We start from the raw sequence: 441,742 nt of genomic DNA, 5'->3' as shown, positions 1-441,742 counted from the left end.
GGTCGCCGAGCCGCTCTCCCGCACCCCCCTGCTGCCCCTGCCCGGTGCCGCCGAACAGGTCGCCGAAGTCGAACGAGAAGCCCCCGGCCCCCGGCCGCTGGCCGCCCACCCCGGAGCCGAACAACGTCCGCGCCTCGTCGTACTCCTTGCGGCGCTTGGTGTCGGACAGGACGTCGTACGCCTCGGAGACCTCTTTGAACTTGGCCTCTTTGGCGGTGTCGCCCTGGTTGCTGTCGGGGTGGTACTGGCGGGCCAGCTTGCGGTAGGCCTTCTTGATCTCGTCAGCGGTCGCGGTCTTGGGCACACCAAGGACGGCGTAGTAGTCCTTCTCCAAGTAGTCCTTGGTGCTCATCTACGGCCCTTCGTCCTCGTCAGCTTTCGTCTTCGGATTCACCCTGGCCGCCCGCGGCGGGCTCCTGGGGCTCGGCGGGCTCGGCCACGGCCACCCGCGCCGGCCGCAGGACGCGCTCGCCCATGCGGTAGCCGGGCTGGAACACCTCGACCGCGGTGGCCTCGCTCACGTCCGCGGAGTAGCTGTGCATCAGCGCCTCGTGGACGGTCGGGTCGAAGGGGTCGCCCTTCTGCCCGTAGGCGGTGAGGCCCAGCTTGGTGAGCGTCGCCTCCAGCGACTCCGCCACCTTCGCGAAGCCGCCGGTGAGCTCGCCGTGCTCGCGGGCACGGCCGATGTCGTCGAGCACGGGCAGGAGCTCGGTCAGCGCGCCCGCCACCGCCTGCTCCCTGACCGCGGCGCGGTCGCGCTCGACGCGCTTGCGGTAGTTGACGTACTCGGCCTGGAGTCGCTGCAGGTCCGCGGTGCGCTCGGCGAGCTGGGTGGCCAGCTCGCCGTCGGCGGCGGGACCGGCGGCCGGGGCCTCGGCGGGCCGTTCGGCCGTCTCCTGGGCGGCGTCGGGCTCGCGAGGCAGCCCCGTCTCCGGGTCGATCTTGCGGTTGTCGCGGATCACCGGCTCCTCGTGCCCGTTGTCACGCGGCGGCATCACTTGTCCTTCTTCGGCTCGTCGTCGACGATCTCGGCCTCGACCACGTCCTCGTCGGCCTTCTGGCCCGCACCGGCCGAGGCGTCCTGCGGGGCGCCCTCGGGACCGCCCTGCTGACCCTGGCTGGCGGCGTAGATCGCCGAGCCCATCTTCTGGCTCACCGTGGCGAGCTTCTCCGCCGAGTTGCGGATGACGTCGGTGTCGGTGCCCTCCAGAGCCTTCTTCAGCTCGGCCAGGGCGTCGTTGACCTCGGTCTTGATGTCGCCGGGGACCTTGTCGTCGTTCTCGCGGAGGAACTTCTCCGTCTGGTAGGCGAGCCCGTCGGCGTTGTTGCGGACCTCGGCCTCCTCGCGGCGCTTCTTGTCCTCCTCGGCGTAGGACTCGGCCTCGCGCATCATGCGCTCGATGTCGTCCTTCGGCAGCGCCGAGCCGCCGGTGATCGTCATCGACTGCTCCTTGCCCGTGCCCAGGTCCTTCGCGCCGACGTTGACGATGCCGTTGGCGTCGATGTCGAAGGTGACCTCGATCTGCGGGATGCCGCGCGGGGCCGGCGCGATGCCGGTGAGCTCGAAGGTCGCGAGCTTCTTGTTGTAGGCGGCGATCTCGCGCTCGCCCTGGAAGACCTGGATCTGCACCGACGGCTGGTTGTCCTCGGCCGTGGTGAAGACCTCCGAACGCTTGGTCGGGATCGTCGTGTTGCGCTCGATGATCTTGGTGAAGATGCCGCCCTTGGTCTCGATGCCCAGCGACAGCGGGGTCACGTCGAGCAGCAGGACGTCCTTGACCTCACCCTTGAGCACGCCGGCCTGCAGGGCGGCGCCGATGGCGACGACCTCGTCCGGGTTGACGCCCTTGTTGGGCTCCTTACCGCCGGTCAGCTCCTTGACCAGGTCGGTCACGGCGGGCATCCGGGTCGAGCCGCCGACCAGCACCACGTGGCTGATGTCGGAGACCTTGATGCCGGCGTCCTTGATGACCTGGTGGAACGGGCCCTTGGTCCGCTCGAGCAGGTCGGCCGTCAGCCGCTGGAACTCCGAGCGCGTGAGCTTCTCGTCGAGGTGCAGCGGGCCCTCGGAGGAGGCCGTGATGTAGGGCAGGTTGATGCTGGTCTCGGACTGGCTGGACAGCTCGATCTTGGCCTTCTCCGCGGCCTCGCGCAGGCGCTGGAGAGCCATCTTGTCCTTGGACAGGTCGACGCCGTGGGCGTTCTGGAAGCGCTTGACGAGCTCGTCGACGACGCGCTGGTCCCAGTCGTCGCCGCCCAGGTGGTTGTCACCGGAGGTGGCCTTGACCTCGACGAAGCCGTGGCCGTCCTCGGAGCCGACGTCGAGCAGCGACACGTCGAAGGTGCCGCCACCGAGGTCGAAGACCAGGATCGTCTGGTCCTGCTCCTTGTCGAGGCCGTAGGCGAGGGCCGCGGCGGTCGGCTCGTTGATGATGCGGAGCACGTTGAGGCCCGCGATCGTGCCGGCCTCCTTGGTGGCCTGCCGCTGGGCGTCGTTGAAGTAGGCCGGGACGGTGATCACCGCGTCGGTGATCTTCTCGCCCAGGTAGGCTTCGGCGTCCTGCTTGAGCTTCTGCAGCACGAAGGCGCTGATCTGCTGCGGGGAAAACTTCTTGCCGTCGATCTCCTGGGACCAGTTGGTGCCCATCTCGCGCTTGACGGAGCGGATGGTGCGGTCCACGTTGGTGACGGCCTGCCGCTTGGCGACCTCACCGACCAGGACTTCGCCGTTCTTCGCGAAGGCGACCACGGACGGCGTGGTCCGCGAGCCCTGCGCGTTGGCGATGACGGTGGGCTCACCGCCCTCGAGGATCGAGACGACGGAGTTGGTCGTCCCAAGGTCGATACCTACCGCACGTGCCATGAGTACGTCCTTGTGGTGAAAGTTGAGTCGGTCGGACTCAAGCTACGGATGACGGTCGTGTTTGTCAAACGACTTGAGCCTACTCGACTCAACCCTTGTGAGCGCGCCTGCATTCCCGATCCTGCCCCAGAATTCTGCAGGATGGCGCGGACGCGAGGGATCAGCCGACCGGGGTGTTCAGGTCGGTCTGGATCTCGGTGGGGGTGAGGGCGCGGTTGTAGAGGCGGACCTCGTCGATGAGGCCGGCGAAGTACTCGCCCCACAGGCTGTTGCCACCGATGCGCAGGACGCCGTTGTCGGTACGGATGGCGCCGCTCTTGGCGGTTTGGGCGACTTGGGTGCCGTTGACGTAGAGGCGCAGGGTGGTGGCGTCGTAGGTCGCTGTGAGGTGGGTCCAGGTGTTGAGGGGGAGTTGGCTGGGGGCGCCGACGTCGGCGGGTGTGGTGGTGAAGATCGCCGTGTGCGGGCGGTTGCTGTCGCTGCCGGCGGTCAAGGTGTAGGCCTCGCCGCTGGCGTGCTGTTTCATGACGACGGTCCGCCAGCCGGTGACGCTGGTGGGGCGGACCCAGGCTTCCACGGTCATGCCGGTCGTGAGGCGGAGGCTCGGCGCGTCGGGGATGGTGATCCAGCTTGAGGTGCCGTTGAAGGAGAGCGCGCTGCCGTAGCGGCCGGAGGCCGTCCAGGTGGTGGAGGCGAGGGTGCCGGTGTGGCCTCCGCCGGAGGCGTCGGCGACCGTGGAGCCCGTGCCCTCGTCCATCCCGTACGCCGCCACCAGCCCCGGCACGGACGGCGGCTGCGTGACCGTCGCCGAGACCTCGGCCGAGGCGGGGCCGACGTTGTTCGCGCCGTCGAAGGCCCGCACCCGGTAGTAGTACGTGCCCGCCGCGAGCCCCGAGTCCGTGAACGACGTGCCGTCCGCCGAGCCCACCTGGTTGGCCCCCGACGGCGTGAAGCCGGGCGTGGCCGAACGGTGGACCAGGTAGCCCGTCACGCCCACGTTGTCCGTGGCGGCCGACCAGGAGAGCTGCGCCGAGCCCGGCCCGCCCGTCGCCGTGAGCCCGCCCGGGGCCGTCGGGGCCTGCGTGTCGGGTGGCAGCGGCTGTCCCACCGGGGTGTTCAGGTCGGTCTGGATCTCGGTGGGGGTGAGGGCGCGGTTGTAGAGGCGGACCTCGTCGATGAGGCCGGCGAAGTACTCGCCCCAGAGGCTGTTGCCGCCGATGCGCAGGGCGCCGTTGTCGGTGCGGATGGCGCCGGTCTTGGGGGTTTGGGCGACCTGGGTGCCGTTGACATAGAGGCGCAGGGTGGTCGCGTCGTAGGTCGCGGTGAGGTGGGACCAGGTGTTGAGCGGGAGCTGGCTGGGGCCGCCGACGTCGGCGGGGGTGCTCGTGAAGATCGCCGTGTGCGGGCGGTTGCTGTCGCTGCCGGCGGTCAGGGTGTAGGCCTCACCGCTCGCATGTTGTTTCATGACGACTGTCCGCCAGCCGGTGACGCTGGTGGGACGGACCCACGCCTCCACGGTCATGCCGGTGGTCAGACGGAGACTCGCGGCGTCCGGGATGGTGATCCAGCTTGAGCTGCCGTTGAAGGACAGTGCGCTGCCGTAGCGGCCGGAGGTGGTCCAGGTGGTGGAGGTGAGGGTGCCGGTGTGGCCTCCGCCGGAGGCGTCGGCGACCGTGGAGCCCGTGCCCTCGTCCATCGCGTACGCCGCCACCAGCCCAGGCACCGCCGCCGTCGGCTCGTACGTCGCCGTATAGGTCGTCGCGGTCGCCGGAGCCACGACCTGGTGGGTCGCCGCGCCCCCGTCCGACCACGACGCGAAGGAGTGGCTGCCGCCGCCCGCGGTCTGCGGCGAGGGGGCGGAGACCGAGTTGCCGGAGCCCACGATCACGGTCCTGGTGAACGGGGTGATCGTCTGCTCGCTGTTGAAGCCGAGCCGCAGGCCGGGCGGCGACGACTGGAAGGTCAGGTTCACCGTGCGCGGCTGGAGCAGCACGCTCTTGGTGTCGCTCAGCCCCTGGGCGTCGGTCACCGTGAGCCGCAGCTCCAAGTGGGACGGATAGTCGTGGTCGGGGGCCTGGAAGGACCCGCCCGCGCCGGTGAACGCGGTGATCTCGTGCTCGTGGCAGGTGCTCGGGCAGTGGTGCAGGATCAGCGCCCAGTGCATGCGCGAGCCGGGGATCGTGCCGTCCTGGGCGTCGCTGCCGCTGCCGGAGAAGGCGATCGTCTGGCCGACGGCCCAGGTGGTGGTGGCGGTCGGGGCGGCGATGGTCGCCGTGGGCGCGGTGTTGTCCACGTTGACGGTGACCGAGGCGTCGCCCTGGCCGCCCCTGCCGTCCTGGACGCGCAGGCGCACGGTGTAGGAGCCCGGCTGGGCGTAGGTGAACGACGGCGCGGCGGCGGTGGAGTCGTCGAGGTCGCCGTCGCCGTCGAGGTCCCAGGCGTAGGTGAGCGGGTCGCCGTCGGCGTCGCTGGAGGAGGCCCCGGAGAACGTCACGGCCAGCGGCGCGGCGCCGGAGGTGGCGCTCGCGCCGATCACCGCCGTGGGCGGGGTGTTGGCGTAGATGTAGCGGACCAGCGTCCCGTGGTCGTAGTCCACGGCGAACAGGTCGCCGCCGGGGCCCGTCTCCAGCTCGACCGTGGGCATGCCGGAGTCGAAGGTCTGGATCGTGGCCGGGTCGGGCAGGCCGTTCGCGCCCTTGGTCATCACCCAGACGCACTGGCGGCTGTAGTCGGAGAAGAACAGCGCGCCGTCGTAGGCCGCCGGGTAGCCGCCGCCGGTGTGGAAGGCGACGCCGCTGGCCGAGGAGCCGCCCGATGGGCAGGGGTCGTTCGGGGCGGGGCGGGCGTTGTGGTTCCAGGCGAAGTACGGCGCGGTGTGGGCGGAGGCGCCGGCGGCGTACAGGTTCTCGCAGAGCGTCAGGTCGAGGTTGTCGTAGCCGCCCTGGCGGCCGGGGCCCTCGTAGCAGGGCCAGCCGAAGTTGGTGACGCCGGCGGTGGGGCTGACGACCCGGTTGATCTCCTCGACGGTGTTCCAGCCGACCTCGCCGAGCCAGATCTCCGAGGTGCCGGGGCGCACGGTGATGCGGAACGGGTTGCGCAGGCCGTGGGCGACGATGCGGGCCGCGTTGGGGTCGGGGCCGGCGGCGTTGGGGTTGCCGGCGGCCGCCGCCCCCGTATCCGGATTTATCCGGATCAGTGAGCCGTCGAGGCCGGCCGGGTCGCCGTTCGTCCGCACGTCCTGCGAGCGCAGCGCCCCGCCCTCCGCCGACGGCGGCGACAGGGCCGTGCCGACCGGCGAGGGCGGGTCGCCGCACGGGTTGTCCGGCGTGACGTCGGAGCTGGTCAGGTTGTCCTGGCCGTAGTCGGCGAAGTTGAAGCTGGCGCCGTCGCCGGCCGAGGCGTACAGCATGCCGTCCGGGCCGAAGCGCAGGTCGCCGACCGAGTGGCTGGGATGCTGCTGGCACCAGTCGGTGATCAGCGGGGTCTCGGCCCCCGTGGGGGAGATGACCGACAGGCGGCCGGTGACCAGGCAGCCGTCACCGGTCGCGCCCGGCGGGGTCGGGCACGGGTCGTCGCTCGCGCCCGCGGTCCCCCAGCGCGGCGCGGCGCCGCCGGGGACGGCGTCGCGGCTGTAGAGGACGTACAGACGCGGGTCGGCGGGAAAATTCGGATGCAGGGCCATGCCGAGCAGGCCGCGGTCCCAGAAGTTGTGCACCTGCGTGCGCAGGTCGGCGTAGACCGTGGGCGTCGTGTCGGACAGCGAGTCGAAGACCTTGATCAGCCCGCTCTTCTCCGCCACGAACACCCGCCCGTCCGGCGCGAACTCCACGTTCGTCGGCCGGGTGAGCCCGCTCAGCACGGTCTGCCGCTGGAACGCCGGCGGCAGCGCCCGCGCGGGCGGGCTCGACAGCGCGAGCCAACCGGCGGGGAGGAGCAGGAGTGCGGCGAGCGCGCGGCCGAGTCGTCTCACGGGAACCCCCTGGGCTGAGCGACGTCACCCTCGACGCCCCCGCGCCTTCGGTGCCTGATCGATGTATCGCAAGTAACCGATCAGTTGTCAGCAGGGGTGTCCGCTGTTGGACACGCGGACCACTCGGCTCAGCGCTTGGCGCCGTCCACGAGCACACGCTTGCCCAGGGCCTTCTTGAGCTTGACGGTGGTGGTCTTCTCGATGGCGATCATGATGCAGGAGGTGTTCTTCGCCTTGGGCGAGGTGCCCTCGTACAGGGTGATCGTGACCTTCTTCGTCGTCTCCTTGACCTTGACGCGGTCCAGCACCGTGCACGGCTCGACGCCCGACCACCAGGTGAGCTGCACCTGCTTGCCCTTGGCGACCGGTTTGGCCTTGGTCCAGCGGACCTTGTGGACGTTGATCGCGTTCCCGGTCGGCTTGACCGGCTTGGGGCCTTCCGACGGCGCCGTCGGAGCGGTGGTGACCGGGGTCACCTCGACCGCCGGCGGCGGAGTGGGGGTGCGGGAGGAGGACGACGCGGCCGGTCGCGTGGCCGGCGCGGTGGCACAACTCGTCGCGAGAACCAGGGACCCGGCCAGAAGAGTCGCTTTCGTCATTGTGCGCATACCCTTACGACGGATCCCGGCGGCCCGCGGTTCAGCGCCCTCCGGGGGTTAGTGTGGTCTCCGTGCTCCGTCAGGCCATGCTCGCAGTCTCCCGAAGCGAACGCGCCGAGCGCGTCATCTCCACCTCGCCGCTGACCAGGGACGTGGTCAAGCGCTACGTCGCCGACGACATCGCCTCCGTGGTCGGCGACCTGACCCGCAGAGGGCTCCTCGTCACCGTCGACCACCTGGGCGAGGAGGTGACCGACCGGGAGCAGGCCGCCGCCGCCGTCGGCGAATACCTCAACCTGCTCGCCCTGCTGCCCACCGGCGCGGACGTGTCGGTCAAGCTCACCGCGCTCGGGCTGCGGCTGTCGGAGCAGCTCGCGTACGAGCACGCGGCCGACATCTGCCGGGCCGCCGCCGGGCGCGGCGTCACCGTGACGCTCGACGCCGAAGAGCGCGACACGATCCACGGGCTGCACGCCGTCCACGCCGCGCTGCGGCGCGACCACCCCGACGTGGGGGTGGTGGTGCAGGCTTACCTGCCGGACTCGCTGGAGCGGTGCGAGAAGCTCGGCGGGGCCCGCGTGCGGCTGTGCAAGGGCGCCTACACGGCGCCGGGGGCCTACACGTCGCCGGTCGAGATCGACCGGTCGTTCGTACGGTGCCTCAAGGTGCTCATGGCGGGGACGGCGTACCCGATGGTGGCCACGCACGACCCCCGGCTGCTGCGGATCGCCTCCACGCTCGCCGTGCTCGACGGCCGGGACGTCACCGGGTTCGAGTACCAGATGCTGTACGGCGTCCGCCCCGCCGAGCAGGCCAGGCTGGCGGGGCTGGGATCGCAGATGCGGGTCTACGTGCCGTACGGGGACGACTGGTACGCCTACCTCATGCGCCGCCTGGCCGAGCGCCCGCGCAACGTCGGGTTCTTCCTGCGGTCGCTGATGTCGCGCGGCTGACCGCTCTGAGCCGGTGAGTAGGCTCCAAGGATGATTGCGATTCTGGGCACGGGCAAGATGGGCGAGGCCCTGTTGTCCGGGCTGCTGCGGGCCGGGTTCAAGCCGGGCGACGTCCTCGCGACCACCCGCAGGGCCGAGCGGGCGCAGGCGCTCCACGACACGTACGGCGTGCGCACCGTCACCAACGCCGAGGCGGCGAAGGCGGCCGACACGCTGATCCTGGCCGTCAAGCCGCAGGACATGGCCACCCTCCTGGCCGAGATCGCCCCCTACGTCCCCGCCGACCGCCTGGTGATCACGGCTGCGGCCGGCATCACGACGGCGTTCGTGGAGCAGCGGCTCGGGGTGGACGTGCCGGTCGTGCGGGTGATGTCCAACACGCCGATCAGGTTCGACGAGGCGATGAGCGTCATCTCGGCGGGGGCGCACGCGGGCGAGGAGCACCTCAGGCTGACCGAGAACCTGCTGAAGCCGGTCGGCAAGGTGCTGCGCATCCCCGAGTCGCAGCAGGACGCGGCGACCGCGCTCTCCGGCAGCGGCCCCGCCTACTTCTTCTACCTGGTCGAGGCCATGGTGGACGCGGGCATCCTGCTCGGCATGCCGCGCGCCGCCGCGCTCGACATGGTCACGCAGTCGATCGTCGGCGCGGCCGTGATGCTGCGCGACTCGGGCGAGCACCCGGTGATCCTGCGCGAGGCGGTCACCTCGCCGGGCGGCACCACGATCGCGGCCATCGCCGAGCTGGAGCGGCACAGCGTGCGGGCGGCGTTCCTGGCCGCCATCGAGGCGGCCAGGGACCGCGGGCGGGAGCTCGCGGGAGGCTGAGCGGTCCGGCCCCTCGTCCGGAGAAGCCGGGCGGTCAGGCGTCGCGGCGGTGCAACAGGACGCCCGCCGCGACCGCGGTCACGGCGATCCACGCCAGGTAGACGCCGAACCCGCCCCACGGGCTCAGCGAGGAGGGCCCCCCGCCGTCGGTCATGATGAGCTGGCCCGCGTTGGTGGTGAAGTACTCCGCGATGGTCCTGCCCCACGTGCCGGGCAACTGGTGGACGACCGCGGGGAGCACCAGGATCAGCGCGATGGCCGTCACGAGCGCGCCCGCCGTGTGCCGGACGAGCGTGCCGAGCGCCAGCCCGAACAGCCCGCACGCGGTCAGGTAGAGCCCCGCGCCGACGGCGGACCGTACGACGTCGCCCGTCGTGACCCCGGAGGGCTGCGTGATCGCCAGGCCGGCGGCGAGCGCCCCCGCGGCGGCGATGGTGCAGACGACCAGCGCGGTCGCGGTGAAGACCACGGCCTTGCCGGCGAGCAGCTGGAGCCGCCGGGGCACGGCCAGGAGCGAGGTGCGGATGCCGCCGGTGCGGTATTCGCCGGAGATCACCAGTACGCCCAGCGCGGCGATCGACAGCGAGGCGAACATCGAGCCGGTCAGGCTCGTCATCAGCGCGTTCTGCACATCGACAGGCCCTTCGGCGTTCTCCTTGACCGCGAAGGAGAGCAGCGCGCCGAAGCCGATCATCATGGCGGCGGTGGCGGCCAGCGTCCAGACCGTCGAGCGGACCGAGCGGAGCTTGGTCCATTCCGACCTGACGATGTCGATCATGACGTGTACTCCAGACTGTCCTTGGTCAGCTCCATGTAGGCGGCTTCCAGCGAGGGCCGCACGTGCGTCAGCTCCTCCAGCGGGATCCCGGCCCGCGCGGTGACGGTGCCGATCTCCAGCGTGCTCATCGTGGTCACGCGCAGGTGGTCGGGATGCAGCTCGCCCGCGCCGATCAGGTCGGCGACCTCGGCCAGGCGGGGGGAGCGCACCCGTACGTAGCCCTGCGAGCTGCGCGCGATGAACTCGTCGACGCTCGTGTCGGCGATGAGCCGCCCCTTGCCGATCACGATGAGGTGGTCGGCGGTCTGGGCCATCTCGCTCATGAGGTGGCTGGAGACGAACACCGCGCGGCCCTCGGCGGCGAGCTCGCGCATGAACGTGCGGATCCACAGGATGCCGTCCGGGTCGAGCCCGTTGACGGGCTCGTCGAACAGCAGGATCTCCGGATCGCCGAGCAGCGCCGCGGCGATGCCGAGCCGCTGCGCCATGCCCAGGGAGAAGCCGCCGACGCGGCGTCTCGCGACCTCGCGCAGCCCCACGGTCTCCAGCACCTGCTCGACCCGGCTCGCGGGCAGCCCGTTGCTCTGGGCGATGGCCAGCAGGTGGTCACGGGCGCTGCGCCCGCCGTGCACGGCCTTCGCGTCGAGCAGCGCGCCCACCTTGCGCAGCGGGTGCCGCAGCTCGGCGTACGGCCGCCCGTCCACGAGCACCGAGCCGCCGGACGGCCGGTCGAGCCCGAGGATCATCCGCATCGTGGTGGACTTGCCGGCCCCGTTGGGTCCGAGGAACCCCGTCACCCGGCCGGGCTCGACGTCGAACGACAATTCCGCCACCGCGGCGGTGGCGCCGTAGCGTTTGCTCAGGTTCGTTGCCCTAATGGCTGTCATGATCCCAGCGTGGCGGCGCGGGCCGCCGGTTTCTTCCTGCCCGGGGACCGTCTCGCCGGGCGGGCTCTGGGACCAGGGTCCTACTCTCCGGGGCGGACGAGCCCCGCCTCGTAGGCGACGATGACGGCCTGGGCGCGGTCCCGTACGCCGAGCTTGGCGAACAGGCTCGTCACGTGGTTCTTGACGGTCGAGGGGGAGACGGCGAGGCCGGCGGCGATCTCCGCGTTCGAGCGGCCGCGGGCGATGAGGACGAGGATCTCCCGCTCCCGCTCGGTCAGCCCGGCGAGCCCGGCCTGGCGGGTGGGCGCGGGCGGGGTCCGCGAGGCGCGGACGAACGTGCCGATCAGCCGGGTCAGCAGGCGCGGCGCGACCGCCGACTCGCCCCGGTGCACCACGCGCACGCCCTCGATCAGCTCCTCGGGGGAGACGTCCTTCGGCAGGAAGCCGTCCGCGCCGGCGCGCAGCGCCGCGACCACGTTCTCGTCCAGGTCGAACGTGCTCAGCGCGAGCACCCGCACCTCCGGCAGCGCGACCGTGATCAGCTCGGTCGCGCGGACCCCGTCCAGGTTCGGCATGTGCAGGTCCATGAGCACGACGTCCGGCCGCAGCCGCCGGGCGAGGTCCACGGCCTCCGCGCCGTCGCCGGCCTCGCCCACCACGGACAGGTCGGGCTGGGCGTCGAGCATGAGCCTGAAGCCCGTGCGGACCAGCCCGTGGTCGTCGGCGAGCAGCACACGGATCACGGCGTCTCCAGGGGGATGCGGGCGTGTACGCGGAAGCCGCCGCCGGGGTGCGGGCCGGTCGTGAGGCGGCCGCCGCAGAGCGTCACCCGCTCGGCCATGCCGCCGAGCCCGAAGCCGGGCGTGCCCGAGCCCGTGGCGCGCCCGTCGTCCATGACCTCGACCTCGACCGCCTCCGGCTCGTACGCCAGCCGCACCCCGGCCCGCGCCCCGGCCGCGTGCTTGCGGGTGTTGGTCAGCGCCTCCTGGACGATCCGGTAGACCGCGAGGTCGACGGAGGCGGGCAGCGCGACGGGCGTGCCGGTCACGGTGAGGCTGGTGGGCAGCCCGGCCGACCTCGCCTCCTCGACGAGGGCGGGCAGCCGTTCCGCGCCCACGCCGGTCGCGGCGTCCGGTCCCGTGCCGGCCGCCCCGAGCAGGTCGCCGTCGCGGAGCACGTCGTCGGCCCTGAGCACGTCGAGCAGGCGGCGCATCTCCGTCATCGCCTCGCGGGCGGTCTGCTCGGCGCTCTTCAGCGCGTCCCTGGTGACCTGCTGCTCGGCGGGGAGGGTCGCCCGCGCGCCGCCGACCAGGGCGGTGATGACGGTGATGTGGTGCGCCACGATGTCGTGGAGCTCCCTCGCGATGCGCCGCCGCTCCTCGCGTACGGCGGCGTCGGCGGCCTCGCTCCTGGAACGCTCGTTGAGCTCCGCGCGCAGCCGGACGAGCTGGCCGACGCCCACGGCCGTCGCCACGGCGAACAGGTAGCCCACCCAGTTGCCCCGGCCGGGCCAGAAGATCTCTCCGGCCAGGGCGTAGACGGCGTAGAAGGCGAGCCCGGCCAGGGCGGTGACGCGGCCGGACGTGTGCCGGCCCACGCTGTAGAGCGCTATGGCCATGGGGAGGTCGGCGATCACGACGAGGTGCAGGGCGAAGCCGGCGACGTCCAGTGCCGTGATCAGCGCCGCGGTGAGGATCGGCCGGCGCCGGCGCGGCCACAGCAGCGCCGCGCCCACCAGGTAGTGGGCGGCTTCCGGCAGGACCTTGGCGTCGCCCTGCGCGATCGTGGCGACCAGCCCCAGTACCACGGGGGACGAGACGGCGATCACCAGGGCGGTGTCGGCGACCTTGGGACGCCGCAGGAATCGCACGGCTCTCCTGACCGTCAACCCCATGCGCACGCCCAAACCCTAAATCATGAGATGTCCGGTGCAGGCGGACATTTCCGCCCGGTGCCCGGGCTACAACGCGGAGTTCGCGCTGCGGTAACGTCGGCCCAAGGCGAGGCGGCACGTGGAGGGGTTGGCATGAGCCGGTCGGTACGGGTGATCTGGGACGACGCTCTCACCTCCTACGACTTCGGCCCCACCCATCCACTGGCGCCCGTCAGGGTGGAGCTGACGATGGCGCTGGCCCGCCATCTGGGCGTGCTCGACCGGGTCGAGCTGGCCGGCTGCGACCCGGCGAGCGACGACGAGCTGGCCATGGTCCACAAGCGCGACTACGTCGAGGCGGTCAAGCGGGTGTCCGTCTCCGGCGCGCCCGACCTCGGCTGCGGGCTCGGCACCATCGACAACCCGGCGTTCAAGGGCGTGCACGAGGCGTCGGCGCTGATCGCGGGCGCCTCGCTGGCAGCTGCCCGTACGATCTGGGAGGGCGCGGCCGAGCACGCCGTCAACATCGCCGGCGGGCTCCACCACGCCATGCCGGCCATGGCGAGCGGCTTCTGCGTCTACAACGACCCGGCGCTCGCCATCGCCTGGCTGCTGGAGCGCGGGGTGAGCCGGATCGGGTACGTCGACGTCGACGTCCACCACGGCGACGGCGTCCAGACGGTCTTCTACGACGACCCGCGGGTGCTGACAATCAGCCTGCACGAGAGCCCGCGCACGCTGTTCCCCGGCACCGGCTTCCCCGAGGAGACCGGCGCCGAGGGCACGGCGGTCAACGTGGCGCTGCCGGCCGGCTGCGGTGACGCGGGCTGGCTGCGGGCCTTCCACGCGGTCGTGCCGCCGCTGCTGCACGAGTTCCGGCCCGAGGTGCTGGTGACCCAGCACGGCTGCGACAGCCACGCGCTCGACCCGCTCGCCAACCTCATGCTGAGCGTCGACGGCCAGCGCGCCGCCTACGCCGCCCTGCACCGCCTGGCCCACGAGACGGCGGGCGGGCGCTGGATCGCGGTCGGGGGCGGCGGCTACGAGCTGGTCCAGGTCGTCCCGAGGGCGTGGACGCACCTGCTCGCCGAGGCGTCGGGCCATCCGGTGGATCCGGCCACGCCGACCAGCGAGGAGTGGCGCCGGTACGTCAGGGAGCGCACCGGCGAGACGCCCCCGCTGACCATGACCGACGGCCGAAACCCGGAATTTCGTGATATCTCGGCAGGTTATGACCCAGCGGACCCCATCGACCGTGCGGTCATGGCGACCCGCAAAGCGGTGTTCCCCCTGCACGGCCTCGACCCGATGCCCTGACCCCAGGCCCTGCCGCCGATGTTCTGCGAAGGAAAGCTGTGCTGAGCCGCGACCAACTCCGCGATCACCTCGTACGGACCCGCATCGCCGGTGACGTCGCGACCCCCCGTGAGAACAACCTCGACCACTACAGCTCCCTGGCCAACGGCGACCCCTACTACGCCCTCGGCCTGAGCTTCGACCACCCGTGGTCCTACCGGGACGTGCTCGCGCTCATGGCCAAGTCCGCGGGCGTCGTCTCCGACCCCGGGCACCGCTGGGGCCAGGACACCATCGACCCCGAGCTGACGATCGACGCCCTCGACGCCATGGCCGAGCGCATCGCGGCGGTGCTGGCCCGGCCCGAGCCGCGCATCCTGTTCGCGACCGGTCACCCCACCGGGCTGCTGGCGGTCCACCTGCCGCTCGCGGCGCTCTGCGAGCGGCACGGCGCGCGGCTGCTGACGCCCGGCGAGGGCTGGACGTACGCGGGCTCCGGCTTCGGCCGCCCGCGCCGCATCCGCTACCTCCAGGACATCGCGATGCTCGACGACCGGGGCAACTTCGTGCACAGCCACGACGCCGCGCCGATGCGTCACATGCTGCACGAGCTGGACGGCGACCTGCCCGACCTGGTGATCGCCGACCACGGCTGGGCGGGCGCGGCGGGCGAGGCCGGGGTGCCGACGGTCGCCTTCGCCGACAGCAACGACCCCGGCCTGTTCGTGGGTGAGGCCGAAGGAAAGATCGACGTGGTCGTGCCGTTGGACGACAACGTGCTACCGCGCTTTTACGCTCCGCTCACGGAACGATTGGTCACTCTGGTCTCATCAGCCCTGTGAGTTCAATTCGGTCAGCTCGATACCGTCTTTTCGCGCCCGCATTCCAAGGGGCTCGCCGTCCCTTTGCCAACTTTTGACAGGGCTCCGGCGACTCTTATGTGTGGCATCTTGGACAGTTCCAAGGTCCAGGCGAGGTGCTCGGCCCGCTGCTCACCAGCGATTTCTCTGGTTCGGCTGACAGACGGCTCCGTCAAGAGAGAAAATAGGGGGTTTGCGCACTCGGAGTCCCGACTTACGCTGACGGCAGTACACGTGCGTGAGCAATGGCACCAGTGGGGATAACCCGGAAACACGTGCGGAAGAGGCGTCCGATGGGTGCAGGCGAAAGACCTCTCAGCGAGGTGAAGTTCCTGACCGTGGCAGAAGTCGCGACGGTCATGAGGGTGTCCAAGATGACGGTGTACCGGCTCGTACACTCCGGCGAGCTCCCGGCCATCAGGGTAGGCCGGTCGTTCAGAGTGCCCGAGCAGGCGGTGCACGACTATCTGCGGGAGGCCTACATCGAGGCAGGTTGACGTAGCGACGTGATGGTCACGCCGTGAGTGCTGTCGCGGGAGAAGCCCGGCCGCTCGCCACGCGCGGCCGGGGCTCTCGCCCCCCGAGGGGCGATCTACCGTGGATCGCCGGTAGTCTGTGAGCCGGTGTGCGCTCGCACTCCGATTCAGACTTGCTATCAGTACCTGGGGGTCCCGTGGGCTCTGTGATCAAGAAGCGCCGCAAGCGGATGGCCAAGAAGAAGCACCGCAAGCTGCTCAAGAAGACGCGCATCCAGCGGCGTAACAAGAAGTAACCAACGCAGCTGCGAGGCGCTGATGACCCACACCGTGCTCGTCACCGGGGTCTCGCGCCACATCGGCGCCCGTGTGTCGAACATGCTGGCCGCCGACCCGGACATCGACCGGGTCATCGGAGTGGACACCGTGCCGCCCCCCTCGCTGACGCGGGACGGCGGTGTCTCCCTGGGCCGGACCGAGTTCGTCCGGGTCGACCTGCGCAGCCCCGACATCGCGCAGGTGATCGCGGCCGCGGACATCGACACCGTTGTGCACATGAGCCTGGTCAGCGCTCCCTCGCGGGGCGGTGGCAGGGCCGCCATGAAAGAGCACAACATCATCGGCACCATGCAGCTGCTCGGCGCCTGCCAGCGGTCGGCGACCGTGCGGCGGGTGGTGGTCCGTTCCACCACCGCCGTCTACGGCTCGTCACCGCGGGACCCGGCGGTCTTCACCGAGGACCTGGAGCCGCACGACGGCCCCAGCCACGGTTACGCGAAGGACGCGTGCGAGGTCGAGGGCTACGTGCGGGGCTTCGCGCGCCGCCGTCCCGACGTGACCGTGTCACTGCTGCGCTTCGCCAACTTCATGGGGCCGGGTGTCGACTCGCCCCTGACGCGTTACTTCACCCAGCCGGTGCTGCCGACCGTGCTCGGCTTCGACCCGCGGCTGCAGTTCGTCCACGAGGACGACGCGGTCGAGGTGCTGCGCCGGATGGCGACGGAGGACCACCCCGGCACGTTCAACGTGGCCGGGGCGGGCGTGCTGCTGCTGTCGCAGTGCGTGCGCAGGGCGGGCCGGCTGTCGATGCCGCTGTTCTCGCCCGCGTTCGAGGCGCTCGGCAACGCCGCGCGCCGGCTCGGGCTGGTCGAGTACTCACCCGAGCAGCTCAAGCTCATGTGTTACGGCCGCGCGGTCGAGACCTCCCGGCTGGAGGCCGAGCTCGGCTGGAAGCCGAAGTTCAGCACCGGGGCGGCCTTCGAGGACTTCCTGCGCTCGCGGGGCCTGCACCCGCTCGGAGGTGTGCCCAGTTGAGCGTCTCCCACGAGGACGACGACGGCCGTGTGATTCCCATCACAGCCGCGCCCTCCTACGAGCAGGCCGACGACCCCGACCCGCTCGCCGAGCTGCTGGCCTTCCTCCGGCGGCGGATCGACGGCGACTACGAGGTCGACGAGTTCGGCTACGACCCCGAGCTGACCGACAAGGTCTTTCTCGAGCTCGTCCGGCCCCTCTACAACCACTGGTTCCGGGTCGAGACGGTCGAGCTGCACAACGTGCCCGAGGAGGGCGGCGCGCTGGTCGTCGCCAACCACTCGGGCACGCTGCCGATCGACGCGCTCATGCTCCAGGTCGCCATGCACGACGACGTCCACCGGCCGCTGCGGCTGCTCGGCGCCGACCTCGTCTACCAGCTCCCGCTGCTCAGCCACCTGGCACGCAAGACCGGCCACACCCTCGCCTGCCGGGAGGACGCCGACCGGCTGCTGCGCAAGGGCGAGCTGGTCGGGGTGTTCCCCGAGGGCTTCAAGGGCGTGGGCAAGCCGTTCTCCGAGCGCTACAAGCTGCAGCGCTTCGGCCGCGGCGGCTTCGTGGCCTCGGCGATCCGCGCCGGGGTGCCCATCCTGCCCACGGCGATCGTCGGCGCCGAGGAGATCTACCCCAAGATCGGCGACGTGAAGTCGCTGGCCCGGCTGCTCGGGCTGCCCTACGTGCCGATCACGCCGTTCTTCCCGTTGCTCGGGCCGCTCGGGCTGGTGCCGCTGCCGTCCAAGTGGATGATCGAGTTCGGCGAGCCGATCCGCACCGACCACTACGAGCCCGACGCCGCCGACGACCCCATGCTCGTCTTCAACGTCACCGACCACGTGCGCGAGGTCATCCAGCAGATGCTCAACGAGCTGCGGCTGCGCCGCGGGCACGCGTTCCCGCCGTTCCTCTGACCGCGCGCCCGCCGTGAACCCCCGCGGCGGGTTGTGGCGATACATCTCCGACCGTTCCCCCAGAGAAGGGCGGAGATGATCCTGCAACCCGCCACCCGAGGCGCGGACGCGGAGCTCGTGAACGCCTCATGGACCGAACCCGAGGCGTTCGCCGAGCTGTTCGACCGCTACGCCGGAATGCTCTACCGCTACGTCTCCAAACGGCTCGGTCCCGAGCCCGCGGAGGATCTCGTCGGCGAGACCTTCCTGGTCGCCTTCTCCCGCAGGAGGAGCTACGACCTGGCCTATCCGGACGCCCGTCCCTGGCTGTTCGGCATCCTCACCAAGCTCATCTCCCGGCACCACCGCAGCGAGGCCGCCCGCTACCGCGCGCTGCTGCGCGCGCCGGTCGAGCACATGATCGAGTCGCCCGCCGACCGGGTGGCCGCAGGGGTCAGCGCCCAGGCGGTACGCGGCGAGCTGGCCGGCGCCCTCGCGTCCCTGTCCGCCAAGGACCGCGACGTGCTGCTGCTCATCGCCTGGGGCGATCTGACGTACGAGGAGGTCGCGCAGGCGCTCGGCATCCCCGTCGGCACCGTGCGCTCCCGCCTCAACAGGGGCAGGCGGAAGGTACGGGCCGCGCTCGGCGACACCAACCCGATGGCGGAGGAGGAGTGACGATGGACGACCTGAAGCTGCTCCGCGACTTCGGCGCGGAGCTGGAGCACGAGCCGCCCGCGACGCTCGTCCGCCAGCGCGAGCGCCTGCTGCGGGCCCGCCCCACCCGGCGGTGGTGGGCCACCTGGTGGACCGCCGGTCTCGTGGCCGTCGCGACGGCCGTCGCGGTCGTGGTGCCCACGATGCTGCTGGCCGGCGGACGGCCGGCCGCCGTGCCCCCCGCCGGAGCGCGGAACGTGGATGTCGGCGGCGCCATGAACATCCTGCTGGTCGGCTCGGACAGCGTCGAGGGCGAGAACGCGGCGTACGGGCCTTGGCGCGCCCGTCAGCCGGACGGCGGCGGGCGGCGCGCGGACAGCATCATCATCCTGCACGTGCCCGAGGACAGGGGAGCGGTGACGGCGGTCAGCGTCCCCCGCGACTCGATGGTGCGGATCCAGGGCTGTGCGGGCGGGCCGGCCCGCGTCGGCATGATCAACTCCGCGTACGACCAGGGCGGCGGCCTGACCTGCCTGCGCCAGACCCTGCAGAAGCTGACCGGGCTCACCTTCAAGCACGCGATCGAGGTGGACTTCACCGGGTTCAAGGGCGTGGTGGACGCGCTCGGCGGCGTGCAGCTCACCCTGAGCCGCCCGGTGGACGACCGGCGGGCGAAGCTCAAGCTGCCGGCCGGCAAGGTCACTCTGAACGGCGAGGCGGCGCTGGGGTGGATGCGCTCGCGGGCCCAGGGAGACGGCTCGGACATCGCCCGCATCAAGCGGCAGGCGCAGCTCCTGCGCGCGATGGCGAAGAAGGCCCAGAGCTCGGCCCTGGACCAGAACCGGCTCAAGGCCCTGCTGGCCGAGGTGCGCAAGTCGGTGCGTACCGATCTCGGCGTGGAGGAGATGGCCGCGCTGGCGGCGCAGCTGACGGAGGCGAAGATCAGCATGACCGTCGTGCCGTGGCAGCCCGCCAAGACCGACCCGAACCGCGTCGAGTGGCGGCAGCCCCAGGCCCGCGAGCTGTTCGAGACGCTGAAGTGACGGGAAGAGCGGGCGGCGGGTCAGACGCGGCGGTAGTGGCGGCGCAGGGCCAGGCCGGCCGCCACGCCGCCCGCGATCGCCCCGACGCCCGCCGCGATGGGCAGGGCCTTCAGCGTGGCCTTGCGGCCGGTGCGGAAGTCCCTGATGGGCCAGTCGTGCTTCCTCGCGTGCTCGCGCAGCTCGCTGTCGGGGTTGATGGCCACGGCGTGGCCGACCAGGGACAACATCGGCAGGTCGTTGGCGGAGTCGCTGTAGGCGGTGCAGCGGGTGAGGTCGAGGCCCTCGCGCCGGGCCAGCGCCCGCACGGCCTCGGCCTTGGCGGGGCCGTGCAGCAGGTCGCCGACCAGCCGGCCGGTGTAGATGCCGTTGCCGGTCTCGGCGACGGTGCCGAGCGCGCCGGTCAGCCCGAGCCGCTGCGCGATGACCCTGGCCAGCTCGACGGGCGTGGCGGTGACCAGCCAGACCCGCTGGCCGGCGTCGAGGTGGGACTGGGCGAGCGCGCGGGTGCCGCTCCAGATGCGGTCGGCCATGACCTCGTCGTAGATCTCCTCGCCGAGGCGGACGACGTCGTCGACCTTGGTGCCGGCCACGAACGCCAGCGCCGTCTCCCTCGCCACCGCGATGTGCTCGGGGTTCTCGCTGCCGCGCAGCCGGAAGGCCGCCTGGCCCACCGCGAACTTGAACAGGTCGGAGGTGGTGAACATGCCGCGCGTGGCGAGGCCCCTCGCGAAGTGGTAGATGGAGGCCCCGCGCATCATCGTGTTGTCCACGTCGAAGAAGGCCGCCGCCTCCAGGTCGGGCTCGACCGGCTGGGCCGGCGCGACGGTGACCGCCGCCCGGGCCGCCGCCTCGCCGGCAGCTTCGGGCTCGATCTGGTGTCGTCGTCCAAAAAGCCGCATGGGCCTCAGCTTAGCTACCTACTGTGGCGCGACCAGACCTTCGATGTAGTGCAGATAGCCCTCCGCCTGGGCCTGCTGGTCGCCGTTGAGCTGGGGAAGCATGGGGCTGACCATCTCTTTCTGGTCCCGTGCGAATTTCTTGATCTTCGGCGAGCGCGGCTCGGCCCGTTCGAGGCGGCTGATGCCCGATCGGGTGGAGTCCTCCATGTCCTTCAGGGTCTCGCCGACCAGCGGGCCGTCGTCGGCGGAGCCGAGCAGGCCGGCGACCTCCTTGGCGCGGGTCTTGGCGGAGTCCAGCTCGCGCTCGCCGCGTACGGCGTCGTCGGCGCTGAGCCGGACGAAGGTGCTCTCCGCGGCCCGCTTGAGCGGGTAGAGCGAGTCGCCTGGCACCGACTGGTACGTCGCGAACGCCGAGACCATCATCCCCGCCGCCAGCCCGAACGAGGCCAGATGGGACAGCATCGGCCGCCCGCGCGGGCGCCGCCGGGAGGCGCGGGGACGCGCGTGCCGGCCCGAGGAGAGGACCGGCATGCCGGAGGAGACGGACGGGAACGGGTGGGGCGACTGCTCGGCCTGGTGCCGGGAGAGCAGCTCGGCGCGCAGCCGCGCGCGGAAGGCCGGCTCCGGGGCCCCGCCGATGGGCAGGCTCCGCAGCTCCGTGAGGTGTTCGAGCACGCGCTCCCGCCGCCTGCGCGCCCTACCCATGACAGTCGCTCCCGTCTGGCCGTGACACCTGCCTAACGACGGGTGGATGGTGGAGGTTACGCCAGGTCGTGCTTGAGCGCTCGGGCCAGCGCGCGGATGGCCCGGAACTGCAGCGCTTTGATCGCTCCACTCTTCTTCCCCATGATCAACGCGGTTTCCGCGAGCGAGAGTCCGTGCAGGAAACGCAGGACGACCACTTCCTGCTGTTCGGGATTGAGCTCTCGTACGGCCCGCAGCACCCGGTCGTTGATGATGGCCGTGACCACGGCGTTCTCCGGGATGTGCGAGCCGTCGAGCGGAACGTCGATGATCTCCCCGGTAGGGATCTCCAGCCGATATCGCCCCGATTTGAAGTGATCCGTCACCAGGTTTCGGGCGATGGTCACGAGCCAGGCGCCGAAATCGCGGCCCTGCCAGGTGAAGTCGGCGATCCTGCGCAGCGCCCGCAGGAAGGTCTCGCTGGTCAGGTCCTCGGCGAGCTGATGGGATCCGACCCGGAAGTAGATGTAGCGGTAGACGAGGTCCACATAGCGGTCGTAGAGCGTGCCAAACGACTCCGTGCAGCCGTTCTTGGCGTGCAGCACGAGCGCCCGCACGTCCACGTCCGCGGCTGCGTCCACCTCGGGTTCCGGCACTTCTTCGCGCACGGCGAACTCGCCCGTCCGGGCAGGCGCAGCGAGCGCTGGCACCAGCAGCCCGGCGAACGGTGACGAGTCAGGCATCCGGTATCCCTAGGGGTAAGGGGTGCGGCGTGCTCGAACACTCTAGAAATCAACCGGAAATTCCACAATCCACAAGGTACTTGCATGACTTGGTGTAACCGCCGGATACCGTGAGGATCGACCTGTTCCCTCTTCGGCTACCGGCTGGGAGGCATCGTCCGGCAGCATTGGAGTCACCATGGAGATCCTTGTTGCTGTCCTCGGGTTCGCCGGTGCGCTCCTCGCCGCCTTCGCGACAGGCGCCCTGATCAAAAGGCTGCGTGACGAGCCCGAGGGCTGGCTGATCGGCTGGGCCGTCGCCGCAGCGGCGCTGTTCCTGTCGCTGGCGGTGGTCGGCATCGGCTGCCTGATCGGGTTCGGAGGGGTGACGTTCCGGATCTACCAGGTGACGGGGTCGCTGCTCGCGCCGCTGTGGCTGGCCGTCGGCATGATCCAGCTCCTCGCCGAGCGGGTGCCGCCGCGCTTCCTGGCGTGGCTGATGGGCATCGCGCTGACGATCGTCACCGGCGCCATCATGATCTTCGATCCGCTCAAGTCCGACGTGACGGGCAAGACCCCGCCCGCGGGGTCGGCTCTCTGGGGCATCTTCCCCGGCTACCTGCTGATCGGCGTGCACGTCGTCGCCGTGGTGATCATGCTGGCCATGCTGGTGGTCGCGGCGCTCAAATGGCGCAACGGCGACGAGTACGACACCGACAACCTGCACGCCTCCCTGGTGATCGCCCCGTCCGGGATCGCCCTGGTGGGCGCGATGCGCTTCACGGTGCCCCCGCTGTTCACCACGGCGCTGCTCGCCGTGGCCGCGGCGGCGATCTGGTACACCGTGCTGCGGCCGCTCGCGCCGTACGACGACGAGGACGACGACTTCGACGACCGCGACGCGCCCGCGAAGCGCGGCCAGGACACCCGGGTCGGCGCCCGCCATGGCCACGATGCCGCCGCGCGGCACGGCCACGATGCCGCCGCGCGGCACGGCCACGACGCCCCCGGGCGGCACGGAGGCGACCGTCGCGGGGCGCCGCCGGAGGACCACGACCGCACGGTCCCGCGCGGGCGGAGGGCCATGCCCGAGCCCGTGCCGGCCGCCGACCTGCCGCCCGCCGCGCCCCGCCGGCCCACCGGCCTCGGCGACCTGGTGGCGGAGTACCGCGCCGGCGAGCGCGACGTCGACTACGCCGCCCGCATGACGCCGCCCCCGCCCGAGGACGGCCCCGCGACCGGCTACATCATGAACAGCGGCCCCATGCCCGGCGGCCCCTCGGGCCCGCAGCACTTCGGCGGCCCCTCAGGCCCGCAGGCCATGCCGCAGCGCCCCGAGTACGCGATGCCGCCCACCCCGCCCCCGGCCGGCCCCGCCACCGGCATGCTCTTCTCCGGCGCCGACCTGTTCTCCCCGTCCGGGCCTCAGCAGCCGGGCCAGCAGCCTGGTCAGCAACCGGGCCGGCAACCCGGCCCGCAGCCCGCCGGGGGCCGCCTGTCGCCGAACATCTACGGCCTGCTCACCGTGTTCACGATCATGGACGGCGCGGGCGAGGCGTTCGACCGGCTGGCCGAGGCCACGGTCGAGGGCGTGCGCCGCGGCGAGCCCGACACGCTCGTCTACGCCTGCCACTCCGTCAAGTCGGCCCCGCTGCAGCGCATCGTCTACGAGCTCTACCGCGACGAGGTCGCCTACCGCGACCACCAGCGGCAGCCGCACGTCGAGCGGTTCGTCACCGAGCGGCAGTCGATGGTGCTGGCCACCAACGTCATCGAGCTCGACGTCAACGCCGCGAAGGTGGTGCCGCTCCCCACCGTCGCGTACTGAACCGTCACGTACTGAGTGCCGCCCGCAGGCGGGTCTCGTCGACCCGCCAGAAGTCGTGCTGCACGCCGTCGATGAGCGTGACCGGGATCATCTCCCAGTATTTCTCCCTCAGCTCCTCGGAGGAGTCGATGCTGATCTCCTCCCAGGGGACGCCCAGCTCGCCCGCCACCCGGGCGATGACCTCGCGCGCGTCCTCACACAAGTGACAGCCGGGCTTGCCGAGCAAGGTGATGCGGTGCATATGGCAACCGTACCGCCGCTACTTTGTGCATCGGTTCACAAAGGGATTAACCTGAAAGACGGTTCTAATCCATCTCCGCGGCTCCCCGCCGCCCGTCCCCTGGAGCTCCGGCGCGTGAAGAGCACGTCCCAGCCCCGTGACCGAGGCATCCCCGAGGCGACGGTCGCGCGGCTGCCGCTGTACCTGCGGGCGCTGCACGGCATGGCGGAGCGGGGCGTGGCGACGGTCAGCTCCGAGGACCTCGCCGTGGCCGCCGGGGTCAACTCCGCGAAGCTGCGCAAAGATCTGTCACACCTCGGCTCCTACGGCACCAGGGGCGTAGGCTATGACGTCGAGTACCTCGTCTACCAGATCTCCCGCGAGCTGGGCCTGACGCAGGACTGGGCGGTCGCCATCGTCGGCGTCGGCAACCTCGGCCGCGCGCTGGCGAACTACGGCGGGTTCGTCTCACGCGGTTTCCGGGTGGCGGCATTGATCGACGCCGACCCCGAAGTCGTGGGCGACACCATAGCGGGGTTGAATGTTGAGCACATCGACGAACTGGAAGCCGTCGTCAAACGGCGTGGAGTCTCGATCGTGGTTCTGGCGACACCGGCGGAAGCGGCGCAGGCGGTCTGCGATCGCGTGATCGCCGTGGGCGTGACCAGCATCCTCAACTTCGCCCCCGTGGTCCTCTCCGTTCCGGACACCGTCGATGTCCGTAAGGTCGATCTATCCATCGAACTGCAGATTCTCGCGTTCCACGAGCAACGCAAAGCTGGAGGGCCACTCATGGCGGTGGACAGTCAATGAGCATCCTGGCCATCGGACTCAGCCACCGCACCTCGCCGGTGGCGCTGCTTGAACGGGTCTCACTCACCGGCGACCGGCTGGTCAAGCTCCTGCACGACGTCCATCACGAGTCGTCCGTGGCCGAGGCCATGGTGGTGTCGACCTGCAACCGGGTGGAGATCTACGTCACGGTCGACCGGTTCCACGCCGCCCTCACGGCCGTGACCGGGCTCCTCGGCGTGCACACGGGCATCCCGGTCGAGGAGCTCACCCCGCACCTCTACGTGCACTACGAGGAGCGCGCGGTCGAGCACCTGTTCTCCGTGGTGTGCGGCCTCGACTCCATGGTGGTCGGCGAGGGCCAGATCCTCGGCCAGGTACGCCAGGCGCTCAAGCTCGGCCAGCGCCAGGGCACCGTCGGCGCCACGCTCAACGAGCTGGTGCAGCAGGCGCTGCGGGTCGGCAAGCGGGCGCACACCGACACCGGCATCGACCAGGCCGGCGCCTCCCTCGTCACGGCCGGGCTGACGCTGGCGGGCGAGATCGCGGGCCGGCGGGCGCTGGTCGTCGGCGCCGGCTCCATGAGCTCGCTGGCCGCCGTCACGCTCCAGCGCGCCGGGGTCAGCGACATCGTCGTGGCCAACCGCACGTACGAGCGGGGCGCCCGGCTGGCCGCCAACGTCGGCGGCCGGGCCGTCGAGTTCTCCGCCATGCCGGCCGAGCTGGCCGGTGCCGACATCGTGATCACCTGCACCGGAGCGGGCAGGCACATCATCACGCCGGATATGCTGGGCGGACCCACGTTCCTGCTGGACCTCGCGTTGCCGCACGACGTCGACCCGGCCGTGCGACGGGTGCCGGGGGTCCGGCTGGTCGACCTGGAGACGATTCAGGAGTCCGGCATCGGCTCGCGGGAGGTCGACGCGGTCGCGTCCGTGCGCGCCCTGGTCGTCGAGGAGCTTCGCGCCTACCTCGACGCCGAGCGCGCCGCCAAGGTCACCCCGACCGTGGTCGCGCTCCGCAGCAAGGCGGCGGGGGTGGTCGAGTCCGAGCTCGGCCGGCTCCTGATGCGCGTGCCCGACCTCGACGCCCGGGCGCGCGACGAGGTCGCGATGACCGTGCAGCGCGTCGTGGACAAGCTGCTCCACGAGCCCACTGTGCGTGTCAAGCAGCTCGCGACCTGCCCGGGAGGCGATCATTATGCGGAGGCGCTGCGTGAGCTGTTCAACCTGGACCCGAAGATGCCCGAGGCCGTGAGAGAGGTGGAGCTGTGACGCCCGAACCCCTCCGGCTGGGCACGCGCCGCAGTCAGCTGGCGACCGCCCAGTCCCAGATGGTGGCCGACGCCTACACCGAGCGCACCGGGCGAGCGATCGAGCTCGTCGGGGTGACCACGTTCGGCGACGTCACCAAGGCGCACCTCGCGCAGCTCGGCGGCACCGGCGTGTTCGTCAGCGCGCTGCGCGACAAGCTGCTCGACGGCGAGATCGACTTCGCCGTGCACTCGCTGAAGGACCTGCCCACCAAGCAGGACCCGCGCTTCGTCCTGGCCGCGCTCCCGGCCCGCCACGACCACCGTGACGCGCTGATCGCGCACGCCAAGTTCGCCGACCTGCCGTCCGGCGCGCGTGTCGGCACCGGCTCGCCGCGCCGCGTCGCCATGCTGAGCGCGCTCCGCCCCGACCTCGACTACGTCCCGATCCGCGGCAACGCCGACACGCGCATCGCCAAGGTCACCTCCGGCGAGCTCGACGCGGTCGTGCTGGCCACGGCCGGGCTCGACCGGCTCGGCCGCGGCGCCGAGATCGCCCAGATCTTCGAGATCGAGGAGCTGCTGCCGGCCCCCGGCCAGGGCGCGCTCGCGGTCGAGTGCCGCGCCGACCTCGCCGACCTCGTCGCCTTCCTCGGCGTGCTCGACGACCCGCGCACCCGTTCGGCGGTGGCCGCCGAACGCTCGGTCCTGTCCGCCCTGGAGGCGGGCTGCGCCGCGCCCGTGGGTGCGTACGCGGTCGATGACGGGCACACTCTGAACCTGACCGCCACGGTCGTCGCGCTCGACGGCCGCGAAGCGGTCCGCAAGTCCGCCGCCGGCTCTCCTTCTGAGGCTGTCAGCCTGGGCCGCCGCCTCGCGGCCGAGATGATCTCCGAAGGGGCCGACAGATTGATGGGGGAGCATTCCCATTGAGCTCCGATAGTCCAACCTCCGGTCTCGTCGCCTTCGTGGGCGCGGGTCCCGGCGACCCCAACCTGCTCACGCTCCGCGGCGCCGAGCTGCTCGGCAAGGCCGACGTCGTGGTGCTCGGCGAGGAGGCGCACCGCGCGCTGCTGCGTCATGCCCGCGAGGGCGTGCAGGTCGTCGAGGCCGACGACGCGCTGACGGGTCTCGTCAAGCGCGCCAAGGACGGCGGGCTCGTGGTGCGCCTGTGCCCCGGCGACCCCATGCTGTTCTCCTCGATCACGGAGGAGGCCGCGGCCTGCGCCGCGGCGGAGGTGGACTTCGAGGTCGTGCCCGGCGTCCCGCCCGCGACCGCCGTGCTCACCTACGCGGGCATCCCGCCGGCGACGGCCGTGCCCGAGTTCCGCGTCGTGGACGCCGCGCAGGAGCAGGACTGGTCCTCCCACGCCGCCTGCCCCGGCACGCTGGTCATCTACAACGGCATCGCCGAGGCCGTGTCCATCGGCAAGGCGCTCATCGCGGGCGGCAAGCCCGACACCACGCCCGTCGCGGTCAGCAGCGGCGGCACCACCACCGAGCAGTACACCGTCGTGTCCTCGCTCGGGCGGCTGCAGGCCGACCTCAAGCACGCCGGGTTCACCGAGCCCGCGCTGATCGTCGTCGGCGAGGCCGTGGGGCTGCGCGAGAAGCTGTCGTGGTTCGAGACCAAGCCGCTGTTCGGCTGGCGGGTGCTGGTGCCCCGCACCAAGGAGCAGTCGCGGAGCCTGTCGGAGCAGCTCGTCTCCTACGGCGCGGTGCCCGAGGAGGTGCCGACCATCTCGGTCGAGCCGCCGCGCACCCCGCAGCAGATGGACCGCGCCATCAAGGGCCTGGTCACCGGCCGCTACGAGTGGGTGGCCTTCACCAGCGCCAACGCCGTCAAGGCCGTGCGCGAGAAGTTCGAGGAATACGGCCTCGACGCCCGCGCCTTCGCCGGGCTCAAGGTGGCCGCCGTCGGCGAGGCGACCTCGCGTGCCCTGATCGAGTTCGGCGTCAGGCCCGACCTGCTGCCCTCTGGCGAGCAGTCGTCGGAGGGGCTGGTGGCCGAGTGGCCGCCGTACGACTCGATGCTCGACCCGATCAACCGGGTGCTGCTGCCGCGCGCCGACATCTCGACCGACACGCTGGTGGCCGGGCTGACCGAGCTGGGCTGGGAGTGCGACGACGTCACGGCCTACCGCACCGTGCGGGCCGCGCCGCCGCCCGCGCCGATCCGCGAGGCGATAAAGGGCGGCGGCTTCGACGCCGTGCTCTTCACCTCCTCCTCCACGGTGCGCAACCTCGTGGGCATCGCCGGCAAGCCGCACAACGTCACCGTGATCGCGGTCATCGGGCCGCAGACGGCCAAGACCGCCGAGGAGTTCGGGCTCCGGGTGGACGTCATGGCCGACAAGCCATCCGCCTCCGCGCTGGCCGCCGCCGTGGCCGAGTACGGAGCCAAGCAGCGCCAGGCGGCGCTGGCCGCGGGCGACACGCCGCGCAGGCCCTCACAGAACCGCCGTGGCGCGAGAAGGAGAGCCAGATGAGCGCACGCTTCCCCGTGGCGCGTCCCCGCAGGCTGCGCGGCACTCCCGCGCTGCGCCGGATGGTGGCGGGCACCAGGATCGACCCCGCCGACCTGATCCTGCCGGTGTTCGTCAAGGAGGGCATCGCCGAGCCGCAGCCGGTGGTCTCGATGCCGGGCGTGTTCCAGCACACCTCCGACTCGCTGCGCAAGGCGGCCCACGAGGCGGCCGAGGCGGGCGTGGGCGGGCTGATCCTGTTCGGCATCCCGGCGGTCAAGGACGCGCGCGGCTCGGCCGCCGACGACCCCGACGGCGTGCTCCAGAAGGCGCTGCGGGAGGTGAGCGCCGAGGTCGGCGACGCGCTCGTGGTCATGGCCGACACCTGCCTCGACGAGTTCACCGACCACGGGCACTGCGGCATCCTGACCCCGTCGGGCGACGTCGACAACGACGCCACGCTGGAGCGCTACGCCTCCGTCGCGGTGGCCCAGGCCGACGCGGGCGCCCAGATGATCGCGCCGAGCGGCATGATGGACGGCCAGGTGGGCGCCATCCGCGCCGCGCTCGACGGCGCCGGCCACGCGGGCGTGCCGATCCTCGCCTACTCCGCGAAGTACGCCTCCGCCTTCTACGGCCCGTTCCGCGACGCCGCCGAGTGCGCGCCGCAGTTCGGCGACCGCGCCACCCACCAGCAGGACCCCGCGGGGCCGCTGGACGAGGCGCTGCGCGAGGTCCGGCTCGACCTGGCCGAGGGCGCGGACGCCGTCATGGTCAAGCCCGCCCTGGCCTATCTCGACATCATCGCCGCCGTCCGCCGCGAGGTGGACGTGCCGGTCGCCGCCTACCAGGTGAGCGGCGAGTACGCGATGGTCGAGGCGGCCGCGGCCAACGGCTGGGTGGACCGCGAGCGGACGATCATGGAGTCGCTGGTCGCCATCAAGCGGGCCGGCGCCGACCTGATCCTGACCTACTGGGCCACCGAGGTGGCACGGAGGCTCTAACCAAGGGGTTTCCCGTCAACTCGTGGGGCCTGTGCGTTAGAGTGCGATGACAAGTGCTGGTGTGTCCCGCGTGAGCGAACGCCCGCCCGGAGCCGGGACCTCTTCAGGCGCGGGATTCGACGGGAGACACCAATGGTGGGGGTACCTCTGGCTCGGCGTACCAAAAAGCGGGCGCGGCCGACGCGCATCGCGACCGTGCTCGACTACGCCGCGATGGGCTGGCCCGTGGTGCCGGGCGCCTATCCGCTGCCCACCGGGCCGCGGGCGTGCTCCTGTGACCGGCTCGGCTGTCCCGACCCGGGCGCCCATCCGCTCTCGCCGGCCTGGCCGCTGCTCGCCACCACCGACCCCGCGCAGCTCTCCCGCTGGTGGCAGGCCGAGCCCGAGGCGGGTGTGATCCTGCCCACCGGCCGCGTCTTCGACGTCTTCGACGTACCGCTCGCCGTCGGCCTCATGGCGCTCACGAGGATCGACGAGGTGGGCGCCCACTCCGGCCCGGTCGCCGCTCAAGGCGACCGGGTCTTGTTCTACGTGGCCACCCGCGGCAACCCCGAGGACGAGGACGAGTGGTGGTCCTGCCACCTCGACTGCGACCCGGCCGCCATCGACGACACGCCGGGCCTGCGCTGGCACTGCCGCGACAGCTACGTGCTCGCGCCGCCCTCGCACCTGCCCTTCGGCCGGCAGGTCTCCTGGCTGCGGCCCCCGGACGGGCGGCCCCTGCCCGACCCGCTGCGCATCCTGGAGTGGCTCGCCGACTGAGCGGCCCCTCGCCCTGGGGCGGCCCCGGGCCCGACTAACCTGGTCGGGTGAGCCGCATAGAGAGATCCGAGGACCTGTTCGCCCGCGCCCGCCGGATCGTGCCGGGAGGCGTCAACTCCCCGGTGCGCGCGTTCGGCGCGGTCGGCGGCACCCCGCGCTTCATGGCCGCCGGCCAGGGCCCCTACATCACCGACGTCGACGGCAACCGCTACGTCGACCTGGTGTGCTCCTGGGGGCCGATGATCCTCGGCCACCGTCATCCCGCGGTCGTCGACGCGGTCTCCGAGGCGGTCGCCCATGGCTTCTCGTACGGCACCGCCACGCCCGGCGAGGTCGAGCTGGCCGAGGAGATCGTCTCCCGGGTGGCGCCGGTGGAGAAGGTGCGGCTGGTCAGTTCGGGCACCGAGGCCACGATGAGCGCGGTGCGGCTGGCGCGCGGGTTCACCGGGCGGTCCAAGGTGATCAAGTTCGCCGGGTGCTACCACGGGCACGTGGACGCCCTGCTGGCCTCGGCCGGGTCCGGTGTGGTGACCTTCGGGCTGCCGGACACGCCGGGCGTGACCGGGGCGTCGGCGGCGGACACGATCGTGCTCCCGTACAACGACGTGGCGGCCGTCGAGGACGCGTTCGCCCAGGCCGACATCGCGTGCGTGATCACCGAGGCGTGCCCGGCCAACATGGGCGTGGTGCCGCCGCGTGACGGCTTCAACCAGCGGCTGCGCGAGCTGTGCACGGCCCACGGCGCGCTGCTCATCGTGGACGAGGTGCTGACCGGCTTCCGCGTCTCGGCGGCCGGCTGGTACGGCCTCGACCCGGTCGAAGCCGACCTGATGACGTTCGGCAAGGTGATGGGCGGCGGGCTGCCGGCGGCGGCGTTCGGCGGCCGGGCCGAGGTGATGGCCTACCTCGCGCCGGAGGGGCCGGTCTACCAGGCGGGCACGCTGTCGGGCAATCCCTTGGCCTGCGCCGCGGGCCTGGCGACGCTGCGGGCGCTGGACGAGGCGGCGTACGCGCGGGTGGACGCCGCGGCGCTCGCGGTGGGCGACGCCGCCGCGCAGGCGCTGGGCAAGGCCGGGGTGCCGCACCGGCTCCAGCGGGCCGGCAGCCTGTTCTCGATCTTCTTCACCGATGCCGAGGTGACGAACTTCGCCGAGGCGAAGACCCAGGACACCGGCGCTTTCACCGCGTTCTTCCACGCGATGCTCGACCAGGGGGTCTACCTGCCGCCGTCGGCGTACGAGGCGTGGTTCCTGTCGGCCGCGCACGACGACGAGGCGATCGAGCGCGTCGTCGCGGCGCTGCCCGCCGCGGCCGAGGCCGCCGCGGCCGCGAAGTAGTCGCGGCCCTGGGCTTCGGAGGGCTGAGCCCGCCCGCGGACGCCGGAACCGGCGCTCAGCGGGCGGGCTTCTGGTAGCGGATGCGCTGCTCGCGAGCCTGCTCGGCGAGCTCCTTGAGGTACGAGGGAGTGGCGGGCTGCTGCTTCTTCGACTTGATGATTCGCATGCATCTATTTTCATCTGCTACACAATCAACCACAAGCGAGACTTTCTACGCTAAACCCTTTAGTCTGGCTTACATGTTGGACCTGAACCGCCTCAAGGCCCTGCACGCGGTGCACGTCTACGGCTCGGTCGGCGCGGCGGCGGACGCGCTCATGGTCACCCCCTCGGCCGTGTCACAGCAGATCGCCAAGCTGGAGCGCGAGACCGGCGCCCGGCTCATGGAGCGCAACGGCCGCGGCGTCCGGCTGACCGACGCGGCCGGGCTGCTCGCCGAGCACGCCGAACGCATCCTCGCCCTGGTCGAGACCGCCGAGGCGGACTTCGAGGCGCTGCGCGGCGAGGTCGTCGGCCGGCTCAACGTGGCCGCCTTCCCCACCGCCGCCCGCGGCCTCATGCCGCAGGCCCTGGTCGCGCTCCGCGGCCGCCATCCCGACCTGTGGATCCAGCTCAACGAGCGCGAGCCCGAGCGGGTCGTACGCGACGTCGCCAGGGGAGAGCTGGACCTCGGCATCGTCCAGGACTGGCTCAACCGGCCCATGGCGCTGCCCGACGGCCTGTCCAGGGCCACGCTGCTGGACGACGTCGCGGACGTGGCGATACCCGCGGGGCACCCGCTGGCCGGCTCGCGGGAGATCGAGCTGGCCGCCCTGCACGGCGAGCGCTGGATCAGCTCCACTCCCGGCACCGTGTGCCACGACTGGCTCGTGTACACGCTGCGCAACGCCTCGCTGGAGCCGGAGATCGCCTGCCTGGCCGACGAGTACCCGACCCAGCTCGCGCTGGTCGCCGCCGGGCTCGGCTGCGCGATCGTGCCGCGACTCGGCCGCTACGTGCCCGAGGGCGTCGCCATGGTGCCGATCAGGCCGCGGCAGGCCCGCCGCATCTACGCCGTCTGGCGTGCCGACGCGGCCCGCCGCCCGGCCATCAGGGCCCTGGTCGACACCCTGATGGAGGTCAGCAGGGAGCAGGAGAACGCCTGGGCCGTACGCTGAGCTCCCTCAGCTCAGGGCGATCGCCACGACGCCGCCCAGGATCACCCCCGACGCCAGCAGCCGGCGCGGAAGGTCGCCCTCGGCCAGCAGCCGCCCGCCCAGCACCACGGCGATCAGCACGCTGATCTCCCGCGCCGGCGCGACCACGGTCACCGGCGCCATCGTGAACGCGACCAGCACCAGCAGGTACGACACGAAGATCAGCACCGCCGCCCCGGCGATCCGCCACCGATGCTCCCGCCACACCGGCGCGACCAGCTCCCGCCGCGTGGCCAGCACGACCGGCGCCAGCACCAGCGCCCGCCCGACCTCGCCCAGGTAGATGAGCGTGAGCGGCGCCACCCCGAACGGCCCCACCACCTGCGAGTCCCACACCGTGTACCCGGCGATGAACAGCCCGACGACCAGGCCGGGCGCGACCGAGCGCAGATCGGCGCGGCCCGCGCCCCGGCCCAGCAGGAACACCCCCACGCCGACCAGCACGATCCCCGCCACGTTGGCGACGGACGGCCGCTCGCCCAGGAACAGCACCGCCACCAGGCTCGCCAGCATCGGCCCCGTGCCGCGCGCCACCGGGTAGACCATGGACAGGTCGCCGGTGCCGTACCCGCGCTGGAGCAGCAGGAAGTAGCTCATGTGCAGGGCCGTGCTGCCGCCGATCACCGCGAGGTCCGTCCAGGACGGCACGTCGCCCGTCACCACCAGGTATCCGGCGAACAGCGGCGCCCACAGCGCCGCGCCGGCCACCGCCACCAGCCAGACGAAGACCACCCCGTCGGCCTGGGAGGAGCGTTTGCTCAGCAGGTTCCAGGTGGCGTGGGCGAAGGCGGCGACGAGTACGAGGAGGAGGGCCCAGGGACTCACCCGGGGACCTTATCCCGAGGCGAGCGGATAGGCTGTGCCCACCATGGCTGAATCGACCGTCGTCCACCTTCTGCGCCACGGTGAGGTGCACAACCCGAAGGGCATCCTCTACGGCAGGCTGCCCGGCTACCACCTGTCCGAGACAGGTCACCTCATGGCCGAGACGGTCGCCAAGGCGGTCGGCGGCCGTGACATCGTCGCCCTCTACAGCTCGCCCCTGGAGCGCGCGCTGGAGACCGCGGCCCCCCTCGCCGCCAAGCTCGGGCTGGAGGTCCGGCAGGACGAGCGCCTCCTCGAAGCGGCCAACCTGCTGGAGGGCCGGCCCGTCGCGCAAGGGGTGGGGCTGTTCCGCGACTGGCGCAACTACCGCTACTTCTGGAACCCGATGCGCCCGTCCTGGGGCGAGCCCTACCCGGTGATCGTGCGGCGGATGAAATCGATGATCGACGACGCGCGGGCGGCGGCGCGCGGGCACGAGACCGTGCTCGTCAGCCACCAGTTGCCGATCTGGTCGATCAGGATGGCGGCCGAGGGCCGCCGGCTCTGGCACGACCCGCGCCGCAGGCAGTGCGCGCTGGCCAGCCTCACGACGTTCACCTTCGACGGTGACCGGCTCATCAGCATCGGCTACAGCGAGCCGGCCGGGTCGCTGGACACCGGGCCGTCCGTCCCGGGCGCCTGAGCCCGATGTCCGGATCGCCCGGACCCACCGGTAGAGTTGCAAGCTCTACCGGTTGTAGTACAAGGAGATCTTCCTCCGTGCGCGCCATGTCCCTCTCCCTCGCCCTCCTGGCCGTGCTGGCCGCGGGGTGCGCCGGCAATCAGAGCGGTCAGCCGGAGGCGGGCGACACCCGGTTCGTCGCCGGCGACGGGAAGATGCAGGTCTTCGCCGCCGGCGAACGCAAGCCGGCCCCGGCGGTCGAGGGCCCGACCCTCGACGGCGGCACCGCCTCGCTGGCCGCCCACAAGGGCAAGGTCGTGGTCATCAACTTCTGGGCGTCCTGGTGCGGGCCCTGCCGGGGCGAGGCGCCGGTGCTCAAGGAGGTCGCGGCCAAGACCAAGGGCACCGGCGTCGAGTTCGTCGGCGTCGACTTCAAGGACCGGCAGGCCGACGCGCTCGCCTTCGAGCGCACCGAGCAGCCCGGCTACCCGTCCATCTTCGACCAGCCGGGCAAGGTCGCGCTGGCCTTCCAGGGCACGGTGCCGCCCGCGGCCATCCCGTCCACGCTGATCATCGACAAGCAGGGCCGCATCGCCGCCCGCGCGCTCGGCGCCGTCAAGTACACCGACCTCATGGACACCGTCACCAAGGTCCGCGATGAATGACCTCGTCGCCTCGGGCTCGCTGCTGCTCGCCGTGCCGATCGCGGTGCTCGCGGGCGTGGTGTCGTTCCTGTCGCCGTGCGTGCTGCCGCTGGTGCCCGGCTACCTGTCGTACGTCACCGGCATGAGCGCCGACCCCAGGCGGGGGCGGCTGGTGCTCGGGGCGGCGCTGTTCGTGGCCGGGTTCGGGCTCGTGTTCGTGCTCAGCGGGGCGCTGTTCGGCGGGCTCGGCTCGGTCATGCTGGGCAACGCCGAGATCATCACGCGGGTGCTCGGGGTGCTGACCATCGTGCTCGGGCTGGCGTTCCTGGGCGTGATCCCGGGGCTCATGCGCGACGTGCGGATCCACCGGCTCCCCGCGGCGGGGCTGGCCGGGGCGCCGCTGCTCGGCGTGGTGTTCGGGCTCGGCTGGACGCCGTGCATCGGGCCGACGCTGGCCGTGGTGCTGACGCTCGGGCTCAACGAGGGCAGCGCCGGGCGCGGCGCCCTGCTGGCCGTCGCGTACGCGCTCGGCCTCGGACTGCCGTTCGTGGCGGCGGCGCTGGCCTACAGCAGGGCCCTGCGCACGTTCCGCGCCATCCGCAAGCACTCGCGCCTGATCACCAGGATCGGCGGCGGGATGATGGTGGCCGTCGGCGTGCTGCTGGTGACCGGTCTGTGGGGGGAGATGATCGCGGCCATGCAGGGTGTGATCGGCGCGTTCGAGCCGGTGATCTGATGAGCGTGCGGGAGCTGGAGCGCGAGCGGTCGCCCAAGCAGGCCGGGCTCGGCCCGGTGGGCTGGCTGCGGTGGGCGTGGCGCACGCTCACCTCGATGAAGACCGCGCTCATCCTGCTGTTCCTGCTGGCGCTCGGCTCGGTGCCCGGCTCGCTGATCCCGCAGCGCGGCGTCGACCCCGACAAGGTCGCCAGGCTCTACGACGAGAGCCCCGCCCTGGCCGAGTGGTACGACCGCCTCCAGCTCTTCGAGGTCTTCTCCTCCACCTGGTTCGCCGCGGTCTATCTGCTGCTGTTCACCTCGCTCATCGGCTGCATCATCCCGCGCACCCTGACCTACGTGCGCGAGCTGCGCCGCAAGCCGCCCGCCGCGCCGAAGAACGTCACCAAGCTGCCGCACGCGGCCGTCATCGAAGACGGGCCGAGCCTGGACGAGGCCGCCAGGCGGCTGCGCGGGCTGCGCTTCCGCGTGGTCACCGGCGACGGCTGGGTCTCGGCGGAGAAGGGCTACCTGCGCGAGACCGGCAACCTGTTCTTCCACGTCGCGCTGCTCGGCATCCTCTTCGCGATCGGCGTCGGCTCGCTCTTCGGCTACCGCGGCAACGTGCTCGTCGTCGAGGGCGACGGCTTCGCCAACACCGTGGCCGCCTACGACCGGTTCATGCCGGGCAACCAGGTGTCGGCCGAGTCGCTGGAGCCGTTCACACTGCGGCTCGACGACTTCACCGTCTCCTACCAGGTGGCCGGCGAGAAGCGGGGGCAGGCCCTCGACTACACCGCCCACCTCAAGGTCAACGACACGCCGGACGCGCCCGTCCGCGACGTCGAGCTCAAGGTCAACACGCCGCTGGAGATCGACGGCACGCAGACCTACCTCATCGGCAACGGCTACGCGCCGGTCTTCCGGGTCACCGACGGCAAGGGGCAGGTCGCCTTCGAGGGGCCGGTGCCCTGCCTGATCGAGGACAAGGCCACGATGACCTCGGGCTGCGTGGTCAAGGCCCCAGACGCGCAGCCGTCGCAGCTCGGCTTCCTGCTGCGGTTCCTGCCGACCAGCGTGCCGCTCACCGACGGCACCCACGCCTCCGCCTTCCCCGGCGAGCTCAACCCCGAGGTGCAGCTCCTCGGGGCGTTCTCCGGCGACCTCGGGCTGCGCAACGGGCAGCCGCAGTCGGTCTACGAGCTCGCCCCGCCGGAGACGCTGAAGAAGCTCAAGCCGCTGCTGATGGGCACCGCGGTGCCCAAGCCGCTCGCGGTCGGGCAGTCGGTCGAGCTGCCCGGCGGGGCGGGCAAGCTGGAGTTCACCGGCGTCAAGCAGTGGATGACGCTGCAGATCGCCTACGACCCGGGACGGCTGCCCGCGCTGCTGTTCGCCGGTCTCGCGGTCGTGTCCATCGCGGCGTCGCTGCTGATCAGGCGGCGGCGGGTGTTCGTCCGGGTCAAGGGCGAAACGGTCGAGGTCGGGGGCCTCACCCGCACCGAGGGCTCCGCGGCGGGCTTCGCCGAGGAGTTCGCCGACATCGTCAAGGTTCTATCAGCAGGAGAGAAAGATGTCCGCTGAGCAACTCGCCGAGCTGAGCGACCTTACCGTCGTCGCCGCGGTCCTGCTCTACGTCCTCGCGATGATCGCCTTCGCGACGGAGCTGGCCTTCGGCCGCTTCGTCGCGGGCAAGAAGAACGCGGCGAGGTCCGCCCGGCCCGTCAGGCAGACGGTCACGGTCGGCGCCGCCGCGGAGGGCGGCGCAGACGACGCCGCTTCGGAGCCCGTGGTGCCCGAGAGCCCCCCGCCGTCGCGGCTGGCGGCGCGGGCCGGGACGGTCGGGCTGGCGCTGGGCTGGCTGGGCTGGGCCGCCAACCTGGCCGCCATCGCGACCCGCGGCCTCGCCGTCGGCCGCTGGCCCTGGGGCAACATGTACGAGTTCGTCGTGGCGCTCTGCTTCGCCGCCGTCACGGCGTTCCTGCTCACCCAGCTCCGCCACAACGTGCGTTTCCTCGGCGCGTTCGTCATGGTCACGGCCGCGCTCGGGCTGGGCGCGGCGGTAAAGATCTTCTACACCGCCGCGGGGCCCGTGGTGCCGGCGCTGAACTCGTACTGGATCGCCATCCACGTCTCGGCGGCGATCATCGCCAGCGGGCTGTTCGCGCTGGCGGGCGTCGCGGGCGTGCTCTATCTGGTGCGCGGTGACGGGATGTCGCGCCTGCCCTCCCGTGAGGACCTGGAGCGGGTGGCGCACCGGGCGATCGTGTTCGCCTTCCCGCTGTGGACGTTCGCGGTGATCGCGGGCGCGCTGTGGGCCGACCGCGCATGGGGCCGCTACTGGGGCTGGGACCCCAAGGAGGTCTGGTCGTTCATCACGTGGGTGGCCTACGCGGCCTACCTGCACGCCCGCGTGACGGCCGGCTGGAGGGGGAAGGCGGCCACGGTCGTGCAGCTCGTGGCGTTCGCCTGCCTGCTGTTCAACCTGATCGGCGTCAACATCTTCGTCGGCGGGATGCACAGCTACGCCGACGTCTGAGCCGACCGACCGGCCCCGGCTCATCGAGCCGGGGCGGGGCCGCTCAGTGCTCATTGAGCCGGGGCCGCTCAGTGCTGCTCGTCGCCGCCGCGCATGCGCCGGTCGAGGTCGCGCAGGAAGTCGGGGTCGTCGTCGGGACCCTTCGGCATGCCGGGACCGGGGGAGACCGACCAGACCTGCCGCTCGACCCGCGGGCGGCCGCGTGCCATCCAGATGAGCCCGCCGACCAGCGGAATCAGCACGACGACCATGATCCACAGTGTTTTTGGTACGTTCCTGACCTCGTCTTCAGGGGTAGTGACGACGTCGAAGAGCGAGAAGAGCCAGAAGGCCAGCAGCGCCAGTCCGATGAGAACACCTGCCATGCCCGAACTGTAAGCCATCTGCGACGTGCTCGTGCTTCCCGATGTCCCATTTCGGGTGACTAGCAGAAGATCCCCGTCGTACGGTGGGAGCAGAGAACCGTGGAACCCACGGGGTTCCTCAGTCGTTGAGGGGTGCGATGGCCTTTTCTCAGGACAAGGGCCGGCATCGTCGCGGCCGCTGGTGGCGGCGGGGGTCGTACCTCTTCTCCCGTAAGGCCGAGGCGCCGAGCGGCGCGGACCGTTCATTCTGGTCCGGCGCGCGTGAGAGGCCCGGAGAGGCTCCGGAGGCCCGCGCCGAGGGCCGGAAGCCCGAGGAGACCCTGCGAAGCCGCAGGCCGGGCGCTGAGCGGCCGGAACGCCGCTCCTGGCCCGGCGCCGACCAGCCGCCCGACCAGCGGAGCTGGGACGGCTTCGCGGTCCGCGAGCGCCACGAGCGGTTGTCCGCCGCCGTCATCGAACGCCCCCGCTACACCTGGGACGACTTCGAGCTCGACGACCGCCCGCCGCGCGCCCAGCCGCACCGCCCCGAGGCCCCGTCGCTGGGCGACGGCCTGCGCCACTGCGGGAAGCTGGAGTCGATCCTGCACCGCCAGTGGGACGCCCGGCTCGGCCCGCCGCCGCCCGACGTCGTCCGGGCCGTCGAGAGCCTGGCGCGGCTGCCCGACCGGCTCAAGGAGAAGCTGGCGGCCGGCCTGGAGGGCATCTACGTCGGCCCCGGCGGCGTCCCCGACCTCGACGACATGGGCTACTTACGCGGCGCCCCGCTGCCCTCGGGCCGTGCCACCTGGGACATCTGCGCCGGCGCGTACGGCGACCGCAAGATCGTCGTCGGCGACCGCCCCTCGCCGACCCCCGACGTGATGATGCACGAGGTCGGCCACGCCATCGACGACGTCGACTCCGCCTACGGGGCCTGGGTGTCGGACTCGCCGGAGTTCGTCAGCCTCTACGACAAGGCCCGCCCCATGCTGGCCTCCGCCTTCCACCGGCAGGGCGGCGGGCTCGGCCGCAAGGAGTTCTTCGCCGACGCCTTCGCGGCCATCGCCTCCCGGCAGCGTCCCGCGCTGGTCGACATGCTCGGGGGTGACACGCGGATGGCGCTCGACGTCATGCTGTTCTTCAACCGGCGCTACGGAATCTAGGAGACTCGCTCATGTACGTCATCCGGCTCGCGGACGGCACCGTGCGCGTGCCGCAGAGCCTGGCCAGCGAGGACGGGCGGCTGATCGGCAACGCCTACGCGGAGCTGCGGCCCGGCGATCCGGACTACGAGCGGTGGCTGGCCGAGTCGCTGACGGAGGAGGAGCTGGAGACGCGCCGGGAGCGCTGGCGTCAGGAGAACGACGACCTGGAGCGCGAGTTCCTCGCGTTCAAGGCGCAGCAGGACGACGGCTGAGCCGAGGCCGCCCGCGTGGGGCCGCCGGACAGGCGCCAGCCACGGTCGGCGGTTGGCGCCGCCCCGTGCTTGCCGTACGGAAGTTGAGCCGGGAAGCACGCGAACTTCAGGTCCCGCGGGCGGTGACCCTGCAGGATCACAGGATCACCGTCGTGACGGAACGTCAGACGCGCGGGGACTCCCCCGCCGGCCTGTCGGCCGTGAGAACGTCCTCGCCTCGGAGAAGGGCGTGCACTTCCGACTCGCGGAAACGCCGGTGCCCTCCGGGGGTGCGGATACTGCTGATGCGGCCTGCCGCAGCCCAGCGCGTAACCGTCTTTGGGTCTACCCGGAAGAGGGCGGCAACCTCTCCTGGGGTCAGCAGACGCTCGCTGCTACTCTCCACCAATCTCTCCCCCTCGCATCCCGCTTCCTGCCAGCGGGCGGACAGGTAACCAGTGTGTCGAGCGAAGCCTGATTTATCCGTGGTTTTCGGAGAAGATCACGGGTTGTTATCAGCTGACTGCCCGATTGTTATATGATAGAGCCTCTTTGGGGCTCTCGTGGGTGTTTCTTTACGAAACTCCCTAACTGGGAACAGTAGCAGCGCTCGCGCCCGATGCGAAGAGCGACCGGGAGACAAGCCCGAGTAACCTCGAAGGCGTGCATCCCGTTGTCGTTTACACCGCCAGCCGCGTCCTGCTGTTCCTCGTCACGCTCGGCATCTTGAAGCTGCTCGGCCTGCAAAACCTGCTGGCACTCCTCGTGGCGTCGTTCTTGATCAGCGGAGTGGCCAGCTATGTCCTGCTGTCCAAGCAGCGTGACGCCATGAGCGCACGAATCAGCGACAGGCTCAACCGGCCGGAGCCGCAGGACGACTAGGGCAGGGGGAACATGCCAATCCGGGCATGGTACTCCCGTCCGAGTCTCGTTGTGTCACTACCGACAAGTAGTCCGGTGGGTTGCGCGGAAAACGCCTTCACGCCGATGCCGCGCTCCCGCGTGGGATTCCAGCCGAGCGCCATTCCAGTGCTCGGATGAATGGCGCCGATGCCCGGTCGCGCGACCGCGCCCGGGCCGGGCGTGTCGCGTCCCTGCGGATTGTTCAGCCAGCGCTGGTGCCCGCCGACGTACACCGCGGCCCCCGTCACCGCGACCGCGTAGAGCGAGTCGCCGCCCGTCGCGTTGACCCAGGTGGGACGGATGGCCGAGCCCTTGGCGAAGGTCTCGAAGCGGGCCGCCGTGTCGCAGATCCCGCCCTTCGGGCCGCCGGTGGTGACCACCACGAAATAGCTGCTGTCGGGGGAGAAGTCGAGGCCGCGCACGTACGAGGGGAACGTGTCGGCGCACTTGTGCGCGTAGGTGTCGGTCCGCCACGGCGCGACCCTGGCGACCGGGCCGGTCACGTCGATCAGCCCGAGCTGCGGCCGTGACTGCCCGTCGAGCGTGGTGAACGAGCCGTCCACCAGCAGCCGGCCGCGGGCGAGCGCCAGCGCGTGCACCTTCACCTTCGGCGTCAGCGGCCCGCCCGGCCTGATCGCGAAGCCGGGGTCGGCGGCGCCCGTGGTGGCGTCGAGCCGGGCCAGCGCCTGGCGCGGGCCGGTGAAGTCGCCGCCGACGTAGAGGCTGCCGCCCTGCCGGGCGAGGGTGTTCACCGTGCCGCCGACGAGGTTGGGCGCGAAGCCGGGCACCAGGGCGCCGTCGGAGAGCCGGACCCGGGCGAGGCCGCGGGCGCGGGCGTTGTTGAGGCTGTAGAACTCGCCGCCGACGTAGACGGTGCCGTCGTCGCCGGCCGCGAGGCCGTACACGGGGCCGGGGACCATCGGGGCGAAGGCCGCCAGGATGCGGCCGGTCGGCAGGTCGAAGGCGAACAGGTTGGCGCGCGCCACGACCACTTTGCGGGCGGCGTCGCTCACCTCGCTGAAGGAGCCGCCGACCACGACGGTGCGGCCGACGACGGCGATGGCGTTGACGATGCCGTCCAGGACATGAGGGGTGTGGTCGACCGGGTCGGCCGACACCACGCGGTCCTGGGCGACAGGACCGTGGGCGGCCGGGGCCGAAGCGATGATCGCCGCAAGGGCGACGCGGGCAAACATTCCTCAACAACTAGCAGACCCAGAGTAATGAGAGCGTCACTTTCCGTTGATTGTCCCGAAAGCCATAAGCTTTCCCGCATGACGCGCGCTCAGTTGGACAAGCAGCCGGACGAGGTCGCCGCGATGTTCGATCGCACCGCCCGGCGCTACGACCTCGTCAACGACGTGATCTCCCTCGGGCAGGTCAGGCTCTGGCGCAAGGCGGTGGCCGCCGCCGTGGACGCCGGCCCCGGCGAGGTCGTGCTCGACCTGGGCGCGGGCACCGGCACCTCCACCGACAGCTTCACCACGCTCGGCGCCCGCGCCATCGCCTGTGACTTCTCGTTCGGCATGCTGAGCACCGGCGTACGCCGCCACGGCGGCAACGCGCTGAGCGGGGAGGGAGTGCCGTTCATCGCGGGCGACGCGATGCGGCTGCCCTTCGCCGACGACACCTTCGACGCGGTGACGATCTCGGTGGCCCTGCGCAACGTCCACGACACCGAGCAGGCGCTGCGCGAGATGCTCCGGGTGACGAGGCCGGGCGGCCGGCTGGTGATCCTGGAGTTCTCGCACGTCACGGTGCCGGCGTTCGACCTGGTCTACCGCGAATATCTCATGCGGCTGCTGCCCAGGATGGCCAAGGTCGTCGGCTCCAACGACGACTCGTACGAATATCTCGCCGAGTCGATCCGCGCCTGGCCCGACCAGCCCACCCTCGCGGGCGTCATCGGGCGGGCCGGCTGGGAGCGGGTGGCCTGGCGCAATCTGACGATGGGCATCGTGGCGATGCACCGGGCTTACAAGGCGGTCTGACGCGCCGGCTGACACGAAATTTTCAGGAATAGTGCGGTCGATGGATTTCGTCCCCGTCCATGCCTCCCCGGTCACGCGTGACACGCCATCCCCGAGGATCACAGAACGGGTCCCCGACTGCCACTATGTACCCGAAAAGCAGTAGACTGCGGGCCGACAAGTTTGTGAAGGGGTTCACAAAGGAACGAAGGCGCCAAACCCCGAGCCTTCGCGTGTGTAGGACAGGACAGTCCAGTGACCGTGCCACCAGCCACACAGGCTGACGCCGACGTCATCGTCGTCGGCGCCGGTCCCGCCGGTTCCGCAACCGCCTTTTACCTCGCTCAGGCCGGTCTCGACGTGCTGCTCCTGGAGAAGACCAGGTTCCCGCGCGAGAAGGTCTGCGGCGACGGCCTGACCCCCAGGGCGGTCAAGCAGTTGCTGAACATGGGCGTCGACATCGACGCCCCCGGCTGGATCAGGAACAAGGGCCTGCGCGTCGTCGGCGGCGGCCACCGCTTCGAGCTCGACTGGCCACAGCTCGAGCGCTTCCCCGACTTCGGCCTCGTCCGCACCCGGCAGGACTTCGACGAGATCGTCGCCGCCAACGCGGTCAAGAACGGCGTACGCCTGATGGAGGGCGTCACCGTCACCGACCCCGTGCTCGACGACCGCAGCGGCCACATCGTCGGCGTGCGCACCAAGGACGGGCGCGTCTTCCGCAGCCGCGTGGTCGTCGCCGCCGACGGCAACAGCACCCGGCTCGCGCTCGGGATGGGCCTGCACAAGCGCGACGACCGCCCGATGGGCGTGGCCGTGCGCACCTACTTCCAGAGCCCCCGCCACGACGACGACTACCTGGAGATCTGGCTGGAGCTCTGGGACGAGGACACGCTGCTGCCCGGCTACGGCTGGATCTTCGGCGTCGGCGACGGCACCGCGAACGTCGGGCTCGGGCTGCTCAACACCAGCGCCCAGTTCAAGAACATCGACTACCGCGACCTGCTGCGCCGCTGGTGCAAGGCCATGCCGGCCGACTGGGAGTTCACCGAGGAGAACATGACGGCCCCGATCCGCGGCGCCGCGCTCCCGATGGCCTTCAACCGGCAGCCCCACTACACGCGCGGCCTGCTGCTCGTGGGCGACTCGGGCGGGTCGATCAACCCGTTCAACGGCGAGGGCATCGCCTACGCGATGGAGACCGGCGAGATCGCCGCCGAGGTCGTCGCCAAGTCGCTCAAGGGCACCACCCCCGCGCAGCAGGAGCGGACGCTGCGCACCTATCCTCAGACGCTGAAGGACGCCTACGGCGGATACTTCACGCTCGGCAGATGGTTCGTCGAGGCGATCGGGAAGCCGGGAGTTATGAGCTTCGGGACCAGGCACGGGCTGCCTCACCCGAGGCTGATGCGCTTCGCCATCAAACTCCTTGGTAATCTCACCGACCGGCGAGGCGATGCGTCAGACCAGATCATCAACGCTCTCTCGAAGGTCGCCCCACCAGCATGAATCCCGCAATCAACAGATCCGGCTGCGCGCCCGCGCGCGCGGCGACTCCAGAGGAGGCGTAGCGATGGACCTTTACGTGCCCATCCTGGTGCTCGCCGTTCTCGCGGGGGGCTTCGCGATCTTCTCGGTCGCCATCGCTCCCTTCACCGGCCCCAAGCGCTGGAACCGCGCCAAGCTTGACGCCTATGAATGCGGCATCGAGCCGACGCCCCAGCCCGTCGGTGGCGGACGGTTCCCGCTCAAGTACATGGTCACCGCGATGCTCTTCATCGTGTTCGACATCGAGATCATCTTCCTATACCCGTGGGCGGTCTCCTTCGCGCCGCTGCGCAACGACGCGGGCCAGGTGATCATGCCAGGGCTCGGGCTGTTCGCCCTGGTGGAGATGCTCCTGTTCATCGTCACCGTGCTCGTCGCCTACGCGTACGTGTGGCGCCGCAAGGGTCTGGACTGGGACTGAAAATGGGACTTGAAGAAAAACTCCCCAGCGGCTTCATCCTCAGCACCGTCGAGGCGGCCGCCGGATGGGCGCGCAAGAACTCCGTGTGGCCGGCCACCTTCGGCCTCGCCTGTTGCGCCATCGAGCTGATGGCCACCGGTGGCCCCCACTACGACCTGGCGCGCTTCGGCATGGAGCGCGCTTCGGCGTCTCCCCGGCAGGCCGACCTCATGATCGTCGCCGGCCGCGTCTCGCAGAAGATGGCGCCGGTGCTGCGGCAGATCTACGACCAGATGGCCGAGCCCAAGTGGGTCATCGCGATGGGCGTGTGCGCCTCCAGCGGCGGCATGTTCAACAACTACGCGATCGTCCAGGGCGTCGACCACGTCGTGCCGGTCGACATCTACCTGCCCGGCTGCCCGCCGCGGCCCGAGATGCTCATCGACGCCATCGTCAAGCTGCACGACAAGATCCAGAACATGAAGTTCGGCGCGCACCGCGCCAAGCAGATCGACGAGCTCGAACTGCAGGCGCTGCGTACGCTGCCGGTGATCGACCAGGGGGCAGCGAAGTGACCTCGCCCGACAACCTCCCCGAGGTCCCCGACGCGCAGGTGCCCGAGGTGCCGGCGGCCCAGGAGCCGCCGGTCGCCCGGCACGGCATGTTCGGCGCCCAGGACTCCGGTGACACCTCCGGCTACGGCGGCCTCGTCGTACGCCGGGCGCCGCAGCTGTCCACGCCCCGCCCGTACGGCGGCTACTTCGACGAGGTCGTCGACGCCCTGGCGCTCGACGACGCGATCGAGCGCGTGGTCGTCGACCGCGGCGAGCTGACCCTGCACGTCAAGCGCGAGCGCCTCGTCGAGGTGTGCAGGAAGATGCGCGACGAGCCGACGCTCCGCTTCGAGCTGTCGCTCGGCGTCTCCGGCGTCCACTACCCGCACCTCGCGGGCGAGGAGCTGCACGCCGTCTACCACCTGTGCTCGATCACCCACAACCGGCGGGTACGGCTGGAGGTCGCCTGCCCGGACGCCGACCCGCACATTCCATCCACGGTCAGCGTTTACCCTGGTCACGACTGGCACGAGCGGGAGACGTACGACTTCTTCGGCATCGTCTTCGACGGCCACCCCGGGCTCACCCGGATCATGATGCCGGACGACTGGGACGGCCACCCGCAGCGCAAGGACTATCCGCTGGGCGGCATCCCGGTGGAATACCGCGGCGCCACCATCCCCGCGCCGGACCGGAGGAGGTACTACTCGTGAGCACGTCTTACGACGAGGCGACCGAGGGCAAGGTCTACTCGGTCAACGGAGCCGACTGGGACCAGGTGGTCACCGGCGTCCGCGACTCCGAGGAAGAGCGGCTGGTCGTCAACATGGGCCCGCAGCACCCGTCCACGCACGGGGTGCTCCGCCTGGTCCTCACGCTCGACGGCGAGACGGTGACCGAGGCGCGCGGCGTCATCGGCTACCTTCACACCGGCATCGAGAAGAACATGGAATACCGGACGTGGACGCAGGGCACCACGTTCGTCACCCGCATGGACTACCTCTCGCCGATCTTCAACGAGACCGCCTACTGCCTGGGCGTCGAGAAGCTGCTCGGCATCACCGACCGCATCCCGCCGCGGGCGCAGGCCATCCGCGTGATGATGATGGAGCTCAACCGCATCGCCTCGCACCTGGTGGCGATGGGTACGTTCGGCATGGAGCTCGGCGCGACCACGCCGTTCCTGTTCGGCTACCGTGACCGCGAGATGGTCATGGACCTCTTCGAGTACATCACCGGCCTGCGCATGAACCACGCCTACGTCCGCCCCGGCGGCGTCAGCGTGGACCTGCCGGCCGGCGCGGTGGACAAGGTCGGCGAGTTCCTGAAGGAGATGCCCAAGCGGATCAAGGACATCCGCAAGCTCCTCGACGAGAACCCCGTCTACGTGCGCCGCACCAAGGACGTGGCCTACCTCGACCTGACCGGCTGCATGGCGCTCGGCGTCACCGGGCCCATCCTGCGGGCCGCCGGCCTCCCGTGGGACCTGCGCAAGTCGCAGCCCTACTGCGGTTACGAGACCTACGAGTTCGAGGTCGCCACCGAGCGCGGCTGCGACGTCTACTCGCGCTATCTCGTCCGCATGAAGGAGATGGAGGAGTCCCTCAAGATCATCGAGCAGGCGCTCGACCGGATCGCCGGCCCCGAGCTCAAGGGCCAGCCCGTGATGATCGAGGACAAGAAGATCGGCTGGCCGGCGCAGCTCGCGCTCGGCCCCGACGGGTTCGGCAACTCGCCCGACCACATCGCCCACATCATGGGCACCTCGATGGAGGCGCTCATCCACCACTTCAAGCTGGTCACCGAGGGCTTCCGGGTGCCGGCCGGGCAGGCGTACGCCAGCATCGAGTCGCCCAAGGGCGAGCTCGGCGCCCACGTGGTGAGCGACGGCGGCACCCGCCCCTACCGCGTGCACTTCCGCGAGCCGTCCTTCTGCAACCTGCAGAGCTTCCCCGCCATGGCGGAGGGCGGCCAGGTCGCCGACGTGATCGCCGCGGTGGCTTCTATCGACCCCGTCATGGGAGGTGTGGACCGGTGACGTACTCGCCGGACATCCGTGAGCGTCTCGAACGAGACGCCAAGGAGATCATCGGCCGCTACCCGAAGGCGCGGTCGGCCCTGCTGCCGCTGCTCCACCTCGTGCAGTCGGAGGACGGCTACGTCTCCGACGACGGCCAGGAGTTCTGCGCCGAGATGCTCGGCATCAGCAAGGCCGAGGTCACGGGCGTCGCGACCTTCTACACCATGTACAAGCGCAAGCCCGCGGGCGACTACCACGTCGGCGTGTGCATCAACGCGCTGTGCGCGGTCATGGGCGGCGACGAGATCTGGGAGCAGCTCTCCGAGCACGTCGGCGTGGGTCACGAGGAGACCACCGGCGACGGCAAGGTCTCCCTGGAGCGGCTGGAGTGCAACGCCGCCTGCGACTTCGCGCCCGTGATGATGGTCAACTGGGAGTTCTTCGACAACCAGACGCCCGAGTCGGCCAAGCAGCTCGTGGACGACCTGCGCGCCGGCAAGGACGTGGCGCCCACGCGCGGCCCGAAGAAGCTGTGCACCTTCAAGGAGGCCTCGCGGGTGCTCGCGGGCCTGCCCGACGACCTGGCGGGCGAGGGCCCGTCGGCCGCCGGCCCCTCCCTTGAGGGCCTGAAGGTGGCCAAGGCCAAAGGATGGAAGGCCCCGGAGGCATGACGACCACGCTGACCCCGGTCCTGACCGCTAACTGGGACCGCCCCGACTCCTACACCCTCGACGCCTACGGTGAATACGCGGCGGCCAAGAAGGCGCTCGGCATGGACCCCGACGCCGTCATCCAGGCCGTCAAGGACTCCGGCCTGCGCGGCCGCGGCGGCGCGGGCTTCCCCACCGGCATGAAGTGGGGCTTCATCCCGCAGGGCGACGGCAAGCCGCACTATCTCGTCGTCAACGCCGACGAGTCGGAGCCGGGCACCTGCAAGGACATCCCGCTCATGATGGCCAACCCGCACGCGCTGGTCGAGGGCATCATCATCACCTCGTACGCGATCCGGGCCAGCCACGCCTTCATCTACGTGCGGGGCGAGGTGCTGCACGTCATCCGGCGGCTGCACGCGGCCGTGCGGGAGGCGTACGAGAAGGGCTATCTCGGCACCGACATCTTCGGCTCCGGCTTCGACCTGGAGCTGGTGGTGCACAGCGGCGCGGGCGCGTACATCTGCGGCGAGGAGACGGCGCTGCTGGACTCGCTGGAGGGCTTCAGAGGTCAACCTCGGCTCAAGCCCCCGTTCCCCGCCGTGGCGGGCCTCTACGCCTCGCCTACCGTGGTCAACAACGTCGAGTCGATCGCGTCTGTTCCCTCGATCATCGCCAACGGCGCCGACTGGTTCGCCGGCATGGGCACCGAGAAGTCCAAGGGCTTCGGCATCTTCTCGCTCAGCGGCCACGTGACCAGGCCCGGCCAGTACGAGGCCCCGCTCGGCATCACGCTGCGCGAGCTGCTCGACATGGCGGGCGGCATCAGGGCCGGGCACCAGATCAAGTTCTGGACGCCCGGCGGCTCCTCCACGCCGATCTTCACCGACGAGCACCTCGACGTCCCGCTCGACTTCGAAGCGGTCGGCGCGAAGGGCTCGATGCTCGGCACCCGGGCCCTGCAGATCTTCGACGAGACGACCTGCGTGGTCCGCACCGTGCTGCGGTGGACGGAGTTCTACGCGCACGAGTCGTGCGGCAAGTGCACGCCGTGCCGCGAGGGCACCTACTGGCTCAAGCAGGTGCTGAAGCGCCTGGAGAAGGGCCAGGGCACCGAGGAGGACCTGACCACGATCACCGACATCGCGGACAACATCCTGGGCCGTTCGTTCTGCGCCCTCGGCGACGGCGCGACCAGCCCGATCCACTCCTCGGTGAAGTACTTCCGCGAGGAGTACCTCAAGCACTTCGAGATCGGCGGCTGCCCGTTCGACCCGAAGAAGTCCACTCTCTGGGGTGAGCAGTGACCGTCGTAGAGACCGAAACGAACCTGGTGACCCTGACCATCGACGGGTTCCAGGTCAGTGTCCCCAAGGGCACTCTGATCATCAGGGCCGCCGAGCTGCTGGGCATCCAGATCCCGAGGTTCTGCGACCACCCGCTCCTCGACCCGGCGGCCAACTGCCGCCAGTGCCTGGTCGACATCCCCGACGCGGGCAACGGCCGCGGCTTCCCCAAGCCGCAGCCGTCGTGCGCGATCGAGGTCGCCGAGGGCATGGTCGTGCAGACCCAGCTCACCTCGCCGGTCGCCGAGAAGGCGCAGCGCGCGGCGATGGAGTTCCTGCTCCTCAACCACCCGCTCGACTGCCCGGTCTGCGACAAGGGCGGCGAGTGCCCCCTGCAGAACCAGGCGATGTCCAACGGCCGCGGCGAGTCCCGCTTCCAGGAGCAGAAGCGGACCTTCCCCAAGCCGCTGCCGCTGTCCACGCAGGTCCTGCTGGACCGCGAGCGCTGCGTCCAGTGCGCGCGCTGTATCCGCTTCTCCGACCAGATCGCCGGCGACCCGCTCATCGAGTTCTTCGAGCGCGGGGCCAAGGAGCAGGTCCGTACGGCCGACGGCAAGCCGTTCAACTCCTACTTCTCGGGCAACACCGTGCAGATCTGCCCGGTGGGCGCGCTCACCGGCGCCGCCTACCGGTTCCGGGCCCGCCCGTTCGACCTGGTGTCCACGCCGAGCGCGTGCGAGCACTGCGCCTCCGGGTGCAACCTGCGCACCGACCACCGGCGCGGCCGCGTCACCCGCCGCCTGGCGGGCAACGACCCGCAGGTCAACGAGGAATGGAACTGCGACAAGGGCCGCTGGGCGTTCAGCTACGCCACGCAGCCCGACCGGCTCAAGACGCCGCTGGTCCGCAACGAGGAGGGCGTGCTCGTGCCCGCCTCGTGGCCGGAGGCGCTGACGGTCGCCGCCGAGGGCCTCGCCAAGGCCCGCGGCAAGGCCGGCGTGCTGGTCGGCGGCCGGGTCACGGTCGAGGACTCCTACGCCTACGCCAAGTTCGCCCGGCTCGCCCTCGCGAGCAACGACGTCGACTTCCGCGCCAGGCCGCACTCCGCCGAGGAGGCGCAGTTCCTGGCCCACGCGGTCGCCGGCAAGGGCATCGAGATCAGCTACGCCGACCTCGAGAACGCCCCGCACGTGCTGCTCGTCGGGTTCGAGCCCGAGGAGGAGTCGCCGATCGTCTTCCTGCGCCTGCGCAAGGCGGCGCTGAAGAAGGGCCTCAAGGTCTCCTCGATCGCCCCGTTCGCCACCCCCGGCCTGGTCAAGATGGGCGGCGTGCTCGTCCAGACCGCGCCGGGCGCCGAGGCCGACGCCATCGGCGAGCTGGTCGGGCGGCTGCCCGAGGGCACGATCGTGCTGGCCGGCGAGCGCCTGGCCACCACGCCGGGCGCGCTGTCGGCGCTGGTCCGGCTGGCCAACGCCACCGGCGCCCGGCTCGCCTGGGTGCCGCGACGGGCCGGTGAGCGCGGCGCGCTCGAGGCCGGCGCGCTGCCCAACCTGCTGCCGATCGGCCGCCCGGTCGAGGACGAGAGCGCCAGGGCCGAGGTCGCCCGGGTGTGGAACGTCGCCTCGCTGCCCGCCACGCCGGGCCGCGACACGGCCGGCATCCTCGCCGCCGCCCGCGACGGCGAGCTGGACGCGCTCGTCGTGGCCGGTGTGGACCCGTACGACCTGGCCGACCCGGCGGCGGCGCTCGACGCGCTGGAGAACACCCCGTTCATCGTCAGCCTGGAGATCCGCGCCAGCGCCGTCACCGACCGCGCCGACGTGGTCCTGCCGGTCGCCGCCGTCCAGGAGAAGAGCGGCACGTTCGTCAACTGGGAGGGCCGCGGCCGCAGCTTCGACGCGCCGCTCAAGGTCCCCGGCCTGCAGAGCGACCTCGCCGTGATCGCCAACCTGGCCGACCGCATGGACGTGCACCTCGGCCTGCCGGACGCCAAGGCGGTCCGGCGCGAGCTGGCCACCCTGGGCTCCTGGCGTGGCAGCCGGGTGCCCGCGCCGCAGCTCGCCACCCGCGCCCAGGCGGCCCCCGCGGCCGGCCAGGCGCTGCTGGCGACCTGGCACCTGCTGCTCGACGAGGGCAGGCTGCAGGACGGCGAGCCTTACCTGGCGGGCACCGCCCGCCCCGCCGAAGCACTGGTCTCCGCGAGCACGGCCGCCGAGCTGGGCGTCGCGGACGGCGACAAGCTCGTGGTGGGCGGCGACGTCACCCTCCCCGTGCGCGTCGCCGACCTGCCGGACCGCGTGGTCTGGGTGCCGGCGAACTCCGGCGGCTGCTCGGTCACCCGTGACCTGCACGCGGTGGCCGGCGACATCGTCACCATCGGGAGCGCCTCATGACCCACGTTCTCGCGGCCGATCCCACCCTCGCCGACTTCGGTAAGGACCCGTTGTGGATCACCATCATCAAGGCCGTGATGCTGTTCGTCTTCCTGATGCTGGGCATCCTGTTCGGCGTCTGGTTCGAGCGCAAGCTGATCGCCAGGATGCAGCACCGCTACGGCCCCAACCGGGCCGGCAAGTTCGGCCTCCTGCAGTCGGTCGCCGACGGACTGAAGATGGGCCTGAAGGAGGACCTGTTCCCGCGCACCGTGGACAAGGTTCTCTACCTCCTGGCCCCGGTCATCATGGTGATCCCGGCGTTCCTGGCCTTCTCGATCGTGCCGTTCGCGCCGATGGTCAACCTGTTCGGCGTCCAGACGCCGCTGCAGCTCGTCGACCTGCCGGTGGCGGTGCTGTTCATGCTGGCCATGGGCGCGGTGTCGGTCTACGGCGTGGTGCTGGCCGGCTGGTCGTCGCGCTCGCCGTACGCGCTGCTCGGCGGTCTGCGCTCGGCGGCCCAGGTGGTCTCGTACGAGATCGCGATGGGCCTGTCGTTCGTGGCGGTGTTCATCTTCGCCGGCACGCTGTCCACCTCGGAGATCGTCAAGGCGCAGGCCGAGACCTGGTACGCGGTGCTGCTGATCCCGTCGTTCCTCATCTACGTGGTGTGCATGTTCGGTGAGGCCGCCCGCATCCCGTTCGACCTGCCCGAGGGCGAGGGCGAGCTGGTCGGCGGCTTCCAGACCGAATACTCCTCGTCGCTGAAGTTCGCGCTCATCATGATGGGCGAGTACCTCCACACCTTCACCGCGTCCGGCATCGCCGTGACGTTGTTCCTCGGCGGCTGGCGGGCCCCGCTGCCGATGGAGTGGGAGTGGGCGCACACGGGCTGGATGCCGGCGCTGTGGTTCTTCATCAAGTTCGTGCTGACCTTCTGCTTCATCGTGTGGGTGCGCGCCTCGCTGCCCCGCGTGCGCTACGACCAGCTCATGTCGCTGGGCTGGAAGGTGCTCATCCCGGTCAACCTGGCCTGGATCCTCCTCGTGGCCGCGGTGCGCAACATCGTGGTCAACGAGGACAACAGGATGATCGGGGTCGCGCTGGGCGTGGTCATCGTGGTCGGCGCGCTGGCCATCTGGATGCGGTTCGACACCGTCAACCAGCGGCGCAAGGAGGCCAGGAAGGCCGAGGTCGACGCCGAGTTCGAGCAACTGTCCAACGAGCCCGCGGCAGGTGGCTTCCCGGTGCCGCCGCTCGATCTGCCGCACTACCACGGGGTGCAGCACAAGGAGATTCCCAGTGGGACTAACTGATTGGCTGAACCCCGTCAAGGGCTTCGGGGTCACCTTCCACACGATGTTCAAGAAGCCCGTCACGACGAACTACCCGGAGGTCAAGAAGCCGACGGCGCCGCGCTTCCACGGGCGTCACCAGCTCAACCGCTGGCCGGACGGGCTGGAGAAGTGCGTCGGGTGCGAGCTGTGCGCCTGGGCGTGTCCCGCCGACGCGATCTACGTCGAGGGCGCGGACAACACCGAGGAGGAGCGCTTCTCGCCCGGCGAGCGCTACGGGCGCACCTACCAGATCAACTATCTGCGGTGCATCCTGTGCGGCCTCTGCATCGAGGCCTGCCCGACCCGCGCGCTCACCATGACCAACGAGTACGAGCTCGCCGACTCCAGCCGCGAGAGCCTCATCTACACCAAGGAGATGTTGCTCGCGCCGCTGACCCAGGGCATGGAGCAGCCGCCGCACCCCATGCGGCTCGGTGAGACCGAAGAGGACTACTACCGGCTGGGGCGGACCAATGGGTGAGACCATCACGTTCTGGGTGCTCGCCGTCGTCTCGGTCGGTGCGGCACTCGGCATGGTCTTCAACCGGAAGGCCGTCTACTCCGCGCTGATGCTCGGCACGGTCATGCTCAGCCTCGCGGTCCTGTACGCGGTGCAGGACGCGCCGTTCCTGGCCGCGGTGCAGATCATCGTCTACACCGGCGCGATCATGATGCTGTTCCTGTTCGTGCTCATGCTCGTCGGCGTCGACTCCTCCGACTCCTTCGTCGAGACGCTCAAGGGGCAGCGTTTCTGGGCGGTCATCGCGGCGCTCGGCTTCGGCACGCTGATCGTCGTGGCCGTCGGCAACGCGATCTTCGCCCCGGCGGCCGGCCTCCAGCAGGCCACCGCCGGCGGGAGCGGCTACATCCGCTCGATCGCGCTCGCGCTGTTCACGAAGTACGTCTTCGCCTTCGAGATCACCTCCGCGCTGCTCATCACCGCGGCGCTGGCCGCGATGGTGCTCACGCACCGCGAGCGGCTGTTCGAGAAGCCGACGCAGAAGGACCTGTCCAGGGCCCGCTTCCAGGGCGACCGCCCGTCCCCGCTGCCGGGGCCGGGCACCTACGCCAGGAACAACGCCATCGACATGCCGGCGCTGCTGCCCGACGGGTCGGTGGCCGAGGCCTCCGTCAACCGCTACATCGCCCGCTACGACGTCGAGCACGACCGCCTTCCCGCCGATCCCAAGCTCGCCGAGGCCATCAAGCACACGGCCGAGCAGGACGAGGCGCCCACGGAGGCCGAGCAGGACGCGACCGAGCACGGCAGTGAGGTGACCAAGTGACCACGCACTACCTCGTCCTGTCCGGCCTGCTGTTCGCCATCGGCGCCATGGGCGTGCTGATCAGGCGCAACGCGATCGTGGTGTTCATGTGCGTCGAGCTCATGCTCAACGCCTGCAACCTCGCCTTCGTCACCTTCTCCAGGCAGGTCGGCAACCTGGAAGGCCAGATCATCGCGTTCTTCGTGATGGTGGTGGCCGCGGCCGAGGTCGTGGTCGGCCTGGCCATCATCGTGACGATCTTCCGAACCCGCAGGTCCGCGTCCGTCGACGACGCCAACCTGCTGAAGTACTAAGAGGTGACTGGTGGAGTCTGAAATCGCTCAGATCACCCAGCACACCGGCGGCGTGATCGGCAACGCCTGGCTGATGATCGCCTTCCCGCTGGTCGGGGCGTTCATCCTGCTGGCGTTCAACAAGCTCACCAACCGCTGGGGCCATCTGCTGGGCGTGGCCATGTCCCTCGCCTCGTTCGTCGTGGCGGTGCTGGCGTTCTTCGAGCTGATCGGGTTCGGTGCGAGCGAGCGGCGCCGGGCGGTCGAGCTGTACGAGTTCATCCCCAACCTCGACCTGAAGATGGGGCTGCTGATCGACCCGCTGTCGATCAGCTTCGCGCTGCTGATCACCGGTGTGGGCTCGCTGATCCACATCTACTCGATCGGCTACATGGCGCACGACGAGCACCGGCGCAGGTTCTTCGCCTACCTCAACCTGTTCGTCTCGGCGATGCTCCTGCTGGTGCTGGCCGACAACTACGTCGGGCTGTTCATCGGCTGGGAGGGCGTCGGCCTGGCGTCCTACCTGCTCATCGGCTTCTGGCAGTTCAAGCCGTCGGCGGCGGTCGCGGCGAAGAAGGCGTTCGTCGTCAACCGCGTCGGCGACTTCGGCCTGCTGGTCGGCATGTTCCTCATCTGGACGACGTTCGGCACGCTCGCCTTCAAGGACCTCTACGGCAAGATCGGCGAGGCCGGCGCCTCCGACGGCGTCATGCTCGCCATCGGCCTGCTGCTGCTCCTCGGCGCGTGCGGCAAGTCCGCCCAGCTCCCGCTGCAGTCCTGGCTCCTCGACGCCATGGAGGGCCCGACCCCGGTCTCGGCCCTCATCCACGCCGCGACCATGGTCACCGCGGGCGTCTACCTGGTGGTCCGCTCCGGCGCGTTCTTCTTCCCCGAGGGCTCGGGGGCGGCGCTGGCCGTCACCATCGTCGGCGCGGCCACGCTGCTCGCCGGTGCCATCATCGGTTGTGCGAAGGACGACATCAAGAAGGGCCTGGCCGGCTCGACCATGTCGCAGATCGGCTACATGATGCTCGGCGCGGGCCTCGGCCCGGCGGGCTACGCCTTCGCCATCGGCCACCTCATCACGCACGGCTTCTTCAAGGCCGACCTCTTCCTCGGCGCCGGCTCGGTCATGCACGGCATGAACGACGAGGTGAACATGCGGAAGTACGGCGGTCTGCGGAAGTTCATGCCGATCACGTTCATCACGTTCTTCATCGGCTACCTCGCGATCATCGGCTTCCCGCTGCTGTCCGGCTACTTCACCAAGGACGGCATCATCGAGACCGCGGTGCACCACTCGCCGGTGCTCGGCTGGCTGGCCGTGCTCGGCGCGGGCATCACCGGCTTCTACATGTCCCGGATGGTCTTCATGACCTTCTTCGGGCAGAAGCGGTGGGCGGACGACGCCCACCCGCACGAGTCCCCGGCCGTCATGACGGTGCCGCTCATGGTGCTGTCGCTCGGCGCGCTGGGCCTCGGCGCGTGGCTGGTGCTGGGCGGGACGCTCTACCAGTTCCTGATCCCGGCGGTCGGCGGCTCGATCGCCGAGACGCCGCACTTCGCGCCGTTCTCCACGCCGGGTCTGGTCACGCTCGCGCTCGTCGCGGTCGGCGCGGTCTTCGCCTGGATGCGCTACGGCCGGGCCGAGGTGCCGGTCGTGCAGCCGCGCGGCTCGTTCCTCACCACGTTCGCGCGCCGTGACCTCTACGGCGACGCGCTCAACGAGTCGCTGTTCATGCGTCCCGGCCAGTGGCTGACCCGCCTCGCGGTGTTCTTCGACAACCGCGGCATCGACGGCCTGGTCAACGGCCTGGCCGCCGGCATCGGCGGCAGCTCGGGCCGCCTCCGGCGGCTCCAGACGGGCTTCGCCAGGACGTACGCGTTGTCCATCTTCATCGGTGCCGCCCTGTTGACCGGCGCCCTGCTCCTCGTTGGGACCATCTGATGTCACCCTGGCTTCCGATACTCATGGCGGTGCCCGTGGTGGGCGCCATCGTGGTGGCCCTGCTCCCCAAGGGCAGCGACAAGCTGGCCAAGCAGGTCACGCTGCTGGTCTCGCTTGCGGTGCTGGTGCTCACGGGCGTCATGGCGGCCGGGTTCGACCCCGACGGCGACCGCTTCCAGTTCACCGCCGCCTACAACTGGATCCCGAGCTTCGGCGTGAAGTTCGGGGTCGGCGTCGACGGCGTGGCCCTCGTGCTCATCGCGCTGTCGGCGGTGCTGGTGCCGATCGTGGTGCTGGCCTCCTGGCACGACGCCGACGGCGTGAAGACCGCCGACGGCACGCTCATCACGCCCAAGCGGTCGGTGAAGACGTACTTCTCGCTGCTGCTGGTGCTGGAGACGATGATGATCGGCGTCTTCGCGGCGACCGACATCTTCCTCTTCTACGTGTTCTTCGAGGCGATGCTCATCCCGATGTACTTCATGATCGGGTCGTACGGCGGCGCCCAGCGGTCCTACGCGGCCGTGAAGTTCCTGCTGTACTCGCTCTTCGGCGGCCTGCTCATGCTGGTCGCGGTGATCGGGCTCTACGTCGTGGCCGGCAAGTCCACGTTCATGTTCCCGGAGCTCGTCGGGGCCATCCAGGACCCGACGACGCAGAAGTGGCTGTTCGGCGGCTTCTTCATCGCCTTCGCCATCAAGGCGCCGCTGTGGCCGGTGCACACCTGGCTGCCCGACGCGGCGGCCCAGGCCCCGGCCGGCGCCGCGGTGCTGCTGGTCGGCGTGCTGGACAAGGTCGGCACGTTCGGCATGCTGCGCTTCTGCCTGGAGCTGTTCCCCGACGCCGCCAAGGCGTTCACGATGCCGATCGTGGTGCTGGCGGTCATCAGCATCATCTACGGCGCGATCGTGGCCATCGGGCAGACCGACATGAAGCGCCTCATCGCGTACACGTCGATCTCGCACTTCGGCTTCATCGTGCTGGGCGTGTTCGCCATGTCGCTGACGGCGTCGTCCGGCGCCGCCCTCTACATGGTCAACCACGGCTTCGCCACCGGCGCGCTGTTCCTGGCGGCGGGCTTCCTCATCGCGCGCCGCGGGTCGCCGTTCATCAGCGACTACGGCGGTGTGCAGCGGGTCGCTCCGGTGCTGGCCGGCTTCTTCCTGGTCGCCGGTCTGGCCGGGCTCTCGCTGCCGGGCCTGTCGTCCTTCGTCAGCGAGTTCATGGTCATGATCGGGACGTACGAGAGCCAGGCCCACGGCTCCGGCGCCCTGACCGCCGCGGCCGTGATCTCGGCGGTCGCCGTCGTCCTCGCCGCCGTCTACATCCTGTGGATGGTGCAGCGGACCATCAACGGTCCGACGGCCGAGCCGGTCAAGGCGTTCAAGGACCTCAACGTCCGCGAGATCCTGGTCCTGGCCCCGCTCGTCGCGCTGATCATCGGGTTCGGCTTCTTCCCGAAGCCGCTGCTCGACGTGATCAACCCGTCCGTGCACCAGACGCTGACCAACGTGCAGGTGCCGGTCTCCACCATCGCTGAGAAGGGGACAGGTCAGTGAACCCCGCCATTGACGCACCCACGATCGAGTACGGCACGCTGGCGCCGCTGCTGATCGTGTTCGGCGCGGCCATCATCGGCGTGCTCGTCGAGGCGTTCGCGCCGCGCTACCTGCGCAAGTCCATCCACGTGCCGCTCACCCTGCTGAGCCTGGCCGGCGCGTTCGCGCTGGTGCTGGTGCAGGTGCTGCGCGGCCAGGTGTCCACCGCCCCCTCCGCCATGGGGGCGCTGGCCGTGGACGGCCCGTCGCTGTTCCTCTGGGGCGTCATCCTCGTCCTGTCGTTCGTGTGCGTGCTGCTCATCAACGACGAGGGACACTTCGTGGCCTCGGCCGCGAGCGTGCCGGGCAGCTCCGACGAGGAGGCGGCCGAGTCCGTCGACAACGGCTCCGGCCACACCGAGGTCTACCCGCTGGTGCTGTTCGCGGTCGGCGGCATGCTGCTGTTCCCGGCCGCGCACGACCTGCTGATGATGTTCGTGGCCCTTGAGGTCATGTCGCTGCCGCTCTACCTGCTGTGCGGCCTGGCCCGCCGGCGCCGCCTGCTGTCGCAGGAGGCGTCGATGAAGTACTTCCTGCTCGGCGCGTTCTCCTCGGCGTTCTTCCTGTACGGCACCGCCATGGTCTACGGGTTCGCGGGCACCGTCTCGCTGCCCGGCATCAACCAGGCGCTGTCGGCCGCGTCCGGGCTGGACCCGCTGCTGATGATCGGTCTCGCCATGCTCGGCGTGGGCCTGCTCTTCAAGATCGGCGCGGCGCCGTTCCAGGCGTGGAAGCCGGACGTCTACCAGGGCGCCCCGACCCCGATCACCGCCCTCATGGCCTCCGGCACGCTGGTCGCGGCCGTGGGCGCGGTGCTGCGGGTGTTCTGGGTCGGCCTCGGCAACCTCGACTGGGAATGGCGTCCGGTCATCTGGGTCGTCGCGGCGCTGACCATGATCGTCGGCTCGGTGCTGGCGATCACGCAGACCGAGATCAAGCGGATGCTGGCGTACTCGTCGATCGCGCACGCGGGCTTCCTGCTCATCGGCGTGATGGCGACCTTCGGCACCGCCGAGCAGAACGCGGTCTCGCTCAAGGCGATCCTGTTCTACCTCGCGGTCTACGGCGTCACCACGGTCGGCGCGTTCGCGGTCGTCACGCTGATCCGCGACCCGGGCGGCGAGGCCGGCCATCTGTCGCGGTGGGCCGGGCTCGGCAAGCGGGCCCCGGTGCTCGCCGGCACGTTCGCCTTCTTCCTGCTGGCGTTCGCGGGCATCCCGCTGACCAGCGGGTTCATGGGCAAGTACGCCGTGTTCACGGCCGCGCTCAACAGCGGCACGCAGCCCGGCGACCCGATCGGCGGCTGGATGGCCGGCCTGGTCGTGGTGGGCGTGATCGCCTCCGCGGTGGCCGCGTTCTTCTACGTCCGCGTGATCGTGCTGATGTTCTTCAGCGAGCCCGCCGCCGACGGCCCGGCGATCGCCGTCCCCAGTATGGGGACCGTGGCCGTCATCGCGGTTTCGCTGCTGGTTACCGTAGGAGTGGGGCTCTACCCGGAGTCCGTGCTCGGTATCGCCAACGACGCTGCTAGCAGCCTGTTCATTAGATAAGGGGAATCTCTATGTCTGCGCCACCCGTGGTTGACCTTCCCATTGAGGACGAGCGGTTGGCGCAGGACGTGGCCAACGGACTGGCCGCGGTCGAGAAGCTCCTGCGCTCGTCGGTGGAGAGCGAGGACGCCTTCGTCACGGAGGCGTCCAAGCACCTCATCGAGGCGGGCGGCAAGCGGTTCCGTACTCTGATGGTGTTGCTGGCCGCCCAGTTCGGCGATCCGTCCGCGCCGGGCGTGGTGCCCGGCGCGGTGGTCATCGAGCTGACCCACCTCGGCTCGCTCTACCACGACGACGTCATGGACGAGGCCCCGGTGCGCCGGGGCTCTCCGTCCGCGAACGCCCGGTGGGACAACACCGTGGCCATCCTGACCGGCGACTACCTTTTCGCCCAGGCCAGCGACCTGCTCGCGGACCTCGGCCCCGAGCTGATCCGCATCCAGGCCCAGACCTTCTCCCGTCTCGTACGCGGCCAGATCCGCGAGACCGTGGGCCCGCGCGACGGCGAGGACCCGATCGCGCACTACCTCAACGTGCTCGCCGACAAGACCGGCTCGCTCATCGCCGCCTCCGGCCGGTTCGGCGCACTGCTCTCCGGAGCTCCCGCGGACGTGGAGGAGCGGCTGAGCCGCGCCTGCGAGGCGATCGGCGTGGCCTGGCAGCTCGGCGACGACCTGCTCGACGTCGCCTCCTCCGGCGCCCAGTCGGGCAAGACGCCGGGCACCGACCTGCGCGAGGGCATCAAGACCCTGCCCGTGCTCTACGCGCTGGCCGCCGGCGACTCCACGCGCCTGACCGCGCTGCTGTCGGGCCCCGTGGCCGAGGAGGACGTCGAGGAGGCTCTGGAGCTGCTGCGCGCCGACCCCGCCATGGCGCGGTCGCGGGCGGAGCTGGAGGCGTGGGTGGACCGGGCACGGGACGACATCTCCGGCCTGCCGGACATCCCGGCCCGGGAGGCGTTCCTAGCTCTGTGCGACTACGTGGTCCGGCGTTCCGGCTGAGGCCGCGCTCCTGCGCACCCGGGCGGCCTGGCGGGCCGTCCTGAGGCTGTCGTACGTGAAGATCGCCAGGGCCAGCCACACGATCGAGAACCCGATCCAACGGCTGGACGGCATGACCTCCTTGGCGATCAGCACCCCGCACGCGAACTGCAGGATCGGCGCGATGTACTGCAGCAGCCCGATCGTGCTGAGCGGCACCCTGATCGCCGCCACGCCGAAGCAGAGCAGCGGCACCGCCGTGACGAGCCCGGCCCCGACCAGCAGCGCCGCGTGCCCCCATCCCTGCCCGGGGAACGTCGCGTCCCCGCTCGCCTGCAGGAAGACCAGGTAGCCGAGCGCGGGCAGCAGCAGCACCATCGTCTCGATCGCCAGGCTCTCGGTGGCCTCGACGTTCGCCTTCTTCTTCACCAGCCCGTAGATGCCGAAGCTGACGGCCAGCACCAGCGCCACCCACGGCAGCCGGCCGTAGTCGAGGGTCAGCACCACCACCGCCAGCGCCCCGAACCCGACCGCCGTCCACTGCAGCGGACGCAGCCGCTCGCGCAGCAGCACCACCCCGAACAGCACGCTGACCAGGGGGTTGATGAAGTAGCCGAGCGCGGTCTCCACGACGTGGCCGCTGTTGACGGCGTAGATGTAGGTGCCCCAGTTGATCGTGACCGTGATCGCGGCCAGCGTGAGCAGGGCGAGCTTGCGCGGCTGCCGGGCCAGCTCCCTGAACCAGGACCAGTGGCGGCGTACGGCGAGCACCGCGAGAACGGACACCAGCGACCACACCATCCGGTGGGCGAGGATCTCCACGGCGCCGGAGGGCTTGAGGAGAGGCCAGTAGAGGGGGAAGAGGCCCCACATGGTGTAGGCGGCGATCCCGTACAGCACACCGCGCCGAGAGTCAGGCATGAACCCCATCTTCGCCCGTTACCACCTTTAACCACAAATTTCATCCTCTAAGCGGAAATGTGTAGATCTCCTAAAGCGTTGCGAGAGGTGAAGCCCACCGGGCCCGCCGCGGCGGCCCAGGTAGGCTGACCCGAGAAGGCGAGCTGGAGGTAGTGCCATGGGCTGGCTGTTCGGCGGCAACAAGACATCGATGGTCCGGCCGGAGGACGCCCTGCCGGGCCGCCCGGAGCGGATGGCCGTGGCGCCGCGCCACGCGGTCCTGGACGCTCCGCTGGCCCCGCCGTACCCCGAGGAGCTGGAGGTGGCCGACTTCGGCCTGGGCTGCTTCTGGGGCGCCGAGCGCAAGTTCTGGCAGACCCCGGGCGTCGTCACCACGGCCGTTGGCTACCAGGGCGGCTACACCCCCAACCCGACGTACGAGGAGGTCTGCTCCGGCCTCACCGGCCACACCGAGGCCGTCCGCGTGGTCTTCGACCCCGCCCGGATCTCGTACGAGGAGCTGCTCAAGGTCTTCTGGGAGGCCCACGACCCCACCCAGGGCATGCGCCAGGGCAACGACGTCGGCACCCAGTACCGCTCCGCCATCTACTACCACTCGCCGGAGCAGCGCAAGGCGGCGGAGGCTTCGCGGGAGGCGTACCAGGGGGTGCTGAGGGCGGCCGGCTACGGCGACATCACCACCGAACTGGCCGAAGCCGGGCCGTTCTACTACGCGGAGGACTATCACCAGCAATACCTGTACAAAGTACCCAATGGGTACTGCGGGATCGGCGGCACCGGGGTCGCTTGCCCGGTGGGTGTCGCGCCTGCCGGCGAGTGAACAAGGCGGTCTTCGATGAGGTCTGTGTGCTCTGGGCGGAGCACATGGGCCTGCCGTTCCCCGACGACCTGCGCGGCGTCGACATCTACGAGCAACCGGTCGCGTACCTGGACTTCTGCATGGCAGGCCCTCTGACCAGCTACGTTGGAAGCCAGAGGGGTGTGTTGGACGCTGATCAACTTCGAGTTGTGAAGGAGTCCGCTCGTGATCTGCGGGCGCTCCTTCCGCGTCTACGACGTCGCGAAGGCCGAACGTACGTCGCTCGGTTGGTCCGAATCGGCGAGCTGATCATCGGTGATGCCCAGGGAAGTTCTGGCCGCCGCAAGTAGTCGCGGCGACAATCTTCTCTACAAGGTCAAGGGCAGCCCGCCTGCGGCGGCCTGCCGCGCTTCGGGCGGTCGCTGGCCGCGCTGCGGCTCTTCGGCCGGTCGCGACCAGCACCGCCCACGCGTCGAGCGGCTACGAAGGCAAGCTGGCGCCGACCGAAATCACTTCACGGTGCGCGGTCATATAGCCTGATGTGTGTTCCATATTGATGGATGTCAGCCCGTGTACTCGGCGAAGCTTCCGCAGGTTGTGCAGTTCATGTCCGAATTGTATAGCTTCCAGTCACGCATATACGTGGCCAGGTCGGTCAATCGCGTTCGATTGCTGTGTTCGTCTGCGTAATACCGAGCCTTGCTCCTGTGTCTGCCTCTCCGATTGCGTTCCGTTCCCGCACTGAAGTGATCAATGCTCGGAACGCATGTGGCAGAGTATTGGGCTTGTGTCGCAATGCTGTCTCGAGGCGAAATAGGAATGCGAGGAGCTCGGGGTCTGAAACAGATAAGGCGTGCTCTCTCAATCTGTCCACATCTCGAAAGACCTTGGCGTCGTCGTCAAAGGGTTCGATAGTGACCAGATTCCTAGCCATGGCCATGATGAGGTCGCCGACGGGTAGTGGCCTTCCCGTTTCCTCGATTTGCTTACCCAATTCGCCCACCCAGCGCAGGTTGCCCCACAGTCGTGCCACCAGCGCTTCTTCGAGCCAGGCTCGTACCTGCTCCCGAACCGCGATCTGGGGACCAGACAACGTACGCGTAGAAATTGTCAACTCAACAATCGCCGTCAGAGCGGTAAGCGCAACACCTAGAGTGACGGACTTGGTCAGGTCGTCCGTGAATACCTGGGTGGTGACGGCGGCTGTGCCGCCGGCGCTGATGGCTCTCGCTGTACTTCTCCAGCGCTGATGTCTACGCCGGATCTCGCTGTCCGGAACATAGCGGTGAATCTCAGCAGCCATCTCCCAGCGGGCGGCGCCCGGGGATTCGCCTTCACGAGCTTCTATAAGCACGCCATGCGCCTCGTTGAGGACCGCTTCAGCGAATAGCGCGCTGCGCCCTTCTTTGTTGACGTGATATTCTGCAAAATCTAGCGCTTTTCGCCCCATGGGACTTTCGGCGGCTTCCTTTACCCATGTCTTCAGTCGGTCGTCGAATGTTAGGCTGAGGCGACCACGATAATCAGGAAAACGGATACCCCACGTTATCTTTTCTCTGGCCCAGCGACCTAGCCGCCGAAGCGCGCTGGAGCGATCTTGATCTATCGGAAATTCTGTGATGTCGAGGGCATCGCAGAATGCGGTGGCTGCTTGCCCCACCTTCTCCGAGAGGATGGTGTCGTTCTCACTGAGGGCGCGGGAGATTGCCTGCCAACGTAAGTACTTTAGCCATTTTCTCCTTTCCGCTACTCTTCTGCCGATTTGATACCAACGCACGCTTTTGCCGACATAGCTGGCAACTGGGGGATGTGCCGACATGACTGATATGCTACAGAACGCCCGGCGAGTCTGTGGTATGGCACACGAGGCACCCTGCTGAGGCTTGCGATTTACGGTCTTCCGTCTCCTCTATGGCCAGGTTCCACTGGCGGGCCCTATAGACGCCGTAGGCATCGGCGTCCGGTAATAGCGATCGTGGGCGGATGTGCCGTCTCTTCGTCGTTCGGAGGCGATGATCAAGAGTCATGGCGATGATGGAGGCTCATGCTGCCGCCCCGCTTCCGGTGCTCGGGCCTGGAGGCCCTGCGCTCCGGGTCGGGTTGCCATCGAATTACCCGCCTACCGCGGGCTGCCGTGACTTCTGGTGCCTGATCTCGGCGTGTAGATTCCCGGCTAGTTCCTCCAAGGTCTCTCCGCAACGTATGTTGGAGAGGCCGCTGATCTTGGGCATGAAGTTGACTCGCATGGCGACCCAGCCGCCGGACATGTCGGTGATCTGCCAGCCAGGGAATCTCCTGAGCACTTGCTGCACGGTCAGGGGCACGGCTGCGCTCCGGCGATCAGTGATGAGAGCGGATGCGACATGCGTAGTTGCGTGTAGCGAAGGGCGACTCGGTGGGCGGCGCGGGCCGGCTGGGTGAAGGGGTGCCCTGCGTAGATCGGTCGGTGTCTGCGTGGGTTCCAATCGGTGCGCCACCAGTACGTGCCGTCCGCGCACCAAACGATCAGGCCGACCCAGACTGACACCATGGGTGTGCCAAGGTCGTGATGGACGTCGGCAGTGATTCCCTCGTCCGCAAGGGCGGCGGCCAGTTGTTGTGCGGCGGCCAAGGGGTGAGGCGGTAGTTCGTTCATGTACTGAGCGTTGCCGTCATGAAACTGCAGGTGAACGACCTAGTTCTGCTGGTGGTACGGGTATTCCCGTCACGAATATCGGTACGGCCGAGGTCAGCGGCTTAACCTAGCGTTGTGACCCAGATACCGCCGCAGTTCTGGTCCGGGCCAGTTGTGGCCGCCGCTCTCGCCGAGTGCGATCTACCAACCATCCTCGAAGAGGTGCGGCGGGCGCACGGTTGGACGCAGGGCCAGCTCGCTGAGGCGATTGGCTACTCCCAGAGTTGGGTGTCCAAGGTGTTGCGCGGTCGTCAGCCGCTCACTGTGGACCAGGTTCGGGAGATATCTATCCAGATCGGGGTGCCGCTTCACTTGCTCCGATTCGGAGCCCGAGGGGATGACGATCCGACGAAGCGCAGAGATTTCGGCAAGGCCGTGGCGTTGACCGCGCTGGCGGGGGTGGCCCTGCCCAAGCGTCCCGATGTGGATGAGACGACGGCTGCCACGCTGACCAGCATCACCGGCGCCCAGCGTCGATTGGAGGCCGTCACGCCTGCGCGGGAACTCGCCAGGCCGGCTGTAGCGCAGGTCGATCTCGCGAGCCGCGTCCTCGGCCGCGCGTCGCGGTCTCCGCATGCTGACGAGATCCAAGCCGGTCTGAGCGAGGCGGCAGGCTTCGCGGCCTGGGTGCATGCCGATATGCAGGACACCGGTTCGGCGCGCCTGTACTACCGTCGCGCCGTCGACAGTGCACGACAGGCCAACCATGCGCTGCTGGCGGCGTACATGATCGGAAGTCTGGCCGCATTCGAGATCGACGCCGACGGTCCGCTAATCGGGCTGAAGCTCTTGGCGCGGGCGCGGCGGGAGATCGGTGAGCGGCCACCGGCCATCGCTTGTGCGTGGCTGTCGAGTCTCGAAGCGCTCGGCCATGCGACCGCGCGGGACGAGGCGGCAGCGCTTCAGGCGTTGAGTGCGGCTGAGGCGGCGGTACGAGCTGGTCAGCGGGCCATCGCGCCACCCTGGCCGTGGGTGTTCCCGTTCGATTACGCCAAGCTGGCGGGGTATCGCGCCCTGGTGATGGTACGGCTCAGGCGGCCGGTTGAAGCCGTTGCCGCGTTCAACGAGTCGCTTTCGTTGGCCCAGCCCAGTGCGAAGCAGCGGGGTGTGCTCATGACGGAGGTGGCGACGGCTGAGGCCATGTCGGGGCGTTATGACGAGGCGCTGTATCTGGCATCCAATGCGCTCACTGTGGCTACGACGTATGGCTCTGAGCGGGTCCTGCACCGGGTCAAGAACTTCCGTCGATCGTATGTCGGGCCGTCGTCCGCTGCTTTGCGTTCGTTCGATGAGCGTCTTCACGCCACTCTGATCTAGGGGGATCATGGTTCGCATCGCTGTGTCCGGTCATCGGGGCTTGCCGGAGGAGACCGCCGTACTGATTGACGGGGCGGTACGTGAGGCGCTTGCTGAGTACGGTCCTGGAGTCGCCGGGTTGTCCTGTCTGGCGGACGGGGCTGATCAGATCTTCGCTCGTGCGGTACTCGATCTCGGCGGCGTGCTGGAAGCCGTGATCCCGGCCAAGGAGTATCGGGACGGGTTGCCAGGCGAGTGCCATGCTGCGTACGACGAGTTGCTGGGCCGGGCGGTCCGGACTTACCGGCTGGACTGTGTGGAGTCCACCGCGGAATCGCACATGGCGGCCAGTGCGCGGATGCTAGACGATGCCGATGTGTTGTTCGCCGTCTGGGACGGGCAGCCTGCCCGAGGCTATGGCGGCACTGCTGACGTGGTGGCCGAGGCGCGACGGCGGGAGGTGCCCGTACGGGTGATCTGGCCCGATGGAGCCCGGCGAGATTAGAGCCTCTAGACGCTAAGTTCCTGGTCAGGCGGCTAATGGGGCTCTAGGTGTGCCTCTAGACCTAGAGGTGATCTCTCTAGACCTAGAGGCACAGGGCTCTATCGGTTCTCGCCTGCTTGTTGTCGTGCGATCTTGCGAGCGGTGGCGATCCGTAGCCGGGCTACCTCGGCCCAGAAAGCCTCTCCGTGGCAGGGGCCGCTTCCGGCATAGTGCCATTCGCCCACCGTCACGGTCTTCTCCGGATCGGGAGGCGGCGTGCCCGTGATCAGTCGGGCTTGCTCGGCACGGAAGTCGGCGCGGGCCTGTCGAATGTCCCCGAGTCTGATCGAGTAGTGACGGGACTTGGTGGAGAAGTGTCCCCGGTAGCCGAGCATGTGCGCCCACTGTCGCAGGAGCAGGGTTCGGTAGGGCGGAAGCTCGGCGAGGCTGAAACAGGTGTAGATCATACGGCGAGCGTGCTCGGTGACCTCCAGACAGGCGATCTGTCCGGCATGCCGAATCGGACGGTCTACGGTCCCTGCGGACTCGGCTCCCTTGGTCGCGTACTTGGCCACGTACGCGGCGACATGTGGCCCGGAGGGCGGTCGGCGGGTCCGTCCGGTCCGTCGAGTCTGACGACGGCATGGAAGTGGACCAGACCGCGCGCTTGGTACTCGGCGACCTTGGCGTACGAGAGGCGGACCGTCCGGCGCAGCTCCCTTCGGGTGATGCCGAGCAGGCGGGCCAGGACGCTCGGCACGGTCTTGGTGAACTCCCGCCAGAGCATTCCTGCGTGGGCGTTCCACAGGACGGCCCCGATGTAGTCGTAGCAGTCCACGCACAAGGGCTGCCCGACCTGGACGTCATCGCGCTCGTGACGCGAACCGCAGCCCTTCAGCCGGCCATGCTCGCAGACGGGACGGTCCCGGCGCGGACGGCATGGGAGCGTCCGGCCGGACTGCTCGCGATGGGCGTGGACGGCACCGAAGGAGGGGGCGGTGAAGGTGACGAACGCGCGGGGATGCTGGCTGACCTCCTCCGGAACGCCCTTGCCGCCGCGTAGGCCGGTGATGATCAGGTGGTACGTGTCGTCCTTGTAAACCGCCGAGCAGGCCGGGCATCTGGACGCGCGCCGGTTGCCGCAGGCTGTGAGCAGGAAGCCGGTCGGCTCGTCAGTGGTTCGGTACACGTCGAGGACTTCGCCCGTCCGGCTGTCCAGCGTGTATCTCTCGCCGTGCAGCCGGACCGGTTGGGCGCAGCCGCCCGTGGCATAGACCATCTGCTGCCAGCGGGCGAAGTCGGGCATGGCCGCTCGCTGCATCACGGCCAGCATCTCGGGTGACGGGTGAGGAACCTCGCTCATACGGCGTCCTTCCCGGAGGAGCCGTCGGACGGGGTTTGGCGGGCGACGCATACGCCGAGCACGGTGGCGATGCGCTGCCACTTCTCCTCTGACCAGCGAGGGTATCGTGCGGCTTGCTGCTTGCCCCACTCCTGGGCAGACAGCTCGTTCGGTTGGTTCAGGTGGCCTCCTCGGCTAGTGGGCGGGAGCCACCGCCGTGCCTGACGAGCACGACCAGATGCCAGCGCCAAGGCAGCCCGAAGACAGCCCTTGGCGGTGGTACCAGCAGCGAGAGAACAGGAATGGAGTGCGGCGAGAAGGTGAATGGCGCGCTCTGTGTGGACACCTGCCGTCGGGCCGGGAAATCCGACGGGTCATCAGTGGTCGTGGATGTGCTTGCCCGGAATCGTCTATGCGCCTTGAGGTGATTCGCCGAGATGTTCGCTGTGGTCGTGCTGTAGAGGGACGGTGGCTCTTGGTGTGAGTACGTTGTACCACTCGGAGAACGTGTTTACGCAGGTCGGAGTTCCGGCGGCGACGCGAGCGCAGACGTCCGGTACGTACCGTGGACGTCCGGCTGGGTCCGTAGAAGTCCGGTTGTCACCGGTGTTTCCGAAGGCAAAGTAAGAAGGCTGTCGCCCGTAGGTAAGGGAGACAGCCTTCTCAGACGTCCTGGACGTCTTGGGCTCAGCCTTCTCGCCAGATCGGCTCCAGCAGGTCGGGGTTGAACTTCCTGCGTCCCTTGCCGGAGGGGTAGATGATCACGGCCAGGAGGGCTTCACGGATGTAGGACCGTTTGATGGTGAGGGGCAGACCGTCTTCCTCCTCCGGCAGGTACCAGCGTCGGCGGATCTCGGTGATGTCGGTGTTGGAACGGGCTTGGCGGCGCTGCGTGGCAGCGGTGAAGCCTTGCGCCTCGGTGCGAAGTCGGGCGATCCGCTTCTCAAGCTCCGGAGCCGTCGAGAAGAACAGCTCGTTCGTGATGTTGCCCGCCGTCCACTGCACGCGCAGCTCCTCCAGGTGGGTCTTCGCGCTCTCGTACTCTGCCTGACCCGGCCACTCGGCGGGAGTAGTGGACGCGGCGAGTTTGACCTGCTCCAGCTTGGCAAGTACCGCTTCCGAGATAAAGAGACCGACATGTCGCCGCGCCGTCCAACTCCGCCGCAGCCGCCGACGGTCTTGCCTGGACAGAGGTAGATGTGCTGGAACAGTCCTTGCTATGGGTGACGCGCAGAGAGGTGTTGCAAAGGGAACCGTCCGGCTTGGCGCGACCGCAACGGAGGAAGCCGGTGAGCAGGTAGTTCGGCTCGCGGAAGTCCGGTGTGAGGATGTGGCCGATACGCCCGTCACGGTGGATGTAGTGGCCTCTGCGGGCATCGAAGATGTTCTTGACGGCCATCCACTGCTCTGGCGTCACGATCGGCTCCCACTGGCCGACCACGGGGTTGCCCGCGGGGTCGCGGACGAGTTCGCCGTTGATCTCCTGCCAGCCGCAGATGCGGGGGTTCTGCACGTTGAGCTTGAGCGAGGGGGTTGTCCACTCGTTGCCCAGCGAGGTCTTCGCGCCCTCCCGACGCCACTGGTTCGTAATGGAGTGGAACGAGCGCCCTGCGATGAGGTCCAGCACCGCTTGCCGTACGAGAGGTGCCTCCTCGGGGTCAAGGGTGAGACGGTCAGGCTTCCAGCCGAAGGGACGCGTACCGCCGACCGGGAGACCTTGCTCGGCGCGCGTGCGGTGCGAGCGGCGCATGCGGCGCTGCATCTTGCGGACCTCCATCTTGGAGATCACCGCACCGAAGAGGCCCATGCTCTCGGTGTCCTCGCTGTACAGGTCTTTCGTGCCGCGAGCGTCGGCGAACACGCGGCCGTCCTGGTAGGTGATCGCCTCTACGAAGCGTTCGTAGTCGCCGGGACGCCGGGCGAGACGGTCTTCGGCGACGATCACGACGCCTTGTACCGCCGTACCGTCGGGGAGTTCGCCGGCCCGAAGAACCCGCAGCATGGCCTCGAAGTCGTCACGTACGACATCGGCCTTGGCGGCTGACTTGTCGTTGTCCGTGTACTCGTGGACGACCGTCCACCCGTGCCGTTCCGCCGTCTCCCGGTTGAGGCGGTGCTGATCCTGCACCCCGTGCTCATCCCGCCTGATGTCAGCGGAAATGCGAGCGTAAGAGACGACTGGGACATTGGTCATGTAACTCTCCTCGCATTAATTGTTGCGGAGAGTTAAGCTCTACCACCAGCAATACCTCTTTAAGGTGCCAAACGGGCATTGCGGCATCGGCGGTACCAACGTCAAGCTAGGTGACCCATCCGAGTGGGCCGCCTGCCAGACGGGTCTGGTCCCGACCGAAGAGTAGTTTCCGCAGGTCCCGCTGTACGGCTCGCGCTCGACTCACGGGCGTGAGCCGTCCTGCTGTCTGGCCATGATCGGCTGATCGCCTGCCGTGTCTGCTCTGTTCGGACTTCGGCCGGCCCCTATATCTCGGTGAGGGCGTAGAGCAGCGCGGCCATGCTGGTGCCGCTCACGAGTTCGCCTTTGCCGACCAGTCGGGGGACGTCGCTCAGCGGCGCCCACTCGACGCGTTCGGCCTCCCAGCCCTCGGTAGGCGGGCCGATGTAGGTGGCGTTGTCGGCGTGGAAGATGTGGTGAACGGAGTCGGAGATGCCGTTGGTCGGCTGGACTTTCACCAATGGGCGTAGCAGGCCGGGGCGCCAGCCGGTCTCTTCTTCGACTTCGCGTGCTGCGGCGCCTGCCGGTTCCTCTCCGTCTTCGATCTTCCCGATGGGGATCTCCCATCCCCAGGAGTCGGTGATGAAGCGGTGCCGCCAAATCAGTAGCACCCGGCGCCGTTCGTCGGTGACCACGGCTCCGGCTCCGGGCGCGGTGCGGATCAACCGGTGGTCCAGATGCCTGCCGTCGGGCAGCTCGACATCCGCGACCCGGATGTCGAGCCACGGGTCGGTGTAGAGCGGCTCTTCGGAGTTGATCTGCCAGCGCATGCGGCGTACTCCCAGCGTGGTTGTCCGATCTGAGTCCCACGCTACAAGGGCACCGCGTGCCTGTTGGCGTACCCGTGCCAGAAACCCGCGGGCCACATGGGCGTCGAAAGGGCGCAGCGCGTCGGCCACTGTGGCGACCCTTTCGGCGATGCGCTGGGACTCCATGCCGTGTGCGCGCTCCAACACGGTTTGGGCGGTGGCGACGGCCTGGTCCAGTTCGCGACGCTCGGCCAAGATCAGGGCGAGGGTGGCGAGCCTGTGTGTCTGGCCGCGTAGGTGGCAGGTGTCAGCGTGCCTGAGCGCTTCCTCTGCGTAGGTCTGAGCTGGTATGAGATCACCGAGTCGCCGCAGCGCTTCGGCGTGCTGGCATTCCAGTAGACCCGGCTGAACGTAGCTGGTCTCTGGCGGTTCCTCCGATTGCCGGATCTGAGCCACCCGCAGATCACGGACGATGACCGCGTTGTCCTGTCCGGCCACGAATCGCCCGGCCGCCTCAAGGCGCAACCGTTCACGAAAGGCCCGACGCTCGGCGGTCAGCCAGCCACCCTGCGCGTATCGCATGACGACGGCGTACCTCAGGGATCACTACCCGTCAGCTATCTGCGACGCCACACTTTTAAGGTCAGTAGAAACGCGTGGCCCTACTGTTATGTCCATTGGTCAAGCAGGTCAACAGTGCGCGAACGTGGTCATCGCCCGACTATCCACGGACGCCCGCACAGTTCTACGGCATTCCGTTTTCGTGTCACTCAGTTCGTCATTCGATAGCAGCCGTGAAGCGACAGGAACACAGGCTAGAACGACGTGCAACAGGACACGCCTACAGCGTCTAACCGTGGATCGCCTTCGAGCACGCGCATGATACTTACCCATGATAAAATTCACCTATGCCCATAGATGAAGACAATGCGCTTAGCGGACAATATCACGACTGGGATATTGATAGTTGGCCAATAGCGCAGCAGGATCCCACGAAGGACGATCAACAGTTTCCTTGGGTAGCTGCGGACGAGTCGGGCACTACCGGCGAGAACTTGACGGATCGGCAGTCAGTGATTGCTCATGCAGCACTGAAGATCGACGATGATATGGCCGCCCCATTAGTAGAGGATCTACGAAGGCGTCTGCGTATCACGCAGGCACGCGAATTGAAGTTTTCCCACTTCAGCAAAGAGCGTGCCGCGCGAGAGTTAGTAGAACTCTTCGAGTCGGGTGGACCATTGGCCGATCGTACCAATATTGTAGTTGCAGAGAAGCGCTTCGTGGCAGTATCAAAAATGATCGATCTGCTTATTGAAGAATGGGCCTATGATCATGATATTGACCTATATCGGAATGGCTCCGCCCGGCGCATGGCACGTACATTTTTCCGGGACGGGCCGCGAGCTCTAAAAGATGCCTGGGAACCACTAATTGTCGCCTTTGTAGGTCTTGCGCGTGCAGTGCAACGACAAGGCGTCAAGGAGGATGTTCAGTCATTTTATCGGCGCCTAGATCAAGCCCGATGGATTTGCCATCGCCGGTCGGTTGAAGAAATCTTGATCCTGCTACTTGAGACACGCCCTTATGCTGAGCGACTGGTATACGATACAACGCATAGAACCTCCTCCGTACCGCATCTGGATCCGCTTGCTGCTCTGATTCCCGACAACATTCGGTACTGGTATCAAACCAGCGGAGACTTCAGGCTGCTACATGATGAGCACTCGCTACTCACGCCCGACTTCGTTATGCTAATGCTACGGGCTCTCTGGGTGACACATCCGAGTCTCGTCGGGATTGCCCCTAAGGCCCGTGTTGCATATTTCGCAACTGGAAAATCCAGCGAACATCCTTCCATCCAACTAGCTGATCTAGCCGCTGGAGCTGGGCGAGTCGTGGTGGCGGCACATCTGGGCCAGATCACACCAACAGCTAGCATTCTCAAATCTGCTTTCGCACCATTAATCACCTGGGGCTTACTACCTGATAGCAGCTTTTGGGAGAGCTAGCAGAATGCCGATGGCAAGGTCTCTGCAACAGCCCTCTCACATCGCGGTGGGGATGTTGACCGCTCAATTGGGCCGTCCAGCCGAGGCACTGCCGGCGACTTCGGGAAGCCGTCACCATCCGCGGGGAGCTGGCCGAAGCAAACCCCGACTGCTACCGCCCCGACCTCGCCACTTCGCTCATCTTGGACGGCACCCTCATCCCCGTTGACCGTCTGGCCGACGAGCGGCTGTACTACAGCGGCAAGCACAAGCAGCATGGGGTGAACACGTGCAACTGTTGGCCGATCCGGTGGACCGGCTGGTGTGGGCCTCGACGGCGCTACCGGGAGCGGTGCACGACGTGGCCGCGGCTCGGACGGTCGGTCTGATCAACGCGTTGACCGACGTCGGCATCAAGACCTTCGCAGACAAGGGTCATCAAGGTGCGGGCGGCACGATCCGGACACCGTTCAAGCGGCATCGCCATCGGCCTTGGCTGTCTCGCAGCCAGCGAGAGGTCAACCGCGCCCACGCCAGCATCCGCGCTATCGGCGAACGCGCCGTCGCGACCTTGAAGAGCTGGAAGTGGTGACCAAGCTGCGCTGCTGCCGCATCGAGCGACCGCACTCGTGCAAGCCATCCTCGTCCTGCAGCTCATCGAAGAGGGCCGGTACCCAGGATGAAAAGGGCTCACTTGATAAGCGCCCTGCTAAAGCCAGGATGGATCCAGTGCAGGTGGCAAATATTTGCCTTGTACTCCCAGTTCGCGCCGTGCCGATTCGTGAAATTCGCCTATGGTATTCGCAAAATCCTCAACGCTCTTCCACCATTCTTCCTCGCCGTCCGCAGGTGCATTAAGAGCTTGCTGCTCCATTCGCCACACTGCGCGATTCAAACGGCGAGCGGCTTCGATGGTGTGGTCCTGGCCAAGTAGAGCGATCGCCTCCGAGGAACGAGAGCGCCGAGTCTCCGCTTCTGCCCAGAGCATCAAACCCTCGCCTTGATCTATTTCGGGAAGCCAGCCCTCACCCCAGCCTCGATTTACGGCAAGACGTCTCGCTATTGTGCTCATATGCTTAACGTCGCTAAGGTATTCAGCATATGTTTCTATGCGACGCGCGTCCCAGCGCGTTATGAGCTCTCGGCGAAACCGTGTACGATCGTGCATTGCGGTAACTAGGTAAGAGGTAACCGCTCCAATGCCAACGCCGACTAATGGCAGAATTTGATCTATGACCGCCACGTAATCTCCTAACAATAAATTTGCAACTCATTTGATCGCGTTGATGAGTTCGCAGAGCGCGCGCCGGACTTCGAATTCGTTCATGGCAACATGCTGAGGCATCCGGTTGGGCATCTCGCCTAATGGCGCTAATACTCGTGTAGATTTTCGCAGGTGTCGATTTTCCAGCAATAGCGTGGCGGAAAACTCGGAGGGAGGGATGACTTGATGTAGCGACTCTGGTGTCATCGAGTACGCCTGCCCGGAGACAAGATAGATGCTTTTGGTGCAAGCAATTGTTGTGGTTCCATTGGGCGACATTTTCCATGTGCCGCTTCCTGGCTCGCTGGTTTCGATGAACTCTGAGAAGGAGGGACCGCTATCATGTGGAGCGTAAATCTTGGCTTGCATTGACCCAACTAGGACAACCGAGGAAAACGCATAGCGGTGATCATGTATATGTTCGACGTTCGTCACGTTTGCATGCCTCCAGAGGTGTAGCCTAACTTGTGCCTCCGGGTACCTTGAAGCAAGCACGATCTTGTCAAAACCTAAGGGGTGCCGAAAAGACGCCAGCGCAATCTCGGCGATTAGTTGATCGTCCAGATTGATCGAAGCAAGTAGGGCAGTTAATAGCCCTTCCTGTGCAATACGCGTGAGCTCTTTCCGTTGTTCGCTAGTCGGCGTGTTTGCCAGAACGAGCATCCCGGTAAGGGTTGAGGCTGGATCCGATGGCTGCCCATTAGGTGGGATAAAAAATTCCGGATAATGCCCCATACATGCCTCCGTCTGTTGGCAATTAGGTATTGCCGGGTAATGGCCCCTTCACCTCTTCACTAGAGTGCACGTCTTCGGTCGCAGCAGTCAACCGCTGAAACAGCCAGTCATGTTGCCTTCGTCAGTTGCGCTCTCGGCACTTTGCGCGGGCGGCGCGGGCCGCGACCGGCCAGAGAGCCGCAGCGCGGCCAGCGACCGCCTGACGCGCGGCAGGCCGCCGCAGGCGGGCTGCCCTTGATAGCGAGAAGAGAAGTTGCTTTCGATCTACGTCTCCTCAGACGCCGGAGTACTGCTGCTCTTGTCGTCTGTCACCAGCTCCGTGGGAGCGCTTGCTGCTTAGGGACGCTTCGGGACGTCCGCTCTGATCCGGGGCGTCTGGTGGGTGTCCTGCTGTGCGGTGCCTTGGAGGGCCTGCTTGTCGCACTCTTGTCTGGTCGGACGAAGGGAGGAGCGTGAGAGGAGGCGGCGTATGCGGCGAGAGGGGGACCCAGACGAGCGGTACCGCGTGGTGGGTTATGGCGGCGGACGGTCGCTCACTGGTCGGATGAGTGAATGACGAGATGCGGGCGCGGGTTGCGGCATCTCGGGCGACGCAGGGGCTTCCGCCGGTTGTTGAGGATCTGGCGGTGCTGGAGCGGGTGGCGTCGGTGTTCCGGCTCGTTGGGATCGCGTCAGAACGCCCGCGCCAAGCTGCTTAGGCGATCCACTCGAAAGTGAAGCGATCCGGATCCCACTTCTTGCGAAGGTTGGCCTGTGCGACGGTGATGGTGCGGATGACGGCAGAGACGATCGCACGTTGCTGAGAGACGTTCATGGTCTCCCAACTGGCTGGGCCGTGCCGATGAAGGGGATGAGCGGCGAGGTTCGGGACAGGCTGGTGAGCTGGGCACGGTTTCTCTCCAGCCGTAGATCGATGGGTGTACGTGCGGCCATCCATTCCTTGCGGCTGATCTCGCGGGCGGCCCAGGCTTCGGCGAGTTCTTCGAGGAGTTCTTCGTCGGCTCGTACGGCGTCGGCGAGGTTGTCGTCGTCTCCGGAGTCCTGGCGGATGCGTTCGGCGAGGGCGGGAGAGTCGAGGGCGGTGAGGAGCATGTCCCGTACGTGGTCGCGGTGCGGATGGCGTTGGTGGCGACGCCGCCGCACGAGCCGCTTCCGGGCACGTTCGGGCACACGTAGCGCGGGACGCATTGTCGTGGGCGGCCGTTCATGCGATGTCCGCACCTGCCGCAGCGCAGGATGCCAGACAGGAGATACGTACGTCCGGTAGCGGCCTGGCGGCGGTAGTTGCGGGCTGGGTCGCTGAGCAGTGCGCGCAGTCGGTCGGAGTCGGCTGGGCTGATGATCGCGGGCCAAACGGTGTCGGCGACGATCTCGCCCACCAGAGGGCGAGTGGTTCCGTAGCTGCTTCGTGGGGTGTGCTCTCGTCGTCCGCTGATCCGGGCTGCGGCCAGCAGCCGGCGCAACGTCGTCGGGATCCAATGGCGTCCGGTGGGGGTCTTCACATCACGCTGCTCGAAGTCCTTGCACACGCTGGCCAGTGATTCGCCGGCCAACACGCGCCGGGCGGCTTCCCGGATGATTTCGGCCTCTTCCTCGATGACCGGGATGCGGTTCTCGGCGTAGCCGTAGGGGCGCATCCCGCCCCCGGAGACCTTGCCTGCTTCGGCGTTCTGTCGTCGTTGGCGCTTCTGCCGTTCGGCCTTGTGCTCTGCTTCGTGACGGGCGGCGGCTCCGAGCATGGGTGCGATCAGTCGTCCGGTCGGTGTGGCGAGGTCAATCTCCCCGGTGGCGATGGCGAGCTCGATGCCACGTCGGTCGGCCAGATCTATGACGTCTTCCAGCTCGCGTGGAGAACGGGTAAGTCTGTCTACGTGCCAGCACACGATCGCGTCGATGGTTCCGGCCCCGATGTCGTCGAGAAGTCGTTGCCAGGCGGGACGCGGGCTTCCCGAGTACGCGCTGACGTCGTTGTCGCAGTACACGTCGGTCACGTGCCAGCCTCGGCGTTCGATCAGTGCTCGGCAGTCGGCTTCCTGGCGGGCGACGCCCAATCCAGCGCCCGCGCGGTCCTGGCTGATCCGGCAGTAGATCGCAGCTCGTCGCATGGGTCACATAGATACACGCTCGTAGGCACGGGTGTCGCCTGCCCGGTGGGCCTGACGTCCGGCGAGGCGTAGACCTGCGGAGATAGCTAGATCCTGGCCCATGGTCGCCCGGCACGCCCGGTGTCGATCACGGGCCAGAGCCGTCTTCGGCGACAACCTTCCTTACAGGTTCAAGGGCAGCCCGCCTACGGCGACCTGTCGTGCGTAGGGCGGTCGCTGGCCGCGCTGCGGCTCCAGCGCCGGTCGCGACCAGCACCGCCCACGCGCCCCTGTGGTCCCACTGATGGGTCCACCTGTACGTGGGACGGGTACTTGCATTGCTGCTCTATGGGCCGAGCCTATAGACGCTTCGGAGGTAAAGTTAGCTTACGTAGCCGTATGAGCGATTGGTGGAGAAGTGGGCGAAGAGCCTACAAAAAGGTCCTTAGCCTATATGTTCTATGAGGCTATTGATGTGACACTAAAGCGCCATCTTGAAGGAATTCGCAAGTCCCGTCGAGGGTTTACGTCCAAGGCGGCCATTGTGGTTGAGTATGTGGCCAATCCTCCTTATGGCGTGAGAGTGTCTGACGAGGATGTTTTGAACGCCCTGACATTGGTCGCTGGGATAAGGCAAACCCTGGATTTCGCTGAAGGCGATCTGCTGAGCAAGGCGCGGAAGCGCGGGATATCATTCGCGCGAATCGCTGAGGCTCTAGGCCTTAGAAGTCGGCAAGCGGCAGAACGGCGGTTCGTAAAGTTCCAGGTAGGATCCTCTTCGGGTGAGAAGGCCTACCTGGATCAGCGGCGACGAAGGCGGCTGGGCAGCTCGTTCGAGCCGGGTGACGTTCGGACGGAATGGATGTGGGCGGCAATATGGTCATCCACCAGTTCGGAGACCGAGGACGAACGAGAGAGGTCGTCCGTTATCGACGGGCCTCAGCGTCGACCGGAAACATCGCCCCCAAGGCCCCGAGGAGCGTGGCGATGGCGGCGAGTCTCTCGCCGTCTACAGGGATGACGGTGAACACCAGTATCACTATGACGACAGCAATTGCGGGGATCGGAGTGCCATGCCCCGAGGGGTTGAAGATGCATTCCTGGGCGAATCGATGGCCTGTCTGACGGTTGGGCATTGATACCCCTTCGAGGTTGGTTGTGCTGTTGCTAAAAGTATTAACCGTACTCGAGGAGCTAGATAAAGATCATCTTCACTTATCGGAAGCTAGAAGCTGGATGATGGCATGGGGTGAGCGCACTTAACCTGCATCGATCACTCTGGGTGATCGTCGGAAATGTCAATGGATCGTTGACGCCCGGGGTAGGCGCTTCGATGTTCTTCCTTGCTTGTTAGGCCTGGTCATGATGGATGTCCGAGCACGCAGTTTGGCTGCCGCGCCGCTTCCGGTGCTCGGGCCTGGCGGCCCTGCTCTCCGGGTCGGCTTGCCACTGGATATGCGGGTGCTGTCGTCTGCTGTACAGCACGGAAGTACAGCAACGCCGCCTCACGCAGGCTGGTCGTCCCGTACTGCGCCACACTGCCACCCGGCAGCGCCGTCTATGGATCAGGAGCTTCCGCTTGGCTCGTAATGAAGGGGTCTCCACCGTTCCCCGGTCTACGTCTATAGCGGGTGGGGCTCATCAAGCTCGGTTGCTGGTGGTCGATCCCGGAAAGTGGTCGCGATGACGAGCGCTGCTGCGGCCAGGAGGTGCCATCGGATCATCTTGGTGGCGTACGCGAGGTATTCGGCACCCGCGACGATGAGAACCGTCACGAACCCCTCGACCGCGGCGAGGAGGAGGAGCGCACCCATCCCCCATGCGACCCGGTGCCGCGTCCGGCCTGCCATGACGCCGCCGGCCACCGCGGCCAAGGCGATGAGCACGATCAGCACACCGTCCACGTCGGCCTTGCAGGACCACGCCCCGGGTCGTTTCCACAGCAGTTCCACCGACGGGGTGTAGGCGAACCAGCCGAAGGAGGTGGACTCACCGATCGGCAGAAAGAGCCGGCCGACTGTCCACGCAGCCGCCACGATGGCCGCCGCCCAGAGCGCAATTCCCTTCCGCGCCAGAGGCAGGGGCGAACGTGCCGCCACGAGCAGCGTGACGATGGCCACGGTGTAGCAGACGATCGACAGCCAGGGCTCATCGACGGGAAGGGCCCGGTCGGTGAGGGGGCGGGCATCGGACGGGAGGGAGATCACGAACAGCCTGAACGCGAGGACGGCGCAGACCGCCGCGCTTCCGAGGAGCGTGGTCCGGCGCGGGGCGCACACCAGGAGACCGGCCAGGACCACCGGCAGCAGGAGTTCGCCCCACGACAGCAGCTGCCACCACGGGCTCGTCGTCATGAGGACGGGTGCGACAGGGTCAGCTCCCCAGCAGATCCCGATGTTCAGCTCTGCCGCGCTGACCCTGGAGGTCTTCAGGATGACCGGCCCGGAGGCGGCCAGAACCGCCCCGATGCGGAGTGCCTTTGCAGGAAGGCGCGTCTCCGCATGAGGTGCCTGCGTCACGACAGCCTCTCCGTTCTTCCGCTTGCCGGTAGATCGACTCGCGCGACAGTAGCGGACGAAGGTCGTGATCCCGCAAGCGCGGTGACAGCAGCCCTGACAGCAACGTCCCTGCACACGGGCTCACTTCGGCTACCGTCCACCACACTCTGACCACGGTCTCCGCTACCCGAGCAGGGCGATTGGTCCGCCTGAAAGCGAAAGTTCGGGCTGCCGCAGCGTATCCACAGCCTCACATGGAGATCGTCGCGGCGAGATTAGGAGCCTCTAGACCAGCAGTACCTGCACAAAGTGCCCAATGGGTACTGCGGAATCGGCGGCACTGGGGTTTCCTGTCCGGTGGGCATTGCTCCCGCTGGTGAGTGAACAAGGCGTCTTCGCGGGGTCTATGCGCGATGCGTGATCCGCAGGACGTGGGCGAGGGCGTCGACTGCGGCCGGGTAGGTGCGCTCGCTCGGCGTTCCATAGCCCACGATGATGCCCTGCGGATGGTCTCCGGGGGCATGCCAGCGATCGCCCAAGTGCCCCACGCCCACTTCGTGGGCTGCTGCGGTGTGGAGTACCTGCTGCTCGGTCGGCCCTCCAGCCGGCAAGCTGATCAGGACGTGGAGGCCGGCGGCGATTCCGTGGACGGAGAAACCGGTCGGCAGGCGTCCCGGCTGAGCGTGGAGGCGGGCCAGCAGCAGGTCGCGCCGGCGTTGGTAGCGCAACCGGCCTGCGCGCACGTGCCGGTCATAAGCATGGCAGGCGATGAAGTCCGCCAGCGCCAGTTGGCCGATGGTCTCAGTGTGGCGATCACTGTGGCGCTTGGTTTCGATCAGCGGCTCCAAGAGGTGATGCGGTAGCACGATCCAGCCCAGGCGCAGGGCGGGACTGAGGGTCTTGGAGACGGTTCCGACGTAGGCGACATGGTCGGGCGCTGTGCCTTGGATCGCGCCGATGGGTTGGCGGTCGTAGCGGAACTCGCCGTCGTAATCATTCTCGATGATCAGGGCGCCGCTGGAGCGTGCCCAGCCGATGAGGGTCCGGCGGCGTTGTGGGTCGAGGGTGTGCCCCGTCGGATGCTGATGGGCCGGGGTCACCTCCACGGCGTCGACCGGCGGGAAACCGGGGGTGCCGAGCAGGTCGGTGCGGGCGCCCCGCTCATCCACGGCAAGCGGGACGATCGCCGAGCCGTTGCGACGGATCACCTCCCGGTGGAAGGGGACTCCCGGATCCTCCGTCGCGAGGGTAGCCGTGCCGGTCTCGCTGAGTACGCGGCTGAGCAGCGCCAGGGCCTGGACGTAGCCGTTCGTGATCATGATGAGGTCTGGGTGAGCGAGGACGCCACGGGTGCGTCCGAGGTATTCGGCCAGCGCGGTGCGTAGTTCGATCCGGCCGCGCGGGTCGTCATAGGTGTACACGTCGGCTGTGGCGGAGCCCAGTGCCCGGCGGGTGGACCGCAACCAGGCCGTCGTGGGGAAGGCAGAGACATCTGGGTGGCCTGGGCGGAGATCGTGCCGGAGGCCAGGCGATGCCAGGTCATGCCGACCGGCTGTGCTGTCCGTGTGGCGCTGTGGGAGCCTGGCCACCGCTGTGCCCGATCCCTGGCGGGCGGTCAGGTATCCCTCGGCGATGAGCTGGTCGTATGCGGCCCTGACGGTTCCGCGGGACAGCCCGAGTTCGGCGGCGAGATTGCGGCTGGCAGGCAGCCGGGCATGGGGTGCCAGCCGTCCAGTTTGGATCGCGGCCCGTAACGCCTGCTCGAGAGCGGCGCGGCGGCCAGTTGCCGGGTCGAGTTCCAGATGCAGATCGACGCCGGAAGTGGGCCAAGAATTCGACATGCTGGTGGATCTTAATTTAAGCCCAATGTTCTCGTAGCGTCGCTGCAATGACCACCGACGAGAGGCGGCCATCGTGGACGGGGCAGGCGGTCCACGTTCCAGGCCATCAGGTATGGCTGCTGGCGGTGAGCTACGGGGTGACCATAGCCAACCTCTATTACTGTCAGCCGCTTCTGCCTGACATGGCACGGTCGTACTCCCTGGCCTCCGAGATCGGGTACCTGCCTGCGGTCGGGCAACTGGGCTATGCGCTGGGGCTGGTCCTTGTCGTGCCGCTCGGTGACATCGTCCGTCGACGCCCGCTGGTCTGCCTGCTCCTGCTCGTCGAAGTCGTGGCGCTCGTCGTGACCAGCACGGCACCCACCGTAGGCGTACTACTGGCCGCAGGGGCAGTGATCGGCCTGGCCGGTGCGAGTGTGGTGAACATCCTCATCCCCTACGCCGCCACCCTCGCCGGTGAGCACGAGCGCGGCCGCGTCATCGGGACGATGCTCAGCGGTGGCCTGGTGGGCATTCTGCTCTCCCGGACGATCGCCGGCTTGACCGCCGAGGCGATCGGCTGGCGTGCGCTCTTCCTGGGCGCCGCGGTGGTGACACTCCTGCTCTCCGGCGTGCTGGTATGCAGCCTGCCGTCAGCCCCCGCGGAGATAGCCATCGGCTACGCCGCGCAGTTCCGGGCGACTGTCAAGCTGGCAGTGAGTGAGCCGCTGCTCAGGAGACGCTCGCTGATCGGTGCCTGTACCTTCGGCGCGTTCGGTGTGTTCTGGGCGACCGTGGCGTTCCTGCTGTCAGGGCCTTCGTATCAGTACGGCGAAGCTGAGATCGGCCTGTTCGCGCTGGTCGGCGTCGCCGGTGCGATCGCGGCCCGGGCGGCCGGTCGTGCTGTGGACAGGGGATGGCAACGCCGGTTGACCGGCATTCTCCTCATCGTGGGTGTGGCCTCGTTCGGAGTGACAGCGATCGGCACCCAGGGCCTGGTGTGGCTCGTCGTCGGGCTCCTGGCGATGGACATGGCGGTACAAGGTGCGCACCTGCTGAACATGACCGCGATCTATGGCCTTGTGAACGTGGCACGTTCACGGATCGCTTCCGTCTACATGACCACCTACACCCTTGGGGGCGTGGCCGGCACCACTGCGGGCACGGCGGCCTATCAGTTCGGCGGATGGGCTGCGGTCTCGGCGGTCGGTGCCGTGTTCATGGTCTTAGGACTGATCGTGTGGGCGCGCGACAACCATGGAGGTTTCCATGCAAGCTGACACGCCGACTCCCCTTCTGGTGCTCTGGGACATCGATCACACACTGATCGACGCCGGCACCGTCGCACGCCAGGCCTATGCCGAAGCGTTCCGTAAGGCGACAGGCCTGACGCTGGAGCAACCTTGGCAGTTCGACGGCCGCACCGAACTGGCCGCCGTTACTGATGCGCTGAGGGCTCACGGCCTGGATCCCGACGCTGACCTGCTGGACGCCTTCACGGATCTGCTGATCGCAGAACATCTGGACCGTGCGGGCGACCTGGTCGCTCACGGGCGTGCGCTGCCCGGTGCGGCCGATGCACTGACGGCTGTGGGGGCCGTCCCAGGAGTGCGTCAGTCAGTACTGACCGGCAACCTGTATTCGCTCGCGGTATTGAAGTTGGAGGTGTTCGGACTCGACCGCCACATCGACTTCCGTCTCGGCGCGTATGGAGGCGACGCCTTCGAACGTACCGACTTGCCCGCACACGCCTTCAAGCGCACCCAGCAGCATCTCGGCCACCGGCACAGCGGCGCCGACACTGTCATCGTCGGCGACACTCTCCGTGACATCGCCACCGCCCACGCAGCCGGCGCCGGGATCGTCGCGGTCGCGACCGGAACCCACAGCGTCGCAGAACTACAGGCGGCGGGCGCGGATATCGTGCTGCCGGATCTCACGGACACCCGCGCCGTCCGCCACGCTGTCACCGAAGAGAAGCGGCGCACCTGATCGGGGGTTCTGCACAGGCCCATGGTCCCTGAGCAATTCCAGGCCTCGCGGAGGTCAGACCAGCCGCGCCGCGCGACCATGGATCAAGGAGCGAGAGTTCGTCTGCTTGGGGCAGGCTGAACGTCTCTGCCGTCAAGGCAAGTCGGGCTGCCCCGAGCGCCGATGTCGGCTGACGATCTGCCGTGTCCAGCGCATGTACCAGTCCAGGAACGGCACCGGTTCGCTCCAGCCTCCATGCAGACGGCCCGACGGCTGGACGTCCCTCCAGGGAGCCGATGGCCACCAGTACATGTCCTTCGCCTCGCCCATCTCGGTGAGCCAGACGGTGCCGGCGTACTCACCGTTCATGGCGAGCATGCTGATCCACGAGCACCCGTGGCTGCACAGGAACATGGTTCCAGGCGAGGGCTTGTCCATCCACAGGGTGGGATCTGCCCCGTCGGCGGCGAGGCGCCGCAGTTGCCGCATATCATCCCGAGTCGCCGGAAAGGGCTCCCAGGGGTAGGCGGCGACCTCGGGTTCCTCCTGAAAAAACTCACGCTCCCATTGGGTCTCTTCCACAATCCAACGTAGGTCGAGCATGTGGCCGGGCGAAACTCCCCGGCCGAAACGCAACAGGAACGACCGGAACTCGTCAGGAAGCGGCGCGCCGATCACTTCCTCAAGGGCCACAACCTCGGATTCCGGCAAAGGAACAGCCGTCGAGAGATCAGCAAGCCGGGAGAGCTCAGTAGCCATTTCATCCAGGCTGATGTCTGATCGCAATGGCCTCTCCCGGTTGAAGGGTCAACACGCACAGGCTAACGAGGTCGAAGAGTAGGCGGCTGAGTTCTGCCTGGGGCAGCGAGCCCGAGCATCCGGCCACAGGTGGGGTGATGCGATACTCGCCAAGTACCGCAGCCCGTTGCGCCTTTCGGGACGTACGACGCCTTCGACGAAGACGAATCACCGGGGCCGTCGACCACCGAGGCTGTCAGTCAGGCCGGCGAGGATCTGCCAGCCCTCACGCGAACCGGCTGCGGATCTTCGTCGGCGCACTTGAACGATGATCGTTGGTAGCCCTGGGCTCTCGCGATCTGGCAACTGATCTTGTCTTACCCATCTGCGAAGATCTTGTACTCCATGTACCTGAAGTGACGGAGTTACATGACATGAGCAATGGGCGGCCTGCGGGTTCTGATGTGTATCGCTACTACCAGCGCTTACTCAAGGATAACTGGCTGGAAACGGGCATTTGCTGGACCGTTGTCGTTCCTGACGACGGAAAGCCGCTCACACTTGCCGAGATTGGTGAACGGGTGAGTGGCGGCGCAAGTCACGAGGTCCAGGAGGTGTCCCGCTTTGAGGACGACTACTCCGACGAGGGTGCCTGGGCTGTGCTGGTGGGCCAGTCCGGTTCGGTGACCGAGTTGTTCGAGTACAATGGGTTCCACGGAGTACACCCCCCGGCGCTGCAGCGTCTCAGCGTCGGCGCCCGCGCTTACAGCGTCTACTGGAACGTGAACGCCAACAACCGCATCGGCTTCGCCGCCGACGGAGAGATGTTGCTCATGGTCGATGCCATGTATCCGGAGGAGTGGGTGCACCGGGCGAATCTGGCGCGTTGGCCAGAGCTGACGGTCATGGCGCCACACTTCAGGTGGAGAAGGGGCAAGAGTTGGAAAGCGGCAGCACTGGCGACGGTGGAGCTCACCACGGGGGCCAGGTTGAGCTTCGAGTGGCTTGAGCAGGAGCGTCCGTATCTCGCGTGTCTTGATCCCGGGGTGGACTGAGGAGACGCTGCGGCTGCGCAGCCCAAGCAGGTGTGAGGAGACATAGGGAAGCCGGCGATCGGACCAGCCGATCTTGCTGACACCGGTGCTGGCGACGACCGTGGACACCGCTGTACGCACCCGGAGGCTGATCAAGCCTCGGAAGCCGCTGAGCAGGCACGTCCAGCAACTGTAGACGGCGGTGGACATTTGGAAGTCCCTTGCAAACAGGAGGCCTGTCTCAGGCTCCTACCACTTGCAAGGCAGGTCAGCGGCGGGGTAGCACGCCCAGGAGGGTTGCGGTCAGGGCCAGCTTCAAGGATTCCTTCAGCTCCAAGTGGAAGCGGGCGAGGTCGGGCTCGGCCCGGTAGGCCGCCTGGAGGCTGGGTGGGGGTGTGCTGTACGCCGACAGCGCGCCGGCCATGACCATGGTTTGCAGGCTGAACAGTGTTGCGTTCTCGCCCAGCTCCGGCAGGTAGTTCTGGATCAGGGCGGTCATGGTTGTCAGACGGTCCAGGGAGGCGCGCTTGTAACGTGCTACGACCTCGACGGAGACGTTGTGTTCCAGGACGCCGCCCTGTGCGCCGAAGAGGTCGCACAGCACCGTCCGGCTGGAGAGCGAGCGGCTGAGGATCTCTGCCACCGCTGAAGCTCGCTCTGCCATGGGCAGATTTTCGTCGATGCCGGCGGCCAGCTCGCCCGACAGTTCCGTCAGCCACTCCTGCAGGAAGCGGTCCAGCAGTTCCAGCAGCACCGCCTCGCGGGACTCGAAGTAGCGCAGCACGTTCGGCTTGGCCAGGCCTACCCGGCGGCTGAGCTCGTTCAGGGTGACTGCGGCCACGGGCATCTCGTGGAGCATTGCCGACGCCGTGTCGAGGATCGCCCGCCGGCGGATCTCCCGCTGCTCTTCGGTCCGCGCCCGCTGGAAGCTCACGATCGCCAGCCTAACTTAAGTACCTACGGTACGTTGACAGCGTACCGAAGGTACTTTAGCGTGGCGGAGAGAAGATACCTCCGGTACGTTAGATGGGAGCCCGGCATGGGCGAGAAGTGGACGACGGCGAACATTCCGGACCAGCGCGGGCGGGTGGCCGTGGTGACCGGAGCCAACACCGGGCTGGGATACGAGACCGCCAAGGCGCTCGCCGAGCGCGGGGCGTCCGTGGTCCTCGCCGTGCGCGACGTCGAGAGGGGCGAGCAGGCCGCGGCCCGCATGACTGGCGACGTGATCGTGCAGGCGCTGGACCTGACCTCGCTCGACTCCGTCCGTACCGCCGCGGCGGCGCTGCGGTCCCGGCTCGACCGTATCGACCTGCTGATCAACAACGCCGGCGTGATGTACACCCCGAAGCAGACCACCCGGGACGGCTTCGAGATGCAGTTCGGCACCAACCACCTCGGACACTTCGCGCTCACCGGGCTGCTGCTGGACCTGATGCTGCCGGTGCCCGGCTCGCGCGTGGTGACGGTCAGCAGCACCGGCCACCGCATCCGGGCCGCGATCCACTTCGACGACCTGCAGTGGGAGCGGTCCTACAGCCGGGCCGCCGCCTATGGCCAGTCCAAGCTGGCCAACCTGATGTTCACGTACGAGCTGCAGCGCCGGCTCGCCACGCACGGCACCACCGTCGCGGTGGCCGCGCACCCCGGCATGTCCAGCACCGAGCTCGCCCGCAACACCCCTGCGGCCCTCCGGCTCCCGCTCACCTGGCTCGCGCCGCTGATCACCCAGACGCCGGCGATGGGCGCGTTGCCGACCCTGCGCGCCGCCACCGACGCCGCCGTACTCGGCGGTCAGTACTACGGTCCCGGCGGACGCTTCGAGGTCATGGGCCACCCCCGGCTGGTCACCTCCAGCCCGGAGTCGTACGAGGTGGCCGTCCAGCAGCGGCTGTGGGCCGTCTCCGAAGACCTCACCGGTGTGAAGTTCCCCGTCGTTCAGCCCAAGCAGGAGTCGTTTCCCTCCGGATCGGCAATCACGATGTAGCCCGCGTTGGTAGGAAGCGCCGGCTCGTCGGGGCGCAACCGGGTGACGCCGAAACCGAAGAGGCGCTCGCACTCCGCTTCGAGGGCGGCCTTCGCCCGTCGCTGTGCGGGACGGGTGCGGCGCGTACGTCCAGGTGTAGCCGGTTCTTGGCAGTTTGCCCTCGGGGCCTGCTGAAAGAAGATTCGAGGACGTACGCCCCCGGGGTCCTCCAGAGACGTCCGCCAAGACCTCTCGGCTGAGCTCGGCCGCAAGGCAACGGGTGCTGCGGGATCGGCGGCACGGGTGTGGCCTGCCCGGTCGGCCGGACTTCCGGCGAGGCCTTAGCTCGGCGGGACGCCCCTGTCCGACCAGGACAAGGGTGTCCCGGGCTTGGGACGCTCATGTCTCGTAAGCTTGATGGTATGAGCGTGATGCGCGAGGAACTTCATCACCTGGTCGACCGGTTGCCCGAGGAGAAGATCGCGCCTTTGCTCCGTCTGGTTCAGGATCAGCTCGATGAGCAGCAGACGGTGCGCGATCTGCCGTTCATCGGAATGCTGGAGGCGGAGCCGGATTTCGCGGAACGCGCCGAGGAGATCTTGCGGGCGGAGGACAATCATCCCTTGTGATCGTCCTTGACACGGGTCCGCTGGTCGCGGCGCTCAACGGCAAAGACAGGCACCACGAGGTGTGTGCACGCCTTCTGCGTACACATCCGGGTCCGTTGCTCGTCCCGTCCACCGTGGTCACCGAGGTGTGTCAACTGGTTGAGAGGCGGCAGGGAAGTGCGGCCGAGGCTGCCTTCCTGCGGACCTTCGGTGCAGGGCTGACCCTGGTTGACCTCACGGGCCAGGATCTTCTGCGTATGAGCAGTTTGGTCGCGGCCTATTCCAGCCTGCCTCTGGGCGCGGTCGACGCTTCCGTGATAGCGATCGCCGAACGGCTCAACATCTCGGAGGTGGCCACGCTCGATCGCCGGCACTTCACAGTGGTGCGTCCAGATCACACCCATTCGCTGTTTCTCCTGCCAGAAACGCTGTGAAAACTGCGGCACCGGTGGCACGGGCGTGGTCTGCCGTCCGCCTGACCTCCGGCGAGGCCTGAGCTTGGACTTGCTCAGCCAGCGTGGTTTTGTACAGGAAGATATTCAGTTGATGTACGACTGTCGGTACGAGGCCACTGAGCTGAGCGTCACCAAAGCGGCCCAGCGAGGGGTTTGACGGTCGATTTGATATTTGGCGCCCCCGAGGGATCTCCGACGCTCTGTGAGAGAGTGACGGACACCGAATTGGACGAAGCCTCCTCACAAGTGGTCATCGGGATCTTGGCGGAGAAGGACTGCCCCCGGCAATGGCCCTGGGAGGAGCCCGTGTACACCAACATGGTTGGCTACCGGCATCCGGTGAAGTTCACCCTGAAGCGATCGCTCGCTGGAAGAACCGTCATCAACAACACTGACGGTCGGCGTGTGCGGATCTATCTGGAGGAGAGCAAGTCTCGGTGACTTCGGCTGATGGGGCGTGCTTGGTCATGCATACCGAGATCACGGCAGAGGGCCCCCATGGCTTCCGTCTCGCGCCTGAAGCGGTGCACGTGGTCGGCAAATGCTTCGGCGTGCGAGACTCCCGGCATGAGAACGGCGAGTCGGGTGCTGGCCGTGCTGATGGTGGCCGTCGCTGGTTGCGCGGTCGGTCCCGATACGGTCCCTGCCGGGCGTACGTCCTCGCCTGGTCGCGCCTCCGGGGACGTGATCTCGCCGCGGCCGGTCGGTGCTGCGGAGCTTCAGCCGTTGCCGGCCCGGCCGGCGAGGTGTGCGCTGCCGCCGGAGGGGCGTGACGACCTGCGTGCGTCCGATGTCGCGACGGCGTGGCGCACGCTCTGGGTCGATCGCGACCGCGGATCCATGGGCCTGCTCGCCGCGGGCGCGGACGGCGCGCTCTGGACCACGTTCTGGGAGGAAAGGGAGCGCGGAGGCGCGTTGGAAGGCCGGAGCGGAGGGGTGCGTCGTTGGGACGGCGGCGCGTGGCAGACGTTCGAGGTTCCTTCCCTTCCCCAGCGTGGTGGGCAGTCGGTCGTCGCGCTCGCCGCCGCCTCGGCGGATCAAGCCTGGGTGTTCGGGCAGTCCAGTGACAGGAAGGGGGCGGACACGATCGGTTTCATCGGCACGTACGAGGGCGGCCGGTGGCGTTCGGAGGCGCTGGTGAAGCCGGCGGCCGACGCGATCGGGTGGGCCTATACCGCCGCGCGATCCCTTGGGGCGAACCGTACGTGGGCGGTGAACGGGCAGGTGGGGCTGCTGTGGACGGGGCGGGAATGGCGCCACCATCAGCTGCCAGCTCAGGCGGGCGCGCTCGGCTCGGAGGACGATCAGGTCTGGGCGGTGACGGGGGAGCACAGCGGGCAGCCGGTGGCGATGCGCTGGGAGCAGGCGGGTTGGCGTCTGATGGGGGTGCCCGTACTCGAGACGCCGGACCACGACGTGGCGGGCAGCACCCTTCGGGATGTCGCCGTGATCGGCCCTGATGACGTGTGGGTCGTGGGCGGAGTCTCGTGGTTGATGGAGCACGAGTACGACGATGAGGGCGAGCCGCTGGAAAGGGGCCGCCCGGTGGCTCTGCACTGGAACGGGAGGTCGTGGACCTGCCACTGGGGCCCGCTGGGGTCGAGCTCGGGGCGTCCTGCGGGGCGGATGACCAGGTTCGGCCAGGCGGAGCCCGACGGCAGGGGCGGCCTGTGGGTGCTCGGCCGCGGCGACCTGCTCTGGCATCTGTCCGACGGGCGCTGGACGCGCCACCGGGTGCCCGCGCCGGCCGGGTACGCGGCGAAGGTCAGCTCGCTGGCCCGGCGGCCCGGCACGAGCCAGGTGTACGCCGTGGGCTCGGTGATTTCGGAGGAGGAGGACGCCTTCGATGTCTCCCACGCCGCCCTCTGGCGTGCAGGCTGATCAGCGCTTGTGCCGGTGGCGTGGCTTGCCGCTCACCCCGCCGAACAGTGCCAGGCCCTTCACCACGAGCACCGGCGCCGACGGATCGACGTCCGCGCTGCCGTGTACGTCGAAGCCGCCGAAGATCCCGACGCCCTCGCTGCGCACCTCCATCCCCTCGGGCACGATGATCTCGGCCCCGCCGAAGATCGCGGTGATCTTGATTTCGACCTCCCTCGCCTCGAACTCGGCATCGGTCAGGTCGAACCGCATGCCACCGAAGAGGGCGAACCCCGTGGTCTGGCGGCGGACGCGCCAGCGGCCCTTGCGCTCGCTGCCGCCGAAGACGGCGATGACGTTCTCGGGCGCGGACTCCGTGGCCGGCAGGTTGGAGACGACGTTCGCGGTCACCGGGTGGCGCTGGTCGGTCTGGAGGTCATGGGTGAGGAGCTGGAGCTCTCCCATGGTTTTGGCCTGGTAGACCTTGTCCAGGCGTTCGGAGTACTCCTCGTGGCTCAGCTGGCCGGTGCTCATGGCTTCGCCGAGCACGGCGGCGATCTGCTCCCTGTTGCTGTCCGAGGCGCGGAGGTGTGACAGCTGGGGGTCCCTGGGCGAGGGGCGGTTTTCCATAGGAGTCACGATAGTACGCGTTCAGGGGCGGTTGAGGTAGAGGAGGACGGCCAGGACGCGGCGGTGGTCCTCCTCCGAGTTGGCCAGGCCGAGCTTGGCGAGGATTGAGCTGACATGGGTCTCCACCGTCCGGTCGGCCAGCCAGAGGCGCCGGGCGATGCCGACGTTCGTACGGCCCTCCGCCATCAGGGCCAGCACCTCACGCTCCCGTGCGCTCAGCGACGCCAGAGGGTCGTCGGCCCGGCGGCCGCCGATGAGGCGCGCGACGACCTCGGGATCGAGGGCGGAGCCGCCTGCGGCCACCCGCTGCAGCGCGTCGAAGAAGTCGTCGACGTCGAAGACCCGGTCCTTGAGCATGTAGCCGAACCTCCCGCGGGACACCAGGTCGACGGAGTGCCGGGTCTCGACGTGCTGGGAGAGCAGGACGATGCCGAGCTCCGGGTGGGTGTCGCGGATCTGCCGGGCCGCCCGGGCACCGTCGTCGGTGAGGTCGGGCGGCATCCGGATGTCGATGATCGCCAGTTCGGGATTCGCGGACGTGACGGCGGCGATCAGCCCCGGGGCGTCCTGGGCCTTGGCCACGACCTCGTGCCCGGCGTCCGCAAGCAGGCGGGCCAGCCCCTCCCGGAACAGGGCGGAGTCCTCGCCGATCACGATGCGCACGGCAGCACCGCCTCGACCAGGGTTCCGCCGCCGGCCGGGCTGGACAGCCGTAACGTGCCGCCGGCCGCCTGCACCCTGTCGACGAGGCCCGCCAGACCCGTCCCCGGGCGGATCTCGGCTCCTCCCGGCCCGTCGTCACTGACCCGTACGGTGACCCGGTCGTCGGCACGGGTGACGCGGACGCCGATCGCGGCGGGTCCGGCGTGCTTGACCGCGTTGGTCATCGCCTCGCTCGCGACGTAGTAGGCGGTCATCGCCACGTCATCGGGCGGGTCGTCGGCCGCCACGTCGGACGCCACGTCGAGCGTCACGGGGACCGGCACCTTGCCGGCCAGCATGAACAGCGCGTTGCCGAGCCCGTCGTCGAGGCTGCTGGGCCGCAGGCCGTGCGCGATCTGCCGCAACTCGGTGACCGCGGAGGCCAGCTCCGCCACCCACTGGTCGAACAGGCCGTCGACGTCCACGGTGCCGTCGCCGAGATGCCGTTGCGCCAGCCGGATCGCCATGCCGAGGGAGACCAGGCGCTGCTGCGCCCCGTCGTGCAGGTCGCGTTCGAGCCGCCGCCGCTCCTCGTACCCGGTGTGCAGCAGCCGCGTGCGGCTGGCCTCGGCCTCGTCGAGCGCCCGGCTCACCTCGATGCGCAGCCGGACCACCTCGATGAGCAGCGCGCCCGCGGCGGCCGCCTCCCGCAGCAACTCCCGGGTGCCCGCTCCACCGCGTACGATGGCGCCGATGTCGTGGCCGCCGAGCCGTACGCGGGCGACGAAGGCGTCGCCGGGGTCCACCGGGGCGCCGGTCGCGTCGACGAGTCCGGACGTGCCGGGCAGCCGATAGCCGACCCGCAGCGCCGGGTCGCGCAGCGCGGTGCGCAGTGTCGCCTCCAGTTCCTCGGGCTGGGCCTGGCCCGCGTGCGTACGGTCATGCAGTTCTTCGACGGCGGTCAGCACGGCTTGCCGGGCCGGGTAGAACCGGCGATCCACCCAGTGCTGGAGCCGGACGCGCAGCGGGGACAGCGCGGCCGCGCAGACGGCGGTGCCGGCGGCCGCGGCCACGGGCGAGCTCCGGCCGGTGCCGAGGCCCACCAGGAACGAGGCGGCCGTGTAGAAGCCGAGCAGGAGCGCGGTCACCAGGCCGTAGGTGACGGCGGCGCTGATGGCGCGGTCGATGTCGTAGAGGTCGTGCCGCAGTACGGCGATCGTGGTCGCCACCGGGATGGTCAGGGCCGTCGCCGCCAGGCCGATGAGCGCCGGCTCGGGCCCGCCGAAGAACAGGTAGCCCGCCCAGCAGAGCAGCAGCGTCAGCGGGAGACAGGCGGCACCGAGCGCGAGCCACTTGAGCTGCGCCCGCGCCACCTCCTCGGTCGCCCTCCGGTAGCGCAGCACCACCGCCGCCGCGGAGGCGATCAGCAGTCCGAGGAAGACCGGCAACAGCGCCACGGTCGCCGTCCGCAGCACCGGCAGGTAGGGCTCAGGGAGCCGGAAGGGGTGCGGCACCGCCTCGAACGGCGGCCGGTAGGGATCGGGGTCGAACGCGCAGATCACCATGAAGAGCGTCGGTACGACCAGCAGCCCGGCGACCGCCCACCGCCACCGCCGTCCCGGCAGCCGCCCGTCGGGGAACATCAGCATGAGCAGCGCCGCCGGCACGTACAGGAACATCCAGTCGCCCTGCGACAGTCCCACGTACAGCTCGGGAACCGGCAGGTCGGGCCGCCGGGCGACGGCCGAGGCGTACAGGTCGTCGACCGTGACCCCCACCGCGGTCGCGCCGACCAGCATGAGCAGCGGGCCGACCACGCTGCCCGGACGCCGGACGGCGACCAGCGTCCCGAGCACCACCGAGGGGAGCGCCAGCGCCGCGCCGGTCGCGAACCTCGCCGTGGCGCCGCCGTCGCCGCCGATCGTCGCCAGCACCACCCCGGCGCCCGCGAGCACGGTCGTCAGGGCCGCCAGGGCGAACGCGGACAGACGGTTGATGGTCACACCTTGAACGCTAGGGCTCCGGGATCGCCCGGTGAATACGTGCCAGTACGGAGACAGGTCCCGTGCCTGCCCGGATCCGGGAAGCGGGCGAGCGGCCGAGACTCCGAATCGGCACCTGTTCCCGCTTCATCCCCAGGGAGGATCCCATGAAGCGTTCCCGTCTCCTCGTCGCCGGGCTGATCCTGTGCGGCCTGCTCGGTCTCATCGACGTGGTCACGCTGCCGTTCGGCGACGGCGAGCACCCTCCGTTCGCGGTGGCCGCCGCGGGAGCCGTCCTCGGGCTGGTCACCTTGGCCGGCATCGTGCCGGCCTGGCGCGGCAGCCGGGCCGGCGTGGTCGCCGTGATCGTCACCAGGCTGCTGTCGGGGCTGACCGCCGTGCCCGCGTTCTTCTTCGACGGGGTTCCCGCCGAGGCGGTGATCGCGGCCGTGGCCGGCGTCGTACTCACCCTCTGCGGCGTCGCGCTGGTCGCGCCGGCTCTGCGCCAGGTCTGACCCCGCTGACCCTCCTGAGGAGAATCATGGAAACTGTACCGGCCGGTCCGTCGCCCACCCGTAGTGTTCCGCTCGCCGTGGCGCTGTTCGCCGCGCCCTGGGGATTCGTCGTCGCCAACGGCGCCTACGCGTGGGCCACCCGCGCCGGGGGGAGCGACGGCAGCGGTGCGGAGGCGCTCGCCCTGGCCGCGGCCCACCCCGGCCTGTACCGCCTCGGCGCCGTCGCCGCGATGCTGGCCAGCATGCTCATGGTCCCGGCGGTTCTCGGCGTCAAACGGCTCGTGGCAGACCGGAGTCCGAAACTCGGATTCGTCGGCGCGGTACTGACGGCCGGTGGGTACATCTGCTATTTCGGGATCGCCCTCAGCGGGATCACCGACGTCGCCATGGCCGAGCACGGCGGCCCCGTCCAGGACTACGCGATCGTCATCGACAACAGCCAGAGCGACGTGTCCATCCTGTGGGTGTTCCTCCTCTTCGTGCTGGGCAACCTGGTCGGGACGCTGCTGCTCGGCCTGGCCCTCCTCCGCAGCCGCAGGGTCCCGCTCTGGGCGGCCGCCGCGGTCCTCGCCTGGCCTCCGCTCCACGTGACCGGGCTGGTGGCCGGCAGCGAGTGGTTCGAGGTCGCGGGCGCCGTCCTGCAAGGGATCGGCCTGGCGGTCACCGGCTCCCGCCTCCTGGCCGCACCTCGGTGATCTCCCGGAGAGGCGGGGATACTCACCGGAGGGGGCGCGTCTCGCGCCCCCTCCTCATCTCCCCGAACTGGAAGCATCATGGACGTTTCCCTCACCGCCTACGAACGCGCACAGCACCTGTTCCCCGATCACGGGTGCCTGACCTGGATCAGAACCGGCGCGTCCGACGAGGCGTTCGCCGGCCTGGTGCGTGCTTTCGGCGGCGACCCGGCCACCGCCCACCCCGCCACCTGGGAGGACGCCGAAGGCGAAGCCTACGATGACCTCGCCGACGACGCCGACGGCATCATGCTGGCCGCCTGGCACGGAGCGTGGACGGTCGTCATGGAGCTCTTCAACGCGCGGGGCAGGAGCCTGCGGACGCTGCGCGACCTGGCGGCCGACGGCGAGGCCTACAGCGTGGGGTGGACCGTGAACGGCGTGGTGAGCGTCACGTACGTGGCCCGGGGCGAGCTGGTCGCCACCTTCGAGCCCGCCGACCTGGCCGGCATCGCCCCCGCGTCCGGCCGTGACTGGCTGGCCGGGCTCCCGGTGTCGGAGGAGCAGTGGCGGCGGCACTGGTTCGGCGCGGCGCTGGCCGTCGGGGAGGAACTGTCCGGCGCGCGCGTGGACGGCTCCTGGCTGCGGCGGGAACACCTGTGCGTCCAGTTGCACCCGCTGCCGCCCCGCCCCGTGACGCCCGCGGACCTGCTGGACGCGGACATGCGGGCCGTCGCCGAACGCGATCCGCGCATCGGGGCGATCGCCGCCGACCCGACCCCCGCCAAGCTGCCGGAGATCATCCTCGTGGCCGCCGAACTGGCCGTCGCCACCACCGGCCTGGAGGGCCCGCCGATCGAGGAGGCGATGCGGTTCATCGCGGCCGGCGACCGCGGCGAGACGGCCCAGGAGACCCGCAACCGCCTCTTCCGCCTGCGCGACCGGTACCGCGCCGAAGCCCGCGCCGTTCCCGGCGCGATGCCGGGGCACGACACCGAGCACGGCCGCCTGTTGCTGAAGGAACGGGCCGTGCAGGCGCTGATCTACGCGCTGCGGCCCGGCGCCGACCTCGCCGAGGTCGCCCAAGAGACCGTCGAGGCCGCCGGAGAGACCCATCTCCGCGAGGACAACGGCGACCGCGAGCGGGAACGCGTCCTGAACGTCGTCACCTACTACCTGCGTACCGGGATGAGCCCGTGGTGACCGCTGCTGGAATCGGGCATTCAATGATCTTATGGGACAAAGGTTCGCTAATCTCGTCGGGTGATCTCCTACCGTGCGATCGTCCCCGCCGAAGTGGACCGTGTGACCGCGTGGGTCGTGACCGAGCCCGTGGGCTGGATCCCCGCCGACCGTTACCTCACAGAACTGGCGGAGAACATGTACCGGCCGGAGTGGACATGGATCGCCGAGGACGGCGACCGCGTCGTGGGGCGGGCGCTGTGGTGGGGGCCGAAGGACAGCGCGCACCCTGTCGCGCTCGACTGCCTCGATGTGGATCCCGCCGTTGGTGACCGCGCCGCCGTCGCCGCCGAACTGATCAGGGCCGCGCTGGCCGGTTTCCCGCGGCCGGTCCAGTACGCGATCAAGGCGGCCGGCGGCTGGCGTGACGATCCGGCCACCTCATCGGCCGTGGAATGGCGGCGGGCGGCAGCACGCGCGGCCGGCCTCACCCTGGAGGTGGAGCGACTGCAGTTCGAATGGGCGCCCACTGACGGATCACCTACGGCAGCCGGGGCGCTGCGGTTCGCCGAGGCGTCCGATGAGGAGTTCCTGGCGGTGTTCGCGAGGATCGCAGAGGGCAGCCTGGACGCCCAGACCCGGGCGAGCCTTGCGACCAAGGGGGTGGATGCGACCGCGCGAGCGGAGATGGACTTCTATCTCGGTGCTCCGGGCAAGCGGGAGTGGTGGCGGATCGCCTGTACGCACGAGGGCGAGGTGGCGGGCATGGCGATCCCCTCGGCGACGCCGTACAGCGTGAACGTGGGGTATCTCGGGGTGGTCCCGGAGTTCCGGGGGCGCGGATACGTGGACGAGCTACTCGCCGAGATCACCCGCATCCACGTGGCGAACGGAGAGGCGCGGGTCACCGCCACCACGGACGTGGGCAACGCGCCGATGGCGGCCGCGTTCCTGCGCGCTGGATACCGCAACACGGAGATCCGGATCAACCTCTCCAACGACCTGTAGTCCTTGAGGGCTTGTCGGCCTTCCCGCGGAGCTCGCGGGGTGGGGCGGGCGTACGGGAAACTGGGCTGGTGACCGACGACCGTCCCGACGCGCCCGTGACCAGCCCTTCCATCATCCTGCTCACGCTGGCCCGCCGGATCGAGACCGAGCTCAATGCCGCCCTCTCCCCGCTCGACCTCACGGTGAGCAGGCTGGGGCTGCTCGGACACATCGCCGGTGTGCCGGGCGTCTCGTTCAGCGATCTGGCGCGCATGTCCGGGACCACGGTTCAGAGCGTTCACGCGGCCGTCAAGACGCTGGCCGGGGCCGGACTGGTGCGCGACAATACCGCCCGGGCCGGCTCGGCGTCCGCGATCGAGGTGACGCCGGAGGGCGCGCGGCTGCTCAAGGCGGCTAAGGAGGCGGTGAGCGGCGTCGACGAGCGGCTGTTCGGCCCGGACGCGGACCCGATCCAGCGGCAGATCGCCGACGCCGTCCGCGCCGCCTTCTCCGGCGGCGATCCCGCCTGATTCCCGGGCCGGATCGCGGCCGGCCCCCGGATTCGCATCCAGGTCCGGCCGGAGGCTGCCTTCCCAACCTTCAAGGGGACTGAAGGATGAGCTATGCTTCAGGCTGCCTGAAGGTTGGGGAGGAGAGCTTGTGGAAGCACTTTTGTTGTCGGTGCACGTACTGGCGGGCATCGTGTTCGTCGGGGGTTCGGCCGTCGCGGCCAGCCTGTTTCCCCGTTACGTGCCCCTGGCGGCCGGAGTTCCCGCCGGAGGCGTACCTGAGGCCGCGTCGTCCCAGGCCGAGCCGGACCGCAATCGGGCAGTGGCGCTGGCGATGCACCGCATCACCCGCGGCTACAGCCTCTTCGGCATCGTCGTACCGGTCGTCGGCGTCGTGCTGGCCCTGGTCCAGGGGCGGATGGGCGAGATCTGGGTCAATGTCTCGATGCTCCTGACCGCCGCCGCGGGCGGTCTGCTCGCCCTGCAGATCTACCCCCGGCAGCGGGCCGCGCTGGCCGAGCCGGGCGACGCCGCGTCCCTGCGCAGGCTGTCCATGCTCGCCGGGATCTACAACCTGCTCTGGGCCGCCGTCGTCGTCTTGATGATCGTCCGCCCGGGTGCCGACTGAGCACGGATCCGTCGAGGAGGCGTTCGGGCCAGGCCGCTCAGGACGGTGAGCGCCGTCGGGAGTGAACGGACACCTCGAGCACGACGGCGTGGGCGCCGTCCGCGTCGACGAGGTGCTCTTCCACCGTAGGGCCGGTGATGGCCAGGTGGTGGCGGCGCAGCCAGCCGAACAGGTCCTGCCCGGCGCGGACCACGTCCGCCGAGGGCGGAACGACGGCTCGTACGGCGGCGCGCGCGGGCAGGGTGAGCTGCTCGCCGTCCTGACGATCGGTGCTCACCGCAGCCGTGAACCCGCCGGTCGGCTCCCCGCGCAGCCAGGTCAGCAAGGTCGCCGGCGGCGCCGGGCACAGCGCGGCGAGCTCGGACGGGTGGGCGAGGCGCACCCGGCGGACCCGCAGGCGGCGCGAGCCCAGCGTGGTTTCCTGGGGCAGGATCGACATCGGCATGGTCAGGCGGTCCTCGGCGTGAGCCGCGGCGGCGGCGAGGACGGCGATGTCACGCCTGATGCCCGTCACGATCTCGGCCAGGGCCTGTCGCAACTGGTCCTCGGGAGCGTCCAGCAGGTCAGCGATCTGGCGTAACGGCAGGCCGAGGCGCTGCAGGCCGCGGATGCGTTCCAACCGCGACAACTCGGCCACACCATAGCGGCGATAGCCGGTGGACTGGTCCACCGCGGCCGGCGGCAGCAGTCCGATCTTGTCGTAATGGCGCAGGGTTCGCTCGGATACGCCGACCATCCGCGCCAGCTGCCCGATCCGCCACATCCTGGCTCCTCTCCGTGGCAGGTTGACTTTGTCCCTGCGGCAAGGTCCTACCGTCACCGTCCATGACCGACGCGAACCCTCGGAACCGGCTCACCGGTGTCCTGCTGTTGACCTCGTTGGTGGCCATGATCGCCGGTGCGGCCATCGTGGTGCCATCGGGGTTGACCCTGAATTCGGCCGACCCCGGTGCCGCGCTGGCCGCGGTGCGCCGGCAGCCAGGGCTGCATCTGACCGAGCTGGCCTTCGACGTACTGGGCTGGCTGGCACTGACCGCGGCCGGGCTCGTGATGGCCGCTCGCTCCGCCCGGGCGCCCGGACCGCACCTGGTGACACTGGCCGGCGGGCTGCTGGCCGCCGCCGGGCTGGCCGGCCTGCTTCACGACGCGGGGAACCTGGCGCTGACCCAGCTGGCCGCCCGCCCCATCGCCCCGGCGGTCGCCACCGCGGCCTGGGCGGTGCTGCTCACCGCCAAATGGACGGTCAACCTGGCCGGGCTGCTGTGGGTCGCCGCCACCGCCGCGGCGGCGGCCGGCGTCCCGCTGCCGGCCGGGCTGCGCGTCGCCGGTGCGGTCGCCGCGCTCTCGGGCGCCGCCGCGGTCGTGCTTCCGTGGACGACCGGGACCGCCGGGCCGACGGCGGCGCTGGAACAGCTCGGGTACGCACTCCACCTGCCGGTCATGATCTGGTACGGGGTGCTGGGATGGCGCTACCTGCGTCACCGCCAGAACTGAAGCCGGTAGATGTCCACCTGGTACATGTCGCGAGGGAAATCCGGCTCACTGTCGTTGTCCAGACGCTTGTGCTGCACACGAGCCGCCCACACGGAGTCGGGTTGACCCAGGTCGAAAACCTGCTGTTCGTAGCCTTCCTCGTAGTAGTCCTGGAGCTTGATCCTGCCTGACCGCAGATAGATCTCCCCGGTCCACGAGTCTTCCCAGACCGGTTCCGGCAGAGGAGGCTCGCCGGTCCACAGCTCGAAGCGGATGTACGCCGGAGTACGCCGCACCGTCTCCAGCACCAGGCCGTTACGGCCGATGGCGGCCCCTGGAATGGTCGCCGTCGCCGACCAGGCGCCATCCCACGGAGCCTGGTCCTGTCCGTGCAGGGCGGCCAGATCTGCCACGAGGCACGACCCGAGATCGGTCTCGATGTCGTCCACCAGGCTCTTGATCAGCTTCGCCACGAAAGACTTCCTCTCGTCTTCGTTCCAGGTCGCGCCCGTCCTCGTCGAGGAGATGGAATCAGCCGAGTGAGACAGTTTCTGCGCCGAAACCAAAGATGGGCGAGTGAGACGCCGGCAAAGAACATGGCGCCGGAGGTGGCCGCGCAGGCGAAGGGGCCGATCTACTAGGCATGGCAAGGGTACGGAAGGCGGGCATCGTGACAATGGTCAAGATTCGGCTTTCCGCCTCGCATGCTCCTGGCGCTCGTGCGATTATCGCACTATGAAGGAGCCGGGAGAGTGGCTGGACATCGGTGAGCGGGTGCGGGAGTGCCGTATGGCTGCCGACATGTCCCAGGAGGAGCTGGCGTCGGCGCTGAAGCTCGACCGGACCATGATTGCGAAGATCGAGCGAGGCATTCGCCGTGTCGACGCGCTCGAACTCGCCAAGCTGTCAGCGGTTCTTCAGGTGCCTTTGGGATATTTCCTTGATCCGCCGCCATCGGTCGTGTCCCGCCGAGCAGAGCTGACCGACGACACCATGACGGATGCGACGCGCGCATCTCATCGGCTGGAAGTGGCTCTCTCGACGTGGTTGGCCGACATCCGGCAGCTTGTCGAGATGGGGGCGTTTGATCCTCCTCGGATCGAACGCTGCCCGGAGGACGTGCGCGACGCGCTGAGCGCCAGGCGTGCCGCCGCCTGGGTACGCGAGCGCCTCGGTCACGGCAATGAGCCCATCGATTCGCTCATGGGTGTCTGTGAACGGCTCGGGCAGCTGGTCGCGGTGGTCGAGGTACCGGGCGATGGCGCCTCACTGATCGAGGACGATCTCGCCGTGGCCGTCGTCAGCAGGCATGGCGATCCCGGCCGCCGGCGCGCGACCGCCGCTCATGAGCTGGGGCATCTGGTCGTCGGTGACGAGTACTCCACAGACATAGGCATCCATGTTTCTCGTGGCGAAAGAGAATCGATCATCGATGCGTTCGCCGCGGAGCTTCTTCTCCCGGTATCAGCAGTTCGCAGCGTCGCTGCCTCGGGTGAGAGGGCGAAGCGCGAGGATTTGGTGGTCTTGGCCGCGCGCTTCAGAACCTCCTGGTCATTGACCGTACGACAAGCCGTCGTAGCCGAAGTCATCGACAGGAGCGCCGCCAGAGAACTACGCCGGAGAAACCCGACACGCGGGGAACTGATGGAAGCGGTGGGGTGGGCGCCTCAACCCGATCTGGAAACGGTTCGGGTGCCTCCCCGCTTCGCGCATGCGGTGATGGAGTGCTACAAGAGGTCGCTCATAACGGAATCTCGGGCGGTCGAACTCATGCGCGGTCAGATCGTGGCCGCCGATCTGCCGGCGCGTGATGATGGGGACCTCGACCTGTGAGCAGCGCTGAGCCGGACCCTCTCTTGGTGTTCGACGCCATGTGCCTTTCTCATTTCGCTCGCGCGGAGCGCTTGGACGTGCTGCGTGATCTTCTGGTCGGCACCGCGTGCCTGACCACTCATGTGGTGCGGGAAGAGATACGAGCGGGAGTGGAGGCATACCCGCTCCTGCAGGCCGTGCTCGACGCGGACTGGCTTGGGCTGGCAAGGCTCGATTCTCTGGAAGAGATCAAGTGTTTCGCCAAGTGGGTGCAGCGCATCGGATCTTCGGAGCGCGATCTGGGGGAGGCCAGTGTGTTCTCCGCGACCGAACTGTACGGGGGGATCGCCATCACCGACGATCGGGAAGCCGTGGCGGTGGGGCGGGCTCATGGCCTGGAGGTCCACGGCACCGTATGGCTTCTTGCCTCTGCGGTTCAGGATGGAAAGCTGAGCGAAGTCGCTGCCGGGAACATCGTGGACGCTTTGAGCGTGACAGGAATGCGTCTGCCATGTAGCGGCTCGACTTTCGGGCCCTACCTTCGTCGCAACGGTGGCACCTGATCCTCCGGAAGGGCGGCGCGGTGGCTCGGTTCGTGGGGCTCGCCGGTGTCTGTGACGGCTTTCAGGAGGTGTAGCCGGTCCTCGTGGCCGGCCTTGGGGGTGTAGACGACCAGTAGGGGGCCGGGCGGAGGTTGGAGTGGGTAGGCGTCCCATTCGACGGCGATGTCGCCGACGCGTGGGTGCCGGAAGGTCTTGGCGCCGTGGACGCCTTCCCTGACGTCGTGCCGTGCCCACAGCCGGCGGAAGCTGGGGCTGCTGACGCTCAGCTCGTCCAGGACCGCGATCCCTCGGGGATGATCGGGGTCGGCGGAGACGGCGGCGCGCAGGATGCCGATGTAGTCGAGCGCCGTGGCCTCCCAGTACGGGCACTGCGGCTGGAAGTCCTCGTCGAACAGCGTGAGGAGCACGTTGCGCCGGTCCGGCGGCAGCTTGCGGGGGTCGCCGAGCAGCGCCGCGGCCAGGTCGTTCCAGGCGAGCAGGTCGAGGTGCCGGGTGGCCACGAACGCCGGCAGGTCGATCGCCGTCAGCAGCAGCCTGGCGTTCCTGGGCACCCGGTCCGCGGCGCGGCCGGCCGGTGGTCGTGGCCCGCGGGTCAGCTGCGCCAGTCTCGTCAGGTGGCGTCGTTCGACCTCGTCCAGGCCGAGCACGTCGGCGATCGAGCTCAGCACCGTGTCGGAGGGGCGTACGTTCCTGCCCTGTTCCAGGCGCTGGTAGTAGTCGGTGCTCAGTCCGGCGAGGGCCGCGACCTCCTCGCGCCGCAGTCCCTCGACCTTCCGCCTCGGGCCGGGCTCCAGCCCGAGGTCCTGCGGGGTGGTCCTCTCGCGCCGGGAGCGGAGGAACATCCCGAGCTCCCGGGCCGGTGCCCGCTCGTCGACCATGGTTGAATTTTGCAGCACAGCCGTCCCGTGAGGGCGCTTTCACCACACCTGATTTTCGGGCCCCCTAGCGCACTGGCGCGGCTTTTCGGTGGGTCTGGCAGACCCAGGTTCGGCAGGTCCAGGGAATGATCGGCCGCCGGCCCTACCGTCGGCGGTGCGGCCGCCGAGCCGCTTAGGACTCGCCCCGGATCTGATCGATGGGAGCCGAACCGTGAGACTCAGAGCGCGCATCGCCGTCGTCGCGGCCGTCGTCGCCGCCGGCGCCGGCCTGCTTGCCGCCCCCGCCCAGGCGGCGACGCTGATCAGCACCTTCCCGCCCAGCGAGTACGGCAGGCAGTTCTGCCTGGCCGTGGAGGGCTACTTCGAGGACAGGAAGGCCGAGGCGGAAGGGCACGCCGGAGACTGGTACTACTGCGAGCTGACGCCGACGGCCTGGAACCTCTACGAACGTTGAGCGATGATTTCCGGGGTCGTAGCCGGTCTAAGAGGGCATGAGTACTCAGCCGAGCCCGTACGCCATCCAGCCCATCCTGTGCACCGCCGACCTTGAGCGGTCGAGGTCCTTCTACGTCGAGCTGTTCGGTGCGGAGGAGCGCATGAGCGTGCCGGGCGACGACGGGCCGTTCTCCGTGGACCTCCGGATCGGCGGCGCCGGCCTGGGGCTGGTCGCCTACGGGCCGGGGGCCGAGGTCCCGCCGGGCCGGGTCATCGTGGCGGTGTTCGTCCCCGACGTCGACGAGCTGCTGCCGCGGGTGGAGCCGGCCGGCGGGAAGGTGGGCGGCCCGGCCAACGACATGCCGTGGGGCCACCGGGTCGCCCACATCACCGACCCGGACGGCAACCTGATCAACCTCACCCAGCAGCTCTGAACAGGTCCTGCCAGGTCACGCGAGGTGGGCGGCGACGGCGCGGGCGCAGTCCAGCGGGTCCATCCGGGAGGTGTCGATCTCCAGGTCGTACGACACGCCCTGGTGGACCGTCGTCGCCTGGGACGCGGCCATGCCCGCGGGGCGGTCGCCGCGCGCCGCCTCGCGGGCCGCGGCGACCGCGGGGTCGCACCGTACGCCGACCCACAGCACGCCGAGCCCGGCGAGGGCCTGCCGCCACCGCTCCTGGGAGTCCGGGCCGCCGATGAACACGTCGTCCACGACGACCCGGGCCCCCGCGCGGGCCATCGCGGCGATGCCCGCCGTCCACGCGCCGTCGAGGATCTTGAACTCCGGTCCGACGACCACGCTGCCGTCGGGGGCGAAAGAGACGCCCGCGTCGGAGTCCCGCAGGGCGGGGGGCAGCGCCTCGACCATGGTGTCGACCGAGAAGAACAGCCACGGGTCCGGCAGGACCGCCTGCAGCGACCGCCCGATCGTGGTCTTGCCCGAGCTGGAGCCGCCGTTGAGAACGATCACCTGAGTGGTCATCGCGCCATCGTACGGGCTGCCGGCGCCTCAGTGGCCGGCGGCGGTCAGCCCGGATCGGATGGTCTCGGCGGAGGCCGGCACGCCCGGCGACTCCCAGAAGTTGGCGGCGTCACCCGCGTACGGGCCGCCGTAGACGGGGGTGCCCGGCTGGAACCGCCGGCCCTCCGCCAGGGCCCCCGCGTCCACGGCGTCGTAGCCGATCGCGTCGAGGAACGCGGCCGCCTCCTCCTTGGCCGCCGGGTCGTCGCCGGCGATCGCCAGGGCGCTGCGGTCGGCGGCGCCGGCGGGCCGGGCCAGCGCCCCGAGGTGCCGGAAGAAGATGTTGTTGAAGACCTTGACCACCCGCGACTCCGGCAGGTGCCGCTGGAGCAGCTCGCTCGACGTGGTCGAGTCGTCGTCGAGCTCGGGGAAGTGCCCGTCGCGCTCCGGGTAGTAGTTGTTGGTGTCGAGGACGGTCTTGCCGGCGAGCGGCTCCACCGGCACCTCGCGGTACGCCTTCAGCGGGATGCTCACCACCACCAGGTCGCCGGCCGCCGCGGCCGTGGCCGCCCGCGCCTTCGGGCCGAGCTCCCCGACGAGGTCACGCAACGTCTCGGGGCCGCGTGAATTGCTGAGCACCACGTCGTAACCGGCCGCGACGGCGAGCCGGGCGACGGTGCCGCCGATGTGTCCGCTGCCGATGAAAGCGATAGTCGTCATGCATGCTCTATCACCGGGAGACGCCCCGGCATTCCCGGTGACAGGGCAGGCGGGGGTCAGGAGCAGGTGTAGCCGGAGGGATGGGCGGTGTCGCCGTTCGGCCGGGTGGCCTGGAAGCCGAACGTGGCGGTGGCGGCCCCCGGGGCGAGGGCGCCGTTGTGGGCGACGTTCCGTACCGTGACGGTCTGGCCGGAGACGGTGACGGCGCCGTTCCACGAGCCGGTCAGGGTGTGCCCGGCGGGCAGGGTGAAGGTGACCGTCCAGCCGGTCATGGCCGAGGCGCCGGTGTTGGTGACGGTGAGGGGCTGGATGACGTAGCCGGTCGCCCACTGTGTCTGTACGGTCGGCACGGCCGTGCAGCCCCCGGTGGACGAGCCGGGCTGCGTCGTGACCTGTGCCGTGTTCGAGACCGGGGAGGTGTTGCCCGCCGCGTCCCTGGCCCTGACCTGGTAGCGGTAGGTGGTGCCAGGCGTCAGGCCGGTGTCGCTGAACGAGGTCGTGGCCGAGGTGCCGGCCTGCGCGAACGTGCCGCCGCTCGCGCCCGGCGCGCGCAGGACGTCGTAGCCGGTGACGCCGGTGTCGTCCGTGGCGGCCGTCCAGGTCAGGGTCGTGCCCGTGGACGTGGTGGCCGAGGCGGCCAGGCCGGACGGGGCCGTCGGCGGCGAGGTGTCGGAGGTGGAGTCGCCGAGCGCCGGGGTCGCCCAGTCGCGCCACTCGGCCAGGTTGCCGCTCTTGCTCGCGGCGATCCGCATCGTGCCCGTGGAGCTGCCCGTGTTCAGCAGGAACTTCTGGATGTACTGCTGCATCGGCGTGCGCCATTCGGACCGGGTCGCGCAGTGGGTGCCGTCCTGGACGTCGGACCAGTACGTGAGGTTGCCGCCCGCGCCGAGCGCCTTGTAGATCTCGGCGCCGCCCAGCGCGGCCACGCTCGCGGACCGGGCGGCCAGCCAGTCGATGTGCGGGTTGTCCATGATGAACAGCCCGCGCGGCGCGATCATGCCGACGATCTCGTGCGTGTCGACAGGGAGCCGGGCGGGGCTGCCGGTGAAGGAGCCGAAGGCGTCGCCGAGCCACGGCTGCTCGGAGTAGGCGCTGCTCAGCGGCTGGGCGCCGCTCTCGCCGGGGATCGCGCGGAGGGCCGCGACGCCGCCGCTGCCGGACTCGATCGGCATGGTCAGCGCGATGCGCTGGTCGAACGCGCCGGTCACGAAGGCGCCCTTGCCGTAGCGGGAGCAGCCCGTGACGCCGGTCGCGTCCGCCCGCAGGATCGAGCCGCCGGACTGCTCGATGACGTCGATGATCCGGCTCACGCCCCAGGCCCAGGCGGCCAGGACGCCGGTGCTGCTGGTCGCGCCGTAGAGGGTGTAGAACGCGCCCTGCTTGTTGCTGCGGGGCGTGCCCTCCCTGCCGACCGCGAGGGGGTCGTAGCTGATGACGGCCGCGCCGGCCGCGCGGATGGTGGCGGTGTCGGCGCCGAGGCCGCCGAGGACGACGACGGCGGGGAACGGGCCGGAGCCGCCGCTGGTCGGGAGCTGCACGCCCGCGGAGAAGGCGGCGCTCCTGCCGTTGTGTGAGACGTTGACCGTGATGCCGCTGCTGGTGACCGTGCCGGTCACGCCGGACGGTTTCGGCGGCTTCTCGCCGTAGACGAACTTCTCCGCCAGCTTCCTGATCTCCTGCCGGCGGCACCGCCAGTCGGACCTGGTGGTGATGCGGGTGCCGTCGAGCTTCGTGAACGGGTCGGGAAGCCGGGAGACGGCAGGCAGGGATCCCGCGTCGGGGAGACCGGGCACCGGGCAGCCGGCGCCCTCGTCCTCGACCCCCGCCGCGGCGATGGAAACGCCGGCGCTCGCCGCCGGCACCGCTCCGGGGACCGCGAACGTCGCCGCTGCCGCCAGCACGACGACCGCCGCGCGGAGCCTGGATCGGCCCAAGTAGATGATCACCATGCTCTCCTTCCGGGGGGACGACGATCAGTGTGCGAAGCGGTACGAAAAGTGTCAATAATTGTCTGAAATATTTCGGCGCGCGTGTGGTTGGCCTCGCCTTATTCGGGACTGGGCAGTGAAAGTTTCTTCGTCCATACTGAGGTCAGCGGGCAGGCATGGGAGGGTCGCCGCCCGACCGAAACTTTCGGAAGCCACATCTGGCTGTAAATAGGCGGCCATATTGGTCAGGACATATCGACGTGTGTTCATGGCCGCCGGTAATTGCTTCATCGGGCGGCGCGCGTGGCAATTTTCTTCGTCATTCCCGTGAACGCCGCGTTAAGCCGCCATTTTCACGCCGCGCAGGTGGACAGGGTGAATAAGGAAGACGATATTGGGAGCAAGGAGGTTCATTCATGGAGGCACGCCTGGACCATCTCGTCTGCTGGGTCGCCGACCCGGCCGCCTCGCTGCGCTTCTACGAGCGGGTGGTCGGATTGCCCGGGGTCCGGGCCGAGGAGTTCCGAGAAGGCAGGGCGGGATTCCCGAGCGTCCGGGTCGCGTCCGAGACGATCCTCGACCTCATGCCGTACGAGAGCGCCAGAGGCGTGGACGAGGGCACCGGGGTGCGGGGCACGGCGGGGCACCCGCTCAACCACTTCTGCCTGGCCGTCAATCGCGAGGATTTCGACGCGCTCCAGGTGCGGCTCAAACAGAACGAGGTCGAGGTCACCGGCACGGGAACGAACTCGTTCGGCGCCCGCGGAATCGCGCCCGAGGCGATTTATTTCGCCGATCCCGACGGCAATGTCATCGAGGTCCGATATTACGAGTGAGCCGGCGCCGCCCCCGCCGGCAACGGAAGTTGTCGGCGGGCTCTGGTAGACAGGCGGCATGGGTGTGAGCGTCGATGAGTTCCTGCAGATGCTGGACGAGTTGCCCGGGGTCAAGTTGAACCACGGCGGCGAGTGGATCGGCATCAAGGTGCGCGACAAGGGCTTCGGCTACCTGTGGGAGAAGACCGAGACCGTGGGGCTCAAGGCCACCGTCGAGGAGCAGCTCGCGCTGGTGGCCGAGCGGCCCGAGGTGTTCGAGGTGCAGTTCACCGCGGGGCGCTTCGGGTGGGTGGTCGTGCATCTCGACCGCATCGACGCCGACGAGCTGTTCGAGCTCGTGACCGAGGCGTGGTGCCTGACCGCGTCCCAGCAGATGGTGGCGGACTTCCTGGCCACCCACCCCATCGGGCAACGGGTGCAGTCCGGGTGATCTCCGTCGGTCGCGGGGAAAGGGGCCGCTGATCTACCCTTTTCTGGTGGACAGCGAGAGTCTGGCCGCGGCCGGCCTCCTGGCGGCCCTGAGCCGGACGGTGGAGATCTTCGCCGACTTACGGCACCCCTTCGTCCGGCACGAGCACATCTCCACCTTCTTCCCGCCGGCCGGCGTCCGCGTCGGCATCGCCTTCGTGCTGCCCGACGGCCGCGAGGTGCGCTTCGAGGTCTCCGTCGCCGTGGGCGGCGACGTGGAAGACGCCGCCGCCGACGGCCACGGCGACGTCTTCCACGTCGAGGGCTCGATCACCGCCGAGAGCGAGACGCTGCTCGACCTGCCGCGCAAGACCCTGCCCGACGTCGGGGACGCGCTCGCCGTCCTCGACGACTACGCGAGCGAGGTCGCCGAGGCCGCGAACCGCACGATCGACCGGCTGCTGGAGGAGATCGCCTGACCTCGTCCCATGATTTATTGGACTTCATTGTCTAACTGTCTGACAATGTAGGACATGAGGAACGGACCTTTCGCCGTGGTCGCCGCCGCCGTGCTCTGGGGGACGGCGGGCACCGCGGGCCTGCTCGTCTCGGCCGACAGCGTCGCGCTCGCCGCCGCACGGCTCGTCATCGGCGGCGCGGCCCTGGCGCTGATGGCCGGGTCCGGCATCCGGCGAGTGCTGAGCCCGGGGCTGCTGCTCGGGGCCGTGGCGGTGGCGGCGTACCAGCTCTGTTTCTTCGCCGCTGTGGCGCGGACGGGCGTCGCGATCGGCACCGTGGTGGCGATCGGCAGCGGGCCCGTCTTCACCGGGCTGCTGTCCTGGCTGCTGCACAGGCGGCGGCCGAGCCGCCGCTGGGCCACGGCCACGGCGGCGGCGATCTGCGGCTGCGCGGCGCTCATCGTCGGCGGGGGCGTCGGCGTCGGCTCGGCGGGCGGATCGGCCTCTGGGCAGGTGGTGTCCGGGGTGCTGTTCGCGCTGCTCGGCGGCCTGCTCTACGCCTTCTACGCGGTCATGGCGGCCCGCGCCATCGGCGACGGCGGCGAGTCGAACGCGGTCATGGGCGTCATGTTCGGCGGCGCGGCGCTCATCATGCTGCCGGTGCTCGTCGTCCACGGCGGCGTCGGCTGGGAGCCGCGGGGCCTGGTCGCGGTGCTCTACCTGGGCCTGGGGACGACGGCGCTGTCCTACTTCCTGTACGGGCGGGGGCTGCGTACCACGCCGGTCGCCACGTCGGCCACGCTCGCGCTGGCCGAGCCCGCCGTGGCCGCGCTGCTCGGGGTGGTGGTGCTCGGCGAGCGCCTCGCGCCGGTGTCGGTCGCCGGGCTCGTGCTGCTCGCGTTCAGCCTGGCCGCGGTGGCGATCCCCGAGAAGGCGGCGCGGCCCGAGGTCCGCGTGCCGGCGGAAGCGGGAGCCCCAGGCGTGCGGGAACGGCGTTAGAGTCGCAGGCGTGACGATGCCCCTCAAACCCGTCTCCACCGTGGGGGCGCTCGCCGACGCCCTGCGCAGCAGGGTGCTCTCGGGTGCGATCGCGCCCGGCACCCCGCTTCCCGAACAGGAGCTCGCCGCCTCCTACGGGGTCGCGAGGCCGACCGTCCGCGAGGCGCTGGCCGTCCTGGTGCACGAGGGGCTGCTCAGGCGGGAGCGCAACCGCAGCGCCTACGTCCCCGAGGTGACGCTCGCGGACCTCGACGACCTCATGTACGTACGCCGCCCGCTGGAGGACCTGATGGCACAGGCGGTGGCCGGCCGGCGGGTGCCCGCGGCGGAGGCCGCGCTGCGGCGCATGGCGGCGCTGCCCGCCGAGGCGCTCTGGTCGGAGAGCGTGGCCGAGCACATGGCGCTGCACGAGGCGCTGATCGAGGCCGTCGGCAGCCCGCGGCTCGAGCGGCTCTACGGCGTGCTGGCGGCCGAGACCCGGCTCGGGTTGGTCCGGCTGCGTGAGGTGTACGAGGACCGGGACGTGCTCGTCCGCGAGCACCAAGCCCTGCTGGACGCCATCGCCGGCGGCACCGCCGAGGAGGCGAGGGCGGCGGTGGCCGCGCACCTGAGCCACTCCTGGGGCGGCGGCGCCTGACGCCAGGAAATCGCTCCATGCGCCAATGCGCGCGAACCCTTGCGGGACGGCCATGGAACTCGCAAGAATCGCGGCCATGCACGGCAATCCGATGCCGGACTCTTACGTGTATGTCACGGAAGAGGGCGTCACCCGTCACTACGCGGACGGGAGCGTCGAGGCCCTCGCGTGGGAGGACGTCGTCGAGGTTCGTGTCGTCACCGAGTCCGGCGAGGACGTTCTTTTCGTTCTCCTCGATCGCGACGGCGAGGGTTGTGTCGTGCCCCGCTCCGCCACCGATGCGACGTTTCTCGCCCGCCTGCGCTATTTGCCGGATTTCGACCTCGACCGGCTGACGCTCGCGGCCGACTCCGCGCACGACGGGGTCGTGGTGGTCTGGCGCAGCCCGGATCCGCCGTCGGCGCTGCCCGACCTCGAATACGACTAGAAGGTTCACTAAGCAACCATTTGCCGAAATGTCGCCGTAAACCTCCTAAATCTCTCTTGTGGACCGCTGCACCAAATGGAGCGTTCCGTCAACCCCTCGGCGTCCCCATCAAACGTCCGATTGTGGACGTTTGATGCCATTCCCCATGTCGGGGCTGATCTTTAATCTTTAGTGGGGGCCGCCGCCCTTATGAGGGGGTTTTGTCAACCCATGTGGTGATTGATGCGTCACGTTATCAGGGAGCACGGAGTTCACAGGGTGGTGTTATGAGGGTGGGGACCGGGGAGTCCGCTGTCGTGCTCCTCAAAGCCGCGCCACGCCGCGCGTCCAGCATCTGGACCCGGGCGTACCTGCGGCTGCTGCTGTACGGGGACACGACGTGCGCGCTGCTCGCCTGCGTCTGCGTGCTGGGCGCACGGCTGCTGGGCGGGGCGTTCGTCCCCTGGGTGGAGTATCTGCTCGGGTTCGGCCTGGTCGCCGGCTGGCCCCTGGCGCTCGCGATGGGCGGCGCCTACCGCCAGCGCGCCAACGGCGAGGGCACCGAGGAGTTCAAGGCCGTCTTCAACGGCGGCGTCGGGCTGATGGCCACCGTCGCCATCATGGCCTACGCCACGCAGACCGTGATCGCCCGCAGCTTCGTGATGGCGATGCTGCCGCTGGCCCTGGCCGCCACGCTGGGCTTCCGCTTCCGCATGCGCAAGCGCCTGCACCGCAGGCGGGCCGTCGGCGACTACACGCGCCAGGTCATCGCGGTCGGGCACCGCGAGTCGATCATCGATCTGGTGATCCAGTTCAGGCGGCAGCCGTACCACGGCATGCGGGTCGTGGGCGCGTGCCTGCCGCCCGACCACGACCTCGACGCCGACCTCGACGGCGTGCCGGTGCTCGGCACGTTCGGGGACGTGGCGCGGGTGGCCGAGCGGGAGCGCGCCGACGCCGTGGCCGTGCTGGCCTGCCCGGAGCTGGACGGCGCGGCGCTGCGCCGGCTCGCGTGGAGCCTGGAGACCGCGCGTACCGACCTGTTCGTCGCGCCGGCGCTGCTCGACGTGGCGGGGCCGCGCATCAGCATCAGGCCGGTCGCCGGCATGCCGCTGCTGCACGTGGAGCATCCCGAGTTCGACGGCACCAAGCAGCTCGTCAAGACCGTCTTCGACCGGCTGGTGGCGGCGCTCGCGCTGCTGCTGCTCGCCCTGCCGCTGCTCGGCGTCGCGCTGCTGATCCGCCTCACCAGCCCCGGCCCGGCGTTCTTCCACCAGACGCGGGTCGGCAAGGGCGGCGCGGAGTTCCGCCTGGTGAAGTTCCGGACGATGGTCGCCGACGCCGAGCGGCTGAAGGACGCGCTGCTCGACTCGAACGAGTTCGACGGCGTGCTGTTCAAGATGCGGAACGATCCAAGGATCACCGCCGTAGGCGCTTTCCTCCGGAAATACTCCCTCGACGAGCTGCCCCAGCTCCTCAATGTCCTGCGCGGTGAGATGTCGCTCGTCGGCCCGCGCCCGCCGCTGCCGCGCGAGGTCGCCGAGTACGGCACCGACGTGCGCCGCCGCCTCGTCGTCAAGCCGGGAATGACCGGGCTCTGGCAGGTCAGCGGCCGTTCCGACCTGACGTGGGAGGAGTCCGTACGGCTCGACCTGCGTTATGTCGAGAACTGGTCGCTCATCCTCGACCTGCAGATCCTGTGGAAGACCTGGTCCGTCGTCACCCGTGGAGAAGGGGCGTACTAGCGGTGAAAGCACTCGTGCTCGCCGGGGGGTCGGGCACACGGCTTCGGCCGATCACGCACACCTCGGCCAAGCAGCTCGTGCCGGTCGCCAACAAACCGGTGCTGTTCTACGGCCTGGAGGCCATCGCGGCCGCCGGGATCACCGAGGCGGGGCTGGTGGTCGGTGACACCCACGCCGAGATCGAGGCGGCCGTGGGCGACGGCTCGGCGTTCGGGCTGCAGGTGACGTACCTGCGGCAGGAGGCGCCGCTCGGGCTGGCGCACGGCGTGCTGATCGCCCGCGACTACCTCGGCGACGACGACTTCGTGATGTACCTGGGCGACAACTTCGTGGTGGGCGGCATCAACGACCTGGTGGAGCGCTTCGCGCGGGAGCGGCCGTCCGCCCAGATCATGCTCACCCGGGTCGGCGATCCCCGCCAGTTCGGCGTGGCCGAGCTGGACGCCGCCGGCCGGGTGATCGGGCTGGAGGAGAAACCCGAGCGGCCGAAGAGCGACCTGGCGCTGGTGGGCGTCTACCTGTTCAGCCCGGCGGTGCACGCGGCGGTGGCCGAGCTGAAGCCGTCCTGGCGGGGCGAGCTGGAGATCACCGACGCCATCCAGTGGCTCATCGAGGCCGGGCTGCGGGTGGACTCCTCGGTGATCTCCGGCTACTGGAAGGACACCGGCAACGTCACCGACATGCTGGAGGTCAACCGGCTGGTCCTGGAGTCGGTCGAGCCGCGCGTGGACGGGTACGTCGACCCGGCCAGCGAGCTGGTCGGCCGGGTCGTCGTCGAGCGGGGCGCGACGGTCGAGCGCTCCCGCGTCGTCGGCCCGGCGATCATCGGCGAGCGCGCCCGCGTCCGCGACAGCTACGTCGGCCCCTCCACCTCGCTCGGGGCCGACTGCGCGCTCGCCGACGCCGAGATCGCCTACTCCATCGTCATGCCCCGCGCCTCGATCTCCGGGGTGGGCCGCGTGGAGTTCTCGCTCATCGGCCACGACGCCGAGGTCACCCCCGCGCCCAACACGCCCCGAGCTCACCGTCTGGTGCTCGGCGATCACAGCAAGGTACAGATCTCCACATGACCAGAGTCCTGGTGACGGGCGGTGCGGGGTTCATCGGCTCGCACTTCGCCCGAAGCCTCCACGACGTGTACGTCACCGTCCTCGACAAGCTCACCTACGCCGGCGACCTGACCAACCTTGAGGGCGTACGGCACGAGTTCGTCCACGGCGACATCTGCGACGCCGGCCTGCTCGCGCGGGTCGTGCCCGGCCACGACCTGGTGGTCAACTTCGCCGCCGAGTCCCACGTGGACCGCTCGATCGAGGGCGCGGCGGAGTTCATGCGCACCAACGCGCTCGGCACCCAGACGCTGCTCCAGGCGTGCCTGGAGGCGGGGGTGCCGAAGGTGGTGCAGGTGTCCACCGACGAGGTGTACGGCTCCATCGACATCGGCTCGTGGGACGAGTCCGCGCCGGTCCGGCCGCGCTCGCCGTACGCGGCCTCCAAAGCGGGCGGCGACCTGATCGCGCGCGCGTACGCGGTCACGTACGGGATGGACGTCTCGATCACCCGCTGCGGCAACAACTACGGCCCCCGCCAGTACCCGGAGAAGATCATCCCGCTGTTCGTGACGCGGCTGCTGCGCGGCGAGAAGGTGCCGCTGTACGGCGACGGCGGCAACGTCCGGGACTGGATCCACGTCAGCGACCACTGCGCCGGCATCCGCCTGGTGGCCGAGAAGGGCGCGCCCGGCGAGGTCTACCACATCGCGGGCACGGCCGAGCTGACCAACAGGGAGCTGACCGGCCGCCTGCTGGAGGCGTGCGGCCGCGGCTGGGACCTGGTCGAGCAGGTGGCGGACCGCAAGGGCCACGACCGCAGGTACTCGCTGGACGACAGCAAGCTGCGGGCGCTCGGCTACCGTCCTGAGGTCCCGTTCGAGCAGGGGCTCAAGGACACCGTCCGCTGGTACGCCGAGCACCGGGACTGGTGGGACCGATGAGATGGCTGATCACGGGCGCGGGCGGCATGCTGGCCGCCGACGTCCTCGACCGGCTGACGCGGACCGGCGAGCCGGTGCTCGCGCTCGGCCGCGCCGAGCTGGACGTGTGCGACCGGCGCGCGGTGCGCGAGTTCGTGGCCGCCTACCGGCCCGGCGCCGTGATCAACTGCGCGGGCTGGACCGCCGTGGACGACGCCGAGACGCACGAGGCCAAGGCGCTGGCGGTCAACGGGCACGCGGTGCGCTGGCTGGCCGAGGCGTGCGAGGGCGCCGGCGCGCGGCTGCTGCAGGTGTCGACCGACTACGTCTTCGACGGGGCGGCGGCGGGGCCGTACGAGGAGGACGACCCGACGGGCCCGCTCAACGCCTACGGCCGCACGAAGCTGGCGGGCGAGCGCGCCGCCCTGGACCACGGCCAGTACGTCGTCCGCACCGCCTGGCTCTACGGCGCGCGCGGCACCAACTTCGTCCGCACGATGATCCGCCTGGCCGCGGAGCGGCCCCTCGTGAACGTCGTGGACGACCAGCGCGGCCAGCCGACGTGGGCCGCCGACCTGGCGGGGAACCTCGTCCGGCTGGCCCGCGCGGACCTGCCGCCCGGCGTCTACCACGCGACCAGTTCGGGCGAGACGAGCTGGCACGGCTTCGCCAGGGAGATCTTCGCGCTGCTCGGCGCGGACCCCGAGCGGGTGCGCCCGGTGCCGACCGCCGACTTCCCGAGGCCCGCCCGCCGTCCGGCCAACAGCGTGCTCGCCTGCCGCAGGGGCGAGCCGATCCGCCACTGGCGCGAGGCGCTGCACGCCGCCTGGCCGGTGCTGGTGGGGAGCCGTCAGTGCAACGTGGCGTAGAACTCCCGGCAGGCGCGGTAGTCGGGGAGCAGCCCGGCCGCCAGCGCCTCGGCGAGGGACGGCGCCGCGGCGTCCTGGTCCGACAGCACCGGCTCCAGCCCGGCCGGCCAGTCGATGCCGAGGTCCGGGTCGAGCGGGTTGACCCCGTGCTCCCCGGCCGGGTTGTAGGTCTCGGAGCACAGGTAGACGACCGTCGCCTGCTCGCTGAGCGCCATGAAGGCGTGCCCCAGCCCTTCGGCGACGAGCATCGCCCGGCGCGTCTCGTCGTCCAGCACCGCCGACTCCCAGCGGCCGAAGGTGGGGGAGCCGGCGCGCAGGTCCACGACCACGTCGAGGACGGCGCCGGACACGCAGGTGACGTATTTGGCCTGGCCCGGCGGCACGTCCGCGAAGTGCACCCCGCGCAGCACGCCGGCGCGCGAGACGGAGCAGTTGACCTGGGCCACGCCGAGCGGGTGCGGCAGCTCCGCGGCCTTGAACGCCTCCAGGAAGGCGCCGCGCGGGTCGGCGTGAACGCGAGGGGTGAAGAGCCACGAGCCTTCGATCGAGAGCTGATCCACGAACGCAGCATGCCAGACCACCGCTCCGGCGCACGAGCCCTGGGAGGGATCTTCAGATGACGACCGAGGTGACGACCTGCCGTCTGTGCGGCGCGGACGAGCTGGCGGGGGTGGTGGACCTCGGCGCGACCCCGCCGTGCGAGCTGTTCCTCACCGCCGACCGGCTCGCCGCGCCGGAGCCGACGTACCCGCTGCACCTGAGGGTCTGCACGAGCTGCTGGCTGGCCCAGCTCCCGCCGCTGATCACGCCGGAGGAGACGTTCACCGAGTACGCCTACTTCTCCTCCTACTCGACCTCCTGGGTGGAGCACGCGCGCCGCTTCGTCGAGGGCGCCGGGCTGCAGCCGGGCGACTTCGTGGTGGAGGTGGCCAGCAACGACGGCTACCTGCTCCAGCACGTGGCCGAGCGGGGGGTGCGCTGCCTCGGCATCGAGCCGTCGGCCAACGTCGGCCGGGCCGCCAGGGAGAAGGGCGTGCCGACGCTCACCGGCTTCCTCACCCCCGAGACCGGGCGGCAGGTGCGGGCCGGGCACGGGCCGGCCGACCTGGTGGTGGCCAACAACGTCTACGCGCACGTCCCCGACGTGGCCGGCTTCACGGAGGGGCTGCGGGCGCTGGTGGCCGACGGCGGGCGGGTCTCGATCGAGGTGCAGCACCTGCTGACGCTGATGGAGCTCAACCAGTTCGACACGATCTACCACGAGCACTTCCAGTACTACACGGTCGCCTCCGCGCAGCGTGCCCTGGCGAGCGGCGGGCTGCACCTGGTGGACGTGGAGCTGCTGCCGACGCACGGCGGCTCGATCAGGCTCTGGGCGCAGCCCGAGGAGGCGCCCGTGTCGCAGCGGGTGGTGGACGTGCTCGCCAGGGAGAAGGCGGCCGGGCTGCACGAGCTGTCCGGGTACGCCGACTTCGCCGCCCGCGTGGCCAAGGTCCGGCGCGACCTGCTGCGCTTCCTCATCGACGCGGCCGACGCGGGCGAGACGGTGGTCGGCTACGGGGCTCCCGGCAAGGGCAACACGCTGCTCAACTACTGCGGGGTCCGGCCGGACCTGCTGGCGTACACGGTGGACCGCAACCCGTACAAGCACGGCAGGTACACGCCCGGCTCGCGCATCCCCGTCCATCCGCCCGAGCGCATCGCCGCCGACCGGCCGGACTACGTGCTGGTGCTGCCGTGGAACCTGCGCGAGGAGCTGGTCGAGCAGCTCTCGTACGTCCGCGAGTGGGGCGGCCGGCTGGTCTTCCCCATCCCGAGCCTGGAGGTCGTCGGATGAAGGTCGTGCTGTTCTGCGGCGGGCGGGGCACCCGCATGCGCAGCGACTTACCCGGGGGCACCATGCCGAAGCCGATGCAGCTCGTCGGCCCGCGCCCGCTCGTCTGGCACGTGATGCGCTACTACGCGCACTTCGGGCACAAGGAGTTCATCCTGTGCCTCGGCTATGGGGCCCAGCACATCAAGGACTTCTTCCTGACCTACCAGGAGACCGGCTCGAACGACTTCGTGCTGCGGGACGGGCACGTCGAGCTGCTGTCGACGGACATCTCCGACTGGCGGATCTCGCTGATCGACACCGGCCTCGACGCCACCATCGGCGAGCGGCTGCGCCGGGTGCGCCCGTTCCTGGGCGACGACGAGATGTTCCTCGCCAACTACGCGGACGTGCTCACCGACGCCCCGCTGCCGGACATCATCGCCCGCTTCGCCGCCGCCGACGCCGGCGCGTCGATGATGGTCGTGCCGCCCACCAACACCTTCCACGTCGTGGACGTCGGCGAGAGCGGGCAGGTCGGGGCGATCACGCCCGTGGCCGAGCTGCCGCTCTGGGTCAACGGCGGCTTCTTCGTGCTGCGCCAGGAGGTCTTCGAGCACCTCCCGCGCGACGGCGACCTGGTCGCGGACGCCTGCGCCGAGCTGGCCAAGCGGGGGCGGCTGATCGCGTACCCGCACCGGGGCTACTGGCGGCCGAGCGACACCGTGAACCAGCGCCTGGAGCTGGACAGCGCCTGGGCGAGGGGCGAACGCCCGTGGGCGCTGTGGGAGAGATGACGGCCCTGCGCCCGGCCCGGCTGGGCGCGGTCGTGGCGCTCGGCGCGCACTGCGACGACCTCGCGATCGGCGCCGGCGGCACCCTGCTCACGCTCTGCGCCGGCCGTCCCGGGCTGCGGGTGGACGCGCTGGTGCTGTCCGGCGGCGGCACCGGGCGGGAGGACGAGGAGCGGGCCGCGCTGGCGGCGTTCTGCCCGGGGGCCGACCTCGCCGTCACGGTGCTCAAGCTCCCCGACGGCCGGCTGCCCGCCCACTGGGACGAGGCCAAGAACGCCCTGGAGGACCTGCGCGCCCGGACCGAGCCCGGCCTGATCCTCGCCCCCTGGCGGGGCGACGCCCACCAGGACCACCGCGGCCTCGCCGAACTCGTGCCGACCGTCTGGCGGGGCTGCCTCGCGCTCGGCTACGAGATCGTCAAGTGGGACGGCGACCTCGGCCGCCCCTCCGTCTACCAGCCGCTCGACCCGGAGACGGCCGAGGCGAAGGTGCGGCTGCTCCAGGAGCACTACCCCTCCCAGCGGCACCGCCCCTGGTACGACCGGGAGACCTTCCTCGGCCTGGCCCGCGTCCGCGGCGTCGAGTGCGGCGCCAGGTACGCCGAGGCGTTCCACACCAACAAGATCGTCATCGACCTGGCCTCCGGAGGCTGACCTTGCGGATTCTGTTGACCGGCCACCAGGGCTACCTGGGCAGCGTGCTGGCCCCGGTGCTGGCCGAGGCGGGGCACGAGGTGATCGGCCTCGACTCCGGCCTGTTCGCCGACTGCGTGCTCGGGCCGGCCCCTGCCGACCCCCCAGGACACGCCGTGGACCTGCGGGACGTCCCCGCCGAGGCGCTGACCGGCATCGACGCCGTCGCGCACCTCGCGGCGCTGTCGAACGACCCGCTCGGCTCGCTCGCGCCCGAGCTGACCTACGACATCAACCACCACGCCTCGGTCCGGCTGGCCCGGCTGGCGCGCGACGCGGGGGTGCGCAGGTTCGTCTACGCCTCCACCTGCTCGGTCTACGGGGCCTCCGGCGGGGACGCGCTGGTGGACGAGGACGCGCCGCTGCGGCCGGTGACGCCGTACGCCGAGTCGAAGGTCCGGGTGGAGGACGACCTCGCGGAGCTGGCCGACGACGACTTCTCGCCGGTGTTCATGCGCAACGCCACCGCGTTCGGGTTCTCGCCCCGGCCGCGGGCCGACATCGTGCTCAACAACCTGGCCGGGCACGCGGTGCTGACCGGCGAGGTGCGGGTGCTGTCCGACGGCACGCCGTGGCGGCCCCTGGTGCACGCCCGCGACATCGCCGAGGCGTTCCTGCGGGCGATCGAGGCGCCGCGCGAGGCCGTGCACGCCCGCGCGTTCAACGTGGGCACCGAGGCCAACAACGTGACCGTCAGGCAGATCGCCGACGAGGTGGCGGCCGCGGTGCCCGGCGCGGAGCTGACGATCACCGGCGAGAGCGGCGGCGACCCGCGCTCCTACCGGGTGGACTTCTCGCGCATCCGGCGGGCGCTGCCCGGTTACGAGGCCGGCTGGTCGGTCAAGGCGGGCGCGGAGGAGCTGGTGACGGCGTACCGGACGTACGGGCTGACCAAGCACGACTTCGAGCGGCGCTACACGCGGCTGGCCCGGCTGTCCGACCGGCGCGCGGCGGGCACGATCGACGCCGGGCTCCGGCCGTGACCGGCGAGGAGATGCACGAGCTGGTCCGCCGGCTCTACCCCCTGTGCCGGAGCATCACGGGCGACGGCGTGCGCGGCACCCTGGAGATCGTCGGCGAGCACCTGCCGCTGACCGTGCGCGAGGTGCCGACCGGGACCGGGGTGCTGGACTGGACGGTGCCGAAGGAGTGGAACATCCGCGACGCCTACGTCAAGGACGCCTCCGGGCGGCGGATGATCGACTTCCGGGAGTCGAACCTGCACGTCGTCGGCTACAGCGTGCCGGTGTCGGGGACCTACTCGCTGGCCGAGCTGCGCCCGCGGCTGCACACGCTGCCCGAGCAGCCGGGGCTGGTGCCGTACCGGACCAGCTACTACGCCGAGACGTGGGGCTTCTGCCTCAGTCAGGACGCCCTCGACCGGCTCCGCGACGAGGACGGCCCGTTCGAGGTGCGCATCGACTCGACGCTCGCGCCCGGCTCGCTGACCTACGGCGAGTACGTCGTCCCGGGGCGGCTCCCCGAGGAGGTGATGATCTCCTGCCACGTGTGCCACCCGTCGCTCGCCAACGACAACCTGGCGGGCATCGCGGTGGCCGTGGCGCTGGCCCGGCGGCTGCGCGAGCCCCGCTACACCTACCGGTTCCTGTTCGCGCCGGGCACGATCGGGGCCATCACCTGGCTGGCGCGCAACCGGGAGCGCCTGCATCTCGTCGCGGCCGGGCTGACGCTGGCCTGCGCGGGGGATCCGGGGGCGCTGACGTACAAGCGGAGCCGGCAGGGCGACGCGCTCATCGACCGGGCGGTCACGCACGTGCTGCGCGGCCGGCCGCACGAGGTGCTGGAGTTCTCCCCGTACGGGTACGACGAGCGCCAGTTCTGCTCGCCGGGCTTCGACCTGCCGTTCGGCAGCCTGACCAGGACGCCGTACGCGGGATACCCGGAATATCACACCTCGGGCGACAACCCGGACTTCGTGACCCCGCAGGCCATGGAGGACACCCTCGACGCCCTCACGCGGGTCGTCGAGGTGCTGGAGCACGAGCGCACGTACGTCAACCTCAGCCCGTACGGCGAGCCGCAGCTCGGCCGCCGCGGGCTCTACGGATCTCTGGGCGGCCGGAGTGACACGAAACAGGCCCAGATGGCGATGTTATGGGTGTTGAACCTGTCTGACGGAGAGCACGGCCTGCTCGACATCGCCGATCGGTCCGGACTGCCGTTCGCCGCCGTGAAGGCGGCGGCCGAGTCACTGCTGGACGCCGGATTGCTGAAGGAGAAGGCCTGATGGACCTCAAGGTCGGTGACGTGGTGGAAGTGCGGAGCGAGGCCGAGATCCGCGCCACCCTGGACGAGCGCGGCGAGCTCGACGGCCTGCCTTTCATGCCGGAGATGGCGGCCTACTGCGGCCGGCGGCTCATCGTGCACAAGGTCGCGCACAAGCTGTGCGACACCCAGACCAGGACCGGGCTGCGCCGGATGGAGCGGGCCGTGCACCTGACCGGGGCGCGCTGCGACGGCTCGGCCCACGGCGGCTGCCAGACGAACTGCTCGATGTACTGGAAGGACGCCTGGATCAGACGGGTCGGCGAGGCGTCCGCGCCGCCCGCGCCGGACCCGCGCCTGCTGCCCCTGCTGGAGGTCGGCACCCGCAAGCCGGACCGGCCCGACCACTACTCCTGCCAGGCCACCGAACTGCTGCGGGCCGCGCCCACCTGCCTGCCGGTGCGCAGCATGGGCCAGTACGTCGCCGACGTGCGCACCGGCAACGCCGGCCTGCGCCGCACCCTCCACGCCCTGCTGATCGGCGGCTTCAACCGGCTCCAGGCGGTCAGCACGCGGGTGCTGCCCCGGCGGCTGCGGCTCAGGGAAGGGCGCCGCTGGGGCTTCCTCAAGCCCGGCCTGCTCGGCCGGACGCCGACGGCGACGCTCGACCTGAAGCCCGGCGAGCTGGTCCGCGTCCGCTCCAAGGACGAGATCATGGCCACGCTCAACGAGCGCATGGAGAACCGCGGCCTCGGTTTCGAGGAGGAGATGGCGCGCTACTGCGGCACCGTCACCCGCGTGCAGTCGGTGGTGGAGCGCTGCGTCGACGAGCGCACCGGCGAGCTGCTCACCATGAAGACGCCCTGCGTGACGCTGGAGGACGTGGTCTGCCAGGGCCTGCACAGCCTCAACTGCCCGCGCGAGTTCGTGCCGTTCTGGCGGGAGATCTGGCTCGAACGGGTGTGACCGCACCGGAAAGGAACGCATGGAGGAGACGGAACGTGTCGAGGAGGTAGGCGCACGGGCGGGCCGCGGGCTGCGCTGGACCGTACTCGGCAGCCTGGTGACCCGGGCCGGCTCCTTCGCCATGGGGCTGGTGCTGGCCCGGCTGCTCGCCGCCGACGACTTCGGCGTCTACGCGGTGGCGCTGGCCGCGACGCAGATCGTCATGCACGTCAAGGACATCGGCATCCAGGCGGCGATCATCCACTGGCGCGGGCGCGTGGAGGACATCGCGCCCACCGCCAGCGTGCTCAACTTCACCGTCACCACGCTGGCCTACGGCGCGTTCTGGCTGTTCGCCCCGGTCTTCGCGCGGCTGTCCGGCAACGAGGAGGCCACCGGTGTGGTGCGCCTGCTCACCGCGGTCGTCCTCATCGAGGCGTTCACCGCCGTGCGCAGCGCCGCCCTCCTGGTGCGCTTCCAGCAGGACCGGCTCACGCTCGCCATCATGATCGGCTTCGTGGCGAACGCGGCGGTGGCGGTCAGCCTGGCCTTCGCCGGCGCGGGCGCGTACGCCTTCGCCTGGGGCCAGGTCACCGCCTCGCTGGTCACCGGCGTGCTCATCTTCTTCTGGGGCTGGCTGCCGATCAGGGTCGGCTGGGACCGCGAGACCGCCGGCAAACTGCTGCGGATCGGCATCCCGTCGGCGGTCGGGTTCGGGCTGGAGGCCCTGCTCATGAACGCCGACTACGTCATCGTCGGCAACGTGCTCGGGGCCGAGCAGCTCGGCTACTACCTGCTGGCGTTCAACGTGTCGAGCTGGGTGCCGGGGATCATCGGCACCGCGCTCCGCTACGTGTCGCTGCCCAGCTTCTCCCGCCTGTCGGAGGACCCGGCGGCGCTGTCGGAGGGCGTGCGCAGGTCGGTGCCGGTGATCGTGGCGTTCGTGCTGCCGCCCGCGCTGGTGATGGCCTTCCTCGCGCACCCGCTCATCACCTTCCTGTACGGCGAGCGGTGGGACTTCTCGGCCGGGGTGCTGCGCTGGCTGGCGGTCCTCATGGTGGTGCGGATGCTCATCTCGTACCTGGCGGTGGACATCCTGACCGGGCTCGGCGCGACCAGGACCACCGTCTGGCTCAACCTCGGCTGGGCGGCCGTCCTGCTGCCGGCCCTGCTCGCCGGGGCGCACCTCGGCGGGATCCGCGGCGCGGCCGTCTCGCACGCCCTGGTCGCGGTGCTGGTCGCGGTGCCCATGGCGGTGTTCATCCTGCACCGCGTGGGGGTGCGGCTCGCGCCCGTGCTGCCCGGCCTGGTGCGCCCGGCCCTGGGCGCGGTCGGGGCGGGGACGGTGATGGCCGTCCTGGAGGGCGTCACCCGGGGCGAGCACGCGCTCGTGCAGCTCGGCGTGGCGGGCGGAGCCGGGCTGCTGGTCTTCGTGCTGGTCGTGGTGCCGGGCGCCGCGCTGAGGAAACTCGTCACTAGGAGCGCTTGAATGTCCTTCGCCGACTCGCTGGTCTCCGTGGGGGTGCCCGTCCACAACGGGGCCGCCCGCATCGAGGGGACGATCCGCTCGGTGCTCGCCCAGGACCACCAGAACCTTGAGCTGGTCATCTGCGACAACGCCTCGACCGACCGCACCGAGGAGATCTGCCGCGACTGGGCCGCGAGCGACCCCCGCGTGGTCTACCACCGGCAGCCGGAGAACATCGGGCAGCTCCCCAACTTCGCCGACGCCATCAGGCGGGCGCGGGGCGTGTTCTACCGGTGGGCCGGCGACGACAACTGGCTGGCCCCCACGTACGTCTCCCGCTGCCTGGAGGTCTTCGCCGCCGACGAGCGCCTGCTGCTGGTCACCACGCAGCAGGCGTACGCGTGCCCGGACGGCTCGACCAGGACCGCCCCCTACACCGGCACCGGTTACCTCGCCGACGACCCGGTGGACCGCTTCGCCGAGTGCCTGCGCGTGCTCAACGAGGACCCCCTCGTCATGGACCCCCTCTACGCCCTCATGCGGCGTGAGCGGATCATGCGGGTGGACCGGGGCCGGGCCATGCTGCGCGAGGACGAGATCTACGCGGCCCGCATGGCCCTGGCCGGGCCGTGGGGCCACGTACCCGAGATCCTGGCCGGGCGGGAGTGGGAGGTCCAGCAGCAGGGCGACATCGCGCGCAAGCTCGGCGTGCCCGCCTGGCAGGTCCGCGTCGCCCTGCTGCTGCAGTGCAAGGAGCTGCTGCGCGCGCTCGGCGAGGTCGGGCTGACGCCCGCGCAGCGGCGGCGGGGGCGGGCGCTGGTGGCCGGGATGTACCTGCGCAGGCACGGGGTGACGGCCGTGCGCAGGGGCCGCAAGCTCATGGCGACGACCCGGCTGCTGGGGGCGGGCCGGTAGCGGGCGTGCGCGTCCTCCCCGTCAGCCGGGCGCGCAACGCGGCCGCGCTGCGGTGCCGCTGGAACGGCAGCTCGAACGCGGCGGCGAAGCCCCACGCGAACAGCACCGACGCCGGCGCGGCCACCGCCAGCAGCGCCAGCAGCCGGCCCGTGCCCGGCTCCAGCAGCGGGGCCACGAGGAAGTGGTTCACGGCGACCACGATCGGCGCGTGCACGAGGTAGAGGCTGTAGGAGAAGGAGCCGAGCGCCCGCACCGGCCGCGTGTCGAGCAGGCGCACCAGGGGCCGGGGCCGCCCCAGGGCGACCGCGGCGAGCAGCAGCCCGGCGGCGGGCGCGAGCGCGAGGTCCACCCAGAAGAACCTGGCGACCGTCCACTCCGAGCCCTGCACCACGATGAGGACGAGCACCGGGACCGCCGCCCCGGCCGCCGCCCAGTGCAGCGGGAACCGGGTCCGCGCCCGCAGCACGCCCGCCGCCAGCACGCCCGCCGCGAACAGCACCGCGAACTGCGGGGTCAGCCGCATCAGCAGGCCCACGGCCGGCACGTACGCGGCCAGGACCCCCACCGCCACCACCACGACGGCGACCACGCCAGCCATCGCCCACGCGCCGAGCCGCCGCACCAGGAGCAGCAGGAGCGGGAAGACGAAGTAGAGCTGCGCCTCGACGGCGATCGACCAGAGGGCGCCGTTGGGGCTGGGGGAGCCGATCACGTCCTGGAGCAGCAGCCCGTACACGACGACCGTCTTCGCGGTCGGGACGGGCTGGCCGGGCTGCGGCACCAGCAGCCAGGCGACCGCCAGGCTGAACAGCAGCGCCGCCCAGTACGGCGGCAGGATGCGCCAGGCGCGGCGGCGGGCGAAGCGGCGCAGGCCGCCGAGCCGCCAGCCGGAGCGAGCGGGGGAGACCGCGAGGGAGAAGCCCGACAGGGCGATGAAGACGACGACGGCGAAGTGGCCGTAGAGCAGCCAGCCCGCCCAGCCGGGCCCGGTGTCGGCGGGGAAGCCGGGGAAGGACAGCAGCCAGCAGTGGTGCAGGACCACGAAGAGCGCGGCGAGGCCGCGGATCCCGTCCAGCCCGCCGAGCCGAGTCCCGCCCCCGTCCATGCCCACTCGGATATATCGCGATCTGACCGGCATACGTAACAAGCAAGTCGAAAGGCGCGATGTCCTGATTGGAACGGTATTTCTGGGGGGATGAACGACGTCCCGTTGCGCTGCAAATCGGGCTGGGGATATATGGAATTCTGGACGGCCATTCTGGGTCTTGCCCGCAACAAGTTCGTCGCCGTCCCGGTGGCCGTCCTCACCGCGGCCCTGGCCCTCACGGGATATCTCGTCCTGCCCGAGCGGTACGTCGCCAGCGCCTCCATGGTCCTGGTGACCCCGTCGGGCGGCGGCTCGATCGACCGGACCAAGCCGCTGGCGCAGACCAACCCGCTGCTGCAGTTCTCCGATGACCTCAGGACCACCGCCAGCATCCTCATCCTGGCCATGAACTCGCCCGACGTCTTCAGATCCGTCGGCGCCCCCGAGGACGGCCCGGTCGAGCTCACCATCGACGACGGGCGGACGAACCCGACCCTCCTCGGCGTCGGCACCACGGGCCCGTTCGTCTACGTCGAGGTCGAGGCCGCCTCCAAGGCCGAGGTGACGAAGGTGCTGGCGGCGGCCCAGGAACGGCTCCGCGAGGAGCTGGAGGACCGGCAGAACGAGCTCAAGGCGCACCCCGTCACGTTCGTCCAGCTCGACGACGTGGTGCGGCTCGGGCCGGAGGCGGACCTCGCGCCCAAGCTCCAAGGGGCGGTCGGCGGCGCGCTGCTCGGCCTGGCGGCGGGGTTCGGTGCGGCCTACGCGGCCGTGCGCGGGAGGCTGCGCCTGCCCGCCCGCCTCGCCCCCGAACCCCCTGCTCAGGAGAACAAGGCGAACGGGACTCTCCAGAAGACCGGCAGCCTGAACGGCCGGACCCCGCACGACCCGGCCGTCGATGACGCCGAGACCGGTCCCATCGACGTCATCAGCGGCGGCGACCGCTGAGCCCTACTTGCGCGGCCCGACCAGGTCGGCCAGCGCGGGCGGCACCCACCGCCTGGCCACCTGACGGAAGCTGCTCTTCCACTCCTCGCCCGGCCGCTGCTTGAACTGGGTGTCGTGTTCGTCCAGCGTCTCGTCGTCCGGCCGCCCGTTGGTGTAGTAGTAGAGCGCCATCGAGCGCCGGGCCCGGTCCTCCGGGCAGGTGAGCGGCTCGGGGTGGCCGTGGTTGGCGTCGTCGGTGGTGGCGAAGACCACGAAACGGTTGAACACCGGCAGGACCTTGTGCTCGCAGCGGGTCATGTCCTTGTTCCAGAGCTGCAGGTGCCCGCCGTAGGACTCCTCCCAGTCCTTGTTGAGGTAGAGCAGGCCGTTGAGCCGGCGGTCGAGGTTGAGCCTGCGGTGCCGGTTGAAGTCGACGTGCACCTTCAGGTAGCCGCCCGGCCTGATCTGGTGCAGGCCGCCGCCGTCGTAGTGCGGGTCGGACACCAGGTGCTCGATGCCGGTGAGCCGTTCGAGGAAGTCGACGAAGACCTGCCCGTTGAACTCCGACAGCAGGTGCCGGGTGGCGGGCCCCATCTTCTCGGTGTCGGCGAGGGCGAGCTTGATCTCGCGGGCGTTGTCGAAGCGCTGCCACTCGACGTCGCGCGGCTCGGGGAACTCGGCGAGCACCGGCTCCAGCGCCTCGGGAGGCAGGAAGTCGTCGATCACCACGTGCCGGAAGGGACTGGCCTTGAGGAACGACTCCCGCAGGCTGTCCGCCAGCGGAAGGAGATTGTCACGTTTGAAGGTGAAGTCGGAAATCCGCATCGATGCTCCCCACCCTACGGAAATGGCGTGAATACCCCGGGTGTGACATCGTGAAATAAGGTGATCTCGTTACGGATTTCCCGGTAACGCCGGATACGTCCAAGGCCGATGTCCGTATCGAGGGTTTCATCCGGTTCGGGAGGGAAAACGCCTTGGACTTCTGGGGGACGGTCCTGGTCGTGTTCCGGCGCTGGTACGTCACCGTACCGGCGTTGCTGCTGGCCCTCGGCGGCTCGTTCGCCGTCTACCGCACCGTCCCGACCATCTACCAGTCGGGCGCGGTCCTCGTGCTCACCATCCCCGTGACGGGCGGGAGCGTTCCAAACGATCCCGCCTATCCGAACCCCCGTACCAACCCGCTGCTCAACTACAACGGCTCGCTCAACGTCGCCGCCTCGATCCTGCTCCAGGCGCTGAGCGCGCCGGAGACCGCCGCCCGGCTGGGGGCGCCGCCCGGCGGCGAGACCACGTACGTCGTCCACAACGGCAGCCCCAACCCCGAGCTGCTGGCCAGCGGGCCGTTCGTGATCATCAACGCGAGGTCGCCGTCCGCCGGGACCGCGCACACGCTGGTCACCCGGCTCGTGGAGCAGGCGCGGAGCGAGCTCGCCGCCCGCCAGGCCGCGCTGGGGGCGCCCGTGAGCACCTACATCCAGCTCACGCCGATGGTGCCGCCCACCGAGCCGCAGGAGCAACGCGGCGGCAAGAGCCGCACGGCCATGGCGGTGCTGGCGCTGGGCCTGTTCGCCGCCCTGACCGCCGGCTACGCGATGGAGAGCCTCGCCGCGGCCCTGCGCCGCAGGCGGGTCGGACCGGCCGCCGATCCCGCAGAGCCCGTCGAGCCCGAAGAGCCCGCGGAGCCGCTGGTGCTGCGCCCGTGAAGGCGATCGCCCTCACCAGGACGGAGCCCGTGGCCGGCCTGCCCCGGCCGCACGCGGCCGACGGGGCCACGCTGGGCGTCGTCTTCGTGGTCATCCTGATGATCGTCCCGGCCCGGCTGGTGTTCCGCGGGCTCTCGTTCGCCATCACGCCGGCCGAGGCCGTGGGGCTGTTCGCGCTGGTGTGGTGGTTCTGCGCGCAGCTCACCACCACGCTCGGCGCGGCCAAGGGCCGCACCCTCGTCCGCAGCGCGGTGTTCGTCTACGCCAGCTCGCTGATCGCCACCTACGCCTACGCCGCCGCGGGCAACCTGCCGAGGGACGAGCTCGACCTCGCCGACCACATGCTGGTGAGCGCGTTCGCGATGATAGGGATTGTGCTGCTCGTCGTGGACGGCGTACGCGGCCGGGCCCGGCTCGACCTGGTGCTGAAGACCGTCGCGGTGATGGGCGCGGTGCTCGGCGTGATCGGCGCGGCGCAGTTCCTGCTCAGGTTCGACCCGACCCCGTACATGGTGCTGCCCGGCCTGCGTTTCACGCAGGAGGAGCTGTTCGTCGTGGAGCGCAACGGGCTGAGCAGGGTGGCGGCGACCACCGGGCATCCGATCGAGTTCGCGGTCGTGTGCGCGATGATCCTGCCGATCGCGCTGCACTTCGCCTTCCAGGCGCTCGAACGCCGCCAGCCGCACCTGCGCTGGTGGCTGTGCGCGGGGCTGATCGCGGCCGGGATGGTGTTCTCGGTGTCGCGCTCGGCCTTCGTCGGCGTGGCGGGGGCGGCGGCGGTGCTGCTGGTCGGCTGGCCGCGCCGGCGCCGGCTGCTCGCGCTGGGCGCGATGGTGGTCTTCCTGGGCGCGGTCAAAGTGGTCGTGCCGGGGGTGCTCGGCGCGATCCTGGACCTGTTCACGGGCCTGTCCACCGACTCCAGCCTGCGCTGGCGGACCATGGACTACGCCGCGGCGGCCACCGAGATCTCCCGCCACCCGTGGCTGGGCCGCGGTCTCGGCACCTGGTACGCCCCCAAATACCTGGTCTTCGACAACCAGTACATCCTCACCACGGTCGAGACCGGGATCATCGGCGTGCTGGCCTTCGCCGGACTCTTCCTGGCCGGGATCTGGTCGGCGCTCCGCGCCCGCCGGCTGCTCACCGACCCCGCCGACCGCGACCTCGGGCTGACGCTGGCCGCCTGCCTGGTGGTGCCGCTCATCGGGGCCGCGACCTTCGACCTGCGCTCGTACGCGGTGATCACGGGGTTGTCGTTCCTGCTGGTCGGCTCGGCCGGCGCGCTGGCCCGCGAGGCGAGGCTCAGGCGAGCAGCCGCGCCTGAGCCTCCCGCCACGACCCCGCCGCCAGGTCCCGCGCGCTGATCGCGGTCACCGGCAGCGGCCAGGCGACGGCCAGGTCCGGGTCGTCGTAGCGGACCGAGACGTCCTCGGCCGGGTCGTGCTCCCTGTCGATGCGGTAGCAGACGTCGGCCTGCTCGGTGAGCGCCTGGAAGCCGTGCAGGAAGCCGGGCGGCACGTACAGGCAGGCGAAGTCCTCGTCGTCGAGGCGCACGCTCATGCTCCTGCCGTACGTCGGCGAGCCGGGCCGGGCGTCCACCAGCACGTCGTGGATCGCGCCCCGGGCGCACCTGACGAGCTTGGCCTCGCCGCGCCCCACCCGCCCGTGCAGGGCGCGGACCGTGCCGAGCCGCGAGCGCGACTGGCTGTCCTGGATGAAGGCGGCGGGGTCGAGACCGTGTTTCCCGGCGACGTCGGCGTCGAACGTCCGGGTGAAGAACCCCCGGTCGTCGTGGTGCGGCGTCGGGACGAAGAGAAGGACGCCCTCAAGGGCGCCGCGCTCCACTCTCATGCCCCTCATCCTGCTGGCGGGCCCGTACTTCCTGCCAGACCCACACGTAACGGATTTCTCCATAATGCCGATGATTCGGGCGAAAGGTCGGGCTGGGCTGGGCCAGGGCGAAGGAGCGAGGACATTCCGGCAGACCCCTTCACCACGGCCGGTCCCCCCGCGCGCGTGCGCGTGGGAGCCGTGCACGTCATGGCCGTCACCGAGACCGGAGTGGCCGACCACGTCTCCCGCGAGTGGGCCGCCGGCCGGGGCGGCGCGATCGTCACCGCGAACGTGGACATCGTCCGCGCCGCCACCCGCGACCCGGCACTCGCCGCCCTCGTCGCCCGCGCGGAGCTGGTCGTCGCCGACGGCATGCCGGTCGTGTGGGCGGGCCGGCTGGCCGGCGCCGCGATCCCGGAGCGGGTGACCGGCGCCTCGCTCGTGCACACCCTCGCCGGGCGCGCCGCCCGCGACGGCCGGCCCGTCTACCTGCTCGGCGGCGACGAAGGAGTGCCGGAGGCCGCCGCGCGGGCCCTGTTGGAACGTTACCCGGAGCTGCGGATCGCGGGCACGCACTCACCGCCGTACGGGTTCGACGCCGACCCCGCCGCCCGGCGCGCGGTCGTCGAGCGCGTCACGGAGGCCGGGCCCGGCCTCGTGCTCGTCGGACTCGGCTTCCCCAAGCAGGAACGGCTGATCACCGAGCTGCGGCCGGAGCTGCCCGCCGCCTGGTTCCTGGGCTGCGGCGCGGGCATCGCGATGGCCGCCGGCCAGTTCAGCCGCGCCCCCGAGGCCCTGCAGCGCGCGGGCGGCGAATGGCTGCACCGGCTCGCGCTCGAACCGCGCCGCCTGCTCCGGCGCTACCTGCTCCACGACGCCCCCTTCGCCGTGCGCCTGCTGACCGGCGCGCTCCGCGCCCGTCTCCGTCTCCTGGGAAGGTGAGCATGCTGGCGATCGTCATCGTCACGTACTTCAGCGAGCGCGTCATCGGCGACTGCCTGCGCTCGCTCCAGGACGCCGGCGCGGGAGACGCCCGGGTGCTGGTCGTGGACAACGACTCGGCCGACGGCACGATCGCGGCGGCCCGCGCCGCCCTGCCCGCCGTCGAGGTGGTCCCGACCGGCCGCAACGCGGGCTTCGCCGGCGGCGTGAACGCGGGGATCGCCGCCGCGTCCGGCTGCGACGTGCTCGTGCTCAACCCGGACATCCGGCTGGCCCCCGGCGCGATCACCGTGCTGCGCGAGGCGCTGGCCGAGCCCGGCACCGGGGTCGCGGTGCCCCGGCTCACCGCCGAGGACGGGACGGTCCACTTCTCGCTGCGCAGGAGGCCCACCGTGCTGCGCGCGCTCGGCGAGGCGCTGCTCGGCGGCCACCGGGCCGGCCGGGTCCCGGCGCTCGGGGAGCTGGTCGTGGCGGCGGACGCGTACGAGCGGCCCGGCACCGCCGACTGGGCGACCGGCGCGGCCTGGCTCGTCTCCCGCGCCTGCCTGGACGCGCTCGGGCCGTTGGAGGAGCGCTACTTCCTCTACTCCGAGGAGACCGAGTACATGCTGCGCGCCGGCGACCACGGCTTCGCCGTCCGCTACGAGCCGCGGGCGCGGGCCGTGCACCTGGGCGGCGAGCAGGCCACCTCCAGCCGGCTCTGGGCGCTCGCCACCGCCAACCGGGTCCGGCTGCACCGCGAGCGGCACGGCCGGGCCCGCGCCCTCGCCATGCGCGGCGCGGTGCTGCTCAACGAGGCGATCCGGGCGCTCACCCGGCCCGGTCGAAGCGGCGCCAAGCACCGGGCGGCCCTGCGCGCCCTCGTCCGCCTGCCGCGCTGGCCCGAGCCGCCCGGCGCGGCCGACCCGCCGGGGTACGTCTGCTTCGCCGCGCAGGACTGGTGGTACCACAACCGGGCGCACTCCGACTTCCAGCTCATGCGCGCCATCGCCGGCCGGCGCAAGGTGCTGGTGGTCAACAGCATCGGCATGCGCATGCCCGTCCCGGGCACCACCACCCACGTCACCCGCCGCGTCCTGCGCAAGCTGCGCAGCGTGGCGAAGTTCCTGCGGCAGCCGTTCCCCGGCTTCCACGTGATGTCGCCGCTGCCGCTGCCGTTCTACGGCTCGCCGGTCCTGCGCCGGGTGAGCGCCCTGCTCGTACGCGCCCAGGTGCGGGCGGTGTGCCTGGCGCTCGGCCTGCGCCGCCCGGTGATGGTGGTCACCGTACCCACGGCCTGGGACGTGGTGCGCCCGATGCCCCGGCACGCGCTCCTCTACAACCGCTCCGACCGGCACTCGGCCTTCCCCGAGGCGGACGCCGCCGTCATCGGGGCGATGGAGAACGAGCTGCTGGCCCGCGCCGACCGGGTCCTCTACGCGAGCCGCACGCTGATGGCCGAGGAGCGCGAGCTGACCGGCGAGCGGGCGTGCTTCCTCGACCACGGCGTGGACGTCGACCACTTCACCAGGGTCGCCGACCCGCCTCCCGACCTCGCCGCCGTGCCGGGGCCGCGGGTGGGGTTCTTCGGCGCGCTGGACGAGTTCGTCGTGGACATCGGGCTGCTCGAACGCCTGGCCGCCGAGCTGCCGCAGGCCTCGCTCGTGCTCATCGGCGACGCCACCGCGCCGATGGACCGGCTGACCGCCCATCCCAACGTGCGCTGGTTCGGCTTCGTGCCCTACGAGCGCATCCCGGCGTACGCGTCCGGTTTCGACGTGGCGATCATGCCGTGGCAGGACAACGCGTGGATCAGGCACGCCAACCCGATCAAGCTGAAGGAGTACCTGGCTCTGGGCCTGCCGGTGGTCAGCACGGACTTCCCCGAGCTCGCCCGCTACCGGGACCGGGTGCGGGTCGCGGCCACGCCTGACGCGTTCGTGGCGGCCGTCAAGGCCGCGCTGGCGGAGGGCGGCCCGCGGCCGGCCGCCGAGCTGCGGGCGTCGGTGCTGGGGATGTCCTGGTCGTCGCGGGCCGACCGGCTGTTGGAGCTGGCGGAGGGGGAGCGTTGACGCGGGCGAGCCGGCTGGTCCTCGCCGCGGTGGCGCTGCTCGCCGCCGCGGCCCTGGTGTGGGTGGTCGTCGGCAGGTCCGAGGGCGAGCCGGCCCCGAGCTCGTCCGGCACGGCCGCCCCGCGCCCGGACGTCGCCAAGCTGCCCCGCGTCCCCTGGGAAGGCGGTCCCGCCTACTACGACCGCTTCGCGAGCACCAAGGCCGCCGGCTGGACGAACCCGGCGTTCTTCCCCGTAGGCGTCTGGTACGAGTCCGTCATCACCCAGGACGACGTGGACAAGGACGTCGAAGCCGGCATCAACACCTACATCGAGCTGACCGAGACCAGCGACATGGCGCTGATCAGGAAGAACGGCCTGTTCGCCGTCCCCAGCAAGCCGCTGAAGGACTACGGGGCCGAGACCGTCGCCTGGTTGATCACCGACGAGGCCGACATGTGGGCGGGCCCCGGCGACGACGGCTGGACCGGCAAATTCCCCGGCGAGGGCCCCCTCTGCATCCCGGACGACCCGCACAAGGAACGCTGCGGCTACACCGTCATGAAGACGCTGAAGGACCGGCTGCCCAAGGACGGCCGCCCGCACTACGCCAACTACGGCAAGGGCGTCATGATCTACCAGGACGACCGCCAGGCCGGCCGGTTCGTCAACGACTACACCGACTTCGTCTCCCTCGACGTCTACTGGTACACCAGCTACTTCGCCTGCCTGGACGGCCAGAACTGGCTGCACTGGTCCGGCGAGGACCGCTGCCGCCGCGCGGCCAACTACGGCCTGCTCATCGACCGCCAGCGCAAGCTGGACGCCCTCGACGGCAAGCTCCAGCCCATCTACGCCTTCGTCGAGGTCGGCCGCCCCGCCGCCGAGGACCGGCGGCAGATCGAGCCGGACGAGGTCAAGGGCGCGGTGATGAGCTCGCTGATCCACGGGGCCAGGGGCGTCATCTACTTCAACCACAGCTTCGGCGGCCCCTGCCAGAGCCAGCACGTGCTCCGCGACGCCTGCGGCGTCACCACCCGGCCCGCCGTCATCGAGGTGAACCGGCAGATCAGGCAGCTCGCCCCGGTGCTCAACACCCAGTCCATCGAGTACGGCTTCGGCCCCGGCGTGGACACCATGCTGAAGGCGCACCAGGGCGCGTACTACCTGTTCGCCATGCCGTCGGCGGAGGGCCGGCCGGGAGCGCACACGTTCGCGCTGCCCGGCGGCCTGTCACCCGGTCAGGTCGAGGTCATGTTCGAGAACCGGCGGCTGCCCGTGGACGCCTCAGGACGTTTCACCGACACCTTCACCAGCGAGAACTCCTATCACGTCTACCGGATCACGCCCTAGTGATGTCGGGAGGCGCAGTGCGGGCAGCCGCGCCCGTGCCGGGGGCCGGCGCGCCGGTGCACGAGCCGGCCGTGGGGCGCCGCCCGTCCCGCCGACAGCGAGGAGTCGCTGCTGAGGATGGCCGCGTGCAGCTTGCGCAGCTCGGGACCGGGCTCCAGGCCGAGGTCGGTGGTGAGGATGCGCCGCCCGGTCTGGTAGACGTCCAGCGCCTCGGCCTGCCGCCCGCTGCGGTAGAGCGCCAGCATGAGCTGCCCGCGGAAGGTCTCGCGCAGCGGGTGCTCGCGCACCAGCGTGGACAGCTCGCCGACCAGGGCGGCGTGCCGGCCGAGCCGTAAGTCGGCCTCCACGCGTTCGCCGAGCGCCGCCAGCCGCAGCTCCTCCAGGCGGGTGGCCTGGCGGTGCAGCAGGTGGATGTCGTCCAGCCCGGACAGCGCCGGGCCGCGCCACAGGTCGAGGCCCGCGCGGAGCAGGGCGCTGCCTTTCGCGACGTTCCCGGTGGCGAGCGCCGAGCGGCCCTGCCGGACCAGCAGCTCGAACCGGCGGGCGTCCACGTCCTCCGCCGGCACCCTGAGCCGGTAGCCGGTGGACTGGTGGGCGATGGGGACGTGCTCGCCGAGCGTGCGTCTGAGCCGGTGGAGCTGGAGACGCAGGCGCTGTTGCCCGGCGTCACCGGCCTCGGCGCCCCAGAGCGCGTCGATGAGGACGTCGCTGTGCGCGACGGTCCCGTCGTGGCAGAGCAGCAGGGCGAGGAGGCTGCGTTGCTTGACCGAACGCAGGGGCACGAGGCCGTCTGCGTCGGTCGCCTCCAGCGCGCCCAGGATGCGGAACTGCATGGTTCCCCCAGCTGCACGTATCCGATCTTCTTTCGCTGACCGAGGATATGCCGCTCGAATGCGCCGGAAAACGCTCGTGAGGAAACTGTGTTGAAACGTAAATGAAATTGGTCATCCGCACACTCGGGAACTGGCTGATGGTGCGTACGTCAGCCATCGGAGCATTCGTGCCATCAGTGCCGAATGGGGGGATATGGTGGGTTCTTTTCGGCATTTCCGAATGACGGCTTTTGCGCCGTCGAGGCGTGCGCTGGCCCTGGTCAGCGCCACCGCCATCATCATCGGTCCGAGCGCCGCGCCGGCGCTCGCGGCCACACCAGAAACCGAGACCGGCGATCATCACGCGCACGCCGCTCCTTTGCGTGCGCCCATTGATCGTCCAAAAGCGGAAAAATTCGGGCCACTACCGGAGAAAAAAGGCACAATACCCGTAGAACGCTCGACCACGGCCGCTCGCTCCTCCGCCGCACTCGCCGCCGCCGCCAACGACCGCGTCGCGCTGCGCGTGCTCGTGGTCGCCGTGGACGAGGACGACTGGGGCGTCTCCACCTGGCGCTCGGTGCTGGGCCGGGTCGGCGCCCAGTACGACGTGCTCTACAGCAAGACCCAGCCGCTGACCGCCGCCGACCTCGTGCAGGCCGACGGGACCGGCAAGTACAACGCCGTCCTGCTGACCAACAACTCGCTGCTCTACTCCGACGGCTCCGGCTACGTCAGCGGCCTCGACGCCACGGAATGGAACGCTCTCTGGGCCTACGAGCGCGACTACGGCGTCCGCCAGGTCTCCCTCTACACCGCCTACGGCACCTGGCCCGAGGACTACTGCCTGCGCGCCGGCAGCGAGGGCGGCGTCGGCGCCACCCCGATCTCGACCGCGCTCACCACGACCGGCGCCGGCGTCTTCGACTACCTCAAGAACACCGCGAACGTCCCGGTCTCGCAGTCCTACGTCTACCGCTCCACGCTGGCCTCGGGCTGCACCGCCGACGCCGTGCTGACCAGCGGCTCCGACGTGCTCGGCGTCCGCAGCACGTCCGCCGACGGCCGTGAGCGCATGGCGCTGACGTTCACCTCCAACCAGTACCTGCCCCAGGCGGACCTGCTCACCTACGGCCTGTTCCGCTGGGCCACCAGAGGGCTGTTCCTCGGGGAGCAGCGGCACTACCTCAACGCCGACGTGGACGACTGGTTCAACAACACCGACCACCTGTACGCCGACGGCCACCTGGAGACCAGCCCCGGCTACCGGCTGACCTGGTCGGACGCGGTCAGCACGTACAACCAGCAGAACAGCTTCCGGACCGCCAACGCCCTGGCGAACACCTTCAAGCTGAACATCGCCTACAACGGCGAGGGCGCCGACCAGTACGCCCTCCCGTCCTGCCTCCTCCCGATCCTGCTGCAGGACGCCCTCACCAACTACTCGCGCTGCCGGGCCTCCTCCTTCACCTGGGTGAACCACACGTTCTCGCACCCGAAGATGAACTCCACGGACTACGCGACGAGCCGCGCGGAGATCCAGAACAACCTCACCAGGGCCGCCGCGCTCGGCCTCTCCGTGGACCCGACGGTGCTGAAGACCGGTGAGTACTCCGGCCTCGGCGTCTACCACCCCGACCCGAACAACGACATCGACCCGCCCACCGACTACGGCCTGGCCGCCTCCAACCCCAACCTGCTGCAGGCCGCCAAGGACCTCGGCGTGAAGTACCTGCACGGCAACATGTCGTTCGCCAGCCACCAGCCGTCCTGCTTCAACTGCGGCATCCGGCACCCGCTGCAGCCCGCGGTGATGGTGGTGCCCGACTGGCCGACCAACATCGCCTACCACACCACCACGCCGGCCGAGGAGACGCTGTTCTACAACTCCTACTACGGCCCGAGCGGCAAGTTCCCCTACTGGCCGGTCAACCAGACCTACACCCAGGTCATCGACCACGAGAGCGACGTGGCGATGCAGCACGTCATGTCCGGGTCGGTCTACACGCACACCTTCCACCAGGGCAACCTGCGCAACTACGGCTCCAACCGCAGCCTGGTCTTCGACTGGCTGAACAGGGTCATGGCCAAGTACAACTCCTGGTACAAGGTCCCGCTCCTCACGCCGAACTGGGGCACGCTCGCCCAGTACGTCGACCAGCGGACCACGCACTTCGCCGGGCTCTCCGGCGTCAGCGCGGTCTACGACCGGGTGGCGGGCACGGTCACCTTCACCGCCACCGGCAGTGACGCCGCCGTCTTCGCGACGAACGTCAACGCCGCCGGCGCCACGGCGTACGGCACCGACAAGGTCGCCCGCCTCACCCTCACCGCCGGGGTCCCTGTCACCGTCCCCGCGAGCGTGCGCCCGTGAAGGTGACGCTGGTGTCCGAGGGCACCTACCCGTTCGCGATGGGTGGCGTCAGCGTCTGGATGGACCAGCTCATCCGGGGCATGCCGGACTACCGGTGGGACGTCGTGACGATGACCGTGGACGGCGAGGAACGGCCGGTGTGGGACCTGCCGGCCAACCTCGAACAGGTGGTCTCCGTACCACTGTGGGGCAACGTGCCCCGGCGCCCCTCGCGGGCGCCGGGGGGCGCTTTCACCGAGGCGTACGGACGCTTCCTGGAGATGGTGCTGACGCCGGCCGTCATGGGCGACGGCAGCGCGGAGTTCCTGGCGGTGCTGGAGTCGCTGCACCGCTTCGCGCACGAGGGCGGGGACCTGCTGGGCGCGCTCACCGCCAACGAGTCGCTGACCCAGCTCATGGACGCCTGGTACTGGAACAGGACCGACGGGCTCACCCTGGCCGACGCCATCACGGCCGGGGACCTGATGGGGCACATGCTGCGCCCGCTGGCCGAGCCGGCACCGCGTACGGACCTCATGCACGTGGCCATGAACGGCCTCAGCATGCTGACCGCGATGTCCGCCAAGTGGCGGCACGGCACCCCGATCGTGCTCTCCGAACACGGCGTCTACCTGCGCGAACGCTACCTCCAGTACGTGGACGAGCCGGTCTCGCACGCCGTCAGGGTGCTGCTGCTCAGCTTCTTCCGCCGCCTGGCCGGGGCGGCGTACGTGGCGGCCGACCGCATCGCGCCGCACTCGTCGTACAACCGGCGCTGGCAGATCCGCAACGGCGCCGACCCGGACCGCATCCGGATCATGTACAACGGCGTGGACCCGGACGACTTCCCGCCGGTCGAGTCGGGCCCCGACGAGCCCACGCTGGTCTTCATGGGGCGCATCGACCCGCTGAAGGACCTGCACACGCTGCTGCGCGCGTTCGCGATCGTGCGGGAGAAGGTGCCCGACGCGCGGCTGCGCATCTTCGGCGGCGTCCCGGCCGGCAACGAGCCCTACCAGGAGAGCTGCCTGGAGCTCGCCGAGGAGCTGGGGGTCACGGACGCGGCCCGGTTCGAGGGCCGCGTCACCACCCCCGCCGCCGCCTACCACGCCGGCGACGTCGTGGCGCTGACCAGCATCTCCGAGGGGTTCCCCTACACCGTGGTCGAGGCCATGGCCTGCGGCCTGCCGGTGGTCGTCACCAACGTCGGCGGGGTGGCCGAGGCGGTCGGCGAGGCCGGGATGGTGGTGCCCCCGCGCGACCACGTGGCCGCCGCCGAGGCCATGGTGCGCCTGCTGCGCGACACCGGGCTGCGCCGCCGGCTCGGCGCGCTGGCCCGCGAGCGGGTGCTCGAACGCTTCACCCTGCGGCAGTCGCTGGACGACTACCGCTCGGTCTACGAGGAACTGCTGGGGGTCACCGCATGACCGCTGTGGAGCCGTCGACGTCGCGCTCCATGGACGACCTCATCGAGCCGATGGGGACCGGCGCCTTCCGCGCCGTCGAACCGCTGCAGGTCGCGGCGATGCTGGAGTCTCAGGGGCTGAGCGACAGGATCGCCCGCGAGCGGTACGGGCACGACGACGTGTTCTCCCTGGCCGAGGCCGCGTACACGCACATCAGGACCCTCGACAGGCCGCGCCCGCCGGTCGCCGAGGCGCCGCTCAAGCGGGCGAGGCCGCTCGCCCAGATGCTGCACGGGCTGCTCTACGGCCTGCCGGCCGCGCTGCTGCCGGCGGCCTCCGGGCTCGTGGGCGCCCGGTGGCTGATGCCGGGCCTGGTGCTGACCACCGGGCTCGGCTGGGTGATCGGCAGCGGGGCGGCTCACCTCGCGTACACGCTGGTGGGGCGGGGCTATCCCCGCTCGGCCGGGCGGGTGCTGCGGACCGGGTTGTTACTCGGGGTGCTCGGGGCCACGGCGATGGCCGGCCTGCTCGCCCTCGCCATGGGCGGGCCGCTCGCGCTGGTCGCGCTCTGCGTCACGCAGCTGGCCTTCCAGATCGCCTCCGGCATGCTGCTGTTCTACCGGCGCGAGCTGTGGCTCGGCGTGATCATGCTGCCCGCGGTCATCGCCGGCATCGCCTACATCGGCCTCGCCGACCGGTGGGTGGGCCTGCTGGCGGTCTGCGTCGGCGTGGTGTGCGTGGCCGGCGTCGTCGGGGCCGCGCTGCTGCTCACGCTCGCCCAGGGCGAGCCGGCCGCGGCCGAGCCGCCGCTGCGCCGCCTGTCGCGCTCCCACCTGCGCGGGCTGCTGCCCGCGCTGGCCTGGGCCACGCTGACCGCGCTCTTCCTGCTCCAGGCCGAGGCCCGCTACGTGCTCGACCGGAGCGACATCGCCGTCGCCGGCGCGGGGCTCGTGCTCGGCATGGGCCTCCTGGAGTACCGCGCCCACCGGTTCGACGACGAAGCGCGGGCCTCCGTCCGCGACGTCTGCTACCCCGCCGACTTCACCCGCCGCGGCCGGTGGCTGGTCGCCAAGGGCCTGCTGACCTGCCTCGCGGCGCTGTCGGTGCTCTCCGCGCTGCCGCTGGTCTTCCTGCACGTCACGGGCGGGATCACCGCGGAGAGCGTGACCATGGCGGTCGCCCACGTGACCGTCGGGGGCGCCTACTTCGTGGCGTTCCTGCTCGCCAACCAGGGCAAGGTCATCCATCTGTGCCTGGCCCAGGCGGCGGCGCTGGCCGTCCATCCCACGGGGCGGCTCCTGCTGCCGGGAGGCGGCTCCGCGCAGGCCGATGTGCTGCTCTTCGCCGCCGCCGCGCTGCTGTTCCTGCTGATCCTGCTGGTGCTCATGAGCCGCGGACTCAGGGACGTCAGGAAGTACCGCTGAACCATCGACCGGGAGGCTTCCCATGCACGTCGTCATCCTCGCAGGCGGCAAAGGAGTGCGGCTGCGGCCGTACACCTCGGCGCTGCCCAAGCCCCTGGTGCCCATCGGGGAGGAGTACGCGATCCTCGACATCATCCTCCGGCAGCTCACCAGCCAGGGTTTCACCCGGGCCACGCTCGCGGTCGGCCACCTCAGCCCGCTCATCCGCGCGTTCGTGGGCGACGGCTCCCGCTGGGGACTCCAGGTGGACTACACCGAGGAGGTCACCCCGCTGTCCACGATCGGGCCGCTCTTCCCGATCAGGGACCGGCTGCCCGAGCACTTCCTGGTGATGAACGGCGACGTCCTCACCACGCTCAACTACGCCGGGCTGCTGGCGAGGCACGTCGAGGCCGGCGCGCCGCTGACCGTGGCGACCTCCCCGCGGGTCGTGAAGATCGACTTCGGGGTGCTGGAGACGAGCGGCGGCCAGATCACCAGCTTCAGGGAGAAGCCGCTGCTCAGCTACCTGGTCAGCATGGGCGTCTACGCCCTGTCGCGCGACACCATCGCCCACTACCCGGAGGGGATGCCGTTCGGCTTCGACGAGCTGGTGCTCGACCTGCTCGCCCAGGGCCGGCAGCCGGGCTGCTTCGAGTTCGACGGCTACTGGCTCGACATCGGCCGCCCCGACGACTACGACGAGGCCAACGCCCGGTTCGAGGAGATTCGCTCGCTGCTGCTGCCGACAGATCGGGAAAGGGTTCGATGAGCACGGTCGTCGTCTTCGGAGCCACCGGCTTCCTGGGCCGCCCGGTGGCCGAACTGCTGGCGGGCGATCCGCGGGTGTCCCGCCTGATCTGCCCGCGCCGGGCCGAGCTCGACCTGCTGGCCGCCGCCCCCGCCGACGTGGCCGACCTGCTGGGCGAGAGCCGCCCGTCGATCGTGCTCAACTGCGTCGGCCGGATGTCCGGCCGCTACGACGAGCTGATCCGCGGCAACGCCGGGGTCACCGCCGTGCTGCTGGAGGCCCTGGCCGCCGCCGCGCCGCGCGCCCGGCTGGTCCGGCTCGGCTCGGCCGCCGAGTACGGCCCCGCCCTCCCCGGCACCACCCAGCGGGAGGACGGCCCTGCCCGCCCCACCGGCGCGTACGGCATCAGCCACCTGGCCGGCACCCTGCTGGTCGAACGCGCCCGCGAGGTGGACGCGATGTCCCTGCGCGTCTTCAACCCTGTCGGCCCCGGGGTGTCCGCCGCCAACGTGCTCGGCCGGGTCCGCGACCTGATCAGGGCCGCGACCGGCGACATCGAGCTGGGCCCGCTCGACGCCACCCGCGACTTCGTGGACGTGCGCGACGTCGCCGCGGCGGTGGTCGGCGCCGCCTTCGCCGACGACCCCGCCGAACGGGTGATCAACGTCGGCAGCGGCCGGCCCGTGCCCGTCCGGCAGGCGGTCAAGCTGCTCGCCGCGGCGAGCGGGTTCACCGGCGAGATCCGGGAGAGCGCCCCCGAGTCCGGCCGCTCCGACACCAGCTGGAGCCAGGCCGACACCGGGCGGGCGCTGCGGGTGCTCGGCTGGCGGGCCACCGTCCCGCTGACCGACTCGATCAAGGCCATGACGGCGGAGGAGGGCGCGTGAGGAGGCTCTGGACGGCCGTGATGCTGGCCGGCCTGCCGGTCGCGCTCACGTCCTGCGCGCCCCGCGTCCCGCTGACCGAGGTGCGCTCCTTCACCTACGTCCTGCAGAACTACCCCGGCGGCCGGCTCGACGCGGTCGCCCGCGCGCCGCACCAGCTCGCCATCGTGGACCTGTCCCGCGACGGCACCACGGCCGGCTACTTCTCCGCCAAGGAGGTCGCCAAGGTCCGGGACGCCGGCAAGACCGTCCTCGCCTACTTCGAGATCGGCAGCATCGAGCGCTTCCGCACCGAGGCCCGCACCCTGCCCGCCGACCTGCGGCTCAACCGCTGGCTCGACTGGCCGGAGGAGCACTTCGTGCGCTACTGGGACTCCCGCTGGTGGGACCTCGTGCTGCGGCCGCGCGTCGACCAGGCGCTGCGGGCCGGGTTCGACGGGGTCTACCTCGACACGCCGCTCGCGTACGAGGAGATCCACCTCGACCGCGTGCCCGGCGAGACCCGCGCGAGCCTCGCCCGCCGGATGAACGAGCTGATCGTCAAGATCAGCAGGTATGCCAAGAAGGTGCGCCCCGGATTCCTCATCGTCCCGCAGAACTCGCCCGAGCTGCGCCTCCAGCCCGGCTACGTCGAGGCGATCGACGGCATCGGCATGGAGGAGCTGTTCTTCCGCGCCACCGGCCGGCCGTGCACCACCGGCTGGTGCGCCGAGAACCTGGCGCACGCGCTCGCCCTGCGCAAACTCGGCAAGGCCGTGCTCGCCACCGACTACGCCACCCGCCCGGCCGACGTGGCCGCGGCCTGCGCCCGCTACCGCCGCCACGGCATCGCGGGCAACGTCACCGTGGTCGACCTCGACCGCGTCAGTCCCCTCTGCACCGTCGCGAAAGAAGGAGCTTGAGATGCCGAAGACCGTCGGCGTGATCGGCATGGGCTATGTGGGCCTGACGCTGACCGCCGCCCTGGCCCGCAAGGGGTACGTCGTGCACGGCATGGACGCGAACCCCCGCGTGGTCGAGGCGCTGTCCAACGGCCGGATCCACGTGTACGAACCCGGCGTGCAGGAGGCGTTCGCCGAGCACCTCGGCAGCGCCATCACCGTCTCCGACCGGCTGCCCGAGACGCCGCTCGACGCCGCGATCCTGTCCGTCTCCACGCCCGTGGACCTCGCGTCGGGCCGGCCCGACCTGCGCAACCTGGCCGCCGCCGCCGAGCACGTCGCCGCCACCTGCCGGCCGGGCACGCTCGTCGTGGTCCGCAGCACCGTCCCGATCGGCACCTCCCGCTCCGTCGTGCTGCCCGCGCTCGCCGCCCGCTGGGGCGACGACGTCCGGCTCGTCATGGCGCCCGAGCGCACCATCCAGGGCCAGGCGCTGCGCGAGCTGGTCGAGCTGCCCCAGGTCGTCGGCGGGCTCGACGAGGAGAGCCTGCGGGCGGGCGCCGAGCTGTTCGCCGGCCTCGCCGAGCAGGTCGTGCCGGTGTCCGGCCTGGAGACCGCCGAGATGGTCAAGCTGTCCAACAACTGCCACACCGACCTGATTTACGCCTTCGGCAACGAGCTGGCGCTCATCGCCGAGCAGCACGGCCTCGACCCGCTGGAGGTCATCAGGGCCGCCAACCTCGACTATCCCCGGCCCGACCTGGCCAAGCCCGGGTACGTCGGTGGCGGCTGCCTGTCGAAGGACCCGTACCTGATGATCGCGAGCACGCGGCGGCCGCCGTACCTGGTGGACCGGGCGCGGGCGCTCAACGAACGGCTGCCCGCGCACGTCGCCGAACGGATGGTCGAGCTGATCCGCGAGAGCGCCGGACGCACCGAGGGGGTGCGGCTGTCGGTGCTGGGCTGGGCGTACAAGGGCTGGCCGGCCACCGACGACATGCGCGGCACGCCCATCGCCGAGATGATGCCGCTCTTCCGCGCCGTCGGCCTGACCGTGCTCGGCCACGACCCGCTCGTCCCCGACGACGTCATCCGCGAGTACGGCGGCGAGCCCGTCAGCCTGGACAAGGCGTTCGCCGACGCCCACGCCGTCCTCGTGATCAACGACCATCCCGACTACCGCGGGCTGGAGGTCGAGTCCCGGCTCGCCACCTCCGGGGTGCGGGTGGTGTTCGACTCCTGGCGCATCCTGGACGAGGCGGCGATCACCCGGCACGGCGTCCGCTACGCCGGCATCGGCTACCTCGCGGAGGAGCGGGCATGAGGGCGCTGTTGCTGGGCGGGGCCGGCTTCATCGGGCTGCACCTGGCCCGCCGGCTGCTCGCCGACGGGCACGAGGTGACCGTCGTGGACGACTTCTCGCGGGGGCGGCGCGACGACGCGCTCGCCGGGCTGGCCGTCGAGGTGCGCTCGGCCGACCTCACCGACCCGGCCGCGTACGACGCGCTCGAACCCGGCTGGGACCAGGTGTTCATGCTGGCCGCCGTCGTCGGGGTGCGCAACGTCGAGTCCGACCCGGCCCGGGTGCTCCGGGTCAACACGCTGGCCCTGATGCACCTGCTGGACTGGATGGGGCCGGGACGCGGGCGGCTGTTCTTCGCCTCCACCAGCGAGGCGTACGCCGGGGCGGTCAGCACCGGGCTGGCCGCCGTGCCGACCTCCGAGGACGTCCCCCTCGTCATCGAGGACGTGGGGTCGGCGCGGCACACGTACGCGATCAGCAAGCTGCTCGGCGAGGCCGCGGTGCTGCACACCGCGCGGGCCAAGGGGTTCGAGGCGGTCATCGGCCGCTTCCACAACGTCTACGGCCCCCGCATGGGCGCCGACCACGTCATCCCCGAGCTGTCGCTGCGGGCCGAACGCGGCGAGGACCCGTTCACCCTCTACGGCGCCGACCAGAGCCGCGCCTTCTGCCACGTGGACGACGCCGTCGAGGCGGTCGTCCGGCTCATGGCCGCGCCGCGGGCGGCGGGCCGGATCGTGCACATCGGCAACGACGCCGAGACCAACATCGGCGACCTGGCCAAGCTCGTCCTGCGGATCGCGGGGACGCACCCGGAGATCCGGCACGTGCCCGCGCCCCCCGGCTCGGTCGCGCGCCGCTGCCCCGACCTCACGCTGCTGCGCGAGCTGACCGGGTACGAGCCGCGCGTCGCCCTGGAGGACGGCGTCCGCCGGACCTACGCCTGGTACCGGGAGTCGTGGACCGGATGACGCAGCCCATCGCGTTCTACTACGGGGCGGGGGAGCTGGAGCGGCTGTCCGGCTTCGACAAGGTCGTGCTCCAGGCGGACTTCTACCGCCCGGACGAGCTCGACCTGCTGCGCGGGCGCGGCACGCAGACCCTCGGCTACCTGTCGCTGACCGAGGACGCGGGGCCGCCCGCGCCGTGGCACCGCGCCGAGCACAACCCCGACTGGGGCGGCGCGTTCGTCCACACCGGCGACCCCCGCTGGGTGGCGCACGTGGTGGAGCAGGCCCGCACGGCGATCGGGAAGGGCTTTCGCGGGCTGTTCCTCGACACGCTCAACATCGAGCAGACCTACCCCGAGGACCTGCCGCACCTGCTCTACCTCATCGCCGCCATCCGCGAGGAGACGCAGCCGGAGTATCTGCTGGCCAACCGGGGCTTCGGGCTGCTGCCGCAGCTCGCCGACCTGGTGGACGGCGTGCTGTTCGAGTCGTTCTCGGCCCGCTGGGTGGACGCCGGCCGCTACGCGCCCTGGCCGGACGACGTGCTGGAGGTCCACGCCTCCGTGGCCGAGCGGCTGCTCGGCCTCGACGTGGACCTCTACGCACTCGACTACGCCGACAACGACGAGCTGTGCGACTTCGCGCGCCGGCGGGCGCGCGAGTTCGGGATGCTCTGCTTCGTCAGCGACAGGGTGCTGTCGCGGATCTGAGCCGTCGGCTGGTCGGTTGACGCGGCTAGTTGATGCGCCAGGTGTCGCCGCCCAGCAGCAGCTCGCTCAGGTCGCCGGGGCCCTGCCGCTCGGCCGCCTCGTCGAGCTGCTCGGCCATCAGCATCTCGTAGGAGGGCCGGTCGACGCTGCGGAAGATGCCGATCGGGACGTGCTCGAAGGCGGGCTCGTCCAGGCGGGACAGGGCGAAGGCGAGGCTGGGGTCGGGGTTGTGCACGTCGTGCACGAGGATCTGGTCCTCGGTCACGCTCGCGCGGGGCACGACCTCGATGCCGCCGTTGGCGCCGCGGACCACGGCCTTGGTGGCGCTGGCGATCGGCTGCCCGTGCTCCAGGCGCAGCGTGATGTCGTCGCGCAGGCCCGGGTCCTTGAGCGGCTCGAAGGCGTTGTCGTTGAAGATGTTGCAGTTCTGGTAGATCTCGACCAGGGAGGTGCCGCGGTGGGCGGTGGCCTCCCGCAGGACCGACTGCAGGTGCTTGCGGTCGGAGTCGATGGTCCGGGCGACGAAGGAGGCCTCGGCGCCGATGGCCAGCGAGATCGGGTTGAACGGCTTGTCGAGCGAGCCCATCGGCGTCGACTTGGTGATCTTGCCGACTTCGCTCGTGGGGGAGTACTGGCCCTTGGTCAGCCCGTAGATCCGGTTGTTGAACAGCAGGATGTTGAGGTTGACGTTGCGGCGCAGCGCGTGGATGAGGTGGTTGCCGCCGATGGACAGGGCGTCGCCGTCGCCGGTGACGACCCAGACGCTGAGGTCGGGGCGGGAGGCCGCCAGACCCGTGGCGATGGCGGGGGCACGGCCGTGGATCGAGTGGAAGCCGTAGGTGTTGAGGTAGTAGGGGAAGCGGGAGGAGCAGCCGATGCCGGAGATGAAGGCGATGTTCTCCCGCTTGAGCCCGAGCTCGGGCAGGAAGGACTGGACGGCGGCGAGGATCGCGTAGTCGCCGCAGCCGGGGCACCAGCGCACTTCCTGGTCGGACTTGAAGTCCTTCAGGCCCTGCTTGACGTCGGTCTTCGGGACCAGGCTGAGGCCCCTGCCGTTGACGAGCTCAGTCACTGTCGATCACGTCCTGGATGACTCCGGCCAGCTCCTCGGCCTTGAACGGGAGCCCGCGCACACGGTTGTAGCTGATGACGTCGACGAGGTAGCGCGCGCGCAGCAGCAGCGCGAGCTGGCCCAGGTTGATCTCGGGCAGCAGCACCTTGTCGTAGCGCTTGAGCACCTCGCCGGTGTTGGCCGGCAGGGGGTTGAGGTGGCGCAGATGGACCTGGGCGACCTTGCCGCCGCCCGCCCTGATGCGGCGCGCGGCCGCGGCGATCGGCCCGTAGGTCGAGCCCCACCCGACGACCAGCACCTTCGCGTCGCCGTCGGGGTCGTCCACGACCAGGTCGGGGACGTCGATGCCGGCGATCTTGGCGGCCCGGGTGCGGACCATCAGGTCGTGGTTGTCGGGGTCGTAGGAGATGTTGCCGGTGCCGTCGGCCTTCTCGATGCCGCCGATCCGGTGCTCCAGCCCGGCGGTGCCGGGGATCGCCCACGGCCGGGCGAGGGTCTCGGTGTCCCGCTTGAACGGCAGGAACGTGCCGTCCTCGCCGTTGGGGGCGGTGGTGAACTCCTGCGAGATGTCCGGCAGGTCGGACACCTCCGGCAGCCGCCACGGCTCGGAGCCGTTGGCGAGGTAGCCGTCGGAGAGCAGCATGACCGGGGTGCGGTACTTCACCGCGATCCTGGCCGCCTCGATGGCGGCGTCGAAGCAGTCACTCGGCGACATCGGCGCCACGACCGGCACCGGGGACTCGCCGTTGCGGCCGAACAACGCCATCAGCAGGTCGGTCTGCTCGGTCTTGGTCGGCATGCCGGTGCTCGGCCCGGCCCGCTGCACGTCCACGATGATCAGCGGCAGCTCGGTGGTGACCGCGAGGCCGACCGTCTCGGCCTTCAGCGCCACACCGGGGCCGGAGGTGGTGGTCACGCCGAGCGCGCCGCCGAACGCGGCCCCGAGCGCCGCGCCGACGCCGGCGATCTCGTCCTCCGCCTGGAAGGTGCGGATGCCGAACCGCTTGTGCTTGGACAGCTCGTGCAGGATGTCGGAGGCCGGCGTGATCGGGTAGGAGCCCAGGAACAGCGGCAGCTTCGCCTGCACGCTCGCGGCGATCAGGCCGTAGGCGAGGGCCTGGTTGCCGGAGATGTTGCGGTAGACGCCGGGCGCGAGGCGGGCCGGCTTGACCTCGTAGGAGACCGAGAACGACTCGGTGGTCTCGCCGTAGTTCCAGCCCGCCTGGAAGGCCGCGATGTTGGCCTTGGCGATCTCGGGCTTCTTGGCGAACTTGTTCTCCAGGAACTTGATCGTGTGCTCGGTCGGCCGGTGGTAGAGCCAGCTCAGCAGGCCGAGGGCGAACATGTTCTTGGAGCGCTCGGCGTCCTTCTTGGACAGGTCGAAGCCTTCGAGCGCCTTGACCGTGAGCGAGGTCAGCGGGACCGCGTGCACCCGCCACTCGGCCAGCGAGTCGTCCTCCAGCGGGTTGGTGGCGTAGCCGACCTTCTGGAGGTTGCGCTTGGTGAACTCGTCGGTGTTGGCGATGATGTCGCTGCCCCTGGGCAGGTCGCCGAGGTTGGCCTTGAGCGCCGCCGGGTTCATCGCGACCAGCACGTTGGGCGCGTCGCCCGGCGTGAGGATGTCGTGGTCGGCGAAGTGGAGCTGGAAGCTCGACACGCCGGGAAGGGTGCCCTGAGGGGCGCGGATCTCGGCCGGGAAGTTGGGCAGCGTCGACAAGTCGTTGCCGAACTCCGCCGTGCCCGCCGTGAATCGGTCGCCGGTGAGCTGCATGCCGTCGCCGGAGTCGCCGGCGAACCGGATGATCACGCGGTCGAGTTGCTGGACCTGCTTTGCCACAGCCGCTCAGTCCTCCTCGACGCGCCGGGGCGCGGTTGCATTGGGCGCGTTCTCTGTTTCCATGCTAGATCCTCGGAAGGGTCACGCGTTTGCAAGCCGCCGAACGCGGGTAAACGCGGTGGGAAGTCAGGGTGAGATCGGAGAACGACGACGACACAGCCCGGACGCGAGCCTGCAGAGGTCAACATGCAGGCGGGCGAACAGGACAGTACGGGTCACGAGCGCCAACTATACGTCCCTCCGACCCGTGGGCTACGTCAGGGGCTGCTTGCGGGACGGCTCACTCCCTGACCTGTACAGGCGGCCGGCCTGCATGCCGGCCGGTCCGTACAACTCTGGAACGGTGACGAAGGTGTAACCCTTCCCGCGCAACCGCTTGAGGATTTCCGGGACCGCGGCCACGGAGTCCCGGTGGATGTCGTGCAACAAGATGATCGCACCCGGATGCGCGCCGCGCACGCTTCTGTCCACGATGTCCTGTGTCGCGCCGCCCTGCTGGTCGAAGGCGTCGACGTCCCAGGTCACCAGCGGGAAGCCCTGATCCCTCGCCACGTTGCGCAGCATCCCGCTCACGGCCCCGTACGGCGGCCGGACCAGCGTCGGGGCCTGGCCGATGACCGCGGCCACCGCGTCGCGGGTGCGCTCCAGCGAGTCGGCGATCTTGGCGGTGCCCGGCTTCGACAGGTCCGTGTGCGACCAGCTGTGGTTGCCGACGAGGTGGCCCTCGTCGCTCATGCGGCGCAGCAGCTCCGGCTGGGCGGCCGCGTTGGCGCCGACGACGAAGAAGGTCGCGCGGGCGTTCTCGCGCTTCAGGATGTCGAGGAGCTCGGCGGTGTGGGGGCCGGGGCCGTCGTCGAAGGTCAGGGCCACGCACTTGGTCGCGGCGCAGTTCACGGTGCCGGCGCGGTTGCTGACGGCGGCGGGGGAACGCGGCGGCGCGGCGAACGGACCGCCGGGCGTGTCGTTCTGCGGGCTCTCGGGGGTGTCGTCGGGCGTGTCGTTCTGAATACCGCCGGGCGTGTCGTTCTGCGAGGTGCCCGGTGTGTCGCTGGGCGTGTCGTTCTGCGAGGTGCCGGGCGTGTCGTTTTGCGGGCTGTCCTGCCTGTCACCGGGTGTGTCGGCGGATCGTGGTGCGGCGCTGGTGGCGCGGCCGCTGTGGGCGGTGCCGTCGAGGGTGGCCTGCTGGGCCCGGTGGCCGAGCTCCGACAGCAGCGGGGCCGCCCGCCCCGCGGGCACGGCCACCGCGAGCCGCCCGAGCCGGCACGGCGTGAGCTGGCAGTCGTCGAACTCGACCACCAGGTCACCGGCGCGGTTGAAGGCCATCGAGTCGAACTGGTCGCCGTCGGCCGTGACGGCGTCCCGCTCGACCTGCGCGCCGCGGTCCTTGAGCTGCTCCTTGACCAGCGTCGCCAGCCGCCGCCTGGCGTCGTCGCCGGCGAGCAGGCCGGTGGAGCCGGTGGTCCTGCCTGAGCGGGGGTCGTACCAGAGCGTGCGGGTGGAGTTCTCCCAGCGCGCGCCCGTGAACTCGCCGGTACGCAGCCGCACCCCGACCGCGTCGGGGGAGGCGGCGGCGAGCTGCCATTCGACGTTCAGCTCGGGCCGCGAGGCGGAGATCTCGTCGCCGGTCCGCGTACGGAAGTCGCGAAGCTGCCGCTGCGCCTGCTCGCGCAGCGCCGTGGCGAGCGCGGGCGCGCCGGCCAGCGAGGGATAGGTGATGTGCACGTACCGCGATCCGTGGAAGGCGTGGCCCTCGGTGACCGTCTCGGTGGACAGGCCGGAGACGGCCGCCGGGTCGACGAAGTCGATCATCGTCGGCTCTGCCGGGACCAGGACGTTCCGCTCGGGGCCGGCGGCGGCGGCGAGGCCGCACCCGCCGGTGGAGAGGACCAGCAGAGCGATTCCGAAGGCGAATCGCTTGTTGTGCATGAATGTCACATTATGGTGTTGATCAAGCTGTTTGTGACGATTTGTAGGGATGTGGCGGGGACTTTGACGGGTCTTGGGTTTAGCCGCCCCTCGACGGACGCGGGCCCTGGGTTCCGTGGACGCGCCGGGCTACGATCGCCTCATGGACGGCTATTTCGGGTCGTACGTGCTGGTCGCCGCGCTGTTCGCCATCGGTGTCGCCATCGTGGCGGGGGCCCTCATGGCCAACCGCCTGCTCCGCCCGACCCGTCCCACGCCCGACAAGCTGACCACGTACGAGTGCGGGGTCGACCCCGTCGGCGAGGGCTGGGCGCAGTCGCAGGTCCGCTACTACGTCTTCACCTACCTCTACGTCGTCTTCGCCGTGGACGCCGTCTTCCTCTTCCCCTGGGCCACGATCTTCGACGCGCCCGGCTACGGGCCGGCGACGCTCGCCGAGATGTTCGTCTTCCTCGGCTTCATCGCGCTCGGCATCGTCTATGCCTGGCGCAAACGTGTGCTCACCTGGACCTGAAGTCCCGGGGTCGCCTTTGCGGCGCGCCCGATAAGCGCGAGAATGGTTGACATGGCAGCGACGGATCTCCCGATGCCCACCGTGGGCCCGGTCTCGCGGCTGGCGCCCAAGCCGATGCGCTTCGTGCTCAACTGGGGCCGCCGCTACTCCCTGTGGGTGTTCAACTTCGGGCTGGCCTGCTGCGCCATCGAGTTCATCGCGACCTCCATGAGCCGGCACGACTTCATCAGGTTCGGGGTCATCCCGTTCGCCAACGGGCCGCGCCAGGCCGACCTCATGATCGTCTCGGGCACGGTCACCGACAAGATGGCGCCCGCCGTCAAGCGCCTCTACGAGCAGATGCCCGACCCCAAATACGTCATCTCGTTCGGCGCCTGCTCCAACTCCGGCGGGCCCTACTGGGACTCCTACTGCGTGACGAACGGGGTCGACCAGATCATCCCCGTCGACGTCTACGTCCCCGGCTGCCCGCCCCGCCCCGAGGCCCTGCTCCACGGCATCATGAAGCTGCAGGAGAAGATCGCCGGCGAACGACTGAGCGACCGCTACGTGTGGTCCAGGTCGCACGGGGAGGAGGTGTGACCGGCCTTCTCGCCCGGCATTTCGGCGACCGGGCGCTCATCACCGAGTCCTACGGCGAGACCACCGTCGACGTCGCGCCCGCCGACTGGATCGAGCTGCTCACCTTCGCCCGCGACGACCTCGGCCACGTCTTCTTCGACTGGCTGACCGGCGTCGACGAGCCGCCCGACACCTTCATGATCGTCGCCCACGTCTACAACCCGGCCGACCGCGAACGCCTGCTGCTGCGCACCGGCGTCCCGCGCGCCGACCCCCGCCTGCCGAGCGCCGTCGGCGTCTACCGGGGGGCCGACTGGCACGAGCGCGAGACGTACGAGATGTTCGGCGTCGTCTTCGAGGGCCACCCCAACCTCGTGCCGTTGCTCCTGCCGGACGGCTTCGAGGGCCATCCGCTGCGCAAGGACTTCGTCCTCGCCGCCCGCGTCGCCAAGGCGTGGCCCGGCGCGAAGGAGCCGGGGGAGTCCGGCCACGGAGCGCCGAGCCGCCGCAAGACCCTGCCGCCGGGTGTACCCGCCGATTGGGGCATGCCGCCCACCTGACCCCCGCTGGGAGCCGCCCGATGCTGCACGTGGTGCTGAGCTTCGCCGTCATCATCGTCGTGTTCCTGGTGCTGCCGCTGATCGTCGGGCAGACCGAGCACAAGGTCATGGCCCACATGCAGTCGCGCCTCGGCCCCATGTACGCGGGCGGCTTCCACGGCTGGGCGCAGCTCATCGCCGACGGGGTGAAGTTCGCCCAGAAGGAGGACGTCATCCCGGCCGCGGCCGACCGCCGCATCTTCATGATCGCGCCGGGGGTGGCGCTGGTGCCATACCTGGTCGTGCTCGTCGTCATCCCCTTCGACCGCGACTTCGTGGCCGTGGACCTCGACCTCGGGCTGTTCTTCGTGCTGGCGGTCATGGGCGTGGGCGTGCTGGGCGCGATCATGGCGGGCTGGGCGTCGGCGAACAAGTACTCCGTGCTCGGCGGCATGCGCGCGGCGGCCCAGCTCATGTCGTACGAGCTGCCGCTGGTCCTCGCGGCCTCCTCGGTCGCGATGGCCGCCGGCACGCTGTCGATCCCCGGCATCGTCGAGGCGTGGCAGTGGTGGTGGCTGCCGTGGCAGGCGGTCGGGGGCGTGGTGTTCTTCGTGGCCGGGCTGGCTGAGCTGCGACGGCCGCCGTTCGACATGCCGATCGCCGAGTCCGAGATCATCATGGGGCCGATGACCGAGTACACCGGCATGCGCTTCGCGCTGTTCATGCTCGCCGAGTACGCCGGGATCGTCGTGCTGTCCTTCCTGACCGCCGTGCTGTTCCTGGGCGGCTGGCACGGGCCGTTCCTGCCGGGGTGGCTGTGGACGCTGCTGAAGGTGTTCGCGCTGGCGTTCGTGGTGATCTGGCTGCGGGTGACGTATCCGCGGCTGCGCGAGGACCAGCTGCAGAAGCTCGCGTGGGTGGTGCTGGTGCCGCTGGCGCTGGGACAGCTCGCCCTGACCGGAGTGGTGAAGGTCCTGCTCTGAAATCCTCCCGCCGCGGACCGGCCCCGACGTGCCATCCTGAAAGAGGACGAACGAGCGGGGAACGGGGGCGGTGAAGCCGCTCGCGGCAATCGTTGAAGTGCACGGCTCACGGGGTGATGGGTCGTGCCGGCTCAGGGGGTGGCGGCGAAGTGCACGAACTCGTCCCGGCGACCGGCGCGACAGCCGGGGGCAAGCGCCCTCAACTCGCGATGACCGCCGACGCGGGCATCCTGACCGTCACCGACCGCACGTCCGGGGAGACGGTCGAGGTCAAGCCCGCCGCCCTCTACCTCTATCGCTACGAACGCCCCGGTTCCTCCGAGGAGCTGTACGGCGTCGCCGCCCTGGACGCCGACGGCCTCGTCCTGCTCGACCTGCCCGGCGGCTGGCACATGCCCAGCGTGAAGGACCTCGCCGCACAGGCCGGGATTCCGGTGTCGGAGAGCCGCTACCAGAGCCCCGCCCGGATCGGCGTGAACCTCGCCGCCCGCGCCCCCTGCTGGCGGCGCTTATCCGGCCTGCCCCGCCGCCGCTTCACGGCGGTGCACAAGGTCGCGGTCGCCGGCACGGGCGTGGCCGGCCTGGCCGTGATGACGATCCTGGCCGTCAACGGCATGTGGTTCGCCTGGCGCGGCGTGGCCACCCTGGGCCGGATCCTCGTCGATCTGCTGGAGGTGAAGTGGCTGTTCCTCGGCTTCTTCAGCCCGCTCCTCCTGGTGATGCGTCCCATCACCGGGCGGCTGCACCGCTGGCGGGTGGGGCAGGGCTCGATCGTCGGCCCGCCGTCGGGGCCGTACCTGGTGGGCCGGCAGCCCAGAACCCTGGAGGTCGTCGGGGGCGAGCAGACCCTCGCCACCCTGCGCCGGGGCCGCGCGCCCGGCCTGGCCGCCGGCCTGCTCCTCTACCGCCACGAGGACCTGACCGGCCTGTTCATCCTGGACAGCCTCGGCAAGGCCCTCCACCACCTGCCCGGCCCGTGGCCGGCGGCCGACCTCGACCGCTTCGCCAAGCGCAACGACCTGACGCTGGCGGTGCACGGGTTGACGCACGACGAGTACACAACCCTCGCCAAGTCCACCAAATCCGCCACTCCCTGACGCGGCTGCTTCAGTGGATGATGGCCAGCATCACGTCCGAAGCCGACGGGCGTTCGTCCGGCCGCTTGTTGAGGCACGACCCCACAATTCCCCGCAACCCCGGCGGCAGCGGCGACAGATCCGGGTGAACAGTGAGCACCCGGTTGAACACCGCCGGCACCGTGTCCTCCCCGAACGCCGGCCGCCCCGTGGCCGCGAACATCATCGTCACCGCCCAGCTGAAGACGTCCGAGGCCGGACCCACTGCCTCGCCCGTGAGCTGCTCTGGCGACATGTAGGGCGGTGTCCCCACCATTTTCCCGGCCGTCAGCGTCACCTGGTCGAGCCCGCGCGCGATCCCGAAGTCGATCACCCGTGGCCCGTCCGGCCCGATGAGCACGTTGCTCGGCTTGAAGTCCCTGTGGACGACGCCCGCCTTGTGGATGGCCGCCAGCGCCCCGGCTGTGGATAACGCCAGCCGCGTCAGCCCGTCCTCGTCCCGGGGCCCGTGCTTCTTGACCAGTTGCTCCAGCGATGGCCCGTCCACGAACTCGCTCACGATGTACGGGAATCGTCCGCTGATGTCGACGTCCAGGACCCGGGCTGTGGAAAACGTCGCCACCCGCCGCGCCGCCTCGACCTCACGCGCGAACCTGGCCCGCGCCGTCTCGTCCACAAGGTCATGCAGCACCTTGACGGCGACTCGCGTCCCGTTGGGGGCCGCCGCGAGATAGACCGCCCCCTGCCCACCCCGCCCGAGCGACCTGAGAACCCGGTAGTGCCCGATCCACTCCGGCTCGCCGGGCCGGCGCTGGTAGGTGGGCTCGGTGCTGCGCTGCTGAATGTTCACGGGCGGCGGCGTCGCGTGCTGGCCACCCATGCCCTGAACCCGCCGTTGATCCCCCATCACCGGCATGTGCCGCTGACCGCCCATGGGAGACACCTGCGTCGGACGCTGATGCAGGGGCGGATACATCGGCGGACGCAGCCGCGCCCGCACCATCTTCGGCACCAGCACCGCCGAATGGACGACGCCGCCGAACCACGCCACGACCAGCCCCACCGACACCAGGAAGTCGAGCGGCTGCGGGATGTCCTCGATGTTGTCGTAAGAGAGCGCGCCGATCACGAAGGAGCCGATGCAGACGAGGTAAACCGAGGCGGCGACGGCCTGGAGGGCACTCCGCAGCCAGTACGCGGCGAACCCGATGGTGAACGGGGTCGCCAGCCCGCACGTCAAGAGAGGCAGGCAGGCCCACACGACGGCGGCCGCCCACGCCCCTCCGCTCGGACGGACTGCTTGGCTGTGCTGCATGGCGGGAAGACTATCGCCCCGTCGTGGTTCATACCGGGCATGCGCTCAGCTTGTGGATAACCACCCCTCATTCTGTGGATGGCTGTGGAAAACCTGGGGACAACACCCCCGCTCATTCACGTGCGCGCCTACTTGCGCCATGATGTTGAACATGGGGCGAATACCGGGAGTGGGACTGGTGAAGGGACTGTCCATCACCCTTCGCCACATGCTGCGCAAATCCGTCACGCAGCAATACCCCGAGGTCAAGCCCGCCCTCCCGCCCCGCAGCCGAGGCGTTATCGCCCTGGTTGAGGAGAACTGCACCTCTTGCATGCTGTGCGCCCGGGAATGTCCGGACTGGTGCATCTACATCGACTCCCACAAAGAGACCGTCCCGGCTCCCGAAGGCGGTCGTCCGCGCCAGCGCAACGTCCTCGATCGGTTCGCCATCGACTTCGCCCTGTGCATGTACTGCGGCATCTGCATCGAGGTCTGTCCCTTCGACGCGCTCTTCTGGTCCCCGGAGTTCGAGTACGCCGAGGGCGACATCCGCAACCTCCTGCACGAGAAGGACCGGCTGAGCGCCTGGACGCAGACCGTCCCGCCGCCGCCGTCCCACGACCCGGGCGCCGAACCCCCGAAGGAGCTCACGGCCGCCCCCCGCCGCCCCGCCGGCCGAGCGACCCCGGGCACCCCTGCCGACCGCCCCGAACGAGGAACGCGCGACGCGAAGACGGCGCAGGCGCCCGCACCCACCGGCACGCCCGTTACCGGCCCCGCAACGCCGCCGCCGGCCGCCACTCCCCAAGCTCCCTCCGGCGGCCCCCGTACTGACGCGGCCCCACCCCAGCAGCCGGACACGAGCACCGGCAGCACGGGCACCGGCGGCACAGGCACCGCAGGCGTGGAAGGCCCGCAGTCGCCCGCCGCTGCCCAGCCGCCCACAGCCGCTCCGGCTTCGGACGCCGAGCCCGGCGGCCAAGGCCAGGAGCCGGAGGCAGGCACCTCGGAAAGGCCCCAACGCCCTCGCCGCGCCATGTCCAACGTGCGTGGCATCCGCCCGCCCGGCGCCCTCCCAGCCCGCCCCGCAGGCGACACCCCCGCGCCCCCAGCCGGCGACGAGGAGCCCCAGGGGGCGTCCCAGCCCTCCGGCGAGCCGTCATCCACAGGCGGCCCGACCGAAGAAGAGTTGTCCACAGGTTCGGGCGAGACGCAATCGGAGCCCGATCCGCAGGAGCAGACTGCTGCTCCGAGCCCTCGCCGGCGCCGGATGGCCGACCCCCGGTCCATCCGACCACCCGGCAGGCTCGGCCCTGACGAGCCGAAGGAGCCTGAGGAGGAGTCGTGACCGAGGCAGTGCCCTCCTACCTGTCACCCACAGGGCAAGAAATCGTCTTCTTGCTGCTGGGCGCGGTAGCGGTCGGATCGGCGCTGCTCGTTGTCACGACCAGGCAACTGGTCCATGCCGCCCTCTGGCTCGTGGTCTGCTTCGGCGCCCTGGCGGGCTGCTATCTCGTGCTGACGGCCGAGTTCGTGGCCTGGGTGCAGGTGCTCATCTACGTGGGCGCGATCGTGGTGCTGCTGCTGTTCGGCATCATGCTCACGCGCGCCCCGATCGGCCGCTCCGCCGACCTCGACAGCGGCAACCGCATCGTCGCGGCCGTGGTCGCGCTCGCCACCGCGGCCATCCTGGTCACGGTCGTCATCGACGGCTTCCGTACGGCGTACACCCCGCTCGAACCCGGTGCCGGTGCGGCGAAGGAGCTGGGTGCGAGCATCTTCGCCACGTGGGTGCTGCCGTTCGAGGCGCTGTCCGTCCTCCTGCTCGCCGCGTTGATCGGCGCGATCGTCCTGTCCCGTACCGACATCCCGGGCGGATCGCCGCCGACGGGCCCGGCGCCTCCGGCAGGCCCGGTCACCGGCGGGGCCGATCCGCCTGTCCGAGGCGATCCCGCACCCCCTGACCGCCCATCCGACCAGACGAGCGGGGGCCAATAGTGCACATCGTCTATCCGGCGGTCGTCTCCGCGCTGTTGTTCTCTATCGGTGTCTACGGCGTGCTGGCCCGCCGCAACACGATCCTCGTGCTCATGTCGGTCGAGCTGATGCTCAATGCCGTCAACCTCAATCTGGTCGCGTTCGACGTCTGGCTGGCGGATCGCCTGCACAGCGGTCAGGTTCTCACTCTCTTCGTCATCGTCATCGCGGCGGCCGAGGTCGGGCTGGGCCTGGCCATCGTCCTGGCGCTCTACCGCAACCGCCGTACGGTCGATCTCGACCACCTCCGCGACCTGGCCGAGCCCGCGAACGCCGCCGGTCAGCAGCAAGAGGATCCAGAGGCGGACGGCCTCACCGGCACAGCCCGAGAGGCGCCGCAGCCGGTCCACGTCGCCGCGCCTCAGGGAGCGGCGGGAGGAGAAGCCCAGGCTGAAGGGGGCGGCGGGGGCGGGCAGGCGGTCAGGCGAGAGAGGGGCACGCTGTGACAACGTTCCCGCTGTCGGCCGTCCTGCTGCCCTTCGTCGCCGCCTTCGCGGGATTGCTGCTCAGCCGCTGGCCGCATCGCCGTCCGCCCGCGCGGTTCGCTCCGTCCATGCCGTCAGCGCCGTCCGTGCGGTCCGCGGACGAATCCGCCGAAGGGCGCTCTGCGGACGAATTCGCCGAAGGGCGGTCCGCGGGTGACTCCCCCGACGAGCGGTCCCCCGACGAGCGGTCCGTGAGCGGATCCGCCGACGAGTGGTCCGTGAGCGGGTCCGCCGATGAGCGGTCCGTTGGCGAACCCGCCGATGAGCGGTTCGCGGACGCACACCCAGACCCGCACTCACCCGGCGCGTGGGCGTCCGACGAGTGGCCGGACCCCGAGGAGGCCGCCCAGGAGGCCGGTGCCAGAGCGGCCGACAGGCGGGCCAACATCCGGGCCGCCTGGATCGCGATCATCCCCACTGCCGTCTCCGCCGTCCTGGCGGCCTGGCTCGCCTGGGACCGAGGGTTCGCGTTCCTGAACAACCCGGGCGCGGGCGCGGGCACGCCGACCGGTCAGACCTACGGCACGATCACCACCGGCGGCATCCCGATCTCGCTGACCCTCCAGGCCGACAACCTGTCCGCCATCCTCGGCGTCCTGGTCACCCTCGTGGCCCTGGCCGTCCAGGTCTACTCGGTCGGCTACCTCGCCGACGATCCCCGCTACCCCTCCTACAGCGCGTTCATCAGCCTGTTCACCAGCGCGATGCTCCTGGTGGTCTACGCCGGCGACCTCCTGGTCCTGTACGTCGGCTGGGAGATCATGGGCCTCTGCTCCTACCTCCTCATCGGTCACTGGTGGGAGGACAGAGGCAACTCGCGGGCCGCGGTCAAGGCGTTCCTCGTGACCCGGCTCGGCGACGTCGGCTTCCTGTTCGGCATCTTCGTGCTGGGCGCGGCCGCGGGCAGTTTCCGCGTCGCCGACGTCCTGGCGAAGGTGCCGGAGATGTCCCAGGCGACGCTCGTGACCGCCACGCTGCTCCTGCTGGCGGGAGTGGCGGGCAAGAGCGCGCAGGTCCCGCTGCACACCTGGCTCCCCGACGCGATGGCAGGACCGACGCCGATCAGCGCCCTCATCCACGCCGCCACCATGGTCGCCGCCGGCATCTTCATCGTGGCGCGGCTCTTCCCCGCCTTCCTCGCCGCGCCGCCGACGATGGACGTGCTGGCGGTGCTGGCCGCCGTCGGCATGCTGGGCGCGGCCCTCGCCGCCCTCGCCCAGGACGACCTGAAACGCGTGCTCGCCTACTCCACGATCAGCCAGCTCGCGTACATGGCGGGCGGCCTCGCGGCGGGCTCCGACACGGCGGCGATCTTCCATCTGCTGACGCACGGCGCGTTCAAGGCGCTGCTGTTCCTCTGCGCGGGCGTGGTGATCCACCACGTCGGCTCCAACCTCATGACCCGGATGGGCGGTCTGCGCCGCGAGCTGCCGGTCACGTTCGCCACGATGACGATCGGCCTGGCCGCCCTCATGGGCATCCCGCCGGCCAGCGGCTTCTTCAGCAAGGACGCGGTCCTCGCCGCCATGGACGACGCCGTGACCACCGGCACGCTCACCGACGCCGCGGCCCTGCTGCTGTACGCCTGCGCGCTCGCCACCGTGGCCGTCACCGGCGCGTACGCGACCAGGGCCTGGCTGCGCACGTTCTTCGGCCAGGCCAGGGCGGTGCCGATGCCGCTGCCCGAGCCGCCGCCCGGCACGGCCCACGTCGTGGACGTCACCGAGGCCCCGAGGACGATGCTCGTCCCCGTCGTCATCCTCGCCGTGCCCGCCCTCCTGCTGGGCCTGGCCGGCGGGCTGCACGTGGACGTCGGCGTGGCCGTGGTCGGCGTGGTGCTCGCGCTGCTCGGCGCCGGAGCGGTCTACGCGTTCTGGCGCATGGACCCGCTCGCCGACCCGGCCCGCCTGCTCGGCCCGCTCCGGGGGCCCTGCGAGCAGGCGTTCTACGTCGACCGAGGCTACGCCGCGCTGTTCGTCCGACCGGTCCTGGCCCTCGCCAGGCTGGTGGTGCGGACGGACGACACGGTCGTGGACGGCGCGGTGCGCGGCTCAGGCCGGACGGCGCGCGGCCTGGCGGGCGTGCTGCGCCTGGCCCAGAACGGCAACGTCCAGCTCTACGTGAGCGGCCTGCTCGCGGGTGTCCTGCTGATCGCGGTGGGGGCGGTGGTGTTCACGTGACCGGGACGGGATGGCTGCCGCCCGCGCTGCTGGCCGTGCCGCTGCTCGGGGCGCTCGGCCTCGTCGTACTCCCGCACGTCCTCCGGCCGGTGCTGCGCGCGTACGGGCTGGTCCTGTCGGGTGTGACGCTGGCGCTGGCCGCGCTGCTGGTGGCGATGTTCGACTACGGGCGGCCGGCGAGCCCGCAGTTCGAGCTGGACGTGCCGTGGATCCCCGGCCTCGGTCTCCGCCTCCACCTGGGGATCGACGGGATCTCGTTGCCGCTGGTCGCGCTGACGGCGCTGCTGACGTTCCTGTGCTTCGGTTACCTTTCCTGGGGGCGCGCCCGCGCCGGCGAGTTCCTGAGCGCCCGGCCGCGCGCGCTGGTGTTCACGCTGCTGGTGCTCGAAGTCGGCATGATCGGCACATTCCTCGCCCTCGACCTGCTCCTCTTCTTCGTCTTCTTCGAGATCGTGCTCGTCCCGATGTACTTCCTGATCGGCATCTGGGGCGGCGAGGGCAGGCGGGCCGCGTCGATCAAGTTCATCCTCTACACCCTGCTCGGCTCGGTCGTGATGCTGCTCGGCCTGCTGCTGGTATGGGCACAGACCGGGACGCTCGACATCGAGGCGCTGGCCGCGGCCCACGGCAGCGGGATGGCCAGATCGGTCCAGATCCTCGCGTTCGTGGCGATCGGGATCGGCCTGGCCGTCAAGACCCCCATGTGGCCGCTGCACACCTGGCTGCCCGACGCGCACACCGAGGCGCCCACGACGGGCTCGGTGCTGCTGGCCGGCGTGCTGCTCAAGATGGGCACGTACGGCTTCGCCAGGATCGCCATCCCCGTCCTGCCCGAAGGCGCGCTGGCCGTCGCGCCGTGGCTGGGCGCGTTCGCCGTGGTCGGCATCGTGTACGGCGCGCTCGCCTGCCTGGCCCAGCGCGACCTCAAACGCATGATCGCCTACTCCTCGGTCGGCCACATGGGCTTCGTCCTGCTGGGCTTCGCCACCCTCACGCCCACCGGCATCAACGGCGCACTCTTCGCGAACGTCGCCCACGGCCTGATCACCGGCCTGCTGTTCTTCCTGGCCGGCGCGATCAAGGACCGCTACCACACGGCCGACATGACGGCGCTCGGCGGCGGCCTGCTGGTCACGCTGCCGCGCCTGGGCTCGGTGCTGACGTTCGCCGCGATCGCCTCGCTCGGGCTGCCGGGGCTGGCCGGGTTCTGGGGGGAGATGCTGGCGCTGCTCGGCGCGTTCCAGCCGGCGGACGGTCTGCCGCGCGGGCTGTTCCTGACGTACATGGTGATCGGCGGGCTGGGCGCGGTGCTGACGGCCGCGTACTTCCTGGTCATGCTCTCCCGCGTCACCCACGGCCGGCCGCCGCCGCTCCCCGCCGCCCGGCTCACCGCCACCGTCGCGCACCGTGACGTCCGGCCGTACGAGCTGCTCGCCTGGACCCCGCTCGTGGCCCTCATCCTGCTGTTCGGGCTCTGGCCGGGCCTCCTGCTCACCCTCACCACCCCGGCCGTCCAGACCCTGCTGGGAGCCCTGCCATGAGCCAGCAGATCGACTACTTCGCGATCGCGCCGCCGCTCGCGCTCGCCGTCACGGCCGCACTGGTGCTCCTGCTGGACGCGTTCCTGCCGCACCGCCCCCGTACGCGGGCCGCGCTGGGCCTGGTCACGCTGGCCGGCGTCCTGGTGTCCCTGGGCTTCGTCGTCGCGCAGGCGATGGCGGGCCGGACCCTCGGCACGTTCTGCGTCCCGCCCGCCCTGGCCAGGACGGGAGGCCCGCCCCCGTGCTCGTACGTCGTGGACGGCTTCACGCTCGTCCTCGCGGGCCTCGTGCTGGCCGCCGCCGTGGTGATCGTGCTGATGTCGATGACGGAGCTGGCCGGCGGCGGCATCCCGGCAGGGGAGTGGCACTTCCTCCTGCTGTGCACCCTGGTGGGCGCGGTGACCCTGCCCGCCTCCCGCGACCTGGTCATGCTCGTGGTCGCGCTCGAACTCGTCTCGCTGCCGGTCTTCGCCCTCACCGCGCTGAAACGCTACGACGGCCGCGCCTCCGAGGCCGCGGTGAAGCTGTTCGTCGTGTCCGTGGTGTCCACGGCGGTGATGTTGTTCGGCGTGTCCCTCCTGTACGGGATGACGGGCACCGTCCACCTGTCGGGCCTGGCCGCGCAAACCCAGGCTGCGGCGCCGGTCGTCACGGTCGGGGTCGTGCTCGTCGTCGCCGGGTTCGGCTTCAAGATCGCCGCGGTGCCGTTCCACGCCTGGGCGGCCGACGTCTACCAGGGCGCCCCGGTCCCCGTGGCCGCGTTGCTGTCGGCCGTGTCGAAGGCGGCCGGGTTCGCCGGGCTCATCCTGGTCCTCGCCACGGCGCTCCCCGGGCAGGCCGGCACCTGGGGCCCCGTCGTGGCGATCCTCTCGGCGCTGACCATGACGGCGGGCAACCTGCTGGCCCTGCGCCAGCGCTCGGCCGTACGCCTGCTGGCCTGGTCCTCCGTCGCGCAGTCCGGCTACGTCCTGGCCCCGCTCGCCGTCACCGGGGCCATCGGGGCGCGGGAGGCCGTCGGCGCGTCCGTCGCCTACCTCGTCATCTACGCGGCCATGAACCTCGGCGCCTTCGCCGTCGTCCTGCTGGTCGCGAGGACCGCCGGGCGCAACGAGCTCGACGACTACCGCGGCCTCGCCTTCCGCAGCCCGGCGGCGGGCATCGCGCTCGCGTTCTGCCTGGTCTGCCTGGCGGGCCTGCCGCCGGGCCTCGCGGGGCTGTTCGCCAAGGTGTTCGTGTTCCGGGCGATCGTCGAGGGCGGGCTGGGCTGGCTGGCGCTGGTCATGGCGGTCAACACGGTGATCGGGCTCTATTACTACGCGGTGTGGGCCGCCCGCCTGTTCACCCCGGATGCGCGGGCGCCTGTCGCGCTGCGTGCCGCTCCCGCGCTCTGGCCCGCGACGGGCCTGGCGGTGGCGGTCGCGATCGTGTTCTCGCTCGCCCCGCAGCTCGTCCTCGACCTGGCCGGGTTGTGACGCGCGGGGTCGCGCTCCGCCCTCGGCTGAGCACGCCGGGGAACGAAGAGCCGGGTCGTCTTCGTTGGAGGTGGTGAACCCAGAGCACGAAGGGGGAGCCTTGCACCACAACGGTCTGCGCACAGCCGTCCTGCTGGGCGGCATGTCGGCGCTGATCCTGCTGGTGGGCGCGTGGTTGGGCGGTGGCGCCGGTGTCCAGATCGCGTTCGTTCTCGCCCTGGTGGGCAACGGCGTCGCCTACTTCTTCTCCGACCGGATCGCGCTGTCGGCCATGCGGGCCAGGCCCGTCAGCGAGGTCGAGCACCCCACCCTCTACCGGATCGTCCGCGAGCTGAGCACGCAGGCCCGGCAGCCGATGCCGCGGCTGTACATCTCGCCGACCGTGCAGCCCAACGCGTTCGCGACCGGGCGCAGCCCACGGCAGGCGGCGGTCTGCGTCACATACGGGCTGACGCAACTTCTCGACGAGTCCGAGCTGCGCGGCGTGATCGGGCACGAGCTGTCGCACGTGTACAACCGCGACATCCTCCTCTCGTCCGTGGCCGGCGCGCTGGCGACCATGATCACCTGGCTCAGCTACATCGCGGTCTTCTTCGGCGGCTCCGACGACGACGAGGGCCCCGGTTTCCTCGGCGCGCTGCTCATGATGGTGCTCGGCCCGGTCGCGGCCGGGATGGTGCAAATGGCGATCAGCCGCACCCGCGAGTTCCAGGCGGACGAATCGGGCGCCCGCCTCACCGGCGACCCGCTCGCCCTCGCCTCGGCCCTCCGCAAGATCGAGCTGGGCGCCCGCCGGCTGCCGCTCCCCGAGAACAGCCGCCTGACCTCCGCCTCCCACCTGATGATCGCCAACCCGTTCGCCGGCTCCGGCATCGGCCGCCTGTTCTCCACGCACCCGCCCACGTCGGAGCGGGTCGCGCGGTTGGAGCGCATGGCCGGATACCGGCGATGACGGGACGTATGCCGCGATTAACCGAGGCCGAACGGCGCCTGTGGAACGCGTTCCCGACCGGCGAGCTCGTCGACCTCGGCCCGGCGACGCCGAGCAGGCCCGGCACGGCCCCCGGCGGCAACGCGCCCAAGGACGGCGACACCTGGGGCCCCGAGCGGACGATCCGGGCCAAGGTCATCGCGTCCCTGCTGCTCGGCGCCCGGGAGGTGGGCGCCGGCGCAGTTCCGGCGGTCCGGCTGCGCGGGGCCCGCATCACCGGCCAGCTCGCGCTGCTCGGCGGGACGATCCCGTACGAACTGGTCCTCAGCGGCTGTCACCTGGACCAGCCGCTCCAGCTCATGGGCAGCACCACCCGCTCCATCCGGCTGACCGACTGCACCTTCCCCGGCCTGGGCGGGAGCGGCCTGCGCGTCGCCGGCCACCTCAGCCTGTCCGGCTCGAACATCACCGGCACCGTACGCGTGACCAGGGGCGTCTTCGAGAGCGGCCTGTGGGCCTCCGGCACCAAGGTCGTCAGCGACGACGGCGAATGGGCCCTCTACGCGAACGCCGCCGTCGTCGACGCCGGCCTGTTCTTCCGCAACTCCGACTTCACCGGCGGCGTCAGCCTGGTGGGCGCCCGGCTGAACGGCGGCTGCTTCATGGAGGGCTCGACCCTCCGCAACCCGGGCAAGCACGCCCTGACCGCCGACAACGTCGTGGTCGAGGACGTGATGCTCCTGACCGACGGATTCCGGGCAGAAGGCTGCGTACGCCTCCGCGGCGCCCGCATCAACGGCCGCTTCGCCCTGCGCGGCACCGTGATCAGCCCCGACACCCGCTACGCCCTCCACATGAGCCACCTGGAGATCCGCGAGGCGTCCCTCATGCCCGCCGCGCCCGTGGACGGCGTCGTCACCCTCGCGCACAGCAAGCTCGGCACCCTGCACGACGACCCCGACACCTGGCCCGCCAAGCTCCGCCTCAACGGCCTCACCTACGAACGCCTGCGCGGCTCCGGCGTGACGCGCAGGATCGAATGGGTCACCAGGGACCCCGAGGGCTTCCGGCCGCAGCCGTACGAGCAGCTCGCCGCCTGGTACCTCAAGGACGGCAACGACGCACTCGCCCGCCGCGCCCAGCTCGCCAAGCTCCGCGCCCGCCGCCGGACCCAGGGCCTGGGCGGCCGGATCTGGGGCCGGCTGCTCGACGCCGCCGTCGGCTACGGCTACCGGCCCTGGCTGGCCGGCATGTGGTTCACGCTGCTGCTGGCGATCGGCACGGCGGTCTTCGCCGTACAACCGCCCCGGCCCCTCAAGCCCGACGAGAGCCCTCATTTCAACGCGTTCGCGTACGCCTTCGACCTGCTCCTGCCGCTGCCCGCCTTCGGGCAGCGCGAGGCGTTCGACCCGATGGGGTGGACGCAGTGGCTGGCGTACACGCTGATCGTCGCCGGCTGGATCCTCGCCACCGCGCTGATCGCCGGCGCTACCCGAGTTCTCCGGCCGCAATGATCTTTCGTACGATGTCCGCCAGGTCCTCCGGGAAGTACTTCTCCTCGGTGCTCTCCAGCTCCGCCAGGCTCCACCACCGGTAGGCGGTCGTGGTGTCCTTCTCGATCTGCTCCATGTGCTCGAACGACACGGCGGACGCCGCCTCGGCCACCCGGAACGCGTAGAAGGTCTGGTCCTGGGTGATGGTGTACCCGCCCCAGTCGAAGGTGATGGTGATGGTGCCGTACGGGCCGCGGAGGTCGCCGACGTCCGCCCGCATCCCGACCTCCTCGAACAACTCCCGCACCGCCGCCCCGACCTCCGACTCGCCGTCCTCCACGGCCCCGCCGACGGTGAACCAGAACGGTTCGTCGGGGCGTTCCGGGTCGAACCCGTACAGCAGGAGCACCCGGTCCTGCTCGTCGAAGGGGAGGGCACGTGCCGTGAAGCGGCGCAGGGGGATCTTCGTCACATTCTGGAGCTTACGGCGACATAGGGCGGGCCGTGGGGGACCGTGGACCTTGGCGTGGGCGTGGGCGTGGGCGTGTGGGCTGGGGTGGGAGGGCACGCAGCCGCCCGGACCACATGCCCACTCCGACCCTCTGGATGCTTTCACCGCCGGTCCAGAACCGCCGGCCGCTGAGTGCTGGCCGGGGACTGCCGATCAGATCATGACCGTTGAACTCCATGACCCACGACCCCCACGACCCCCACGACCGCACGCCGTCCTGCCCAACCGGCCACCCTCACCGCGCCGCGGAACTACCGGTAGTTCACGAACTGCAAAGCGATGTCCAGATCCTTACCCTTGAGCAGAGTGATGACATCCTGCAGATCATCTTTCTTCTTCGAACTGACCCGCAGCTCCTCACCCTGAATCTGGGCCTTGATCCCCTTGGGCCCCTCATCCCGGATCAGCTTGGAGATCTTCTTCGCGTTCTCCTGATCGATGCCCTCCTTGAGCGCGATCACCATCCGGTACTCCTTGCCGGACAGCTTCGGCTCCCCAGCATCGATGATCTTCAGCGAGAGCCCTCGCTTGACCACCTTCTCCTTGAAGACGTCCAGCGCCGCGTTGGCCCGCTCCTCACTGTTCGCCTTGATCTCGATGTTGTTCTGCCCGGACCAACTGATGCTCGCCCCGGTGCCCTTGAAGTCGAACCGGTGCCCGATCTCCTTGACCGTCTGGTTCAGCGCGTTGTCGACCTCCTGCCGGTCGATCTTGCTGACGATGTCGAACGACGAATCAGCCACAACACCCACCCTCTCAGCTGCGAAGTCCTCTAAGGATCCGACCACCCGGACGTACCCCTGTGCCCGGCACACTGACGCGCATGATGCACCCGAGCCTGGACACGCCCGTACACGCGGACCCAGCGAACGAGCCTAGCCAGCATCGCCGCCCCATGCAGTCCACCGCCCCCGCCCCACCACCCCGTCCGCGCAACCCGCCGCGAGAACCCGCCCCAGGACAAACCGGTGTCACGTGCACCTCCGAAGTCCGCTATTCTTCTGTGTGTCGCCGCGAGAGCGGAAGACAAGGCAGGTTGCCCGAGTGGCCAAAGGGAGCGGTCTGTAAAACCGTCGGCTCAGCCTACGCAAGTTCGAACCTTGCACCTGCCACCAGCAGTAACAGCAGGTCAGAGGCCCTACGGGGCCTCTTCTGCGTTTCAGGGGTGTGCAGCCAGATGCCGCTCTGAGCGGCCCGTTGTCGCCGGTCCACCAATATACGTGCAATGATCTTGGCGGCGTTTCCGCTGGTCAATCCTTGCTTCGCGGCCAATACGCGGCCAAGAACAAGAGCCCCGGTGGTGGCCGGGGCTCTGGGCGAGGTTGAGCTGTGGGTCATGCGGCGAGGGCTTCACCGATCCGCTTGTTCGCGATCTCCTGTTGGCCGTCGATGCACTTGGCATAGACCCTCAGGAGGACATCGACGCTGTGGCCGGCTCGTTCGGCCACATCCGGTGCTGGCACCCCCACGTTGAGCCAGAGGGACACCGCCGCGTGCCGAAGATCATAGGGACGCTTGGCGAGCGGAGAGGCCACCTGGGCGGGCGTGAAAGCCAGGAGTCGAGCGGCCTGCCACACCTCCGTGTACGCCGTCGAGGCGACGACGCCGCCCCGCTCGCTGCGAATGATCCGGCCGTCGTCGCCTGTTCCGTACTCGGCGATGTGCTCGCGCAGGATCTTGACCAGTTCGGGAGGGATGGGCACCGGCCGAACGTCCTGCCTGCCCCGGTGCTTGAGGCCGCGTTCCTCGTGAGCGTCCCCGGTGTCGGTCCACTGCGTGTTGACCTCGGGGCGAGACACGTCGATCGTCAGTTGTCCCCAACCCTCAGGAGGTAGGTGGCAGTCCTGGATGCGGAGGCCCACCGCTTCGGCCGGGCGGAGGGCGGCGTAGTACATACAGGCGAAGAGGGCCATGAGCCGCCGGCCTCTGCCGCGACGGCCGACATAGGTCACCGCGGTCAGCAGTTCTTGCGCCTGGCGTGGGTTCACCACGACGCGGGGGTCCACCGTCTCCGTGGTCTTGGGCGGCTTCCACTTGATCTTGTGCAGCGGATTTGCCGAAAGTTCGTCCAGCTCCACCGCGTACTCAAGGAGGGCGTGGAGGACGGCACGCTTGCGGGCGATCGTCGTGGAAGCTGCCGCCTTGCCGTCGAGGCGCAGCGTCAGGGCGTGCAGGGCGAGCCGCACCGTCTTGGCCTGCTCCAGGTCGGTCAGGCCGAGCGAGGCCGCCTTCATCCAGGCCACGGCGGCAGCGTGCTGCTGAGGAACGGTCGGTCGCTTGTCCTCGGGCAGGAGAAGGCACTTGCGGAGAACCGTACGCAGTTCATCGGCATCTGGGCGGCCCGTCCTGTCCTTGGTCAGGGCGGGCAGGACCGTCGCCAGGGCATCCGACATGCTGTCTCGGCTCTTGGCCGCTGCGTGCGGCCACTTCATCTCTATGAACGCCTGAGCGAACTCCAGAACGCTCCGAGCGTCCTTGGCCTTGATCATGGACGTCGGTAGCCCGGATTCCACCTCGAAGGCTTCACCGCGCTTGGCGGCCTGGCGCAGGTCGGACAGGAAGCTTTCGGCGAGGGCTTTGGTGCGGTAGGTCTTCGAGGAACGCTTACGGGCGACGGACCAGCGGACGACGTACGAGGGCGTCTTGCTGGACTTGTTGCGGGTGATCTCGAAGAACTTCACATCGTACGAAGTCGTCATGCGGCGCTCCGGAGTGATTCGAGCCAGGCTTCGAGGTCGCTGCGGTAGATGCGAAGTTCACCGTTGGGCAGGCGGATGCCCTGCGGTGCTTTGCCGATCTCGCGCCAGCGGTAGAAGGTGCGGCGGGAGACCCCGCCAAGTTCGTCGAGGACCTGGGCGACGGTCAGCAGTTCGTCTCGCTTGGTCATGCCGCCCTCCCCACGTCCTCGGTTGCCGAAAGATCTTGACCGGCTGCTCTGGCTTCCAGCTCTCGCAGATGGGCTCGCCAGCGCTGCCGTTCGGCGACGGTGCGCAGGAGCCGTACGGCGAGAGGTGGCACGTTGGCGTCGCCGGCGGGGACGGGCCGCCAGATGTAGCGGTGCGGGTCCGCGGGCTCGTCGGCCTGGCCGAGGGCTTCCAGGACCCAGGTACGGCGATCCCGCCGATGCTCGGCGAGCGTCTTGTTGGACCACTTGCGGGAGACCAGGACGCGGCGCCCGGCGTAGCCGAGGTGTTCAGGCTTGTGCGCCTTGGAACGGCACCGACCAGGAGCCATCCCCGCCTTGGCGTTCTTGGGCTGGACGCCATAACGCAGCCAGTTCGGGCAGGCCGGCGAGCACGGCTCATAACGCAGGGCATCCACCATGCGGGAGGCATGCTCACGCTGAGCCTGGCCGCAGTCGAGAGCGTCACCCAGAGACTTGGTCAGGTACTTGGACAGATACCGGATGCACTGATCGGCGTCCGGCGTACCGGCGAGGACACCTTGCACGTCCACCTGTTCGCCGAAGCGCAGCACGTGGAGGGGTTCGGCGTCCTCGTCCAGGGCGTCGAGGGCTTCGTCCCAGGTGGGCAGGACCTCGCCGGTGGCCGGGTCGAGGTAGCCGGCCTGCTCGTCCCAGACGGGCAGGTGGTCACCGTCGAAGCGCACCTCATCGGCCTGCGGCCACCAGACCTGATGGTAGGTCGCGGCGGCTATCTGCTTGATCTCCGCACGCGGGAGGGTGCCCCGGATCGCCATGTGCAGGTGCGGCGCGAGCCGCTTCTGAGGCTCCACCGAAGCGAAGTACTGCACGTCATAGCCCGCGACCCGGCGCAGGTTCTGCACGAACCGGTCCACGAGCTTGGAGAAGTGCAGCGCGTCCCGAGCAGCACGCCGGTAGTCGTAGGCGTCCGGGTCGAGTGGGACGCCGTCCCGGACCTTGCCGTAGCTGGGCAGGGTGAGCGTGACGAACAGCGATGGCCGGTAGACCTTGCCATCGGACGCGTGGAAGGTGCGTCCCAGCGTCGTGTGGGCCATCTTGCGCTTGGGCAGATCGGGAGCGTCCTGCCGCCGCCGGGTCGATCGGGAGCGCTTGGGCACCGCGGATCCGGTGACGCTTCCCCGCATCCCGGCGGCGTTGATCTCCTCGTCCAGGCCCGCGAGGACGGCGTCCAGGTCGGTCGTGTCGTCGCCGGCCTGTGCGGTGGCGTCGCGCTTGGCCTGCATGTCGGCGCGGAACTCCACCAGCCAGCGTTGTTCCTCGTTCGGCTCGTCCGGCGTGATGGCCGGTTCGGTGTCGAGGTGCCAGCCCTCGCGGCATTGGGCCATGCGGAGTTGCCGGTTGCGCTTGGCACACGGCGGGCATTTGCTGTCCAGGGTGGAGCCGCATGGCACGTCGATGATCTCGGCCTTGCCGGTGACGATGTCGAACCGTCGCAGTGCGAGGGGCCTGATGCAGACGCCGTGCTGCTTGGCGACCTCCACGAGCACGTCCCGGGCCATCGGCATGGCTTGGCGGACGGCCCGGGGGAGGGCGCGGTCGTGCGGATGGGTCATGCGGTCCTCCCTTCGTCGGTGGTCTCGGCCATGAGGGCGCAGAGCCGGTAGTGCTCCAGGCGCGGGTGGGCGTGGATGCGGGAGTGGTGGAGCTCGAAGACGCGCATGCGGGGCAGGTCACGGGCGGTCAGCAGGACCAGCAGCGGACGGCCGGCGACCCGGCTGATCTCGTCGGCGGTGCCGTGGAAGCAGATCTTCACGCGGCCTCCCCGCGCGATGCGTAGGTGTCGGCCATGGCGCGGATATCGGTATCGGAGACGTAGGCGGCGCGGACCCGGACGGGCTCGGGGTTGGCTTCCAGCCGGACGTAGCCGACGCCCGCGCCCAGCTCCGGAACCGGCGAGATGTGGTCAGCGAGCGCGCCGCGATCACGGGCGCCGTCGCCGAGGACCATGTCCACCTGCTCGGACTCGTCCAGCCGCAGGGCGATCTTGTCGGGGAACAGGTTGCGGATGTTCATGACCTCTTTGCGCGGGTCCTGCAACGCGGCCAGGACACCCACGCCGACCGCGCGGCCTTGCGTGGTGAGCGTGGCCAGCGCGGCGGAGATGCGCTGCCGCAGTTGCCGGTCGGACTGGTAGGCGGTCAGGAACGCCACCTCGTCCACCACGACCAGGACGAACGGGTCATCGACGGTGGGGGCGTGGGAACGCTGGAGACCGGCGAACCGAGCCGCCCGCTTCTGCATGACGCTCACGGCCTCGTCCAGCAGGTCGGCGCACTCTTCCGGAGTGGCCGCGTAACGCGGGCCGAACAGGTCGCGCCCGTAGGACAGTTCCATCAGCTTGGGGTCCAGCGCCCACAGCTCGACCAGCCCCGCACGCGCGGCGGGGAGCAGGGCGCGGATGACGGACCAGATGATCGACCCCTTGCCGGCCCCGGTCGCGCCCGCGACGAGGACATGGGTGCCGTGCACCTTGAGCCGCCATGGCCGCCCGTCCTCTTGCTTGCCGATCTCGACCGGTCCCACGGTCGGCTCCTGCGGTATGGGCAGCGCCGGGAGGGGCGAGGCGAGTGAATCACTGCGCGGAAAGGTCAACGTCAACCGACCAGCGTGAGACAGCGTCACCCGGCAGGACTGCGCGCCGAAGCCGTGGGCCAGGTGGTCGAGGCGATCGGACCAGTCCTTGACCGCTTGACCCTTGAGCATGCGCACGGTGACCAGGTCAGCCCACGAGGTGCAGGTGACCTTGCCGAGCCGAGGGAGGTAGTCGCGGCCCCGGAGGTGACGGCCGAGACCGGAGACGATCATGACGGGTTGCCAGTGACGGCGGTAGATCCAGACGAGCCGCCACCAGGCCAGCAGCCGGAAGCCGACGAGACGGGCGAACGACTGCCGGTCGATGAACGCCCACGAGATCAGGGCCAGCACGACCGTCCCGGACAGGGACGCCGCCGCAGGCCAGCCGTAGACGTACCAGACAGCGCCCAGGGCCACCGGGACAAGCGCCGCGACGGGGTGACGCCAGAGCGTACGGACGAGCCCGGCCAGCATGCGCCAGGCGAGGATGACGATGGTGAGGATGGCGGGAGTGGTGACCACGGCCGGACGGAAGACGACGGCCGTGTCGGGCGTGGTGGAGACGAGGTTACGCGCCTCGTCGCCAGGCAGCCGCTTGAACATAAGCTGGGAACCTCTCGTGATTGAGCAAGTCGTGGGAGAACCGAGGGGCCGCCGGAAGTTGCCGCTTCCAGCGGCCCCGCCTTCTTGTGTCAGGCCGCCGGGCCGGTGGCGTCCGGGGTGGCGTCCTTGTCGTCGGCCGTCTGTTCGGCGTGCAACTGCTCGCAGTCGGCCAGGTAGCGAGCGGCAGCGGTGAAGATCTCGCGGGCGACGGCCAGGTCGGCGTCGGTGACCGGCCCGGCCCCGCTGGTGGAGATGTGCACGTTCGCCTCGTCGGAGGTGAACTCCAGGAACGGGCGCGGGTCGTCGAGCAGCAGCCCTGCGCCGGCCCGGAGGCGCGGAGTGTGGAAGGAGACCCGGACGCGCGGCTCGGCGTCGGGCCGCAGGGACAAGGTGACGTAGGTGTAGGGCCGGTGCTCGCTCATGCCGCCACCCCACGCCCGTCCGGGAGACCGTAGAAGCTGCGCTCCAGCGAGCGGGCGAAGCGATGGGCCTCACGGGCGAGCTGGCGCGCGAACTCCAGGTCCTCCACCGTGACCGGCCCGCTGGTGGTGACCAGGACGGAGGTGGCGCCGAAGTCGAGCGCCAGGACGGGCTCACGGCGTGGGAACGGGTGGTTGAGAGTGCGGGCGGCGTGCCCGGTGGTCAGCCGGATCACGCTGCTGCGCGGGGTACGGCGTCGGGTCATCAGGTGGCGTCCTTCCCGGCCAAAGCCTTGCTCTGGGCGGGCTGGTTGAGCTGGCGAGGTGCGTGCATCTCGCGAACCTTGATCGAGTACGCGAGACGGCCGGCGGCGTTGACGTACGGCGTGACGGACATGCCGTCGAACTCGACCGGCGTGAACGGCAGCCCCGGCATCGGCTGAGGGGGCACCGGCTGCACCGGCGCGAGGATCTTGACCGCCACCGTCTTCTGAGCGGGCTTGAGGGTCGGGTCACCGTCCATGACCGCGACCTGCCAGACCAGCTCACCGGTCTGCTTGTCGCGAGCCTGCACGAACCGGCCGTTGGACGAGGCGTCGAAGTCCTTGACAGGCTCGACCTCGCCAACGACGTAGCAGCCGTGCGGGAAGACCATGGGGTAGGTGACGGGGATGGGTCCCTGGATGGCCATGTTGTTCCTCTCGATAGCGGAGGACAGCTCTTCGTCCGCTCGTCCACTTGTCCGCATGAGTTGAGAGTAGGTGACCGCAACTCGTCCGCACAAGTGGTTGAGCGGTAAGTGGCGGGTAAGAGTTAGCTCACCTTGAAGACATCTTCGAGCACGTGCAGGCTCCCCGGCAGCGCCAGGCTCACCACCATCAGCACGTCGCCGGCCGCATCGTGCACGGTGGCCAGCACCCCGAGAACCGGGTTGGACGACCCAAGGAGCTCGGCTTCCTCCTTGGTCGGCTTGCGCGCGCTGACTCGTTCGGTGATGTGGTCGAAGCGCAGATGTTTGACCGCCTGGAGATGCTGGCGGATGCCCCGCCGCAGAGGTTCGGGTTTGTCCAGGTCGGTGCCGATGGCGTGCTCCAGCGGCACCCAGATCGTTTCTACCGCCGAGACCACATCGGCTTGCCGTGCCACTCTCTTCCGCGCGATCAGCGGCGTTCCCTCGGCGACACCCAGCAGGCGCGCGACATGTCGGGGAGCCGCTATGCGCCCTGCCTCCAGGACCGCATCGGCGTTCTCACCCTGCTCGGTCGTGCTCAGGCTGGGACGTACGGCCTCGGCAGCGCTCTGCGGGCGACCTTTGACGAACGACCCGCGGCCATGCTCCCGCTCGATCCACCCCTGCATGGCCAAGGTCTGGAGAGCGCGCACGACGGTGGTCCGGCCGACGCCGAGTTCGCGCACGAGTTGGGTCTCAGACGGCAGCATGTCACCCGGGGCGTACTCGCCCGATTCGATCCGCTCCTGGATCGTCCGCATGACCTGCGCGTATTTGGGTGGGGCGAAATCCATGCCCATCTCAACCGCCCGTTCACTCTTCCACTTGTGCGCATAAGCACAGTACCGGCTGAGGCAACCGTCTGTCAGTGGCCCTCGTCCAAGGGGCAGCAGGATGTAACCGGCTCAAGAGCCTTCACCAAGGCAACGCACGTGGGGCACGCCCTGCGCGCAGTCACAGAGAAGGGCACCGACCAACCGCACATCGGCAGCGGCCAGGCCGGCGATGAGCACACCGCCACCTCGGCGCCCGGCTCCACGGCGTGCAGCTCGGTCGACTGCCCCGTCCTCATCAGCCCGGTCACGAACGCCGGGGGAGCAGCTACCACGATCGGCTCCTTCAGATCGAGGTCATCCCACTGGAGCGGCCAGCGCCGTATGCCATAGGGCAGTTCACAGGCGTAGCCGTCGAGCCGAACCAACGCCGTCGTGCCGTTGCTCAGGACCGCCACCACCACGCCCCGACGCCCGACCAGCGCCGAGTGAAGAGCACGCGTGCGCACATGGCTGTGGAAGGTGTCCACGATCGTCGCTGTCCAGCCGATGCGCGAACCCGGGTCGCTCACCACGACTCCGAAGTCTGCCGAGACCGGAGTTCGGCGTAACGCATCGCAACCCGGCGAGCCGCCCCGAGAGGGTCATTCGCCGGATGCCACGCATAGATAACCCGGTGGCGATTGGGATTCCAACCGGTACGCCACCAGAACCGCATGCCGTCGCACCACACGACCAGGCCCACCCAGACCGAAACCAGCGCCAGCCCATAACCATCATGGACATCGGCATTGATTCCTTGGTGGCGCAATTCCTGCTGCAGGAACGCGGCCGATCGACAGGGACCGTCGCCGATCAGCACAGGGGCGGTCACTTGGCGATCCGCTCAAACAGCACGGACCCCGCCGGATCGAGATATGCGCGGAAGATCTGACGGCTTGACAATGCGTCAGAACCCGCGCCGAAGTCGAAGATCCTATGCACGATGCTGCCCCGGACAGAGACGTCGCCCGGCACGCTCCGCATCGCCTTGCGCAGTTCGTCCATCGCCGTGGCCTGAAAAGCCGAGGATCCGCACGCCCCCAGGGCGTCGCCCTGCTCCGAGGGGATGCGGACCTCCCACTCGAACCGCTCCTGCGGCGTCTCGGCCGGCCCTGGGCAGTGCAGGCAGTCCTCTTGCGCGGATGCTGCCAGACCCAGCCCGGTGGCAGCGACATGGCCGCGCCGAGTGACGATCTTCCAGCCCCGCCCGTCGCACTCTGTACATCTGACTGGCGTTGTCATGCCGGACAGCATGATTGCCGATACTTTTCAGACCTATCCCACGCTGATATACGACCACGGGATATAGGCTCCGCCGCGCGAGGGAGAGCATCATCCGGGCGCGAAAAGCCGGAGGTAACCAATGCAGAATGGCGCGTTCGACCCCATCGAACTACCCGTCATAGTCTGGGAACAGGAACAGACCCGGGACATTCTCAGGAAGCGCGACATCGCCGGACTTTTCAGGATCGCAGCCAAATACGGCGCCAGTCAGGTCCGCATCGGCACCGCAACCGGCCTCGGCCAGCCCCGCGTCAACGCCATCCTGCGCGGCAACGGAACGATCAAAGAACTCGCCGTCATCGAACGCATCGCCGCCGGCCTACGCCTGCCCGATCACGCCCGCATGCTCCTCGGCCTGGCTCCACTCGACATCGCCTCACCCACCGGCGACCACGACGACGAACACGAAGAGCAAACCACCGAACTCCTCGGCCGTCTGGACGCCGCCTCAGCAGTGGACGACACCACGGTCATGATCCTCCGCACCGACACCAACAACCTCCGCCTGCTGGACCGCCGCCTCGGAGGACCCGCCATCACCGACAAAATGCACGCCCAGATGGCCCAGATCGAACGAGCCCACCGCCACGCCGTACGCCCACGCATCCGCGCCCAGCTCGCCCACCTACTTGCCGAAACAGCTTCCTTGGCCGGATGGCAGGCCATCAACACCGTGGCGCTCAACGACGCCTGGAACCACTACGAACGCGCCAAGGCCGCCGCTCGCGAAGCCGAGGACGCCGCCATCCTGGCCTACGTCTCCGGCGAACAGGCATACGTCCTTATGGACTTGGGGCGCCCTGCTGAAGCCGCCGAACTCCTCCAGCACATCCACGCCACCCATCGCGACCGCCTTCCCGCCCGCCTCAGAACATGGCTCGCCGCAGCCGAAGCTGAAGCCGCGGCCATACTCGGTGACGAAGCCGCATGCCGCCGAGCGCTCGACCAAGCCGCCTTCGTGTTGCCGGAAGGCGACGGCGACCCAGACATGCCCTACCTGTCCATCAACGCCCACCACTTCGCCCGCTGGCGCGGAAGCTGCCTACTCCGCTTCGGCGACCCCAGCACCGTCGAGGACCTACGCTCAGCACTTGCCGGGATGGACGGCACCTACAACCGGGCCGAAGCAGGCGTCCGCTGCGACCTCGGCCACGCCCTGCTCGCGGCTGGCAAGCCTGAGGCAGCACAGCCCCACATCCAGCGCGCCAAGCAGTTGGCCACCATGACCGGCTGCCGTCGCCAACGACGCCGCATCGAAGAACTATCGCGAGCGGTCAACCGCGCTCTCGGCCGTTGAGCCGCTGCTGAGCCTGAAGCAGCCCGATCAACGTCCCAGACGTCCAGATGTCACCGCGGGCGATCATGCCGGGAATCTCGGCCATAGGAACCCACTCGATCCGATCGGCCTCCACCTCACCCTCAGGCTTACCGACCAACTCGGCGCCCCGCACCAGGAACAGGATGTGCTCGGAGTCCACCATGCCGGCCATGGGCTGATAGCTCACCAGGTGCTCAACTCGCTTCGGCCGATACCCGGTCTCCTCCTCCACCTCCCGCACAGCGGTAGCCATCGGATCCTCGCCAGCCTCGACCAGCCCACCCGGAAGCTCCCACCCCCACCGATCAAACACGAACCGATGCCGCCACATCAGCAAGACCCGATCTTGCTCATCGAGAACCACAGCGATGGCGGCCCGATCCAGATGCACCACATGATGCTCGAACCGCTCCCCGCCGGGGATCTCCACATCGGCCAGCCCCAACCGGATCCACCGGTTGTCATAGACCAGCCGTTCCCCATGCACAACCCAGCGCGTCAGCTCAGCGTCATCAGCCACATCGTGAAACTACAGCCTCAGCAACGCTGGGCATATGGACTGCAGGGGAGACTGCTCGTTCCATCTCCATACCAGCCCCTACGATCAACTGGTTGTCCAAGGCAGCCGGTCCGCGCTCAAGGCGCGCACGATACGGACTGCGTATCGCATGCGAACGACTACTGGAGGCAATGGGCATGTACCTCAAACGGTCATTAGGTGCGTTCCAGAACACACCCCTCATACATGCTCGAACCTCAGGCAAGCGCCTGCCCGAGCCAGCTGGCTGGGCACATCGATGTGTCGTTAGTAAGCTGGTCCTCACGACCCAGCGGGGAGCCGTAGATCTATGACCACGCTCGGAAATCAGGTCTTTGATGTGCTGCACGACATGGACAGAGCCGTTCGGGACCATGACGAAGTCAGAGTGGAACCCGGACTCGACCTTCCCGTCTTGCAGCTATTGACTGCCACACCTTTTGATAAGCAGGCCACGCTTGAGAGATTGGTCATAGATGCGAATACGGATTAACGCTACAGCCAACAGAGGTCTTAAAATTGTCGGCGAAATACCGAACATACCACTGTGTCGCCTTGAGGGCTACAATGGCATCGGGAAAACCAGCGCCATAAAGCTCCTCCAGCTCTGTCTTGGAGAGCAGCCATTCGAGGGTCAGGAATCGGCATGGCGAACGTTCCGCAACCAGCTTCAGCGCGTTACGGTAGACATAAGTAGCATTCGCGGAGCGGGGGGTATCCAGTGGATCTTAGATCCTTCGAAATGGACAAGGGTCGCGGAGCCGCTAGGTAATAGCGTCGGCGAAATCTTCGTCGATGGGAAAAAGGCCTCCCTTGGAGCAGTGCGCGAGCTCGTCGAGATACACCACATCAGAGCAGATGAAAATCTGTCTAACATGCTCGTTAGGCAGACTGAAGAATCCCGACAGCATCTTCGGAAATGGTTAGCAGATCACGGCGAAGCCCGCAGAAGTGATGTCGATGACACGTTGAAGCAAGTATACGACTTGGTCGCTGCCGCCGCACCCTCTCGTTTTCCCACAACCATAAAAAACGCGATAGAGACACAACAAGCAGCAGAGAAACTGACTGCTCAGGCTCTGCTCCTTACCGATCGCGTTCAAGCCCTTGAGCAAGCTGTCCAAGTACTGGACAAGTTGGATCAGATAAGAGGGCGCGGGCCAGAGCTTGACAAAAAGCTATCTCAAACGCAACAGAAGATGGAGAAAATCAACGAACGTAAGCAGCAACTAGATGAAGAGATCGCCGGGGCCCACGATCGCCAGAGTAAAGATACACAGGCCGAGAGGGCATTCACTCGCGCTAAAAAACAACTAGAGCAGCAGGAAAAGAAACTCGAGACAGCGAAGAAAAGCCTCGAGTCAGCGGCTGCTCAAGTAGGAATCACGCCTACGGCGCCAGCAGTCGAACAAGCGCGTAAGGCCGCCGCGAGCCGGCTAAACGAGTTGGTGTCGCTGCAACCAACGATCAACGCCACTCCCTTGCTGCGGCAGTTGCTGACTAATATCGTCGGCTTCTTGGGGGAGTCAGAAGACGCAGGTCTAGGCGAGCAAACTATTGTTAGTCGCCTCGCAGATGCGACAGAAGTCACTGTGACAGCCCTGAAAACGGCGTTGCAAGCTAGGATCACAGAACTCGACCAGCAGCAGCCGAATTCATCTGCGGAGCAACTCGACCGAAACATTGAAGCGACACGTTCGCATCTCAGTGAGATGATTGAGCTTGATTCCCTCCTCACCGCCGTAGATGAACTCACTGACGCAAAGGCAAAGGCGAGGGACAAGCTAGCGGCTGCCGCCTCGAAATTGCCGCCCACTACAGCTAGGACTCTTAGTGACCTGCTAGCGCAACGAAACAAACTCGACGATGAGGCCTCAGAGCTGCAGGCACAGTATGCGCGCCTTGAGCATGCGAAAGAACTCCTTGGTGGAGGGCAAACAGAAGATACGCTTCTAGCCGATCTTATTGATATCTGCAGATCGCTAGACGTAGAAGTGTCGCGGGTACGAGGCCATCTCGACGCTCAATCCCAAGAGCTTGCGGAGATGACAAAACGCCAAGCCACAGCTGAGTACGACGCTGTGCGTGCGCGAAAAGCTGCGACTGACCATTCGTCGCAAGTCACTCGTGTAATACGCGAGCTAGCTGCACCCGAAACGGCCTGGCTTCGAGTCGTAGTTCCAGAGATAGATACGCTACACGAAGCTGATCATCTAAGGCAGTCATCGGTGCTTGAGCACGTACTAGAACTTATAGAACGCGCTCGTCAGCGGCTGGGAAGCGCACTCGGATCAATTCTAGGTGTATCTGGCGCCCTCGGGGGTACCCGTGAACTTCTTGAGTCAGGAGAAGCTGCTTCCGGCTCGTGGAACGAAACCGTACGTCTCTATCTCGGTAGCCACGTTCGTAGGTGGTTCGACAACGATCGAGTAAGAGATGCGCTCTTTGGTTCTGGCACAAACATTTTCCTAGACCCCGTCTCTATGATTGTGTCATGGACAAATGGCAAGGGCGAGGCTCAAAGCCGTCCTCTATCGGCATTCTCAAGCGGGGAACAAGCGTTCGCGTTTACGCGGGCGAGAATGGCGCAGCTTGATCGAGAGGCGCCGACGGCTATGAATAGACTTATAGCTCTCGATGAGTTTGGCTCCGTCATCGATAGAGATGGTATGGCCCACTTGGCGCAGTATCTCTCGGATCGGTGTGTTGAGAAACCGGACGAACAAGTTGTGGTGATTCTCCCATTGCGGGAAGGCACGCTTGAACTCAGCCGCAGAGAGGCTCCCGCGCGCGTGAGAAGCTTGGAGGATCGCGGCTACTTCACCGAGCCCTTGCTTCTTCGATCGGACTCACATCACCAATGACACAGCTGACCTTGTTTGGGATCCCGACGGTACTTGCTGGCTTGGAGGTATCGCATCTGATCGATGACATCAGCGAGTTGTGGCTCCGCGCTTACAGCCGGCCGCCTGCTGGGGTGGACGAGGACCTAGTGGAATGTCGAAGGTTCTTCGATCCCTCGCTTCGCGGGTTCACGCTGCGGGAACGTCTAGCAGAAGTAGAGCAGGCACCCTACCCGGTATACCGTCGAATGACCAAAATCGGGGAGCCCCTTGTCGTTGATATCGGCGAGCAGCGCCTGCTTGTCGGCGTAGAGGCACGTCTCACGATGGCTGTTCTAAGCGACCAAGCTGTAGAGGACGAACATGTTGTTATCACTTGGCGTGACGTTCTTGAAGCCGAGAAGCGGGCCCTGTTGATCTATAGAGCTTGGAGCGTGGGGAAGCTAAACCAGATCATTGACCTTCGTGCTGGCGCCGGCAAGGAGGTACTTCAGGCGACTTCAGTTGGGCTGATCATAGCCCTTCTAATCAATCGGTCTACCTCACCTGCAACCGCCTACCGTGATCGCGGGAGTTCGCTGGAGGGCAAGCTGACGGATGATGCGGTGCATTCTGCGGCGATACGATTCGCTGAGACTATTGCGACTGGTCGGAAGAAGTCGAAAGACCAGCATAAGTTCAAAGGCGGATATATTATCAGTGAAGCGCGGCGAAGGCTTGCCCATCGATTGGTACTTGACGAGTCGCACGGTCAATCAGAGAGATTTTTCTATATCCCAGAAAAGTATCAACAGGAAGTTATTGACTTCCTCGGAAGGGATCTTGCGCGCAGAGCGAACTTGAACGGGGACATACTGAAGTCGGGGTTGGGCGTGTTGGTTGAGGCGTTCCGGTCCAGAGCCGACGATCTGGCGAATCATTCAGTGATCTATGAGCGCCCTGCAGATACCTCCGAAATCCTGGCGAAGATTATGGTCGCATTCGAGAGCTCTAGAAGAGAGCAAGAGATTGACGTTAATCTAGGTTAACGTCGGAATATAAGCGTTCGCTCGGACAGTTGAACGTCATGACGGGTTCCGTTTTGGGGCCATCGGCCGCCCCGCTTGCGCATGATTATGTCTTTCTCTACTGTGAATCCAAACTGTTCAGACAAGGCGCCAATGAGTGCGGGCGTATCAACGTAGACGCCATATGGAGCGCTGTCTCCTATGAGCCAGATACTAACAGCGCCCGGTTCAAGTGTTGCAGCCAGATTTTTCAATACCCTGGCCATTGCGGCGAAGTAGTCGGGAAGTACCTGGTCGTATTCCTTGCCGCGGGATCGTAGTGACCGTTCATGCTTAAGTTGCTCAATTAGAGGTACAATCCTCTCGGAAAAGGAACTGTACTGTAGAAGCTCTTCTTGTGCCCTGCTGGCCGCCGGTACGCTACTTTGCTGAGTTGTAGCCGTGACCATGTCCGCACGCACTGTACTGCACATCTCGGCCCAGCTGGAGGCATAGCCCCAGAAGTAGAGTTCCAATCGTGTGGCATCCGCATAGTCGAAGTTGTTTAGGTATGGTGGTGATGAGATACAACCATGACCTAGCTCGTTGCAGGCTTGCCATATCTGCGGATCGCGTGAATCCCCGGCGACAACACGTGAATGTTGCTCGCCCTCGTTGAATCGGCGATGGCTTAGATCTGCTTTCATCCATTCGATTCGACTGATGAAACGGGCAAAAACGTCTTTGTGCTTCGGTTTCCTTGCTGTACCCGGACGCTGATATGGCCAGCCTACTTTGACGGAAGCGACGTCCCGGAGCGTGGCAAGTAGCGCCCATTTAAGATAGGGTTGCCATTCTTTACTGGGATGGCTTTTTATTAGCTCGCGCAGCGTAGTCAATTGTAGAAGTATCTGATCGGCAAATGACCTTAAGACCAGCTCCGTCTCGGTAATGCGGAGCTTTCTAATCGCTGCCTTTGTAGGTTTGGCGATGAATTGCGCAGAGGTAACGACACCTTGTGCCGCGTTCAGCAGGTGCTCGGGATCTTCGGGTGCTGGCCTGAGCTTGAGGTCTGCTAGCTCTGCCACGACGGGATGGGCTTCGACACCGAAGAATCGAAGCCCCATGTCCTGACAGCCTGTTCCAATGACGCCGGAGCCTGCGAACGGGTCCAAGATCATGGAGCCTCGCGGCAGGTTGAGCGAAGAGAGCAGGTGCGCTGCATAGTCGGACGCAAAACCGGCAGGATAACGGAACCATCGGTCGAAGGCCACTACGGAGCTTGTTCCATGGCTACGACCGCGGCCTGAGGGTGTCTCGAGAACCTCAACGGGGCCTGAGCAGGAAGGCCCCAGCTTCTCAACGCCGCTGCTGTAGATGTTAGGGAGCATCACCAGGCTATTCCACCACGGCGCAAGCGGTCTCGGCCACGGTTGCTATGGATCACTTGGCAAGGAGGGCAGTGAGCAGAGGGCTTGCTGCCTCCCAGCCGGAGGGCGTCGCATAGTACTTGAGCAGGTCTGCATCCTGTGCTAGGACGCGGTATATGACCTCGGCCGCCGTTCCGTCGAGATCAGCTAGCCATTCAATTGTTCGCTCTTTGTGACGAGAGCTGCCAGTGTGGCGGTCAGCCATGAAGTAGCGAGGAGCCATGTCCTCGCCGTACCCGAATTGGCACATGGCAAAGAGATTCTGGAGGACGTTGTGCATGAACCCTAAAGCGGCTTCGATGTGGGTCGAGTCACGTCCCTCCCAGTTGTACATGATGTGCCACGCCATTTTGGTCGAGGCTTCTGCTGCCTGTTTAGGTAGGAGAGCCACCCACCGTGTAACTTGAGAAGTGGTCATGACGGCTATGCAGTCTAAGTAGAGAGCTGCATCATCTGAGTAGGCTAGAGCTAAGCTGGATAGAGCGCGTAGATCGTCATCGTTGCCGGCTATTACGCCATCTAGAAGCGCGTAGGCACGGCTAATCGCTGACCTGCCCCTGCCTTCGAGCACGAGCCGCAACAAGCCTTGCACGTCCTGCATCGAGTTCGGCCGATCGTCCGGATGCGGCGCAGTGCAAACTCTTATAAACTGCCGCCAGTGCTGATTGTCGCCGTCTGGAAGATGAGTGATCCCTTGTGTTGGCCACTTACCACTGAGATACCACTCGGCCAATCGCCCTAGGCTGTAGACGTCTACTTTCGGACTCGACTCGTATTTGGCGTTGGTCATAAGCTCTGGTGCGCTGAACCCGGGCGTTCCTAAACCTTGACCAGATACTGTCAGTGGAGGTGTTGTACTGGTTGGAGGTCTTAGAACCAGTCCCCAGTCCGATACGACCCAGCGCTGTTTGGGTGTTTCTGAAGATGTGATGTGCAAGATGTTCTTCGGCGAAACATCCCGATGTATGTGCCGCTGTGCATGGGCGGCCTCGAGTGCTTGTGAGATGTCGACCAATAAGGCGACAAAGTCATCTTCTTTCAACGAAGCCCGTTGCTCATGAAGCGTCCCATCTGCTATCGGCATTGTGTACCATTGGTATGCTGGGTCGTGATCCCATACGGGCATGATGTTGGGGTGAGCGAGCTCCTGCTGTGCGCCTATTTCCCGGTACATACGCTCAAAAGCGTCTTTTGAGTTATGGCTCCGTTTAAGAGCAACACGTAGTCCGCTAGCTCTGTGGATTGCACCTCTAACTTCCGCATATCCACCGCTGCCCAGGGGACGATGGTCCAACCTATAGAGGATTCTGGGGTCTACACTCGGTCCTACCTCCCGCATGGAACAAGACTAAGGGTTGACGAGCGATATAGCTTGCCGTCTTGGCCATCTACACAGGCTGAATTCGTAGAGTCGGTCATGTCTTTGCCTGGGCGTCGAGGGTGAACCCGGTCTGGGTCAGGCAGCCGGTGAGCAGATGGAGCCGGTACTGGATCTTCTTCAGCTTGCGTTTGACGAGCCGGACGAGTCCAGGCAGGTCGGCGACGGCGAAGTTGGCCAGGGCCCGGCGAAGTAGGGGCCAGACGCCCTCGACGGGGTTCAGCTCGGGCGCGTAGGCGGGTAGCTGGACGATACGTAGCGGGTGGCGAAGTCGGTGAGCTGGCCGGCCAGTTGCACGTTCAGGTTGTCCCAGCACCAGATCAGTGGTGCGCCCAGGTGCTGGTGGGTAGCCACGATGAGGTCCCGATAGTCGATCCAGGAGAACGACTTAGGCTCGCCCTTGCGGCTGCGGTAGATGTGCAGCTTATGGGCACCCACCTCTTTGCCTGTACCGCATACCACGGTCGCATCGCACCGAGCGCTATCCGTTATGTTTCGAATACTCTGCGCAACCAACTTGCCTACATGCACACGCCGATAACTCCGGCCTATGTGAGGTCGAGCCCAAGCTCTTCGTATGCGCCGTGCCACCGCTGCCCTGACTGACCATTGACGGCCTCGCTCGCACAAGTGAACAAGTCCAAGCAGGAGATGGCTGGACTGGGGACGTTGCCGGACTGTTCTTGTATGGATCAAGCGGCGGCGCGGCGCGCCGCCGTACCGCCGGCCCTCCGCCCGCCCGCCGTCCGGGCATGCGGCCTGAGGGCCGGTCCCGGACAGCGGCGGGACACCGGGCCGGGCACCGCACGCCGCTCCCGCCGTACCAACCGCAGGCGCCGACCGGGGTTGCCGCGCCGCCGCACAGATACAGCTCTACGATCGCCACTGCATGGCTAGTCGCCGTAGCTTGCTGGGGGCGATCGACGATCCGTGCTTCGTTCCTCAGCACGGCTCACCGAGCAGGATTGTTGCGGTTCAGCTTCGCGCCGAGGCCCGTACTCGCAGGAGAGATGCCGTCTCCTGTGATGCCTCTTCAAACTTGATCGGGGTCTGAGGTCCCGCCTCGCCCGGGAGACTTGAGAGAGCTCGTGACTCTAGGGCATGAGGGCGGTGACGCCCCTGTAAAGACCACTGCAGCCGTTCAATGCCCCCGGCCTGTCGTACCTATCCGCGAGACCTGGCCCACCAACTCACGCCGCCGTTGGAGTATCTGGTGGCGAGGGCGACCCGCCGATGCCTCGATTGAGCAAGCGTGCGGCGGCTTCAGCATCCTTCCGTAGTCGCCGAGCCATTCGCCGATCCAGCTCCCATACGCTATCGAGTCCGGGCTCATCTGCACGAGTCCAACCGTGCTCATGGATGTGGTCGGCGACACGCCTGAGGATCTTCATCACCCTGACCACAAATACCACTGGCACGGTAGCCCGAGGCTGATCGCCGGCCGCTATGCCATTGAGTGCGTGACCGAACGCCGATGTCGCGTCTAGACACTCCCAGACCATCTCCCAGTACTGATGTCTGTAGGCGTACTTCGCTGCTTCGCTCATCGCCTGAACGAGGACGCCGATGATCTCGATGGTGCTCGAAACGAGAGCCTCGTCCTCCTGGGAGTCGTCGACCAAGTCTCCACAGGTGCCATCGATCCAAGACGGTTGTGGCATGTCGGGCAGCAGGAGGCTCGCACGACCTTCGCCGAACCAGCGGCCGATCATGAAGTCGGTCTTGGGATTAAGCACCATGTCGAAGGCGAACTGCTGCTCCGGGGTGTGCGACAGCAGATTTCTGCTTACGTGGTGCCGAATCCCATTGATCTTAAGCTGGTCCGCAGTTACGACCATGCCGATCAGAGATCGCGTAACCCTGCCAGGGTCCAATCGGCAAACCGGTGGGCACTCACAGACGACGCCAACGGGAGCGCCGCATCTTGTGCACTTCCTTGGGCGGTGTTCCTCCCATGGCTGAAAGCTGTCCAGTGGTTCGAGACGCTCCGCACGGATCGGATCCCAGTATCGGATTTTCACCTTCAGTAGGACGGTAGGGGGACGCTGGCGGTAGTGGTGAAACGGCCCTTTGTCCGCAGTGTGGCGAGCTTCGGCGCGATTGCAGTTGCCGCAGAGAAGCCCTCGAACGAGGTTGGAGCTGTGATCGTGATCCCACTCAAGCAGCCGCCGGGGTCGCTCTCCACAAATCGCGCAACGGCCGTCCTGCCAGTCGACAACCAGGCGTTCCGCTGCATGCTCACGTGTCTTTCGGTCGACGCACTCTTCCACGGAACGCATGTGATCACTTGGGATAGGCCATGACCAGCAAGCTGGTTCACGTGCCGCCCACACAGCCTCATGTTCAGCCTCGTCTTCGGCCGAGCACCGCGCGAACGTCGCACGGTCTTCATCGCTGAAGTGTTGTTTGCACGTGCCAGGGTCATGAGGCGGGGGCCAGTGATCCGGCCACTGGGTCCATATGGGGCGCCTGCATGCGGTCTTGCGCCGAGTTAATCGACCGCAACGCCTTTCGATGAGATCACCGTCACTCACAGTCGCAGACGATACGGCACCGTGGCGACAGATTTCTGCGTCACCGGACTTCCTGCCCTCGGGAGAGGGGGAGAGCGGCTGTAGCGGGTGTCTCGGCCGCCGTGCAATATGCGTGCAATGATCACGAGCCTTATGGCGGAAGGAGACGGCTACCACGCAGATAGATGGCCCCGTACCGCTCGTAACGGTCACGCCCTGTAAAACCGTCGGCTCAGCCTACGCAAGTTCGAACCTTGCACCTGCCACACCAGCGGGAAGAGGCCCGTCACCAGCGGAAACGCGGTGACGGGCTTCTCGCGTTGTGTCCGGCCGTCTACGGTGATCACTGGTGTTCTACGGCTCGCCACGGCCAATACGCGGCCAAGTTCTAGGGCGAACTGCGGCAGTCGGACCTCGCTCGCAGGCATCGAAATGATGGTGTCCCGGCCAGGAGACGACTTAAGGGGGTCGTTGATGGGACCTTTGCAGTCGTCCAGCGGCAGCTTGCGCCGGCTCTCGTTGTGGGTACGTCGTCATCGGCAGACATGGATCATCGCCGCTACAGCCGTCAACGCAGGGCTCATAGCCCTCGCCACGATGTTGATGCAACTGCCTGGGCAGCGCGATTCGATGATCACTTTCGCGATCTTGGTCGTGCTGGTTTGCTTAGTTCTCTCTGTTGCTCTGCCACTGATCGGTCGGCGCAACGAGGAGTTACAGCGGCTAGCTGAGGAGCGTGACCAGAGTGACCAGCGTGTCTCCTCCTTGCTGAGCTACGGTCACGCAGGGAAACTCCCGCGCCTTGAGGAGGTCAGTGCGGAACAACTCGGGGCGACCGCGACTCGGTATACCCACCAGGGCAGGGCGCCTTACATTGAACGCAGTCCTGACGATGAAGAGCTGCGGACGGTTCTGAGTTCGCCTGGTTTGCCTCACCCTTTCGTTCTCGTGTGGGGGGCTACCAAGGCCGGCAAGTCCCGTACTTTGGCAGAAGCTCTGTTCGCAGCTCTACCGAGTCACACAGAGGTTCTCATCCCAGTCAGTGGACAGGCTCTTGCTGAGCTTGTGCAGGCGGGTCTCCCGTTCACTGCCGACAGTCCAGCCCTGGTGTATTTGGATGACCTAACGGTCGCGGACTTGGAGGCGCTGACCGTCAACGTTCTTGATGTGGTGACGAACCGCGCTGTGTTGGCAGCGACGATGACGGCCAAGCGTCGCAGCCAGGCTCTGTCTTCAGGGCAAGACATCACGAACGTCGCCCGTGCCGCACTTGCTCGCACCCACAACAATGGCGATGGACACCAACTCGCCTTCCGTCCTCCCAGTCCTAGCGAGCTTGCCCAGGCGCAAGAACTGTATCCCGATGAGACGTTCCGAGGCAGCATCGCGGAGACCTTGGTCGGAGGTGCTGAGCTGATCGCCAGGTACCGTGCTGGTCAGGACGAGAACCCAGCTGGCTATGCCATAGTCCAAGCCGCCATCGATGCCCGCCGCGCCGGCTTGGATCGTCCTATCACCGGAACCGAGCTCAAGCATTTGTTCGAGATATACCTCCCGCGAGTGCGAGCCGGAATGCGAGCCACTGAAGCCGCTTACCAGCATGGATTGCATCAGTGGGCCACTATGCCTGTCGCATCTCAAGTGGCCCTGCTTACACCCTCGACTTCTGTTGGCATGTCTACTGGGGATGATGCAGCATGGATAGTATTAGATCACGCCATATCTGCGGATGAAGGTATTTTCGCGGATCACCCGGTCCGCCCAATTCCCGATGAACTGTGGCCTGAACTGATCAGTTTAGCTGCCCCTGCTGACGCCTTCGCCATCAGCTATGCGGCATATCAGCGTAATCGCATTCCCGACGCCATCGTAGCAGCTCGGAGAGCCATGGAAAGTCCCGACAGGGACCAAGCCGCACAGGCGGCCGTCAATCTTGGAGCGATGCTGCTACAGCAGGGCGACATCGACGGAGCCCAAGAGGCATATCAGGTTGCTATTGATTCAGATCATCCCGATGCGATGCCTGCAGCTGCTGTTAACTTAGGCAATCTGCTCAAGCAGGAAGGCGGCCCAGGAGATGCGCAGGCGGCCTACAGGTTCGCCATGGTCTCAGGTCATCCTGATGCAGTACCACAAGCAGCTGTCAACCTAGGTAATCTGCTTAAGCAAGAAGGCGATGTGGAAGGTGCGTGGATGACCTTCCAGTTAGCTATTGACTCGGGCCATGTTGATCATGCGCCAGGCGCTGCGGTCAATCTTGGAAACCTACATAAGCAGGAGGGCGACCTAGAGCGCGCAAGGTCGGCCTATCAGATGGCAATAGATTCTGGCCACCCCGAGCATGCGCCTAAGGCCGCGATCAATCAAGGGAACCTGCTGGCGCAGTTAGGTGATCTGGAAGGAGCGCAGGTGGCCTACCAGTATGCCTATGAGTCCGGTCATCCTGATGCTTCTTCAAGAGGGGCGGGGATGCTAGGCGTCCTGCTCCTGCAGCGCGGTAACACGTTGGAGGCGCGGAGTGCTCTTCAGTTCGCCATTGATTCTGGTCATCCCGACTACTCGCCGATAGCAAGAGCAAATCTTGGAGCACTCCTCATGCAGGAGGGGAATATTGCAGAGGCGCGTGCGGTCTCCCAAGCGGCCATAGACTCTGGCCACGCTAACGCTGCTCCACTAGCAGCAATGAATATGGGCGTGCTACTCCGGCGGGACGGAGACCTGAAGAAGTTGCAGGAAGTCCTACAGTTCGCCGCTGAATCAGGTCACACTGAAGTTGCACCGAGGGCATCTGTCGACCTAGGCATCATGTATATGCTTGAGGGAGAGACGGAAAAGGCGCAAGCGGCATTTGAACGCGCTCATGACTCTGGCCACCCTCATCACGGTCTAGGGGCCGCGCTGAATCTGGGCACCTTATATATACAGAAGGGAGACATTGAGAACGCGCGGCGGATTCTACGGATGGTTATAACTTCGGGGCATATGCAGTTCGCGCCGTCGGCGGCAGTCAACTTGGGGAACCTGCTCCGCCAGACAGGTGACTTCGACGGAGCACGTCGCTGTTACCAACTTGCCATAGAATCCGAACATAGGGTCGCTTCAATCCGGGCTCGCGAGGCATTGGATGACCTTACTGAATCGCAGGGCTCGATTGTGGCCGACGAAGATGCCTGAAGCTTTGGATGCCGAGTCCCGCCAGCTCGTAACGTGAGGACCCAAGTGACGAGTTGGCTCGTAGTTTGTGGCGCATCGTGTGGACAGACTTGTCACGGCTTCAGGATTTGGTGGCATCCCAGATGCGTCGCATTGCCTCGCTCTGTTGGCCGTGGATGCACTTGGCGTAGACGCGTAGTAGGACGTTGACGCTGTGGCCGGCCCATTCGGCGACCTGGGGTGCGGGGACGCCGGCGTTGAGCCAGGTGGAGACGCAGGCATGGCGTAGGTCGTAGGGGACGACCATCAAGGGTGACTTCGCTTCTGCCGTGGTGAAGGCGTCTGCGCGGGCTTCGTGGAAGACCTTGAGATAGGCGCGGTCGGTCATTAGGCCGCCCCGTGGGCCGAGGAAGATGCGGTCGTCGGGGCCGGTGCCGAACTCTTGGATGTGCGCGCGGAGCATCGCGCAGAGTTCGGGGTGGATGGGCACTGATCGGGTTTCGCCGTCTGGTCGGTGCTTAAGTGCGCGGCGTTCGCGTACCTTCCCGCTGTCGGTCCAGCGGCTGCCGGCGCGAGGCTCGGCGTGCGTGAGGCGCATCTCTCCCCAACCGCTCTCCGGAAGGCTAACGAGGTGTTCTTGGCGCAGGTCGACTACCTCTTCCGGGCGTAGGGCTGCGAAGTACATGCAGGCGAAGAACGCCTTCATGCGTCGGCCTCGTTCGCCCCGGCGTTCGACGGCGGCGAGGAAGCGTCGTACTTGTTCGACGTTGATGACGACGCGTGGGTCAACGACGACGCGTGGGTCAACGCTGGTGAGTGTGCGGGGCTTGGTCCACTTCACCGCTTTGAGCGGGTTGGCGGCCAGGGCGCCGATCTCGACGGCGTACTCCATGGCATTGTTCAAGCTCATGCGCTTGCGGTTCGACGTGTTCGCGGCGGCGGTCTTGCCGTCTCTGGTCTGGCTGATCCGGTCGAGCATGCCGCGTGTGAGGAGGGCACCCTTGCCTGGTTCCTCGAAGGCGGTCATGGACACCGTGTTGGCTTCGAGCCAGCGCAGTGCGGCTGCCAGCTCGGCGGGTGGTTCTGTTGCGCCGCGTAGGCGCTCGCTGTAGGCCCAGCGGAGGGCGGCGCGTTGAGTGTCGGTGTCTGGTCCGCCGTCGTGTTTGGTCAGGAGGGCCTCTGTGGCGTCGGTGAGGGCCTCGGCGATGCCTCGGCGGTGGTTCGGTGCGGCGTAGCGCCACTTGGCTTCAACGTAGGAGAGCGTGAAGGTGAACCAGGTGAGGGTGGTCTCCTCGCGCTGCCAGGAGACAGGGCGGCCCGTGGCGACGCTGAAGGCCTCGCCTTGCCGGGCGGCTGTCATGAGCTGGGCGCGGAAGCTTTCGGCGTGGGCCAGGGTGCGAAAGGGTTCTTTCCACTCGCGGCCGTCCACGATCCAGCGTACGGTGTGGGTGGTGACCCTGGTGCCCTTGTACGTCTTGATCGCCCAAAAGCGGACGCTGTAGGTGGTCTTCGCCATCAGGCGGCGTCCTCTCGTTCGGTCAGCCAGCGGTCGAGTTCGGAGCGGCGGATGCGGAGTTCGCGGTTGGCGAGGGTGATGCAGCGCGGGCCCTGCTTCTTGGCGCGCCAGTCGTAGAAGGTGGAGCGGGCAATCTTGAGTTCGGCGCAGACCTCGGCGACGGTGAGCTTTTCGTCGGTGCGGGTGTTTGTCTTCAACGGCGGTTCCTCGGTCAGGCGGTGGGCTGGTGGAGGCGCGGATGGACGGCGTAGGCGGGTGAGGGGCGGCGGCCGGGGCCAGTGCGGGGTGGTTCGGGTTCGCGGCGGATCCAGCCGAGTTGTTCGAGCAGGTCGAGGGCTGGTTCTAGTTCGGTGACCTTGCGGAAGCGGTTGCGGGGTAGGGCAGTGAAGGCTTCGCGGACGGTGAAGCGTGGTGTGGCGGTGCGGTGGAGCCAGGCGTGGACGACGCGGGCGGCTTCGAGGTCGGGGTCGGCGCCCATGGCGTCGAAGGTGGCCAGGGCGTGGGCGACGAAGTATTGGCCGATGGTGATGGCGGCGTTGACGGTGTCGGCGCTGATCGGGTGGCGCCAGCCGTCTTCGACGCGGCCGGCCAGGTGGATGAGGCCGGCGATGCGCATCACAGCCCCGTCGAACTTGCCTGCCCAGTCGGTGATGTGGCCGAGGTCGCCGGAGTCCGGGCGGAGGCGGCGTTCGGTGGTGCGGCGGTGTTCGGTGAAGATGTCGGCGGCGTCGGGTGCGAGGACGAGGCGGGCGGGGTCGTGCCAGTCGTGCATGTCGATGGTGAGGCGTTGCAGGTTGGCGTCGTAGCGGGCGGCGATGTGCTCCGGGACGGTGGGCGCTTCTACGTTGCGGTAGCCGATGTTGGACTTCGGCAGGCTGTAGAGGATGCGGCCGAGCAGGCCCTTGCCGCGGAAGCCGGGCATGGTGGCGATGTCGGAGACGATCTCGGGCTGGACGGCCAGGCCCATGGTCAGGACGGCTTGGTCGACGCGTTCGCTGCGGCCTCGGCGGTCGATGATGATCGGGTCTCCGGCGTGGCCTTTGAGGAACAGGTCGAGGTTGGGTGTACCGGTGTAGCGGCCCGGCCGCTACCGGCCCGGAGCGTGGTTGCCCTCGGAAGCTCAGCTCTCACAGATGTACGAGGTGGGCCGCGACACCGTACGCGGCGCCCTGGCTCACCTCCGCGCCGAGGGACGGATCACCACGGTTCGCAAGAGGGGGTCGATGGTGGCCGTTGAACCGACTCGCGATCCGTGCCCCGTCCCGGCTGGGGCGCGTGTGATCACACACATGCCAACGCCAGACGAACGGCGACAGTTGGCTACGTCTGCAGAGTTGCGAGAGTTCGGTGGGATGCCGGAGGGTGTGCCCGTATTCGAAGTGATACCGGGGCCGCGGAAACATCGCAAAGTTCTGCGTGGAGACCAGGTGGAACTGTTCATCGAGGAAGCGCCGCCCGGCGAGTGATCCTCGGTGGGCGGCGGTTCTGCGGAATAGTGCGGCACTTTGCGGAGCAGTTGGACGCATTGGGCAGCTGCACCCGGCAAGGGGCTGACCTGCCTGGACGCCTTGTTGTGTCCATTCTGCGGATTGTGCGGACCGAAGCTGCGTGATCTACCCTGGTAGTAGGCGCATGGCTAGGACGGTTCCATCCTCATGTATCGATACAGGGCCTTTCCACTTATCATCCCACGCCTGTTCGGGCCAAGACTTGCGCCTGGAGTAGACTTCTTCGCGGTACTGCTCAACTCTGCCTGGTGCCAGTTTTCCGTCCGCGACTCTTGGAGATAGGAGAGAAAAAAGGTTGGTTGCGACTCCGGAGAATGCCTCCACACGCTTATTATTCAGCCGGAAGACATGGTCTGTGCCGGTAAAGGAAATATCGAGCAACTTGTGCTCCGCATCTTGAACGCTTCCTATGGCGGCGTGCGCAAACCCGGTGCTGTACCGCTGACTCCCCTGGCGACTCGTTAAGTAGTGAGCGGTGGTGTCGCCATCCCCGGCAAAGGCCGTCACGCCCGCCGTCACCGTCCGCGCCAAGACGTGCTGGAACCATGCATAATTTCTCAGTGGCACATGGAAGCCAGGCTCGGACGCCGGAGTTTCATCTCCTTTGATTGTAGGTTGAATTCCCGGCAAGAAGTTCTCATTGTTGGCGATGCTGTCTAGGCTATGTAACGAACCCTTGGGGAAGCTATCCAGCCAACCGTCCTTGCCCTGTGCATGGAGCGCGTAAATCATGACCGGGCCTTCGGCTGGCAGCTCTGTGCTGAAGATCAGGCAGGGGGTTTGATCCCTCGGTCCGACGTGTATAGCCTCTACGTGGGCCGAACAGGATACGAGCTGAATACTAGAGTATCTTCCCCTGTGACTGTGATTGCCCTTGGTTGCCACTGGGACAACGATCGACGGCTCACCTGGCTTCCAAACTTCAGCGAAGAAGTGGGGCTGGTAAGGATATCCCGATGGCCTTTTTGGCCACCCAGCGCGTAAGACGACATCTGCGCTAACGATCGATACACATCGATCTGGATGACGCTGTGTTAGAATGTGCTTGGCCAGAGCCAAGCCAAAGCCCTGCCCTAACTCCTCCGACTGGAGTTGCTTGTAGCGCCGGCTTATGCCTTTACCTTCCTCGGATACTTCGATGTAGGCGCCGGAGGCTGGATCCATTGCTTGACTATACTTAAGGCTTCCCCAGTGTTCAGCTAGCCCGCGGCCAGCACCTTGGCGAGAGAGCGAAAGCGCATGCGCGAGCCAATGCAGTACATCCCATGGGGTCAACGGTATGGCATCCGTAGATTCCAAGCTTGGCACGGGCTGGAGGCCGCGCTTGCGCCGTAACTGTTGAGAGCCTTTCTCTTCTCGCTTCTTGTCATCTTTGGTGGCCGCTTTTTCTACGCTGCCAACTAAGGCCGTCGTCGAATGAATTGCCGCGTTCGATAGTTGCGACAGGTCCCGCAAGACTTCCTTCGTAGACTTTCTCGTCGGCTTCAACCAACCCTCCGCGTGAACGACCAGTAAGCTTCATCATGAGCATGCCAGCACATCTCATGAGATCCTCTAGCCGGGGCGGAGAGTATTCCTTACCTGTGAGCGATCTTTCCGGACGTGATAGCCCCTCAGCCGGGTAACACCTATCTCTCATGTGCGCCCAGTGTCTCCAACCTCAACAGTCGGGCTCGCTTCCTGGCGTGCGGCCTGAAGGCTGGTCTCAGACGACGAAGCCTCGGGCCGACCCGCGTCACGTCGCCGAAACCAACCGAACCAACTGACGCTCGTGTCACGCCATCGCGGCGTATCCCCCCACTGTCTGGACAGAACAGATCCATCCAACAGACGATTACAGGATGCGCAGTCGGTTAACGATCTTCGCGGAAGTAGCCACGGTCGCAGCGTTCATGGTCGCCGTAATGACCTTCTTGAAGTGGGACGAGAGAGCCCCGTGGGGCGAAGGGGAGTCTCGCGATCCTTCAAACGCCGAGCAAGCGCAAGCCCCGGTCGCCGTCCCGGCCCTCGCCGAACGGCTACAGCTATTCGGCTCCGACCAAGACTTCGGGCGATTAGTGCTTTGGGGTATCGGCCTCTACATCCTCCTCGGAGCTTTAGCGCTGATCGTCTCAGGCGAATATGGTGGATCAGTCAGAGCTGGACTTTGGCTGCTGTTAGCGCTTGTGGTCACGGCTGCTTGGCTATGGCTCTTTTGGGGCTCCCTCAGCCTATTAGGCATCATTCTGTTGGGCATCGGCCTCGCCATCATCGGCTTCATGTGTCTCACGTACTTGATGGGGATCTAATCCATGCCTTGACGGACTTCCCAGTTCCGGATGCTACTCATGGCAGCTTCCAGCCAAACAACCGTAGTTGGCTGAAGCGGAAGCCCGATCACCCCATCGCCGTCCCGGGATAATGCTGAGCGGAGTATGGCTACGGACCGAGGTTGTTCCTCCGGTCAGGGTTCCAGGTGTCCCGGTAGCCGTGGCCGGCTTCCCCCTTCGGGCGGGTCGACGGCGGATGAGACGATCCGGGCAGACGATCTATGCGCGTCCGTCCCGGAGGCGGGTCTACCGTCGCTTTATGGGGAGCGCGTGACGAGAAAGCGCAGCGCAGTGGACCCGAATGCTCACTGTTACTGGGGGACAAGTCCCCTGTCGAAAGTTCAAGGACGATCGTCGCGTCCGCGACATGACTGGCGTGATCGTCTGCGCCGAGCAGGGGAAGTATTTTCGTTGCCTAGCTTGTAGGCGCCGTAAGCGCGGTCACGACGCCTCTGGTGGCCAGAGTGTTCGTGGCAGGAGGGTTGACCTGGCTTTGCCCCACCGAGGACCTCAGTCGTCCACGCACGCAACTCAGGGAGTAGGTCTCGTAGGAAGAGGCGACCCGCGGGAAAAGCCCAGCAGATCAACCACGCAGGGCTCAGTAACACAACGACGAGCAGAAGCGGGGCGAGGGCTGCGAGGCGTACGGTGGCACGATTGGTAGGAACGAAGAAGATCATCTCCGTGCTTGAGTGCTTCCTGCCGCCCTTGTGTTTGTGCCCCGCGCTGTCGTTCATGTGAGCCGACTAAGTGCGTCACCTATACGGCGTGCTGTCTGCAGGGGGTCAACAAGGTCGAGGGAGGCGGTCTCGCTGGCGCCTCGCTGTGGCATCTGATCCCGAGTCACCGCAGGTGGTGCACCTAAGACGTCACGCCACCATGCAAGTACCTCTCTTTCGGCAGCTTCGGCCAGTGCCCCCGTTTCGGTCGCCCAATGGCCAGATAGTCCATCGATGATCGCCAGTGTCCAGCCAGCCCTGCGGTGCTCATGGAGTCGGTTGTCGCCACGATTCGAAATACCGACCTTGATCGCGTTGAATTCGGCGGAGACGACTAGATAGACGATGGCAGGCAGAGCGGGGTCAAATCCATATCTTGCGCAGGAGCGACAGCCGCCTTGCCCGACTCGGATTGCAGTGTAGGTGGGGGTGACGACCTTGCCACATCTCAAGCAGCGAGAAGGCCAAGGCTGCTTACCTCCTGTGTACGGGGTCAGTGGCTCCAGATCGGCAGCCTGCATCACTTGCAGCGCGAGTTTGGGGTCCACAATGGAGCCAGCGCAGTATCCGCAGGCAGCATGGCCTCGGCGGACGTTGTTATAGGCGGGGTAGACGGTGCGCCCGCAGGCGGAACACCGGCATTGCCAAGGCTGGTCAGCCCGCCCCGGCCATGGAGCTTGTGGGGCGACACCGGCGCGTCGCATGACGGCGATGGCGTCACCGAGATCGATGGCACGTCCAGCACAGAATCTGCAGCCGGACTGGCCCGCCTTGATACTGCTGTACCGAGGGCTGACGACCTTTCCACAAGTCATGCACTCGGATTTCCAGCCCGCGTCAGACCCAGGGAACTCAACGAGCGGGCGAACCCGGGCGGCTTCCATCGCCGCGATGGCCTGCTTCACGTCGACTCGTTGACCTGAGCAGTAGGCACACGGGTTTGCGCCGTTACGCACGCTGTGCAGCGTGGGGGTAATCTCGCGCGCACAGTTGGTGCAGCGTGACCGCCATGGCTGGTCGTTTCCCCGGTACGGTTCTAACGGGATCGCGCCTGCACGGGCCATCACAGCTCGCGCGACCTCTTCTGGGAGGCGGTTGGCCAGGCCGCCGCGGACCTTGCCGCAATCCCAACATCCGCGGCCGCCCTGCTGGATAGTGTTGTATCGCGGGGTGATCTCCTTGCCGCAGGTTAGACACCTGCAGCGCCAAGGCGACTTGTTGTGACCGGGATAGGGCTCCAAGGGCTGCAAGCCCGCCTCAAGCATCGTGTGCACGGCCTTGTCGGGATCGGCGCGCCTGGCCGCGCCGCGTGCAGCTGCACTGCAGATCCGACACGGCAGGCATCCTCTGCGCACTGTCTTGAGCCGGGTCGCTATCTCCGTGCCACAGGCCAGACATCGGCACCGCCAAGGGACGTGAGCGCCAGGGTAGGGCTCCAGGGGCTCCGCGCCTGCGGCTCGCATCTCAATTGCGGCCTCGTCGTGCGACACTCTTCGCGGCATGGGCGCAACTATGGCACCGAACATGACAAGATCGTCGGCGTTTAACGGCGAAAGTCGTACTACGGGATCACTCACGTTCCCCAAGACATGGCGGTTTACCCAGGACGTGAGCACGCTGGCGTCGCCGGATGGCCAGGTGGCGAAGATCTTCGTGCGGCCGGCTTCCCGTCTTGATCCCAGGCCGAGGTGACCATGCTCGGTCTGGCCGTCGTGCACAGCGCAGACCTCACAACGGTGGTGGCGTCGAGCGTCTTGAATCAGCGAAGAATTAAGTTCAGGTTGTCCCAGTCATCATGGGAAAGTATGGTCGAAGCAGGCATGGGGTTCGGAATCGAGTCTGAGCTACCGCCAACACACTTTTGGGGTGCTGGTCCCGACATGTACGGCCAAGTACCTAATTCTTCTTGAGTCGATTGGGCCTGACGCGTCCCTTCGGCTGAAAGGACGCGTTCCCTGATGACTATCTACTCTCAGCACGCGAATCGCGGAAAGATGCAGGTCCTGGCCACCTATCGTGCCCTGGAGGGCGTTCGGTCGGTGACTGTGACGAGCGTCGAGAGCACTGCGCTTGCCATCCCTCTGGTGAGCGCACTCAACAGAATCTCTGCCTATGCCTCCGTCCCCATCGCTGTGTGGGACGAGCGCGGTGTGCGTGTAGCGTGTTACCCCGCTGACCACCTCGCCGCGCTTGTCGACCAGGACGCGCGAGAGCGGCTGCTGGAGGGCACACACAGTCTCTGGTACGAGTACGTGAAGCTGCTGCTCCACGAGGCACTGATCGATCTGGACGTTGCGATGTCGTCGGTGCCCACACCCGTTCAGACCGCAGTCAAAGCTGAGATCGAAGCAGAGGCCGGCGCGCTGATTAGGCAGGCTTCAAAGGACCACGATCCCGAGGAGGACGGAAACGCGCGCTTGTGTGAGTTCGAGAATCCGTTCGTCACTTTCGATAGCCGGCGCGGAAACATCTACTTGGGCAAGCCTCACTGCATGGAAGAGGAACGCTCCCGCCTGGACCATCTAGAAGGTGGCGCTTCTCCTGAGCACCTGAGCCAGGCGGTCGGTAATCTGCGAGTCCTCTACGAGGCCCACGCTCGATCTGACAACGACCAGGCGAACCTGGTCATCGACAGCTCTCTTTTCATCGACTACGAACCATGGGAAGAGTCGGACCGCTACTTCCTCAACGTCTTCGCCCCGATGCCCGGTGACGATGTCGAGACATGGCAGTTGGAGATTGGGCAATGGGTGCCTGATGACCCAGAGGATGAGGACGGTTCCGCAACTGGGGAGCCGATTCTGCACTGCGTTCGAGCAACCCGGCCTACCGCATCCGAACTCATCGAGGTGCTGAATCTCGGTCGGAAGCGAGTCCAGCAACTGGCTGACTGGGCCGTGACTCCGGTCGGTGAGGCTCTAGACGGTACGACGTTCGTGGTGACTAATCGCTTCGACAATGACTAGTACGAGATGGTGACATAGCTATAAAAGCCGAGTTCAGGGCTTGATCGCGACGGGACTGTAAAACCGTCGGCTCAGCCTACGCAAGTTCGAACCTTGCACCTGCCACACCAGCGGAAAGAGGCCCGTCACCAGCGGAAACGCGGTGACGGGCCTTCGCTTTGTGTCCGACCGTCTACGGCTGACACTGGTGCACTACGGTTGATCGTTCCCATTGCGTCCCATTCGATCAAGAGGGGCGACGCGCGGGCCTACGTGTCGTTGGCTTCCGGGAGTGGGTACCCCCACGGAGGGAATGAGGGACGCCATTTCTGAACGGCCCCTGCGGGCGCTAGATCGCCCCCATCGGCGTGGGGAAGAGGGCGTGAGCGGCTTGAAAAGCGCCTGAACGATCGGCTCACCCCCACGTGGGGGTGAGCCGACACCCGCCGCGCCTACCGCGCGGCCTAAAACGTCCTCCCCACGCCCGTGGGGGTGAGCCGATCAAGAGCCCCAGTCAGGTCATGGCTTAAGAGCTGTTTCTTGGATCCGCTGACCATGTGTGGCTGGACCGTCACGATGGGTTCATGGGTCGAGGTGACTTAACGAACGCCGAGTGGGAGCGCCTCCAGCCGTTGCTGCCCGAAGGCGGTCAGCGGTGCGGCCGGTGGAATGACCACCGCAGGACGATCAACGGCGTGTTGTATCGGGCACGCACCGGGCTGCCCTGGCGTGACCTGCCCGAGCGATTCGGTCCCTGGATCACGGTCTACAAACGGCACCGCCGCTGGTCGGCCGATGGCGCCTGGCAGCTGCTGCTGGCCGCTATCCAGGCCGAGCAGGACGCCGAGGGCCGCATCGACTGGGACATCTCCGTGGACTCCACCACCGTGCGGGCGCACCAGCACGCCGCCGGCGCGCCCCCCACCCCACCCTCACCGGCACCACCGTCCCCGCCAACGGCGAGTGGGCAGCAAAAGGGGGAAGCCGCCAGGGCAAACCGGGGCGATCCGGTGCTGGCCACGCTGGCCGCCCGGCTGGCGGAGGTGGTCAGACTGGGGAGTGCCTAGGACGTTCCCGCGGTCGGTTCACCACGAAGATTCATCTGTCGCAGACGGCCGCTGCCGGGTGTTGTCACTGGTGCTGACGCCAGGCCAGTACGGTGACAGCCCGCAGTTCCGGCGGGTGCTGGAGACCATCCGCGTCCCCCGGCGGGGGCCGGGCCGCCCGCGCACCCGGCCCGCCGGCCTGGCCGCGGACAAGGCGTACTCCTCCCGCGCCAACCGCGTCTACCTGCGCCGCCGCAAGATCCGCCACACGATCCCCGAACCGCGTGACCAACGCGCCCACCGCCGCCGGCGCGGCACGACCGGAGGGCGGCCCACCGGCTTCGACGCCGAACGCCACAAGGGCAGGAACGTCGTGGAACGGGGGAACAACCGGCTGAAGAACTTCCGGGCCGTGGCCACCCGCTACGACAAACGCGCCTACATCTTCCTCGGCACGGTCACTCTGGCCGCCCTGATCATCTGGCTTCGCATCTGATCTAAGAAACAGCTCTTAGCCGCGCCACCAGGCGGGGTTCACCCGGATCTCGATGTCGTCGCACATCGTCTCCGGCGCTGCGTCGGCGGTTACGCGGACCCGTATCGGACGGCCGGTGTCGGTCTCGACGAACGACAGAGGCGGGCGGCCTTCCTGTAGGTACGTGTCGCCCCATTGCATCAGCGACAGAAACACCGGCAGCAGGTCCTGGCCGGCCTCGGTCAGCCGGTACTCGTCGCGGGCCCGGCTCCCCGGCTCCCGATAGAGAACGGGCGCGACGATACCCGCGGCCTTCAGCTGTTTGAGTGCCCGAGACACCGCAGGTGCCGAGGTCCCAATCCGCGCCACGAAGTCGTCAAACCTGGTTGTGCCGTAGAAGCATTCGCGGACCACCAGGAACACGGTCTTGGTGCTGAGCAGGTCCAGCACCCGCCCCGCCGAGCATCCGTCGCCGATCGACCACGCATCTCGGTCGCGCAGCCGTTCCTCGAACTTCATCGCCATCTCGCCATTGTAACTAACGTTTGCGTTATCCAGCATTGCGTGGTTACATCTCACTAACGAGGTCGTTATCCAGATGGAGTGTGCCGTGGTTGCAGTAGCGGGCAGAGTGGTTGTGGTGACCGGGGGCCGACGTGGACTCGGCGCGGCGCTGGTCGATGAGGTGCTGGCGCGCGGGGCGCGAAAGGTGTACTCGACTGCGCGCTCGGCGTACGTCGACGACCGTCCAGAGGTGGTGACCGCCGAGCTGGAGGTCCGCTCGGCGGCGTCGGTCGCCGCCCTCGCGAAGGTCACCGCCGACGTCGAGATCGTGTTCAACAATGCCGGCATCCTGTTGCCGGCTCCGCTGCTGACGGGTGACTTCGAGCGCGCCACCGTGACGTTCGACGTCAACGTCTTCGGACCCCTGCGGATGGCACGCGCGTTCGCGCCGATCCTGGCCGCGAACGGTGGGGGCGCACTGGTGAACATGCACTCCGTGCTGTCCTGGCTGGCCGGCGCCGGCGCCTACGGGGCGTCCAAGGCGGCGGCGTGGTCCATCACGAACTCGCTCCGACTCGAACTAGCGCGTCAGAACACCCAGGTCGTCGGCGTTCACGCGGGGTTCATCGACACCGAAATGGTCTCCGCCATCGACCTGCCGAAGGCGACGCCGGCCGAGGTGGCCGCGCGGATCGTCGACGGCCTGGAGGCCCAGGCCACGGAGGTGCTCGCCGACGACGTCACAATCGCCACCAAGGCGGCACTGTCCGGCCCCGTGGAGCGCCTGACCTTCTCGGTCGCCCGTTGACGTCGCATCCCAACACGTAAGGAGTACTGACCCGCGATGCCACTGTGGACTGTTTTTCACACGCCCGGAATCTTCACCGACAAGGAGAAGCACCAACTCGCCTCCAACATCGCCGACCACTACGAACAGGTCGGGCTGCCCCGGTTCTACGTGGTCACGCTGTTCCATCAGACCCGGCCCGAGGATTTCTACGTCGGTGGGGAGCCTGCCCCGGTCGGGGTCCGCGTTGTGATCGACCACATCGCCCGCCGCAGCGCCGATCGAGAGAGCCGGCGCCGGACCGCCCAGTGGGTCAAGGGCATGCTGCAGCCCTACCTCGAACGGAACGCAGAGCTGCACTGGGAGTTCCACATCGATGAGACCAGTGACGACCTCTGGATGATCAACGGGATCGTGCCGCCTCCGGCAGGCTCCGACGCCGAGAAGCTCTGGGCTGAGACCAACTCGGCATCCCCCTACTGACCGCACCGCCGGTACCGTCCCCCGTCGCTGGTGTGCGCCCTCATCCAGATGTCCTGTCTCATTCGATCTTGCCTCCGGGAGGCCGTCCTGACATGCGCAAATTCGGGTGAGACGCCGAAGTTCCGTCGTCTTGCTTGATGTTGTCAGGGAGGCGCGTTTCCACCTCCGACGATCGGCGGGCGGCAGTGCTGACCTGGACTGTCTCGCCGGACCTTGTCCCTGACGTGCGAACCGAGCAGGGTCAGGTGAGACTGAGGCAAGGCAGGCCGAACAGGCCCTGCATCTCGCGAGCGGTGATCACCATTCCCAGGCCGCAGGCCAGGAGGGGCGCACCTCTCCCATCCTGATCGCGCGGGAACCCAGAGGTCATTTCTTACCCCGAAGGCCTTTCCTCGCACTGGCCGGCGGTGGAGGACCGACGCGACCTGACTGCCCGCGGTCGCGTACAGATCATCGGTTACGTCGGCGGCATCAGACTGGCGGCCGCGATCGGGCTGATCGCCGTCAAGATCGGCAGCAACCGCGGCGTCGGCATGCCGTACGGCGGTCGACGGTGTGGGGTGAGGGCTTCGGTTGAAGGGTTGGGGCGGTTACCGCCATCGTGCATGCACCCTCCTTGGTCACCATCCGTGTATGACAGGCTGGCGCGGCGCGGTGCCCCCGCTGGTGGGTCGGGAGAGTTGATCGCCACCGCCTCGATCTGGTCGCGCCAGGCGGCCGACTGTGTGGTCAGCCAGGAGACGACGGTTTCGGCCGTGCGGCCCTCGACAGCCGCAGCGCCGGCCCGAGCCCGCCGTACGCGATCATGTGCTCGTCATCGACGAGTGCATCAAGGCTGAGAGGCTCTCTCCGCAGTCTCAGCAGGCCGATTTCCTCGGTACGAGGGTGCTGGAGCAAATTTAGTCGGGACGTCGTCCCGGGAGGTCCATGGACGCGAGGCGTTCCGGGTCGGTCACCGACAGGATCTCGACGATCCGTCCATCGACCACGGTGCAGGCCATGACGCCCGCCGGCTTGCCGTTCGCGTCCCATGCCACGATCCCGGGTTCACCATTGACGAGGACGGGACGCACGGTCGCAGGCGCCGGCTTCGGCGGCGAAGCCGGCGCCCGCGGTGATGTCATCGGGAAGGTGGTCGGCCAACCGCGCCAGGGCACGTCCGGAGTCTGTCGTAAGCCGGTCAGCGGTGGGCGTGTGAGAAGCTCTGAAGGACCTGGTTGTCCTGGTCAGGGATATGGCCGAGCTTGTCGACCTCTTCAGCCAGCCCTGCCAGCACCGCGCGGAGCTGCACCCGGGTGACGTCGGCGAAGGTCCGCAGGTAGGCGATCTGCCGCTCCAGTTCCTCGGCCTCGGCACCGTGCTCGCCGCCGCGCGAGCGGTAGGCGCCGACCGCCTGGTCGGCGGCCTCCTCCGCCTGCCGCTGCGCCTCCGTCAGGATCATCTCGTACTGCTGGCGGGCCTCCCCGAGGATCCGCCGGGCGTAGTCCTCAGCCTCCGCGATCTGGACGTCGGCGGTCTGCTGAGCGCGGGAGAGGATGTTGATCGCATCGACGCTCAGGGCCTGCTGGGGAACGGCGGGCTCGGAGCTGATGCCGTGCTCCTTGTACCACTGCTTCAACCGTTCGATGTACGCCCGCAGGTCCGCCTTCTCCTTGTCGCCGGCCGCCACGTCTTCCGCGACCCGGTACAGGAACGAGCGCACCTCGTCCTCGCTGTAGCCGCGGCGCCCGAGTGGTGTGCGCGAGAACTCCTGCTTGCGTATCCGATCCGGGGTGAGGGGCTGGCGTTCGCGGTCCGGGTGATCTCCCCAAGACATCTCTGCCGTCATGACTCCCCGCCTTTGTCGCTCGTGAACTCGTCGAAGTGGATCTGCTCGGAGGGCACGCCCGCGTCCAGCAGTCGTCCGACGGTGCTCTGAGCCATCTCTGTGGAGCCGCAGACGAACACCTGCTGGCCACGCCATGCCTGCAGCGCGACGTCCACGGCGTTGCCGCGGGCGCCACGGTAGTAGGGGTCGTTGGAGACGGCTGGGACGACGGTCAGCCAGGGGTGCTCCGCGGCCATCTTGGACAGCGCATCGAGGTTGTACAGCTCCCGGGACGTCCGGGCGCCGACGACGATGTCGACCTTCCGCGACGGGCCCTCGTACATCACCTGTTCCACCAGTGCCTTCAGCGGCGCGAGACCCGTGCCGCCCGCGATGAGGAGCAGGTCGCCGGGCATGTCGGGGGAGAGCTTCAGCTTGTCGCCGACCGGCGCTCCCACGCGCAGTACGTCGCCGCGCCGCGCGCCCATGACCAGGGCGGCGCTCAGCACACCGCCGTCGACCATGCGTACGTGCAGGTCGATCGTGTTGTCCTGGCGCGGCGCGTTGGCGAAGGAGTAGAAACGCCAGATGCGCGGCCGCCTGGGGTGCGAGATCGACGCCGACTGGCCGGGACGGAAGACGTACTGGTAGTCCAGCCGGGCCCGGATCACCGCGATGCCGAGGGCGGGGGTCTCGTGGCTGATGATCTCGCCTTGCCACCAGGGCGGGGTGGTCTTGGACGCGTCCGCGGCCGCGTCCGACATCACCTGGGCCACCAGGCCGTACGCCTTCGTCCAGTCCTCGGCGAGGGCAGGCGTCCAGCGGTCGCCCAGGAAGTGCTCCAGGGTGGCGAGCAGCGCCCTGCCGACGGCCGGGTAGTGCTCCGTCACGACGGCGAACTTGCGGTGGTCCTGGCCGAGCTGCTGCAGGTACGGGACCAGCTCCTCCACCCGGTCGACGTTGCTGACGATGCGCCCGAGCGCGCCGACGAGCCGGTCGCGCTGGCTCGCCATCGCCACCGGGAACAGGTCCCTCGTCTCCGGGTTCATCAAGAACAGGGCTGAGTAGAAGAACAGCGGCACCTGGTCGCCCGACCGGGCGACGAGGCGCCAGCTGTCCTTGAGAGCTTGCGCGTTCACTCAGTCGGCCGTCTCTGCTGGCTCGGCCACAATGGACGACTCCACCTTGTTCAAGGTCAGCTCGACGTGCCGCAGGATCTCGTCCCCCACACCGGCCCCCTGCAACACGGAGAGCAGGATCTCGCCGACCTTCGCGTAGTGGTCGGCGGTGATGCCCATGCCGCGGTGCGCCTCTGCCAGGTCGCGGCCCTCGTACGGCTCGGGGCCGCCGAGGACGGAGCAGAGCAGCACCACCATGTGCCGCTTCAGCCTCGGCATGTCGATGCCGGCGAAGTAGGGCTTGAGGGCGGCGTCGTCGAGGACTCGCATGTAGAAAAGGTCGACGACGTCGCGAACAGCCGGCGCGCCGCCGACCTGGTCATAGTAGGACGGCGAGATTGTCACAAATCCTCCAAGTGGGCCATGCGTCGCAGGACCGGCTGACGGTGTTCGGGGTTCGCCGCGGTCACGACGCGAGGAATGGCGAATGGACGCACCCTGGTGCTCCGGACGCCGAAAGCCCGGGCGCCCGCGAGAGATGCGGTGAGTGATGGTCGTGGGTTTCCTGCCGTCACCCTTCCTTCATGCCAGAGCAAAGGCACCGAGCCGGATTTCGTTACGCAGGGTAACGGTCGGTCACGCCTCAGGTGCCTGGCCTATCTAACCACGCCACCTCTGCCCCATGAACCCCGTTCCAACCTTTTTTGACCCATGTGTCTCACGAACGGGCAACCTCTCCTGTCCGACCGTGGAAGTTCCGACGGGCATCCCGACTCTGGCGGACTCCGCTCCCGCGACCCACCGCGACAGAACCCCCATCCCGCACTCACTCACCGCTTAACCTGCAGAAACACGGTTCATGCACCCACCGCCACGGACCGGCCGGCGGGCGAGCGATGGAAGGGTCTGACATGTCGAACCACTTCACCGGCCTCAGCCTTGGGCCACCACTCGGCGACCAGCGGCTCGATCTGTGCGACCTGTACGCCTTTCAGGCGCCCGGCGAGGCGAGCAGGACCGTTCTCATCCTCAACGCCAACCCCAACGCCGATGCCCTGCACCGGCGACCGGTGCGGAGGCTCGCAGTCCCGAGGCGGTCGGCACCAAGATCGTGTCGGGCGCTGCCGTCTCCTTCGGCCCCCGGGCCAACGTGGTCAGCAGCGGCGACTACAAGATCGCCGCCGGCAGCCGCAGTGACGCCTTCTTCTTCGACTTCGACGGCATCAAGAACCTCTTCGACACCAGCGGCAACACGGCCAACGTCTTCTCCATGGCCGTCGAACTGCCGACCGCGGAGCTGGCGCTCCGGCCGGAGTTGCGGATCTAGGGCCGGTGCAGCGTCCTGCGCGACGGCGAGCTCGTCCACGCGGACCGGGCCGGGCATCCGTCGATGAGCAGCTTCTTCAACAACGACTACACGAAGGTGGAGTACAACGCCAGCGAGCCGGTCAACGACCGGGAGAGGTGGACGGACCAGTTCGTCCACCTGCTGGGCCACACGGGCGGCGCTACTCCTGAGAGGAGGCGATCGAGGAGCACGGCCTCCTGCCGGACGTACTGCACTTCGACCCGTCCAAGCCGGCCTCGTACCCCAACGGCAGGACGTTCACGGAAGACGTCATCGACATCTGCGTCGCGTTCCTCACCAAGAACGAGGCGCCGCCCACGGGCCTGACGCCGCACGCCGACACCCTGGACCGGTTCCCGTACCTGGGCGGCTCGCACCCGGCAGCCATCCTCCCCACGCCCGTGGGGGGTGAGTCACTCAACGACCGCGACCGGCAGCCACTCGCCCGGCCCTCCCTCGCACTTCGGAGTGTTCCGCTGTTCATCCATCAGCGCTCACGCCGGGGTATGTCCTGCCCAGCAAGGAGTGAGGCCGTTGGTACGTGCGACCCGTTCTCCACCATGATCGTTCCCAGGGCGTTCCCAGAAGCGCTTCATGCTGAGAATAGGTGCAGGTCAGACGCTTCTTGTGACGGGACTGTGAAACCGTCGGCTCAGCCTACGCAAGTTCGAACCTTGTACCTGCCGCACCAGCGGGAAGAGGCCCGTCACCAGCGGAAACGCGGTGACGGGCCTCTCGTGTTGTGTCCGGCTGTCTACGGCGATCGCCGGCCTCCTACGGCACTTCGCCGCCGGCATCCCCCAGCACCCCTGCGGCCACTCGCCCCTCAGAAGGCAGAACCAGGCCCGTCCGGCCGTGCCTATCCGGTCGATGTGTCGCAGAACTCCTGCTTGACGAGGGCGTCCACAAGTGTCAGGAAGTCCTTCGCCGGACCTCTGGTGGCGGAGTCCAGCCAGGTCACCGAGGCAGTGAGGGTCTTGCTGCCGTCGGGCGAGCTGTACATCAGCGCCCCGTAGCCGTGCGGTGGGCTGCCGTTGTGCTGGTAGACGGTGCCGCAGCCGGGGCCCAGGTCCTGCGCCCATATGCCGAGGCCGTAGTCCTGCTTGGGAAGCGGCGTGGGGATCGCCGTACGCATCTCGGCCAGCAGCGTGGCGGGCAGGAGCCTGCCGCCGTTCAGTGCGGAGAAGAACGTGGTCAAGTCCTGCGTGGTGGAGATCAGGTCGCCGGCCCCGGTCAGCAGGGACAGGTTCTGGTGGGAGAGGTCGATCACCTTGTCCTTGTACTGGTAGTAGCCGTGGGCGTGCGGCCCGGGCAGTGCTGTCGTGCGGTTGCCCGCCGCGACGGTGTCCCGCAGTCCGAGCGGGCCGGTGATGCGCCGCTTCAGCTCGGTGGCGTAGGAGTGGCCGGTGATCTTTTCGATCATCAGCAGCGCCACCGTGTAGTTGGTGTTGGAGTAGCTCCACTGCGTCCCGGGTTCGAAGCGCGGCTTCTTGGACAGCGCCAGCCGTACCAGTTCCTCGGGCTTGTAGCTCTTGAACCGGTGGGGCACCCATTCGTCTCCGTTGGCGGGGATGCCCGGCTCGTCCATCGTCCCGTCGGGCTTGTACTCGCCGGTGTAGTTGAAGATCCCGCTGGTGTGGCGCAGCAGCATCCGTACGGTGATCCGCTCGTCCAGCCCGTAGCCGGGCAGGTAGTCGGCGACGGGGCTGTCCAGCTCGATCCTGCCCTCCGCCACCAGTTGCAACACCATGGTCGCGGTGAAGGTCTTGATGATGCTGCCCGTCCAGAAGCCCCCGTTGGTCGGAGGCTCGGCGGCCGATCCCAGCTTGCGCACCCCGGCGGCGGCGGCCCAGTCGCCCCGCTGATCGCGCACACGTAGCTGGATCCCGGTGAAACCGGCGTCGACGAAGGCGTTCATCGCCTTGCGCAGCTCCGGGCGGTCCTGCCCGGTGGAGGTGGCCATGGCGGGGGTGGCGGTCCCCGCCAGCACCGCCGTCGCGAGCGCCGCGACGGCCACGCGCCGGTTGATCGTCGTGTTCATGGTGTCCTCGTTCCTGGGGGTCTTGGTCGCTGTTCTCAGCTCGTGGTCCGGCCGTCGCGGAACACCTCGTCGATGAGTTGCTGCGTCGCCTGCTGGAACGCCGCCGCCTTGGACAGGGCGGCGTCGTCCACGTAGGTCACCGAGGCCGTCAGCGTCCTGCCGCCGTCGGGCGTGCTGTACATCAGCGCCGCGGAGCCCGCCATGCCGCCGTTGTGGTGGTAGATGGTGCCGCCGTTCTCGCCCAGGTCCTGCTTGAAGATCCCCAGGCCGTAGCCGATCTTCGGGTCCGGCCTGCGCATCTCGGTCAGCAGTTCGGTGGGCAGCAGCCGGCCGCCGTTCAGCGCGGAGAAGAACGTGTGCAGGTCCTCGGTGGTCGAGATCATGTCGCCGCCGGCGGAGATCCAGGAAGGGTTCTGGCTGGTGACGTCCACCGTGTGCTCCCGGCCGCCGTCCTCGTACCGGTAGTAGCTGTGGGCGTGCGGCCCGGCGATCTCCGTCGAGGTGCCCGGCGCCTCGGTGCCCGTCATCCCCAGCGGACCCAGGATCAGCCGCTGCAGTTCCTCGGCGAACGAGCGGCCCGTGACCCGCTCGATCAGCAGCCTGGCCAGCACGTAGTTGGTGTTGGAGTAGCTCCAGTCCGTGCCCGGCTCGAACCGCGCCGGCTTGGACAGCGCCAGCCGGACCAGCTCTTCGGGGTGGTAGGTGCGGAACCGGCCGTCCACCCATTCCTTGCCCGACCACGCGATTCCCGGCGCGAACGTCCCGTCCTCGTAGTACTCGCCGGTGTGGTTGAAGATCCCGCTGGTGTGCTGCAGCAGCATCCGTACGGTGATCCGCTCGTCCAGCGCGAACTCGGGCAGGTAGCCGTCCACCGGGCTGTCCAGCCCGACCTTGCCCTCGGCCGCGAGCTGCAGCACCACGGTCGCCACGAACGTCTTGGTGGAGCTGCCGATTCGGAACCGTCCGTCCGCCGGGGGCTTCTCCGACGAGCCCAGCTCGCGCACTCCCGCGGTGCCGACCCACTCGCCGCGCTCGTCGTTCACGCGCAGTTGCATTCCGGTGGCGATCCCGGAGTCGACGAACGCCTGCATGGCCTTCTGCAGTTCCGGGCGATCCTGCCCGGCCACGGTGTTCGCCGCGCCCACCTCGGGCGTGGCCGGAGCGGCGTCGAGGGCGGCGCTGATCTTGCGGGCCATCTCGGTCATGGTGGGGCTGGGCCTCCCGCGGGTGGCCGCTTCGACGGCGACCAGGACGGTGCGGCGGAAGTTGTCGGCCTCGGCCGGGGCCTGCTGTCTGAGCAGGCTCATGGAGGCGTTCAGGGCAGGCAGCACCTGGTCGGCGAGTTCGGCCACGGTCTTGCCGTACTTCACGCCCTTGAGCGCCTTGGCCAGCACGTGCCCGACCAGGCCGGTTGCGGAGGTCAGGGCGACGGAGCCCTCGGCGGCGGCCTTGTGCGCCGAACCGGCGGCGCCGGCGGCCGACATCAGCGAGACGGCGCCCCAGGCGGCGGTGCGCAGGGTGAGCTGGTCCTGGTCGGTGAGGGCGAGGGTGAGGGACATGCCGGTGCTCCTTCGGGGGTGCTTCTGGCTTGTCGGCGACGAGGTCCGTTGGCGACGACAGGAACGTTACGGCTGTTGCCACGCTCTTGGCAAGTATTTGCCAAACGAATTGCCAAGAGCGTGGCGTGGGGGCATCGACGTAAGGCAAGAACTTGTCCAGAGAGAGGCAAATGAGCTAGCCTCTGGCGTGACCCTCCGGACGTCGGACGACGTCAACCGCTACCCGGGAGTTCGAACGTGCTCGAACAACCAGTCTTCGGCCGCCGTCTCAGGCAACTGAGGACCGAACGCGGCCTGACGCTCGCAGCCCTCGCGGGCGAGGGCATGTCGACCGGATACCTGTCCCGGCTGGAATCAGGGGCGCGTCAGCCCACCGAACGGGCCATCGCGCACCTGGCCGCACAGCTCGGCATCAGCCCTGCCGCACTCACCCAGTCCACCGCCACCTCCCTGGCCGAGAGCCTGACCCTGGCCACCGGCCTGAGCAGGGACGAAGGCGGCCAGACCCTGAGCGACGCCCTGAAAACCTCCGAGGGGGAGGACCCCCTGCTGCGCTGGCAGGCCCTCTGGCAGGTCGCCGAATGGCGTCAGTGGCGTCAGGAGTACGCCGAGCAGCGGACATGCCTCGACGAGCTGGTCACGCTCAGCGCGCAGATCGGGCTACCCGAGCTGCAGTCCAGAGTGCTGGCCGCACTGTCGCGCTGCATGCGCAGCACCGGAGAGATCGTCGGCGCCGTCGATGCCGCGACACACGCCTACGAGCTGGCCGAACGCGAAGCGCTGCCCGAGCGCGTGCGGGCCTCCACACTGCTGGCCCTGGTGTCGGCGCTGGCCGAGGCCGGCCGACTCCCCGACGCCGCCCGGCACGCCGACGAACTGCTCACGCTGGCGGACCAGGTCTCGGGAGTGCTGCGGGCCCAAGCCGTGTGGACCGTGGCCAACATCCGGGTCCGCAAGGGCGACCTCGACACCGGCGCGGAGCTGATGAACCAGGCCATCGACGGCTTCGACGGCCGTGACGACCTGACGATCTGGATGCGCCTGCGCCTCGGCGCGGCCCGGCTCGACCTCAGGGCCGATCCGCCCAGAACGGAGTCCGCCCAGCGGCGTGTCGCGGAAGTCCAGGCCGCGATGCCGTTCGCGGGCGCCCCCACCATCGAGCAGCAACTGCTGGCCGTGCGCGCCCGGATCGCCGTCCTCACCGGCGACATCGAGGAGGCCCGCACGGTCCTGGACCGGCTGGCCGGCTTCGACGACCTGCTCACCTACCAGGAGCGGATGCGGCTCGACGTCCTGCGCAACCGCGTCCTGCTCCTGGAGGGCGAGCAGGACGCGGCGCTCGCCGGGCTGCGCAAGCTCGCCGAGCAGGCCCAGCAGAGCGGCAACATGGACCTGGCCGCGGAGATCTGGCGACTCGTCGCCGAATCCCTGACCAAGTAGGGCGCTGTTCCTGCTCGGGTGGCGGCGTGCTGCTCGCCGCCATGACGGCCCAGAACTCCCATATGATCCGTCCGGCGCTAACCGTGTCCGGCTGTCCATGGGCGTCGCCGGCGCTCTACGGTTGATCGTTCCTTATGTGTTCCCTAGTGATCATGGTGGTGCGCCGCTTCGCCTGGATGTGTCTGCGGCGGCACCAGCTCCCGCAGTGAGTACGTCTACCTCAGAAGGGGCGCTCACCAAGCACCCGCGATACTGAGGACGGCGTTGTCAGGAGCAACGAGCTGCGCGGTGAGCAACGCCGGTCCGATCGGTCCGTGGAGCAGGCCTGGGTTGTCGCTCGACTCCACCTCGTCCACTCGGCGCTCCGCACTCGGCGCAGGCCCGCGGCCCAGGGCCGACTCGGCGGCGGCACGTGCACTCAGCAACCGGGCTCTCGCCAACCATGCCAGCTCCCCGGTGTGCCGGTGAAGCGCCATCAGGGCGAGACCACGCCCCGCCAATCCGCAACAGACGCCGGCCGGTGCGGACCCGGGGGCCTCGTAGGCGTGCCAGGCGGCCGCGCGGGCGAGGTCGCCGTAACTCAGTGCGTCTGCTTGGGCCTGATCGCCGTCGAACACCTGCTCGGCCGCCGTCCACAAGGCGACGTAACCGGCCGAGCCGTTGCACCAGCTCGCACTGAGGATCGCGTCGTCGCCACTACCGTCGGACTTTCGTGGCCACACCAGCCCTCGCCCCAGGGGCCGCGCGAATTCGGCAAGCTCCCGCAGGCGGCCGGCCAACCCCTCCGGCGGCGGGGTCGAGGTCGCCGTGCTCCAACGGAGCAGGGCCGTCAGCATGCCGGCCCAGCCGTGCGACGCGCCGAGCAGCGTGATCCCCTCGCCCGTCTTCAGCGTGGGATGGTCCGCGAGGGCGGCCCAGAGGCCGTCCCCGATCGCGGTGCCCCTCGCGATGAGTTCTTCCTCGGGCCCCAGGAGCGCGACCAGAGTGGTGCAGCCCAGGAGCAGGCCCGCTCGGCCGAAGGCCACGTCGAGGGCGTCGTCGGGCTGTGCGCAGTGCAGGAAGGAGTCGACAGCGGTCCGGCAGGTTCGGGAGTCCCCGCGGGCGTGTGCGACCAAGGCGTGCACCAGGTGGACGCCCCCGGCGTGGTGGAACAGCGATCCGTTCCCGAACAGGGAAGGCCCGATGCCGCGGCTGTCGTCGCGGAACGCGTTCGCGTCGGTCTCGGACAGGACAGCCCGGGTCGACCACATATCGGCGGCGGCGAGCACGTCCGGGCGGTCGAGCGCGTGCGCGATGTGAAGCAGCGCGTAGGCGAGTCCGGCGGCGCCGTGGCCGATGGAGGCTGTCGGTGCCGGCAGTCCGTTCCTCTGCCGATTCCCCGTCGGGCTGAGGTCGGTCAACGCCTGGTCGAGCCCTTCGGCGGCCTGATCGAGGCCCAGCCGCAGCGCCCGTGGGGCTGCCCGCAGATCTGCGGCGGCGGCTTGGCGGAACGAGTCGGCGAACTCGTGGACCGACGGGTGGCGTTCGTGGGGCTCCTTGGCCAGCGCGCGGAGCAGGCACCGCTCGACCGCCGGGCTGCTGAGCCCGTAGTGCTCGAACGGCAGCGGGGCGTCGGCCATCACCTGCCGCAGCATCTCGCCTGGCTGCAGTGAGAACAGATGGGTCGCACCCCCCGTGATGAGCAGGTACACCAGCGCACCCACCGAGTACTGCTCCGAGGCCGCAGAAGGTTCGGGCAAGAACCCGGTCTGCCGGCGAGCCCGCGCGATCTCCGGGGCCTGATAGGTGTCGATGCCGCCGCGGACCGGCGCACCGCCGGCGTCCGGCAGACATGCCGCCCCGAAGTCCAGGACGGTGACCTCGTTGTCCGGCCCTACCAGGACGTTGCGGGGGTGCACGTCGCCGTGGAGGACACCGCAGGCGTGCAGACCGGCATAGCAGTCAAGGACCCCCGCGGCAAGGTTGAGCAGCTCGGCGCGGCGCTCGGGCCCGCGGAGGTCAGCCCCGGCAGTCTCCAGATCAACCCCCGAAACCCAGCCGAGCACCAGAACCGGCTCCCCGTCGCCGTCGTCCTCCACCTGCCGCAACGCCGGACCGGCTCTGCCGGCCAGACGGCTCAACACCCGGGCCTCGTGACGCAGCGCGGTCAACGCGCTCGGCCCCGGCGACCGGCCCGGGCGCTTCACCGCGACGAACTCCCCGCGCTCTGTGCGCCCGAGATAGACCTCGGTGTCGTCGAGCACCCGGACGCAGCGCACGATCGTGATGTCGGCGACGCGGTGCCCCGGGGCCCAGAGCGGCCGAACGGCCTCGGCTGCGACATCTCCCTCCAGCGTCAGCAACCCGTCCGCGGCCAGCGCGCTCAGGACCGGGAAGGACTCCTGGAGCACTTCATGGGCGTCGCGCTGCGACGCGACGGCGAACTCCACGACAGCGTCGACGATCGATGTCGGGGTGCGGAAACGCTCGAGGAGCTCGGCGGTCGGACCGCTCACGACGCAGGTAGTCGTGCGGCTGTGCGGACGCGTCACACAAAAGTCACCGTCAGCGTGTTCGAAGCGAGCCCGCGTCTCGCGCGGCACCTGATCGACCGGCGTGATGACGACATCAGCCGGGAGGACGAGCTTCGCTTGGGCGGACGTCATCGTCATCCGGTCTCGAGCACCTCCGTCCACGACGCCGGCGACGGCGTCCACGACGTGGCGTCGATGCCGCTGACCTGCAACCGATGCAACGCGAACTGCCACGGTTCCAGCGTCCCGATGTCGGCGGCGCGCGCCACCCGCAGGTAGTGCGCAAGCCGGCGGCACAACCACATCCGCCAGCTCGTCGACCGCACGCCACGTGCGGGACGCGGTGGATCCGCCCCCCATGACAGCAGCCCGTCGGCGGAGATCGGCGCCGTGAACGGCACCGCGACACCAGTGCACCCGGCCACGTTCGCCGAGAGCTCCTCCGCGAACGCCGACAGCGCGGCGAAGTCGGCGAAGTAAGCGACGACGCGATCGGGCCGACAGAAGCCACCGAGACCGGCTGCGACCTTGAACCCGATCACGTGCGCGCCCGCGCCACACGCCCGGAGCACCTGGTCGAGAGCCTCGCGCGTCTCCGCAGGAAGTGGGTTCACGTACAGCTTGTACTGCGGCGAGTCGGCGTTCGTCGAGCTGTCCGGTCGTGGAGCGAGCCAGTGATACCAGTGCTCGTCCTCGCTGCCCATCCAGCCGCGGGCGCGCAGGACGTCGCCGACCCGGTCCGCGCCGAGGGCCGAGGCGACAGCCGCCCGATCTGGGAGCCGCCGACCAAGGCCGGGTGAGAGCGGACGCCTGCCGTAACCGTAGAGACGGAGTGCCAGGTCATCCTCCGGTAGTGGGCCCAAGGCCTGGGCGTAACGCAGGGCAGCGATCGACTGGTCTTGCGAGGGTGGCTCGACTGCTTGCGCGGCGGCCACCCGGCTCGCGAGATACCGCGGGCCGGAGACGAAACCGTCGCCGTCCGCGACCTCGAGGACGCCGTCGAGCAGCAGCCGCTGGACGGTCGCGCCCGATTCCCTGATGCTGCGCGCCGCGAAGGCCGGGAGTGGACCCGGTTCGAGCAACGCGAAGTACAACAGCGCTGTCTCGAACGACAGCGAACGCACCGCGAGGTCCGATCCGGGGCGTGGCACGAGCGCGCCGTACACGTCACCGTCCGGATGACCGCTGCGCAGCGCGGCCTGCTCGTCGGGCGGAAGCCGGTCCAGCAGGACCGCCGAGTACTCGCGGTTGGCGCGGTAGATCACGGCGTCCCGAGAAGCGGGTGGCGGGCCGCTCACGTTACTGCGTTACTGGTCACTGCGTTACTGGTCGTCGTCCGGCAGCTGCGCAAGCTGAGCCTCGGCGGTGGCCAGGTCACGCAGCTGCGCCTCGACCTGCGCACGGGCGCGTGCCGCGGCGTCCTGGGCGTACTGCGCCATCTTGAGCTTGACCTCCAGATCGCGCTTGAGCAGCGGCAGGTCGGCCGCGTCGAGCAGCAGACGTGGCTGCACACGCGGCAGCTCGACGCGGTCCAGGATCGGGTCCCAGATGTCGGCCGGGTCGAAGTTGATGAACGCGCTGGGCACACCACACGGCGGAGGCGGAGGCGGGGGTGGTGGCGGCGGTGGCGGGCACACCGCTGACTGCGGAGAGTCGCTGCACCCCCCATCGCACGTGCCAGCCGGGAAGGCGTCCGTGATCGCGGCGGTGACGTCGATGACCGACCCGGATTGGCCGCACGGCAGCTGAATCCGCAGTCGACTCGCGCGGAAAGCCATCTGTCACTCCTCGTCAACGGGGGCGAAGGGCCGCAGGGTGCGGCGAACGCAGTGATCATCGACATGCCGGGTCCCGTCCACATCGCGACCCTGGAAGTAGTCCTTCTGCCAAGCCGCAGCACCCCGCGCCGTGTGCGGGAGGTCGCGCATGAAGTCGTTCCGCGACGTCAGCCACGAGCCATACCGGGAGGCCAGTTCGGCATCGCCGTCGAGCGGCGCGACCCGGGGATCGAACTCTTCCAGCTCACCACGTCGCTGGGGCACGATCATGCAGATGGGCTCGTCCACCGCGAACGGAATCGGGTCGAACGGCCGGGTGACGCGCCAGTTCATGGTGAACGTCGCGGCGATCCAGTCGGTCTCCACAATCCCCTCGAGAGGCTGAATGCCGTCTTTCGGCAGGTTGGCCGGGCCTCGAACCAGCAGCCCGTAGCCGGGTGGGGTGCGAAAAAGGTAGGGAATTGAGAAGGTGACGATGCCGTAGCCGAAATGGCTCGAGGCAAGCGGGCGCGCGGGCCCCGGCGCCTCGATGACGAGGTCCTCCGCGTGGTCGCGACCCATCCAGGTCACCTGGAAAGGCACGGGGTTGAGTATCCACCAACCGCTCTGATTCGCGACGGTAAGAGGGAGGCAGCGGCGCACGAAGCGCTGGTCGGTGGCGTTGATCCACGCTCTTTCCACCGGTGCGGGAATGATCCGCGGAACCGACTCCGAGGTCAGTGGACGAGCGATGAGGTCACGCAGAGCTCCAGCGGAGTCGTCATCTGCCGGCGAACCGTCCGACGCCACTGCTGCCGGAGCGTCGCGAGGATGAGTCACGACGTTAGCGTACGAATACGGCTTCATCCGATCTAGGGTATGAATGGGCTACAGTCGTATAACGCAAGGTCGCGCCGCACTCTCGGGCATCGACGATGACCATGATCGGCCGAGAACTGGTGGTCTAGGCGGACTTCGTGTCCGACGTTTAAGTGGCCGATCCAACAATCTGTTACAGATTGTCTCCGTACTCATCGACGTCGAGCTCGGCACGTGTGATCTGTAAGAAGTTCAGGACACGCCGATCCAGATGCCATCCCAGCGGCCGATGCCGAGCCGGAATGCTTGGAAGCGCCGGCGCCGCGACCTCGTCCTCTTCGTCGCTGAAGAATCGGACCACTTGCAGGGTCGCCGTGTGTCCGGGTTCATGCCGATCCAGTTCTTCGGCGACCGCGCCGATCATCTTGGCGTACGGTTCCAGGCGGTCGACCAGGGCCAAGATAATGTCGTCCACCGGACGCTCTGAGGACCGTGGGCCGTTGACCTGCCAGATATGAACGGCCGGGCGCGGCGGTTCCAGAATTCTTTTGCCGCGGATTGTGACCACGTCAGGCTCAAGGCCGAGCCGTGCTGACATCTCCGCAGCGGACACATGCTCACTTTTGAGCGCAAAATACACATACTGATCGACCTGCATACGGTGACTCTAAACAGTTCCCGATGTAGGCAGCCGCTAGGACACTGGAACATGCCGAGATTCAAGAGCCAGGATCCGCGCGGGATGAAGCGCGGGACTGTCGGTGCCCGCGGTCGGCAGAACCGCCGGTCCGCTGGAGAACCGGCGGCTCAGCCTGCCCAAGTTCGAACCATGCACCTGCTGCACCAGCGGAGACGCGGTGACGGGCCCCTCGCTTTGCGGCCGGCTGTCTACGATGACCAACGGGGTCCGATAGCCGCGTCCAAGGGCGCGGCAGTCCCTCTTCTGGACCCTTGGTCAGCGCCAGATGACGGCCTGGGTGCCGCGGCCGGTGTTCCAGTAGTAGGTGATGGAGCCGGCGACCCAGCCCAGGTTGTTGATGTCGAAAGCTTGGGTGCTGGTTACCCGCGCGTCCGTGGGCAGCGGTAGGAGGCGGGGCTGGGTGGTGGGGGAGTCCCACAGGGCGGCGAAGCTGTACCAGTCGTCAGCCTTGCTGTAGCCGCCGACGATCTGGCCGCGGTCGTTGATGGCGTCGGCACCGGCGCTGTCGGAGGCGTCGGCGGGCAGGGGAAGGGCCGTCATGGAGGAGCCGTTCCAGAAGAAGCCGCGACGGCGGCCGTCGGCCGTGTCGGAGTTGCCGACCACCTGGCCGAGGTTGTTGATCGAGTTGGGGGCGCTCATCCCGCCGAGCGTGCCGAGCTCGCGGCCAGTGCCGTTGTGCCACAGGTACGCCTGGTAGGTCGGCAGCGGCAAGCCCTCGTCGTTGACGGTGTAGTTGTCGGCGCCGACCACCTGGCCGTGGTCGTTGACGGCGTTGGCGGTCAGGCCAGGGCGGCGGTCGATGACGGTTTTGACGTCACCGGACAGCAGGTAGGCGCGAAGTTCGGCGAAGCCGGGGGTGGGCGCGAAAGTGACGACGATGTGCCCGTTGGCGACCTCGGCGTCGCAGAAGCCGGGGGCGCCGTGCGCGCCGAGGTCATTCATCTTGCCGTTCTGCCAGAGGAAGGGAGTCCACTGGCCCGAGGGCAGCTCGCTGCAACCGACGATGCGGCCGTCGTCGTCGATTCCGGAGGCGAAGCTGGTCTCGCCGCCGAGCGTGCCGAGGTCGGTCATCGTGCCGTTCTTCCACAGGAACGCGTGGCTGAGCCCTGACTCCAGCGGACTGTCGCCGACGACGTGGCCGTGGTTGTTGATCCCTCGGGCGATGCTCCATGTGCCACCGAGGGTGCCGAGGTGGACGATGCGGAGGCGCTTCGGACTCGCCGCGGCGGCCGGCGGCGAGGCGAGCGGGGCTAACGACGTGGTCGCGATCAGGGCGATGGCCGCGGCCATGGCACGGCGGAGGGATCGACGCATGTTGAGGATTCCCTTCGAGGGCACGCACGGGGCGATGTCGTGATCACCCTAAGCACCGCCCAGGCCGATGTTTCTCACGGAATCCTTACGTCCGGCAGGCATCGCGATGATCTTGGAGCCTTCGTAGGTGAGATCGAGTGAGACCCTACGAGCCGCAGGATCGGCCTCGTACTCGGACGCTATGACCGTACGCCGGGATCGGGGAACTCGTTGACGGTGTTCCACTCGGACACAGTGTCACGTTTTCATCGCGGCCCTCCACGAGACAGCCGTGACACACTCCTTGCCCGACTCGTCCAATAGATCAGGCTGCGCTGAGTGAGCAGGGTGTTGGGATGTTCGGCGCCCAGGACGCGTTGGCGGACGGGGAGCAGGGCGGCGAAGGCGTCACGTGCGGTGGCCGCGTCCCCCGCCTCTCCTGTCCAGCGGGCGAGGTTGTGCTGGATGATCAGGGTGTGGGGGTGTTCGGCGCCTAGGACACGGTGGTGGATGGGAAGCAGCGCGGCATATTGGTCGCGTGCGGCGGCAGCGCCCCCTGCCTCTCCTGTCCAGCGGGCGAGTCCATGTCGGATGAGCGAGGCGTCGGGATGTTCGAGGCCGAGAACGCGTTGGCGAATGGGAAGCAGGGCGGCGAAGGCGTCGCGTGCGGCGGTCGCGTCCCCCGCCTCTCCCGTCCAGCGAGCGAGGCTGTACTGGGTGGTTAAGGTGTGGGGGTGTTCGGAGCCCAGAACGCGTTGGCGGATGGGGAGCAGGGCGGCGAGCTGGTCGCGGGCGGTGGCCGCGTCCCCCGCCTCTCCCGTCCAGTAGGCGAGGTGGTGCCTGGTGGCCAAGGTGTTGGGGTGTTCGGAGCCCAGAACGCGTTGGCGGATGGGGAGCAGGGCGGCGAGCTGGTCGCGAGCGCTGGCTGCATTCCCCGCATCCCCCGTCCAGCGGGCGAGGTAGTGCCAGGCGGCCAGAGTGTCAGGATGGTCAGCGCCGAGATGTTCGGTGTGGTGGCCGTACAGCTGCTGGGCCAGAGCGCGAGCGGTGCGATAGTCACCGGCGGCGCCCAGATATCTGGAGATTTCGAGCAGGCCGCCGGAGCCGGGCGGCAGGAGCGTGAGGGCGTGCGCAAGCAGCCGCCGGTAGTCAGATCGGGCCTCGGAGGCCCACGGTGTGCCGGGAAGGGCCTGCTGCAAGGCCCTGCTGGCGGCGGCGGACCAGGCGGTGCGCTGGCCAGCGGTAAGCCGGTCGAGGGTGACGGACTGGACCAGACGGTGCACCGAGACCAGTCCGTCATGGGGACGACTGATCAAGCAGTAGCGCCGTAACGCGATCAACGCAGCGTTGACCTGCATGCGTCCGGTGGGAAGCAGGCTCAGCTGTTTCTTGGCCCCCTTGCCGATGCCGAGTTCGACGAGAGACTCCACGGTGAGATCGTCGAGCAGGAGCTGGTAGGGGATGTTCTCAGGCGCGTAGCAGGCCAGCAGTCGCAGCAGTGCGATCGCTGGCGGGCTGGTAGTGGCGAGATGGTCGAAGGCCGCCTGCCAGGTAGAGGCGACCTTCTCGGCGTAGCCCCAGGGCGTGCCCACTGCGAGCAGCGCCGTTCGGTCACTGGTCAGCAGGGCGAGATAGCCGCTCGGGGTGGTGCCGGTTTCGGCCATGTAGGCGCCTGCCTGCTCCAGTGCCAGCGGCAGGCCGCCAAGTTCGGCGACCACGGCAGCTGCGGATTGCGCGTCGTCGTGGCCGCTGCGCTGGAGGAGGAAGGCGGTGGCTGGTTCACGCTCCAGGACCGTTAGCTCCAGGCCGTGCGAGTCCGGCCAACTGCCCGACCGGCTGGTGAGCAGAACATGCCCAGATCCCGTAGGAGGTAGGAATGCCTGGATGCTGTCGGCGTCGGGCGCGTTGTCGAAGATCAGTAGCCAGCGGCCAGGATAGGTGTCGAGCACGGCGTGAACCTGATGGACCGGATCGGCGCCGTCGCCCTGGTGCACTCCTAGCTGCGTGGCCAGATCAGCGAAGGCAGCCGACAGCAAGGTGGGCTCCTCAGCGGCCAGGTGCCAAACCAGCCGGTACGCGTGCAGGTAGCGGTGGCTGTATTCGGCCAGCAAGCTGGTCTTTCCGATACCACCCAGGCCATGGACTGCTATCCAGGATGGCAACGTCTGAGCGTCGGCCAGGCGGGTGTGTAGAGCGGCCAGTGTCTCTTCACGTCCGGCCAGGCACAGTGGGCGCGGTAAGAGCGCGATGGGAGCTGGAGGTAAGGAGGCAGTGGTGGGGAGCGGACGTCGTTGCAGCCAGACCCCTAGCATGCCGAACAGCAGGGAGAGCACCATGCTGATCACGCTGGACCGCTTGTCGAACACATCCAGCAGATCCCTGGGAAGGTTCAGCAAAAAGCCCAGGAAGAACCCGGCCACACCAACCAGCAGTGTCGCCGCCGCCGCCGTCCAGGCGAGCACGCGCGGCCAGCGCCGAGGCCGCCGCTCATCTGGCTGAGGCGGAGAGATTGTCACCCCTCCAGCGTGACGCCGACCAATGTAGATCGTGCGGATATCGCAAGCCCCATTGCTGCCGGATCTCGGCCAATCGTTCCTCCAGGAACGCGATCACGGGCTTGGCCAGCCCGTCCAGCAACAACCAATTCACAGAGGTTGAGAGGACCGGTAACGCCCTTGCTGCTTCCGGTCCACTCGCACCGGCGCGGGGGGCACTCTGGAGGCATGTCGAAGACGTCGCCTGAGGCGGTCGACCGCCTCAGGCGACGACTCACGCATGCTCTCAGATCCTGCACTGCCGCAATGTTCGATACCGCGACGCGACCTCCACGGGATCGACCCTACGTCCCGCCCCACCGCCGAGGCTTTCGGGTCAAGGATCGACCTGGAATGATCAGGCTCGGATGAACCTGCCCAAGGAGTACTTATGGCTAGCAAGCTCCTCGTGTTCGTCGCCTTCTTGCTGATCGGCTCAGGTGTACTTGCCGGCCTGATGCCTGTTACTTCAGAAGGTGAGGCGTGTGGTTCTGCGTTTGTTGCTGCGTCTCTCCCTGACTACTTGACGGATGAGACTCGCGACCTGGCAGGAGAAGAAATGGACTTCAGGAACAGATGCGAGGACGTCCGTAACCTTGTTCAGATCCCCGCTACCGTCTTGATGGCTGCAGGGGCGGCCACGTTGATCGCTGCCTTCTTCTCGCGGAGGACGATCTCTATAGCGAGAAAGTGACCGACACGCTGTCGCGCTACTGTCATGCACCTCTCCCGATCGCCACTGCATGGCCGGCCGCCATACCTGCTGGGGCGATCGACGATTCGTGCTTCGTTTCTCAGCACGGCTCACGCCTGTTCTTGGCTGCCCGTACAGAGCAGAATGATCACATGAATGAGGCCATCCAGATCGAGCAGATGCCGGCCGTCGTACGGGCCCTCAGGTTCATCATGATTGTGCAACTGGCCTTCAGCCTATTCGGTGCAGCAATTATGATCCCGGTTATCATTGTCGCGTTCAGCGATCCGATACTTTTTGTCCCGTCGCTCCAAGTGGTCGTGGTCGTGGCGCTCATGGGGTGGCTGGTGGCTCGATGGTCGTCCCGTAGGAAGTGGGTGCGCTGGTGTGCCCTCGCCTTCGAGGTGGTCGCGGTCGGCAGCCGTCTCATCTTCGCGGCCGTCGACAGAGAGTTCGGTTGGGCGACGCTGGTCCACCCGGCCACCCTCCTGCCATTGGCGATCGTCGTTGGATTGCTCACGTCTGCGGCAGCCCGCTGGTTCGACCGCTGACCCGGGATCCGCCCGATCGGCATCTCGGCGGCAGACAGGGTGGTCAGGCGGAGGGGGTGCGCAGTCAACGCTCGAAGTCGCTGTACCTTGATCGTTCTTCCTGGTCGAGGAACAGGTGGCCAGCGAGCACATGGCCGGAGAAGTGGTCGTTTCCCAGGAGGAAGGTCACGTCGTCTGGATCGGCGTCGTTCGTGCGCTCGATGTGCGGCGCATCCGGCTCGAACTCCGTCCGTAGAACGAGCCCGCTGTGTGAGGGCACGTAGCTCCAGATCCGGAAACGGCGGTTCGGGAAGCGCAGGGGAAAGGAGAGCCGGCCAGGGTAGCGATCGTGACTCACGAAGGAAGCGCACCACGCCCAGGAGAGCGCAGTGGGGATGGGATGCGTCGGAGTCGGTGAGGGCCGTTCCCAGCTCCTCGTGTCGGGTGATTCAGGTTTGTCGGTGCGGTCGGTCATACTCCGCCGAGCCAGGATGATCATCGACAAGCGAAGGCGTTGACATGGCACAGTTGCTGCGAAGGCTCGACGACGAGGTCTACGTCGAGTACAACACGTTCGGGCTGGACGGCACCGACCTGCCGGCGTGGAGTTCCCCCACCGACGAGATCTACCACTTCATCGCGGGGGTGCGGCTGGAGTCCTGGGACGCCGAGCCGGGGCCCGCGGATGCCTCGTGGACGCCGGTCAGTTCGACGACGTTCGTGGCGGAGAGTGGCGTGGTCGCGATCGTGGCGATGATGGACGGCAGGGGGCATGACTTCCTGATCGGGCCGCCGCGTTTCGAGTACGGCGTGGACATGTACCTGCGTGAGCCTCAGCCGGGCGACGGGCATGCCACGGGTGAGTGCGAGGAGACGTGGCTGCTGAGGTTCTGGCCGATCCGGGATGTCTTCGATCCGATTACGCACGCGGCGCCGTTCTCCTATATCGCGCGGGGCGTTCTGTACTACTCGATCGATCTCGAGCCCGAGCAGCTCGTGCAGCCGCCGGCGCGGCGAGAGGTGCCGGTGCCGGTCTCGGCGGCGGCGGACTGGGCGTCGTTGCGCGTGGACCCGGACCTGGACACCTTCGACGGCTGGTTGCGCAGGGTGCGCGGCAAGGCGGAGGACAGTGGCGTCTCTGTTCACGAGTTGTTGCGCTCGGCCGGGATCGACATCGAGGACGGCGTGGACCTCACCCCGGCCTCCTGCACCCCGCCGCGGGCGCGTGCGGGGCGGTTCGTGGATCCGCTGCTGGACCGTTACTACGCCGAGCAGACGCGGTGGGGCCCGTCGTCCGTGAAGGACCTGGACGAGGATCGGCTGCGCGAGTACGCCGACGGCGAGCGCATCGCCAAGGAGTTGTGCCGTGGCGGCACGAAGACGTTCTCGGTGCCGGTCGAAGGCCGTGGCGCCTCGTCTGTGCCAGCGGGTGTCAGCCGCCGGGTGTGGCGGTGGGAGGACGACATGCTCGGCGGCGAGCTCATGGACGACGGGCTGACAGTGGATCGGCAGATCCTGGCCAGGAACCCGTGGACCAGGCAGATCCTCGTCTCCGGCATCGTGACGGTCCTGCGCCGCGATCGCGACCGGCGCGGCGGAGGCGACACCGTCTGGTACGTGGTGCGCGACGCCGAGCCGCACGAGGCGGCCAGGGTCTTGTGCGCGGAAGCCACGTGGGAGGAGGACCCGGAGCAGCGCCGGGCTTTGGACGAGGTGGCCAGGGAGAAGCTGATCGAGCTGCGGGCCACCTACAGGAGCCGGGAGGGGTGAGGAACGGGCCTCGCGGGGCGAGGGCGTGCGGCTGGACGGCCTGGTGCGGGGACATCGGCCTGCCCATGCTCGCCCTGGGCTCCGGCCCGCCCGGACGTGCGCGGGTCAGGCGAACTTGTCCAGCTCGGCGAGGTCGTCGTCGGTCAGCTCGATCGACCCGGCCCGGAGGTTCTCCTCCAGGTGGGCGACGGATTTGGTGCCGGGGATCAGGAGGGTCGCCGGGGACACCGCCAGCAACCACGCCAGGGCGATCTGGGAGCGAGTGGCGCCGTGCTGGGCGGCGATCGCATCGAGGGCCGTCTCCTGGTCATCGGTCATTGCCATGCCCGGAGGGAGCTGGGATTTGTCGATGCCCGGGTTGAGCATGCCGGACATGAGCGGGAAATACGGTACGAACGCGATGCCATGCTCCTCGCAGTAGCGCAACACGTTCAGCGCGCCCCGGTCGAGCAGGTGGAAACGGTTCTGCACGAACGCTACCGGGGCCATCTCGCGGGCCTTCTTCAACCGCTCCACGGTGACCCCGCTGAGCCCCAGGTTGCGGATCAGACCCCGCTCCTGGAGCTGGACGAGTGCGCCGAAGGACTCCTCGAAGGGGGTCTCGGCGGGGAAGAGCATGCCGTCGCCGCCGACCCGCAGGTACACCAGGTCCAGCCGCGCCAGGCCGAGGGTCGCCAGGTTCTCCTCGACCTGGTCACGGAGCGCCTGGGGGCCGGCCTCGGCGTTGAACGTCTTGTACTCGTCCCGGACGATGCCGACCTTGGTGGCGATCACCAGGTTCTCCGGGTACGGGTGGAGCGCCTCCCGGATCAGTTCGTTGGCGACGTGCGGGCCGTAGGCGTCGCTGGTGTCGATGTGGTCGACGCCCAGGTCCACCGCCCGGCGTAACACCGCGAGTGCGGCGTCCTTGTCCGCGGGCGGGCCCCAGATCATCGGGCCGGGAAGCTGCATGGCGCCGTAGCCGAGCCGGTTGACGCTCAGGTCGTCGGCCGGCTGGAGCCGCCCCGCGACGGCTGCGAGCTTATTCTCGTGACTCACTGCTGGCCTCTTCTCGTGGTGCGCGCGACCGGGTCTCCCGCGCGTCGGATGATGTGATGCGTCGTTGCACCGAGTCGGTCGTCACGCCCCCGCTCTCGTGCCGGTCGAGCTTGCCCCGGGTCACCAGGTCGTGGACGCCCTGACGGGTGATGCCGAGCATCGCGCCCGCCACCGCGTAGGAGACGGACTCCGCCGCCGGGTGGCCGACCCTGCGGACCATGACCTGGCCGAGCGGGGTCTGCCACCACCCTGGCGGCGGGTTGAAGCCGTGGTCACCGGGATAGAGCGTGATCACCAGCCGGATCGCGGTGAATCGGGCGAGGTCCTCGTCCTCGCCCAGCAGCGCGAGAGCCCACGCGTCGGCCCGCTCGGCCACCCGGCTGCGTACCGGCGACAGGTCTGATTGCGACTCCAGAAGGATCTCCAGCGGATCGAGCAGGCGCACCTCCACCAGATCGATCAGTTGGGAAGTCAGCTCACCCCAGGACGGGAGCTCCTTGCTCATGGCAGCCTCCGAACTACTTGACGCCAACTATCAAGTACTGGACGGGTGGCGTCAAGTAGTTCTCACGGGCGGCCGGATACCTGCTCGTCCAGCACCTCAGTACTCGAGGACGCCCTGGGCGGCCACCACGTCACTTGACGCGTTCGGGCGCACCTCCGTGATGCGCTCGGCCAGCAGCAGCGCGGCGGCGAGCCCGCCCCCCGACTTGCCGCCGGCCAGTTCGAGCTCGGCCCGGTTGGCGAGGAAGTCCTCCGGGAGGCCGTCCTCGGCGCCGTCGAACAGCGGGTCGAAGGTCAGGATGTCGTGGCCGTCGGCGTAATGGTCGAAGGACGCGACCAGGTTCACGTTGACGAAGACGCTCGCCGTGACCGTCCCGGCCGACAAGCGCTGCAGCACCTCGGGCAGCGTGCCGGCGAAGCCGTTCCACTCGCTCAGGATGGTCCCGCCCTCGGCCGGCCGGGCGCAGATGAGCCCTTCCTCGAACTCGCCTTTCTCGTCGTCCCCGTCGAACACGTCGATGCCGAGGCGGGCCAGCGCTTCGCGTGGGGTGAGACCGCGGACGAAGGTTGCGCAGAACGCGTCGTCGTCGAGCCAGTCGTAGTCGCTCACGGGGATCCTGTTCTCTCGGGACAGATGAGGGAGAGGATGGCAGGTGAGTCCGACGAAAAGTTGGCTCGACCTGGAGGGGCGGCGCCCGGCTCCCTGATCAGAGACATACGGTCGTGCTCTGGAGGTTGACGTCGGCGGAGGCCCGTACGGACTGTCAGGCGGGTTCGAGGCGGTTGGCGAGGCGGCGGAGGGCGATCGCGAAGCGGCTGCGGAGGCGTAGAAGAACGGGCCGACGTGGGCGTGGCGGGATCATGCGTAACCGCTCGGCCTCGGCTCGCTGCTCAGCGAGGTAGGCGCGGGCCAGCTCCTCATGCATGGCATACATGGAAAGCTCCTCAGGGTTCTTCGGGGAATGCGTGGTAGAAGATGAGAATCGGGCGAGTATCCGGCGGAGCCTCGCTCGATTCGACGCGCGATTTGGTCAGCTCGCGCCACGGCTGTAACACGGCCTGGAGCTGGTCGGCGAGCTGCGCGAGCTCATCCTTGGTGAGCCTTAGGTGGTGGCTGCCTCCGAAGCCCGCGTCGCGCCAGTCCTCGGGAAGCGTCATGTGAGTGCGTTGGAAGTCGCGCAGCCGTTCGAACTGGTCGATCACCCACTGTGAAGTCCACGCCTGTACCACGGCTGCGGCTTCCGGGGCTTCGGAGTCCGTGTCGAATACCCACCCGACCATGGCTGCCCGCACCCAGCGTTCCCGGCTGTCCCGGGCGAGCTCCGGCACGTCCTCGATCAAGCCATGTTTCTGCATTTGCCGCAGGTGATAGCTCACCTGGCCGGGGTCGGCACCCATCTGCCTGGCGAGCTCGCTTACCGTTGACGGGCCGATCCGGAAGAGGAGGCTGAAGAGCTTCATCCGAAACCGGCTGGTCAAGACCTTGAGCACGTCCGGGTCATCGATCTGTGGCATGGCCACGACGGTAAGACCAGCAGGTGAAGATGCTCAAGGCGTCTACTGGATCTTGAAATCCGCCGTGAGCGGCTTCGTCGTCACATGTGTGGGTCGTTCGGGTTCACCATCAGCACCACGCGGTCGGCATCGACGTCGAACCCCAGGTACGGATGTCCAAGGTCTCCTTCCGCGCTCAGCAGCACCGACTTCCCGAGGCGTCGTCCGATCAGGGAGAAGACGTCCGTGAGGACGTCCAGCCGTTCCTGACCCTGCAGCTCTCTCAGATCGACGTCGAAGTCGATCGACTCGACCTGATACATGCGGAAGCTGAGCAGCAGGTCGTTGATCGGCCAGACTCGCAGCTCGGGTGTCTCGCCGGCATGTGCGGCTTCGGCCATGCCGGCAGCGGATGGGAGCTCCGTCGGCTCACCTCCACCCGCCGAATAGGCGTACTGCCAGCCCTGCGCCCGGACGAGGTCCAGAAGCAGCTGCCAGTCCTCGACGGTGGTCCTCTCGACGACGACGTCCGGCAGGACTCCGTTGAGCTCAGGGTCGAAGAGGAGCTTCACGTCGTCCCACATCAGGTCGGGCACGGTGTCCTCGCAGTTCAGCGATGGTTGCCATGAATCATTGTAACGAATACAGTGTTCCGCCATCGGGGGAGGAGCCGATGGAGGGACGTGTCAGTGATGATCTCGCTGTCGATCTTGCCCGACATCGACGGGCTCGCGCGTCATCGGAACCCGGATGGCCGCCTCGGTGTCGCTCGCGTGCTCGGAGATCGCCGCAACCCGGTCCTGCTTGATGGGCGCGTACAGGTGAGGTGCCGCAAGGGGGCGGCGGGCTTGAGTGGTTCGCTGGGGTGTATCGCACCTCATGGCCGAATTGTTACACCGCCGAAACATCCGTTTCTGCATAATCATAATAATTAATTAACCCCGGACGTGTCCCTACGCGTGCGTGTTGAAGGACCACCATGAAACGAAGCTTTGTTACCCTCCTCGGGGCCGTGAGCGCGACCGCGGTCGCGCTCACCGGCTGCGGCGCGTCGGGCGATGGCGACGGCGGCGCGGCGTCGGGCGACGGCGGCGTGACGTACGCGCTCGCCGCCGACCCGGGTCAGCTCAACCCGATCAAGAACGCGACGGAGGCGGCCCAGAGCCTCGCCGCGTTCGGCTACGAGTCTCTCGTGTCCTTCGCCGCCGGAGCCGAGCCCCAGGGGTTGCTCGCCGAGAAGTGGGAGGAGTCGGCCACCAAGGTCAGCTTCACCCTCAAGGAGGGGATCACCTGCGTCGACGGGTCTCCGTTGACCGCGAGCGACGTCAAGGCCAGCTTCGATTACGCGGGGCTCAAGGAGACCGGGTCCCCGTTCCGGGGGGTGTACTTCCCCGCCACCGGGCTCAAGATCGACGCTGACGACGCGAGCCGCACTGTCACGTTCCAGAGCGAGAACGCGCAGAGCTTCCTGTTCGCCACGATCGGCCTCATGCCGGTCGTCTGCAAGGCCGGCTCGGCCGATCCCGGCAGGCTGGACAAGGAGTGGCTCGGCACCGGTCCGTACAAGCTGGCCGAGTCGTCGCCCGGCCAGAGCTACAAGCTCGCGCTCCGCCCCGAGTACGCCTGGGGCGCCGGCGGCGTGACCGGCAAGACGGAGGGCCTGCCCTCCTCCGTGACGGTCCAGGTCGTGGAGAACGAGTCGACGGTCGCCAACATGCTCCAGTCGGGCGAGGTGGACCTCGGGCTCGTCGCCGGCGACGACCGGCAGCGGCTCGACTCGGCCGGGCTGGAGAAGATCGACGTGCCGGCCCGCCCGGGTCTGGTGTTCTTCAACCAGGCCAAGGGGCGCGCGACCAACGACCTCGCCGTGCGCCAGGCGATCGCCGGCGCCATCGACCGTGACGCGGTCGGCAAGGTGACGACGGGCGGTCGCGGCACGCCGATGAAGAGCCTGACGACGTCGTACAGCAATGTCTGCAAGACGACCGACATCACCCCGGCGCTCACGGCGTTCGACAAGACGGCCGCGGCGGCCAAGCTGGACGAGGCCGGTTGGGCGAAGGGCGCGGACGGCACCCGGCAGAAGGACGGCAAGGAGCTGGCGCTCGTCCTGCTTTATCCCGCCAACTCCGACAAGTCGGTGGTGTCGGGTATCGAGCTCATGCAGCAGCAGCTCGCCGAGATCGGCGTGAAGGCGACCCCGACGCCGTCGCCGTCGTACACCGACGTCATCTTCCAGGGCGGCGACTGGGACCTGGTGTGGGCGCCCATCTCCACGACCCTGCCGAGCACCTGGCAGGGCATCCTCTCGGGCGACTTCCCCCCGAAGGGCGGCAACTGGACGTACAACACCAACAAGGAGTTCTTCGACCTGGCGGCGAAGGCGCAGAGCCAGGCCGGGGAGCAGAGCTGCGAGGGCTGGCAGGCCGCGCAGAGCTCGCTGGTCAAGGACCTGGAGCTGCTGCCGCTGTACGAGGCGACCGAGACCGTCTACGGCAACGGCGTCACGTTCAGCCTGAACTCGAACACCCTCGTGGTGCCCACCAGCCTGCGCGTGTCGAAGTAGCCTGATGGCACGCTCGAAATCCACCACCGGTGGCCGCCGCGGCGGCAACCGGTGGCTCGGCTTCCTGCTCCGTCGCACCGGGCGCATGCTGGTCGCGATGTGGATGATCGTCACGGTCGCGTTCCTCGTGCTGCGGATGGCCGGGGGCGATCCCGTGCGATCCGCGCTCGGCGCGACCGCCGCCGAGAGCGTGGTGCAGGCCCGGCGGGAGCAGCTGGGCCTCAACGATCCCCTCATCGTCCAGTACTTCGACTACCTCACGGGTCTGTTCCGCGGCGATCTCGGTGTCTCGATCATCACGGGCCGCTCCGTGACGGAGCTCGTCTCGCACCGGCTGCCGGCGACGGTCGAGCTGGCCGGCATCGCCTTCCTCGTGGTGCTGCTCGTCGCCGTGCCCGTGGGCCTCGGCGTCGCGATCATCACCCAGCACAGCGGGCGGCGCGGCGCCGAGACGGTGTTCACCGGGGTCACGGCGTTCATCGCGGCCATCCCCGAATATCTGCTGGGCGTCGTCCTCGTCATCGTCTTCGCCGTCACGCTGCACGCGTTCCCGGTCGCCGGGCGGACGGGAGCGGCGTCGTACGTGCTGCCGGTGATAGCCCTGTCCGTGTCGGCGGCGGCGTCCATCTCGCGTATCGCCCGGATCGAGGCGCTCAACACGCTGAAAGACGACTACGTGCGCACGGCCCGCTCGAAGCGGCTGCCCGCCTGGATGGTCTATTTCCGGCACGCACTGCCGAACATGCTCACCGCGACGCTCACGATCGGCGGCACGCTGCTCGGGACGATGATGGCGGGCAGCGTGCTGGTCGAGCAGGTGTTCAACTGGCCGGGGCTCGGCACGGCCTTCGTGGGGGCCATCACCACGAAGGACTACGGCATCGTCCAGGGTCTCGCGCTCGTGTACGCCGCGATGATCCTCGTCGTCAACCTGCTCGTCGACCTCGTGCTCTCCGTGCTTGACCGGCGTACCTCGCTCCTGGAGACCTCATGACGACCCGTCGCTTCGGACTGTCCGGGCAGCCGATGGCGATCATCGCCCTGTGCATGCTCGGGGTTCTCGTCCTGCTCGCGGTGTTCGCCCCGGTCCTGTGGGGCGAGGAGGCCGTGAAGGCGAATCCCGACGCCATCGCGCTGCCCCCGTCCGCCGAACACCTGCTCGGCACCGACAAGCTCGGCCGGGACATCCTCCTGCGCACCCTCGTGGCCTCGCGGCTCTCGCTGGTGATGGCCGTCGCGGCGACGCTCATGGGCCTCTGCGCCGGCCTGCTGCTCGGGGCCGTGCCCGCGGTGCTCGGGGCGCGCGCTCAGCGGTGGTTCGCCGGCGTCATCAACACCTGGCTCGCGTTCCCCGTGCTCCTGGTGGCCATGCTCACGGTGATCCTCCTCGGTACGGGGGCGACGACGGCGGTGATCGCCCTCGCGCTCACCATGACGCCGTCGTTCGCGCGGCTCGCGCAGACGCTCTCCTCGCGGGTCGGCGGTTCGGAGTACCTGGCCGCCGCGCGCATGCTCGGGGTCTCCCAGCGGCGCCAGTTCACGCGGTACGTGCTCCCGAACATCGCCGAGCCCGTCATCGTCAACGTGACCTCCTCGATCGGCGGCGGCCTGCTCGCGCTGTCCAGCCTGAGCTTCCTGGGCGTCGGCGTGCAGCCGCCGGACTTCGACTGGGGCCGCCTGCTCAGCGAGGGATTCGGCCAGGTCTACAACTCGCCCGTGGCCGCCATCGGCCCCGGTGTCGCCGTGGTCTTCGCGGGGCTCGCGTTCAGCATGCTCGGCGAGTCGCTCGCCGGGCAGCTGCGCAACCGGGAGAACAGGAAGGCGCTGGCCCCTCGCCGGCTCGGCCCCGCGCCGGTCGCCGAGCGGCAAGCGGCGACGCTCGACGAGGGGCCCGTTCCGCTGCTGGAGGTGGACGGGCTGTCGGTGTCCTTCCCCGGGCCGGACGGCTGGATCCGTCCCGTTCAGGACGTCTCCTTCAGCATCTATCCGGGCGAGATCGTGGGCGTCGTCGGGGAGTCCGGCAGCGGCAAGAGCGTCACCATGATGTCGGTCGCGCAGCTCGCCCCCGCGGGCGCCGCCGTGACCGCCCGCCGGCTCCGGTTCGACGGCGACGACCTGACCGGCCTCACCCCCGCCGCGGCCGGCAAGGTGCTCGGGACCCGGGTGGGCGTGGTGTTCCAGGACTCGCTCACCGCGCTCAACCCCGCGCTGCGCGTGGGTACGCAGCTCGCCGAGGTCCCCCGCGTCCACCTCGGCGACGGCCGCAAGCCGGCGCGGGCGAAGGCGGTGCGGGCGCTCGACGACGTACGGATCCCCGAGGCCGAGCGCCGCGCCCAGCAGTTCCCGCACGAGTTCTCCGGTGGGATGCGCCAGCGCGCGCTCATCGCGATGGCGCAGATCGGCTCGCCGTCGCTCATCATCGCCGACGAGCCCACCACGGCGCTCGACGTGACCGTCCAACGTCGCGTGCTCGCGCTGCTGCGCAACAAGTGCGCCGAGTCCGGCGCGGCCGCCGTCGTCGTCTCGCACGACGTCGCCGTCCTGGCCGAGCTGTGCGGGCGCATTCTCGTGATGTACGCGGGCCGGGTCGTCGAGGACGTCGACATCGCGCTCCTGCCGACCCCGGAGCGGCTCGCGCACCCCTACACGAGGGCGCTCGTGGCCTCGCTCCCCGACCTCGACACCGACCGCGGCAAGCCGCTGGTGACGATCCCCGGCGAGCCGCCGGACCTGTCCCAGCCCATCACGGGGTGCGCCTTCGCCGCCCGCTGCGCGTTCGCGACCGCCCGCTGCGAGACCGAGACGCCCGTTCTGACGCCGCACCGCCACGGCGGCAGGGTCGCGTGCTGGCATCCCCAGGACGACACCGCCGGGCACGAGGAGGGAGGAGCCTGATGGCCGAGCTCGTCATCGAGGACCTGGTCGTGACCTTCGGCCGCGGCCGGCAGACTTTCAACGCCGTCGACGGAGTGTCGCTGACCGTCCCGCACGGCACGATCGTGGGGCTGGTCGGGGAGTCCGGTTCCGGCAAGTCCACCGTCGCGCGGACGGTGGCCGGCCTGCAGCGGGCGACCTCGGGACGCATCACGCTCGACGGCGACGACCTGCTGCGTACGCGCGGTGTCGACCGCCGCCGGAGGGCGCAGGACGTACAGATGATCTTCCAGGACCCCTACTCGTCGCTGAACCCGCGGATGACGGTCGGCGAGACGATCGAGGAGGCCCTGACGACGCACCGCGACCTGGACGCGAAGCAGCGCGCCGCGTCCGTGCGCGAGCTGCTGGATCTCGTACGGCTGAAGCCCGCGGTCGCCGACCAGTACCCGTCGCGGATCTCGGGCGGCATGCGGCAGCGGGTGGCCATCGCCCGGTGCCTCGCGGTGCGCCCGCGGCTCATCGTCGCCGACGAGATCACCTCGGCGCTCGACGCCTCGGTCCAGGGCGCGGTGCTCAACCTCATCCGTGAGCTGCAGCGCGAGCTCGAACTGTCGATGATCTTCATCACGCACAACCTCGCCGCCGTCCGCTACATCGCCGACACGACCGCGGTGATGAGCCGGGGCTGCGTGGTCGAGTACGGCGACGCGGAGGAGATCGTGACGAACCCGCGCCAGCCCTACACGCGGTCACTCGTGTCGGCGATCCCGCGCATCGAGAGCGCCGGCACCGACCGCCTGCTGCGATTCGCCGAAGAGGAAGGTGTGGCCTGATGCGCGAGGAAGCCCAGCGGATCCTGCCCGAGCTCGTCCGCCTGCGCCGCGAGATCCACGCCGACCCCGAGCTCGGGCTGCGGCTGCCCAGGACCCAGCAGCGGGTCGTCGCCGCGCTCCAGGGGCTCGACCTTGAGATCACGCTCGGGAAGGAGCTGGACTCGGTCGTGGCGGTGCTGCGGGGCGGCCGTCCCGGGCCGGTCGTGCTGCTGCGCGCCGACATGGACGCGTTGCCCATGCGCGAGCTGACCGACCTGCCCTACCGGGCGCGTGGCGAGGCCATGCACGCGTGCGGACACGACGTGCACGTGGCCGGGCTCGTCGGCGCCGCGATGCTCCTGCACGGGCGGCGGGAGGAACTCGCCGGCGACGTCGTGTTCATGTTCCAGCCCGGTGAGGAGGTCGCGGACGGGGCCGCTCGCATGATCGCCGAGGGAGTGTTCGACGCGGCCGGCAAGCGCCCGGTCGCGGCCTACGGCATCCATGTGGTGCCGGGCGAGTACGGCGTCTTCTCCACGCGCCCGGGGCCGCTCATGGCGGGATGCGCCGAGCTTGACGTCGTCGTACGGGGGAGAGGCGGGCACGCCTCCGCCCCGCACCTCACAATCGACCCCGTGCCCGCGGTCGCCGAGCTGGTCCAGGCGCTGCAGACGTTCGTGACGCGGCGGTTCGACGTCTTCGACCCCGTGGTGCTCAGCACGACGCAGCTGCGCGCGGGCGGAGCGGCCAGGAACATCATCTCCGACGAGGCCGGGCTCGGCGCGACGATCCGGATGTTGTCCGAGGCCGCGCTCGACCAGTTGCAGGCCGGGCTGCCCGAGCTGGTCAAGGGCGTCGCCGCCGCCCACGGCTGCGCCGCCGACGTCGACCTCCGCGTGCTGTGCCCGCCGACGGTCAACGACCCGGCGCTCGCGGCCGGTGCGCTGACCACGCTGTCGGCGGCCTTCGGCGACGAACGGGTCCGCGTCTCGCCCGCTCCCGTCATGGGGTCGGAGGACTTCAGCTACGTTCTGCGCGAGGTGCCCGGGGTCTTCGTCTTCCTGCGGGCGACGCCGCGCGAGATCGATCATGAGACGGCCGCGCCGAACCACTCGCCGCACGTCGTCTTCGACGACGCCGTGCTCGCTGACCAGGCCGTCGCGCTCGCGTCGCTGGCGGCCGGGCACCTCGCCTGAGGCACCCGGCCGTCGGCCGTCAGAAGGGATCGACCGGCTTGTGGGCGGTCGAGCGGGCGTAGAAGGCCGCGAGGTCGGCCTTCATCCGCGCCACCACCACCTCGTCCACGAACGTCATGTGCCCCGACTCGTAGAAGCGGAACTCGACGTTCTCCCGCAGGTGCGGGGCGAGATAGAGCTTGGCGATGTCCACCTCGGCCCCGAAGAACGGGGTCGCGAGGTCGTAGACGCCGCCCATCACCGCGACCCGCAGGCTGGGGTTGCGGCGCAGCGCCGCCGACAGGTCGAGGCTCACGACGGGCACCGGCATCGGCTCGTCGATGCCGGGCGCCTTGTGGTGCCAGTCCCAGGCACGCGAGATCACCATGTTGTAGAGGTGGCGGTAGTGCAGCTCGCTGGTCCAGCCGAGGTCGCCGGCGAGGTGTTCCCTGAACGCCGAGAGGTGCGCGCTGTTCACGCCGGCGGTCGCCGCGTCGTTGGTGGCGGGGTCGTGCGAGCCGGTGCCGACGACGTACTGGTGATCGGCGACGAAGCGGGTGTCGAAGCGGCCGACGACCTGTCCCTTGTCGGCGAGGAGGGCGTCGCGGAACGGCTCCATGCCGATCCGGAAGCGGCTGCGGCGTACGAGGTCGGCGTCGAGGCCGGTGAACGCGCTGAACCGCTCGGCGATCGCCTGCTCGCGGTCGGCTGGCAGCCGGTCGCCGAGCTGGAGCGCGGTGGCGTACTCGCCCTGGGCGAACTCGCGCGCCTGGTCCAGCAGCTCGTCGAGGCCGGCCGCGCCGACGCGGGAGCGGCCGTGGTACCAGGCGGTCGCGGCCATCGACGGCAGCAGGTTGATGTGCTCCTGGTCGAGACCGAGGTGGTTCTCCGCCCAGTTCAGCATGGTGGAGAGCAGGACGACGCCGTTGAAGTCGAGCCCCTGGTTCTGCAGCCGGTGCACGAGCGCGGCCGCCCGGGTCGTGCCGTACGACTCCCCGAAGAGGAAGCGGGGAGCGTTCCAGTTGTTCGTGAGGGTGAGGTAGCGGGTGATCGCCCGGGCGAACATGTCGACGTCCTGGTCGACGCCCCAGACCTCCGCGGCCGACGTGTCGCCGATCAGCCGCGAGTAGCCGGTGCCGGGGGCGTCGAGGAAGACGAGATCGCTGAACTCGAGCAGGCTGTGCGGGTTGTCGCCGACGGTGTACGGCGGGGGCGGGGTCGCGGACGGCGTCGCGGTCGGCGTGCGCTTCGGCCCGAACCCGCCGATGTTCAGCCACAGGCTGGCCGAGCCGGGGCCGCCGTTGAACAGGAAGGTGATCGGCCGCCTCGGGCCGCCTTCCTGGTGGGGAGCGGTGTACGCGACGTAGAACATGCTCGTCTTCGGGCGCCCCTGGTCGTCCCGGACCAGGACGGTTCCCGCGGCCGCGGTGTAGTCGAGCGTGCGCTCGCCGAATCGGATCTGGTGCCGGGTCTCGACGCGCTCCTCCGCGCCGATCTCGGTTCCGGGATCGCTCATCCTGCTCCCATCGGTCTATACGATTTCAATCATTGACTCCCGTAACCGGGGCCTCATATGATCCTAAATCATTATAAACATTTGTGCGATAGTTTCCTCGCGAGGATCAAGAGATGCCCCAGCGCTACACAAGCCGGCACTCCGCGCTGATCGGTGACGCGCCGATCGCGTTCACGGCGGAGGCGGAATGCCTGCCGCTGGCCGACGAGTCCGGGCGCACACTCGGTGACGCGTGGACGTTCGCGTACGTCAAGGACGCGGCCCCGGAGGATCGCCCGGTTCTCTTCCTCTTCAACGGCGGGCCGGGGTGCTCCTCCCTCTGGCTGCACCTCGGCGGCCTCGGCCCCTGGCGCGCGGTGGTCCCCCGCGAGCTCGACGCCGCGCCCGTCGCGAAGGACACGCTGGAGCCGAGCCCCGACACCCTCCTCGCCGTCGCCGACCTGGTGTTCATCGACCCGATCGAGACCGGTTTCGGGCGGCTCGCCGACGGCGTGGAACCCGCCGCCATCTCGGGCGCCGGCCGGGACGCCGCGCTCACCGCGCAGCTCGTACGGTCGTGGCTGGAGCGCCACGACCGCCTCGAATCGCCCGTCTACCTGCTGGGCGAGAGCTACGGCACGATCCGGGCCGCGCTCACCGCGACCGACCTCCTCACCGCCGACGAGCCGGTCGCGGTCTCCGGCGTCGCCATGCTCGGCCAGTGCGTGAACGCGCAGGAGACCACGCAGCGGCCCGGCAACCCCGTCGGGTTCGTCGCCGCGCTCCCGCTGCTCGCCGCCACCGCGTGGTACCACGGCAAGAGCGCCCACGCCGCGCTCGACCTGGACGAGGTGGTACGGCAGGCGCACGCCTTCGCCGTCGACGAGTACGCCTCGGCGCTGCTCACCGGCGAGATGCCCGACGCGCTCGTCGAGAGGCTGGCGGGTTTCACCGGCCTCGGCGTCGCGGAGCTGCGGGCGCGCCGGCTGCGCGTCGACAAGGAGGAGTTCCGCACGCTGCTCCTGGCCGACCGCGGGCTCGTGCTCGGGCTGACCGACGCCCGCTACACCCTTCCCGCCCCGCCGCCCGGCGCGGTCGAGCCCCGGGTGGACGCCGCGTCCGTACGGCTCGACCCCGTCTTCTACGCGGCCGCCCGCCGGCTGTTCACCGAGCACCTGGGCATCCCCCGCGAGTGCCGCTACCGCGTCGCCCGCCCCGCGCACGAACGCTGGAACTACCTTGAGGACGCCGCCGCCCTGCGCTTCGGCGGCAGCACGATGCCCTCGCCCTTCGCGCTGTTCGACTACCCGGCGCACCTGGCCGCGCTGCTGCGCGCCAACGCCGGCGCGCGCCTGTTCTTCGGCACCGGGCACTTCGACACCCTGACGACCGTCGGCTCGCTCGAACACCTGCTCTCCCAGTACGGACTGCCGGCCGAGCGCGTGAGCGAGAGCCGCTATCCGGCGGGACACATGATGTACACCGACCCCGAGAGCCTGACCCTGCTCTCGGACGACCTCGGCGCCTTCGTGCGCGGAGGCGACGGCAGCGAAGGGAAGTGAGCATGGCGGAGGTCGCATTCGTCGGCGGACGGGTGGTGACCGGCACCGGCCGCATCGTCGACCGCGGCACGGTCCTGGTGCGGAACGGGGTGATCGAGCGGGTCGACGACGACCCGTACGTGCCCGAGGGCGTCCCCGTCGTCGAGGCGGACGGGCGATGGGTGCTCCCCGGGTTCGTGGACACGCACACCCACATCGGCGCCCACGAGGACGGCGAAGGGCCGGCGGGGGCGGACGCCAGCGAGGTCAGCGCGCCCGACATGTCCGCGGTGCGGGCCATCGACGCGATCAACATCGACGACCGCGCCTTCCGTGACGCGCTCGCGGGCGGGGTCACCACCGTCGTCGTGAAGCCGGGATCGGGCAACCCGATCGGCGGGACGAGCGTGGCGATGAAGACCTGGGGCGGCCGGACCGTCGACGAGCAGGTCGTGAAGCACCCGGTCGGCATGAAGTCGGCGCTGGGCGAGAACCCCAAGAACTCCTACGGGGAACGCGGCCAGCTGCCGCGCACCCGGCTCGGCGTCGCGCTGGTCATCCGCCGCGCGCTCGTCGCGGCGGGCGAGTACGCCGCCCGCCGGGCCGCCGCCCAGGAGAAGGGCGAGTTCTTCGCCCGCGACCTCGGCCAGGAGGCGCTGGCGGCCGCGCTGGCGGGCGACCTCGTATGGGACCAGCACGTCCATCGGCACGACGACATCGCGACCGCGCTGCGGATCGCCGACGAGTTCGGGCTCCGCCTCGTGCTCAACCACGGCACCGAGGCCCACCGGCTCGCCGGCGTGCTGGCCGAACGCGACGTGCCGGTCATCTTCGGTCCCGTGCTCTGCACCCGGGGCAAGGTCGAGACCCGCGAGGCGTCCGTGGACAACCTGGTCGCGCTGACCCGGGCCGGCGTGCGCACCGCGATCTGCACCGACCATCCGGTGGTGCCGATCGACGCCCTCGTCATCCAGGCGGCCGTGGCCAGGAGAGCCGGGCTGACCTGGGACGAGGCGATCGCGGCGATCACCTCTTCCGCGGCCGGCATCGCCGGGCTCGGCGAGCGGGTCGGCGCCCTGGAGCCCGGCCGCGACGGCGACGTCGTGGTGTGGAGCGGCGACCCGCTCGAACTCGGCTCGTCCGTCGAACGCGTGCACATCTCCGGACGCGAGGTCTACCGCGCCGAGGACGGCGTGCGGGTGGTGGCGGATCGGTGGGCGGGACGATGAGCGCGCTGACTCCCGAGTCGCTGCGCGCGGACGCCGCCGCACTCGCCGACGACCTCGTCGCGCTCCGGCGCCGGCTGCACGCCGAACCCGAGGTGGGCTTCGACCTGCCGCGTACCCAGGCGGCGATCGTCGAGGCGCTCAAGCCGCTCGATCTGGACATCCGCCTGGGTGAGCGCCTCAGCTCCGTGACCGCCGTGCTGCGCGGCGACCGCCCCGGCCCCTCGGTGCTGCTGCGGGCGGACATGGACGCGCTCGCGATCCAGGAGGAGACCGGGCTGGCGTTCGCGTCCCGGAACGGCGCCATGCACGCCTGCGGCCACGACCTGCACGTGGCGGGTCTCGTCGGCGCGGCGCGGCTGCTCGCGGCACGCCGGTCCGAGCTGCGCGGGTCCGTCGTCCTCATGTTCCAGCCGGGGGAGGAGGCGGGCGGGGGCGCGCCCCTGATGATCGAGGAGGGCGTCCTCGACGCCGCCGGGCAGCGCGTCGAGGCCGCGTACGGCATCCACGTCTTCCCCGGGACGCCCGGCACGTTCTCCACGCGCCCGGCCGCCCTCATGGCCGGGGCGAACGTGCTGCGCGTACGGGTGACCGGCCGCGGCGGGCACGGTTCGCGCCCGCACGAGGCGGTGGACCCGGTGCCGGTGCTGGCGGAGATCGTGCTGGCGTTCCAGACGTACGTGACCCGGCGCGTGCCCGTGTTCGACCCGATCGTCATCTCGGTGGCGAAGCTCTCGGCCGGCGACGTGCTGAACGTGATCCCGGAACGGGCGGAGCTCGCCGGGACGGTACGCACCCTGTCGAAGGCGTCGGCGGAACGGCTGGCCGTGGAGCTGCCCGCGCTCGCGTCACGGATCGCGGAGGGCCACGGCTGCCGTGCCGAGACGGAGTTCGAGGTCGTGTACCCCGTCACGGTGAACGACGCGGAGTGCGCGGAAGGCGCGCTGAGCACGCTGGCCGCGACCTTCGGACCCGAGCGCGCGCAGCGGCTGGAGTCGCCCGTGATGGCCTCGGAGGACTTCTCGTTCGTGCTCGACGAGGTGCCGGGGGCCTTCGTGTTCGTGGGGGCGACGCCTGCCCACATCGACCCGGAGCGGGCAGAGATGAACCATTCGCCCCGTGCCGTGTTCGACGACGGCGTGCTCGCCGACCAGGCCGTGGCGCTCGCCGCGCTGGCGCTGCGCCACGTGGGGGGCTGAGCCTGCGCCCCGGGAGACCGGGGCGCCGGGTCAGGACCGCCGCAGCAGCTCCGCGGCCAGGGTGAGGAAGCGGTCGTTCTCCTCGGCCGTGCCGACGGTGACGCGCAGCCCGTCCGTGCCGTACGCCCGCAGGATCACCCCGCGCTCCTCGAACGTCGTGAACATGGCGGGACCGTCCGGCATCGGCATGAACACGAAGTTGGCCTGGCTGGGCACCGTGGGGACGCCCAGGCGGACCAGTTCGGCGGTCAGCCTGGCGCGCTCCTCGACGACGTGCGCGACGCGTTGCTTGAGCTCGACATCGGCCTCCGCGGTGAGCGAGGCGAGGGCGCCGGCCTGGGCCAGGGTGGAGACCGAGAAGCCGACGATCGACTTCCTGATCAGGTCGGCCGTCTCGGGCCGGGTCACGCAGTAGCCCACGCGCAGCCCGGCGAGCCCGTACGCCTTGGAGAAGGTGCGCAGCACGGCGACGTTGGGCCGCTCGGCGACGAGGTCGATGCCGCAGGGCGCGTCCGGGTCGGTGACGAAGTCCCAGTAGGCCTCGTCCAGCACCACCAGCACGTCGTCGGGCAGCGCGTCCAGCAGCCGGTCGAGCTCGGCGCGGGACACCACGGTGCCGGTCGGGTTGTTCGGGTTGCAGACCACGACCATCCGCGTCCGGTCGGTGGCCGCGGCCGCCATCGCGGTCAGGTCGTGGGTGTGGCGGTCGTCGAGCGGCACGGTGACCCCGGTGGCCCCCGCGACCGTGGTCACGATCGGGTAGCTCTCGAAGGCCCGCCACGCGTACAGGATCTCGTCGCCGGGACCGGCGATGACCGAGGCCAGCACCTGGAGCAGCGCGCCCGAGCCGTTGTCCACGACCACCTGCGAGGGCTCCACGCCGTGCCGTGCCGCCAGCGCCTCGGTCAGGTCCAGGCGGTGGAAGTCGGGGTAGCGGTTCAGCGTCGTGGCGGCCCGTGCGATCGCGTCCAGCACGGACGGCAGGGGCCCGAACGGCATCTCGTTGGAAGAGAGCTTGACCTTGGGACGGCCGGCCGCGGGAGCCCTGCCCGGCTTGTAGGCGACCAACGTGTCGATGGCGGCACGGTGCTTGACGGTCATCTCACTCCTCCTGTGCGCGATAATCAGGTAAATCTATATAATGGTTTGAGGGATCGCACAACATGGAAAGGGCCGGCGCCCTTCCGGCGCCGGCCCTCCTTCCAGGTGTCGGAGTCAGCGATCGTCGCGTTCCAGCCCACGGTGGCGCAGCGCCATCGCCTCGGCGGCGCGCTGGTCGCCCCGGATGACCGCGTCTGCCAGGTCGACGTGCACCTGCAGCCGGTCGGCCGAGCCGGTGCGGAAGTCCTCGGCGGTGATGGCGGAGGACAGGTCGCCGGTGATGTAGTCGACCAGCCGGATGTACATGGTGCGCAGCAGCACGTTGGGCGAGATCAGGGCGAGCCTGCGGTGCAGGTCCCAGATGCAGCGCTGGGCCTCGGCCGGGTCCGGCCAGGACCGCCGCAGCTGCTCGACCAGCTCGGTCAGCTCGCTGATGTCCTGTTCGGTGCGGTGGGCGGCCGCGTCGAGCGCCACCTCCTGGTCGAGCACGTCCAGGACGGCCAGGCAGTGCTTGGCCGACGCGCCGTCGGCGCCGAGCTGCAGCATGTCGTGACCGAGGCGCACCAGAGGCGACTGCTCGGCGACGAAGAGGCCGCCGCCGGGCCCCGGCCGCACGTCCAGGACGCCGCGCAGCCGCAGCACGCGGATCGCCTCGGCCAGCGTGGCGGGCGCGACCCCGAACTGCTGGCGGAGCTCGTCCTTGGTGCCCAGGCGGTGGCCCGGGGCGAGGTGGTTGCGGCGGATCGCGCTTTCGAGACGCTCCACCAGCGTCTCGGCGATCGACGATCGCGCATCGCTGCGATCGAAGGCCACCTGGGTGACCTTGTCTGCGTTGTGCATTCCGGCTTCCCTCTGGACGGCGACCTGTCAACTGTAGATCTTTCGCCGCGCCGGCGGAGTGCCCTCACGCGTCCCTGGATCCATGAGAACCATACAAATGGTTGACACTATCCTCCAACTGCCATAACCATATACATGGTTTATCTGATCTAAGGAGCTTCATGGACATGACGGGCGGCGAGGCTCTCGCCCGTTCGCTGGTGGCCAACGGCGTCAGCCAGATCTTCGGCATCCCCGGCGTGCAACTCGACCACGCGGCCGACGCGCTCTACCACGCGAGCGACGACATCGCCTTCACCTGTGTGCGCAACGAGCAGGCCGCCACCTACATGGCCGACGGCTACGCCCGCTCCACGGGCCGGCCCGGCGTCGCGATGGTGGTGCCGGGGCCGGGCATGCTCAACGGCCTGGCCGGACTGGCCACCGCGTACGCCTGCTCGTCCCCGATGCTCTACCTCAGCGGCCAGATCGACTCGGCGGCGATCGGCAGAGGGCTCGGCGCGCTGCACGAGATCCCCGACCAGAGCGGCATCCTGCGCACGCTCACCAAGTGGAACGGCTTCGCCGCGCGTCCCGAGGACATCCCGGGGCTGGTCCACCGCGCCTTCGCCGAGATGCGCTCGGGACGTCCCCGCCCGGTCGCCCTGGAGATCCCGCCGGACGTGCTCGCCGCGCGGGCCGACGTCCAGATTCCCGGCGCAGCCCAGCCCGCGCCCGTCGTACCGGACCACAAGCTGATCGACGGCGTCGCCGAGCTGCTCCGCGGCTCCCGGCGGCCGCTGATCTACGCGGGCGGCGGCGTGATCGCCGCCGGCGCCTCGGAGGAGCTGCGCGAGCTGGCCGAGATCCTGCAGGCGCCGGTCGTGGTGAGCGAGAACGGCCGCGGCGCCATCTCCGCCCGGCACCCGCTCGCGTTCGACGCGCTCGCGTTCCGCCGGCTGCGCGAGGACGCCGACGTGGTGCTCGCGGTCGGCACCCGGTTCGTGACCGCCTTCAGTTCCCAGGTGAACACGGCGGGGGCCCGGCTGGTCCTGATCAACGCCGAGGCCGCCGACCTCGGCGAGCCCCGCACCCCCGACCTCGCCGTGCACGGCGACGCCCGGCTGGCCCTCGCGGCGCTCGCCGAGGAGCTGCGCGGGGTGGAGCGCGAGTCCCGTACGGCCGAGTTCGAGGCGGCGCGGGAGTGGCTGGAGGAGCAGTACGCCGACATCGAGCCGCAGCGCGCCTACCTGCGGGCGATCCGCGCCGCGCTGCCGGACGACGGCGTGCTGGTCAGCGAGCTGACCCAGATCGGTTACGCGGCCAACGCCTGCTATCCGACCTACCGGCCGCGTACGTATCTGACCCCCGGATACCAGGGCACCCTGGGGTACGGCTTCGCCACTGCGCTCGGCGTCAAGGCGGCCGACCCCGACCGGCCCGTCGTCTCCATCACCGGCGACGGCGGCTTCTCCTGGACGCTCCAGGAGCTCTCCACCGCCAAGAAGTACGGCCTGGCCACGGTGACGGTGGTCTTCCACGACGGCTTCTTCGGCAACGTCCGGCGGATCCAGCGCAACCGGTTCGGCGCCCGCTACTTCGCCAGCGACCTGGTCAACCCCGACTACGCCAAGCTCGCCGACGCCTTCGGCATCGCCGCCGCCCGGGCGAACGGCCCCGAGGAGCTGGAGACGGTGCTGAAGGAGGCGCTGGCCGCCGGTGAGCCGGTGCTCGTGGAGGCGCCCGTCGGCGAGTTCCCCGGACCCTGGCACCTGATCCACGAGGGCGTGCCGCGTCCCGTACCGCAGGAGCAGTCATGATCGAGCGCAACGACCTGCTGATCGGCGGCGAGTGGACCGCCCCGCGCGGCGACGCCCGGCCGATCGAGGTGATCGACCCGGCCACCGATCAGGTGGTGGGACGGGTCCCGGTCGCCTCGGCCGAGGACGTCGACGCCGCGGTCCGGGCCGCCGCGGCGGCCTTCCCGGCCTGGTCCCGGGTGCCCATGACGGAGCGGATCGCCCTGGTCGAGCGGATCATGGCCGGGGTCGAGGAGCGGCGGGAGGAGCTGGCCGGGCTGCTCACGCTCCAGATGGGGACCCCGATCACGTTCGCCAGGCAGGCGCAGCTCGGCGTCGCGCTGGCCGACCTCGGCGAGATCGTCAAGGCCGGCCGCGCCTACGCGGCCGAGGAGGTCATCGGCGGCGCTCTGGTGCTGCGCGAGCCGGCCGGGGTGGTCGCCGCGATCACGCCGTGGAACTTCCCGCTGCACCAGATCGCGCTCAAGGTGGGCGCGGCCCTGGTGGCCGGCTGCACGGTGGTGCTGAAGCCGAGCGAGCTGACCCCGCTGGACGCGTACGTCTTCGCCGAGATCGTGCAGGCGGCGGGCGCGCCCGCGGGCGTGTTCAACCTGCTGCCGGGGGACGGGCCGGGCACCGGCGAGTCGCTGGTCACCCATCCTCTGGTGGACGTGGTGACCCTCACCGGGTCCGTACGCGCGGGGGCACGGGTGGCCGAGCTGGCCGCTCCCACGATCAAGAAGGTCACCCTGGAGCTCGGCGGCAAGTCGGCCGGCATCGTGCTCGACGACGCCGACCTCGGGTCCGTCGTTCCGCAGGCGGTCGGCGGGTGCTTCGCGAACGCGGGGCAGATCTGCGCCGCGCTGACCCGGCTGCTCGTCCCCGCGCACCTGCTCGGCGAGGTCGAGCGGCTGGCGATCGAGGCGGCGTCCGGGTGGGTGCCGGGACCGCCGTCCGACCCCGCCACCAGGATCGGCCCGCAGGCGTCGCGGCGGCAGCAGGGGATCGTCCAGGACTACATCCGCGCCGGCCTCGCGGAAGGCGCGCGCCTCGTCGCAGGCGGCGCGGCGGCGGAGGGGCCGGGCGCGTACGTCTCCCCGACGATCTTCTCGGACGTGCGCCCGGAGATGACGATCGCCCGTGAGGAGATCTTCGGCCCGGTCCTGTCGATCATGAGCTACGCCACGGAGGACGAGGCGGTCGCCATCGCCAACGACTCCGACTACGGCCTGTCGGGCGGCGTGTGGTCGAGCGACCCGGCGAGGGCCCTGGCGGTGGCCCGCCGCCTGCGTACGGGGATGGTGAGCATCAACGGCGCGGGCCTGAACGTGGCGGCGCCCTTCGGCGGCTACAAGCGCTCGGGCATCGGCCGGGAGGGCGGCCGCTACGGCATCGAGGAGTTCCTGGAGACCAAGACCGTGGTCGGCCTGCCCGAAGGAACCGGCTGAACCACCCGTGCTGCCCGGGTGCCGCCGGCCTGAGATACTGGAGGCACCATGTCTGTCGCACGAGCTGTTCCCCGCCGGCGCTCGGCCGTCGACGCCGTCGCCTCCGAGATCGAGGACGGCATCGTCGAAGGGCGGCTCCGCGTCGGCAGCAGGCTCGGCACCCGCACCGAGCTGGCCGGCAAATACGGCGTGGCGCCGGCGACCGTCGCCGAGGCGGTGCGCGTCCTTGAGGCCAAGGGCCTGATCACGACGCGCACCGGCCCCCAGGGCGGCGTCTTCGTCGCCCAGCCCACGGCGCAGGCCGTGATCGGCAACGGGTTCCTCAACCTCCAGGACGTGACGAGCACCGCGATCGACTGCGTACGCGTGATCGACGCCCTGGAGCCCGCCGTCGCGCAGGCGGCGGCGGAGCACCGTTCCGAGGCCGACGTCGAAGATCTCGGCCGGCTGCTCGAAGAGCTCCGGGCGACCTGGAGCGACCGGGTCGCCGGGCTGCGCGCCAACTGGCGGCTGCACCGCCGGATCGCGGAGATCGTCCCCAACCCGGTGCTGAAGACGGTCTATCTCAGCCTGCTGGCCTACGTCGAGTCGCACGACGACTTCTACGTCGCCGACGACGGCATCCCGCCCAACTCCCGGGTCCGGCTGGAGATCCATGAGGAGCTGGTCGGGGCCATCATCTCGGGCGACCGGGCCGCCACGGCGGATGCCGTCCGGCGTCACCAGACCGTCTACGACGACTTCCTGGTCGTCGAGGCTCCGTGAGCTGAGACCGCCTGATCGATGGCGGCCAGGTCGAGTCCTGCCAGGCCCCGTTCCGGGTCGACCCGGACGACGACGCCGCCGGGGTCGTCGGGCAGCGGGGCCAGGTCCACGACCGGGTCGTCGATCCACACCCAGGGCCGGTCGCCGGCGTACTGCCGGATGGCGGCCAGCTTGTCGAACTGCACCGGCAGGTAGGGCCACGGCGTGGCGGGCAGCCCGAGGACGCCGGCCAGCGCGACGTGCGCGTTCGGCCCCCACTCCGAGGCCCAGACGATGCTGTAGCGGCTCGCGAGGTGGGCGACGGCCTCGCGGGTGCCCTCGGGCACCCGCAGGTCGCGCGTCCACTTCCCGCGCGCGGAGAGACGCACCAGCCGGGCGGGGACGCGCGCCTCGCCTTCGAGGACGACGACGCCGTCCACGCCGAGCACGGCCAGCGGCGCGTCGGAGGCGACGGCCGCCGGCGTGTACTTCGCCAGCAGCGCGACGGAGCTAGGCATCGACGAGCCCTTCCGCCACCGCTTCCTCCTCGTCGAGGAAGAAGTTGCCGCCGGTGATGGTGACGACCTCGTCGGCGGGGTCGCGGATCACGCCGATCGGGTCCTGACCGGCGGCGACGGCGCGGACCTGCTTGGCCATCAGCCGGCGCAGCATGGCCACGCCCTGGTCGGTGGTGGTGAGGTGGTCCTCGGAGTGCAGCGAGATCGGCCCCTGGCTCTTCTGCGCCTCGTAGTCGCCGGGCATGCGCCGGTGCTCCTCCTCGGTGAGCTCGGCCCACCGCTTGCCGCCGAAGGTGGAGCGGAGCTTGCCCAGGAAGTCGGGGTCCTCGTGAACCGCGAGGGTGAAGATGCGGAACGTGGTGTCGTCCTCGGGCACCACCCACCCGATGAGGTTGGTCTGGCCGGGTGTGAGCCGGGGGCTGGGCACGACACGGAGGTTGGGGAACATGACCTCGGTCCGCCGGCGCAGCGCCCTCCTGCCGTCGAGCACCCTGATCTGGGTGGAGCTGACCCCGACCGGGGTGTACTCGAACGTGACCTCGGGGATCACGCCCATCTCCGGGGTGAACTGCTCGCCGCTGAACCGGGCGTGCAGGATCGGCACGTGGAAGGGGTCCATCACGTTCTCCCAGTGCTGCAGCCAGTTGAAGTCCAGCACCTCCGGCCCGCCGCCGCCCACGCCCGCGTCGTTGACGATGAGGTGCCGGCCCTCGGGGATGTCCTCGAAGACGTCGTAGCGCGGCAGGACGGGCTTCTTGTCCGCGGGCCCCAGGTAGGCCCACAGCAGTCCGTACCGCTCCTGCACGGGGTACCAGGGCTGACGGACCTTGTCGCGGTGGCGGCCGAGGTCGGGCTCGCACGGCTGCTCCAGGCAGTGGCCCTGCGGGTCGAAGAGCCAGCCGTGGTAGCAGCAGCGGATGCCGTCCTCCTCCACCCCGCCGTAGTACAGCGAGGCGCCGCGGTGGATGCAGCGCGGATGCAGCAGGGAGGGCACGCCGCGGCCGGTGCGGAAGAGGATGAGCTCCTCGCCCAGCACCTTGACCCGGCGCGGGGTGGTGGTGACCTGCTCCACCTTCGAGATCGGCTGCCAGTAGCGGCGCAGCACCTCTCCGAAGGGCGTGCCGGGACCGACCTGGGCGAGATCGTTCAGCGGCCCGCCGAGTCTCAGCCCATAGGCGGTTCCCGTGTCGGCGGTGGGGGTCGTCAGCGCATCAGACATCGAGTTCCAGCTCCTCTGTCAGGGCCCGCGAGACGCAGACCAGCATCGTTTCGTTCGCCTGCTTCTCGGCGTCGGTGAGGATCGAGTCGCGGTGCTCGACCGCGCCGCTGAGCACGGCCAGCTCGCAGGTGCCGCAGACGCCCTCGCGGCAGGAGGACGGGACCTCGACGCCGGCGGTCGTGAGTGCGTCGAGGATCGACTGCTCGGGCTCGACCGTGACGGCCTGCTGCGAGCGCGCGCACCGCACCACGAAGGCCCCCTGGCGGGTGGGCACGCTCAGCGCCTTGGCCTGGAAGCGCTCGACTCTGACCTCGCGCCCGAGGTCGCGGGCGTGCTGCTCCACCTCGGTCAGCATGCGTTCGGGGCCGCAGCAGTAGACCGCGGCCGACGGGTGCGCGGTCGCCACGGCGTCGCGCAGGTCGAGGCGCTGTCCCTCGTCCGAGACGCACAGCCGGACGGTCCCGGTGCCGCCGCCGAGCTCGTCGCGGAACGGAACGGCCCGGCGCGAACGGGCGGCGAGGTGCAGGACCCAGGGCTTTCCCTCGGCGGTGGCCCGCCGCATCATCGGGAGCAGCGGAGTGACGCCGATGCCGCCCGCCAGGAAGACGTAGCCGGGGGCGTCGACGAAGGGGAAGGTGCTGCGCGGCGCGCTCACCTTGAGCAGCTCGCCGATCCGCAGCCGCTCGTGCACGTGCTTCGACCCGCCACGGCCGTCCTGCTGGAGCGCGACGGTGATCCGGTAGGCCGAGCCGTTCTCGGGATCGCCACTGAGTGAGTACTGCCGGATCAGGCCCGGCGCCAGTTCGACGTCGAGGTGCGCGCCCGGCGTCCAGGTGGGCAGGGCCGCGCCGTCGTCCGCGCCCAGCACGACGGAGACGATTCCGGTCGCCTCCCAGTGCAGGGTCACGACGCGAAGCGTCAGGTACGGCGCCTCGGCCCGGGTGTCCAGCGGCCGGGCGAGTTGCGTCGCGGTCATCAAGCGGCTCCCCTCCTGCAAGTAGCGAGAGACGATAGCGCATATTAAACATGTTTAATAGGTTCCATAGGGGGGCGAAATCGTATATGGTCTCGTCGCGATCGACCGCGAACGGAGAGTGAAGCCGGTGCTTCAGAGAGAAGAGATCGAGCGGATCGTCGACGACCTGCTCGCCGCCGACCGAGAGCGGCGCGTCGTACCGCTCCTGACCGCCCGCCACCCCGGGATGGACATCGAGGACGCCTACGCCGTCCAGGCCCTGTGGGCCGAGCGCCGGGTCGAGGCGGGCCACCGGATCGTCGGCCACAAGATCGGGCTGACCTCGAAGGCCATGCAGGCCGCCACCGGGATCACCGAGCCCGACTACGGCGTGATCTTCGACGACATGGTCTTCGAGAACGGCGTCGTCCTCCCGTACGACGACTTCTCCAACGTACGGGTCGAGGTCGAGCTGGCCTTCGTGCTGGACAAGCCGCTCACCGGCCCGGCCTGCACCCTGTTCGACGTCCTCGACGCCACCAAGTACGTCGTCCCGGCCCTGGAGATCCTCAACTCGCACATCGAGCTGCAGGGCCGGACCGTCGTCGACACGATCAGCGACAACGCGGCCATGGGCGTCATGGTCGTCGGCGGACGCCCCGTCGCGGCCGACGCGGTGGACCTGCGCCGGGTGAGCGCCCTGCTCTACAGGAACGAGACCATCGAGGAGACCGGGGTCGCCGCGGGCGTGCTCAACCACCCGGCCGCGGGCGTGGCCTGGCTCGCCGACAAGCTCGCCCAGCACGGGACGTCGCTCGGAGCCGGGGAGATCATCTTGTCGGGTTCGTTCACCCGCCCGATGTGGGTGGAGCGCGGCGACACGGTCCACGCGGACTACGGCGACCTGGGAGCGATCACGTGTCGCTTCGCGTAGCGCCCACCTTCCGCGACGCCCTCGCCGCGGCCCGCCGGCCGTTGATCGGCATGTGGGTGTGCAGCGGCAGCCCGCTGGTCGCCGAGATCTGCGCCGGCAGCGGGCTCGACTGGCTGCTGATCGACGCCGAACACAGCCCCAACGGCCCCGAGTCCCTGCTCGCCCAGCTGCAGGCCGTCCACGGCTACCCGGTGACCCCGATGGTCCGTCCGCCGGTCGGCGACCCCGTCGTCATCAAGCAATACCTCGACCTGGGCGTGCAGAACCTGCTGATCCCGATGGTCGACACCGCTGAGCAGGCCGCGGAGATGGTGCGCGCGGTGGAGTACCCGCCGCACGGGGTCAGGGGAGTGGGCAGCGCCCTGGCGCGCGCGTCCCGCTGGAACCGGGTGCCCGACTATCTGCGCACGGCCCGTACGACCATCTCGCTCTTCGTCCAGATCGAGTCCGCGGAGGCGGTGGAGAACGTCGAGGCCATCGTCTCCACGCCCGGCGTGGACGGCGTCTTCGTGGGGCCGGCCGACCTGGCGGCCTCGATGGGCGTGCTCGGAGAGCAGGACCACCCCGAGGTGATCGCCGCGGTCGAGCACTGCCTCCGGGCGGCCGAGGCGGCCGGCGTCAAGGCCGGGCTCAACGCCTTCGCGCCGGCGCTCGCCCGGCGCTACCTGGCCGCCGGTGCCGACTTCGTCCTCGTCGGCGCCGACGTCCAACTGCTCGCCCGCGGGAGCGAGAGGCTCGCCGCCGAGTTCATCGAGGAGGTCACGTGAGCGCGCTCCCGAGGCCCGGCAAGATCATCGCGCTGCACCTCAACTACCCGTCCCGCATCGCGCAGCGCGGGCGCGTCCCGGAGTTTCCGTCGTTCTTCCTCAAGCCGGCCTCGTCGATGGCCGCGAGCGGCGACGTCATCGAACGTCCGGCCGGCACGGAGCTGCTGGCGTACGAGGGCGAGATCGCGCTGATCGTGGGCACCCGGACCCGCCGGGCCACGCCCGAGGAGGGGTGGGCGTCGATCTCGGGGATCACCGCCGCCAACGACTGGGGCGTCTACGACCTCCGCCACGTGGACAAGGGCTCGAACCTGCGCAACAAGGGCGGAGACGGGTTCACCCCGCTGGGTCCGGAGGTGATCCCGGCGGCGTCGGTGGACCCGGCGGCGCTGCGCGTGCGCACCTGGGTCAACGGGGTCCTCAAGCAGGACGACACGACCGCGGACCTGGCCTTCCCGTTCGGCACGCTCGTGGCAGACCTCTCCCAGCTGATCACCCTTGAGCCCGGCGACGTCATCCTGACCGGCACGCCGGCCGGCTCCTCCGTCGCGGCCCCTGGCGACGTGGTCGAGGTCGAGGTGGACGCGCCGACGGCACCCGGCGCCCCCAGCACCGGGCGCCTGGTCACCAGGGTGGTGGAGGGGACGACGCCGTTCGCCGCGTACGGCGCCCAGCCCCGGGTCGACGACCGGCAGCGGATCGAGGCGTGGGGCGACGCCGAGTCGGCGGGGGTCACGCCAAACGTCCTGAGCGAGGAGCTGCGCGAGAAGCTCGCGTCGGCCGCCGTGGCGACGATCAGCGCGCAACTCCGCAAGCTGGGCCATCCGCACTCCTCCATCGACGGCGTCCACCCGCTGGTCCCCGGCACGAAGATGATCGGGATCGCCCGGACCCTGCGCTTCGTCGCGCACCGGCCCGACCTGTTCGAGTCGCACGGCGGCGGCTACAACGCCCAGAAGCGGGCCTTCGACTCGCTCGCCGAGGGCGAGGTGCTGGTGATCGAGGCGCGCGGCGACGCGAGCGCCGGCACCGTCGGCGACGTCCTCGCGCTGCGCGCGAAGGTGCTGGGAGCGGCCGGGATCGTCACGGACGGGGCCGCGCGTGACTCGGCCGCCGTCGCCGCCATCGGCATCCCGGCCTTTGCCCAGGGCGTCCACCCTTCCGTGCTCGGCCGGCGGCACGTCCCGTGGGAGACCGACACCGCCATCACCTGCGGAGGCGCGGCCGTGCTGCCCGGTGACGTCGTCGTCGGCGACGACGACGGAGTGGTCGTCATCCCACGGCAGCTCGTCGCGCAGGTCGCCGACGCGGCCGCCGCCCAGGAGGCGGAGGACGCGTGGGTCGCGGAGCGGGTGGCGGAGGGCCATCCCGTCGACGGTCTCTTCCCGCTCAGCGGCGAGTGGCGCCGGCGATACCTGGAGGAGCGCCGGTGACCCGCAGCAAGTCCCAGATCGTCTACGCCTGGATCCGCGAACGCATCGAGAACGGCGAGTTCCAGCCCGGCCACCGCCTGGTCCTCGACGCCATCGCGCGGCGTACCGGAGTCAGCCCGGTCCCGGTGCGGGAGGCGATCCGCCTGCTCGAAGCGGAGGGCCTGGTGACCTTCGAGCGCAACATCGGGGCCCAGGTCGCCTTCATGCACGAGCAGGAGTACCTGCACACGATGCAGACGCTCGCCCTCGTGGAGGGAGCCGCGACCGCGCTGTCGGCGCCCCGGATCGGCGGCGACCACATCACCCGGGCGCGCGCGATCAACGACCGGCTGGGCGAGTCGCTGAAGAGCCTGGACCCGCGCCGGTTCACCGAGCTCAACCGCGACTTCCACGCGGTGCTCTTCGAGGAGTGCCCCAACCCGCACCTCGTCGATCTGGTCCACCGCGGCTGGAAGCGGCTCACGGTGCTGCGTGAGTCCGTCTTCGGGTTCGTACCCGGCCGGGCGCACGAGTCCGTGGACGAGCACGAGGCGCTGCTGCGGCTGATCGAGGCCGGCGAGACGCCGCTGACCGTCGAACTCGCGGCCCGAGACCACCGGCTCGGCACCCTGAACGCGGTGCTGGCCTACCAGGCCGACCGCCGATCCACCGACCTCACCCCGACCCAGGAGAAGCCATGAGACAAGCCCCCGAGGGGCTGCCGGACCGTATCCGGCACTTCATCGACGGGACGTTCGTCGACAGCGTCGACGGCGACACCTTCGAGGTGCTCAACCCCGCCACCGACCAGGTCTACATCGAGGCGGCGGCCGGCAAGAAGGCCGACATCGACCGCGCGGTGGCCGCCGCGCGGCGGGCCTTCGACGGGCCCTGGCCGACGCTGCCGCCCCGCCGGCGCGCGCGGATCCTGCACCGGGTGGCCGACCTGGTCGAGGCCGAGGACAAGCGGCTCGCCGAGCTGGAGACGTGGGACACGGGCCTGCCGATCACGCAGGCGCTCGGCCAGGCCCAGCGCGCCGCCGAGAACTTCCGGTTCTTCGCGGACCTGATCGTCGCCCAGCGCGACGACACCTACAAGGTGCCCGGCCGCCAGGTGAACTACGTGAACCGCAAGCCCAAAGGCGTCGCGGGCCTCATCACGCCGTGGAACACCCCCTTCATGCTGGAGTCGTGGAAACTCGCCCCGGCGCTGGCCACCGGCAACACCGTCGTGCTCAAGCCCGCCGAGTTCACCCCGCTGTCGGCCTCGCTCTGGGCGGAGATCTTCCGCGAGGCGGGCCTGCCCGACGGCGTCTTCAATCTGGTCAACGGGTTCGGTGAGGACGCCGGGGACGCGCTGGTGAAGCATCCCAACGTGCCGCTGATCTCGTTCACCGGGGAGAGCGGCACCGGGCAGATCATCTTCGGCAACGCGGCGCCGTACCTCAAGGGGCTCTCCATGGAGCTCGGCGGCAAGTCGCCGGCCGTGGTCTTCGCCGACGCGGACCTGGAAGCGGCACTGGACGCGACCGTGTTCGGGGTGTTCTCGCTCAACGGCGAACGGTGCACGGCCGGCAGCCGCGTCCTCGTGGAGCGTTCCATCTACGACGAGTTCGTGGCGCGTTATGCCGAGCGCGCCCGCAACATCGTCGTCGGCGACCCGCACGACCCCGCGACCGAGGTCGGCGCGCTCGTCCACCCCGAGCACTTCGGCAAGGTCATGAGCTACATCGAGCTCGGCAAGGAGGAGGCCCGTCTCGTCGCGGGCGGTGGCCGCCCCGAGGGGCTGCCCGAGGGCAACTACGTCGCCCCGACCGTCTTCGCCGACGTCCGGCCGGACGCCCGGATCTTCCAGGAGGAGATCTTCGGCCCGGTTGTCGCGCTGACGCCGTTCGACAGCGAGGAGGAGGCGCTCCGGCTCGCCAACGGGGTCAAGTACGGCCTCGCGGCGTACGTCTGGACGAACGATCTCAAGCGCGCCCACACGTTCGCGCAGAGCATCGACGCGGGCATGGTGTGGCTCAACTCGAACAACGTGCGCGACCTGCGCACCCCGTTCGGCGGCGTGAAGGCGTCCGGTCTCGGCCACGAGGGCGGCTACCGGTCCATCGACTTCTACACCGACCAGCAGGCGGTCCACATCACCCTGAACGACGCCCACTCCCCGCGGTTCGGCCGGGGCCCCGAGGCGGCCACATCGTTCAGCACGCAGAAATGAGAGAGGCAAGCACCGTGACCACCGACATCCCCACCCCCAAGGCTCCGGCGCCCGACATCGTGCGGTGCGCGTACCTGGAGCTGGTCGTCACCGACCTGCAGAAGTCGCGTGAGTTCTACGTCGACCTGCTCGGTCTCGTCGTCACCGAGGAGACCGAGAACGAGATCTACCTGCGGACGTTCGAGGAGTTCATCCACCACAACCTGGTCCTGCGTCAGGGGCCGGTGCCCGCCGTGGCCGCGCTGGCGTACCGGGTCCGCTCCCCTGAGGAGCTCGACCACGCGGTCGCGTTCTACACCGAGCTCGGCTGCCGCGTCGAACGCCGCAAGGAGGGCTTCGTCAGGGGCATCGGCGACGCGGTCCGCGTCCAGGACCCGCTCGGCTTCCCGATCGAGTACTTCTACGAGGTCGAGCACGTCGAGCGCCTCACCTGGCGCTACGACCTGCAGCCGTCGGGTGCGCTGGCCCGGCTCGACCACTTCAACCAGGTCGTGCCGGACGTCCCGCGCGCCGCGAAGCACATGGTGGACCTCGGCTTCCGGGTGACCGAGGACATCGAGGACGCCGAGGGCACCGTCTACGCCGCGTGGATGCGCCGCAAGCCGAGCGTCCACGACACCGCGATGACCGGCGGCGACGGCCCGCGCCTGCACCACGTCGCCTTCGCGGCCCACGAGAAGCACAACATCCTGGCGATCTGCGACAAGATGGGCGCCCTGCGGGTCTCCGACCGGATCGAGCGCGGGCCGGGCCGCCACGGAGTCTCGAACGCGTTCTACCTCTACATCCTCGACCCCGACGGTCACCGCGTGGAGATCTACACGCAGGACTACTGGACCGGCGACCCCGACAACCCGCTCGTGACGTGGGACGTCCACGACAACCAGCGCCGCGACTGGTGGGGCAACCCGGTCGTCCCGAGCTGGTACACCGACGCCTCCGCGGTGCTCGACCTGGACGGCGACCCGGTGCCGCTCGTCGAGCGCACGCACGCCAAGGAGATGGAGGTGACCGTCGGCGCGGACGGCTTCTCCTACACCCGCAAGGGTGACGTCGAGCAAGGCTTCAAGCTCGGCGAGCAACTGTGAACCGGTAGCTTTTTTCGTACTCGTGCTGCCTCTCGCCCGTTCGTGCGGTTCCCTTTACCCTGAGGGACTGTTCCTCCGGTGCGAGAGGGGTTCACATGGATCCGATCGTCCTGGCCGCCGGCACCGCGCTGGTGACGGCCATGGCCACCGACGCCTGGCAGTCGGCTCGTGACGGCGCGGTGGCGTTGTGGCGCCGGGCCCGGCCCGAGCAGGCCGAAGTGGTCGAGGCCGAGCTGACCGAGGTACGCGAGCAGGTGCTGCAGGCCCGCGGGGAGGGCGACGCCGACACCGAGCAGGCGCTGGCCGGGTCCTGGCAGGTCCGGCTGCAGCAACTGCTGCGCGCCGACCCGTCGCTGGCGGGCGAGGTGCGGCGGGTGCTGGACGAGGTGCTCACCCCGGCGCTGGAGCCGGCCGACCAGGAACGGATCGGCTCGCTGGTGATGAAGGCGACCGCGAGCGGGCACGGCCGCGTCTACCAGGCCGGCCGCGACCAGACCATCCACGAGCGGTGACCTCGCCCCCGGCCCGGCCGGACGAGCCCCCGCAGATCCGGCTGGAGGCCACCGCCTCCGGACACGCCCGCGTGATCCAGGCCGCTCGCGACCAGTTCATCAACGTGCATCTGCACGGACAACAGGAACCGGTACGGTGGCCGCACCAGGTCGGGGCCGTGCCGCAGCCCGCCGAGGGGTTCCACACCCGGGGCGCGGAGGTTCCCTTGATCTCCTTCGGCCCGGCGGACGGGGAGACACCCGACGCGGCGCTCGTACTGACCGGGCTGGGCGGGGTCGGCAAGACCCAGTGGGCCGCGCACCTGGCCCGTACCGCCCAGGCCGGCGGCGCGGTCGACCTGCTGGTGTGGATACCGGCGACCACCCGCCAGGCCGTCGTCGCGGCGTACGCCGAGGCCGCCGCCGATGTCTGCCCCGGCGAAGTGGCCGACGCCGACCAGGCGGCGGCCCGTTTCGTGGCCTGGCTGGGGCGCACCGAGCGCCGCTGGATGGTGGTGCTGGACGATGTGAGCGCCCCCGCGGACATGCGCGACCTGTGGCCCCCGGCGCGGGCCGGGAGCGCGACCCTGGTCACCACCCGCCGCCGGGACGCGGCGCTCGCCAGCCAGGGCCGCAGGCTGGTGGAGCTCGGGCCGTTCAGCGAACGGCAGGCCGCGTCCTATCTGGCCCATCGGCTCGGCGAGGACCCCCGGATGCTCGACGGGGCCGCCGAGCTCGCCGCCGCTCTCGGCCGGCTGCCGTTGGCGCTCGCGCAGGCGTGCGCGTACATGCTGGACCAGGACATGAGCTGCCGCGCCTACCGGGCCCGGCTCGCCGACCGGTCACGCCGCCTGGACGGCCTGCTGCCGGAGAGCGGAGCCCTGCCCGACCAGCAGCGGGTGACCGTCGCGGCGGCCTGGTCCCTCTCGGTCGAGCTGGCCGACCAGCTCAACCCCGTCGGCCTGGCGCGCCCCGCGCTGGAGCTGGCCAGCGTGCTCAGCCCGGACGGCATCCCGCCCGAGCTGTTCGCCAGCACCGCAGCGCGGGACCTCCTCGCCGGCCGCGGCTCCGCGAGCGAGGTGGACGCCGCCGACGCGCAGGGGGCGGTGCGCTCGCTCCACCGGCTCAGCCTGGTCAGCAGCGTGCCGGGCCGGCCTGTGCAGGTCCACGGGCTGGTGCAGCGAAGTGTGCGCGAGCAGCTTCCGCCGGAACAGCTCGCCCGGACCGTCCGGGCGGCGGCCGACGCCCTGCTCCAGGCATGGCCGGACACGGAGCCCGACTTCGCCACCGGCCAGCGGTTCCGCGCCAACGCCGAGGCGCTGCGGTCCCATGACGAGGACCTGCTGTGGTCGGACCGCGACGTGCACGAGGTCCTGCTCCGGACCGGCCAGAGCCTTGCCCGCGCGGGGCTCTACCAGGCGACGATGGACCACTACCGGCAGCTCGCGGCCACCTCCGCGCAGAAGTACGGCGCCGACCACCCCCGCACCCTCGCCTGCCGGACCAACTCCATCGGTTTCCTGAAGTTCACCGCACCCCCCGCGGAGGCCGTGGCGGCGTACTCGGAGCTGGCCGCGGACTGCGCGCGCCTGTACGGGCCGGACGACTCCGCCACCTTCGGCGTCCGCGGCAACCTCGCCGACGTCCGCGCCAGTGGGGGCGACATGGCCGGTGCGCTGGCCGACTACGAAGAACTGCTCGTCGACCACCGGCGCGTGTGGGGCCCGCACGACAGCCGCACCCTCTCGGTCCGCGCCCGGATCGCCTCCCTGCACGTCGACATGAGAGACGCGCCGCGCGCCACCGTCCTGTACAGGGAGCTGCTCGGCGACTGCCTGACGTACCTTGAGCCGCTCGACGACATGACCCTGAACATCCGCGGCAAGCTCGCGCGCCTCCAGGGAGAGGCGGGCGACCCTGTCGGCGCCCGCGAGCGATTCAGGGAGCTGCTGGACGAGCACCTGGCGGCGTTCGGCCGTGACGACTACCGCACCCTGCTGGTACGGCACGAACTGGCCGAGTGGCGCGCGGCCGCCGGAGATCCGGCCGGGGCCGCCGCGGAGCTGGAGGAGATGATCGACGACGCGGTGCGGGTCCTGGGCGCCCACCACATCGACGTCTCCCGGGCCCGCTACTCCCTGGGACTCCTGCGGGACGAGGCGGGAGACACCACCGCGGCACCGGCCGCCATCGGCGAGTCGGCCCGCCTGCTGGAGCAACTGTTCGGGCCTGACCATCCGCTCGTCATCGGCAACCGTGCCACGCTCCTGATGTGGCAGCACGCGCTGGTGGAGAGCGATCCGGTCGCCGCCGCCGAGGTGCTGAAGGAGAACGTGGCCGCACTGCGCGCGCTCTGGGGCCCCGACCACCCCCAAGTGCTGGAGTCCCGCCGTTTCCTCCTCAGGATCGGAGGCGTGATCGGTGACCCGCGCCGGACGGCCGAGGAGTTCGCCGTGCTGCTCGCCGACTGCCGGCGGGCCCTGGGTCCTGAACACCTCATCACCCTGACGATCCGCGCGGACCTGGCCGACTGGCGTGGCGAGGCGGGAGACTACGCCGGGGCGGTCGCCGACCTCCGCGACCTGCAGGGAGACCTGGTCCGGGTGCTGGGCCCGCACCATCCGGAGACCCTGGACGCCCGTAAGCTGCTCGCCGAGAAACTGGACGCGGCGGGCGACACGGCCGGGGCCCTCGCGGTGTACGAGGACCTGATCTCCCTGCACGGCCACGTGCTGAGCCCCGACCACCCGGACACCCTCCGGCTGCGCAGCGCCCTTGCCGACTGCCGCGCCCGCGACGCGGAGGCGGACACGATGCTCCCCGTCTATCAGGAGCTGCTCGCGGACTGTGAACGGGTGCTGGGACCCGACCATCCGCTCACGCTCGGCCTGCGTGGCAGCCTGCTCGACTGCCGGGCGGAGGCGGGCGACCCGGCCGGGGCGGCCGAGGAGTGCCGCGAGCTGCTGCGTGACTACCAGCGGATCATGCCACCCGACCACATCGAGACCCTTCCCGTCCGCGCCACCTACGCCCAGTTGCTCGCGAGCAGCGAAGACTTCGCCGGGTCGGTCACCGCGTACGAGGACCTGCTGCCGGCGGCCCTGCGGATCTGGGGCCCCGACCATCTCGGCTCGCTGATGGTCCGCGGCTGCCTGGCCGAAGTGCGGGCCCGGCGCGACCGCGCCCCGGCCGACGGCCTCGCCGCCTTCGCCGCGCTGTACGACGACTGCCTGCGCGTCCTGGGCCCCGCCCACTACCTCACCGAGGCCACCCGAGCCTTCCTGGACGCCCTGCGCGGGAGTGGCTCGGCACTCCCGTCCACCACGTACAACAAGCTGCTGGACCAGTACGCGAAAGCCGAGCGCTCCGGCCGCGTCACACCACCCGCCGCCGGATGATCCCGGTACGGCGGAGGTAGTACAGGTCGAGGGGCAGGACCAAGGCATACAGATGCCTCCTGGCCCACGGTGGCAAGCCGATGAGAGCCTGCTGAAGTCGCCGGCGGGGAGCCTCACCGCTGCACTCATGGCACTCGCACCTGACGAAGACCTGGTCAGTGGTCCCAACCAGAGCCGCTTCCTGCCAAGCCACCAGGGCCGCCGCCACCGCGCCGGGCCACATCCGGGTGTGTTCGAGGGCGATCACCGCGGCCATGGGGCGACGGCCGAGCCCGGGAACATGATGGATCACAGCTCTGTGGGTCCCGCACGCCGATCCCCGCGTACGGACCTCGGAAGGGCGCCTACGCGGCATGGCCCTTTCTGATCGATGACATGATCCTGATGATCGCATACTGAGCGGGTCGACGGCGTCCGCCCTTGGTTCAGCGTCGAGACCGGTCGCGGATCGCCGCCTCGATGCGAAGGCCGACGCCCATCAGGGCGATCCCGATGAAGATGGTCACCCACAAAGGTGAGCTACTCGACGTGGTGTTCGCCTGGACGATGGCGAGCAGTACGCCGAGGACGATGGCGATGAGGCCCGCCAGCCCGATGATCTCCGGAGTTTCGCGGATGCTGTCGCCGCAGGCAATACGGTGAGCACAGGTGCCCGTCCCTCCGTGTGACAGCAGAAGATTGATAGCGGGCAGTGGGCGGCGTCCGCGACCAGGAGCGCGCTGCTGGGTTCGCAGACTGCTGCAACGACGCACCACCTCCATCGAGCAGGAACGGCCGGACCAGGTGGGCGTCAGGTCAGGAGAGGGAAGGGGACGCCACCAGCGTGGCCACCTCTTTGGCGATGAGCCTCTCGTTCAGCAGCTGGAAGTGGTCTTCACGGAGCAGATCGAATATCTCGCCCATGCTCTGCCGCCGGGCCCCCGCGACTATCTCGTTGAAATGCTGGTCGTAGTTGGCGGAGAAAACAACTTTCAACTTCGGGCACATCGCGTGCAAAGTGCCGACGCGTTGCAGGAAGCGCTCGCACTTCTCCTCGCCCTCCCAGTAGTCCCACCAGTCCTCGGCATGCCGTTGGATGTGCGCCAGATTCTTCTTGCTGATCTTGTGCAGGTACTCGGACATGTTCTGGAACTCGGTGATGTTCTGCGGAATGCGCGCGATCTCTATGAGCTCGGTGAAGGGGGCGGAGGGATTCATTGTCGCGAACGCCCCGGACACCACCATCGAGGAGTGGTTGATGTTGGGATCGAGGAGCACCATGGCGTACGTCCGAGGATTCCGCGTCGGATGGGTCTGCCAGAATTCTCCCAGACGAATGATCAGGTCTGCTCCGGTGGAGAATCCCACCAGAACCAGCTTCTTCTGCGGATACTTCCTGCGGAAATGATTCAGGGCGCCGTTGACGAGTTCGACATGGGTCTTCAGTCCGACCGGCCGATACCTCTCGTCCTTGGCCTCCTCGGCGTTGAACCCGAAGAGGGTGAGCGCAGCGGTGTGCTCCTGCGCGATGTTCATGTACGGCCTGAAGTCGTTCGCGTCGAGCCCCAGACCGGGCAGCAGGACGACCAGCGTGTTGGAATGCGTGACACGTTCCAGATAGCGCAACTCACGCCCGATCACCGTCTGATCGCCGGGCAGATCGTCCTCGAAATCGGCGACGCGTATGTCGAAGGACTGATTGATGACGCGCCGGTCCTGCCGCCTGTTCTGCTCCACCAGGCCGCGTGCGTACCACGTCGCGGCGCAAAGCCCCAGAATGCCGAGGACGGGCAGCGCTGGAGAGAACCACCCCATGCTCGCCCACAGCCAGTCGAGTGCCGTCCTGGCCTCGTCGCTGTAGATTCCGATGACGACGGCGAGGGTGCCGCCGACCGCACCGAGCAGCTTGTGGTGACGCCGGATCAGGCTGAGGAGCGTCACGTCCCTGCTCGCCTCCTCAGCCAATTCCTTCCTCCTGACGTCCGCCCATGACGATCGGGAGGTCGGTTTCCATCGTGACCGTTCCGATGAGATGGGCGTCGCTTGCGGCGGCCAGACGCAACTCCTCCGGCTCGCCGGCAAGCCGGCCACGCACACGACACCCCTGACGAAGGAGGCCGTGGCTGGGATTCATGGTGAGAAACAGCCCTGGAGAGGCGATGTTGTCCATCACACAGGCCTCTATCGCCTGCTGAACGCTGGTGTCGTACTGGAAGAGCACAAAATTGCAGGTGATGACGTTGAAGCGGTTGACGCGAATGAAATCGGCCAACCGCGGCAGATCCAGTATGTCGAGCTCGGCAGTCACCACCGTCCTGCCCTCCTCGGTCGTCATGTCGAAGGACCACAGCAGTTCTTCCAACCGCTCCTCGTAATACTCGGACGGTCCGTAACAGGAACGCAACCACTCCATGCTCGGCAGGGGCGGCGCGTCCGCGCCGACGCGTAAAGCCAGCGGTATGGTCCGATATTCAGGTGTGTACGGCTCCCATGCCAGGTCCTTGCTGAACCGATCGTAGACGGCCTTGTTGTTCAGCTGACGAGGCAGAATGCCCACCCCCGTCCCCAGGTCGAGGAATCTCACCTCGTCCAATCCGTGCTCGGCGGCGAACCCGCCGATGATCAGTTGCGGTACGAGGAACCGGCGGGCGCCGGTGAACGAGTTCGACCGGTCGCACATCTCCCTGGCCAGTTCCGCCCCGTGGCCCTCGACGAGATCGCGGAGGAGACGGAGTCGCGTGACGTCATCGACGCCGGCGCCGAACAGCGAGGTGTCCCGCTTTTCCCGTAGGGCTATTTGACGGACGGCGGCGCTTGTCAGGGTGATGAGGTGGGCGTCGCTGATGTGAGGCCGCGCGCTCCACACGGCCTCGAGTACGCGGGAGAATCCGGGGTGCCCTTCGACCAGCAACTCCCGAACGATCCGATGAAAGTGCGACCAGCCGTGATGACCCTGCTGGTGCTGCACGATGGCGGTGAGCGTGCGGTCGAAGGCTGCGCGCCGCTCCTGGAACATGTCGCTCCCTTCGGATCCAGGACGTATGAGGCGGCCTTGCTCACAGGGCGGTCGACCGCCCGGAGGCCGCGGCCGCCACAGGCAGGGGTTGCCGGCTGGGCATGTGGTCATCGGCGGGACATCGTCCGCGGAAGGTGTAGACCTCGGCGAACTTGTGCACGATCGGCCGTACCCATGCAGGCACCTCCATGCGCTCCAGTGCATCGATGACCACCGCCATGCAGCGCTGGGCGGCCTCCGCCAGACGGGGGTCTCCCATGGCGTCGCGGGCGGCTGTCATCCACGTCTCGCGCATGCTCGGCAGCGGCAGTGTCTCGGCGATCCTGCGCACCGCCCGGGAGGCATGCAGATCGTCGAGCAGCGCGCTCACCGTGACGACCGGCACGACCCAGTTGTCGCCCTCCTGCGCGTCGATCATGCGCAGTTCCAGATAGCCGCGTGGCCGCACGGGGGGTAGCACCGACCTGAGATGGTGGTCCAGGTCGTCGAGGCGAGCACGTCGCGGCCCCACCCCGCGTAGCCACTGCCGCATCGTGAGGCCAGAAGGTGGGGTCTCCAGAGCATGCGAACACGACTGGGCGATCCCGACGACCCGGGCGTCGAGTACGTAGTTCGCCCACGCCTCACGTGGATCTCCCACGAGGGGCAGCGGGCCCGTACGGGTCGGGTCGGTGCGGAAACGGAGCACCTGGCGCCTCGATCGTTCCGGTACGCCGAGATCCAGGGGCGAATTCGCGAACATCGCCGTGAACACAGGACCGAGGCTGTTGGCCAACCACCACCGGTATCTCCAACCCCGAGGGCTCGACGAATCATCGCCGGCGTCGACATTGACCTGGACCGATGCGGTGTTGTACATAACGACTCGGCCATAAGGTCCGAAATGGTCGTAATTGCGTTCCAAGGCGACAGTTCTCGGGATATGTACGACGCGAGTCGGCGTCCGGTGGTCAAGTCCGCGTCCCAGCAGAGTGAGGCCGGAGCGTACGGCTCCGCTGCGGAGAACCTCCAGGTCGCGTGTGGCCGCCTCCAGGCATTCGGCAAGCGAGTCGGCCGGGGCTGTGCTGAGTTCGAGCTGGCCGCCGGGCTCGAAAGTGACGTAACCACCCGATGGCAAAGGTCCGTCATCAATTCCGAGATATGCCTTGACGTCTGCGACATCCACGCGCGTATCGGGTGAATCATCACGTACGAGGAGCCACTCCAGCTCTATGCCCACCCGTCCCACCCGTCTGCTGGAGAAGGCCGTATTCCGAATCCATTCGATTGCGATGCGCTCTGTCAGCTGGCTGTTCACGCACCATCTCCCAGCGCCTACGCCTAGAACACGGCAGAGTTTGCAAGTGCATGCCGAATGCAAGTTGCCCCGTGTAGTCTATTAAGCAGTGGGCGTTCATGCTGTCCATAGTGATCTGAGCAGCGGTGTGACTGCCGTCGGTCCATGGAAACACATGAGCGAAAAAGTTGACGGTCAAGAGTGGCGGATGCCGCCGACATCACCATCGACCCTAGGGCGCAACATGACGATGAGCACCAAACTCCATACCAGGTCACAAATGGGGCGCCAGTCGGCCTATGTCGAGCGATCATCAAATTCCTCCTCCATAGTGATCTTCCTTCACGGCCTCGGTCTGGACGCCGGCGATTACTGCGACTACCTGCAGCGTCACGACGAACAGCACAGCATCGCCATCACTCTTCTCGGGTTCGAGGCGAAGTCATCTGTTTCGGCGGGCCCCATATCTCTGAGGGAGCACGTCGAAACAGTTTCGGATGTCATTGCGGAGATTCAAGGCAAGCATCCGGAGAAAAAGATCGTGCTCGCCGGATTCTCCCTCGGCGCCGACCTGATTCTGTGCCTTGCCGAGCATTGGAGGGAGAACAGGTCGGCGGCTCCTCGGATCAGGGCGGCCCTGCTGCTCGACCCGAACGTGAACCAGTCGACGATGACCATTTCGAAGGTGTTCGCCGAGGCGGATCCGAAAGATCCTCTGCCCGCGTTCGAAAAACTGATCAGTCAGGCCACCGATCAGGCCGTTCTGCAGGCGCTCCACTCATACGTCGGCAAGGTGCGCACAAAAGACTTCGTCCAGTTGTGGAGTCTCTCGCGGGACATGCTCGACTATTGGCACCCTGGTGGATATACCCAGATCGGCACACGACTGGCCGCTGCGGCCGCGGTCTCCGACACGGTGCGTGTGGTGCTGTCGTCCGGGTACAAGGTGCACCTGCCTGCCATGCGGGCGGCGGTTGCGGACGAGCCGCGGATCTCATTCTCACTTACGTCAATGGGGCACTTTGACCTCATTCACGAGGAGAACCTCGCTCCTGAGCTGGACCGTATCCGCTAGAAACGCCCGCCGGCAATGGCACGTCGCAGCCCTGCCACCTCGCGTGCCGCGCACGTCCGAGGAGAGCGCCGCCCTCGCCGCCACCATTCGGAATGCCCTGGACGCGTAGCTTCGGTGGTCAGTCAGGGGTGGCGGCGGGGTCGGCGAGGTACGAGACGTCGTACGTGCTGATGGTCCTGTCCTCGCCCGCGCTCGCCAGGACGCCGCCGTCCGGGCTGAAGCCAGGCCGCGGGCCGGCGCGGTGTGCCCGAGCAGGGACCGGCCGAGGGCCCGTCCGGTCGCCGGGTCGAACAGGCGGAGTCGACGGCTCTTCTGCGCCGGGGCGTTCGCGCTCAGGTTCAGGGCCGAGACCGGTCGCGGATTGCGGCCTCGATGCGAAGGCCGACGCCTATCAGGGCGATCCCGAGGAAGATGGTCACCCACAAAGGTGAGCTACTCGACGTGGTGTTCGCCTGGACGATGGCGAGCAGTACGCCGAGGACGATGGCGATGAGGCCCGCCAGCCCGATGGCCTCGGGGGTTTCGTGGCGGCGCCAGTCCGTCTTGGGATCTTGCGGATCGGTCACGGGCGTCAGCATCCCATACGATCATCAAGTTCAGACCGCCATGTGCAGCGGCTGTCGCACCGGGTGGGCGCGGGGTTCAAGGGGCTGCGGGAGGTCAGGCGCAGACGTACGCGCCGGTCGCCGTAGACAGGCGAAGTCACCAGGGGCGGCACGCTGAGTCGGTGACCTCATCGAGGAGGCCGTTGATGACCGGGACTCGGCGTTCGGTGTGGTCGTTGATCGCAATGACGGCCAAGCTCAGGTCCAGCTCCGGCACCCGGGCGTGCAGGGCGCGCAGTCCTGTCCAGCCTCCTCCGTGCCGATAGACGCGGTACCCGCCGTGTGATCGGACGCCGATGCCCCAGGCGTAGTCGAGTGGTGTCCCGTCATCAAGGTGTCCTGGGGTCTGCAGGAACGCCGAGATGCCGAGTTCGTCGGCGTTGAGCGCCTGGCCCCAGCACAGCAGATCGTTGAGGGTCGTCCATACCCCTCCGTCGCCCGAGGACAGCGGGGCGGGGTGCGGTCGGGCGAGCGGTGCGGCACCCGGGGGCGCAGGATCAGGTCCGGCCCAGTAGCGGGTGTCCGGCATCGCCAGCGGGACGAAGAGGTGGCGTCGCGCGAAATCGGGCAGCGGCAGGTCCGCCGCTCGTTCCACCGCTGCGGCAAGGCAGACGTATCCGGCGTTGGAATAGACGTGTGCGGTGCCCGGCGGATAGTCCAGGGCCGGGAACTGGGTGAGTGCTCGGATGATGCCCGAACTGGTCCGATCAGGGTCGCCGGAGATGATGGCGTCGATCTTGTGGTCGGCAGGGAGTCCTGCCGTGTGATGGATGAGGTGGCGCAGGCGGACAGTGCCGGCCCATGCCGGTAGTTGCGGCAACCAGTACGACAGAGGCGATTCCACGTCCAGTGCGCCCTGCTGGGCGAGCAGGGCTGCGCAGGCCGCGGTCATTTGCTTTGACAGTGATGCCGCGTAAGCGAGCGTCGTGGCGGTCACAGGTTCGCCGGTGGCAGTCAGCCCTCGGACGAGAGAAGAGGGAGGAACGCCGCGACGTTGCAGCCCGACCGCAAGCGGTTCGTCGCTGCGGTAACCGGCTTCAGAGAGGAGGGCTGTCATGCGCTGGTGCACCTGGGACACTGCGTGATCTTTTCAGTGCCTCTCGGCCCGCACCAGCGGGGAGAGCGCCAGCCGGAGTCCCGCTGACGCACGCCGCGCATCCCCGAACTGCTCCGTCAGCGATGGCCGACGTCGCGTACAAGCCCACCGGCCTGAACTGATCGTGGGCGCCTGGAACGCCTGCCGTCAGCTCAGGCCGGGACTTCATCGGTACGGACGCGGCGTCGCAGGCGGATCAGTCGGCGGGCTTGCCGAACCAGCGGGAGAGGTGGTCGTCCAGGTCCTGCTGGTCGTCGCCGATCCAGGCGACGTGGCCGTCGGGGCGGAGCAGGACGCACGGGACGTCCAGTTCCGCGGAGGGATCGGCGAGGTGATCGACCCGGTCCGACCAGTCGCCGGCGGTCAGGTGGCCGGTGCGGTCCAGCAGCAGGCCGCGGCCGCGGTGCAGCAGATCGTAGAGGTGGCCCTGCTTCACGGCGATGTCGGGCAGGCGGCGGCCGAGCAGGTCGGGGCCCGGGCCGAAGTCGTAGCGGATGCCGGTCGCGGTGATCTTCTCGGTCAGGTGGCGGTTCACCTCGTCGAAGTCCATCAGTTCGGTGAGCAGCCTGCGTACGGCCTGCGGGCCAGGCTCAGGGGACAGCAGTTCCGTCTGGGCGCGGGTGTTGTCCAGCACGTCCTCGGCGACCGGACGACGTTCGGCCTGGTAGGTGTCCAGCAGCGGGTCCGGCGCCCAGCCGCGGATCTGCGCGGCCAGTTTCCAGCCGAGGTTGACGGCGTCCTGAACGCCCAGGTTGAGGCCCTGTCCGCCGATGGGTGGGTGGATGTGTGCCGCGTCGCCGGCCAGCAGCACCCGCCCGGCCCGATAACGTTCGGCCAGCCGGGTGGCGTCCCCGAAGCGGGACAGCCAGCGCGGGGAGTGCACACCGAAGTCGGTTCCGGCGATGGCGCGCAACTGCTGCCGGAAGTCTTCGAGGGTGGGCGGTTGCGCGCGGTCGCTGACTTCCGCGGCGGGGACCAGGACGCTGTAGATCCTTTCGCCGAAGGGCCGGAGCCAGAAGTGTCGATGGGGGTCGCGGAGTTCGGCCGTCCTGGCGGCGATCTCCTCCTGTGGCACGCCCACTTCCATCTCGCCCATCAGCGTGTCGGACCGCGAGGGCTCGCCGGGGAAGCCGACGCCGAGCAGTTTGCGTACCGTGCTGCGCCCGCCGTCACAGCCGACGAGATAGCGCGTACGCAGCCGTTCGCCGTCGGCGAGCTCGACGGTCACGCCCTCGTCGTCCTGCGCGAGACCGGCGACCGCGCAGCCGCGCCGGACCTGCGTGCCCAGCTCGATCGCATGCTCTTCCAGCAGGCGTTCGACGACGGGCTGCGGGAGGCCCAGCAAGTAGGCGTACGCGGAATCAAGGCTCTTGGGCGCGGGTTTGGCGATGGCGGCGAAGACGCCGCCGGCCGGACGCCGTCTTCCGTGCGGGAGCAGGCGGTCCAGCAGTCCGCGCATCGCCATCAGCTCCAGACTGCGGGCGTGCAGGCTGACGATGCGTACGTACGACTTGGGCTCGGTCTCCTTCTCCAGAACGAGGACCCGTACGTCGTGCAGCCGCAGTTCGGCGGCCAGCATCGCGCCGGTCGGACCGCACCCGGCGATGATCACGTCGAAGTGGGGAACGTGCATAGGTGTTGCCTTTCGGGAGTGCCTTGGTTGGCTGGGCGCTCCCGGCGACACCTACGTCAATCGCCCGGCCGTGACGGGAAGGGGGAGCACCCACATCGATACAGCGTTCATGGGTCTCACCTCCTCGGGCGGCGTCACGGTCGACTGCAAGCTACAAGCCCGCGCGTCATCCCGTCCAACCCTTTTCCAGCCATGCGGAAGGAGGCCAGGTGACGTCGTCGATCGCGAGGAACGGCGAGCGCGCGACCGCCGTCGGCGTCATCCCGGCGAAGGCCATGACGTCCCTGTTCAGGTGGGACTGGTCGGCGTAGCCGCTCTCGGCCGCCACCGCAGCGGCCCGCTGCCCGGCGGCCAGGCGGTGGGCCGCGTGGTCGAAGCGAATGAGCTGGGCGACCCGTTTGGGTGTGAGGCCGATCTGGGCGCGGAAGCGGGACCACAGGCGCTTGCGGCTCCAGCCGGTCTCGGCGACCAGCCGTTCGACGCGTACCCGGCCTCGACCGGCCACCATCCGCCGCCAGGAGAAGGCCACCTCCGGGTCGACCACGCGGCGCGGGTCGGCCCTGCGGACGAGCGCGGTCTCCGCGATCGCGAAGCGTTCCCGCCAGGAGCGGGCCTCGCGCAGGCGTTCCTGGACCAGCAGGGCCTCGCGTCCCCACAGGTCGTCGAGCGCGGCCACCGTCCCGCCCAGCTCCGAGGACGCGCCCAGCACGGCGTGGGCGACGATCGGCGAGAGCCGTACCTGCAGGCACTCCGAGCTCCTGGCCAGCCCCCGCCCGCGGGCCCGGTCGGGCGCGAGCCCGGCGACGACGCGCTCCCGCTGCCGCGCGCCGCGGCCGTCCTCGACGACGAACGGCTCGTCACCGAGGTCGAACAGCAGGGTGACGGCGGGATGCGGCACGAGCGCGATGTCGGCGAGCTCGTTGGCCTGGTCGCTGAAGCCCGCCATCGTGACCCCGGGCAGGCCACCGGGACGCGACGGGAGCGTGATCGTCCATCGCGGTATGGTCGAGCCCACGTCGACATGGTACGAGCCGGCGCGCGGCCGCGGTCAGCCTCGCTTCAGCTTCGCCAGCCACGGATGCCTGGGGTGCACGAGCCGCAGCCACTCAGCGAGGACGTCCCGCCGTGCCCGGCTCAGCAGCGGCAGCACCCCGTCGAAGTCCGCCTGGTCCTTGGGCCGTACCGCCTTCGCCTTGAACAGCAGCACCAGCTCCGGCACCAGGTACGGGACCCCGTCCGCCGTCCGCTCGATGATCGCGTCGTACGGCAGCCGCAGCCGCTCGTCCCGCCGGCAGATCCACGTCCCGCCCTCGTGCGGCTCGCGGAAGACGTCCAGCAGGAACTGACCGGTCGCCGGATCCCGCAGCCAGGTCTGGTGTGTGGCCGCCAGCGCGTCGGCTCCCGCCTCCGGCCAGACCCGCCCCGAGCCCACCGCGTCGAACGGGAACTCGGGGAAGCGGGCACGGATCTCCGGGAATCCCGCCACGGGCACCGCGATCTCCAGGTCGCCGTGCGGTCGTGACCGTTCGCCGCGGAACAGGTCCAGCGCCCACCCCGCGGCGACGTACCAGGGCGCGCCGACCCCGTCCAACCGCTCCGCGACCTGGTGCGGGTGCCAGGCGTCCGCCCAGCGGGCGGCCAGTTCGCCCGCCTCGAACACAACGCCGCCGGGCGGCGGGGACGCGGTCATCGCCACAGCCTAGTGCCGTTTTAACTACTTGATCCGCTTTGGTGGTTCTTGTCATCATCCGGCCATGTCGGATGGTGCTTCAGAGCAGTACAGAGCGGGCGAGACAGCCCTGCTGGCTGTGGTGGAAGAGGCTGAGCCGCTGGTGGGGCAGTGGCGGCGGCGGTTCGACGCGGTGGCCGCAGCCGGGGTGCCCGCGCACGTGACCGTACTCGTGCCGTTCCTCGACATCGACCGTCTCGACGCCGCGGCGATGAACGACCTGAGAGCCCTGATCGGTGAGCACGAGCCGTTCACCGTCCGATTCGACAGGTGCGGGCGCTTTCCTGACGTGCTCTACCTCGCCCCGACGCCCGGCCGGCCCTTTCGCGCGCTGACCGAGGCCGTCGTGGCGCGGTGGCCGGAAGCGCCGCCCTACGGAGGGCGGTACACGGACATCGTCCCGCATCTGACCGTCGCCCACCGCCAGGAGGAACACGTGTACGACGAGGTGGAGGCCGTGCTGACTACGCGACTGCCTCTCACCGCGTCCGTCGCGTCGGTCGCCCTCTTCGTCTGCGACGGCGACCGGTGGCACCGGCGCGCCGAGTTCCCGCTGGCCGGGGCCGGGGTCTGAGTCAGTCGGCGGCGCGGTCGCCGAGCGGGCGGCGGCGCAGCGCGGGGTCGGTCAGGGGCGCGGGGTTCCAGAGGGCGACCGGCTGGTAGACGTTGGTGCCGGGCGGCACGAGCTCGTCGATCCGGTCGAGCACGGCGTCGTCGAGCACCAGCGAGCCGCCCTTCAGCAGGCCCTCCAGCTGCTCCATCGTACGGGGCCCCAGGATGACCGAGGTGACCGCCGGATGGGAGGCGGCGAAGGCGACGGCCAGCTCCGGCAGCGTGCGGCCGAGCTCGTCCGCCAGCTTCACCAGCCCCTCGACGACGTCCAGCTTGGCGGCGTTGACCGGGATCGACGGGTCGAACCGTTCGGGGGCGCGGGCGGCGCGGCCCCGCGACATGTCGATCTCCCGGCCCTTGCGGTAACGGCCGGTCAGGAACCCCCAGCCCAGCGGGCTGTAGGTGAGCACGCCCATGCCGAGCCGCTGCGCCGTGGGAAGGACGTCGCCCTCGATGCCGCGGGCCAGGATGTTGTACGGCGGCTGCTCCGTACGGAACCGGTACAGACCGCGCTGCCGGGCCACGTGGTAGGCCTCGACCGTCTCGTACGCGGGGAAGGCCGAGCTGCCGAAGGCCCGGATCTTGCCCTGGCGCACCAGGTCGGTCAGCGCGGAGAGGGTCTCCTCGATGTCCGTACGGTGGTCGGGGCGGTGGATCTGGTAGAGGTCGATCCAGTCGGTACGCAGCCGCTTGAGACTCGCCTCGACCGCGCGCGTGATCCAGCGCCGCGAGTTGCCGCCGCGGTTGGGCCCCTCTCCCATCGGGAAGTGCACCTTGGTCGCCAGCACCACGTCGTCCCGCCGGCCCTGAAGCGCCTTGCCCACGATCTCCTCCGACTCGCCCGCCGAGTACATGTCGGCGGTGTCGACGAAGTTGATGCCGTGGTCGAGCGCGGTGTGGATGACGCGGATGCTGTCGTCGTGGTCGGGGTTGCCGGCCGCGCCGAACATCATGGTGCCGAGGCAGTAGGTGCTGACCTCGATGCCGGTGCCGCCGAGGATGCGATATCTCATGGTTCCGAACCGTAGGATCTAGAGCGCACTCTAAGGCAAACTGAATGACATGTCGGGTTTGAGCATCGGCCAGGTCGCCGAACGCACCGGGCTCAGCGTGCACACCCTCCGGTTCTACGAGCGGGAGGGGCTGCTGGCCCAGCCGGTACGGCGAGGCGCCGCAGGACACCGCGTCTACGACGAGGACGACGTCGACTGGCTCGGCGTGTGCATCCGGCTGCGCGCCTCCGGCATGCCCCTGGCCGACATCCGGCGCTACACCGAGCTCGTCAGGGCGGGCCAGGGCAACGAGGTCGAACGACTTGAGGTGCTGCGCGAACACCGCGAACGCGTGCTCGCCCAGAGGCACGAGCTGGACGAGTGCCTCAAGCTGATCACCCACAAGGTCGGCATCTACGAGAGCCGGCTGGGCCTGCGGGGCCACGTACCGGATTGCGCGCCCCTGTCTCAGGAGACCAAGCCGGGCTAGGCTGCCGTCCATGTCTTCGCTCGTACGCCGCCGCCTGACCCCTGCGGAGACCGGCCCGGCGCTGCGGGCGCTGTCCGCGTGGACGCCCGCCGACGTGCCGGGCGGCGGCCTCCATCCCGGGGACGTGGGCTGGTATCTCCGCTTCGACGACGCGGCCGTCCTGCTCTGGCTCGACGACGGGGAGCCGGTGGCGGCCGGCTTTCTCGACGGTCCCGTGCTGCGCGTGACGGCCGCGCCCGGCGCCGACCTGGGGGCGCTCGCCGCCGACGCCGAGGAGGCGCTGGGGCCCGGCGACGACTGGTGCGACGGCCTGCCGATGCCCGGATGGGAGCTCGACGAGGACGCGCCGTGGCTGGTCATGTCGTGGACGCCGCGCCCGGTGCCGGAACATGGCGAGCAAGTCGGCGCGGACGACGCGGCCGATCGGGTGCTGGTGCAGCGGGCCGCGTTCGAGGGCTCGACGTTCACCGTCGAGCGGTGGCACGCGATGAAGCGGTCGCCGGCGGGCGAACTGGCCGTGGAGACGCTCGTGCGCACGCCCGCGGGGGAGCCCGCCGCCGCCGCGACCGGCTGGTTCGCCGGCGCGGGCAGGTGCGGGCTGCTTGAGCCGGTCGGCACCCACCCGGACCACCGCGGGCACGGCTACGGCCGCGACGCCGTGCTGGGCGCGTGCGCGGCCCTCGCCCGGCGCGGCGCGAGCGCGGTCGCCGTGGTGACACCGGCCGAGAACGAGGCCGCCGTGGCGCTGTACCGCTCGGCCGGCTTCGCCGTCGTACGCGAGCACCACGACCGCGTCCGGACCGGCCGACCAGCCTGACCGCAAGCTCAGCCGGTCTCCCGCCGGCCCGATGGCGAAGTCCGGAGCAGACCCCATCGCACCAGCCCCGCGAACAGCACCGGCAGCCCGATGGACCAGCAGAACATCATCGCCAGAGGTCCCTCGTTCGCGTGCCCGCCGTTGCCCCGGACCTCGGGCGCGAGCGCTGAGGCGACCACCGGGAGCAGCACCAGCGCGCCGCCCGCGATGGCCAGCGCCGCGCCGGCCGCGATCGACTGTCTCGGACGGTAGGGACGACCCGCCAGCACGGCGAGGGCCACGGCGCACAGCACGTCCCAGACCCGCTTGTCATGGTCGCCCGGCAGGGCGGCGAGCTTCATGCTTCCAGCGCCCGGCCCCGGGTGAAGCGCCACAGCACGTACGCCTGAAGCAACCCCACCACGGTGAGGATCACGATCAGCAGGACGGGCTCCCTGAGCGTTGGCGGGACCGCGTCCCAGGCCCACCACACGAGCGGCCCGAGGGGGAAGGTGACGGCCACGAGGGCGGCGGCGGTCAGCAGGATCGGGTCCTGGACGGTCAGCAGGATGACCACCGAGACGACGCCGAGCAGCGACACCAGCGCGGCGTACCCGCCGGAGAGGACCGCCGCCAGGCGGCCGTTACTGTAACGCCTCACCCCGCCACGCTAACTCAGGTCACCTGGCCCAGCACGCGCTGCGGGGTAAGGCGGATGACGACGCGGACGGCCTCCGGAGGGAGCCGGAGGTACTCCTCGCCGGCGCCCTCGCCCTCGTACCGCTCGGCCAGGGACACCGCCAGCCGCCGCCCTTCGTCCACGGTGACCGTGGCCGTGCCGCGGACCTCGACGTAACGGTCGGAGTCGGCGAGGTCGAAGACGCACAGGCTGGCGCGCGGGTCACGCTCCAGGTTGCGGGTCTTGCGCCGGCCGGCCTGGGAGGAGATGACGACGTCGTCGCCGTCGGTGCCGATCCAGACGACGGAGGTCTGCGGACTGCCGTCGGGGTTGACGGTGGCGAGGACGCCGACGTTGGGCGCGTCGAGGAGCCGCCGGGCGGCGTCGCTGAGCGGAACAGTCATGATCATCAGCGTACGCGGTCAGCCGGCGATCCGGCCGCTGCGGAAAGTGCGGCGGTAGGCGTCCGGCGGGACGCCGACCGTGCGGTTGAAGTGGCGGCGGAGCGTGGCCGCGGTGCCCATGCCGGTGGCCGCCGCGATGGCGTCCACGCTGTCGTCCGTGGTCTCCAGGAGCTCCTGGGCGCGCCGGATCCGCTGGGTGTGCAGCCACTGGAGCGGCGTGGTGCCGGTCATGGACTTGAAGTGGCGGCCGAGGTGGCGCGAGCTGAGGTTCGCCCGGCGGGCGAGGTCCTCCACGGTCAGCGGCTGGTCCAGGTGCTCGACGGTCCAGCCGAGCAGCTCGCCGAGCGGGTGGCCGTCCGGCTCGGGCACGGGGGTGGCGACGAACTGGGCCTGGCCGCCGGGCCGGTGCGGCGCGACGACCAGCCGCCGGGCGATCGCGTTGGCGACCGCCGAGCCGTGGTCGCGGCGGACGAGGTGCAGGCACAGGTCCAGGGCGGCGGCCTTGCCCGCGGCGGTGAGCACGCTGCCCTCGTCCACGTAGAGGACGTCGGCGTCCACCTCGATGCCGGGGTGGCGGGCGGCCAGCGCCTCGGCGTGCGCCCAGTGCGTGGTGGCCCGCCGCCCCTCCAGCAGCCCGGCGGCGGCCAGCACGAACGCGCCGGTGCAGAGCGAGGCCACCCGCGCGCCGGCGTCGTACGCGGCGCGGACGGCCGCGACGAGGTCGGCCGGCGGGTCCACGTCGACCTCGGCCCAGCCGGGGACGATCACGGTGTCGGCGCTCGCGAGCCGGTCGAGCCCGCAGTCGGGTTCGAGCAGGAAACGGCCGTCGGCGCGTACGGGTGCCGCGCCGCAGATCACGGGCTCGTACCAGTGGCTGACCGGCATCGGCGGCGCGCCGCTGAACAGCTCGTAGGCCAGGGCCAGCTCGAAGTGCAGGATCCCGTCGGCGACGGCTATCGCTACTGTGCTCACGTCCGGAATTGTACGCATCATGTCGTTTCGGACGCTCGTGCGGTGACCACCTGCCGCGCCACGATGTGGGGGTGAGGCTTTCCGGCGGCAAGGGAGTTGTAATGATCACGGTTTACGGCGCATATGGGCACACGGGCCGCTTCGTGGTGGCGGAGCTGCTGCGGCGCGGGCTCGTGCCCGTCCTCGCCGGGCGGGACGGCGGCAAGCTGCGGGACCTGGCCGCCGAGTACCCGGAGCTGGAGGTCCGTGAGGCGTCGGTGGACGACCCGGCGGCGCTGGACCGGGCGCTGGCCGGGGCCGACGCGGTGATCAACGCTGCCGGGCCGTTCGCCGACACCGCCGGCCCCGTGATCGAGGCGGCGTTGCGCGCCGGCGTTCCGTACGTGGACGTGGCGGCCGAGATCGAGGCGAACCTGGACACGTTCCAGCTGTTCGCCGAGCGGGCCAAGGAGGCGGGGGCCGTGGTCGTGCCCGCGATGGCCTTCTACGGCGGTCTTGGCGACCTGCTGGTCACGGCGGCCATGGGCGAGTGGCGGGAGGCGGACTCGGCGCACGTGGCGTACGGGCTGGACAGCTGGCACCCCACGGCCGGCACCCGTGACGCGGGCGCGGTCTCCCGGCGGCGGCGGGGCGGCCGGCGGGTGCGTTACGCGGGCGGGCGGCTGGAGTACCGCGACGACGCCGCGCCGACCGGCACGTGGTCGTTCCCCGAGCCCGCGGGCGAGCGCGACGTGATCGGCGAGTTCTCGATGGCCGACATCGTGACCGTGCCGAGCCACCTGGCGATCCCCGAGGTGTGCTCGTACATGACGGTCGAGGCGGCCAAGGACCTCTCCGGCGCCGACACGCCGGCCCCGGTCGCGGTGGACGAGCTCGGGCGCTCGGCGCAGTCGTTCGTCGTGGACGTACGGGTGCGCGCCGGCGCGGCCGAGCGGCGGGCCGTGGCCAGGGGGCAGGACATCTACGCCGTCAGCGCCCCGCTCGACGTGGAGGCCGTGCACCGGATCCTCACCGGGCGGACCAAGGCCGCCGGGGTGGCCTCGGCGGGGGAGATCTTCGACGCCGCGGACTTCCTGGCGGCGCTGGAGCCCCACATCGTGGTCGAGCTGGACCACGCCACCGCCGGCCGGTGACGGGTCAGGGCTGGCCGGCGGCGTCCTGGAAGCGGGAGCGCTCCGGGCCGTCCTCGGGGGAGTCGTCCGGGTCCGGCGCGTGGCGGTGCAGTCGCAGCAGGTGCCGCGGCGTCGGCGGCCGGGTGTCACGCGGGGGCGCGTCAGCGGCCGGCGCCGCGACGGGCGGGCAGGCCATGAAGAGCTCCAGCCGGGAGTGGCCTTCCGGATGGTCCAGCCGTACCTCGTCGCACACCTGGCGGATCACCCAGAGCCCCATCCCGTGGGTGGGCGGCCAGGGCGGCGAACGGTCCAGGTCGGCGGGCAGGAGCCGCCCGGCCGGATCGACGATCTGCACCCGTACGCCGTGATCCGTCCGCCACAGGTGGACCGAGCCGGTGCCGGCTCCGTGGTCGAGGACGTTGGTGACGGCTTCGTTGACCGCGAGCACCAGGTTCTGGAGCCGCTCACCCGCCAGCCCCGCCTCCTGGGCGAAGCCGCGCACGGCCTGGCGGATCCTGGCCAGGTCGGCGTCGATCGGCAGCGTCATGGCGGCCGGTCTGTCCATCCTTCCTCCGTCCTCGACGTCGGCGGAACGGCTGGCGACATGTGCCCGCGAGCAGCCCTCGGACGCCGTTCACACAGTCAAGTGTCGCGCGTGAACGTGCCGAACGGTTGCAGATCGCTTAACACGTACAAGTTGGTCGAATCATCACAAAGGAAAAGCCCCCTCGCCGCCGTACGGTGACGGCGGCGAGGGGGACACGCTCCGGCTGCTTACCGCACGTGGCGGCGGCCGTACATCCCGGCCGCCAGCGCCACGCCGACACCGGCGAGCACCACCTGGAGGATCAGTTCGATCCAGTCGATGCCCTTGGTGTCGGCGACCCCGAACGCGGCGGCGAGGGCGGTGCCGATCAGCGCGGCGACGATACCGATCACGATGGTGAGCCAGATCGGGATGCTCTGGCGTCCGGGCACGACCAGACGACCGAGAACACCGATGACGAGCCCGATGATGAGGGCGGAGATGATGCCGGTGACTGCCACGCTGCACGCTCCTGTCGCTTGGCGACCTGACCCTGGGGCAGGTCAACGCTTCATAACCTGACAGTCGAGTGCTGCCCATTTGCGCAAAGCGGAAACAAGCCGCCTCGCCGCTATTCGCTCACCTCGATGGCGAACGCGGGGCAGACCGCGGCCGCCTCGCGCACGGCGGCGTGCTGGCCGGCGCCCGGCTCGGCGTTCAGCAGGACGACGATGCCGTCCTCGTCACGCTGGTCGAACACCTCCGGCGCGATGAGCACGCACTGCCCCGCGCCGCAGCACTTGTCCTCGTCGATGGTCACTTTCATGGCAGATGTCTCCTAAATCCGAACGGTTACCAGCGCACCGGAACGGTACGGAGGCCGCCGACGGCCAGCCCCTCGACGCGCTCCAGCTCCGCCTCGGGGGCGGCCAGCTCCAGGGTGGGCAGCTTGCGCAGCAGCACCTCCAGCACGACCTGCAGCTCGGTACGGGCCAGCGCCTGCCCGAGGCAGGAGTGCGCGCCCGCGCCGAAGGCCAGGTGCGGGTTGGGGCTGCGGGTCAGGTCGAACTCCTCGGCGGCCTCGAACGCGCTCTCGTCCCGGTTGGCGGCGGCCATGCTGCAGATGACCGTGGTGCCCTTGGGCAGCTCGACGCCGCTGACCTCGGTGCCCTCCTTGAGGTAGCGCGGCAGGCCGAAGCCGGAGTTGGCGTCGAGGCGCAGCGACTCCTCGACCGTCGTGCGGATCAGCGACGGGTCGGCCAGCAGCGCCTCCCAGCGGCGGCGGTCGGCGAGCAGCATCGAGACCATCTTGCCGATCATGTTGGCGGTGGTCTCGTGCCCGGCGACCAGCAGCGCCATGCCGGTGACCAGGATCTGCAGGTCGTTGAGCCCGCCGTTCTCGGGGCCGCCGGCCGCGATCAGCTCGCTCAGCAGGTCGTCGCCAGGCTCGGCGCGCTTGCCGGCCAGCAGGTCGGTCATGTACTGGAAGAACTCGGCCTGGGCGGCCTCGGTCTCGTCCTTGCCGTAGCGGGTGAGGTTGAGCAGAGTGTCCGACCAGTACGAGAACCGGTCGCGGTCCTCGGCCGGCACGCCCAGCATGTCGCAGATGACGTACACCGGCAGCGGGAAGCCCAGCGACGCCTTGAGGTCGCCCGGCGCGCCGCGCTCGACCATCTCGTCGATGAGGTCCTCGGCGATCTTGGCCATCGCGGGCCGCATGGCGTTCATCCGCTTGGCGGTGAACCACTTGCTGACCAGCCGCCGCCAGTGCTGGTGCTCCTCCCCGCTGTCGGGGATGATCATCGCCATCTCGCTGTTGAACACGCCGCCGCCATCGGCCGAGAGCCGGGCCGCGTCGGGCGCGTTGAGCTGGCGGGTGAAGCGCGGGTCGGCCAGCACCTGCCGGACGTCCTCGTAGCGGGTCAGCAGCCGGGCCCGGTCGCCGCTCGGCAGCTCGACGTGCGCCACCGGGCACTTCCCGCGCAGCTCGGCCCATTCCGCGGGCGGCTTCAGCGCCGCGTCGTTCGGGATGGGGTAGGGCAGGACCTGCTCGTCGATGCTCATTCAGCTTCTCCTTGAGGGGTCGGACATTCGGGTCACGCGGGCGTGAGCGGCTGGAGCAGGGCCTGCTGGCGCAGCAGACGGGCCTGTTTGGGCATGTTCCAGCCGAGCACGGCGGTGACCTGGCCGCCCTCGCGGTAGAGGGCGGCGAAACGGTGCTGCTCGGGGTCGCCTTCGGCGACGGTCACCTCGGCCGCCGGCGACGGCAGGCCGTGGGCCTGGATCTTGACGTCGTACTGGTCGGTCCAGAAGTAGGGGATCGGGGTGTACGGGCGGTCCGCGCCGAGCACGTTCGCCGCGACCGTCTGGGCCTGCTCGGTGGCGTTGGTGCGGTTCTCCAGGCGCAGCCGCCTGCCGAGCCCTTCGTGATGGAAGGAGGCCAGGTCGCCGACCGCGTAGACGCCCTCGGCGGCGCGGCAGCGGGAGTCGCACTCGACGCCGTCGCCCAGGGCGAGGCCGCTGCCGTCGAGCCAGCCGGTGGCCGGGCGGGAGCCGATGGCGACCACGACCACGTCGGCGGGCAGCGTCTCGCCGGTGGCCAGCCGCACGCCGGTGACCCGGCCGCCCTCGCCCTCCAGGCTCTCCACCGCGACGCCGAGCCGCAGCCGGACGCCGCGCGCGGCGTGCGTACGGGTGAGCAGGCCGCTGACGAACGCGCCGAGCTGGTCGCCGAGCACGGACGGGCCGAGACCCGCGAGGGTGACCTCCAGCCCGAGGCCGCGGGCGGTGGCGGCGATCTCGCCGCCCAGCACGCCCTCGCCGACGACCACGAGCCGGGTGCCGGCGGTGAGCTGGGCGCGCAGGGTCAGGGCGTCGTCCAGGCCGCGCAGCACGTGGACGCCCGCGAGGCTGTCCTGACCGGGCAGCCGGCACGGGGTGAGGCCGGTGGCGAGCACCACGGCGTCGGCGCGCAGGACCCGGCCCGAGCCGGTGGTGACCGCGCGCCCGGCGACGTCCAGCGCCACGGCGCGCTCGCCCCGGACGAACTCCGCCTCCAGGGCGTCGAGCTGGGCCTGGCCGCGCAGCCGGGCACGCTCCGGCTCCCAGGCTCCGGCCAGCACCTGCTTCGACAGCGGCGGCCGGTCGTAGGGGAGATGGGGCTCGGCGTCCAGCAGCGTCAGCCGGCCCTCGTGGCCGAGCCGGCGCAGCGCCTCCGCGGTGCTCAGCCCGGCGGCGGACGCGCCGACGATCAGAACGTCCACAGGGCCTCTCCCTGCTCGCGTACGCTGGCTTGACCTGCACAAATGCGCATCTCGCGATGATCCTTCCCGGCGGTCGGACTTGACCACAGTACCTTACATCTGCAAGTTAACTGACACATGTCAGCTAAAGGTAAACTGCTGGATGTGTCCGGCATGAAAGACAGCAGAACCCCGTCCATGGACCGGCGTGTCCTCCGTACGCGGTCGGCTCTGGCCCGCGCGCTCCTGACGCTGGTCGAGGAGCGGGAGCTGTCCAGGATCGGCGTCTCCGACGTGGCCGAGCGCGCCGGCGTCAGCCGTACGGCCTTCTACGACCACTACCGCGACGTCCACGAGCTGGCCGAGGCCGCCTGCACGGCGATGATCGACGGCCTGACCAGGTCGCTGCCGACGCCCCGCCCCGACTCGGCCGACCTCCAGGGGGAGGCGACCCGGTCACTGGAGGCGTTCTTCGCCAGCCTGGCCGAGCACGCCGGGCTCTACCGGAGCCTGCTCGGGCCGCAGGGCAGCGCGCGGGTGGCCGACCACATCCGCCGCCGGCTGACCGACGGCGTGCGCGAGCACGTCCGCGAGGCGCACGACGTGCCGGCCGCGTTCACGGCGGGGGCGATATACGGCGTGGCGGCCGACTGGCTGCAGCGCGGATGCCCCGAGTCGCCCGCCCGGATGGCCGCGCTGACCTGGCCGCTCTTCCACGCGCTCTACGATGTGGTGAGCGCGTCCCCGCCGCCCGCGCCCTGATCGGGCCGCGGCCTGATCCGCCCGCCGTCTTGGTTCCCAAGTCGGCTCCAAGCCATGGACAAGAGCGATACCGCACCATGGCCGACCGTGAGCGGATATTTCAGAAAAACCTTCGCGAAGATCGCCGCGAGTACGGCGGTCGTCCTGGCGGTCGCGCTGCCCGCGGCCCCCGCGGCGGCCGACGGCGAGTCGCCCGACCAGCGACCTGACGTTGCCGTCGGCACCTGGCTGGCCGCGCGTACCCAGCCGGCGGTCCAGCTGACCAGCTTCTCCTACACCGGCACCGTCGCCGTCCCGACGAGCACGATCAACGAGAACGCCTTCCAGCAGCTGACCCAGCAGGCCGTCATCGCCGTGCAGAACGGCAAGATCGCCTCCGACGAGCGCAGCATCGCCAAGTGGCTCTTCCAGCGCATCGCCGCCGACGTCGACGCCTACCTCGTCGAAACCACCCCGGAGCGTACGGTCGAGGCCGAGGTCGGCGGCATGTGCACCGGCTGGTGGGTCACCCCGGACGGCTACATGGTCACCGGCGCGCACTGCGTCCAGGTCGGCGACACCGAGCTCAACCAGCTCTTCGCGCAGCAGGCGCTGGCGAAGTTCAACGAGCAGGACGCGAAGGAGATCATCAAGGGCCTCCAGGGCATCGAGGCCGACGAGGAGATGGTCAAGCTCGCCCAGCAGATCTACATCACCTTCAACAGCACCCACATGCGGCTGCGCGGGCTCAAGCAGAGCCTGTCGGTGCTGCAGAGCCTGCCCGGCGGCGGCGTGGACAAGACCGCGAAGGCGGTCCCCGCCGAGCTGGTCTCGGTGGGCGAGAGCTACCCCGGCAAGGACTTCGCGCTGCTCAAGGTGAACGGGCAGCAGAACCTGCCGACCGTGCCGCTCGGCGAGGACGCCGACGTGCGCACCGGTGACACGCTCTACATCAGCGGCTTCCCCGGCCTGGTCACGAACACGCCGTTCTTCAGCCTGGAGTCGAAGCTGGAGCCGGCGCTGACCGAGGGCCCGTACAACGCCAAGCGCTCCACGCAGACCGGCGTGCCGTACATCCAGACCCAGGCCCCGTCCTACCACGGCAACTCCGGCGGTCCGGTGTTCAGCAAGGACGGCAAGGTCATCGGCATGCTGATCGCGGGCACGGTGAGCGAGGGCGGCGAGGCGTCGGAGAGCGAGAGCTTCGTGCTGCCGGTCAGCATCATCAAGGAGAAGCTCGGCGAGAAGAACATCAAGGCCGCCCAGGCGACCACGACCACGCGCTACAACGAGGCGCTGAACGACTACTTCCGCAACTACTACGAGGACGCGCTGCCGAAGTTCCGCGAGGTGCAGGCGCTCTTCCCGAACCACCCGTACGTGGCCAAGTACATCAGCGAGTCGCAGACGGCGATCACGGCGGGCAAGGACGAGTCGCCCAAGCCCATGATGATGTGGGTGCTGATCGGCGGCGGCGTGCTGGTCCTCCTGGTGCTGGCCCTGGTGCTGGCCCGGGTGCTGACGCGGCGCAAGCGGCCCGGCGTCTCCTACGGTCCGCCGGCGCAGCCCGCGTACAACGCGGTGCCCTCGCCCCCGTGGCAGCAGCACCAGCTTCCCGCCGGCTCCGGCCACGGCCAGCAGGTCAACGGCTCCGGCCCCCAGTACGGCTCCGGCCCGCAGTACGGTCCGCAGTACGACCCTCAGTACGGCTCAGGCCCGCAGTACGGCCCCGGCCCCCAGCAGGGCCCCGGCCCCCAGCAGGGCTCCGGCCCCCAGTACGGCTCGGGCCCCCAGTACGGCCCCGGCGGCCAGTACGGCCAGCAGGGTCACTACGGCCAGCAAGGTCAGTATGACCAGCAAGGTCAGTACGACCAGCAGGGTCACTACGGCCAGCAGAGCCACTACGACCAGTACGGCCAGCCCAGCCAGCACCCCGCCGACCCCACCCGTGACGTCCGCTACGGCCAGTTCGCGCCGCCGCCGGATGGCCGTCAGCAGTGAGCGCCCGGGGCGCCTCCGGCCCGGCGCCGGACCGCCCCGAGCCCACCGGACCCTCCCGCTGAGACGTCCGATCGCCGCCAGCGAGCGGGGGTGACCGGCCGCGACAGTGGGACGCATGAGCGACACCACCACCGCCGCTGTCGGCGAGCACGTCCGCATCGAGCCGAACATCCTCTATTTCGGCACCCCGGTCGTGCTCATCTCGACACTCAACGAGGACGGCTCGCCGAACCTGGCCCCGATGTCGTCCGCCTTCTGGCTCGGCTGGCGCGGCCTGCTGGGCCTCGGCGCACGCGCCAAGACCGCGCAGAACCTGCTCCGCACCCGCGAGTGCGTGCTGAACCTGCCGTCCGATGCCCTGGCCCCGGCCGTGGACCGGCTGGCGCTGACGACCGGCAGCGACCCCGTCCCCGAGCGCAAGTGGGAGCGGGGCTACCGGCATGTCGCGGACAAGTTCGGCCGGGCGGGGCTGACGCCGGTGCCGTCGGAGACGGTCGCGCCGCCGCGCGCCGCCGAGTGCCCGGTCGCCATGGAGACCGTGGTCGAGGCGGTGCACCCGTTCGGCGAGGGCGGCGGCACGCTCGCCTTCGAGGTGCGGGTGCAGCGCGTGTGGGCGCACGAGGGGATCAGACTGGCCGGCACGGACGACCACATCGACCCCGACGCCTGGCGTCCGCTCATCATGAGCTTCCAGAAGCTGTACGGGCTGGGGCCGCAGGTCCACCCGTCGACCCTGGCCACCATTCCGGAGCGGGTGTACCGCCCCGACGACCTGGAGCGGGCCAGGTCCCTCTAGATCAGGACCCGCCAGACGTGGTCGGGGCACACGCGCGCGATCTCCTCGCGCGGCAGCCAGTCGGCGCGGGTGCTCTCGGAGCCCGGGGGCGGCGCGGTGGGAGCGCCGGGGCCGGGCAGGACGGCGCGGAACACGGCCATGTGGGCGAGTGACGGGTAGCGGTAGCCGGCCGGTGGCGGCTCCAGCAGCTCGATGCGCTGCCAGGCGAAGGCGGTCAGCGCGGCGGCCGGCAGGCTCAGCCCGGTCTCCTCGCGCAGCTCGCGGACCGCCGCCTCCACGGCGCTCTCGCCCGGCTCCAGGTGACCGCCGGGGATGTCCCAGCCGCGGCCCTCCCTGTCGACGTAGGTCATGAGGGTCCTGCCGAGCCCGTCGGCGACGAGGACGAACGCCGACGTGGTCGATTCGAGCGGTGGCGTCTCACCGGTGCGGATGACGTCCAGGCGGTGCGCCACGGGGATCCAGGGCACGATCCTCGTCGCGATCAAGTGGGCCACCCGGACACTTTCATGTCAAAGCATTGGAGAAGTCAAGGCATTATTGGGGTGAAAAGTCCCGTTCCGGCCGCAAAAGTGGGGGCACACCCTGTACCTGATCCGTAACATCGCGCGACTGTGGACCGTACTCATCCCCGCCCTGGCGCTGCTCTCGCTCGGGCTCTCCTGGGGCCGCGAACCGGCCGGCCCGCTCGTGATCGTCCTCGCGCTGCTCCTGGCCGGCGCGGTGCTCGCCGCCGTGCACCACGCCGAGGTCATCGCCCACCGCGTCGGTGAACCCTTCGGCTCGCTCGTGCTCGCCGTGGCCGTCACGGTGATCGAGGTGGCGCTCATCGTCAGCCTCATGATCTCCGGCGGCGACCAGACGTCCACGCTGGCCCGCGACACCGTCTTCGCCGCCGTGATGATCACCTGCAACGGCATCGTGGGGCTCTCCCTGCTCACCGTCACGCTGAAACGCCGGACCGCGGCGTTCAACGCCGAGGGCACCGGCAAGGCGCTGGCCACGGTGGCCACGCTCAGCACGCTGAGCCTGGTGCTGCCGACGTTCACGACGAGCGAAGGGGGACCGGCCTTCTCCGGCCCCCAGCTCGGCTTCGCCGCGGTGGTCTCGCTCGCGCTGTACGGGCTCTTCGTCATCACGCAGACGGTCCGCCACCGCGACTACTTCCTGCCGGTCGCCAGGGACGGCGCACCCCTCGACCCCGAGGAGCACGCCCCCCGGCCCACCGGCCGCACCGCCCTGGCCAGCCTCGGCCTGCTGCTGGTCGCGCTGGTGTCGGTGGTCGGGCTGGCCAAGGTGGAGTCGCCGGTCATCGAGGCGGCGGTGTCGGCGGCCGGGCTGCCGCAGGCCGTCGTCGGCGTCGCGATCGCGCTGCTGGTCCTGCTCCCCGAGACCATCGCCGCCGTCCGGGCGGCCCGCCGCGACCAGGTCCAGATCAGCATGAACCTGGCGCACGGCTCGGCGATGGCCAGCATCGGGCTGACCATCCCGACCATAGCGGTGGCCTCGATCTGGCTCGACGGGCCGCTGTTCCTGGGGCTCGGTGGCACGCACCTGGTGCTGTTCGCGCTGACGGTCGTGGTGTCCACGCTCACGGTCGTGCCGGGGCGGGCCACGCTCATGCAGAGCGGGGTTCACCTGGTGCTGTTCGCGGCGTTCCTGTTCCTCGCGATCAGCCCCTGATCAGGCCCTTACGCATCGCCTTGACGCCCAGGGCGAGGCCGGCCGCGGCGATCAGGCAGGCGGACGCGGTGCCGTACAGGACCGACGGGTCGGCGAGGTCGCCGGCGAACAGCGCCCGTTGCGCGTCCACGATGTACGTCACCGGATTCACCTGCCCGATCGCCCGCAGCCACGCCGGGGCGCTCTCCAGCGGCAGCAGCACGCCCGACAGCAGCAGCAGCGGGAACAGGATCGACTGGCTGACCACGTAGAACAGCGTGCCGCCGGGGGCCGACCTGAGTGCCAGCACGAACGAGAACGCCCCCAGCCCCACCCCGAAGACCACGAGCTGGGCCAGCCCCGCGAGCACCCCGGCCGCGTGCAGCTCGAAGCCGAGCGGGATCGCCATCACGATGATCAGCACGGCCTGGACCAGCAGCAGCACGATCGCCTTGAGCGCCCGGCCGACCAGCATCGCGGTCCGGCTGAGCGGCGTCACCAGCAGCCGCTCCATCGAGCCGCCGATCAGCTCGACCAGCAGCGAGTAGCCGGAGGACATGGGCCCGGTCAGGCACATCATCACGAGGATCCCCGGCACGAACCACTGCCACGACGAGCCGACCGCGCCGTCCAGCAGCGCACCGAACAGGAACAGGAACAGCAGCGGCTGCCCCATCTCGAACACCAGCGCCACCGGGTTGCGCAGCGCGGGCCGCACCTCCCGGGAGAAGACGGTGGCGGTGTCACGCAGGAATGTCGTCATCGGCAAGGCTTCTTCCGGTCAGGGCGAGGAAAACGTCGTCGAGGGTGGGGCGGGCGGTCTCGGCCGTGACGACCTCGACCAGCTTCGCGTCGAGCGTGCGCAGGCACTCGGGCAGCGCGGCGGCGGCGTTCGGGACCCGCAGGCGCACGGTCGTGCCCTCCGCGGTGCCGCCGACGGCCGCGACGGCCCGCGCGGCGTCGTCCGCGGTGCCGGTGGTGAGCGTGATGAGGTCGCCGGCCAGGTCGTTCTTGAGCTGCTCCGAGGTGCCGTCGGCGATGACCCGGCCGTTGTCGATGATCACCACCCGTTCGGCCATGGTGTCGGCCTCCTCCAGGTAGTGGGTGGTGAGGAACAACGTCGTCCCGTACGCCTCGCGCAGCCGGAGGATGTGCTGCCAGATCTCGGCGCGGCTCTTCGGGTCGAGCCCGGTCGAGGGCTCGTCGAGGAAGAGCAGGTCGGGGCGGTGGACGAGGCCGATCGCGAGGTCGAGGCGGCGGCGCTGGCCGCCGGAGAGCGTGCCGGGCGTCCGCTTGGCCAGCGGGGCGAGGTCGAGCAGGTCGAGCAGCTCGTCGGCGCGGGCGGCGGCCTCCCTGTGGTGCAGGCCGTAGCAGCGGCCCTGGGTCACCAGCTCGTCGCGGACGCGGAACTCCTCGCCGGCGCTGCTGTGCTGGCCGACGTAGCCGATGCGGGAGCGCACGGCGGCCGGCTCGGCGGCCACGTCGTGCCCGGCCACCGTGGCGGTGCCGGAGGTCGGGGGCAGGAGGGTGGTGAGGATGCGGAGGGTGGTCGACTTCCCCGCGCCGTTCGGGCCGAGGAAGGCCGTGAGCTGTCCGGCCTCGACGTCGAGGTCGAGGCCGCGGACGGCCTCCACCCTCTCCTTCTTGACTTTGAACGTACGGGTCAACGCCCGAGCGTGGATCATGGCGGTCGGTCTCCTGCGGGCATGACGAAGAAACCCCTGGTCGGGGCTCGGTTGGTCGGGATCTGCACCAGTTTGTGCAGGAAGAAGCGGCTTTGGCAAACGCGAATGTCACGTTCATAAACGGCTCTGACCTGCGGAAACGCCACGTGCCGAGGGGTGTCGCGGACGGCGATTTCAGGGCCTCTGACGTGCGGTTTCCCGGTTCCCGGGGGCCGATTTCGGCGGTCGCCCTCCGGCGGGCGCGCGCGACCTGATGCGGTTTATTGATGTTTCCGGCCTTGCGGAGTTCTGTCAGATCTCGTAAGGATCATCCGCGTGAAACGTCTGGGGCTATTAGCGGTAATCGCGGTGTCGGGGATTATGGGGAGCTGCGCGACCGCGTACGCGGCCGACGGGGTGCCCGGTGTCGACGTCAGCAACTGGACCGGCGAGATCGACTGGGCGAATGTCGCCGAAGGAGGCGGGAAGTTCGCGTTCGTGCAGCTCACCGAGGGCACGAACGTCCGCAATCCGATATTCGACGCGCAGTTCGGCGGCGCCGCGTCGGCCAGTCTGTATCGCGGGGCCTATCACTTTGCGCAACCGCATGAATCCGACGGCGCCACGCAGGCCGACTTTTTCCTGCAGAACGGCGGCGACTGGATCGCGGACGGCCGCACCCTGCCCGGCGTGCTCGATGTCGAGGACAATCCGTACCGCGACAAGAACGGCAAGAACTCCTGTTACGACCTGTCTGCGAAGGACATGGTCGCCTGGCTCAAGGCGTTCACGAAGCGCTACAAACAGCGCACCGGCCTCCAGGCGATCATCTACACCACCACGAGCTGGTGGCGGACGTGCACCGGCGACTCGGCGGCCTTCGCCGCCCACCCGCTGTGGCTGGCCCGCTGGGGCGCCGACCCCGGCGAGCTGCCGAAGAGCTGGACGTCCCACACCTTCTGGCAGTCGGCGGAGAAGGGGCCGCTCGCCGGGGGCGGCGACGTCTTCAACGGCACCGAGGACGAGCTCAAGGCCCTCGCCAACCCGCCGGCCGAGATCTCGGTCGCGGCGGCGGCGAAGAGCCGCAAGGCTTACACGGTGACGCTCAGGAACACCGGCCCGTACCCGGTCACGAACGTCAAGATCGCGGCCCGGACGTTCGGCGGGCAGCGGGTGGTGGGTGCGCCGGACGGCTGCCGGGTGAGCGGCACGGCGGTCCGCTGCACGGTCGCCGAGGTCGCGCGGGGGTCGAAGGTGACGCTGACGTTCACCACCAAGCCGCGCCGGGCCAAGGGGACCGTGGGCATGAACGTGACCGTCGGAACGACGAAGTTCACCATCAAAGTCCGATAAGGCACCATAAGCTCCGAAACCTGGCAATTCGGGGGGACGGAGACGCTATGAGCGGGCGGCGCCGTACGACCCTGGCCCTTCTGACGGCGCTGCTTCTCGCGTTGACCCTGGCCGCGTCCGTGCCGGTCTCGACCTGGACACAGCCGCGCGTCGTGCGCCTGGCGTACGAGCTCGGGCGGCTCGGCATCGAGTACTCGTGGGGCGGCGGCCACGCCGAGCTCCCCGGGCCGTCCACCGGCACCTGCCAGGGCTACCAGGGCCGCATCCGGCCCTGCCCGGCCGCCCGTACGCGGGGGCTCGACTGCTCGGGCTTCACCCGCTGGGTGTACGCCCTCGCGCATGGCCACGACGTGCTCGGGCCGGGCAACACCGACGACCATGTACGCCGCATGCACCGCGTGCGCTCCGCCCCTCGCCCCGGCGACCTCGTCTTCTTCGGCGTCATCGCCGGCGACACCGTACGGACCCACCACGTCGGCGTCTACCTGGGCGGCGGCCTGATGATGAACGCCCCGGAGACCGGCGCGCGGGTCCGCGTCGACGGGCTCGCCGGCCGCAAGGATCTCGCCGGTTTCTACCGCTACTGAACGGGACGCCTGTGGCCGGCGGAAATTGAGAGACCCGGAGGCTACTCTGTGCGGCTATGGAAAGGCGATGGGTCGGTCTCGACGGATACGACGTCGTGGGCACCGTGCGGGCCGGGCGTCAGGTGCTCCGCGTGCGCAGGCACGGCCGGGTGGTCGCCGACTGCGTTTCCGTGGCCGAGGTGGCCCGGCACGTCGAGCTGGCCGACCTCTGTGAGGTCGTCGAGCTGTCCGCGTGGCGGGCCCAGCCGGAGAAGATCGCCGAGGCTCGGATCAGTTCGCGTCATCGCTGAGTGCCGTGTATGGTTACACCTGTCCGCAGCGCCGGACAGGCCCCTATAGCTCAGTCGGCAGAGCGTCTCCATGGTAAGGAGAAGGTCAACGGTTCGATTCCGTTTGGGGGCTCCATCCTGACAAGGCAAAACGCCCGGTCCGAGATCATTCGGGGCCGGGCGTTCGTGTTTCCGCGCGCAATTCGCGCTCAATTCGCGGTCACTCGTCCACCTTGGTCGACACCGTGGCGGGGGCCGGGGCCTTGATCGACACCCGGCGGCCCCACGAGGTGAAGCGGCTGTCGATGGTCATCGTCTTGCCGTCGAAGGCCGAGATGTCGAAGACGCCGGTGGCGGCGTACGAGCTGGTCACCCTGGTGACCAGGCCCGCGCCGCTCAGGGTGAGGCGGTAGGAGACCTTCGTGTCGTCGTGGTAGCGGAGCGGGATCGCGGCCGCGAACCACGGCGAGACCTTGTCCAGCTCCTTGAAGGTGATCGTGCCGGTCAGCGTGTTCCCGGCCCGCTTGCCCTTCTTCACCAGTGCGGCCAGCGTGCCCGGCTCGACCGGGTTGATCACCTGGCCGTAGTAGCCGCCGCTGCCGTGCACGCCGCCGCTGCGGTACCAGCGCTTGCCGGAGGGCAGCTTCTCCGCCCAGATGCCGCCGGACAGGTAGGAGGTCTTCCCGATGGTGATGACCCGCTCCGGGTCGATCCCCTGGAGGCCCTTGGCCGTGACGTCGGAGGCGGCGACCCCCTTCTTGCCGAACTGGAAGGTGCCGGTACGGCGCTGCAGCACCTGCTTGTCCGAGCCGTCGACGAGGGTGGAGGTCTCGGTGAACCGGACGCCGTGACCGGCGACCAGCTCGGCCTTCAGCGCGCGTACGGGGTCCTTGGGGGCCGCGGCCTGCGCGGGCAGGGGGGCCAGCAGCAGGGCGCCGCCGGCGGACAAGGTGATGATGATCATGCGTTTCATGGCAGGCGATCGTGCCAGTCCTTGATCACGAAAGTGTGCAGAGCGGACCCCGGCGGGGAATATGATTTCTGCTATCGGGGTTCCTGATGCATACTGGTTCCACCCTTGCCCGATCAGGTGCGTTACGACTCTGGTCGCCGCGTCGGGTATCCTCTACGGGGCCGGGTTCATACCGGCCCAAAGGCGGAGTAGCTCAGTCTGGCAGAGCAAACGGCTCATAATCGTTGTGTCGCCGGTTCAAGTCCGGCCTCCGCTACTGCCCAGCCCCAGGTCGTCTGACCTGGGCATGGGTATGTCCATATCCCGAACGTAGAAAGGCACTCCCCAGTGGCTGCCACCGACGTTAGGCCGAAGATCACGCTGGCCTGCCAGGAGTGCAAGCACCGCAACTACATCACGCGGAAGAACCGGCGCAACGACCCGGATCGGCTTGAGCTGAAGAAGTACTGCCCCAACTGCCGCTGCCACCGCGCGCACCGCGAGACCCGATAGCGGCTCGCCAGGGGCACCCCAACCTCTGATCACGCACAACCGGCGTCCCGATGGTGGGCGCCGGTTTGTCGTGTGTGCGCACTGCTCGCGCTCGCGTAAAAACCCGTTCATCGGCGACGACAGCCGAACCTTGTTCTGTTACCGTCGGCCTCAGCAGCGCTCGGATGACGGACACGCGAGGGAGCACTGATGGCCTTGAACCGTGACTTCGTGGGCAGAACCTACCCGCCCAGCGCACCTTACGAGGTCAGCCGGGTGAAGATCAGGGAGTTCGCGGCGGCGATCGGTGACGGCAACCCGCTCTACCGGGACCAGGCGGCGGCCCAGGCGGCCGGCTACCGCGACGTGATCGCGCCGCCCACGTTCCCCATCGTCTTCAGCCTCCAGAGCGGCGGCGAGGCCCTGGCCGACCCCGACCTCGGGCTCAACTTCGCCATGGTGGTCCACGGCGAGCAGCGTTTCGAGTACGTACGCCCGATCTGCGCGGGCGACCAGCTCGTCACCACCGCCACCATCACCGACATCCGCTCCGCCGGGCGCAACGAGCTGCTGACCGTGCGCAGCGAGGTCACGACCGTCGAGGGCGAGCCGGTCTGCGTCACCTACAACACGATCGTCGAGCGTGGAGGGGCGGGCTGATGGCCGCGACGGTGAAGTACGACGAGGTGGAGGTCGGGCAGGAGATCCCGGCCGTCGACTACAACGTGCGCCGGCTCAACCTGGTGATGTACGCCGGCGCCTCCGGCGACTTCAACCAGATCCACTGGAACGAGCGCTTCGCCAAGATGGTCGGGCTGCCCGACGTCATCGCGCACGGCATGTTCACGATGGCGCAGGCCGGGCGGTTCGTCACGGACTGGGCGGGCGATCCCGGCGCGGTGGTGGACTTCGGGGTGCGGTTCTCGTCCATGGTGGTCGTGCCGGACGACGACCAGGGCGCGACGATCTCCGTGAGCGGCGTCGTGGAGGAGAAGCTGGAGGACGGGCGGGTGGTCATCGGGCTGACCGCGAGGTCCGGGGACGCCAAGGTGTTGTCGAAGACGCGGGCGGTCGTCCAGCTCGTCTGACATTTCATGATAAGTCGGGCAGCGCTCGGGTACCCGTTTGCCTATGACTGAAGCTGCGCGACAGGTATGGCCCACGGTCCGGTCGATCCCTGTCTCCGCCGTGACCGACGCCAAGCCGCACGGGCGGCTGCGACCGGCACGTCCGGAGCAGGTGGCGGGCGGCGCGGGAACGGGACGTGACACAGCGGGCGGCGCCGCCACCGGGCACGGCGGCACGGGCGCCGGCGGCTCGCCGGCGACGGGCGTGGGCACGGCGGGCGCGCACCCCAGGGGTGCGCACGCCCGCATGAACCCGGCCGCCGAGCTGGGTTTCTCCGGCGACCCTGAGCAGCACGGCGACCACGGTGACGAGCTCCTGCACGCCCAGCGCATCTGGGACGGCACCCTCGCCACCAACCGCCTCGACGACGCCGGGCTGAACGCCGAGCGCCAGCGCGTGGAGACCAAGGACATCACGGCCGCCGTGAGCCTGCTGGTGGACGGCTGGCCGGAGGACGTACGCGCGTGCGTCGAGTCGCTGCTCGAGCACACGCACGTCAAGGTGCTCGCCATGGACCTCGGCGACGTGGACGGCGCGGGCGACGTGCTGGCCGGGCTGGCCGAGCGGCATCCTGAGCGCGTGACACTGTGGCGGGTGGCCGAGCAGCCGCACTGGCGCGGCGGCACCGCGACCTGGGGCGAGAGCCGGGCCAAGCTGCTGCGCCTCGACGACTCGGAGGTGCACGTGCTCATGGAGACCTCCGTCGCGCTACGCGGCGACGCGCTGACCCCGCTGCTCGCGGCCATCGCCGAGGGCGCGGCGGCGGCCGGCTGGCACGGCGCGGACCTCTACGACGACGGCCTGCGCGAGGCCGGCCCCGGCCGGGTCCAGGCGCTGACCGGCGAGATCGTCGCCGTGCGGCGGCAGGCGGCGCTGGGCGCGCTCCCCGAGGACGCGCACTACGTCCGCAACGCCGACCTGGCGCTCTCGCTCGGCCTGCGCGGCGAGCTGGTGGTGCCCGAGGGCACGCCGCCGCTGGTGCGGCTGAACACCCACGACGTGCCCGCCGACTACGCCGACCGCGAAGCCCGGCGCAACTACGACGACGCCCTGCGGCTGACCCGAAGGTGATCGGGCGGGCGATCAGGCGGGCGATCAGGTCGGGGCGTGCCGGGCATGGCGGGGGCCTCCTAAGCTAGTGGCCCATGGAGATGCTCGCGCCGTACACCACGCTGGGCCTGGGCGGCCCCGCCCGCGACTTCGCCGAAGTGACCACGGCGGAGCAGCTCGTGTCCCTGATCGCCGAGGCCGACGCGGCCGCCGTGCCCACGCTCGTGCTCGGCGGCGGCAGCAACGTCGTGGTCGCCGACGAGGGCTTCGACGGGCTCGTGGTGAAGGTGGCCACCCAGGGCCTGTCCTTCTCGCGCGACGGCGAGCAGGTCGTCGTCACCGCCGAGGCGGGCGAGGACTGGGACGCGCTGGTACGGCGGGCCGTGGCGGAGGGCTGGTCGGGCATCGAGTGCATGTCCGGCATCCCCGGCCTGGTCGGGTCCACGCCCATCCAGAACGTCGGCGCGTACGGGCAGGAGGTCGCCCACACCGTGCGGTGCGTACGCGCCTACGACCGGCGCACCCGCCACGTCGTCGACCTTGAGGCCAGGCAGTGCGGCTTCGCCTACCGCGACAGCATGTTCAAGCGCGACCCCTCCCGTTATGTCGTGCTGGCGGTGACGTACGCGCTGGAGCTCTCCGATCGCTCCGGCCCCGTGCGCTACGAGGAGTTGGCCAGGCGGCTGGACGCCGAGCCCGGCGGCCGGGTGCCGCTCGAGCGGGCCAGAGAGGCGGTGCTCGCGCTGCGGCGCGGCAAGGGCATGGTCCTCGACCCGGACGATCCCGACACCCGCAGCGCCGGCTCGTTCTTCACCAACCCGATCCTCACCCCGGAGCAGGCCGCCGAGCTGGCCGTCCGCGCCCCCGGCCACCCCGGCTGGGAGATGCCCGGCGGCGCGCGCAAGGTGCCCGCCGCCTGGCTCATCGAGCAGGCAGGCTTCCCGAAGGGCTACGCGCGCGGGCCCGTACGCATCTCCACCAAGCACACCCTCGCCCTGACCAACCCGTCCGGCGCCGCCACCGCCGCCGACCTGCTGGCACTGGCCCGCGAGGTGCGCGACGGCGTACGCGAGAAGTTCGGCGTCACCCTGGTCAACGAGCCGGTCCTGGTCGGCTGCGCCCTGGGGGAATAGCGTCCTTGACGAGGCTGTTAAGGTGTGTTGGTAACACCGAAGGGGAGTAGTCCCAATCGCGTGGTCGACACACTGGCGCCGCTCGCGGCGCCCGGTCACGCGGGCCTTTTTCGTGAGGCGGACGAGACCTTCGGCCTGGCAGTCAGTTCATCTATCGAACAAGACGCTGCCGGGCCGAAGCCGTCGTGCCCGAAATCCCCTGGCTCAATGCTTCCGGTCCGGTTCGCGCGGGAAGAGAAGCGTTGGAAGCCTTCTGGATCAGCCTCGTCGCCATCTTCGTGGCCGAGCTCGGCGACAAGAGCCAGCTCATGGCGATGACGTTCGCCACCCGTTTCAAGACCTCCACCGTGCTCCTGGGCATCACCATCGCGACGACGGTCGTACACCTGCTGAGCGTCGCCGTGGGCGGCCTGCTCGGCAGCGCCCTCCCGACGACAGCCATCTCCATCGTGGCCGGCGTGGCGTTCCTCGGCTTCGCCGTGTGGACGCTGCGCGGCGACGAGCTGAGCGAGGAGGAGTCCAAGAAGGCCCAGCGCACCACCAGGAACGCGCTGATCGCGGTGACCGTGGCGTTCTTCCTCAGCGAGTTGGGCGACAAGACCATGCTGGCCACGATCACCCTGGCCACGCAGCACGGCTGGGTCGGCACCTGGATCGGCTCGACGGTCGGCATGGTGGCCGCCGACGCCCTCGCCATCCTGGTGGGCCGCATGCTCGGCCGCCACCTCCCCGAAAAGGCCATCCGCTACGGCGCCGCGGCCGCCTTCGCCCTCTTCGGCATCGTCCTCCTGGTCGAGGCCCTGGTCTGACGGGCCCCGCCTCGACCAGATTCCGGATGCGGTCGGCGCGCGAACCGTTCCTGCGCCGGCGCTCCGGCCGCCTTCGCCCTCGTCTCCTCGCCTGGGTGCAGAAAAGCCAGGCCAGCAGCTCCCCCTGAAACGGAGCGCGCAGCAGTGGAAGCAAGACGGGCGGCGGCTGTTGCGTAACCTGAAACGCAGCTTGCAGCTTACGCAAGTCCCGTCAATCGCGGGCGTCGTCTCCTGCGTTCAGCAGCTCCGTGATGCCTTCCCTGAGCGCGGCGGCGTCGTTCCTCGTGCCCCACGTGACGAGGCGGAGGGAGGAACGCAGGGGCGACGCGTACGTGTGCGCCGGCTCGCTGAACCCGTTCCTGGCGACGACCAGCACTGCCGCAGGGACGGGGAACGAGTCCGCGACCCGCACGTGCCATCCCATGAGCTCGCGGAGGTGGCTCTCCTCCACTTTGCGCGTCAACGCCACCACTTCGATGAAGACCATCTTCCTGGCGTTGCTGAAGACGAAGTCCACCTCTCTGGGTTCGTCGGGGAACAGGCGGCTTCCACCCGCTTCGAAGACACGTCCCAGGTCATCCATCCGGCGAAGCGCCGCGAACACCTGGTGCTCGAACGTGAGCGCCTCCATGGAGTAGACGAAGCCCTCACTGACCTGCTGCCCGCAAACCCGCGCCGCGCCGAACGCGAGCCCGACCGCGTGGCTCTGGTCGACCTCTACCAGCGTGCGTAGGCTCTGGACGGACCGCTCCTCGTCGCTCACCACGGTGGTCCGGCTCAGGGGAAAGCCCAGTTCGAGATCCAGCATGGCGGCCTGGACGAGCCTGTAGGCCTCCGCTCGCGAGGCTGCCAGGCGCGGCGGGACCGCGATCATCAGACGCCACTCGTCGGCTTCCACCAGATGCGCCCACAGGGCGGTGCTGACGGGGAAGTCCCGGTCGTTCAACTCCTGGAGCAGCCGGGCACCGCCGTCGATGTCTCGCTTCACCAGTTTCGTCTCACCCACGGAAGCACCCCATGTCCGCGTTGGCTGATGGCTTTGTAGAGGTTCCTCGCCTCGCTCTCGTTCCAGACCCTATAGCGGCTGCTTTCGTTCCAGTCCTTGACGATCGACCAGTTGGCGGCAAAGGCCGGATCGGAGCTTTCCTGTACGGCTAGCGCGCCCTTGAGATCGGCCAGGTTGACGAGCTTGGCGAGGTCATGGGTGTGTCCGTCTTTGACGAGCTGAAGATCCGGCATGCAGTATTGGCGGAATTCGCGTGCGATGCACACCTTGAGCCCGCACTCAACCGCATATCCTGCCAAATAATATGCTCCCGACCATTCTTTATGATCCAGCAGGATGCGTGCCTCGCGTATGCGCATCCGCGTGATCAGGCGGAAGTCGGCTGCCGATGCCAGTTCTGTTCCTTTCCCTTGCAGGCGTTGGAGAGCGTGTGCAGAGCCTTGATGAGTCCGGCCGGGTTGTGGAAGGCGAGTTGACCGAGGAGCTCTGCGAGGTAATCCGCCTCGCTCAACGCGAGGTCGAGCCATGCGGGCCTCAAATTCGAGATGGTGGGTCCGTAGGTGATGCGTATGGACGGTTCAGCGGGTTGGGCGTGCCCGTGTTCTTCTTGACGGCACACAAGGGTCAGCAGATGAGTGGGGGTTGAAAAGTCCATCTTTTCGCTGATGTGTTCACGGCTGGTCTCTGTGGTCGGATGGCGAATGCGGCACCATGTCAGGCGATCACACGGTCCCGAAGGTATATTCCTGTCCACGATCTGTCTCCTGATATCCGCAGGAAATGGATCCAGGTCCCGTCGGGTGGTGGTGCACCGGGCGGGACCTACTACCGATACACAGTATCGATACTCTGTATCGGCAACGTTAGCCCCTGTCTCTCGGCGGCGCAACAGCCTTTCGATACCTTGTTGCGTATGGCGACTGACATCGACCCTTTGGATGCGCTCGCGGAGAGCACGCGTCGTTACCGCGAGACGGAGCGGGCGCACGAGAAGTCGCGTGACGCCGTGGTCGAATGCATCGTGACGGCGCTCAAGGCCGGCAAGCGTCCCACCGACGTGGCCGCACGCTCGCCGTTCACAGACGCATACGTACGGCGGCTGGCCAGGGAGAACGGGATCCAGGCACAACCACGTCAAAGAGGTGACAGGGAACGCCGTTGACCAGGACGAGCCGGGCGACCTGAGCCCGGCTGGCGAAGCTCTTGTCCAGCGGCGGGGCCCGAGATCGAACAGCGTGGTCGGCCCGTTGATGCAGTCGCTGGCAGAGTCTCGTCATCACGGGCACAATGCCGCTGTCGATCACGCACCCAGAGAGGCAGCCTCATGCCCCGTAGCCGCTATCTGCGATGGTGGCTGGCCGCGCTGGTGATGTGCGTGCTGAGCTTCCTGTCCCTCTGGCTGCCGTACCTCTTCGAGGGGGACGGCGCTGCGGGTTGCGCCGGTTACTACCCGCTTCCGTTCGGCCTGGCGGAGTTGTGGGACGATCTCCACTGGACGTGGCTCCGTCTGCGTGAGCCCGTGATCGAACACATGGTGGTCCTGAACGGTCTGCCGTCCGTGAGCGCATTGCTGTCGACCCTTGTCGCCGCCTGGGCCAGGTGGCCGCTCAGCGCCGTGGTGGGGCTGCTCGCCGTTATGGTCGTGGCGGTGGTCGGGCTCGACTGGGTGTTCATGGCGTTCTCGTACTTCACGCTGCTCGGCTGCGCGGGATGGGAAGGGAGGGTCCCATGGATGCTGTGGCGTCTGCTGCCGGTGGTCGGTTACGGCAGTGCGATCGTCCTGCTGGTGGCGGGGATCCTGGCCCACCGGCGTACTCGGTGAGTACTGGGCGAGGCCTCCGGCTGATTGTTCGGGAAATCCCAGCCATCCGTTGCCAGCGGAGTTGGGATTTCTCCGAACGCCGGACTCCTGTGACGTGGCGGCGCTCTCGCCGTTCACCGACGCGTCCGTACGGCGCCGGCCCAGGAGAATGGGATCCAGGCACAACGACGTCGAAAAGGGTGGCGGGGCGGTATGGAGATCTGGATCAATCCGGGGTGTTCGAAGTGCCGGGCGGCGTTGTCGGTGCTGGATGCCGAGGCGGCCGACTACACCGTACGCCGTTATCTCGACGATCCGCCGAGCGCGGACGAGGTCCGGGACGTTCTCGGGCGGCTGGGGCTGGAGCCGTGGGACATCGCGAGGACCGGGGAGGCGGTGGCGGCGGAGCTCGGGATGGGGGCGTGGCCGAAGGACGCCGGGGCGCGGGAGCGGTGGATCGAGGCGCTGGCCGCGCATCCGGTTCTCATCCAGCGGCCGATCATCAACGCCGACGACGGCACGGCGGTGGTGGGGCGGAGCGAGGAGGCCGTGCGGTCCGTGCTGCCCCCAGAACGCGGGTCAGGCGAGCAGTGAGAGGCGGTGGGCGGCGGCGGCCGCCTCGCCGCGGGTGGTGACGCCGAGCTTGGCCAGGATGTTCGACACGTGCACGCTGACCGTCTTGGCCGAGATGAACAGCTCGGCGGCGATGTCGCGGTTGGTGCGGCCCTGGGTGACCAGGCGCAGCACCTCCAGCTCGCGCGGCGTCAGCAGCTCGGACGGCTCCTGCGTCTGCGGTGCGCCCCCGCCGACCCGGCGTGACAGCGTCTCGACGTCCTCGATGAGCGGGGTGGCGCACAGGGAACGGGCCAGGGGCAGGGCGACCTTGAGCCGGGCCGCGGCGCCCTCGCGGTCGCCGGTGCGGGCGGCGTCGGCGGCGGCCCGCAGCAGCGCCTTGGCCTGGTTGTGGGGGCGGTTGAGCCGCTCCCAGCAGGCCGCCGCGGCGTCGAAGTCCCCGCTGTACGACAGCCGGTACGCCTCCACCACCGGCCCGATCACCGACAGCTGCGCGGCGACCTCGGCGGCCCGCGCGCGTACGGCGGCGGTGCGCTCGGGCTCGGCCGGCCCGGCGGCGTCGCAGACGTTGCGCAGCAGGGAGAGCAGCCGCCAGCCGAGCTTGGCCTTGCTGGAGCGCGTGGGATGGGCGAGCACCTGCTCGGCCGCGGCCAGCGCCTGTGTCGGTTCGCCCCTGAGCAGGTGCCAGCCGATGCGCAGCCGCGCGTTGTTGGTGATGTCCTGGACGAAGTCCTCGGGGCGGTCCTTGAACACGCCGACCTCGGACAGGATGTTCTCGACCAGCTCCACCTCGCCGCGCCCGAGCGCGATGTCGGCGCGCACGCGCAGCAGCGCGTAGCGGGTGCGGAGGGCGGGCCCGTAGGCGAGGGCGGCCTCGACGATCTCGATGGCCTCGTCCCAGCGGCCGATGGCCTCCAGGGCCTCGGCCCAGTTGTTCATGATGAACAGGCCGCTGCCGCGCAGCCTGCCCCATTTCCTGGCGGTCTCCCAGCCCTGCTCGGCCAGGGCGAGGGACTCCTCGTAGCGGCCCATCTCGATGAGGGAGTCGATGTTGTTGGCGATCGCCCGCAGGATGATGCGGTGGGCCTGCTCCTCGCGGCCGATCTCCAGCGCCTGCTCGTTGAGCGCCAACACGGACTCGGTCTCGCCGTTGAGCGAGTGGCCGAGCGCCAGGTTCATCAGCAGGTCGCTCTCCAGGCAGCGGTCGCCGTGCCGCCTGGCCAGGCGCAGGCCCTCGTTGATCAGCTCGCTCGCCTCGGCGATCTCGCCGCGCAGCATGAGGTGGCGGCCGAGCTGGGTGACGACCTCGGCGCGTTCGAGGCTGTCCGGCGGGACGAGCCGGAGGGCGTCCCTGAGGTCCTCGATGACGCCCATGTGGCCCTTGGAGCTCTTGAACACGGCCCGCCGGACGATGAGCTGCGCCACGCGGGCCGGTTCGGCGGCCTCGTCGAGCTGCTTCAGTGCCGCCTTGACGAACTTCATGCCCTTGTCGACGTCGCCGCCGGCGTGCGCGGCCTCGGAGGCGCGTTCCAGCACGGCGGTGTGGTCGGCGCCGATGCGCTCGGCGGCGTCCGGCACCCGGTCCCACAGCATGAGCACGCGTTCGAGCAGCGGCACGGCCTCGGTGTAGGCGAACGCCTTGAACGACTTGCGCGCCGCCTCCCACGCCGAGATCAGCGCCCAGAGGTCGTTGCGGGCGCCGTACCAGTGGTGGGCCAGCTCGACGGCGGCGCGGCCGGGCGGGACGAGCGCGCGGTCCTTGGAGATCTCCTCGGCGTAGCGGGAGTGCAGGCGCTGGTGCTCGCCGGGCAGCAGCTCGTCGTGCACGGCCTCCTGGATGAGGGAGTGGCGGAAGACGTAGGCCCGGTTGTCGGCGACCTGGAGCACGTTGCCGGCGATGGCGGGGCGGAGCGCGGTCTCCAGCTCGACGTCGGACAGGCCGCTCACGGCGGCCAGCAGCGCGTGGCCGACGCGGATGCCGCCGGCGGCGGCGATGCGCAGCACGCGCTGGGTCTCCTCGGGCAGCCGTTCGACCGAGTTGAGTATGAGGTCCTGCATGGACTCGGGGAAGCTGCAGTCCTCGCCGCTCTCCAGCATGGCCTCGACGAACAGCGGGATGCCCTCGCTGCGTTCGTAGACCTTCTCGACCCTGGCGTACTCGGGGACGCGGCCGAGGATGGCGGTCATCTGCTGGGCGACCTCGTCGCGCGAGAGGCGGGGCAGGTCGAGCCGGTGCACGCCCTGCACCCGGCCGAGCTCGGCCAGCACGGGCCGGAGCGGGTGCTGGCGGTGCAGGTCGTCGCTGCGGTACGTCATGAGGATCAGCACCTGCGGGATGTGCAGGTTGCGGCTGAGGAAGGCGATGAGGTCGCGGCTGGACCGGTCGGCCCAGTGGATGTCCTCGATGACGAGCACGGTGGGCCGGGCGTCGGCCAGCCGTTCCAGGAGGGTGAGGATCTGCTCGAACAGCCGGGCCCGGCCGGTGTCGGTCTCGCCGTCGCCGAGCGGCTCGCCGAACTCGGGCAGCAGCCGGGCGAGGTCGCGTTCGGCGCCCTCGGGCAGCAGTGCGGCGACGGCGGCGGGGCCCTGTTCGCGGACGAGCTGGCGCAGTGCGGCGGTGAAGGGCGCGTACGCCAGGCCCTCGGTGGACAGCTCGACGCATCCGCCGAGCAGCACCTGCGCGCCGCCGGCCGCGCAGCGCTCGGCGAAGCGCTGGACCAGCCGGGTCTTGCCGACGCCGGCCTCGCCCCCCAGCAGGACGGCTGTCACCTTGCCTTTGAGTGCGTCCTCGAAGCTCTCCGAGAGGGCCGTCAGTTCCTCTTCCCGCCCGACGAAGACGGGACTGACGCTTCGTCCCCGCATGTCATCCAGCATGTCATGCCTTATCAGTGCTTTCGACGGATTTGTGAGCCCTTAGGGAGGCATCGAGGCCCGGCCACGAGGGAGGTGGTGGCCGGGCTCTCGTGGGATGGTCATGACGTGCGGCGCTTGCCGAAGACCGAGCGGCGCTCGGCCTTGTTGACGCGCTCCGCCTCGCGTACGCGGCGGTGCTGGGCGGCGGCCCGGCGCAGCTCGTTCGCGTGACTCTTCATGAGCTCGTACTCGATTTCGGGATTCATGCCCGTGTCTCCTGACATTTCGTGTGTCTTGCTGACATCTTCAAGAATCGGGCTAAGGTGCACCCCCGCACATCGGGTGGATGCCTTATCTCCCAGGCCCGCAGCGGCCGGGCATACCTAGGGATCCCGCGGTTATGCCCTAGGCGATCGGTTTGGAGGTCGCGGGACCGGTCGGCGATGCTGTGATGGTGTCAACTATGACGACTTCGCTCGCGGACGTCGCCGCGTCCGGCGCGACGCTGCGGGCCTTCCTGCACGGCCTGCCCGGCGTCGACCGGGTCGGCGCCGACCAGCGGGCGGCCACGCTCGGCACCCGCTCGATCAAGACCTCAGCCAAGGCCACCGCCATCGACCTCGCCATCTCCATGGTCGACCTCACCACCCTGGAAGGCGCCGACACGGCCGGCAAGGTGCGCGCGATGTGCACCAAGGCCGTGCGCCCCGGCGGCGGCGCGCCCAAGGTGGCGGCCGTCTGCGTCTACCCCGACCTGGTCGCCGTGGCCGTCGAGGCGCTGCGCGGCTCGGGGGTCAAGGTGGCCTCGGTCGCCACCGCGTTCCCGAGCGGGCGCACCTCGCTGGAGGTCAAGGTGACCGACACGGCCCTGGCCGTCGCGGCCGGCGCCGACGAGATCGACATGGTGATCGACCGCGGCGCGTTCCTGTCCGGCGACTACCTGAAGGTGTACGAGGAGATCGTGGCGGTCAAGGCCGCCTGCGGGCAGGCCCACCTCAAGGTCATCCTGGAGACCGGCGAGCTGTCCACCTACGACAACGTGCGGCGCGCGTCCTGGCTGGCGATGCTGGCGGGCGCCGACTTCATCAAGACCTCGACGGGCAAGGTCTCCCCGGCCGCGACGCTGCCGGTGACGCTGGTCATGCTGGAGGCGGTGCGCGACTTCCGCGACGCCACGGGGCGGCAGGTGGGCGTCAAGCCGGCCGGCGGCATCCGTACGACGAAGGACGCGATCAAGAACCTGGTGCTGGTCAACGAGACGGCCGGCGATGACTGGCTGACCCCCGAGTGGTTCAGGCTCGGCGCGTCCTCGCTGCTCAACGACCTGCTCATGCAGCGGCAGAAGCTGACCACCGGACGGTACGCCGGCCCCGACTACTTCACGTTGGACTGATGATGGCGATCTTCGAGTACGCCCCCGCCCCCGAGTCCCGCGCCGTCGTCGACCTCCAGCCGGCCTACGGGCTGTTCATCAACGGCGAGTTCACCGACGGCTCCGGCCCCACGTTCAAGACCGTCAACCCGGCCACCGAGGAGCCGCTGGCCGAGATCGCCACGGCGACCTCCGACGACGTCGACCGGGCGGTGCAGGCCGCGCGTAAGGCGTTCGGCGTGTGGAGCGCGCTGCCCGGCGCCGAACGGGCCAAATACCTGTTCCGGATCGCCCGCATCATCCAGGAGCGCGCCCGCGAGCTGGCCGTGCTGGAGTCGCTCGACAACGGCAAGCCCATCCGCGAGTCGCGCGACGTGGACCTGCCGCTGGTCGCCGCCCACTTCTTCTACTACGCCGGGTGGGCGGACAAACTGGAGTACGCCGGGTTCGGCACCAAGCCGCTCGGCGTCGCCGGGCAGGTCATCCCGTGGAACTTCCCGCTGCTCATGCTGGCCTGGAAGATCGCCCCGGCGCTGGCCTGCGGCAACACCGTGGTGCTGAAGCCCGCCGAGACCACGCCGCTCAGCGCGCTCTGGTTCGCCGACATCTGCCGGCAGGCCGACCTGCCGCCCGGCGTGGTCAACATCGTCACCGGCGCGGGCGAGACCGGCGCGGCCGTCGTCGCGCACCCCGACGTCAACAAGGTCGCCTTCACCGGCTCCACCGAGGTCGGCCGGATGATCGCCCGCACGGTCGCGGGCACCGACAAGAAGCTGACGCTGGAGCTGGGCGGCAAGGCCGCGAACATCGTGTTCGAGGACGCCGCGCTCGACCAGGCCGTCGAGGGCATCGTCAACGGCATCTTCTTCAACCAGGGCCACGTCTGCTGCGCGGGCTCGCGCCTGCTGGTGCAGGAGTCGGTCCACGACGAGCTGCTGGCCGCGCTCAAGCGCCGCATGGCGACGCTGCGCGTCGGCGACCCGCTGGACAAGAACACCGACGTCGGCGCGATCAACTCGGCCGCGCAGCTCGCCAAGATCCGTGAGCTGTCTGAGCTGGGCGAGGCCGAGGGGGCCGAGCGCTGGTCGGCGCCGTGCGAGCTGCCCGAGCGCGGCTTCTGGTTCGCGCCGACCGTCTTCACGGGGGTCGCGCAGTCGCACGCGATCGCCAGGGACGAGATCTTCGGCCCGGTGCTGTCCGTGCTGACCTTCCGCACCCCGGCCGAGGCCGTGGAGAAGGCCAACAACACCCCGTACGGGCTGTCGGCCGGCATCTGGACCGAGAAGGGCTCGCGCATCCTGTGGATGGCCGACCGGCTGCGCGCGGGCGTGGTGTGGGCCAACACCTTCAACAAGTTCGACCCGGCCTCGCCGTTCGGCGGCTACAAGGAGTCCGGCTACGGCCGTGAGGGCGGTCTGCTCGGGTTGGAGGCCTACCTTGACGTGTGAGCACCGCCGTGCCGGCCGCGGCAAGCGGCGGGCGCAGGCCACGCGCGGCCACGCCTTCGCCCGCGCCGGGCGGCCCGTACGCACCGGCTGGTACGCCCACCGCTGCGGCGTGAGCCGGTGCGGCCAGGTCTTCGTGCCGGTCCAGATGTCGCAGGAGTCCACGTGGAGGGGGCGGGGCGATGAGTAGGTTGTCCGTCAGAAAGACCTACAAGCTCTACATCGGAGGGGCGTTCCCGCGCTCGGAGAGTGGGAGGTCCTACCCCGTGACCTCGGCCAAGGGCGACTTCCTCGCCAACGCCTCGCTGGCCTCGCGCAAGGACGCCCGCGACGCCGTGGTGGCCGCGCGCAAGGCGTTCCCCGGCTGGTCCGGCGCGACCGCCTACAACCGGGGGCAGATCCTCTACCGGGTCGCCGAGATGCTGGAGGGGCGGCGCGCCCAGTTCGCCGAGGAACACGGCGGCGGCAAGCGCACGGCCCTGGAGTCCGTGGACGCGGCCGTGGACCGGCTGGTCTGGTACGCGGGCTGGTCCGACAAGATCGCCTCGGTGCACGGGGCGGCCAACGCGGTCGCCGGCCCCTACTTCAACCTGTCGTCGCCCGAGCCGACCGGCGTGGTCGCGGTGGTCGCGCCCGCCGATCCGCTGCTCGGGCTGGTGTCCGTGGTCGCGCCGGTGATCGTGACCGGCAACACCTGCGTGGTGGTGGCCTCCGAGCCGTCGCCGCTGGCCGCGATCACCCTGGCGGAGGTGCTGGCCACCTCCGACCTGCCGGGCGGCGTGGTCAACCTGCTCACCGGCAAGCAGGCGGAGCTGGCGCCCTGGCTGGCGGCCCACATGGACGTCAACGGGCTCGACCTCACCGGGGTGACGGACGCCGACCTGGCGCTGCGCTGCGAGCAGGAGGCGGCGGAGAACCTCAAGCGGGTCCTGCGGCCGGTCACGGAGGACTGGACGGCCGATCCCGGCATCGGGCGCATGACCCGGTTCCTGGAGACCAAGACGGTCTGGCACCCCAAGGGCGTCTGAGCGGCTTTCAGGCGTAGCCGGGCGGGCGCACCAGCGGGTGGGCGGCCTGGAGCTGGGCGGCGAGGCCGAGCAGGTGCGGCTCGCCGCCCGGCGGGGCGACGAGCTGCACGCCGATCGGCAGCCCGCCGCTGTGCGTGGCGACGGGCACGGTGAGCGCGGGCCAGCCGCACATGTTCCAGGGCCCGGCGCCGGGGGCGAAGCGTACGTTCAGCAGCAGGTTGCGCAGCAGCCCGCGCTCGCCCCACCGCTCGGCCCGTGGCGGCAGGGTCGCCAGCACCGGCATGATCAGCGCGTCGGCGTCGTCGAACCACTGGTCGGCCCCGTAGGCGCGCCAGCGCTCGCGGCCCCGGCTGCCGTCCACGCGCACGGCGGCGAGCGCCCGGCCGGCGCGGGCCAGCGACCTGGTGCGCCGCTCCAGCCCGTCCTGGTCCAGGCCCTCGGCCGTCAGCGCGGCCTGGCGCAGCCAGGTGGCCACGGTGGCGGGGCCGAGCCAGGCGGGCAGCCTGCGGGCGTGCTCGACCACCGTGTGCCCGGCCACGCGCAACGTCTCCGCCGCCGCGCGCACCGCCGCCTGGAACTCCCGGTCCACCGGCAGGCCGGGCGGCAGCGGCTGAGGGGCGTAGGCCACCCGCAGGTCGAACGGCTCAGGGCCGGGGGGCGGCGGTTGCGGCTGCCACACCTCGGCGTCGTCGGCCCACACCGAGCGCAACATCGGCGGGCTCGGGTCCGTACGCCGCCCGGACCGCCACGCCTCGGCCAGCGACGGGTCGGCGGCCAGCACCGACAGCGCGAGCGCCAGGTCCGCGGCGGTGGCGGCGATCGGGCCGTTCTCGGTCAGGCCGTCCCAGTCCTGCGCCGGCGTGGGCACCAGGCCGGGGCCGGGCTTGACGGCCAGCACGCCGCAGGCCGCGCCGGGGATGCGGAGTGAGCCGAGGCCGTCGTTGCCGAGCGCGAGCGGCACCATGCCGGCCGCCACGGCGGCCGCGCCGCCGGAGGACGAGCCGCCCGCGGTGCGCTCGCGGTTCCACGGGTTCCGGACGATGCCGTACGCGCTGTCGCCGACCGCCACCAGCCCCAGCTCCGGCAGGTTGGTCAGCCCGATGACGAGCGCGCCCGCCGCCCGCAGCCGGGCGACCGTTTCGTGGTCCGCGGCCGCGGGCGTGTCCGGGCTCGCCGCCGAGCCGTGCCGGGTGGGCTCCCCGGCGACCTCCAGGTTGTCCTTGACGGCCACCGGAACCCCGGCGAGCGGCAGCTCGGCCAGGTCGCGCCGTTTCTGCAGGGCCTGCGCCTCCTCGACGACCTGCTCGCGGACCAGCCGGAACGCTCCGATCCCGGGCTCACGCTCCGCGATGACGCGCAGATGTTCCTCGACGACGGTGACGGCGGTGACCTCTCCCTGCCGGACGGCCGTCGCGATCTCGATGGCGGACCTGCCTGCCCACAACATGTCTAGAGTGTGCAGGGTTTCACTCTTTGTTGCGAGATGTTGCGCGAGATGGCCCCAGATAGCAACCGTTAGGATCCGAACACGTGATCCACCCTTCACTCGCCACCGGCCAGCGCTCCCTCGGCGACCGCGACACCGTCTACCCGCTGTTCCCGCCCCTGACCCGCGGCTGCCCCGCCACCAGCACCGGCGAGCTCGCCTACCCCCTTGAGGTCGTCTACGACTACGACCGCGTCGACCGCCGCCTGTTCGACCAGGAGCCCGGCCCCGACCTCGCGCGCTGGGCGCCGCTGCTGCCGCCGCTCGCCGCGCCCACCCTGGGCGAGGGCGGCACCCCGCTGGTGGAGCTGGAGGGCGTCCCGGGGAGTGTCTACGTCAAGGACGAGTCCCGCAACCCGACCTGGTCGCACAAGGACCGGCTCGCCCGGGTCGCGGTGAGCGCCGCCGTCGCCGCCGGCGCGCCCGGCGTCGTCGTCGCCTCCTCCGGCAACCACGGGGCCTCGACCGCCGCCTACGCCGCCCGCGCCGGGCTGCCCGCGATCGTGCTCGCCTCGGCCGCGTCGCCGCCGGCCGTGCAGGCGTTCGTCCGCGCGTACGGGGCCCGCGTCCTGTCGGTGCCGGTCGAACGGCGCTGGCCGCTGCTCCGCGAGATCGTGGACCGGCTCGGCTACCACCCGATCAGCAACCAGACCGTCACCCACACCGGGCACCCGTTCGGGCCCGAGGGCTACAAGACCATCGCCTACGAGCTGTTCCTGCAGCTCGGCACGGTGCCCGCGGCGGTGTTCGCGCCCACGGGCTACGCCGAGCTGCTGTTCGGGATCTGGAAGGGCTTCACCGAGCTGCGGCTGCTCGGGCTGAGCGAGGCGACGCCGCGCATGTACGCCTGCGAGAGCGCGGCCGGCGGCCCGCACGCGCACGCCCTCGACACCGGCGCGCCCGCCGCGATCGTCGAGACCGGGCCGAGCGCGGCGTACAGCATCCTGGGCGGGGTCGGCGGCCACCGGGGCGTGCTGGCCGTGCGGGAGAGCGGCGGCGAGGCGGTCAGGGTGAGCGACGACGACCTGCGGGCGGCCCAGCGCGACCTCGCCGGGCGCGGGCTGTGGCAGGAGCTGTCGGGGGCGGCGGGGCTGGCCGCGTACCGGAGGCTGGGGCGCGCGTTCGACGGGCCGGTGGTGTGCGTCGCGACCTCCAGCGGGTTCAAGGACGTCGGGGTCGGCGAGCGGACCTTCCCCGTGACCGAGAACCCCACGCTGGAGGACCTGCGCTAGCCCTTCAGCCAGACGCGCAGCGGGCCGGCGGTGCGGAAGCCGTGGCGCAGGGCGGCGGACGGGTCATGCTCGTAGCCGACCAGCGGGCGGCCGGGGAAACGGCCGGCGGCCGCCGCGACGACGGCGGCCCAGACGGTGTCCTCGTCGCAGCCCGTGGCGAACACGTTGGAGACGCCGACGACCCGTTCGCGCGGCGTGAGGACGCAGCCGCAGACCGGCTCGCCGTCGATCCGGCCGTACAGAACGCTCACCTCGGCGAGCAGCGCGGCCGGGAACAGCCCGCTCAGCTCGCCGTCGAAGCACGCCCGCTCCCACGCGGGCAGCGTGCCGGGCGTGGCCTCCTCCCACACGACCGGGGACGGGCGCGTCAATGGCGCGGGGTGGTGGATCCACTGCGCCTCGAACAGCACGTCGAAGCCCGGCAGGTCGAGCGTGGCGAAGCTGTCCTTGACGCTCGCGCCGGGGCCCGCGTCGATGGCGCCGAGCACGTCGGCGGCGGTCGCGGCGGGGGAGAGCGTCACCGCGTCGGGATAGTAGGGCGGCGTCCTGACGGCGCTGGTCCAGGCCCGTTCGGCGAACGCGCCGCCTGGGCCGTGGGCGCGGCACATGGTGTCGCACCACTCGGCGTTGTCGCGGGCGGCCAGCTCGGCGATGGTCATGTGCGGTTCCTGGGGTTCGTACGGCGGGTGGGCGGCGCGGTCAGCGGGTCCTCCGGCCAGGGATGCCTCGGATAGCGGCCGCGCAGCTCCGCGCGTACGGCACGATAGCCGTCCGCCCAGAACGAGGCGAGATCGGCCGTCACCGCCACCGGGCGGCCCGCCGGGGACAGCAGGTGCACCAGCACCGGCACGCCCGAGACCCGCGGCGTCTCCCGCAGGCCGAACAGCTCCTGCAGCTTCACCGCCAGCACCGGCTGCCCGCCCGAGTAGTCGACGCGCACGTGCGACCCGCTCGGGACCTCGACGCGCTCGGGCGCGGCCACGTCCAGGCGCTCGCTCCACGGGACCAGCCGGCGCAGGGCCTGGGCCACGTCGATCCGCTCCAGGTCGGCGCGGCGGCGGGCGCGCGACAACTCGGGCTCCAGCCACCGGTCGGCCAGGGCCACGAGGTCGTCCACGGGCGGCCAGGGGTCGCCGAGCGCCCGGTGGCAGAAGGCCAGCCGGTCGCGCAGCTCCTTCGCCTGCCTGGTCCAGGTCAGCACGTCCTCCGTACGCAGGCCGTGCAGGAGGGCGGGGCGGACGTCGGCGCCCTCGATCGGGGCGGCGGACAGCTCGATCGCGCCCAGGCGCTCGACGGTGCGGGCCACGACGTCGCCGCGCCGCCCGCCGGGCGGCACCCGCCACTCGACCTCGTCCTCGTACGTGACCGGATGGGCGAGCCTGGCGATCTCCTCGTCGATGGCCACCGCCTGGCGGACCCGCGCCGAGGCCGCGCCCGTGGGGCGGTCGGCCACCGCGACGGCCAGCCACGGCGCGCTCTGGAGTCGGGAGCCGTCGGGGAGCAGGGCCTGGGTGCCGGAGGCCATGAGGTAGCCGCCGCCGCGCCGGCGCGCCACCCGCTCGGGGAACGCCAGCGCCACGACCAGCCCGGCCACCGCGTCATCCGAGGCGTTGGAATCGGTGGCGTCGTCGGAGGTGCCGGGGGAGGCGGTGCGGCGGAGGCGGCGGGTCTCCTGGCGCCAGCGGGCGGCGAAGCCGGCGCCGCCGCGCCGCGCCATTCGCCAGACCTCCACGAGATCGTCACCGGCGTCCCTCGGCAGCTGCTCGGAGAGCAGCGCCACCACCTCGGCGGCGCGCGGCCCGCCGTCGAGCAGCGCGCGGGCCAGCCGCGGGTGGACGCCCGCGAGCGCCATCCGCCGCCCCCGCTCGGTGACCTTGCCGGCGGCGTCCAGCGCGCCGAGGGCGGCGAGCGTGCGGGCTGCGGCCGACATGGCGGCCGGGGGCGGCGGGTCGAGCAGCGCGAGGCCGCTCGCGTCCGGATCGCCCCAGCAGGCCGCCTGGAGCGCGAAGCCGGTCAGGTCGGCGAGCGCGATCTCCGGCCGCGGCTGCTCGGTCAGCCGCTCGTGCTCGGCCTCCGTCCAGCAGCGGTAGACCGCTCCGGGCGCCTCGCGGCCCGCCCGGCCGGCGCGCTGCCCGGCCGCCGCCTTCGACACCCGTACGGTGGTCAGCGAGCCGAGCCCGCGCGCGTGGTCGGTGCGCGGCTCCCGCGCCAGCCCCGAGTCCACGACCACCCGCACCCCGGGGACGGTCAGGCTCGACTCAGCCACGGACGTGGCGAGCACCACGCGGCGGGCCGCGCCGGCGGCGAGTACGGCGTCCTGCACGTGGGCGGGCGCCTGGCCGTGCACCTGGAGCACGTCCACGTCCAGGCCCGCGAGCAGCCCGGCCACCCTGGCGATCTCGCCGACGCCCGGCAGGAAGCACAGCACGTCGCCCTCGCGCTCGGCGAGCGCGCGCCTCACCACGGCGGCGACGTGCGCGAGCAGGGCCGGATCGACGCGCAGGCCGTGCGGCGGCGCGACCGGGCGCGGCGGCGGCGTCCAGACGGTCTCGACCGGGTGTGCCACGCCGCTCGCCGCCACCACGGGGCCGCCGAGCAGGCCGGACCAGCGCCCGGCGTCGGCGGTGGCCGAGGCCGCGACGAGCCGCAGGTCGGGGCGGAGCGTGGCGCGCACGTCGAGCAGGAACGCGAGCGCGGCGTCGGCGTCCAGATGCCGCTCGTGGCATTCGTCCAGGATGACGGCGTCGATCCCGGCCAGCTCCTGGTCCCGCTGGAGGCGCTGGAGCAGCACGCCGGTGGTGACCACCTCGACCATCGGGTTGGCCCCGGCGTGGCGCTCGCCGCGGATGGTGTAGCTGACGCCCATGCGCCGGGCGGCGGCGCGCACCGCGAGCCGGCGCGGCTCGGCCACCAGCACCCGCATCCCGGCCTCGGCCAGGGCGAGCGGGACCACGGTTGTCTTGCCGGTGCCCGGCGGCGCGGTCAGCACGGCCGTGCCGGGCCGGTCGAGCGCGCTCAGCAGGCCGGGAAGGGCATGCCGGATGGGCAGCGTGCCGGCGGTCACGGGCGGGGCACGCCCAGCACGGAGCCGAGCACCGAGTCGAGCAGGCCGGGGAAGCGGCGGTCGAGGTCGTCGCGGCGCAGGCTCATGTACTTCAGCCTGCCCACCTGCTTGGTGAGCACCACGCCAGCCTCGCGCAGCATGCGGTAGTGGTGCGAGGCCGTGGACTTGTGGACGCCGAGGTCGTCGCCGGCCACGGTGCAGGTCATCTCGCCCGCCACCGCGAGCCGGGCGACGATCTCCAGCCGGACGGGGTCGGACAACGCCCGCAGAACCTCGGTGAGCTCGATGTTCTCGGTGGCGGGGTGAGGCAGCAGGCGCATGACTGGAACCCTACCTTCGTCCAATGGTTTGACAACAATCCAACTGTACGTCAGTTTGATGAGCGTCCAACTGTTTGGAGGCTTCATTGAGCGCGCGGCTCTACCCCCTGGCCGTCGGGAACTTCGCCCTCGGCACCGGCATGTTCGTCACCGCCGGGCTGCTTCCGCCCATCTCGGCCGACCTCGGCGTCTCGCGCTCGGCCGCGGGGCAGCTCATGACGGTGTTCGCGCTGGCGTACGCGGTGCTCTCACCCCTGCTGGCCGCGCTGACGGCACGCCTGCCGCGCAAAAGGCTGCTGCTGCTCGCCATGGCCGTCTTCGTGGCGGGGAACGTGCTGACCGCGCTCGCGCCGACGTACCCGCTGGTGCTGGCCACGCGGGTGCTCGCGGCGGCGGGCGCGGCCATGTTCACCCCGACCGCGTCCGGCGTGGCCAACGCGCTGAGCGCGCCCGAGCGGCGCGGGCGGGCGCTGGCGCTGGTGATGGGCGGGCTGAGCGTGTCCTCGGCGATCGGCGTGCCGCTCGGCACCTGGCTGGGCGGCGAGGCCGGCTGGCGGGCCACGCTCTGGATGGTGACCGGGCTCGGCGTGGTGGGGCTGGCCTGGGTGGCCGCCGTGGTGCCCGAGGTCAGGATGCCCGCGTCCGGGCGGCTGCGCGAGCGCTTCGCGCCGCTGGCCGAACGGCCGGTGCTGGCGGTGCTGGCGACGCAGCTGCTGATGTTCGCGGCCGGGTTCACCGCCTACACCTACATCGGGTCGCTGTTCGACCTGCCGCTGACGGCCGTGCTCTGGGCGTGGGGGCTCGGCGGCGTCGCCGGCAACCAGCTCGGCGGCCGGCTCACCGACCGGTACGGCCCCCGCCGGATGATCATCATCGGCCTGGCCGCGTCCACCGTCTTCCTGGCCCTCATCCCGGTCGCCAACCTGGCCCTGCCCGTCGCGCTGGCGTGGGCGTTCCTGTGGGGCGCGCTCGGCTGGCTGGTGGCCCCCGCGCAGCAGTTCAGGACCGTGGCGGCGGTGCCCGGCAACGTGCCGATCGGGCTCGGGCTGCTGTCGTCCGCGCAGTACCTCGGGCTGTTCGTGGCGGGGCTGGCGGGCGGCGCGGCACTCGACTGGTACGGCAGGGCCGGCGTGACGGTGGTCGCCACCGCGTTCGGGCTGACGGCGCTGGTCGTCACGCTGGCCACGTACCGGCCGGCGCGGACGCCGGTGCCGGTCGCCTGACCCGCCGGGCGATCTTCTCCCTCCGGCAGCGGACGGCGGATCGTCCGGCAGATGGACGACCGCTCGCGGAAGCGACGCCTACCGTTCGCGGCATGTTGAAGAACCAGGTGACCTTCCGCCGCGTCACGGCAGGCGTCCTGCTGATCGTGGCCCCGCTGCTCCAGGCCGTCGCCGTCGTCGTCGACCCGGGAACCTGGGGCGACGACCGCGAGGCGGTCAGCTTCGGCGACAACCCCGCGCTCGCGCAGGTCCAGTCCGCCCTCTACCACTGGTCGTGGATGCTCATGGCCGTCGCCGTGCTCGGGCTCGTGCACTTCACCCGGCGCAGGGCCAGCGTGCTCGGGCACGTCAGCGGCGGCCTGACGATCCTCGGCTACCTCGCGCTGTCGGCGCTGCTGATGATCGACCCCGTCGAGTGGTATCTCGGGCAGCACAACTCCCCTGAGCAGGCGCAGAAGATCCTCGACGAGATGCTGAACCTGCCCGGCGTCATCTTCGGCTTCCAGCTGCCGTGGATGTTCTTCGGCCTCCTCGGCCTGCCGGTGGTGCTGCTCGCGGTCTGGCGGGCCGGCGCCGTGCACTGGTGGGTGCCGCTGGTCGTCGGCGTCGGCTACGTCGGCTCGTTCGCCGTCGACTACGGCCCGCTCACGGTGCCGTTCTGGGTCGCGCCCGCCGCGGCGCTCGCCTGGGTGGGCGTGAAGGTGCTGCGGATGGGGGACGCGGCCTGGGCCGCGTACTATCCGGCGCCGGTGCCCGTGGCCGAGGGTGCGCCCGCCTGAGGGTCGAGCCAGCCCATGCTGACCGCGAAGAGGATGAAGAGCCCCAGGAGGATCCGGTAGACCACGAAACCGGTGAACTTGTGCGTGCTGATGTACCGCAGGAACCAGGCCACCGCCGCGTAGCCGACGGCGAACGAGATGACGGTGGCGAGGATGGTCGGCCCCCAGTCGGGGGCCGGCCCTTCGCCGATGTCCTTCAGCTCGAACAGCCCTGACGCCAGCACGGCCGGGATGGCCAGCAGGAACGAGTATTTGGCGGCGTCCTCGCGGCGGTAGTCGAGCAGCAGGCCGGCGGTGACGGTGCCGCCCGAGCGGGACACGCCGGGGATCAGCGCCAGCGCCTGGGCGAAGCCGTAGACGATGGCGTGGGTGAAGCTGAGATGGCGCTCCAGCGTCAGCTTGTTGCGGGCGGTGTGGTCGGCGAACCACAGGATGAGCGCGAAGACGATCAGCGTCGTGCCGACCAGCCGCAGGTCGCGGAAGACCGTCCCGATCTGGTCCTTCAGCAGCAGGCCGAGGATGCCGATGGGCAGCGTGCCGGCGATGACGTACCAGCCCATGCGGGCCGCCCAGTGGCCGCGCAGCTCCTTGTCGAACAGGGATCTGGTCCAGGTGGAGATGATCTCCCAGATCTCCTTGCGGAAGTAGATGAGCACCGCGGCCTCGGTGCCGAGCTGGATGACCGCGGTGAACGCCGCGCCAGGATCGGGCCACCCGACGAGGGCGGGAACCACGCGGATGTGGGCGCTGGAGGAGATCGGCAGGAACTCCGTGAGCCCCTGGATCAACCCCAAGATCACCGCTTCCAGCCAGCCGATCACGTGGACACCCTTCCAGGACTTGCTGATTGACGAAGGCGAGGCTAGCGGAACCGGTGGGCGTTGGCGCGGGCGAAGTCGGCGAAATCGCGGGCCGGCCGGCCGAGGGCCCGCGGCACGCCGTCGGCTACGCTCGCGTTGCGGCCGTCAAGGATGCCGGTGAACAGCGCCGACAACCCTTCCGCCTCCTCTCGTGGCACGCCGTGGGCGACCGCCCCGGCCACATACTCCTCGGGCGTCACCCGGGCGAAGACGACCGGTCGGCCGACGGCCGCCGCCAGCTCCTCGGCGGCCTGGGCGAACGTCAGCAGCCGCGGCCCGGTCAGCTCGTACACCTGGCCCGCGTGGCCGCCGTCCCCGGCGAGCGCGGCCGCGGCCACGTCGGCGATGTCGTCGACGTCCACGAACGGCTCCGGCACGTCCGCGGCCGGCAGCGCGATGACGCCGGCGCGCACCGGCTCCAGGATGAAGCCCTCGCTGAAATTCTGCATGAACCAGCTGCAACGCACGATCGTCCACTCCGTGCCTGACTCCTGAACGGTGCGCTCGCTCGCCCGCGCCTCCGGCTCGCCCCGGCCCGACAGCAGCACCAGCCGGCGCACCCCGGAGCGCACGGCCAGCTCGGTGAACGCCCTCACGTCGTCGTACGCGCCGGGGAAGGCCAGGTCGGGATAGTAGGAGACGTACGCCGCCGTCACGCCCTCCAGCGCGGCGGGCCAGGTCGAGCGGTCCTCCCAGGCGAAGGACGGCGTGGCGGAGCGGGAGCCGACGCGCACGCTCAGCCCGCGGGCAGTGAGCCGGTCGGCGACGCGGCGGCCGGTCTTGCCCGTGCCGCCCAGAACCAGAATCGTCATGGATCCAGTAAGCCCCCCAGCCCGTAAGACTCTCCATGGTTGAGAAGCGCGAAGGCATATGCGATCGTCTCACTCATGGATCAGCTCGCGGCGCTACTGGACGGCCCGCGGGCCCGTGGCGCCTTCCTGCTGCGCTGCGTCCTCGACCCGCCGTGGTCGATCCTGGTGCAGGACGAGGCCCCGCTGTCGGTGACCGCGCTGGTGCGCGGCGAGGCGTGGGTGCTGCTCGACGGCGCCGAGCCGGTACGCCTCGGTCCGGGCGAGGTGGCGATCAACCGGGGGCCGGAGCCGTACGTGGTGGCCGACCGGCCCGGCACCGCGCCGCAGATCGTCATCCACCCCGGCCAGCGCTGCACCACGCTCGACGGCAGCGCCCTCCACCAGGCCATGGACCTGGGGGTGCGGACATGGGGCAACGCCGCCGACGGCGGGACCGTGATGCTGACCGGCACGTACACGATGGAGGGCGAGGTCAGCAGGCGGCTGCTGGAGGCGCTGCCGCCGCTCGTCGTGCGGCCGGGCGGCCCGGTCATCGGCCTGCTCGGCGCGGAGATCGACAAGGACGAGCCGGGCCAGGAGGCCGTGCTGGACCGGCTGCTCGACCTGCTGCTCATCGCCGTGCTGCGGGCGCACTTCGCCGCCCACGAGGCCCCCGCGTGGTACCGCGCGATGGGCGACCCCGTCGTGGGCAAGGCCCTGCGCATGCTGCACCACAATCCCGCCCACCCGTGGACGGTCGCCGCGCTGGCCGCCGAGGTCGGCGTCTCGCGGGCGGCGCTCGCCCGGCGGTTCACCGACCTGGTGGGGGAGCCGCCGATGGCCTTCCTCACCGGCTGGCGGCTGGCGCTCGCCGCCGATCTGCTGCGCGAGCCCGACGCCACGATCGGGGCGGTGGCCCGCAAGGTCGGCTACGGCAGCCCGTTCGCGCTGAGCGCGGCCTTCAAGCGGGTACGCGGCGTGAGCCCCCAGGAATACCGGCGGCAGCCGGCCGGAGCCGTCGAGTGAGACCGCTGCTGCTGCTCGACGTGGACGGCGTGCTCAACCCGATCGGCCGCCGGCCCCCGGGCTACCGGCGTTACCGCTGCGTCGTCGACGGCGAGACGTACGTCGTGCGCCTCGACCCCCGGCACGGCCGCCAGTTGCTCGACCTCGCCGAGGCCACCGGGGCGGAGCTGGCGTGGGCGACGACCTGGGAGGAGCACGCCAACGACTGGATCGCCCCGCGCATCGGCCTGCCCTCGCTGCCCGTCGTCGCGGTGAACGCCCTCACCACGCCGGTGAGCGGGCACGGCGAGATGTTCAAGACCCCGGCGGTGGCGGCGTACGCGGGGCGGCGGCCGTTCGTCTGGTTCGACGATCAGGTGTGGGCCGAGGACGAGGAGTATCTCAGGGTCCATCAGGGTGTCGGCGATTTCCTGCTCGTGCACGTGGATCCGGCACACGGACTGACCAGCGGTCATCTGGGCACTGCATTGGAGTGGCTGACCCTTACAGGGTTTTCTCAGGGTTCCTGACGGGAGTCCTGAGCGCGGCCCCGTCCGTTGGCCCAGTAGGTCGAGAGAAACGGAAGGAACACCATGTACCGCTCCCGAGAGCACAGAATCCTCGCCGGTGTCTGCGGCGGCATCGCCGACAAGACGGGCATGCCCCCCACGCTGGTCCGGATCCTCTGGCTGCTCCTCTCCCTCATCCCCGGACCGCTGTGGGTCGTCTACGTCGCCATGTGGATCCTCGTCCCGGAGGAGCCCAAGGGCTACCGCACCGTCTGATCAAGCGCCGTCTGATCCAGCCAGTTCCGCAGGGTCCCGGCGAACCACACGGGGTCGTCGAGCCACGGGAAGTGGCCCGCTCCTGGCTGCACCGCGAGCTCGGCACGGGGGAACAGGCCGGCGACCTCGCCCATGGCCGGAGGCGGGCCGGCCACGTCCACCTCGCCGGCCAGCACGAACACCGGGGCGTCGAGCGCCTTGAGCGCGGCGCGCGTGGCCGCCGGGTCGAAGGCGCCCTCGGCGCCGAACCCGGCCGCCGCCTCCCGGCTCAGCCGCCGCTCCCCGTCGGCGTGGTGGGCCCGCGCGGGCGCGTCCCAGCGTCCGTAGGTGAAGGGGGCGATGAGTGAGCCGTCGCCGGGCCGGCCCTCGCCCGCCGTGATCCGCTCCAGGGCCGCGTACGCCTCGGCGAACCAGGGCTCGGCGGCGCGCGTGCGGGCGACCTCGCGCCGCGTCTCCCCGGCGATGTCGACGCCGACCGCCCGGGTGCTGGGGGTGATCAGGACGAGGCGGGCGATCCTGGCGGGGTGGCGGGCGGCGTACCGGACGGCGAGGTTCGCGCCCCCGCAGTGGCCGAGGAGGTCGAGACGGTCCTCGCCGAGGTGCGCGCGCAGGGCCTCCACGTCCTCGGCCTGCCGGTCGCACCGGTACGTCGCGGCGTCGGCCGGCGTCGCCGAGTCGCCGGTGCCGCGCAGGTCCAGGGTGATCACCCGCCGGTGCGCGGACAGCCCGCCGAGGTCGCCCAGGTACGCCGACGCCTGCGGCCCGCCCGGCAGGCAGACGAGCGGCCGGCCCTTGGAGCCGTGGACGTGGTAGGCGAGCGTGGTGCCGTCATGAGCGGCGAAGGTCGGCATGCCGGGCATTCTGGCAGGCGTCCCTGGCGTCCGCCGCGTTCCGGTGGCGGCATATCCTCGAACCATGAGGGCAAGGCCGTTGACACTCCTCCAGGACGATCTCGTCGACTACGACCCCGCGATGGAACGCATGACCGACCTCGTCGGGCAGCGCCAGCGGGACGAACGCCCCGACACGCTCTGGCTGCTCAGCCATCCGTCCGTCTACACCGTCGGCCGCCGCACCCCGGCCGCCCACCTGCCCGACCCCTCGCACGGCATCCCAGTCGCCGAGACCGGCCGCGGCGGGCAGCTCACCTACCACGGCCCCGGGCAGCTCGTCGGCTACCTCGTCGTCAAGCTCGCCGAGGACGAGGGCATCGTCGACTACGTCCGCGAGGTGGAGCTGCGCCTGGTGGAGGCGCTGGGCAAGCTCGGGCTGCCGGCCGAGCGCCGCGACACCCCGCCCGGCTCCGAGCTGCTGACCGGCGTGTGGACCTGCGAGACCGGCCGCAAGATCATCTCCATCGGCATGCGGCAGAGCCGCGGCGTCACCAGCCACGGTTTCGCGCTCAACGTCGACGGCGACCTCACGCCGTGGAACTGGGCGGTCGCCTGCGGCATGCCGGACGTCGACATGACCTCGCTCCAGCGCGAGCTCGGCACGGCCTCGATGGACGAGGTCCGCAAGGTCGTCGCCGAGGCGTTCGAGGCGTCCGACTGAGTGCCCACCTGAGGGCCCGGCTGAGGGCCTGCCCGCCCCGGCCGGCAGGCCCCCGGAGGACGATCAGACGGTCTCGGTCTCCTCGTCGACGGTCCGGCGCGGGCCGGTGAACCAGTGGCGGGCCGACAGGGTCCACCACAGCGCGATGAGGATGAGCACGACGCCCACCGCGATGGGCGCGTAGTTCACCGACGTCCAGGTGAAGTCGTCGCTGGCCGGCACGCCGGCCGGGCTGAACGGCATGATGAAGTAGATCGAGACGATCACGATCTCGACGCAGGCGATCCAGCACAGCGCCTTGTACTTGCGTCCGAGGGTCCACGGTCCCGGCTGGAAGGCGTCGCCCATGCGCAGGCGGAGCCAGATCGGGATGAGGAAGGCCAGGTAGAGGCCGATGACCGCGATCGACACGACGGCGTAGAACGCGACCGGGGTGGTCAGCCCGGCGGGGGCGTAGAGCGCGGGCAGGGTGATCAGGGCGGCCACCACGCAGCCGGCGATGATGGCGTTGACGGGCGTGCGGTTGCGGTCCACCTTCGACCACAGCCGCCAGCCGGGCACCGCGCCGTCCCGCGAGAAGGCGTACGTCATCCGCGACATCGAGGTCACGCAGCTCATGCCGCAGAAGAACTGGCCGATGGTGGAGATGGCGAAGACCACCGTGGCGAGCGGCGAGGACAGCGCGGTCTCGAAGATGGCGCCGACGAATCCGCCCTGCTTGTTGAGCTCGTCCACGTTCGTGGCGGCGAACAGGAACGCCAGCAGCAGGATCCAGCCGCCGATCGCCGAGTAGAAGATCGACTGCCACAGGCCGCGGGCCGCGGTCCTGGCCGCGCCGTGGGTCTCCTCGGAGACGTGGGCGCAGGCGTCGAACCCGGTGATCGTGTACTGGGTGAGCAGGAAGCCGAGCGGCAGCACGTACAGCCAGAAGGGCAGGCCGTCGGAGCCGTCGCCGAAGCCGGAGTTGTTGTTGGTGCCGCCGAAGACGAAGCCGAGCGACTGGTGGTCGGACGGGGCGAAGACCAGGATCGCGACGACGATCACGGCGCCGGCGACGTGCCACCAGACGGAGACGTTCTGCAGCAGCGAGATGAGCCGGTGGCTGAAGATGTTGATCAGGGCGTGCAGGGCGAGCACGATCACGAACAGCAGGAACGTCTGCGTGAGCGTGCCCTCCCACGCGCCGCCGGTCAGGCGGGAGAGGACGATGTTGAGGAACGTGGCGCAGCCGTAGTCGACCGACGCGGTGACGGCGATGAGCCCGATGAGGTTGAGCCAGCCGGTGAACCAGCCGTGGATCGGCTTGCCCATCTTGGCGGCCCACCAGTAGATGCCGCCGGCCGTCGGGTAGGCCGAGACCAGCTCGGCCATGCAGAACCCGATGATGAGGATGAACAGCGAGATCACCGGCCAGCCCCATGAGATGGCGATGGGGCCGCCGTTGTTCCAGGCCTGTCCGAAGGTCGTGAAGCAGCCGGCGAGGATCGAGATGATGGAGAAGGAGATGGCGAAGTTCGAGAATCCGCTCCAGGTGCGGGCCAGCTCTTGCTTGTAGCCGAGCTCGGCGAGTCGCCTGGAATCCTCGTCAACGGACATGAGGTCTCCCTGGGGGGCGCGGAGGACGCTCTGTATGGTCTACGTCTAGACCATTTCCTGCCGTGGGACAAGGCGTTACAGGCGGGTTTCGATCTCGTCAGGACCGAACGCCGACGGCCGGCGACCTCCTGGAGGTCGCCGGCCGCCTGATGCGGGTCACTCGCCGAACGCGTCGGTCGCCGCCTGGCAGAACGCCTTCAGGTCGTCCGGCTTGCGGCTGGTGACGAGGGTGTTCGGGCCCTCGGTGTCCACCACGACCTCCTGGTCCACCCAGGTGGCGCCGGCGTTGCGGAGATCGGTCTGAAGGCTGGGCCACGAGGTCATCGTGCGCCCGCGCACCACGTCCGCCTCGATCAGCGTCCAGGGCGCGTGGCAGATGGCCGCGACCGGCTTGCCGGCGTCGAAGAACGCGTGGACGAACCGTACGGCGGTGGGCTGCATGCGCAGGAAGTCCGGGTTGGCGACGCCTCCGGGCAGCACGAGGCCGTCGAAGGACGCCGGGTCGGCGGTGTCCACCGTGTCGTCCACGGCGAACTCGTCGGCCTTGTCCAGGTGGTGGAACCCCTGGATCTGCCCGGAGTCGGTGGAGATCAGCTTGGGCGTGCCGCCCGCCTGCTTGACCGCCTTCCATGGTTCGGTGAGCTCCACCTGCTCCACGCCCTCGGGCGCGACGAGAAAGGCGATGGTCTTGCCGTTCATCATGTGAACTCTCCTATGAATCAGCGGTTTTCTCCCCTCTATCCGGCCGTGTCGGATGTATGCGTCTTTACCCTAGGGGGGTATAGTGCCCGGGGAACGTCACTGTGAGGAGGGAGTCGTCATGACCGTCACGACATACCAGGTCGAGGGCATGACCTGCGGCCACTGCGTGAGCTCGGTGACCGAGGAGGTCGGCAAGGTGGCCGGGGTGAGCGGGGTGGAGGTGGACCTGGCGTCCGGGGCCGTGACCGTGACGAGCGCCGCGCCGCTCGACGCGGACGCGGTGGAGGCCGCCGTCAAGGAGGCGGGCTACGAGCTGGCCGGCCGGATCGAGCTGCTGCCCCAGGCGGGCGGCGGCGGGTGCTGCGGCGGCTCCTGCGGCTGCGGCTGACCGCTCAGCGTGCCAGGCGGGCGCGGGCGACGGTGTGGACGACCCATGCCAGGCCCGCGCCGACCGCGTACCAGAGCAGGTCGGGCGGGTTGAAGGTGCTGCCCAGCAGCGGCCGCAACAGGGGAGGGATCTCCCCGAGCTGGGCGAACTCGATCGCCCAGCTCAGCCCGGCCGACACCGACGCCGCGACCCACGGCCGCACCCGCGGGGCCACGAGCAGCACGAACGTGTAGATCAGTACGGTGTAGAGCGCGTCACCGGCGTACTTCGGCACCGGCCCGTCCCAGAGCAGGCGCACGCCGAGCCCTGCGGCGACGGTCAGGACGGCGGCGAGGGCGGTGAGCAGGCGGGGCACCAGATTTACGGTAGTGCCGGTAAAGACTGAAAATTTACACCGCCAAAGGATACGAAGCTGAAACAATTTTCCGTGTCTCGTTGACACACGGTCTCCGTATGGTGTGCCTTTCCATACACAGGAAAACCCCGCCTGAAGGTGAGGCACTCATGAGTAAATGGCTCGCGCGCCTGGTAGCGCTGGGCTTGGCGGTATTAGTGGCAGGTCAGGGCACTACAGCGGCCCTAGCGCAGGAACCGGCGGCGGGGAAGAAGATCTTCAGGGTCGGCGCGACCCAGGCCATGGACTCGATGAACCCGTTCCTCGCGGTCCGCCTGGTCTCGACCTCCATCCACCGCTGGATGTACGGCTTCCTGACGGTGCCCGACTCGAAGACCCTCGCGCCCAGCCCCGACCTCGCCGAGTCGTGGACGACGTCGGAGGACGGGCTCACCTGGACGTTCAAGATCCGCCAGGCGAAGTGGTCCGACGGCCAGCCGATCACGGCTGAGGACGCCGCCTGGACGTTCAACAAGATGATGACCGACGAGGCCGCCAAGACGGCGAACGGCCCCGCGGTGGAGAACTTCGAGACCGTCACGGCCAACGGCCAGGACCTCGTCATCAAGCTGAAGGCGCCGCAGGCGTCCATGCTGGAGAACCCGGTCCCGATCATGCCCAAGCACGCTTGGGAGTCGGTCACCGACATGGCCAACTACGACGCCGAGAAGTACCCCACGGTGAGCAGCGGGCCGTACATCGCGGTCGAGCACAAGAAGGACCAGTACGTCAAGCTGCAGGCCAACCCCAACTACTGGCGGGGCAAGCCCAAGATCGACGAGCTCCAGGTCATCTTCTACGACAACCCGCAGGCCGCCGTCGCCGGCCTGAAGAAGGGTGACATCGACCTGCTCGGCCGGATGACTCCGCAGGAGTTCGAGGCCATCCAGAACGACCCGAACATCGAGGCCTGGAACACCCAGGGCCGGCGCGCGGCGTACCTGCAGGTCAACCACGGCGCCACCACGACCGACGACAAGGCCGTCGGCGACGGTCACCCGGCGCTGAAGGACGTCAAGGTCCGCCAGGCCGTGCACTACGCCATCGACAAGCAGAAGCTGGTCGACGAGGTCCAGAACGGCCTGGCCAAGCCCGCCGACGGCTCGATCGTGCCGCCGATGTACAAGGACTGGTTCTGGGAGGCCACCGGCGAGGAGAAGGTCACCTACGACCCCGCCAAGGCCAACCAGATCCTCGACGACGCGGGCTACAAGAAGGGCTCCGACGGCGTCCGCACGATGCCCGACGGCAAGCGCAAGCTGGAGTTCCGCTTCACCATCCACACCGACACGCCGGTCGAGGACAAGCTCGCCGAGTACATGACCGCCTTCCTCAAGGAGGTCGGCATCACGGTCACCACGGTCAAGCTGGACTCCAGCAAGTTCACCGAGGAGACCGGCACCACCGGCAACTTCGACATCGCGATCAGCGGCTGGTCCGTCAACCCCGACCCGGAGGAGGTCCTGGCCACGCACCTGTGCAGCCGGCGGCCCGCTCCGAACGGCGAGGGCGGCGGCACCGAGTCGTTCTTCTGCGACGACACCTTCGAGAAGCTCTACCAGGACCAGCTCAAGGAGCTGGACCGGCCCAAGCGCGTCGAGCTGATCAAGCAGATGCAGGAGCGGCTCTACACCCAGGCGCCGATCATCGCCATCTACTACACCAACGACCTTGAGGGCTACCGCAAGGACCGGGTCACCAGCATCACCCCGATCCCCGAGGACAAGGGCCTGCTCTACGGCGGCAGCGGCTACTGGCCGTTCTACACCGTGGACGTCAAGGCCGCGGCCGCGGCCGGCGCGAGCGGCGAGAGCGGCTCGAACACCGGGCTCATCGCCGGGATCGTCGGCGTCGTGGTGGTCCTCGGCCTCGGTGCCTTCTTCCTGACCAGGCGGCGCAAGAGCACCGCAGACGAGCGCGAATGACCACACCGCTCGAGTCAACGGAGCCCGCCGTCCAGGCGGCGGGCCCCGCGGACGACCGCCCCGCCCGCCGTGGCACGCTGCGTTACGCGGCGTCCAAGGCAGGCGGGGCGCTGTTCAGCATCGCCATGGTGATCGTCGGGACGTTCTTCCTCTTCCGCATGCTTCCCGGTGATCCCGTACGCAACCTCGCGCAGGGCCGCAACATGACCCCCGCGCAGCTCGACCTGGAACGTCGCCGGCTGGGCCTGGACAAGCCGCTGATCGACCAGTTCTTCGACTTCGTCGGCAAGACCCTCCGGCTCGACCTCGGCACCTCCTACGAGTACAAGCGGCCGGTGCTCGACCTCATCGGCGAGCGCATCGGCCCGACGCTGCTGCTCGCCGGCACCGGGCTGGTCATCGCGGTCAGCCTCGGCATCTGGCAGGGCACCCGCGCCGGCTGGCGGCACGGCAGCAGCTTCGACCGCTTCTCCACCGGCGTGTCGCTGGTGCTCTGGTCGGTGCCGACCTTCTGGCTCGGGCTGCTGCTCATGATGGTGTTCGGCGTCGGCATCGGGCCGATCCCCGGGCTGTTCCCGTTCCGCGGCATCGAGAGCGTGGACGCGCCCGACGGGTTCGCGTACGTGCTGGACGTCGCCTCGCACATGGTGCTGCCCTGCCTGACGCTGGTCGCCGTCGTCTACGCCCAGTACCTGCTCGTCATGCGCTCGTCGCTGCTGGAGGAGGTCGGGCAGGACTACGTCACCGTGGCGCGGGCCAAGGGGCTGCGCGACGACGACGTACGGCGGCGGCACGCCGTGCCCAACGCGCTGCTGCCGACCGTGACGCTGGTGTTCATGCGGATCGGGTTCGTCGTGGGCGGCGCGGTCACCGTAGAGACCATCTTCACCTGGCCCGGCCTCGGGCAGCTGTTCTACGAGGCGGTGCGGGTGCCGGACTTCACGCTCATGCAGGGCACGTTCCTGCTGATCACGGTCGCCGTGATCCTCATGAACACGCTGGCCGACGTGGTCTACCACATCCTCGACCCGAGAGTGAGGTCGGCATGACGAGCCTCGCCGCCACGCGGCGCCGCCTCGCGCTGAGCCGCTTCTGGGCCGACTTCCGCACCCACCGGGCCGGGCTCGCCGGCGCGGTCATCCTGCTGGTCGCCGTGCTGCTCGCGCTCACCGCCCCGCTGTTCATCAGCGAGAACGTGACCAGCGTCGTCGAGGGCACCGGTCAGAAGTTCGCGCCGCCCAGCCTCGCCGAGCCGTTCGGCACCGACGAGTCGGGCCGCTCGATCCTGCTCATGGTGTGGTGGGGCTCGCGCACGTCGCTGCTCATCGGCTTCCTCGCCGCGCTGCTCAGCGTGGTCATCGGCCTGGTCGTCGGCGTCGCGGCCGGGCACTTCCGCGGCTGGGTCGGCGGCGCGCTCATGCGGGTCACCGACTGGTTCCTGGTGCTGCCGTCGCTGGTGACGGCACTGGTGCTGGCGGCGATCCTGGGCGGCAGCACGATGACGATCGTCACCGCGATCGCGGTCACGACCTGGCCCTCGACCGCCCGCCTGATCCGCGCCCAGACGCTCGCCGTCGAGGCCCGCCCCTACATCGAGCGCTCAAAGGCGCTCGGCGCGGGGCACTGGCACATCACCACCCGGCACGTGCTCCCCAACGTGGCCCCGCTGCTGCTGGCCAGCACCACGCTGGAGGTGGCCAGCGCGATCGTGACCGAGTCGACGCTCGCCTTCCTCGGCGCGAGCGCCAACAAGACGTCCTGGGGCACGATGCTGCGCGCCTCCTACGACTTCGGCGCCGCCACCAACGCGGCCTGGTGGTACATCATCATTCCCGGCCTGGCCATCCTCATCGTCGTCATGGCGTTCACCCTCATGGGGCGGGCGCTGGAGGCCGTGCTCAACCCCCAGCTCAGGAGGAAGGCGTGAGTCTCCTCGAACTCGATGACGTGTCGGTGACGTACCGTATCGCCGCGGGCGAGGTGCCCGCGGTGCGCGGCGTGTCGCTGACCCTCGACTCCGGAGCGGCGCTCGGAGTCGCCGGCGAGTCGGGATCCGGCAAGTCGACGCTGGCCATGGCGCTGCTCAGGCTCCTGCCCGGGGACGCGCGCGTCGACGGCCGGATCCTCCTCGGCGGCGAGGACATCGCCGCCATGAAGTGGGGACGCCTGCGGGCCGTGCGCTGGGCGGAGGCGTCGATCGTCTTCCAGGGCGCGCAGCACGGGCTCAACCCCGTGCGCAGGATCGGCGACCAGATCGCCGAGCCGCTGCTCGTCCACGGCCTGGCCAAGCCCGAGGGCGCCCGCAAGCGGGTGACCGAACTGCTCGAACAGGTCGGCCTGCCGGCCTGGCGGGCGCGCAGCTACCCGCACGAGCTGTCGGGCGGGCAGCGGCAGCGCGTGATGATCGCGATGGCGCTGGCCTGCTCGCCGCGGCTGATCATCGCCGACGAGCCGACCACCGCGCTCGACGTGATGGTCCAGGCGCAGGTCCTGACGCTGATCAAGGAGCTGGTCGCCGAGCACGGCATCTCGCTGATCATGATCTCGCACGACCTGTCGGTGCTCGCCGACGTCTGCGACCAGCTCGCGGTCATGTACGCCGGCCGCGTCGTCGAGCACGGCCCGTCCGCGCAGGTCTTCCACGACCCGCGCCACCCCTACGCCAAGGCGCTGGCGGCAGCATTCCCGACCGTGGGCGACCCCGCCTCGCGCATGGCGCCGAAGGGGCTCGGCGGCGACCCGCCCGACCCCATGCAGCTCCCGACCGGCTGCGCCTTCCACCCGCGCTGCCCGGCGGCGCTGCCGGAGTGCGCGAGCACCGACGTGGAGCTCTGGCCGGCCGGTCCCGGCCGCGTCGCGGCCTGCGTGCACGTACGGGCGAAGGAGGATGCCTCATGACCGAGACGCAGACGCCCGCCGAGGCGGTCGAGACCTCGCGGCCCACCCTGCTGGAGGCCCGCGACCTGCGCGTGGAGTTCAGCTCGCGGGGCCGCAGGGCGCGCGCCGTGGACGGCGTCAACCTGGCCATCGGCAAGGGCGAGATCGTCGCGCTGGTCGGCGAGTCGGGCTGCGGCAAGACCACGCTCGCCCGCACCCTGCTCGGCCTCGAACGCCCCACCGCCGGCGAGGTCCGCTTCGACGGGGCCGCGCTCGACTACCGGGCGCGGGCGCTCAAGGCGTACCGCAGGCAGGTCCAGCTCGTCCTGCAGGACCCGATGGGCTCGCTCAACCCCCGCCACACCGTGTACGAGGCCGTCGCCGAGGGCCCCCGCATCCACGGCCTGGCCGACGAGCGGGAGGTGGTGGCCAAGGCCCTGTCGCACGCCGGGCTCCGGCCGCCCGACCGGTTCTTCCTGCGCCACCCGCACGAGCTGTCCGGCGGGCAGCGGCAGCGCGTGGTGATCGCGGGCGCGCTGGCCCTCGACCCGAAGGTGCTGATCGCCGACGAGCCGGTGGCCTCACTGGACGCCTCCGTACGCGGCGAGATCCTGGCGCTGCTGCTCCGGCTGCGCGCCGAGCTGGGACTGTCGGCGCTGGTCGTCACGCACGACCTCGGGCTGGCGTGGAACATCGCCGACCGGGTCGCCGTGATGTACCTCGGCAGGATCGTCGAGTCGGGGCCGGTCGAGCAGGTGCTGACCGCGCCGCGGCATCCGTACACGCAGGCGCTGCTGTCGGTGCTGCCGGAGTCGCCGGAACGGGTGGTGCTGACCGGCGAGCCGCCGGACCCGACCCGCATCCCCGGCGGATGCCGCTTCCACGCCCGCTGCCAGGTGCTCGCCTCGGGGCGGGCGGCCGAGGCCGGGGTGGACGGCAGGTGCCGCACCGAGCCGCCGGCCATCCTGCCCGCCGTGGCCGAGGCGCAGGCGGCCTGCCACTACGCGGACGTGACCGGCTAGCCGAGCTCCGCGTCGTGCACCAGGATGGCCGCCTGGACCCGGTTGGCCAGGCCCAGCTTGGCCAGCACCCGGCTGACGTGCGCCTTGACCGTGGCCTCGGTCAGCCGCAGCTCGCGGCCGATCTCGGCGTTGGACAGGCCGCGGGCCAGGGCCCTGATCACGTCCTCCTCGCGGCCGGTCAGCGCGGCGAGGCGGCGGCGGGCGGTCTCGGCCCTGGACGGGGCGCGGCCGGCGTAGGAGGCGAGCAGGCGCCTGGTGACCGACGGGGCGAGCATGGCCTGGCCGGCCGCGACCGTGCGGACGGCCGCGGCCAGCTCCCTCGGCGGGGTGTCCTTGAGCAGGAACCCGACCGCGCCGAGGCGCAGCGCCTCGTGGACGTACTCGTCGAGGTCGAACGTGGTCAGCATGATCACCTTGGGCGGGCCGGGGGCGGCGAGCAGCCGGCCGGCCGCGGTCAGGCCGTCGGTGCCGGGCATGCGCACGTCCATGAGCACGACCTCGGGGCGCAGCCGCGCCGCCGCCGAGACCGCCTCCGCGCCGTCGCGGGCCTCGGCGATCACGACGATGTCGCCCGCCGCCTCCAGGATCAGCCGGAGCCCGGAGCGCACCAGCCCCTCGTCGTCGGCGACCAGGACCCGGATCACGCGGGGATCCTCGCCGCGACCAGGAAACCGCCGTCGTCCTGCGCGCTGGTGCGCAGGGTGCCGCCGAGCAGTTCGACCCGCTCGCGCAGGCCGACCAGGCCCCAGCCCGCCCCGGGCAGCCCGGCGGGCGGGGATCCAGGGGCGTGGTTGCGCACCTCCACCTCCAGCGCCTCCGGCCGGTAGCGGACCCGCACGTCGGTGCGCGCGTCGGCGGCGTGCCTGTGCACGTTGGTGAGCGCCTCCTGCACCACCCGGTACGCGGTCCGCCCCACCGCCGGCTCCACCTCCCTCGCCTCGCCCTCGTCGTGCCTGACGACCTCGACGCCGAGCGCGCGCGACTGGTCGAGCAGCCGGTCGAGGTCGGCGAACGTGGGCGGCGGCGCGACCTCCTCCTCCGTTTGCCGCCGATCGGGGGCCCAGTCGGTGGCGCGGTCGGTGGCACGGAGCACGCCGAGCACGTCGCGCAGGTTCGCCAGCGCCTCGCGGCCGATGCCGCCGATGAGCGCGGCGGTCCGCGCGGCCTCCTCGTCGCCCGTACGCACCTCCAGCGCCCCGGCGTGCAGCACGATCAGCGAGACCCGGTGGGCGACCACGTCGTGCATCTCCCTGGCGATGCGGGCCCGCTCCTGGGCCCTCACCTGCTCGGCCCGCATGATCTGCTCGCGTTCGGCGCGCCGGCGCACCTCGCGGCGGGCCCGCGTCCACAGGCCCAGCGCGAACGGCAGCCCGACCACGGCCAGCGCCATGAACAGCGCGTTGCCGGGGGTGGCGGCCAGGACCTCCCGCACGCCGTCGCGCCAGGCGCCCATCAGCGCGGACGCCCCGAACACGGCCGTGCAGCCGCCCAGGTAGGCCGCGACGTCCCGGCCCCTCACCAGGTCGCGGCCCGCGTGGTAGGAGGCGGCCAGCAGCGGCGGCCACAGCAGGAGCAGGACGTGGCCGACGGCGGCCACGGCGGCGAGGGGCCACCAGGACCGCCGGCTCCACCAGGCTGCCAGCCCGGCCGCCGCGGCGACCGCGAGCTCCGCCGGCAGCGGGAGCCCCGAAGGCGCCCCCGCCTGCCCCTGAAGGACGAACAGGGAGAGCCCGAACATCGCCGCGCCGAGCAGGACGAACCGCATGCCACCAGCGTAGGGGCCAGGCGGGAAGAGGCTTTACGACGAAAGTAGGGGGCGGCGACCGACGATCGGGGCGCACGCCCCGGCGGCTCCCGCCGCCAGATTGGTTCCCATGCTGAAGATTCTGACCGCCCTGTCCCTGGTCGTTGTGCCGCCGCAGGCGGACCTCGCGCTGCCGGAGCCCACCGGCCCGCTGCCCGTGGGCACGACCGACCTGCACCTGGTGGACGACAGCCGCCCCGACCCCTGGAACCCGGAGGCGGACCGGCGTGAGCTGATGGTCACCCTCTGGTATCCGGCCCGGCGCCACAGCGGCGAGCGGGCGCGCTACCTGAGCCCGCAGGAGTCGGCCGCGGTCCTCGCCCTCTACCGCGACGTCCCCCCGGACGCGCTCACCCGGGTCAGAACCCATGCCGGGCGGGAGGCCCCCGTCCGCGCGGGCCGCCATCCGCTCGTCGTCCTCTCGCCCGGTTTCACCTTCCCCCGCGCCACCCTGACCTCGCTCGGCGAGGACCTGGCGAGCCGGGGCTACCTGGTCGCGGCCGTCGAGCACACCTACGAGTCGGTCGCCACCACGTTCCCCGACGGCCGTACGACCACGTGTCTCGCCTGCGTCCCCGGTCAGGACGGTGCCGGCGTCGCGGCCGGGCGGGCGGCGGACGTGAGTTTCGTGCTCGACGAGCTGACGGCGGGGCGCTGGGGCCGGTCCGTCGACCGTTCGCGGATCGCCGTGGCGGGCCATTCGATGGGCGGCAACAGCTCCGCCGCCGTCCTGGCGAAGGACCACCGCGTCAAGGCCGGCGCCAACCTGGACGGCACCTTCATCCCGCAGGTCGAGCGCCTGGACCGGCCGTTCCTGTTGATCGGCTCCCCGCGTACGCATGCGTGGGACGGCAGTGACGACTCGTGGAAGAAGTCCTGGGCCCACCTGAAGGGCCCGAAGAAGTGGATCACCATCACCGGGACCGACCACTCCGCCTTCGTGGACTACGCCGTGCTCCGGCCCCCGCTCGGCATCCCCGCGCAGGAGCTCGACGGCGCGCGGGCGCTGCGGATCACCCGTGATCACCTCGCGGTCTTCCTCGACCGCCACCTGCGGGGGCGCAGGACGCCGGTCCCCGCCGCTCCCGAGGTCGTCGATCAGGGGCGGAAGGCGGCGGCGTTCTCCTCGGCCCACTGACGGAAGCTCCTGGCGTCCCGGCCGGTGACCTCCTTGACGGTCGGGACGACGGTGTAGCCGATCTCCGGCGTGTGGCCGAGCGCGCCGATCAGGAACTCGACGGTCTCCTCGCCCATGCCGTCGGCGCGCCACTTGGCGCGGGCCTCGTCCACGGTGAGCTCGACGAAGCGTACGTCCCTGCCGACGGCGCCGGCCAGGATCGCGACCTTCTCCCTGAGCGTGATCGCCTCGGGGCCGGTCAGCACGTACGTCCGCCCGCCGTGCCCGCCCTCGGTGAGCACGGTCGCGGCCACGGCGGCGATGTCGCGCTCGTGCACCAGCGCGCTCAGCCGGTCGCCGAACGGCTCCTTGATGACGCCCTCGGTCCGGACCGTCTCCGCCCACCAGCGCAGCGTGTTGGACATGAACTCGACCGGGTGCAGCAGCGTCCACTCGATGCCGCTGCCGACGAGCGCCTGCTCAAGCTCGCCGTCCTCGCGCCCGCCGAGCACGGTGACCCGCCGCACGCCGGCCTCGGCGGCAAGCTCGACCAGGGCGGCGCCGTCGGGGAGCGGGGCGTAGTCGTCGCCCGCGAAGTTGATGAGGTGCGCGGCCTCGACGCCGTCGAAGACGCCGGCCAGCTCGGCGGGCCGGGCGAGGTCGCCCGCGACCACCTCGACGCCCTCGGGCAGAGCGGCCGCGGCGGGGTTCCTGGTCAGGGCGCGGACCCGCTGCCCGGCGGCGAGCAGCTCCTCGACGAGGAGGCGGCCGACGGTCCCGGTGGCGCCGGTGACGAGAACGGTCATGGTGAACCCCTTTTCTGGAACGGAACGTTCTGCTCTCAGTTTAGCAGAACGGAACAGTTCATTCCACATAATCCTTGAGCGCGATGGCGTTCGCCGCCCGGTGGATCGGCCCGGCGATGCGCTCCACCATGCGGTCGCGGCCCGGCAGGCGGGGGAGCAGCCGGATCATCGCGAGCTGGAACCACAGAGCGAACCGCGACGGGATCACCATGCCCTTGAGGTTGGCGTCCGCCAGCGCCTGGTTGGCCGTGACGAAGCCGCGCAGCTCCCGCTCGTAGCCCTCCGGGCCGCGGCCCGCCGCCAGCTCGCCGGCCAGCACGTACGCCCCCACGACCGCCAGGCTCGTGCCCTGCCCCGAGGCGGGGGAGGCGCAGTACGCCGCGTCGCCCAGCAACACCACCCGCCCCTTCGACCAGCGGTCCATGCGGATCTGGCAGACCGCGTCGAAGTAGAGGTCGTCGGCCTCGCGCACCGCGTCGAGCAGGCGCGGCACCTCCCAGCGCATCCCGGACATGGCCGTGGTCAGCAGCTCCTTCTGCCGCTCGACGTCCCGGTGGTCGTAGGCGAGCGGCGGGGACGACCAGATGAACGCGGCCCTCGCCACGCCGTCGTCCTGGCGGGTGCTGTAGACGTTGGCGGTGCGGCCGGGCGCCGCGTGCACCGCCTCCTCGCGGTCCAGGCCGAGCGGGTCGGGCACCGAGCAGATCGAGATGTAGTGGCCGAGGTGGCGGACGAAGCCCTCCTCCGGGCCGAACGCCAGCCGCCGGACGTTGGAGTGCGCGCCGTCGGCCCCGATGACCAGGTCGAACGTACGCGGTCCTGAGCGCTCGAAGGTGACCGTGCCGTCCTCGGCGATGGCCGTGATCGAGTCGTCGAAGACGTACTCGACCTCGTCGCGGGTGAGCTCGTACAGCAGCTCGTTGAGGTCGCCGCGCATGATCTCGACGTCGTCGCCGGAGCGCCCGCCGAACAGGTCGGCGTCCATGGTCGCGACCTTCCTGCCGTCGGCGTCGTAGTGGGTGGCGACGCGCATGTCCGTGGCGCGGGCGCGGACCGCGTCCCTGAGGCCCATGCGCTCGATCACCCGCAGCGCCGCGCCCCTGATGTCCACCTTGTAGCCGCCCGAGCGGACGGCGGGGGCCCGCTCGACCACGGTGACGGTGAAGCCGTGCCGGCGCAGCCAGTAGGCCGCGGACGTGCCGGCGATGCTCGCGCCGGAGATGAGGATGTTCGCCATGCCGGAAACGGTACAACTGTCTTAGACGCTTGTCTAGGACGATTGTGCTAATCTGTGAGCATGGGAAACAGGGAGGACCTGCTGGCGGGCGCCAAGCGGTGCCTGGTCGAGAAGGGCTACGTCCGCACCACGGCGCGCGACGTCGCGAGCGCGTCGGGCGTGAGCCTCGCGGCCATCGGCTACCACTTCAAGTCGAAGGAGGCGCTGCTCAACGAGGCGCTGTTCGAGGTCATGCGGGAGTGGGGCGAGGAGCTGGCGGCCACGCTGTCGGCCCAGGTGGAGCCGGGCGCGGACCGGCTGGAGCGTTTCGCCGTCGTCTGGGACCGGGTGCTGGAGTCGTTCGCGCGGCTGCGGCCGCTCTGGGTGACGCAGCTCGAACTCCTGGGCCAGGTCGAGCGCCTGCCCGAGGTGCGCGACCAGCTCGCCGCCGCGAACAGGGAGGCCCAGGAGGGGCTCGCGGAGCTCTTCGAGGGCGGCGAGCCGGGCGCCGACCCCGAGCGCGCGCGGCTGACCGGGGCGCTCTACCAGGCGCTGCTCACCGGGTTCCTGTCCCAGTGGCTGCTCGATCCCGAGCGGGCGCTGTCAGGCCGCGAGGTGGCCGCCGCCCTGCGCCTGGTGACCGCGTAGAACCCTAGAAGGCGCTGATGGTGGCCGGGGCGCGCTCGGCCCGGCTCAGCGTGCGGATGACCGCCGTCGCGCCGTGCCGGTGCACCGCCAGCCGGGCCAGCAGCTCGACCACGGGCCCGATGACCTCCGGCGGCAGGGCGGGCGTCTCGACGCCCACGCTGGCGGCCAGGTCGTCGGCGTGGACCACCAGCTCGACCAGGCGGGTGAGCAGGAAGTCGTCCAGGGTGAGCGCCCAGCCGGACGACTTCACGTAAACGACCCGGTCGGCGGGCTCGGCGGGCAGCGCGGTGACCTGCGCGTCGAGCAGCGCCCGCGTCCGCTCGATCAGCGCGGCCGGGCCGTCGGCCGCGGCGGCCTCGCCGCCCCGCCGGATGCCGACGTTGATCTCGTGGTCGAGGCCCGCCTCCACCCACGGCGAGCGCGAGTAGTGCTCCAGGAGGTCGATCGGCTCGCGGCCGGCGCCGTCGGAGTCGAGCACGTCACGAACCCGGACGATCTGGTGCGCCAGGTGCCCCGCCAGCCCCGCCACGCTGAACTCGGTGAGCGCGCTCGGCTTGTCCCAGCCCGCCGTCACCGCCGGCTCCCCGAGCAGCGACACCGCCGACGTCGCGGCGTTCACGTACGACTTCCTGATGTCCACCATCGCTCGCCCTCCCCTGTGTCAGGCCGTGATCCGGGCCAACACTATCCCTCCCACGATCAGCGCGAGCGCGGCCATCCGTCCCACCGAGACGGGGTCGTCGTGGAGCACCACGCCCAGCGTGATCGCGCCGACCGCGCCGATGCCGGTGAAGACCGCGTACGCGGTGCCGACCGGCAGCGTGTTCATGGCCCGCGACAGCAGCCAGACGGCGGCGGCCATGAGCAGCAGGCTGACCAGCGTGGGCAGCGGGCGGGTGAAGTTCTGGGTCGGCTTGATGCTCTGCGACCAGGCCACCTCGACCAGTCCGGCCAGCAGCAGGACGAGCCAGCTCACCGCGCCGCCTCCGCGAGAGCCTGGACGCGGACCTGGGCGCGGGCCGCGGCCAGCGACTCCTCGTGCCGCTCCCGCAGATGGGCGAGCGCCGGGTCGAGACGGGCGTTGACCAGCTCGGCGTGGACGAACGTCACGTCCTCGACCTGGAAGTGGCCCCGGAGGAAGTCCCGCAGGTAGCGCTCCTCGTGGTCGTACGGCTCGCGGGGCGTTCCGGGGCCGTACGCGCCGCCCCGCGCGCCGGTCACCACGAACGAGCGGCCGGCCAGCGACATCTTGGGGAAGGTGATCTGGTCGAGCCACGCCTTGAGCGACGACGGGATCGAGTAGTTGTACATCGGCGTGCCGATCAGCACGACGTCGGCGGCGACGACCTCGGCGAGCAGCGGCTCGACGATCGCCCAGGCGTCCCGCTGGGCGGGCGTGCGGACCGCCTCCTGGTAGCGGGCGGGGTCGGTGATCTCGTGCTCCAGGACGTGGTCGCACAGCTCCGTCCACGCCTCGCCGATGTGCGGCACGGGGCGGGCGGCGAGGTCGCGGTAGGTGTAGCCGGCGCCGGGGTGGGCGGCGCGCCAGGCGTCGGCGTACTCGGCGGACAGCAGGCGCGAGAACGAGTTCCGGCGCGCACTGGCGTCCAGGTGCAGCAGCATCGTGGATCTCCTCAGCCATGTGGACACTGTGTCCACTTCACTATAACCGGACGCCGTGTCCACCTACAATGGGCGCATGGAGAGAGCCGACGCCGCCCGCAACCGCGCGAGGATCCTGGAGGCCGCCGCCGCGCTCTTCGCCGAGCGCCCGCCCCAGGACGTGACGATGGACGACATCGCCAAGCGGGCCGGCGTCGGCCGGGGCACGCTCTACCGGCGCTATCCCGACCGCGCCTCGATCGCCGTCGCGCTGCTCGACGAGCACGAACGCGAGCTGCAGGAACGGCTGCTGCGCGGCGAGCCGCCGCTCGGCCCAGGAGCGCCGCCCGCCGACCGGCTCGCCGCCTTCTACGCCGCGATGGTGCGCCTCCTGGAGGACCACGCCCACCTGGTGCTGGGCACGGAGGTGGGCCGCTCGCGCTTCGAGACGGGCGCGTACGGCTTCTGGCGGGCCCACGTGCGAGCCCTGCTGGTGGCGGCCGGCACGCCCGACCCGGACGCGCTCGTGGAGGTGCTGCTCGCCCCCCTCGCCCCCGAGGTGTACGGCCACCAGCGCACCCGGCTCGGCCTCACCCCGGAGCGGATCACCGAGGCGCTGGCCCGCCTGACCGTCCTGCTCAGGCCAGGGTCTTCCGGATCGCCGACCGGATGAACGCGCGGGCCAGCTTGGCCCGGCGGAAGCGGCTGAGCCGGGGAGCCGGCGTGCCGTACCTGCGGGCGCGTACGTCGGCCACCACGAGTTCGGGCGCCCCCATCCCCGGCAGCAGGTCCAGGGCCTCCCGCTTGGTGACGAGCCGCCCGTCGGCGAGCGTGACCGCGGCCCGCGCGATCGTCACCGTGCCGAGGTCCACCCAGATGTCATGCAGCCAGCGCCGCCGCCCGCCCGTTTTGACCAGCCAGTAGTCCCGCAGGTCCGTACGGACGAACTCGGCCAGCTCGGCGTCCGACACCGGCGGCAGCAGCCCGGCGGGCGACGGCCCGTACAGTTCGAGCGCCTTCACGTGCAGCTCGCGCCGGGTCACGGGGGTCACCGGGCGGCGGAAGATCTCCTCGTGCGCCCACGTCACGTGCTCGGCGGACGGATCGGCCAGCTCCTGGCGGGCGATGTACGAGCAGTGCAGCCGGTCCGCCAGCGGCAGGTCCAGGCCGCGGTGCACGGCCTTGATCCGCCGCCAGTGCCCCATCGTGACCGGCTCGTCCACGACCGCGATGAGATCGAGGTCGCTGCGGCCAGGCTGGTAGTCGTCGGTCGCCAGCGACCCGTGGGCCCATAGCGCGACGAGGGGGACGGCGGGCTCCACGGTCTCCAGGAAACGGCTCAGCAGACGGTCGGTCGCGACGTGCATGATGGTCACTATGATCGATCCTCGCCTCACTGGAAAGGTCGCGTTGATCACCGGCGCCAATCAGGGCATCGGGGCGGCGGCCGCGATCGCGCTGGCGGCCCAGGGTGTGGCGGTCTTCCTGACGTACAAACGGCTCGACCCGCTGAAGCATCCGGCCTATCCCGAGGCGTACGACCGGCTGCGCGCCCGCGACGCCGGCGAGGTCGTGGCGCGGGTGCGCGAGGCGGGCGGCAGGGCGGAGGCGGCGGAGGCCGACCTCGCCGACCCGGAGACGCCCGCCCGCCTGTTCGACCTGGCGGAGGCGGCGTTCGGCCCGGTCGAGATCCTGGTCAACAACGCGAGCGGCTGGGTCAGCGACACGTTCACGGCGCGCGGGCACGATCATGTCGGCCGCCCGACGCGGCAGGTGGACGCGGCGACGTACGACCGCCAGTTCGCGGTCGACGTGCGCGCGCCCGCGCTGCTCATCGCCGAGTTCGCCCGGCGGCACGTCGCCCGGGGCGCGAGTTGGGGCCGCATCATCGGCCTGACCTCCGAGGGGCCGCACGGCTTCCCCGGCGAGGTCAGCTACGGCGCGGCCAAGTCGGCCCAGGAGAGCTACACGATGTCGGCGGCCCACGAGCTGGGCCGCCACGGCATCACCGCCAACATGGTCCACCCCCCGATCACCGACACCGGCTGGATCAACGAGGAGGTGGAGAGCCTGGCCCGCGAGCACGGTCCGATCGGCGCCGTCGGGCTGCCGGAGGAGGTGGCCGAGGTGATCACCTACCTCGCCTCCCACCAGGCCCGCCGGGTGACCGCGCAGGTGATCAAGATGTACTGAACAGCGCGCTCACCGACTCGCCGTCGTGGATCCTGCGCATCGCCTCGGCCAGGGCGGGCGCGATCGACAGGATCGTCAGCTTGTCGCTCGGCTTGGGCGGCGGCACAGTGTTCGTGCAGACGATCTCGGCGACCTCGGGCAGCGCGCTCAGCCGCTCCACCGCTCCGTCGGAGAACAGCCCGTGGGTGCACGCCACGCGCACCGAGCGCACGTGCTGCTCGCGCAGCCGGCCGAGCAGCTCGATGACGGTGCTGCCCTTCGCGATCTCGTCGTCCAGGATGATCACGTCCTTGCCGGCCACGTCGCCGATGACCGAGCTGATCACCACCCGGTCGTCGGCGAAGCGCTGCTTGGCGCCCATGGCGACGCTGGTGCCGAGCAGGCGGGCGAAGTGCGCGGCCTCCTTGGCGTTGCCGAGGTCGGGGGAGACGACGACCGTGTTCGACAGGTCGTAGCGGCGGAAGTGCGCGGCCAGTTCGCGCAGCGCGTGCAGGTGGTCCACCGGGACGCTGAAGAACCCGTGCACCTGCGGCGAGTGCAGCGTCATCGTGAGGACCCGGCTCGCGCCGGCCGCGACCATCAGGTCGGCGACCAGCCGGGCGCCGATCGAGATGCGCGGCTGGTCCTTCTTGTCTGATCTGGCGTAGGCGTAGTGGGGCAGGACCACCGTCGTACGGGCCGCGGACGCGCCACGGGCGGCGTCCAGCATGAGCAGCAGCTCGACCAGGTGCTCCTGCGTGGGCGGCACGAGGGGCTGGATGAGGAAGACGTCCCGTTCGCGGCAGTTGGCCTGGAGCTGCACTTCGAGTACGTCGTTCGCGAACCGGTCGACCTGCACCGGCTGCAGGGGTGTGCCCAGGTGGGCGCAGATCTCTTCGGCCAGCTCGGGGTGGGCGCTGCCGCTGAACACCGTGATGTCTCTCACGATTCCGAAAGCATAGCCAGCGAGCCTCCGGGCTCAGGGGATCAGGTCGGGGGCGAGCGCGGCGAGGTCGGGCAGGACCCGCCAGGCCAGCGCCAGCGCGTCAGGGGCGGGCGGGTAGCGCGGGTGCGGCACCGCGATCACCCGCATCCCCGCCGCGTGCGCGGAGCGCAGGCCGTTGCTGGAGTCCTCGACCGCGACGCAGCCGCCCGGGTCCACCCCCATGCGCCGCGCCGCCTCCAGGTAACCGTCGGGCGCGGGCTTGCCCCGTTCGACCTCCTCGGTCGAGACCGTGGCCGCGAAGCAGTCCGTCAGCCCGGCCGCGTCGAGCACCACGTCGATCAGCCGGCGGGGGGACGAGCTGGCGAGCCCGAGCACGCGCCCCGCCGCGAGCCGCCGTACGGTCTCCACCGCGCCCGGCATCAGCGGCACCTCGTCGCGGTAGCGGGCCGCCATCCGGTCGACGACCCCGCGCGCGATCTCGTCGGGCGTCAGGCGCACGCCCAGCTCGTGCAGGTACGCGGCCCACTCGCCGGTGCTCATGCCCATGAGCCGCGACTGGGTGTCCGGCTGCCACGTGCCGCCGTGCTCGGCCACGAACGCCCGCCGCACCTCCTCCCACACCGGCTCGGAGTCGACCAGCACGCCATCGAGATCGAACACGCACGCTCCCATGGACGATCACTCTAACAACCGTCCTGCTTGTCCCTATTGCCCGAGATTCATCCTCTAAGGGGGAATTGTTGAGCTACCCGGGAACCTCTCCCGGGCAGGCGGACAGACATGGCAGACCTTCCACTTCGCGACACGGGCGACTTCGAGGACGCCGATCGCGGCTTCATCGCCAAACTCGACCCCGGAGTGATCAAAACGGCCGACGGCAGGGTCATCTGGGACATCGACGCCTACGACTTCCTCCACGACGAACGCCCCGAGACGGCCCACCCCAGCCTGTGGCGCCAGGCCCGGCTCTGCGCCCGCCAAGGTCTGTACGAGGTCACCCCGGGCGTCTACCAGGTACGCGGCCTCGACCTGGCCAACATGACGCTGATCGAGGGCGAGCGGGGCGTCGTCGTCATCGACCCGCTCGGCTCCGTCGAGTGCGCCGCCGCCGCGCTCAAGCTCTACCGCGCCCACCGCGGCGAGCGCCCCGTCACCGGCGTCGTCTACACCCACCCCCACACCGACCACTTCGGCGGCGGGCGCGGCGTCACCCACGGCGGCGTCCCGATCCTGGCCGCCGCCGGGTTCCTGGAACACGCGGTGGCGGAGAGCCTGTACGCCGGCCCCGCGCGGGCCCGCCGCGCCGTCTACATGTACGGCCCCGCCCTGCCCCGCTCGCAGGAGGGCCAGCTCGGCTCCGGCCTCGGCATGACCGTCGCCCCCGGCACCCGCTCGCTGCTCCCGCCCACGCTGGAGGTCGCCCGTACCGGTCAGGAGGAGACCGTCGACGGCGTGCACCTGCTCTTCCAGCTCACCCCCGGCGGCGGCGCGCCCGCCGAGCTGAGCATCCTCCTGCCCGCGCACCGGGCGCTGTTCCTCGCCGAGAACGCCGGCCGCGGCCAGCACGCCGTCCTGTCCCTGCGCGGCTCGGCGGTCCGCGACCCCCGGGCGTGGGCCCGCCACCTCGACGAGGCGCTCGCCCTGCTCGCCCCGCACGCCGACGTCGCGCTCGCCGCGCACCACTGGCCCACCTGGGGCGGCGACGGCATCGCGGGCTACCTCGCCCGGCAGCGCGACCTGTACGCGTACCTGCACGACCAGACCCTGCGCCTGCTCAACAAGGGCCTGACCGCCGCCGAGATCGCCGAGGCCGTACGCCTGCCGCCCGAGCTGGAGCACGCCTGGCACGCCCGCGGCCACCACGGCTCGACCGCGCACAACGTCAAGGCCGTCTACCAGCGCTATCTCGGCTGGTTCGACGGCAACCCGGCCCATCTCTGGGAGCACCCGCCGAGGGAGAGCGCCATCAGGTACGTCGACTGCCTGGGCGGCGGCGCGGCCGTGGTCGCCTGCGCCCGCCGCTACCTCGGCGAGAACGACCTGCGCTTCGCCGTGCAGCTGCTCAACCACGCCATCTTCGCCGACGAGGGCAACAAGGAGGCCCGGGACCTGCTCGCCGAGGTCTACACGCGGCTCGGCCACGGCGCGGAGAACGCGGCCTGGCGCAACTTCTACCTGATGGCCGCGCTGGAGCTGACCGACGGCATCGTCCCCGCCACGCCGGAGCGGATCGCGCCGGACGTGCTCGCCGCGCTGAGCGTGGCGCAGATCTTCGACACCCTCGCCGTACGGGTGGACGGCCCGCGCGCCTGGCACGAACGCCTGGCCATCGACTGGCACCTGACCGATCTCGGCGAGCGCCACCGCACGACCCTCTCCAACGGCGCCCTCATCCACCAGCCGAACCCGCCCGCCGGCGTGCCGCCCGACCTGACCCTGCGGCTGACGAAGGCGCAGCTCGTGGGGCTGATGGCGGGCAAGGGCGTGGAGGGCGTGGAGCGGGAGGGCGACACGACGGCGCTCAAGCGCCTGGTGGCCGTCCTCGACCACCCCATCCCGGACTTCGCGATCGTCACGGCGTGACCGGCGGCGCGGGCCGCTCGTGCGCCGCCGGGCCGGCGTGCTCGCGCATGGACCGGCAGGCGAACGCGAGCAGCGTGACCACGGCCGCCGCCAGCGCGGGGCCCACCACCAGCGGCACCGTCAGCTCGCCCGCGTGCCACGCCGCCGCGAGGATCGCCACCGACGTCACCGCCCCCACCCCGAACATCGCCAGCCAGAGCGGCAGCACCCGCACGAAGGCGTAGAGCAGCGGGAACGCCGGCCACACGAACGGCGCGGAAAGGACGGCCAGCACCAGCCAGAGCGCCGTCACCGCCCCGAGCCACACCGGCCCGCCCATCGGCCGGCCCTCGGCCGATGGTCCGGCCGCGTAGAGCGCGCCGAGCAGCACGCCGCCCGCGGCGATCCCCACCTGGTCCTCGCGCAGCACGGTGACCACGGCCATCGCCAGCAGCCCGAAGACCGTGAGATGCACCGCCCACGCCAGCAGTCGCAACGGTATGTCCATCATCGATCACCAACAGTAACGGCGATCGGCCGCGGACGCGACGTGCCCGGAGGTGACGGCTCTCAGACCCCGGCTCGGTCCTCCGCGCGGCGGCGCGTGGCGACCGGCGCCGTGGCCGCGAAGTACAGCACCCCGGCCACCACCAGCGCGATCACCACGCCGATGTTCGCCGCCCCGAACGTGGACCCCTTCAGCTCCTCGCTCATCAGGAACCCGACGACCTTCGCGATGTTCTCGTCCGCCGAGGTGATCAGCCCCATCCCGACGACCGACGCGATGACCAGCGCGGCGATCCCCGTCCAGTTGACGGCGGGCCCGCCGGGACGCAGCAGCCGCTCGTCGTAGCCGCGCCCGCCGTCGCGCAGCCGCCACATGTCCACCAGGAAGATCGCCACCCAGGCGGCCATCACCACGCCGACGATCGCCAGGAACGCCTGGAAGGTGCCGAAGAAGCTGTCGCTGACGAACAGCAGGTAGTAGCCGCCGAGCACCATGAGCACCCCGTCGATGAGCACCGCGAGATGCCGCCGCACCGGCACCCCGAGCGCCAGCATCGACAGCCCGGACGAGTAGATGTCCATGATCGCCCCGGCTAGGAACCCGCCGATCGCGGTCAGCAGGTACGGCAGCAGGAACCACGTCGGCAACGCCCCCGCCAGCGCCGCCACCGGATCGCCCCCGGCCGCCTCGGCGAGCTTCGGGTCGCCGCCCGCCAGCAGCACCCCGAACACCAGCAGCACCATCGGCGGCAGCGCGCCCCCGAGTGTCGTCCAGAACGCCACCGCCCGCCCGGACGAGCGGGAGGGCAGGTAGCGCGAGTAGTCCGCGCCGCAGTTGACCCAGCCGAGGCCGAGCAGCGTCATCGCGAAGATGATCCCGCCGATCCAGCCGCCGGCCCCGGTGGTGGTCTCCAGCGACACACCGAGCCTGGGCATCATGAGCGCCATGTAGACGAGGGTCAGCACGACGAACGCGTACGTCAGGTACCGCTGCACCACCATGATCAGCGCGTGTCCGTACACGCCGACGGCGATCACGACCAGCGCCGCGACGGCGAAGCAGACGGCGGTGGCGGTCGTGCGGGGCAGGCCGGGCGCGAGCCGGGCGAGGATGGCCGCCCCGCTCTGCGCCGACAGCGTGACCAGCACGATCTCCCAGCCGACGTTCGAGATGTACGACAGCGTGGCGGGCAGCTTGTTGCCCTGGTAGCCGAAGGGCGCCCGGCCCAGCGTCATCGTCGGCACGCCGGACCGGGTGCCGCCGACCGCGACCAGGCCGACCAGCAGGAACGACAGCGCGTACCCGACGGCGCCGGTGATGATCGCGGGGATGACGCCGAGCCCGAGCCCGACGATGTAGACGCCGAACGCGACCCCGAACAGCGACAGGTTGGAGCCGGCCCAAGGCCAGAAGAGGTCACCCGGCCGGCCGTGCCGCTCCGCCTCGGGGACCGCGTTGATGCCGTTCTGCTCGACGGCCATCGTGTCCATGATCCGGACGTTACATCCGGTCTGTGGCGAAACCCACCCTACGGGGATATCGGGATCGTTACGGCGACGAAATCCTGGTTAGGGAAGGACGATATCCGCACGCCGGCCGGGGGAGAGGGCAGCCGTTTGATGAAGGCGTCGTCGTGGCGGGCCGACCCGCGCGGGCGTGCGCTCGCGGTGTGCCTGGTGGCGGCGTTCATGACCGGGCTCGACGTCAGCATCGTGAACGTGGCGCTGCCGTCCATCCGCGAGGGCCTGCACGCGATGGAGGACGGGCTCCAGTGGACGCTGTCCGGGTACGCGCTCACGTTCGGCCTGCTGCTGGTGCCGGCCGGGCGGCTGGGGGACGCGCGGAGCCGGCGCACGCTGTTCATGTGGGGGGTGGTGCTGTTCACGCTGGCCAGCGTCGCCTGCGGGCTCGCCTGGAACATGACCATGCTCATCGGGTCGCGACTCCTCCAGGGCATGGCGGCCGGCATGCTGAACCCGCAGGTGTCGGGGCTGATCCAGCAGATGTTCCGCGGGCACGAGCGGGGCCGCGCCTTCGGCGCCCTGGGCGCCACCATCGGCGTCTCCACGGCGGCCGGCCCGCTGATCGGCGGAGCGCTGGTGACCGGGTTCGGGCCGGAGTTCGGGTGGCGCTGGGTCTTCCTGGTCAACCTCCCGATCGGCCTCGCCCTCCTCCCGCTGGCCCACCGCGTGCTCCCCGCCCCGGACCCGGCGCGGCTCTCCGGGCGGCGGGAGAGCATGGACCCCGTGGGCGTCCTGCTGCTCGGCCTGGGCGTGGCCTGCCTGCTCCTGCCCTTCATCCAGCAGCACCAGTGGCACGGCCAGGCGAAGTGGCTCCTCGTTCCCGCCGCCCTGATCGTCCTGGCCGGCTTCGTGGCCTGGGAACGCGCCTACCGCCGCGAACCCCTGATCAACCTGGCCCTCTTCCGCAAGCGCTCCTACAGCCTGGGCTCCGCCATCGCCCTGTTCTACTTCGCGGGCTTCACCGGCATCTTCTTCACCTTCACGCTCTACCTGCAGAGCGGCCTCGACTACAGCCCTCTCATGGCGGGGCTGTCGATCACGCCGTTCGCGCTGGGCGCGGCCTCCGCCTCCGTGGTCGGCGGACGCCTCGTGGGCCGGGCGGGCCGCCGACTGGTGGCCGCCGGGCTCACCGTCGTGATCGTCGGGCTGTGCGCCACCATGGCCGCCACCGCGCTCGTGCCCGGCCACAACGTCGGCCTGGCCACCGCCCTGCCGCTGCTGATCGCGGGCGTGGGCAGCGGCCTGGTCATCTCGCCGAACCAGGCGATCACCCTCTCCGAGGTGCCGCCCAAGGGCGGCGGCAGCGCGGCCGGCGTGCTGCAGACCGGTCAGCGCCTCGGCTCGTCGATCGGCATCGCCGCCGCCGGCTCGATCTTCTTCAGCGCGCTTCCCCAGGGCTGGCCGACCGCCTTCCGCCACGGCCTCCTGGTGCTGCTCACGTGCGTCTCCATCGCCCTGCTGGCGGCCGGCTACGACCTGATCCGCACCTACCGCCGCTGACGAGGCTAGCCCGCCCGCAGCCCCAGCAGGCGGGCCTCCACCTCCGGGGCGAGGCCCTTGCGGGGGCGGTCGGGGCGGTGCGGCGCCTCGCCGCCGACGCTGCGTAGCCACTCCCACGTGTCGCCCACCGTCTCGGCCACCGGCCGGCAGCTCAGCCCGGCCGCCACCGCCTTCGACACGTCGCCGCCGTGCAGGAAGTCGTAGTCGGGGCCGACCAGCCAGAACGGCAGCTCCGTCCACGGCTGCACCCCGGCCGCCAGGATCGTCTCCGGCTCGACCCAGCGCAGCTCCGCCGCCGCCCCCGTCACCTCGACGCAGGTCTCCAGGATCTCCCCCATCGTCACGAACCCGGGCGGGCTCACCACGTTGAACGCCCCGCCGACGCCGCGCTCGGCCGCCCGCAGGCACCACAGCGCGAGGTCGCGCGCGTCGATGTACTGGAGCCCTTGACCGGCGGGGCCCGGAGCGAGGACCGGCCCGCCCCGCGCGATCCGGGTGAGCCACCACGGCAGCCGCCCGACGTTCTCGTAAGGCCCGATGATCAGCCCGGCCCTGGCCAGCAGCGCCCGCTCCCCGAACGCCGCGACCGCCCCCAGCTCGCCGCCCGCCTTGTTCCTGGCGTAGTCGGAGGGATCGTCGTCGTCGGCCGAGGCCGCCACCACCGGCGCGCTCTCGTCGGCGCCGAACGGCACCGGCTCGGCGTGGACCGACCTGCTGGAGACGTAGACGTAGTGGCCCGCCCGCCCGGCGAGCAGCGAGGCCGCGTCGCGCACCGCCGAGGCCGCCCACGACCAGGTGTCGACCACGACGTCCCACTCGCCGCGCTCCAGCGCCGCGAGGCCGCCGGGGGCCGTGCGGTCGCCGAGCAACGCGGTGACCCCGGCCGGAGGCGCCTGGGTGCCCCGGTTGAACACCGTGACGTCCCACCCGAGGCCGAGCGCCTCCTCGACGACCGCCCGCCCCACGAACTCCGTGCCGCCCAGCACCAGGATTCTCATGGCGCCCACTCTGGCGCAGGCGGCGGCCCGCGCGTACCCTTGCACGCCCGCAGCGGAATCGCCATGAGCGAAACCCGCCGGGCGTGTCCGCTCAGAACTCGCAGCCGCCCGGGTCCGGCAGGTCGTCGTCGAACTCCGGGGGAGGGGGCGGCTTCGGCACGCGCCGCTCGCCGTGCTCCATCCCCGGCCGCGCCCGCCCGGACACCCGGACGGTGAGCCCCTGGCCGCCGCGCGGACCGGCTTCCAGCAACACCTCGATGTCCCGCATCGCCCCGTCCTCTCGCCTCTCGCCGCCGTCGTCCGTTCCGAATGATGGACGGCACGGATGCACTGAGCGTGGCGAAACGCCCCTCATGGCACCCCGCTTACCGAATCTCGATCCCCCATAGGCCAGGCCCGTGCGGGCCGTACACTCCGGGGGTGGACCTGCGGCAGCTCTCCGACGCGATCGAATCCGTCTCCAGCCGGTACGCCGCCTCGCTCGGCATCGAGCGGGACGACATCTGGCACATACTGAAGTTGCAGGAGGAGGTAGGCGAGCTCACCCAGGCGTTCCTCACCCGCAGCGGCAGGGCCAGGACCAGGGGCCGCACCCCGGCCGAGATCGAGGCCGACTTCCGCGCGGAGCTGGCCGACGTCCTGTGCCAGGTGCTGCTCCTCGCCCGCCATCACGGCGTGGACGTGGAGGCGGAGGTCCAGCGCAAATGGCTGAGCCGCCTCCCTGGCTGACGGGAGGCGGGCATCGGAAAATGTGTGGCGCCGCCGCGCCCGGCGGGAGTTCACTGGGGCGTTCCCCCGCCTGCGAAGGAGCCCTCCCCGCATGATCGTGATCACGGCCGCCTCCGGTGCGCTCGGCCGCCTCGTCCTCGACCGGCTGCGAGCGACAGGGGCGGAGGTGACGGCCGCCGTCCGCGATCCCGCCCGCGCGCCCGAGGGCGTCCCGGCCCGCCACGGCGACTACGACGACCCGCGCAGCCTGCGGGCCGCCTTCGAGGGCGCCGACCGCCTCCTGCTGATCTCCTCACCCGAGCTCGACACCGCCCGCAGGATCGAGCAGCACCTGGCCGCCGTGACCGCCGCCAAGGAGACCGGCGTGGGCGCGATCGTCTTCACCAGCTTCCTCGGCGCCGACACCGGCGCCACCGGCCTGACCGAGGCTTACCACGTGACCGAGCGGGCGATCATCGACAGCGGCCTGCCCTGCACGCTGCTCCGCCACCCCTACTACAGCGACGCGTTCGTGCCGCGCGTCAACGCGGACGGGGAGATCGTGAGCGGCACCGGCGGCCGGGGGCTCAACACCGCCTTCCGCGCCGACCTCGCCGCCGCCGCGGCGAACGTCCTGACCGGCGGCGACGGTCATCTGGGCCGGGCCTACGACTTCACCGGGCCGCTGTGGACGTACCCGGAGGTCGCCGCGGCCCTGGGCGCGACCTACCGCGAGCTGCCCGCCGACGCCGAGCAGGGCCCCATGGGCTGGATCTCCGCCAGGATCCGCGCCGGCGCGCTGGAGCGGCAGACCCCCGACCTCGAACGCGTGCTCGGCCGCCCCGCCGAGACCGTGATCTCCCGCCTCCTGGCGGGCGCGGCCTGATCCGGACGTGCACTACGGTTGCCGCTCATGGCCGATTTCATCTCCCTCCCCTTCTACGACCTGTTCCACGAGAACGGTCACGTCCCCGTCATCCGTGAGAAGCTGCCGCCGCTCCTGACCGGGGTGACGCGCAGCATCCTGGAGATCGGCGCCGGCTCCGGCCTGATCACCGTCTCGCTGGCCGAGTGGACCCCGGCGGAGATCTTCGCGCTGGAGCCCTCCGCCGGCATGCGCGGGATCCTGCTGTCCCGGCTCTGCGGCCGTCCCGAGCTCCTCGACCGGGTCACCGTCCTGCCCTGCGACGCGCTCGCCGCGCGGGTGCCCGAGCCGGTCGAGGCCGTCGTGATGATCAACGTCATGTACTCGCTGCCGCACGACTACCGCAAGCGGCTCTGGCCGGTGCTCGCCGAGCTCATGGAGCCCGGCGGCCTGCTCGTCTTCACCTGGCACGACGGCGGCTCGCCCGCCACGCGGCCGGTCGAGAAGCTGGAGAGCCGCCAGGTGGGCCGCCACACCTACTCCATCTGGTCCGGGATCACGCAGCTGGACGCGGAGACCTTCGAGGGCCGCTTCATCCACCGCATCGAGGAGGGCGACACGGTGATCAGCGAGGAGGAGCTGGTCGGCGAGGCCTACCGGCCGCTCTGGCCGACCATCGAGAGCGAGCTCACCGGCGCCGGCTTCACCCGCGACGACGCTCCCGAAGGACTGCTCGCCTGGCGTCGTTCCTGAGCGGTCACACTTCCGGCGGCTGAGGGGTCAACGAGATGCCGGGCCGTACGCGGCCCGGCATCCGTAACGCCGGAAGGAGAGCCACCGATGTCCACCGCCGCTGTCGTCGTCACCGTTCTGACCGCCCTCTGGGTGGGGTTCTCGGCCCTGTCGGTCTTCATCCGCGCCAAGTGGGTCGTGGAGCCGCTCGCCGAGTACGGCGTGCCGCGCGCCGCCTGGCCCTGGCTGGGCACGGCCAAGGCGCTGGGCGCGGCCGGCCTGCTCGTCGGGCTGGTCGTGCGCCCGATCGGCGTGGCCGCCGGGATCGGCCTGGTGGTGTACTTCACGGGCGCGGTCGTCACCGTGCTCCGTGCCCGTTCGTACGGGCACGTGCCGTTCCCGCTGCTCTACCTGACGCCGGTCGTGATCGCCATGGTGCTCACGAACGCCTGATCAGCGCCGGGCGGCGAGGCGCGCCACGTACTCCTTGACGGCCAGGGAGAGCGCCAGCGCCTCGGGGCCGAGCAGCAGCCCGGCGCAGAGCAGCCGATACCAGAACGCGGCGGTCAGGGGCCCCTCGGCCAGCCCCTCGGCCGTCCAGCGCAGCACCTCGGCGAAGACCGGCAGCAGCAGCAGGCAGAACCAGGCGACCACGCCGGCGAAGCCCGCCAGCCACACCCACCGGAACCAGCGCCCCACCCGCAGGTCGGTGCCGGTCGCGTCGGCCAGCTCGGCGGCCTCCTCCTCGGTCAGCCGCCCGAACGCCCGCCGCAGCATCAGCGTCTTCACCCGCCACAGGTTGCGGCAGCCGAGGGCGTTCACCAGCACCGCGTAGAGGTCGGTGCGCAGGAACACGAGGCTCTGCCAGAGCATCTGCATGATCTTGATGAACGCCCACGCGGCCAGCAGCGAGGCCACCAGCCCGGGAGCGGCCCACACGCCGGTGTCGATCAGCAGCCGGCCGGTGAGCAGCGCGGCCAGCAGCACGGAGTCGACGGCGAGGCCGGCCAGCAGCGGCCCGTACCGCTGCCGGCGCGGCAGCGTCCAGAGCTGGGTGAGGTCGGTCTCGAAGACGAGCATCCACAGGCGGCGGTCGACGCCGAAGCGGGTCTGGATGCCGAGGGCCCGCGCGCCGAGCCAGTGCCCGCACTCGTGGCTGGCCGCCGCGAACCACACGAACGGCAGCCAGGCGAGCGCGCTCAGCCCGGTGTCGCCGAAGGCGAAGGCGTCCTCGGCGGGGTCGGGGGCCAGGCCGGGGCGGACGACGATGACGGCCACCGAGTAGAGCAGGCAGGCCGCGTAGAAGGTCCAGGCGACGGGGCCGAAGAAGGGGCGGACCGTCTCCGGGCGGATGCCGGTCATCCACCGGCGGGCCTGGATGGGCGCCGTACGCACCGGTGAGGCCGCCTCCTCGCCGTCCTCCGCGAGGAACCCGAGCTCCCCGAGGGTGTCGACGAACGACGGCACGTTGACCGGCTCCCCGGCGAACTCCGCGGCCTCGGCCGCCGCCTCCTCGACGCTCGCGCCCCGCTGGAACGCGGCGATCACCACCCCGCCGACCGCCGGGATCGTCACGAACGTACCGGTCGCCGGATCGCCGACCAGCACCTCGTCCTCACCCTCGGGGACGACGCTGAGCGGCTTGAGCCGGACCGTCGCGGGAACCGTCACCGCCGGTCACCCTCGCGCGGCGGCGCCAGCCGGCAGACCTGGCACTCCGGGTTCGCGGGGAGGGGCCGCCACTCCGGCGTCAGGCCCTCGCGCAGGTCGAGCGTGACCCGGTGACCGGCCGCCCGCGGCGGCTCGAACCCGGTGAGGTAGCGCTGCGCCTCCAGGGCGAGCAGCGAGCCGACCTGCATCGCCATCGGCCCGGTGAGCGGATTGCTCAGCTTCATGTTCTCCACGATCCGGTACGCCACCGCCTCCGGGTCGTCCCCGACCGGCCGGTCCGCGTAGTCGCAGGCCAGGCAGGCCGTGCGGCCGGGATCCACGGACAGGTACATGAGCTGGCTGCGGTTCGCGCCCCCCAGCACGTACGGGATCCCGGCCCGCACCGCGGCCTCGTTCGCCCACAGGTTGGCGTGCGGATGGCCGTCGAGGCCGCCCGCGACGAGGTCCACGCCCTGGACCAGGTCCGCCAGGTCCTCCGGCGCGGACACCCAGCGGTCGACCGGGTGGACCTTGATGGCGGGGTCGTACTCGCGGACCCAGGCCGCGGCCCGCTCGGCCTTCGACAGGCCGATGTCGGCGTGGTGGTAGAGGAACTGTCGGGCGAAGTTGCGTGACTCGACGCGGTCCTGGTCCACCAGCGTCATCTCGCCGACGCCGAGCCCGGCCAGGCACTGGACCAGCGAGGACCCGCCCCCGCCGACGCCGAGCACCAGCACGTGCGCCTCGCGCATCGAACGCTGGAACGCGGCCCGGTGGCGGTCCAGGGCGGAGTGGGTGCCGTAGAAGCTGAGGTTGGAGAAGTGCCGCTCGTTCTCGCCGGGATCGTCGAGCGTGCGGCCGTCGGCGTCCTCGACCAGGCCCAGGGAGTCGAGGCCGGCCAGGCCCCGGCCGACGTCCTCCTCGGAGAGCCGGAAACCGCGCCCGGCGAGGGCGACGCTCAGCTCGGCGGCGGTCCGGGGGGCCTCGCGCAGCTCGGTCAGGAGCGCGGCCACCTGCCCTTCGGGATCGCTCAGGGTCATCGCCTCGCGAGCGTCGAAGATCACGAGGAGGTCCTCGCCGATCGTCTCCCACTCGCATTCCTTCAACGCCACACGCATCGTGCCTCCAGCGCCGGCCAGTACGCAAAGGGAACCCGCGGGGAGCGAACTCCCCGCGGGACATTCGTCAGGCGACGTCAGAGCCTCACGTGGCGGGGTTCTGGGTGGCCTTGACGGACTCGACCTTCTTGACCTTGATCTCCATGACGTTCCTCCTCGTGAGGGTTGTGCGGCCGGGTGCGCCGCTCGTGACCAGAGTGCTTCGTGGTACTGAAATGGCGCTTACTTTCGGCTGAGCCGGCGGTTAGGCTGCCGAGTAATGATCATTGGCGGCACGCTCCCGCGGGCGGGAACAGGAGGCAGGGACGGGTGACGAGGGAGGGCGTCGAGTTCCGCCTGCTGGGTCCGGTGGGGGTGTGGGACGCGGGGCGGCTCCTCGGTCCGTCCACCGCGCAGCAGCGCACCGTCCTCGCCATGCTGCTGCTCGAACCGGGACGCCCGGTGCCGGTCGCGCGGCTGGAGACGGCGCTGTGGGGCGCCGAACCGCCCGAGTCCTCCCGTAACGCCATCCAGGGTCACATCTCCCGGCTGCGCAGGCTGCTGGCCCCGTTCCCCGAGGCGGCGCTGACCACCTCCGCGCGCGGCTACTGCCTGACCGTCGCGCGCGAGCGCGTCGATCTGCACCGCTTCCGTGACCTGGTGCGCGAGGCCGGCGGCGAGCCGGATCCGGAACGCGCCGCCGGACTGCTGCGCGCCGCGCTCACCCTGTGGCAGGGCGCGCCGCTGGCGGACGCCGCCGGCCGGTGGTTGCCCGACGCCGTGGTGCCGGGCCTGGAGGAGGAGCGGCTCACGGCGCTGGAACGGCGGGCCGCGCTCGACCTGCGGCAGGGCCGCCACCAGGAGGTCGCCACCGAGCTGGCGGCGCTGCTCGGCGAGCATCCGCTGCGCGAGCGGCTGGTGTCCCTGCTGATGACGGCGTTGCTGCGCGGCGACCGGCGGACGGAGGCGCTCGCCGTCTTCCGCCGCGTACGCCGGCGCTTCGCCGAGGACCTGGGCATCGAGCCGGGGGAGGAGCTGCAACGACTGCACCAGGCGATCCTCGCCGGCCACGAGGCCCCGGCCCCGGCCGGTGGGTCGCCCGCGCTCGCCGTGCCGCGGCACCTGCCGCCCGACACCGAGCTGTTCACCGCCCGTGAGGAGGAGCTGGCCGCCCTCGACCGGCTGACGCTCCCGCACGCCGGCTCGCCGGTGCTCGCGCCCTGCGTGATCACCGGTACCGGCGGCGTCGGCAAGACCACGCTGGCCGTGCACTGGGGACACCGCGTACGCGACCGCTTCCCCGACGGCCAGCTCTACGTGAACCTGCACGGCTTCGGCCCCACGCACGGCGTGCGCTCGCCCGCCGAGGCGGTGCGGCTGTTCCTGGACGCGCTCCAGGTGCCGCCGCAGCACATCCCGGCCACGCTGGAGGCCCGGGTTGGGCTCTACCGCAGCCTGCTCGCCGAGCGCCGCATGCTCATCCTGCTCGACAACGCCCTCGACTCCGACCAGGTGCGCCCGCTGCTGCCCGGCACGCCCGGCTGCCTGGCCCTGATCACCAGCCGCGCCGAGCTGACCGGCCTGGTCGCCGCCGAGGGCGCGCGTACGCTGTCGCTCGGGCTGTTCTCGCCCGCGCAGTCACGCGAGCTGCTGACGCGCCGGCTCGGCGTGGACAAGGTGGGCGCCGAGCCGCGGGCCGTGGACGACATCGTCTCCCGGTGCGCCGGGCTGCCGCTGGCGCTCGCCATCGTGGCGGCGCGGGCGAACGAGCGGCCGGCGTTCCCGCTCGGCACCCTCGTCTCCGACCTCGCCGGCGAAGGCCCTTCCGACGACGCCTCCTCTGAGGGCGCCTCGGAAGGGGATCTGGACGTGTTCGACGGAGGCGACGCCGCGACGAACATGCGTACCGTCCTGTCCTGGTCCTACCGCGCGCTCAGCCCCGACGCCGCCCGCCTGTTCCGCCTGCGCGGCCTGCTGCCCGCCCCGGAGATCTCCACCGCCGCGGCCGCCAGCCTGGCCGGCGTCCCGGTGCACCGGGCCCGCCGCCTGCTGACCGAGCTGACCAGGGCCAACCTCGCCACCGAACGCACCCCGGGCCGCTACGGCTGGCACGACCTGCTGCGCGCGTACGCGGAGGAGCTGACCCGCCTGCACGACTCCGCGGCCGAGCGTCGCGAGGCCCTGCACCGGCTGCTCGACCACTACCTGCACAGCGCCCGCGTCGGCGACCGGCTCCTCGACCTGCTGCACCGCGTACCGCTCGCGCCGCCGCCGCCCCGCCCCGGCGTGGTCCTGGCCCGCATCACCGACCGGGCGCAGAGCCAGGCGTGGTTCGCCCAGGAGCACCGGACGCTGCTCGCCGCGATCCGGCACGCCGCCCGCTCCGGGTTCGACGGCCACGCCTGGCAACTGGCCGGCGCCTGCTGGGGCTTCCTGTCCCAGGACGGGCGCTCCGACGACCAGGCGGCGATGTTCGCGATCGCGGTGGAGGCGGCGTCCCGGCTGGCCGACCGGGCCGCGGAGGCCCACGCCCGCGTGGGACTCGCCCACGCCTTCACCCGGCTGGGCCGCGACGAGGACGGCGAGGCGCACCTGCGCCGGGCCCGCGAGCTGTTCGCCGGGCTCGCCGACCCGGCCGGCGAGGCCCTGTGCCTCATCTACCTCAGCGTCCTGAAGGACCGCCACGACCAGTACGCGGAAGGGCTGGCCCTCAGCGAGGAGGCGTTACGGCTCTGCCGGGCGGCCGGCGACCGGGCGGGCGAGGGCCGGGTCCTGAACAACATCGGCTGGTTCCACGCCCAGCTAGGGGCGTACGAGGAGGCGCTGCGCCGCTGCGAGGAGGCGCTCGCCATCCACCGCGAGCTGACCGACCTGCCCGGCGAGTCCGCCACCCTCGACAGCATGGGCCACATCCACCACCTGCTCGGCCAGTACGAGGAGGCGATCGCCTTCTACCGCCGGTCCCTCGCCTGGCGGGGCGGCGGCAAGCGCGCGCTCGGCGCGCGTACCCTGCGCCGCCTCGGCGAGGCCCAGCTCGCCGCGGGCCGGCTGGGCGAGGGCGGCGAGACGCTGCGTCAGGCCCTCGCCCTCATCTCCGAGCTGGCTCCTGGGGATGCCGAAGCCCTTCGCGCCCGGGTCGCCTCCCTGCCGGACGCACCAGGTGCACATCCACCGGGTCCTCACGCTCGAACGTGAACCCGTGCCGCTCGTACAGCCGGCGCGCCGGACTGCCCTGCAGCACGATCAGCCGGACGACCGCGTCCTCGCGGTCGCATCGCTCCAGCAGCTCCCGCAGCACCGCGGAGCCGATCCCCCTGCCCTGGGCGCGCGGGTCCAGGTAGAAGTGCTCCAGCCAATACGCGCTCCGGCCGTTGTCGTCGGCCGGCCGCAGCGCGACACTGCCGGCGAAGTCGCCGTCGACCTCGATCACCCGGGTGTGCGCCGGTAGGAAGCCGTCGCGCAGCCGCTGCCGTACCCGATGCTCGTCGTAGCGGCCGAGCCTTTCGAGATCCGCCCGCATCACCACGGCCCGCAACTCGGCCACGGCCTCGACGTCCGCCGCCGACGCCTGCCTGAACCCCCAATCCACCACAAATCGCGATGCTACCGCCTCCCGGCCACGGATCGCGGGTCCGAAATCAGCTGAAATTGTCAGTCTGAATCGCGCCAGCCTTATTCGTACGGCGGCTCATAACGTATTGACCGCACAGCCGATCGAAATAGGGAAAACATTATGGACCTCCAGCTTTCCGGCCGGGTCGCCATTGTCACCGGCGCTTCCAAGGGCATCGGCCTGGCCGTCACCCGCACGCTCCTCGCCGAAGGCGTCCGCGTCGTGGCCGCCTCGCGGAAGAGCACGCCCGAACTGGAAGCGCTCGCCGGCGACCTGATCCACGTACCGACCGACCTGATGGACCCCGAGGCCCCCGGCGAGATCGTGGCGAGGGCCGTGGCCGAGTTCGGCGGGCTCGACATCCTGGTGAACAACGCCGGCGGACCGCCGCCCGGCGTGGCGCTGCCGCGCTTCGGGTTCATGACCCCGACCGACGAGGACTGGCGGGTGATGTTCGAGTTCAACCTGTTCGCGGTCGTACGCGCGGTCCGGGCGGCCGTCCCGCCGATGCTCGCCCGTGGCGGAGGGTCGATCGTCAACGTGTCGTCGGGCAACGCCCGCATGCCCGCCCCCATGAACGTCGACTACAACGCCGCCAAGGCGGGGCTCAACACGCTGACCAAGGCCCTGTCCGAGGAGTTCGCGCCCCAGGGCATCCGGGTGAACACCGTTTCCCCCGGCCCGGTGCGTACGGCGTGGTGGACGGAGAGCGGCGGCGCGGCCGACATCATCGCCGCCCAGGCCGGGACCGACCGCGACACTGTGATCACCCAGGTCGCGCCCGAGATGATGAAGCTGTCGACCGGCCGGCTGGTGGAGCCGCAGGAGATCGCCGACGTGGTCGCCCTGCTCGCCTCACCCCGCTCGGCCAGCACGACCGGCGCGGACTTCGCCGTCGACGCCGGCTTCCTCAAGCAGGTCTGACCACGCGAATGCGATGATGGCCGGCGTGGAGGAGGTCGAGGTCGTCGTCGCTCATCGCGAGCGCGCCACCCTGCGCGTCGGCGACGTGTTCCTGAAGATCGACGCCGATCAGGCGCGCGCCGACGCCGAGGTCGAGGCGATGGCCGCGGCACCCGTCCCGACTCCGGAGGTCCTGTGGCGCAGGCCGCCCGTGCTCGCGCTCGCCGCCCTCCGCGGGACGGCGCTCGGCCGCCTCGGCGAGCCGTCGCCCGCGTCGCCTGCGGCGTGGGCCGCGGCGGGCGCCGCCGCGCGGAGGCTGCACGACGCGCCGCTGCCGCCGTGGTCCGGCCGGAGCCTCGACGAGGTCGCCGCGGAACTCGACGCCGAGTGCGCGTGGCTGGTCGCGAACGACGTCCTCCCCGCCCAGGTGGTCACGCGCAACCGCCGGATCGCCGAGGCCGCGTTACGGCCGTGGACGCCGGTGTTCGCGCACGGCGACCTCCAGGTCACCCACGTGTTCGTGGACGACGACGAGGTCACCGGCGTGCTCGACTGGTCCGAGGCGGGCCAGGGCGACGCCCTGTACGACCTCGCCACCCCGACGCTCGGCCACCAGGAGCGCCTCGGCGACGTCGTCGCCGGTTACGGCACCGACGTGGACCTCGACGTGATCCGCGCGTGGTGGTCGTCGCGCAGCCTGCGGGCGATCCGCTGGCTGACCGAGCACGGCTTCGACCCCCGGCCCGAGATCGCCGTGCTGGAGGGCTGCGAGGATAGGTGTCCATGACCAGGGAGCCGCAGATTCTGGCCTGTTCCGGGGTGCTGGACCCGCCTGAGGGGTTCCGGCACGTCGGCGTGCAGATATGGCAGGCGAGGCAGCTCGCAGGGGTCCGTAAGCCACGCATGTGCCTCATCCCCACGGCGGTGGGCGACGCGCGGGAGCACATCGACGGCTGGCTGGCGCGGGCGGCGACGTTCGGCGACGCCGAGCTGTCGCATCTCCGGCTGTTCACGCAGCCGAACGTGAAGGACGTGCGGGCGCATCTGCTCGCCCAGGACGTGATCTTCGTGTCCGGCGGCAGCGTGGTGAACCTGCTGGCGGTCTGGCGCGCGCACCGGCTCGACGCGATACTCCGCGAATGCTGGGAGAAGGGCGTCGTGCTGGCCGGCCAGAGCGCGGGCAGCCTGTGCTGGCACGCGGGAGGCGTGACCGACTCCTTCGGCGACGACCTGGACGCTCTCGCTGACGGCCTGGGATTCGTGCCGTTCAGCAACGGCGTCCACGACGACCTGGGCGACCAGCCCCGGCGGGCCCGGTTCCGCGAGTCCGTGGGAGCCGGGACGCTGCCGGCGGGATACGCCACGGAGGACGGCGTCGCCCTCCACTACGTGGGCGACCGGCTGCACGAGGTCGTGAGCGTGCTCCCCGACCGGAACGCCTGGTTCGTCGAAGCCGACGGCGAAGGCGGGAGCAGGGAGACCGCTCTTCCCGCACGCCGCTGGGTCCCCGTCGGCTGATGCGGGACGGGATCGCTACGCTGACCGTCATGAAGCCAGGAGACGTATGAACACGCGGGCAGACGGCTCGTCCGTCCGGATCGGCGTCCTCGCACCGCTGACCCCGCCTGGCTGGGACCAGGCGGGCCGGCACCTGCTCGCCGGGGCCGAACTCGCCGTACGCGAGGTCAACGACGCGGGCGGGATCGGCGGAAAGCCGCTCGAACTGCTGGTACGCGACACCGCGGCCGATCCGCGCAAGGCGGAGGCGGCCGTGGACGAACTCGCCACGCTGGGCGTGGCCGCGCTGGCGGGGGAGTACCACAGCGTCGTCGCCCGTGCCGCCGCCGCCCGCGCCGCCGCCCTCGGCCTGCCGTTCCTCTGCTCGTCGGCGGTGCTCGACGCGCTCACCGACGAGCCGGCGGAACGGGTCGCGCGCCTCGCCCCCGCGCAGTCCCACGGCTGGCGGATCTTCGCGGACTTCCTCCTCGGCGCGGGCCACACCAGGATCGCCGTGGCCGCCGACCCGAGCGTCTACTGGGCGTCCGGCACGCGCATCCTGCAGGATCACCTCAGCACGGTCGTCGAGCTCGACATGAGCGCCCCCGTGTGCGACGAGCTCGCCGGCAGCGACGCGACCGCCCTCCTTCTCCTGGTCGGGCACCCTGAACCGGCGGTGTCGATCGTCAGGGCCGTCCGCCGCGACCCGCGCCTCGCCGGGATCATGATGGGCGCTCCGGCCGGGCAGCCGGAGTTCGCCGCATGGGAGGCGGCGCTGGGCGTGGACGGCGCCGGGATCCCGTTCCTGCGCTACCTGCCCGAACGGCTCGGCCCGCTCGGCGCCCGGGTGGCGGCGGCCCTCCGCGAGCGGCTGCCCGAACCGCCGTCCTTCGTGGCCTTCGAGGGGTACGACACGATCGCCGTGCTCGCCGAAGCGCTGCGTTCCGGCGGTGGCGCGGCCTGGCCGGACGTCGCGGTCGAAGGCACCCGGGGGACGATCGCGTTCACCCGCGTGCCGGGCATCGGCGTCTGGCAGTGGGCGTGGCCCCCGGTCCAGGTCGTCGACCGCGATCCGGCGCGACCCGAACGGCTCCGGGTCCTGCACACCGGCTGAGGAAAATTTCGCGGCACCTGTCCGGAACCGGCTCGGCCGTACGTCATCAGGGTGAAGCCGAACAAGGAGAGCGTGATGAAGTACATGATGTTCGTCTGCACCGACACCGAGCCCGACACCGACACCGCCGACTACCCCGACATCGACGTGTGGGTGGCCGAGCGGGACGCGGCCGGGCAGCGGCTGCAGGGGATGCAGCTGGCGCCGACGACCGCGGCGACCACCGTCCGGGTTCGAAACGGCGAACTGCTGGTGTCCGACGGGCCGTTCACCGAGACGAAGGAGATCATCGTCGGGTTCGACCTGCTGGAGTGCGCCGATCTCGACGAGGCGATCGAGGTCGCGCGGGCGCATCCGATGGCGCGCGGCGGCCGGTTGGAGATCCGGCCGGTGGCCGACTTCGAGCAGTGACCGCACCCGACCGGAGACACCCCGCCGATGCGGCCGTCGCGGAGGCGGCCGCTGAGGCGTACACGCGGATCGTCGCGGCGCTCATCCGGATCACCGGCGACTGGACGCTCGCCGAGGACTGCGCGCAGGAGGCGCTGGCCCAGGCGTTGTCGCGGTGGCCGGAGAGCGGCGTACCCGACAATCCGGGCGGCTGGCTGATGACCGTGGCCCGCAACCGCGCGCTCGACCAGCTACGGCGGGCGTCCGTCGAACGCCGCAAACTGCGCGAGCTGGCCGTGCTGGCGCTGACCGCGGCCACCGGCGGACCCGCGCCGGAGGAGGGGGAGGACGTCGTGGACGACCGGCTGCGCCTGATCTTCACCTGCTGCCATCCGGCGCTGGCGATGGAGGCCAGGGTGGCGCTGACGCTCCGGACGATCTGCGCGGTGCCCACGCGGGACGTCGCGCGGGCGTTCCTGGTCAGCGAGTCCGCCATGACCCGCCGGCTGACCCGGGCGAAGACGAAGATCGCCGACGCCCGCATCCCTTACCGGGTGCCGAGCGGGCCCGCGCTGGCCGAACGGCTGCCGGGCGTGCTCGCGGTGCTCTACCTGCTGTTCACCACCGGCTACGACGCCGACGGGGAGCCCGCGTTCGCGGCCGAGGCGATCCGGCTGGCCAGGCTGCTCGCCGGCCTGGTGCCCGGCGAGGGCGAGCCGCGCGCCCTGCTGGCCCTCTTCCTGCTGCAGCACTCCCGGCGCGACGCCCGCAGGGACGCCGCCGGAGATCTCGTCCCGCTCGACCGGCAGGACCGCACCCGCTGGGACCGCGCCGCCATCGCCGAGGCGACCGGCCTGCTGCGCGACCTGCGGCACACCGGTCCGTACGTGCTGCAGGCCAGGATCGCCGCCTGCCATGCCACCGGCGACGCCGACTGGCCGGCCGTCGCCCGCCTCTACGACCGGCTCGCCGCCCTCCAGCCGAACCCGGTCGTCGAGCTCAACCGCGCGGTCGCCCACGGCTACGCGTACGGTCCGCGAGCGGGGCTGGCCGTGCTCGCCGAGGCGCGTACCGGCGGCGCGCTGGACGGTTATCCGCTCGCCCTGGCCGCCGAGGCCGATCTCACCGCGCGGGCCGGTGACCGTACCCGGGCCGCGGGGCTGTTCCGCGAGGCCGCCGCGCGGACGCACAGCGAGGCGGAACGGCGGGCGCTGCTGACCCGCGCGGATGAGGTCGCCTGACCTACGCTCTGAGCGTGCGCACCTCGACCGCTTTGGAGGCTTTCGCCCGGCGGCCGCTCTCCTTCCTCCGCTCGGTCTGGCCCTGGCGGTCGCTCGCCTACCTGCTGGCGAGCGTCGTGCCCGGGATCGCCGTCGCCCTTGCCGCGCTCGCGGTGTCCTTCGTGGGGCCGGTGCCGCTGACGGCCGTCGCCGGGCTCGTCGCCGTGGCGGCGCTGACCCCGCTCGTGGCGAGGTTCGAGTGGTGGCGGCTGCGGCTCGTCGACCTCGCCCCGCCGGCCAGGAAGAGCGGCCTGTCGCGGCGGGAGGCGGTGCTGGGCGCGGTCTCCCTGCTCGCGCTCTGGTGGATCGACCTGGTGGTGGCCGGGTTCGCCGTGGCGGGTCCCGTGGTGCTGATCCTGTCGCCCGTTCTGCAACCTCTGGAGGGGGACGGGGCACTCGCGGCGGCCGTGGCCGTCTCCGGGGCGGGGCTGCTGCTGCTTCCCGTGGCCGCGTACGTCCTGACGGCCTGGGCCGGGGCGCGCGGAGCCGTGACCAGGGCGCTGATCGCGCCGGACGAGCTGGCCGAGGTGCTGCGCTCGCGGGCCCGGCTGCTGGAGTCGTTCGAGGCCGAACGCCGCAGGATCGAACGCGACCTGCACGACGGCGCCCAGCAGCGGCTGGTCGCGTTGAGCATGCGGCTGGGCCTCGCCCGGCTCGACCTCCCGCCGGACTCCCCGGTCGCAGAAGAGCTCGCCGAGGCGCACGAGGAGGCCCAGCGCGCCCTCGCCGAGCTGCGGGAGCTGATCCGCGGCGTGCATCCGCAGGTGCTCACCGACCGAGGGCTCGCCGCCGCCGTACGGGACGTCGCCGGGCGATCCCCCGTGCCGGTCGAGGTGGACGTCCGCCTCCCGCGACTGCCCGACGCCGTCGAGACGACCGCCTACTACGTGGTGGCCGAGGCCCTCGCGAACGTCGCCAAGCACAGCCGGGCGACCCGGGCGCGCGTACACGGTCGCCTGACCGGCGAGGTGGTCCTCGTGGAGATCCGGGACGACGGCGTCGGCGGCGCCGACCCGGCGCGCGGCACCGGCATGGCGGGCCTGGCCGACCGGGTCGCGGCGGTGGGCGGCAGACTGGCGTTGTCGAGTCCGGCGGGCGGGCCGACGACGATGAGCGTGGAGATTCCGTGCGCGTAGTGATCGCCGAAGACGCCGTCCTCCTCCGCGAGGGCCTGGTCAGCCTGCTCGAACGCTTCGGTCACACGGTCGTCGCCGCGGTCGCGGACGCCGGCGCGCTGACCGCCGCCGTGAACGAGCACGAGCCGGACATCGCGGTGATCGACGTACGCATGCCGCCGACCTTCACCGACGAGGGGCTGCGGGCCGCGCTCGCGCTGCGCGCGGCACGGCCGGAACTGGCCGTGCTGGTGCTCAGCCAGTACGTCGAGCAGACGTACGCGGCCGAGCTGCTGGCCTCCGGCCGTGGCGCCGGAGTCGGCTACCTGCTGAAGGAGCGCATCGGGAAGGTCACCGAGTTCGCCGACGCGCTCGTCCAGGTCGCGGGCGGCGCGACGGTGGTCGACCCCGAGGTGGTGCGGCAACTGCTGAGCAGGAACCGCGACCCGCTGGAACGCCTCACGTCCCGGGAACGCGAAGTGCTCGCCCTGATCGCCGAAGGGCGGTCGAACGCGTCGATAGCACGGGCGCTGTTCGTGACCGACGCGGCGGTCGCCAAGCACATCGCCGCCATCTTCACCAAGCTCGGCCTCCCGCCGACCGTCGACGGGCACCGCCGCGTGCTCGCGGTCCTCGCCTATCTGCAGGCCGAACCGGGATGGTAGTGCCAGGTCCACCAGGAAGGCTCGCCCGTGCGCCAATGCGCTGCCGCGAGCCCCACCGGTTGGATCGACGGCATGACACCCTCCTCTTTCGACTTCCCCGGCCGTTGGGCCGAAGCGGCCGGGCTGCTCCTCGGGCCGGTGCTGATGCTCGCCGGCGTCCTGCTCCGCGCCGGCACGGACGGCTTCTTCCCCGCCCAGCTCGCCGCCTTCGCCGCCGACCCGGCCAGGATGAGCCTGTCGTACGGGGCCTTCGCCGCCGGGAATGTGCTGCTGTGGCCCGCGGTCATCGCCCTGGTCCGGCGCGTGTGGCCGGAACAGCCGCGGTGGGCGCTGTGGGGCGGGGCGCTGGTCCTGCTCGGCCTGTTCGCCCGGACCTTCCATGCCGGGGTCAACCATCTGGCCTTCCAGCTCGTGGACGTACAAGGGGTGCGGACGGCGCAGCAGGCCGTCACCGGCTCGTACGGCGCCTTCCACGTGTTCCAGACGCTGTCGTTCGCGATCTTCTTCGGGTGGATCGTGCTGGCCGTGGGAACGTGGCGGGCGCGCGTCCTCGGACCCGTCCGGTCCGTGGCCCTGGCGTCGATGAGCGCCCTGCCGCTCGGCGTGCTCAAGGGCACCGGTCCGATGTCCGTCGTCGCCACCGCCGGCCTGTGCGTGGCCTTGGTCCCCCTGGGGCTGCGGGTCCTCAGGGACGGCCCGGCTCCGCGGTGGTGGGCCTACCCGCTGGCGCTCGCCCTGGGCGGCGCGGCGGTCCTCCTGGGCCTGGCCGGCTGAAAACCGCGTGCGCCGCCGGGGTGATCACGTCCATCCTGATGCTTGGAGGATCACTATGACCGCGAACGTCTTACTCGCCGGGATCGTCGGCTCGACCGCGTACGGACTGGCCGGGCCGAGCAGCGACGTGGACCGGCTGGGCATCTACGCCGCCCCCACCCTCGACCTGGTCGGCCTGACCCGTCCCAAGGAGAGCGTCGTCTCCACCGGCCCGGACCGGACGCTGCACGAGGCGGGGAAGTGGTGCGGGCTCGCGCTGGGCGGCAACCCGACCGTGATGGAGCTGCTGTGGCTGCCGGACGACCTGTACGAGACCCGTACGCCGCTCGGCGACGAGCTCATCGCGATCAGGGACGCGTTCCTGTCGGCGCCGCGCGTCCGCGACGCCTACCTGGGCTACGCCACCCAGCAGTTCCGCCGGCTCGAACAGCGCGGCGACGGCTCGTTCTCGGCCGACACCCGTAAGCGCACCGCCAAGCACGCCCGGCACCTCGCCCGCCTCCTGCGCCAGGGCCGCGAACTGTACGAGACCGGCCACCTCTCCATCCGCCTGTCCGACCCCGACGCCGTCCACGCGTTCGGTGAGCGGGTCGCCGCCGGAGACACCGAGGCGGCGCGCGCCCTGCTGACGTCCACGGAGAAGTCCTTCGACACCGCGCCCACCCCGCTGCCCGCGCAGCCCCGCCGCGCGGTGGTGGAGGAATGGCTGCGGCAGGTCCGCGTCACCCACTGGAAGCCGCTCGCGTTCCGACAGTGACCTGGAGGTCTTCTTCGGCGGCCAGCACGTCACCGCCGAACGCGAGTCGAGCCGCGGCCACGGCGGCGTCCCGGTCGTTGCCCGGCCAGAAGTGGGTGAGCATCAGCCTCCGGGCGCCCGCCCGTGCGGCCCAGTAACCGGCCTCGGCGGAGGTCAGGAGGTTGCGTGGGGAACGACCGGTCTCGCCGTCCCGATCGGTGGCCTCGACGATGAACAGGTCGGCGTCGCGGCCGAGCTCGGCGAGCACCGGAGTGGGACCGGTGTCCCCGGAGTAGGCCAAGGCGACCCCGTCGGCCTCCAGGCGGATCCCCGCGTTGGGCACGTAGTGGGGGAGCGACAGTCCTGTCAGCTCGAAGGGGCCCACCCTGTGGCGTCCGGGCAGCGGACGCACGTCGAAGACCGCGTGCAGATCGACGTCCGGTTCCAGGCCGCCGAGCCGGTCGAGCACGCCGGGCGGGCAGTACAACGGCACCTTCGGCGCACCGGCGTCGCCGTAGAACCGCATCCGGAACAGCCCGTGCAGGTCGATGCAGTGATCAGGGTGCTCGTGGGTGATGACGACGGCGTCCACCGCGCCGTCCGGCCAGTGCGCGAGCAGGCGGGGCAGCGTGGCGTAACCGAGGTCGAGCACCAGGCGGTAGCCGTCCCAGTCCACCGCGAAACCACTGCAGGCACGGCCTGGCTCGGGAAAGGCGCCACAACTGCCGAGCACGGTGACGTGTCGCATCCGCCCAGGGTGCCACGTGCTGATCTTCGAGGACGCAACAGATCCGTCACTCAAATGACTATGGTCACGTTCGGTGATGCTTCGACAGCATTGAGTCTCCCCGAAGAGCGGAGGCAGATGTGGCCAGTGAGTTCCAGCGGAGAAAAGTCGGCGGAGTCTTCCGGGCGATGGACGTGGACGGCGACGGCCGGCTGACCCAGGCCGACTTCCAGGCGCTGGCGCGCCGCTGGACGGCCGTCGCGGGACCCGCCGACCCGGAACGACTGGCCTCCGTCATGACCGGCTGGTGGCCGGTGCTCAGGGCCGCCTCCGGCGACGACGGCGTCTCTCTCGACCAGGTGCTTCACGTCGTGGACGGACTCGGCGACATGACCGACGCCGTCTCCGGCACCGCCGACGCCATGTTCGAGGCCATCGACCTCGACGGCGACGGCCTCATCTCCCGTGCGGAGTACGGCGCGCTCATCGCGACGTGGAACGGGGCACCCTCGGCGACCGACGAGATCTTCCCACGCCTCGACCTGGACGGCGACGGCCACCTCACCCGTGACGAGTTCCGCGTCCACTGGACCGAGTTCTGGGCCGGCGACGACCCGGACGCTCCCGGAACCTATGTGTTCGGCGCCCTGACGGAATAGCCCTCGGCTTACCAGGAGGGGTCATACCTGTAGCTGTACCAATGGCCTGTCAGGTGGGTGTAGTGGTCGCTGCCGTCCGTGTACTCGCCGGGCTCGCCGGAGGGCAGCCAGAGGAAGCCCCTGCCGTTCGGCGGGAACGGGTCTCGCACGGCGAACTCCACGCCGCCTTCTCCTGTGGAGACGTTCTCGTGCCGTGTCCCGTCGCACGCGTAGTACAGGCCGACCCATTGACACGGTTGTTCATGGCCGGGGTTTTCGTTCACGGCTTTGACGTAGGCTTCCATGCTCGGCTCGGAGATCGTGAAGCGGACCCAGGACGGCGCCCCGGTGGCGAGAGCGAGCAGGACGACGGCGGAGATGTAGCACGGCATGAGCGAGCGAGTGAAGACGCCGTCCGGCACGGTTCCCATGTGATCGGCCCAGGCCATCCGCATCGCCCAGTAAGTGAGCAGGAGAAAGCCGGCGGGGAGCCCGTACAGGAACGCGTCGAGCTTCGACCAGGAGGGGTGGCTGGCCCCTGCCAGGAGCACGGCTGCCGCGGCCGAGAAGACGACCAGGAAGGGTGATCCGGGCGGCTTGTTGATCACGGCCTCACCCTAGCGCCGCAGTCGGCCGGCGATCACGGGGAGAAAAATTGCAGTCGACTCCAACTATGGAGTCTGGTTAAAGTTTCCGCATGTCTGCTGAGGGACTACGGGAACGCAAGAAACGCGAGACCCGGCGGCACATCAGGGAGACCGCCATCGCGCTGTTCGTCGAGCGGGGCTTCGAGCACGTGACGATCGCCGAGGTCGCCGCCGCCGCCGGAGTCTCGGCCAACACGATCTACAACTACTTCGAGACGAAGGAGAACCTCGTCCTGCCGCCCGACGAGGCGTCCCCGCAAAGGCTCGCCGACATGGTGCGCGGCCGTCGGCCCGGCGAGGCCGCCGTACCGGCCGTGCTGCGCACCCTGCGCGACGAGGTGCGGCGCCGCGACCCCAGCCTCGGCCTGACCGACGGATTCGGCCGCGTCTTCGAGATGATGCGGGCCGCGCCCACGCTGACGGCCCGGCTCGAGGACCTCGGCCGGCAGATGACCGACGCGCTCGCCGCCGTACTCGCCGAGGAGACCGGCGCCGCACCCACCGCCCCGCTGCCCCGCGTGGTGGCCTGGCAGATCGGCGCCCTGCACTCGCTCATATACACCGAGATCGGCAGGCGTGCGGCCCTCGGGGAGGAACCGGGCACCATCGCCGCCGCCGTCCTCGACCTCCTCGCCGCCGCCGAGGAACTGCTCGGCGGCCACATCCTCACCTACGCCGTCAGAAAGGGCCCCCAGTGTTCCGAGTGATCATCTCCGGCAGGTTCGGCGATCTCGACGACGCCGGCCGCGCCGCCGTGCTCGCCGCGTCCGAGGTGGCCTTCACCGAGCGCGGCGCCTTCACCCACGACGGCACCCTGTCGGCGTTCACCTTCCGCTGCCAGGTGCCGGCCGAGCCGGACGACGACGAGCAGGACGCCACCCGGCGCGCCTTCGCGGCACTCGACGCCTACGGCCAGGCGTACGACGTTTTGCGTGTGGCGGTGACCGACATGCGCACCATCAAGACGCGCCGACGTCCTGCCTAGCCTTCGCGCGTGATGGCAAGCAGCGTGGGGGCATATCGGCTGCTCCCGCCGCGGCCGCGATGACTCATTGAGTTAGGAGTACACCTGCAAGGACTGCACTCCTAAAAACAGAAGGTCATGAACGCCGCCACTCACACGGGTCACGAGGTGGACGTCGCGGTCCGTGGCCCTGACGGCGCACTACTGGCCATCGGAGAGGCCAAGTGGGGGGATGTCATGGGGCTCGGGCACTTGGAGCGGCTGGAGCGGGTGGCGGCGCTACTCGCGGCCAGGGGCGAGGCGCCGGGGCGGCTGCTGCTGTTCAGCGGGACGGGGTTCATGCCGGCGCTGCAGGAGGCCGCGGCGCGCAGCGGTGGGCGGGTGCAGTTGGTGGGACTGGAGCGGTTGTACACAGGTTCGTGACCCTGATCGGACCGGGAGAAATCCGCTTCGCGCGGCGCGTCCAGGTCGGGCCGGTCGACATCAACGTCCCGGCATGGATCGCAACTGACCAGGTCACCGGTCTCAATCTGCTGCGGCCGTCACGGACAGGCGTCATACTGTTGCTTGCGGTCATCGCTGTTCTCCTTCTTGGAATCGTTGCTACGAAGGATCACGCGATGACCGCTCTCATTTCACAGCACCACACCCGCTGACCAAGCAACGGTCTCGCTCTACGGGGCCTGCCTGCTCGCTTCACCCGCTCGACCAGCAATACCGGCGGCGGCTGGACGGTCCCAAGCATTCGATCCCGCCGTATGGCCTGGGCCGTGCCGGGTCTGGCACGCTGACCGTCATGGGAACTGGTGCGGCAACTCTGGGGCTCGTGGAGGTCACGTCGGCGTTGGAGACTGCTCTCACCGCCGTGAACACGGCAGGGGCCGACCCGGCGTACCGCTTGGGCGGCACCGGCGCGGCCCTGCTGCAAGGCGTGCGGCTGCCTGTCGGGGATCTCGACCTCCTGGTGGCCCGGCGGAAGGACGTGGACGCGTTCGCCGCCGCTCTCTCGTCCTTCCCATGCCTCTACACGCCGTCCTGGTTGCCCGAGAGCGCGCAGTATTTCACCCGTTACGAGGTGAACGGGGTTCACGTGGAGATCAGCACGGTCGAGAGGGAGACGGACTCCGACGCCATGGAGTGCATCGGCCGCGGCCCCTGGCAGCACTACGTCCTGATCGCGTGCGGCCCCTACCGGGTCCCTGCCGTACGCCTGGAACTGCGACTGGCCACAGAGCTCCTGCGCGACCGCCCCGACCGGTACGAACCACTCCTCGACCACCTGGCCGCGCACGGATACGACGCGGATCTGCTGGACAGAGCCATGACCGGGTGCGCTCTGCCGGCGGAACGCCGTCGCCTGGCCCACGACCGCCTCGACGGACGCCCGGCCCTCGGCTCGACCGATCTCGGCGCGGATCGCCCGTTGGGAAACTCCAGCGTCTGAACAACTCACCATCACCTCCCGGAGTGGAGCAGGTAGACGGCTGGCGACCGCCTGAAGATCTTGCTTGCCTGGGTTCAGGCAGTAGGAAACACTGCGTCGTGCACTCCGAAGAGCAAGTCGAAGAGGTGGTCGACGAGTTGCAATGCCGTATCTACACGGCATTGCGTGACGGCGGCCTCGAGACCGAAACCGTCCTCGAACTGGCCTCCTGGCTGGAGGAATGGGGGATGAGCACTCCGGCAACGCAGGAGCTTCTCGAACGCCCCGCCGCTCATCTGACCATGGCCGATCTGACCCGCCTGGGCGAGAGCCTTCTTCGCGACAGCAATTTCGAGCCGACCTTCGCCCTCGAACCTCGTCTCTGGGCGACGCTGGAGCGCGCGCTAGAGGTCGTGGAGCGCGATGTTCGCGCCCGAGGAATCATCGGTACGCTCCGCTTGGTCACCCATGACTGGGACAAGGGCGGTCATGCCTGGGTGGAGTTTCAGGGTTGCTACCACGGCAACGGCATCCCGCCCATCATGGGAAGCGACCCTCAAACGGCTCTCGCGCAGGTCGCCGATGCCGTCCAAGAAACGATCACGGAGTTGACCTGGATAGTCTGGCCCGTCTGCGCTACGCACGATCTTGGCCTGCACGCCGGAGGGGAAAACGGGATCGCCGTTTGGCGGTGCGCCGGCGATGGAACGCATACCGTCGCGCCGGTCGGTGAACTGCCTTGATCACGTCGACGGACACATACGCCGTCGGTCCAAGGAGGCGCAGAACGTCTGGATCGCTCGTCGCAACGGTGTGATGCCGAAGTGCAGGATTAGCGCAACGGGCCAGTATAAACGTCGAGCATAAGGCCAGGCAGGTCATCGTAGATTCGCCCAGTCTTTTGCCAGCGCCGGCGTTCCAGGAAAGAGGCGATGTCGTCATCTCCTTCGGGAAGAACGACAAAGCCCCGATCTCTTTGACATGATCATTAGGTGCTGTACGGTCATTTCAATGGCCCTGGCGCCTGGAGTTGCGAAGATGCTTATGAGGCAAGCGTGTCCGTGAGGTGCAGGTTGCGCCCATTCGTCGTAAATCAATGAACCAGTATCACCGTCGATCGGAAACCCGAAAGCCATGACGGCTACGGATGCCCCCGGTTGATCAAAGAGTGGCGATGGTTTCCTGATGCCCCGATTAACTGGCTGTATGTCTTTGAGAGGGCTTAAACCCTCTGGGAGATTCCAGCTACTATAAGCGGTAGCTTCCCGTAGCGCGAGTTGACGGTGGACGCGGTCAACCGCATGAGCCGCGATCGTTTCATTCAAACTCCATGGCGCACTCATGTAACTAGCCGCGCAGAGTTTCTCGCTCTTGCTCAGGAAAAGCTCTTCGACAATAGGCCCTCGATCCAACCGGAATATCGTTCCCTTGTCCATGGTGTGATGGTATGCGAGGTCCAGCAGAGGGCCTAGGCAACAGGTGTGATGCGCCAGTACGTTGCGACAACACCAGGCGTGCGAATGCGATCACGTCCCAGGAGTGGGCTTGGTGCGTCATGAAAGCGGCTGCTCGTGACCACCCTTTCGCTGTTTCTCCTGCAAGGAGAAGAGAGCCATCTCGCTTCATGATCAGTAGCTATCCATGGCAGCGCCCTGCTGAACGAGATTCCATCTGGGTCGTGCATACGATGATCAGCTACGTTGCCCGACGGGCCGGAGCTGAGGAATGAAGTCCCACTCGCCATACTCCAGAACATCGGCCACCTCGATGCCGGTTTCCTCAGTTCGGACGTTGGCGGGGAGTGGACGGGCGGCCTTGAGAAGCGGGGAATTCTGGAGAACCACAGCTCGATTTTCCCTACGGGCATCGTGTGGAGGAGTCCGGGGCCGGGTGGCATCGCTTCACGCCTGTCGGTGTCGATCTTGTTACGGTCCACCGGAGGATCAGAGAGAGGCGGAGCGATGATCAGTTTCGATGGGACCTTCTACACGATCGCAGACCCTCTCTTCGAGATGACCATTCCGGCTTGGGAAGGCTATGAGCCGGACACGGCCGATCAGGCGGACGCCACGATCACCTTTCCCGACGGCTCCCGGCGATACGCGACCTTCATGACCTTGCATGTGATTCAGAAGCTCATGGATAAGAACGCACGCACCGGTGAGTCCCTTGGCGGTCGGTACTTCTGGTGTTCCGACCTGATCATCATCAGGGATGTCGGCTTCGAAGAGATGGCGGCTGCGATTCGCGACCTGATCGAGTCAGGAGGGTCGAGCAGGCCTGCGGCCTCCTCGACCCTCCTGACGATGCCGTGGAGCGGTGAATGCTCTGCGAGTGGAGCGGGTGACGGGAATCGAACCAGTGCTGTCAGCTTGGGGACTGCCTCGATCACGGCCTGATGAGGTACTGAACTGGGCAGAATGCCGGGCCCGAGTGACCGTGACTGCCCCCTCGTCACCCTTGTTAATGGCCGCTGATGGCTCGGCGATCAGCCAGTGACCTGGTCTTGCCCACGTGGCGCACCCTGCGCCTGCCTGATCATCTCGTCGCTCGATGAATCGCCGGAGGCGGATCGTTCCGCAGTCTGCTGTACATCCAGCCGTCGCGCCACTGACCAGCACGGAACTCCACCGCGCGTAGGACGCCCTCCAGAGTGAAGCCGGCCTTCTCCAACGACTTCTGTTCTGCGATGTTCTCCGGGTGGGTGGTGGCTTGGATACGCTCGGCCGGAGTGTGAGTGAACAGGTAGTCGCACAGCATCGCCTGCGCACGCCAGCCGATGCCACGCCCGCGCCAGTCCGGAAGCAGGGCGATCCCTATCTCCCAGTATCGGGAGACCCCGAACCCCTGTGCCAACCAACTCATGAAGCCCGCGGCCGTGCCATCGACCTCGACGATGACCCTGCTGTCGGCTTCGCCTAGGTAACCGTCGGTGGCGTAGCGCCGCGCTGGCGCCTGCGCATCGCGGAACCCCGTCCAGTCCAGCCCGATCAATCCAGGCTCCGTGACGAAACGCCGGAACATGGCGAGATCATCCTCTGCCACCGGCCGCAGTCGTACCTCAAGCGTGCTCATCGTGTCACCTCCCTTGTGACGCGTTCGTACGCCAAGATCACGTCACTGGCCTGGACCCTACCTCGCCGGATGTTGGGGCGCGGGGACATCGCGGCCGGGGCCGCGCCTTTCGGCACGACGCTCCGCGCGAGGTTTCACCTGGTCGAACGCGATCTCGATGAGCGGATCTGACCTCGATCAACGAAGTCGCGACCAAGATCGGCATTGGCGTGCGGAGCTACCGCGGACCTGGGTGCGGCGGGCCCAGACCGATGAGGGCAGCCGGCCAAGCCGCACCTTAGCTGAGTCGGCGGAGCTGAGGCGGCTGCGCAGGGAGAACGCCGAACTCCGGCAGGTGAACGAGATCTTGAAGCCCCGGGCGATCGTCGGTTGGGCCGCTTCACCCCCCAAGCGCACCACCCTCCTACTGGACGCCCTGGACATGACCCTGTGGCGGCACGCAGCGGGCACGGCCTGGTGGCCGGTACGCACTCCGCTGGCTCTGCTCGGGCATCTACCTCACCCACTTACGGCCCACCGGAGAGTGACCCGTGATCATAAAAGGTTGGACAGCAGTTCTGCGTGGACAAGAAGATCTCGGCATGGGAACCGACATCCATGGATTCATCGAGTGCCGCACCTGGACTCCCGGACTCGATGTCGGTGAGACCGCTTGGTGCGCCGCTATCTCGCTGGCGATGTTGGTCGGCAGAGACTACGAAGCCTTCGATTGCCTCTTCGGGGTTCGCAGCTCAGGCCACTGGCGACCGGTAGCGGCCGATCGCGGGCTCCCTCAGGATGCGTCGGAGACCACCAAAGCGGGTTTGGCGGAATGGGCGGAAGCTGCCTTCGGCGTCACCTGGTTGAACTGGGATGAGGTCACCGCGATCGACTGGGATGAACCCGCGCTTCATCCGACCAACGTGGCCCAGTATCGGCAGCTTCCCGATCAGCGCCTAGAACTCGTTCATCGCTCGGTATGGAGCCGTAGGTTCGCTCGGGTAAGTGGCGTGGATACCTTGACGGTCGACCCTTATCAGGTTGCTGTGCTGTGGGATGAAGGCACCGAGTGGAGGGACAGAGACACCGTCTTCCGCGTTGAGCGTGCCACGCGCCGCCGTGCCGTACCGCCTGACAGCCTCTGGCACGGGGTGTGGACAGTTATGCGTACGCTCGCGCACGTTCACGGAGACAATGCTGTCCGCTTGGTGGCCTGGTTCGAGGAGTAGGCGATCCGGCATGCCGGACAGGAGCGGGTGACGGAAATCAAAACCCGCGCTGTCGGCTTGGGAATAGCAACGATCTTCGCTTGCAGGGGCGTTGGCCTGCGGCTGAAGCCGGTCGTTAGTGGACCGTGGCTGACCCCTCGTCACCGCCCTCAATGACACGCCAATGGCACGACGATCAGGCTCTCGACCTCAATCGTTGCCACCATGAAGGCTTGATGACACGGGCAGCTGTCCTGTGTGATGCCTCTCCTGTCACGGCGTACTAAGAACGCCTCAAGGTCATGCTCGGTCCCGTTGTGGATCCGCTTGGCGACCTTGTCATGTGGATAGCCTCGCAGCTGCTCGGGGCTCTCCACGGCGGCGTTCTCGTCCGTGCAGTACACCCATGTCCAGTCGCTGTTTCGGACGATCATCTCGCTCAGATACGCCCCGGCACCCATGATCACGCTGTGGATGACCTCGGGCGGCGGCTTCGAGCCGGCGAACTCGGTGCGGTAGTTGTCGAGATGATGGATGAACGCCGGGTCCCAGTCGAAGGAGTATCCGTTCTCGCGCATGTGCTCAACGAAGAGCTCAGCCAGGTTCCGCATGTGCTCTGCAGTCTCAGCGTCGCTCGGTGGCGGTTCCTGCTGCGACTTCCTGCGCACCATCGACTCCTACGTCCCGGTTCGGATCATCAGCGCAGCTTCTTATGACACGGTCTGGTCGCGGAAGCCTCGCCCCCGCGCTCCGGGCGTAACCGCCTGCCTCATCATTTCGAAGCCGGAGTGTCCCCGCCGGAGGCATCTATGGCACCCTGCTCGGCATGGTGATGAGCGACCAGGCCCCGGAGAGTCAGATCAGATTGGAGGTGTCCCCCGCGCTCGGGGACACGGAGCTGAACGAGTTGTTCGGGGCGTCATGGCCTGATCATCGTCCTGCTTCATTCTCGGGGATGCTGGCCCGCAGTCTCTGCTGGGTGGCCGCATACCGTGAGGGGGCGCTGGTGGGCTTCGTCAACGTGGCCACAGATGGTGGTATTCATGCCTTCATTCTCGATACCACCGTGCACCCCCGAGTTCGTCGACAGGGGGTGGGTGTGCGCTTGGTGCAGCGTGCCGCTCAGGAGGCACGCTCACGTGGTGCCAGGTGGTTGCACGTCGACTATGAGCCGCATCTCGAAGAGTTCTATGCGCGATGTGGGTTCCGGCCAACTGCTGCCGGGCTCATGCGGCTTTGATCGTGAGCGTCGTGGGGAGCGGCGCGGCGCCGGGTCTCAGCGGATTCCTTGGGTACGGCGGGCACGGTCGTCGGCGGTGCCGGCCCGAGCTGCCGCCGTCCGGGACCGGCCCTCAGGCCGCACGCCCGGACGGCGGGCAGGCGTACGTCACGCCCTAAGTGTCGGCTCCTTGAGCGGTAGAGGTCGAACTGTCGCGGTCAGCTCGGGAATTGCAGGCATCTTGCCTTGTAGGGGCGTTGAACTGGGGCTGGGGCCAGTCGTGAGTGCCCGCGGTCGACCCCTCGTTACCGCCTTCAATGGCATGACGATCACCCCGCGACCTGGCGTTTCTCGCGCGGCGCGCGCACGCTGTCCGCCTGATCATCCCGTCTGCCGTCGACCCGCCCGAAGGGGAAGCGGGCCTGGGCCATGGGGTCAAGGTGGAGCGCCCCGCCAGACGAACGACCTTGGCCTCGTGGCCCTGGTCTGCTCGGCTTGTCCCAGGTCGATGGTGGGCGGGATGATCAGGCTTCCACCTCAGCGACCTATGGACTCCAGGCCCAAGCGATGATCATCTCCGAGCTGGAGGGCTCGCGCCGGAGGCGTTAGGTTGAAGCCGCACAGATGGAATGCTCGACTTGGCCACGGCGAAGGGGCGAAGGGTATGGCGATTCGTCCGAAGGCCTGGAGTAAAGAGTCACGCAGTGTCCTGCTCAAATGGACTGCCGGTATCGTGCTCTTCTTCTTAGTGGGGCTGGTCGTCGACTACATCACTGAAGGGCCCGAAAGGATCACGGCGGCGTACCTTACAGCGCGCCCTCTCACGCTCGCCTTCTTCTGGCTGATCGGAGCGATGTTCATATGGCGCTGGGGCTATATCCGTGCTCTGAGACGGCAGAACGATTCGAACGGAGTCGAGAAGTAAGGCGCCTCGGCGGAAGGACGATGTCGGTTCATCGCGGCTGGCGGCGGGGCGCCGACGGTCGGCGAGTTGCGGCGATGCCCCGCGAGGCGACCGCGCTGGCCGGCTCCAGGCCGTAGCGCGGCCTGGAGCCGGAGCGGGGCGTACGGCGGCGCGGCCTGCCGCCGCTTGATACCCGCATGAGCTATTCGGCATGTTCTGGTCGACCGCCGCAGCCTTTGGGCCTCGGCGATAAGTTCGACTAGATCAGCCACGAGCTTGGGACTGGCGGCGATCGTCGCTTGGGCGGTCACACTGTGTGGGCTACCGTCGAGATCGACGACTGTTGCTCCCGCTTCTCGGGCGATGATGACGCCCGCTGCGGTGTCCCATGGGCTGTTGCTGAGCATGATGCCGGCGTTGATCCTGCCGTCCGCCACCCATGCGAGATCGATCGCGGCTGAGCCGAAGGCTAGGTGATTCTTCAGAAGGTGGATCAATTCGGGTCAGGCCGTCGCCTGCCCACTACCTACCGGGGCGCGGGATGGGGGATGGCGAGCGGAGCGAGCGTCCGGGGGTCGAAGGGGGCGGAGCCCCCTGGGAGGCGCCGTCTGGAGCCCCAGATGCGCGAAGCGCTCCAAAGCGGAAGGCGATGCAGTTGGAGCGGGTGACGGGAATCGAACCCGCGCTGTCAGCTTGGGAATTGCATGGATCTTGGCTCGTAGGGGCGTTGACCTGGGCCTGAGGCCGGTCGTGAGTGACCGTGGTTGACCCCTCGTTACCGTCCTTAATGGCACGCTAATGGCACGACGGTCAGCTGGCCACCTGGTGTTTCTCGCGCGACGCGCGCACGCCGTCCGCCTGATCATCCCGTCTGCCGTCGACCCGCCCGAAGGGGAAGCGGGCCAGGGCCACGGGGCCAAGGTGGAGCCCCCAACTGGAGGAACGACCTTGGCCCCGTGGCCCTGGTCTGCTCGGCTTGTCCCGGGTCGATGGTGGGCGGGATGATCAGGCTTCCACCTCAGCCACCAACAGCCCACATACCTGGCACTGCGGTCATCCCGGAGCCGGAGCGCCCCCGCCGGAGGCATCTTCTCTGGCGCTAGAGCCGTACTTCCGCTGCGCGGCTTGGGCACTGACTCCGAGGGCTTCTCCGATCTCCTTCCAGGTGTGAGGACGCCGAGGCGGTTCGTTCAACGGCACGTCACCACGGTCATCAACACCGTGAAGGACTAGCAGGCATATCTGATCTTCGAGAGCTCGCATCAGACGCTTGGACATGTCGATCTTTGCGAGGACGTCGGCCTCTTCTCCCTTCTCTAGGGCCACGAGCCTTGCAGCAAGCTTCCTCGTGATTCGTGTAAGGAAGATGTCGAAGTCTTCGGTGATCTCCACATCAACATATGTTGATCCGCCCATTCATCGGGCGCTAGACCATCGACAAAGTCGCAGGTCATAGGCGTCCGTTGAGCTAAGACGTTAGCTGCAGAAGTGAGTAGCTTCCTACCTCGTGGTTGGCCTGGGGCTGTTCTCAAACGGACGGCCCCCCGGTGGATCGGAGGGCCGTCCACACCAACAACTCCATCACGAGTAGGAAGGTGTACTGATGACGGTGCCACGACGTGTACGTCAACGGCGAGTTGTATCGATCACGGCCGTCGTGATCTTAATAGCTGTTTGTCTTGCCTGGCCCGCACTGGCTCAGGCGGCTAGTTCGGTCGCCGCGATTCTCGCGCTTGGAGTCGCCGTGCAAGAGCGGAGCGCGAGGCGCAACGGCAAGCGCAGACAGTAGTCGCGGTAATCGCCTGTGCTCGGGCGCCGCTCAAGAAGACCGCGGAGCCCGAGCACGGCCGTGCGCGAGAACGGCCCCCAGGCCGCACGCGCAGCGTGCGGCCGAGCGCAGGGCTGCGCGGCGGCGCGGAGCGCCGCCCTTGATAGCTATAAGAACAATTCAGCAATGAGGCCGCGCGGTGCTCGTCACGCCGAGGTTGCTTGATGGCGATGCAGCACGCATGAGCGATAGCCTCGTGCGCATCTTGTTAGTAGCATGGCGTAATGAACTGGTCCACTCTATGGACTTGGGTTACCGAGAACATCTCGGTAGATCGGGCTTCGCTGCTTGTAGCCTTTTTGGCGGTGCTAGTTGCCTTAAGGAGCGCTCGCCACGCCCAGCGCAGTGCTTGGTCTGCTGAAATCCAGGCAAGAGCTGCCGAGGTACAGGCGGAAGCCGCAAAACGGCAAGTAGAGGTGGCGGAACGCGCCTTGTGGGATGCCTATACTACGAATGCCGACCGCATTGCCGAAGTCTCGGCACTCAGCGACTATCGATCCTTTCTAGAGTCAGTTATGCCAAAGGTAGCTGTAAGGCTGGAGCCAACCCGCTATCCACCAATTCGGCGCAAACACGATATTCGATGCGAACGTGGACAGGAGTACCCCAAGGAAAATGCTCATAACGACTTCATTGTTTATCATTACCGCGAGAATTCATTCGATAGGCTTGAATTCTTCGTTCGAGGTACGCTAGTAAACGTCGGCAATATCTCGGCCGAGATTCTTACCCATGGGCCAAAATTCATTGAGGGACGGTCGGCTCTTCTGCCGACCTCTGCCGAGATTCCACAGCAACTCGAGTCGGGATCGCGTTACTTGCTGCCCCCCGACGGCGTGGCGCTCTTTGAATGGCATATATCGCTCCTAGTCAATCAATGGATGGACATCTACAAAGAACATCATCGGGGAGAGTTTGAGCTCGACGATGATTGGAAAGCGGACATCTCAAGCCCATCGACATCCTTCTATGTCAAGCCGGCAGGTTCGGCGGTAAATGAAGTCATGAGAATAAGATTGAACCTAGATGATAATGTTATCTGGCCAGCCCCGGCTCGCGACTACAAGCAACCCCCCGAATGGTACACGTACAAAGAGGGTCCTGTGTACATCTATGTGAATCATGAGTATCCCGCGCTACCTCAGGATCTGGAGGATATGCGAAAGGTGCTCAAGCGAGCTAACCCTTGGACGGGTCGCGTGGAAGACTAGTCACTCCAAAGTGGACCGACCGGAAACTCCCCGAGCTTCTGCAATAAGTTCTATTAGATCAGCTATCAGTGCCGGGCTCGCAGCAATGGTAGCCTCCGAAAGAACACTATGTGCGCCACCGTCAAGATCGACGACCACTGCTCCGGCTTCGCGGGCGATAATGACACCTGCGGCTGTATCCCACGGGTTGTTGCTGAGCATGATATTTGCGTCAATCTTGCCGGCGGCCACCCATGCGAGATCAATCGCGGCGGAGCCAAACATTCGTATGCGTTGAACACGGGCGGCTAGTTCTCGAGTCAGGGCGAGCCGTGGCACATTTCTTTCTTCCGCGTTCTTACCTACCGCGTAGTCACCAATGGCGACGATGGCGGTTTCCATGTCGCAAGCATTGCTGGCCTGGATGTTGAATCCGTTGGTTTGAGCACCGGTTCCCGCCGCGGCCGTGTAGCGGAGGTTGAGAAACGGAAGATCGATGACTCCTAGCGTGGGTATGTCCTTATCGATCAGGCCCAAGGACACCCCACAGAGCGGGATGCCGTGCAGGAAGTTGGCCGTTCCATCCACAGGGTCCAGTGCCCACATCAGGCCGTCGCCCATGTGGCTGACGCCTTCCTCCTCACCGAGAAATCCGATCTCAGACGTCTCGCGGGACAGGAACTCCCGTACGGCATGCTCTGCGGCGTAGTCCACCTCCGTCGCCATGTCCCGGTCCCCCTTGGCTGTGATGATGCCTGGAGCCTTGGTACGGATGATCTCGCTGGCGATCGACACGGCGCGCTCAGCGATGGGGAGAAGAGTTCGGGCGTCGATGGTCATACGGGTTTGCTCCGCTCCCACATATCGCTGAACACCTGGTCGAAGACGGGGAACAACCCCTCGGCTGCGGTGTTGTCCTTGATCACAAACGTTGGTGAATCGACTCCGCGTGCCTGCGGCAGGTACGGCTGGACCACGCACAGCGCCCGGTCCACGAAGAGCAGGTTGAAGCGGATCGTCTCGTCGTAGACGTGGAGTTCGAGGCGCTGGGCCGACGTGGTGTCGAGTCGGTCGCGCAGCCGGGTAAGCATGCTGATGTTGAGCGCTGTGAGGGTCGTCAGGGTGCTGTCGGTGTAGCCCTCTTCCGCTTCGCGGGCGCGGATCGCCTGGCCCTTCGGGTCGAGGAAGAGACAGCGGATGCGCGTGCCGGTGTCGAGCAGACGCTTGAGCTGATGGTCGGGGTAGCTCTGGCAGAGGATGTTGAGCGACAGGCCTGCCGCGTTGATCTCCTTCGCGTCGTCGAACAGTGACGAGGCAGGGTAGGCGGAGGAGAAGGCTGAGCGGCTGCTGAAGACCGCGGTCACGTCGGCCATCTGCGGCATCGAGCAGGCGGCGGTGTCGGGGCCGGCGCTTCTGCCTGGCTCCGGGGCTGATCTCTGCGCGGGGATCTCAACCGCAGTCGCGGAGAACAGCTCATGTGCTGACCTGCCTGGGAACATCGCCTCCAGGACGCGGCAGTGGCCCGAGTACGGCAAGCCCTTGAGTTCCCCGTTCAGCCATCGGTGGAGCTGCGCCCGGCTCGGCCAGCCACCCTGCAACGACGGGTCCACCTTCTTGGCCGCCTTGTCGTACTCCTTGCAGAAGGTGCTGTACGTCTGCCAATGGCGTTGCGTCAGGAGGGTCTTCAACAGGATCGGCTGGTCAGTCATGATCCGCGCCTCGGGCTGGGGTGCCATATAGGCCCAGGTTAGCGACAGAGACGGTCTCGGACGAGACAAAGAGGAGACGAACAGAGACGGGTCGATCACAGACGGTGCTCGGGAGCGATCGAGACGTGACAGATGCTCGGGCAATTCTCGTTCCATGACTGCGTCGTGTAACTCCTGCTCAGGCCGGGGCTGGAAATACATCAGCCTCCGCCGGACCGTGGTGGTGGCCGGGAACAGCACAGACGATGTCGCTGCGGACGACCGGCACCGTGATGACTGCTGGCGGTGCAACGGAACCGGGCGGGCGGGTGCGTCGCTGTGAAGATCTATCTCGGCTGTTTCGCGCCTCACGTCGGTCCGCCTCGTCCGAACCAGATGCGCTTGGTCTGGCGTGAGGTTGCTCGCGAGCAAGATCGTCCGCGCGTGGTCGAGTACACCTGTGGTTGCGAGGACACGTTTTACGAGCTGTGCCGCGAGGCCGGCCTTGCCTACATCCGCCGGATCACCCGTCTCGACGGGGCGGTGCAGGCGATCCACGAGACGTATCGCTGGCGGTGCAAGGAGACGCACGAGGTCTGGATCGCCCTTCTCAACGGCGAGGCCCAGTAAGCGGGCGCGGCGGTCGGCGAGTACAGGGGTGCCAGGCCGTCGCGTCTTGGTGCTGGTGGAGGGACTGTCTGTTGCGCAGTCAGATGGTTCCTCCACCAGTCCGTACGCTTCCTGAAACAGAGAGGAAGACAGGGCGTCCATCTCCAATTACGCTTGACGACAAGTCGAGTTGTTGGATGGTCGTCATGTCGTCTGAAGAGTTCGCGCCACCGAAGTACGCCCAGATCGTGCAGGCGATCAGGCAGAAGATCGCGGACGGGACCTATCCGCCCGGCTCCCTGCTGCCCTCCGAGACGCAGCTTGTCCGCGAGTTCAAGGTGAGCCGGCCGACCGTCGTCCGCGCTCTCCAAGTGCTCCAGCTCCGTGGAGTCATCGAGCGTGAGCACGGCAAGGGGTCCTTCGTGAAGGCCGCCCCACCGGGCGCGTCCAACCAGAACTCACGTCCGGGTCGGGCTGTTCTGGATCGGGTGGAAGCGGATGAGAACTGCACGGTAATCGAGGCTGGATCGCTAGCGGCTACCGGCGCGGTCGCCAAGCTGCTGGACGTGCCAGAGGGGTCCACGGTAATGCGGCGCCGTGTTCTCTTTCGCGATGGCGAGCGGCCGACTGACCTCTTGACCGTGTGGTGTCCGGCGCATCAGGCAGAGGGAACGGACCTCGGCGAGACAGGGCCGCTCACCGCCGGCATCAGGGAGCATCTACGGGCGAGCAAAGGCGTCAAACTTCAGCATGTTGTCGAGCGGCTGAGTGCTCGGCATCCGTCAGCCGACGAAGCCAAGCTCATGGAGGTCCGCAGGACGACACCCGTCCTCGGTGTGCTGGCGAGTGTGTTCAATGGAGGAGGGCGGCCCGTGCTCGTCGTGGACCTGGTGCTCCCCGGTGACCTCCACGAGCTGGAAGACTCTTACTCCCTATAGTTCAGAGCCCGTTTCTGCGGCGCTCCTGTTCCTGCTCCCAGGCCCGTTTTAGCGCCATGCGCCGCATTAGGGCTTTTTCTTCTGCCGTGGTCAGCCTATGTCTGGCTAGCTGCCGATTGCGCGCTTTGGCGACTTCGATCCACCGCGTCCCTCGCGCGCCTGGTGGCCGCATGGGTTCGTCGTCGGGCTCGCTCCTGATCGACATGTCGCGAGCGTGGTTCAGGTCGTACCGTAATTTCGAGATCTCGCACACTCCTTGCACGGTCCCATATCGGCGCGACTGCCACATGGTCCCCGCATGAGTCGTGGAGATCACGTGGAGTTGGTGGTCATTTAAACCGATCCAACTGTTATGCCGCAATGGCTTATGGATGGATTTGTCGCGACCCCCGGAAAAGATCTTGAAAGAATCCCGCTAACTCGTGTTGTCAAGTCGCTGAGCTGCGGGTACCTTCATGACAACTCGACAAGACGAGTTAGCGACAAGACGACTAGTTAGGAGCAAGCCTTATGGCACTGCAAGGTCCCATCCCCGTCTCGTTCGACATGGTCTTCCCGCACGGCTGCTACATCGTGGGCGAGGTCGAGCCCGTCAAGGACTTCGACGCCTCGACCAACGGGCGCTTCGTCCAAACCCGCGACAAGCAGAGCGGAGAGCTCGTCTGGCAGGTCAGCGTCATGGACGCGGACCCGACGCTCAAGGCGGCCCAGAAGACCGTGTCCGTCAAGATCCTCAGCCCGGTGCAGCCGGTTCCTCCGGCTCCGATGGCCGGGCTGCCGTTCACGCCGGTCGAGTTCGACCAGATGACCGCCACGCCGTACGTCAACCAGGCCGGACGGCTGGCGTACTCGATCAAGGTCCGTGAGATGCGGGCTCCTCGTCCGGCCGGTAAGGCGAACGCCGCTGCCAAGGACGCGGCGTGATGGGGCGGCGGAGGGTCCGTCCGGTCAGCACGATCGCCCTCAAGGCCGGCCAGGGCGCTGACGTGCGGAACCACCCGTATCCGCAGCGCTCGCCGGTCCTCGGGCTCGTCTTCGGCGGCACACAGGTGCTCGTCACCACTTCGGCCAATGATCACGTCACCCTGGACGACGTCGAGTTCGCCCGGAGCCTGGCGCGCGAGGCCGCCATGTTCGCCGGTGCGGTGGAGCGCATGTTCCACGGCCTGCCGAACGGGCCGGGGGTGGCGGGTCGATGACGCTCAGCCCGTACACCTACGTCACCGTCTCCATGCGTCCCGGTCAGCCGTCCCGGTTCAACGTCTCCTTCTGCTCGGCGGAGTTGCGGGTGCATGCCTGGCTCGGGGACACCGGCAAGCCCTGCCTCGACCTGAACACCTCGGACGCGTCGGTGACCGTCTCGACCTCGGGGCCAGTGACCGACCACGACGTGACCGTTGCTCGCGAGATCTTCAACGCCGCCGCGCGGTACCTGGCCGACTGCGAGCGGCTGCACTCCGGTCAGACGGACAAGGCCACCGGCAGCGAGGCGGCCTGATGCTCAGCGGGGCCGCAGGAAGCGGCAACTTCCGGCGGCCCCTCGGTCTTCCGCACACATGCGACATGCTTGGAAGGACTTCACCCTAATGTTCAAGAGGATGCCCGGCGACGAGCCGCACCGCATCGTCTCCACCACCCCTGACACGGCGGTGGTCTTCAAGCCGGCCGTGGTCCAGACCCCGGCCATCATCACTCTGGTCATCTTCATCGCCCGGTTGGTGGCCGGCCTCTTCCGGCTGGCCTGGCGGCATCCCATCGCGCTGGCGGTCGTCGCCGTTCCTGCTGGGCTCTGTTTCACCTACGGCTGGCGCGTCGCGCTGTTGCCCGTCGTTCCGGCTCTTGTGGCCATGGGCGCCTGGGCGGTCCTCGACAGGCCGACGTTCCTGCGGTGGGTCGGCTGGCGGCTGCTCGCCTTCGCACGCTGGTTCTGGATCTACCGGCGGCACTGGCAACCAGTCATGACCGTCGCCGGTCTCGCTCGGCACATACGCGGTCGGGAGTACGTTCCGCGGCTGGTCAAGGTCACCTCCGACTCCTGGGCCGACAGGCTCACCGTCCGCATGCTCGACGGCCAGGCGGTCAAGGACTGGTCCGACAGGATCGAGAACCTGTCCCATGGCTTCGGGTCGGAGTCATGTCGTGTGGCGGTGGCCAAGGCTGGTCGGCTCGTGCTGACGTTCCCGCGTCACGATCCGCTGGCCGCGCCGATAGCAGCGCTTCCGGTTCCGGACACGCCGACCGTCGGGCCGGTCGAGATCGGCAGGCAAGAGGACGGCTCGCCGTGGCTCCTACGACTGCACGGGACTCATGTCCTCGTCGCCGGTGCGACCGGGGCGGGCAAGGGCTCGATCATCTGGTCAGTGATTCGCGGGCTCATGCCTGCGATGCGTGCGGGCCTGGTTGAGATATGGGCGCTCGACCCCAAGCTCATGGAGCTGTCTTACGGCAAGGCTCTCTTCGGCGGTCAGTACGCGGCCGACCCTGCCGCCTGCGCTGATCTGCTCGACGAGGCCGTGAGCGTCATGCACAAGCGGGCAGCTCGGTTCGCCGGGATCCAGCGATCACACACGCCCACCCTCGACGATCCCTTCGTCCTGGTCGTGGTCGACGAGGTGGCGTTCCTGACCGCCTACCAGTCCGACAGGCAGCTCAGGCAACGCATCTCCGCTGCCCTGGCCACGCTGACCACCCAAGGGCGTGCGGTCGGCGTCGGCGTCCTGGCGGCTCTTCAGGACCCACGCAAGGAGGTCATGAACATCCGCAACCTGTTCCCCGACAAGATCGCCCTACGACTCGACGAGTCGGAGCAGGTGGACATGGTGCTCGGCGACGGGGCGAGGGATCGCGGCGCGCTGGCCGACCGCATCTCTCCTCGTCCTGAGCGGGGCGCAGGCGTTGGATATGTGCGGCTGGAGACCAGTCCCGATCCGATTCGCGTCCGCGCCGCGTACGTCTCCGACGACGACATTCGCGCGATGGCTGGTGAGGTCCGATGACACTGGCTCACTTCCTCGACGGCCTTCGCTGCGCCCTGTGCGGCGCGCTGAATGCCCTCTTGCTCGACTCGCTGCGTGGCCTGGTCGAGTGCTCCGAGTGCGGACAGGCCGCGCTCACGTCCCCCGAGATCGGATAGGAGGCCCGTTGACCGACCGCAAGACTCCGCGAGCCATCCGCATGGCTCAACCGCTCGCCCGCGACGTGGCCGAGGAGATCGCCAAGCTTCACGGCGTCTGCATCCGGCCCGTGGCGCTCAGGCGGCTCGACATGACGACCGGCAAGTCAGAGGTCGTCGATGTCCCGTGCGGCTCCCCGCTGGAGAGCAAGTGTCCTCCGTGCGCCAAGCGCAACCGGCAGCTCCGGATGGCGCAGTGCCGCGAGGGCTGGCACCTCGACGAGGAGCCGATCATCACGCCCGACGAGCCGACCGACGGGCAGCGCTGGCTTGTCGAGTTCCGGGCCGACATGCAGGCCAAGCGCGATGAGGAGGCAAAGGCCGGCGAAAACACCTCCGACCTGGACGCCGTGCTCACCGGGCTCGACATCGAGATCAACGAGGCCGGGATGCGCGGGAACGTGCTGGGTCGGATGGGGTCCAAGCGGGTCCGCTCGACCAAGCGCCGCCAGGACGCGCCCGACCTGCCCAAGCGGAAGATGGCCAGCACGACCCTGGGCCGGACCTTCGAGGCGGCCGACGGCAGAACCTACCGGCCTTCGCTGTTCGTCACGCTCACCCTGCCGAGCTACGGCAAGGTCCTCAACGGCGCGCCTATCGATCCGGACACGTACGACTACGTTCGGGCCGCTCGTGACGCGCTGCACTTCTCCAAGCTCGTGGACCGGTTCGTGCAGAACCTTCGCCGCGTCGCTGGCTACGACGTGCAGTACTTCGCCACGGTGGAGCCTCAGAAGCGGCTCGCTCCGCACCTGCACATGGCCGTCCGGGGCACCCTTCCGCGCGCCGAGATGAAGCAGATCGCGGCGGCCACCTATCACCAGGTCTGGTGGCCTCAGGCGGATGAAGCGCGCTTCGAGGGTGATCGACTGCCCATCTGGAACGACGGATACGCGGACCCCGACACCGGTGAGGTCCTGCCCACCTGGGACGAAGCTCTCGACCAGCTCGGCGACAAGCCCATGCACGTGATCCGCTTCGGCGATCAGGTGGACGTGAAGGGGGTGCTCGCCGGGTCGCCGGACGCCGACCAGTGCATTCGGTATCTGTCCAAGTACCTGACGAAGAGCCTCGGCGAGACCTTGGACGGTCAGGCGCAGCGGGAGCACGCGGCCCGCTTCGTCGATGCGCTCCGCTACGAGCCGTGCTCGCCGACCTGCCCGAACTGGCTCCGGTACGGCGTGCAGCCCAAGAACGCCAAGCCGGGGATGGTTCCCGGCTGCTGCCGGTCCAAGGCCCACAAGCCCGAACACCTCGGATACGCCGGTCGCCGGGTCCTCGTCTCCCGCAAGTGGAGCAACAAGACCCTCGCCGAACACAAGCAGGATCGCCGTACCTGGGTCCTGGAAGCGCTCGGCCAGGCCGACGAGCCCACCGACCCGCACCGCTACGTCTGGCAGCCGGTCAGGCCGGGCGATCCCGATGTCGCTCCGATCGGGGTCCGGCTCCTTCGATCCATCGCCGAACGCCAGCGATGGCGCGCTCACCTGAGACGGCTCGAAGAACTTTCGGCAAATCCGCAGGCAGCCTGAGAGGAGGAGATCTTGGACCAACTGTTCACCGTCCCGGAAGCGGCCGAACTGCTCAGCACCTCGGTTCGCTTCGTCCGCCGGCTGATCGCTGAACGCCGGATCGAGTTCGTGAAGGTCGGGCGGCACGTCCGCATCCGAGAGTCCGCACTGATCGCCTTCGTCGTCGCCGGGACCGTCGCGCCCATGACGACCTTCGACGCAACCGGGAGGGCCGCCTGATGGCGAACAAGGACAACCACCGCCGTTTCGGCAACATCCGCAAACTGCCCTCGGGGCGGTTCCAGATCCGCTACCCGGGACCGGACGGGCGCATCAGGACCGGTGAGGAGACGTACGAGCGTAAGGGCGACGCGGATCGGGCGCTGACCCTGATCGAGAGTCGAATCCTCGCCGGGACGTGGACCGACCCCGAGCGCGCCAAGGTCAAGCTCGCAGAGTATTCGGCAACCTGGATCGACCAACGCCCCGGGCTCCGCCCGAGGACGATCGATCTCTATCGCTGGCTGCTCAAGAAGCACGTCACGCCGTATCTCGGCAACGTCTCACTCGGCAAGCTCTCCACGGCGATGATTCGGCAGTGGCGAGCGGACCTGCTCAGTAAGGGCGTCTCCGTGAGCATGGCGGCCAAGGCGTACCGCCTCCTCCGCGCCGTGCTCATGACGGCGGCCGAGGACGACCGGATCATCTCCCGCAACCCATGCCGGATCCGCGGGGCCGGCGACGAACACGCCGAAGAGCGACCCGTTCTCTCCGTGGGGCAGGTCTTCGAGCTGGCGGACAAGGTCGGGCGCCGCCCGGTGGGCAGCATTCGAGGGCTCAAGAGAGGAGAGGGGTACCGCATTCGATTCCAGAGGTACGGGGAGATGCGGACCCACCCAGAGGTCTTCTCGACCCGAGCAGAAGCCGGGCGGGCGCTGTGGAGGATGATCGACACCGGGCAGGCCGACTGCACGCACGATCGGCGGTACAGGGCTTTCGTGCTCCTGACCACGTTCGCGAGCCTGCGATGGGGTGAGATCACCGCACTGACCCGATCCGATCTCGACCTCGACGCAGGTACGGTCCGCGTGCGTCTGGCCTACGTGGAACGCTCCACTGGTGAGCTGGTTCTCGGCCCGCCCAAGTCCAAGGCCGGCAAGCGCATCGTCGGCGTCCCGCAGGCGATCATCCCGGCGCTGAAGGAACACTTGCGGCTCTACGTGAAGTCTGACCCGGGAGCACTGGTCTTCACCGGGATCAAGGGCGGACCGATGCGCCGGAGCGGGTTCAACAAGCTGTCCGGCTGGATGGAGGCCGTGCGGGCGATCGGCGCCCCAGGTCTGCACTTCCATGATCTCCGTCACACGGGGAACATGATCGCAGCGGACTCCGGCGCGGGCCTCAAGGACCTCATGGCGCGGGTGGGACACGACAACGTCCGGGCTGCGATGATCTATCAACACGCCGTCCGGGGAGCCGACAAACTGATCACCGAAGCCATCGACAAGCACCTGATCGGGCACGAACGGGCACGCGACGATGACGAGGACGACCCACCCGGCCTGCTGATTCCCGCCGGGTGACCTCAAGCCCTAATGGCACGCTAATGGCACGCAGAGATCAACAGCTCTAGGAAACACCAAAGCCCAGGCACCGAATCCATCGGTCTACCTGGGCTTTCTCTACGAGAGCGGGTGACGGGAATCGAACCCGCGCTGTCAGCTTGGGAAGCTGATGTTCTGCCATTGAACTACACCCGCGCGCACCCCCCGAAGCCCGCCGCCGACAACCTCACAGCCCGCAGCCTTCGGGAAACTCGCGTCCCCCACTGTAGCGGAACTTTGGCCCGCAACAGCACTCCCGAGCGCCGAACTTCGACCCCGACCGGTAAGTTGCTCTCCGTGCTGCTATCTGATCGTGACATCCTCGCCGAGATCGACTCCGGCCGGCTGGTGCTGGAGCCCTTCGACCAGGAGATGATCCAGCCGTCCAGCATCGACGTGCGGCTCGACCGGTTCTTCCGGGTGTTCGAGAACCATCGTTACCCCCACATCGATCCGTCCGTGGAGCAGCCGGATCTGACGCGTATGGTGGAGCCGGACGGCGAGGAGCCGTTCATCCTGCATCCGGGGGAGTTCGTGCTGGCCTCGACGTACGAGGTCATCACGCTGCCCGACGATCTGGCGTCCCGGCTGGAGGGGAAGAGCTCGCTCGGGCGGCTCGGGCTGCTGACGCATTCGACGGCGGGGTTCATCGATCCGGGGTTCAGCGGGCACGTGACGCTGGAGCTGTCGAACGTGGCGACGTTGCCGATCAAGTTGTGGCCGGGGATGAAGATCGGGCAGCTGTGCGTGTTCCGGTTGAGCTCGCCGGCGGAGCACCCGTACGGCTCCGCCAAGTACGGCTCCCGCTACCAGGGCCAGCGCGGCCCGACCCCGTCGCGCTCCTACCGGAACTTCCACCGTACGAAGATCTGAACCAGATGAACATCAGGTGAACGAACGGGGAACAGTCGGGTGAACGGACTGGCGTCCCGCCTGCTCGGAAGGGCGGGCGCCGGCTCGCCGAGGCGGGCTGGAGCTGCAAAAAGGCCCGAAAACTAGCGGCTTTCTCGGTGTCGCACTACCTACGGCGGGTAGCCAGTAGGCGAAGGAGACATGAAGTTCGCATTTCGCCTGGTAGGCCGTACCCTCTTCCACGGACCATCCCCGCACATCTGGAGAACGACGTGCGCCTGCGTCTCACGCCACGTGAGGACAGCTACTACGACCTGTTCGCCGACTCGGCGAACAACCTGGTCACGGCATCACGCCTGCTGGTGGAGATCATCAGCGACGGCTCGGACAGGGAAGCCCTGGCCGAGAAGATGCGCGCCTGCGAGCACGCCGGCGACGAACGCACCCACGCGATCATGAACCGGCTCAACGAGAGCTTCATCACTCCGTTCGACCGCGAGGACATCTACCGTCTCGCCTCCAACCTCGACGACGTCATGGATGCGATGGAGGCCGCCTCCGACCTCATCGTCCTGTACCAGCTCGACCACCTCCCCAAGGACGTCGTGCGCCAGGTCGAGGTGCTGGAGCGGGCCGCCGAGCTGACCGCGGAGGCCATGCCGCGCCTGCGCTCGATGAAGAACCTCAACGAGTACTGGATCGAGGTCAACCGCCTGGAGAACCAGGGTGACCAGGTCTACCGCCGGCTGCTGGCCAAGCTGTTCAGCGGCGAGTACGACGCCCTCACCGTCATGAAGATGAAGGAGGTCGTCGACGCCCTCGAGGAGGCCGCCGACGCCTTCGAGCACGTGGCCAACACCGTCGAGTCGATCGCGGTCAAGGAAAGCTAGGCCCGCCCAGTGGACCTCACGCTCGCCCTCGTCATCGGCGTGGTCGTCGTCGCTCTGATCTTCGACTACACCAACGGGTTCCACGACGCGGCGAACGCCATCGCGACCTCCGTCTCGACCCGGGCCCTGACCCCCAGGGCCGCCCTGTTCATGGCGGCGGCCATGAACTTCATCGGCGCCCACCTGGGCACCCAAGTCGCCCAGACGGTCGGCAAAGGCATCATCGACGCACCGGACGGCTCACATGGTCTGGTGATCGTCGCCTCGGGGCTCATCGGCGCGATCGCCTGGAACCTCATCACCTGGTACTTCGGTCTCCCGTCCTCCTCCAGCCACGCGCTGATCGGCGGTCTCGTCGGCGCGGCGCTCGCCTCGGCCAGCGTCGTGCACTGGGACGGCGTGGTCGAGAAGGTCGTCATCCCCATGGTGCTGTCGCCGCTGGTCGGCTTCACACTGGCGGCGGGCATCATGATCGCCATCTACTGGATCTTCCGGCACGCCCAGCCGGGCAAGACCAACCGCGGCTTCCGCTACGCCCAGACCGTCTCGGCCGCCGCCATGGCGCTCGGGCACGGCCTCCAGGACGCGCAGAAGACCATGGGTGTGATCTTCCTGGCCCTCGTCGTCGGCGGGTTCGCCTCTCCCGGCGACGACATCCCGCAGTGGGTCATCCTGGCCGCCGCGGGCGCGATCTCGCTCGGCACGTACGCGGGCGGCTGGCGGATCATGCGCACCCTGGGCCGGCGCATCATCGCGCTCGACCCGCCCCAGGGCTTCGCCGCGGAGTCGGCGGCGGCGACGGTGCTGTACGTGGCCGCCATCGGGTTCGGGGCGCCCATCTCCACCACGCACACGATCACCTCGGCGATCATGGGTGTCGGCGCGACCAAGCGGCTCAGCGCCGTGCGGTGGGGCGTGGCCGGCAACATCGTGACCGCCTGGATCCTGACCATCCCGGCCGCGGCCGCGGTGGCCGCCGCGTCCTACTTCGTCCTCCACGCGATCATCGAGTAAGCCCGCACCAGGTCAGGTGGCCGCGTACATCACGTCCACGTCCCAGCGGGCGAACCCCAGCCCCTCGTACAACCTGATCGCGGCCGTGTTGGCCTCGTCCACGTAGAGCATGGCCTGGGCGAGGCCGCGCGCCCGCAGGTGGTCGAGGCCGGCCAGGGTGAGGGCCTTGCCCAGGCCGGTGCCCTGCTGGGAGGGGTCGACGCCGACCACGTAGACCTCGCCCAGCGGCTCGTGGCCGTGCTCGGTGGAGCCGTGGATCTTCGTCCAGTGGAATCCCACCAGCCGGTCGCCGCGGACGGCGAGGAAGAAGCCCTCCGGGTCGAACCAGGGCTCCCGCTCGCGCCGGAGCAGGTCGTCCATGGTCCACGCACCCTGCTCGGGGTGGTGGGCGAAGGCGGCGGCGTTGACCTTGAGCCAGGACTCCTCGTCCTGGCCGGGCACGAACGTCCGCATCCGCACCCCCTCCGGCAGCGTGTACGCCGCCAGCGGCGCGAACAGCGAGCGGCGCATCTGCCAGAGCGACCGGACGCGCTCCAGGCCGAACGAGGCCGCGAGCGCCCCGGCGGCGGCATGGTCGCCGTGGGCCCAGAGGCGCAGCCGGCCGCCGGCCAGGTCGAGCACGGCCCGCAGCAGGCGGGCGCCGTTGCCGGTGCGCCGGTGCGCGGGATGGATGACCAGCTCGGCGCTCGGGCCCTCGACCTCGTCGGTCGGATCGACGTGGGCGTAACCTGCCAGAACATCGTCCTGGAAGAGCAGGAGCGAACGGGCTCGCGCGTCGCCGCCGTAGCGGAGGTGGAGCATCACGTGCTCGTTGAGCGGGCGGACGCCGTCGGCCTGCGTCGCGGCCTCCACCAGCCCCAGCACCTCGGCGATCTCGGTGTCGTCCAGTCGTTGCCTGATTTCCACGTGCGCGCTCACACCAGAACTCTAGGCGTACGACTGGCAAATAACGCCATGCGGTAGCCGGGCAAATCGTTACCTTTGCGACATTGGCCGCTTGGATTCCGGCTCTAACGTGGTGGGCCATGACGTCTCGTTCATTCCTCCGGCTGATCCTCGCCGGAGCCGTCGCCTCGGGCGCGGTCGCGCTGGCCGCCGTCCCCGCGGGCGCGGCGAGCCCGGGCAAGGCGAAGGCGCCGCTCACGGTCCCCGTGCGGCTGCTCGCGCTCAACGACTTCCACGGCAACCTCGAACCCCCGACCGGCTCCTCGGGCCGCATGGTGGACGAGAACGGCAAGACCGTCGACGCCGGCGGCGCTGCGTACATCGCCGCGCACATGAAGGCCCTGACCGACAAGAACACGATCGCCGTGGCCCAGGGCGACCTCATCGGCGCCTCGCCGCTGCTGTCGGCGGCCTACCACGACGAGCCGTCCGTCGAGTTCCTGGGCAAGCTCGGGCTCAAGGTGGCCGCCGTCGGCAACCACGAGTTCGACGAGGGCTACACCGAGCTGCGCCGCATCATGAAGGGCGGCTGCCACCCGGTCGACGGCTGCTCGCCGGCCGGTCCGTGGAAGGGCGCCACGTTCGACTACGTGGGCGCCAACGTGCTGTTCAAGAACCCGAACGAGCGCACCGACGCGTTCGCCGCGCTCGGCGCCAAGCAGGCGCAGGCGAAGAAGCTCATGGCCGACTGGGGCGTGCCCGCCCTGCCGCCGGTCAGCGTCAAGTGGGTCAACGGCGTGCCGATCGGCTTCATCGGCCTGGTCACCCAGACCACCCCGAACATCGTCACCGCCGAGGGCATCAAGAACCTCAAGTTCATCGACGAGGTCAAGGCCGCGAACGTGGCCTCGAAGATCCTCAAGCTCGTCGGCGTCAAGGCGCAGGTCGTGCTGGTGCACGAGGGCGACCAGGTCAACGCCGGGCAGTCGCCGGACGCCTGCTCGGCCGTCGCCGGCGCGGGCTCGCGCATCGCCACGCAGGTGGACCCGGAGATCGACGTCGTGCTCACCGGGCACTCGCACCAGGCGTACCTCTGCAAGGTCAAGGACCCGGCGGGCAACGACCGGCTCTACTCGCAGGGCGGCTCGTTCGGGCGGGTCATCACCCAGGTGGACCTCAAGGTCAACCTGAAGAACCTGGACATCGACCGCTCCTCGGTCGTCGCGGACAACCACGTCGTGACCCGGACGGTCGATCCCGATCCGGACATCTCCACCTTCGTCGAGACGTGGAAGGACCGGGTGGCCCCGGTCGCGAACAAGGCGATCGGCTCCATCACCGCCGAACTCAGCAACACCGCCGGCCCCTCCGGTGAGTCCCCGCTCGGCGACGTCATCGCCGACGCCCAGCTCGCCGCCACCAGGACCGGCGGCAACGCGCAGATCGCGCTCATGAACCCAGGGGGCGTGCGGTTCCCGCTCAGCTACCCCTCCTCCCCGGCCGACGAGGGCGACGGCGTCGTGACCTACGGTGAGGCGTTCGCCGTGCAGCCGTTCAACAACCTCATGCAGGTCGTGACGCTGACCGGCGCCCAGCTCAAGACGGTGCTGGAGCAGCAGTTCACCGGCGGGCCCAACAACCAGCCGTTCAACAAGATCCTCCAGCCCTCCGCGAACTTCACCTACACCTACAGCACCAGCGCCGCCTGGGGCTCCAAGGTGTCGGACATGAAGATCGACGGGGTGCCGGTGACGGACACCCAGACCATCCGGGTCGCGGCGAACAACTTCCTGGTCGGCGGCGGCGACGCCTTCGCCGCCTTCACCGAGGGCACCGACCTGTGGAGCGGGCCGCTGGACATCGACGCCTTCGTCGCCTACCTCGGCGCGAACAGCCCCGTCGCCCCGCCCGCCACCAACCGCATCACCGTGACCGGCTGAGTTCGCGGAACGGGCCCGCCACGCGGGCCCGTTCCGAAAACCGGTTGACCGGGGCCCGGCGCGGTGGCCATCGTCGGGCGGATGCGCATCGAGTTCACGAGGTTCGAGGCGGCCGACGCCACCGCCCTGGCCGACTTCCTGACCGGCGAGGAGTGGCCTTACCACGCCGGCGTCCAGGAGCGGGAGGCCGTCCTGCGGCGGGTCGCCGAGGGCGGCTACGACGACGGCGGCAACCGTACGTTCTGGATCGTGACCGGCGGCGAGCGGGTGGGGCTGGTCAGGCTCCAGGACCTCGACGACGACACGCCGATGTTCGACCTGCGCGTACGGGCCGCCTGGCGCGGCAAGGGCCTCGGCACGGCGGCCGTCGCCTGGCTGACCCGCTACCTGTTCACCGAGCTGCCCGAAATCGAGCGGATCGAGGGCAACACCCGCCAGGACAACCGCGCCATGCGAGCGGCCTTCCGCCGCAACGGCTACGCCAAGGAGGCGCACTACCGGCGGGCCTGGCCCGCCCCCGACGGGACGCGCCACGACACGATCGGCTACGGCATCCTGCGCGCCGACTGGGAGTCGGGCGAGGTCACCCCGCCCGACTGGGACGACGAGCTCACCTGAGCTCGGAGCTCAGCAACCCCATCATGAGGAAGTCGTGCCGCTTGCCCCGGGCACGGAAGGACTCCCTCTTGCGCCCCTCCTCCACGAACCCGACCTTCGTGTACGCCCGCACCGCCGCCGCGTTGTCGGCCACCACCCACAACGTCAGGCGGTGCAGGCCCATCTCCTCGAAGGCGTAGCGGCAGATGACCCGCAGGGCGTCGGTGGCGTAGCCGCCGCCCCAGCGGTCGCGGTCGCCGATGGCGATGCTCTGCAGCTCGGCCTCGCCGTGCCGGAAGTCGGTGTCGCCGAGCGCGACGTAGCCGATGAGCTTGCCGTCGTCGAGCGCCTCGATGCCGAGGACCATCTGCTCGAAGGTGTTGCGCGGGCGGTTCTGGCCCTTCTCGATGTTCTGGGCCAGGGAGATGGGCGGGGTGCCGTCCATCCACCGGCCCACCTCGGGGTCGTGGTACCAGCGCCACAGCGGCTCGCTGTCGGCGGGTTCGAGGGCTCTCAGGCGTACGCGTCGTCCGGTCAGCACGCGGGCCAGATCTACCAGGCCGCCGCTCCCGCCCGCAAAGGGATTTCCCCGGGTCAGGCGTACAGGAAGTAGAAGTTGTACTGGGACTCGCAGTGCCAGAAGCCCCACCAGCCCTGGCTGTAGCCGTACTGGCCGATCCGCTGGCACTCGGAGTAGTCGTAGTAGACGCCTCGGAGGCTCTCGGCGTGTGCCGGGGTGGCGGTGACCGTCGTCAGCACACCCCCGGCGAGCAGAGCCGAGACGAGCAGAGCACGTGCCTTGCGCATCGATACCTCCCGCGGGAACGATTCCTGCCGGGATTGTCACCGAAAAAGGCGATCAACCGTCGTTCGAACAGCGGGTAAAGCGTGATGGAAGGGCCTGATCAGGCTAAACCACGCATAAGGTCACTGAAAGTTTCACGCCCGCCAAAGGCGGTTTCAAGCGCGACTACGCCGGGTAAGGCCGTCGGTAATTTCTGAGCTACCTGTTGTGCAGGAGCCACAAATGTCCGCTCTCACGCTCACGCCCGCGGCTCGTGAAGCTCTGCGCGACGACGAAGTGGTGTTCTTCGACTGGCACGTCACCGGCCTCTGCTGCGCGGACGCCGGCGAGTTCTCCGTCCGGCCGCTGCGCCGCTCCCGCCTGCCGAAGCGGGCGCGCGGCCTGCTGCCCGGCGTCGTGTACGCGCACCCCACCGCCTGGGTGCACCTGGCCGGGGCCCCGGTCGTGATCGACTGCCGCCCGCTGTGGCGCTGGCGGCGCTTCACCACCGATCTGCCGCCGGACGCCGGCCTCCGCTGCTGCCTGGGGCGTCCGCTGTATGGCTCTTCCCAAGGGAGGTAACCGGTGAAGCTGCGTTCCGTGATCATCTGGACGGCGGTCGCCGTCGTGGGCGCCACCGGCTGGGCGGTGCTCGCCCTGTCCCGGGGCGAGAACGTCAACGCGGTGTGGCTGCTGTGCGCCGCGCTCGGCTCGTACGCCATCGCCTACCGGTTCTACGCCCGCTTCATCGTGCGCAGGGTGCTGAGGGCCGACGACCGCCGGGCCACCCCGGCCGAGCGGCTCGACAACGGCATCGACTACCAGCCGACGGACCGGCGCATCCTGTTCGGGCACCACTTCGCGGCCATCGCCGGCGCAGGGCCGCTGGTCGGGCCGGTGCTGGCCGCCCAGATGGGCTACCTGCCCGGCACCATCTGGATCATCGCCGGCGTCATCTTCGCCGGGGCCGTCCAGGACATGGTGGTGCTGTTCTTCTCCATGCGCCGCAACGGCCGCAGCCTCGGCCAGATGGCCCGCGAGGAGATCGGCCCTGTCGGCGGGGTGGCCGCGCTCGTCGCGGTGTTCGCCATCATGATCATCCTGCTCGCGGTGCTGGCGCTGGTCGTGGTCAACGCGCTGGCACGCTCGCCGTGGGGCGTCTTCTCGATCGCGATGACCATCCCGATCGCCCTGTTCATGGGCTTCTACCTGCGGGTGCTGCGGCCGGGCCGGGTCGTCGAGACGACCGTGATCGGGGTCGCGTTGCTGGTCCTCGCCATCGTGGCGGGCGGCTGGGTGCAGGGGTCGAGCTGGGCGCCGTTCTTCACGCTGAGCCCGTCGGCGCTCGCGCTCTGGCTCATCGCGTACGGGTTCGTCGCCGCGGTGCTGCCGGTGTGGATGCTGCTCGCGCCGCGCGATTATCTCTCGACCTTCATGAAAATCGGGACGATCGTGCTGATCGCGATCGGCATCGCGGTCACCATGCCGCCGCTGCGCACCACCGCCTTCACCGACTTCGCCTTCAACGGCAAGGGGCCGGTCTTCGCGGGCTCGCTGTTCCCGTTCGTGTTCATCATCATCGCCTGCGGGGCGCTGTCCGGGTTCCACGCGCTGATCTCCTCCGGCACCACCCCGAAGCTGATCCAGAAGGAGAGCCAGGTCCGGATGATCGGCTACGGCTCCATGCTCATGGAGTCGTTCGTGGCCGTCATGGCCATCACCGCGGCCTGCGTGCTGTCGCCCGGCCTCTACTTCGCGATGAACGCCCCGGCCGGGGTGCTCGGCGCCACCGTGCAGTCGGCCTCCGAGGCCGTCGCGAACATGGGCTTCACGATCACGCCGGAGCAGCTCCAGGCCGCGGCGGCGGCCGTGCAGGAGGAGACGCTGATCGCACGCACCGGCGGGGCGCCGACGCTGGCCGTCGGCATCTCGCAGATCTTCTCCGGCTTCCTCGGCGGGGCCGCGCTCCAGGCGTTCTGGTACCACTTCGCGATCATGTTCGAGGCGCTGTTCATCCTCACGACCGTGGACGCCGGCACCCGGGTGGGCCGGTTCATGCTCCAGGACACCCTCGGCAACCTGTGGAAGCCGATGGCGCGGGTGAGCTGGTGGCCGGGCCTGGTGGGGTCGAGCGCGGTGGTCGTGGCGGCCTGGGGCTACTTCCTCTACCAGGGCGTCAACGACCCGCTCGGCGGCATCAACCAGCTGTTCCCGCTGTTCGGCATCGCCAACCAGCTCCTCGCGGCGGTGGCGCTCACCGTGGCCACCACGCTGCTGATCAAGAGCGGGCGGCTCAAGTGGGCCTGGGTGACGGGCGTGCCGCTGGCCTGGGACGCCGCGGTCACCCTGACGGCGAGCTACCAGAAGGTCTTCTCCGCCGACCCGACGCTCGGCTTCTTCGCCCAGCGCGACCGCTACCAGAGCGCGATCGACCAGGGGCAGGTGCTCGCCCCGGCCAAGTCGATGGACGCGATGCGGCAGATCGTCATCAACTCCACCGTGGACGGCGTCCTGGCCGCGCTGTTCGCCGTCATGATCGTCATCGTGATCCTCGACGCGGTCCGCGTGTGGGTCACGGCGATCCGGGCGCGCGAGCCGCTGCCGACCACGGAGGAGCCGTTCGAGGAGTCGAAGCTGCTCGCGCCGTCCGGCCTGATCGCCACCCGCGAGGAGAAGGAGGCGATGGCCGCCCGCGGCGCCGCGGGCGGCTAGAACTCCTTGATCACGCGGGTGAGCGTGGCGTTGAGCTCGGCGAGGCCGTCCTCGCCGAGCAGCGCCGTGAGCCGCCGCTCCACCTCGTCGATGGCGGCGTAGCCGGCTCTCAGCGCCGCGTCGCCGCGCTCGGTGAAAACGATCAGCTTGGCCCGGCGGTCGGCCGGGTCGGGGATCCGGCGCAGGTAGCCGAGGCCCTCCAGGTCGTCCACGAGGGCGCCCATGGCCTGCGGGGTCATCCGGGCCTTCGCCGCGAGCCGGCTCAGCCGGATGCCGTCGTGCTCCATGTGGAAGAACAGCGCCTGGTGGGCGGGGCGGACGCCGGGGGCGTGCTCGTGGGCCGCCTCCTGGACGACGTCCTGGAGGCGCAGGAACGCCTCGTACAGCAGGGCCACGACGTGCGGCGGATGTGTGGCGGCCACGGTCCTTCTCCAAAACGCTAAGGCTGCCTTATATTACGGCAACCTTAGCAAAGGGGGAGGCATGCGCCAGGAAGAGATCCGGTCCGTCCTCGCGAGCGAGCGCCGCGACCTCGCCGACCTGCTCGACGCGCTGCCCGAGGCCGCATGGGACCGGCCCTCGCTGTGCGAGGGCTGGCGGGTGCGGGACGTCGCGGCGCACCTCACGTTCGCCACGGCGCACACCGGGCGGGCGCTCGCCGCGTTCGTCCGGGCGAGAGGGGACTTCGACCGCGCCATCCACGACAGCGCGGTGCGGCTGGCCCGCCGGCGCCCGGCGGACCGGCTGGTCGCCGAGATCCGCCGCTCCGCGGACTCGCGCCGCAGGCAGCCCTCGACGAAACCGCTCGACCCGCTGTTCGACGTGCTCGTACACGGCCAGGACATCGCCGTTCCGCTCGGCATCGAACGGGCCATGCCGGTCGCCGCCGCGCGGGCCTGCGCCCAGCACGTCTGGGACCGCGGCTTCCCCTTCCACCCCCGGCGGCGCTTCGCCGGGCTGCGCTTCGCCGCCACCGACGCCGACTGGTCGGCCGGCGCGGGGGAGAGCGTCGAGGGGCCGGTCGGGTCGCTGCTGCTCGTGCTCAGCGGGCGGCCCGCCGGGCTGGCCGCGCTGACCGGCCCCGGCCTGCCCGAGCTGGCGCGACGGCTCGGCTGAAGGTCAGGGCGCGAGCCAGCGGGCCGTGGGCCAGCCCTCGCGCCGCCAGGCGCTGTCCCAGAACATCCACTCGTACGCCGCCGCCGTCAGATAAGCCTGCTCCATCGCCGCCCGCGTGCCGGCGTCCGCGCCTTCGGCGAGCCGGTCGGCGATCGCCTTGGCCCGGGTCACCGACGCCGCGAACTCCGGGTCGGAGTAGGTGGAGATCCACTTGCCGTACGGGTGTCCGCCGAGGTCGCCCGCGCGCCCCAGCAGCGCCGTGCCCACGTCCTGGTAGATCCAGAAGCACGGCAGCAGCGCCGCCACCAGCACCGGGTACGGCGCCGACAGCGCCGTCGCCTGGAGGTAGGACGCGTACGCCAGGCACGTCGGCGACGTGGTGACCCCGGCCGCGTCCGCGCCCAGCTCGGCGACGTAGCCGGCGTGCAGCAGGCGCTCGGCGGCCAGCGCCGTGTGCGCGCTGCTCGCGAAGAACGCCGCCTCGTCCAGGTCGGTGGCCCGCGCCGAGGCGGTGGCGAGCGCCTTGGAGAACGCCTCCAGGTAGCGGGCGTCCTGCACGATGTAGAACGCGAACCGGTCGGCGTCGAGGGTGCCGTCGCCGAGCGCGACGTTGAACGGGTGGCCGTGGATCGCGGTCATCAGGTCGGCCGTGCGCAGCCACATGTCATCGCAGAACATGACGTCCCTTCGCTAGTGCGAGCTAGATCAGGTTCGACGGGTGTGATCTCAGCCCGGATCGCCGGGCACCCCGCGTCAGTCGATCACTGTAACAGGTGTTCGGATATCGTGGACGGGGTGACCGGCGAGGAGACCCGCGAGGGCGTGACGCTGACCAATCTCGACCAGCCGCTGTTCGACGGGGCCGAGGCCACCAAACGCGACCTGGTCGACTATCTCGACGCGGTCGCGGACCGCCTGGTGCCGGTGCTGCGCGACCGGGCGCTCTCGGTCGTCCGGGTACGCCCCGGGCAGGAGCCCTTCATGCAGAAGAACCTGCCGAAGTACGCCCCTCCGTGGATCGAGCGCGTCTCGGTGTGGGCGGACTCGTCGCGGCGGCAGGTGACGTACGCGCTGGGCAACGACCGGCGGACGCTGATCTGGTTCGGCAACCAGCGGGCGGTGGAGTACCACCCGGCGCTGTTCGCCGGCGACCACTTCACCCACCTGGTGCTGGACCTCGATCCGCCGGAGGGCACGGAGTCGTTCGAGCTGGCCGTGCGGGCGGCGTTCCTGGTGCGGCAGGCGCTGGCGGACGCGGGGCTGGCGGGCGCGGTGAAGACCAGCGGGGCCAAGGGCGTGCACGTGTTCGTGCCGGTCGAGCCGGGCGTCCCGATGGAGGACCTGGCCGCCGCCACCCGCGCGATCGGGGCCCGCGCCGAGCGGGTGGACCCGGCGCTCGCGACGACGGCGTTCATCAGGGAGGACCGCGCGGGCAAGGTCTTCATCGACTCCACGCGGGCGGGCGGCGCGACGGTCGTGGCCGCCTACAGCCCGCGGATCCGGCCCGGCGTGCCGGTGTCGTTCCCCGTGCCGTGGCCGGACCTGGACCGGGTCACGCCGCGCGACTTCACCATCAGGACGGCGGCGGCGCTGGTCGAGAAGAACGATCCGTGGGCGGGGGAGATGCCCGAGCCGCAGCGCCTGCCCGCCGACCTGGTGGAAGAGGGGCACACGATCCCGGTGGCGCGGGTGCAGGCGATGCACGAGGGGAAGCGGCGTGCCCGTGCCCGCCGCGAGGCGACCTGAGACAGCGTGAATCCGTGGTGACAGTGGGCCTTCTCAGCGGCTCGGTACCGGGTTACGTTCGCGTTCGGCGCGGCTCGGGGGGACTACGCGCGCCGTACCCGATCCCGGCACAGGGAGATCCGTCGCATGCGTATGCGTAGAATCGCCGTCGCGCTCGGCCTGCTCCTCACCACGGTCCTCGTCGCGCCACCCGCGCAGGCGCGGACCGGCGGCCTCGACGACGTCTTCGCCAAACTGCTCGTCAAGCAGGTCAAGGGCACGAACGTCACCAAGCACCTCAACGCTCTCCAGGCGATCGCCGACGCAGGCGGCGGCACCCGCGCCGTCGGCACCCCCGGCTACCGGGCCTCCCGCGACTACGTGGCCGCCAAGCTGCGCAAGGCGGGCTACAAGGTCACCCTGCAGCCGGTCAAGTTCGTGGAGAGCTGGAGCGAGAACGCCCCGCCGACGCTCGCCGTGCAGGGCGGCGCCACGTACGTGCCGAACGAGGACTTCTTCGCCTTCGAGCCGTCCCCGTCCGGCGACGTGACCGCGCAGGTCCAGGCCGTGGACCTGACGCTTCCGCCCGCGCCGTCGCCCTCCTCCACCAGCGGCTGCGAGGCGGCCGACTTCGCCGGGTTCGTCGCGGGCCGGATCGCGCTCGTCCAGCGCGGCACCTGCCCGTTCGTCACCAAGGTCGAGAACGCGCTCGCCGCCGGCGCGAGCGCGATCATCATCTTCAACGAGGGCCAGCCGGGACGGACCGACGCCTTCCCGCTGAACATCGGCGGCCTGCAGGGCCTGCCGATGGTGTTCGCCGACTTCGCGGTCGGCCAGGCGCTGGCCGCCACGCCCGGTGCGACCGTGCACCTCAAGGTCGACGCCAACCTGGTGCTCGGCACCGAGGACAACGTCATCGCCGAGTCCCGGCTCGGCGACCCGCGCCAGGTCGTCATGGTCGGCGCCCACCTCGACAGCGTGACCGAGGGCCCCGGCATCAACGACAACGGCTCGGGCAGCGCCGCCATCCTGGAGGTCGCCGAGCGGATGGCGCTCTACCCGGTCAAGCACAAGGTCCGCTTCGCGTTCTGGGCGGCCGAGGAGATCGGGCTGCTCGGCTCCACGCAGTACGTCGCCTCCCTGTCCCAGGAGCAGCGCGACCGCGTCCGGCTCTACCTGAACTTCGACATGATCGCCTCCCCGAACTACGCCTACAAGCTGTACGACGGTGACGACTCCGACGCCACGGGCTCCCCGGCGGGCCCGCCCGGATCGGCCCAGATCGAGCAGCGGCTCGCCACGTTCTTCGGCTCGCGCGGCCTGGCCACGGTCGGCACCGACTTCGACGGCCGCTCCGACTACGGGCCGTTCATCGCGATCGGCATCCCGTCCGGCGGCATCTTCACCGGCGCCGAGGGCGTCAAGACCCCCGAGGAGGCCGCGCTGTTCGGCGGCACGGCCGGGGCCGCGTACGACGGCTGCTACCACCAGGCGTGCGACACGCTCGCCAACGTGAACGCGACGGCGCTGGACGTCGACTCCGACGCCATCGCGGACTCCGTCGCCCGCTATGCCTTCGACCTGCGCTCCATCCCGCCGAGAACGACCACCGCCGCCCGCGCCGCCCTCACCGGGGCTGATTCCACCCGGTAGGAGGTCAGAGGCCGGCCATCAGATCGAGGAAGGCGGTGGCGGCGGGGGAGGGGCGGTCGGCCCAGATCAGGTGCTCGACGCGGGCCGGGGCGTCGCGGAGCCGGATGACGCGCAGGTCGCGGAGCCGGGGCGCGTACGCGGCGGGGAGCAGGCCCACGCCGAGCCCGTGCCGGACGAGGTCGGCCATGAACTCGGCGGACGACACCTCGAAGGCGACGTCCCGGAGCACGCCCGCGGCCGCGAACGCCTCGTCGGACTGGGCGCGACCGGCGTGCCCCGCCCGGAAGTCGACGAACGGCTCGTCGGCGAGGCCCGCCAGGTCCGTCTCCTCGTCCGTCAGGTGATGGTCGCGCGCGACCACGGCGACCAGCTCGTCCCTGGCCAGCGCGCGGCCGCGCACGCCCCTCGGCTCGGCCCGCGTGGTCAGGCCGAGGAAGGCCACGTCCACGTCGGCCCGCCGGACCCGCTCGATCAGTTCCTCGCTGCCGGCCGCGGCGAGCGTGACGCGCACCCGCGGATGCCGGCGGCGGAACTCCTTCAGCAGGGCCGGCAGATCCACCGCCGCGACCGTGGTGATGGCGCCGATGGCCAGCCGCCCGCGCAGCTCGCCGCTCGCCGCGGCCACCTCGGCCCTGGCCCGGTCGGCGGCCTCCAGGCACTCGCGGGCGGCGGGCAGGAACGCCTCCCCGGCCGGCGTCAGGCGGACGCGCCTGCTGGTGCGCTCGAACAGGCGGGCGCCGAGCTCCCGCTCCAGGGCGGCGATCTGGTGGCTGAGCGCCGACTGCACGACCCGGCAGTGCTCGGCGGCCCGGGTGAAGTTGCTGGTCTCGGCGACCGCGACGACGTACCTCAGTTGCTGCAGCTCCATGGCATCAATCGTGCAGCACGATCGATCCCGATGAAAACTATGTGTTGGACTCATTGATCGGGGTGGGCCCACTCTTGGATGTATGACTGTGCATGGAGATCGCCCGCTGTCAGCAACGCGGGCCTGGCTGGGGGTCGCCGCGATCACGGCGAGCCTGTTCGTCTTTCTCACCACCGAGCTGATGCCGGTCGGCCTGCTCACCCCCTTGAGCGAGAGCCTGGGGGTGTCGGTGGGCGCCGCCGGGCTCATGGTCACGCTCCAGGGCGTCTCCGCCGGGCTGGGCGTGCCGTTCATCGTGGCCTGGACCAGGCGGGTCAACCGGCGGATGCTGCTGTCCGCGCTCCTCGCCGTGCTGGCCCTCGGCAACCTGGTGACCGCCCTGTCGCCGAGCTACGCGCTGATCCTGACCACGCGGCTGCTCATGGGGTTCGCCAGCGGGGTGTTCTGGGCCATCGGCGTGGGCATGGCGATGCGCCTGGTGCCCGAGCGGCAGGCGAACAGGGCCTCCGCGACGGTGATGTCCGGCATCTCGATCGCCACGGTGGCGGGCATACCGCTGGGGACGTTCCTGGAGAGCCGTACCGACTGGCGGACCACGTTCCTCATCTGGGCCGGGCTCAGCGTGCTGGTGTTCGTCGCGGTCACGGCGCTGATCCCGTCGCTGCCGTCGCGCAACGCCGTGCCGGTGAGGGAGGTCTTCGGGCTGCCGGCCAGGAACGTGCCGCTGCGGCTGGTGCTGGTCACCGTCGTGCTGTTCGTGCTCGGGCACTTCGGGGCCTACACGTTCGTCCGGCCGATCCTGGAGGGCCACACGGGCGCGACGTCCGCCTTCGTCACCGTCGTGCTCATGGTCTTCGGCGCCGCCGGGGCCGTCGGGAACTTCGTCGCCGGACACACGGTGAGCAGGAGCCTGCGGGGCACGTTCGCCGTCGGCTGCGCGGGGCTCGTGGCGTCGTTGCTGGCGCTGCTCGCGATCGGCGGCGGCGAGGCGGGCGCGGTCGCCGCGCTGGTGGTGTGGGGGCTCTCCTTCGGGGCCGTGCAACTGTGCCAGGTCAACCTGACGCTGGCCGCCGCGCCCGACACCTTCGAGGCCGCGATGTCGCTCAACACGATGGCGTACAACACCTCCATCGCGCTCGGGGCGCTCTTCGGCGGGCTGTTCGCCGACCACCTCGGGGTCACCAGCGTCGTCTGGTTCGGGGTGGCGCTGACCGCGGGCTCGCTGCTGGTCAACCTCACCACCGGACGGAGGGTGGCCGCGACGTCCTCCGCCTGAGCCGGAACAAGTCGGCATGCCATTGAACCGGGGGTCGCCGCAGGGCGTACCACGTGGCGGACGACGGCGCCCCCGGAGTTCCGGAAGGCGCCTGACCTGGCCTGATCACCTGTGACGGGGGATGCGATGGCGATGGACTTCCACGCATGGAGCGGCGGCCTCGCGCTGCAGCCGCGCGACTACCTTGCGAGCGGCCGGCCGCTCCTCGACGTCGTACGGGCCGCCGGCCCCTTCCGGGGCGAGACGCTCCACGAGCTCGCGCTCGGCACCGCCGCCACCATGGCGAGGCTGCACCTGGCCGGCATCGCGGGGCTGCGGCTCGGCCCGGACAACGTGCTGATCGGCCGGTACGGGCAGGCGCTCTTCGCCCCCGGGCCGCGCGACAGCGAGTTCCCTTCGCACGACGTGCGGGCGTGGGCCGAAGTGATGATCTTCGCGGCCACCGGGACGGAGGCGGGGCAGGGCGGGGAGCCCGGCCTCGACCGGCTGACGCCGGCGCTGCGCACGCTGATCGACGAGTGCCGCAGGCCGGACCCGGACGCCCGGCCCACGGCGGCCGAACTGGTCGCCGTCCTGCTCGGCCGGCCCGCCCCTGGTGGCCGCGCCCAGGTCGAGCGGCTGCTGCGCGAGGCGGAGAGCCGGACCTCGCCGTACCGGCCGCCCGCGTACGAGGAGACGCTGATCAGCACGCCGCGCTGGCGGCGGCCCGCCTTCCTCGCGGGCGTCGTGCTCGGCCTGGCCGTGGTCGCGCTGCTCGCGGGCGCGGTCGTCCTGGTCTCCTCGCTGGCCGCGGGAGGCGTGTGATGAAGGATCTCGGGCTCGGCGTGCTCGTCGGCATCCTGCTCGGCACCGTGGTGGCGTCGCTGGCGCTCGCGCTGTCCGACCTGCCGTCGGCGCGGGCGGCGGGGACGTCGGCAACCCGGACAGCGGAAAGCTTCACGGCCGCGCCGCCGTCTCGGGGGACCGGCGAGTTTAACCTGATTTATCAATTAAATCTGGCTGTCGGGCGAATAGAGCGAAGCGCCTGACCGCGCTCCCGCCCCTGGCTAGAGTGATAAATCCCCATATCGGCGCGATATGCATTGGTATCGCGTAGTGCGCGAGGAGCCCGCCCCCTTGTGAGGAATCACCGCGTAACCGAAGACGCCATGGTCCGAGCCCTTTACCGCGAATACGGCACCCCCCTGATGGCCTTCGCCGTCCGGCTCACGGGCGGCGACCGGCGCTGGGCCGAGGACGTCGTCCAGGAGACCCTGGTCCGCGCCTGGCGCAACCTCCCCGACCTCCGTACCGACTCCGGCTCGCTCATGCCGTGGCTCGCCACCGTCGCCCGCCGGGTCGTCATCGACGACCGCCGCCGCTCCGGCACCCGCCCCCTGGACACCGTCGAGGAGATCCCCGAACGCGCCCAGCCCACCCCCGCGGACGACGACCGGCTGCTGCGTGAGATCGTCGTGACGGACGCCATGCTCTCGCTCTCCCCCGCGCACCGCCAGGTGCTCACCGAGACCTTCCTGCTCGACCGCTCGCTGGCCGAGGCGGCCGAGACGATCGGCGTGCCGATCGGAACGATCAAGTCCCGCGTGTACTACGCCATGCGGGCCTTGCGCGTCGCATTGGAAGAAAGGGGGGTGATGCTGCCATGAGAGCGCCGGCGCGTCACAGTATGGAGTGGGGGTGGTGACACCATGACCGAGGTTCAACACGAGGACGTCGCCGCGTACGCGCTGGGCCTGCTCGACGAGGGGGAGCGGGCGGCGTTCGAACGCCACCTGGCGGGCTGCCCGAGCTGCGCCGCCGAGGTCGGCATGTTCGCCGAGATGGGCGAGCTGATCAAGGGCGTGCATCCCGACGACCTGCTGCCCAGCCCGCCCGACCCACAGGTCGAGTCGCTGCTGGTCCGGCGGGCCGCGGCCGAGCGCCGCCGCAGGGGGCTGCACCGTACGCTGACGGCCGCCGCCGCGTGCGTGCTGATCGCGACCGGCGTGCTGCTGGCCGTCCGGTCGTTCGCCGCGGGGCCCAATCCGGACAGCGTCCACAGCCCGGCCGCGGCGCTGCTGATGACCGGGAAGACCTACAGCGAGACCGACCCGGCCAGCGGCGTCACCGCCGTCGTCGGCCTGGAGGACAAGGGCTGGGGCACCCACGTCGCGCTGCAGCTCAAGGGCGTGAAGGGGCCGCTCCAGTGCCGGCTGCTCGCGGTGGGCGACGACGGCCGCTCCGAGGTCGTGGCGAGCTGGGGAGTCCCCGGCAAGGGCTACGGCGTGCCGGGCGCGCCCGACGCGCTGCTGCTGCACGGCGGCACGAGCCTCACCCAGGACCAGCTCAACCACTTCACGGTCGAGACCTTCGACGGCCGTACGCTCGCCTCGATCGCGGTCTGACCCGGCCGTCATGCGCATCGACCTGCACAGTCACAGCAACGCCTCCGACGGCACGCAGCCGCCGGCCGACGTCGTGCGCCGGGCCCGCGAGCGCGGACTCGACGTGCTCGCGCTGACCGACCACGACACCGTCGCCGGGCACCGGGAGGCGGCCGCCGCGCTGCCCGGCGGGCTGACGCTGGTGCCCGGCATGGAGCTGTCCTGCCGCCGCGGCGAGCAGAGCATCCACCTGCTCGCCTACCTCTTCGACCCGGCCGAGCCCGAGCTGCGCGCCGAGTGCGTACGGCTCAGGGAGGCCCGCGAGACCCGCGCGCGGCTCACCGTCGAGCGGCTGGTCGAGCTGGGCGTGCCGGTGACCTGGGCGCAGGTGACCGAGCTGGCGGCGGGCGGCCCGGTCGGCCGGCCGCACATCGCCCGCGCCATGGTCGCCGCCGGGGCGATCGCCGCGCCCGACCTGGCGTTCACGCCGGAGTGGATCGGCACGGGCGGCCGCGCGAACGTCAACCGGTACGCGCTCGACCCCGGACAGGCGGTCCGGCTCGTACGCGCCGCGGGCGGCGTCCCGGTGCTCGCGCATCCCAAGGCCGCCCGGCGCGGCCCCGCCGTGCCCGACGAGTGGATCGCCGAGCTGGCCGAGGCCGGGCTGTTCGGGGTGGAGGCCGACCATCTCGACCACGACGGGCCCGCCCGCGACCGGCTGCGCGGCCTGGCCGGCGAGCTGGGGCTGGCCGTGACCGGCTCCAGCGACGACCACGGCGAGCTGACCGGCCACCGGCTCGGCTGCGAGACCACGGACCCCGAGGTCTACGAACGCCTCGTCGCCGAGGCCACCGGCGCCGCCCCGATCAGCGCACGCTAGACGGGTGCGCGGCCCGTGCGCGGCGCCGCGAAGTGCGTGACGAACCAGGCGCGGGCCAGGTCCGCGACCGCGTCCAGGGCTCCCGGCTCCTCGAACAGGTGCGTGGCGCCGGGCACGATCGTGAGGCGGCACTCTGCCTGCAGCCGCTGCTGGGCCTCCTGGTTCAGCTCGATCACGACCGGGTCCCTGCCGCCGACGACGAGCAGCGTGGGCGCGCGCACCGCCGCCAGCCGCGGCCCGGCCAGGTCGGGCCGGCCGCCTCGCGAGACGACGGCCGCGATGTCGTTGCTCGGCTGGGCCGCCGCCCAGAGCGCGGCCGCCGCGCCGGTGCTGGCCCCGAAGTAGCCGATCGGCAGGCCGGCCGAGTCCGGATGCTCCCGCGCCTCGCGGGTGCGCTCCAGCAGGCGTTCCGCCAGCAGGCCGATGTCGAACACGTTCGCCCGGTCGGCCTCCTCCTCGGGCGTCAGCAGGTCGAACAGCAGCGTCGCCAGCCCGGCCTCGTTGAGCGCGCCGGCCACGTACCGGTTGCGCGGGCTGTGCCGGCTGCTGCCGCTGCCGTGCGCGAACAACACCAGCCCCTGAGCGGCGTCAGGGACGACCAGATCACCCTCCCCGGACACGCGCAACACCTCCCCCTGGCAGCCCGCTACCCCGGCGGGTCTCCTCTATCCACCCGCCCCCGGCTCCTCCACGCTGGTGCCATGCCTGAGACTCCCGCCCCGCACTGCCTGCTGCATCCCGCCGTCGAGGTACGGCCGTCGCCGATCGCCGGCGACGGCCTGTTCGCCATGACCCCGCTGCCCGCCGGGACCGTCGTCTCCCGCCTCGGCGGGCGGCTGGTGACCTGGGACGCGCTGCGGGAGCTGCTCGCCGACCCCGCCGTCCCGTACGTCGACACGGTGGCCGTCGGCGACGACCTGCATCTGGTCCTGCCGCCGGGCAGCCCGAGCGGCAAGGGCAACCATGGCTGCGACCCCAATCTGTGGTGGAGCGCCCCTTACACCCTCGTCGCCCGCCGCGACGTGAGACGGGGGGAGGAGCTGACGCTGGACTACGCGACCTGCACGAAGGCGCCCGGATTCGTGCTGGAGTGCCGGTGCGGCGCCCCGCTGTGCCGGGGACGGGTGACCGGGGAGGACTGGAAACGGGCCGACCTGCGCGAGCGCTACGGCGATCACTGGTCGTTCCCGCTGGTCGTGGGGTGACCCGCGCCCGGCGTCAGCGCAGCAGCAGTGCCGTCACGAACTGGAGGAGGTGCCAGGCGCCGTACGCCCCCGCCGCCCAGAACGCCCACTCCTTGCCCCGCCGGATCCGGGACACCCAGCGCAGCTCCTCCACCGGATCCCTGCGGGCGCGCAGCGTCCTGGTCACCAGGTGGGCGGCGTTCAGCCAGGCGAACCCGGAGACCAGGAGCAGCGCGACCGAGAGCCCGAGCAGCGACTCGGCCCCGCCGGGCACCTCCCACGGCACCTGTCTCAGCCAGGCGGCGGCCACGCCCGCGAGCAGGGCGAGGGTGATCCGCCGGTCCGTACGGGCCTGCCGCTTGAGCCACTTCAGGTCGCCGCGCCGGGTCTGGTTCTGCCGGAGCATCAGGATCACCTCCGCTGGTTCGGTCGAAGCCACCAGCGAACACGAGGCCGCCGCCGAAGATCTGCGACCTCAGCCCCCGGATTTCCCTACTTTCATCGGCGATTCACGGCAAATACCGGAGTTCTTCCACGACCCGGCCGGCCTCCTGCACGTCCCCGACCTCCTCCAGCGTCCGCGCCGCCTCCGTCAGGCACGCGACGGCCCCGTCCCGGTCGCCGAGCCGCGCCGAGACCAGCCCGAGGGCCCGCAGCGCGCAGCCGAGGTCCCGCCGCGTGCCGCACTCCTGGTGCACGTCCCTGGCCTGCCGGGCCAGCTCCAGCGCCTCCCCGGGCCGGTCCAGGTCGAGCAGGACCAGCGCCAGGGCGGTGAGCGCCGCCGCCCACCGGTCGAGGCTGCCGGCCGCCCGCTGCAGCTCGACGGCCTCCGTCGCCGGGCCGAGCGCCTCCTCCGCCCGGCCGGCCGCGTGCCTGGCCTGCGCGACCGACAGCAGCGCGCTGGCCCGGTTGTCGCCCAGCTCCTCCCTGATCGCCAGCGACGCCCGCGCCGCCCGCACCGCGGAGGCGTGCCGGCCGAGCGACAGGTACGTGTACGCCAGCGTCTCCTGCACGTCCGCCTCGGCCCGCCGGTTGCCGGTGCCCTGCACGATGTCCAGCGCCTCCAGCGCGTGCACGAACGCCACCTGCGGCTGCCCCTGCCGCCGGCGCACCCGGGCCAGCCGGTTGAGCGTGCGGGCCTCTCCCGGCGCGTCGTGGATCACCCGGCTGATCGCCAGCGCCTGGTTGAGATAGTCGTCGGCGCGCAGGTAGTCGGCCAGCCGCCAGTACACGAGCCCGATGTCGGCCAGCGTCTCGGCCTTGCCCTGCTCGTGGTGGAGCTCCACCTGCACCGCGAGCGCCTGCTCGTAACAGGCCAGGGCCTCGTCGTAGCGGGAGCCGTTGCGGGCGACGCGGCCGAGCGCGCACAGGGCCCGGCCGCTGCCGTGGTGGTCGCCGGCGGCGGTGTAGCCCGCCAGCGCCCGTTCGGCGTCGCGCCGGGCGTCGTACGGCAGGCGCAGCAGGTCGTAGATCTCGGCCAGGCAGAGCAGGGTCTCGGCCTCGGCCTGTTCGTCGCCCAGCTCCTGGCAGATCGACAGCGCCTCCAGGCCCTCCGACAGCGCCGCCTCCGGCTCGCCGAGGTCGCGCTGGACGCGGGCCAGCAGGATCAGGCTCTGCGCGGTGCCGCGCCGGTCGCCCAGCTCCGTGCGTACGGCGAGGGCCTGGCGGGCGTGTGCGAGCGCCGGCTCGTAGCGCTCCTGCGACAGGTGCAGCCGGGACAGCGTGTGCAGGCAGCTCGCCACGCCGGTCCGGTCGCCGATCTCGCCGTACAGGTCCAGGGCCTCGCCGGCGCGGCGCAGCGCGTCCTCGACCTTGCCCGCGATGCCGTACACCTCGGCCAGGTCGATGAGCGCGCGGGCCCGGCCGACGTCGTCGCCGAGCGAGGTGTACTCGGCGAGCGCCTCGCCGATGAAGCGGGCGGCCAGCGTGGACGGGCCGATGTCGCGGTGGATGGAGCCGAGGTTGCCGCGCATGAGCGCGATCGCCCGCCGGTTGCCGACCTGGAGGGCGGAGGTGAGGCCGGACTGCTGGATCTCCAGGTTGTTCTCGTAGAAGCGGAGCCGCCTGAACGGCGCGAACACCGCCTCGGCCAGCCGCCACGCCATCCCGTACGCGCCGCTCTCCTCGGCCAGCCGCACGGCCGACACCAGCGAGCGCCGCTCGGCCTCGAACCACTCGCGCGGCGTCGCCGGATCGCCGGCGACCGCCAGGTAGTGGTCGAGCAGCCGCGCCCGCGCCTCGCGCACGCCCGCCTCCGCGTGCCGGCCCAGCTCCCTGGCCAGCCGCTTGACCAGGTCGTGCACCCGGTAGCGCGGCCCCGGCAGCGGCTCCACCAGGTAGGCCCGGTGCAGCCCCTCGACCGCCGCGACGGCCTCGGCCACCGGCACGCCCAGCGCGGCGGCCAGCACCTGCGGGGTGAAGTCGCGCCCCGGCAGCAGCCCCACGTGCCGGAAGGCCCGCCGCCGCGCCGGGGTCAGCGACTCGTACGCGAGGTCCAGCGCCGACCGGAACGCCTCCTCGGGATCGCCCACCAGCACCCGGCCGGGCCGGCGCAGCTCCTGGATCCGCTCCCCGACGCTCATGCCGGGGTTCTCGGCCAGCTTGGCGGCCGAGATGCGCAGCGCGAACGGATGGTAGGAGCACACCCGGGCCAGCTCGGCCAGCGCGTCCCGGTCGGCCGCCCGCGGCGAACCCTTCCCGAGCACCCCGACCAGCAGCGCCACCGCGTTGCCCGGGTCGAGCACGGGCAGGTCCATGAGGTCGGCGTGCCCGGTCGCGCGCAGCGGCGCCATGCGGGTGCGGCTGGTCACCAGCACCACGCAGTCCTTGCCGCCCGGCAGCAGCGGGCGCACCTGGGCGGCGTCGGCGGCGTTGTCGAGGATGAGCAGCAGCCTGCGCCCGGCCGTCCGGCTGCGGTAGAGCAGCATCAGCTCGGCCTCGTCCGCGGTCGGCTCGCCGACGCCGAGCGAGCGCAGGATCTGGCCGAGCGCCTCGACCGCGCTCATCGGCGGCTGGCTGGGCGACTGCCCGCGCAGGTCGATGACGATCTGGCCGTCGGGGAACCGGCCGGCGTGCAGGTGCCCCCAGTGCGTCACCAGCGCGGTCTTGCCGACGCCGGGCAGGCCCTGCACGACCATGGTGCCGGTGCGGCGGGGCCGGTCCAGCCAGGCGGTGAGCAGGTCGAGGCTCTGCTGGCGGCCGGTGAAGTCGGGCACGTCGGCGGGGAGCTGGCGGGGCTTCGGCAGCTCGCCGACCGGCAGCGGCTCCGCCGGCGCGCCCGGCCGGGTCAGGAACGGGGTCACGCGGCCGGTGAAGGGCGCCGACAGGTGCTCCCAGTCGCCGGCGGCGGCCCGCAGCGCGGGCGGGTCCGCCACGCGCAGCCGCCGGTAGCCGGGGCGGACCAGCCAGCCGCGCCGCGTCCACTGCTGGAGCTGGCGCTGCACGACGTCGGGGGAGCTGCCGACCAGGTCGGCCAGGGTCTCCATGGACAGCGGCGGCGCCGACTCGGAGGCGAGCCCGTACCGCTCGTCGAGGTGCAGCAGCCACACCGCGAGCCGGGCGGCGACCGGGGCGCGGGACAGGGCCTCGTGCCTGCGGGCGGCGACGTTCCTGGCGAACAGCTCCTGCACCAGCGCCGTGGCCACGGCGGGGCCGGCGGCGGCGTGCTCGCGCAGTCGCCGCAGGTCGATCGGCCAGGCCCGCAGTTCGGTCAGCGCGTCCACCCTCACACGCTCGGCAGGGCTCCAGAAGGCCAGCTCGCCGATCAGGTCACCGTCACCGCGCAGGTCGTGGAGGCATTCACGGTCGCCGCCAGGGGTGTATTCGCGGGCGTAGCCGTAGTCGATGACGTAAACGTGATGAGGGGCCCGTAACGGGGAGCAGATGGTCTCGTTACGCCGGAACACGCGCGGCCGGGCGCCCTCGTCCACCAGCGACCTGAACGACTGCACCCCGACACCACCCATCGTCGGACGGCGGTGTCCTCGGCCTGACACTTGTTGAACGGATTGACCACCAATGTGTCACATCGGGCGGCCCCGCTGTCAATGCCCCGCTGTCAATGCCCCGCTGTCAATGCTGGGCGGGCGATCCCGTTCAGACGGTCGCGGTGTCGGCCCGGTCGGGGACGAAGCGGTAGCCGACGTTGCGGACCGTTCCGATCAGGGATTCGTACTCGGTGCCGAGCTTGGCGCGCAGCCGCCGGACGTGCACGTCGACCGTGCGGGTGCCGCCGAAGTAGTCGTAGCCCCAGACCTCCTGGAGGAGCTGGGCGCGGGTGAAGACCCTGCCCGGGTGCTGCGCGAGGTATTTCAGCAGCTCGAACTCCTTGAAGGTGAGGTCGAGCACCCGGCCGCGCAGCCGGGCGGTGTAGGTGGCCTCGTCGATGGCCAGGTCGCCGCTGCGGATCTCGTCGGGCACGTCCTCGGCGGCGGCCTGGCTGATGCGGCCGGTCGCCATGCGCAGCCGCGCCTCGACCTCGGCCGGGCCGGCGCTGTCGAGGAGGACGTCGTCGACGCCCCATTCGGCGGTCATGGCGGCGAGGCCGCCCTCGGTGACGATCACGAGCAGCGGGCAGTCGATGCCCGTGGTGCGGATCAGCCGGCACAGGCTCTTGGCCTGGACGAGCTCCTTGCGCGCGTCGACGATGACGGCGTCGGCGGGCGGGGTGTCGATGAGCGCGGACGCCTCCGCGGGCGCCACGCGGACCGAGTGGAGCAGCAACCCCAGCGCCGGGAGCACCTCGGACGACGGCTCGAGGGCGTTGGTCAGCAGGAGCAGATTGCTCATTACGGCCTCCTCAAACACGCAAGGACCCGGGGGCTACGTCGCCCAGGTCCTGTGAGTGAGGATATCCCACGAGTAAGACCCGTCCATTGCGGGTCCACCAGGTGAACAGCGCGTCTCGTGAAACAACCTTGTTAAGGAAGACGCACAATGGTTCGGCAAGGATTGTGAGGATCAAATGGGCACAGGCAAAATACGGTATTGGGCCGCGGCAAAGGAAGCGGCGGGCGTCGCCGAGGAGTCGTTCGACGCGGTCACACTCGGTGAACTGATGACGAAAATCACACTGGACCGGGCCGAGCTGGCGAGAGTCGTGCGCCGCTGCTCGTTCCTAATCGACGGCGCGCCCGTGGGGAAGCGCCCGCACGACGAGGTCACACTAGGCGACGGCGTCACCGTCGAGGTGCTGCCGCCTTTCGCCGGCGGGTGATCAACCGCTTCGCGGGGGAATGAGAGGTCTCGATCGATAGGCTCGTACCCCCGCCTGCACAGGGAGCCCCATGCGCAAGCTGATCGTTTTCCTGATCGTGCTGGTCATTCTCCTTGTCGCCGTCGACCGCGTCGCGGCCGCCGGGGTCGAACGCGACCTCGCCAACCGCATCGCGGCCGCCGCCGACCTCTCCGGCACGCCCACGGTCACCATCGAGGGCATCCCCTTTCTCACCCAGGCCGTCAGCGGGCACTATCCGGAGGTACGGTTCGACCTCGGCACCCTCACCTACGGTGGCGTGCCGGTGAAGAACCTGCGGGGCGCCGCCTACGACGTGACCGCGCCGCTCGCCGACGTCCTGCAGAACAGAGCCGACATCCGGGCCGGCCGCCTGGCCGTCAGCGGCACCCTCACCAGGGCCACGATCGACAAGTACGCCCCCCGAGGCGTCAAGATCGGCGGCAACGGGCAGCGGCTCACCGCGTCGGGCGAGGTGACCGTGGGGGCGAACAAGGTGAAGTTCGACGCCGAGCTGCGGGTCTCGGTGACCGACGGGCAGATCAGGCTGCAGGCCGAGAAGATCGAGGGCGTGCCCGCGGCGCTCGCGCAGTTCGTCTCGTACTCGATCCCGTTCAAGGGCGAGCTGCCTTTCGACGTCAAGGTCACCCGGGTCAGGAGCGTGGCCGACGGGTTGGAGTTCACCGCCGAGGCGACTGACGTGCCGCTCCGTGGATGACTCTGAACCGATCGGCGCCGCCGTACGTGATGAGGGCGTGAGCGCAGCCGGGACCGCCGACGAGGAACTCGTGAAGACCCTCTTCGACGAGCACGCGGGGCCGCTCTACGGCTACGTGCTGCGACTGACCGGCGACTCGGGAAGGGCGGAGGACGTGGTGCAGGAGACGCTGCTGCGGGCCTGGCGGCATCCCGACGCGCTCACTGACCGGCCGATCAGGGCGTGGCTGTTCACCGTGGCCCGTAACCTCGTGGTGGACCAGCACCGCGCCAGGAAGGCCAGGCCGCCCGAGATCAGCGACGAGGCGCTCACCGTCGTGCCGGCCGAGGACGAGCTGGAGCGCGCGGTCGAGTCGTGGGCGGTGGCCGAGGCGCTGGCCGCGCTGCGGCCCGAGCACCGCGAGGTGCTGATGGAGGTCTACTACCGGGGGCGATCGGTGAAGGAGGCGTCGGACACGCTGGGCATTCCACCGGGGACGGTCAAGTCGCGCACCTATTACGCGCTGCGCGCGCTCAAGCTCGCGCTGGAGGAGCGGGGGCTGGCGCCGTGATGACCTGCGAGGAGGTCCGGATGTCCCTGGGGGTGCGGGCGCTCGGCGCGCTCGACCCCGAGGAGGCGCAGGAGGTCGACCGCCACCTGGCCGGCTGCGAGGCGTGCGCCGCCGAACTGCTGGAGCTGGAGGACGTCACCTCGTTCCTGGGCAAGGTGTCGGAGCGGGACGTCGAGCTGGTCGCCAGCCCGCCGCGCCAGGTGCTGGACAGGCTGCTCGACGACCGCGCCCGGCGCACCAGGCGCGGGCGGATGCTGCTGCTGTCGGCCGCGTCCGTCGCGGCGCTGGTGGTCGGCGGCGCGGTCTGGACGGCCGTGACCGGCGGCGGGCCGACCATGACCGCGGCGAGCGCGCCGGAGCGGGCGGCTTCCTCCGCCGCGTCCTCATCGGGTGCGGCCGACTCGGCCGCCACCACCGCCGAGCAGCCCGCGCCGCTCTCCGAGCAGAGCGGCGAACTGCGCGCGACCAGCGACCCGCTCCCCAGCCCGTCCGCCATGCCCACCGAGCGTCAGAAGCAGGCGGTGGCGGGCCCCGAGTTCACCGGCGAGAACGCCGCCGACGGCTACCACGCCACGATCCTGGCCTGGCCCGCCGACAACGGCGCCGAGCTGGCCGTACGGCTGCGCGGCGTGCCGGCCGGCACCCCCTGCCGGGTCCGCGTCGTCGGCGACGGCGGGCGGCGGGACGTCACCGACGGCTGGGTCGCCGGCGGCGCCGGCTTCGAGGAGCGCGACGCGTTCAAGACCACGACCGGGCTGCCGCTCGCCGACATCGTCCGCTTCGACGTGATCGACGAACGCACGGGCAAGGTGCTGGTCCGGGTCAAGGTGCCCGGCAGGTAGGCCGGGGGCGGGAAGCAATCGCGGGCCGCGCCGGTTGGACCTCACGTGACGGGTTCGTTGTCCGAGGGGGACCTCGGCGCCGCCCTCGGCGAGCGGGCGACGCTGGTGCAGTTCTCCACCGCGTTCTGCCAGCCGTGCCGGGCGACCAGGCGCGTGCTCGCCGACGTGAGCGCGCTCGTGCCGGGCGTGCGGCACGTCGAGGTCGACGCGGAGTCCCGGCTCGACCTCGTGCGCAGGCTGGACGTCACCGGCACGCCCACGGTGTTCGTGCTCGACGGCGCGGGGCGGATCGTCAAGCGGGCCGCCGGGCAGCCGCGCAAGGCCGACGTCCTGGTGGCGCTCGCAGGGGCGTTGATCCCGGAATCGTCTCATCAACCGGACGAGATGTGACAGATGGCGAGACGCCGAGTAGTGTCTTGCCTATGACCCCTTCGACAGAGCTGCTCACGAAGCGGCGCGCGGTTGATTTCTGCCGCGTGGCCACCGCGCTCTGTCGCGCTGCCTGAGGACGATCTAGCGCGGATCCGCTGATCCGCCCCAATCGACCCTTCAGGAGCATCCCGCGATGCGTGCCGACCTCCGATTGTCGCGCCTCCGCGCGCCGATCACGACCCTGACCACCGCCCTCGTCACTTCGACGGGGCGCTTCCGGGTGCCTGCGGCCGCGCGCATCCCGCCGGAGCTCCTCACGAAGATCCTCACCGCAGCCTCGGGATCCAGCCTCGGCTGCGCCACGTACCCGCATATTCGCCGTCTACTGCCCGCCGCCAACATGGAGGTTTCCCAATGAGCCGCTCCGCCGCACTGGTGGACGCCGACTGGGTCGAGGCCAACCTCGACACGCCCGGAGTCGTCATCGTCGAGGTCGACGAGGACGTCAGCGCCTACGACAGCGGCCACATCCGTGGCGCTGTGAAGATCGACTGGCGGACGGACCTGCAGGACCCGGTCCGCCGCGACTTCGTGGACAAGACCGGTTTCGAGGCCCTGCTGTCCGACCGAGGCATCTCCAACGACGACACCGTGGTGCTGTACGGCGGCAACAACAACTGGTTCGCCGCCTACGCCTACTGGTACTTCAAGCTCTACGGCCACGACAACGTCAAGCTGCTCGACGGCGGGCGCAAGAAGTGGGAGCTCGACTCGCGCGAGCTGGTCAAGGACGTCACCGAGCGGCCCAAGACCCAGTACACCGCGCAGGAGCAGGACACCGCCATCCGCGCCTTCCGCGACGACGTGGTGAACGCCATCGGCAAGCTCAACCTGGTCGACGTGCGCTCGCCCGACGAGTTCACCGGCAAGCTGCTGGCCCCGGCCCACCTTCCGCAGGAGGCGGCGCAGCGCGGCGGCCACGTGCCGACCGCCCGCAACATCCCGTGGTCCAAGGCGGCCAACGACGACGGCACCTTCAAGTCCGACGACGAGCTGCGCACCCTCTACCAGGACGCGGGCGTCGACTTCGGCAAGGACACCATCGCCTACTGCCGCATCGGCGAGCGGTCGGCGCACAGCTGGTTCGTGCTGCACGAGATCCTCGGGCAGGCGAACGTGAAGAACTACGACGGTTCGTGGACCGAGTACGGCTCGCTCGTGGGCGTGCCGATCGAGCTGGGGGAGGCCCGCTGATGACCGCACAGGGTTGCGGAGCGCCGGAGCAGACCGTGGCGCTGCCCGCAGGGATCGATCTGTCCAACCAGGCCGTGATCCAGGGCGTGGTGACCGGCACGGGCACCGCCTACGCCCGCCTGCTCGACCGCACCGGTGAGTTCACCGGCGAGGTCGTGGTGTCCGAGGACGGCGTCTTCCGCTTCTTCGCCGCCCCCGGCGACTGGACCGTCCGCATCATCGCGGGCGGCGGCGTCACCAGGGACGTGCAGGTGGAGGCCAGGCTGGGCGAGGTCGCCCAGCTCGCGGTCGCCGTCTGAGCCAAACTTCGAAAAGGCCCGCGCCGGTCTCCGGCGCGGGCCTTTTCGTGTGTCAGGGCTTGACCGGGTAGCGCATGAGCAGCGTGGCCCGGACGAGGTCGGGGCCGTGCGCGCGGTAGCCGTGGAGCACGTCGGAACGCCAGGAGATGTGGTCGCCGGGGCCGGCGGTCAGCGGCTCCTTGATGGGCCCGGCGCTGAGCGTGCCGGTGAAGACCGTCACGTGCTCGGTGACGCCTTCGTGGTGGGCGGGGCTGGTCTGGGTGAGTCCGGGCGGGACACGCACCCGGTAGAGCTCGTAGATGACGCGGTCGTCCTCGAAGACCTCCAGCAGCTCGGCCTCCATGGCGGTGCCGCGCATGATCTGCGGCTCGGGCGGCGGGTCGAGTATGGCCCCGATCGGCACGCCCAGCTGGGCGGTGATCGCCCAAAGCGTCGCGAGCGTCGGGCTGTGGGCGCCGGTCTCGACGCCCGAGAGCGCGTCCTTGCCGATGCCGGCCCGGCCGGCGAGCTCGGAGAGCGAGACGCCGCGCTCCTGACGCAGCCGCCGCAGCCGATCTCCCACCGCGCGAGGGTCGGCGTCGAACGCGGGGAGCGGTTCCATGCGCTCATGCTGCACCCGTGCTGCCGGGGTTCCTACGGGGGACTAGCGACTTGTCACCCCGGCCGCAGGCCGTCACGATTCCGAGGTTGCTGGTGCGACACCAGGGACAGGCCGCTACGATTCCACAGATGTCCGGTTCGACAGGCGTGATGGCACCACCCGCGTCCGGGCCTGCACCGGCTCAGCGGATGCCCTCGCCGTACTCGCTGCCCCTGCACGCGCTGCGCCTGGCGGGGAAGTGCGCGCTGCCCCTGATCCTCTGGTTCGCCGCCGGCGAGGCGGCCCGCTACGCGCTCGTCTACGGGGCCAGCGAGGTCGCCTACGGCGAATGGCGCCAGGTCCGCCTGGTGCTGGTCATGACGTTGCTCACGTTCATCGTCCTCGCCGCGATGGTCGTCACGACCGGGATGCTGCACGCGCTGCGCGGCGCGCTCTGGGAGATGCGCGCGAGGGCCGGGGAGGGCGTGGCGGACGAGCCGTTCTTCCGCACCCTCGACCGGGTCGCGCCGGCCTTCGCCGTCCTCTACCTCGCCTGGGGCTTCCAGACCGAGGACGCGAGGGACGTCTACCAGATGGACCTGCTCCATCACCTCGACGAGCAGATGACGGCCTCGTTCTTCGGCGAGAGCAGTGACGTCGGCCGCGGCCTGACCGACCTCGACTGGCGGGTCTCGCTCGGCGCGATGGTCGTCACCTTCGCGCTGAAGTCGCTGTTCGCCAAGGCCGTGGAGAAGGGCAAGAGCGGCCTCTTCGGGTTCCTCGGCGCCTTCTCCGAGTTCGCGTTCGTCTTCTACGGGCTGACCGCCACCGTGGCCTTCGCCGACGCCCGCGCCGAGTGGGTGGAGCATCGCAGCGTCGTCGCGGGCACCGAGGAGGTCATGGCCGCGACGAAGGAGAACGTCCCGGTGTGGGACGCGATCACCGATGTCTTCGGCGAGTACTGGCCGCTGTTCATCGACGCGGTCGCCGTGCCGCTGGCCTGGCTCACCGTGGCGATGCTCGTCTTCGGCGCCTACTCCGACGAGACCCGCGTCCTGGTAAAGGGGACCCGCCTGGAGAAGGGCGTGGAGCGGCTGGAGAGCAGCCACGACCTCACCCAGAAGTCGTTCGACCGGCTCACCGGCGGCTTCAAGGACCGCTGGCTGCCGCTCGCGAACTCGCTGCGGCTGGTGTTCAGGAGCGGCTTCCCGCTGTTCGGCATGATGTGCCTGTGCTACGTGGCCCTCTCGGTGGGCGGCGCCTACGCCCAGCGTGCCGTGGTGGCGCTCGTCGGCTCCCGCGAGGAATGGGTGTGGGTCTACCAGGACGTGCCGCTGGTCTTCCTGCGCGAGATGGTCGTGACCGTGCTGACCATGGCGCTGCTGGCGGCGACGTACGATCTGGCCGCCACCCGGGCGCGGCTGCGCGGCGAGCCGCTCAACGACGTCTGAACCGCAGCACGTACACGTCCAGGCCCAGCGCCTCCATCTTCTCCCGGTCGAACAGGTCCTCCGTCGGGGTGTCCGAGCGGTAGTTGCTCGGCTCGAACGACAGCTCGACCTCCTCGGCCACGGCCGTCGGGACGATCGCCATGCCCTGGATCCGGTAGTCCTTGCCGACCTCCATCCGTTCCAGCGGGCGGTCGCCGACGACCTCGAACGGGACCGTCCACTCGCGGCCGGCCCGGTCGCGGAGCTTCATGTCGCCGGGGTCGCCGATCATGGTGGCGGAGGCCGCGTCCACGACTCTCCTCGTGATGTCGACCTTCAGCCAGGTCACCTCGGGGCCGTGCTTGTTGCCCTCCGGGGGCTTCATGGGGGCGACGGCGGCCCGCCACTCGGTGTTGTACACCTTCCCCGGCTGCCCGGCGGGGACGACGGTCTCGATGTGGTTCAGGCCGCGGGTGATCTGCTGCTCGTAGAAGTCGTGGCGGTCGTAGAGGGTGACCGTGACGGTGAGCAGCGAGACCGCGACGGCGGCAACGGCGACGAGGAGGCGGCGGCGCGGCTTCGCCGTCCTCGCGGGGGCCTGCCCGGCGTCCGCGGGCCGGGGCGGAAGGCCCTGGGGCGGCCACGGCCGGGCGGGCGGGGCTCCGGGGACGGCCGGGATGGGCTGCGTCGAGCTTCCCTGCTGCTGGTGGCCGGCGGGCGGCCACACCTGCTGGTCCGGGTAGGGGCCCCGCATCTGCGGCCTGGGCTGCCGCGTGTCGTACGGCTGCGGCCTGGCAGGGCGGCGGGGAGGCGCGCCGGGGCCAGGCCGGGCGTGCTGCCCGGTGTAGCCCTCGGGGGCCGGAGTCCAGCCCTGCTGCTGCGGCTGCCGCTGCTCCGGCGAGAACCAGTCACGCTCGTTCGTGCTCATACGCCGATCACTTCTTGACGGTCGGGTAGACGTCCTGGGCCGAGGCCACGAGCTTGCGCGCGCCCTCGTCGTCCAGACCGAGATCGATCTCCACCTCCGGCTGGTACGGCTCCACCCACCCGACCCCCTGCGGCAGGCCGAACCGCACGCTCGCCCCCGGCAGCGCCGACGCCGGCACCTCGAAGTAGAACCGCCCGCTCACCCAGATGTCCGGCTGCACGAAGGTGTTGGACAGCGTGACGGACCTGTCCACCCGGTCGGTGGCCTCGAACCGCTTGTCGTCGGCGGTGACCAGGACGGGCGTCGCCAGGTGGTACGGCTTGAGGCTCGATTTGGCGGAGGCCGTGAGGACGAGGAAGACGTTGTCCGTGGAGAGGGTCTTGGACGAGCCCTGGAGGGCCTTGGCGGCGGTGATCGAGTCGAGCCGGAGGGTGAACCTGCGGGCGTCGACGTCCTCGCCCTTGGAGCCGGTGTAGACGATCGGGTCGCCGACCTCGGTCTCTTCCAGCTTGAGCGTCTGCAGTGCCATCGCGCCCGCGATCAGGAGCACTCCGGCCACCACGGCGAGCAGCCGCGCGCCGAGACCGGGGCTGCGGCCGGCCGGCGGCCCGCCTGGCGCGGGAAGGGCGGCGGCGCGGGGCTCGGTGGCGGTCATGCTCCGGCCTCCTGCTTGACGGGCAACGTCACCCGCGCCTTGATCTCGGGGACGAACTTCTTGCCCACCTGCTTCGACACCATCTGCCACCGGAGCTCGGTGCTGTTGAAGCCGGACCCCTCCTCGAAGGAGGCGACGTCGATGGTGATCTTGTCCGGTGGCCGCTCGCCCTCCTTGAGCCGGTACCTGACGATGACCTGCGTCGGGACGTCCGGCTGGAGCTGCTGCGACTCGTCGCCCTTGATCAGCGCGAAGGTGAACGGCCCCGCCTCCTTGGAGAAGGCGGGGCTGATCTTGAGGAGCGAGCCCGCGAAGCTGGTCATCGTGAACGCCTGCGAGGGCTGCTCGGCCGGAATCCCGACCCGGGCGGTCTCGTCGGTCTTGTTGGTGACGTCGAAGACGAGCTCGACGAAGCGCTTGTCCTCGTCGAAGGAGAGCTCGCCCTTCTCCACCTTCACCCGTGACCCGACGAACTTGGTGGAGTACATGCCCTGGTCCAGCACCGCGCCCGCGCTGAGCGGCTCCGGGACGTCGGGAGCCTCGTCGAGCCCGCCCAGCAGAGCGGTGATGCCGAGGGCGGTGAGCGCCACCAGGGCGATGGCGGGCACCACTACCGGGCGTCTCGGCCTTGTATCGCTGCCGCCGGAGGGTTCCGTCATGGCTATGGATGGTAATAGGTATCGCTTGTACCATCTGCCGCATTGCTCCCAACGCTTCGGCCGAATTGCCGAGAAACTCTGCCGTTCCGGGGGTTGAAGCTCTTACGCTGTCACGAGGCGGGAAAGGGCGACCCGACATTGGGAGAACGATCGCGGCCGGAGGGTCACGTGGCAGACGTGCATCCCGAGCATGCCCAGCTTCAGGCTGACCGCATCTACCTGGGCTGGCAGTACCTCCTGCTGCACCCCGATCCCGGCCCTCCGCCCAAACGGCCCTCACCGGGCGAGGAGCCCGCGGCCGGGCCCGATCCCGTCCTGACCGAGCTGGGCCGCCGCGAGCAGATGCAGGAGGACATGCTCAACCGGCCGGTCCGGCTGTTCCGCGTGTTCGCGCTCGTGCTGAGCGTGCTGATCCTGGCCGTCGCCGTCGCGGGCTACCTCGACTGGTCGTTCGCGATCGTCGGGCTCGTCGCGGCCGGCGGCGTGGCGGCCATCTGCACCTTCGCCCTCATGCAGGGCGACCGGGCGGTTCGCTACCGAGCACTGGAACAGCAGGCGAGGGACCAGCGCAGGCGCCAGGAACGTGACAAGGAGCTGTTCCAGGCCCAGGAGGAGCACGCCAAGCGCTACCGCGAGTGGCAGGAGTCCAAGGACCGCCACGACCGCCAGCTCAGCTGGTACGCCGTCGCCGTCCCCGACGAGATCGACCGCATCGACGTGGCGGGCGGCACCCTGCCCGGCTGGTCCGCGCTGATCACGCTGCTCGGCGCGACCCGCCTCTACAGCGGCGGCCACCTCACCGTGCTCGACCTGTCCGAGGGCGCCATCGCCAAGGACCTCATCGAGCTGGCCCGCAAGGGCGGCGACGACCCCCTCGTGTGGGTGCTGCCGGTCGACCTGCCCAAGCTCGACCTCGGCGCGACGCTCAAGCCGGAGGCGTTCGCGGACGTCCTCGCCCACGTGGTCAGCGTCAGCGAGGAGCACCGCACCACCCGCGACCTCAGCTTCGACAACGCCATCCTGGAGCGGGTGCTGGAGGTCCTGGGCGAGAACGCCACCATCAGCCAGGTCACGGCCGCGCTGCGGGCGCTCGCGCAGGTCGGCGACCCGCGCGACGACCTGCGCTTCGGGCTGCTCACCGCCACCCAGCTCGAACGCATCGGCACGCTCTTCGGGCGCGGCGTCAGCGACCGCGTGGTGATCGAGCGGGCCTGGGCCCTTGAGTCGCAGCTCCGCAAGCTGGAGACGCTCGGCACCGAGGCCGTGCGGCTGCCGCCCGCCCGGCTGCGGGTGGTGAGCATGGACCGGCAGGCGGGGGTGTTCGGCAACCGGGTGCTCGGCACGTACGTGGCCACCGCGCTCACCCACATCCTGCGCCAGTCGCCCGCCTCCGACCGGCCCTGGTACCACACGATCATCGTGGCGGGCGCGGACAAGCTCAGGGGCGACGTGCTCGACCGGCTCATGGACGCCTGCGAGACCTCCCGCACCGGGCTCGTCCTGACCTACCGCTCGCTCACCCCGACCGTGCGCGAACGGCTCGGCAGAGGGCACGCGGCGGTGGCGTTCATGCGGCTCGGCAACGCCGAGGACGCCCGCGTCGCGAGCGAGCACGTCGGCACCGAGCACCGCCTGGAGCTGGCCCAGCTCACCGAGACCATCAGCGCGTCGCTGCCGGGGCTCAACGGCGGCTACACCTCCACGGTCTCCCAGGTGGACGACGAGCGCGAGCTGCGCGACGAGAGCGAGGCCGACCTCGCCGAGGACATCACCGAGTCCACCGAGTGGGGCCGCACCGCCGACAAGATCTCCGAGAAGGAGCGCGTGCTCCAGCGCTCACGCGAGTTCCTGGTCGAGCCGCACGAGCTCCAGCAGCTCCCCACGACCTCCGTCATCGTCACCGACGCCACGGCCACCGGCCGGCGGGTCCGCCTCGCCGACGCCAACCCCGCCATCCTCACCTTCCCCAAGACCACGCTCGGCCAGCTGGAGGACGTGCGCGAGGCCGTGCTCGCGCTCGACCCCCACGCCGCCGACGGGGAGGAGCCGCCGCCCAACCTCGGACCGCCCCCGCCACGGCTCGACTGGCGAAAGGGCCGGGCATGACCGGGTAATGACATGGTCAATGTCAAGGTGACGAGCTGGCGGTTGCTGGAATTTGGCGAAGAACCGTCTCTGGGGGATTGATGATGCAGCCGAGCGTCTCGCTGAGCGGGCCCTGGTATCGAATCCAGTCGATCGCCGCGCCCTCGCGAAGCTCGTCGGCGGAGTGGGACTTCGTCACCGTGCTGCCCGCCGTGTTGTCGGCGGCGCAGCGCGACCGGCCGTTCGTCATCGGCTGGCTGTCACGGGGATCCGGCGCGCCGCTCGAACTCATCACCAACGCGGGCCCGCTGTCGCCGCCGCGCCAGCCGCGCCGCGCCACCGACGTGCCCGACCGGCCGAGGGGGCCGCAGCCGCTGCTGTTCCCCGGCGGGGCGCGCGGGGTCCAGCTCTCCGACGAGTACCTCGCCGACCTGGCTGACCTCGTGTGGGCGCCCTGCCCCGGGCGGCAGGCGCCGCCGCTGGGCGGCCGCGAACGCCACGCCGACCACGACGAGCTGACCCGGCCCACGCTGTTCGAGGCGACCCTGGTCACGCTGATGTCGCGGCCGTTCGCCTGGCTCGTCGTGGCCGAGCCGACCGACCTGCTGGACGCCGAGGTGGCCCACCTGCGCACCCAGCTCAACGTGCTGCGCCAGTACGGCGACGCCTCCGAACGCTCCCGGTTCGACGCCGAACGGGCCGAGCGGCGCATGCAGGAACTCGACGCCTTCCGCGAGGCCGGGCTGTGGAACGTGCGGGTGCTGGCCGGCGCCGCCACCGCCGACGAGCTGCGGCAGCTCGCGCCCGTGCTGGTCGGGTCGGTCGAGATGAGCCATCACCCGTACCGGCTGCGGAGCTCGCACGGGGCCGCGTACTCGCTGGCGGAGTCGCTGGCCGTCACCGTGCAGGACCCGGCCGACGGGGCCGCCGCGCCGTTCGCCGCGACCGCGGGAGCGCTCGCCGCGCTGGCCGGGCTGCCCCGGCGCGAGGTGCCCGGCGTCCGCGTGCTCGACTCGGGCTTCTTCGACGTGACGTCCGAGGCCGACGGGGGCGAGCTGGAGCTCGGCGAGATCCTCGACGGGCAGGACCGCGCCGTCGGCACGTTCCGGGTGCCGCTCGCCACGCTCAACCGGCACGCCTTCGTCACAGGGGCGACCGGCTCGGGCAAGTCGCAGACCGTACGGCACCTGCTGGAGCAGCTCAGCCGGGCCCGCATCCCGTGGCTGGCGATCGAGCCGGCCAAGTCCGAGTACGCCGCCATGGCCGGCCGCGTCGACGAGCCGATCACCGTGATCAACCCGTCCGCGCCCGAGGGCGTGCCGTTCAGCGTCAACCCGCTCGAACCCGAGCCCGGCTACCCCGTACAGGCCCACATCGACATGATCAGGGCGCTGTTCATGGCCGCGTTCGACGCCGAGGAGCCGTTCCCGCAGATCATGTCGCTGGCGCTGCAGCGCGTCTACGAGGCCACCGGCTGGGACGTCGTCACCGGCGGCGCGGTCCCCGGCTCCAGCGTCCCGCCCAGCGTCCCCACCCTCGAACAGCTCCAGCAGCACGCCATGGACGTCATCAAGGAGATCGGCTACGGCCGCGAGGTCCAGGCCGACGTCGAGGGCTTCATCTCGCTGCGGCTGCGCTCGCTGCGCGTCGGCTCGGCCGGGCGTTTCTTCGAGGGCGGCCACCCCGCCGACATCGGCGGCCTGCTGGAACGCAACGTCGTGCTCGCCATCGAGGACGTCGCCAACGACGAGGACAAGGCGTTCCTCATGGGCACGCTGATCATCCGGATCGTCGAGCACCTGCGGATGCGGGCGCGCAAGGAGAAGTCCCACGACCTGCGGCACGTCATCGTCATCGAGGAGGCGCACCGGCTGCTGCGCGACCGCGGGCACGGGCGGGCCTCCACGCACGCGGTCGAGCTGCTGGCGGGGCTGCTGGCCGAGATCAGGGCGTACGGCGAGGGCATCGTCGTCGCCGAGCAGATCCCGTCCAAGCTCGTCTCCGACGTGGTCAAGAACACCGCGCTCAAGGTCGTGCACCGGCTGCCCGCCGAGGACGACAGGAAGCTCGTCGGCGCGGCCATGAACCTCAGCGAGGAGCAGTCCAGGCACGTCGTCTCGCTGCAGCCCGGCTCGGCCGCGGTCTTCGCCGACGGCATGGACCGGCCGCTGCGGGTCCGCGTGCCGCTCGGCGAGTCCAGGGAGAAGGTGCTGCCGGGGCCGCCGCCGCCCATCCGGGGCCGCCGCTCGGCCGCCTGCGGCGCCCAGTGCCGGGGCGGGCAGGCGTGCACGCTGGTCGAGCTGCGCGAGGCGGACGTGCTCGCCGACGCGCCGGAATGGGCGTGGCTGCGCATCTGGTGCGACACGGTCGTGCTCGCCTTCGTCAGCAACCGGCCGCTGCCCGGTGTGCCGCGCGTCCTCGCCGCGGCGTGGGGCGAGCTGCCCGCGCGGCGGCGCGAATGCCTGCTCGCCACCCTCGTCGAACGGTCGGTGCAGCGGCGCGCCTGGTCGCTGCGGAGCTGGTTCGACCCCACGCTGCTGACCGAGAAGGCGGCAGAGAAGGCCACGCGGCTGCTCGCGGGGCTGGAGGGCGGCGGCGAGCGGCCGGGGGCGTCGTGGGTGATCCCGCAGGTGCGGTGGCTGCACGAGGTGGACCGGCTCTTCCCGCACGGTCAGTCCGCCCCCGACCTGCGCAGCCCCGCCCCGCCGATGGAGTACGCCCTGTTCCGCCCGCCCCACGCCGGTCCCGGTGTTGGCGGCACCGTCAACGGGTCGCCGGACCGGGTGCACACGGAGCTGCTCGGTCACCGCGCCAAGGCGCTGCGCCACCACCCGCTGTCCATGGAGGTGGACCGCAACCGGGCGCTGGCCTGGCGGGTCATCCTGGGCGACGACGAGAACGAGGCCGTGCAGCGCGACATCACGACCGTCGCCATCGGCATCGAGGCGTCGGCCAGGATCCGGCACGTGGGGCAGACGATGGGGGCGGGGTGGCTGGAAGGCGTGCTGTCCTGGCCCCGGCGCTTCGTCCTGCCGTTCGACCACGGCGGCACGCCGGAACTCAGCTTCCCGACCCCGACCCCGGCCCCGGCCCCGGCCCTCTGACCGAGGGTGGATCGGCACGTTTTCGTGTGCGTAACGAGAGTAGGGCCCAATCCCGACTAGGATTCATGCACATGACCCAGCTTCCTCTGCGGGCCCAGCTCGCCAGCGCCCTGGGCCGCAGTGCCGCCACGCTGTCCAGGATGACCGGGCGCGGCGACGGCTCTGTGATCGGGGGCCGGGTCGGCCTGATGCTGGAGCCCGATCTCCTGCGCAAGCTGGCCCGCGACCGAAAGCTGGCCCTGGTCAGCGCCACGAACGGCAAGACCACCACCACGCGCCTGATCGTCTCCGCCCTGCTCGACCTCGGCGAGGTCGCGACCAACGCCTTCGGCGCCAACATGCCGGCCGGTCACGTCTCCGCGCTGTCGCAGTACAAACACGCCCCCTACGGCGTGCTCGAGGTGGACGAGAAATACCTGCCGGAGGTGCTCGACACCACCGGCGCGAGCGTGGTCTGCCTGATGAACCTCAGCCGCGACCAGATGGACCGCGCGGCCGAGATCTGGCTGCTGGCGCAGAAGTGGCGGCGCGCGCTGGCGGGCAAGCCCACACACGTCATCGCCAACTGCGACGACCCGCTGGTCACCTGGGGCGCCTCGACGGCCGCCTCGGTCACCTGGGTCGCCGGCGGCCAGCGCTGGAAGGAGGACTCCTGGTGCTGCCCCGAGTGCGGCGGCCCGCTCGACCGCAAGGACTCCTTCTGGGCCTGCCGTGAGTGCACCTTCCACCGTCCCGAGCCGCACTGGGTGCTCGACGACGAGATGGCGATCGACCCGCGCGGGCAGCGCTGGATGCTCGACATCCAGCTTCCCGGCTCGGCCAACCGCTCCAACGCGGTGATGGCGCTCGCGGTGGCGGAGACGTTCGGGGTGCCCGTGGACCGGGCGCTGCCGCGGCTGCGCGAGGTCACCTCGGTGGCCGGCCGCTACACGATGGTCGAGCGCGACGGCCGGCACGCGCGGCTGCTGCTGGCGAAGAACCCGGCGGGCTGGCTGGAGGCGTTCGACGTCGCCGACGCGCAACTGCCGATCATCCTGTCGGTCAACGCCCAGGGCCCCGACGGGCGCGACACGTCGTGGCTGTGGGACGTCGACTACCGCATCCTGCGCGGCCGGCCGGTGTTCGTGACCGGCGAGCGCCGGCTCGACCTCGCGCTCCGGCTCGACGTGGCGGACGTGCCGTTCACGCTGTGCAGCTCGTTCAACGAGGCGCTGGCCATGCAGCCGCCCGGCCGGGTCGACGTCATCGCCAACTACACCGCCTTCCAGCAGATCCGATCGGAGTTCGGTCGTGCCGTCTGACAGCGTCCTGCGCATCGTCTGGATCTATCCCGACCTGCTGAGCACCTACGGCGACCAGGGCAACGTCCTGGTGCTGGAGCAGCGCGCGCGGCGGCGGGGGATCGACACCGAGACGGTCCACGTGCGCTCGTCCGACCCCGTGCCGGAGAGCGGCGACGTCTACCTCATCGGCGGCGGCGAGGACCGCCCGCAGATCCTGGCCGCCCAGCGCCTGCGCAAGGACGGCGGCCTGCATCGCGCCATCGCCGGCGGGGCTTCGATGCTGGCGGTGTGCGCCGGCTACCAGATCATGGGCAGCACGTTCGGCGGCGAGGAGGGGCAGCCGGTCGACGGCATCGGCCTGCTCGACATCGCCAGCACGCGCGGCCCGGCCCGCGCCGTGGGCGAGCTGGTGGCCGAGGTGGACGCGGCGCTCGGCCTGCCCACGCTGACCGGGTTCGAGAACCACATGGGCGTCACGCGCCTGGGCCCCGGCGTCCGGCCGCTGTCGCGCACGGTCAAGGGCATCGGCAACGGCGACGGCTACGAAGGCTGCTACGCGGGCCACGTGGTCGGCACCTACCTGCACGGCCCGGCGCTGGCCCGCAACCCGGCGCTCGCCGACCTGCTGCTGGCCTGGCGGGTGGGGCAACTCGCCCCGCTCGACGACTCCCGCTACGAGGCGCTGCGCCAGGAACGCCTGGCCACGGTCCTGGCCGACTGATTCCCTGATCAATCCGGGCGAACCAGGGTAGTCGGTTCGTCGTGGGTTCAACGGTGACGGTCCCCCAGACCCGGACGATGAGCGGCGAGGAGCTGTCCGCCGACGACGCCTGGGCGACCATGCGCAACTACGGCAGCTGGCAGCTCGTACGCGACTCGCTGGTGAGGTTCCGCTACGGCGACGGCATGAGCCACGCCCGCGCGCTGGCCTTCCAGCTCTGCCTGGCCATCATCCCCGGCACGATCGCGCTGGTCGGGCTGAGCGAGGTGACCGACCACGGCCAGCTCGGCCGGGTGCTGGGGCTCACGCTGCGCGGCCTGGCGCCCGGCGGCGGGGCCGAAGCGGTCAAGGAGGCGCTGGAGGGCGGCAACCACTTCTCCGGCACGCTCGCCCTCCTGCTGGGCCTCGGCACCACGCTGGTGGCGCTGGCGACCGCGATGGCGCAGTTCGAGCGCGGCGCCAACCGCATCTACGGCGTCGAACGCGACCGGCCCTTCCCCCGCAAGTACGCGCGGGCGGCCGCGCTGGCGCTGACCGCCGGCGTCCTCATGATCACCGGGTTCACGGTCCTGGTGGGCGGCGGCGCGCTCGGCCACGCGCTCACCGAGGTCTACGGCTGGGGAGACGGGGTGCGGCAGGCGTTCTCGCTCGTCCGCTGGCCGCTCGGCTTCCTGCTGGCGATGGTGAGCACGGTCACGCTGTTCCGGGCCTCGCCCCGGCGGCGGCAGCCGGGCCACACCTGGCTGGCCGTGGGCGCGCTGGTGGCGCTCGCCCTGTGGACGGTCTTCACGCTGGCGCTCGCGCTCTACACCGACAACAACAGCTCGTTCGGCGAGACGTACGGGCCGCTCACCGCCGTCATGGCGCTGCTGCTGTGGTCCTTCCTCAGCTCGATCGCGCTCTTCCTGGGGATGGCGTTCGCCGCGCAACTGGAGGCGTGCCGGGCCGGCTGCGCCGCGCCCGCCCACCCCGATCCGCTGCCCGCCGGCACGGGCGCTCAGTAGACGCTCAGTAGACGAGGGCCTGCACGCCCTCCGCGGTCGCCTCTTCGACGAACGTCGGCGCCCCGGCGATGCGCACGCCGTCGATGACGTCGTCCACCGTGATCCCGCGGCGGGCGGCGCACTGCGTGCACAACGTCACCCGGCCCGCGGCGAGCACGGCTTCGAGCAGGTCGGTGAGCGGCGCGGCGTGCGGGAGGCTGAACTCCGCGGCCCGCCCCGGCAGCGCGAACCACGACGACTCCCCGGTCAGCCACAGGGAGACGGGGACACCGCTCGCCAGCGCGGCGGCCGCGACGTTGAACGCCTGGTTGCAGCGCTCGGGGGCGTCGGCCCCGGCGGTAACCTTGATCACCAGAGATCGTGCCATGCCCGCCACCCTAGCCCCGGCCACTAGGCTTGGGGACCATGGAAGAACCTGAGGTGCACCCCGCCCTGGAGCCGATCGCGTTCCTGCTCGGCCGGTGGGAGGGCGCGGGCGTCGGCGGCTACCCGACGATCGAGAGCTTCAACTTCGGGCAGGAGATCGAGTTCGGCCACAACGGCAAGCCGTTCCTGACCTACGTCAGCCGCACCTGGCTGCTCGACGAGGACGGCAACCGGGTCCGGCCGCTGGCCACCGAGTCCGGCTACTGGCGGGCCCTGCCCGACCGGCAGCTAGAGGTGGTGCTCGCGCACCCGACCGGCATCGTCGAGATCTACATCGGCGAGGTCGTCTTCCACAAGATCGAGCTGCGCACCGACGTGGTCGCCCGCACCGCCAGCGCCAAGGAATACACCGCCGGCTACCGCCTCTACGGGCTGGTCAACGGCAACCTCATGTGGGCCTACGAGATGGCCGCGATGGGGCAGCCGCTGTCGGACCACATGTCGGCCGAGCTGAAGAAGGTCGCGTGAGCACGCCGTTCACCCCCGACGCGGTCGAGGCGATCAAGCGCCACATGAACGACGACCACGCCGGCGACTCGCTGCTCATCGTCCGGGCGCTCGCCGGCCGGCCGTCCGCCGCCACGGCGGTGACCAGCGACGTGGACGCCGAGGCGATCGAGTTCACGATCGACGGGGGCGAGCGCGTACGCGTGCCGTGGGGCGAGACGCTCACCGAGCGGGCGCAGGTGCGCAAGGCCGTCGTGACCCTCTACCGCCGCGCCTGCGCCGACCTCGGCGTCACGCCGCGCGGCGAGCACTGACCGGCCCCGAGACCTGCTCGGCTAGCCGGGGCCGTAGCGCGCGGCGAGGTCCTGCGAGGAGGCCCAGCCGCTGTAGGTCGGTGACTGCGGCCAGCCTTCAGGGGAATCCTGCCACTCCTCCTGCCGCCCGTACGGCAGCAGGTCGATCAGCGCGAAGGTGTGGGTGAGCTGCTCGGTGCCGCGTCCGTCGGTGTGCCAGGTGCGGTAGACGGTGTCGCCGTCGCGCAGGAACACGTTGACGGCGAAGCCGCCGCCGGGCGGGGCGCCGACATCGGCGCCGAACGGGCTGTTCGCGGTGGAGTACCACGTCATGGCGTTGCCGACGCGCCGCTTGTAGGCGAGCGCCTCGTCGATCGGGCCCTGGGTGACGACGACGAACCTGGCGTCGTAGTCGCGGAGGAACTCCAGGCGGGTGAACTGCGAGGTGAAGCCGGTGCAGCCCGGGCACTGCCACTCCTTGCCCGGGAACCACATGTGGTGGTAGACGATCAGCTGCCGCGCGCCGTCGAAGACGTCCGCCAGCCGGACGGGGCCGTGCTCGCCGTCGAGGACGTAGTCGGGCAGCCGCACCATGGGCAGGCGGCGGCGCTGGGCGGCGATGGCGTCGAGCTCACGGGTGGCGGCCTTCTCGCGGGCGCGCAGCGCGTCGAGCTCACGCCGCCAGGTGGCGGCGTCGACGACGGGCGGCAGGGGGTTGGCGCTCATGGTCCCTCTCTCCATGGATGTGCGGGTGCACCTCTATGGACCGGAACCGGGCGCGGAACTCATCGGAACGCCGGGAAATGAAGAAGGGCCCCGGACAACACTCCGCCCGCTCGTGCGGGCGGGCCGGATGGACCACGGACGGGATGCGTTCGCTTCCCGTCCTCCGGCTGTCAGGGGCCCCGGTGGTTGCCTCGAATTCGCGTCACGTCACGAGACCGAGACAGGCGTCCGCGACGTCAGCGGACAACCACCTCGCTAGCCCGACTATGACTCACCATTATTCGGACCACCTCCTTTCCGCGTACTCATGAAGTTATGTGCTCGTTCGCGCGGGAGGCAAATGAATATCACCGGGCCGTAGACTCGGGAGCATGACCGAGACGCAGTGGCACGAGGAACTCCGCGCGAAGGGCTACCGGGTCACGCCGCAGCGCCAGCTCGTCCTCGAAGCGGTCAAGGATCTGGAGCACGCCACACCTGAGGAGATCTGCGCCAAGGTGCGTGAGACGGCGCGCGGGGTCAACATCTCGACCGTCTACCGCACGCTGGAGCTGCTGGAGGAGCTGGGGCTGGTCACCCACACGCATCTCGGGCACGGCGCGCCGACCTACCACCTGGCGGCCGAGGCCGACCACGTGCATCTGGTGTGCCGGGGCTGTGACCAGGTGTTCGAGGTGCGGCCGGAGCTGGCCGAGGGGATGGTGAAGGCGCTGGACGACGAGATGGGGTTCGTGGCCGACGTCCACCACCTGACCGTCTTCGGACGTTGCCGCGACTGCCGATAGCCTGGAGGGCATGCGTAGCCCTCTGCTCGACCTTCCCGGCGCGGTCGCCGCTGACGCCCCGGACTCCGACGTAGCCGCCCACTACGGCGACCTGTTCGCCGAGCAGCGCGCGCTGGCCAAGGGCGAGGCGGTCGTCGATCGCAGCAACCGCGAGGTGGTCCGGATCTCCGGCGCCGACCGGCTGAAGTGGCTCAACGACCTGACCTCGCAGAAGCTCGACACGCTCAAACCGGGCGAGTGGACGCAGACGCTCGACCTCGACCTGCAGGGCCGCGTGCTGCACCACCTGACCCTGGTCGACGACGGCGAGAGCGTGCTGGCCCACGTCGAGCCGGGCACCGCGCAGAGCCTGATCGACTATCTCGACCGCATGCGGTTCATGCTGCGGGTCGAGGTGTCGCGGGCCGACGACCTCGCCGTGCTCTCCACGGCCGACGCGGACGTCCTGGTGCCACGCGCCGAGCTCCCTGAGCACCTGGGCAGGCCGCTGGCGGGGCTGTGGGCGTACGAGGCGCTGCGCATCGAGGCGCACCGGCCGCGGCTGGGCTTCGAGACCGACCACAAGACGATCCCGCACGAGGTGGGCTGGATCGGTGCGGCGGTCCACCTGACCAAGGGCTGCTACCGCGGGCAGGAGACCGTGGCGCGGGTTCACAACCTCGGGCATCCGCCGCGCCGCCTGGTGTTCCTGCACCTCGACGGCAGCGTCGACACGCTGCCCGTGCACGGCGACCCGGTGATCTTCGAGAGCCAGGAGGTCGGCGTGGTCGGCTCGGCGGCCCGCCACCACGAGCTGGGCCCGATCGCGCTGGCCGTGGTCAAGCGCACGGTGCCGGTCGACGCGCCGCTGCTGGCGGGCGGCGTCGCGGCCAGCCAGGAGGTCGTGGTGCCGCCGGACGCGGGGCGCAACGTCTCCATCGACCCGTCGCTGCGCCGTCGCATCAGGTGATCCGGGAGCTCAGAACTCCAGGACGAGGGTGATCGGGCCGTCGTTGACGAGCGAGACCTTCATGTCCGCGCCGAACACGCCCGTCTCCACGCGGGCGCCGAGCGCACGCAGCTCCTCGACGACGGCGTCCACCAGGGGCTCGGCGACGGGCCCCGGGGCGGCGGCCTGCCAGGTGGGCCGCCGGCCCTTGCGCGCGTCGCCGTAGAGGGTGAACTGGCTGATCACCAGGAGCGGGGCGGCGACGTCGGAGCACGACTTCTCGCCGTGCAGGATCCGCAGGCCCCACAGCTTGGCGGCGAGCTTGGCCGCCTCGGCCCTCGTGTCGGCGTGCGTGACCCCGACCAGGACGAGCAGGCCGGGCTCGGCGATCTCGCCGACCGTGCGGCCCTCGACCTCCACGGACGCTGAACTCACTCGCTGCACCACTGCTCGCATGACATCTCATTCTGGACCAGGAAAGACCCTTCGTAGACTCGTCCCGAAAGGGGTACGGATATGTCGTTGATCGTGGAAGTGGTGCGATCCGGGTTCGTGGAGTCCACGCATCAGGCTCGCATGCTGACCGTGGACGCCGAAGGCCGCCTGGTCGAGACGCGCGGCGCGGTGCACGTGCCCGCCTCGCCGCGGTCGTCGATGAAGCCGCTCCAGGCGCTCGGCATGCTGCGCAGCGGACTGGCGCTGGAGGGCGAGCTGCTGGCGCTGGCCTGCGCCTCGCACTCGGGCGAGCCGTTCCACGTGGAGGGGGTACGCAAGATCCTCGCGGGCGCCGGGCTGGAGGAGTCGGCGCTGCAGTGCCCCGAGGACCACCCGTTCGACCGGCGCTCGACCGAGTACGGGCGGATCTACATGAACTGCTCCGGCAAGCACGCCGCCATGCTGGCCACCTGTGTGGTCAACGACTGGCCGCTGACCACCTACCTGGAGCCGACGCATCCGTTGCAGCGGGCCATCAGGCAGACCGTCGAGGAGTTCACCGGCGAGCGGGTGGCGGCCTCGGGCGTGGACGGCTGCGGGGCGCCGCTGTTCTTCGTGTCGATGCTGGGGGTGACGAAGGCGTTCCGCGCGTTCCCGAGGTCGTCGGCCGACTCGTACGAACGCAAGATCTTCGACGCGATGCGCGCCCACCCCGAGTGGACGTCCGGCACCGACCGGCCCGAGGCGAAGCTCATGCGCGCGCTGCCGGGCCTGATGCTGAAGGCGGGCGCCGAGGGGTTCGACGCGTTCGCGTTCGAGGACGGCAGGGCGGGCACCGTCAAGATCGAGGACGGCTCGGCGCGCGCCCGCGGGCCGGTCACGGTGGCGGCGCTGCGCTCGCTCGGCCTCGACGCCCCGGAGCTGGCCGAGCTGGCCGCCCCGGCGGTGCTCGGCGGGGGACGGCCGGTCGGCGAGCTACGGATCCGCTAGCCGCTCACAGGCTGCGGAACTGGCGGGTGGCGGAGATGGCGCCCGAGGTCGTCGTGCAGAACGTACGCATCGAGCCGGCGAACTTCGACAGGTCCCACTCCGCGGGCCCGTGATACCAGTAGAGGTTGTCGGCCTGGTGGCCGTTGCCGGTGACGGAGGCCACCACCCGCGACCAGTGCTCCACGCCGTCGAAGATCACCGCGTACGGCAGGTAGCGGGAGAACAGCTCCACCCGGTGCTGCTCGGGCACGTGGCCCAGCTCCCCGGAGAACAGGTACTCGCGGAAGCCCAGGGTGTGCGCCAGCGCCGCCGAGCCCTTGGCGGTCTTGGCCGGCATGTACTGTCCGCCGATGGCGAGCGCGCCGCCCGCGATGATGACGGCGAGGCCGAGGAGCCCGTACGTGGTGAACCAGGCGAGCCCCGCCGTGGCGAGCACGCCGGCCACGATGAAGACGACGCCGACCGTCGTCCACCGGGTGCGCTCGGTGTCGGGCCGGCGGGCGAACCAGCCCTGCTTGACCACGTCGGCGTAGAGCGCGTCGCGGACCTTGCCCAAGTGCGTGGCAAACGTCCCGGACAGTTGCGACAGCAGCACCGCGTCCCGGCCGTCGAAGATGGCGTCGTGGAGCGCCTTCTCGTAGGGCAGCAGGGCGTCGACCGGCGCGGTGGGCAGCCGTACGAGCAGCCAGTCGGGCGCGTCGTAGGTCTGGCGGGGCTGCTCGTCGATGCGCAGGTAGCCGCGGACGGCGAAGTCCACGATGGTGGCGGTGACGTCCACGACGTCGGCCTGCTCGTCCACGAGCGTGCCGATCTGGCCGGGCCGAACCCCGTCCGGCGGGGAGAAGTGCCCGTTCTGTACGGGGTTGACCGCCCCCTGGTCGCCGCCCGCCACGCGGGCGTCGCGGCCCCGCGTCCAGTAGAGCAGGCCCACGCCGCCGAGCAGCAGCACCAGCAGACCGGCCAGGGCGCCGCCGGTGACGGTGTTCAGCGTGAACGCCGACGCCAGCGAGAAGCGCCGCTCCAGGATCGGCGTGCCCTTGCTGGAGCCCGCCGGATAGCCGATGACGACGGTCAGGGCCTCGCCGGGCGCGAGGTTCTCCTGCTCGAAGTCGGCCTGCGTGGCGGTGTGGTCCATGGAGGCGGCGGTGCAGCCGACGGCCGAGGTGAGCTCGCCGGCGAAGCAGGATAGGTTCTGCACCTGGCCGGGGCCCTGGACCTGGACGGTGGCCTTGGCGACCTGCTGGTTCCAGCCGCTCACCGCGAACCAGCGCAGCTCCTCCACGCCGCCCGAGGACATCACGGCGCCCTTGACGTCGTACTCGACGGTGCCGCTCGTCACGGTGAGGACGTCGCCGTCGAAGGTGCCGCCCTTGACGTTCGAGATCCGGTAGAGGCGGTCGTTGCCGTCGTCGTACCGGGTGCGGGTGATGAACGTCCGCTTCAGACCGCTCGACCCGCCGCTGATCTTCTCGACCACGTGCAGGGTGCCGTCCTCGCCGAGGGTCATCGTGACGTCGTCCGTGATCCCGGCCGTCGCGGCGAGGGCGGCGGGAGCGGCGGTCAGCGTCAGAGCGGTGGCCCCCAGCGTGGCCAGCGTGAGTCTGAAACCGGTCATGGCGGCAAATCGTAGCGGTTTGTCCCGTCAATCGAGCGTGATGGCGTTCGCCGCCCGCTGGATGCTCTCCGGGGCCGCGCCCTGGCCGGGGTTCTCGGTGGCGAGCGCCTGGTTGGCGGCCACGAACGGGCGCATCCGCCGCTCGTAGCGGTCGAACGCGCCGGCCGGGGCCGCGCCGAGTTCCTGCGCCAGCACGTACGCCCCCACCATCGCGAGGCTGGTGCCCTGCCCGGACAGCGGCGAGGCGCAGTAGCCGGCGTCGCCGACCAGCGTCACCCGGCCGGTCGACCAGCGGTCCATCACGACCTGCGCCATCGCGTCGAAGTAGAAGTCGTCCGCCTTCCCCATCGCGTCGAGCAGCCGGGGCACCTCCCAGCCGAGGCCGGCGCAGCGCTCCTGGATGAGCCGCTTCTGGGCGTCGAGGTCGCGGTGGTCGTAGGCGATCGGGCCGTCCTCGAAGCCGAGGTTGACCCGCATCGTGGTGGCGTCGCGGTCGCTGTAGACGACGCCGCCCACCTGGCCCTCGCGGAACCAGGTCTGCCAGTGGTCGAGGCCGAGGAAGTTGGGCGCGGTGAAGATGGAGACGTACGCGCCGAGGTGGCGGACGTAGCGCTCCTCGGGGCCGAAGGCCAGGCGGCGTACGTTGGAGTGCAGCCCGTCGGCGCCGACCACGTAGTCGTAGCGCTCGCGCCGGCCGCTGTCGAACGTGACGTCCACCCCGTCCGCGTCCTGGTCGAGGGCGGCGATCGAGTCGCCGTAGACGATGACGGGGTCGGCGGCGGCGAGGACCAGCGCGGTCAGGTCGTCGCGCATGATCTCGACGTCGGGACTGTCGAACGCGCCGCCGCTCAGCGTGCCCTCCGTGCTGCGCATGAGCTCGGTGCCGGAGCCGTCCACCATCGACATGCCGCGCATCCGGGTGCGCAGGGCCCTGGCCCGCTCCAGCACGCCCATCCGGTCGGCGACCGTGAGCGCCGCTCCCCGGACGTCGATGGCCTGCCCGCCGGTGCGCGGGGCCGGGGCCCGCTCGACGATCTCCGCCTCGATCCCGTGCCGCCCCAGCCAGTAGGCCAGGACGGGGCCGCCGACGCTCGCGCCCGAGATGAGCACCTTCATGTTCCGCTCCTTCGTTTGTACGTTGTACGCGGAACTGAATGTACGGCGTACATACAGCAGGCCACAAGGCTATGATGGGCAGATCTGTACTAGAACAGAGGATGAGATGGACACTCCGCCCTATGCCCGCATCGCCGGCGACATCAAGCGGCGCATCGCCGACGGCCGGCTGCGCCCCGGCGACCGCGTGCCCTCCACCCGCCAGCTCGCCCGCGACTGGGACGTCGCCCTGGCCACCGCGGCCAAGGCCCTCGCGCTGCTGGCCCAGGAGGGAGTGGTGATCGCCGAGCCACGGGTCGGCACGGTGGTCGCCGAGCTCGGCGGGCCCGGCCGCCCGACCGGCCGTCCCACTGGCCGCCGCGGCTCGGGGCAGGCGGCCCGCGAGCCGGGCGGCGTCCGCGAGCGCGTCGTGCGGGCGGCCGTCGAGCTCGCCGACGCCGAGGGGCTCGACGAGCTGACCATGCGCGCGCTCGCCGACCGGCTGGGGATGGCCACCATGTCCCTCTACCGCCACGTCAGCGGCAAGGACGAGCTGGTCCTGCTCATGGTCGACGCGGTGCTCGACGACCACCCGCTGCCCGAGGGGCGGCCGGCCGGCTGGCGCGAGGCGCTGGAGACGAGCGCCCGGCTGCAGTGGGCGGCCTACCGGGCGCACCCCTGGATGGCGGGGGTCACCTCGCTGTACCGCCCGCTGCCCTCCGCCGCCCTGCTGAAGCACTCGGAGTGGGTGATGAGCGCCCTGGCCGGCACCCGGCTCGACGCGACGGCCAAGATGAACGTGCACATCCTGCTCTACAGCTTCGTGCAGGGCCTGGCGGCCAACTTCGAGCAGGAGCGGCGGGCCCGCGCCGCCACCGGCCTGTCGGACGAGGAGTGGATGAGCGCGCAGGAGGAGCGCATGCGGGAGGTCAGCGAGTCGCCGGGCTACGCGGCCTTCGCCGCGTTCCTGCAGGAGCTGGGGGAGTTCGACCTCGATCTCGACCGGCTCTTCGAGTTCGGGCTGCGCCCCCTGCTCGACGGCCTGACCCGGCAGATCGACCAGCCGGAGTGAGGGCCCTCACTCGGTCTTCGCGACCGCCTCTCCGGGCTCCGGCAGGCGCTCCAGCCAGCCCTGAGCGCGGGCCAGGGCGGCGATCCGCGTCAAATGCGTCAGATCCACCTTGTCCGGATAGGAGCCGAGCGTGACGTTCGCGACCACCTTCTGGGGGATCCTGGTGTAGGTGGGCAGCGCCGCGCGGGCGTGCTCAGGGTCGGCGGTGACCAGGCGTGCCGCCTTGCCCAGCGCGCGCTGGAAGGCCGCCAGCGTGCGCGGGTTGCGCCGGATCCAGCTCTCGGTGGCGGTCATGCCCGAGGTCTGCAGGTTCGCGAGGTCGCCGCTCATCGCGTCCCCGAGGACCCGCACCTCCCCGCCCTCACGTCCGACCGTGACGAAGGGCTCGGCCAGCAGGGCGGCGTCGTGCCGTCCCTGCTTCAGCCCGCGGAGCATGTCGGGATAGGGAGTCTCGACCAGCACGACGTCCTTCGACGTCAGCCCGGCCCGCTCCAGCGCGGCGGTCAGAGCCAGCGAGGGGAGCCCGCCGAGCTGGTGGACGGCGATCCTCTTGCGCTTGAGACCGGTGACCGTCCGCACCTTCGAGGTGGCGTTCACCACGAGGGCCGACGTTCCCGGCGCGGACTGATGGGAGGCCATCACGATCTTGAGGTGCTTGCCGGACTCGGTCGCCTTGAGAAACGTCGCGTAGTCGAGCTGGATCAGATCCAGCCGGCTCGCCTCCAGCAAGGGCACCCCGTGCGCCGACCCGGACAGGAACATCGGCTGCACGTTCAGCCCTTCCTCCCGGAAATAGCCCATCCTGAGGGCCACGATCAGGACCGCCGACTCCACCGTCGGCACCACGCCGACGCTGATGCTCGACCGCTCCGGCGGGAGGGACGGAGCGACCGCGGCGGGAGGTTCCGCGAGCAACGCCCGCGCCCCGATCGTGGCGGCGAGCAGGGTGACCACGACCGTCGCGGCGGCGGCGAACGCCATCAGGTTGCGCCTCCTCCGCTGGTAGCGCTCCATCGCCCTGGCGCCCAGGTCGCGCTGCGGCATCTCGTCGGCGATGCGGCCGAGCTGGTCTCCGAGCCAGGTCATCGGCGTGCCCCCTCGTTCCAGGCCGGGTCGTCGTTCAGTACGGGCAGATGGGACGCCAGTTCGGGCGCGAGCGCGCGCAGCCGGGCCAGCGCGTGGTGCGCCTGGCTCTTGACCGTGCCCACCGAGCAGCCCATGAGGGCGGCCACCTCGCGTTCGGTCCGGTCCTCGTAGAAGCGCAGCACCAGCACGGCGCGCTGCTTGGGCGTCAGCCGCATGAGCGCCTGACGCAGCACGATCCGCAGGACGGCGGAGTCCTCGCTCGAATGGGCGCGCTCGGGCAACTCGGCGCTCAGCACCTCGCCCGAGCGGCGTCGCCGTCGCCACGAGATGTACTGGTTCACCAGCGCCTTACGGGCGTAGGCGTCCAGATTGTCGATATGACGCAGCTTGGGCCACCGTCCGAGCATGCGGACCAGCACGCTCTGCAGGAGGTCCTCCGCGAGATGGACCTCTCCGGTGAGCAGATAGCACAGGCGCAGCAACGGGCGTTGGTGGGCATCCAGGAACGCCGTGAACGCGGCATCGCGATCCAACGTCTCTCCTCATGTCGGCACTGCCCCTTGAACGCCGTGGCCGCGGAGAAAGGTTGGCATCGCTGCGCGTCCGCATCATGATTGCCCGTGTGCTAGGCTGACGGTAGTTGCAGTTGTGGTACCCATAATGAACTTGTGTGCGCCTGACGGTATGTAGCGTCGGGCGCATTTTTTGTTTTCCGGTCTTCTCCGGGTGTGGGCCTATTTCGGCGACGCGAGATCCGTACCGTGCGGGTTTCGGCTTTTGCACCGATCAAGAGGAGATCATCATGGCTTCCGGCACCGTGAAGTGGTTCAACGCGGAAAAGGGCTTCGGCTTCATCGAGCAGGACGGCGGCGGCGCCGACGTCTTCGCCCACTACTCCAACATCGTCTCCCAGGGCGGCTACCGCGAGCTGCACGAGGGCCAGAAGGTGTCCTTCGACATCACCCAGGGCCAGAAGGGCCCCCAGGCCGAGAACATCGTGGCCGCCTGACGCGACGGCGCCACACCAAGACCCGGTCAGCTCACGCTGCCGGGTCTTCTTGCGTCACGGGTGTCACTGTCCGGCCGAGCGGTCGCGCGCGTCGTTCACGCGCAGCGCCTCGGCGAGCTGATCTTCCAGGGCGATGATCCGGCAGGCTGCTTCCACGGGCGTGCCCTGATCGACGAGTTCGCGGGCGCGCGCGGCCAGCCGCAACTGCCGGCGGGAATAGCGGCGGTGGCCGCCACCGGAGCGCTTCGGCTCGATCAGTTGCGCGGCGCCCAGAGCCCGCAGGAACGCTGGGCTGACACCGAGCATCTCCGCGGCGGCGCCCATGCTGTAGGCGGGGTAGTCCTCATCGTCGAACCGGTCTTCGGCGCCGGCTCCGGTCGTGGATCCGGCGGTGTCCGCGATCCTGCCCTGCGGGAGCGTGTCACCTTGGGCAGCCGAGCGAGGTTGATCCATGCATTCCTTTCCGTCACGCGCACAGGGGGCCCCGGCGCGTGTCGCGCCGGGGCCCCGAAGAGTTCAACACCATCTACCGGCCATCCGGCCGGCTCACTGTTTTCCGCATTCGCCGTGCTGAGCGGCGGTGCTGCGGGGATCGCGGATGCGTGACCGTAGACCACCTTCCTATCTGTGGAACTGCGGTACCCGAGCGGCGAGACTCAGCCGGCAACGGGCGATCCTGATGGCGTTCAACACTCCCTTCATCTCTATCTTCCGGACCACTGTCCAACTTCAGCTGCGGCAGCGCGTCCACGATCTGGGCCCCTGACAACTGCGCTGGCCCTTCACGTCCGACCTTCTGCCGTTCATCGTGCTCCGGGCAGTTCGTCGTGGTGCCGATACTTCCGCTGCCCGGTCCAACCGTTCCTTGCGATGTGAGAAACCCTAGCCTCAGCGGCCACAAATGTCTACTCCGGCGAGTACAGATTTTCGGTGCCCGGCGCGGCAGGGATCCTCAGCCGGCGTCGCGGCGGAAGGCCGCCCGGTAGTCCTGCGGGCGTTGCCCCGTGTGCCTGGCGAACAGGGCGGCGAAGGTTCCGGGGTCCCGGTAGCCGACCGCCGCGGCGATGCCGGCCACCGTACGGTCGGTCGTCTCCAGGAGATGGCGGGCGCGGCGGACGCGCGAGGACTGGAGGTAGGCGAGCGGGCTCTGGCCGGTCTCGGCGGCGAAGCGCCGCAGCAGCGTCCGGGTGCTGACGTTGAACGTCCTCGACAGCGCGGCGAGGTCGTACCGGGCGGCGAGGTTCTGGTCGAGCCGGCGCATGACCTGGCTCGAGAACTCGTGCCCGGGTCGCGGCAGGAGCCGGGTGTCGACGTACGGGGTCTGGGACGACCGGGCGTCGTCCACGAGCGCCACCCGCGCCGTCCTACGCGCCACGCGGGCGCCGCTGTGCTCGCGGATCAACGCCAGCGCGAAGTCGTACATCGCGCTGAAGGCCGCCGTCGTCGTCACCCCTCTGTCGGTGACGACCAGGTGCTCGGGCCGGACCTCGGCCTCCGGGCAGCGCCGGGCCAGCTCGTCGGCGAGGAGCCAGGCCGTCGTGGCCCTCCGCCGGTGGAGCAGCCCGGCCTCGGCGACCAGGAAGGCGCCGGCGCAGATGGAGACCACGGCGTTGCCCGCGGCCGCGTGCGAGCGGATCACGGCGATCTCAGGGCCGAGGGGCGCCAGCTTCGCGGCCACGTCGAGGCCGGGCCCGAGCTCGAATCCCGGCACCACGAGGACGTCGACCTCGCGTACCGGGCAGACGCCCAGCGTCGTGCCGCCCGAGGCGGCGACCCGGCTCCGCGGCGACATGACCGCCACCTCGTAGTTCACGAGGTCGGGACCACCGAGGTGGGTGGCCATCGTCAGCAGATCGGGGACGCCGAACACCTCGGAGGCGAAACACCCCGGATAGGCCAGGACGCCCACACGCAGCTCGCTCACGCCCGCCCTCCTCGGCACGCCTGTGGCGAGATTACCCCTGGACCTGGCGATCCGGCCGATCGCCCCGGCCTGCCCGATCAGTACAGGCTGCTTCCATGAGCCTTGACGATCCCATCACCGATTTCCGCCGCCGCAGCGTGGACGTGGAGGGGGTGGTGAAGACGGTGTACGTCGCGGGCTCCGGGCCCGCGGTGGTGCTGATGCCGGAGATGCCGGGCATCAGCCCTGACGTCCTCCGCCTGGCACGGTGGATACGCGACGCCGGCTTCACCGTCCACGTTCCGTCGCTCTTCGGCAGGGACGGCGCCTATCCCACGGTGGAGGACGGCGAGAAGGTCGTGCGCCGCGCGTGCGTGAGCGCCGAGTTCCGGGCGTTCGCCGGAGGCGGCACCAGCCCGGTCACGGCCTGGCTGCGCGGGCTCGCGCGGCAGGCCCACGCCGAGTGCGGAGGTCCGGGCGTCGGCGCGATCGGGCTGTGCTTCACCGGCAACTTCGCCCTCACCATGGCGCTGGAGCCGGCCGTCATCGCGCCGGTGGTCAACCACCCGTCACTGCCGCTGGACGACCCCGCCGGGCTGGAGCTCAGCGAGGCCGACGCGCTCGCGGTGCGCGAGCGCGTGCGGCGCGACGGGCTGAAGGTGCTCGGCTACCGCTTCGAGGGCGACCGCTGGTGCACCGGCCGGCGCTTCGCCGCCTATCAGGCGCTCCTGGGAGACGCCTTCGACGGCCGGGTCCTACCTGGCGGCGTCGCCGGCGAGGACCCGCCGCCGTTCTTCAGGGACGTCGTGGGCACCCCGCACAGCGTGGTCACCGCCCATCTCGTGGACGAAGAAGGACATCCCACGCTCGCCGCCCGGGACGAGATCCTCGCCTTCCTGGCGGGCGCGCTCGGGGTGGGTCACCAGGGCCCGTAGGGGCCGTTGTTGCCGCCCCGGCCCATGCCCTTCACGGCGGGCTTGACGTCCACGATGTAGACGGCCGCGGCGATGACGGCCAGGATCGAGAAGATCCCGAGCCCGATGCCCATGAACTGGCTGCTGCCGAGGAAGAGGAAGGTGATGAGGTATTCGTAGGCGTTCGCGGCGGAGAACAGCGTGGCGAGCACCAGGATGAGCAGCCACAGCGGCTTCTGGAGCTTGCCCGCCGCGAGGAACGCGTTGGCCGGCACCCGCAGCGCGTGCACGAGCGCGTAGACCGACATGCCGAAGATGACGGCGGCGAGCACCAGGAAGAGGAGGTTGAAGACTCCGTTGATCAGACTCATGTGTCGGCTCCGCCCAACGCCCTTGATGAAAAACCGTTCCCCAGCCTAATAGCCGGGACCGACAGCCGGGCACCCCAGAAGAGAATGGCCCGCCTCCGCGGAACGGAGACGGGCCATCGCGACCGGCGCGGATCAGGCCTTGGCGGCCTTGGCGGCGGCGCGGGGGCGGCCGGCCGGCTTCTTCGTCTCGACGGGCTTGGCGACGGGCGGCTCGGCGGCCTCCGACACCTCCTCCAGCTCAAGGGCGGCCGTGCCGCTGGCCTGGCTGACGACCTTGCGGCCGCGCGTGGCGAGGTCCTCGTAGACCTCGGTGGCGCGGTTGGTCAGCTGGTCGGCGTACTCGCGGGCCTTGTCGGGGAACTCGCGGGCGACGGCCTCGACCTTGTCGGCGTAGGCGCGGGTGCGCTCGGGCAGTTCGCGGGTGAGCTCGGAGCGCCGCGACTGGAGCTTCTGGAGCTGCTCGGGCAGCTCGCGCAGCTTCTCCACGGCGTAGTCGCCGACACCGGCGACGACGTAGAACGGCTTGGAATCGGTGAGCTTCTTGACCTCGGTCGCGAGCGTCATGGGTTAACCTTCCTTGGTTTCCTGGGTGACGTTGCCGTTGCGTGAGGTCGCCGCGTAGGGCTCAAGCGCGGCGAGAAACTCCTCGGGCAGCGGCTCGTCGTCCTGCTCGGATCCGGAGTGGGGGCGAGCGTTCTGGGAGGTCTGCTCGCCCTCCTCCGGATTCTCCTTGCGGAACGACTCGTAGATGTCGATCAGCACCTGGCGTTGCCGCTCGGTGAGACGCGGATCGGCCCGGATCGCCGTGATCACGTCGCTCGGCGGTTCCCGGTCCTCGATCAGGCCGGCTTGCACGTAGAGCGCCTGTGAGGAGATCCGCAGACCCTTGGCGATCTGGTTGAGTATCTCCGCGCTCGGCTTGCGCAGCCCCCGTTCGATCTGGCTGAGGTAGGGGTTGGAGACCCCGGCAGCCGCCGCGAGCTGGCGCAGGGAGATCTTCGCCTGCTGCCGCTGCTCGCGGATGTATTCACCGATCGAACCGACCTTGGGTAGTGCCATACCCATAGTCTGCCTCCCGCTGCTTGCAATTGCAAACGCGGAAGTTAACACCAGCAAGCATCAGAGCTGGTAGACCCACAGGGTGGGTGCGGCGGTGAGCAATGTCACAGCGAGCGTGAGATAACCGTAACGGACCGTCGTCGCGAGCTCGGGACCGGGCTTGACCAGGCGGTTCACCCGGGCCATGACGTTGTGGGCGTGCACGCCGAGCATGCCGTGGGGCGTCGGCATGGCTCCCGCCGAGCCGAACCTGAGCAGCGCCGTGGCCAGCCGGCGCGGCGAGCAGTAGCGCCGGGCCCGGTCGTCGGCGGCCATCTCGATGAGCAGCTCGACCTGCGCCTGCGCGTCGGCCACGACCTTCGACCACGGCAGCGCCCTGCGCAGCGCCGCGAAGGGCAGCAGCACCAGGTCGTGACGCTCGCGTACGTGCGCAGCCTCGTGCGCCAGCACGGCCGCGAGCTCGTCCTGCGACAGCAGCCTGCGCGCGCCCTCGCTGACCACGACCTGCGAGCGCAGCCCCGGCACGCAGTAGGCGGCCGCGCCCGGGTGGTCGAGCACCCGTACGCCGGGGATCGCCGGGTCGTCGTGGGCGATGAGCGCGAGCAGCGTGCGGTGCCGGTGGCGGGCACGCAGCGCCTGCACCCCGGCGGTGAGCAGCACCGCGACGAGCACGGCCAGCGCGGTGACGCCCGCGATCATGGCGAGCACGTGCAGCGCGTCCCACGGGGTGGCCGGAGTCTCCCCCCGCGCGAACGCGATGAGCCCCGGCAGCACGCCGAGGTCGTAGGGCTGGACCGCGTACGCCAGCATCGCGCCGGTCGTCGCGAGCCCCCAGGCCACGCCCAGGGACTGCCAGAGAAAGATGGCCAGCCGCGGCGCGCGCGAGGTCCAGCCGGCTCTGGTGAAACGCCAGGAGCCGACAGCGCACGCCGCAGCGAGCACCGCCAGCGCCGCTGCCGTGATCACTCTTCCTCCAGCTCCGTGAGGGCTCTGCGCAGGATGTCCGCCTCGGGGCCTGACACAGCCTGGGCGAAGCGGGTGAGGGCGGCCGATCGGTCGCCCGTCATGCCCAAGGCTTCCAGCATAAGCTCGGCGATGTAGGCGTCGCGGCTTTCGGCCGGCTGATATCTCCAGGCCCGGCCGTCGCGGGTGCGCTGCAGGAACCCTTTGCGGGTGAGGCGGTCGAGCACGGTCATCACCGTGGTCGGCGCGAGGTCACGGTCGGCGATGAGCCTGCCGACCTCGCGGGCGGTCAGTGCGCCGTCCTCCGCCCACAGGATGTCCATGATGCTGCGCTCAAGCTCGCCAAGACCCTTCACGTCTTTCAGGGTAGCTCTACAAAGCGTCGAGCTGGCATTCGGGTGCCGGATGTCACAGATCGCATTCTTGCCGGGGGGAAGAGGCGGACATGAAAGTCACGCTGGTCAAGGGCGACATCACCGCGCAGCCGGTGGACGCCGTCGTCAACGCCGCAAACTCCTCCCTGAT

At 69.8% G+C, this 441,742-nt stretch carries 457 protein-coding genes, 4 tRNA genes, 7 pseudogenes and 1 riboswitch (2 of these 469 only partly in view); of the genes and pseudogenes, 274 read left to right on the top strand and 194 right to left on the bottom strand.

Going from position 1 to position 441,742, the window contains the following annotated elements; translation table 11 throughout:
- The 5 genes from dnaJ to SMD20_RS28570 all read right to left on the bottom strand — a co-directional run.
- A protein-coding gene (dnaJ, locus tag SMD20_RS28590; RefSeq protein WP_329586990.1) for a molecular chaperone DnaJ crosses the window boundary here: on the bottom strand, nt 1–352 show its start. Its footprint begins 827 nt before the window's first position; only the first 352 of its 1,179 coding nucleotides appear in the window; it begins with the start codon at nt 350–352; its stop codon lies off the left edge, out of view.
- Nucleotides 353–371: 19 nt separating this feature from the next.
- Nucleotides 372–995 carry a nucleotide exchange factor GrpE gene (gene grpE, locus SMD20_RS28585; protein WP_329586988.1) on the bottom strand — a complete coding sequence of 208 codons (624 nt, stop codon included), beginning with the start codon at nt 993–995 and terminating at the stop codon, nt 372–374.
- Complete coding sequence (gene dnaK, locus SMD20_RS28580) at nt 995–2,863, bottom strand: molecular chaperone DnaK (RefSeq protein WP_329586985.1); 1,869 nt, start codon at nt 2,861–2,863, stop codon at nt 995–997. The genes grpE and dnaK overlap by 1 nt, the downstream gene beginning before the upstream one ends.
- A 160-nt stretch (nt 2,864–3,023) precedes the next feature.
- The gene (locus SMD20_RS28575; protein ID WP_329586982.1) at nt 3,024–6,833 is read right to left on the bottom strand and encodes a LamG-like jellyroll fold domain-containing protein; all 3,810 of its coding nucleotides are present in this window, start codon (nt 6,831–6,833) and stop codon (nt 3,024–3,026) included.
- 128 nt (nt 6,834–6,961) lie between these two features.
- Complete coding sequence (locus tag SMD20_RS28570; RefSeq protein ID WP_329586979.1) at nt 6,962–7,432, bottom strand: hypothetical protein; 471 nt, start codon at nt 7,430–7,432, stop codon at nt 6,962–6,964.
- A 71-nt stretch (nt 7,433–7,503) separates the two neighbouring features.
- Between SMD20_RS28570 and SMD20_RS28565 the strand changes: the two genes are divergently transcribed.
- Nucleotides 7,504–8,385 carry a proline dehydrogenase family protein gene (locus tag SMD20_RS28565; protein ID WP_329586976.1) on the top strand — a complete coding sequence of 294 codons (882 nt, stop codon included), beginning with the start codon at nt 7,504–7,506 and terminating at the stop codon, nt 8,383–8,385.
- A 30-nt stretch (nt 8,386–8,415) separates the two neighbouring features.
- Nucleotides 8,416–9,210 (top strand): pyrroline-5-carboxylate reductase, encoded by a 795-nt coding sequence (gene proC, locus SMD20_RS28560; RefSeq protein ID WP_329586974.1) that lies wholly within the window; start codon nt 8,416–8,418, stop codon nt 9,208–9,210.
- Nucleotides 9,211–9,244: 34 nt separating this feature from the next.
- Here proC and SMD20_RS28555 read toward each other — a convergent pair whose 3' ends face one another.
- The 4 genes from SMD20_RS28555 to SMD20_RS28540 form a co-directional block, all read right to left on the bottom strand.
- A complete protein-coding gene (locus tag SMD20_RS28555) occupies nt 9,245–9,988 on the bottom strand; it encodes an ABC transporter permease (protein WP_329586972.1) in 744 nt (247 codons plus the stop codon).
- Nucleotides 9,985–10,875 (bottom strand): ABC transporter ATP-binding protein, encoded by an 891-nt coding sequence (locus tag SMD20_RS28550; protein WP_329586969.1) that lies wholly within the window; start codon nt 10,873–10,875, stop codon nt 9,985–9,987. Before SMD20_RS28550 ends, SMD20_RS28555 begins: the two co-directional genes overlap by 4 nt.
- A gap of 80 nt (nt 10,876–10,955) precedes the next feature.
- The gene (locus SMD20_RS28545) at nt 10,956–11,618 is read right to left on the bottom strand and encodes a response regulator transcription factor (protein WP_329586966.1); all 663 of its coding nucleotides are present in this window, start codon (nt 11,616–11,618) and stop codon (nt 10,956–10,958) included.
- Nucleotides 11,615–12,769, bottom strand: coding sequence for a sensor histidine kinase (locus SMD20_RS28540; protein ID WP_329592700.1), 1,155 nt, complete (start codon nt 12,767–12,769; stop codon nt 11,615–11,617). The genes SMD20_RS28545 and SMD20_RS28540 overlap by 4 nt, the downstream gene beginning before the upstream one ends.
- 132 nt (nt 12,770–12,901) lie before the next feature.
- On the opposite strand from SMD20_RS28540, the gene SMD20_RS28535 reads away from it, so the two are divergent.
- The 8 genes from SMD20_RS28535 (at nt 12,902) to SMD20_RS28500 (ending at nt 19,281) form a co-directional block, all read left to right on the top strand.
- Nucleotides 12,902–14,065, top strand: a complete 1,164-nt coding sequence (locus tag SMD20_RS28535) for an acetoin utilization protein AcuC (RefSeq protein WP_329586963.1) — start codon at nt 12,902–12,904, stop codon at nt 14,063–14,065.
- Between the two features lie 38 nt (nt 14,066–14,103).
- On the top strand, nt 14,104–14,886 hold the full coding sequence (locus tag SMD20_RS28530) for a phosphatase (RefSeq protein ID WP_329586961.1): 783 nt from the start codon (nt 14,104–14,106) through the stop codon (nt 14,884–14,886).
- Nucleotides 14,887–15,197: 311 nt separating this feature from the next.
- Complete coding sequence (locus tag SMD20_RS28525; RefSeq protein ID WP_026214222.1) at nt 15,198–15,401, top strand: helix-turn-helix domain-containing protein; 204 nt, start codon at nt 15,198–15,200, stop codon at nt 15,399–15,401.
- A gap of 176 nt (nt 15,402–15,577) precedes the next feature.
- The gene (locus SMD20_RS28520; RefSeq protein WP_018654693.1) at nt 15,578–15,676 is read left to right on the top strand and encodes a 30S ribosomal protein bS22; all 99 of its coding nucleotides are present in this window, start codon (nt 15,578–15,580) and stop codon (nt 15,674–15,676) included.
- Between the two features lie 22 nt (nt 15,677–15,698).
- Nucleotides 15,699–16,694: an NAD-dependent epimerase/dehydratase family protein gene (locus SMD20_RS28515; protein ID WP_329586957.1), complete on the top strand. Its 996-nt coding sequence runs from the start codon at nt 15,699–15,701 to the stop codon at nt 16,692–16,694.
- A 29-nt stretch (nt 16,695–16,723) separates the two neighbouring features.
- A complete protein-coding gene (locus tag SMD20_RS28510; protein ID WP_329592698.1) occupies nt 16,724–17,602 on the top strand; it encodes a lysophospholipid acyltransferase family protein in 879 nt (292 codons plus the stop codon).
- A 75-nt stretch (nt 17,603–17,677) separates the two neighbouring features.
- The gene (locus SMD20_RS28505) at nt 17,678–18,259 is read left to right on the top strand and encodes an RNA polymerase sigma factor (protein ID WP_329586954.1); all 582 of its coding nucleotides are present in this window, start codon (nt 17,678–17,680) and stop codon (nt 18,257–18,259) included.
- A gap of 2 nt (nt 18,260–18,261) precedes the next feature.
- The gene (locus SMD20_RS28500) at nt 18,262–19,281 is read left to right on the top strand and encodes an LCP family protein (RefSeq protein ID WP_329586951.1); all 1,020 of its coding nucleotides are present in this window, start codon (nt 18,262–18,264) and stop codon (nt 19,279–19,281) included.
- A gap of 20 nt (nt 19,282–19,301) precedes the next feature.
- On the opposite strand, the gene SMD20_RS28495 is transcribed toward SMD20_RS28500, so the two are convergent.
- Genes SMD20_RS28495 through SMD20_RS28485 form a run of 3 tightly spaced genes read right to left on the bottom strand, consistent with a single transcriptional unit; the run spans nt 19,302 to nt 21,607 of the window.
- Complete coding sequence (locus SMD20_RS28495) at nt 19,302–20,180, bottom strand: HAD family hydrolase (RefSeq protein ID WP_329586949.1); 879 nt, start codon at nt 20,178–20,180, stop codon at nt 19,302–19,304.
- An 18-nt stretch (nt 20,181–20,198) separates the two neighbouring features.
- Entirely contained in the window at nt 20,199–20,885 is a 687-nt protein-coding gene (locus SMD20_RS28490) for a DUF5667 domain-containing protein (protein ID WP_329586947.1), read from the bottom strand.
- A 56-nt stretch (nt 20,886–20,941) separates the two neighbouring features.
- The gene (locus SMD20_RS28485; protein ID WP_329586944.1) at nt 20,942–21,607 is read right to left on the bottom strand and encodes a sigma-70 family RNA polymerase sigma factor; all 666 of its coding nucleotides are present in this window, start codon (nt 21,605–21,607) and stop codon (nt 20,942–20,944) included.
- 178 nt (nt 21,608–21,785) lie between these two features.
- Here SMD20_RS28485 and SMD20_RS28480 point away from each other — a divergent pair, with 178 nt between their 5' ends.
- On the top strand, nt 21,786–23,414 hold the full coding sequence (locus SMD20_RS28480; protein WP_329586941.1) for a putative quinol monooxygenase: 1,629 nt from the start codon (nt 21,786–21,788) through the stop codon (nt 23,412–23,414).
- 4 nt (nt 23,415–23,418) lie between these two features.
- On the opposite strand, the gene SMD20_RS28475 is transcribed toward SMD20_RS28480, so the two are convergent.
- On the bottom strand, nt 23,419–23,655 hold the full coding sequence (locus SMD20_RS28475; protein ID WP_091091351.1) for a glutaredoxin family protein: 237 nt from the start codon (nt 23,653–23,655) through the stop codon (nt 23,419–23,421).
- Between the two features lie 114 nt (nt 23,656–23,769).
- Between SMD20_RS28475 and SMD20_RS28470 the strand changes: the two genes are divergently transcribed.
- From SMD20_RS28470 to SMD20_RS28435, 8 genes are all read left to right on the top strand, one after another.
- Nucleotides 23,770–24,447, top strand: coding sequence for a redox-sensing transcriptional repressor Rex (locus tag SMD20_RS28470; protein WP_329586937.1), 678 nt, complete (start codon nt 23,770–23,772; stop codon nt 24,445–24,447).
- Nucleotides 24,444–25,700 (top strand): glutamyl-tRNA reductase, encoded by a 1,257-nt coding sequence (locus SMD20_RS28465; RefSeq protein WP_329586934.1) that lies wholly within the window; start codon nt 24,444–24,446, stop codon nt 25,698–25,700. The genes SMD20_RS28470 and SMD20_RS28465 overlap by 4 nt, the downstream gene beginning before the upstream one ends.
- The gene (gene hemC / locus SMD20_RS28460) at nt 25,697–26,611 is read left to right on the top strand and encodes a hydroxymethylbilane synthase (protein ID WP_329586932.1); all 915 of its coding nucleotides are present in this window, start codon (nt 25,697–25,699) and stop codon (nt 26,609–26,611) included. Before SMD20_RS28465 ends, hemC begins: the two co-directional genes overlap by 4 nt.
- 35 nt (nt 26,612–26,646) lie before the next feature.
- Nucleotides 26,647–28,167 (top strand): bifunctional uroporphyrinogen-III C-methyltransferase/uroporphyrinogen-III synthase, encoded by a 1,521-nt coding sequence (locus SMD20_RS28455; RefSeq protein ID WP_329586929.1) that lies wholly within the window; start codon nt 26,647–26,649, stop codon nt 28,165–28,167.
- On the top strand, nt 28,164–29,147 hold the full coding sequence (gene hemB, locus SMD20_RS28450) for a porphobilinogen synthase (protein ID WP_329586927.1): 984 nt from the start codon (nt 28,164–28,166) through the stop codon (nt 29,145–29,147). Before SMD20_RS28455 ends, hemB begins: the two co-directional genes overlap by 4 nt.
- Before the next feature lie 132 nt (nt 29,148–29,279).
- The gene (locus tag SMD20_RS28445) at nt 29,280–29,909 is read left to right on the top strand and encodes a bifunctional DNA primase/polymerase (RefSeq protein WP_329586924.1); all 630 of its coding nucleotides are present in this window, start codon (nt 29,280–29,282) and stop codon (nt 29,907–29,909) included.
- Between the two features lie 56 nt (nt 29,910–29,965).
- Complete coding sequence (hemL, locus tag SMD20_RS28440) at nt 29,966–31,246, top strand: glutamate-1-semialdehyde 2,1-aminomutase (RefSeq protein ID WP_442942610.1); 1,281 nt, start codon at nt 29,966–29,968, stop codon at nt 31,244–31,246.
- Between the two features lie 239 nt (nt 31,247–31,485).
- Complete coding sequence (locus SMD20_RS28435; RefSeq protein WP_329586919.1) at nt 31,486–32,403, top strand: LysR family transcriptional regulator; 918 nt, start codon at nt 31,486–31,488, stop codon at nt 32,401–32,403.
- Nucleotides 32,404–32,409: 6 nt separating this feature from the next.
- On the opposite strand, the gene SMD20_RS28430 is transcribed toward SMD20_RS28435, so the two are convergent.
- On the bottom strand, nt 32,410–33,267 hold the full coding sequence (locus tag SMD20_RS28430; protein ID WP_329586917.1) for a DMT family transporter: 858 nt from the start codon (nt 33,265–33,267) through the stop codon (nt 32,410–32,412).
- Between the two features lie 43 nt (nt 33,268–33,310).
- Here SMD20_RS28430 and SMD20_RS28425 point away from each other — a divergent pair, with 43 nt between their 5' ends.
- From SMD20_RS28425 to ccsB, 5 genes are all read left to right on the top strand, one after another.
- Nucleotides 33,311–33,949, top strand: a complete 639-nt coding sequence (locus SMD20_RS28425) for a histidine phosphatase family protein (RefSeq protein ID WP_329586914.1) — start codon at nt 33,311–33,313, stop codon at nt 33,947–33,949.
- Between the two features lie 86 nt (nt 33,950–34,035).
- Entirely contained in the window at nt 34,036–34,593 is a 558-nt protein-coding gene (locus tag SMD20_RS28420) for a TlpA family protein disulfide reductase (protein ID WP_329592695.1), read from the top strand.
- Entirely contained in the window at nt 34,586–35,308 is a 723-nt protein-coding gene (locus tag SMD20_RS28415) for a cytochrome c biogenesis CcdA family protein (protein ID WP_329586911.1), read from the top strand. The genes SMD20_RS28420 and SMD20_RS28415 overlap by 8 nt, the downstream gene beginning before the upstream one ends.
- On the top strand, nt 35,308–36,867 hold the full coding sequence (gene resB, locus SMD20_RS28410) for a cytochrome c biogenesis protein ResB (protein ID WP_329586909.1): 1,560 nt from the start codon (nt 35,308–35,310) through the stop codon (nt 36,865–36,867). Before SMD20_RS28415 ends, resB begins: the two co-directional genes overlap by 1 nt.
- Nucleotides 36,857–37,822, top strand: a complete 966-nt coding sequence (gene ccsB / locus SMD20_RS28405; protein ID WP_329586908.1) for a c-type cytochrome biogenesis protein CcsB — start codon at nt 36,857–36,859, stop codon at nt 37,820–37,822. The genes resB and ccsB overlap by 11 nt, the downstream gene beginning before the upstream one ends.
- A 68-nt stretch (nt 37,823–37,890) precedes the next feature.
- On the opposite strand, the gene SMD20_RS28400 is transcribed toward ccsB, so the two are convergent.
- Entirely contained in the window at nt 37,891–38,187 is a 297-nt protein-coding gene (locus SMD20_RS28400) for a PLD nuclease N-terminal domain-containing protein (protein WP_329586905.1), read from the bottom strand.
- 137 nt (nt 38,188–38,324) lie between these two features.
- On the opposite strand from SMD20_RS28400, the gene SMD20_RS28395 reads away from it, so the two are divergent.
- Nucleotides 38,325–39,329, top strand: coding sequence for a hypothetical protein (locus SMD20_RS28395; protein WP_329586902.1), 1,005 nt, complete (start codon nt 38,325–38,327; stop codon nt 39,327–39,329).
- A gap of 11 nt (nt 39,330–39,340) precedes the next feature.
- On the top strand, nt 39,341–39,583 hold the full coding sequence (locus tag SMD20_RS28390; RefSeq protein WP_329586900.1) for a hypothetical protein: 243 nt from the start codon (nt 39,341–39,343) through the stop codon (nt 39,581–39,583).
- A gap of 163 nt (nt 39,584–39,746) precedes the next feature.
- Here the strand turns inward: SMD20_RS28390 and SMD20_RS28385 are convergent, their stop codons facing one another.
- Nucleotides 39,747–39,968: a BldC family transcriptional regulator gene (locus SMD20_RS28385; RefSeq protein ID WP_026214226.1), complete on the bottom strand. Its 222-nt coding sequence runs from the start codon at nt 39,966–39,968 to the stop codon at nt 39,747–39,749.
- Nucleotides 39,969–40,225: 257 nt separating this feature from the next.
- On the opposite strand from SMD20_RS28385, the gene SMD20_RS28380 reads away from it, so the two are divergent.
- The gene (locus SMD20_RS28380) at nt 40,226–40,444 is read left to right on the top strand and encodes a DUF4229 domain-containing protein (protein ID WP_329586897.1); all 219 of its coding nucleotides are present in this window, start codon (nt 40,226–40,228) and stop codon (nt 40,442–40,444) included.
- Here SMD20_RS28380 and SMD20_RS28375 read toward each other — a convergent pair.
- Complete coding sequence (locus SMD20_RS28375) at nt 40,441–41,661, bottom strand: hypothetical protein (protein ID WP_329586894.1); 1,221 nt, start codon at nt 41,659–41,661, stop codon at nt 40,441–40,443. The genes SMD20_RS28380 and SMD20_RS28375 overlap by 4 nt on opposite strands.
- 78 nt (nt 41,662–41,739) lie before the next feature.
- On the opposite strand from SMD20_RS28375, the gene SMD20_RS28370 reads away from it, so the two are divergent.
- From SMD20_RS28370 to SMD20_RS28290, 17 genes are all read left to right on the top strand, one after another.
- Nucleotides 41,740–42,456 (top strand): demethylmenaquinone methyltransferase, encoded by a 717-nt coding sequence (locus tag SMD20_RS28370; protein ID WP_329586891.1) that lies wholly within the window; start codon nt 41,740–41,742, stop codon nt 42,454–42,456.
- Between the two features lie 234 nt (nt 42,457–42,690).
- Nucleotides 42,691–43,944, top strand: coding sequence for a geranylgeranyl reductase family protein (locus tag SMD20_RS28365; RefSeq protein WP_329586889.1), 1,254 nt, complete (start codon nt 42,691–42,693; stop codon nt 43,942–43,944).
- A gap of 64 nt (nt 43,945–44,008) precedes the next feature.
- Nucleotides 44,009–44,404 (top strand): NADH-quinone oxidoreductase subunit A, encoded by a 396-nt coding sequence (locus tag SMD20_RS28360; protein ID WP_020542657.1) that lies wholly within the window; start codon nt 44,009–44,011, stop codon nt 44,402–44,404.
- A 2-nt stretch (nt 44,405–44,406) separates the two neighbouring features.
- Entirely contained in the window at nt 44,407–44,958 is a 552-nt protein-coding gene (locus tag SMD20_RS28355; RefSeq protein WP_020542658.1) for a NuoB/complex I 20 kDa subunit family protein, read from the top strand.
- On the top strand, nt 44,955–45,650 hold the full coding sequence (locus SMD20_RS28350) for an NADH-quinone oxidoreductase subunit C (RefSeq protein ID WP_442942511.1): 696 nt from the start codon (nt 44,955–44,957) through the stop codon (nt 45,648–45,650). Before SMD20_RS28355 ends, SMD20_RS28350 begins: the two co-directional genes overlap by 4 nt.
- Complete coding sequence (locus tag SMD20_RS28345) at nt 45,647–46,975, top strand: NADH-quinone oxidoreductase subunit D (RefSeq protein ID WP_329586885.1); 1,329 nt, start codon at nt 45,647–45,649, stop codon at nt 46,973–46,975. The genes SMD20_RS28350 and SMD20_RS28345 overlap by 4 nt, the downstream gene beginning before the upstream one ends.
- Nucleotides 46,972–47,628, top strand: coding sequence for an NADH-quinone oxidoreductase subunit NuoE (gene nuoE, locus SMD20_RS28340; RefSeq protein ID WP_329586882.1), 657 nt, complete (start codon nt 46,972–46,974; stop codon nt 47,626–47,628). The genes SMD20_RS28345 and nuoE overlap by 4 nt, the downstream gene beginning before the upstream one ends.
- Entirely contained in the window at nt 47,625–48,914 is a 1,290-nt protein-coding gene (gene nuoF, locus SMD20_RS28335; RefSeq protein ID WP_329586879.1) for an NADH-quinone oxidoreductase subunit NuoF, read from the top strand. The genes nuoE and nuoF overlap by 4 nt, the downstream gene beginning before the upstream one ends.
- Nucleotides 48,911–51,286 carry an NADH-quinone oxidoreductase subunit G gene (locus SMD20_RS28330; RefSeq protein WP_329586876.1) on the top strand — a complete coding sequence of 792 codons (2,376 nt, stop codon included), beginning with the start codon at nt 48,911–48,913 and terminating at the stop codon, nt 51,284–51,286. The genes nuoF and SMD20_RS28330 overlap by 4 nt, the downstream gene beginning before the upstream one ends.
- On the top strand, nt 51,283–52,581 hold the full coding sequence (gene nuoH / locus SMD20_RS28325) for an NADH-quinone oxidoreductase subunit NuoH (protein WP_329586873.1): 1,299 nt from the start codon (nt 51,283–51,285) through the stop codon (nt 52,579–52,581). The genes SMD20_RS28330 and nuoH (SMD20_RS28325) overlap by 4 nt, the downstream gene beginning before the upstream one ends.
- Nucleotides 52,568–53,083: an NADH-quinone oxidoreductase subunit NuoI gene (gene nuoI / locus SMD20_RS28320; protein ID WP_091091287.1), complete on the top strand. Its 516-nt coding sequence runs from the start codon at nt 52,568–52,570 to the stop codon at nt 53,081–53,083. Before nuoH (SMD20_RS28325) ends, nuoI begins: the two co-directional genes overlap by 14 nt.
- Nucleotides 53,076–53,888, top strand: a complete 813-nt coding sequence (locus SMD20_RS28315; protein WP_329586870.1) for an NADH-quinone oxidoreductase subunit J — start codon at nt 53,076–53,078, stop codon at nt 53,886–53,888. Before nuoI ends, SMD20_RS28315 begins: the two co-directional genes overlap by 8 nt.
- Nucleotides 53,885–54,181, top strand: coding sequence for an NADH-quinone oxidoreductase subunit NuoK (gene nuoK, locus SMD20_RS28310; protein ID WP_020542667.1), 297 nt, complete (start codon nt 53,885–53,887; stop codon nt 54,179–54,181). The genes SMD20_RS28315 and nuoK (SMD20_RS28310) overlap by 4 nt, the downstream gene beginning before the upstream one ends.
- A 73-nt stretch (nt 54,182–54,254) precedes the next feature.
- Nucleotides 54,255–56,111, top strand: a complete 1,857-nt coding sequence (gene nuoL, locus SMD20_RS28305; protein WP_329592692.1) for an NADH-quinone oxidoreductase subunit L — start codon at nt 54,255–54,257, stop codon at nt 56,109–56,111.
- On the top strand, nt 56,111–57,670 hold the full coding sequence (locus tag SMD20_RS28300) for an NADH-quinone oxidoreductase subunit M (RefSeq protein WP_329586867.1): 1,560 nt from the start codon (nt 56,111–56,113) through the stop codon (nt 57,668–57,670). Before nuoL ends, SMD20_RS28300 begins: the two co-directional genes overlap by 1 nt.
- On the top strand, nt 57,667–59,259 hold the full coding sequence (gene nuoN / locus SMD20_RS28295; protein ID WP_329586864.1) for an NADH-quinone oxidoreductase subunit NuoN: 1,593 nt from the start codon (nt 57,667–57,669) through the stop codon (nt 59,257–59,259). Before SMD20_RS28300 ends, nuoN begins: the two co-directional genes overlap by 4 nt.
- An 11-nt stretch (nt 59,260–59,270) precedes the next feature.
- Nucleotides 59,271–60,260, top strand: coding sequence for a polyprenyl synthetase family protein (locus tag SMD20_RS28290; protein ID WP_329586861.1), 990 nt, complete (start codon nt 59,271–59,273; stop codon nt 60,258–60,260).
- On the opposite strand, the gene rarD is transcribed toward SMD20_RS28290, so the two are convergent.
- Complete coding sequence (gene rarD, locus SMD20_RS28285; protein WP_329586857.1) at nt 60,222–61,160, bottom strand: EamA family transporter RarD; 939 nt, start codon at nt 61,158–61,160, stop codon at nt 60,222–60,224. The genes SMD20_RS28290 and rarD overlap by 39 nt on opposite strands.
- A 157-nt stretch (nt 61,161–61,317) precedes the next feature.
- Between rarD and msrA the strand changes: the two genes are divergently transcribed.
- The gene (gene msrA, locus SMD20_RS28280; RefSeq protein ID WP_329586854.1) at nt 61,318–61,980 is read left to right on the top strand and encodes a peptide-methionine (S)-S-oxide reductase MsrA; all 663 of its coding nucleotides are present in this window, start codon (nt 61,318–61,320) and stop codon (nt 61,978–61,980) included.
- A gap of 634 nt (nt 61,981–62,614) precedes the next feature.
- Here the strand turns inward: msrA and SMD20_RS28275 are convergent.
- On the bottom strand, nt 62,615–63,778 hold the full coding sequence (locus SMD20_RS28275; protein WP_329586851.1) for a hypothetical protein: 1,164 nt from the start codon (nt 63,776–63,778) through the stop codon (nt 62,615–62,617).
- A 930-nt stretch (nt 63,779–64,708) separates the two neighbouring features.
- Here SMD20_RS28275 and SMD20_RS28270 point away from each other — a divergent pair.
- Together SMD20_RS28270 and SMD20_RS28265 are read left to right on the top strand one after the other, a co-directional pair.
- Nucleotides 64,709–65,950, top strand: a complete 1,242-nt coding sequence (locus SMD20_RS28270; protein WP_329586848.1) for a helix-turn-helix domain-containing protein — start codon at nt 64,709–64,711, stop codon at nt 65,948–65,950.
- Nucleotides 65,951–65,957: 7 nt separating this feature from the next.
- Nucleotides 65,958–66,434: a hypothetical protein gene (locus SMD20_RS28265; RefSeq protein ID WP_329586845.1), complete on the top strand. Its 477-nt coding sequence runs from the start codon at nt 65,958–65,960 to the stop codon at nt 66,432–66,434.
- A 98-nt stretch (nt 66,435–66,532) separates the two neighbouring features.
- Here the strand turns inward: SMD20_RS28265 and SMD20_RS28260 are convergent, their stop codons facing one another.
- From SMD20_RS28260 to SMD20_RS28240, 5 genes are all read right to left on the bottom strand, one after another.
- Nucleotides 66,533–66,988, bottom strand: a complete 456-nt coding sequence (locus SMD20_RS28260) for a replication initiator (protein ID WP_329586842.1) — start codon at nt 66,986–66,988, stop codon at nt 66,533–66,535.
- Complete coding sequence (locus tag SMD20_RS28255) at nt 66,943–67,776, bottom strand: replication initiator (protein ID WP_329586839.1); 834 nt, start codon at nt 67,774–67,776, stop codon at nt 66,943–66,945. The genes SMD20_RS28260 and SMD20_RS28255 overlap by 46 nt, the downstream gene beginning before the upstream one ends.
- A gap of 666 nt (nt 67,777–68,442) precedes the next feature.
- Nucleotides 68,443–68,760, bottom strand: coding sequence for a hypothetical protein (locus tag SMD20_RS28250; RefSeq protein ID WP_329586836.1), 318 nt, complete (start codon nt 68,758–68,760; stop codon nt 68,443–68,445).
- On the bottom strand, nt 68,699–69,949 hold the full coding sequence (locus SMD20_RS28245; protein ID WP_329586833.1) for a recombinase family protein: 1,251 nt from the start codon (nt 69,947–69,949) through the stop codon (nt 68,699–68,701). Before SMD20_RS28245 ends, SMD20_RS28250 begins: the two co-directional genes overlap by 62 nt.
- 284 nt (nt 69,950–70,233) lie before the next feature.
- Nucleotides 70,234–70,758 (bottom strand): NUDIX hydrolase, encoded by a 525-nt coding sequence (locus tag SMD20_RS28240; RefSeq protein WP_329592691.1) that lies wholly within the window; start codon nt 70,756–70,758, stop codon nt 70,234–70,236.
- Nucleotides 70,759–71,645: 887 nt separating this feature from the next.
- Here SMD20_RS28240 and SMD20_RS28235 point away from each other — a divergent pair.
- Complete coding sequence (locus SMD20_RS28235) at nt 71,646–72,749, top strand: hypothetical protein (RefSeq protein WP_329586830.1); 1,104 nt, start codon at nt 71,646–71,648, stop codon at nt 72,747–72,749.
- Between the two features lie 179 nt (nt 72,750–72,928).
- Nucleotides 72,929–73,411: pseudogene (locus SMD20_RS28230) on the top strand (transposase family protein); the annotation flags it as partial.
- A 26-nt stretch (nt 73,412–73,437) separates the two neighbouring features.
- Here the strand turns inward: SMD20_RS28230 and SMD20_RS28225 are convergent.
- The 4 genes from SMD20_RS28225 to SMD20_RS28210 form a co-directional block, all read right to left on the bottom strand.
- Complete coding sequence (locus tag SMD20_RS28225; protein ID WP_329586828.1) at nt 73,438–73,800, bottom strand: hypothetical protein; 363 nt, start codon at nt 73,798–73,800, stop codon at nt 73,438–73,440.
- Nucleotides 73,801–73,998: 198 nt separating this feature from the next.
- Nucleotides 73,999–74,727: a hypothetical protein gene (locus SMD20_RS28220; protein WP_329586825.1), complete on the bottom strand. Its 729-nt coding sequence runs from the start codon at nt 74,725–74,727 to the stop codon at nt 73,999–74,001.
- A 671-nt stretch (nt 74,728–75,398) separates the two neighbouring features.
- Complete coding sequence (locus tag SMD20_RS28215) at nt 75,399–76,832, bottom strand: recombinase family protein (RefSeq protein ID WP_329586821.1); 1,434 nt, start codon at nt 76,830–76,832, stop codon at nt 75,399–75,401.
- Between the two features lie 1,601 nt (nt 76,833–78,433).
- The gene (locus SMD20_RS28210) at nt 78,434–79,330 is read right to left on the bottom strand and encodes a hypothetical protein (RefSeq protein WP_329586818.1); all 897 of its coding nucleotides are present in this window, start codon (nt 79,328–79,330) and stop codon (nt 78,434–78,436) included.
- Between the two features lie 258 nt (nt 79,331–79,588).
- Here SMD20_RS28210 and SMD20_RS28205 point away from each other — a divergent pair.
- A pseudogene (locus tag SMD20_RS28205) lies at nt 79,589–79,693 on the top strand (peptide-methionine (S)-S-oxide reductase MsrA); the annotation flags it as partial.
- 20 nt (nt 79,694–79,713) lie between these two features.
- On the opposite strand, the gene pdxR reads toward SMD20_RS28205, so the two are convergent.
- Complete coding sequence (pdxR, locus tag SMD20_RS28200) at nt 79,714–81,150, bottom strand: MocR-like pyridoxine biosynthesis transcription factor PdxR (RefSeq protein ID WP_329586816.1); 1,437 nt, start codon at nt 81,148–81,150, stop codon at nt 79,714–79,716.
- A 47-nt stretch (nt 81,151–81,197) separates the two neighbouring features.
- On the opposite strand from pdxR, the gene SMD20_RS28195 reads away from it, so the two are divergent.
- Both SMD20_RS28195 and SMD20_RS28190 read left to right on the top strand, forming a co-directional pair.
- Nucleotides 81,198–82,409, top strand: a complete 1,212-nt coding sequence (locus SMD20_RS28195) for an MFS transporter (RefSeq protein WP_329586813.1) — start codon at nt 81,198–81,200, stop codon at nt 82,407–82,409.
- Nucleotides 82,399–83,121, top strand: coding sequence for an HAD family hydrolase (locus SMD20_RS28190; protein WP_329586810.1), 723 nt, complete (start codon nt 82,399–82,401; stop codon nt 83,119–83,121). The genes SMD20_RS28195 and SMD20_RS28190 overlap by 11 nt, the downstream gene beginning before the upstream one ends.
- A 132-nt stretch (nt 83,122–83,253) precedes the next feature.
- Here SMD20_RS28190 and SMD20_RS28185 read toward each other — a convergent pair whose 3' ends face one another.
- Entirely contained in the window at nt 83,254–83,859 is a 606-nt protein-coding gene (locus tag SMD20_RS28185) for an SMI1/KNR4 family protein (protein WP_329586807.1), read from the bottom strand.
- Between the two features lie 413 nt (nt 83,860–84,272).
- On the opposite strand from SMD20_RS28185, the gene SMD20_RS28180 reads away from it, so the two are divergent.
- A complete protein-coding gene (locus SMD20_RS28180; protein ID WP_329586805.1) occupies nt 84,273–84,893 on the top strand; it encodes a DUF6461 domain-containing protein in 621 nt (206 codons plus the stop codon).
- A 247-nt stretch (nt 84,894–85,140) separates the two neighbouring features.
- Here the strand turns inward: SMD20_RS28180 and SMD20_RS28175 are convergent, their stop codons facing one another.
- On the bottom strand, nt 85,141–85,806 hold the full coding sequence (locus SMD20_RS28175; protein ID WP_329586803.1) for a TetR/AcrR family transcriptional regulator: 666 nt from the start codon (nt 85,804–85,806) through the stop codon (nt 85,141–85,143).
- A gap of 105 nt (nt 85,807–85,911) precedes the next feature.
- Between SMD20_RS28175 and SMD20_RS28170 the strand changes: the two genes are divergently transcribed.
- Nucleotides 85,912–86,859: an SDR family NAD(P)-dependent oxidoreductase gene (locus SMD20_RS28170; RefSeq protein ID WP_329586801.1), complete on the top strand. Its 948-nt coding sequence runs from the start codon at nt 85,912–85,914 to the stop codon at nt 86,857–86,859.
- On the opposite strand, the gene SMD20_RS48415 is transcribed toward SMD20_RS28170, so the two are convergent.
- Nucleotides 86,811–87,110, bottom strand: coding sequence for a VOC family protein (locus tag SMD20_RS48415; protein WP_442942509.1), 300 nt, complete (start codon nt 87,108–87,110; stop codon nt 86,811–86,813). The genes SMD20_RS28170 and SMD20_RS48415 overlap by 49 nt on opposite strands.
- A 150-nt stretch (nt 87,111–87,260) precedes the next feature.
- On the opposite strand from SMD20_RS48415, the gene SMD20_RS28165 reads away from it, so the two are divergent.
- From SMD20_RS28165 to SMD20_RS28150, 4 genes are all read left to right on the top strand, one after another.
- On the top strand, nt 87,261–87,467 hold the full coding sequence (locus SMD20_RS28165; RefSeq protein WP_329586799.1) for a hypothetical protein: 207 nt from the start codon (nt 87,261–87,263) through the stop codon (nt 87,465–87,467).
- The gene (locus SMD20_RS28160; protein WP_329586796.1) at nt 87,464–87,880 is read left to right on the top strand and encodes a type II toxin-antitoxin system VapC family toxin; all 417 of its coding nucleotides are present in this window, start codon (nt 87,464–87,466) and stop codon (nt 87,878–87,880) included. Before SMD20_RS28165 ends, SMD20_RS28160 begins: the two co-directional genes overlap by 4 nt.
- 231 nt (nt 87,881–88,111) lie before the next feature.
- Complete coding sequence (locus SMD20_RS28155; RefSeq protein WP_329586793.1) at nt 88,112–88,342, top strand: hypothetical protein; 231 nt, start codon at nt 88,112–88,114, stop codon at nt 88,340–88,342.
- A gap of 126 nt (nt 88,343–88,468) precedes the next feature.
- Nucleotides 88,469–89,782 carry a hypothetical protein gene (locus SMD20_RS28150; RefSeq protein WP_329586791.1) on the top strand — a complete coding sequence of 438 codons (1,314 nt, stop codon included), beginning with the start codon at nt 88,469–88,471 and terminating at the stop codon, nt 89,780–89,782.
- Here the strand turns inward: SMD20_RS28150 and SMD20_RS28145 are convergent, their stop codons facing one another.
- From SMD20_RS28145 to SMD20_RS28135, 3 genes are read right to left on the bottom strand one after another with little or no spacing between them, the layout of a single operon-like run.
- On the bottom strand, nt 89,783–90,391 hold the full coding sequence (locus SMD20_RS28145) for a DUF1707 SHOCT-like domain-containing protein (RefSeq protein WP_329586788.1): 609 nt from the start codon (nt 90,389–90,391) through the stop codon (nt 89,783–89,785).
- A 21-nt stretch (nt 90,392–90,412) separates the two neighbouring features.
- The gene (locus SMD20_RS28140) at nt 90,413–91,054 is read right to left on the bottom strand and encodes a response regulator transcription factor (protein WP_329586787.1); all 642 of its coding nucleotides are present in this window, start codon (nt 91,052–91,054) and stop codon (nt 90,413–90,415) included.
- Nucleotides 91,042–93,036 carry a sensor histidine kinase gene (locus SMD20_RS28135; protein ID WP_329586785.1) on the bottom strand — a complete coding sequence of 665 codons (1,995 nt, stop codon included), beginning with the start codon at nt 93,034–93,036 and terminating at the stop codon, nt 91,042–91,044. The genes SMD20_RS28140 and SMD20_RS28135 overlap by 13 nt, the downstream gene beginning before the upstream one ends.
- A gap of 146 nt (nt 93,037–93,182) precedes the next feature.
- Here SMD20_RS28135 and SMD20_RS28130 point away from each other — a divergent pair, with 146 nt between their 5' ends.
- The 6 genes from SMD20_RS28130 (at nt 93,183) to SMD20_RS28105 (ending at nt 97,510) form a co-directional block, all read left to right on the top strand.
- Nucleotides 93,183–93,530: a hypothetical protein gene (locus SMD20_RS28130; RefSeq protein ID WP_329586782.1), complete on the top strand. Its 348-nt coding sequence runs from the start codon at nt 93,183–93,185 to the stop codon at nt 93,528–93,530.
- Nucleotides 93,531–93,556: 26 nt separating this feature from the next.
- The gene (locus SMD20_RS28125) at nt 93,557–94,225 is read left to right on the top strand and encodes a DUF4386 family protein (protein WP_329586779.1); all 669 of its coding nucleotides are present in this window, start codon (nt 93,557–93,559) and stop codon (nt 94,223–94,225) included.
- 78 nt (nt 94,226–94,303) lie between these two features.
- Nucleotides 94,304–95,407, top strand: coding sequence for a hypothetical protein (locus SMD20_RS28120; protein ID WP_329586776.1), 1,104 nt, complete (start codon nt 94,304–94,306; stop codon nt 95,405–95,407).
- Nucleotides 95,408–95,467: 60 nt separating this feature from the next.
- The gene (locus SMD20_RS28115; protein ID WP_329586773.1) at nt 95,468–96,394 is read left to right on the top strand and encodes a GNAT family N-acetyltransferase; all 927 of its coding nucleotides are present in this window, start codon (nt 95,468–95,470) and stop codon (nt 96,392–96,394) included.
- 65 nt (nt 96,395–96,459) lie between these two features.
- The gene (locus SMD20_RS28110; protein WP_329592689.1) at nt 96,460–96,903 is read left to right on the top strand and encodes a MarR family winged helix-turn-helix transcriptional regulator; all 444 of its coding nucleotides are present in this window, start codon (nt 96,460–96,462) and stop codon (nt 96,901–96,903) included.
- A gap of 130 nt (nt 96,904–97,033) precedes the next feature.
- The gene (locus SMD20_RS28105) at nt 97,034–97,510 is read left to right on the top strand and encodes a hypothetical protein (protein ID WP_329586770.1); all 477 of its coding nucleotides are present in this window, start codon (nt 97,034–97,036) and stop codon (nt 97,508–97,510) included.
- A 37-nt stretch (nt 97,511–97,547) separates the two neighbouring features.
- Here the strand turns inward: SMD20_RS28105 and SMD20_RS28100 are convergent, their stop codons facing one another.
- Nucleotides 97,548–98,273 carry a MerR family transcriptional regulator gene (locus SMD20_RS28100; RefSeq protein ID WP_329586768.1) on the bottom strand — a complete coding sequence of 242 codons (726 nt, stop codon included), beginning with the start codon at nt 98,271–98,273 and terminating at the stop codon, nt 97,548–97,550.
- 62 nt (nt 98,274–98,335) lie between these two features.
- Between SMD20_RS28100 and SMD20_RS28095 the strand changes: the two genes are divergently transcribed.
- A complete protein-coding gene (locus SMD20_RS28095) occupies nt 98,336–99,004 on the top strand; it encodes a hypothetical protein (protein WP_329586766.1) in 669 nt (222 codons plus the stop codon).
- Here the strand turns inward: SMD20_RS28095 and SMD20_RS28090 are convergent.
- Nucleotides 98,989–99,456, bottom strand: coding sequence for a hypothetical protein (locus SMD20_RS28090; protein ID WP_329586763.1), 468 nt, complete (start codon nt 99,454–99,456; stop codon nt 98,989–98,991). The two genes, SMD20_RS28095 and SMD20_RS28090, sit on opposite strands and share 16 nt — an antisense overlap.
- 262 nt (nt 99,457–99,718) lie before the next feature.
- Here SMD20_RS28090 and SMD20_RS28085 point away from each other — a divergent pair, with 262 nt between their 5' ends.
- A complete protein-coding gene (locus SMD20_RS28085; RefSeq protein WP_329586761.1) occupies nt 99,719–100,816 on the top strand; it encodes a helix-turn-helix domain-containing protein in 1,098 nt (365 codons plus the stop codon).
- A gap of 26 nt (nt 100,817–100,842) precedes the next feature.
- Nucleotides 100,843–101,358, top strand: coding sequence for a hypothetical protein (locus SMD20_RS28080; RefSeq protein WP_329586759.1), 516 nt, complete (start codon nt 100,843–100,845; stop codon nt 101,356–101,358).
- Here SMD20_RS28080 and SMD20_RS28075 read toward each other — a convergent pair.
- Entirely contained in the window at nt 101,331–102,236 is a 906-nt protein-coding gene (locus SMD20_RS28075; RefSeq protein ID WP_329586756.1) for a helix-turn-helix transcriptional regulator, read from the bottom strand. The two genes, SMD20_RS28080 and SMD20_RS28075, sit on opposite strands and share 28 nt — an antisense overlap.
- A gap of 211 nt (nt 102,237–102,447) precedes the next feature.
- Here SMD20_RS28075 and SMD20_RS28070 point away from each other — a divergent pair, with 211 nt between their 5' ends.
- Both SMD20_RS28070 and SMD20_RS28065 read left to right on the top strand, forming a co-directional pair.
- Entirely contained in the window at nt 102,448–102,690 is a 243-nt protein-coding gene (locus tag SMD20_RS28070) for a hypothetical protein (RefSeq protein ID WP_329586754.1), read from the top strand.
- Between the two features lie 37 nt (nt 102,691–102,727).
- On the top strand, nt 102,728–103,105 hold the full coding sequence (locus tag SMD20_RS28065) for a glyoxalase superfamily protein (RefSeq protein ID WP_329586751.1): 378 nt from the start codon (nt 102,728–102,730) through the stop codon (nt 103,103–103,105).
- Nucleotides 103,106–103,120: 15 nt separating this feature from the next.
- On the opposite strand, the gene cpt is transcribed toward SMD20_RS28065, so the two are convergent.
- Genes cpt through SMD20_RS28050 form a run of 3 tightly spaced genes read right to left on the bottom strand, consistent with a single transcriptional unit; the run spans nt 103,121 to nt 106,302 of the window.
- Nucleotides 103,121–103,654 carry a chloramphenicol phosphotransferase CPT gene (gene cpt, locus SMD20_RS28060; protein ID WP_329586748.1) on the bottom strand — a complete coding sequence of 178 codons (534 nt, stop codon included), beginning with the start codon at nt 103,652–103,654 and terminating at the stop codon, nt 103,121–103,123.
- A gap of 27 nt (nt 103,655–103,681) precedes the next feature.
- Entirely contained in the window at nt 103,682–104,353 is a 672-nt protein-coding gene (locus tag SMD20_RS28055; RefSeq protein ID WP_329586746.1) for an NADPH-dependent F420 reductase, read from the bottom strand.
- A gap of 56 nt (nt 104,354–104,409) precedes the next feature.
- On the bottom strand, nt 104,410–106,302 hold the full coding sequence (locus SMD20_RS28050; protein ID WP_329586744.1) for a glucuronyl esterase domain-containing protein: 1,893 nt from the start codon (nt 106,300–106,302) through the stop codon (nt 104,410–104,412).
- A 395-nt stretch (nt 106,303–106,697) separates the two neighbouring features.
- On the opposite strand from SMD20_RS28050, the gene SMD20_RS28045 reads away from it, so the two are divergent.
- From SMD20_RS28045 to rfbD, 10 genes are all read left to right on the top strand, one after another.
- Nucleotides 106,698–107,117, top strand: a complete 420-nt coding sequence (locus tag SMD20_RS28045; RefSeq protein ID WP_329586741.1) for a VOC family protein — start codon at nt 106,698–106,700, stop codon at nt 107,115–107,117.
- A gap of 58 nt (nt 107,118–107,175) precedes the next feature.
- On the top strand, nt 107,176–107,547 hold the full coding sequence (locus tag SMD20_RS28040) for an MmcQ/YjbR family DNA-binding protein (protein ID WP_329586738.1): 372 nt from the start codon (nt 107,176–107,178) through the stop codon (nt 107,545–107,547).
- A 46-nt stretch (nt 107,548–107,593) separates the two neighbouring features.
- Entirely contained in the window at nt 107,594–108,004 is a 411-nt protein-coding gene (locus tag SMD20_RS28035; RefSeq protein WP_329586736.1) for a hypothetical protein, read from the top strand.
- Nucleotides 108,005–108,058: 54 nt separating this feature from the next.
- Nucleotides 108,059–108,982, top strand: a complete 924-nt coding sequence (locus SMD20_RS28030) for a DMT family transporter (RefSeq protein WP_329586734.1) — start codon at nt 108,059–108,061, stop codon at nt 108,980–108,982.
- Between the two features lie 16 nt (nt 108,983–108,998).
- Nucleotides 108,999–109,619 carry a GntR family transcriptional regulator gene (locus SMD20_RS28025; protein WP_329592687.1) on the top strand — a complete coding sequence of 207 codons (621 nt, stop codon included), beginning with the start codon at nt 108,999–109,001 and terminating at the stop codon, nt 109,617–109,619.
- Nucleotides 109,620–109,695: 76 nt separating this feature from the next.
- On the top strand, nt 109,696–110,046 hold the full coding sequence (locus tag SMD20_RS28020) for a hypothetical protein (protein WP_329586731.1): 351 nt from the start codon (nt 109,696–109,698) through the stop codon (nt 110,044–110,046).
- Nucleotides 110,047–110,312: 266 nt separating this feature from the next.
- Nucleotides 110,313–111,770: a sugar transferase gene (locus SMD20_RS28015; RefSeq protein ID WP_329586729.1), complete on the top strand. Its 1,458-nt coding sequence runs from the start codon at nt 110,313–110,315 to the stop codon at nt 111,768–111,770.
- A gap of 2 nt (nt 111,771–111,772) precedes the next feature.
- Nucleotides 111,773–112,840 carry a glucose-1-phosphate thymidylyltransferase gene (locus SMD20_RS28010; protein ID WP_329586727.1) on the top strand — a complete coding sequence of 356 codons (1,068 nt, stop codon included), beginning with the start codon at nt 111,773–111,775 and terminating at the stop codon, nt 112,838–112,840.
- Nucleotides 112,837–113,763 carry a dTDP-glucose 4,6-dehydratase gene (gene rfbB / locus SMD20_RS28005; protein WP_329586725.1) on the top strand — a complete coding sequence of 309 codons (927 nt, stop codon included), beginning with the start codon at nt 112,837–112,839 and terminating at the stop codon, nt 113,761–113,763. Before SMD20_RS28010 ends, rfbB begins: the two co-directional genes overlap by 4 nt.
- Nucleotides 113,760–114,611: a dTDP-4-dehydrorhamnose reductase gene (gene rfbD / locus SMD20_RS28000; protein ID WP_329586722.1), complete on the top strand. Its 852-nt coding sequence runs from the start codon at nt 113,760–113,762 to the stop codon at nt 114,609–114,611. The genes rfbB and rfbD overlap by 4 nt, the downstream gene beginning before the upstream one ends.
- Here rfbD and SMD20_RS27995 read toward each other — a convergent pair.
- Nucleotides 114,593–115,171, bottom strand: a complete 579-nt coding sequence (locus SMD20_RS27995; protein WP_329586719.1) for a dTDP-4-dehydrorhamnose 3,5-epimerase family protein — start codon at nt 115,169–115,171, stop codon at nt 114,593–114,595. The genes rfbD and SMD20_RS27995 overlap by 19 nt on opposite strands.
- A 56-nt stretch (nt 115,172–115,227) precedes the next feature.
- On the opposite strand from SMD20_RS27995, the gene SMD20_RS27990 reads away from it, so the two are divergent.
- From SMD20_RS27990 to SMD20_RS27955, 8 genes are read left to right on the top strand one after another with little or no spacing between them, the layout of a single operon-like run.
- Entirely contained in the window at nt 115,228–116,448 is a 1,221-nt protein-coding gene (locus tag SMD20_RS27990; RefSeq protein WP_329586716.1) for a class I SAM-dependent methyltransferase, read from the top strand.
- The gene (locus SMD20_RS27985) at nt 116,445–117,221 is read left to right on the top strand and encodes a sugar phosphate nucleotidyltransferase (RefSeq protein ID WP_329586714.1); all 777 of its coding nucleotides are present in this window, start codon (nt 116,445–116,447) and stop codon (nt 117,219–117,221) included. Before SMD20_RS27990 ends, SMD20_RS27985 begins: the two co-directional genes overlap by 4 nt.
- The gene (locus SMD20_RS27980; RefSeq protein ID WP_329586711.1) at nt 117,218–117,871 is read left to right on the top strand and encodes a PIG-L deacetylase family protein; all 654 of its coding nucleotides are present in this window, start codon (nt 117,218–117,220) and stop codon (nt 117,869–117,871) included. The genes SMD20_RS27985 and SMD20_RS27980 overlap by 4 nt, the downstream gene beginning before the upstream one ends.
- Nucleotides 117,872–117,873: 2 nt before the next feature.
- Entirely contained in the window at nt 117,874–118,893 is a 1,020-nt protein-coding gene (locus tag SMD20_RS27975) for an NAD-dependent epimerase/dehydratase family protein (protein ID WP_329586708.1), read from the top strand.
- The gene (locus tag SMD20_RS27970) at nt 118,890–120,158 is read left to right on the top strand and encodes a DUF4910 domain-containing protein (protein ID WP_329586705.1); all 1,269 of its coding nucleotides are present in this window, start codon (nt 118,890–118,892) and stop codon (nt 120,156–120,158) included. The genes SMD20_RS27975 and SMD20_RS27970 overlap by 4 nt, the downstream gene beginning before the upstream one ends.
- Nucleotides 120,158–121,102, top strand: a complete 945-nt coding sequence (locus tag SMD20_RS27965) for a hypothetical protein (RefSeq protein WP_329586702.1) — start codon at nt 120,158–120,160, stop codon at nt 121,100–121,102. The genes SMD20_RS27970 and SMD20_RS27965 overlap by 1 nt, the downstream gene beginning before the upstream one ends.
- Nucleotides 121,103–121,121: 19 nt before the next feature.
- Nucleotides 121,122–122,570: an oligosaccharide flippase family protein gene (locus SMD20_RS27960; protein WP_329586699.1), complete on the top strand. Its 1,449-nt coding sequence runs from the start codon at nt 121,122–121,124 to the stop codon at nt 122,568–122,570.
- Entirely contained in the window at nt 122,571–123,464 is an 894-nt protein-coding gene (locus SMD20_RS27955; RefSeq protein WP_329586695.1) for a glycosyltransferase family 2 protein, read from the top strand.
- Here the strand turns inward: SMD20_RS27955 and SMD20_RS27950 are convergent.
- Nucleotides 123,427–124,569: an acyltransferase family protein gene (locus tag SMD20_RS27950; RefSeq protein ID WP_329586692.1), complete on the bottom strand. Its 1,143-nt coding sequence runs from the start codon at nt 124,567–124,569 to the stop codon at nt 123,427–123,429. The two genes, SMD20_RS27955 and SMD20_RS27950, sit on opposite strands and share 38 nt — an antisense overlap.
- A 132-nt stretch (nt 124,570–124,701) precedes the next feature.
- Between SMD20_RS27950 and SMD20_RS27945 the strand changes: the two genes are divergently transcribed.
- On the top strand, nt 124,702–125,499 hold the full coding sequence (locus SMD20_RS27945; RefSeq protein WP_329586689.1) for a hypothetical protein: 798 nt from the start codon (nt 124,702–124,704) through the stop codon (nt 125,497–125,499).
- 3 nt (nt 125,500–125,502) lie between these two features.
- On the opposite strand, the gene SMD20_RS27940 is transcribed toward SMD20_RS27945, so the two are convergent.
- On the bottom strand, nt 125,503–126,303 hold the full coding sequence (locus tag SMD20_RS27940; RefSeq protein ID WP_329586686.1) for a 2OG-Fe(II) oxygenase: 801 nt from the start codon (nt 126,301–126,303) through the stop codon (nt 125,503–125,505).
- Between the two features lie 152 nt (nt 126,304–126,455).
- Between SMD20_RS27940 and SMD20_RS27935 the strand changes: the two genes are divergently transcribed.
- Nucleotides 126,456–127,184, top strand: coding sequence for a hypothetical protein (locus tag SMD20_RS27935; protein WP_329586683.1), 729 nt, complete (start codon nt 126,456–126,458; stop codon nt 127,182–127,184).
- Nucleotides 127,181–128,548: an O-antigen ligase family protein gene (locus tag SMD20_RS27930; protein ID WP_329586680.1), complete on the top strand. Its 1,368-nt coding sequence runs from the start codon at nt 127,181–127,183 to the stop codon at nt 128,546–128,548. Before SMD20_RS27935 ends, SMD20_RS27930 begins: the two co-directional genes overlap by 4 nt.
- Here the strand turns inward: SMD20_RS27930 and SMD20_RS27925 are convergent.
- The gene (locus tag SMD20_RS27925) at nt 128,487–129,035 is read right to left on the bottom strand and encodes a dTDP-4-dehydrorhamnose 3,5-epimerase family protein (RefSeq protein WP_329586676.1); all 549 of its coding nucleotides are present in this window, start codon (nt 129,033–129,035) and stop codon (nt 128,487–128,489) included. The genes SMD20_RS27930 and SMD20_RS27925 overlap by 62 nt on opposite strands.
- Before the next feature lie 165 nt (nt 129,036–129,200).
- On the opposite strand from SMD20_RS27925, the gene SMD20_RS27920 reads away from it, so the two are divergent.
- From SMD20_RS27920 to SMD20_RS27910, 3 genes are read left to right on the top strand one after another with little or no spacing between them, the layout of a single operon-like run.
- Nucleotides 129,201–129,959 (top strand): WecB/TagA/CpsF family glycosyltransferase, encoded by a 759-nt coding sequence (locus SMD20_RS27920; RefSeq protein ID WP_329586673.1) that lies wholly within the window; start codon nt 129,201–129,203, stop codon nt 129,957–129,959.
- A 2-nt stretch (nt 129,960–129,961) separates the two neighbouring features.
- Nucleotides 129,962–132,010: a glycosyltransferase gene (locus SMD20_RS27915; RefSeq protein ID WP_329592685.1), complete on the top strand. Its 2,049-nt coding sequence runs from the start codon at nt 129,962–129,964 to the stop codon at nt 132,008–132,010.
- Entirely contained in the window at nt 132,007–133,341 is a 1,335-nt protein-coding gene (locus tag SMD20_RS27910; RefSeq protein WP_329586670.1) for a hypothetical protein, read from the top strand. Before SMD20_RS27915 ends, SMD20_RS27910 begins: the two co-directional genes overlap by 4 nt.
- On the opposite strand, the gene SMD20_RS27905 is transcribed toward SMD20_RS27910, so the two are convergent.
- The gene (locus SMD20_RS27905; protein ID WP_329586668.1) at nt 133,338–134,174 is read right to left on the bottom strand and encodes an AfsR/SARP family transcriptional regulator; all 837 of its coding nucleotides are present in this window, start codon (nt 134,172–134,174) and stop codon (nt 133,338–133,340) included. The genes SMD20_RS27910 and SMD20_RS27905 overlap by 4 nt on opposite strands.
- A gap of 220 nt (nt 134,175–134,394) precedes the next feature.
- Between SMD20_RS27905 and SMD20_RS27900 the strand changes: the two genes are divergently transcribed.
- From SMD20_RS27900 to SMD20_RS27860, 9 genes are read left to right on the top strand one after another with little or no spacing between them, the layout of a single operon-like run.
- A complete protein-coding gene (locus SMD20_RS27900) occupies nt 134,395–136,527 on the top strand; it encodes an Agd3-related carbohydrate deacetylase (protein ID WP_329586665.1) in 2,133 nt (710 codons plus the stop codon).
- Complete coding sequence (gene pelF / locus SMD20_RS27895; protein WP_329586662.1) at nt 136,524–137,933, top strand: GT4 family glycosyltransferase PelF; 1,410 nt, start codon at nt 136,524–136,526, stop codon at nt 137,931–137,933. The genes SMD20_RS27900 and pelF overlap by 4 nt, the downstream gene beginning before the upstream one ends.
- On the top strand, nt 137,930–139,336 hold the full coding sequence (locus tag SMD20_RS27890; RefSeq protein WP_329586658.1) for a hypothetical protein: 1,407 nt from the start codon (nt 137,930–137,932) through the stop codon (nt 139,334–139,336). The genes pelF and SMD20_RS27890 overlap by 4 nt, the downstream gene beginning before the upstream one ends.
- A 22-nt stretch (nt 139,337–139,358) precedes the next feature.
- Nucleotides 139,359–140,087 carry a sugar phosphate nucleotidyltransferase gene (locus SMD20_RS27885; RefSeq protein WP_329586655.1) on the top strand — a complete coding sequence of 243 codons (729 nt, stop codon included), beginning with the start codon at nt 139,359–139,361 and terminating at the stop codon, nt 140,085–140,087.
- Nucleotides 140,084–140,953: an NAD-dependent epimerase/dehydratase family protein gene (locus SMD20_RS27880; protein ID WP_329586652.1), complete on the top strand. Its 870-nt coding sequence runs from the start codon at nt 140,084–140,086 to the stop codon at nt 140,951–140,953. Before SMD20_RS27885 ends, SMD20_RS27880 begins: the two co-directional genes overlap by 4 nt.
- Nucleotides 140,950–141,852, top strand: a complete 903-nt coding sequence (locus SMD20_RS27875) for an endo alpha-1,4 polygalactosaminidase (RefSeq protein WP_329586649.1) — start codon at nt 140,950–140,952, stop codon at nt 141,850–141,852. The genes SMD20_RS27880 and SMD20_RS27875 overlap by 4 nt, the downstream gene beginning before the upstream one ends.
- A gap of 1 nt (nt 141,853) precedes the next feature.
- On the top strand, nt 141,854–143,155 hold the full coding sequence (locus tag SMD20_RS27870; protein ID WP_329586647.1) for a nucleotide sugar dehydrogenase: 1,302 nt from the start codon (nt 141,854–141,856) through the stop codon (nt 143,153–143,155).
- Complete coding sequence (locus tag SMD20_RS27865; protein WP_329586645.1) at nt 143,152–144,105, top strand: NAD-dependent epimerase/dehydratase family protein; 954 nt, start codon at nt 143,152–143,154, stop codon at nt 144,103–144,105. The genes SMD20_RS27870 and SMD20_RS27865 overlap by 4 nt, the downstream gene beginning before the upstream one ends.
- Nucleotides 144,102–144,794 (top strand): hypothetical protein, encoded by a 693-nt coding sequence (locus SMD20_RS27860; RefSeq protein ID WP_329586642.1) that lies wholly within the window; start codon nt 144,102–144,104, stop codon nt 144,792–144,794. The genes SMD20_RS27865 and SMD20_RS27860 overlap by 4 nt, the downstream gene beginning before the upstream one ends.
- 25 nt (nt 144,795–144,819) lie before the next feature.
- On the opposite strand, the gene SMD20_RS27855 is transcribed toward SMD20_RS27860, so the two are convergent.
- The 4 genes from SMD20_RS27855 to SMD20_RS27845 form a co-directional block, all read right to left on the bottom strand.
- Nucleotides 144,820–145,866 (bottom strand): 2-oxoacid:ferredoxin oxidoreductase subunit beta, encoded by a 1,047-nt coding sequence (locus SMD20_RS27855; protein ID WP_329586639.1) that lies wholly within the window; start codon nt 145,864–145,866, stop codon nt 144,820–144,822.
- Complete coding sequence (locus SMD20_RS27850) at nt 145,859–147,703, bottom strand: 2-oxoacid:acceptor oxidoreductase subunit alpha (RefSeq protein ID WP_329586636.1); 1,845 nt, start codon at nt 147,701–147,703, stop codon at nt 145,859–145,861. Before SMD20_RS27850 ends, SMD20_RS27855 begins: the two co-directional genes overlap by 8 nt.
- Before the next feature lie 126 nt (nt 147,704–147,829).
- On the bottom strand, nt 147,830–147,922 hold the full coding sequence (locus SMD20_RS48410; protein WP_350778063.1) for a putative leader peptide: 93 nt from the start codon (nt 147,920–147,922) through the stop codon (nt 147,830–147,832).
- 33 nt (nt 147,923–147,955) lie between these two features.
- Nucleotides 147,956–149,629, bottom strand: a complete 1,674-nt coding sequence (locus SMD20_RS27845; protein WP_329586633.1) for a polysaccharide deacetylase family protein — start codon at nt 149,627–149,629, stop codon at nt 147,956–147,958.
- Between the two features lie 142 nt (nt 149,630–149,771).
- Here SMD20_RS27845 and SMD20_RS27840 point away from each other — a divergent pair, with 142 nt between their 5' ends.
- From SMD20_RS27840 to SMD20_RS27820, 5 genes are all read left to right on the top strand, one after another.
- On the top strand, nt 149,772–150,143 hold the full coding sequence (locus SMD20_RS27840; protein WP_329586630.1) for an NADH-quinone oxidoreductase subunit A: 372 nt from the start codon (nt 149,772–149,774) through the stop codon (nt 150,141–150,143).
- Between the two features lie 51 nt (nt 150,144–150,194).
- Nucleotides 150,195–150,725 (top strand): NADH-quinone oxidoreductase subunit B, encoded by a 531-nt coding sequence (locus tag SMD20_RS27835; RefSeq protein ID WP_329586628.1) that lies wholly within the window; start codon nt 150,195–150,197, stop codon nt 150,723–150,725.
- Nucleotides 150,722–151,264, top strand: a complete 543-nt coding sequence (locus SMD20_RS27830) for an NADH-quinone oxidoreductase subunit C (protein WP_329586625.1) — start codon at nt 150,722–150,724, stop codon at nt 151,262–151,264. Before SMD20_RS27835 ends, SMD20_RS27830 begins: the two co-directional genes overlap by 4 nt.
- Before the next feature lie 20 nt (nt 151,265–151,284).
- The gene (gene nuoH / locus SMD20_RS27825; RefSeq protein WP_329586622.1) at nt 151,285–152,226 is read left to right on the top strand and encodes an NADH-quinone oxidoreductase subunit NuoH; all 942 of its coding nucleotides are present in this window, start codon (nt 151,285–151,287) and stop codon (nt 152,224–152,226) included.
- Between the two features lie 149 nt (nt 152,227–152,375).
- On the top strand, nt 152,376–153,323 hold the full coding sequence (locus SMD20_RS27820) for a hypothetical protein (protein WP_329586619.1): 948 nt from the start codon (nt 152,376–152,378) through the stop codon (nt 153,321–153,323).
- A gap of 10 nt (nt 153,324–153,333) precedes the next feature.
- Here SMD20_RS27820 and SMD20_RS27815 read toward each other — a convergent pair whose 3' ends face one another.
- Complete coding sequence (locus SMD20_RS27815) at nt 153,334–154,431, bottom strand: serine/threonine-protein kinase (protein WP_329586616.1); 1,098 nt, start codon at nt 154,429–154,431, stop codon at nt 153,334–153,336.
- Nucleotides 154,432–154,825: 394 nt separating this feature from the next.
- Here SMD20_RS27815 and SMD20_RS27810 point away from each other — a divergent pair, with 394 nt between their 5' ends.
- From SMD20_RS27810 to SMD20_RS27775, 8 genes are all read left to right on the top strand, one after another.
- The gene (locus tag SMD20_RS27810) at nt 154,826–155,947 is read left to right on the top strand and encodes a 4Fe-4S binding protein (protein WP_329586613.1); all 1,122 of its coding nucleotides are present in this window, start codon (nt 154,826–154,828) and stop codon (nt 155,945–155,947) included.
- Complete coding sequence (locus SMD20_RS27805) at nt 155,944–156,597, top strand: NADH-quinone oxidoreductase subunit J family protein (protein WP_329586610.1); 654 nt, start codon at nt 155,944–155,946, stop codon at nt 156,595–156,597. The genes SMD20_RS27810 and SMD20_RS27805 overlap by 4 nt, the downstream gene beginning before the upstream one ends.
- Nucleotides 156,597–157,082, top strand: coding sequence for an NADH-quinone oxidoreductase subunit NuoK (gene nuoK / locus SMD20_RS48405; protein WP_442942507.1), 486 nt, complete (start codon nt 156,597–156,599; stop codon nt 157,080–157,082). Before SMD20_RS27805 ends, nuoK (SMD20_RS48405) begins: the two co-directional genes overlap by 1 nt.
- A complete protein-coding gene (locus SMD20_RS27795) occupies nt 157,079–159,301 on the top strand; it encodes an NADH-quinone oxidoreductase subunit 5 family protein (RefSeq protein ID WP_329586608.1) in 2,223 nt (740 codons plus the stop codon). The genes nuoK (SMD20_RS48405) and SMD20_RS27795 overlap by 4 nt, the downstream gene beginning before the upstream one ends.
- The gene (locus SMD20_RS27790; protein WP_329586606.1) at nt 159,298–160,842 is read left to right on the top strand and encodes a complex I subunit 4 family protein; all 1,545 of its coding nucleotides are present in this window, start codon (nt 159,298–159,300) and stop codon (nt 160,840–160,842) included. The genes SMD20_RS27795 and SMD20_RS27790 overlap by 4 nt, the downstream gene beginning before the upstream one ends.
- Entirely contained in the window at nt 160,839–162,314 is a 1,476-nt protein-coding gene (locus SMD20_RS27785; RefSeq protein ID WP_329586603.1) for an NADH-quinone oxidoreductase subunit N, read from the top strand. Before SMD20_RS27790 ends, SMD20_RS27785 begins: the two co-directional genes overlap by 4 nt.
- 100 nt (nt 162,315–162,414) lie before the next feature.
- Nucleotides 162,415–163,266, top strand: coding sequence for a zinc metalloprotease HtpX (htpX, locus tag SMD20_RS27780; protein ID WP_329586600.1), 852 nt, complete (start codon nt 162,415–162,417; stop codon nt 163,264–163,266).
- A gap of 8 nt (nt 163,267–163,274) precedes the next feature.
- Nucleotides 163,275–164,759 (top strand): hypothetical protein, encoded by a 1,485-nt coding sequence (locus SMD20_RS27775; RefSeq protein ID WP_329586597.1) that lies wholly within the window; start codon nt 163,275–163,277, stop codon nt 164,757–164,759.
- Here the strand turns inward: SMD20_RS27775 and SMD20_RS27770 are convergent.
- Together SMD20_RS27770 and SMD20_RS27765 are read right to left on the bottom strand one after the other, a co-directional pair.
- Nucleotides 164,734–165,210 (bottom strand): NUDIX hydrolase, encoded by a 477-nt coding sequence (locus SMD20_RS27770; RefSeq protein WP_329586594.1) that lies wholly within the window; start codon nt 165,208–165,210, stop codon nt 164,734–164,736. The genes SMD20_RS27775 and SMD20_RS27770 overlap by 26 nt on opposite strands.
- A 290-nt stretch (nt 165,211–165,500) precedes the next feature.
- On the bottom strand, nt 165,501–166,001 hold the full coding sequence (locus SMD20_RS27765) for a YajQ family cyclic di-GMP-binding protein (RefSeq protein WP_329586592.1): 501 nt from the start codon (nt 165,999–166,001) through the stop codon (nt 165,501–165,503).
- 278 nt (nt 166,002–166,279) lie between these two features.
- On the opposite strand from SMD20_RS27765, the gene SMD20_RS27760 reads away from it, so the two are divergent.
- A tRNA-Tyr gene (locus SMD20_RS27760) sits at nt 166,280–166,364 on the top strand.
- A gap of 219 nt (nt 166,365–166,583) precedes the next feature.
- Here the strand turns inward: SMD20_RS27760 and SMD20_RS27755 are convergent.
- The 12 genes from SMD20_RS27755 to SMD20_RS27700 all read right to left on the bottom strand — a co-directional run bounded on the left by SMD20_RS27755 (nt 166,584) and on the right by SMD20_RS27700 (nt 174,576).
- Nucleotides 166,584–167,948 carry a tyrosine-type recombinase/integrase gene (locus tag SMD20_RS27755; protein ID WP_329586589.1) on the bottom strand — a complete coding sequence of 455 codons (1,365 nt, stop codon included), beginning with the start codon at nt 167,946–167,948 and terminating at the stop codon, nt 166,584–166,586.
- The gene (locus SMD20_RS27750; RefSeq protein WP_329586585.1) at nt 167,945–168,136 is read right to left on the bottom strand and encodes a helix-turn-helix transcriptional regulator; all 192 of its coding nucleotides are present in this window, start codon (nt 168,134–168,136) and stop codon (nt 167,945–167,947) included. Before SMD20_RS27750 ends, SMD20_RS27755 begins: the two co-directional genes overlap by 4 nt.
- Nucleotides 168,133–169,746 carry a replication initiator gene (locus SMD20_RS27745; RefSeq protein WP_329586582.1) on the bottom strand — a complete coding sequence of 538 codons (1,614 nt, stop codon included), beginning with the start codon at nt 169,744–169,746 and terminating at the stop codon, nt 168,133–168,135. The genes SMD20_RS27750 and SMD20_RS27745 overlap by 4 nt, the downstream gene beginning before the upstream one ends.
- Nucleotides 169,743–169,946, bottom strand: a complete 204-nt coding sequence (locus SMD20_RS27740) for a hypothetical protein (RefSeq protein ID WP_329586579.1) — start codon at nt 169,944–169,946, stop codon at nt 169,743–169,745. Before SMD20_RS27740 ends, SMD20_RS27745 begins: the two co-directional genes overlap by 4 nt.
- Complete coding sequence (locus SMD20_RS27735) at nt 169,943–171,370, bottom strand: FtsK/SpoIIIE domain-containing protein (RefSeq protein ID WP_329586575.1); 1,428 nt, start codon at nt 171,368–171,370, stop codon at nt 169,943–169,945. Before SMD20_RS27735 ends, SMD20_RS27740 begins: the two co-directional genes overlap by 4 nt.
- An 89-nt stretch (nt 171,371–171,459) precedes the next feature.
- Nucleotides 171,460–171,792 carry a hypothetical protein gene (locus SMD20_RS27730; RefSeq protein WP_329586574.1) on the bottom strand — a complete coding sequence of 111 codons (333 nt, stop codon included), beginning with the start codon at nt 171,790–171,792 and terminating at the stop codon, nt 171,460–171,462.
- A complete protein-coding gene (locus tag SMD20_RS27725; protein ID WP_329586571.1) occupies nt 171,789–172,055 on the bottom strand; it encodes a hypothetical protein in 267 nt (88 codons plus the stop codon). Before SMD20_RS27725 ends, SMD20_RS27730 begins: the two co-directional genes overlap by 4 nt.
- Entirely contained in the window at nt 172,055–172,480 is a 426-nt protein-coding gene (locus SMD20_RS27720; protein ID WP_329586568.1) for a plasmid replication, integration and excision activator, read from the bottom strand. Before SMD20_RS27720 ends, SMD20_RS27725 begins: the two co-directional genes overlap by 1 nt.
- A gap of 122 nt (nt 172,481–172,602) precedes the next feature.
- Entirely contained in the window at nt 172,603–173,319 is a 717-nt protein-coding gene (locus SMD20_RS27715; protein ID WP_329586566.1) for a GntR family transcriptional regulator, read from the bottom strand.
- Nucleotides 173,320–173,384: 65 nt separating this feature from the next.
- Entirely contained in the window at nt 173,385–173,867 is a 483-nt protein-coding gene (locus SMD20_RS27710; protein ID WP_329586563.1) for a hypothetical protein, read from the bottom strand.
- Nucleotides 173,861–174,166: a hypothetical protein gene (locus SMD20_RS27705; RefSeq protein ID WP_329586560.1), complete on the bottom strand. Its 306-nt coding sequence runs from the start codon at nt 174,164–174,166 to the stop codon at nt 173,861–173,863. The genes SMD20_RS27710 and SMD20_RS27705 overlap by 7 nt, the downstream gene beginning before the upstream one ends.
- On the bottom strand, nt 174,163–174,576 hold the full coding sequence (locus SMD20_RS27700) for a hypothetical protein (protein ID WP_329586559.1): 414 nt from the start codon (nt 174,574–174,576) through the stop codon (nt 174,163–174,165). Before SMD20_RS27700 ends, SMD20_RS27705 begins: the two co-directional genes overlap by 4 nt.
- 121 nt (nt 174,577–174,697) lie before the next feature.
- On the opposite strand from SMD20_RS27700, the gene SMD20_RS27695 reads away from it, so the two are divergent.
- Nucleotides 174,698–175,915: an XRE family transcriptional regulator gene (locus SMD20_RS27695; RefSeq protein ID WP_329586557.1), complete on the top strand. Its 1,218-nt coding sequence runs from the start codon at nt 174,698–174,700 to the stop codon at nt 175,913–175,915.
- Here the strand turns inward: SMD20_RS27695 and SMD20_RS27690 are convergent.
- Entirely contained in the window at nt 175,893–176,456 is a 564-nt protein-coding gene (locus SMD20_RS27690) for an NUDIX hydrolase (protein WP_329586555.1), read from the bottom strand. The genes SMD20_RS27695 and SMD20_RS27690 overlap by 23 nt on opposite strands.
- An 839-nt stretch (nt 176,457–177,295) precedes the next feature.
- Between SMD20_RS27690 and SMD20_RS27685 the strand changes: the two genes are divergently transcribed.
- Nucleotides 177,296–179,338 carry a hypothetical protein gene (locus SMD20_RS27685; protein ID WP_329586552.1) on the top strand — a complete coding sequence of 681 codons (2,043 nt, stop codon included), beginning with the start codon at nt 177,296–177,298 and terminating at the stop codon, nt 179,336–179,338.
- Entirely contained in the window at nt 179,335–180,345 is a 1,011-nt protein-coding gene (locus tag SMD20_RS27680; protein ID WP_329586549.1) for a hypothetical protein, read from the top strand. Before SMD20_RS27685 ends, SMD20_RS27680 begins: the two co-directional genes overlap by 4 nt.
- Here SMD20_RS27680 and SMD20_RS27675 read toward each other — a convergent pair.
- From SMD20_RS27675 to SMD20_RS48400, 5 genes and pseudogenes are all read right to left on the bottom strand, one after another.
- Nucleotides 180,342–181,577 carry a hypothetical protein gene (locus SMD20_RS27675; protein ID WP_329586545.1) on the bottom strand — a complete coding sequence of 412 codons (1,236 nt, stop codon included), beginning with the start codon at nt 181,575–181,577 and terminating at the stop codon, nt 180,342–180,344. The two genes, SMD20_RS27680 and SMD20_RS27675, sit on opposite strands and share 4 nt — an antisense overlap.
- Nucleotides 181,578–181,746: 169 nt before the next feature.
- Nucleotides 181,747–183,072, bottom strand: coding sequence for a protein kinase domain-containing protein (locus SMD20_RS27670; protein WP_329586543.1), 1,326 nt, complete (start codon nt 183,070–183,072; stop codon nt 181,747–181,749).
- A 258-nt stretch (nt 183,073–183,330) separates the two neighbouring features.
- Complete coding sequence (locus SMD20_RS27665; RefSeq protein ID WP_329586539.1) at nt 183,331–183,549, bottom strand: hypothetical protein; 219 nt, start codon at nt 183,547–183,549, stop codon at nt 183,331–183,333.
- A gap of 752 nt (nt 183,550–184,301) precedes the next feature.
- Entirely contained in the window at nt 184,302–184,949 is a 648-nt protein-coding gene (locus SMD20_RS27660) for a hypothetical protein (protein WP_329586536.1), read from the bottom strand.
- Nucleotides 184,950–185,204: 255 nt separating this feature from the next.
- Nucleotides 185,205–185,390 (bottom strand): annotated as a pseudogene (locus tag SMD20_RS48400) (endonuclease domain-containing protein); the annotation flags it as partial.
- Between the two features lie 708 nt (nt 185,391–186,098).
- On the opposite strand from SMD20_RS48400, the gene SMD20_RS27655 reads away from it, so the two are divergent.
- Entirely contained in the window at nt 186,099–188,798 is a 2,700-nt protein-coding gene (locus tag SMD20_RS27655; protein ID WP_329586533.1) for a tetratricopeptide repeat protein, read from the top strand.
- Nucleotides 188,799–188,898: 100 nt separating this feature from the next.
- Here SMD20_RS27655 and SMD20_RS27650 read toward each other — a convergent pair whose 3' ends face one another.
- The 3 genes and pseudogenes from SMD20_RS27650 to SMD20_RS27640 form a co-directional block, all read right to left on the bottom strand.
- Nucleotides 188,899–190,293: a tyrosine-type recombinase/integrase gene (locus tag SMD20_RS27650; RefSeq protein ID WP_329586530.1), complete on the bottom strand. Its 1,395-nt coding sequence runs from the start codon at nt 190,291–190,293 to the stop codon at nt 188,899–188,901.
- Nucleotides 190,293–190,490, bottom strand: coding sequence for a helix-turn-helix transcriptional regulator (locus SMD20_RS27645; RefSeq protein ID WP_319717887.1), 198 nt, complete (start codon nt 190,488–190,490; stop codon nt 190,293–190,295). The genes SMD20_RS27650 and SMD20_RS27645 overlap by 1 nt, the downstream gene beginning before the upstream one ends.
- Before the next feature lie 14 nt (nt 190,491–190,504).
- Nucleotides 190,505–191,362 (bottom strand): annotated as a pseudogene (locus SMD20_RS27640) (DUF3987 domain-containing protein); the annotation flags it as partial.
- Between the two features lie 25 nt (nt 191,363–191,387).
- Here SMD20_RS27640 and SMD20_RS48395 point away from each other — a divergent pair.
- Nucleotides 191,388–191,759 (top strand): annotated as a pseudogene (locus SMD20_RS48395) (GntR family transcriptional regulator); the annotation flags it as partial.
- A gap of 147 nt (nt 191,760–191,906) precedes the next feature.
- Here SMD20_RS48395 and SMD20_RS27635 read toward each other — a convergent pair.
- Nucleotides 191,907–192,965, bottom strand: coding sequence for a hypothetical protein (locus SMD20_RS27635; protein ID WP_329586525.1), 1,059 nt, complete (start codon nt 192,963–192,965; stop codon nt 191,907–191,909).
- Between the two features lie 677 nt (nt 192,966–193,642).
- Between SMD20_RS27635 and SMD20_RS27630 the strand changes: the two genes are divergently transcribed.
- From SMD20_RS27630 to SMD20_RS27620, 3 genes and pseudogenes are all read left to right on the top strand, one after another.
- Nucleotides 193,643–194,089, top strand: coding sequence for a hypothetical protein (locus SMD20_RS27630; protein ID WP_329586522.1), 447 nt, complete (start codon nt 193,643–193,645; stop codon nt 194,087–194,089).
- Between the two features lie 2,698 nt (nt 194,090–196,787).
- Entirely contained in the window at nt 196,788–197,795 is a 1,008-nt protein-coding gene (locus SMD20_RS27625) for a hypothetical protein (RefSeq protein WP_329586519.1), read from the top strand.
- A gap of 563 nt (nt 197,796–198,358) precedes the next feature.
- Nucleotides 198,359–199,316, top strand: a pseudogene (locus SMD20_RS27620) (IS5 family transposase).
- Nucleotides 199,317–199,331: 15 nt separating this feature from the next.
- Here the strand turns inward: SMD20_RS27620 and SMD20_RS27615 are convergent.
- Nucleotides 199,332–199,820, bottom strand: coding sequence for a winged helix-turn-helix transcriptional regulator (locus SMD20_RS27615; protein ID WP_329586516.1), 489 nt, complete (start codon nt 199,818–199,820; stop codon nt 199,332–199,334).
- 73 nt (nt 199,821–199,893) lie between these two features.
- Here SMD20_RS27615 and SMD20_RS27610 point away from each other — a divergent pair, with 73 nt between their 5' ends.
- On the top strand, nt 199,894–200,607 hold the full coding sequence (locus tag SMD20_RS27610; RefSeq protein ID WP_329586513.1) for an SDR family oxidoreductase: 714 nt from the start codon (nt 199,894–199,896) through the stop codon (nt 200,605–200,607).
- 36 nt (nt 200,608–200,643) lie between these two features.
- Complete coding sequence (locus SMD20_RS27605; RefSeq protein WP_329586510.1) at nt 200,644–201,069, top strand: tautomerase family protein; 426 nt, start codon at nt 200,644–200,646, stop codon at nt 201,067–201,069.
- Nucleotides 201,070–201,968: 899 nt separating this feature from the next.
- Here the strand turns inward: SMD20_RS27605 and SMD20_RS27600 are convergent.
- The 4 genes from SMD20_RS27600 to SMD20_RS27585 all read right to left on the bottom strand — a co-directional run bounded on the left by SMD20_RS27600 (nt 201,969) and on the right by SMD20_RS27585 (nt 204,399).
- Entirely contained in the window at nt 201,969–202,106 is a 138-nt protein-coding gene (locus SMD20_RS27600) for a hypothetical protein (protein WP_329586508.1), read from the bottom strand.
- 143 nt (nt 202,107–202,249) lie between these two features.
- Entirely contained in the window at nt 202,250–202,885 is a 636-nt protein-coding gene (locus SMD20_RS27595) for a DivIVA domain-containing protein (RefSeq protein WP_329586505.1), read from the bottom strand.
- A gap of 8 nt (nt 202,886–202,893) precedes the next feature.
- Complete coding sequence (locus tag SMD20_RS27590) at nt 202,894–204,015, bottom strand: globin domain-containing protein (RefSeq protein WP_329586503.1); 1,122 nt, start codon at nt 204,013–204,015, stop codon at nt 202,894–202,896.
- Nucleotides 204,016–204,399 (bottom strand): group I truncated hemoglobin, encoded by a 384-nt coding sequence (locus SMD20_RS27585; protein ID WP_329586500.1) that lies wholly within the window; start codon nt 204,397–204,399, stop codon nt 204,016–204,018.
- Nucleotides 204,400–205,105: 706 nt separating this feature from the next.
- Here SMD20_RS27585 and SMD20_RS27580 point away from each other — a divergent pair.
- Nucleotides 205,106–205,321, top strand: a complete 216-nt coding sequence (locus tag SMD20_RS27580) for a hypothetical protein (protein ID WP_329586498.1) — start codon at nt 205,106–205,108, stop codon at nt 205,319–205,321.
- A gap of 880 nt (nt 205,322–206,201) precedes the next feature.
- On the opposite strand, the gene SMD20_RS27575 is transcribed toward SMD20_RS27580, so the two are convergent.
- Both SMD20_RS27575 and SMD20_RS27570 read right to left on the bottom strand, forming a co-directional pair.
- Nucleotides 206,202–207,383 carry a serine hydrolase domain-containing protein gene (locus SMD20_RS27575; RefSeq protein WP_329586495.1) on the bottom strand — a complete coding sequence of 394 codons (1,182 nt, stop codon included), beginning with the start codon at nt 207,381–207,383 and terminating at the stop codon, nt 206,202–206,204.
- 35 nt (nt 207,384–207,418) lie between these two features.
- On the bottom strand, nt 207,419–208,942 hold the full coding sequence (locus tag SMD20_RS27570; RefSeq protein ID WP_329586493.1) for a serine hydrolase domain-containing protein: 1,524 nt from the start codon (nt 208,940–208,942) through the stop codon (nt 207,419–207,421).
- Between the two features lie 237 nt (nt 208,943–209,179).
- Between SMD20_RS27570 and SMD20_RS27565 the strand changes: the two genes are divergently transcribed.
- A complete protein-coding gene (locus SMD20_RS27565; RefSeq protein WP_329586490.1) occupies nt 209,180–210,382 on the top strand; it encodes a helix-turn-helix domain-containing protein in 1,203 nt (400 codons plus the stop codon).
- Nucleotides 210,383–210,615: 233 nt separating this feature from the next.
- On the opposite strand, the gene SMD20_RS27560 is transcribed toward SMD20_RS27565, so the two are convergent.
- The 7 genes from SMD20_RS27560 to SMD20_RS27530 all read right to left on the bottom strand — a co-directional run bounded on the left by SMD20_RS27560 (nt 210,616) and on the right by SMD20_RS27530 (nt 219,926).
- On the bottom strand, nt 210,616–213,033 hold the full coding sequence (locus tag SMD20_RS27560) for a lanthionine synthetase LanC family protein (protein ID WP_329586487.1): 2,418 nt from the start codon (nt 213,031–213,033) through the stop codon (nt 210,616–210,618).
- Complete coding sequence (locus tag SMD20_RS27555; RefSeq protein WP_329586484.1) at nt 213,030–214,160, bottom strand: hypothetical protein; 1,131 nt, start codon at nt 214,158–214,160, stop codon at nt 213,030–213,032. The genes SMD20_RS27560 and SMD20_RS27555 overlap by 4 nt, the downstream gene beginning before the upstream one ends.
- Nucleotides 214,161–214,217: 57 nt before the next feature.
- The gene (locus SMD20_RS27550) at nt 214,218–214,481 is read right to left on the bottom strand and encodes a hypothetical protein (RefSeq protein ID WP_329586481.1); all 264 of its coding nucleotides are present in this window, start codon (nt 214,479–214,481) and stop codon (nt 214,218–214,220) included.
- 195 nt (nt 214,482–214,676) lie between these two features.
- Complete coding sequence (locus SMD20_RS27545) at nt 214,677–215,519, bottom strand: DUF6065 family protein (protein ID WP_329586479.1); 843 nt, start codon at nt 215,517–215,519, stop codon at nt 214,677–214,679.
- Between the two features lie 145 nt (nt 215,520–215,664).
- Entirely contained in the window at nt 215,665–216,129 is a 465-nt protein-coding gene (locus SMD20_RS27540) for a DUF4279 domain-containing protein (protein ID WP_329586475.1), read from the bottom strand.
- Nucleotides 216,130–216,426: 297 nt separating this feature from the next.
- Nucleotides 216,427–217,485, bottom strand: a complete 1,059-nt coding sequence (locus SMD20_RS27535) for a hypothetical protein (protein ID WP_329586472.1) — start codon at nt 217,483–217,485, stop codon at nt 216,427–216,429.
- Nucleotides 217,486–217,730: 245 nt separating this feature from the next.
- The gene (locus SMD20_RS27530; RefSeq protein ID WP_329586470.1) at nt 217,731–219,926 is read right to left on the bottom strand and encodes a tetratricopeptide repeat protein; all 2,196 of its coding nucleotides are present in this window, start codon (nt 219,924–219,926) and stop codon (nt 217,731–217,733) included.
- A gap of 463 nt (nt 219,927–220,389) precedes the next feature.
- Between SMD20_RS27530 and SMD20_RS27525 the strand changes: the two genes are divergently transcribed.
- A complete protein-coding gene (locus SMD20_RS27525; RefSeq protein WP_329586469.1) occupies nt 220,390–220,692 on the top strand; it encodes a hypothetical protein in 303 nt (100 codons plus the stop codon).
- Entirely contained in the window at nt 220,689–221,243 is a 555-nt protein-coding gene (locus tag SMD20_RS27520) for a hypothetical protein (RefSeq protein ID WP_329586467.1), read from the top strand. The genes SMD20_RS27525 and SMD20_RS27520 overlap by 4 nt, the downstream gene beginning before the upstream one ends.
- 64 nt (nt 221,244–221,307) lie before the next feature.
- Here SMD20_RS27520 and SMD20_RS27515 read toward each other — a convergent pair whose 3' ends face one another.
- Nucleotides 221,308–221,697, bottom strand: coding sequence for a hypothetical protein (locus tag SMD20_RS27515; RefSeq protein WP_329586464.1), 390 nt, complete (start codon nt 221,695–221,697; stop codon nt 221,308–221,310).
- Between the two features lie 44 nt (nt 221,698–221,741).
- Between SMD20_RS27515 and SMD20_RS27510 the strand changes: the two genes are divergently transcribed.
- Nucleotides 221,742–222,992, top strand: a complete 1,251-nt coding sequence (locus tag SMD20_RS27510; RefSeq protein ID WP_329586461.1) for a hypothetical protein — start codon at nt 221,742–221,744, stop codon at nt 222,990–222,992.
- 105 nt (nt 222,993–223,097) lie between these two features.
- On the opposite strand, the gene SMD20_RS27505 is transcribed toward SMD20_RS27510, so the two are convergent.
- The 6 genes from SMD20_RS27505 to SMD20_RS27480 all read right to left on the bottom strand — a co-directional run bounded on the left by SMD20_RS27505 (nt 223,098) and on the right by SMD20_RS27480 (nt 226,624).
- A complete protein-coding gene (locus SMD20_RS27505) occupies nt 223,098–224,030 on the bottom strand; it encodes an oxidoreductase (RefSeq protein WP_329586456.1) in 933 nt (310 codons plus the stop codon).
- Nucleotides 224,014–224,535 carry a hypothetical protein gene (locus tag SMD20_RS27500; protein WP_329586455.1) on the bottom strand — a complete coding sequence of 174 codons (522 nt, stop codon included), beginning with the start codon at nt 224,533–224,535 and terminating at the stop codon, nt 224,014–224,016. The genes SMD20_RS27505 and SMD20_RS27500 overlap by 17 nt, the downstream gene beginning before the upstream one ends.
- Nucleotides 224,536–224,631: 96 nt before the next feature.
- A complete protein-coding gene (locus SMD20_RS27495; protein ID WP_329586453.1) occupies nt 224,632–225,144 on the bottom strand; it encodes a DUF6461 domain-containing protein in 513 nt (170 codons plus the stop codon).
- 154 nt (nt 225,145–225,298) lie between these two features.
- Nucleotides 225,299–225,469, bottom strand: coding sequence for a hypothetical protein (locus tag SMD20_RS27490; protein WP_329586450.1), 171 nt, complete (start codon nt 225,467–225,469; stop codon nt 225,299–225,301).
- A gap of 10 nt (nt 225,470–225,479) precedes the next feature.
- The gene (locus SMD20_RS27485; RefSeq protein ID WP_329586448.1) at nt 225,480–226,049 is read right to left on the bottom strand and encodes an ArsR/SmtB family transcription factor; all 570 of its coding nucleotides are present in this window, start codon (nt 226,047–226,049) and stop codon (nt 225,480–225,482) included.
- An 80-nt stretch (nt 226,050–226,129) separates the two neighbouring features.
- Nucleotides 226,130–226,624 (bottom strand): hypothetical protein, encoded by a 495-nt coding sequence (locus SMD20_RS27480; RefSeq protein ID WP_329586446.1) that lies wholly within the window; start codon nt 226,622–226,624, stop codon nt 226,130–226,132.
- Nucleotides 226,625–227,040: 416 nt separating this feature from the next.
- Between SMD20_RS27480 and SMD20_RS27475 the strand changes: the two genes are divergently transcribed.
- From SMD20_RS27475 to SMD20_RS27455, 5 genes are read left to right on the top strand one after another with little or no spacing between them, the layout of a single operon-like run.
- Nucleotides 227,041–228,594 carry an ABC transporter substrate-binding protein gene (locus SMD20_RS27475; protein WP_329586444.1) on the top strand — a complete coding sequence of 518 codons (1,554 nt, stop codon included), beginning with the start codon at nt 227,041–227,043 and terminating at the stop codon, nt 228,592–228,594.
- 4 nt (nt 228,595–228,598) lie between these two features.
- Nucleotides 228,599–229,588 carry an ABC transporter permease gene (locus tag SMD20_RS27470; RefSeq protein WP_329586441.1) on the top strand — a complete coding sequence of 330 codons (990 nt, stop codon included), beginning with the start codon at nt 228,599–228,601 and terminating at the stop codon, nt 229,586–229,588.
- Nucleotides 229,585–231,489, top strand: coding sequence for a dipeptide/oligopeptide/nickel ABC transporter permease/ATP-binding protein (locus tag SMD20_RS27465; RefSeq protein WP_329586439.1), 1,905 nt, complete (start codon nt 229,585–229,587; stop codon nt 231,487–231,489). Before SMD20_RS27470 ends, SMD20_RS27465 begins: the two co-directional genes overlap by 4 nt.
- Entirely contained in the window at nt 231,489–232,304 is an 816-nt protein-coding gene (locus tag SMD20_RS27460; RefSeq protein WP_329586437.1) for an ABC transporter ATP-binding protein, read from the top strand. Before SMD20_RS27465 ends, SMD20_RS27460 begins: the two co-directional genes overlap by 1 nt.
- The gene (locus SMD20_RS27455) at nt 232,304–233,479 is read left to right on the top strand and encodes a M20 metallopeptidase family protein (protein WP_329586434.1); all 1,176 of its coding nucleotides are present in this window, start codon (nt 232,304–232,306) and stop codon (nt 233,477–233,479) included. The genes SMD20_RS27460 and SMD20_RS27455 overlap by 1 nt, the downstream gene beginning before the upstream one ends.
- A gap of 19 nt (nt 233,480–233,498) precedes the next feature.
- On the opposite strand, the gene SMD20_RS27450 is transcribed toward SMD20_RS27455, so the two are convergent.
- The gene (locus tag SMD20_RS27450; RefSeq protein ID WP_329586432.1) at nt 233,499–234,974 is read right to left on the bottom strand and encodes a S10 family peptidase; all 1,476 of its coding nucleotides are present in this window, start codon (nt 234,972–234,974) and stop codon (nt 233,499–233,501) included.
- A gap of 113 nt (nt 234,975–235,087) precedes the next feature.
- Between SMD20_RS27450 and SMD20_RS27445 the strand changes: the two genes are divergently transcribed.
- Genes SMD20_RS27445 through SMD20_RS27435 form a run of 3 tightly spaced genes read left to right on the top strand, consistent with a single transcriptional unit; the run spans nt 235,088 to nt 238,919 of the window.
- A complete protein-coding gene (locus tag SMD20_RS27445; protein WP_329586429.1) occupies nt 235,088–236,515 on the top strand; it encodes a S10 family serine carboxypeptidase-like protein in 1,428 nt (475 codons plus the stop codon).
- Between the two features lie 2 nt (nt 236,516–236,517).
- Entirely contained in the window at nt 236,518–237,723 is a 1,206-nt protein-coding gene (locus tag SMD20_RS27440) for an amidohydrolase family protein (RefSeq protein WP_329586426.1), read from the top strand.
- Nucleotides 237,720–238,919, top strand: a complete 1,200-nt coding sequence (locus SMD20_RS27435) for a M20 metallopeptidase family protein (RefSeq protein WP_329586423.1) — start codon at nt 237,720–237,722, stop codon at nt 238,917–238,919. The genes SMD20_RS27440 and SMD20_RS27435 overlap by 4 nt, the downstream gene beginning before the upstream one ends.
- Nucleotides 238,920–238,949: 30 nt before the next feature.
- Here SMD20_RS27435 and hisC read toward each other — a convergent pair whose 3' ends face one another.
- Together hisC and SMD20_RS27425 are read right to left on the bottom strand one after the other, a co-directional pair.
- Nucleotides 238,950–240,020: a histidinol-phosphate transaminase gene (gene hisC / locus SMD20_RS27430; RefSeq protein WP_329586421.1), complete on the bottom strand. Its 1,071-nt coding sequence runs from the start codon at nt 240,018–240,020 to the stop codon at nt 238,950–238,952.
- Between the two features lie 114 nt (nt 240,021–240,134).
- Complete coding sequence (locus SMD20_RS27425) at nt 240,135–240,860, bottom strand: FadR/GntR family transcriptional regulator (protein WP_329586419.1); 726 nt, start codon at nt 240,858–240,860, stop codon at nt 240,135–240,137.
- A gap of 161 nt (nt 240,861–241,021) precedes the next feature.
- Here SMD20_RS27425 and SMD20_RS27420 point away from each other — a divergent pair, with 161 nt between their 5' ends.
- From SMD20_RS27420 to SMD20_RS27410, 3 genes are read left to right on the top strand one after another with little or no spacing between them, the layout of a single operon-like run.
- A complete protein-coding gene (locus SMD20_RS27420) occupies nt 241,022–242,659 on the top strand; it encodes a thiamine pyrophosphate-dependent enzyme (protein ID WP_329586416.1) in 1,638 nt (545 codons plus the stop codon).
- Nucleotides 242,656–244,086: an aldehyde dehydrogenase family protein gene (locus SMD20_RS27415; protein WP_329586413.1), complete on the top strand. Its 1,431-nt coding sequence runs from the start codon at nt 242,656–242,658 to the stop codon at nt 244,084–244,086. Before SMD20_RS27420 ends, SMD20_RS27415 begins: the two co-directional genes overlap by 4 nt.
- Before the next feature lie 48 nt (nt 244,087–244,134).
- Nucleotides 244,135–244,851 carry a FadR/GntR family transcriptional regulator gene (locus tag SMD20_RS27410; RefSeq protein WP_329586411.1) on the top strand — a complete coding sequence of 239 codons (717 nt, stop codon included), beginning with the start codon at nt 244,135–244,137 and terminating at the stop codon, nt 244,849–244,851.
- Here SMD20_RS27410 and SMD20_RS27405 read toward each other — a convergent pair.
- From SMD20_RS27405 to SMD20_RS27395, 3 genes are read right to left on the bottom strand one after another with little or no spacing between them, the layout of a single operon-like run.
- Nucleotides 244,818–245,348 carry a hypothetical protein gene (locus SMD20_RS27405; RefSeq protein ID WP_329586409.1) on the bottom strand — a complete coding sequence of 177 codons (531 nt, stop codon included), beginning with the start codon at nt 245,346–245,348 and terminating at the stop codon, nt 244,818–244,820. The two genes, SMD20_RS27410 and SMD20_RS27405, sit on opposite strands and share 34 nt — an antisense overlap.
- On the bottom strand, nt 245,341–246,567 hold the full coding sequence (locus tag SMD20_RS27400; RefSeq protein ID WP_329586407.1) for an aromatic ring-hydroxylating dioxygenase subunit alpha: 1,227 nt from the start codon (nt 246,565–246,567) through the stop codon (nt 245,341–245,343). Before SMD20_RS27400 ends, SMD20_RS27405 begins: the two co-directional genes overlap by 8 nt.
- Nucleotides 246,560–247,543: a PDR/VanB family oxidoreductase gene (locus tag SMD20_RS27395; protein ID WP_329586405.1), complete on the bottom strand. Its 984-nt coding sequence runs from the start codon at nt 247,541–247,543 to the stop codon at nt 246,560–246,562. Before SMD20_RS27395 ends, SMD20_RS27400 begins: the two co-directional genes overlap by 8 nt.
- Nucleotides 247,544–247,670: 127 nt before the next feature.
- Here SMD20_RS27395 and hpaH point away from each other — a divergent pair, with 127 nt between their 5' ends.
- The 8 genes from hpaH (at nt 247,671) to SMD20_RS27355 (ending at nt 257,830) form a co-directional block, all read left to right on the top strand.
- Entirely contained in the window at nt 247,671–248,456 is a 786-nt protein-coding gene (hpaH, locus tag SMD20_RS27390; protein ID WP_329586403.1) for a 2-oxo-hept-4-ene-1,7-dioate hydratase, read from the top strand.
- A complete protein-coding gene (locus SMD20_RS27385; protein ID WP_329586400.1) occupies nt 248,441–249,223 on the top strand; it encodes an HpcH/HpaI aldolase family protein in 783 nt (260 codons plus the stop codon). The genes hpaH and SMD20_RS27385 overlap by 16 nt, the downstream gene beginning before the upstream one ends.
- Nucleotides 249,220–250,656 carry a fumarylacetoacetate hydrolase family protein gene (locus SMD20_RS27380; protein WP_329586398.1) on the top strand — a complete coding sequence of 479 codons (1,437 nt, stop codon included), beginning with the start codon at nt 249,220–249,222 and terminating at the stop codon, nt 250,654–250,656. The genes SMD20_RS27385 and SMD20_RS27380 overlap by 4 nt, the downstream gene beginning before the upstream one ends.
- On the top strand, nt 250,653–251,336 hold the full coding sequence (locus tag SMD20_RS27375) for a GntR family transcriptional regulator (protein WP_329586396.1): 684 nt from the start codon (nt 250,653–250,655) through the stop codon (nt 251,334–251,336). The genes SMD20_RS27380 and SMD20_RS27375 overlap by 4 nt, the downstream gene beginning before the upstream one ends.
- Complete coding sequence (hpaE, locus tag SMD20_RS27370) at nt 251,333–252,853, top strand: 5-carboxymethyl-2-hydroxymuconate semialdehyde dehydrogenase (protein ID WP_329586393.1); 1,521 nt, start codon at nt 251,333–251,335, stop codon at nt 252,851–252,853. Before SMD20_RS27375 ends, hpaE begins: the two co-directional genes overlap by 4 nt.
- Nucleotides 252,854–252,867: 14 nt before the next feature.
- A complete protein-coding gene (gene hpaD / locus SMD20_RS27365; protein ID WP_329586391.1) occupies nt 252,868–253,941 on the top strand; it encodes a 3,4-dihydroxyphenylacetate 2,3-dioxygenase in 1,074 nt (357 codons plus the stop codon).
- A 95-nt stretch (nt 253,942–254,036) separates the two neighbouring features.
- Complete coding sequence (locus SMD20_RS27360) at nt 254,037–254,453, top strand: hypothetical protein (protein WP_329586389.1); 417 nt, start codon at nt 254,037–254,039, stop codon at nt 254,451–254,453.
- Entirely contained in the window at nt 254,450–257,830 is a 3,381-nt protein-coding gene (locus tag SMD20_RS27355) for a tetratricopeptide repeat protein (RefSeq protein ID WP_329586386.1), read from the top strand. The genes SMD20_RS27360 and SMD20_RS27355 overlap by 4 nt, the downstream gene beginning before the upstream one ends.
- 425 nt (nt 257,831–258,255) lie before the next feature.
- On the opposite strand, the gene SMD20_RS27350 is transcribed toward SMD20_RS27355, so the two are convergent.
- From SMD20_RS27350 to SMD20_RS27335, 4 genes are read right to left on the bottom strand one after another with little or no spacing between them, the layout of a single operon-like run.
- Entirely contained in the window at nt 258,256–258,591 is a 336-nt protein-coding gene (locus SMD20_RS27350) for a hypothetical protein (RefSeq protein ID WP_329586383.1), read from the bottom strand.
- A gap of 34 nt (nt 258,592–258,625) precedes the next feature.
- Nucleotides 258,626–259,750 carry a hypothetical protein gene (locus SMD20_RS27345; RefSeq protein ID WP_329586381.1) on the bottom strand — a complete coding sequence of 375 codons (1,125 nt, stop codon included), beginning with the start codon at nt 259,748–259,750 and terminating at the stop codon, nt 258,626–258,628.
- A gap of 16 nt (nt 259,751–259,766) precedes the next feature.
- Nucleotides 259,767–260,825: a hypothetical protein gene (locus SMD20_RS27340; protein ID WP_329586378.1), complete on the bottom strand. Its 1,059-nt coding sequence runs from the start codon at nt 260,823–260,825 to the stop codon at nt 259,767–259,769.
- Nucleotides 260,826–260,865: 40 nt separating this feature from the next.
- Nucleotides 260,866–262,122 carry a glutamate-cysteine ligase family protein gene (locus SMD20_RS27335; protein ID WP_329586376.1) on the bottom strand — a complete coding sequence of 419 codons (1,257 nt, stop codon included), beginning with the start codon at nt 262,120–262,122 and terminating at the stop codon, nt 260,866–260,868.
- 154 nt (nt 262,123–262,276) lie between these two features.
- Here SMD20_RS27335 and SMD20_RS27330 point away from each other — a divergent pair, with 154 nt between their 5' ends.
- A complete protein-coding gene (locus SMD20_RS27330; protein WP_329586373.1) occupies nt 262,277–263,176 on the top strand; it encodes an alpha/beta fold hydrolase in 900 nt (299 codons plus the stop codon).
- Between the two features lie 338 nt (nt 263,177–263,514).
- Here the strand turns inward: SMD20_RS27330 and SMD20_RS27325 are convergent, their stop codons facing one another.
- From SMD20_RS27325 to SMD20_RS27305, 5 genes are all read right to left on the bottom strand, one after another.
- Nucleotides 263,515–263,754, bottom strand: a complete 240-nt coding sequence (locus SMD20_RS27325; RefSeq protein WP_329586371.1) for a hypothetical protein — start codon at nt 263,752–263,754, stop codon at nt 263,515–263,517.
- Nucleotides 263,755–263,878: 124 nt separating this feature from the next.
- Nucleotides 263,879–264,838, bottom strand: coding sequence for a serine hydrolase domain-containing protein (locus SMD20_RS27320; protein ID WP_329586368.1), 960 nt, complete (start codon nt 264,836–264,838; stop codon nt 263,879–263,881).
- Between the two features lie 235 nt (nt 264,839–265,073).
- Nucleotides 265,074–266,510: a rifampin monooxygenase gene (gene rox / locus SMD20_RS27315; RefSeq protein ID WP_329586366.1), complete on the bottom strand. Its 1,437-nt coding sequence runs from the start codon at nt 266,508–266,510 to the stop codon at nt 265,074–265,076.
- Nucleotides 266,511–266,676: 166 nt separating this feature from the next.
- Complete coding sequence (locus tag SMD20_RS27310) at nt 266,677–267,525, bottom strand: AraC family transcriptional regulator (protein ID WP_329586363.1); 849 nt, start codon at nt 267,523–267,525, stop codon at nt 266,677–266,679.
- A 33-nt stretch (nt 267,526–267,558) separates the two neighbouring features.
- Nucleotides 267,559–268,200 (bottom strand): nucleotidyltransferase domain-containing protein, encoded by a 642-nt coding sequence (locus SMD20_RS27305; RefSeq protein ID WP_329586360.1) that lies wholly within the window; start codon nt 268,198–268,200, stop codon nt 267,559–267,561.
- 121 nt (nt 268,201–268,321) lie between these two features.
- On the opposite strand from SMD20_RS27305, the gene SMD20_RS27300 reads away from it, so the two are divergent.
- On the top strand, nt 268,322–268,813 hold the full coding sequence (locus SMD20_RS27300) for a 2'-5' RNA ligase family protein (RefSeq protein ID WP_329586357.1): 492 nt from the start codon (nt 268,322–268,324) through the stop codon (nt 268,811–268,813).
- Between the two features lies 1 nt (nt 268,814).
- Here SMD20_RS27300 and SMD20_RS27295 read toward each other — a convergent pair whose 3' ends face one another.
- Nucleotides 268,815–269,864, bottom strand: a complete 1,050-nt coding sequence (locus SMD20_RS27295; RefSeq protein ID WP_329586355.1) for an aldo/keto reductase — start codon at nt 269,862–269,864, stop codon at nt 268,815–268,817.
- Between the two features lie 49 nt (nt 269,865–269,913).
- Here SMD20_RS27295 and SMD20_RS27290 point away from each other — a divergent pair, with 49 nt between their 5' ends.
- Both SMD20_RS27290 and SMD20_RS27285 read left to right on the top strand, forming a co-directional pair.
- Nucleotides 269,914–270,333 (top strand): MerR family transcriptional regulator, encoded by a 420-nt coding sequence (locus SMD20_RS27290; protein WP_329586352.1) that lies wholly within the window; start codon nt 269,914–269,916, stop codon nt 270,331–270,333.
- A gap of 10 nt (nt 270,334–270,343) precedes the next feature.
- Nucleotides 270,344–271,150, top strand: coding sequence for a GNAT family N-acetyltransferase (locus tag SMD20_RS27285; protein WP_329586349.1), 807 nt, complete (start codon nt 270,344–270,346; stop codon nt 271,148–271,150).
- Nucleotides 271,151–271,158: 8 nt separating this feature from the next.
- Here SMD20_RS27285 and SMD20_RS27280 read toward each other — a convergent pair whose 3' ends face one another.
- The 4 genes from SMD20_RS27280 to SMD20_RS27265 are packed head-to-tail and all read right to left on the bottom strand — an operon-like array spanning nt 271,159 to nt 273,184.
- Nucleotides 271,159–271,491, bottom strand: coding sequence for a hypothetical protein (locus SMD20_RS27280; protein ID WP_329586346.1), 333 nt, complete (start codon nt 271,489–271,491; stop codon nt 271,159–271,161).
- Entirely contained in the window at nt 271,488–271,790 is a 303-nt protein-coding gene (locus SMD20_RS27275; protein ID WP_329586344.1) for an SCO4225 family membrane protein, read from the bottom strand. Before SMD20_RS27275 ends, SMD20_RS27280 begins: the two co-directional genes overlap by 4 nt.
- Before the next feature lie 14 nt (nt 271,791–271,804).
- Nucleotides 271,805–272,212 (bottom strand): PPOX class F420-dependent oxidoreductase, encoded by a 408-nt coding sequence (locus tag SMD20_RS27270; protein ID WP_329586341.1) that lies wholly within the window; start codon nt 272,210–272,212, stop codon nt 271,805–271,807.
- 18 nt (nt 272,213–272,230) lie between these two features.
- On the bottom strand, nt 272,231–273,184 hold the full coding sequence (locus tag SMD20_RS27265; protein ID WP_329586338.1) for a helix-turn-helix domain-containing protein: 954 nt from the start codon (nt 273,182–273,184) through the stop codon (nt 272,231–272,233).
- Between the two features lie 101 nt (nt 273,185–273,285).
- Here SMD20_RS27265 and SMD20_RS27260 point away from each other — a divergent pair, with 101 nt between their 5' ends.
- The gene (locus SMD20_RS27260; protein WP_329586335.1) at nt 273,286–274,317 is read left to right on the top strand and encodes a saccharopine dehydrogenase family protein; all 1,032 of its coding nucleotides are present in this window, start codon (nt 273,286–273,288) and stop codon (nt 274,315–274,317) included.
- 4 nt (nt 274,318–274,321) lie between these two features.
- Here the strand turns inward: SMD20_RS27260 and SMD20_RS27255 are convergent, their stop codons facing one another.
- The 5 genes from SMD20_RS27255 to SMD20_RS27235 all read right to left on the bottom strand — a co-directional run bounded on the left by SMD20_RS27255 (nt 274,322) and on the right by SMD20_RS27235 (nt 278,085).
- Entirely contained in the window at nt 274,322–274,861 is a 540-nt protein-coding gene (locus SMD20_RS27255) for an ATP-binding protein (RefSeq protein WP_329586332.1), read from the bottom strand.
- Between the two features lie 209 nt (nt 274,862–275,070).
- Nucleotides 275,071–275,343, bottom strand: coding sequence for a GlsB/YeaQ/YmgE family stress response membrane protein (locus SMD20_RS27250; protein WP_329586330.1), 273 nt, complete (start codon nt 275,341–275,343; stop codon nt 275,071–275,073).
- Nucleotides 275,344–275,453: 110 nt separating this feature from the next.
- Nucleotides 275,454–275,648, bottom strand: coding sequence for a ferredoxin (locus SMD20_RS27245; protein ID WP_329586328.1), 195 nt, complete (start codon nt 275,646–275,648; stop codon nt 275,454–275,456).
- A 26-nt stretch (nt 275,649–275,674) separates the two neighbouring features.
- Complete coding sequence (locus tag SMD20_RS27240; protein ID WP_329586325.1) at nt 275,675–276,886, bottom strand: cytochrome P450; 1,212 nt, start codon at nt 276,884–276,886, stop codon at nt 275,675–275,677.
- Nucleotides 276,887–276,918: 32 nt separating this feature from the next.
- Nucleotides 276,919–278,085 carry an NAD(P)/FAD-dependent oxidoreductase gene (locus SMD20_RS27235; protein ID WP_329586322.1) on the bottom strand — a complete coding sequence of 389 codons (1,167 nt, stop codon included), beginning with the start codon at nt 278,083–278,085 and terminating at the stop codon, nt 276,919–276,921.
- Between the two features lie 153 nt (nt 278,086–278,238).
- On the opposite strand from SMD20_RS27235, the gene SMD20_RS27230 reads away from it, so the two are divergent.
- From SMD20_RS27230 to SMD20_RS27220, 3 genes are all read left to right on the top strand, one after another.
- Complete coding sequence (locus SMD20_RS27230; protein ID WP_329586319.1) at nt 278,239–278,826, top strand: TetR/AcrR family transcriptional regulator; 588 nt, start codon at nt 278,239–278,241, stop codon at nt 278,824–278,826.
- An 87-nt stretch (nt 278,827–278,913) separates the two neighbouring features.
- Complete coding sequence (locus SMD20_RS27225) at nt 278,914–280,806, top strand: S1 family peptidase (RefSeq protein WP_329586316.1); 1,893 nt, start codon at nt 278,914–278,916, stop codon at nt 280,804–280,806.
- A 115-nt stretch (nt 280,807–280,921) separates the two neighbouring features.
- Nucleotides 280,922–281,602 carry a flavin reductase family protein gene (locus SMD20_RS27220; RefSeq protein WP_329586313.1) on the top strand — a complete coding sequence of 227 codons (681 nt, stop codon included), beginning with the start codon at nt 280,922–280,924 and terminating at the stop codon, nt 281,600–281,602.
- Here the strand turns inward: SMD20_RS27220 and SMD20_RS27215 are convergent.
- Nucleotides 281,599–282,096: an NUDIX domain-containing protein gene (locus SMD20_RS27215; RefSeq protein WP_329586310.1), complete on the bottom strand. Its 498-nt coding sequence runs from the start codon at nt 282,094–282,096 to the stop codon at nt 281,599–281,601. The two genes, SMD20_RS27220 and SMD20_RS27215, sit on opposite strands and share 4 nt — an antisense overlap.
- 193 nt (nt 282,097–282,289) lie before the next feature.
- Between SMD20_RS27215 and SMD20_RS27210 the strand changes: the two genes are divergently transcribed.
- On the top strand, nt 282,290–283,282 hold the full coding sequence (locus tag SMD20_RS27210) for a calcium:proton antiporter (RefSeq protein ID WP_329586307.1): 993 nt from the start codon (nt 282,290–282,292) through the stop codon (nt 283,280–283,282).
- Here the strand turns inward: SMD20_RS27210 and SMD20_RS27205 are convergent.
- On the bottom strand, nt 283,272–284,024 hold the full coding sequence (locus SMD20_RS27205; protein WP_329586304.1) for an ABC transporter permease: 753 nt from the start codon (nt 284,022–284,024) through the stop codon (nt 283,272–283,274). The two genes, SMD20_RS27210 and SMD20_RS27205, sit on opposite strands and share 11 nt — an antisense overlap.
- Entirely contained in the window at nt 284,005–284,946 is a 942-nt protein-coding gene (locus SMD20_RS27200) for an ATP-binding cassette domain-containing protein (RefSeq protein ID WP_329586301.1), read from the bottom strand. Before SMD20_RS27200 ends, SMD20_RS27205 begins: the two co-directional genes overlap by 20 nt.
- A 315-nt stretch (nt 284,947–285,261) precedes the next feature.
- Here SMD20_RS27200 and SMD20_RS27195 point away from each other — a divergent pair, with 315 nt between their 5' ends.
- The 4 genes from SMD20_RS27195 to SMD20_RS27180 all read left to right on the top strand — a co-directional run bounded on the left by SMD20_RS27195 (nt 285,262) and on the right by SMD20_RS27180 (nt 287,270).
- Nucleotides 285,262–286,278: a GH25 family lysozyme gene (locus SMD20_RS27195; protein WP_329586298.1), complete on the top strand. Its 1,017-nt coding sequence runs from the start codon at nt 285,262–285,264 to the stop codon at nt 286,276–286,278.
- A gap of 47 nt (nt 286,279–286,325) precedes the next feature.
- Nucleotides 286,326–286,865 (top strand): C40 family peptidase, encoded by a 540-nt coding sequence (locus SMD20_RS27190; protein WP_329586295.1) that lies wholly within the window; start codon nt 286,326–286,328, stop codon nt 286,863–286,865.
- Nucleotides 286,866–286,921: 56 nt separating this feature from the next.
- On the top strand, nt 286,922–287,155 hold the full coding sequence (locus SMD20_RS27185) for a transposase (RefSeq protein ID WP_329586293.1): 234 nt from the start codon (nt 286,922–286,924) through the stop codon (nt 287,153–287,155).
- A gap of 39 nt (nt 287,156–287,194) precedes the next feature.
- A tRNA-Thr gene (locus SMD20_RS27180) sits at nt 287,195–287,270 on the top strand.
- Between the two features lie 84 nt (nt 287,271–287,354).
- On the opposite strand, the gene SMD20_RS27175 is transcribed toward SMD20_RS27180, so the two are convergent.
- Entirely contained in the window at nt 287,355–288,107 is a 753-nt protein-coding gene (locus SMD20_RS27175) for a hypothetical protein (protein WP_329586291.1), read from the bottom strand.
- Nucleotides 288,108–288,289: 182 nt separating this feature from the next.
- On the opposite strand from SMD20_RS27175, the gene SMD20_RS27170 reads away from it, so the two are divergent.
- The 7 genes from SMD20_RS27170 to SMD20_RS27140 all read left to right on the top strand — a co-directional run bounded on the left by SMD20_RS27170 (nt 288,290) and on the right by SMD20_RS27140 (nt 292,698).
- Nucleotides 288,290–288,363, top strand: a tRNA-Met gene (locus SMD20_RS27170).
- A gap of 71 nt (nt 288,364–288,434) precedes the next feature.
- Nucleotides 288,435–288,599 (top strand): 50S ribosomal protein L33, encoded by a 165-nt coding sequence (gene rpmG / locus SMD20_RS27165; RefSeq protein ID WP_019632658.1) that lies wholly within the window; start codon nt 288,435–288,437, stop codon nt 288,597–288,599.
- Between the two features lie 189 nt (nt 288,600–288,788).
- Entirely contained in the window at nt 288,789–289,238 is a 450-nt protein-coding gene (locus SMD20_RS27160; protein WP_020543377.1) for a MaoC family dehydratase N-terminal domain-containing protein, read from the top strand.
- Nucleotides 289,238–289,666, top strand: a complete 429-nt coding sequence (locus SMD20_RS27155; RefSeq protein WP_329586284.1) for a MaoC family dehydratase — start codon at nt 289,238–289,240, stop codon at nt 289,664–289,666. The genes SMD20_RS27160 and SMD20_RS27155 overlap by 1 nt, the downstream gene beginning before the upstream one ends.
- A 100-nt stretch (nt 289,667–289,766) precedes the next feature.
- A complete protein-coding gene (locus SMD20_RS27150; RefSeq protein WP_329586281.1) occupies nt 289,767–290,777 on the top strand; it encodes a hypothetical protein in 1,011 nt (336 codons plus the stop codon).
- A 74-nt stretch (nt 290,778–290,851) separates the two neighbouring features.
- Nucleotides 290,852–291,889, top strand: a complete 1,038-nt coding sequence (locus SMD20_RS27145) for a UDP-N-acetylmuramate dehydrogenase (RefSeq protein ID WP_329586279.1) — start codon at nt 290,852–290,854, stop codon at nt 291,887–291,889.
- A gap of 242 nt (nt 291,890–292,131) precedes the next feature.
- Complete coding sequence (locus SMD20_RS27140; protein WP_329586276.1) at nt 292,132–292,698, top strand: TMEM165/GDT1 family protein; 567 nt, start codon at nt 292,132–292,134, stop codon at nt 292,696–292,698.
- A gap of 211 nt (nt 292,699–292,909) precedes the next feature.
- Here the strand turns inward: SMD20_RS27140 and SMD20_RS27135 are convergent, their stop codons facing one another.
- The 3 genes from SMD20_RS27135 to SMD20_RS27125 are packed head-to-tail and all read right to left on the bottom strand — an operon-like array spanning nt 292,910 to nt 294,458.
- Entirely contained in the window at nt 292,910–293,704 is a 795-nt protein-coding gene (locus SMD20_RS27135) for a hypothetical protein (RefSeq protein WP_329586274.1), read from the bottom strand.
- Nucleotides 293,683–294,063: a DNA-binding protein gene (locus tag SMD20_RS27130; RefSeq protein WP_143082210.1), complete on the bottom strand. Its 381-nt coding sequence runs from the start codon at nt 294,061–294,063 to the stop codon at nt 293,683–293,685. The genes SMD20_RS27135 and SMD20_RS27130 overlap by 22 nt, the downstream gene beginning before the upstream one ends.
- A gap of 8 nt (nt 294,064–294,071) precedes the next feature.
- Nucleotides 294,072–294,458 carry a hypothetical protein gene (locus SMD20_RS27125; RefSeq protein WP_329586268.1) on the bottom strand — a complete coding sequence of 129 codons (387 nt, stop codon included), beginning with the start codon at nt 294,456–294,458 and terminating at the stop codon, nt 294,072–294,074.
- Between the two features lie 159 nt (nt 294,459–294,617).
- On the opposite strand from SMD20_RS27125, the gene SMD20_RS27120 reads away from it, so the two are divergent.
- The 3 genes from SMD20_RS27120 (at nt 294,618) to SMD20_RS27110 (ending at nt 296,099) form a co-directional block, all read left to right on the top strand.
- Nucleotides 294,618–294,866 carry a hypothetical protein gene (locus SMD20_RS27120; protein ID WP_329586265.1) on the top strand — a complete coding sequence of 83 codons (249 nt, stop codon included), beginning with the start codon at nt 294,618–294,620 and terminating at the stop codon, nt 294,864–294,866.
- 162 nt (nt 294,867–295,028) lie between these two features.
- Complete coding sequence (locus SMD20_RS27115; RefSeq protein ID WP_329586262.1) at nt 295,029–295,526, top strand: hypothetical protein; 498 nt, start codon at nt 295,029–295,031, stop codon at nt 295,524–295,526.
- 192 nt (nt 295,527–295,718) lie between these two features.
- Complete coding sequence (locus SMD20_RS27110; RefSeq protein ID WP_329586260.1) at nt 295,719–296,099, top strand: arsenate reductase family protein; 381 nt, start codon at nt 295,719–295,721, stop codon at nt 296,097–296,099.
- On the opposite strand, the gene SMD20_RS27105 is transcribed toward SMD20_RS27110, so the two are convergent.
- Both SMD20_RS27105 and SMD20_RS27100 read right to left on the bottom strand, forming a co-directional pair.
- Nucleotides 296,085–298,940: an ATP-binding protein gene (locus SMD20_RS27105; protein ID WP_329586257.1), complete on the bottom strand. Its 2,856-nt coding sequence runs from the start codon at nt 298,938–298,940 to the stop codon at nt 296,085–296,087. The two genes, SMD20_RS27110 and SMD20_RS27105, sit on opposite strands and share 15 nt — an antisense overlap.
- Before the next feature lie 110 nt (nt 298,941–299,050).
- Nucleotides 299,051–299,197: a hypothetical protein gene (locus tag SMD20_RS27100; RefSeq protein ID WP_329586254.1), complete on the bottom strand. Its 147-nt coding sequence runs from the start codon at nt 299,195–299,197 to the stop codon at nt 299,051–299,053.
- Between the two features lie 197 nt (nt 299,198–299,394).
- Between SMD20_RS27100 and deoC the strand changes: the two genes are divergently transcribed.
- Genes deoC through SMD20_RS27080 form a run of 4 tightly spaced genes read left to right on the top strand, consistent with a single transcriptional unit; the run spans nt 299,395 to nt 302,776 of the window.
- The gene (gene deoC / locus SMD20_RS27095; protein ID WP_329586251.1) at nt 299,395–300,324 is read left to right on the top strand and encodes a deoxyribose-phosphate aldolase; all 930 of its coding nucleotides are present in this window, start codon (nt 299,395–299,397) and stop codon (nt 300,322–300,324) included.
- Nucleotides 300,324–301,751 carry an aldehyde dehydrogenase family protein gene (locus SMD20_RS27090; RefSeq protein ID WP_442942503.1) on the top strand — a complete coding sequence of 476 codons (1,428 nt, stop codon included), beginning with the start codon at nt 300,324–300,326 and terminating at the stop codon, nt 301,749–301,751. Before deoC ends, SMD20_RS27090 begins: the two co-directional genes overlap by 1 nt.
- Nucleotides 301,741–301,938 (top strand): hypothetical protein, encoded by a 198-nt coding sequence (locus SMD20_RS27085; RefSeq protein ID WP_329586248.1) that lies wholly within the window; start codon nt 301,741–301,743, stop codon nt 301,936–301,938. Before SMD20_RS27090 ends, SMD20_RS27085 begins: the two co-directional genes overlap by 11 nt.
- Nucleotides 301,931–302,776, top strand: a complete 846-nt coding sequence (locus SMD20_RS27080; RefSeq protein WP_329586246.1) for an aldehyde dehydrogenase family protein — start codon at nt 301,931–301,933, stop codon at nt 302,774–302,776. Before SMD20_RS27085 ends, SMD20_RS27080 begins: the two co-directional genes overlap by 8 nt.
- A 7-nt stretch (nt 302,777–302,783) precedes the next feature.
- Here SMD20_RS27080 and SMD20_RS27075 read toward each other — a convergent pair whose 3' ends face one another.
- Nucleotides 302,784–304,223 carry an amidase gene (locus SMD20_RS27075; RefSeq protein WP_329586244.1) on the bottom strand — a complete coding sequence of 480 codons (1,440 nt, stop codon included), beginning with the start codon at nt 304,221–304,223 and terminating at the stop codon, nt 302,784–302,786.
- 83 nt (nt 304,224–304,306) lie between these two features.
- On the opposite strand from SMD20_RS27075, the gene SMD20_RS27070 reads away from it, so the two are divergent.
- Nucleotides 304,307–305,494: a threonine synthase gene (locus SMD20_RS27070; protein ID WP_329586241.1), complete on the top strand. Its 1,188-nt coding sequence runs from the start codon at nt 304,307–304,309 to the stop codon at nt 305,492–305,494.
- Here the strand turns inward: SMD20_RS27070 and SMD20_RS27065 are convergent.
- From SMD20_RS27065 to SMD20_RS27055, 3 genes are read right to left on the bottom strand one after another with little or no spacing between them, the layout of a single operon-like run.
- Complete coding sequence (locus tag SMD20_RS27065; RefSeq protein WP_329586238.1) at nt 305,491–306,153, bottom strand: hypothetical protein; 663 nt, start codon at nt 306,151–306,153, stop codon at nt 305,491–305,493. The two genes, SMD20_RS27070 and SMD20_RS27065, sit on opposite strands and share 4 nt — an antisense overlap.
- Complete coding sequence (gene hrpB / locus SMD20_RS27060; protein ID WP_329586235.1) at nt 306,150–308,558, bottom strand: ATP-dependent helicase HrpB; 2,409 nt, start codon at nt 308,556–308,558, stop codon at nt 306,150–306,152. Before hrpB ends, SMD20_RS27065 begins: the two co-directional genes overlap by 4 nt.
- Nucleotides 308,555–308,878 carry an ArsR/SmtB family transcription factor gene (locus SMD20_RS27055; RefSeq protein WP_329586233.1) on the bottom strand — a complete coding sequence of 108 codons (324 nt, stop codon included), beginning with the start codon at nt 308,876–308,878 and terminating at the stop codon, nt 308,555–308,557. The genes hrpB and SMD20_RS27055 overlap by 4 nt, the downstream gene beginning before the upstream one ends.
- Before the next feature lie 86 nt (nt 308,879–308,964).
- Between SMD20_RS27055 and SMD20_RS27050 the strand changes: the two genes are divergently transcribed.
- Complete coding sequence (locus SMD20_RS27050) at nt 308,965–310,101, top strand: MFS transporter (protein ID WP_329586231.1); 1,137 nt, start codon at nt 308,965–308,967, stop codon at nt 310,099–310,101.
- A gap of 92 nt (nt 310,102–310,193) precedes the next feature.
- On the top strand, nt 310,194–310,880 hold the full coding sequence (locus SMD20_RS27045; RefSeq protein WP_329586228.1) for a hypothetical protein: 687 nt from the start codon (nt 310,194–310,196) through the stop codon (nt 310,878–310,880).
- Here the strand turns inward: SMD20_RS27045 and SMD20_RS27040 are convergent.
- Nucleotides 310,838–311,701: an undecaprenyl-diphosphate phosphatase gene (locus SMD20_RS27040; RefSeq protein ID WP_329586225.1), complete on the bottom strand. Its 864-nt coding sequence runs from the start codon at nt 311,699–311,701 to the stop codon at nt 310,838–310,840. The genes SMD20_RS27045 and SMD20_RS27040 overlap by 43 nt on opposite strands.
- Nucleotides 311,702–311,742: 41 nt before the next feature.
- Complete coding sequence (locus SMD20_RS27035) at nt 311,743–312,552, bottom strand: NAD(P)H-binding protein (RefSeq protein WP_329586222.1); 810 nt, start codon at nt 312,550–312,552, stop codon at nt 311,743–311,745.
- 75 nt (nt 312,553–312,627) lie between these two features.
- Here SMD20_RS27035 and SMD20_RS27030 point away from each other — a divergent pair, with 75 nt between their 5' ends.
- The 3 genes from SMD20_RS27030 to SMD20_RS27020 all read left to right on the top strand — a co-directional run bounded on the left by SMD20_RS27030 (nt 312,628) and on the right by SMD20_RS27020 (nt 314,321).
- Nucleotides 312,628–313,557: an AraC family transcriptional regulator gene (locus SMD20_RS27030; protein WP_329586219.1), complete on the top strand. Its 930-nt coding sequence runs from the start codon at nt 312,628–312,630 to the stop codon at nt 313,555–313,557.
- A complete protein-coding gene (locus SMD20_RS27025) occupies nt 313,554–314,066 on the top strand; it encodes an HAD domain-containing protein (protein ID WP_329586216.1) in 513 nt (170 codons plus the stop codon). Before SMD20_RS27030 ends, SMD20_RS27025 begins: the two co-directional genes overlap by 4 nt.
- A gap of 63 nt (nt 314,067–314,129) precedes the next feature.
- Nucleotides 314,130–314,321, top strand: a complete 192-nt coding sequence (locus SMD20_RS27020) for a PspC domain-containing protein (protein WP_091080088.1) — start codon at nt 314,130–314,132, stop codon at nt 314,319–314,321.
- Here the strand turns inward: SMD20_RS27020 and SMD20_RS27015 are convergent.
- Nucleotides 314,306–315,172: an alpha/beta fold hydrolase gene (locus SMD20_RS27015; protein WP_329586210.1), complete on the bottom strand. Its 867-nt coding sequence runs from the start codon at nt 315,170–315,172 to the stop codon at nt 314,306–314,308. The genes SMD20_RS27020 and SMD20_RS27015 overlap by 16 nt on opposite strands.
- A 64-nt stretch (nt 315,173–315,236) precedes the next feature.
- Between SMD20_RS27015 and lipB the strand changes: the two genes are divergently transcribed.
- Nucleotides 315,237–315,875, top strand: a complete 639-nt coding sequence (gene lipB, locus SMD20_RS27010) for a lipoyl(octanoyl) transferase LipB (protein WP_329586207.1) — start codon at nt 315,237–315,239, stop codon at nt 315,873–315,875.
- 63 nt (nt 315,876–315,938) lie between these two features.
- Here lipB and SMD20_RS27005 read toward each other — a convergent pair whose 3' ends face one another.
- Both SMD20_RS27005 and SMD20_RS27000 read right to left on the bottom strand, forming a co-directional pair.
- A complete protein-coding gene (locus SMD20_RS27005; RefSeq protein WP_329586205.1) occupies nt 315,939–317,471 on the bottom strand; it encodes an amino acid permease in 1,533 nt (510 codons plus the stop codon).
- Nucleotides 317,472–317,627: 156 nt separating this feature from the next.
- The gene (locus SMD20_RS27000; protein WP_329586202.1) at nt 317,628–318,173 is read right to left on the bottom strand and encodes a type 1 glutamine amidotransferase domain-containing protein; all 546 of its coding nucleotides are present in this window, start codon (nt 318,171–318,173) and stop codon (nt 317,628–317,630) included.
- Between the two features lie 118 nt (nt 318,174–318,291).
- Here SMD20_RS27000 and SMD20_RS26995 point away from each other — a divergent pair, with 118 nt between their 5' ends.
- The gene (locus SMD20_RS26995; protein ID WP_329586199.1) at nt 318,292–318,561 is read left to right on the top strand and encodes a heavy-metal-associated domain-containing protein; all 270 of its coding nucleotides are present in this window, start codon (nt 318,292–318,294) and stop codon (nt 318,559–318,561) included.
- A gap of 4 nt (nt 318,562–318,565) precedes the next feature.
- On the opposite strand, the gene SMD20_RS26990 is transcribed toward SMD20_RS26995, so the two are convergent.
- Nucleotides 318,566–318,916 (bottom strand): ribosomal maturation YjgA family protein, encoded by a 351-nt coding sequence (locus SMD20_RS26990; protein ID WP_329586197.1) that lies wholly within the window; start codon nt 318,914–318,916, stop codon nt 318,566–318,568.
- Between the two features lie 149 nt (nt 318,917–319,065).
- Between SMD20_RS26990 and SMD20_RS26985 the strand changes: the two genes are divergently transcribed.
- From SMD20_RS26985 to SMD20_RS26965, 5 genes are read left to right on the top strand one after another with little or no spacing between them, the layout of a single operon-like run.
- Nucleotides 319,066–320,880, top strand: a complete 1,815-nt coding sequence (locus SMD20_RS26985) for an ABC transporter substrate-binding protein (RefSeq protein WP_329586194.1) — start codon at nt 319,066–319,068, stop codon at nt 320,878–320,880.
- The gene (locus SMD20_RS26980; protein WP_329586192.1) at nt 320,877–321,929 is read left to right on the top strand and encodes an ABC transporter permease; all 1,053 of its coding nucleotides are present in this window, start codon (nt 320,877–320,879) and stop codon (nt 321,927–321,929) included. The genes SMD20_RS26985 and SMD20_RS26980 overlap by 4 nt, the downstream gene beginning before the upstream one ends.
- Entirely contained in the window at nt 321,926–322,807 is an 882-nt protein-coding gene (locus tag SMD20_RS26975; protein ID WP_329586190.1) for an ABC transporter permease, read from the top strand. Before SMD20_RS26980 ends, SMD20_RS26975 begins: the two co-directional genes overlap by 4 nt.
- Nucleotides 322,804–323,778 (top strand): ABC transporter ATP-binding protein, encoded by a 975-nt coding sequence (locus tag SMD20_RS26970; RefSeq protein ID WP_329586187.1) that lies wholly within the window; start codon nt 322,804–322,806, stop codon nt 323,776–323,778. The genes SMD20_RS26975 and SMD20_RS26970 overlap by 4 nt, the downstream gene beginning before the upstream one ends.
- On the top strand, nt 323,775–324,779 hold the full coding sequence (locus SMD20_RS26965) for an ABC transporter ATP-binding protein (protein WP_329586184.1): 1,005 nt from the start codon (nt 323,775–323,777) through the stop codon (nt 324,777–324,779). The genes SMD20_RS26970 and SMD20_RS26965 overlap by 4 nt, the downstream gene beginning before the upstream one ends.
- On the opposite strand, the gene SMD20_RS26960 is transcribed toward SMD20_RS26965, so the two are convergent.
- Both SMD20_RS26960 and SMD20_RS26955 read right to left on the bottom strand, forming a co-directional pair.
- Entirely contained in the window at nt 324,776–325,423 is a 648-nt protein-coding gene (locus SMD20_RS26960) for a response regulator transcription factor (protein WP_329586181.1), read from the bottom strand. The genes SMD20_RS26965 and SMD20_RS26960 overlap by 4 nt on opposite strands.
- The gene (locus SMD20_RS26955) at nt 325,420–326,544 is read right to left on the bottom strand and encodes a sensor histidine kinase (protein ID WP_329586178.1); all 1,125 of its coding nucleotides are present in this window, start codon (nt 326,542–326,544) and stop codon (nt 325,420–325,422) included. The genes SMD20_RS26960 and SMD20_RS26955 overlap by 4 nt, the downstream gene beginning before the upstream one ends.
- A gap of 109 nt (nt 326,545–326,653) precedes the next feature.
- On the opposite strand from SMD20_RS26955, the gene SMD20_RS26950 reads away from it, so the two are divergent.
- Nucleotides 326,654–327,721, top strand: coding sequence for an alpha/beta hydrolase family protein (locus tag SMD20_RS26950; protein WP_329586175.1), 1,068 nt, complete (start codon nt 326,654–326,656; stop codon nt 327,719–327,721).
- Here the strand turns inward: SMD20_RS26950 and SMD20_RS26945 are convergent.
- Both SMD20_RS26945 and SMD20_RS26940 read right to left on the bottom strand, forming a co-directional pair.
- Nucleotides 327,682–328,506: an NmrA family NAD(P)-binding protein gene (locus tag SMD20_RS26945; RefSeq protein ID WP_329586172.1), complete on the bottom strand. Its 825-nt coding sequence runs from the start codon at nt 328,504–328,506 to the stop codon at nt 327,682–327,684. The genes SMD20_RS26950 and SMD20_RS26945 overlap by 40 nt on opposite strands.
- Nucleotides 328,507–328,564: 58 nt before the next feature.
- The gene (locus SMD20_RS26940; protein WP_329586169.1) at nt 328,565–329,743 is read right to left on the bottom strand and encodes an FAD-dependent monooxygenase; all 1,179 of its coding nucleotides are present in this window, start codon (nt 329,741–329,743) and stop codon (nt 328,565–328,567) included.
- A 60-nt stretch (nt 329,744–329,803) separates the two neighbouring features.
- On the opposite strand from SMD20_RS26940, the gene SMD20_RS26935 reads away from it, so the two are divergent.
- On the top strand, nt 329,804–330,370 hold the full coding sequence (locus SMD20_RS26935; protein ID WP_329586167.1) for a TetR/AcrR family transcriptional regulator: 567 nt from the start codon (nt 329,804–329,806) through the stop codon (nt 330,368–330,370).
- A gap of 4 nt (nt 330,371–330,374) precedes the next feature.
- Here the strand turns inward: SMD20_RS26935 and SMD20_RS26930 are convergent, their stop codons facing one another.
- From SMD20_RS26930 to SMD20_RS26920, 3 genes are read right to left on the bottom strand one after another with little or no spacing between them, the layout of a single operon-like run.
- Complete coding sequence (locus SMD20_RS26930; protein WP_329586165.1) at nt 330,375–331,013, bottom strand: maleylpyruvate isomerase N-terminal domain-containing protein; 639 nt, start codon at nt 331,011–331,013, stop codon at nt 330,375–330,377.
- Nucleotides 331,014–331,031: 18 nt separating this feature from the next.
- Nucleotides 331,032–331,346, bottom strand: a complete 315-nt coding sequence (locus SMD20_RS26925; RefSeq protein ID WP_329586162.1) for a DMT family transporter — start codon at nt 331,344–331,346, stop codon at nt 331,032–331,034.
- Entirely contained in the window at nt 331,343–331,993 is a 651-nt protein-coding gene (locus SMD20_RS26920) for an FMN-dependent NADH-azoreductase (protein ID WP_329586159.1), read from the bottom strand. The genes SMD20_RS26925 and SMD20_RS26920 overlap by 4 nt, the downstream gene beginning before the upstream one ends.
- 76 nt (nt 331,994–332,069) lie before the next feature.
- Between SMD20_RS26920 and SMD20_RS26915 the strand changes: the two genes are divergently transcribed.
- Nucleotides 332,070–332,645 carry a TetR/AcrR family transcriptional regulator gene (locus SMD20_RS26915; RefSeq protein ID WP_329586156.1) on the top strand — a complete coding sequence of 192 codons (576 nt, stop codon included), beginning with the start codon at nt 332,070–332,072 and terminating at the stop codon, nt 332,643–332,645.
- On the opposite strand, the gene SMD20_RS26910 is transcribed toward SMD20_RS26915, so the two are convergent.
- Nucleotides 332,611–333,339 (bottom strand): nucleotidyltransferase domain-containing protein, encoded by a 729-nt coding sequence (locus SMD20_RS26910; RefSeq protein ID WP_329586153.1) that lies wholly within the window; start codon nt 333,337–333,339, stop codon nt 332,611–332,613. The genes SMD20_RS26915 and SMD20_RS26910 overlap by 35 nt on opposite strands.
- 10 nt (nt 333,340–333,349) lie before the next feature.
- On the opposite strand from SMD20_RS26910, the gene SMD20_RS26905 reads away from it, so the two are divergent.
- Nucleotides 333,350–334,165 carry an SDR family NAD(P)-dependent oxidoreductase gene (locus tag SMD20_RS26905; RefSeq protein WP_329586150.1) on the top strand — a complete coding sequence of 272 codons (816 nt, stop codon included), beginning with the start codon at nt 333,350–333,352 and terminating at the stop codon, nt 334,163–334,165.
- Here SMD20_RS26905 and SMD20_RS26900 read toward each other — a convergent pair.
- Both SMD20_RS26900 and SMD20_RS26895 read right to left on the bottom strand, forming a co-directional pair.
- Complete coding sequence (locus tag SMD20_RS26900; protein WP_329586147.1) at nt 334,152–335,090, bottom strand: ribose-phosphate diphosphokinase; 939 nt, start codon at nt 335,088–335,090, stop codon at nt 334,152–334,154. The genes SMD20_RS26905 and SMD20_RS26900 overlap by 14 nt on opposite strands.
- Before the next feature lie 33 nt (nt 335,091–335,123).
- A complete protein-coding gene (locus SMD20_RS26895; protein ID WP_329586145.1) occupies nt 335,124–335,750 on the bottom strand; it encodes an HAD family hydrolase in 627 nt (208 codons plus the stop codon).
- 120 nt (nt 335,751–335,870) lie between these two features.
- Here SMD20_RS26895 and SMD20_RS26890 point away from each other — a divergent pair, with 120 nt between their 5' ends.
- The gene (locus SMD20_RS26890; RefSeq protein ID WP_329586143.1) at nt 335,871–337,673 is read left to right on the top strand and encodes an alkyl/aryl-sulfatase; all 1,803 of its coding nucleotides are present in this window, start codon (nt 335,871–335,873) and stop codon (nt 337,671–337,673) included.
- Here the strand turns inward: SMD20_RS26890 and SMD20_RS26885 are convergent.
- Nucleotides 337,663–338,163 (bottom strand): hypothetical protein, encoded by a 501-nt coding sequence (locus SMD20_RS26885; RefSeq protein WP_329586141.1) that lies wholly within the window; start codon nt 338,161–338,163, stop codon nt 337,663–337,665. The two genes, SMD20_RS26890 and SMD20_RS26885, sit on opposite strands and share 11 nt — an antisense overlap.
- Before the next feature lie 59 nt (nt 338,164–338,222).
- Nucleotides 338,223–339,650 carry a purine-cytosine permease family protein gene (locus SMD20_RS26880; protein WP_329586138.1) on the bottom strand — a complete coding sequence of 476 codons (1,428 nt, stop codon included), beginning with the start codon at nt 339,648–339,650 and terminating at the stop codon, nt 338,223–338,225.
- Between the two features lie 129 nt (nt 339,651–339,779).
- Between SMD20_RS26880 and SMD20_RS26875 the strand changes: the two genes are divergently transcribed.
- A complete protein-coding gene (locus tag SMD20_RS26875; RefSeq protein WP_329586135.1) occupies nt 339,780–341,183 on the top strand; it encodes an MFS transporter in 1,404 nt (467 codons plus the stop codon).
- Nucleotides 341,184–341,188: 5 nt separating this feature from the next.
- Here the strand turns inward: SMD20_RS26875 and SMD20_RS26870 are convergent, their stop codons facing one another.
- Together SMD20_RS26870 and SMD20_RS26865 are read right to left on the bottom strand one after the other, a co-directional pair.
- A complete protein-coding gene (locus SMD20_RS26870; protein WP_329586132.1) occupies nt 341,189–342,181 on the bottom strand; it encodes an NAD-dependent epimerase/dehydratase family protein in 993 nt (330 codons plus the stop codon).
- Between the two features lie 91 nt (nt 342,182–342,272).
- Nucleotides 342,273–342,449 (bottom strand): hypothetical protein, encoded by a 177-nt coding sequence (locus SMD20_RS26865; RefSeq protein ID WP_329586129.1) that lies wholly within the window; start codon nt 342,447–342,449, stop codon nt 342,273–342,275.
- Nucleotides 342,450–342,601: 152 nt separating this feature from the next.
- On the opposite strand from SMD20_RS26865, the gene SMD20_RS26860 reads away from it, so the two are divergent.
- The 4 genes from SMD20_RS26860 (at nt 342,602) to SMD20_RS26845 (ending at nt 344,939) form a co-directional block, all read left to right on the top strand.
- Nucleotides 342,602–342,910, top strand: coding sequence for a MazG nucleotide pyrophosphohydrolase domain-containing protein (locus SMD20_RS26860; protein WP_329586127.1), 309 nt, complete (start codon nt 342,602–342,604; stop codon nt 342,908–342,910).
- A 91-nt stretch (nt 342,911–343,001) separates the two neighbouring features.
- Nucleotides 343,002–343,775 (top strand): NAD(P)H-binding protein, encoded by a 774-nt coding sequence (locus SMD20_RS26855; RefSeq protein ID WP_329586124.1) that lies wholly within the window; start codon nt 343,002–343,004, stop codon nt 343,773–343,775.
- Between the two features lie 27 nt (nt 343,776–343,802).
- Entirely contained in the window at nt 343,803–344,507 is a 705-nt protein-coding gene (locus tag SMD20_RS26850; protein ID WP_329586121.1) for a class I SAM-dependent methyltransferase, read from the top strand.
- Between the two features lie 87 nt (nt 344,508–344,594).
- Complete coding sequence (locus SMD20_RS26845) at nt 344,595–344,939, top strand: DoxX family protein (RefSeq protein WP_329586118.1); 345 nt, start codon at nt 344,595–344,597, stop codon at nt 344,937–344,939.
- On the opposite strand, the gene SMD20_RS26840 is transcribed toward SMD20_RS26845, so the two are convergent.
- Together SMD20_RS26840 and SMD20_RS26835 are read right to left on the bottom strand one after the other, a co-directional pair.
- Complete coding sequence (locus SMD20_RS26840; protein ID WP_329586115.1) at nt 344,940–346,157, bottom strand: hypothetical protein; 1,218 nt, start codon at nt 346,155–346,157, stop codon at nt 344,940–344,942. It lies immediately after the preceding gene.
- Nucleotides 346,154–347,254, bottom strand: a complete 1,101-nt coding sequence (locus SMD20_RS26835) for a HesA/MoeB/ThiF family protein (RefSeq protein ID WP_329586112.1) — start codon at nt 347,252–347,254, stop codon at nt 346,154–346,156. The genes SMD20_RS26840 and SMD20_RS26835 overlap by 4 nt, the downstream gene beginning before the upstream one ends.
- A gap of 309 nt (nt 347,255–347,563) precedes the next feature.
- Between SMD20_RS26835 and SMD20_RS26830 the strand changes: the two genes are divergently transcribed.
- A complete protein-coding gene (locus SMD20_RS26830) occupies nt 347,564–350,428 on the top strand; it encodes an AfsR/SARP family transcriptional regulator (protein WP_329586109.1) in 2,865 nt (954 codons plus the stop codon).
- On the opposite strand, the gene SMD20_RS26825 is transcribed toward SMD20_RS26830, so the two are convergent.
- The gene (locus SMD20_RS26825) at nt 350,322–350,825 is read right to left on the bottom strand and encodes a GNAT family N-acetyltransferase (RefSeq protein WP_329586107.1); all 504 of its coding nucleotides are present in this window, start codon (nt 350,823–350,825) and stop codon (nt 350,322–350,324) included. The two genes, SMD20_RS26830 and SMD20_RS26825, sit on opposite strands and share 107 nt — an antisense overlap.
- 141 nt (nt 350,826–350,966) lie before the next feature.
- Between SMD20_RS26825 and SMD20_RS26820 the strand changes: the two genes are divergently transcribed.
- The 10 genes from SMD20_RS26820 to SMD20_RS26775 all read left to right on the top strand — a co-directional run bounded on the left by SMD20_RS26820 (nt 350,967) and on the right by SMD20_RS26775 (nt 359,341).
- Nucleotides 350,967–351,770, top strand: a complete 804-nt coding sequence (locus tag SMD20_RS26820) for an SDR family NAD(P)-dependent oxidoreductase (protein WP_329586104.1) — start codon at nt 350,967–350,969, stop codon at nt 351,768–351,770.
- 25 nt (nt 351,771–351,795) lie between these two features.
- Nucleotides 351,796–352,536, top strand: coding sequence for a phosphotransferase family protein (locus SMD20_RS26815; protein WP_329586101.1), 741 nt, complete (start codon nt 351,796–351,798; stop codon nt 352,534–352,536).
- On the top strand, nt 352,533–353,267 hold the full coding sequence (locus SMD20_RS26810; protein WP_329586099.1) for a peptidase E: 735 nt from the start codon (nt 352,533–352,535) through the stop codon (nt 353,265–353,267). Before SMD20_RS26815 ends, SMD20_RS26810 begins: the two co-directional genes overlap by 4 nt.
- A gap of 46 nt (nt 353,268–353,313) precedes the next feature.
- Complete coding sequence (locus SMD20_RS26805) at nt 353,314–354,360, top strand: ABC transporter substrate-binding protein (RefSeq protein WP_329586096.1); 1,047 nt, start codon at nt 353,314–353,316, stop codon at nt 354,358–354,360.
- Nucleotides 354,361–354,435: 75 nt separating this feature from the next.
- Nucleotides 354,436–354,771: a YciI family protein gene (locus SMD20_RS26800; RefSeq protein ID WP_329586093.1), complete on the top strand. Its 336-nt coding sequence runs from the start codon at nt 354,436–354,438 to the stop codon at nt 354,769–354,771.
- Nucleotides 354,768–355,991 carry an RNA polymerase sigma factor gene (locus SMD20_RS26795; RefSeq protein WP_329586090.1) on the top strand — a complete coding sequence of 408 codons (1,224 nt, stop codon included), beginning with the start codon at nt 354,768–354,770 and terminating at the stop codon, nt 355,989–355,991. The genes SMD20_RS26800 and SMD20_RS26795 overlap by 4 nt, the downstream gene beginning before the upstream one ends.
- A gap of 14 nt (nt 355,992–356,005) precedes the next feature.
- A complete protein-coding gene (locus tag SMD20_RS26790) occupies nt 356,006–357,166 on the top strand; it encodes a sensor histidine kinase (protein WP_329586087.1) in 1,161 nt (386 codons plus the stop codon).
- Nucleotides 357,157–357,810 carry a response regulator transcription factor gene (locus tag SMD20_RS26785; RefSeq protein ID WP_329586084.1) on the top strand — a complete coding sequence of 218 codons (654 nt, stop codon included), beginning with the start codon at nt 357,157–357,159 and terminating at the stop codon, nt 357,808–357,810. The genes SMD20_RS26790 and SMD20_RS26785 overlap by 10 nt, the downstream gene beginning before the upstream one ends.
- Before the next feature lie 72 nt (nt 357,811–357,882).
- Complete coding sequence (locus SMD20_RS26780) at nt 357,883–358,584, top strand: hypothetical protein (RefSeq protein WP_329586081.1); 702 nt, start codon at nt 357,883–357,885, stop codon at nt 358,582–358,584.
- Between the two features lie 55 nt (nt 358,585–358,639).
- The gene (locus SMD20_RS26775) at nt 358,640–359,341 is read left to right on the top strand and encodes a nucleotidyltransferase domain-containing protein (protein WP_329586078.1); all 702 of its coding nucleotides are present in this window, start codon (nt 358,640–358,642) and stop codon (nt 359,339–359,341) included.
- Here the strand turns inward: SMD20_RS26775 and SMD20_RS26770 are convergent.
- Nucleotides 359,307–360,068 carry an MBL fold metallo-hydrolase gene (locus SMD20_RS26770; RefSeq protein WP_329586075.1) on the bottom strand — a complete coding sequence of 254 codons (762 nt, stop codon included), beginning with the start codon at nt 360,066–360,068 and terminating at the stop codon, nt 359,307–359,309. The genes SMD20_RS26775 and SMD20_RS26770 overlap by 35 nt on opposite strands.
- A gap of 119 nt (nt 360,069–360,187) precedes the next feature.
- On the opposite strand from SMD20_RS26770, the gene SMD20_RS26765 reads away from it, so the two are divergent.
- A complete protein-coding gene (locus tag SMD20_RS26765) occupies nt 360,188–360,706 on the top strand; it encodes an EF-hand domain-containing protein (protein WP_329586072.1) in 519 nt (172 codons plus the stop codon).
- 8 nt (nt 360,707–360,714) lie between these two features.
- On the opposite strand, the gene SMD20_RS26760 is transcribed toward SMD20_RS26765, so the two are convergent.
- Nucleotides 360,715–361,293, bottom strand: a complete 579-nt coding sequence (locus tag SMD20_RS26760; protein WP_329586069.1) for a hypothetical protein — start codon at nt 361,291–361,293, stop codon at nt 360,715–360,717.
- Nucleotides 361,294–361,382: 89 nt separating this feature from the next.
- Here SMD20_RS26760 and SMD20_RS26755 point away from each other — a divergent pair, with 89 nt between their 5' ends.
- The 7 genes from SMD20_RS26755 (at nt 361,383) to SMD20_RS26725 (ending at nt 366,118) form a co-directional block, all read left to right on the top strand.
- On the top strand, nt 361,383–362,039 hold the full coding sequence (locus SMD20_RS26755; RefSeq protein WP_329586066.1) for a TetR/AcrR family transcriptional regulator: 657 nt from the start codon (nt 361,383–361,385) through the stop codon (nt 362,037–362,039).
- Entirely contained in the window at nt 362,027–362,317 is a 291-nt protein-coding gene (locus SMD20_RS26750; RefSeq protein WP_329586063.1) for a DUF6204 family protein, read from the top strand. Before SMD20_RS26755 ends, SMD20_RS26750 begins: the two co-directional genes overlap by 13 nt.
- A gap of 117 nt (nt 362,318–362,434) precedes the next feature.
- Nucleotides 362,435–362,719: a hypothetical protein gene (locus SMD20_RS26745; protein WP_329586060.1), complete on the top strand. Its 285-nt coding sequence runs from the start codon at nt 362,435–362,437 to the stop codon at nt 362,717–362,719.
- Complete coding sequence (locus SMD20_RS26740; RefSeq protein ID WP_329586057.1) at nt 362,716–362,952, top strand: hypothetical protein; 237 nt, start codon at nt 362,716–362,718, stop codon at nt 362,950–362,952. The genes SMD20_RS26745 and SMD20_RS26740 overlap by 4 nt, the downstream gene beginning before the upstream one ends.
- A gap of 209 nt (nt 362,953–363,161) precedes the next feature.
- Complete coding sequence (locus tag SMD20_RS26735) at nt 363,162–363,740, top strand: hypothetical protein (protein WP_329586055.1); 579 nt, start codon at nt 363,162–363,164, stop codon at nt 363,738–363,740.
- A 98-nt stretch (nt 363,741–363,838) separates the two neighbouring features.
- Entirely contained in the window at nt 363,839–364,462 is a 624-nt protein-coding gene (locus tag SMD20_RS26730; protein ID WP_329586052.1) for a hypothetical protein, read from the top strand.
- A 957-nt stretch (nt 364,463–365,419) separates the two neighbouring features.
- Nucleotides 365,420–366,118: a hypothetical protein gene (locus tag SMD20_RS26725; RefSeq protein WP_329586050.1), complete on the top strand. Its 699-nt coding sequence runs from the start codon at nt 365,420–365,422 to the stop codon at nt 366,116–366,118.
- A 139-nt stretch (nt 366,119–366,257) separates the two neighbouring features.
- Here SMD20_RS26725 and SMD20_RS26720 read toward each other — a convergent pair whose 3' ends face one another.
- On the bottom strand, nt 366,258–366,794 hold the full coding sequence (locus SMD20_RS26720) for a GNAT family N-acetyltransferase (RefSeq protein WP_329586047.1): 537 nt from the start codon (nt 366,792–366,794) through the stop codon (nt 366,258–366,260).
- A gap of 176 nt (nt 366,795–366,970) precedes the next feature.
- On the opposite strand from SMD20_RS26720, the pseudogene SMD20_RS48390 reads away from it, so the two are divergent.
- Both SMD20_RS48390 and SMD20_RS26715 read left to right on the top strand, forming a co-directional pair.
- Nucleotides 366,971–367,150: pseudogene (locus SMD20_RS48390) on the top strand (transposase); the annotation flags it as partial.
- Nucleotides 367,151–367,375: 225 nt separating this feature from the next.
- Entirely contained in the window at nt 367,376–368,002 is a 627-nt protein-coding gene (locus SMD20_RS26715) for a hypothetical protein (RefSeq protein WP_329586044.1), read from the top strand.
- A 149-nt stretch (nt 368,003–368,151) separates the two neighbouring features.
- Here the strand turns inward: SMD20_RS26715 and SMD20_RS26710 are convergent, their stop codons facing one another.
- Nucleotides 368,152–368,652: a hypothetical protein gene (locus tag SMD20_RS26710; protein WP_329586041.1), complete on the bottom strand. Its 501-nt coding sequence runs from the start codon at nt 368,650–368,652 to the stop codon at nt 368,152–368,154.
- A 155-nt stretch (nt 368,653–368,807) separates the two neighbouring features.
- Here SMD20_RS26710 and SMD20_RS26705 point away from each other — a divergent pair, with 155 nt between their 5' ends.
- Together SMD20_RS26705 and SMD20_RS26700 are read left to right on the top strand one after the other, a co-directional pair.
- Nucleotides 368,808–369,221 carry a GNAT family N-acetyltransferase gene (locus SMD20_RS26705; protein ID WP_329586039.1) on the top strand — a complete coding sequence of 138 codons (414 nt, stop codon included), beginning with the start codon at nt 368,808–368,810 and terminating at the stop codon, nt 369,219–369,221.
- 643 nt (nt 369,222–369,864) lie between these two features.
- Complete coding sequence (locus tag SMD20_RS26700) at nt 369,865–370,125, top strand: hypothetical protein (RefSeq protein WP_329592855.1); 261 nt, start codon at nt 369,865–369,867, stop codon at nt 370,123–370,125.
- Here SMD20_RS26700 and SMD20_RS26695 read toward each other — a convergent pair.
- Both SMD20_RS26695 and SMD20_RS26690 read right to left on the bottom strand, forming a co-directional pair.
- Complete coding sequence (locus SMD20_RS26695; RefSeq protein WP_329586037.1) at nt 370,074–370,601, bottom strand: inositol monophosphatase family protein; 528 nt, start codon at nt 370,599–370,601, stop codon at nt 370,074–370,076. The genes SMD20_RS26700 and SMD20_RS26695 overlap by 52 nt on opposite strands.
- Before the next feature lie 556 nt (nt 370,602–371,157).
- Nucleotides 371,158–371,496, bottom strand: a complete 339-nt coding sequence (locus SMD20_RS26690) for a hypothetical protein (RefSeq protein ID WP_329586035.1) — start codon at nt 371,494–371,496, stop codon at nt 371,158–371,160.
- Nucleotides 371,497–372,156: 660 nt separating this feature from the next.
- Between SMD20_RS26690 and SMD20_RS26685 the strand changes: the two genes are divergently transcribed.
- Nucleotides 372,157–373,143, top strand: coding sequence for a hypothetical protein (locus tag SMD20_RS26685; RefSeq protein ID WP_329586032.1), 987 nt, complete (start codon nt 372,157–372,159; stop codon nt 373,141–373,143).
- On the opposite strand, the gene SMD20_RS26680 is transcribed toward SMD20_RS26685, so the two are convergent.
- Complete coding sequence (locus SMD20_RS26680; RefSeq protein ID WP_329586029.1) at nt 373,144–373,962, bottom strand: inositol monophosphatase family protein; 819 nt, start codon at nt 373,960–373,962, stop codon at nt 373,144–373,146.
- A complete protein-coding gene (locus SMD20_RS26675) occupies nt 373,959–374,858 on the bottom strand; it encodes a DUF5919 domain-containing protein (protein ID WP_329586026.1) in 900 nt (299 codons plus the stop codon). The genes SMD20_RS26680 and SMD20_RS26675 overlap by 4 nt, the downstream gene beginning before the upstream one ends.
- A gap of 291 nt (nt 374,859–375,149) precedes the next feature.
- Between SMD20_RS26675 and SMD20_RS26670 the strand changes: the two genes are divergently transcribed.
- From SMD20_RS26670 to SMD20_RS26625, 10 genes are all read left to right on the top strand, one after another.
- Complete coding sequence (locus tag SMD20_RS26670) at nt 375,150–375,440, top strand: hypothetical protein (RefSeq protein WP_329586023.1); 291 nt, start codon at nt 375,150–375,152, stop codon at nt 375,438–375,440.
- Between the two features lie 185 nt (nt 375,441–375,625).
- Nucleotides 375,626–376,357: a GntR family transcriptional regulator gene (locus SMD20_RS26665; RefSeq protein WP_329586020.1), complete on the top strand. Its 732-nt coding sequence runs from the start codon at nt 375,626–375,628 to the stop codon at nt 376,355–376,357.
- 510 nt (nt 376,358–376,867) lie between these two features.
- On the top strand, nt 376,868–377,281 hold the full coding sequence (locus SMD20_RS26660) for a plasmid replication, integration and excision activator (RefSeq protein ID WP_329586017.1): 414 nt from the start codon (nt 376,868–376,870) through the stop codon (nt 377,279–377,281).
- Nucleotides 377,281–377,556, top strand: a complete 276-nt coding sequence (locus tag SMD20_RS26655; protein ID WP_329586014.1) for a hypothetical protein — start codon at nt 377,281–377,283, stop codon at nt 377,554–377,556. Before SMD20_RS26660 ends, SMD20_RS26655 begins: the two co-directional genes overlap by 1 nt.
- Nucleotides 377,553–377,855 (top strand): hypothetical protein, encoded by a 303-nt coding sequence (locus SMD20_RS26650; protein ID WP_329586011.1) that lies wholly within the window; start codon nt 377,553–377,555, stop codon nt 377,853–377,855. Before SMD20_RS26655 ends, SMD20_RS26650 begins: the two co-directional genes overlap by 4 nt.
- A gap of 88 nt (nt 377,856–377,943) precedes the next feature.
- Nucleotides 377,944–379,353, top strand: a complete 1,410-nt coding sequence (locus SMD20_RS26645; RefSeq protein ID WP_329586008.1) for an FtsK/SpoIIIE domain-containing protein — start codon at nt 377,944–377,946, stop codon at nt 379,351–379,353.
- Nucleotides 379,350–379,490, top strand: coding sequence for a hypothetical protein (locus tag SMD20_RS26640; protein WP_329586006.1), 141 nt, complete (start codon nt 379,350–379,352; stop codon nt 379,488–379,490). Before SMD20_RS26645 ends, SMD20_RS26640 begins: the two co-directional genes overlap by 4 nt.
- 41 nt (nt 379,491–379,531) lie before the next feature.
- A complete protein-coding gene (locus SMD20_RS26635; RefSeq protein ID WP_329592681.1) occupies nt 379,532–381,061 on the top strand; it encodes a replication initiator in 1,530 nt (509 codons plus the stop codon).
- 12 nt (nt 381,062–381,073) lie between these two features.
- Nucleotides 381,074–381,280 (top strand): helix-turn-helix domain-containing protein, encoded by a 207-nt coding sequence (locus SMD20_RS26630; RefSeq protein WP_225271124.1) that lies wholly within the window; start codon nt 381,074–381,076, stop codon nt 381,278–381,280.
- A complete protein-coding gene (locus SMD20_RS26625; RefSeq protein WP_329585999.1) occupies nt 381,280–382,623 on the top strand; it encodes a tyrosine-type recombinase/integrase in 1,344 nt (447 codons plus the stop codon). The genes SMD20_RS26630 and SMD20_RS26625 overlap by 1 nt, the downstream gene beginning before the upstream one ends.
- Before the next feature lie 106 nt (nt 382,624–382,729).
- Here the strand turns inward: SMD20_RS26625 and SMD20_RS26620 are convergent.
- Nucleotides 382,730–382,800 (bottom strand) — tRNA-Gly (locus tag SMD20_RS26620).
- A gap of 141 nt (nt 382,801–382,941) precedes the next feature.
- On the opposite strand from SMD20_RS26620, the gene dcd reads away from it, so the two are divergent.
- The 3 genes from dcd to SMD20_RS26605 all read left to right on the top strand — a co-directional run bounded on the left by dcd (nt 382,942) and on the right by SMD20_RS26605 (nt 385,400).
- A complete protein-coding gene (dcd, locus tag SMD20_RS26615) occupies nt 382,942–383,517 on the top strand; it encodes a dCTP deaminase (protein WP_026214653.1) in 576 nt (191 codons plus the stop codon).
- Nucleotides 383,518–383,768: 251 nt separating this feature from the next.
- Entirely contained in the window at nt 383,769–384,386 is a 618-nt protein-coding gene (locus SMD20_RS26610) for a DUF47 domain-containing protein (protein WP_043625094.1), read from the top strand.
- Nucleotides 384,387–384,395: 9 nt separating this feature from the next.
- Nucleotides 384,396–385,400 (top strand): inorganic phosphate transporter, encoded by a 1,005-nt coding sequence (locus SMD20_RS26605; protein WP_329585995.1) that lies wholly within the window; start codon nt 384,396–384,398, stop codon nt 385,398–385,400.
- A gap of 12 nt (nt 385,401–385,412) precedes the next feature.
- On the opposite strand, the gene mshD is transcribed toward SMD20_RS26605, so the two are convergent.
- Nucleotides 385,413–386,318: a mycothiol synthase gene (mshD, locus tag SMD20_RS26600; RefSeq protein ID WP_329585993.1), complete on the bottom strand. Its 906-nt coding sequence runs from the start codon at nt 386,316–386,318 to the stop codon at nt 385,413–385,415.
- A gap of 107 nt (nt 386,319–386,425) precedes the next feature.
- Between mshD and SMD20_RS26595 the strand changes: the two genes are divergently transcribed.
- Nucleotides 386,426–388,225 carry a bifunctional metallophosphatase/5'-nucleotidase gene (locus tag SMD20_RS26595; RefSeq protein ID WP_329585990.1) on the top strand — a complete coding sequence of 600 codons (1,800 nt, stop codon included), beginning with the start codon at nt 386,426–386,428 and terminating at the stop codon, nt 388,223–388,225.
- Nucleotides 388,226–388,306: 81 nt separating this feature from the next.
- Nucleotides 388,307–388,843, top strand: coding sequence for a GNAT family N-acetyltransferase (locus SMD20_RS26590; RefSeq protein WP_329585987.1), 537 nt, complete (start codon nt 388,307–388,309; stop codon nt 388,841–388,843).
- On the opposite strand, the gene SMD20_RS26585 is transcribed toward SMD20_RS26590, so the two are convergent.
- Nucleotides 388,836–389,363 (bottom strand): GNAT family N-acetyltransferase, encoded by a 528-nt coding sequence (locus SMD20_RS26585; RefSeq protein ID WP_020544724.1) that lies wholly within the window; start codon nt 389,361–389,363, stop codon nt 388,836–388,838. The genes SMD20_RS26590 and SMD20_RS26585 overlap by 8 nt on opposite strands.
- A 53-nt stretch (nt 389,364–389,416) precedes the next feature.
- Nucleotides 389,417–389,629, bottom strand: a complete 213-nt coding sequence (locus tag SMD20_RS26580) for a hypothetical protein (protein WP_329585984.1) — start codon at nt 389,627–389,629, stop codon at nt 389,417–389,419.
- A 220-nt stretch (nt 389,630–389,849) separates the two neighbouring features.
- On the opposite strand from SMD20_RS26580, the gene SMD20_RS26575 reads away from it, so the two are divergent.
- Nucleotides 389,850–390,188 carry a hypothetical protein gene (locus SMD20_RS26575; RefSeq protein WP_329585982.1) on the top strand — a complete coding sequence of 113 codons (339 nt, stop codon included), beginning with the start codon at nt 389,850–389,852 and terminating at the stop codon, nt 390,186–390,188.
- Between the two features lie 3 nt (nt 390,189–390,191).
- Nucleotides 390,192–392,318, top strand: a complete 2,127-nt coding sequence (locus tag SMD20_RS26570; protein WP_329585979.1) for a carbon starvation CstA family protein — start codon at nt 390,192–390,194, stop codon at nt 392,316–392,318.
- Here SMD20_RS26570 and SMD20_RS26565 read toward each other — a convergent pair.
- The gene (locus tag SMD20_RS26565) at nt 392,315–392,740 is read right to left on the bottom strand and encodes a MarR family winged helix-turn-helix transcriptional regulator (protein WP_329585976.1); all 426 of its coding nucleotides are present in this window, start codon (nt 392,738–392,740) and stop codon (nt 392,315–392,317) included. The genes SMD20_RS26570 and SMD20_RS26565 overlap by 4 nt on opposite strands.
- A 61-nt stretch (nt 392,741–392,801) precedes the next feature.
- Between SMD20_RS26565 and SMD20_RS26560 the strand changes: the two genes are divergently transcribed.
- Nucleotides 392,802–393,434, top strand: coding sequence for a maleylpyruvate isomerase family mycothiol-dependent enzyme (locus SMD20_RS26560; RefSeq protein WP_329585973.1), 633 nt, complete (start codon nt 392,802–392,804; stop codon nt 393,432–393,434).
- Nucleotides 393,435–393,437: 3 nt separating this feature from the next.
- On the opposite strand, the gene tenA is transcribed toward SMD20_RS26560, so the two are convergent.
- Complete coding sequence (gene tenA / locus SMD20_RS26555) at nt 393,438–394,112, bottom strand: thiaminase II (RefSeq protein ID WP_329585970.1); 675 nt, start codon at nt 394,110–394,112, stop codon at nt 393,438–393,440.
- Nucleotides 394,100–394,195, bottom strand: a riboswitch (TPP riboswitch). (Overlaps the previous gene by 13 nt.)
- A 25-nt stretch (nt 394,196–394,220) precedes the next feature.
- Between tenA and SMD20_RS26550 the strand changes: the two genes are divergently transcribed.
- Nucleotides 394,221–395,180 (top strand): DNA polymerase domain-containing protein, encoded by a 960-nt coding sequence (locus SMD20_RS26550; RefSeq protein ID WP_329585968.1) that lies wholly within the window; start codon nt 394,221–394,223, stop codon nt 395,178–395,180.
- A gap of 126 nt (nt 395,181–395,306) precedes the next feature.
- Complete coding sequence (locus SMD20_RS26545) at nt 395,307–396,812, top strand: M28 family metallopeptidase (protein ID WP_329585965.1); 1,506 nt, start codon at nt 395,307–395,309, stop codon at nt 396,810–396,812.
- Nucleotides 396,813–396,816: 4 nt separating this feature from the next.
- Here SMD20_RS26545 and SMD20_RS26540 read toward each other — a convergent pair whose 3' ends face one another.
- Nucleotides 396,817–397,680, bottom strand: a complete 864-nt coding sequence (locus SMD20_RS26540) for a LysR substrate-binding domain-containing protein (protein WP_329585963.1) — start codon at nt 397,678–397,680, stop codon at nt 396,817–396,819.
- Nucleotides 397,681–397,762: 82 nt separating this feature from the next.
- Here SMD20_RS26540 and SMD20_RS26535 point away from each other — a divergent pair, with 82 nt between their 5' ends.
- From SMD20_RS26535 to SMD20_RS26510, 6 genes are all read left to right on the top strand, one after another.
- The gene (locus SMD20_RS26535; protein WP_329585960.1) at nt 397,763–398,956 is read left to right on the top strand and encodes an MFS transporter; all 1,194 of its coding nucleotides are present in this window, start codon (nt 397,763–397,765) and stop codon (nt 398,954–398,956) included.
- 132 nt (nt 398,957–399,088) lie between these two features.
- Nucleotides 399,089–399,760 (top strand): hypothetical protein, encoded by a 672-nt coding sequence (locus SMD20_RS26530; RefSeq protein ID WP_329585956.1) that lies wholly within the window; start codon nt 399,089–399,091, stop codon nt 399,758–399,760.
- Nucleotides 399,760–399,984 (top strand): hypothetical protein, encoded by a 225-nt coding sequence (locus tag SMD20_RS26525; RefSeq protein WP_329585954.1) that lies wholly within the window; start codon nt 399,760–399,762, stop codon nt 399,982–399,984. Before SMD20_RS26530 ends, SMD20_RS26525 begins: the two co-directional genes overlap by 1 nt.
- Before the next feature lie 120 nt (nt 399,985–400,104).
- Nucleotides 400,105–400,602 (top strand): sigma-70 family RNA polymerase sigma factor, encoded by a 498-nt coding sequence (locus SMD20_RS26520; protein ID WP_329585951.1) that lies wholly within the window; start codon nt 400,105–400,107, stop codon nt 400,600–400,602.
- Nucleotides 400,603–400,644: 42 nt separating this feature from the next.
- Nucleotides 400,645–401,340 carry a zf-HC2 domain-containing protein gene (locus tag SMD20_RS26515; protein ID WP_329585949.1) on the top strand — a complete coding sequence of 232 codons (696 nt, stop codon included), beginning with the start codon at nt 400,645–400,647 and terminating at the stop codon, nt 401,338–401,340.
- Nucleotides 401,341–401,350: 10 nt separating this feature from the next.
- Nucleotides 401,351–402,199 (top strand): PHP domain-containing protein, encoded by an 849-nt coding sequence (locus tag SMD20_RS26510; RefSeq protein ID WP_329585946.1) that lies wholly within the window; start codon nt 401,351–401,353, stop codon nt 402,197–402,199.
- Here the strand turns inward: SMD20_RS26510 and SMD20_RS26505 are convergent.
- A complete protein-coding gene (locus SMD20_RS26505; RefSeq protein WP_329585943.1) occupies nt 402,196–402,819 on the bottom strand; it encodes a dienelactone hydrolase family protein in 624 nt (207 codons plus the stop codon). The two genes, SMD20_RS26510 and SMD20_RS26505, sit on opposite strands and share 4 nt — an antisense overlap.
- Nucleotides 402,820–402,900: 81 nt before the next feature.
- Here SMD20_RS26505 and SMD20_RS26500 point away from each other — a divergent pair, with 81 nt between their 5' ends.
- Nucleotides 402,901–403,404, top strand: coding sequence for an SET domain-containing protein (locus SMD20_RS26500; protein WP_329585940.1), 504 nt, complete (start codon nt 402,901–402,903; stop codon nt 403,402–403,404).
- Between the two features lie 13 nt (nt 403,405–403,417).
- Here SMD20_RS26500 and SMD20_RS26495 read toward each other — a convergent pair whose 3' ends face one another.
- The 3 genes from SMD20_RS26495 to SMD20_RS26485 form a co-directional block, all read right to left on the bottom strand.
- Nucleotides 403,418–403,789, bottom strand: a complete 372-nt coding sequence (locus SMD20_RS26495) for a hypothetical protein (protein WP_329585937.1) — start codon at nt 403,787–403,789, stop codon at nt 403,418–403,420.
- 103 nt (nt 403,790–403,892) lie between these two features.
- Nucleotides 403,893–407,333: a tetratricopeptide repeat protein gene (locus SMD20_RS26490; RefSeq protein WP_329585933.1), complete on the bottom strand. Its 3,441-nt coding sequence runs from the start codon at nt 407,331–407,333 to the stop codon at nt 403,893–403,895.
- A 145-nt stretch (nt 407,334–407,478) separates the two neighbouring features.
- Nucleotides 407,479–408,171 carry a response regulator transcription factor gene (locus tag SMD20_RS26485; protein ID WP_329585930.1) on the bottom strand — a complete coding sequence of 231 codons (693 nt, stop codon included), beginning with the start codon at nt 408,169–408,171 and terminating at the stop codon, nt 407,479–407,481.
- 175 nt (nt 408,172–408,346) lie between these two features.
- On the opposite strand from SMD20_RS26485, the gene SMD20_RS26480 reads away from it, so the two are divergent.
- The 8 genes from SMD20_RS26480 (at nt 408,347) to SMD20_RS26445 (ending at nt 412,651) form a co-directional block, all read left to right on the top strand.
- Entirely contained in the window at nt 408,347–408,598 is a 252-nt protein-coding gene (locus SMD20_RS26480; protein ID WP_329585927.1) for a MoaD/ThiS family protein, read from the top strand.
- A 70-nt stretch (nt 408,599–408,668) separates the two neighbouring features.
- A complete protein-coding gene (locus SMD20_RS26475) occupies nt 408,669–409,334 on the top strand; it encodes an LmeA family phospholipid-binding protein (protein WP_329585924.1) in 666 nt (221 codons plus the stop codon).
- A complete protein-coding gene (locus tag SMD20_RS26470; RefSeq protein ID WP_442942500.1) occupies nt 409,327–409,884 on the top strand; it encodes a sigma-70 family RNA polymerase sigma factor in 558 nt (185 codons plus the stop codon). Before SMD20_RS26475 ends, SMD20_RS26470 begins: the two co-directional genes overlap by 8 nt.
- Nucleotides 409,884–410,726 carry an anti-sigma factor family protein gene (locus tag SMD20_RS26465; protein ID WP_329592678.1) on the top strand — a complete coding sequence of 281 codons (843 nt, stop codon included), beginning with the start codon at nt 409,884–409,886 and terminating at the stop codon, nt 410,724–410,726. Before SMD20_RS26470 ends, SMD20_RS26465 begins: the two co-directional genes overlap by 1 nt.
- Nucleotides 410,727–410,771: 45 nt before the next feature.
- Nucleotides 410,772–411,116, top strand: coding sequence for a TlpA family protein disulfide reductase (locus SMD20_RS26460; RefSeq protein ID WP_329585922.1), 345 nt, complete (start codon nt 410,772–410,774; stop codon nt 411,114–411,116).
- A 175-nt stretch (nt 411,117–411,291) separates the two neighbouring features.
- The gene (locus tag SMD20_RS26455) at nt 411,292–411,516 is read left to right on the top strand and encodes a hypothetical protein (RefSeq protein WP_329585919.1); all 225 of its coding nucleotides are present in this window, start codon (nt 411,292–411,294) and stop codon (nt 411,514–411,516) included.
- Nucleotides 411,513–412,352: a sulfurtransferase gene (locus tag SMD20_RS26450; protein WP_329585917.1), complete on the top strand. Its 840-nt coding sequence runs from the start codon at nt 411,513–411,515 to the stop codon at nt 412,350–412,352. The genes SMD20_RS26455 and SMD20_RS26450 overlap by 4 nt, the downstream gene beginning before the upstream one ends.
- Nucleotides 412,352–412,651 (top strand): DUF1416 domain-containing protein, encoded by a 300-nt coding sequence (locus tag SMD20_RS26445; RefSeq protein ID WP_091080356.1) that lies wholly within the window; start codon nt 412,352–412,354, stop codon nt 412,649–412,651. Before SMD20_RS26450 ends, SMD20_RS26445 begins: the two co-directional genes overlap by 1 nt.
- Nucleotides 412,652–412,703: 52 nt before the next feature.
- On the opposite strand, the gene SMD20_RS26440 is transcribed toward SMD20_RS26445, so the two are convergent.
- Nucleotides 412,704–413,252: a helix-turn-helix domain-containing protein gene (locus SMD20_RS26440; protein ID WP_329585912.1), complete on the bottom strand. Its 549-nt coding sequence runs from the start codon at nt 413,250–413,252 to the stop codon at nt 412,704–412,706.
- 128 nt (nt 413,253–413,380) lie between these two features.
- Between SMD20_RS26440 and SMD20_RS26435 the strand changes: the two genes are divergently transcribed.
- Nucleotides 413,381–414,682 carry a hypothetical protein gene (locus SMD20_RS26435; RefSeq protein WP_329585909.1) on the top strand — a complete coding sequence of 434 codons (1,302 nt, stop codon included), beginning with the start codon at nt 413,381–413,383 and terminating at the stop codon, nt 414,680–414,682.
- Here SMD20_RS26435 and SMD20_RS26430 read toward each other — a convergent pair.
- From SMD20_RS26430 to SMD20_RS26420, 3 genes are read right to left on the bottom strand one after another with little or no spacing between them, the layout of a single operon-like run.
- Nucleotides 414,669–415,589, bottom strand: a complete 921-nt coding sequence (locus SMD20_RS26430; protein WP_329585907.1) for a hypothetical protein — start codon at nt 415,587–415,589, stop codon at nt 414,669–414,671. The genes SMD20_RS26435 and SMD20_RS26430 overlap by 14 nt on opposite strands.
- A 7-nt stretch (nt 415,590–415,596) precedes the next feature.
- Nucleotides 415,597–416,244, bottom strand: coding sequence for a hypothetical protein (locus SMD20_RS26425; protein ID WP_329585905.1), 648 nt, complete (start codon nt 416,242–416,244; stop codon nt 415,597–415,599).
- Nucleotides 416,241–416,903, bottom strand: coding sequence for a hypothetical protein (locus SMD20_RS26420; protein ID WP_329585902.1), 663 nt, complete (start codon nt 416,901–416,903; stop codon nt 416,241–416,243). Before SMD20_RS26420 ends, SMD20_RS26425 begins: the two co-directional genes overlap by 4 nt.
- A gap of 168 nt (nt 416,904–417,071) precedes the next feature.
- Between SMD20_RS26420 and SMD20_RS26415 the strand changes: the two genes are divergently transcribed.
- The 5 genes from SMD20_RS26415 to SMD20_RS26395 all read left to right on the top strand — a co-directional run bounded on the left by SMD20_RS26415 (nt 417,072) and on the right by SMD20_RS26395 (nt 425,100).
- Nucleotides 417,072–419,009 (top strand): hypothetical protein, encoded by a 1,938-nt coding sequence (locus SMD20_RS26415; protein WP_329585899.1) that lies wholly within the window; start codon nt 417,072–417,074, stop codon nt 419,007–419,009.
- 80 nt (nt 419,010–419,089) lie between these two features.
- Complete coding sequence (locus SMD20_RS26410) at nt 419,090–422,092, top strand: ATP-binding protein (RefSeq protein WP_329585896.1); 3,003 nt, start codon at nt 419,090–419,092, stop codon at nt 422,090–422,092.
- Between the two features lie 71 nt (nt 422,093–422,163).
- A complete protein-coding gene (locus SMD20_RS26405) occupies nt 422,164–423,393 on the top strand; it encodes a MurT ligase domain-containing protein (protein WP_329585893.1) in 1,230 nt (409 codons plus the stop codon).
- On the top strand, nt 423,383–424,096 hold the full coding sequence (locus SMD20_RS26400; protein WP_329585890.1) for a type 1 glutamine amidotransferase: 714 nt from the start codon (nt 423,383–423,385) through the stop codon (nt 424,094–424,096). Before SMD20_RS26405 ends, SMD20_RS26400 begins: the two co-directional genes overlap by 11 nt.
- A gap of 53 nt (nt 424,097–424,149) precedes the next feature.
- The gene (locus SMD20_RS26395) at nt 424,150–425,100 is read left to right on the top strand and encodes a YihY/virulence factor BrkB family protein (protein WP_329585887.1); all 951 of its coding nucleotides are present in this window, start codon (nt 424,150–424,152) and stop codon (nt 425,098–425,100) included.
- Between the two features lie 4 nt (nt 425,101–425,104).
- Here the strand turns inward: SMD20_RS26395 and SMD20_RS26390 are convergent, their stop codons facing one another.
- A complete protein-coding gene (locus SMD20_RS26390) occupies nt 425,105–425,467 on the bottom strand; it encodes a DsrE family protein (RefSeq protein ID WP_329585884.1) in 363 nt (120 codons plus the stop codon).
- A gap of 38 nt (nt 425,468–425,505) precedes the next feature.
- On the opposite strand from SMD20_RS26390, the gene SMD20_RS26385 reads away from it, so the two are divergent.
- Nucleotides 425,506–425,994, top strand: a complete 489-nt coding sequence (locus tag SMD20_RS26385; protein ID WP_329585881.1) for an FABP family protein — start codon at nt 425,506–425,508, stop codon at nt 425,992–425,994.
- Nucleotides 425,991–426,287 carry a DUF2470 domain-containing protein gene (locus SMD20_RS26380; RefSeq protein ID WP_329585880.1) on the top strand — a complete coding sequence of 99 codons (297 nt, stop codon included), beginning with the start codon at nt 425,991–425,993 and terminating at the stop codon, nt 426,285–426,287. Before SMD20_RS26385 ends, SMD20_RS26380 begins: the two co-directional genes overlap by 4 nt.
- Before the next feature lie 21 nt (nt 426,288–426,308).
- Here the strand turns inward: SMD20_RS26380 and SMD20_RS26375 are convergent, their stop codons facing one another.
- Entirely contained in the window at nt 426,309–426,992 is a 684-nt protein-coding gene (locus tag SMD20_RS26375; RefSeq protein ID WP_329585877.1) for a DUF899 domain-containing protein, read from the bottom strand.
- Nucleotides 426,993–427,363: 371 nt separating this feature from the next.
- Between SMD20_RS26375 and SMD20_RS26370 the strand changes: the two genes are divergently transcribed.
- Together SMD20_RS26370 and ygfZ are read left to right on the top strand one after the other, a co-directional pair.
- Nucleotides 427,364–427,777 (top strand): Fur family transcriptional regulator, encoded by a 414-nt coding sequence (locus tag SMD20_RS26370; protein ID WP_329585874.1) that lies wholly within the window; start codon nt 427,364–427,366, stop codon nt 427,775–427,777.
- A 10-nt stretch (nt 427,778–427,787) separates the two neighbouring features.
- Nucleotides 427,788–428,726 carry a CAF17-like 4Fe-4S cluster assembly/insertion protein YgfZ gene (gene ygfZ, locus SMD20_RS26365; protein ID WP_329585872.1) on the top strand — a complete coding sequence of 313 codons (939 nt, stop codon included), beginning with the start codon at nt 427,788–427,790 and terminating at the stop codon, nt 428,724–428,726.
- A gap of 9 nt (nt 428,727–428,735) precedes the next feature.
- Here ygfZ and dtd read toward each other — a convergent pair whose 3' ends face one another.
- Nucleotides 428,736–429,161 (bottom strand): D-aminoacyl-tRNA deacylase, encoded by a 426-nt coding sequence (gene dtd, locus SMD20_RS26360; RefSeq protein WP_329585869.1) that lies wholly within the window; start codon nt 429,159–429,161, stop codon nt 428,736–428,738.
- A gap of 60 nt (nt 429,162–429,221) precedes the next feature.
- Between dtd and SMD20_RS26355 the strand changes: the two genes are divergently transcribed.
- Nucleotides 429,222–430,130 (top strand): asparaginase, encoded by a 909-nt coding sequence (locus SMD20_RS26355; protein WP_329585866.1) that lies wholly within the window; start codon nt 429,222–429,224, stop codon nt 430,128–430,130.
- 4 nt (nt 430,131–430,134) lie between these two features.
- Here SMD20_RS26355 and SMD20_RS26350 read toward each other — a convergent pair whose 3' ends face one another.
- On the bottom strand, nt 430,135–431,745 hold the full coding sequence (locus SMD20_RS26350; RefSeq protein ID WP_329585863.1) for a DUF2207 domain-containing protein: 1,611 nt from the start codon (nt 431,743–431,745) through the stop codon (nt 430,135–430,137).
- Between the two features lie 27 nt (nt 431,746–431,772).
- On the bottom strand, nt 431,773–432,861 hold the full coding sequence (locus SMD20_RS26345; protein ID WP_329585860.1) for an FAD-dependent monooxygenase: 1,089 nt from the start codon (nt 432,859–432,861) through the stop codon (nt 431,773–431,775).
- A gap of 106 nt (nt 432,862–432,967) precedes the next feature.
- Between SMD20_RS26345 and SMD20_RS26340 the strand changes: the two genes are divergently transcribed.
- The gene (locus SMD20_RS26340; protein ID WP_329585857.1) at nt 432,968–433,912 is read left to right on the top strand and encodes a TetR/AcrR family transcriptional regulator C-terminal domain-containing protein; all 945 of its coding nucleotides are present in this window, start codon (nt 432,968–432,970) and stop codon (nt 433,910–433,912) included.
- A 6-nt stretch (nt 433,913–433,918) separates the two neighbouring features.
- On the opposite strand, the gene SMD20_RS26335 is transcribed toward SMD20_RS26340, so the two are convergent.
- On the bottom strand, nt 433,919–434,998 hold the full coding sequence (locus tag SMD20_RS26335) for an ABC transporter substrate-binding protein (protein WP_329585854.1): 1,080 nt from the start codon (nt 434,996–434,998) through the stop codon (nt 433,919–433,921).
- Nucleotides 434,995–435,531, bottom strand: coding sequence for a SigE family RNA polymerase sigma factor (locus SMD20_RS26330; RefSeq protein WP_329585851.1), 537 nt, complete (start codon nt 435,529–435,531; stop codon nt 434,995–434,997). Before SMD20_RS26330 ends, SMD20_RS26335 begins: the two co-directional genes overlap by 4 nt.
- 269 nt (nt 435,532–435,800) lie before the next feature.
- On the opposite strand from SMD20_RS26330, the gene SMD20_RS26325 reads away from it, so the two are divergent.
- Nucleotides 435,801–436,007, top strand: a complete 207-nt coding sequence (locus tag SMD20_RS26325) for a cold-shock protein (protein ID WP_020544678.1) — start codon at nt 435,801–435,803, stop codon at nt 436,005–436,007.
- A gap of 63 nt (nt 436,008–436,070) precedes the next feature.
- On the opposite strand, the gene SMD20_RS26320 is transcribed toward SMD20_RS26325, so the two are convergent.
- A complete protein-coding gene (locus SMD20_RS26320) occupies nt 436,071–436,331 on the bottom strand; it encodes a helix-turn-helix domain-containing protein (protein ID WP_329592676.1) in 261 nt (86 codons plus the stop codon).
- Between the two features lie 628 nt (nt 436,332–436,959).
- Nucleotides 436,960–437,931 (bottom strand): GlxA family transcriptional regulator, encoded by a 972-nt coding sequence (locus tag SMD20_RS26315; protein WP_329585846.1) that lies wholly within the window; start codon nt 437,929–437,931, stop codon nt 436,960–436,962.
- Between the two features lie 95 nt (nt 437,932–438,026).
- Here SMD20_RS26315 and SMD20_RS26310 point away from each other — a divergent pair, with 95 nt between their 5' ends.
- Nucleotides 438,027–438,845 carry a dienelactone hydrolase family protein gene (locus SMD20_RS26310; protein WP_329585843.1) on the top strand — a complete coding sequence of 273 codons (819 nt, stop codon included), beginning with the start codon at nt 438,027–438,029 and terminating at the stop codon, nt 438,843–438,845.
- Here SMD20_RS26310 and SMD20_RS26305 read toward each other — a convergent pair.
- The 5 genes from SMD20_RS26305 to SMD20_RS26285 all read right to left on the bottom strand — a co-directional run bounded on the left by SMD20_RS26305 (nt 438,830) and on the right by SMD20_RS26285 (nt 441,573).
- Nucleotides 438,830–439,195, bottom strand: coding sequence for a DUF2516 family protein (locus SMD20_RS26305; protein ID WP_020544674.1), 366 nt, complete (start codon nt 439,193–439,195; stop codon nt 438,830–438,832). The genes SMD20_RS26310 and SMD20_RS26305 overlap by 16 nt on opposite strands.
- Before the next feature lie 132 nt (nt 439,196–439,327).
- Nucleotides 439,328–439,759, bottom strand: a complete 432-nt coding sequence (locus tag SMD20_RS26300) for a hypothetical protein (RefSeq protein WP_329585836.1) — start codon at nt 439,757–439,759, stop codon at nt 439,328–439,330.
- A gap of 3 nt (nt 439,760–439,762) precedes the next feature.
- Complete coding sequence (locus SMD20_RS26295; RefSeq protein WP_329585832.1) at nt 439,763–440,254, bottom strand: helix-turn-helix domain-containing protein; 492 nt, start codon at nt 440,252–440,254, stop codon at nt 439,763–439,765.
- A gap of 60 nt (nt 440,255–440,314) precedes the next feature.
- Nucleotides 440,315–441,220 carry a M56 family metallopeptidase gene (locus tag SMD20_RS26290; protein WP_329585830.1) on the bottom strand — a complete coding sequence of 302 codons (906 nt, stop codon included), beginning with the start codon at nt 441,218–441,220 and terminating at the stop codon, nt 440,315–440,317.
- Nucleotides 441,217–441,573, bottom strand: a complete 357-nt coding sequence (locus SMD20_RS26285) for a BlaI/MecI/CopY family transcriptional regulator (protein ID WP_329585827.1) — start codon at nt 441,571–441,573, stop codon at nt 441,217–441,219. The genes SMD20_RS26290 and SMD20_RS26285 overlap by 4 nt, the downstream gene beginning before the upstream one ends.
- Before the next feature lie 89 nt (nt 441,574–441,662).
- On the opposite strand from SMD20_RS26285, the gene SMD20_RS26280 reads away from it, so the two are divergent.
- Nucleotides 441,663–441,742: the 5' portion of an O-acetyl-ADP-ribose deacetylase gene (locus SMD20_RS26280; protein ID WP_329585825.1), read on the top strand. The gene runs 427 nt beyond the window's last position; 80 of the gene's 507 nt are visible here — the first part of the coding sequence; it begins with the start codon at nt 441,663–441,665; its stop codon lies off the right edge, out of view.

This window comes from Nonomuraea sp. LP-02, assembly GCF_036289125.1.
GTDB classification, from domain to species: domain Bacteria; phylum Actinomycetota; class Actinomycetes; order Streptosporangiales; family Streptosporangiaceae; genus Nonomuraea; species Nonomuraea bangladeshensis.
Note: the sequence above shows the minus strand (reverse complement) of the source record. Positions and strands in the feature narration are given on the sequence as shown.

Bases quoted from the DNA above. Each gene is read 5' to 3' on its own strand.
- grpE (WP_329586988.1), bottom strand. From the start codon at position 995: ATGCCGCCGCGTGACAACGGGCACGAGGAGCCGGTGATCCGCGACAAC.
- dnaK (WP_329586985.1), bottom strand. From the start codon at position 2,863: ATGGCACGTGCGGTAGGTATCGACCTTGGGACGACCAACTCCGTCGTC.
- SMD20_RS28570 (WP_329586979.1), bottom strand. From the start codon at position 7,432: ATGACGAAAGCGACTCTTCTGGCCGGGTCCCTGGTTCTCGCGACGAGT.
- proC (WP_329586974.1), top strand. From the start codon at position 8,416: ATGATTGCGATTCTGGGCACGGGCAAGATGGGCGAGGCCCTGTTGTCC.
- SMD20_RS28555 (WP_329586972.1), bottom strand. From the start codon at position 9,988: ATGATCGACATCGTCAGGTCGGAATGGACCAAGCTCCGCTCGGTCCGC.
- SMD20_RS28550 (WP_329586969.1), bottom strand. From the start codon at position 10,875: ATGACAGCCATTAGGGCAACGAACCTGAGCAAACGCTACGGCGCCACC.
- SMD20_RS28540 (WP_329592700.1), bottom strand. From the start codon at position 12,769: ATGGGGTTGACGGTCAGGAGAGCCGTGCGATTCCTGCGGCGTCCCAAG.
- SMD20_RS28535 (WP_329586963.1), top strand. From the start codon at position 12,902: ATGAGCCGGTCGGTACGGGTGATCTGGGACGACGCTCTCACCTCCTAC.
- SMD20_RS28525 (WP_026214222.1), top strand. From the start codon at position 15,198: ATGGGTGCAGGCGAAAGACCTCTCAGCGAGGTGAAGTTCCTGACCGTG.
- SMD20_RS28515 (WP_329586957.1), top strand. From the start codon at position 15,699: ATGACCCACACCGTGCTCGTCACCGGGGTCTCGCGCCACATCGGCGCC.
- SMD20_RS28505 (WP_329586954.1), top strand. From the start codon at position 17,678: ATGATCCTGCAACCCGCCACCCGAGGCGCGGACGCGGAGCTCGTGAAC.
- SMD20_RS28500 (WP_329586951.1), top strand. From the start codon at position 18,262: ATGGACGACCTGAAGCTGCTCCGCGACTTCGGCGCGGAGCTGGAGCAC.
- SMD20_RS28495 (WP_329586949.1), bottom strand. From the start codon at position 20,180: ATGCGGCTTTTTGGACGACGACACCAGATCGAGCCCGAAGCTGCCGGC.
- SMD20_RS28490 (WP_329586947.1), bottom strand. From the start codon at position 20,885: ATGGGTAGGGCGCGCAGGCGGCGGGAGCGCGTGCTCGAACACCTCACG.
- SMD20_RS28485 (WP_329586944.1), bottom strand. From the start codon at position 21,607: ATGCCTGACTCGTCACCGTTCGCCGGGCTGCTGGTGCCAGCGCTCGCT.
- SMD20_RS28480 (WP_329586941.1), top strand. From the start codon at position 21,786: ATGGAGATCCTTGTTGCTGTCCTCGGGTTCGCCGGTGCGCTCCTCGCC.
- SMD20_RS28475 (WP_091091351.1), bottom strand. From the start codon at position 23,655: ATGCACCGCATCACCTTGCTCGGCAAGCCCGGCTGTCACTTGTGTGAG.
- SMD20_RS28465 (WP_329586934.1), top strand. From the start codon at position 24,444: ATGAGCATCCTGGCCATCGGACTCAGCCACCGCACCTCGCCGGTGGCG.
- hemB (WP_329586927.1), top strand. From the start codon at position 28,164: ATGAGCGCACGCTTCCCCGTGGCGCGTCCCCGCAGGCTGCGCGGCACT.
- SMD20_RS28445 (WP_329586924.1), top strand. From the start codon at position 29,280: ATGGTGGGGGTACCTCTGGCTCGGCGTACCAAAAAGCGGGCGCGGCCG.
- SMD20_RS28435 (WP_329586919.1), top strand. From the start codon at position 31,486: ATGTTGGACCTGAACCGCCTCAAGGCCCTGCACGCGGTGCACGTCTAC.
- SMD20_RS28425 (WP_329586914.1), top strand. From the start codon at position 33,311: ATGGCTGAATCGACCGTCGTCCACCTTCTGCGCCACGGTGAGGTGCAC.
- SMD20_RS28420 (WP_329592695.1), top strand. From the start codon at position 34,036: ATGTCCCTCTCCCTCGCCCTCCTGGCCGTGCTGGCCGCGGGGTGCGCC.
- SMD20_RS28415 (WP_329586911.1), top strand. From the start codon at position 34,586: ATGAATGACCTCGTCGCCTCGGGCTCGCTGCTGCTCGCCGTGCCGATC.
- resB (WP_329586909.1), top strand. From the start codon at position 35,308: ATGAGCGTGCGGGAGCTGGAGCGCGAGCGGTCGCCCAAGCAGGCCGGG.
- ccsB (WP_329586908.1), top strand. From the start codon at position 36,857: ATGTCCGCTGAGCAACTCGCCGAGCTGAGCGACCTTACCGTCGTCGCC.
- SMD20_RS28400 (WP_329586905.1), bottom strand. From the start codon at position 38,187: ATGGCAGGTGTTCTCATCGGACTGGCGCTGCTGGCCTTCTGGCTCTTC.
- SMD20_RS28395 (WP_329586902.1), top strand. From the start codon at position 38,325: ATGGCCTTTTCTCAGGACAAGGGCCGGCATCGTCGCGGCCGCTGGTGG.
- SMD20_RS28390 (WP_329586900.1), top strand. From the start codon at position 39,341: ATGTACGTCATCCGGCTCGCGGACGGCACCGTGCGCGTGCCGCAGAGC.
- SMD20_RS28375 (WP_329586894.1), bottom strand. From the start codon at position 41,661: ATGTTTGCCCGCGTCGCCCTTGCGGCGATCATCGCTTCGGCCCCGGCC.
- SMD20_RS28370 (WP_329586891.1), top strand. From the start codon at position 41,740: ATGACGCGCGCTCAGTTGGACAAGCAGCCGGACGAGGTCGCCGCGATG.
- SMD20_RS28360 (WP_020542657.1), top strand. From the start codon at position 44,009: ATGGACCTTTACGTGCCCATCCTGGTGCTCGCCGTTCTCGCGGGGGGC.
- SMD20_RS28355 (WP_020542658.1), top strand. From the start codon at position 44,407: ATGGGACTTGAAGAAAAACTCCCCAGCGGCTTCATCCTCAGCACCGTC.
- nuoF (WP_329586879.1), top strand. From the start codon at position 47,625: ATGACGACCACGCTGACCCCGGTCCTGACCGCTAACTGGGACCGCCCC.
- nuoH (WP_329586873.1), top strand. From the start codon at position 51,283: ATGACCCACGTTCTCGCGGCCGATCCCACCCTCGCCGACTTCGGTAAG.
- SMD20_RS28315 (WP_329586870.1), top strand. From the start codon at position 53,076: ATGGGTGAGACCATCACGTTCTGGGTGCTCGCCGTCGTCTCGGTCGGT.
- nuoL (WP_329592692.1), top strand. From the start codon at position 54,255: ATGATCGCCTTCCCGCTGGTCGGGGCGTTCATCCTGCTGGCGTTCAAC.
- SMD20_RS28300 (WP_329586867.1), top strand. From the start codon at position 56,111: ATGTCACCCTGGCTTCCGATACTCATGGCGGTGCCCGTGGTGGGCGCC.
- SMD20_RS28290 (WP_329586861.1), top strand. From the start codon at position 59,271: ATGTCTGCGCCACCCGTGGTTGACCTTCCCATTGAGGACGAGCGGTTG.
- rarD (WP_329586857.1), bottom strand. From the start codon at position 61,160: ATGCCTGACTCTCGGCGCGGTGTGCTGTACGGGATCGCCGCCTACACC.
- msrA (WP_329586854.1), top strand. From the start codon at position 61,318: ATGGGCTGGCTGTTCGGCGGCAACAAGACATCGATGGTCCGGCCGGAG.
- SMD20_RS28275 (WP_329586851.1), bottom strand. From the start codon at position 63,778: ATGTCGGCACATCCCCCAGTTGCCAGCTATGTCGGCAAAAGCGTGCGT.
- SMD20_RS28265 (WP_329586845.1), top strand. From the start codon at position 65,958: ATGGTTCGCATCGCTGTGTCCGGTCATCGGGGCTTGCCGGAGGAGACC.
- SMD20_RS28255 (WP_329586839.1), bottom strand. From the start codon at position 67,776: ATGAGCGAGGTTCCTCACCCGTCACCCGAGATGCTGGCCGTGATGCAG.
- SMD20_RS28245 (WP_329586833.1), bottom strand. From the start codon at position 69,949: ATGACCAATGTCCCAGTCGTCTCTTACGCTCGCATTTCCGCTGACATC.
- SMD20_RS28240 (WP_329592691.1), bottom strand. From the start codon at position 70,758: ATGCGCTGGCAGATCAACTCCGAAGAGCCGCTCTACACCGACCCGTGG.
- SMD20_RS28235 (WP_329586830.1), top strand. From the start codon at position 71,646: ATGCCCATAGATGAAGACAATGCGCTTAGCGGACAATATCACGACTGG.
- SMD20_RS28225 (WP_329586828.1), bottom strand. From the start codon at position 73,800: ATGAGCACAATAGCGAGACGTCTTGCCGTAAATCGAGGCTGGGGTGAG.
- SMD20_RS28220 (WP_329586825.1), bottom strand. From the start codon at position 74,727: ATGGGGCATTATCCGGAATTTTTTATCCCACCTAATGGGCAGCCATCG.
- SMD20_RS28215 (WP_329586821.1), bottom strand. From the start codon at position 76,832: ATGCGACGAGCTGCGATCTACTGCCGGATCAGCCAGGACCGCGCGGGC.
- pdxR (WP_329586816.1), bottom strand. From the start codon at position 81,150: ATGTCGAATTCTTGGCCCACTTCCGGCGTCGATCTGCATCTGGAACTC.
- SMD20_RS28195 (WP_329586813.1), top strand. From the start codon at position 81,198: ATGACCACCGACGAGAGGCGGCCATCGTGGACGGGGCAGGCGGTCCAC.
- SMD20_RS28190 (WP_329586810.1), top strand. From the start codon at position 82,399: ATGCAAGCTGACACGCCGACTCCCCTTCTGGTGCTCTGGGACATCGAT.
- SMD20_RS28185 (WP_329586807.1), bottom strand. From the start codon at position 83,859: ATGGCTACTGAGCTCTCCCGGCTTGCTGATCTCTCGACGGCTGTTCCT.
- SMD20_RS28180 (WP_329586805.1), top strand. From the start codon at position 84,273: ATGAGCAATGGGCGGCCTGCGGGTTCTGATGTGTATCGCTACTACCAG.
- SMD20_RS28170 (WP_329586801.1), top strand. From the start codon at position 85,912: ATGGGCGAGAAGTGGACGACGGCGAACATTCCGGACCAGCGCGGGCGG.
- SMD20_RS28165 (WP_329586799.1), top strand. From the start codon at position 87,261: ATGAGCGTGATGCGCGAGGAACTTCATCACCTGGTCGACCGGTTGCCC.
- SMD20_RS28150 (WP_329586791.1), top strand. From the start codon at position 88,469: ATGAGAACGGCGAGTCGGGTGCTGGCCGTGCTGATGGTGGCCGTCGCT.
- SMD20_RS28145 (WP_329586788.1), bottom strand. From the start codon at position 90,391: ATGGAAAACCGCCCCTCGCCCAGGGACCCCCAGCTGTCACACCTCCGC.
- SMD20_RS28130 (WP_329586782.1), top strand. From the start codon at position 93,183: ATGAAGCGTTCCCGTCTCCTCGTCGCCGGGCTGATCCTGTGCGGCCTG.
- SMD20_RS28125 (WP_329586779.1), top strand. From the start codon at position 93,557: ATGGAAACTGTACCGGCCGGTCCGTCGCCCACCCGTAGTGTTCCGCTC.
- SMD20_RS28120 (WP_329586776.1), top strand. From the start codon at position 94,304: ATGGACGTTTCCCTCACCGCCTACGAACGCGCACAGCACCTGTTCCCC.
- SMD20_RS28100 (WP_329586768.1), bottom strand. From the start codon at position 98,273: ATGTGGCGGATCGGGCAGCTGGCGCGGATGGTCGGCGTATCCGAGCGA.
- SMD20_RS28095 (WP_329586766.1), top strand. From the start codon at position 98,336: ATGACCGACGCGAACCCTCGGAACCGGCTCACCGGTGTCCTGCTGTTG.
- SMD20_RS28085 (WP_329586761.1), top strand. From the start codon at position 99,719: ATGAAGGAGCCGGGAGAGTGGCTGGACATCGGTGAGCGGGTGCGGGAG.
- SMD20_RS28075 (WP_329586756.1), bottom strand. From the start codon at position 102,236: ATGGTCGACGAGCGGGCACCGGCCCGGGAGCTCGGGATGTTCCTCCGC.
- SMD20_RS28065 (WP_329586751.1), top strand. From the start codon at position 102,728: ATGAGTACTCAGCCGAGCCCGTACGCCATCCAGCCCATCCTGTGCACC.
- cpt (WP_329586748.1), bottom strand. From the start codon at position 103,654: ATGACCACTCAGGTGATCGTTCTCAACGGCGGCTCCAGCTCGGGCAAG.
- SMD20_RS28055 (WP_329586746.1), bottom strand. From the start codon at position 104,353: ATGACGACTATCGCTTTCATCGGCAGCGGACACATCGGCGGCACCGTC.
- SMD20_RS28050 (WP_329586744.1), bottom strand. From the start codon at position 106,302: ATGGTGATCATCTACTTGGGCCGATCCAGGCTCCGCGCGGCGGTCGTC.
- SMD20_RS28045 (WP_329586741.1), top strand. From the start codon at position 106,698: ATGGAGGCACGCCTGGACCATCTCGTCTGCTGGGTCGCCGACCCGGCC.
- SMD20_RS28040 (WP_329586738.1), top strand. From the start codon at position 107,176: ATGGGTGTGAGCGTCGATGAGTTCCTGCAGATGCTGGACGAGTTGCCC.
- SMD20_RS28030 (WP_329586734.1), top strand. From the start codon at position 108,059: ATGAGGAACGGACCTTTCGCCGTGGTCGCCGCCGCCGTGCTCTGGGGG.
- SMD20_RS28025 (WP_329592687.1), top strand. From the start codon at position 108,999: ATGCCCCTCAAACCCGTCTCCACCGTGGGGGCGCTCGCCGACGCCCTG.
- SMD20_RS28020 (WP_329586731.1), top strand. From the start codon at position 109,696: ATGCACGGCAATCCGATGCCGGACTCTTACGTGTATGTCACGGAAGAG.
- SMD20_RS28015 (WP_329586729.1), top strand. From the start codon at position 110,313: ATGAGGGTGGGGACCGGGGAGTCCGCTGTCGTGCTCCTCAAAGCCGCG.
- rfbB (WP_329586725.1), top strand. From the start codon at position 112,837: ATGACCAGAGTCCTGGTGACGGGCGGTGCGGGGTTCATCGGCTCGCAC.
- rfbD (WP_329586722.1), top strand. From the start codon at position 113,760: ATGAGATGGCTGATCACGGGCGCGGGCGGCATGCTGGCCGCCGACGTC.
- SMD20_RS27990 (WP_329586716.1), top strand. From the start codon at position 115,228: ATGACGACCGAGGTGACGACCTGCCGTCTGTGCGGCGCGGACGAGCTG.
- SMD20_RS27985 (WP_329586714.1), top strand. From the start codon at position 116,445: ATGAAGGTCGTGCTGTTCTGCGGCGGGCGGGGCACCCGCATGCGCAGC.
- SMD20_RS27980 (WP_329586711.1), top strand. From the start codon at position 117,218: ATGACGGCCCTGCGCCCGGCCCGGCTGGGCGCGGTCGTGGCGCTCGGC.
- SMD20_RS27965 (WP_329586702.1), top strand. From the start codon at position 120,158: ATGGACCTCAAGGTCGGTGACGTGGTGGAAGTGCGGAGCGAGGCCGAG.
- SMD20_RS27960 (WP_329586699.1), top strand. From the start codon at position 121,122: ATGGAGGAGACGGAACGTGTCGAGGAGGTAGGCGCACGGGCGGGCCGC.
- SMD20_RS27955 (WP_329586695.1), top strand. From the start codon at position 122,571: ATGTCCTTCGCCGACTCGCTGGTCTCCGTGGGGGTGCCCGTCCACAAC.
- SMD20_RS27950 (WP_329586692.1), bottom strand. From the start codon at position 124,569: ATGGACGGGGGCGGGACTCGGCTCGGCGGGCTGGACGGGATCCGCGGC.
- SMD20_RS27945 (WP_329586689.1), top strand. From the start codon at position 124,702: ATGGAATTCTGGACGGCCATTCTGGGTCTTGCCCGCAACAAGTTCGTC.
- SMD20_RS27940 (WP_329586686.1), bottom strand. From the start codon at position 126,303: ATGCGGATTTCCGACTTCACCTTCAAACGTGACAATCTCCTTCCGCTG.
- SMD20_RS27925 (WP_329586676.1), bottom strand. From the start codon at position 129,035: ATGAGAGTGGAGCGCGGCGCCCTTGAGGGCGTCCTTCTCTTCGTCCCG.
- SMD20_RS27915 (WP_329592685.1), top strand. From the start codon at position 129,962: ATGCTGGCGATCGTCATCGTCACGTACTTCAGCGAGCGCGTCATCGGC.
- SMD20_RS27905 (WP_329586668.1), bottom strand. From the start codon at position 134,174: ATGCAGTTCCGCATCCTGGGCGCGCTGGAGGCGACCGACGCAGACGGC.
- SMD20_RS27900 (WP_329586665.1), top strand. From the start codon at position 134,395: ATGACGGCTTTTGCGCCGTCGAGGCGTGCGCTGGCCCTGGTCAGCGCC.
- SMD20_RS27890 (WP_329586658.1), top strand. From the start codon at position 137,930: ATGACCGCTGTGGAGCCGTCGACGTCGCGCTCCATGGACGACCTCATC.
- SMD20_RS27885 (WP_329586655.1), top strand. From the start codon at position 139,359: ATGCACGTCGTCATCCTCGCAGGCGGCAAAGGAGTGCGGCTGCGGCCG.
- SMD20_RS27880 (WP_329586652.1), top strand. From the start codon at position 140,084: ATGAGCACGGTCGTCGTCTTCGGAGCCACCGGCTTCCTGGGCCGCCCG.
- SMD20_RS27870 (WP_329586647.1), top strand. From the start codon at position 141,854: ATGCCGAAGACCGTCGGCGTGATCGGCATGGGCTATGTGGGCCTGACG.
- SMD20_RS27865 (WP_329586645.1), top strand. From the start codon at position 143,152: ATGAGGGCGCTGTTGCTGGGCGGGGCCGGCTTCATCGGGCTGCACCTG.
- SMD20_RS27860 (WP_329586642.1), top strand. From the start codon at position 144,102: ATGACGCAGCCCATCGCGTTCTACTACGGGGCGGGGGAGCTGGAGCGG.
- SMD20_RS27845 (WP_329586633.1), bottom strand. From the start codon at position 149,629: ATGCACAACAAGCGATTCGCCTTCGGAATCGCTCTGCTGGTCCTCTCC.
- SMD20_RS27840 (WP_329586630.1), top strand. From the start codon at position 149,772: ATGGACGGCTATTTCGGGTCGTACGTGCTGGTCGCCGCGCTGTTCGCC.
- SMD20_RS27835 (WP_329586628.1), top strand. From the start codon at position 150,195: ATGGCAGCGACGGATCTCCCGATGCCCACCGTGGGCCCGGTCTCGCGG.
- nuoH (WP_329586622.1), top strand. From the start codon at position 151,285: ATGCTGCACGTGGTGCTGAGCTTCGCCGTCATCATCGTCGTGTTCCTG.
- SMD20_RS27810 (WP_329586613.1), top strand. From the start codon at position 154,826: ATGCTGCGCAAATCCGTCACGCAGCAATACCCCGAGGTCAAGCCCGCC.
- SMD20_RS27785 (WP_329586603.1), top strand. From the start codon at position 160,839: ATGAGCCAGCAGATCGACTACTTCGCGATCGCGCCGCCGCTCGCGCTC.
- SMD20_RS27775 (WP_329586597.1), top strand. From the start codon at position 163,275: ATGCCGCGATTAACCGAGGCCGAACGGCGCCTGTGGAACGCGTTCCCG.
- SMD20_RS27755 (WP_329586589.1), bottom strand. From the start codon at position 167,948: ATGACGACTTCGTACGATGTGAAGTTCTTCGAGATCACCCGCAACAAG.
- SMD20_RS27750 (WP_329586585.1), bottom strand. From the start codon at position 168,136: ATGACCAAGCGAGACGAACTGCTGACCGTCGCCCAGGTCCTCGACGAA.
- SMD20_RS27745 (WP_329586582.1), bottom strand. From the start codon at position 169,746: ATGACCCATCCGCACGACCGCGCCCTCCCCCGGGCCGTCCGCCAAGCC.
- SMD20_RS27735 (WP_329586575.1), bottom strand. From the start codon at position 171,370: ATGTTCAAGCGGCTGCCTGGCGACGAGGCGCGTAACCTCGTCTCCACC.
- SMD20_RS27730 (WP_329586574.1), bottom strand. From the start codon at position 171,792: ATGAGCGAGCACCGGCCCTACACCTACGTCACCTTGTCCCTGCGGCCC.
- SMD20_RS27725 (WP_329586571.1), bottom strand. From the start codon at position 172,055: ATGACCCGACGCCGTACCCCGCGCAGCAGCGTGATCCGGCTGACCACC.
- SMD20_RS27720 (WP_329586568.1), bottom strand. From the start codon at position 172,480: ATGGCCATCCAGGGACCCATCCCCGTCACCTACCCCATGGTCTTCCCG.
- SMD20_RS27715 (WP_329586566.1), bottom strand. From the start codon at position 173,319: ATGGGCATGGATTTCGCCCCACCCAAATACGCGCAGGTCATGCGGACG.
- SMD20_RS27700 (WP_329586559.1), bottom strand. From the start codon at position 174,576: ATGACAACGCCAGTCAGATGTACAGAGTGCGACGGGCGGGGCTGGAAG.
- SMD20_RS27695 (WP_329586557.1), top strand. From the start codon at position 174,698: ATGCAGAATGGCGCGTTCGACCCCATCGAACTACCCGTCATAGTCTGG.
- SMD20_RS27680 (WP_329586549.1), top strand. From the start codon at position 179,335: ATGACACAGCTGACCTTGTTTGGGATCCCGACGGTACTTGCTGGCTTG.
- SMD20_RS27670 (WP_329586543.1), bottom strand. From the start codon at position 183,072: ATGCGGGAGGTAGGACCGAGTGTAGACCCCAGAATCCTCTATAGGTTG.
- SMD20_RS27660 (WP_329586536.1), bottom strand. From the start codon at position 184,949: ATGGTCGTAACTGCGGACCAGCTTAAGATCAATGGGATTCGGCACCAC.
- SMD20_RS27655 (WP_329586533.1), top strand. From the start codon at position 186,099: ATGGGACCTTTGCAGTCGTCCAGCGGCAGCTTGCGCCGGCTCTCGTTG.
- SMD20_RS27650 (WP_329586530.1), bottom strand. From the start codon at position 190,293: ATGGCGAAGACCACCTACAGCGTCCGCTTTTGGGCGATCAAGACGTAC.
- SMD20_RS27635 (WP_329586525.1), bottom strand. From the start codon at position 192,965: ATGGATCCAGCCTCCGGCGCCTACATCGAAGTATCCGAGGAAGGTAAA.
- SMD20_RS27630 (WP_329586522.1), top strand. From the start codon at position 193,643: ATGCGCAGTCGGTTAACGATCTTCGCGGAAGTAGCCACGGTCGCAGCG.
- SMD20_RS27625 (WP_329586519.1), top strand. From the start codon at position 196,788: ATGACTATCTACTCTCAGCACGCGAATCGCGGAAAGATGCAGGTCCTG.
- SMD20_RS27615 (WP_329586516.1), bottom strand. From the start codon at position 199,820: ATGGCGATGAAGTTCGAGGAACGGCTGCGCGACCGAGATGCGTGGTCG.
- SMD20_RS27610 (WP_329586513.1), top strand. From the start codon at position 199,894: ATGGAGTGTGCCGTGGTTGCAGTAGCGGGCAGAGTGGTTGTGGTGACC.
- SMD20_RS27605 (WP_329586510.1), top strand. From the start codon at position 200,644: ATGCCACTGTGGACTGTTTTTCACACGCCCGGAATCTTCACCGACAAG.
- SMD20_RS27595 (WP_329586505.1), bottom strand. From the start codon at position 202,885: ATGTCTTGGGGAGATCACCCGGACCGCGAACGCCAGCCCCTCACCCCG.
- SMD20_RS27575 (WP_329586495.1), bottom strand. From the start codon at position 207,383: ATGAACACGACGATCAACCGGCGCGTGGCCGTCGCGGCGCTCGCGACG.
- SMD20_RS27570 (WP_329586493.1), bottom strand. From the start codon at position 208,942: ATGTCCCTCACCCTCGCCCTCACCGACCAGGACCAGCTCACCCTGCGC.
- SMD20_RS27560 (WP_329586487.1), bottom strand. From the start codon at position 213,033: ATGACGATGACGTCCGCCCAAGCGAAGCTCGTCCTCCCGGCTGATGTC.
- SMD20_RS27545 (WP_329586479.1), bottom strand. From the start codon at position 215,519: ATGAAGCCGTATTCGTACGCTAACGTCGTGACTCATCCTCGCGACGCT.
- SMD20_RS27540 (WP_329586475.1), bottom strand. From the start codon at position 216,129: ATGCAGGTCGATCAGTATGTGTATTTTGCGCTCAAAAGTGAGCATGTG.
- SMD20_RS27535 (WP_329586472.1), bottom strand. From the start codon at position 217,485: ATGCGTCGATCCCTCCGCCGTGCCATGGCCGCGGCCATCGCCCTGATC.
- SMD20_RS27525 (WP_329586469.1), top strand. From the start codon at position 220,390: ATGGCTAGCAAGCTCCTCGTGTTCGTCGCCTTCTTGCTGATCGGCTCA.
- SMD20_RS27515 (WP_329586464.1), bottom strand. From the start codon at position 221,697: ATGACCGACCGCACCGACAAACCTGAATCACCCGACACGAGGAGCTGG.
- SMD20_RS27510 (WP_329586461.1), top strand. From the start codon at position 221,742: ATGGCACAGTTGCTGCGAAGGCTCGACGACGAGGTCTACGTCGAGTAC.
- SMD20_RS27500 (WP_329586455.1), bottom strand. From the start codon at position 224,535: ATGAGCAAGGAGCTCCCGTCCTGGGGTGAGCTGACTTCCCAACTGATC.
- SMD20_RS27490 (WP_329586450.1), bottom strand. From the start codon at position 225,469: ATGTATGCCATGCATGAGGAGCTGGCCCGCGCCTACCTCGCTGAGCAG.
- SMD20_RS27485 (WP_329586448.1), bottom strand. From the start codon at position 226,049: ATGCCACAGATCGATGACCCGGACGTGCTCAAGGTCTTGACCAGCCGG.
- SMD20_RS27470 (WP_329586441.1), top strand. From the start codon at position 228,599: ATGGCACGCTCGAAATCCACCACCGGTGGCCGCCGCGGCGGCAACCGG.
- SMD20_RS27465 (WP_329586439.1), top strand. From the start codon at position 229,585: ATGACGACCCGTCGCTTCGGACTGTCCGGGCAGCCGATGGCGATCATC.
- SMD20_RS27460 (WP_329586437.1), top strand. From the start codon at position 231,489: ATGGCCGAGCTCGTCATCGAGGACCTGGTCGTGACCTTCGGCCGCGGC.
- SMD20_RS27455 (WP_329586434.1), top strand. From the start codon at position 232,304: ATGCGCGAGGAAGCCCAGCGGATCCTGCCCGAGCTCGTCCGCCTGCGC.
- SMD20_RS27450 (WP_329586432.1), bottom strand. From the start codon at position 234,974: ATGAGCGATCCCGGAACCGAGATCGGCGCGGAGGAGCGCGTCGAGACC.
- SMD20_RS27445 (WP_329586429.1), top strand. From the start codon at position 235,088: ATGCCCCAGCGCTACACAAGCCGGCACTCCGCGCTGATCGGTGACGCG.
- SMD20_RS27440 (WP_329586426.1), top strand. From the start codon at position 236,518: ATGGCGGAGGTCGCATTCGTCGGCGGACGGGTGGTGACCGGCACCGGC.
- SMD20_RS27435 (WP_329586423.1), top strand. From the start codon at position 237,720: ATGAGCGCGCTGACTCCCGAGTCGCTGCGCGCGGACGCCGCCGCACTC.
- hisC (WP_329586421.1), bottom strand. From the start codon at position 240,020: ATGACCGTCAAGCACCGTGCCGCCATCGACACGTTGGTCGCCTACAAG.
- SMD20_RS27425 (WP_329586419.1), bottom strand. From the start codon at position 240,860: ATGCACAACGCAGACAAGGTCACCCAGGTGGCCTTCGATCGCAGCGAT.
- SMD20_RS27420 (WP_329586416.1), top strand. From the start codon at position 241,022: ATGGACATGACGGGCGGCGAGGCTCTCGCCCGTTCGCTGGTGGCCAAC.
- SMD20_RS27415 (WP_329586413.1), top strand. From the start codon at position 242,656: ATGATCGAGCGCAACGACCTGCTGATCGGCGGCGAGTGGACCGCCCCG.
- SMD20_RS27410 (WP_329586411.1), top strand. From the start codon at position 244,135: ATGTCTGTCGCACGAGCTGTTCCCCGCCGGCGCTCGGCCGTCGACGCC.
- SMD20_RS27405 (WP_329586409.1), bottom strand. From the start codon at position 245,348: ATGCCTAGCTCCGTCGCGCTGCTGGCGAAGTACACGCCGGCGGCCGTC.
- SMD20_RS27400 (WP_329586407.1), bottom strand. From the start codon at position 246,567: ATGTCTGATGCGCTGACGACCCCCACCGCCGACACGGGAACCGCCTAT.
- SMD20_RS27395 (WP_329586405.1), bottom strand. From the start codon at position 247,543: ATGACCGCGACGCAACTCGCCCGGCCGCTGGACACCCGGGCCGAGGCG.
- hpaE (WP_329586393.1), top strand. From the start codon at position 251,333: ATGAGACAAGCCCCCGAGGGGCTGCCGGACCGTATCCGGCACTTCATC.
- SMD20_RS27360 (WP_329586389.1), top strand. From the start codon at position 254,037: ATGGATCCGATCGTCCTGGCCGCCGGCACCGCGCTGGTGACGGCCATG.
- SMD20_RS27350 (WP_329586383.1), bottom strand. From the start codon at position 258,591: ATGGAGGTGGTGCGTCGTTGCAGCAGTCTGCGAACCCAGCAGCGCGCT.
- SMD20_RS27340 (WP_329586378.1), bottom strand. From the start codon at position 260,825: ATGTTCCAGGAGCGGCGCGCAGCCTTCGACCGCACGCTCACCGCCATC.
- SMD20_RS27330 (WP_329586373.1), top strand. From the start codon at position 262,277: ATGAGCGAAAAAGTTGACGGTCAAGAGTGGCGGATGCCGCCGACATCA.
- SMD20_RS27325 (WP_329586371.1), bottom strand. From the start codon at position 263,754: ATGCTGACGCCCGTGACCGATCCGCAAGATCCCAAGACGGACTGGCGC.
- SMD20_RS27320 (WP_329586368.1), bottom strand. From the start codon at position 264,838: ATGACAGCCCTCCTCTCTGAAGCCGGTTACCGCAGCGACGAACCGCTT.
- rox (WP_329586366.1), bottom strand. From the start codon at position 266,510: ATGCACGTTCCCCACTTCGACGTGATCATCGCCGGGTGCGGTCCGACC.
- SMD20_RS27305 (WP_329586360.1), bottom strand. From the start codon at position 268,200: ATGACCGCGTCCCCGCCGCCCGGCGGCGTTGTGTTCGAGGCGGGCGAA.
- SMD20_RS27295 (WP_329586355.1), bottom strand. From the start codon at position 269,864: ATGAGATATCGCATCCTCGGCGGCACCGGCATCGAGGTCAGCACCTAC.
- SMD20_RS27290 (WP_329586352.1), top strand. From the start codon at position 269,914: ATGTCGGGTTTGAGCATCGGCCAGGTCGCCGAACGCACCGGGCTCAGC.
- SMD20_RS27285 (WP_329586349.1), top strand. From the start codon at position 270,344: ATGTCTTCGCTCGTACGCCGCCGCCTGACCCCTGCGGAGACCGGCCCG.
- SMD20_RS27280 (WP_329586346.1), bottom strand. From the start codon at position 271,491: ATGAAGCTCGCCGCCCTGCCGGGCGACCATGACAAGCGGGTCTGGGAC.
- SMD20_RS27270 (WP_329586341.1), bottom strand. From the start codon at position 272,212: ATGACTGTTCCGCTCAGCGACGCCGCCCGGCGGCTCCTCGACGCGCCC.
- SMD20_RS27260 (WP_329586335.1), top strand. From the start codon at position 273,286: ATGATCACGGTTTACGGCGCATATGGGCACACGGGCCGCTTCGTGGTG.
- SMD20_RS27255 (WP_329586332.1), bottom strand. From the start codon at position 274,861: ATGGACAGACCGGCCGCCATGACGCTGCCGATCGACGCCGACCTGGCC.
- SMD20_RS27245 (WP_329586328.1), bottom strand. From the start codon at position 275,648: ATGAAAGTGACCATCGACGAGGACAAGTGCTGCGGCGCGGGGCAGTGC.
- SMD20_RS27240 (WP_329586325.1), bottom strand. From the start codon at position 276,886: ATGAGCATCGACGAGCAGGTCCTGCCCTACCCCATCCCGAACGACGCG.
- SMD20_RS27230 (WP_329586319.1), top strand. From the start codon at position 278,239: ATGAAAGACAGCAGAACCCCGTCCATGGACCGGCGTGTCCTCCGTACG.
- SMD20_RS27220 (WP_329586313.1), top strand. From the start codon at position 280,922: ATGAGCGACACCACCACCGCCGCTGTCGGCGAGCACGTCCGCATCGAG.
- SMD20_RS27205 (WP_329586304.1), bottom strand. From the start codon at position 284,024: ATGACGACATTCCTGCGTGACACCGCCACCGTCTTCTCCCGGGAGGTG.
- SMD20_RS27200 (WP_329586301.1), bottom strand. From the start codon at position 284,946: ATGATCCACGCTCGGGCGTTGACCCGTACGTTCAAAGTCAAGAAGGAG.
- SMD20_RS27190 (WP_329586295.1), top strand. From the start codon at position 286,326: ATGAGCGGGCGGCGCCGTACGACCCTGGCCCTTCTGACGGCGCTGCTT.
- SMD20_RS27185 (WP_329586293.1), top strand. From the start codon at position 286,922: ATGGAAAGGCGATGGGTCGGTCTCGACGGATACGACGTCGTGGGCACC.
- SMD20_RS27175 (WP_329586291.1), bottom strand. From the start codon at position 288,107: ATGAAACGCATGATCATCATCACCTTGTCCGCCGGCGGCGCCCTGCTG.
- SMD20_RS27160 (WP_020543377.1), top strand. From the start codon at position 288,789: ATGGCCTTGAACCGTGACTTCGTGGGCAGAACCTACCCGCCCAGCGCA.
- SMD20_RS27155 (WP_329586284.1), top strand. From the start codon at position 289,238: ATGGCCGCGACGGTGAAGTACGACGAGGTGGAGGTCGGGCAGGAGATC.
- SMD20_RS27145 (WP_329586279.1), top strand. From the start codon at position 290,852: ATGGAGATGCTCGCGCCGTACACCACGCTGGGCCTGGGCGGCCCCGCC.
- SMD20_RS27130 (WP_143082210.1), bottom strand. From the start codon at position 294,063: ATGCGCATACGCGAGGCACGCATCCTGCTGGATCATAAAGAATGGTCG.
- SMD20_RS27120 (WP_329586265.1), top strand. From the start codon at position 294,618: ATGGCGACTGACATCGACCCTTTGGATGCGCTCGCGGAGAGCACGCGT.
- SMD20_RS27115 (WP_329586262.1), top strand. From the start codon at position 295,029: ATGCCCCGTAGCCGCTATCTGCGATGGTGGCTGGCCGCGCTGGTGATG.
- SMD20_RS27110 (WP_329586260.1), top strand. From the start codon at position 295,719: ATGGAGATCTGGATCAATCCGGGGTGTTCGAAGTGCCGGGCGGCGTTG.
- SMD20_RS27105 (WP_329586257.1), bottom strand. From the start codon at position 298,940: ATGCGGGGACGAAGCGTCAGTCCCGTCTTCGTCGGGCGGGAAGAGGAA.
- SMD20_RS27100 (WP_329586254.1), bottom strand. From the start codon at position 299,197: ATGAATCCCGAAATCGAGTACGAGCTCATGAAGAGTCACGCGAACGAG.
- deoC (WP_329586251.1), top strand. From the start codon at position 299,395: ATGACGACTTCGCTCGCGGACGTCGCCGCGTCCGGCGCGACGCTGCGG.
- SMD20_RS27090 (WP_442942503.1), top strand. From the start codon at position 300,324: ATGATGGCGATCTTCGAGTACGCCCCCGCCCCCGAGTCCCGCGCCGTC.
- SMD20_RS27080 (WP_329586246.1), top strand. From the start codon at position 301,931: ATGAGTAGGTTGTCCGTCAGAAAGACCTACAAGCTCTACATCGGAGGG.
- SMD20_RS27075 (WP_329586244.1), bottom strand. From the start codon at position 304,223: ATGTTGTGGGCAGGCAGGTCCGCCATCGAGATCGCGACGGCCGTCCGG.
- SMD20_RS27065 (WP_329586238.1), bottom strand. From the start codon at position 306,153: ATGACCATCGCCGAGCTGGCCGCCCGCGACAACGCCGAGTGGTGCGAC.
- SMD20_RS27055 (WP_329586233.1), bottom strand. From the start codon at position 308,878: ATGCGCCTGCTGCCTCACCCCGCCACCGAGAACATCGAGCTCACCGAG.
- SMD20_RS27045 (WP_329586228.1), top strand. From the start codon at position 310,194: ATGTTGAAGAACCAGGTGACCTTCCGCCGCGTCACGGCAGGCGTCCTG.
- SMD20_RS27035 (WP_329586222.1), bottom strand. From the start codon at position 312,552: ATGACGATTCTGGTTCTGGGCGGCACGGGCAAGACCGGCCGCCGCGTC.
- SMD20_RS27030 (WP_329586219.1), top strand. From the start codon at position 312,628: ATGGATCAGCTCGCGGCGCTACTGGACGGCCCGCGGGCCCGTGGCGCC.
- SMD20_RS27020 (WP_091080088.1), top strand. From the start codon at position 314,130: ATGTACCGCTCCCGAGAGCACAGAATCCTCGCCGGTGTCTGCGGCGGC.
- SMD20_RS27015 (WP_329586210.1), bottom strand. From the start codon at position 315,172: ATGCCGACCTTCGCCGCTCATGACGGCACCACGCTCGCCTACCACGTC.
- lipB (WP_329586207.1), top strand. From the start codon at position 315,237: ATGAGGGCAAGGCCGTTGACACTCCTCCAGGACGATCTCGTCGACTAC.
- SMD20_RS27005 (WP_329586205.1), bottom strand. From the start codon at position 317,471: ATGTCCGTTGACGAGGATTCCAGGCGACTCGCCGAGCTCGGCTACAAG.
- SMD20_RS27000 (WP_329586202.1), bottom strand. From the start codon at position 318,173: ATGATGAACGGCAAGACCATCGCCTTTCTCGTCGCGCCCGAGGGCGTG.
- SMD20_RS26995 (WP_329586199.1), top strand. From the start codon at position 318,292: ATGACCGTCACGACATACCAGGTCGAGGGCATGACCTGCGGCCACTGC.
- SMD20_RS26985 (WP_329586194.1), top strand. From the start codon at position 319,066: ATGAGTAAATGGCTCGCGCGCCTGGTAGCGCTGGGCTTGGCGGTATTA.
- SMD20_RS26980 (WP_329586192.1), top strand. From the start codon at position 320,877: ATGACCACACCGCTCGAGTCAACGGAGCCCGCCGTCCAGGCGGCGGGC.
- SMD20_RS26975 (WP_329586190.1), top strand. From the start codon at position 321,926: ATGACGAGCCTCGCCGCCACGCGGCGCCGCCTCGCGCTGAGCCGCTTC.
- SMD20_RS26965 (WP_329586184.1), top strand. From the start codon at position 323,775: ATGACCGAGACGCAGACGCCCGCCGAGGCGGTCGAGACCTCGCGGCCC.
- SMD20_RS26955 (WP_329586178.1), bottom strand. From the start codon at position 326,544: ATGCGGTTCGTCCTGCTCGGCGCGGCGATGTTCGGGCTCTCCCTGTTC.
- SMD20_RS26950 (WP_329586175.1), top strand. From the start codon at position 326,654: ATGCTGAAGATTCTGACCGCCCTGTCCCTGGTCGTTGTGCCGCCGCAG.
- SMD20_RS26945 (WP_329586172.1), bottom strand. From the start codon at position 328,506: ATGACCGTTCTCGTCACCGGCGCCACCGGGACCGTCGGCCGCCTCCTC.
- SMD20_RS26940 (WP_329586169.1), bottom strand. From the start codon at position 329,743: ATGGCGAACATCCTCATCTCCGGCGCGAGCATCGCCGGCACGTCCGCG.
- SMD20_RS26935 (WP_329586167.1), top strand. From the start codon at position 329,804: ATGGGAAACAGGGAGGACCTGCTGGCGGGCGCCAAGCGGTGCCTGGTC.
- SMD20_RS26930 (WP_329586165.1), bottom strand. From the start codon at position 331,013: ATGGTGGACATCAGGAAGTCGTACGTGAACGCCGCGACGTCGGCGGTG.
- SMD20_RS26920 (WP_329586159.1), bottom strand. From the start codon at position 331,993: ATGCTGCTGCACCTGGACGCCAGTGCGCGCCGGAACTCGTTCTCGCGC.
- SMD20_RS26915 (WP_329586156.1), top strand. From the start codon at position 332,070: ATGGAGAGAGCCGACGCCGCCCGCAACCGCGCGAGGATCCTGGAGGCC.
- SMD20_RS26910 (WP_329586153.1), bottom strand. From the start codon at position 333,339: ATGCACGTCGCGACCGACCGTCTGCTGAGCCGTTTCCTGGAGACCGTG.
- SMD20_RS26905 (WP_329586150.1), top strand. From the start codon at position 333,350: ATGATCGATCCTCGCCTCACTGGAAAGGTCGCGTTGATCACCGGCGCC.
- SMD20_RS26890 (WP_329586143.1), top strand. From the start codon at position 335,871: ATGGCAGACCTTCCACTTCGCGACACGGGCGACTTCGAGGACGCCGAT.
- SMD20_RS26885 (WP_329586141.1), bottom strand. From the start codon at position 338,163: ATGATGGACATACCGTTGCGACTGCTGGCGTGGGCGGTGCATCTCACG.
- SMD20_RS26880 (WP_329586138.1), bottom strand. From the start codon at position 339,650: ATGGACACGATGGCCGTCGAGCAGAACGGCATCAACGCGGTCCCCGAG.
- SMD20_RS26875 (WP_329586135.1), top strand. From the start codon at position 339,780: ATGAAGGCGTCGTCGTGGCGGGCCGACCCGCGCGGGCGTGCGCTCGCG.
- SMD20_RS26870 (WP_329586132.1), bottom strand. From the start codon at position 342,181: ATGAGAATCCTGGTGCTGGGCGGCACGGAGTTCGTGGGGCGGGCGGTC.
- SMD20_RS26865 (WP_329586129.1), bottom strand. From the start codon at position 342,449: ATGCGGGACATCGAGGTGTTGCTGGAAGCCGGTCCGCGCGGCGGCCAG.
- SMD20_RS26855 (WP_329586124.1), top strand. From the start codon at position 343,002: ATGATCGTGATCACGGCCGCCTCCGGTGCGCTCGGCCGCCTCGTCCTC.
- SMD20_RS26850 (WP_329586121.1), top strand. From the start codon at position 343,803: ATGGCCGATTTCATCTCCCTCCCCTTCTACGACCTGTTCCACGAGAAC.
- SMD20_RS26845 (WP_329586118.1), top strand. From the start codon at position 344,595: ATGTCCACCGCCGCTGTCGTCGTCACCGTTCTGACCGCCCTCTGGGTG.
- SMD20_RS26835 (WP_329586112.1), bottom strand. From the start codon at position 347,254: ATGCGTGTGGCGTTGAAGGAATGCGAGTGGGAGACGATCGGCGAGGAC.
- SMD20_RS26820 (WP_329586104.1), top strand. From the start codon at position 350,967: ATGGACCTCCAGCTTTCCGGCCGGGTCGCCATTGTCACCGGCGCTTCC.
- SMD20_RS26810 (WP_329586099.1), top strand. From the start codon at position 352,533: ATGACCAGGGAGCCGCAGATTCTGGCCTGTTCCGGGGTGCTGGACCCG.
- SMD20_RS26805 (WP_329586096.1), top strand. From the start codon at position 353,314: ATGAACACGCGGGCAGACGGCTCGTCCGTCCGGATCGGCGTCCTCGCA.
- SMD20_RS26800 (WP_329586093.1), top strand. From the start codon at position 354,436: ATGAAGTACATGATGTTCGTCTGCACCGACACCGAGCCCGACACCGAC.
- SMD20_RS26780 (WP_329586081.1), top strand. From the start codon at position 357,883: ATGACACCCTCCTCTTTCGACTTCCCCGGCCGTTGGGCCGAAGCGGCC.
- SMD20_RS26775 (WP_329586078.1), top strand. From the start codon at position 358,640: ATGACCGCGAACGTCTTACTCGCCGGGATCGTCGGCTCGACCGCGTAC.
- SMD20_RS26770 (WP_329586075.1), bottom strand. From the start codon at position 360,068: ATGCGACACGTCACCGTGCTCGGCAGTTGTGGCGCCTTTCCCGAGCCA.
- SMD20_RS26755 (WP_329586066.1), top strand. From the start codon at position 361,383: ATGTCTGCTGAGGGACTACGGGAACGCAAGAAACGCGAGACCCGGCGG.
- SMD20_RS26745 (WP_329586060.1), top strand. From the start codon at position 362,435: ATGAACGCCGCCACTCACACGGGTCACGAGGTGGACGTCGCGGTCCGT.
- SMD20_RS26720 (WP_329586047.1), bottom strand. From the start codon at position 366,794: ATGAGCACGCTTGAGGTACGACTGCGGCCGGTGGCAGAGGATGATCTC.
- SMD20_RS26715 (WP_329586044.1), top strand. From the start codon at position 367,376: ATGGGAACCGACATCCATGGATTCATCGAGTGCCGCACCTGGACTCCC.
- SMD20_RS26710 (WP_329586041.1), bottom strand. From the start codon at position 368,652: ATGGTGCGCAGGAAGTCGCAGCAGGAACCGCCACCGAGCGACGCTGAG.
- SMD20_RS26705 (WP_329586039.1), top strand. From the start codon at position 368,808: ATGGTGATGAGCGACCAGGCCCCGGAGAGTCAGATCAGATTGGAGGTG.
- SMD20_RS26700 (WP_329592855.1), top strand. From the start codon at position 369,865: ATGGCGATTCGTCCGAAGGCCTGGAGTAAAGAGTCACGCAGTGTCCTG.
- SMD20_RS26685 (WP_329586032.1), top strand. From the start codon at position 372,157: ATGAACTGGTCCACTCTATGGACTTGGGTTACCGAGAACATCTCGGTA.
- SMD20_RS26680 (WP_329586029.1), bottom strand. From the start codon at position 373,962: ATGACCATCGACGCCCGAACTCTTCTCCCCATCGCTGAGCGCGCCGTG.
- SMD20_RS26675 (WP_329586026.1), bottom strand. From the start codon at position 374,858: ATGGCACCCCAGCCCGAGGCGCGGATCATGACTGACCAGCCGATCCTG.
- SMD20_RS26665 (WP_329586020.1), top strand. From the start codon at position 375,626: ATGTCGTCTGAAGAGTTCGCGCCACCGAAGTACGCCCAGATCGTGCAG.
- SMD20_RS26660 (WP_329586017.1), top strand. From the start codon at position 376,868: ATGGCACTGCAAGGTCCCATCCCCGTCTCGTTCGACATGGTCTTCCCG.
- SMD20_RS26655 (WP_329586014.1), top strand. From the start codon at position 377,281: ATGGGGCGGCGGAGGGTCCGTCCGGTCAGCACGATCGCCCTCAAGGCC.
- SMD20_RS26650 (WP_329586011.1), top strand. From the start codon at position 377,553: ATGACGCTCAGCCCGTACACCTACGTCACCGTCTCCATGCGTCCCGGT.
- SMD20_RS26645 (WP_329586008.1), top strand. From the start codon at position 377,944: ATGTTCAAGAGGATGCCCGGCGACGAGCCGCACCGCATCGTCTCCACC.
- SMD20_RS26640 (WP_329586006.1), top strand. From the start codon at position 379,350: ATGACACTGGCTCACTTCCTCGACGGCCTTCGCTGCGCCCTGTGCGGC.
- SMD20_RS26635 (WP_329592681.1), top strand. From the start codon at position 379,532: ATGGCTCAACCGCTCGCCCGCGACGTGGCCGAGGAGATCGCCAAGCTT.
- SMD20_RS26625 (WP_329585999.1), top strand. From the start codon at position 381,280: ATGGCGAACAAGGACAACCACCGCCGTTTCGGCAACATCCGCAAACTG.
- SMD20_RS26595 (WP_329585990.1), top strand. From the start codon at position 386,426: ATGACGTCTCGTTCATTCCTCCGGCTGATCCTCGCCGGAGCCGTCGCC.
- SMD20_RS26590 (WP_329585987.1), top strand. From the start codon at position 388,307: ATGCGCATCGAGTTCACGAGGTTCGAGGCGGCCGACGCCACCGCCCTG.
- SMD20_RS26580 (WP_329585984.1), bottom strand. From the start codon at position 389,629: ATGCGCAAGGCACGTGCTCTGCTCGTCTCGGCTCTGCTCGCCGGGGGT.
- SMD20_RS26575 (WP_329585982.1), top strand. From the start codon at position 389,850: ATGTCCGCTCTCACGCTCACGCCCGCGGCTCGTGAAGCTCTGCGCGAC.
- SMD20_RS26560 (WP_329585973.1), top strand. From the start codon at position 392,802: ATGCGCCAGGAAGAGATCCGGTCCGTCCTCGCGAGCGAGCGCCGCGAC.
- tenA (WP_329585970.1), bottom strand. From the start codon at position 394,112: ATGTTCTGCGATGACATGTGGCTGCGCACGGCCGACCTGATGACCGCG.
- SMD20_RS26545 (WP_329585965.1), top strand. From the start codon at position 395,307: ATGCGTATGCGTAGAATCGCCGTCGCGCTCGGCCTGCTCCTCACCACG.
- SMD20_RS26540 (WP_329585963.1), bottom strand. From the start codon at position 397,680: ATGGAGCTGCAGCAACTGAGGTACGTCGTCGCGGTCGCCGAGACCAGC.
- SMD20_RS26535 (WP_329585960.1), top strand. From the start codon at position 397,763: ATGACTGTGCATGGAGATCGCCCGCTGTCAGCAACGCGGGCCTGGCTG.
- SMD20_RS26530 (WP_329585956.1), top strand. From the start codon at position 399,089: ATGGACTTCCACGCATGGAGCGGCGGCCTCGCGCTGCAGCCGCGCGAC.
- SMD20_RS26525 (WP_329585954.1), top strand. From the start codon at position 399,760: ATGAAGGATCTCGGGCTCGGCGTGCTCGTCGGCATCCTGCTCGGCACC.
- SMD20_RS26520 (WP_329585951.1), top strand. From the start codon at position 400,105: ATGGTCCGAGCCCTTTACCGCGAATACGGCACCCCCCTGATGGCCTTC.
- SMD20_RS26515 (WP_329585949.1), top strand. From the start codon at position 400,645: ATGACCGAGGTTCAACACGAGGACGTCGCCGCGTACGCGCTGGGCCTG.
- SMD20_RS26510 (WP_329585946.1), top strand. From the start codon at position 401,351: ATGCGCATCGACCTGCACAGTCACAGCAACGCCTCCGACGGCACGCAG.
- SMD20_RS26500 (WP_329585940.1), top strand. From the start codon at position 402,901: ATGCCTGAGACTCCCGCCCCGCACTGCCTGCTGCATCCCGCCGTCGAG.
- SMD20_RS26495 (WP_329585937.1), bottom strand. From the start codon at position 403,789: ATGCTCCGGCAGAACCAGACCCGGCGCGGCGACCTGAAGTGGCTCAAG.
- SMD20_RS26485 (WP_329585930.1), bottom strand. From the start codon at position 408,171: ATGAGCAATCTGCTCCTGCTGACCAACGCCCTCGAGCCGTCGTCCGAG.
- SMD20_RS26480 (WP_329585927.1), top strand. From the start codon at position 408,347: ATGGGCACAGGCAAAATACGGTATTGGGCCGCGGCAAAGGAAGCGGCG.
- SMD20_RS26475 (WP_329585924.1), top strand. From the start codon at position 408,669: ATGCGCAAGCTGATCGTTTTCCTGATCGTGCTGGTCATTCTCCTTGTC.
- SMD20_RS26465 (WP_329592678.1), top strand. From the start codon at position 409,884: ATGACCTGCGAGGAGGTCCGGATGTCCCTGGGGGTGCGGGCGCTCGGC.
- SMD20_RS26455 (WP_329585919.1), top strand. From the start codon at position 411,292: ATGCGTGCCGACCTCCGATTGTCGCGCCTCCGCGCGCCGATCACGACC.
- SMD20_RS26450 (WP_329585917.1), top strand. From the start codon at position 411,513: ATGAGCCGCTCCGCCGCACTGGTGGACGCCGACTGGGTCGAGGCCAAC.
- SMD20_RS26445 (WP_091080356.1), top strand. From the start codon at position 412,352: ATGACCGCACAGGGTTGCGGAGCGCCGGAGCAGACCGTGGCGCTGCCC.
- SMD20_RS26440 (WP_329585912.1), bottom strand. From the start codon at position 413,252: ATGGAACCGCTCCCCGCGTTCGACGCCGACCCTCGCGCGGTGGGAGAT.
- SMD20_RS26435 (WP_329585909.1), top strand. From the start codon at position 413,381: ATGTCCGGTTCGACAGGCGTGATGGCACCACCCGCGTCCGGGCCTGCA.
- SMD20_RS26430 (WP_329585907.1), bottom strand. From the start codon at position 415,589: ATGAGCACGAACGAGCGTGACTGGTTCTCGCCGGAGCAGCGGCAGCCG.
- SMD20_RS26425 (WP_329585905.1), bottom strand. From the start codon at position 416,244: ATGACCGCCACCGAGCCCCGCGCCGCCGCCCTTCCCGCGCCAGGCGGG.
- SMD20_RS26420 (WP_329585902.1), bottom strand. From the start codon at position 416,903: ATGACGGAACCCTCCGGCGGCAGCGATACAAGGCCGAGACGCCCGGTA.
- SMD20_RS26410 (WP_329585896.1), top strand. From the start codon at position 419,090: ATGATGCAGCCGAGCGTCTCGCTGAGCGGGCCCTGGTATCGAATCCAG.
- SMD20_RS26405 (WP_329585893.1), top strand. From the start codon at position 422,164: ATGACCCAGCTTCCTCTGCGGGCCCAGCTCGCCAGCGCCCTGGGCCGC.
- SMD20_RS26390 (WP_329585884.1), bottom strand. From the start codon at position 425,467: ATGGCACGATCTCTGGTGATCAAGGTTACCGCCGGGGCCGACGCCCCC.
- SMD20_RS26385 (WP_329585881.1), top strand. From the start codon at position 425,506: ATGGAAGAACCTGAGGTGCACCCCGCCCTGGAGCCGATCGCGTTCCTG.
- SMD20_RS26375 (WP_329585877.1), bottom strand. From the start codon at position 426,992: ATGAGCGCCAACCCCCTGCCGCCCGTCGTCGACGCCGCCACCTGGCGG.
- SMD20_RS26370 (WP_329585874.1), top strand. From the start codon at position 427,364: ATGACCGAGACGCAGTGGCACGAGGAACTCCGCGCGAAGGGCTACCGG.
- ygfZ (WP_329585872.1), top strand. From the start codon at position 427,788: ATGCGTAGCCCTCTGCTCGACCTTCCCGGCGCGGTCGCCGCTGACGCC.
- dtd (WP_329585869.1), bottom strand. From the start codon at position 429,161: ATGCGAGCAGTGGTGCAGCGAGTGAGTTCAGCGTCCGTGGAGGTCGAG.
- SMD20_RS26355 (WP_329585866.1), top strand. From the start codon at position 429,222: ATGTCGTTGATCGTGGAAGTGGTGCGATCCGGGTTCGTGGAGTCCACG.
- SMD20_RS26350 (WP_329585863.1), bottom strand. From the start codon at position 431,745: ATGACCGGTTTCAGACTCACGCTGGCCACGCTGGGGGCCACCGCTCTG.
- SMD20_RS26345 (WP_329585860.1), bottom strand. From the start codon at position 432,861: ATGAAGGTGCTCATCTCGGGCGCGAGCGTCGGCGGCCCCGTCCTGGCC.
- SMD20_RS26340 (WP_329585857.1), top strand. From the start codon at position 432,968: ATGGACACTCCGCCCTATGCCCGCATCGCCGGCGACATCAAGCGGCGC.
- SMD20_RS26335 (WP_329585854.1), bottom strand. From the start codon at position 434,998: ATGACCTGGCTCGGAGACCAGCTCGGCCGCATCGCCGACGAGATGCCG.
- SMD20_RS26325 (WP_020544678.1), top strand. From the start codon at position 435,801: ATGGCTTCCGGCACCGTGAAGTGGTTCAACGCGGAAAAGGGCTTCGGC.
- SMD20_RS26320 (WP_329592676.1), bottom strand. From the start codon at position 436,331: ATGGGCGCCGCCGCGGAGATGCTCGGTGTCAGCCCAGCGTTCCTGCGG.
- SMD20_RS26310 (WP_329585843.1), top strand. From the start codon at position 438,027: ATGAGCCTTGACGATCCCATCACCGATTTCCGCCGCCGCAGCGTGGAC.
- SMD20_RS26305 (WP_020544674.1), bottom strand. From the start codon at position 439,195: ATGAGTCTGATCAACGGAGTCTTCAACCTCCTCTTCCTGGTGCTCGCC.
- SMD20_RS26300 (WP_329585836.1), bottom strand. From the start codon at position 439,759: ATGACGCTCGCGACCGAGGTCAAGAAGCTCACCGATTCCAAGCCGTTC.
- SMD20_RS26295 (WP_329585832.1), bottom strand. From the start codon at position 440,254: ATGGCACTACCCAAGGTCGGTTCGATCGGTGAATACATCCGCGAGCAG.